Annotated in this window: 445 protein-coding genes, 13 tRNA genes, 3 rRNA genes, 2 other RNA genes, 3 pseudogenes, 2 riboswitches and 1 other annotated feature (1 of these 469 running past the window's edge); of the genes and pseudogenes, 59 read left to right on the top strand and 407 right to left on the bottom strand. The window is 51.8% G+C overall.

Translation table 11 applies throughout. From position 1 onward, the window contains the following. Nucleotides 1-392: 392 nt before the first annotated feature. The 4 genes from C6362_RS07990 to C6362_RS07975 all read right to left on the bottom strand — a co-directional run bounded on the left by C6362_RS07990 (nt 393) and on the right by C6362_RS07975 (nt 4,268). Nucleotides 393-1,730, bottom strand: a complete 1,338-nt coding sequence (locus C6362_RS07990; protein ID WP_014016213.1) for an MFS transporter — start codon at nt 1,728-1,730, stop codon at nt 393-395. Nucleotides 1,731-1,811: 81 nt separating this feature from the next. Continuing rightward, on the bottom strand, nt 1,812-2,327 hold the full coding sequence (locus C6362_RS07985; RefSeq protein WP_014016212.1) for a transcription repressor NadR: 516 nt from the start codon (nt 2,325-2,327) through the stop codon (nt 1,812-1,814). Nucleotides 2,328-2,342: 15 nt separating this feature from the next. Continuing rightward, nucleotides 2,343-2,855: a hypothetical protein gene (locus C6362_RS07980; protein ID WP_014016211.1), complete on the bottom strand. Its 513-nt coding sequence runs from the start codon at nt 2,853-2,855 to the stop codon at nt 2,343-2,345. Between the two features lie 159 nt (nt 2,856-3,014). Next, nucleotides 3,015-4,268: a diaminopimelate decarboxylase family protein gene (locus C6362_RS07975; protein WP_014016210.1), complete on the bottom strand. Its 1,254-nt coding sequence runs from the start codon at nt 4,266-4,268 to the stop codon at nt 3,015-3,017. Nucleotides 4,269-4,412: 144 nt separating this feature from the next. Here C6362_RS07975 and C6362_RS07970 point away from each other — a divergent pair, with 144 nt between their 5' ends. Beyond that, a complete protein-coding gene (locus C6362_RS07970) occupies nt 4,413-5,339 on the top strand; it encodes a LysR family transcriptional regulator (protein WP_014016209.1) in 927 nt (308 codons plus the stop codon). Here C6362_RS07970 and C6362_RS07965 read toward each other — a convergent pair. The 17 genes and pseudogenes from C6362_RS07965 to C6362_RS12190 all read right to left on the bottom strand — a co-directional run bounded on the left by C6362_RS07965 (nt 5,274) and on the right by C6362_RS12190 (nt 21,563). Then, nucleotides 5,274-6,185: an AEC family transporter gene (locus tag C6362_RS07965; protein WP_014016208.1), complete on the bottom strand. Its 912-nt coding sequence runs from the start codon at nt 6,183-6,185 to the stop codon at nt 5,274-5,276. The two genes, C6362_RS07970 and C6362_RS07965, sit on opposite strands and share 66 nt — an antisense overlap. 3 nt (nt 6,186-6,188) lie before the next feature. Further along, nucleotides 6,189-6,773, bottom strand: coding sequence for a sulfurtransferase-like selenium metabolism protein YedF (gene yedF, locus C6362_RS07960; RefSeq protein ID WP_014016207.1), 585 nt, complete (start codon nt 6,771-6,773; stop codon nt 6,189-6,191). Between the two features lie 179 nt (nt 6,774-6,952). Further along, on the bottom strand, nt 6,953-7,882 hold the full coding sequence (gene secF / locus C6362_RS07955) for a protein translocase subunit SecF (RefSeq protein WP_014016206.1): 930 nt from the start codon (nt 7,880-7,882) through the stop codon (nt 6,953-6,955). After that, a complete protein-coding gene (gene secD / locus C6362_RS07950; RefSeq protein WP_036205187.1) occupies nt 7,879-9,114 on the bottom strand; it encodes a protein translocase subunit SecD in 1,236 nt (411 codons plus the stop codon). The genes secF and secD overlap by 4 nt, the downstream gene beginning before the upstream one ends. Nucleotides 9,115-9,164: 50 nt before the next feature. Next, nucleotides 9,165-9,731 (bottom strand): 5-formyltetrahydrofolate cyclo-ligase, encoded by a 567-nt coding sequence (locus tag C6362_RS07945; RefSeq protein ID WP_014016204.1) that lies wholly within the window; start codon nt 9,729-9,731, stop codon nt 9,165-9,167. 139 nt (nt 9,732-9,870) lie between these two features. Next, nucleotides 9,871-10,137 (bottom strand): annotated as a pseudogene (gene yajC, locus C6362_RS12195) (preprotein translocase subunit YajC); the annotation flags it as partial. 45 nt (nt 10,138-10,182) lie between these two features. Continuing rightward, nucleotides 10,183-11,289 (bottom strand): tRNA guanosine(34) transglycosylase Tgt, encoded by a 1,107-nt coding sequence (tgt, locus tag C6362_RS07935; protein WP_014016202.1) that lies wholly within the window; start codon nt 11,287-11,289, stop codon nt 10,183-10,185. Nucleotides 11,290-11,302: 13 nt separating this feature from the next. After that, nucleotides 11,303-12,322 (bottom strand): tRNA preQ1(34) S-adenosylmethionine ribosyltransferase-isomerase QueA, encoded by a 1,020-nt coding sequence (gene queA, locus C6362_RS07930; RefSeq protein ID WP_014016201.1) that lies wholly within the window; start codon nt 12,320-12,322, stop codon nt 11,303-11,305. Between the two features lie 21 nt (nt 12,323-12,343). Then, nucleotides 12,344-13,735: a SpoIID/LytB domain-containing protein gene (locus C6362_RS07925; protein WP_014016200.1), complete on the bottom strand. Its 1,392-nt coding sequence runs from the start codon at nt 13,733-13,735 to the stop codon at nt 12,344-12,346. Between the two features lie 11 nt (nt 13,736-13,746). Continuing rightward, nucleotides 13,747-13,965 (bottom strand): DUF2905 domain-containing protein, encoded by a 219-nt coding sequence (locus tag C6362_RS07920; protein ID WP_232501449.1) that lies wholly within the window; start codon nt 13,963-13,965, stop codon nt 13,747-13,749. Nucleotides 13,966-13,973: 8 nt separating this feature from the next. Continuing rightward, the gene (gene ruvB, locus C6362_RS07915) at nt 13,974-14,978 is read right to left on the bottom strand and encodes a Holliday junction branch migration DNA helicase RuvB (RefSeq protein ID WP_014016198.1); all 1,005 of its coding nucleotides are present in this window, start codon (nt 14,976-14,978) and stop codon (nt 13,974-13,976) included. A 3-nt stretch (nt 14,979-14,981) separates the two neighbouring features. After that, complete coding sequence (gene ruvA / locus C6362_RS07910) at nt 14,982-15,587, bottom strand: Holliday junction branch migration protein RuvA (protein ID WP_014016197.1); 606 nt, start codon at nt 15,585-15,587, stop codon at nt 14,982-14,984. Further along, complete coding sequence (ruvC, locus tag C6362_RS07905; protein ID WP_014016196.1) at nt 15,584-16,084, bottom strand: crossover junction endodeoxyribonuclease RuvC; 501 nt, start codon at nt 16,082-16,084, stop codon at nt 15,584-15,586. The genes ruvA and ruvC overlap by 4 nt, the downstream gene beginning before the upstream one ends. 121 nt (nt 16,085-16,205) lie before the next feature. Further along, a complete protein-coding gene (locus tag C6362_RS07900) occupies nt 16,206-17,864 on the bottom strand; it encodes an AAA family ATPase (protein ID WP_014016195.1) in 1,659 nt (552 codons plus the stop codon). Nucleotides 17,865-18,327: 463 nt separating this feature from the next. After that, entirely contained in the window at nt 18,328-18,762 is a 435-nt protein-coding gene (locus C6362_RS07895; RefSeq protein WP_014016194.1) for a SoxR reducing system RseC family protein, read from the bottom strand. Between the two features lie 163 nt (nt 18,763-18,925). Next, complete coding sequence (locus C6362_RS07890) at nt 18,926-20,299, bottom strand: MATE family efflux transporter (RefSeq protein WP_014016193.1); 1,374 nt, start codon at nt 20,297-20,299, stop codon at nt 18,926-18,928. Nucleotides 20,300-20,531: 232 nt separating this feature from the next. Beyond that, complete coding sequence (locus C6362_RS12190) at nt 20,532-21,563, bottom strand: mechanosensitive ion channel family protein (RefSeq protein ID WP_014016192.1); 1,032 nt, start codon at nt 21,561-21,563, stop codon at nt 20,532-20,534. Nucleotides 21,564-21,741: 178 nt separating this feature from the next. Here C6362_RS12190 and C6362_RS12185 point away from each other — a divergent pair, with 178 nt between their 5' ends. Together C6362_RS12185 and C6362_RS07875 are read left to right on the top strand one after the other, a co-directional pair. Continuing rightward, nucleotides 21,742-21,927 (top strand): LysR family transcriptional regulator, encoded by a 186-nt coding sequence (locus C6362_RS12185; RefSeq protein WP_014016191.1) that lies wholly within the window; start codon nt 21,742-21,744, stop codon nt 21,925-21,927. Between the two features lie 2 nt (nt 21,928-21,929). Continuing rightward, nucleotides 21,930-22,844 carry a LysR family transcriptional regulator gene (locus C6362_RS07875; RefSeq protein WP_014016190.1) on the top strand — a complete coding sequence of 305 codons (915 nt, stop codon included), beginning with the start codon at nt 21,930-21,932 and terminating at the stop codon, nt 22,842-22,844. A 4-nt stretch (nt 22,845-22,848) separates the two neighbouring features. On the opposite strand, the gene C6362_RS07870 is transcribed toward C6362_RS07875, so the two are convergent. The 9 genes from C6362_RS07870 to C6362_RS07830 form a co-directional block, all read right to left on the bottom strand. Beyond that, the gene (locus C6362_RS07870) at nt 22,849-23,421 is read right to left on the bottom strand and encodes a DapH/DapD/GlmU-related protein (protein ID WP_014016189.1); all 573 of its coding nucleotides are present in this window, start codon (nt 23,419-23,421) and stop codon (nt 22,849-22,851) included. Nucleotides 23,422-23,450: 29 nt separating this feature from the next. Then, nucleotides 23,451-24,605: an alpha/beta hydrolase gene (locus C6362_RS07865; RefSeq protein ID WP_014016188.1), complete on the bottom strand. Its 1,155-nt coding sequence runs from the start codon at nt 24,603-24,605 to the stop codon at nt 23,451-23,453. A 173-nt stretch (nt 24,606-24,778) separates the two neighbouring features. Continuing rightward, complete coding sequence (locus tag C6362_RS07860) at nt 24,779-25,405, bottom strand: flavodoxin (protein WP_014016187.1); 627 nt, start codon at nt 25,403-25,405, stop codon at nt 24,779-24,781. 31 nt (nt 25,406-25,436) lie between these two features. Beyond that, nucleotides 25,437-25,889 carry a carboxymuconolactone decarboxylase family protein gene (locus C6362_RS07855; protein WP_014016186.1) on the bottom strand — a complete coding sequence of 151 codons (453 nt, stop codon included), beginning with the start codon at nt 25,887-25,889 and terminating at the stop codon, nt 25,437-25,439. Further along, the gene (locus tag C6362_RS07850; RefSeq protein WP_014016185.1) at nt 25,873-26,292 is read right to left on the bottom strand and encodes a cupin domain-containing protein; all 420 of its coding nucleotides are present in this window, start codon (nt 26,290-26,292) and stop codon (nt 25,873-25,875) included. The genes C6362_RS07855 and C6362_RS07850 overlap by 17 nt, the downstream gene beginning before the upstream one ends. Continuing rightward, the gene (locus C6362_RS07845) at nt 26,289-26,495 is read right to left on the bottom strand and encodes a hypothetical protein (RefSeq protein WP_014016184.1); all 207 of its coding nucleotides are present in this window, start codon (nt 26,493-26,495) and stop codon (nt 26,289-26,291) included. Before C6362_RS07845 ends, C6362_RS07850 begins: the two co-directional genes overlap by 4 nt. Before the next feature lie 142 nt (nt 26,496-26,637). Continuing rightward, nucleotides 26,638-27,135, bottom strand: a complete 498-nt coding sequence (locus C6362_RS07840) for a flavodoxin (protein WP_014016183.1) — start codon at nt 27,133-27,135, stop codon at nt 26,638-26,640. 536 nt (nt 27,136-27,671) lie between these two features. Continuing rightward, entirely contained in the window at nt 27,672-28,928 is a 1,257-nt protein-coding gene (locus C6362_RS07835; RefSeq protein ID WP_106699292.1) for an RNA-guided endonuclease InsQ/TnpB family protein, read from the bottom strand. A gap of 690 nt (nt 28,929-29,618) precedes the next feature. Further along, nucleotides 29,619-30,788, bottom strand: a complete 1,170-nt coding sequence (locus C6362_RS07830) for an iron-containing alcohol dehydrogenase (RefSeq protein ID WP_014016182.1) — start codon at nt 30,786-30,788, stop codon at nt 29,619-29,621. Nucleotides 30,789-30,957: 169 nt separating this feature from the next. Between C6362_RS07830 and C6362_RS07825 the strand changes: the two genes are divergently transcribed. Continuing rightward, the gene (locus C6362_RS07825) at nt 30,958-31,851 is read left to right on the top strand and encodes a LysR family transcriptional regulator (RefSeq protein ID WP_014016181.1); all 894 of its coding nucleotides are present in this window, start codon (nt 30,958-30,960) and stop codon (nt 31,849-31,851) included. 108 nt (nt 31,852-31,959) lie between these two features. On the opposite strand, the gene rpmF is transcribed toward C6362_RS07825, so the two are convergent. From rpmF to C6362_RS07810, 3 genes are read right to left on the bottom strand one after another with little or no spacing between them, the layout of a single operon-like run. Next, nucleotides 31,960-32,145, bottom strand: a complete 186-nt coding sequence (gene rpmF / locus C6362_RS07820; RefSeq protein WP_014016180.1) for a 50S ribosomal protein L32 — start codon at nt 32,143-32,145, stop codon at nt 31,960-31,962. Between the two features lie 36 nt (nt 32,146-32,181). Continuing rightward, nucleotides 32,182-32,688, bottom strand: a complete 507-nt coding sequence (locus tag C6362_RS07815) for a YceD family protein (protein ID WP_014016179.1) — start codon at nt 32,686-32,688, stop codon at nt 32,182-32,184. Nucleotides 32,689-32,737: 49 nt separating this feature from the next. Further along, nucleotides 32,738-34,390 (bottom strand): nucleoside kinase, encoded by a 1,653-nt coding sequence (locus tag C6362_RS07810; RefSeq protein ID WP_014016178.1) that lies wholly within the window; start codon nt 34,388-34,390, stop codon nt 32,738-32,740. 150 nt (nt 34,391-34,540) lie between these two features. On the opposite strand from C6362_RS07810, the gene C6362_RS07805 reads away from it, so the two are divergent. The 3 genes from C6362_RS07805 to C6362_RS07795 all read left to right on the top strand — a co-directional run bounded on the left by C6362_RS07805 (nt 34,541) and on the right by C6362_RS07795 (nt 37,097). Then, nucleotides 34,541-35,566, top strand: a complete 1,026-nt coding sequence (locus C6362_RS07805; protein ID WP_014016177.1) for a hypothetical protein — start codon at nt 34,541-34,543, stop codon at nt 35,564-35,566. Nucleotides 35,567-35,904: 338 nt separating this feature from the next. Next, complete coding sequence (locus tag C6362_RS07800; RefSeq protein WP_014015018.1) at nt 35,905-36,186, top strand: transposase; 282 nt, start codon at nt 35,905-35,907, stop codon at nt 36,184-36,186. Then, the gene (locus tag C6362_RS07795) at nt 36,183-37,097 is read left to right on the top strand and encodes an IS3 family transposase (protein WP_014015019.1); all 915 of its coding nucleotides are present in this window, start codon (nt 36,183-36,185) and stop codon (nt 37,095-37,097) included. Before C6362_RS07800 ends, C6362_RS07795 begins: the two co-directional genes overlap by 4 nt. Nucleotides 37,098-37,226: 129 nt before the next feature. Here the strand turns inward: C6362_RS07795 and C6362_RS07790 are convergent, their stop codons facing one another. The 3 genes from C6362_RS07790 to C6362_RS07780 form a co-directional block, all read right to left on the bottom strand. Beyond that, nucleotides 37,227-37,649, bottom strand: coding sequence for a SoxR reducing system RseC family protein (locus C6362_RS07790; RefSeq protein ID WP_014016176.1), 423 nt, complete (start codon nt 37,647-37,649; stop codon nt 37,227-37,229). Nucleotides 37,650-38,223: 574 nt separating this feature from the next. Then, entirely contained in the window at nt 38,224-39,099 is an 876-nt protein-coding gene (gene galU / locus C6362_RS07785; protein ID WP_014016174.1) for a UTP--glucose-1-phosphate uridylyltransferase GalU, read from the bottom strand. Between the two features lie 11 nt (nt 39,100-39,110). Further along, on the bottom strand, nt 39,111-41,198 hold the full coding sequence (locus C6362_RS07780; protein ID WP_230583065.1) for an LPO_1073/Vpar_1526 family protein: 2,088 nt from the start codon (nt 41,196-41,198) through the stop codon (nt 39,111-39,113). 310 nt (nt 41,199-41,508) lie between these two features. Between C6362_RS07780 and C6362_RS07775 the strand changes: the two genes are divergently transcribed. Beyond that, nucleotides 41,509-42,159, top strand: coding sequence for an HAD family hydrolase (locus tag C6362_RS07775; protein ID WP_014016172.1), 651 nt, complete (start codon nt 41,509-41,511; stop codon nt 42,157-42,159). 174 nt (nt 42,160-42,333) lie between these two features. Here the strand turns inward: C6362_RS07775 and C6362_RS07770 are convergent, their stop codons facing one another. The 13 genes from C6362_RS07770 to trpS form a co-directional block, all read right to left on the bottom strand. After that, nucleotides 42,334-43,542, bottom strand: a complete 1,209-nt coding sequence (locus C6362_RS07770; protein WP_014016171.1) for an S-layer homology domain-containing protein — start codon at nt 43,540-43,542, stop codon at nt 42,334-42,336. A 21-nt stretch (nt 43,543-43,563) separates the two neighbouring features. Then, nucleotides 43,564-44,592, bottom strand: a complete 1,029-nt coding sequence (locus C6362_RS07765; protein ID WP_014016170.1) for an S-layer homology domain-containing protein — start codon at nt 44,590-44,592, stop codon at nt 43,564-43,566. 126 nt (nt 44,593-44,718) lie between these two features. Beyond that, on the bottom strand, nt 44,719-45,693 hold the full coding sequence (locus C6362_RS07760; RefSeq protein WP_014016169.1) for an asparaginase: 975 nt from the start codon (nt 45,691-45,693) through the stop codon (nt 44,719-44,721). Between the two features lie 342 nt (nt 45,694-46,035). Beyond that, complete coding sequence (locus tag C6362_RS07755; RefSeq protein ID WP_014016168.1) at nt 46,036-47,523, bottom strand: amino acid permease; 1,488 nt, start codon at nt 47,521-47,523, stop codon at nt 46,036-46,038. Nucleotides 47,524-47,779: 256 nt separating this feature from the next. Beyond that, nucleotides 47,780-48,511 carry an alpha/beta fold hydrolase gene (locus C6362_RS07750; protein WP_014016167.1) on the bottom strand — a complete coding sequence of 244 codons (732 nt, stop codon included), beginning with the start codon at nt 48,509-48,511 and terminating at the stop codon, nt 47,780-47,782. A gap of 16 nt (nt 48,512-48,527) precedes the next feature. Beyond that, nucleotides 48,528-48,926: a hypothetical protein gene (locus C6362_RS07745; RefSeq protein ID WP_014016166.1), complete on the bottom strand. Its 399-nt coding sequence runs from the start codon at nt 48,924-48,926 to the stop codon at nt 48,528-48,530. A 9-nt stretch (nt 48,927-48,935) separates the two neighbouring features. Then, nucleotides 48,936-49,976 carry a flotillin-like protein FloA gene (gene floA, locus C6362_RS07740; RefSeq protein ID WP_014016165.1) on the bottom strand — a complete coding sequence of 347 codons (1,041 nt, stop codon included), beginning with the start codon at nt 49,974-49,976 and terminating at the stop codon, nt 48,936-48,938. A gap of 14 nt (nt 49,977-49,990) precedes the next feature. Continuing rightward, nucleotides 49,991-51,301 (bottom strand): NfeD family protein, encoded by a 1,311-nt coding sequence (locus tag C6362_RS07735; protein WP_014016164.1) that lies wholly within the window; start codon nt 51,299-51,301, stop codon nt 49,991-49,993. Between the two features lie 14 nt (nt 51,302-51,315). Then, nucleotides 51,316-51,717 carry a hypothetical protein gene (locus C6362_RS07730; protein ID WP_014016163.1) on the bottom strand — a complete coding sequence of 134 codons (402 nt, stop codon included), beginning with the start codon at nt 51,715-51,717 and terminating at the stop codon, nt 51,316-51,318. Nucleotides 51,718-51,873: 156 nt separating this feature from the next. Further along, nucleotides 51,874-54,456: an amino acid permease gene (locus C6362_RS07725; protein ID WP_014016162.1), complete on the bottom strand. Its 2,583-nt coding sequence runs from the start codon at nt 54,454-54,456 to the stop codon at nt 51,874-51,876. Nucleotides 54,457-54,469: 13 nt separating this feature from the next. Continuing rightward, entirely contained in the window at nt 54,470-55,063 is a 594-nt protein-coding gene (locus C6362_RS07720) for a cytidylate kinase-like family protein (RefSeq protein ID WP_014016161.1), read from the bottom strand. An 86-nt stretch (nt 55,064-55,149) separates the two neighbouring features. Next, complete coding sequence (locus C6362_RS07715; protein WP_014016160.1) at nt 55,150-56,370, bottom strand: aspartate aminotransferase family protein; 1,221 nt, start codon at nt 56,368-56,370, stop codon at nt 55,150-55,152. Nucleotides 56,371-56,616: 246 nt separating this feature from the next. Next, complete coding sequence (trpS, locus tag C6362_RS07710) at nt 56,617-57,603, bottom strand: tryptophan--tRNA ligase (protein WP_014016159.1); 987 nt, start codon at nt 57,601-57,603, stop codon at nt 56,617-56,619. A gap of 413 nt (nt 57,604-58,016) precedes the next feature. Here trpS and C6362_RS07705 point away from each other — a divergent pair, with 413 nt between their 5' ends. Both C6362_RS07705 and C6362_RS07700 read left to right on the top strand, forming a co-directional pair. Further along, nucleotides 58,017-59,336 carry a purple acid phosphatase family protein gene (locus C6362_RS07705; protein WP_014016158.1) on the top strand — a complete coding sequence of 440 codons (1,320 nt, stop codon included), beginning with the start codon at nt 58,017-58,019 and terminating at the stop codon, nt 59,334-59,336. Nucleotides 59,337-59,418: 82 nt separating this feature from the next. After that, nucleotides 59,419-59,628 (top strand): DUF1858 domain-containing protein, encoded by a 210-nt coding sequence (locus tag C6362_RS07700; protein ID WP_014016157.1) that lies wholly within the window; start codon nt 59,419-59,421, stop codon nt 59,626-59,628. A gap of 304 nt (nt 59,629-59,932) precedes the next feature. Here the strand turns inward: C6362_RS07700 and sstT are convergent, their stop codons facing one another. The 3 genes from sstT to C6362_RS07685 all read right to left on the bottom strand — a co-directional run bounded on the left by sstT (nt 59,933) and on the right by C6362_RS07685 (nt 63,517). After that, complete coding sequence (sstT, locus tag C6362_RS07695; RefSeq protein WP_014016156.1) at nt 59,933-61,177, bottom strand: serine/threonine transporter SstT; 1,245 nt, start codon at nt 61,175-61,177, stop codon at nt 59,933-59,935. A 394-nt stretch (nt 61,178-61,571) separates the two neighbouring features. After that, nucleotides 61,572-62,963 carry a group II intron reverse transcriptase/maturase gene (ltrA, locus tag C6362_RS07690; protein WP_198407942.1) on the bottom strand — a complete coding sequence of 464 codons (1,392 nt, stop codon included), beginning with the start codon at nt 62,961-62,963 and terminating at the stop codon, nt 61,572-61,574. A 477-nt stretch (nt 62,964-63,440) separates the two neighbouring features. Then, nucleotides 63,441-63,517: transfer RNA gene (locus tag C6362_RS07685), tRNA-Val, on the bottom strand. A gap of 136 nt (nt 63,518-63,653) precedes the next feature. Here C6362_RS07685 and C6362_RS07680 point away from each other — a divergent pair. Beyond that, on the top strand, nt 63,654-64,007 hold the full coding sequence (locus tag C6362_RS07680) for a MerR family transcriptional regulator (RefSeq protein ID WP_014016155.1): 354 nt from the start codon (nt 63,654-63,656) through the stop codon (nt 64,005-64,007). A gap of 187 nt (nt 64,008-64,194) precedes the next feature. Here the strand turns inward: C6362_RS07680 and C6362_RS07675 are convergent. From C6362_RS07675 to C6362_RS07465, 43 genes are all read right to left on the bottom strand, one after another. Then, nucleotides 64,195-64,271, bottom strand: a tRNA-Val gene (locus C6362_RS07675). Nucleotides 64,272-64,344: 73 nt separating this feature from the next. Then, the gene (locus tag C6362_RS07670) at nt 64,345-64,890 is read right to left on the bottom strand and encodes a TlpA family protein disulfide reductase (RefSeq protein ID WP_014016154.1); all 546 of its coding nucleotides are present in this window, start codon (nt 64,888-64,890) and stop codon (nt 64,345-64,347) included. Nucleotides 64,891-65,082: 192 nt separating this feature from the next. Then, the gene (locus C6362_RS07665; protein ID WP_014016153.1) at nt 65,083-66,288 is read right to left on the bottom strand and encodes an MFS transporter; all 1,206 of its coding nucleotides are present in this window, start codon (nt 66,286-66,288) and stop codon (nt 65,083-65,085) included. A gap of 119 nt (nt 66,289-66,407) precedes the next feature. Next, nucleotides 66,408-67,301 carry a LysR family transcriptional regulator gene (locus C6362_RS07660; protein ID WP_014016152.1) on the bottom strand — a complete coding sequence of 298 codons (894 nt, stop codon included), beginning with the start codon at nt 67,299-67,301 and terminating at the stop codon, nt 66,408-66,410. 195 nt (nt 67,302-67,496) lie between these two features. Continuing rightward, nucleotides 67,497-67,769 carry a DUF1292 domain-containing protein gene (locus tag C6362_RS07655; RefSeq protein ID WP_014016151.1) on the bottom strand — a complete coding sequence of 91 codons (273 nt, stop codon included), beginning with the start codon at nt 67,767-67,769 and terminating at the stop codon, nt 67,497-67,499. 11 nt (nt 67,770-67,780) lie between these two features. Continuing rightward, nucleotides 67,781-68,197, bottom strand: coding sequence for a Holliday junction resolvase RuvX (ruvX, locus tag C6362_RS07650; protein WP_014016150.1), 417 nt, complete (start codon nt 68,195-68,197; stop codon nt 67,781-67,783). A gap of 7 nt (nt 68,198-68,204) precedes the next feature. Continuing rightward, the gene (locus C6362_RS07645) at nt 68,205-68,465 is read right to left on the bottom strand and encodes an IreB family regulatory phosphoprotein (protein ID WP_027895127.1); all 261 of its coding nucleotides are present in this window, start codon (nt 68,463-68,465) and stop codon (nt 68,205-68,207) included. A 46-nt stretch (nt 68,466-68,511) separates the two neighbouring features. Next, on the bottom strand, nt 68,512-71,112 hold the full coding sequence (gene alaS / locus C6362_RS07640) for an alanine--tRNA ligase (RefSeq protein ID WP_173364627.1): 2,601 nt from the start codon (nt 71,110-71,112) through the stop codon (nt 68,512-68,514). Nucleotides 71,113-71,270: 158 nt separating this feature from the next. Continuing rightward, nucleotides 71,271-72,014, bottom strand: a complete 744-nt coding sequence (locus tag C6362_RS07635) for a C40 family peptidase (RefSeq protein ID WP_014016147.1) — start codon at nt 72,012-72,014, stop codon at nt 71,271-71,273. Nucleotides 72,015-72,055: 41 nt separating this feature from the next. After that, the gene (locus tag C6362_RS07630) at nt 72,056-72,982 is read right to left on the bottom strand and encodes a glycosyltransferase family 2 protein (RefSeq protein ID WP_014016146.1); all 927 of its coding nucleotides are present in this window, start codon (nt 72,980-72,982) and stop codon (nt 72,056-72,058) included. A gap of 36 nt (nt 72,983-73,018) precedes the next feature. Beyond that, complete coding sequence (gene trxA, locus C6362_RS07625) at nt 73,019-73,390, bottom strand: thioredoxin (protein WP_014016145.1); 372 nt, start codon at nt 73,388-73,390, stop codon at nt 73,019-73,021. Between the two features lie 196 nt (nt 73,391-73,586). Then, nucleotides 73,587-74,222, bottom strand: a complete 636-nt coding sequence (yihA, locus tag C6362_RS07620) for a ribosome biogenesis GTP-binding protein YihA/YsxC (protein ID WP_014016144.1) — start codon at nt 74,220-74,222, stop codon at nt 73,587-73,589. Continuing rightward, complete coding sequence (lon, locus tag C6362_RS07615; RefSeq protein ID WP_014016143.1) at nt 74,222-76,555, bottom strand: endopeptidase La; 2,334 nt, start codon at nt 76,553-76,555, stop codon at nt 74,222-74,224. Before lon ends, yihA begins: the two co-directional genes overlap by 1 nt. Nucleotides 76,556-76,627: 72 nt before the next feature. Beyond that, complete coding sequence (gene clpX / locus C6362_RS07610) at nt 76,628-77,866, bottom strand: ATP-dependent Clp protease ATP-binding subunit ClpX (protein WP_014016142.1); 1,239 nt, start codon at nt 77,864-77,866, stop codon at nt 76,628-76,630. 17 nt (nt 77,867-77,883) lie between these two features. Next, nucleotides 77,884-78,480, bottom strand: a complete 597-nt coding sequence (gene clpP, locus C6362_RS07605; RefSeq protein ID WP_027895124.1) for an ATP-dependent Clp endopeptidase proteolytic subunit ClpP — start codon at nt 78,478-78,480, stop codon at nt 77,884-77,886. A 41-nt stretch (nt 78,481-78,521) separates the two neighbouring features. Next, nucleotides 78,522-79,865, bottom strand: a complete 1,344-nt coding sequence (gene tig, locus C6362_RS07600) for a trigger factor (RefSeq protein ID WP_014016140.1) — start codon at nt 79,863-79,865, stop codon at nt 78,522-78,524. Between the two features lie 233 nt (nt 79,866-80,098). Next, on the bottom strand, nt 80,099-82,525 hold the full coding sequence (pheT, locus tag C6362_RS07595) for a phenylalanine--tRNA ligase subunit beta (protein ID WP_014016139.1): 2,427 nt from the start codon (nt 82,523-82,525) through the stop codon (nt 80,099-80,101). A gap of 13 nt (nt 82,526-82,538) precedes the next feature. Continuing rightward, the gene (gene pheS, locus C6362_RS07590; RefSeq protein WP_014016138.1) at nt 82,539-83,564 is read right to left on the bottom strand and encodes a phenylalanine--tRNA ligase subunit alpha; all 1,026 of its coding nucleotides are present in this window, start codon (nt 83,562-83,564) and stop codon (nt 82,539-82,541) included. Between the two features lie 279 nt (nt 83,565-83,843). After that, nucleotides 83,844-84,983 (bottom strand): acyl-CoA dehydrogenase family protein, encoded by a 1,140-nt coding sequence (locus C6362_RS07585; RefSeq protein ID WP_014016137.1) that lies wholly within the window; start codon nt 84,981-84,983, stop codon nt 83,844-83,846. 42 nt (nt 84,984-85,025) lie between these two features. Continuing rightward, nucleotides 85,026-85,469 (bottom strand): PaaI family thioesterase, encoded by a 444-nt coding sequence (locus C6362_RS07580; protein ID WP_014016136.1) that lies wholly within the window; start codon nt 85,467-85,469, stop codon nt 85,026-85,028. Further along, nucleotides 85,462-85,896 (bottom strand): PaaI family thioesterase, encoded by a 435-nt coding sequence (locus tag C6362_RS07575; RefSeq protein ID WP_014016135.1) that lies wholly within the window; start codon nt 85,894-85,896, stop codon nt 85,462-85,464. The genes C6362_RS07580 and C6362_RS07575 overlap by 8 nt, the downstream gene beginning before the upstream one ends. Before the next feature lie 465 nt (nt 85,897-86,361). Further along, entirely contained in the window at nt 86,362-86,940 is a 579-nt protein-coding gene (locus tag C6362_RS07570) for an outer membrane beta-barrel protein (RefSeq protein ID WP_014016134.1), read from the bottom strand. 27 nt (nt 86,941-86,967) lie between these two features. Continuing rightward, nucleotides 86,968-88,017, bottom strand: a complete 1,050-nt coding sequence (locus C6362_RS07565; protein WP_014016133.1) for a glycosyltransferase family 9 protein — start codon at nt 88,015-88,017, stop codon at nt 86,968-86,970. Then, nucleotides 88,014-89,045, bottom strand: coding sequence for a glycosyltransferase family 9 protein (locus C6362_RS07560; protein ID WP_014016132.1), 1,032 nt, complete (start codon nt 89,043-89,045; stop codon nt 88,014-88,016). The genes C6362_RS07565 and C6362_RS07560 overlap by 4 nt, the downstream gene beginning before the upstream one ends. Then, nucleotides 89,032-89,553, bottom strand: a complete 522-nt coding sequence (locus C6362_RS07555; protein ID WP_014016131.1) for a D-glycero-alpha-D-manno-heptose-1,7-bisphosphate 7-phosphatase — start codon at nt 89,551-89,553, stop codon at nt 89,032-89,034. The genes C6362_RS07560 and C6362_RS07555 overlap by 14 nt, the downstream gene beginning before the upstream one ends. Further along, nucleotides 89,550-90,515: an ADP-glyceromanno-heptose 6-epimerase gene (rfaD, locus tag C6362_RS07550; RefSeq protein WP_014016130.1), complete on the bottom strand. Its 966-nt coding sequence runs from the start codon at nt 90,513-90,515 to the stop codon at nt 89,550-89,552. Before rfaD ends, C6362_RS07555 begins: the two co-directional genes overlap by 4 nt. Continuing rightward, complete coding sequence (gene rfaE1, locus C6362_RS07545) at nt 90,512-91,993, bottom strand: D-glycero-beta-D-manno-heptose-7-phosphate kinase (RefSeq protein WP_014016129.1); 1,482 nt, start codon at nt 91,991-91,993, stop codon at nt 90,512-90,514. The genes rfaD and rfaE1 overlap by 4 nt, the downstream gene beginning before the upstream one ends. A 22-nt stretch (nt 91,994-92,015) precedes the next feature. Continuing rightward, the gene (nrdR, locus tag C6362_RS07540; protein WP_014016128.1) at nt 92,016-92,480 is read right to left on the bottom strand and encodes a transcriptional regulator NrdR; all 465 of its coding nucleotides are present in this window, start codon (nt 92,478-92,480) and stop codon (nt 92,016-92,018) included. A 78-nt stretch (nt 92,481-92,558) separates the two neighbouring features. Beyond that, complete coding sequence (gene ftsZ / locus C6362_RS07535; RefSeq protein ID WP_014016127.1) at nt 92,559-93,596, bottom strand: cell division protein FtsZ; 1,038 nt, start codon at nt 93,594-93,596, stop codon at nt 92,559-92,561. Between the two features lie 119 nt (nt 93,597-93,715). Further along, on the bottom strand, nt 93,716-94,627 hold the full coding sequence (locus C6362_RS07530; protein ID WP_014016126.1) for a cell division protein FtsQ/DivIB: 912 nt from the start codon (nt 94,625-94,627) through the stop codon (nt 93,716-93,718). Continuing rightward, a complete protein-coding gene (locus C6362_RS07525; RefSeq protein ID WP_014016125.1) occupies nt 94,627-95,565 on the bottom strand; it encodes a D-alanine--D-alanine ligase in 939 nt (312 codons plus the stop codon). The genes C6362_RS07530 and C6362_RS07525 overlap by 1 nt, the downstream gene beginning before the upstream one ends. A gap of 4 nt (nt 95,566-95,569) precedes the next feature. Next, nucleotides 95,570-96,958 carry a UDP-N-acetylmuramate--L-alanine ligase gene (murC, locus tag C6362_RS07520; protein ID WP_014016124.1) on the bottom strand — a complete coding sequence of 463 codons (1,389 nt, stop codon included), beginning with the start codon at nt 96,956-96,958 and terminating at the stop codon, nt 95,570-95,572. Nucleotides 96,959-96,986: 28 nt separating this feature from the next. After that, on the bottom strand, nt 96,987-98,108 hold the full coding sequence (gene murG / locus C6362_RS07515) for an undecaprenyldiphospho-muramoylpentapeptide beta-N-acetylglucosaminyltransferase (protein ID WP_014016123.1): 1,122 nt from the start codon (nt 98,106-98,108) through the stop codon (nt 96,987-96,989). 30 nt (nt 98,109-98,138) lie between these two features. Next, nucleotides 98,139-99,506 carry a UDP-N-acetylmuramoyl-L-alanine--D-glutamate ligase gene (gene murD, locus C6362_RS07510; RefSeq protein ID WP_014016122.1) on the bottom strand — a complete coding sequence of 456 codons (1,368 nt, stop codon included), beginning with the start codon at nt 99,504-99,506 and terminating at the stop codon, nt 98,139-98,141. A 56-nt stretch (nt 99,507-99,562) separates the two neighbouring features. After that, nucleotides 99,563-100,528 (bottom strand): phospho-N-acetylmuramoyl-pentapeptide-transferase, encoded by a 966-nt coding sequence (gene mraY / locus C6362_RS07505; protein WP_014016121.1) that lies wholly within the window; start codon nt 100,526-100,528, stop codon nt 99,563-99,565. Nucleotides 100,529-100,533: 5 nt separating this feature from the next. After that, entirely contained in the window at nt 100,534-101,904 is a 1,371-nt protein-coding gene (locus C6362_RS07500) for a UDP-N-acetylmuramoyl-tripeptide--D-alanyl-D-alanine ligase (protein ID WP_014016120.1), read from the bottom strand. Then, nucleotides 101,904-103,409 carry a UDP-N-acetylmuramoyl-L-alanyl-D-glutamate--2,6-diaminopimelate ligase gene (locus tag C6362_RS07495; RefSeq protein ID WP_014016119.1) on the bottom strand — a complete coding sequence of 502 codons (1,506 nt, stop codon included), beginning with the start codon at nt 103,407-103,409 and terminating at the stop codon, nt 101,904-101,906. The genes C6362_RS07500 and C6362_RS07495 overlap by 1 nt, the downstream gene beginning before the upstream one ends. A 101-nt stretch (nt 103,410-103,510) precedes the next feature. Then, nucleotides 103,511-103,765, bottom strand: coding sequence for a cell division protein FtsL (ftsL, locus tag C6362_RS07490; RefSeq protein ID WP_232501448.1), 255 nt, complete (start codon nt 103,763-103,765; stop codon nt 103,511-103,513). A 153-nt stretch (nt 103,766-103,918) separates the two neighbouring features. Beyond that, entirely contained in the window at nt 103,919-104,851 is a 933-nt protein-coding gene (gene rsmH, locus C6362_RS07485; RefSeq protein ID WP_014016117.1) for a 16S rRNA (cytosine(1402)-N(4))-methyltransferase RsmH, read from the bottom strand. Between the two features lie 8 nt (nt 104,852-104,859). Then, complete coding sequence (gene mraZ, locus C6362_RS07480) at nt 104,860-105,300, bottom strand: division/cell wall cluster transcriptional repressor MraZ (protein WP_014016116.1); 441 nt, start codon at nt 105,298-105,300, stop codon at nt 104,860-104,862. Between the two features lie 165 nt (nt 105,301-105,465). Next, nucleotides 105,466-106,389 (bottom strand): tRNA glutamyl-Q(34) synthetase GluQRS, encoded by a 924-nt coding sequence (gene gluQRS / locus C6362_RS07475; RefSeq protein ID WP_014016115.1) that lies wholly within the window; start codon nt 106,387-106,389, stop codon nt 105,466-105,468. Nucleotides 106,390-106,401: 12 nt separating this feature from the next. Next, nucleotides 106,402-109,323, bottom strand: a complete 2,922-nt coding sequence (locus tag C6362_RS07470) for an insulinase family protein (protein WP_014016114.1) — start codon at nt 109,321-109,323, stop codon at nt 106,402-106,404. Between the two features lie 45 nt (nt 109,324-109,368). Beyond that, nucleotides 109,369-110,016, bottom strand: coding sequence for an HAD hydrolase-like protein (locus C6362_RS07465; RefSeq protein ID WP_014016113.1), 648 nt, complete (start codon nt 110,014-110,016; stop codon nt 109,369-109,371). A gap of 212 nt (nt 110,017-110,228) precedes the next feature. On the opposite strand from C6362_RS07465, the gene C6362_RS07460 reads away from it, so the two are divergent. From C6362_RS07460 to C6362_RS07455, 3 genes are all read left to right on the top strand, one after another. After that, on the top strand, nt 110,229-111,707 hold the full coding sequence (locus tag C6362_RS07460; RefSeq protein ID WP_014016112.1) for an aldehyde dehydrogenase family protein: 1,479 nt from the start codon (nt 110,229-110,231) through the stop codon (nt 111,705-111,707). A gap of 25 nt (nt 111,708-111,732) precedes the next feature. Beyond that, nucleotides 111,733-111,867: a hypothetical protein gene (locus C6362_RS12180; RefSeq protein WP_014016111.1), complete on the top strand. Its 135-nt coding sequence runs from the start codon at nt 111,733-111,735 to the stop codon at nt 111,865-111,867. 65 nt (nt 111,868-111,932) lie between these two features. Continuing rightward, a complete protein-coding gene (locus tag C6362_RS07455) occupies nt 111,933-112,565 on the top strand; it encodes a 3'-5' exonuclease (RefSeq protein WP_014016110.1) in 633 nt (210 codons plus the stop codon). Between the two features lie 19 nt (nt 112,566-112,584). Here the strand turns inward: C6362_RS07455 and C6362_RS07450 are convergent, their stop codons facing one another. From C6362_RS07450 to deoD, 4 genes are read right to left on the bottom strand one after another with little or no spacing between them, the layout of a single operon-like run. Next, complete coding sequence (locus C6362_RS07450; RefSeq protein WP_014016109.1) at nt 112,585-113,217, bottom strand: radical SAM protein; 633 nt, start codon at nt 113,215-113,217, stop codon at nt 112,585-112,587. Continuing rightward, a complete protein-coding gene (gene queD, locus C6362_RS07445) occupies nt 113,207-113,536 on the bottom strand; it encodes a 6-carboxytetrahydropterin synthase QueD (protein ID WP_014016108.1) in 330 nt (109 codons plus the stop codon). Before queD ends, C6362_RS07450 begins: the two co-directional genes overlap by 11 nt. 29 nt (nt 113,537-113,565) lie before the next feature. Next, nucleotides 113,566-114,390, bottom strand: coding sequence for an amidohydrolase family protein (locus C6362_RS07440; RefSeq protein WP_014016107.1), 825 nt, complete (start codon nt 114,388-114,390; stop codon nt 113,566-113,568). A gap of 8 nt (nt 114,391-114,398) precedes the next feature. After that, nucleotides 114,399-115,106: a purine-nucleoside phosphorylase gene (deoD, locus tag C6362_RS07435; RefSeq protein ID WP_014016106.1), complete on the bottom strand. Its 708-nt coding sequence runs from the start codon at nt 115,104-115,106 to the stop codon at nt 114,399-114,401. Between the two features lie 104 nt (nt 115,107-115,210). Between deoD and C6362_RS07430 the strand changes: the two genes are divergently transcribed. From C6362_RS07430 to C6362_RS07420, 3 genes are read left to right on the top strand one after another with little or no spacing between them, the layout of a single operon-like run. After that, nucleotides 115,211-115,999, top strand: coding sequence for a DUF4931 domain-containing protein (locus tag C6362_RS07430; RefSeq protein ID WP_014016105.1), 789 nt, complete (start codon nt 115,211-115,213; stop codon nt 115,997-115,999). A gap of 23 nt (nt 116,000-116,022) precedes the next feature. Then, nucleotides 116,023-116,751, top strand: coding sequence for a metallophosphoesterase (locus C6362_RS07425; RefSeq protein ID WP_027895104.1), 729 nt, complete (start codon nt 116,023-116,025; stop codon nt 116,749-116,751). Next, entirely contained in the window at nt 116,748-116,978 is a 231-nt protein-coding gene (locus C6362_RS07420; RefSeq protein ID WP_014016103.1) for a hypothetical protein, read from the top strand. The genes C6362_RS07425 and C6362_RS07420 overlap by 4 nt, the downstream gene beginning before the upstream one ends. A 266-nt stretch (nt 116,979-117,244) precedes the next feature. Here C6362_RS07420 and C6362_RS07415 read toward each other — a convergent pair whose 3' ends face one another. From C6362_RS07415 to C6362_RS07385, 7 genes are read right to left on the bottom strand one after another with little or no spacing between them, the layout of a single operon-like run. Next, nucleotides 117,245-118,798 (bottom strand): sensor histidine kinase, encoded by a 1,554-nt coding sequence (locus C6362_RS07415; protein ID WP_014016102.1) that lies wholly within the window; start codon nt 118,796-118,798, stop codon nt 117,245-117,247. Beyond that, on the bottom strand, nt 118,795-119,460 hold the full coding sequence (locus C6362_RS07410) for a response regulator transcription factor (protein ID WP_014016101.1): 666 nt from the start codon (nt 119,458-119,460) through the stop codon (nt 118,795-118,797). Before C6362_RS07410 ends, C6362_RS07415 begins: the two co-directional genes overlap by 4 nt. Before the next feature lie 2 nt (nt 119,461-119,462). Then, a complete protein-coding gene (gene folK, locus C6362_RS07405) occupies nt 119,463-119,945 on the bottom strand; it encodes a 2-amino-4-hydroxy-6-hydroxymethyldihydropteridine diphosphokinase (protein WP_014016100.1) in 483 nt (160 codons plus the stop codon). Then, a complete protein-coding gene (gene folB / locus C6362_RS07400) occupies nt 119,938-120,303 on the bottom strand; it encodes a dihydroneopterin aldolase (protein ID WP_014016099.1) in 366 nt (121 codons plus the stop codon). The genes folK and folB overlap by 8 nt, the downstream gene beginning before the upstream one ends. Then, nucleotides 120,296-120,871, bottom strand: a complete 576-nt coding sequence (gene folE, locus C6362_RS07395) for a GTP cyclohydrolase I (protein WP_014016098.1) — start codon at nt 120,869-120,871, stop codon at nt 120,296-120,298. The genes folB and folE overlap by 8 nt, the downstream gene beginning before the upstream one ends. A gap of 21 nt (nt 120,872-120,892) precedes the next feature. After that, nucleotides 120,893-121,300, bottom strand: a complete 408-nt coding sequence (locus C6362_RS07390; protein ID WP_014016097.1) for a DUF3592 domain-containing protein — start codon at nt 121,298-121,300, stop codon at nt 120,893-120,895. 14 nt (nt 121,301-121,314) lie between these two features. After that, nucleotides 121,315-121,827 (bottom strand): ECF transporter S component, encoded by a 513-nt coding sequence (locus C6362_RS07385; RefSeq protein WP_014016096.1) that lies wholly within the window; start codon nt 121,825-121,827, stop codon nt 121,315-121,317. Between the two features lie 88 nt (nt 121,828-121,915). On the opposite strand from C6362_RS07385, the gene C6362_RS07380 reads away from it, so the two are divergent. Next, nucleotides 121,916-123,022: an acyltransferase gene (locus tag C6362_RS07380; RefSeq protein ID WP_014016095.1), complete on the top strand. Its 1,107-nt coding sequence runs from the start codon at nt 121,916-121,918 to the stop codon at nt 123,020-123,022. A 133-nt stretch (nt 123,023-123,155) separates the two neighbouring features. Here C6362_RS07380 and C6362_RS07375 read toward each other — a convergent pair whose 3' ends face one another. The 5 genes from C6362_RS07375 to C6362_RS07355 all read right to left on the bottom strand — a co-directional run bounded on the left by C6362_RS07375 (nt 123,156) and on the right by C6362_RS07355 (nt 125,792). After that, entirely contained in the window at nt 123,156-123,539 is a 384-nt protein-coding gene (locus C6362_RS07375) for a hypothetical protein (RefSeq protein ID WP_014016094.1), read from the bottom strand. A gap of 69 nt (nt 123,540-123,608) precedes the next feature. Further along, nucleotides 123,609-124,103 carry a preQ(1) synthase gene (gene queF, locus C6362_RS07370; protein WP_014016093.1) on the bottom strand — a complete coding sequence of 165 codons (495 nt, stop codon included), beginning with the start codon at nt 124,101-124,103 and terminating at the stop codon, nt 123,609-123,611. Nucleotides 124,104-124,106: 3 nt separating this feature from the next. Then, nucleotides 124,107-124,598: a QueT transporter family protein gene (locus C6362_RS07365; RefSeq protein ID WP_014016092.1), complete on the bottom strand. Its 492-nt coding sequence runs from the start codon at nt 124,596-124,598 to the stop codon at nt 124,107-124,109. 145 nt (nt 124,599-124,743) lie between these two features. After that, the gene (gene lepB, locus C6362_RS07360; RefSeq protein WP_014016091.1) at nt 124,744-125,304 is read right to left on the bottom strand and encodes a signal peptidase I; all 561 of its coding nucleotides are present in this window, start codon (nt 125,302-125,304) and stop codon (nt 124,744-124,746) included. Between the two features lie 62 nt (nt 125,305-125,366). Further along, on the bottom strand, nt 125,367-125,792 hold the full coding sequence (locus tag C6362_RS07355) for a 2-thiouracil desulfurase family protein (protein ID WP_014016090.1): 426 nt from the start codon (nt 125,790-125,792) through the stop codon (nt 125,367-125,369). A 113-nt stretch (nt 125,793-125,905) separates the two neighbouring features. Between C6362_RS07355 and C6362_RS12310 the strand changes: the two genes are divergently transcribed. Next, nucleotides 125,906-125,983 carry a putative holin-like toxin gene (locus C6362_RS12310; protein ID WP_222705724.1) on the top strand — a complete coding sequence of 26 codons (78 nt, stop codon included), beginning with the start codon at nt 125,906-125,908 and terminating at the stop codon, nt 125,981-125,983. A gap of 245 nt (nt 125,984-126,228) precedes the next feature. Next, complete coding sequence (locus C6362_RS07350) at nt 126,229-127,884, top strand: acetolactate synthase large subunit (protein ID WP_014016089.1); 1,656 nt, start codon at nt 126,229-126,231, stop codon at nt 127,882-127,884. Between the two features lie 126 nt (nt 127,885-128,010). Here C6362_RS07350 and C6362_RS07345 read toward each other — a convergent pair whose 3' ends face one another. After that, complete coding sequence (locus C6362_RS07345) at nt 128,011-128,688, bottom strand: hypothetical protein (RefSeq protein ID WP_014016088.1); 678 nt, start codon at nt 128,686-128,688, stop codon at nt 128,011-128,013. A gap of 160 nt (nt 128,689-128,848) precedes the next feature. Between C6362_RS07345 and C6362_RS07340 the strand changes: the two genes are divergently transcribed. Further along, nucleotides 128,849-129,253 carry a thioesterase family protein gene (locus C6362_RS07340; protein ID WP_014016087.1) on the top strand — a complete coding sequence of 135 codons (405 nt, stop codon included), beginning with the start codon at nt 128,849-128,851 and terminating at the stop codon, nt 129,251-129,253. 83 nt (nt 129,254-129,336) lie between these two features. Here the strand turns inward: C6362_RS07340 and C6362_RS07335 are convergent, their stop codons facing one another. Then, entirely contained in the window at nt 129,337-130,887 is a 1,551-nt protein-coding gene (locus tag C6362_RS07335; protein ID WP_014016086.1) for an acyl CoA:acetate/3-ketoacid CoA transferase, read from the bottom strand. Nucleotides 130,888-131,133: 246 nt separating this feature from the next. On the opposite strand from C6362_RS07335, the gene C6362_RS07330 reads away from it, so the two are divergent. Then, nucleotides 131,134-132,612: a hypothetical protein gene (locus tag C6362_RS07330; protein ID WP_014016085.1), complete on the top strand. Its 1,479-nt coding sequence runs from the start codon at nt 131,134-131,136 to the stop codon at nt 132,610-132,612. Here C6362_RS07330 and C6362_RS07325 read toward each other — a convergent pair. From C6362_RS07325 to C6362_RS07315, 3 genes are read right to left on the bottom strand one after another with little or no spacing between them, the layout of a single operon-like run. Beyond that, the gene (locus tag C6362_RS07325) at nt 132,609-133,442 is read right to left on the bottom strand and encodes an Asp23/Gls24 family envelope stress response protein (RefSeq protein WP_014016084.1); all 834 of its coding nucleotides are present in this window, start codon (nt 133,440-133,442) and stop codon (nt 132,609-132,611) included. The two genes, C6362_RS07330 and C6362_RS07325, sit on opposite strands and share 4 nt — an antisense overlap. Nucleotides 133,443-133,467: 25 nt before the next feature. Continuing rightward, the gene (locus tag C6362_RS07320; RefSeq protein ID WP_014016083.1) at nt 133,468-134,274 is read right to left on the bottom strand and encodes a PHP domain-containing protein; all 807 of its coding nucleotides are present in this window, start codon (nt 134,272-134,274) and stop codon (nt 133,468-133,470) included. Then, nucleotides 134,265-135,722: a leucyl aminopeptidase gene (locus C6362_RS07315; protein ID WP_014016082.1), complete on the bottom strand. Its 1,458-nt coding sequence runs from the start codon at nt 135,720-135,722 to the stop codon at nt 134,265-134,267. Before C6362_RS07315 ends, C6362_RS07320 begins: the two co-directional genes overlap by 10 nt. 215 nt (nt 135,723-135,937) lie before the next feature. Between C6362_RS07315 and C6362_RS07310 the strand changes: the two genes are divergently transcribed. Next, nucleotides 135,938-136,013, top strand: a tRNA-Lys gene (locus C6362_RS07310). 165 nt (nt 136,014-136,178) lie between these two features. Here the strand turns inward: C6362_RS07310 and C6362_RS07305 are convergent. The 4 genes from C6362_RS07305 to C6362_RS07290 all read right to left on the bottom strand — a co-directional run bounded on the left by C6362_RS07305 (nt 136,179) and on the right by C6362_RS07290 (nt 137,494). Then, complete coding sequence (locus tag C6362_RS07305; RefSeq protein WP_014016081.1) at nt 136,179-136,415, bottom strand: hypothetical protein; 237 nt, start codon at nt 136,413-136,415, stop codon at nt 136,179-136,181. Nucleotides 136,416-136,497: 82 nt separating this feature from the next. After that, complete coding sequence (locus C6362_RS07300) at nt 136,498-136,686, bottom strand: hypothetical protein (protein WP_014016080.1); 189 nt, start codon at nt 136,684-136,686, stop codon at nt 136,498-136,500. Nucleotides 136,687-136,767: 81 nt separating this feature from the next. Beyond that, on the bottom strand, nt 136,768-137,202 hold the full coding sequence (locus C6362_RS07295) for a hypothetical protein (protein WP_014016079.1): 435 nt from the start codon (nt 137,200-137,202) through the stop codon (nt 136,768-136,770). Nucleotides 137,203-137,296: 94 nt separating this feature from the next. Then, nucleotides 137,297-137,494: a hypothetical protein gene (locus C6362_RS07290; protein WP_014016078.1), complete on the bottom strand. Its 198-nt coding sequence runs from the start codon at nt 137,492-137,494 to the stop codon at nt 137,297-137,299. A 169-nt stretch (nt 137,495-137,663) separates the two neighbouring features. Between C6362_RS07290 and C6362_RS07285 the strand changes: the two genes are divergently transcribed. Beyond that, on the top strand, nt 137,664-138,383 hold the full coding sequence (locus C6362_RS07285) for a hypothetical protein (protein ID WP_014016077.1): 720 nt from the start codon (nt 137,664-137,666) through the stop codon (nt 138,381-138,383). Nucleotides 138,384-138,692: 309 nt separating this feature from the next. Here the strand turns inward: C6362_RS07285 and C6362_RS07280 are convergent, their stop codons facing one another. The 49 genes from C6362_RS07280 to C6362_RS07020 all read right to left on the bottom strand — a co-directional run bounded on the left by C6362_RS07280 (nt 138,693) and on the right by C6362_RS07020 (nt 173,872). Continuing rightward, complete coding sequence (locus tag C6362_RS07280; protein ID WP_014016076.1) at nt 138,693-138,971, bottom strand: hypothetical protein; 279 nt, start codon at nt 138,969-138,971, stop codon at nt 138,693-138,695. A gap of 18 nt (nt 138,972-138,989) precedes the next feature. Next, a complete protein-coding gene (locus tag C6362_RS07275; protein ID WP_014016075.1) occupies nt 138,990-139,559 on the bottom strand; it encodes an N-acetylmuramoyl-L-alanine amidase family protein in 570 nt (189 codons plus the stop codon). Further along, nucleotides 139,556-140,002 carry a phage holin family protein gene (locus C6362_RS07270; protein WP_014016074.1) on the bottom strand — a complete coding sequence of 149 codons (447 nt, stop codon included), beginning with the start codon at nt 140,000-140,002 and terminating at the stop codon, nt 139,556-139,558. Before C6362_RS07270 ends, C6362_RS07275 begins: the two co-directional genes overlap by 4 nt. Next, nucleotides 139,999-140,973: a reverse transcriptase domain-containing protein gene (locus C6362_RS07265; protein ID WP_014016073.1), complete on the bottom strand. Its 975-nt coding sequence runs from the start codon at nt 140,971-140,973 to the stop codon at nt 139,999-140,001. The genes C6362_RS07270 and C6362_RS07265 overlap by 4 nt, the downstream gene beginning before the upstream one ends. A 423-nt stretch (nt 140,974-141,396) precedes the next feature. Further along, on the bottom strand, nt 141,397-141,717 hold the full coding sequence (gene avd, locus C6362_RS07255) for a diversity-generating retroelement protein Avd (RefSeq protein WP_198407941.1): 321 nt from the start codon (nt 141,715-141,717) through the stop codon (nt 141,397-141,399). 87 nt (nt 141,718-141,804) lie between these two features. After that, entirely contained in the window at nt 141,805-142,875 is a 1,071-nt protein-coding gene (locus C6362_RS07250) for an SUMF1/EgtB/PvdO family nonheme iron enzyme (RefSeq protein WP_014016071.1), read from the bottom strand. Between the two features lie 5 nt (nt 142,876-142,880). Next, nucleotides 142,881-143,330 carry a hypothetical protein gene (locus C6362_RS07245; RefSeq protein ID WP_014016070.1) on the bottom strand — a complete coding sequence of 150 codons (450 nt, stop codon included), beginning with the start codon at nt 143,328-143,330 and terminating at the stop codon, nt 142,881-142,883. 21 nt (nt 143,331-143,351) lie between these two features. Continuing rightward, on the bottom strand, nt 143,352-145,001 hold the full coding sequence (locus tag C6362_RS07240; RefSeq protein WP_014016069.1) for a hypothetical protein: 1,650 nt from the start codon (nt 144,999-145,001) through the stop codon (nt 143,352-143,354). A 5-nt stretch (nt 145,002-145,006) separates the two neighbouring features. Further along, nucleotides 145,007-146,314, bottom strand: coding sequence for a phage tail protein I (locus C6362_RS07235; protein ID WP_014016068.1), 1,308 nt, complete (start codon nt 146,312-146,314; stop codon nt 145,007-145,009). After that, a complete protein-coding gene (locus tag C6362_RS07230; protein WP_014016067.1) occupies nt 146,311-147,426 on the bottom strand; it encodes a baseplate assembly protein in 1,116 nt (371 codons plus the stop codon). The genes C6362_RS07235 and C6362_RS07230 overlap by 4 nt, the downstream gene beginning before the upstream one ends. Then, nucleotides 147,413-147,727 (bottom strand): GPW/gp25 family protein, encoded by a 315-nt coding sequence (locus tag C6362_RS07225; protein ID WP_014016066.1) that lies wholly within the window; start codon nt 147,725-147,727, stop codon nt 147,413-147,415. Before C6362_RS07225 ends, C6362_RS07230 begins: the two co-directional genes overlap by 14 nt. Nucleotides 147,728-147,737: 10 nt before the next feature. Beyond that, nucleotides 147,738-148,208 (bottom strand): phage tail protein, encoded by a 471-nt coding sequence (locus C6362_RS07220; protein ID WP_014016065.1) that lies wholly within the window; start codon nt 148,206-148,208, stop codon nt 147,738-147,740. A gap of 8 nt (nt 148,209-148,216) precedes the next feature. Then, nucleotides 148,217-148,681 (bottom strand): phage baseplate assembly protein V, encoded by a 465-nt coding sequence (locus tag C6362_RS07215; protein ID WP_014016064.1) that lies wholly within the window; start codon nt 148,679-148,681, stop codon nt 148,217-148,219. Beyond that, a complete protein-coding gene (locus C6362_RS07210) occupies nt 148,671-149,837 on the bottom strand; it encodes a phage late control D family protein (protein ID WP_014016063.1) in 1,167 nt (388 codons plus the stop codon). Before C6362_RS07210 ends, C6362_RS07215 begins: the two co-directional genes overlap by 11 nt. A gap of 4 nt (nt 149,838-149,841) precedes the next feature. Continuing rightward, nucleotides 149,842-150,045 carry a tail protein X gene (locus C6362_RS07205; RefSeq protein WP_014016062.1) on the bottom strand — a complete coding sequence of 68 codons (204 nt, stop codon included), beginning with the start codon at nt 150,043-150,045 and terminating at the stop codon, nt 149,842-149,844. Next, the gene (locus C6362_RS12175; RefSeq protein WP_255411276.1) at nt 150,038-153,586 is read right to left on the bottom strand and encodes a phage tail tape measure protein; all 3,549 of its coding nucleotides are present in this window, start codon (nt 153,584-153,586) and stop codon (nt 150,038-150,040) included. The genes C6362_RS07205 and C6362_RS12175 overlap by 8 nt, the downstream gene beginning before the upstream one ends. Before the next feature lies 1 nt (nt 153,587). Next, a complete protein-coding gene (locus C6362_RS11810) occupies nt 153,588-153,734 on the bottom strand; it encodes a hypothetical protein (protein ID WP_157868799.1) in 147 nt (48 codons plus the stop codon). Nucleotides 153,735-153,754: 20 nt separating this feature from the next. Next, the gene (locus tag C6362_RS07190) at nt 153,755-154,081 is read right to left on the bottom strand and encodes a hypothetical protein (RefSeq protein ID WP_014016060.1); all 327 of its coding nucleotides are present in this window, start codon (nt 154,079-154,081) and stop codon (nt 153,755-153,757) included. 10 nt (nt 154,082-154,091) lie between these two features. Then, nucleotides 154,092-154,622, bottom strand: coding sequence for a phage major tail tube protein (locus tag C6362_RS07185; RefSeq protein WP_014016059.1), 531 nt, complete (start codon nt 154,620-154,622; stop codon nt 154,092-154,094). A 12-nt stretch (nt 154,623-154,634) separates the two neighbouring features. Continuing rightward, nucleotides 154,635-156,080: a phage tail sheath family protein gene (locus tag C6362_RS07180; protein ID WP_014016058.1), complete on the bottom strand. Its 1,446-nt coding sequence runs from the start codon at nt 156,078-156,080 to the stop codon at nt 154,635-154,637. A 1-nt stretch (nt 156,081) separates the two neighbouring features. After that, a complete protein-coding gene (locus C6362_RS07175; RefSeq protein WP_014016057.1) occupies nt 156,082-156,318 on the bottom strand; it encodes a hypothetical protein in 237 nt (78 codons plus the stop codon). Beyond that, on the bottom strand, nt 156,311-156,820 hold the full coding sequence (locus C6362_RS07170; protein ID WP_014016056.1) for a hypothetical protein: 510 nt from the start codon (nt 156,818-156,820) through the stop codon (nt 156,311-156,313). Before C6362_RS07170 ends, C6362_RS07175 begins: the two co-directional genes overlap by 8 nt. A gap of 4 nt (nt 156,821-156,824) precedes the next feature. Beyond that, nucleotides 156,825-157,340, bottom strand: a complete 516-nt coding sequence (locus C6362_RS07165; RefSeq protein WP_014016055.1) for a hypothetical protein — start codon at nt 157,338-157,340, stop codon at nt 156,825-156,827. Nucleotides 157,341-157,348: 8 nt separating this feature from the next. Next, complete coding sequence (locus C6362_RS07160; RefSeq protein WP_014016054.1) at nt 157,349-157,675, bottom strand: hypothetical protein; 327 nt, start codon at nt 157,673-157,675, stop codon at nt 157,349-157,351. Next, the gene (locus C6362_RS07155; protein WP_014016053.1) at nt 157,672-157,914 is read right to left on the bottom strand and encodes a hypothetical protein; all 243 of its coding nucleotides are present in this window, start codon (nt 157,912-157,914) and stop codon (nt 157,672-157,674) included. Before C6362_RS07155 ends, C6362_RS07160 begins: the two co-directional genes overlap by 4 nt. Nucleotides 157,915-157,925: 11 nt before the next feature. Next, entirely contained in the window at nt 157,926-158,978 is a 1,053-nt protein-coding gene (locus tag C6362_RS07150) for a major capsid protein (RefSeq protein ID WP_014016052.1), read from the bottom strand. Between the two features lie 12 nt (nt 158,979-158,990). Beyond that, nucleotides 158,991-159,326, bottom strand: a complete 336-nt coding sequence (locus tag C6362_RS07145) for a hypothetical protein (protein ID WP_014016051.1) — start codon at nt 159,324-159,326, stop codon at nt 158,991-158,993. Next, nucleotides 159,326-160,396, bottom strand: coding sequence for a head maturation protease, ClpP-related (locus tag C6362_RS07140; protein WP_014016050.1), 1,071 nt, complete (start codon nt 160,394-160,396; stop codon nt 159,326-159,328). Before C6362_RS07140 ends, C6362_RS07145 begins: the two co-directional genes overlap by 1 nt. Next, nucleotides 160,386-161,978 (bottom strand): phage portal protein, encoded by a 1,593-nt coding sequence (locus C6362_RS07135; RefSeq protein ID WP_014016049.1) that lies wholly within the window; start codon nt 161,976-161,978, stop codon nt 160,386-160,388. The genes C6362_RS07140 and C6362_RS07135 overlap by 11 nt, the downstream gene beginning before the upstream one ends. 12 nt (nt 161,979-161,990) lie before the next feature. Beyond that, nucleotides 161,991-162,209, bottom strand: a complete 219-nt coding sequence (locus tag C6362_RS07130) for a DUF6148 family protein (RefSeq protein WP_014016048.1) — start codon at nt 162,207-162,209, stop codon at nt 161,991-161,993. Nucleotides 162,210-162,217: 8 nt separating this feature from the next. After that, nucleotides 162,218-164,128: a phage terminase large subunit family protein gene (locus C6362_RS07125; RefSeq protein ID WP_014016047.1), complete on the bottom strand. Its 1,911-nt coding sequence runs from the start codon at nt 164,126-164,128 to the stop codon at nt 162,218-162,220. After that, a complete protein-coding gene (locus C6362_RS07120; protein ID WP_014016046.1) occupies nt 164,125-164,643 on the bottom strand; it encodes a hypothetical protein in 519 nt (172 codons plus the stop codon). Before C6362_RS07120 ends, C6362_RS07125 begins: the two co-directional genes overlap by 4 nt. Nucleotides 164,644-165,163: 520 nt before the next feature. After that, nucleotides 165,164-165,607 carry a hypothetical protein gene (locus tag C6362_RS07110; RefSeq protein ID WP_014016045.1) on the bottom strand — a complete coding sequence of 148 codons (444 nt, stop codon included), beginning with the start codon at nt 165,605-165,607 and terminating at the stop codon, nt 165,164-165,166. Then, nucleotides 165,604-166,038 (bottom strand): hypothetical protein, encoded by a 435-nt coding sequence (locus C6362_RS07105; RefSeq protein WP_232501499.1) that lies wholly within the window; start codon nt 166,036-166,038, stop codon nt 165,604-165,606. Before C6362_RS07105 ends, C6362_RS07110 begins: the two co-directional genes overlap by 4 nt. Nucleotides 166,039-166,055: 17 nt before the next feature. Further along, complete coding sequence (locus C6362_RS07100; protein ID WP_014016043.1) at nt 166,056-166,250, bottom strand: hypothetical protein; 195 nt, start codon at nt 166,248-166,250, stop codon at nt 166,056-166,058. A 9-nt stretch (nt 166,251-166,259) separates the two neighbouring features. Further along, on the bottom strand, nt 166,260-166,451 hold the full coding sequence (locus C6362_RS07095) for a hypothetical protein (protein ID WP_014016042.1): 192 nt from the start codon (nt 166,449-166,451) through the stop codon (nt 166,260-166,262). Nucleotides 166,452-166,676: 225 nt separating this feature from the next. Next, nucleotides 166,677-167,519 carry a rolling circle replication-associated protein gene (locus tag C6362_RS07090; protein WP_014016041.1) on the bottom strand — a complete coding sequence of 281 codons (843 nt, stop codon included), beginning with the start codon at nt 167,517-167,519 and terminating at the stop codon, nt 166,677-166,679. Nucleotides 167,520-167,758: 239 nt separating this feature from the next. After that, complete coding sequence (locus tag C6362_RS07085) at nt 167,759-168,196, bottom strand: hypothetical protein (protein ID WP_014016040.1); 438 nt, start codon at nt 168,194-168,196, stop codon at nt 167,759-167,761. A 12-nt stretch (nt 168,197-168,208) separates the two neighbouring features. Further along, a complete protein-coding gene (locus C6362_RS07080) occupies nt 168,209-168,760 on the bottom strand; it encodes a hypothetical protein (RefSeq protein WP_014016039.1) in 552 nt (183 codons plus the stop codon). Beyond that, nucleotides 168,747-169,841, bottom strand: coding sequence for a ParB/RepB/Spo0J family partition protein (locus tag C6362_RS07075; protein WP_014016038.1), 1,095 nt, complete (start codon nt 169,839-169,841; stop codon nt 168,747-168,749). Before C6362_RS07075 ends, C6362_RS07080 begins: the two co-directional genes overlap by 14 nt. Continuing rightward, entirely contained in the window at nt 169,838-170,581 is a 744-nt protein-coding gene (locus tag C6362_RS07070) for a ParA family protein (RefSeq protein WP_014016037.1), read from the bottom strand. Before C6362_RS07070 ends, C6362_RS07075 begins: the two co-directional genes overlap by 4 nt. A gap of 153 nt (nt 170,582-170,734) precedes the next feature. Then, on the bottom strand, nt 170,735-170,956 hold the full coding sequence (locus tag C6362_RS07065; RefSeq protein ID WP_014016036.1) for a hypothetical protein: 222 nt from the start codon (nt 170,954-170,956) through the stop codon (nt 170,735-170,737). A gap of 2 nt (nt 170,957-170,958) precedes the next feature. Further along, complete coding sequence (locus tag C6362_RS07060; protein ID WP_232501504.1) at nt 170,959-171,225, bottom strand: hypothetical protein; 267 nt, start codon at nt 171,223-171,225, stop codon at nt 170,959-170,961. Between the two features lie 233 nt (nt 171,226-171,458). Continuing rightward, complete coding sequence (locus C6362_RS07050) at nt 171,459-171,740, bottom strand: LysM peptidoglycan-binding domain-containing protein (RefSeq protein ID WP_014016034.1); 282 nt, start codon at nt 171,738-171,740, stop codon at nt 171,459-171,461. Between the two features lie 15 nt (nt 171,741-171,755). Then, complete coding sequence (locus C6362_RS07045; RefSeq protein WP_014016033.1) at nt 171,756-172,016, bottom strand: hypothetical protein; 261 nt, start codon at nt 172,014-172,016, stop codon at nt 171,756-171,758. 14 nt (nt 172,017-172,030) lie between these two features. Further along, the gene (locus C6362_RS12170; protein WP_255411275.1) at nt 172,031-172,165 is read right to left on the bottom strand and encodes a hypothetical protein; all 135 of its coding nucleotides are present in this window, start codon (nt 172,163-172,165) and stop codon (nt 172,031-172,033) included. 102 nt (nt 172,166-172,267) lie between these two features. Beyond that, on the bottom strand, nt 172,268-172,765 hold the full coding sequence (locus C6362_RS07040) for a helix-turn-helix domain-containing protein (RefSeq protein WP_014016031.1): 498 nt from the start codon (nt 172,763-172,765) through the stop codon (nt 172,268-172,270). 537 nt (nt 172,766-173,302) lie between these two features. Next, a complete protein-coding gene (locus tag C6362_RS07025) occupies nt 173,303-173,608 on the bottom strand; it encodes a hypothetical protein (RefSeq protein WP_232501498.1) in 306 nt (101 codons plus the stop codon). Between the two features lie 63 nt (nt 173,609-173,671). Next, nucleotides 173,672-173,872 (bottom strand): helix-turn-helix transcriptional regulator, encoded by a 201-nt coding sequence (locus C6362_RS07020; RefSeq protein WP_041647139.1) that lies wholly within the window; start codon nt 173,870-173,872, stop codon nt 173,672-173,674. Between the two features lie 175 nt (nt 173,873-174,047). On the opposite strand from C6362_RS07020, the gene C6362_RS07015 reads away from it, so the two are divergent. The 6 genes from C6362_RS07015 to C6362_RS06990 all read left to right on the top strand — a co-directional run bounded on the left by C6362_RS07015 (nt 174,048) and on the right by C6362_RS06990 (nt 179,189). Then, nucleotides 174,048-174,662, top strand: a complete 615-nt coding sequence (locus C6362_RS07015; protein WP_014016027.1) for a helix-turn-helix domain-containing protein — start codon at nt 174,048-174,050, stop codon at nt 174,660-174,662. Nucleotides 174,663-174,698: 36 nt separating this feature from the next. Next, nucleotides 174,699-176,129: a DUF4041 domain-containing protein gene (locus tag C6362_RS07010; protein WP_014016026.1), complete on the top strand. Its 1,431-nt coding sequence runs from the start codon at nt 174,699-174,701 to the stop codon at nt 176,127-176,129. 104 nt (nt 176,130-176,233) lie between these two features. Next, nucleotides 176,234-176,788, top strand: coding sequence for a PH domain-containing protein (locus C6362_RS07005; protein WP_014016025.1), 555 nt, complete (start codon nt 176,234-176,236; stop codon nt 176,786-176,788). 214 nt (nt 176,789-177,002) lie between these two features. Beyond that, nucleotides 177,003-177,836 carry a DNA damage-inducible protein D gene (dinD, locus tag C6362_RS07000; RefSeq protein WP_014016024.1) on the top strand — a complete coding sequence of 278 codons (834 nt, stop codon included), beginning with the start codon at nt 177,003-177,005 and terminating at the stop codon, nt 177,834-177,836. A gap of 17 nt (nt 177,837-177,853) precedes the next feature. Then, nucleotides 177,854-178,069, top strand: coding sequence for a hypothetical protein (locus C6362_RS06995; RefSeq protein ID WP_014016023.1), 216 nt, complete (start codon nt 177,854-177,856; stop codon nt 178,067-178,069). Between the two features lie 43 nt (nt 178,070-178,112). Then, nucleotides 178,113-179,189 carry a tyrosine-type recombinase/integrase gene (locus C6362_RS06990; protein WP_014016022.1) on the top strand — a complete coding sequence of 359 codons (1,077 nt, stop codon included), beginning with the start codon at nt 178,113-178,115 and terminating at the stop codon, nt 179,187-179,189. A gap of 375 nt (nt 179,190-179,564) precedes the next feature. On the opposite strand, the gene C6362_RS06985 is transcribed toward C6362_RS06990, so the two are convergent. The 34 genes from C6362_RS06985 to C6362_RS06825 all read right to left on the bottom strand — a co-directional run bounded on the left by C6362_RS06985 (nt 179,565) and on the right by C6362_RS06825 (nt 206,343). Beyond that, entirely contained in the window at nt 179,565-179,972 is a 408-nt protein-coding gene (locus tag C6362_RS06985; RefSeq protein ID WP_014016021.1) for a biotin/lipoyl-containing protein, read from the bottom strand. A 35-nt stretch (nt 179,973-180,007) separates the two neighbouring features. Beyond that, nucleotides 180,008-180,493, bottom strand: a complete 486-nt coding sequence (locus C6362_RS12165) for a hypothetical protein (RefSeq protein WP_014016020.1) — start codon at nt 180,491-180,493, stop codon at nt 180,008-180,010. Nucleotides 180,494-180,505: 12 nt separating this feature from the next. Beyond that, on the bottom strand, nt 180,506-182,035 hold the full coding sequence (gene mmdA, locus C6362_RS06975; protein WP_014016019.1) for a methylmalonyl-CoA decarboxylase subunit alpha: 1,530 nt from the start codon (nt 182,033-182,035) through the stop codon (nt 180,506-180,508). 95 nt (nt 182,036-182,130) lie between these two features. Then, the gene (locus C6362_RS11945) at nt 182,131-182,436 is read right to left on the bottom strand and encodes a PD-(D/E)XK nuclease domain-containing protein (protein WP_173364614.1); all 306 of its coding nucleotides are present in this window, start codon (nt 182,434-182,436) and stop codon (nt 182,131-182,133) included. Beyond that, complete coding sequence (locus C6362_RS06970; protein ID WP_014016017.1) at nt 182,354-183,634, bottom strand: AAA family ATPase; 1,281 nt, start codon at nt 183,632-183,634, stop codon at nt 182,354-182,356. The genes C6362_RS11945 and C6362_RS06970 overlap by 83 nt, the downstream gene beginning before the upstream one ends. Nucleotides 183,635-183,736: 102 nt before the next feature. Further along, nucleotides 183,737-184,696, bottom strand: coding sequence for a helix-turn-helix transcriptional regulator (locus tag C6362_RS06965; protein ID WP_014016016.1), 960 nt, complete (start codon nt 184,694-184,696; stop codon nt 183,737-183,739). Nucleotides 184,697-184,772: 76 nt separating this feature from the next. Further along, entirely contained in the window at nt 184,773-185,102 is a 330-nt protein-coding gene (locus C6362_RS06960; protein WP_157868798.1) for a hypothetical protein, read from the bottom strand. A 55-nt stretch (nt 185,103-185,157) separates the two neighbouring features. Continuing rightward, a complete protein-coding gene (locus tag C6362_RS06955; RefSeq protein WP_014016014.1) occupies nt 185,158-185,364 on the bottom strand; it encodes a hypothetical protein in 207 nt (68 codons plus the stop codon). A 14-nt stretch (nt 185,365-185,378) separates the two neighbouring features. Then, nucleotides 185,379-186,044, bottom strand: a complete 666-nt coding sequence (locus C6362_RS06950) for an EcsC family protein (RefSeq protein ID WP_218925672.1) — start codon at nt 186,042-186,044, stop codon at nt 185,379-185,381. Between the two features lie 268 nt (nt 186,045-186,312). Then, nucleotides 186,313-186,621, bottom strand: a complete 309-nt coding sequence (locus C6362_RS12305) for a phosphopantetheine-binding protein (RefSeq protein ID WP_014016012.1) — start codon at nt 186,619-186,621, stop codon at nt 186,313-186,315. 389 nt (nt 186,622-187,010) lie between these two features. Continuing rightward, complete coding sequence (locus C6362_RS06940; protein ID WP_014016010.1) at nt 187,011-188,321, bottom strand: radical SAM/SPASM domain-containing protein; 1,311 nt, start codon at nt 188,319-188,321, stop codon at nt 187,011-187,013. Between the two features lie 38 nt (nt 188,322-188,359). Next, on the bottom strand, nt 188,360-188,638 hold the full coding sequence (locus tag C6362_RS06935) for a hypothetical protein (protein WP_014016009.1): 279 nt from the start codon (nt 188,636-188,638) through the stop codon (nt 188,360-188,362). 152 nt (nt 188,639-188,790) lie between these two features. Next, complete coding sequence (locus tag C6362_RS06930; RefSeq protein WP_014016008.1) at nt 188,791-190,410, bottom strand: GTPase; 1,620 nt, start codon at nt 190,408-190,410, stop codon at nt 188,791-188,793. Nucleotides 190,411-190,586: 176 nt separating this feature from the next. Continuing rightward, nucleotides 190,587-191,078 carry a tetratricopeptide repeat protein gene (locus C6362_RS06925; protein WP_014016007.1) on the bottom strand — a complete coding sequence of 164 codons (492 nt, stop codon included), beginning with the start codon at nt 191,076-191,078 and terminating at the stop codon, nt 190,587-190,589. 474 nt (nt 191,079-191,552) lie between these two features. Continuing rightward, entirely contained in the window at nt 191,553-192,113 is a 561-nt protein-coding gene (locus C6362_RS06920) for a hemerythrin domain-containing protein (RefSeq protein WP_014016006.1), read from the bottom strand. A 22-nt stretch (nt 192,114-192,135) separates the two neighbouring features. Beyond that, nucleotides 192,136-192,729, bottom strand: coding sequence for a hypothetical protein (locus C6362_RS06915; RefSeq protein WP_014016005.1), 594 nt, complete (start codon nt 192,727-192,729; stop codon nt 192,136-192,138). A gap of 25 nt (nt 192,730-192,754) precedes the next feature. Further along, nucleotides 192,755-192,997: a DUF1858 domain-containing protein gene (locus C6362_RS06910; RefSeq protein ID WP_014016004.1), complete on the bottom strand. Its 243-nt coding sequence runs from the start codon at nt 192,995-192,997 to the stop codon at nt 192,755-192,757. Between the two features lie 292 nt (nt 192,998-193,289). Beyond that, nucleotides 193,290-194,024 (bottom strand): YebC/PmpR family DNA-binding transcriptional regulator, encoded by a 735-nt coding sequence (locus C6362_RS06905; RefSeq protein WP_014016003.1) that lies wholly within the window; start codon nt 194,022-194,024, stop codon nt 193,290-193,292. 14 nt (nt 194,025-194,038) lie between these two features. Further along, nucleotides 194,039-194,611 carry an RNA methyltransferase gene (locus tag C6362_RS06900; protein ID WP_014016002.1) on the bottom strand — a complete coding sequence of 191 codons (573 nt, stop codon included), beginning with the start codon at nt 194,609-194,611 and terminating at the stop codon, nt 194,039-194,041. Beyond that, nucleotides 194,608-195,345: a tRNA (guanosine(37)-N1)-methyltransferase TrmD gene (trmD, locus tag C6362_RS06895; protein WP_014016001.1), complete on the bottom strand. Its 738-nt coding sequence runs from the start codon at nt 195,343-195,345 to the stop codon at nt 194,608-194,610. Before trmD ends, C6362_RS06900 begins: the two co-directional genes overlap by 4 nt. Then, on the bottom strand, nt 195,342-195,845 hold the full coding sequence (gene rimM / locus C6362_RS06890) for a ribosome maturation factor RimM (protein ID WP_014016000.1): 504 nt from the start codon (nt 195,843-195,845) through the stop codon (nt 195,342-195,344). Before rimM ends, trmD begins: the two co-directional genes overlap by 4 nt. Before the next feature lie 6 nt (nt 195,846-195,851). Beyond that, complete coding sequence (locus tag C6362_RS06885) at nt 195,852-196,259, bottom strand: YlqD family protein (RefSeq protein WP_014015999.1); 408 nt, start codon at nt 196,257-196,259, stop codon at nt 195,852-195,854. A gap of 8 nt (nt 196,260-196,267) precedes the next feature. Further along, a complete protein-coding gene (locus tag C6362_RS06880; protein ID WP_014015998.1) occupies nt 196,268-196,495 on the bottom strand; it encodes a KH domain-containing protein in 228 nt (75 codons plus the stop codon). A 15-nt stretch (nt 196,496-196,510) separates the two neighbouring features. Beyond that, the gene (gene rpsP, locus C6362_RS06875; RefSeq protein WP_014015997.1) at nt 196,511-196,780 is read right to left on the bottom strand and encodes a 30S ribosomal protein S16; all 270 of its coding nucleotides are present in this window, start codon (nt 196,778-196,780) and stop codon (nt 196,511-196,513) included. A 54-nt stretch (nt 196,781-196,834) separates the two neighbouring features. Beyond that, entirely contained in the window at nt 196,835-198,187 is a 1,353-nt protein-coding gene (gene ffh, locus C6362_RS06870; RefSeq protein WP_014015996.1) for a signal recognition particle protein, read from the bottom strand. Between the two features lie 13 nt (nt 198,188-198,200). After that, nucleotides 198,201-198,530, bottom strand: coding sequence for a YlxM family DNA-binding protein (ylxM, locus tag C6362_RS06865; protein WP_014015995.1), 330 nt, complete (start codon nt 198,528-198,530; stop codon nt 198,201-198,203). A gap of 58 nt (nt 198,531-198,588) precedes the next feature. Then, complete coding sequence (locus C6362_RS06860; protein WP_014015994.1) at nt 198,589-200,589, bottom strand: molybdopterin-containing oxidoreductase family protein; 2,001 nt, start codon at nt 200,587-200,589, stop codon at nt 198,589-198,591. Nucleotides 200,590-200,867: 278 nt separating this feature from the next. Beyond that, a complete protein-coding gene (locus C6362_RS06855; protein ID WP_014015993.1) occupies nt 200,868-202,043 on the bottom strand; it encodes a phosphoribosylaminoimidazolecarboxamide formyltransferase in 1,176 nt (391 codons plus the stop codon). Nucleotides 202,044-202,097: 54 nt separating this feature from the next. After that, nucleotides 202,098-202,175: riboswitch (ZMP/ZTP riboswitch) on the bottom strand. An 83-nt stretch (nt 202,176-202,258) separates the two neighbouring features. Further along, nucleotides 202,259-202,738 carry a 23S rRNA (pseudouridine(1915)-N(3))-methyltransferase RlmH gene (gene rlmH, locus C6362_RS06850; RefSeq protein ID WP_014015992.1) on the bottom strand — a complete coding sequence of 160 codons (480 nt, stop codon included), beginning with the start codon at nt 202,736-202,738 and terminating at the stop codon, nt 202,259-202,261. After that, nucleotides 202,738-203,871, bottom strand: coding sequence for a S1C family serine protease (locus tag C6362_RS06845; protein WP_014015991.1), 1,134 nt, complete (start codon nt 203,869-203,871; stop codon nt 202,738-202,740). Before C6362_RS06845 ends, rlmH begins: the two co-directional genes overlap by 1 nt. After that, the gene (locus C6362_RS06840) at nt 203,868-204,806 is read right to left on the bottom strand and encodes an MBL fold metallo-hydrolase (protein WP_014015990.1); all 939 of its coding nucleotides are present in this window, start codon (nt 204,804-204,806) and stop codon (nt 203,868-203,870) included. The genes C6362_RS06845 and C6362_RS06840 overlap by 4 nt, the downstream gene beginning before the upstream one ends. A gap of 64 nt (nt 204,807-204,870) precedes the next feature. Next, nucleotides 204,871-204,947: transfer RNA gene (locus C6362_RS06835), tRNA-Ile, on the bottom strand. A 56-nt stretch (nt 204,948-205,003) separates the two neighbouring features. Continuing rightward, nucleotides 205,004-205,080: transfer RNA gene (locus C6362_RS06830), tRNA-Ile, on the bottom strand. Between the two features lie 75 nt (nt 205,081-205,155). Further along, on the bottom strand, nt 205,156-206,343 hold the full coding sequence (locus tag C6362_RS06825; protein ID WP_014015989.1) for a pyridoxal phosphate-dependent aminotransferase: 1,188 nt from the start codon (nt 206,341-206,343) through the stop codon (nt 205,156-205,158). Between the two features lie 119 nt (nt 206,344-206,462). Between C6362_RS06825 and C6362_RS06820 the strand changes: the two genes are divergently transcribed. After that, entirely contained in the window at nt 206,463-207,632 is a 1,170-nt protein-coding gene (locus tag C6362_RS06820; RefSeq protein WP_014015988.1) for an MFS transporter, read from the top strand. A 152-nt stretch (nt 207,633-207,784) separates the two neighbouring features. Here C6362_RS06820 and rplT read toward each other — a convergent pair whose 3' ends face one another. The 5 genes from rplT to C6362_RS06795 all read right to left on the bottom strand — a co-directional run bounded on the left by rplT (nt 207,785) and on the right by C6362_RS06795 (nt 209,995). After that, nucleotides 207,785-208,135 (bottom strand): 50S ribosomal protein L20, encoded by a 351-nt coding sequence (gene rplT, locus C6362_RS06815; protein WP_014015987.1) that lies wholly within the window; start codon nt 208,133-208,135, stop codon nt 207,785-207,787. A 44-nt stretch (nt 208,136-208,179) separates the two neighbouring features. Further along, on the bottom strand, nt 208,180-208,377 hold the full coding sequence (rpmI, locus tag C6362_RS06810; protein WP_014015986.1) for a 50S ribosomal protein L35: 198 nt from the start codon (nt 208,375-208,377) through the stop codon (nt 208,180-208,182). 16 nt (nt 208,378-208,393) lie between these two features. Next, on the bottom strand, nt 208,394-208,906 hold the full coding sequence (infC, locus tag C6362_RS06805; RefSeq protein WP_071601828.1) for a translation initiation factor IF-3: 513 nt from the start codon (nt 208,904-208,906) through the stop codon (nt 208,394-208,396). 166 nt (nt 208,907-209,072) lie between these two features. Then, complete coding sequence (locus C6362_RS06800; protein ID WP_014015984.1) at nt 209,073-209,303, bottom strand: DUF1653 domain-containing protein; 231 nt, start codon at nt 209,301-209,303, stop codon at nt 209,073-209,075. Nucleotides 209,304-209,362: 59 nt separating this feature from the next. Continuing rightward, nucleotides 209,363-209,995: a hypothetical protein gene (locus tag C6362_RS06795; RefSeq protein WP_014015983.1), complete on the bottom strand. Its 633-nt coding sequence runs from the start codon at nt 209,993-209,995 to the stop codon at nt 209,363-209,365. A gap of 976 nt (nt 209,996-210,971) precedes the next feature. Here C6362_RS06795 and C6362_RS06790 point away from each other — a divergent pair. From C6362_RS06790 to potE, 3 genes are all read left to right on the top strand, one after another. Continuing rightward, on the top strand, nt 210,972-212,156 hold the full coding sequence (locus C6362_RS06790) for an acetyl-CoA C-acetyltransferase (RefSeq protein WP_014015982.1): 1,185 nt from the start codon (nt 210,972-210,974) through the stop codon (nt 212,154-212,156). 211 nt (nt 212,157-212,367) lie between these two features. Continuing rightward, nucleotides 212,368-213,549: an acetyl-CoA C-acetyltransferase gene (locus C6362_RS06785; protein ID WP_014015981.1), complete on the top strand. Its 1,182-nt coding sequence runs from the start codon at nt 212,368-212,370 to the stop codon at nt 213,547-213,549. A 288-nt stretch (nt 213,550-213,837) separates the two neighbouring features. Then, a complete protein-coding gene (potE, locus tag C6362_RS06780; protein WP_014015980.1) occupies nt 213,838-215,163 on the top strand; it encodes a putrescine-ornithine antiporter in 1,326 nt (441 codons plus the stop codon). A gap of 216 nt (nt 215,164-215,379) precedes the next feature. Here potE and C6362_RS06775 read toward each other — a convergent pair whose 3' ends face one another. Continuing rightward, on the bottom strand, nt 215,380-216,246 hold the full coding sequence (locus tag C6362_RS06775; RefSeq protein WP_014015979.1) for a hypothetical protein: 867 nt from the start codon (nt 216,244-216,246) through the stop codon (nt 215,380-215,382). Then, nucleotides 216,246-216,668, bottom strand: a complete 423-nt coding sequence (locus C6362_RS06770; protein WP_014015978.1) for a hypothetical protein — start codon at nt 216,666-216,668, stop codon at nt 216,246-216,248. Before C6362_RS06770 ends, C6362_RS06775 begins: the two co-directional genes overlap by 1 nt. A gap of 147 nt (nt 216,669-216,815) precedes the next feature. Between C6362_RS06770 and C6362_RS06765 the strand changes: the two genes are divergently transcribed. Together C6362_RS06765 and C6362_RS06760 are read left to right on the top strand one after the other, a co-directional pair. Then, nucleotides 216,816-218,075 carry a DEAD/DEAH box helicase gene (locus C6362_RS06765; protein ID WP_014015977.1) on the top strand — a complete coding sequence of 420 codons (1,260 nt, stop codon included), beginning with the start codon at nt 216,816-216,818 and terminating at the stop codon, nt 218,073-218,075. A gap of 12 nt (nt 218,076-218,087) precedes the next feature. Continuing rightward, the gene (locus C6362_RS06760; protein WP_014015976.1) at nt 218,088-218,639 is read left to right on the top strand and encodes a hypothetical protein; all 552 of its coding nucleotides are present in this window, start codon (nt 218,088-218,090) and stop codon (nt 218,637-218,639) included. A gap of 313 nt (nt 218,640-218,952) precedes the next feature. Here the strand turns inward: C6362_RS06760 and C6362_RS06755 are convergent. From C6362_RS06755 to C6362_RS06640, 24 genes are all read right to left on the bottom strand, one after another. Further along, a tRNA-Arg gene (locus C6362_RS06755) sits at nt 218,953-219,029 on the bottom strand. 169 nt (nt 219,030-219,198) lie between these two features. Next, on the bottom strand, nt 219,199-220,080 hold the full coding sequence (dapA, locus tag C6362_RS06750) for a 4-hydroxy-tetrahydrodipicolinate synthase (RefSeq protein WP_014015975.1): 882 nt from the start codon (nt 220,078-220,080) through the stop codon (nt 219,199-219,201). A 27-nt stretch (nt 220,081-220,107) separates the two neighbouring features. After that, nucleotides 220,108-221,145 carry an aspartate-semialdehyde dehydrogenase gene (locus tag C6362_RS06745; RefSeq protein ID WP_014015974.1) on the bottom strand — a complete coding sequence of 346 codons (1,038 nt, stop codon included), beginning with the start codon at nt 221,143-221,145 and terminating at the stop codon, nt 220,108-220,110. A 28-nt stretch (nt 221,146-221,173) separates the two neighbouring features. After that, nucleotides 221,174-221,971 (bottom strand): 4-hydroxy-tetrahydrodipicolinate reductase, encoded by a 798-nt coding sequence (gene dapB / locus C6362_RS06740; protein WP_014015973.1) that lies wholly within the window; start codon nt 221,969-221,971, stop codon nt 221,174-221,176. Between the two features lie 122 nt (nt 221,972-222,093). Continuing rightward, nucleotides 222,094-223,776, bottom strand: coding sequence for a DNA repair protein RecN (recN, locus tag C6362_RS06735; protein WP_014015972.1), 1,683 nt, complete (start codon nt 223,774-223,776; stop codon nt 222,094-222,096). A 7-nt stretch (nt 223,777-223,783) separates the two neighbouring features. After that, nucleotides 223,784-224,239: an arginine repressor gene (argR, locus tag C6362_RS06730; protein ID WP_014015971.1), complete on the bottom strand. Its 456-nt coding sequence runs from the start codon at nt 224,237-224,239 to the stop codon at nt 223,784-223,786. Beyond that, entirely contained in the window at nt 224,217-224,825 is a 609-nt protein-coding gene (locus C6362_RS06725) for a class I SAM-dependent methyltransferase (protein ID WP_027894892.1), read from the bottom strand. Before C6362_RS06725 ends, argR begins: the two co-directional genes overlap by 23 nt. After that, on the bottom strand, nt 224,818-225,690 hold the full coding sequence (locus tag C6362_RS06720) for an NAD(+)/NADH kinase (RefSeq protein ID WP_014015969.1): 873 nt from the start codon (nt 225,688-225,690) through the stop codon (nt 224,818-224,820). The genes C6362_RS06725 and C6362_RS06720 overlap by 8 nt, the downstream gene beginning before the upstream one ends. Before the next feature lie 9 nt (nt 225,691-225,699). Next, nucleotides 225,700-226,503, bottom strand: a complete 804-nt coding sequence (locus C6362_RS06715; RefSeq protein WP_014015968.1) for a TlyA family RNA methyltransferase — start codon at nt 226,501-226,503, stop codon at nt 225,700-225,702. A 21-nt stretch (nt 226,504-226,524) separates the two neighbouring features. Beyond that, the gene (locus C6362_RS06710) at nt 226,525-227,409 is read right to left on the bottom strand and encodes a polyprenyl synthetase family protein (RefSeq protein WP_014015967.1); all 885 of its coding nucleotides are present in this window, start codon (nt 227,407-227,409) and stop codon (nt 226,525-226,527) included. Next, nucleotides 227,406-227,660, bottom strand: a complete 255-nt coding sequence (gene xseB / locus C6362_RS06705) for an exodeoxyribonuclease VII small subunit (RefSeq protein ID WP_014015966.1) — start codon at nt 227,658-227,660, stop codon at nt 227,406-227,408. Before xseB ends, C6362_RS06710 begins: the two co-directional genes overlap by 4 nt. Then, the gene (gene xseA / locus C6362_RS06700) at nt 227,644-228,852 is read right to left on the bottom strand and encodes an exodeoxyribonuclease VII large subunit (RefSeq protein ID WP_014015965.1); all 1,209 of its coding nucleotides are present in this window, start codon (nt 228,850-228,852) and stop codon (nt 227,644-227,646) included. Before xseA ends, xseB begins: the two co-directional genes overlap by 17 nt. After that, entirely contained in the window at nt 228,849-229,802 is a 954-nt protein-coding gene (locus C6362_RS06695; RefSeq protein WP_014015964.1) for a tRNA (adenosine(37)-N6)-threonylcarbamoyltransferase complex transferase subunit TsaD, read from the bottom strand. The genes xseA and C6362_RS06695 overlap by 4 nt, the downstream gene beginning before the upstream one ends. Next, the gene (nusB, locus tag C6362_RS06690; protein ID WP_014015963.1) at nt 229,802-230,248 is read right to left on the bottom strand and encodes a transcription antitermination factor NusB; all 447 of its coding nucleotides are present in this window, start codon (nt 230,246-230,248) and stop codon (nt 229,802-229,804) included. Before nusB ends, C6362_RS06695 begins: the two co-directional genes overlap by 1 nt. Before the next feature lie 23 nt (nt 230,249-230,271). Continuing rightward, a complete protein-coding gene (locus C6362_RS06685; RefSeq protein WP_014015962.1) occupies nt 230,272-230,568 on the bottom strand; it encodes an Asp23/Gls24 family envelope stress response protein in 297 nt (98 codons plus the stop codon). Beyond that, entirely contained in the window at nt 230,561-230,929 is a 369-nt protein-coding gene (locus C6362_RS06680) for an Asp23/Gls24 family envelope stress response protein (RefSeq protein ID WP_014015961.1), read from the bottom strand. The genes C6362_RS06685 and C6362_RS06680 overlap by 8 nt, the downstream gene beginning before the upstream one ends. 60 nt (nt 230,930-230,989) lie before the next feature. Further along, nucleotides 230,990-231,547: an elongation factor P gene (efp, locus tag C6362_RS06675; protein WP_014015960.1), complete on the bottom strand. Its 558-nt coding sequence runs from the start codon at nt 231,545-231,547 to the stop codon at nt 230,990-230,992. Between the two features lie 13 nt (nt 231,548-231,560). Then, a complete protein-coding gene (locus C6362_RS06670; RefSeq protein WP_014015959.1) occupies nt 231,561-232,628 on the bottom strand; it encodes a M24 family metallopeptidase in 1,068 nt (355 codons plus the stop codon). Between the two features lie 75 nt (nt 232,629-232,703). Further along, nucleotides 232,704-233,423, bottom strand: a complete 720-nt coding sequence (locus tag C6362_RS06665) for a pseudouridine synthase (RefSeq protein WP_014015958.1) — start codon at nt 233,421-233,423, stop codon at nt 232,704-232,706. 9 nt (nt 233,424-233,432) lie between these two features. Beyond that, on the bottom strand, nt 233,433-234,086 hold the full coding sequence (locus tag C6362_RS06660) for a histidine phosphatase family protein (RefSeq protein WP_014015957.1): 654 nt from the start codon (nt 234,084-234,086) through the stop codon (nt 233,433-233,435). 52 nt (nt 234,087-234,138) lie between these two features. Continuing rightward, a complete protein-coding gene (cobS, locus tag C6362_RS06655) occupies nt 234,139-234,891 on the bottom strand; it encodes an adenosylcobinamide-GDP ribazoletransferase (RefSeq protein ID WP_014015956.1) in 753 nt (250 codons plus the stop codon). Continuing rightward, nucleotides 234,888-235,463, bottom strand: coding sequence for a bifunctional adenosylcobinamide kinase/adenosylcobinamide-phosphate guanylyltransferase (gene cobU / locus C6362_RS06650; RefSeq protein WP_014015955.1), 576 nt, complete (start codon nt 235,461-235,463; stop codon nt 234,888-234,890). Before cobU ends, cobS begins: the two co-directional genes overlap by 4 nt. Beyond that, the gene (locus C6362_RS06645; protein ID WP_014015954.1) at nt 235,464-235,955 is read right to left on the bottom strand and encodes a MogA/MoaB family molybdenum cofactor biosynthesis protein; all 492 of its coding nucleotides are present in this window, start codon (nt 235,953-235,955) and stop codon (nt 235,464-235,466) included. It lies immediately after the preceding gene. An 18-nt stretch (nt 235,956-235,973) separates the two neighbouring features. Next, nucleotides 235,974-236,522 (bottom strand): hypothetical protein, encoded by a 549-nt coding sequence (locus tag C6362_RS06640; protein WP_232501497.1) that lies wholly within the window; start codon nt 236,520-236,522, stop codon nt 235,974-235,976. 233 nt (nt 236,523-236,755) lie between these two features. On the opposite strand from C6362_RS06640, the gene C6362_RS06635 reads away from it, so the two are divergent. Together C6362_RS06635 and C6362_RS06630 are read left to right on the top strand one after the other, a co-directional pair. Beyond that, nucleotides 236,756-237,196 carry a hypothetical protein gene (locus tag C6362_RS06635; RefSeq protein WP_014015952.1) on the top strand — a complete coding sequence of 147 codons (441 nt, stop codon included), beginning with the start codon at nt 236,756-236,758 and terminating at the stop codon, nt 237,194-237,196. A 34-nt stretch (nt 237,197-237,230) separates the two neighbouring features. After that, a complete protein-coding gene (locus C6362_RS06630; RefSeq protein ID WP_014015951.1) occupies nt 237,231-238,187 on the top strand; it encodes an exonuclease domain-containing protein in 957 nt (318 codons plus the stop codon). Between the two features lie 318 nt (nt 238,188-238,505). On the opposite strand, the gene rpsD is transcribed toward C6362_RS06630, so the two are convergent. Further along, nucleotides 238,506-239,093, bottom strand: a complete 588-nt coding sequence (rpsD, locus tag C6362_RS06625) for a 30S ribosomal protein S4 (protein WP_014015950.1) — start codon at nt 239,091-239,093, stop codon at nt 238,506-238,508. Nucleotides 239,094-239,289: 196 nt separating this feature from the next. On the opposite strand from rpsD, the gene C6362_RS06620 reads away from it, so the two are divergent. After that, nucleotides 239,290-239,886 carry a nitroreductase family protein gene (locus C6362_RS06620; protein ID WP_014015949.1) on the top strand — a complete coding sequence of 199 codons (597 nt, stop codon included), beginning with the start codon at nt 239,290-239,292 and terminating at the stop codon, nt 239,884-239,886. A gap of 218 nt (nt 239,887-240,104) precedes the next feature. On the opposite strand, the gene C6362_RS12155 is transcribed toward C6362_RS06620, so the two are convergent. From C6362_RS12155 to C6362_RS06575, 10 genes and pseudogenes are all read right to left on the bottom strand, one after another. Then, complete coding sequence (locus C6362_RS12155; RefSeq protein WP_232501496.1) at nt 240,105-240,638, bottom strand: RNA-guided endonuclease TnpB family protein; 534 nt, start codon at nt 240,636-240,638, stop codon at nt 240,105-240,107. Further along, nucleotides 240,526-241,212: a hypothetical protein gene (locus tag C6362_RS12150; protein ID WP_232501495.1), complete on the bottom strand. Its 687-nt coding sequence runs from the start codon at nt 241,210-241,212 to the stop codon at nt 240,526-240,528. Before C6362_RS12150 ends, C6362_RS12155 begins: the two co-directional genes overlap by 113 nt. Before the next feature lie 244 nt (nt 241,213-241,456). Further along, nucleotides 241,457-241,729, bottom strand: coding sequence for a GNAT family N-acetyltransferase (locus tag C6362_RS06610; RefSeq protein WP_014015946.1), 273 nt, complete (start codon nt 241,727-241,729; stop codon nt 241,457-241,459). 16 nt (nt 241,730-241,745) lie between these two features. Beyond that, nucleotides 241,746-242,321, bottom strand: coding sequence for a histidine phosphatase family protein (locus C6362_RS06605; protein WP_014015945.1), 576 nt, complete (start codon nt 242,319-242,321; stop codon nt 241,746-241,748). A gap of 422 nt (nt 242,322-242,743) precedes the next feature. After that, the gene (locus C6362_RS06600) at nt 242,744-243,115 is read right to left on the bottom strand and encodes an endonuclease domain-containing protein (protein WP_014015944.1); all 372 of its coding nucleotides are present in this window, start codon (nt 243,113-243,115) and stop codon (nt 242,744-242,746) included. A 336-nt stretch (nt 243,116-243,451) separates the two neighbouring features. Further along, nucleotides 243,452-246,982, bottom strand: a complete 3,531-nt coding sequence (nifJ, locus tag C6362_RS06595; RefSeq protein WP_014015943.1) for a pyruvate:ferredoxin (flavodoxin) oxidoreductase — start codon at nt 246,980-246,982, stop codon at nt 243,452-243,454. A gap of 530 nt (nt 246,983-247,512) precedes the next feature. After that, nucleotides 247,513-248,679, bottom strand: a complete 1,167-nt coding sequence (locus tag C6362_RS06590) for a class I SAM-dependent methyltransferase (protein WP_014015942.1) — start codon at nt 248,677-248,679, stop codon at nt 247,513-247,515. 19 nt (nt 248,680-248,698) lie between these two features. Then, nucleotides 248,699-249,550 (bottom strand): bifunctional 5,10-methylenetetrahydrofolate dehydrogenase/5,10-methenyltetrahydrofolate cyclohydrolase, encoded by an 852-nt coding sequence (locus tag C6362_RS06585; RefSeq protein WP_014015941.1) that lies wholly within the window; start codon nt 249,548-249,550, stop codon nt 248,699-248,701. A gap of 20 nt (nt 249,551-249,570) precedes the next feature. Further along, nucleotides 249,571-251,564: pseudogene (locus C6362_RS12355) on the bottom strand (penicillin-binding protein). Beyond that, nucleotides 251,539-252,969: a CCA tRNA nucleotidyltransferase gene (locus C6362_RS06575; RefSeq protein ID WP_014015939.1), complete on the bottom strand. Its 1,431-nt coding sequence runs from the start codon at nt 252,967-252,969 to the stop codon at nt 251,539-251,541. The pseudogene C6362_RS12355 and the gene C6362_RS06575 overlap by 26 nt, the downstream one beginning before the upstream one ends. A 129-nt stretch (nt 252,970-253,098) precedes the next feature. Between C6362_RS06575 and C6362_RS06570 the strand changes: the two genes are divergently transcribed. Together C6362_RS06570 and C6362_RS06565 are read left to right on the top strand one after the other, a co-directional pair. Beyond that, entirely contained in the window at nt 253,099-253,626 is a 528-nt protein-coding gene (locus C6362_RS06570) for a cob(I)yrinic acid a,c-diamide adenosyltransferase (RefSeq protein WP_014015938.1), read from the top strand. Between the two features lie 19 nt (nt 253,627-253,645). Then, nucleotides 253,646-254,905 (top strand): M20 metallopeptidase family protein, encoded by a 1,260-nt coding sequence (locus C6362_RS06565; RefSeq protein ID WP_014015937.1) that lies wholly within the window; start codon nt 253,646-253,648, stop codon nt 254,903-254,905. Between the two features lie 107 nt (nt 254,906-255,012). Here the strand turns inward: C6362_RS06565 and C6362_RS06560 are convergent, their stop codons facing one another. After that, nucleotides 255,013-256,218: a multidrug effflux MFS transporter gene (locus tag C6362_RS06560; protein WP_230579036.1), complete on the bottom strand. Its 1,206-nt coding sequence runs from the start codon at nt 256,216-256,218 to the stop codon at nt 255,013-255,015. Continuing rightward, nucleotides 256,202-256,879: an HAD family hydrolase gene (locus C6362_RS06555; protein ID WP_014015935.1), complete on the bottom strand. Its 678-nt coding sequence runs from the start codon at nt 256,877-256,879 to the stop codon at nt 256,202-256,204. The genes C6362_RS06560 and C6362_RS06555 overlap by 17 nt, the downstream gene beginning before the upstream one ends. A 236-nt stretch (nt 256,880-257,115) precedes the next feature. On the opposite strand from C6362_RS06555, the gene C6362_RS06545 reads away from it, so the two are divergent. Continuing rightward, nucleotides 257,116-258,294, top strand: coding sequence for a cation diffusion facilitator family transporter (locus tag C6362_RS06545; protein ID WP_014015934.1), 1,179 nt, complete (start codon nt 257,116-257,118; stop codon nt 258,292-258,294). A 132-nt stretch (nt 258,295-258,426) separates the two neighbouring features. Here C6362_RS06545 and C6362_RS06540 read toward each other — a convergent pair whose 3' ends face one another. From C6362_RS06540 to C6362_RS06520, 5 genes are all read right to left on the bottom strand, one after another. Continuing rightward, nucleotides 258,427-261,906: a DNA polymerase III subunit alpha gene (locus C6362_RS06540; RefSeq protein WP_014015933.1), complete on the bottom strand. Its 3,480-nt coding sequence runs from the start codon at nt 261,904-261,906 to the stop codon at nt 258,427-258,429. 188 nt (nt 261,907-262,094) lie between these two features. Then, nucleotides 262,095-262,949 (bottom strand): type II restriction endonuclease, encoded by an 855-nt coding sequence (locus C6362_RS06535; RefSeq protein WP_014015932.1) that lies wholly within the window; start codon nt 262,947-262,949, stop codon nt 262,095-262,097. Beyond that, nucleotides 262,919-263,725, bottom strand: coding sequence for a DNA-methyltransferase (locus C6362_RS06530; protein ID WP_014015931.1), 807 nt, complete (start codon nt 263,723-263,725; stop codon nt 262,919-262,921). Before C6362_RS06530 ends, C6362_RS06535 begins: the two co-directional genes overlap by 31 nt. A gap of 10 nt (nt 263,726-263,735) precedes the next feature. Next, entirely contained in the window at nt 263,736-264,578 is an 843-nt protein-coding gene (locus C6362_RS06525; RefSeq protein ID WP_014015930.1) for a DNA adenine methylase, read from the bottom strand. Nucleotides 264,579-264,638: 60 nt separating this feature from the next. Beyond that, entirely contained in the window at nt 264,639-265,373 is a 735-nt protein-coding gene (locus C6362_RS06520) for a TRM11 family SAM-dependent methyltransferase (RefSeq protein ID WP_014015929.1), read from the bottom strand. 192 nt (nt 265,374-265,565) lie between these two features. Between C6362_RS06520 and C6362_RS06515 the strand changes: the two genes are divergently transcribed. After that, nucleotides 265,566-266,117 (top strand): PD-(D/E)XK nuclease superfamily protein, encoded by a 552-nt coding sequence (locus C6362_RS06515; protein WP_014015928.1) that lies wholly within the window; start codon nt 265,566-265,568, stop codon nt 266,115-266,117. Nucleotides 266,118-266,230: 113 nt separating this feature from the next. On the opposite strand, the gene C6362_RS06510 is transcribed toward C6362_RS06515, so the two are convergent. Beyond that, on the bottom strand, nt 266,231-266,716 hold the full coding sequence (locus C6362_RS06510) for a DUF7004 family protein (protein WP_014015927.1): 486 nt from the start codon (nt 266,714-266,716) through the stop codon (nt 266,231-266,233). A gap of 57 nt (nt 266,717-266,773) precedes the next feature. After that, nucleotides 266,774-267,160 (bottom strand): hypothetical protein, encoded by a 387-nt coding sequence (locus C6362_RS06505; RefSeq protein WP_014015926.1) that lies wholly within the window; start codon nt 267,158-267,160, stop codon nt 266,774-266,776. 167 nt (nt 267,161-267,327) lie between these two features. Here C6362_RS06505 and C6362_RS06500 point away from each other — a divergent pair, with 167 nt between their 5' ends. Continuing rightward, nucleotides 267,328-267,738, top strand: a complete 411-nt coding sequence (locus C6362_RS06500; protein ID WP_014015925.1) for an amino acid-binding protein — start codon at nt 267,328-267,330, stop codon at nt 267,736-267,738. 291 nt (nt 267,739-268,029) lie between these two features. Here the strand turns inward: C6362_RS06500 and C6362_RS06495 are convergent, their stop codons facing one another. From C6362_RS06495 to tkt, 46 genes are all read right to left on the bottom strand, one after another. Next, nucleotides 268,030-269,064 carry a 3-deoxy-7-phosphoheptulonate synthase gene (locus C6362_RS06495; RefSeq protein WP_014015924.1) on the bottom strand — a complete coding sequence of 345 codons (1,035 nt, stop codon included), beginning with the start codon at nt 269,062-269,064 and terminating at the stop codon, nt 268,030-268,032. Between the two features lie 75 nt (nt 269,065-269,139). After that, entirely contained in the window at nt 269,140-270,414 is a 1,275-nt protein-coding gene (locus C6362_RS06490) for a sensor histidine kinase (protein ID WP_014015923.1), read from the bottom strand. A 3-nt stretch (nt 270,415-270,417) separates the two neighbouring features. Further along, nucleotides 270,418-271,104 carry a response regulator transcription factor gene (locus tag C6362_RS06485; protein ID WP_014015922.1) on the bottom strand — a complete coding sequence of 229 codons (687 nt, stop codon included), beginning with the start codon at nt 271,102-271,104 and terminating at the stop codon, nt 270,418-270,420. 12 nt (nt 271,105-271,116) lie between these two features. Further along, on the bottom strand, nt 271,117-271,731 hold the full coding sequence (locus tag C6362_RS06480; protein WP_014015921.1) for a GTP pyrophosphokinase: 615 nt from the start codon (nt 271,729-271,731) through the stop codon (nt 271,117-271,119). A gap of 126 nt (nt 271,732-271,857) precedes the next feature. Then, complete coding sequence (locus C6362_RS06475; protein WP_014015920.1) at nt 271,858-272,493, bottom strand: redox-sensing transcriptional repressor Rex; 636 nt, start codon at nt 272,491-272,493, stop codon at nt 271,858-271,860. A gap of 88 nt (nt 272,494-272,581) precedes the next feature. Next, the gene (locus C6362_RS06470) at nt 272,582-273,859 is read right to left on the bottom strand and encodes an O-antigen ligase family protein (RefSeq protein ID WP_014015919.1); all 1,278 of its coding nucleotides are present in this window, start codon (nt 273,857-273,859) and stop codon (nt 272,582-272,584) included. A gap of 132 nt (nt 273,860-273,991) precedes the next feature. Further along, nucleotides 273,992-275,299, bottom strand: coding sequence for a bifunctional folylpolyglutamate synthase/dihydrofolate synthase (locus C6362_RS06465; RefSeq protein ID WP_014015918.1), 1,308 nt, complete (start codon nt 275,297-275,299; stop codon nt 273,992-273,994). Between the two features lie 9 nt (nt 275,300-275,308). Next, nucleotides 275,309-277,972 carry a valine--tRNA ligase gene (locus tag C6362_RS06460; protein WP_014015917.1) on the bottom strand — a complete coding sequence of 888 codons (2,664 nt, stop codon included), beginning with the start codon at nt 277,970-277,972 and terminating at the stop codon, nt 275,309-275,311. 321 nt (nt 277,973-278,293) lie between these two features. Continuing rightward, nucleotides 278,294-279,121, bottom strand: coding sequence for an NAD(+) diphosphatase (gene nudC, locus C6362_RS06455; RefSeq protein ID WP_014015916.1), 828 nt, complete (start codon nt 279,119-279,121; stop codon nt 278,294-278,296). Continuing rightward, entirely contained in the window at nt 279,118-280,035 is a 918-nt protein-coding gene (gene thrB / locus C6362_RS06450) for a homoserine kinase (RefSeq protein WP_014015915.1), read from the bottom strand. Before thrB ends, nudC begins: the two co-directional genes overlap by 4 nt. A gap of 3 nt (nt 280,036-280,038) precedes the next feature. Then, entirely contained in the window at nt 280,039-281,328 is a 1,290-nt protein-coding gene (locus C6362_RS06445; RefSeq protein WP_014015914.1) for a homoserine dehydrogenase, read from the bottom strand. Nucleotides 281,329-281,351: 23 nt separating this feature from the next. Beyond that, entirely contained in the window at nt 281,352-281,801 is a 450-nt protein-coding gene (locus tag C6362_RS06440; protein WP_014015913.1) for an ACT domain-containing protein, read from the bottom strand. Beyond that, nucleotides 281,798-282,730, bottom strand: coding sequence for an NAD-dependent epimerase/dehydratase family protein (locus tag C6362_RS06435; protein ID WP_014015912.1), 933 nt, complete (start codon nt 282,728-282,730; stop codon nt 281,798-281,800). The genes C6362_RS06440 and C6362_RS06435 overlap by 4 nt, the downstream gene beginning before the upstream one ends. A gap of 18 nt (nt 282,731-282,748) precedes the next feature. Next, a complete protein-coding gene (locus tag C6362_RS06430) occupies nt 282,749-283,597 on the bottom strand; it encodes a ChbG/HpnK family deacetylase (RefSeq protein ID WP_014015911.1) in 849 nt (282 codons plus the stop codon). A 96-nt stretch (nt 283,598-283,693) separates the two neighbouring features. After that, on the bottom strand, nt 283,694-284,143 hold the full coding sequence (gene larC2 / locus C6362_RS06425) for a nickel pincer cofactor biosynthesis protein LarC2 (protein WP_041647129.1): 450 nt from the start codon (nt 284,141-284,143) through the stop codon (nt 283,694-283,696). Between the two features lies 1 nt (nt 284,144). Further along, complete coding sequence (gene larB / locus C6362_RS06420) at nt 284,145-284,822, bottom strand: nickel pincer cofactor biosynthesis protein LarB (protein ID WP_014015909.1); 678 nt, start codon at nt 284,820-284,822, stop codon at nt 284,145-284,147. 2 nt (nt 284,823-284,824) lie between these two features. Next, nucleotides 284,825-285,634 (bottom strand): TrmH family RNA methyltransferase, encoded by an 810-nt coding sequence (locus tag C6362_RS12135; protein ID WP_014015908.1) that lies wholly within the window; start codon nt 285,632-285,634, stop codon nt 284,825-284,827. A 94-nt stretch (nt 285,635-285,728) separates the two neighbouring features. Next, nucleotides 285,729-286,205 (bottom strand): ATP synthase subunit B family protein, encoded by a 477-nt coding sequence (locus tag C6362_RS06405; protein ID WP_014015907.1) that lies wholly within the window; start codon nt 286,203-286,205, stop codon nt 285,729-285,731. A gap of 13 nt (nt 286,206-286,218) precedes the next feature. Further along, on the bottom strand, nt 286,219-286,710 hold the full coding sequence (gene coaD, locus C6362_RS06400; RefSeq protein ID WP_014015906.1) for a pantetheine-phosphate adenylyltransferase: 492 nt from the start codon (nt 286,708-286,710) through the stop codon (nt 286,219-286,221). Nucleotides 286,711-286,713: 3 nt separating this feature from the next. Continuing rightward, the gene (rsmD, locus tag C6362_RS06395) at nt 286,714-287,271 is read right to left on the bottom strand and encodes a 16S rRNA (guanine(966)-N(2))-methyltransferase RsmD (RefSeq protein ID WP_014015905.1); all 558 of its coding nucleotides are present in this window, start codon (nt 287,269-287,271) and stop codon (nt 286,714-286,716) included. Nucleotides 287,272-287,325: 54 nt separating this feature from the next. Further along, nucleotides 287,326-287,949, bottom strand: a complete 624-nt coding sequence (gene plsY / locus C6362_RS06390; RefSeq protein WP_014015904.1) for a glycerol-3-phosphate 1-O-acyltransferase PlsY — start codon at nt 287,947-287,949, stop codon at nt 287,326-287,328. Continuing rightward, nucleotides 287,946-289,277, bottom strand: a complete 1,332-nt coding sequence (der, locus tag C6362_RS06385) for a ribosome biogenesis GTPase Der (RefSeq protein ID WP_014015903.1) — start codon at nt 289,275-289,277, stop codon at nt 287,946-287,948. Before der ends, plsY begins: the two co-directional genes overlap by 4 nt. 69 nt (nt 289,278-289,346) lie before the next feature. After that, nucleotides 289,347-291,305 (bottom strand): bifunctional 4-hydroxy-3-methylbut-2-enyl diphosphate reductase/30S ribosomal protein S1, encoded by a 1,959-nt coding sequence (locus C6362_RS06380; RefSeq protein WP_014015902.1) that lies wholly within the window; start codon nt 291,303-291,305, stop codon nt 289,347-289,349. Next, nucleotides 291,302-291,916 (bottom strand): lysophospholipid acyltransferase family protein, encoded by a 615-nt coding sequence (locus C6362_RS06375; protein ID WP_014015901.1) that lies wholly within the window; start codon nt 291,914-291,916, stop codon nt 291,302-291,304. Before C6362_RS06375 ends, C6362_RS06380 begins: the two co-directional genes overlap by 4 nt. After that, nucleotides 291,916-292,584: a (d)CMP kinase gene (gene cmk, locus C6362_RS06370; protein ID WP_014015900.1), complete on the bottom strand. Its 669-nt coding sequence runs from the start codon at nt 292,582-292,584 to the stop codon at nt 291,916-291,918. Before cmk ends, C6362_RS06375 begins: the two co-directional genes overlap by 1 nt. Then, the gene (locus tag C6362_RS06365) at nt 292,572-293,825 is read right to left on the bottom strand and encodes a BaiN/RdsA family NAD(P)/FAD-dependent oxidoreductase (protein ID WP_014015899.1); all 1,254 of its coding nucleotides are present in this window, start codon (nt 293,823-293,825) and stop codon (nt 292,572-292,574) included. The genes cmk and C6362_RS06365 overlap by 13 nt, the downstream gene beginning before the upstream one ends. Nucleotides 293,826-293,837: 12 nt before the next feature. Beyond that, a complete protein-coding gene (locus C6362_RS06360) occupies nt 293,838-294,557 on the bottom strand; it encodes a pseudouridine synthase (RefSeq protein ID WP_014015898.1) in 720 nt (239 codons plus the stop codon). After that, nucleotides 294,526-295,104, bottom strand: coding sequence for an SMC-Scp complex subunit ScpB (gene scpB, locus C6362_RS06355; protein ID WP_041647126.1), 579 nt, complete (start codon nt 295,102-295,104; stop codon nt 294,526-294,528). The genes C6362_RS06360 and scpB overlap by 32 nt, the downstream gene beginning before the upstream one ends. After that, complete coding sequence (locus C6362_RS06350) at nt 295,079-295,798, bottom strand: segregation and condensation protein A (RefSeq protein WP_014015896.1); 720 nt, start codon at nt 295,796-295,798, stop codon at nt 295,079-295,081. The genes scpB and C6362_RS06350 overlap by 26 nt, the downstream gene beginning before the upstream one ends. A gap of 135 nt (nt 295,799-295,933) precedes the next feature. Further along, nucleotides 295,934-296,022, bottom strand: a tRNA-Leu gene (locus tag C6362_RS06345). Between the two features lie 19 nt (nt 296,023-296,041). Continuing rightward, a tRNA-Cys gene (locus tag C6362_RS06340) sits at nt 296,042-296,115 on the bottom strand. A 5-nt stretch (nt 296,116-296,120) separates the two neighbouring features. Continuing rightward, nucleotides 296,121-296,195 (bottom strand) — tRNA-Gly (locus C6362_RS06335). A gap of 5 nt (nt 296,196-296,200) precedes the next feature. Further along, nucleotides 296,201-296,276 (bottom strand) — tRNA-Phe (locus C6362_RS06330). A gap of 3 nt (nt 296,277-296,279) precedes the next feature. Next, a tRNA-Asp gene (locus C6362_RS06325) sits at nt 296,280-296,356 on the bottom strand. Nucleotides 296,357-296,545: 189 nt separating this feature from the next. Further along, nucleotides 296,546-298,081 (bottom strand): ribonuclease Y, encoded by a 1,536-nt coding sequence (gene rny / locus C6362_RS06320; RefSeq protein ID WP_014015895.1) that lies wholly within the window; start codon nt 298,079-298,081, stop codon nt 296,546-296,548. A 201-nt stretch (nt 298,082-298,282) separates the two neighbouring features. Beyond that, on the bottom strand, nt 298,283-298,726 hold the full coding sequence (locus C6362_RS06315) for a regulatory protein RecX (protein ID WP_014015894.1): 444 nt from the start codon (nt 298,724-298,726) through the stop codon (nt 298,283-298,285). Beyond that, on the bottom strand, nt 298,727-299,809 hold the full coding sequence (gene recA / locus C6362_RS06310) for a recombinase RecA (protein ID WP_173364613.1): 1,083 nt from the start codon (nt 299,807-299,809) through the stop codon (nt 298,727-298,729). A 9-nt stretch (nt 299,810-299,818) separates the two neighbouring features. Continuing rightward, nucleotides 299,819-301,078 carry a competence/damage-inducible protein A gene (locus tag C6362_RS06305; RefSeq protein WP_014015892.1) on the bottom strand — a complete coding sequence of 420 codons (1,260 nt, stop codon included), beginning with the start codon at nt 301,076-301,078 and terminating at the stop codon, nt 299,819-299,821. Nucleotides 301,079-301,093: 15 nt separating this feature from the next. Next, nucleotides 301,094-302,428, bottom strand: a complete 1,335-nt coding sequence (gene rimO, locus C6362_RS06300) for a 30S ribosomal protein S12 methylthiotransferase RimO (protein ID WP_014015891.1) — start codon at nt 302,426-302,428, stop codon at nt 301,094-301,096. Nucleotides 302,429-302,434: 6 nt separating this feature from the next. Continuing rightward, the gene (locus tag C6362_RS06295) at nt 302,435-303,478 is read right to left on the bottom strand and encodes an ABC transporter substrate-binding protein (RefSeq protein WP_014015890.1); all 1,044 of its coding nucleotides are present in this window, start codon (nt 303,476-303,478) and stop codon (nt 302,435-302,437) included. A gap of 5 nt (nt 303,479-303,483) precedes the next feature. Then, nucleotides 303,484-305,373 carry a YgiQ family radical SAM protein gene (locus C6362_RS06290; protein WP_014015889.1) on the bottom strand — a complete coding sequence of 630 codons (1,890 nt, stop codon included), beginning with the start codon at nt 305,371-305,373 and terminating at the stop codon, nt 303,484-303,486. A 12-nt stretch (nt 305,374-305,385) separates the two neighbouring features. Beyond that, nucleotides 305,386-305,790: a helix-turn-helix domain-containing protein gene (locus C6362_RS06285; RefSeq protein WP_014015888.1), complete on the bottom strand. Its 405-nt coding sequence runs from the start codon at nt 305,788-305,790 to the stop codon at nt 305,386-305,388. 72 nt (nt 305,791-305,862) lie between these two features. Then, nucleotides 305,863-308,451, bottom strand: coding sequence for a DNA translocase FtsK (locus tag C6362_RS06280; protein ID WP_014015887.1), 2,589 nt, complete (start codon nt 308,449-308,451; stop codon nt 305,863-305,865). A 24-nt stretch (nt 308,452-308,475) separates the two neighbouring features. Continuing rightward, the gene (locus C6362_RS06275; RefSeq protein WP_014015886.1) at nt 308,476-309,795 is read right to left on the bottom strand and encodes a replication-associated recombination protein A; all 1,320 of its coding nucleotides are present in this window, start codon (nt 309,793-309,795) and stop codon (nt 308,476-308,478) included. A 78-nt stretch (nt 309,796-309,873) separates the two neighbouring features. Beyond that, nucleotides 309,874-310,051: non-coding RNA, 6S RNA (gene ssrS, locus C6362_RS06270), on the bottom strand. Nucleotides 310,052-310,263: 212 nt separating this feature from the next. Continuing rightward, nucleotides 310,264-312,255, bottom strand: coding sequence for a transketolase (tkt, locus tag C6362_RS06265; protein WP_014015885.1), 1,992 nt, complete (start codon nt 312,253-312,255; stop codon nt 310,264-310,266). A 160-nt stretch (nt 312,256-312,415) separates the two neighbouring features. Between tkt and C6362_RS06260 the strand changes: the two genes are divergently transcribed. Further along, nucleotides 312,416-313,177, top strand: a complete 762-nt coding sequence (locus C6362_RS06260; RefSeq protein WP_014015884.1) for an HAD family hydrolase — start codon at nt 312,416-312,418, stop codon at nt 313,175-313,177. A 24-nt stretch (nt 313,178-313,201) separates the two neighbouring features. Here C6362_RS06260 and C6362_RS06255 read toward each other — a convergent pair whose 3' ends face one another. The 35 genes and pseudogenes from C6362_RS06255 to C6362_RS06090 all read right to left on the bottom strand — a co-directional run bounded on the left by C6362_RS06255 (nt 313,202) and on the right by C6362_RS06090 (nt 352,516). Continuing rightward, nucleotides 313,202-314,353 (bottom strand): toxic anion resistance protein, encoded by a 1,152-nt coding sequence (locus C6362_RS06255; RefSeq protein WP_014015883.1) that lies wholly within the window; start codon nt 314,351-314,353, stop codon nt 313,202-313,204. Nucleotides 314,354-314,362: 9 nt separating this feature from the next. After that, the gene (locus tag C6362_RS06250) at nt 314,363-315,085 is read right to left on the bottom strand and encodes a 5-bromo-4-chloroindolyl phosphate hydrolysis family protein (protein WP_014015882.1); all 723 of its coding nucleotides are present in this window, start codon (nt 315,083-315,085) and stop codon (nt 314,363-314,365) included. A 111-nt stretch (nt 315,086-315,196) separates the two neighbouring features. Next, entirely contained in the window at nt 315,197-316,111 is a 915-nt protein-coding gene (locus tag C6362_RS06245) for a lysophospholipid acyltransferase family protein (RefSeq protein ID WP_014015881.1), read from the bottom strand. Between the two features lie 12 nt (nt 316,112-316,123). Beyond that, nucleotides 316,124-317,155, bottom strand: a complete 1,032-nt coding sequence (lpxD, locus tag C6362_RS06240) for a UDP-3-O-(3-hydroxymyristoyl)glucosamine N-acyltransferase (protein ID WP_014015880.1) — start codon at nt 317,153-317,155, stop codon at nt 316,124-316,126. An 18-nt stretch (nt 317,156-317,173) separates the two neighbouring features. Further along, nucleotides 317,174-317,593 (bottom strand): OmpH/Skp family outer membrane protein, encoded by a 420-nt coding sequence (locus tag C6362_RS06235; RefSeq protein ID WP_014015879.1) that lies wholly within the window; start codon nt 317,591-317,593, stop codon nt 317,174-317,176. Nucleotides 317,594-317,609: 16 nt separating this feature from the next. Continuing rightward, entirely contained in the window at nt 317,610-318,545 is a 936-nt protein-coding gene (locus C6362_RS06230; protein WP_014015878.1) for an OmpH family outer membrane protein, read from the bottom strand. Between the two features lie 9 nt (nt 318,546-318,554). Then, the gene (locus C6362_RS06225) at nt 318,555-319,100 is read right to left on the bottom strand and encodes an OmpH/Skp family outer membrane protein (RefSeq protein WP_014015877.1); all 546 of its coding nucleotides are present in this window, start codon (nt 319,098-319,100) and stop codon (nt 318,555-318,557) included. A 20-nt stretch (nt 319,101-319,120) separates the two neighbouring features. Further along, the gene (locus C6362_RS06220; protein ID WP_232501494.1) at nt 319,121-320,401 is read right to left on the bottom strand and encodes a hypothetical protein; all 1,281 of its coding nucleotides are present in this window, start codon (nt 320,399-320,401) and stop codon (nt 319,121-319,123) included. Between the two features lie 18 nt (nt 320,402-320,419). Then, entirely contained in the window at nt 320,420-320,830 is a 411-nt protein-coding gene (locus tag C6362_RS12130; RefSeq protein ID WP_255411317.1) for a BamA/TamA family outer membrane protein, read from the bottom strand. Between the two features lie 110 nt (nt 320,831-320,940). Then, nucleotides 320,941-321,819: pseudogene (locus C6362_RS12125) on the bottom strand (POTRA domain-containing protein); the annotation flags it as partial. 829 nt (nt 321,820-322,648) lie between these two features. Further along, nucleotides 322,649-323,257: a hypothetical protein gene (locus tag C6362_RS06210; RefSeq protein ID WP_014015874.1), complete on the bottom strand. Its 609-nt coding sequence runs from the start codon at nt 323,255-323,257 to the stop codon at nt 322,649-322,651. Between the two features lie 168 nt (nt 323,258-323,425). Further along, nucleotides 323,426-324,061 (bottom strand): sigma-70 family RNA polymerase sigma factor, encoded by a 636-nt coding sequence (locus tag C6362_RS06205; protein WP_014015873.1) that lies wholly within the window; start codon nt 324,059-324,061, stop codon nt 323,426-323,428. Between the two features lie 98 nt (nt 324,062-324,159). After that, nucleotides 324,160-328,446: a translocation/assembly module TamB domain-containing protein gene (locus tag C6362_RS06200; RefSeq protein WP_014015872.1), complete on the bottom strand. Its 4,287-nt coding sequence runs from the start codon at nt 328,444-328,446 to the stop codon at nt 324,160-324,162. A 154-nt stretch (nt 328,447-328,600) separates the two neighbouring features. Beyond that, a complete protein-coding gene (locus C6362_RS06195) occupies nt 328,601-330,244 on the bottom strand; it encodes a TolC family protein (RefSeq protein WP_232501493.1) in 1,644 nt (547 codons plus the stop codon). A gap of 28 nt (nt 330,245-330,272) precedes the next feature. Then, entirely contained in the window at nt 330,273-331,508 is a 1,236-nt protein-coding gene (locus C6362_RS06190; RefSeq protein ID WP_014015870.1) for an MlaD family protein, read from the bottom strand. Then, the gene (locus C6362_RS06185) at nt 331,505-332,257 is read right to left on the bottom strand and encodes an ABC transporter ATP-binding protein (protein ID WP_014015869.1); all 753 of its coding nucleotides are present in this window, start codon (nt 332,255-332,257) and stop codon (nt 331,505-331,507) included. Before C6362_RS06185 ends, C6362_RS06190 begins: the two co-directional genes overlap by 4 nt. A gap of 8 nt (nt 332,258-332,265) precedes the next feature. Continuing rightward, nucleotides 332,266-333,030, bottom strand: a complete 765-nt coding sequence (locus tag C6362_RS06180; RefSeq protein ID WP_014015868.1) for an MlaE family ABC transporter permease — start codon at nt 333,028-333,030, stop codon at nt 332,266-332,268. Between the two features lie 284 nt (nt 333,031-333,314). Continuing rightward, nucleotides 333,315-335,345: a SpoIVB peptidase S55 domain-containing protein gene (locus tag C6362_RS06175; protein ID WP_014015867.1), complete on the bottom strand. Its 2,031-nt coding sequence runs from the start codon at nt 335,343-335,345 to the stop codon at nt 333,315-333,317. Next, nucleotides 335,342-335,632: a hypothetical protein gene (locus tag C6362_RS06170; RefSeq protein WP_014015866.1), complete on the bottom strand. Its 291-nt coding sequence runs from the start codon at nt 335,630-335,632 to the stop codon at nt 335,342-335,344. Before C6362_RS06170 ends, C6362_RS06175 begins: the two co-directional genes overlap by 4 nt. Nucleotides 335,633-335,675: 43 nt before the next feature. Beyond that, complete coding sequence (gene mreB, locus C6362_RS06165; RefSeq protein WP_027894947.1) at nt 335,676-336,749, bottom strand: rod shape-determining protein; 1,074 nt, start codon at nt 336,747-336,749, stop codon at nt 335,676-335,678. Further along, the gene (gene murA / locus C6362_RS06160) at nt 336,730-338,004 is read right to left on the bottom strand and encodes a UDP-N-acetylglucosamine 1-carboxyvinyltransferase (RefSeq protein WP_014015864.1); all 1,275 of its coding nucleotides are present in this window, start codon (nt 338,002-338,004) and stop codon (nt 336,730-336,732) included. Before murA ends, mreB begins: the two co-directional genes overlap by 20 nt. A 202-nt stretch (nt 338,005-338,206) precedes the next feature. Further along, nucleotides 338,207-339,172 carry a class II fructose-bisphosphatase gene (gene glpX / locus C6362_RS06155; protein ID WP_014015863.1) on the bottom strand — a complete coding sequence of 322 codons (966 nt, stop codon included), beginning with the start codon at nt 339,170-339,172 and terminating at the stop codon, nt 338,207-338,209. 261 nt (nt 339,173-339,433) lie between these two features. Then, entirely contained in the window at nt 339,434-340,714 is a 1,281-nt protein-coding gene (gene serS / locus C6362_RS06150) for a serine--tRNA ligase (protein ID WP_014015862.1), read from the bottom strand. 54 nt (nt 340,715-340,768) lie between these two features. After that, on the bottom strand, nt 340,769-341,413 hold the full coding sequence (locus C6362_RS06145; protein ID WP_014015861.1) for a histidine phosphatase family protein: 645 nt from the start codon (nt 341,411-341,413) through the stop codon (nt 340,769-340,771). 13 nt (nt 341,414-341,426) lie between these two features. Continuing rightward, on the bottom strand, nt 341,427-343,019 hold the full coding sequence (serA, locus tag C6362_RS06140; protein ID WP_014015860.1) for a phosphoglycerate dehydrogenase: 1,593 nt from the start codon (nt 343,017-343,019) through the stop codon (nt 341,427-341,429). 27 nt (nt 343,020-343,046) lie between these two features. Continuing rightward, nucleotides 343,047-344,120: a 3-phosphoserine/phosphohydroxythreonine transaminase gene (serC, locus tag C6362_RS06135; RefSeq protein ID WP_014015859.1), complete on the bottom strand. Its 1,074-nt coding sequence runs from the start codon at nt 344,118-344,120 to the stop codon at nt 343,047-343,049. Nucleotides 344,121-344,671: 551 nt separating this feature from the next. Next, nucleotides 344,672-346,954, bottom strand: coding sequence for an adenosylcobalamin-dependent ribonucleoside-diphosphate reductase (locus C6362_RS06130; RefSeq protein ID WP_014015858.1), 2,283 nt, complete (start codon nt 346,952-346,954; stop codon nt 344,672-344,674). Nucleotides 346,955-347,092: 138 nt separating this feature from the next. Next, complete coding sequence (locus C6362_RS06125; protein ID WP_014015857.1) at nt 347,093-348,049, bottom strand: alpha/beta hydrolase; 957 nt, start codon at nt 348,047-348,049, stop codon at nt 347,093-347,095. 6 nt (nt 348,050-348,055) lie between these two features. Continuing rightward, complete coding sequence (dhaM, locus tag C6362_RS06120) at nt 348,056-348,433, bottom strand: dihydroxyacetone kinase phosphoryl donor subunit DhaM (protein ID WP_014015856.1); 378 nt, start codon at nt 348,431-348,433, stop codon at nt 348,056-348,058. A gap of 21 nt (nt 348,434-348,454) precedes the next feature. After that, entirely contained in the window at nt 348,455-349,084 is a 630-nt protein-coding gene (gene dhaL / locus C6362_RS06115) for a dihydroxyacetone kinase subunit DhaL (RefSeq protein WP_173364612.1), read from the bottom strand. Nucleotides 349,085-349,090: 6 nt separating this feature from the next. After that, the gene (gene dhaK / locus C6362_RS06110) at nt 349,091-350,080 is read right to left on the bottom strand and encodes a dihydroxyacetone kinase subunit DhaK (protein WP_014015854.1); all 990 of its coding nucleotides are present in this window, start codon (nt 350,078-350,080) and stop codon (nt 349,091-349,093) included. Nucleotides 350,081-350,310: 230 nt separating this feature from the next. Further along, the gene (gene pyrR / locus C6362_RS06105; RefSeq protein ID WP_014015853.1) at nt 350,311-350,844 is read right to left on the bottom strand and encodes a bifunctional pyr operon transcriptional regulator/uracil phosphoribosyltransferase PyrR; all 534 of its coding nucleotides are present in this window, start codon (nt 350,842-350,844) and stop codon (nt 350,311-350,313) included. Between the two features lie 15 nt (nt 350,845-350,859). Beyond that, entirely contained in the window at nt 350,860-351,777 is a 918-nt protein-coding gene (locus C6362_RS06100) for an RluA family pseudouridine synthase (RefSeq protein ID WP_014015852.1), read from the bottom strand. Nucleotides 351,778-351,787: 10 nt separating this feature from the next. Next, nucleotides 351,788-352,225, bottom strand: coding sequence for a signal peptidase II (lspA, locus tag C6362_RS06095; RefSeq protein WP_014015851.1), 438 nt, complete (start codon nt 352,223-352,225; stop codon nt 351,788-351,790). A gap of 126 nt (nt 352,226-352,351) precedes the next feature. Continuing rightward, complete coding sequence (locus C6362_RS06090; RefSeq protein WP_014015850.1) at nt 352,352-352,516, bottom strand: DUF362 domain-containing protein; 165 nt, start codon at nt 352,514-352,516, stop codon at nt 352,352-352,354. A gap of 513 nt (nt 352,517-353,029) precedes the next feature. Between C6362_RS06090 and C6362_RS06085 the strand changes: the two genes are divergently transcribed. After that, nucleotides 353,030-353,710, top strand: coding sequence for a response regulator transcription factor (locus tag C6362_RS06085; protein WP_014015849.1), 681 nt, complete (start codon nt 353,030-353,032; stop codon nt 353,708-353,710). Then, nucleotides 353,694-355,124, top strand: a complete 1,431-nt coding sequence (locus tag C6362_RS06080) for a HAMP domain-containing sensor histidine kinase (RefSeq protein WP_014015848.1) — start codon at nt 353,694-353,696, stop codon at nt 355,122-355,124. Before C6362_RS06085 ends, C6362_RS06080 begins: the two co-directional genes overlap by 17 nt. Before the next feature lie 1,004 nt (nt 355,125-356,128). On the opposite strand, the gene C6362_RS06075 is transcribed toward C6362_RS06080, so the two are convergent. The 17 genes from C6362_RS06075 to C6362_RS05985 form a co-directional block, all read right to left on the bottom strand. After that, the gene (locus C6362_RS06075) at nt 356,129-357,043 is read right to left on the bottom strand and encodes an IS3 family transposase (RefSeq protein WP_014015019.1); all 915 of its coding nucleotides are present in this window, start codon (nt 357,041-357,043) and stop codon (nt 356,129-356,131) included. Next, a complete protein-coding gene (locus tag C6362_RS06070) occupies nt 357,040-357,321 on the bottom strand; it encodes a transposase (protein ID WP_014015018.1) in 282 nt (93 codons plus the stop codon). Before C6362_RS06070 ends, C6362_RS06075 begins: the two co-directional genes overlap by 4 nt. A 296-nt stretch (nt 357,322-357,617) precedes the next feature. After that, nucleotides 357,618-357,733, bottom strand: a 5S ribosomal RNA gene (gene rrf, locus C6362_RS06065). Between the two features lie 124 nt (nt 357,734-357,857). Next, nucleotides 357,858-360,770: ribosomal RNA gene (locus C6362_RS06060) — 23S ribosomal RNA — on the bottom strand. Between the two features lie 102 nt (nt 360,771-360,872). Continuing rightward, nucleotides 360,873-360,947: transfer RNA gene (locus C6362_RS06055), tRNA-Ala, on the bottom strand. Between the two features lie 109 nt (nt 360,948-361,056). Beyond that, nucleotides 361,057-361,133, bottom strand: a tRNA-Ile gene (locus tag C6362_RS06050). 82 nt (nt 361,134-361,215) lie between these two features. After that, nucleotides 361,216-362,779 (bottom strand): 16S ribosomal RNA (locus C6362_RS06045). Together the 16S, 23S and 5S rRNA genes with 2 tRNA genes alongside form the textbook arrangement of a ribosomal RNA operon. A 946-nt stretch (nt 362,780-363,725) precedes the next feature. After that, a complete protein-coding gene (locus C6362_RS06040; protein WP_014015847.1) occupies nt 363,726-364,745 on the bottom strand; it encodes a phosphate acyltransferase in 1,020 nt (339 codons plus the stop codon). Between the two features lie 162 nt (nt 364,746-364,907). Next, a complete protein-coding gene (gene pta, locus C6362_RS12300) occupies nt 364,908-367,352 on the bottom strand; it encodes a phosphate acetyltransferase (protein WP_014015846.1) in 2,445 nt (814 codons plus the stop codon). A 264-nt stretch (nt 367,353-367,616) separates the two neighbouring features. Then, nucleotides 367,617-369,446 (bottom strand): glutamine--fructose-6-phosphate transaminase (isomerizing), encoded by a 1,830-nt coding sequence (glmS, locus tag C6362_RS06020; RefSeq protein WP_014015845.1) that lies wholly within the window; start codon nt 369,444-369,446, stop codon nt 367,617-367,619. Between the two features lie 272 nt (nt 369,447-369,718). Then, nucleotides 369,719-371,074 (bottom strand): phosphoglucosamine mutase, encoded by a 1,356-nt coding sequence (gene glmM / locus C6362_RS06015; protein WP_014015844.1) that lies wholly within the window; start codon nt 371,072-371,074, stop codon nt 369,719-369,721. Then, nucleotides 371,075-372,679: an NAD(P)/FAD-dependent oxidoreductase gene (locus C6362_RS06010; protein WP_014015843.1), complete on the bottom strand. Its 1,605-nt coding sequence runs from the start codon at nt 372,677-372,679 to the stop codon at nt 371,075-371,077. A gap of 14 nt (nt 372,680-372,693) precedes the next feature. Next, on the bottom strand, nt 372,694-373,599 hold the full coding sequence (locus C6362_RS06005; protein ID WP_014015842.1) for a CdaR family protein: 906 nt from the start codon (nt 373,597-373,599) through the stop codon (nt 372,694-372,696). Between the two features lie 3 nt (nt 373,600-373,602). After that, nucleotides 373,603-374,415 carry a diadenylate cyclase CdaA gene (gene cdaA, locus C6362_RS06000; protein ID WP_014015841.1) on the bottom strand — a complete coding sequence of 271 codons (813 nt, stop codon included), beginning with the start codon at nt 374,413-374,415 and terminating at the stop codon, nt 373,603-373,605. Between the two features lie 114 nt (nt 374,416-374,529). After that, complete coding sequence (locus C6362_RS05995) at nt 374,530-375,006, bottom strand: RrF2 family transcriptional regulator (protein WP_014015840.1); 477 nt, start codon at nt 375,004-375,006, stop codon at nt 374,530-374,532. 207 nt (nt 375,007-375,213) lie between these two features. Continuing rightward, nucleotides 375,214-376,203: an inorganic phosphate transporter gene (locus C6362_RS05990; protein ID WP_014015839.1), complete on the bottom strand. Its 990-nt coding sequence runs from the start codon at nt 376,201-376,203 to the stop codon at nt 375,214-375,216. Further along, the gene (locus C6362_RS05985; RefSeq protein WP_014015838.1) at nt 376,196-376,825 is read right to left on the bottom strand and encodes a DUF47 domain-containing protein; all 630 of its coding nucleotides are present in this window, start codon (nt 376,823-376,825) and stop codon (nt 376,196-376,198) included. Before C6362_RS05985 ends, C6362_RS05990 begins: the two co-directional genes overlap by 8 nt. Nucleotides 376,826-377,131: 306 nt before the next feature. Between C6362_RS05985 and C6362_RS05980 the strand changes: the two genes are divergently transcribed. Next, nucleotides 377,132-379,210, top strand: a complete 2,079-nt coding sequence (locus C6362_RS05980; RefSeq protein WP_255411270.1) for a BglG family transcription antiterminator — start codon at nt 377,132-377,134, stop codon at nt 379,208-379,210. Here C6362_RS05980 and C6362_RS05975 read toward each other — a convergent pair. Then, on the bottom strand, nt 379,205-379,963 hold the full coding sequence (locus tag C6362_RS05975; RefSeq protein ID WP_232501492.1) for a LytR/AlgR family response regulator transcription factor: 759 nt from the start codon (nt 379,961-379,963) through the stop codon (nt 379,205-379,207). The genes C6362_RS05980 and C6362_RS05975 overlap by 6 nt on opposite strands. Before the next feature lie 274 nt (nt 379,964-380,237). Between C6362_RS05975 and C6362_RS05970 the strand changes: the two genes are divergently transcribed. The 4 genes from C6362_RS05970 to C6362_RS05955 all read left to right on the top strand — a co-directional run bounded on the left by C6362_RS05970 (nt 380,238) and on the right by C6362_RS05955 (nt 385,132). Next, nucleotides 380,238-381,647, top strand: a complete 1,410-nt coding sequence (locus C6362_RS05970; RefSeq protein ID WP_014015835.1) for a PTS mannitol transporter subunit IICB — start codon at nt 380,238-380,240, stop codon at nt 381,645-381,647. 14 nt (nt 381,648-381,661) lie between these two features. Then, on the top strand, nt 381,662-382,096 hold the full coding sequence (locus C6362_RS05965; protein ID WP_014015834.1) for a PTS sugar transporter subunit IIA: 435 nt from the start codon (nt 381,662-381,664) through the stop codon (nt 382,094-382,096). A gap of 55 nt (nt 382,097-382,151) precedes the next feature. After that, nucleotides 382,152-383,417 carry a zinc-binding dehydrogenase gene (locus C6362_RS05960; protein ID WP_014015833.1) on the top strand — a complete coding sequence of 422 codons (1,266 nt, stop codon included), beginning with the start codon at nt 382,152-382,154 and terminating at the stop codon, nt 383,415-383,417. Nucleotides 383,418-383,743: 326 nt separating this feature from the next. Continuing rightward, nucleotides 383,744-385,132, top strand: a complete 1,389-nt coding sequence (locus tag C6362_RS05955) for an ATP-binding protein (RefSeq protein WP_014015832.1) — start codon at nt 383,744-383,746, stop codon at nt 385,130-385,132. Here C6362_RS05955 and C6362_RS05950 read toward each other — a convergent pair. The 7 genes from C6362_RS05950 to C6362_RS05920 form a co-directional block, all read right to left on the bottom strand. Further along, a complete protein-coding gene (locus C6362_RS05950; RefSeq protein WP_014015831.1) occupies nt 385,129-386,088 on the bottom strand; it encodes a 5-bromo-4-chloroindolyl phosphate hydrolysis family protein in 960 nt (319 codons plus the stop codon). The genes C6362_RS05955 and C6362_RS05950 overlap by 4 nt on opposite strands. Nucleotides 386,089-386,237: 149 nt before the next feature. Further along, nucleotides 386,238-386,999, bottom strand: coding sequence for a triose-phosphate isomerase (gene tpiA, locus C6362_RS05945; RefSeq protein WP_014015830.1), 762 nt, complete (start codon nt 386,997-386,999; stop codon nt 386,238-386,240). Nucleotides 387,000-387,028: 29 nt separating this feature from the next. After that, a complete protein-coding gene (locus C6362_RS05940) occupies nt 387,029-388,210 on the bottom strand; it encodes a phosphoglycerate kinase (protein WP_014015829.1) in 1,182 nt (393 codons plus the stop codon). An 18-nt stretch (nt 388,211-388,228) separates the two neighbouring features. Then, a complete protein-coding gene (locus tag C6362_RS05935) occupies nt 388,229-389,251 on the bottom strand; it encodes a sugar-binding transcriptional regulator (RefSeq protein ID WP_014015828.1) in 1,023 nt (340 codons plus the stop codon). Nucleotides 389,252-389,294: 43 nt separating this feature from the next. Beyond that, a complete protein-coding gene (gpmI, locus tag C6362_RS05930; protein ID WP_014015827.1) occupies nt 389,295-390,818 on the bottom strand; it encodes a 2,3-bisphosphoglycerate-independent phosphoglycerate mutase in 1,524 nt (507 codons plus the stop codon). Between the two features lie 127 nt (nt 390,819-390,945). Next, complete coding sequence (gap, locus tag C6362_RS05925; protein ID WP_014015826.1) at nt 390,946-391,974, bottom strand: type I glyceraldehyde-3-phosphate dehydrogenase; 1,029 nt, start codon at nt 391,972-391,974, stop codon at nt 390,946-390,948. A 134-nt stretch (nt 391,975-392,108) separates the two neighbouring features. Beyond that, complete coding sequence (locus C6362_RS05920) at nt 392,109-392,873, bottom strand: YdcF family protein (RefSeq protein ID WP_014015825.1); 765 nt, start codon at nt 392,871-392,873, stop codon at nt 392,109-392,111. A 239-nt stretch (nt 392,874-393,112) separates the two neighbouring features. On the opposite strand from C6362_RS05920, the gene ssrA reads away from it, so the two are divergent. Both ssrA and C6362_RS05910 read left to right on the top strand, forming a co-directional pair. Then, nucleotides 393,113-393,463: a transfer-messenger RNA gene (gene ssrA / locus C6362_RS05915) on the top strand. Nucleotides 393,464-393,896: 433 nt separating this feature from the next. Beyond that, nucleotides 393,897-394,135, top strand: a binding site (T-box leader). Nucleotides 394,136-394,201: 66 nt separating this feature from the next. Next, nucleotides 394,202-395,539, top strand: a complete 1,338-nt coding sequence (locus C6362_RS05910; protein WP_014015824.1) for an MFS transporter — start codon at nt 394,202-394,204, stop codon at nt 395,537-395,539. 244 nt (nt 395,540-395,783) lie between these two features. On the opposite strand, the gene C6362_RS05905 is transcribed toward C6362_RS05910, so the two are convergent. The 5 genes from C6362_RS05905 to C6362_RS05885 all read right to left on the bottom strand — a co-directional run bounded on the left by C6362_RS05905 (nt 395,784) and on the right by C6362_RS05885 (nt 400,530). Further along, nucleotides 395,784-396,353, bottom strand: a complete 570-nt coding sequence (locus tag C6362_RS05905; protein ID WP_014015823.1) for a GDSL-type esterase/lipase family protein — start codon at nt 396,351-396,353, stop codon at nt 395,784-395,786. Beyond that, complete coding sequence (locus C6362_RS05900; RefSeq protein ID WP_014015822.1) at nt 396,350-397,825, bottom strand: tryptophan transporter; 1,476 nt, start codon at nt 397,823-397,825, stop codon at nt 396,350-396,352. The genes C6362_RS05905 and C6362_RS05900 overlap by 4 nt, the downstream gene beginning before the upstream one ends. Before the next feature lie 12 nt (nt 397,826-397,837). Beyond that, nucleotides 397,838-398,521, bottom strand: coding sequence for an energy-coupling factor transporter transmembrane component T family protein (locus C6362_RS05895; protein ID WP_041647453.1), 684 nt, complete (start codon nt 398,519-398,521; stop codon nt 397,838-397,840). Next, nucleotides 398,521-399,336 carry an energy-coupling factor ABC transporter ATP-binding protein gene (locus C6362_RS05890; protein ID WP_014015820.1) on the bottom strand — a complete coding sequence of 272 codons (816 nt, stop codon included), beginning with the start codon at nt 399,334-399,336 and terminating at the stop codon, nt 398,521-398,523. The genes C6362_RS05895 and C6362_RS05890 overlap by 1 nt, the downstream gene beginning before the upstream one ends. Nucleotides 399,337-399,696: 360 nt before the next feature. Beyond that, the gene (locus C6362_RS05885) at nt 399,697-400,530 is read right to left on the bottom strand and encodes a MetQ/NlpA family ABC transporter substrate-binding protein (RefSeq protein WP_014015819.1); all 834 of its coding nucleotides are present in this window, start codon (nt 400,528-400,530) and stop codon (nt 399,697-399,699) included. A gap of 131 nt (nt 400,531-400,661) precedes the next feature. Next, nucleotides 400,662-400,755, top strand: a riboswitch (SAM riboswitch). A 206-nt stretch (nt 400,756-400,961) separates the two neighbouring features. Between C6362_RS05885 and C6362_RS05880 the strand changes: the two genes are divergently transcribed. The 3 genes from C6362_RS05880 to metF all read left to right on the top strand — a co-directional run bounded on the left by C6362_RS05880 (nt 400,962) and on the right by metF (nt 404,244). Then, nucleotides 400,962-402,218: an RNA-guided endonuclease InsQ/TnpB family protein gene (locus tag C6362_RS05880; RefSeq protein WP_106699288.1), complete on the top strand. Its 1,257-nt coding sequence runs from the start codon at nt 400,962-400,964 to the stop codon at nt 402,216-402,218. Between the two features lie 142 nt (nt 402,219-402,360). Then, nucleotides 402,361-403,191 (top strand): MetQ/NlpA family ABC transporter substrate-binding protein, encoded by an 831-nt coding sequence (locus C6362_RS05875; RefSeq protein ID WP_014015817.1) that lies wholly within the window; start codon nt 402,361-402,363, stop codon nt 403,189-403,191. 198 nt (nt 403,192-403,389) lie between these two features. Further along, nucleotides 403,390-404,244, top strand: coding sequence for a methylenetetrahydrofolate reductase [NAD(P)H] (metF, locus tag C6362_RS05870; RefSeq protein WP_014015816.1), 855 nt, complete (start codon nt 403,390-403,392; stop codon nt 404,242-404,244). A 311-nt stretch (nt 404,245-404,555) separates the two neighbouring features. Here the strand turns inward: metF and speC are convergent, their stop codons facing one another. Next, nucleotides 404,556-406,715 (bottom strand): ornithine decarboxylase, encoded by a 2,160-nt coding sequence (gene speC, locus C6362_RS05865; RefSeq protein ID WP_014015815.1) that lies wholly within the window; start codon nt 406,713-406,715, stop codon nt 404,556-404,558. Between the two features lie 804 nt (nt 406,716-407,519). On the opposite strand from speC, the gene C6362_RS05860 reads away from it, so the two are divergent. Then, a complete protein-coding gene (locus tag C6362_RS05860; protein WP_014015814.1) occupies nt 407,520-408,725 on the top strand; it encodes a Fic family protein in 1,206 nt (401 codons plus the stop codon). A gap of 619 nt (nt 408,726-409,344) precedes the next feature. On the opposite strand, the gene C6362_RS05855 is transcribed toward C6362_RS05860, so the two are convergent. The 33 genes from C6362_RS05855 to C6362_RS05700 all read right to left on the bottom strand — a co-directional run bounded on the left by C6362_RS05855 (nt 409,345) and on the right by C6362_RS05700 (nt 447,339). Then, complete coding sequence (locus tag C6362_RS05855; RefSeq protein ID WP_014015813.1) at nt 409,345-410,517, bottom strand: aspartate aminotransferase family protein; 1,173 nt, start codon at nt 410,515-410,517, stop codon at nt 409,345-409,347. Nucleotides 410,518-410,581: 64 nt separating this feature from the next. Continuing rightward, complete coding sequence (argB, locus tag C6362_RS05850) at nt 410,582-411,490, bottom strand: acetylglutamate kinase (RefSeq protein WP_014015812.1); 909 nt, start codon at nt 411,488-411,490, stop codon at nt 410,582-410,584. Nucleotides 411,491-411,508: 18 nt separating this feature from the next. After that, a complete protein-coding gene (locus tag C6362_RS05845) occupies nt 411,509-412,234 on the bottom strand; it encodes a bifunctional glutamate N-acetyltransferase/amino-acid N-acetyltransferase (protein ID WP_014015811.1) in 726 nt (241 codons plus the stop codon). A gap of 27 nt (nt 412,235-412,261) precedes the next feature. Then, complete coding sequence (argC, locus tag C6362_RS05840) at nt 412,262-413,206, bottom strand: N-acetyl-gamma-glutamyl-phosphate reductase (protein ID WP_014015810.1); 945 nt, start codon at nt 413,204-413,206, stop codon at nt 412,262-412,264. Between the two features lie 265 nt (nt 413,207-413,471). Continuing rightward, a complete protein-coding gene (locus C6362_RS05835; protein ID WP_080596486.1) occupies nt 413,472-414,344 on the bottom strand; it encodes a S66 peptidase family protein in 873 nt (290 codons plus the stop codon). A gap of 53 nt (nt 414,345-414,397) precedes the next feature. Next, nucleotides 414,398-414,871 (bottom strand): hypothetical protein, encoded by a 474-nt coding sequence (locus C6362_RS05830; protein WP_014015808.1) that lies wholly within the window; start codon nt 414,869-414,871, stop codon nt 414,398-414,400. Between the two features lie 169 nt (nt 414,872-415,040). Further along, the gene (gene carB / locus C6362_RS05825) at nt 415,041-418,244 is read right to left on the bottom strand and encodes a carbamoyl-phosphate synthase large subunit (protein WP_014015807.1); all 3,204 of its coding nucleotides are present in this window, start codon (nt 418,242-418,244) and stop codon (nt 415,041-415,043) included. Nucleotide 418,245: 1 nt separating this feature from the next. Further along, a complete protein-coding gene (gene carA, locus C6362_RS05820; RefSeq protein WP_014015806.1) occupies nt 418,246-419,304 on the bottom strand; it encodes a glutamine-hydrolyzing carbamoyl-phosphate synthase small subunit in 1,059 nt (352 codons plus the stop codon). Beyond that, complete coding sequence (locus tag C6362_RS05815; protein WP_014015805.1) at nt 419,304-420,590, bottom strand: dihydroorotase; 1,287 nt, start codon at nt 420,588-420,590, stop codon at nt 419,304-419,306. The genes carA and C6362_RS05815 overlap by 1 nt, the downstream gene beginning before the upstream one ends. Continuing rightward, a complete protein-coding gene (locus C6362_RS05810) occupies nt 420,574-421,518 on the bottom strand; it encodes an aspartate carbamoyltransferase catalytic subunit (protein ID WP_014015804.1) in 945 nt (314 codons plus the stop codon). The genes C6362_RS05815 and C6362_RS05810 overlap by 17 nt, the downstream gene beginning before the upstream one ends. 207 nt (nt 421,519-421,725) lie before the next feature. Beyond that, nucleotides 421,726-422,223, bottom strand: a complete 498-nt coding sequence (locus C6362_RS05805; protein ID WP_014015803.1) for a copper amine oxidase N-terminal domain-containing protein — start codon at nt 422,221-422,223, stop codon at nt 421,726-421,728. Between the two features lie 191 nt (nt 422,224-422,414). Then, complete coding sequence (locus C6362_RS05800; RefSeq protein WP_014015802.1) at nt 422,415-423,350, bottom strand: type II secretion system F family protein; 936 nt, start codon at nt 423,348-423,350, stop codon at nt 422,415-422,417. A gap of 24 nt (nt 423,351-423,374) precedes the next feature. Continuing rightward, nucleotides 423,375-423,962, bottom strand: coding sequence for an orotate phosphoribosyltransferase (gene pyrE / locus C6362_RS05795; protein ID WP_014015801.1), 588 nt, complete (start codon nt 423,960-423,962; stop codon nt 423,375-423,377). Between the two features lie 6 nt (nt 423,963-423,968). Then, entirely contained in the window at nt 423,969-424,682 is a 714-nt protein-coding gene (pyrF, locus tag C6362_RS05790) for an orotidine-5'-phosphate decarboxylase (protein ID WP_014015800.1), read from the bottom strand. A gap of 81 nt (nt 424,683-424,763) precedes the next feature. Then, a complete protein-coding gene (locus tag C6362_RS05785; RefSeq protein WP_014015799.1) occupies nt 424,764-425,693 on the bottom strand; it encodes an NAD-dependent epimerase/dehydratase family protein in 930 nt (309 codons plus the stop codon). A gap of 41 nt (nt 425,694-425,734) precedes the next feature. Further along, the gene (locus C6362_RS05780) at nt 425,735-426,538 is read right to left on the bottom strand and encodes an HD domain-containing protein (RefSeq protein ID WP_014015798.1); all 804 of its coding nucleotides are present in this window, start codon (nt 426,536-426,538) and stop codon (nt 425,735-425,737) included. 69 nt (nt 426,539-426,607) lie between these two features. Next, on the bottom strand, nt 426,608-426,760 hold the full coding sequence (locus tag C6362_RS11990; protein WP_157868796.1) for a hypothetical protein: 153 nt from the start codon (nt 426,758-426,760) through the stop codon (nt 426,608-426,610). Nucleotides 426,761-427,111: 351 nt separating this feature from the next. Continuing rightward, entirely contained in the window at nt 427,112-427,936 is an 825-nt protein-coding gene (locus C6362_RS05775) for an ATP-binding protein (RefSeq protein WP_014015797.1), read from the bottom strand. A 78-nt stretch (nt 427,937-428,014) separates the two neighbouring features. Then, entirely contained in the window at nt 428,015-428,467 is a 453-nt protein-coding gene (locus tag C6362_RS05770) for a VanZ family protein (protein WP_041647440.1), read from the bottom strand. A gap of 258 nt (nt 428,468-428,725) precedes the next feature. Beyond that, on the bottom strand, nt 428,726-429,889 hold the full coding sequence (locus C6362_RS05765; protein WP_232501489.1) for an SLC13 family permease: 1,164 nt from the start codon (nt 429,887-429,889) through the stop codon (nt 428,726-428,728). A gap of 101 nt (nt 429,890-429,990) precedes the next feature. Then, complete coding sequence (locus C6362_RS05760) at nt 429,991-432,246, bottom strand: S8 family peptidase (RefSeq protein WP_014015795.1); 2,256 nt, start codon at nt 432,244-432,246, stop codon at nt 429,991-429,993. Next, the gene (locus tag C6362_RS05755) at nt 432,247-433,302 is read right to left on the bottom strand and encodes an ATP-binding protein (RefSeq protein WP_014015794.1); all 1,056 of its coding nucleotides are present in this window, start codon (nt 433,300-433,302) and stop codon (nt 432,247-432,249) included. 91 nt (nt 433,303-433,393) lie between these two features. Next, a complete protein-coding gene (locus C6362_RS12120) occupies nt 433,394-433,699 on the bottom strand; it encodes a citrate transporter (protein ID WP_014015793.1) in 306 nt (101 codons plus the stop codon). A gap of 72 nt (nt 433,700-433,771) precedes the next feature. Then, nucleotides 433,772-435,286 carry an ATP-binding protein gene (locus C6362_RS05745; RefSeq protein ID WP_014015792.1) on the bottom strand — a complete coding sequence of 505 codons (1,515 nt, stop codon included), beginning with the start codon at nt 435,284-435,286 and terminating at the stop codon, nt 433,772-433,774. 260 nt (nt 435,287-435,546) lie between these two features. After that, entirely contained in the window at nt 435,547-439,221 is a 3,675-nt protein-coding gene (locus C6362_RS05740) for a YobI family P-loop NTPase (protein ID WP_218925677.1), read from the bottom strand. 491 nt (nt 439,222-439,712) lie between these two features. After that, nucleotides 439,713-440,741: a DUF4917 family protein gene (locus C6362_RS05735; protein WP_157868795.1), complete on the bottom strand. Its 1,029-nt coding sequence runs from the start codon at nt 440,739-440,741 to the stop codon at nt 439,713-439,715. A gap of 176 nt (nt 440,742-440,917) precedes the next feature. Beyond that, a complete protein-coding gene (wzx, locus tag C6362_RS05730; protein WP_014015789.1) occupies nt 440,918-442,342 on the bottom strand; it encodes an O-unit flippase-like protein in 1,425 nt (474 codons plus the stop codon). 507 nt (nt 442,343-442,849) lie between these two features. Beyond that, entirely contained in the window at nt 442,850-443,590 is a 741-nt protein-coding gene (locus C6362_RS05725) for a HEPN domain-containing protein (protein ID WP_014015788.1), read from the bottom strand. A gap of 17 nt (nt 443,591-443,607) precedes the next feature. Further along, nucleotides 443,608-444,828 (bottom strand): AAA family ATPase, encoded by a 1,221-nt coding sequence (locus C6362_RS05720; protein WP_014015787.1) that lies wholly within the window; start codon nt 444,826-444,828, stop codon nt 443,608-443,610. A gap of 102 nt (nt 444,829-444,930) precedes the next feature. Next, nucleotides 444,931-445,503, bottom strand: a complete 573-nt coding sequence (locus tag C6362_RS05715; RefSeq protein WP_014015786.1) for a hypothetical protein — start codon at nt 445,501-445,503, stop codon at nt 444,931-444,933. Next, entirely contained in the window at nt 445,500-445,973 is a 474-nt protein-coding gene (locus C6362_RS05710) for a Panacea domain-containing protein (RefSeq protein ID WP_014015785.1), read from the bottom strand. Before C6362_RS05710 ends, C6362_RS05715 begins: the two co-directional genes overlap by 4 nt. A 272-nt stretch (nt 445,974-446,245) precedes the next feature. Beyond that, a complete protein-coding gene (locus tag C6362_RS05705; RefSeq protein WP_071821837.1) occupies nt 446,246-446,569 on the bottom strand; it encodes an NAD/NADP octopine/nopaline dehydrogenase family protein in 324 nt (107 codons plus the stop codon). A 2-nt stretch (nt 446,570-446,571) separates the two neighbouring features. After that, nucleotides 446,572-447,339 (bottom strand): NAD/NADP octopine/nopaline dehydrogenase family protein, encoded by a 768-nt coding sequence (locus C6362_RS05700; RefSeq protein ID WP_014015783.1) that lies wholly within the window; start codon nt 447,337-447,339, stop codon nt 446,572-446,574. Nucleotides 447,340-447,875: 536 nt separating this feature from the next. Here C6362_RS05700 and C6362_RS05695 point away from each other — a divergent pair. Then, nucleotides 447,876-448,526, top strand: coding sequence for an IS256 family transposase (locus tag C6362_RS05695; protein WP_041647111.1), 651 nt, complete (start codon nt 447,876-447,878; stop codon nt 448,524-448,526). Nucleotides 448,527-448,663: 137 nt separating this feature from the next. Here C6362_RS05695 and C6362_RS11790 read toward each other — a convergent pair whose 3' ends face one another. The 8 genes from C6362_RS11790 to C6362_RS05675 form a co-directional block, all read right to left on the bottom strand. Further along, nucleotides 448,664-448,975 carry a nucleotidyltransferase domain-containing protein gene (locus C6362_RS11790; RefSeq protein WP_071821836.1) on the bottom strand — a complete coding sequence of 104 codons (312 nt, stop codon included), beginning with the start codon at nt 448,973-448,975 and terminating at the stop codon, nt 448,664-448,666. Then, on the bottom strand, nt 448,956-449,192 hold the full coding sequence (locus C6362_RS11985) for a hypothetical protein (protein ID WP_218925676.1): 237 nt from the start codon (nt 449,190-449,192) through the stop codon (nt 448,956-448,958). Before C6362_RS11985 ends, C6362_RS11790 begins: the two co-directional genes overlap by 20 nt. A 10-nt stretch (nt 449,193-449,202) precedes the next feature. Beyond that, on the bottom strand, nt 449,203-450,099 hold the full coding sequence (locus tag C6362_RS05690; RefSeq protein ID WP_198407954.1) for an HNH endonuclease signature motif containing protein: 897 nt from the start codon (nt 450,097-450,099) through the stop codon (nt 449,203-449,205). 481 nt (nt 450,100-450,580) lie between these two features. Beyond that, complete coding sequence (locus tag C6362_RS11785; protein WP_014015780.1) at nt 450,581-450,739, bottom strand: hypothetical protein; 159 nt, start codon at nt 450,737-450,739, stop codon at nt 450,581-450,583. 53 nt (nt 450,740-450,792) lie between these two features. Then, complete coding sequence (locus C6362_RS05685) at nt 450,793-451,143, bottom strand: hypothetical protein (RefSeq protein ID WP_041647109.1); 351 nt, start codon at nt 451,141-451,143, stop codon at nt 450,793-450,795. 59 nt (nt 451,144-451,202) lie between these two features. Then, complete coding sequence (locus C6362_RS05680; protein ID WP_014015779.1) at nt 451,203-452,609, bottom strand: reverse transcriptase/maturase family protein; 1,407 nt, start codon at nt 452,607-452,609, stop codon at nt 451,203-451,205. A 515-nt stretch (nt 452,610-453,124) separates the two neighbouring features. Then, nucleotides 453,125-453,553 carry a hypothetical protein gene (locus C6362_RS11780; protein WP_157868794.1) on the bottom strand — a complete coding sequence of 143 codons (429 nt, stop codon included), beginning with the start codon at nt 453,551-453,553 and terminating at the stop codon, nt 453,125-453,127. A 63-nt stretch (nt 453,554-453,616) separates the two neighbouring features. After that, nucleotides 453,617-453,628: the final stretch of a nucleotide sugar dehydrogenase gene (locus C6362_RS05675; RefSeq protein ID WP_014015777.1), read on the bottom strand. The gene runs 1,221 nt beyond the window's last position; only the last 12 of its 1,233 coding nucleotides appear in the window; its start codon lies beyond the right edge, outside the window; its stop codon occupies nt 453,617-453,619.

Here is a 453,628-nt window from a genome sequence, read left to right as displayed (position 1 = left end):
TTGGTATTACTCATTGTTTGACGTTCTATTGAAATAGAACCTCGCACTCTGGCGTTCATTCAGTTCATTGTTCAGTTTTCAAAGGTCATCGTTGTCATCACCGGGTGGCGACGACTTGCTTATTTTAACAAACTCGGAAGAGCTTGTCAAGGATTAATTTGAACTTTTTTCAAGTCTCAAACTATATCCTCAAGCGCCAGGGCTTTGGCCCTAACAGCTTGTTTAGTATATCACATTATGTCGTTTTGTCAAGAACTAAATTTTAAATCCTGTAAAACTTAAAACTTCATTTCCGAGCATTTCCGAACTCATGCGACATAAAGTATTTTATCATTGAAAAAAAAAGCTGTCAAGCAAATTTGACAGCTTTTTTACATTTTTTCGATGTGAACCTACTTGGCTTTGACCAGTTCGTCGCTGAGGCTTTCCAGGTCCTTCTGCTTGCTTTCGACACCCAGGCTCAGGACGATGACGGCAACGGCCGCAAAGACCAGGGCAAACATATAGAAGACGCTGGCGAAACCGAAGCTCCGGGCCAGCAGGGCCCCGACCATCATAGGCGCCGCCATGCCGCCAAAACGGCCAAAACCGGCAGCCCAGCCGCTTCCCAAGGCACGGATGGCCGTCGGATACTGTTCCGGCGTATATGTATAGAGGACGCCCCAGGCACCGAGGTTGAAGAAAGACATGACGGAACCCCACATCATGAGGGTCGCAGCCGTCGAGGCATGGCCGAAGAAATAGCTGGCGACGCCGCTGAACAAGAGGAACGCCGACAAGGTATACTTGCGGCCGATCTTATCGACGAGCCAGGCCGCGCAATAGTAGCCCGGCAGCTGGGCCAGGGTCATGATGAGGACGTATTCAAAGGTCTTGACGACGGTAAAGCCCTGCTGGAAGACCAGCGACGGCAGCCACATAAAGATGCCATAATAGCTGAAATTGATGCCGAACCAGACCAGCCAGAGCATGATGGTCCGGGACATGAAAGGCTTTTTCCACAATTCCCGGAACGAAGCCTTGGCGACGACCGGCACCGGTTCTGTTTCGCCCGTAAAGAGAGCCGACGGCACGTGCAGCTGTTTTTCCAGGGAAAGGACAATCTGCCGGGCTTCATCGACACGGCCGCGGGTCAGCAGGTAGCGGACCGATTCAGGCATGTGCAGGCGTATCAGGCAGACGTAGAGCGCCGGCAGCGCACCGATGAGGAAAGCCATGCGCCAGCCATAGACGGGAATGAAGAAATAGGCGATGCAGGCAGCGGCAATCCAGCCGAGTCCCCAGAAGCTTTCCAAGAGGACGATGAAACGGCCCCGTACGCGGGACGGTGCATATTCGGAAACGAGCGTCGCCGCTACAGGCAGTTCCCCACCCAGACCGAAGCCGACGAGAAAGCGGAAGACGAGCAAGGACTGATAGTTCCAGGACAGGGCGCAGAAAGCCGAAGCGATGCTATACAATAAGACCGTAATGGTGAAGACCTTCTTGCGGCCGATGCGGTCCGCCACCGTGCCGGAAATGACGGCGCCCAGGGCCATGCCGATGAGGCCGATACTGCCGATGAGGCCCATCTGCCCCGGTGCCAGCCCCCATTCTTTCGCCAGGACAGGCAAAATGAAGGCGATGAGCCCGGTGTCCATCGAATCAAAGAGCCATCCCAGTCCCGTGACCAGCAGCAGCTTGTAGTGGAAACGGCCTACGGGCAGCGCTTCCAATCGTTCCAATACCATAAAGACGATTCCTCCTATCTGTACATATGTCATGACAGTTATATTTACATGGCACTATTGTACAAAGATAAGAAGAAAATGTCAATTTTTATATAAGACGCCGAGGTCGCGCAGGGCCTGGCCGATGGCCTCGAGTTCTTCTTCCGTCGCCGCTTCGACGAGATGCGTGTGGATGCCGCCGCTGATGGCGCTGAGCATTTCCGCATGGGAATCGTGCATGCGCTTGACGTACTGCTGGACATCCCGACGGGAATGAAGGTTCAAGGTCCCTTCGAGGTTCCCGTAGACTTCGTGCTCAATGACGACGTTGCGGACAATGCCGCCATTGTCGACGATGGCATTGAGTTCCCCTTCCATCTGGTCCAGTCCATGGCAGCAGACGAAGACCCGCGTACAGCCCGGTACCACCGGTGTCACCAGCTGATAGCCGCGGGGCGTCGAGATGATGTCCGTTCCCTGGGCACGCATCAGGGCCACGTCGCCGACGATGATCTGCCGGCTGACGTCGCAGGCTTTCGCCAAAGCCGTCCCGGTGATAGGCGATGGCGATCCCTGAAGAAGCTGGAGAATCTTTTCTCTCCGTGCACTATTATCCATATAAACCAATCCTTCCTAAATATCTTTATAAACCTGCTGCCCCCGCGTCGGGATATCCAGGAGCATGGACAGTCCCCGCCCCCATAACAGGCCGCTGAAAAGGCCCGGTACGAACCCCAGGACTTCGTTGAACAGCCAGGAATACATCAAAAACGGAAAATGATAGACTCCGGCCTGGATGGCCGCAAAGGCCAGACAGATCAGGATATTGAACGGCAAGGCTCCCGGCATGGGCGGACACCGCAGCAGGTGCCGTGCCCGGCAATAGGTCAGTTCAGGCAGGCCTGCCTTGAACCACAGGCCCAGCCCCAGGCCCAGAAAAAAAGCCATGAGGAAACATAAAATCGTCAGGAACAGGTAGGCCGTATAGTAATAGATGACGGCGGCTGACCAAAAGGTGACCAGCACGGCCGGGCCGCCAAAGCACCAGATCCGGCAGGTGCGGCCCTTGAAAAAGAAAATGCCATATCCTATCATGACGATCATCATGCACAGCTGAATCCCTGTCAGTATATCATAGGCGCTCATCACGGCCCATTCCCCCTTTCCTTTGTGAATGACAATGTGATTATTTTCAGTATATATGATAAACATTAAAAGGAGATTAAAATTCGAAAAAATTTTATTGTAAAAAAGGGCGTCCCATGAAATTTTTTAATATCATGAGACGCCCTCAGGCAAGTTCAATTATAAGTTGGAGAAATCGAGAGTCGCAAAGAGGTCGTCCAGGGTCTCAGCCCGGCGGATCTGGGTTACGCTGCCGTCGGCGTGGAGCAGGAGTTCAGCCGAACGGAGTTTGCCGTTGTAGTTGAAGCCCATGGAATGGCCGTGGGCACCGGTGTCGTGGATGACCAGGATATCGCCGTCGTCGATCTGCGGCAAGCTGCGGTCGATGGCGAATTTATCGCAGTTTTCGCAGAGCGAACCGGCAACGTCGTAGACGTGGTCTTTCGGCGCATTTTCTTTGCCCATGACCGTCAGGTGATGGTACGAGCCATACATGCCCGGACGCATGAGGTTGGCCATGCAGGCGTCGACGCCGATGTATTCTTTCCAGATGTGTTTGTGATGGATGGCCGTCGTGACCAGGTAGCCGTAAGGGCCGGTGATGGCACGGCCACATTCGAAGGAGATACGGCATTTGCCGAGGCCAGCCGGTTCCATGATGGCTTCGAAGTTCTTTTTGATGCCGGCACTGAGTTCGTCGTAGTCGATGAAGGATTCTTCCGGACGATACGGGAGGCCGATGCCGCCGCCGAAGTCGAGAAATTCGATGTTGATGCCCAGCATGTTCTGCACTTCTACAGCCAATTCGAACATCATCTTGGCCGTGTTAATAAGGCCGTTGACGTGGAGTTCGTTGGAGACGACCATGGTATGCAGGCCGAAGTGTTTGACACCTTTGTCTTTAAGGATGCGAAAAGCATCGATAATCTGTTCACGAGTCATGCCGTATTTGGCTTCTTCCGGCGTGCCGATGATGTCGTTGCCGCCTTTGAGGAGGGGACCCGGATTATAACGGGCGCAGATCCATTCCGGCAAGGGGCCGCGTTTTTCCATGAAGTCAATCATGGAAATATCATCGAGGTTGACCAGGGCGCCCAGTTCCATAGCCCGTTTAAATTCAGCATAAGGCGTATCGTTGGACGAAAAGACGATGTCGTGGCCTTTGATGCCGACTTTGTCGCACAGTTCCAGTTCCGCCATGGAACTGCAGTCAGCGCCGACGCCTTCTTTCTGCAAGAGGCGCATGATGTACGGATTCGGCGTAGCTTTGACGGCAAAATATTCTTTGAAATCATAGGCCCAGTCGAAGGCTTTAATCAATTTACGGACATTATCGACGATGGCTTTTTCGTCATAAATATGGAAAGGTGTCGGGTATTTAGCAATAATGGAACGAATTTGTTCTTCGTTAAAAGGGACAGTCTTTTTGTTCATCCTAGTTCAGCTCCAGTTTCTTATACTTAACAGAATTATTGTTTCTCTACAAAGGTTATTATATAATACAAGAAGATAATTTGTGAAATAGATTATTTTAATTTATTTCATTCGATAATCAAATTAACTGAAGGAGGTCCGCCTATGGACACAACGACACTCCGGACGTTCATCGCCCTGGCACAAATCAAGAACTTCACCAAAACGGCCCAGCAGCTCTTCGTCGCCCAGTCGACCGTGACCAACCGCATCCGCGATCTGGAAATGGAGCTCGGCGTCCCCTTGTTCATACGCAGCCATAAACAGGTCGACCTGACCCCGTCAGGCCAGAAATTCCTGAGCTATGCCCAGCGCTTCGTCTCGCTGGAACTGGCAGCGTTGCAGGACATCCAATCGTCACCGACGTATACCCAGAAGGTCAGCATCGGCACGACCAACACCATCTATGAATGTCACCTGCAGCGCCGTATCCGCAGTTTCCTGAAAGAAAAGAAAGGCGTGTCCCTGCACGTCACCATCGGCCATACGGAAACGATGATGCGCCAGCTCCAGGACGGGACGCTGGACGCAATCTTTTCCTTCAGCGCCATGTTCCGCGACGGCTATATCTGCCAGCCGTACCGGACGGATTCCCTGGTCCTGGTCTGCCAGGCCGGCAATACAGAATACGCCGGCGGCATCTGCAAGGACGACCTGCAGAAAATCGACTACTTGTTCTGTAATTTCGCCCTCCAGGGCGTAGGCCTCTACATCCAGGACCTGTTCCCGCGCCATCACCGCTTCCCCCTGGAAATCGACAACAGCACCAAGCTGCCCCAGTACGTAGCCGACGGCATCGGCTACACCTTCCTGCCCAAGAGCCTCATCGAAGAGGACCTGGCCGAAAAGCGCCTGCGGGCCATTCCCCTCCTCGATTTTGAGCCGCCCAAGGTCGACAGCTACTACATCACGCGCAGCCCGTCGACCGTGCCGGCGGACCTGGAAGAAGAGTTACTGGCCGACCGGTCATATGGACTGCAAGGCGATGATCATGGCCGACATGACGACGATGGACAAGAGAATATAAAATGAGCTGATGCAGGCTGCGACTTCGATCTTGAGCTTCATCTTGGCTGTATAGTAGCAGGCCATGCCGGCGACGGGAGCAAAGACCAGGACCATGATGACCTTCTTGATGGCCATGGGATAATCGAGGGCGAAATAGACGAAAGCCGCAATGACGACCGACGTCAGCAACCGCAGGCCCACGTCGGTATAGATGAGGTGCAGGTATTCCTTTTTCAAGGACAGGCCCAGGGCGACGCCGATCATGAGCATGGACAAGAAGGTATTGGCCGACGCCGGGATCTTGGCCCAGTCGATGACGACCTGGGGCAGGGAAAAGCCGGCCAGGGACAAGGTGATCATGATGATATACGATAAGACCGGAATAGAGGAGAAAATCGTCTTGGCCAGGATCATGGCGATGCTCTCCCCTTTCTCGCCGCGGACGCAGCGGGCCAGGCCATAAGCCCCGCCGAGGCACATGAGGGAATTACCGGCATCGAAGATGCAGACGATGAGGACGGCCGCACTGTCAAAGAAATAAGACACGAAGGGCAAGGCGAAATTGCCGATATTGTAGCCATTCATATTGAGCATGTAAAAGGCCTTTTCGTCCTTCGTCCGGCCGGCGGCATAGCCCATGCCGACCATGATCAGGTTGAAGATGATGGCCAGGAGGCTGATGAGGAGATAGCGCGTGTCGAAGTGGATGCCGTTGAGGTTGACCAGGATGACCGACGGCAAGGTGATGTTGAAGACAATCGTCGATATGGTATTAAAAGTGCTGCGCCCGAAAAGGCGCAGCTGTTTTAAGGTATAGCCGCAAAAGATGAAGGATACGAGGATAGCGGCTTTGATGATAGTTTCTTCCATGGTTTACGGTTTGACGATGCGGTTGGCCGTGCGCATCATTTCGACGATACGGAACATGTTGGTAATGGATCCGACAGCGACCTTTTCGGTCAGGCCATAGTAATTAAGGCAGGCACCGCAGGCGTAGATTTCGACGCCTTTGGCTTCGAGGTTCTTCAAATCTTCCAACGATTCCGAACCTTCCGTTACCAAGGGGACGCCGCCGTTGTAGAAGATAACCTGTTTCGGCAGGACATCCTGTTCTGTCAGGGTATAGATGAAGGTCTTGAGCAGGTTCTTGCCCAGCTGGTCGTCGCCGACACCCATGACGGGCGCATTGATGACGACGGTATAATCGGAGCCCGTCGTAACTGGCGCTTCGTCTGCACCGACATCAGCCCCTTCTTTGACCAGGCGGACCGTGTAGTGCGTATCCGATTCCTGGCTCATCGTATAGGAGCAGTTCATTTCCTGAGATAAATTCTTGAGGTTTTCCGTAGCGATTTCGTTATCGACCGTGATTTCTACGGCATCATGGTCCTTCAAAGCCTTGTGGGCTTCGATGACCGGGAGCGGGCAGGCTTTGCCCAGTGCATTGATCTTAAACATCGTAATTCCTCCTTGTTTTAAGAGTTAGGGGTTCGTGGCTCGTGGCTCGTGGCTCGTGGCTCGTGGCTCGTGGTTCATGGCGGGCCGCCCTTGGGGACGGCCCCTACAATATTAAAACCATCCACTAACTGCTAACCACTTAAAAAGGGCTGTCGTACATGCGACAGCTCCTTTTTATGCTATTCTTCTGTTTCTGCCGGTTCGGTTTCTATGGCTTTCGGGCCGCGTTTATGAGAGGTATGGTTCTTCCATACGACCCACAGGGACGTATCGACGCAGATGGACGAATAGGCCCCGCTGATGAAGCCGATGAGCATGACCAGGGAAAAGTTCTTCGTCGAATCGCCGCCGAAGAAGTGTAAGGCTCCGCAGGCGAAGAGTACCGTCGTCAGCGTATAGATACTGCGATGGATACTCTGGGAGATGCTGTCGTGAGCCAGTTTTTCATAGGAGTCGGTCCGGCGGTGAGTCCGCGTGTTTTCACGGACGCGGTCGAAGATGACGACGGCTTCGTTCATGGAATAGCCGACGACGGTCAGGATGGCCGCCAGGAAAGACGCATCGATTTCCAGGTGGAAAAACGAGAAGAAACCCAGGACCATGATCAAATCGTGCAGGATCGACACTAAGGCCGAAATAGCGATTTTGTATTCAAAGCGGAAGGAAATATACGCAGCCAGGGCGATGAAGGCCACGGCCAGGCTGGTGATGGCGTTTTTCGTGACTTCCGAGCCGATGACGGCGCCGACCGATTCGGTCCGCTTGATTTCAGCGCCGCCCAGGGAATCGCTCAGCTTATCCGAAACGGCTTTGCTTTCGTCACTAGTCAGGTTGCGCATGCGCAGCATGACATCTGTCGACGAGTCCTGGTCAGTGACGCCCGTCAGCTGGATGACCGTATTGCCCAGATCCATATCGGAGTTATCGATGACCTGGCGGACTTCGGAAACGGTGACGGCTTTATGGAACTGCATATCCAAAATCGTACCGCCTGTGTAGTCGATGCCGAAGTTGAAGCCATTGATAAAGATGGAAATCAGGCTGGCAATGACGAGGACAGACGATAAGGTGAACCACCATACGCGATGTTTGACAATATCAAAACTCATTTCTGTCCCCCCTTTTTCAGCATATGTTCAGGCGGCTTGCGGTTCAGGCCATAGAACCAGGGATTGGTGATGAGGCCCGTATTGATGAACCACGTGAGCAGGGACCGGCTGACGACGATGGCCGTGAACATGCTGACGACGATCCCTAAAGCCAGGTTGACGGCAAAGCCCTTGACCGTACCGCTGCCCATGACGATGAGGACGATGGCGGCGATCATGACCGATACGTTGGCATCGAGGATGGTATTGAAGGCCCGGCGGAACCCGGCTTCCATGGACGTTCTCAGACTCTTGCCGATGAGGACTTCCTCCTTGAATCGTTCAAAGATGAGGATGTTGGCATCGACGGCGAAGCCCATGGACAAGATGATACCGGCAATACCCGGCAGGGTCAGTGTCGCATCGAGGTACTTCAGGATGCCCAGCAAAATGAGGACGTAGACCAACAGGGCGATGTTGGCTACGACACCGGACATGCGGTAAATGATGATCAGGAAGATCATGATCAAGATGATGCCGATGGCAAAGGCCTTTTCACTCTTGATCTTGGAGTCGAGGCCCAAGCTCGGGCCGATGGTGCGGACTTCCATGACTTTCAATTTGACAGGCAGGGCACCGGAACGCAGGAGGATGGCCAGGTTCTTGGCATCTTCCAACGTCTGGCTGCCCGTGATGACGGCTTTGCCGCCGGTAATCGGTTCATTGACGACCGGGTTGGTCAGCAATTCACCGTCAAGGTAGATACCGATCTTATGGCCTACGTTGGAAGCCGTCAAATCGGCGAATTTCTTGGCCCCTTCGTCGGTAAATTCAATGGCGACGACGTTCTTATGGCCCTGGTCGATCTGTTCTTTCGCCGTTTTCAGGTCGTTCCCGGTCATACGGGTCGTCCCGCTTTCATCTTTGAACTCCATGACGGCCGTTTTCCCGATTGTCTCGATGGCTTTTTCCGGATTCTTTTCACCGGGCAGCTCGACGATGATACGACGGGCGCCTTCCTTCTGGACAAGCGGTTCGGTCAGGCCCATTTCATTGATACGGCGTTCGACGATGGTGACGGCACGGCTCAAAGAGTCTTCCGTGACCGGTGCGTCCGGCGTATCTTCAGCTTCCAGGACGATATGCGTACCGCCCTGTAAGTCCAGGCCCTGTTTGATGGAGTTGGCAAGCGGATAAATCAAGGTAACAAAGGCGGCCAGGATGATGATGACTGCCCCGAAAAATTTTATCATGTTACGGGTCCGCAACAATACTCCCCCTCTGGGTAATCTTCAATAGTTTTTTATGGATGGATAACGAGATGCTGTTTATCCGTGACGATATCGGTCATGACGATATCATGGGCTTCGACGGGCACGTCCGGGACGAGCTGGACATCCCAGGCCGCGGCAATGGCGGCCGCCCTGCCCTTTCCAGCCAGGAAGCGGTCATAATAAGCCGCTCCATGGCCCAGGCGATGGCCCTTGGCATCGAAGGCCAGGCCGGGCACGAAGATGACATCGAGCTCATCGGCTTCGATGCGCGGGTTGTCCGGCGGTGCCGTCCGGATGCCATAGGCACCGCAGACCGCCTGTTCCAGCGTGTACAGGCGCCGGCCTTCAATGCGCTGCTTATCGACGCAGACCGGGACATAGACTTCCTTGCCGTCAGCCAGGGCCTGCTGGATCAGGCCGTCCAGGCTGACTTCGTCGGGCATATGGAGAAAAGCCATGATACTGCGGGCCTGCTGATACTGCGGCAGGGCCGCCAGGTGGGCGCAGACAGCGGCACTGGCCGCTGCCTTTTCCCCTTCTGTCAGCTGGTGGAGCCGGTCATTCATGGCTTTACGCAATTCTTTTTTACTGAGCATCTTTGCCTTCTGCTTCCTTGGCATCCGATGCCGCTTCGGCTTTGGTTTCAGCCGGAACGTCGGCCTTTGCTTCAGGCGCCTTTTCTTCTGCCTTTTCAGCAGCTTTTTCGGCTTTCTTGGCCGCTTTCTTGCCTTCGCCCTTGCCCAGGACCTGTGCTACGGCAGCGCGGGTGATCTTGATTTCGACTTTGTCAGCAATGCGGACGATGAGGTAATCATCGTGCAGGGAGACGATGTTCCCCATGACACCGCCGACGGTGACGATCTTGGCGCCGGGCTTCAAGCTTTCCAGCATTTCCTGGCGTTTCTTCTGTTGTTTCTTCTGCGGACGCCATAAGAGAAAGTAGAAAATGACGACCATGAGGATAATGGGCCAAAAGGCATTGAGCTGTTCCATAATATCCATGTCTTTACACCTCCGTGAAATAAAAAATAGTCTATATGCAAGCGCTTACGCGTCTTGATAACGTTTCCAGAAATCCTTGCGAAATTCGCGGAACGTGCCGTCAAAGATGGACTGGCGCATATCCCGCATGAACTGCAGCAGAAAGTACAGGTTGTGGATGCTGACCAGGCGGTATGCCAGGAGTTCTTCGGCCTTGAAGAGATGGCGGATATAGGCCCGCGAATAATTGCGGCACGTATAGCACTGGCAGCCTTCTTCGATGGGATGGAAATCGTGGGCATACTTGGCGTTGCGCACGGTCAGGCGGCCCGTATGGGTCATGGCCATGCCGTTGCGGGCAACGCGCGTCGGGAAGACGCAGTCGAACATATCGACGCCGCGGGCGACGCCTTCGAGCAGGCAATCCGGCGTGCCGACGCCCATGAGGTAGCGGGCCTTGTGCTTCGGCAGGTACGGTGTCGTATGCTCTAATATATCATACATTATATCCTTAGATTCGCCAACACTCAAGCCGCCGATGCCATAGCCGTCGAAATCCATGTCGACCAGGTCCTGGCAGCTCTGCTTGCGCAAATCTTTGTACATGCCGCCCTGGACGATGCCGAACAGGCCCTGCGTATCGCTGTGGTGATGGTCCAGGCAGCGGGCGGCCCAACGGCTCGTCCGTTCCGTCGACATCTGCGTATATTCATAGTCCGACGGGTAGGGGATACATTCGTCGAAAGCCATGGCGATGTCCGAATCGAGAGCCATCTGGATATCCATGGACACTTCTGGCGACAGGAATTTCTTCGACCCGTCCAAATGGGACCGGAAGGTAACACCTTCTTCGGTGATCTTACGCATCTGGCCCAGGCTGAAGACCTGGAAACCGCCGCTGTCGGTCAGGATAGCCTGTTTCCAGTTCATGAATTTATGAAGTCCCCCGGCTTCCTGGACCAAGTCGTGGCCAGGCCGCAGGAACAGGTGATACGTATTGCTGAGAATGACCTGAGCGCCCATATCGTAAAGTTCTTCCGGCGTCAGCGTCTTGACCGTCGCCTGCGTGCCGACAGGCATGAACATGGGCGTCTTGAAGGTGCCGTGCGGCGTGCGCAGAATCCCGGCGCGGGCGCCGTCACATTCGGCCTGCTGTTCGTAGGTAATGACCATAGATTTTCCTCCCTTAGTGAATGAACATGGCATCGCCGAAACTGAAGAAACGGTATTTTTCCTGGACGGCGATTTCATAAGCTTTCAAGATTTTTTCCCGCGTCGACAAGGCGCTGATGAGCATGAGCAGCGTCGATTCGGGAAGATGGAAATTCGTGACCAAGGCGTCGACGATGTGGAAGGTAAAGCCCGGATAGATGAAGATATTCGTCCAGCCCGATCCTGCCTGCAAGGTCCCCGTCGTGCCAGCGCTTTCCAAAGTGCGGATGCTGGTCGTGCCGACGGCGATGACCCGGCGGCCTTCGGCTTTGGCCTTGTTGATGGTGGCAGCGGCTTCCGGCGTGATGCTGTAGAATTCACTGTGCATCTGATGGTCTTCGATGTTTTCTTCTTCTACCGGCCGGAAGGTCCCCAGGCCGACGTGGAGGGTGACGAAGACTTCTTCTACGCCTTTATCGCGAATCTTTTGGAGCAGTTCTTCCGTAAAATGCAGGCCTGCCGTCGGCGCCGCAGCGGAGCCGCGTTCGTTGGCATAAACCGTCTGGTATTCATCAGGGTCTTCCATCTTTTCGTGGATATACGGCGGAAGCGGCATTTCACCGATCTTGTCGATGATGGCGTCGAAATCGCCTTCATAGGCGAACTTGATGATGCGGCCGCCAAAATCGGTCCGGTCTTCGACAGTGCCTGTCAGGCCTTCCGGAAATTCGATGACCGTCCCGGGCAGGGCCTTCTTGCCCGGTTTGACCAGGACTTCCCAGCGGTCGTCGCCGACGGGCGTCAACAGCAGGACTTCGACTTTCCCACCCGTCGGCGTCCGCTTGCCATGGAGGCGGGCCGGGATGACGCGGGAATCGTTGAAGACCAGGACGTCGCCTTCGTGCAGTTCGTCGACGAGGTCATAGAAATACTTGTGTTCGACGGCGCCGGTCTGGCGGTCATAGAGCATGAGGCGGGCGTGGTCCCTCGGTTCTGCCGGATGCTGGGCAATGAGTTCTTTCGGTAAATCGTAGTAAAAATCTGTTAGTTTCAAAATAATCTTCCTCTTTTTGGCTTAATATAATTTTTCAATCTTCGTCCCCGTATAATAGTGGGTCAGGATATGGCGGTAATAATTCTTTTCGTTGGCATGTTCCTTGGCCATCTGATAGGCCCCGTACTGGCTCATGCCCAGGCCGTGGCCCCAGCCGAAGCCGTAGATAGTCACGGGCTGGCCGGCTTTGATGATGAAATCGCTTTTGCGCACAGCGGCGCCGGCATCGGGATCCGGTGCCGTGCCGCGGCCGCTGTAGAAATCAAAGAGCGTGCTGCGCAGGCCAAAGATGGACTGGAAGGCCGAGCCCTTGACAGTGACATTACCATTCGTGCCCTTGACGATCATTTCCTGGACACGGCCGGACACGCCGCGGTCCGTCATGGACATGGGCCGCTTCATGAGCGGCGACAGTTCGATGGACTTGATGCGCCCGACGCCCTTGCCGGCGGCGCTCAGTTTAGCCGCCATCTGTTCCGGCGTCGTCGTCACCGACCAGCGATACCCCGGCATGGCATCGCTGGCATCGCGGACACCGCGCAGATAAGGCACGTAGGAACCCCAGACATTTTCACTGTCTTCGGTCCAGCCGCCGGCAGTGGAACAGAAGAAGGCGTCGATGGGCTTGCCCTGATAGGTCAGGATTTCCCCTTTCGTATCGTTGACAGCCTTGATGATCGACGGCGATTCGCCGTTGATGCCGGCATAGACCTGGCTCGATGTATCATCCGTCAAGTCGAAACCGCGCTGGCTGAAGCGGTTCTTATGGGCAATGGCATAAGTCCGGGCCGCGACGGCCTGGGCCTTGAGGGCCTCTTCGCTCCAAGACGGCGACATTTCCTTGCCGACGACGCCGTAGAGATACTGTTCTACCGGTACGACGTTGACGACGGTCAGGCCCCAGCGGCCAGGAGATTTCATCATTTCCAGGGCGCCGCGGTAGGCATAGCCGTCGGTAATCTCAACGGACCCGCCTTGGACCAGGGACCGGACCTGGACGGGCACGGTGCTGATATCGCCATTGACAGTCAGGTTCGTCCCGGACAGGGCAATAGTGACAGGTACGTTAGCAGCGGCTTTCTTCCAGAGCATGTCGCCGCGGTAGACGCCCAGCCCCTGCGGCCCGGTGACGGCCACCCGGCCCCGTCCTTCGCGGATGCCGATGCGCAGAGTCGCGCTGTCCTGGACGGCCTGCTTATGCGTATATGCGGCTTGTTTCGGCGTATACACGGGCTTTTTATGGGTAGACGCTGCCGGCTTAGCCGTATGAGCCGTTGCCTTCTGGGCATATCGTACGGGTGGATGTCGATGTACTGTTTTTTTCGCTTTCGGTGACGAAGCCAGCGCACTCGTCGTCAGCAAGGCGCACAGAGCCGTAATGGTCACGATGCGGAGCCAGCTTTTTTTATTCATAAAAATCCTCCTCACAGGCGAAAGAAGAGATTGAGGACAATTGTAAGGACTGCACTGATGAGGATGCAGGTCACGATGGGGAAATGAAAAGATGTATTCCCTCTGGTAAAGAAAATATCACCGGGCAGATGGCCTAGGAAGTTCCCCAGTCCCAGCGAATCGCCGACCATCCAGAGCAAACCGGCGACAATGAAGAAGACGCCCATGAGGATGAGTAATTTCGCCATCATATCCCCTCCTATCCTTCTGATGGCACGGGCAGGCCCAGATGACGGTAGGCGGCATCGGTGACGACGCGGCCCCGGGGCGTGCGGTTCAGGAAGCCCTGCTGCATCAAAAAGGGTTCATATACGTCTTCGACGGCATCGACGGATTCGCTGATAGCGGCGGCAATCGTATCGAGGCCGACGGGGCCGCCGCCGAATTTATCGATGATGACCTGCAGGACCCGGCGGTCCGTCCGGTCGAGGCCGCACGAATCGACTTCCAGCCGGTTCAGGGCATCGTTGGCCAAGGACGCCGTAATCGTCCCGGCTTCGGCAACCTGGGCGAAGTCGCGGACGCGCTTCAAGAGGCGGTTGGCAATACGCGGCGTCCCCCGCGAGCGGCGGGCGATTTCCAGGGCGCCGTCGTCGTCGATGGCCATGTCGAGGATATCGGCCGTCCGCTTGATGATGAGGACCAGGTCCTCAGGCTTATAGAATTCCAGACGACAGATGACGCCGAAGCGGTCGCGCAGAGGCGGTGCCAGGCGGCCGACCTGGGTCGTCGCTCCGACCAGGGTGAACGGCGGCAGATCGATGCGCACCGACCGGGCGCTGGGGCCCTTGCCGATGACGATATCCAAAGCATAGTCCTCCATGGCCGCATAGAGGACTTCTTCGACACTGTGCGACAGGCGGTGGATTTCGTCGATGAACAACAGGTCCCGTTCCTGGAGATTGGTCAGGAGGGCAGCCAGGTCGCCAGGCCGCTCGATGGCCGGGCCCGACGTGATGCGCAGGTTGACCCCCAGTTCGTTGGCGATGATGCCGGCCATAGTCGTCTTGCCCAGGCCCGGCGGCCCGTACAAGAGGACGTGGTCCAGTGCTTCTTTGCGCAGTTTCGCCGCCTTGATGAAGACTTCCAGATTATCTTTGACCTTATCCTGGCCAATATATTCCCGTAAATAATGAGGACGCAGGCTGTACTGCCAGGAATCGCCCGGCAGGTCTGTCGTCTCGATGATGCGATTTTCTTCCATGGCTTACCTCCCGCTCCCCAAGGCCTTCAGCGTCTCTTTCAGCAGCTGTTCCACTGTCGTGCAGCCGGCCAGGTGCGATTCGGCGACGGGCAGGACTTCCTGTTCGCTGTAGCCGAGACTGGTCAGGGCCGCCAGGGTTTCCGCCAGGATACCCGACAAGCCTGCCGAAGACGAACCGCCCTCAACAGCTGCCGCTTCTCCGCCGGCGACGGGGCCGATTTTATCCTGTAATTCCAGAACGATGCGTTCGGCCGTCTTCTTGCCGATACCGGGCATCTTGGTCAAACCTTTGATGTCCTTCTGATGGACGGCCAGGCGGAAACTGTCGGCCGTGCCGGCACTGAGGATGCCCAGGGCCACTTTCGGGCCGACGCCGTTGACGCCGATGAGGAGCATGAACAAATCGTATTCATCCTGCGTAGCAAAGCCGTATAAGACGATGGCGTCTTCGCGGACGCTCATGTACGTATAGAGCATGGCTTCCTGACCGACACAGAGCGTGTCCAGTGTCGAAGCCGGTGCATAAGCCCGGTAGCCGACACCGTGGACGTCGATGAAGCAGGAATTGACGAAGAGGTGGCTGATCACGCCTTTCAGATATCCGATCATAACTGCACCTTCCTTTTCAGACTCATAGAATGACTGGAATAAATCGCGTAAATGGCCATGGCCAGGCCGTCGGCCGCATCGTCGGGCTTGATTTTCTGGCGGATGCCGAGGAGACGCATGGTCATGTCGATGACCTGGTCCTTCGTCGCCCGGCCATAACCGGTGACGCCCTGCTTGACCTGGAGCGGCGAAAATTCCAGGATAGGGATGCCCGCCTGCTGGGCCGTCAAGAGGATGATGCCCCGCGCCTGGCCGACGGTGATGGCCGTCGTGACGTTGCGGTTGAAAAAGAGCTGCTCGACGCCGATGACGTCGGGCTTATATTTACGATAGAGTTCATTGAGGCCGTCGAAGAGCATGACCAGCCGTTCTGCATCGGTATGGTCCGGTGTCGTCTGGATAGTCCCATAGGTCACGGGCTTCAAGCGGCTGCCGTCGGCATCGATGACGCCAAAGCCGCAGATAGCCGTCCCCGGGTCGATTCCCATTGCCCGCATCTTCTCTGCCTCCCTTTATACCTTACATAATAGAAATAAATAGACTAATGTTCATTATACCATGAAAGAGGCTGTTGCACAAAGATTTTCCCCTTTGTCTCCAGCCTCTTTGACTCAAAATTTACACTAAGACGACTCGTTTCCCGTAAAAAGCGATACCGTATTTCAAGACTTTCGTAACGCCCCGGGCCTTGAAATCGGTTTCATAGCCTTTTTCATCAATCTGACGGCGGGCTTCCTGCGCTTTTTTCAGCAGTTCGTCCGAAGAACCTGCCGCTTTAAATTCCAAAATGACGCCGCATTGTCCTTCATGAGTTGGATAAATTGCCAAGTCATATCGCCCTAAGCCGCTTTCCCGGTTCGATTTGACTTCATATTCCGGAACCAGGAGCGTCGTCATCCCTAATAACAAGCCATGATAAAAACTTTCCCGGTTGGCCGTATCATACACACTGGCCACTTTCATCAGGATATCCTGTAAACCTTTGGTAAAGGCAGTACCATTCCCCGCCATGAGGCTTTCCATGGTTGTCATTAGATATGATGTCGTCCTACCCGGACTCAGGCGGCTCAGGATTTCATTGCGGTAAATGCTGCGGACTTCCCGATTGGGAATGGCCAGGACGTACACCCAGGTGTCGATGACCAACCGGCGGGACACGATTTTCAAATACCCTGCCAGCACGAGAATCGTATATAACGCATCGGGATTATCCGTAACTTCCGGATAAATCGTATTTTCCGTAAGGACGGCTGTTACGCACTCTCCCTGGATAAGGCGCAGTAAGTTGTCTTCCTGGACCGAATCAGTCTGTTTCAACAATTCCCCCAGCAGGACATTGCCTGACGTATGACCCCAATAAGGCTGCGGCTGGCCTTGTGCCTTGAAAAAGCACAAGACCGACCAGGGATTATAGATTTCCTGGCTGCCAAAACAATAGCCATCATACCAGTCACGCAGGACAGGCAGGGCCTTGTCCTGCTGCTGCGCACGGGCCAGGACCCGTACTTCTTCGGGCGTGAAACCGATCCAATCGGCATAGGTCCCGTTGATGACACTGCTGACTTCCAGATTATTCAAGCCGCTGAAAATACTTTCCTTGGCAATCCGCAGGACGCCTGTCACCACAGCAAAATCCAAAGACGGATTCGTCTTCAGGGCAGGGTTGAGGAAATTCCGCATGAAAGCCATGCATTCATCATAAAAACCGTGCTCCCAGGCCTGCTGGACCGGGATGTCGTACTCATCCAACAAGAGGACTACCGGCTGCTGATGATAACGCTTCATCATGTCCATCAAGCGGCGCAAGGCCTCTTCCATCTCGACAGGTGATGCCAGCCCGTCATGGATGCGCTGAAAATACCGCCGTTCAGCTCGTGAAAAGCCAGGGACTTCCATGAGATAAGCGTATTGGTCATATAAATCACTGAGGAGAAATCGGAATTTTTCCACCATATCCGACCAAGTCCGGTGCCTGACATCCTTCAGGGACAGGAAAAGGACAGGCCGCTTCCCCTGCTCCGCCATATACCGTTCGCCAGCCCTTTCAATAGCCAGGCCGCGAAAGAGCTTCCGGTAATCCTGTTCCAGGTCAGCGGCAAAAAAATAATAGAACATGGACAAGAACAGCGTCTTGCCAAAACGGCGCGGCCGCGTCAGCAGCAGCACTTCCCCATGATTATCGAGGAAATCCCGTATAGCCAGGGTCTTGTCGACAAAATAATAATTTCCCTCACGGACTTTGGCAAAATCGTCAATACCAATCGGCAGGCCTTGCATAGCCGCTCCCCCTTTCCAAATGTAAAAAAATTCCCTTATATTATATCTATAGTATAGGGGAATTGCCGGACAAAAGAAAGGCTCAGTCTGCGGCCTGCGTCTCCAATTCACTGTCTCAGATGGATACTAGCGGTTGTTTCTCCGATGGCGATGCTTCTCACGGTAGCGCTGTACCCGTTCGCGCGTCTGTTCCCGTCGCTTCTCGTCGCGTTGGTTAAGCCATTCATGCTATTGAGACAAAAGTTATAGCGGGTCATAAACAGCAAGTAATTACATTTAAAAGTTCGATAATTAGCTTATGATTTGCCGTTTATAAACAAAAAAACGCCGATAGTTATTACACTATCGACATCTTTCGTCTACATCTCTTCACTATGCAGTTATGACTTCACAATGCAAAAAGTCCAGAATGTTTTCCAATGTTTAACCAATAATATCGTGAATTAGGATTTCATTCCAAAGTTTAAGTTCTGTTCTCTTCCTTCTCTTCTTCCTCATCGACGATGACGCTGAGGATGTTGGCTTTGGTATCAATTATACGGCTCAGGGAGCGGTCATACTTCCGCACAGCCAGGGCCGAGACGATGAGTCCGGCAATGCCGCCGACGATAGCTCCGGCGCTGTGGCCGACGAGGAGATAGCCTAAGAGCGCTACGACGAGGAGCATGACTACGGGCAGGATGAAGCAGACAAAGGCACCGGAAATGAGGTGCGAGTCATCGACTTCATAGCGGACGTGGTCGCCTTCGGCAGCACCGATGGAATTATAAGCCAGGAGTTTGACGTGATCCGCTGCGGCGCAGACGCTGCAGGCTACATAGAGCGAATCGCGGCTGACCCGTACTTTCGCCAAGCCATTTTCCTTTATTTCTTCGACAAAACCTTCACCAAAACGCATATCCTATGCCCCCTTTCAAACCGGTAATCAATAATAATTATTCGTTACGTTAATTATAGCATAGTGGATGTTACTAATCAAGTGTAGGCTGATTGCATCTCATCACTTGAGGAGTTAGCAGTTAGTGGCTCGTAGCTAGGGGCTAGGGGGTAGAGGCTAGCGGCTACCGCTCACTCAGCAGGCCCCGTACGATGTGTTTGCGGCAGGACTGGTAGACGAAGGTCAGGACGATGGCCGTGACCAGCCAGCTGGCCGGGTAGGCCGCCATGAGGACCAGGAAGTCGCGGTGAGCCGCAAATACGGTGTACAGCCAGGTGATGCGGACGCCGCAGATGCCGGCCAGGACGACAACAGCCGGCGGCAGGGAATAGCCATAGCCGCGCAGGGAGCCGGAAATGATGTCGATGATGCCGTTGAGATATAAGGTCCCGGCGACGTAAAAGAGGCGTTTCGTCCCCAAGGCGACGACGTTCGGGTCGCCGTTGAACAGGCGGATGAGTTCTGGCGAAAAAAAGAGAACCGGCACGGTGACGGCTAGGAGAAAGGCCGCTTCAACGCCGAAGGCGACTTTCGTAATGCGGAAACAGCGGCGCAAGTTGCGGGCGCCATAGTTCTGGCCGACGAAAGTCGTCGTGGCCTGGCTGAAACCGTTGACGAAGCAGTAGATATTGCCTTCGATGATGAAAGCCGCAGCCGACGCCGCCATGGCTTCTGTCCCCAGGCTGTTGAGGGCCGACTGGATGAGGACGTTGGACAGGGCAAAGACCATGCCCTGGATACCGGCGGGCAGGCCAATATGGATGATATGGTGCAATTCTTCCTGGGAAAAGCGCATGTGGTGGCGTTCCAGGCGGATGCGGTCCGTCGTCCGGCACAGCAGGGCCAGGAGGATGAGCGAGTTGACGGCAAAGGCAAGGACCGTCGCCCAGACGACACCGGCCAGGCCAAAATCGAAGACCAGTACCGACAACAGGTCGAAGACGATATTGACCAGATTGGCGGCAATCAGGCTGTATAACGGCGTCTTGCCGTCGCCGCAGCTGCGGAAGATGGCCGCTTCAAAGTTATACAGCGACAAAAACGGCAGGCCCAGCAGGAAAATGCGCAGATACTGTTCGGCCATGTCATAGACGTCTGGCGGCACTTCCAGGACCCAGAAGGCCGGATAGACGATGAGTTCGCCAATGATGGCCAGCAAAACGCCCAAGCCGAAGGACATCAAAATCGCCGTCTGGACCGTCCGTTCCACTTTATCATCGCGGCGGGCGCCGAGATACTGGGCGATAGTGACATTGGCCCCCAGGGAAATCCCCATGAGCAGGGTCACCAGGATGCCGATGACAGGCATATTATTGCCGACAGCGGCCATGGCGCTCTTGCCGACGAAGCGGCCCAAGATAAAGACATCGGCACTATTAAAAAGCTGTTCAAACAAACCCATAAGCCCGATAGGCATGGCAAAGAAGAACAGCTTATCAGCAATAGAACCGTGCAGCATATCCATGCCGCGGCGGCCCTTGTTTTGTTTACGTTCCATAATCTGATTACCTCGTTCTTTTGTAGTATTCTCCTTCTCAGTATAACACATAAAAAGGCGCTGTCGCATGAAGACAGCGCCTTTTTGAGTTTGAAGTTTGAAGTTGAAAGTTTGATGTGGATGGAACAAAATTTAAAAGCCATCGCTTCAAACATCATACATCAAACCTCAAACATTAAAGAGAAAGAGACCTCGTATGATGGCAGAAACCGTCATACCAGAGTCCCCCTGCTCAGTCATGGCGGATGAGGAGCTGGATATTTTCTTTCTTATAGGTCGTATAAATCCGTTTGATGAACTGATGTTTGAGGACGGCTTCGTCGACGATGTTGCGGATACGCAGGACGACTTTGAAGGAAATGCCGTATTCCCCCATCTGGTCATAGCGGACGAGGGGCTCGAAGCCGGTGACGCCGTATTCGCTGTGATCCAGGATATGGCGGGCCACGCCGAGGGTGACGTCTTCGACGTGCTGCAAGTCGTTGTCATAAGTAATGGTCAAGGGAATGGAAATGGTACATTCTGCCAAAGGCTGTTCATAGTTGGTCAGCGTCGCCGTGGCGATGCTCTTGTTGGGGACGATGACCATGTTCCCCGTCGCCGTGCGGATGGTCGTATTGCGCCAGTTCATGTCGACGACACGGCCCGCTTCCCCACTGGCCAGCCGGATGTAATCGCCCATGTGTACCTGTTTCGATACGAGGGTCGTAATGCCAGAAAAGAGGTTGGCCAGCGTATCCTGCAAGGCCAGGGCCGATGCCAGGCCGCCGGCGCCGAGGGCCGTCAGGAGCGGCGAAATGGAGATACCGTAGGAACTGAGGATGAAGAGGACGCCCATCAGATAGACGCACAAATCGACGACCGTCGTCAAGATAGACGTCGTCGCCGCCTTATCGCCGCTCTTGGATAATTTATCTTTCAAGAAAGACGAGACCGTGTGGGCGCAGAAGAAAGTCACCGTAATGATGACGACACTGTGATAATGATAGGACAAGATATGCTGGACGAAATCGGGCAGATTGAGGATATCCTTGGTCAGACGGATTCCCAGGAGGATGCCCAGCAGGGTCGGCATGAAGCGGAAGACATTGCGCCAGCTGTCCCGCGGGACTTTCGTCACGCGGCTCAATACCTCGATGACGCCCCGGAAGACGCCGTGCAGGATGGCGATGCCGATGATGATAAATAAAATAAAGGCCAGGAAATGCACGTGCGGCCCGCCGTGTTCCAGCTCATAAGTAAACGTATTGACAATGTAATCCATAAAAAAATCCTCCCCCGAAGAAACAAATCAGAAAGTACGATTTATTATACTCCGGAGAAGGACAAACAACAACTCAAGAACGGTTACAGTTCCATGTCATTTATGATATGACACCTTTATTGTAAGGCCCTTCCAAAAGGCGTATACTAAAGAAAAATCAGCCTATAGGAGTGACATCATGGAAATACGGACCCTGCAATACTTCCTGGCCGTCGCCAGGGAACAGAATATGACCGGTGCGGCGAATATAGCCGTCACCGTCTCATGTCTCGCAGCCTGGAAAAAACACCAGCTCCTGTCGCCGACGTGCGAAGCCTTTTTGAAAGGCCTGAAAGAAGAGATTCATCTACCAGGAAAGGATTGATAATGATGTTAGATTTACGGGTACTCAATTATTTTCTCACCGTCGCCCGAGAAGAAAGCATTACCCACGCAGCCGAAGCCCTGCACTTGTCCCAGCCGACACTGTCACGGCAGTTGCGTGACATGGAAGAGATGCTGGGAAAAGAACTGATGATCCGCGGCCCCCGTCGCATTACGCTCACCGAGGAAGGCCTATTCCTGAAAAAGCGGGCTGAAGAAATCCTGTCTTTAGCCAGCCATACGGAACAGGAACTGCGCAGTGACGATACGGAACTAAACGGAAACATCCGCATCGGTTCGGCTGAATCCGACAGTGTCCGCTTCATCATGCAGACTGCCCATAAACTGCAAAGCCACTACAAGAACCTCCATTTCCACGTTACCAGTGGCGATGGACAGGCCATCATGGAAGCCCTCGACAAAGGACTCATCGACATCGCCGTCGTCTACGGTCATGTCGATACGGAAAAATATGAGGTCCTGCCCTGCCCATACACCGATCACTGGGGCCTTCTTTTGCAGCGCAGCCACCCGCTGGCAGCCAGGGAGGCAATCCGGCCACAAGATTTATGGTCGGAAAATCTCATCCTGTCCCAGCAGGTATTGCAAGCCAACAGCCATGGCAATAAATTGCAGACATGGATAAAAAAGCCCTTTGCCGAATTGAACATCCAGGCAACCTACAATCTGGCCTATAATGCATCCCTCATGGTCCGCGAAGGGCTGGGGTCCTGCATCATGTTGGAAAAAATCATCAACGTGCCACCCTATGACCCGGCGCTCTGCTTCCGCCTCTTGGACCCGGTGTTGGAGGATACCCTGTTCATCGTATGGAAACGATTCCAATTATTCTCCAAAGGGACCCAGCAATTCATCCATCTCTTGAAGGAAGAGGCAGAAAAAATACGCCAGCTATAAAACCTCACTGTTCAATGTTTTTGATAAAGCGAGCCGGTACGCCGCCGACGACAGTATACGGTGGGACGTCCCGGTTCACGACGGCACCGGCTGCGACGATGGCATAACGACCGACAGTGACCCCAGCTGTTATGGTCGCATTAGCCCCAATCCAGACGCCTTCATGCAGGACGATCCGGCCCGGCATGAGCTCACTCCGTTTATCCGGGGCTGGATGATGATTGAGCGTAGCTAGGACAACATTATGTCCAATGAGGACATTATCGCCGATGAAAATACCTCCCTGGTCCTGGAACTTGCAGCCGCTATTGAAGAAGACATTCTTGCCAAGATGGATATTCTTGCCAAAATCCGTATAAAACGGTGGAAAGAAGGCAAATGTATCATCGACAGGACGGCCGATGAGCCGTGAAAAAAGTTGGCGCAGTACTTCCGGTTCATGGTACTGTGTATTGATTTCCATGAGAATCTTCTGCGCCTGCCGGCTGTAAAAGCGCATGGTTTCAATTTCGTCTGCTGTCGTACCGATGACCGGCTCCCGGCTCCATCGTTTCAAGGCTTGCGACAAAGATAACATATGAAGGATCCTTTCTAAGGTGCTTACTTTTATTTCAAGGCATCGTCAAAAAATTGGACCAAATCGGCAAAAGGAATCTTATCCATCTGATCATATAAATCGGTATGCGTAGCCCCGGGAACAACGATTTCCCGTTTCGGAGCCTTTAATTTAGCATACGCCGCATCGGCAAAGTATTTCGAGTGAGCTTTCTCACCGGTAATGAGCAGGACCGGACGCGGGCTGATTTCATCAATGTGTTCCATGAGAGAGAAGTTGAAGAATCCATACGGCGTTGTCGAATCCCAGGCCAGTGTATTGGAGTTGATGGACCGCGGATGATATGCCCGCCCTACGTAATAATCATAAAATCCTTTCACTACACTATTTGCATCGGCTGGCAGTTTGTCTGGAAACATCGTATCATGAGAAATGATATGTCCCTGCGCATCCAGTTCATGCGAGCCCGGGATAGCCTGCCCTTCTTTGGCTTCTTTGTCCCGCATAACAGCCAAATGTTCCTTCACTTTTTCCCGCTGTTCCGGCGTATAGTAATCTCCTTGATAGTGATTGCGGATACTGTCGGACATATCATACATCGCTGAAGTTGCGACGGCTTTGATGCGCGTGTCATTGGCAGCAGCCGTCAGGGCCATACCGGACAGACCACAGATGCCAATAGCCCCTACTTTATCGGGATTGACGAATTTCAAATTACTGATGAAATCGACAGCAGCACTATAATCTTCTACAAAGATATCAGGCGAAGCCATATTACGGCGCGTGCCCCCGCTTTCTCCAGTCATGGACGGATCAAAGGCGACAGCAACATATCCGTGTTTTGCCATTTCCTGAGCATATAAGCCGGAAGATTGTTCTTTGACAGCGCCGAAAGGCCCCGAAACGACGACGGCCTTATATTGCTTCTGGGCATCGAAATTTTTCGGCAAATAAAGGTGGCCAGCGATGTCGAAACCATAACGGTTCTGAAAGCGGACATTCTTCGCTTCAATCTTGGGGTCAACCTTGAATACCCGTGTATCATTCGTTAATTCGCTGATGGAAGACTGTTTCATCTGCGATCTCGCCTGCAAAACCGCTGCCGGTGTCGCCGCATATGCGGCACCCGTGCCGAATCCAGAAAAGGGAAAGGTACTCACCCATAAAGCAGCCGCTATTAATAAGGCTTTCTGATGTTTTTTCATGTTACATTCTCCTTTTTCAACACTTTTGAAACTCTCTATTGCTTGATTACAGTATACTTTGCTATCTATTGAATAACAAATACCTATGAACTTTGTTAATCAATGCTTTTTTGCTATGATTATTTAAATAAAAAAGAAGGCTGCCTTATTCAGACAACCTCCTTCTTTTTCTATCAGCGATTCAGGCTCTGAACCCACTGCTGAACCGTACTTTCCGACACATTGGACGGGAAACGCTTGCCTTCCAGCCAGCTGCCCGTGCCAGCCATCTGTTGCAGCTGTCTGCCGCTGTCGCCGAGGCCCGAACTGGCCGACGTGGCAAAGGGGATGACCGTCTTGCCACTGAAGTCATTGTGCTTGACAAAAGTATCTACCGGCCAGGCAGCGATGCCCCACCAAATAGGATACCCGATAAAGACCGTATCATAGCCTTCCCAGTTGTCGGCCTTATCCTTGACCAAGGGAATGTCGCGCAGGCTGGCATCATCGTGTTCGCGATAGACGCGGCTGTCCCGATTATTATAGTCCAGGTCCGCTTCCGTATAGTCCTGGACCGGTTTCAGTTCCATGACGTCGCCGTTGGTCGCTTTAGCGATATAATTGGCGACGTTCTTCGTATGGCCGCCAGCCGAATAATAGACGACCAACGTCTTGCCATTGCCCTTGGCCGGAGCCTGGGCCGCCGTATCCGTCTTTTTCGATGTGTTTGAAGACGTATCTGCACTGTTTGTATTTCCACAGGCAGCTAGGCCCAGGACCATGAGGCTGCTCAAGGCAAGCGTTAAAATTTTCTTCATCATTTAACTCAGATCCTTTCTCAAAAATTACACTTTATTTAATATTTTCACTATATACTTCTTTGGCATAGCCAAAGGCAGCCCAGGCTTTGGGCCAGCCGCTGTAAAAGGCGAGCTGCGTAATGATTTCGGCCATTTCGTCCTTAGTGACGCCATTTTTCCTGGCTGTTTCCATATGATATTTCAAAGAACTGTCAGTAATGCCCTGGGCGATGAGGGCCGACACGGTGACGATGCTCCGTTCTTTGAGGGGCAGGACATCGTTCTTGCTCCACACTTCACCAAAGAGGATGTCGTCATTATAACGGGCAAAATCGGGGGCAAAGTTTCCCAGCTGCTGCCGCCCTGCGGTCTGGACAATTTTAACGGCTTTTTTCGGCTGATTATCAGTTGTATTCATGGCAAATGCATCTCCTGTTCCCAAAAATCCTATCCCGGCCAGGGCGATGAGCCCGGCTGCTAACAACGGCTTACGGAAGAGCTTCATAATCAGCCTCCTTGACGGCTTCACACCATTCCGTACTCGTATCGGTCCCGTCGACTTCGATGGCCAGATGCTGGAAGGCACTGTCCTTGGCGGCACCGTGCCAATGCTTGACGTTGGCCGGGATGTGGACGACGTCGCCGGCATGGAGCGCCTGGGCCGGTTCGCCCCATTCCTGATACCAGCCGCGGCCGGCCGTGACCAGGAGCATCTGGCCGCCGCCTTTTGTAGCATGATGGATGTGCCAGTGATTGCGGCAGCCCGCTTCAAAAGTCACATTGCCGACGACGACCTGCTTCAGTGAGATCATATTGAGATAGCTCGTACCGTCGAAATACTGGGCGTAATCGACATTTTCCCCGCCGATGGCAAAGGGACCGTTCTTTTTGATTTCTTCTAAATTCATGACTTTCCTCTTTTCACCTGATAAATCAAATAATCAAGACAATCGAGCTGGCGCTGGCCGTCATGTATGCGGCGGAGCAGTTCTTTCCGATGCTGCCGCAGGCGGCAAAGCTGTTCACTGCCGCTGCCCGCTGCTGCATAGTCGTCAATGAAGCCTTCCGAGCAGCCCGCATCGACCAGGTTCTGCCGTACTTTTTCATCCATGGCATCTACCTCCTGAGACCTTGTTTTCTTTACACTCTTATCTTACCAAGGTTTCTGTGAAATGTGAAATGCCTATAATTTAGTTTCAGGAATACGTACGGCAAATATTAAAAGCCTAGTTTTTCATAGTACCTGCTTTCTCCTATAAACACTGCTTCACTTCCTCAATCCAATCATCGATGTCCTGTGCAGCTGTCACCAACTTACTGCCGCCGGTCGAATCGAACTGTACCGCCAGCGACGGACCGAAAGACGCGCCCCGGCAGGCCTTTTCCATATCTTTCAGCGTATGGCCGGGCCAGCCGCCGTGGGTCTGGAAAAGGATGACCTGCTTGCCGCTGAAATCATGATCCGCAAAAAAAGACTTGACCGCCGGCGCCATCGTATACCACCAAGTAGGCGTACCTACGGCAATGACGTCATAATCCGCCGGATCATACGGCAGGGCCTTGATTTCCGGCATGAAGCCGCTGTTCACTTCCCGCTGGCCCTGAGCCACGACATCGTCATATCTGCCTTCATAGGGATGAAGCGTTTCAATTCGTTCCATGTCAGTGCCGGCAACCCGCTGCAGCTGAGCTGCAATCTTCGCGGTATTCCCATTGCTCCAACTATAATAAACAATCAGCATCTTCTTCATCGTCATGCTCCTTCATTCCGAAAACCAAAAGCCTTAATTCTTTACAGTTTCATTGTAACAATCGATAAATGAAATGTGAAATGCTTATAGAATAGAGCTGGATATTCTATTTATGTATTTCATGGGGAGTAGGCGCCTGCGGCGCCGCAGTCCGCAGTTGGCCGTTCGCAGTCCGTGGCTGGCGAACGTTCATCGTAGTTCGTTCATCGTAGTTCGTTCATCGTCCGTCGAAAATTCTCACAAATATAAGAAAAGCGATGTCTCCCGTACGGCAAATTATTAAAAGTTTTAAACATCACGACAAACGACGTACAAAAAGGTGCCTGTATGATGGTAAAAACCTTTAATTGATGAGTTTATTGTTGAAGGAAAAACGTTACGATGATGCGACGAAAGCTACGGAAGATGCAGAATTCCAAGAAAAATTGTTTAAGGAATACAGAATTTGAACCTCTCCCGCTTATAGAAGCGGGAGATTCTTGAGAAGTTTGATACATGGACTAACGCCTGACAACCTATCCCAAAGGAGTTAGCTGTCAGGATATCCTTATTCTCAAAGGGCTGTCCAAAAGCCCCTTACACAGTCCCTCGAAATCGAAGTTCTGCTTACTTTTACGGAGTATGTTGTATGCTCCATTCACATCCGCGTTGGCCATCCTGCCATCGGCGAACTGGTACAAGCCACGGTGGATACGCTTCCCACTAAACGTGCCAGTATACGGCTGTTCAGGATTATAGACAGGAATATCGTCCAAATCCAAGCCACTTGCTTGAGAAGTGTAAGATTCTTCCTGTTCGATATATCGCATACCGTAACGCTCGCAAAGTCCTTCCAGTGTTTCACGCAGATTACCGAAACTGATTTGCGTAAACTGCTGGTTGGTTATCCTACCCAGGTCGATACTACGTTTAAAGTCACCGTTATAACCGCAGACGATGGTTCCGATATGGTGTTCGATACAGTAGTTGATGATATAGCGGGCAATCTTGCGGAGGTAGTCCTGTGTCCGATTGTTACGTTTTCTTGCTAAGGCATAGAGCCTGTGCGTTTTCTTCTGTCCTTGTTTGTCGGCAATCCCCTGATAGTAGGCTTTCTGCTTGTTCCAATACTGGTTGATTGATTTAAGTTTACGCCCGTCCATAATGAACGCCGTCCCGGTGTTGGTCACGCAAGTTGCCAGATTTTCAAGACCGATGTCGATAGCAAGGACATTGTCCGGTGAAACGTCTTGAGGTTCTTTCTCCTGAAGATAGCAATACTGGATTTTGAAGTATCTGCCATTATATACGGGGCAGATACGGACTTCCTTGATAGTTTTTTCTTTCAGTCTTGCAGGGAAAGGGATTTTGATTGGCTTACGGCCATGCCGTTTAGAAAATCCCCGACTCATGGGAATCGTCAAGAATCCATCTTTTACGTTTATGGCGTTCGTGGAAAGAATCAGGTTGAACATGCCGCCTTTTTCCCGATAGTGAGGCATTTTGATGTCCTTGAAGCGATATTCTCCTGATTTTGCCTTTTTTATGAGATTGAAGAATGACTTGAAACTGCGGTCAGCCACCTTCAATATCTGCTGAGACACGCCAGCCTGCAACAGACCGTAGTTTTCGTTTTCCTTGCAGACATGGTAATTTTCTTCGTATTTCAAGAACTTCTTCGCTTGGAAATAGTATTGCCTGATGTTGTAGAGAGCCACGTTGTAGAGGTTATTGCTGTATTGGCACATCTCCCGCAGCATGGCATAGTCTTCTTTGGAAAGATTTCTGATGACATTTGATTGAGTAAGATACACATTTTTCACCTCCTTTTTTATTATATGATTATTATGTGGGAAATAGTGATGATTTTCAAGATGAGTTACAGCGTTTTTGTGCTTTTTACGGGCATTGAACCCACTCAAGCACCGCCATTCATCCCCCACCTAAGAGGTGGGAGTCTTCTGGCGGGAAAAGATAAATAGGAGCCACGACATGATGTGACCCCCAATCGTTAGATGTTAGGTCTAACAATTGGGGGTCAGCTCAAAAAGTTTAATCTATTTTTAATGACATTTCTCGGACTCAGATGGATGCTGCGCATCCTGAAATTCCGGATTGCATTACGACCGTGTGCCACATGTCATAAATTCCGGCTATGCCCAGGATTCACGCGGGCGCCCGGTTATGGGCGCCCCTACGGCCGTATAATTATTTAATATCGCCTGTATGCGATTTCGTAGGGGATTGCGCTTGGCAATCCCGCCCAGAATAATGGCATCGTCACGGAATTTATGACGGACTGCGCATGGTCGTAATATAATCCTGAGTCTAAAGGCGCGCAGCGCCATCTGAGTCCGAGGCGATGCGTCAGCGAACCCGTTTCGCCAACGATGAACGATGAACGATTCCGCAATTTCCGGACTACGGACGGCCACAGGCACGTCTTGGATATTTACTTTTTTCACTATGATGCAGCAGTTAGACGTAAAACACGTTCCCTTCCCTTACATGGCCTGCCGGAAGATATCCCTGATTTCGTCTTTGGTCAGGACTCGATAGCCGCCGTCGAGGATCAGCGTGCCGTTTACAAGGTCATCGAGCATGTCTTCTGTCGCACCGAGTTCTTTGATGTGGAGCACGAGGCCGAGTTCCTGCATCCAGGTCTTCATGCGTTCCAGGCCGGCTGCGGCGATTTCTTCATCGCTCATGCCGTCGGCATCGACATTCCATACGGCTTTGGCGAAGCGGACGAATTTCGGCAGACCGTCTTTCATGATGAAGCGGTAATACGGCAGGGACACGGCAGAGAGCGTCATGCCGTGCGTGGCATTCGTGCAGGCACCGACGGCCTGGCCCAGCATGTGGACCATCCAGTCCGTCGATTTCCCCTTGGCGATGAGCGTGTTCAGAGCCCAGGTGGCGTCCCACATCAGATTGGAGCGTGCTTCGTAATCCGTCGGATCGACGACGGCTTTGCGGCTGGCTTCGATGACATTGCGCATGAGGCCTTCGGCCAGATAGTCGCTGGTATTGTCGTCTTCACCGGAAAAATACTGTTCGCAGATGTGATTGAAGATGTCATAGATGCCAGCAATCATCTGATATTTCGGCAGGGTCATGGTGTAGACCGGATTCATGATGGAAAAACGGGGCATGACGCTTTCGTCAGCAAAGACATGGCCAATCTTCAGTTTCTTTTCCGGATAGGTAATGACGGAACCGGCGTTCATTTCAGAGCCCGTGCCGACCATGGTCAGGACATCGCCGACAGGGACGATGTCACAGCTCGGTTCTTCGAAGCGGATGAAATATTTATCCCACGGATCTTCGTCGCAATGTACGGAGACGGCCAGGGCCTTGGCATAGTCGATGACGGAACCGCCGCCGACGGCGAGGATGAGGTCCACACCGTGCTTTCTTGCGATGTCGATGCCTTCGCGCAGCTTATGGATTGTCGGATTGGGCATGACGCCGGCGATTTCCGCTACGTCCTTGCCTTCGTCCTGCAGGATTTTGACGACGTCATCATAAATCCCGTTCTTCTTGATCGAGCCGCCGCCGTAGACCAGGACGATTTTCTTACCGTATTTCTGCAGTTCGCCGTGGAGGTTTTCCAGTGCATCTTTGCCAAAATAGAGTTTCGTCGGATTGCAGTATGTGAAATTCCCTAACATGAGTCTTCTTCATCCTTTCTGTAAATACCAGAATCAATTCATTTCATGCTCTTATCTTACCAAAAAAAGTATGAAATGTAAAATGCTTATAAATTAGTATTGGATATGTATTTTTTTTATTGCAGATGCGACGAAAGAGATTTACAATAAGGAAAAAGGAGGAATCATTATGGAATTACGTACGCTGCATTACTTCTTGGCTGTCGCCAGAGAAGAAAATATGACCGAAGCTGCCAACGTCCTGCACGTCACGCAGCCGACGCTGTCGCGGCAGATGGCCGATCTCGAAGCAGAATTAGGCAAAAAGCTCTTCACTCGCACGAACCGCAGCACGGTCCTGACCGAAGAAGGGGTCCACCTGCGTCAGCGAGCCGAAGAAATCCTCTCCCTCGTCGACCAGACGGAAGAAGAAATCCGCGACGACAATACGGACCTTTCCGGCAACATCCGCATCGGCGCCGGCATTACGCACCTGATTCATTACCTGACGGAGACCTTCGCCGAGCTGCGCCGGGACAATCCGCGCCTGACCATCGAACTCTGGACGGGCAATGCCGATACGATTCAGGAAAAACTGGAACACGGGCTTCTTGATTTTGCGCTCTTCATAGAGCCTTTCCACGCCGAAAAGTATGAATACCTGCGCCTGCCGGGAAAAAATAAGTTAGGCGTCGTTACCAGTGCCCATGGTCCCTGGGCAGATGCAGGCAAGGTGACACCGGAAATGATTACACAGATGCCACTCATGGTTTCGTCACGGCACACGAATCGTTCTTTCGATTTGGTTGCTTGGTCACAAGGCAAGGTCACGCCTGAAAAGCTAACCATTGTCGGCACCATGGACCTCTCCTGCAACGTCAATGTCTTAGTCCGGCAAGGAATCACCAATCTTCTCTGCCTCGATAAATTGGAACACCAGCAAAGTCCGGACTTCGTCTTCCTGCCTCTGGACCCTCCCTTTGAAGTCTCGTCTCTCGTCGCCTGGAAGAAATACCGCCTCCTCTCCCGCTCGTGCGAAGCCTTTCTGGAGGCTCTGCGGGCGCGAGTGGGCGAAGAGCAGTAGGCACCTGTTGGCTCCGTCAAGTGCCCTTCCCTTCGACCAACGAATCACGCCAAACGAACCACAAAAAGGAGCTGTCCCGTAGGGACAGCTCCTTTTTATATCATGCTCTTATTCAGCTGTTGTGTTGTTGACAACCTGTTTGCCTTTATAGTAGCCGCAAGTCGGGCATACATGATGAGGCATCATTGCTTCGTGGCACTGCGGGCATTCTACATAACCCGGTGCGGTCAATTTCCAGTTTGCGCGACGCATCTTCTGACGAGTCTGGGATAATCTGTTCTTCGGTACTGCCATGTTCTGCACCTCCTTAAATCACATGGTACGTTATTTCTAGCGCTCTTCTTTGGATCGTAATAATTGAGCCAAGACTTCCAGTCTCGGATCAATCTTGTCGGTAGGACAACTACAGGGTCCGTCGTTCAGGTTTGCACCGCACTGCGGACAAAGCCCTTTGCAGTCTGGCCGGCACAAAACCCTCATGGGCTCGCTGAGGATCAACGTTTCTCTAATTGTCTCCGTCAAATCGATGTATTCCCCATTATAGGGCAATACGTCCTCGGGAAGCTCTGCTTCCGTACCATAGACTTCAGACAGTGTTTCATTCCGATCCACCGATACCGGTGACAGGCAGCGGCTGCAGGTGTACATGCCGGTGGTCTTTATGGTTCCCTGTACTACCATGTGGTTGCCATCGAACCAATAAGCCCCGTCCACAACTACTGTGGCATCCTTCCAAGGAAGGTCATCCACTTCACCTAGCTCGGCAGCCGGACATTCAAAAGAAAAGGGGAAAGACTTCCCAACTTCTTTTAGTGCTTCTTCGACTTGTAGTTTCATATTTCTACCTCGACTATACTATTATATCTATCTCATTAGGCTTTGTCAATCATTTTTTCCGGTCTGGCCCAATGAATTCGCGCAGCAGCGAATTGGGCGGTACGACGGACGAATCGATGCTCTTGAAGGGCTTGAGGAATCGCAGGAGGCGACGGGCTTCGGCGTAATGGACGCTGTCCTTGTCGATCGATTCCAGGAGCGGTTCGGCATAAGGCTTGAGGACGGCCAGTTCATAAGGCAGGGCCGTGTTGAAAATCGTATCGGCATCTTCCTGATAAGGATAGATGTTCTTTTCTTCGCCGCGGCGGACGTCGGCCCAGATATCCATGGTCGCCATGGGCCCGCGGTCGCGGAACTGCTGGTCCCGGACCATGCGGCGGATGATGCGCGTATCAGACGTGGAAATGCGGTTGTGGTCGTTGATGCGTATCTGCGTCAGGACGCCCAGAGAAATCTTGACCTTTTCATAGCGCGGCAGCATGTAGGTCAGGGAATCGTTCAAAGCGTGGAGGCCTTCGACGACGATGGGCTGGCCTTTCTCCAGGACGACCGGCTTTTCGTCGAAATGGCGATGGCCCGTGACGAAGTCGAAGCGGGCCAGATGGACTTCCTTGCCCTGGTTGAGGTCGTCGATCTGCTGGTTGAAGAGGGGCACGTCGATGGCCCGCAGTGATTCGAAGTCATAGCTGCCGTCGGGGTTCTTCGGCGTATCTTCGCGGTTATAGAAGTAGTCGTCCAGGGAAATGCCGATGGGCCGCAGGCCATTGACGCGGAGCTGCGTCGTCAGGCGCTTGCAGAACGTCGTCTTGCCCGCTGACGACGGCCCGGCGATGAGGACGACTTTGATTTTCGGGCGGCGGCTGACGATGTAGTCGGCAATCTGGCCCAGTTTCTTTTCCTGCAGGGCTTCGGCCATGTCGACCATATCCTGGATGTTGCCTTCCTCGATATAGTGGTTCAGGTCGTAGACGTATTCGCAGCGGACGATGCGCCCCCATTCTTCGGCATCCAGGAAGAGCCGGGCCATTTTTGGGATTTCCTTGTATTCCGGCAGTTCGTTCGGATTGTCTACCGTCGGCGTTTCCAAGATGACGCCCGGTGCATAGGACCGCAGGTTGAAGCAGGTCACATAGCCCATGCTGGGCAGGAGGGGCCCCATGTAGTAATCGAAGGTCTGGCCGCACTGATAGGCCATGATATGGGTGACGTCGACGTGGCGCAGGAGTTCCGCTTCCCGCGTCATATGGCGGTTGCGGCACATTTCCATAGCCGTTTCGGCGCTGGCGATGACCTGGGAAATCGGTTCATCCTGTTCGACGATTTCGTGCATGCGCTTCTTGATGATCTCTACGTCGTGAACGGTGACGGTATGACCGATTTCCAATTCGCAGTACAAGGCCTTGCGCAAGGCGTGTTTGACCAGGACTTTGCCGTCGGGATAGAGATCACTCACGGCGCGGACCAAGAGGAAAATGGCCGTGCGGATAATGCACTGGTTGCCTTCCATCGTATTGATGGGCAGCCAGTCGACATCGCCGCCCTGGTCGACCTTGGTCTGGAGGCCGACACATTCATTATTGTACAAGGCGGCTGCAATGGGCATATCGCCGTGCTGGCAATACTGTTCGCAGACCTGCTGCAGCGTCACCCCTTCCTTGACTTCATAGGAATCCCCTGATTTTACATCGTGTAACGTAACCACAGGAATCACGCTCCTTTTCTTTCGCTGATAACATATTCATTATACCATATTTTGGTAACCTGCGGCAGATGAGCGGAAAAGCTGAACGCCCAGCACAGACTGTGGTATAATGAGGAAAACGGAATTTCGCTCAGTAAGGAAGGATAATCTATGAGAAAACGAGTACTCACCTTATGGGATGGCAGCGTCTTCCTGGCCCTGGTCGTCCTCATGGGCTGCCTCATCGCCGCAGTCGCCGCCTACCACCACATATATATGAAAACGCCGGATTATGCCGTCGCCCAGGTCATCCGCGCCGCCCACAGCGGCGATATCGAAACTTTCAGCCAGCACGTCGACGAAGAAGCCCTGAGCGGCCAGTTCTTCGATGCCCTCGTATCCCATACGTCGGACAGCACGGACGAAGCTTTTTTATTGAACCTCGTCCGCTCGCCTTTGCGGTCTTCTTTCGTCACCACAGCCGACCTGTACCTGGATTGGACTTTGACGGGCAATACGGACAACGACGAATACAAAAAGACAGGTGATAACCTGCAGCGCACCTTGAAAAGCGCCGGCCTCTCCATCCCCCTGGCCGGCTGGCATCTCGACAGTGCCGACTGGAGCCAGGGCAAGACAGTCAAGCTCTACTTGTACAATGACCGCCTGGGCGCCACCGTCCCCTGCACGGTCACGCTGGAACAGACGCCGTCCCAGACCTGGATGATCACAGGCCTGGCCGACCCGGCAGCCTTCCTCAACGACTTGCGGGAGGTCATGAAGCAGGAATTGGACGAGTACAATGAACCGACCCAGAAAAAAATCGACGCCATCATGACCGTCCGCAACGTGTCGTCCAAGATTGTCAGCGGCCAGGGCCGTACCTTCCTGCGCCTGAGCTATACGCCGGTCTTCCGCAAGGACCGCAGCGACATCGCTGCGATCAAAGCCGTCTATACCCTGCGCCGGGACAGCGATAAAGCCGTCCTCTACACGTCGCCCCTGCGCCTGTCGACATCGGCTGAAAAGAGGACCCACGAAAGCCAGTTTCTCCTCAATCCCCTCATTCCTTCGCAATACAGCCTGATCCGTTCGCAAAACCTGGACGGCATGACTGGTGAACTCCACATCACGGCTATCACCCTCAACGACGGCACCAGCTTCAGCCTCGCCGATACGCTGCCGGACGGGCAGTGAAGGGCGCCCATAAGCGGGCGCCGTGGTTCGTTTGGCGTGGTTCGTTTACGAAACGGGCTCGCTGGCGCATCGCTACCATTAAAAGCAACCCCTCCGCCGCTTCGCGGCACCTCCCCTATTAGGGGAGGCTTTCAGTAAACAAGGCTCCTCTAATAGGGGAGCTGTCAGCACAGCTGACTGAGGGGTTGCTTTTAGTAAAGGCGATGCGCCAGCGAGCCCGTTTTCCATTACGGCAAACGAACCACGGCAAACCGTGTATGGTGTTAGCATATAAATAGGACAAGTCAAACTGAGGTTCCTAATGGTGGTACAATAGGATTAACTAAGGAGGCCTCAGTATGGCAAAATTCAACAAAGAATTCAAAATCAACGCAGTTAAATATTATCATGAACATCGGGAACTCGGCTTGGTTGGCTGTGCTACGAATCTAGGTATTGCTCCACAAACCTTGTCCCGTTGGCAAAAGCAGCTGAAGGACAATGGCGAAATGCCTTATCGTGGTTCCGGCAACTATGCTTCGGATGAAGCTAAGGAAATCGCCCGTCTGCAGCGTGAACTGCGGGATGCGAAGGATGCGTTGAATGTCCTAAAAAAAGCTATCAGCATTCTGGACAAATGACCATTGCCATCTATCGCAGTGTCCAGGAAGAAGCCGAAAATGCCCATCAGGCAGAACGTCGTTTTTCGGTGTCCGGAGTGCTTTCTGAACTCGACGTTTCTTCTTCAGGATATTATGACTGGGCGGCGCGCAAACCATCGAAACAGGCCCAGCACCGCAAGGAGATGAAGAAAAAGATTCAAACTATCTACGACGATTCCAAGCAGATTTACGGAGCCCCGAAGATTGCCCAAGTTATGCAGCAGAACGGGGACAGTATCTCTGAACGCACAGTTGGCGTATACATGCGGCAAATGGGCATTCAGGCCTGCTGGGTAAAGCATTACACCGTAACGACCCGTAACAGTGACTTTGACGTGGCGCTGGTGAATATCCTTCAGGAATGCTTCAATCCTGAAGAACCGGATCAAGTATGGTGCAGCGACATCACCTATATCTGGACAGCTGAAGGTTTCGTCTATTTGGAAAGCATTATGGATTTGTTCTCCAGGAAAATCATCGCCTGGAATCTGGCCCGTAATCTGGACGTCGCCGGCATCGTCAAGATGCTGCAGGAAGCCAAACAATGCCGGAAACCCGGACAGCTGTTGGTTATCCATTCGGACCGTGGCTGCCAGTATGTTTCGCAGGCATATATTCGGGAGACATCCCAAATGCGCCGCAGCTATTCGAAGAAAGGCTATCCATGGGACAATGCCTGCATCGAATCCTTCCACTCCCTGATTAAACGGGAATGGCTCAATCGCTTCAAGATTCAAAATTATCAGCAAGCGTACTTGTTGGTGTTTGAATACATCAATACCTTTTACAACACCGTACGCATTCATAGCCATTGCAACTACATGTCACCGGATGACTATGAAAAGCTGTATGCTGATTTCCAGAAACATAATATGCGTCTGGGAATCTAAGAAACGAAAAACCTCAATTTAATTTGTCCGAAATCTTGACATAGGACCAGTAAAAAAGAGCTGCCTATAAAGGAGGATTCCCTTATACAGCAGCCCCGCACGGACGGCGCCGTCAGGCGCCTGTCCTTCTTAATTCCCCGAACAGATTTCGATGATCTTCGGCTTGGAATTTATATCTTTCGACAGGGAGCGGTCGAAGAGTTTGACGCCGACGGCGCCGATGAGAAAGCCGATGATGCCGCCGATAACAGCAGTCTGGACCGTATCGAAGCCCTGGGCCAGGGCCAGGAAGTGGCCGGCAAAGGCACCGGCTGCGCAGACCAGGAGCGGCATGACGAAACAGATGAAAGCGCCGATGACGATGTTGACATCGCGAAATTCAAATTTGACGTGCTGGCCGACTTTGACGCCCAACGGGTCGACAGCGGTAACAACGATGTTTTCAGCCCCTTCGCAGGCACCGCAGGCGATGCAGTCAGAATGGCGGCCGACCTTGATTTCGGCCGTGCCTTGTTCTTTTATAGAAATAATTGTACCTTCTTCAATTTTCATAGGAATCCCTTCTTTCTGAGCCTATTATAGCATGGCCTTTTCATTCAATCAATACTATTTTCGTGCAGTTTATAGTCGTCGTAAAAAAAGGGCTTGTCGCATGACGACAAGCCCTTTTTGAGTTTGAAGTTTGAAGTTGAAAGTTTGATGTGGAGGGGACAAAATTTAAAAGCCATCGCCTCAAACGTCATACATCAAACCTCAAACATTTAAGAAAAAGGGCCCTCGCATGATGGCAAAAACCTTCGTGCGACAGCCCCTTTTTTAGTGGTTAGCAGTTAGTGGCTAGTGGCTAGCGGATGGCTTTAAATTTTTAGCCACCCACTACAAGCTATAACGTTTTACACAGGATTCACGCGGGCCGCCTTCCAGGACGGCCCCTACGAGCCGCGAGCCACACGAGCCACGAACCACGAACCACGAGCCACGAGCCACGAACACGAGCCACGAACCACGAGCCACGAACACGAGCCACGAGCACGAGCCACGAACACAAGCCACAAACCACGAGCCACCCACTACAAGCTATAACGTTTTACACAGGATTCACGCGGGCCGCCTTCCAGGACGGCCCCTACGAACCACGAACGACTTCCTTCAGGAACTGGCGGAACGGGGCGGCCAGGTCGGGCCGGCGCAGGGCGTATTCTACGTTGGCTTTCAAAAAGCCCAGTTTATCGCCGACGTCGTAGCGCTTGCCTTCAAAGCAGTAGGCATAGACCGCTTCCCGGCTGGCCATGGTCTGCAAGGCATCGGTGAGCTGGATTTCCCCGCCTTTGCCCGGCCGGGTATGGGACAGGACTTCAAAGATGTCCGGCGTGACGATATAACGGCCGAGGACGGCGGTCCGGCTCGGCGCTTCTTCGATGGCCGGCTTTTCGACGACGCGGTTGACCTTGAGGATGCCCTGCCCTTCGACAGGCGTCCCCTGGACGATGCCGTAAGACGATACTTTTTCCAAGGGGACTTCCTGGCAGCCCAGGATGGTCGCGTCGAGGTCGTTGTACAAATCGATCATCTGGCGCAGGGCCGGATTGGTTTCGTTGTAGACGACGTCGTCGCCGAGAAGGATAGCGAAGGGTTCGTCAGCAATGAAGGACTGGGCGCAAAGGATAGCATCGCCTAAGCCCCGCATGTGTTTCTGACGGATATAGTGGATATTGATTTCGGAAATACTGCGGACCATGTTCAAAAGCCCCATCTTATGGCTTTCTTCCAGGTGCAGTTCCAGGCCCGGATTGGTATCGAAGTGGTCTTCAATGGCCCGTTTGGCATGGCCGCTGATGATGAGGATTTCTTCGATGCCGCTCTGCAGGGCTTCTTCGACGATATACTGGATTGTCGGCTTATCGACGATAGGCAGCATTTCTTTCGGCGTCGCCTTCGTCGCCGGCAGGAAACGGGTGCCGAACCCGGCCGCCGGGATGACGGCTTTACGGATTTTCTTCACAACGATGCTCCTTATTCAAACCAGCGGGACAAATCAAATTCTTCGCCAATGATTTCCTTGACGAAGCCCTGGGCTAAGTACAGGCCCAGGAGCGACAGCGTCGATACGCGCAGCAGCGAGCTGTCCCAGATATCGGCCAGGTCGGCCAGGACGGGCGAAATGTCTTCCATGATGTCCAGGGCTTCTTCGCCGCTGAAATTGGCCGGGCGCTTCTTGGCCAGGCGCAGGATATGGTCCTGCATGTTGCGGTCGTTGATGCCGGTCATGCGGAAGAAGCGTTTGGCCATGCTTTCGTCGACCATGGCCAGTTTGACCAGGGGCGAATTGAAGGACGGGACGATAAATTCGTCCGGGATCCGCTGGCCCTTGAGGGCCTTGCGCAATTCTTCTTCAGTAAAGCCGCGGAAGCGGAACAAGAGCGGATACGAATCGGACAGGATTTCGGCAAAATGTGTTTCCTTGGCTTCAAAAGCCGTGCAGTGCAGGTAATCGAGCTGCTGGTAATAAGGCCGTTCTGTCGGGAAGCCATCCAGGAAGGGATAGACGTATTTATCGATATAGCGGCAGAACGAATCTTTATCGACATTGTGGGAGTTGCGCGAATACAGGAACAATAAGAGAATCGCCAGGATCTGGTAATGGCCCTGGGTCAAATAGGGCATGACCTTCAAGGCATCGATGGCGACCAGGTGGCGCGTCGAAATGGGCGAGCAATGAACGATATCATAAAAAGCCTGAAGGGCAATGGTACCGACATAGTCGTCGGGATGAGCGGCGTAGGCTTTCTGGACATTCTGCAAGGCTTCCTGGACGATGAGCGGAGCCAGGGCCTGCTGCCGTTCGGCATCGGTCTGGCAGCCGATCTGGTCGAAGGCAGCCGACGTGATGTATTCCGTCTGCTGCTGCAGGTCCGGCGAAACGACGCCGTACTGGCGCAGGAAGTGAGAGACGCACTGGCGGACGACGGGAGAATCGACGGTGCTTTCCGATTCCCAAATGGACGCATAGTGCGGCGCACTGCCCAGGGACGGATTGCGCGTATCCGTGCCGGACGTATTGGAATCCCACGACGTCTGGGACGGTTTGACGACCGGTGCCGGTTTAACGACAGGCGTCGCTTTTTCCTGGGACTTGTGGGCCCGGATAGGCGGCATGACCATCGTTTCTTCAGGGACAGCCTTCTTCTTGGCCGTCATGGCCGAATCGATGTGGATCGGTTCCATGCGCTGGGTCTGTTCCAGCTGCGAAGCGACGGCCTTCATGCCTTCGCTGACGACAGGGCCTTCCATGACCCGTGTCGCATCGGATACGGCCCGTTTCTTAGCCCCTTCCGAGGCGGCTGCAGCCACGGTTGTCCCGGCAGCAGCCCGGCCAGCGGCTTTCGCCGTTTCGGCCATGACGTCGCGGAGAATGTGTTTGCGGTGCGTATCTTTCGGCACTTCTTGTTCGGATGCTGCCGGTTCAGCAGCAGGGGCAGCCTTTTTCTTTACCACCGGGGCTGCACCGCCATCTTTGGCGGCCAGGTCAGCCGAGACGATGGCAGCCATATCAGCCAGAGGCGGCTTGTCTTCTTCTGTCTGGGCTACTTCTTTCGCCCAGCGCGCCCGTTCTTCCCGGCGGGCATCGGCTTCTTTAGCGGCAGCTGCTTCGCGGCGGGCTTGTTCGCGCCGTTCCCGGTTGCGGGCCAGCTGCTGTTCCTGGGCTTCTTTTTCCTGTTCAGCCTGGCGCTGGCGGGCCAGCTTGGCTTCTTCTTCCCGTGCCTTATAGGCGGCGGCTTCTTCTTTATCTACCTTTTCCATGGCTTCCAGAATTTCATCGCGTGACAAGACGCGGGTCGCATCGAGGTCATCTGCATTGGGACCCTTACGGACCGGTGTTTCCTGGGCTTTCGGCGCTTCTTTATAGACGATCTTGCCATTGCGGCGGACAGCTTCTCCTTTGGTCGTGACAAAAGCCGTTTCTTCCGGATGTTCCCGCCGTTCGCCTAAGGTCATTTTCGGGACTTTCGGCAAGGGGGCTGTTTCTTCGTCGTCCGCTTCCTTCGGTAATTGTCTGGCATGCTTAACTGTTGCCGGGCTGCGGTGCTGGACCCTGCGCATCGGCTGCGGCTCGCTGTCGTAGCGCGTCTTCGTCTTCGTGTTCCCCTTTTTCTCCGTTTGGGGACTACTCTCGGAGTGTCCTCCGCCGGAATACATAATATAACAAATTACAAAAAAGACGATTGCTATGCCCGCTATGATAGCGTACGGCAAAAAGTTTGTCATGTCATCCTCTCCTCTATTTTATCAAACTTCTTTCCCCATTGTAGCATAAGATGACGTCATGAGCTACTACCTATTGCCGATTAATTGACGCTTTCGTATAATAATGGAGTAAATTGTTTTTTTGTCCATCAAAGGAGTCTTTTTCATGGAAAAATATAAAGCCATCGTCTTCGATATGGACGGTACTGTCCTGGATACGCTGGACGAATTGACGAAAAGCCTGAACTACGTTTTCGCCCGCCATGGCCTGCCTTCTATGACGCAAAAGGCCATCCGGCCCTGCCTGGGCTTTGGCTATGACGGCTTCATCGACAAGGCCGCTCCGCAGGCGCCGGAAGCCCTGCGGCGGACGATGACAAAGGAATTTATCGCCTATTACAGCGCCCGTTGCCAGACGACGACCTTCCCCTACCCCGGCATCCCCCAGGTCCTGGGACGGCTGAAGGCAGCCGGCTACCACATGGCCATCGTCTCCAATAAGGGCCAGGGCGCCGTCTCCGAACTGCACGACGAATACTTCAAGGATTTCGTCGACTTCTCTCTGGGCGAAACGCCGATGTACCGCAAAAAGCCGGCGCCGGACATGGTCTGGGAAGCCCTGAAACGCCTGGGCTGTGCCAAAGAAGACGCCATCTACGTCGGCGACTCGGAAGTCGATAAACAGACCGCCGACAACGCCGGCCTCGACGCCGCCCTCGTCACCTGGGGCTTCCGCGACCGGGACTTCCTGAAATCCCTCCAGCCGACGTACCTCATCGACACGCGGGAAGAACTGGGGGCTCTCTTCGGAGTGTGAGGCCTCGTGGCTCGTGGCTCATGGCTCGTGGCTCATGGCTCGTGGTTCGTGGTTCGTAGGGGCCGTCCCAAAGGGCGGCCCGCCTGGGGCTAGGGGCTAGTAAAAAAGAGAACTGTCTTATGACAGTTCTCTTTTTTTATACGAACAACGAACCACGAATCACGAGCCACCAAACTACTTCATCACGTCGTTCTGGACGGAGGTGATGGCACTGGTCGTGGCATCGTCCAGTAAGGTCGAGTAGACTTGCTTTACTTCTTTTTTGGAATTTTCTGTCGTTGCCGTCGTATCCGTACCGGCTGTTTCTTCCATCTGTCCGGCTACCTGGACGATGGGAGCCTGACCGGCAATGGGAGCCGTTTCCAGGCGGACCCGTCCCGTACCGACGCGTTTGGCCAGTTCGGCCAGGGTGGCCTTGCTGACGGGATGGCGGACGGTGAGGACGATCTGTTCATGGACATAGTCCGGCAGGGCGCCGACGTAGTTCTGGACGCCTTCGTTGTCGACGACGCAGTGGATGGCCTTAGTCATGAGCTGGCTGTAATCGCTGTGGCTCAAGGCGGCGCGGCGGATCTGGACGGCCGACGTTTTAGCCACATCATCGCGGAGGCGCTGTTTCAAGTACTTGCTGGGAGCGCCCTTGATGCCCAGGACAAGGGTATCGCCATCCCAGTACATCGTACCGCTGCGGAAGTAAATCGGCACCGAGCCGTATTCGGCATTGATGGCCTTGATGACCTGCGATTCGACCTGGACATGGGACGTATAATCGCCATCGGAATGCATGAGCCGGTAAAATACCTGAGCCGCATCGGCCCGGGTCATGCCTTCTTTGGGCCGGAAATAATTGTCTGCCGGCACCATAATGTTCTTGCTGTGCAGGACGTCGATGGCTTTGGCATAGGCCGGAGCGATGGACGCGGCATCGGCGTAGGGCTTGACATCCTGATCCGGGTCGGCCAGGTGATTGTACTGCAAGTAGCGATACAGGACGCCGGCGAACTCTTCGCGGCTCACAGGCGCTTCGGGATGGAAATTCCCGTCTTCATAACCGGCCAGGATGCCTTGGGCAGCGACGCTGTTCATGGCGTCACCCGCCGTTCCGGACGGCACATCACCATAGCTGGCAGCGCCGAGGGGTGCCAGGGGGATGTTGGCTGCCGAATTATAGAGCAGCTGGGCCAGGTCGCCGCGGGTCAGGACCCGGTCCGGTTCGAAGGAAGTCCCTGTAATGAAGGTCAGGCACTGTGCGTCATAGAGATAATCGACGGCAGCGCGGTCGGTCAGGCTGTCCAGGTCCGTATAAGGGGCATCGGCCGAAACGGCACTGACTGACAAGAGGGCAGCGGCTGCCAGAAAGGCAATGATTTTGTTCCGTACCATGAAAATCCTCCTCTGCTGCGATTACTGAATGACGATGCGAAGGGCACTGCCCAGGGCTTTATTGAGATTATTCTGCGTTTCTTTAGAAATGGAGCTGACTGTGAGGACGACCTTTTCATTGAGGTAATCCGGTTCGGTCGAAACGGTGGCGTTCGTCGCTTCCGTGGCCTTGTAAATCTTTTCGGCCTGAGCCATGAGGTTCTTATAATCGTCGTAGCTGTACGTCGATTTCTGGACGTAGACCGATTCAGCCGGGATATCCTTGTCGGCGGCAATGGCGTCGGCCAGTTTCTGCTTGTTCTTCGGATCCTTGACGCCGATGTGGAGCTTATCGCCCTGCCAGTACATGATGCCGTCAGCGGCAAAGGCCTTGACCGAACCATAGACGTCTTTGATGTCCTTGAAGGCCTTGGCTTCCAGGCCGTCCTGGCTCTGCGTCGTTTCCTTGACGCCCGTCAGGATGCGGTAGAGGACGTTGACGGCTTCCCCGCGGGTGACGTACTGTTTCGGGTTGAACATGTTGTAGTTGCCGCCCTTCATATAGCCGGCAGCAGCCAGGGCATCGACGGCCTGGCGGGCCCAGCTGGAAATCTTGGCTTCGTCGGCATAAGGTGCAGCGCCTTCGAGGGTGCTCATGCCTTTATAGGTCATGTAGTTGTAGGCGATGACGGCAAATTCTTCACGGGTGATCTTCTGTTCCGGCTTGAACGTGCCGTTGCTGTAACCGCTCATGATCTGTTTGTCGACCAGCGAGGCAATGGCCCGTTCAGACCAGCGGCCTTTGACGTCGCTGAAATTCGTCGTCTTGACTTTGGAATCTTCACCGATCATGTTGTTGATGATGGCCGCAGCGCCTTCACGGGTAATGTCTTCATTCGGGCGGAACTGGCCGTTGGTGCCGCTGATGTAGTGCTGGTTATAGAAATACTGGATGGCCGCTTTGCCCCAATAATTGCTGATGTCCGTGATCCCGGTGGATGCGGCGAAAGCCGACGTGCCGAGAGCTGCCGTCATGGCCGTAATGGCCATCAATTTTTTGTACTTATTCATGATTCATTCGCTCCTATCTATGTCAGTGTCGTAAAGGATACAGGGATTGCATACCTATGTTTTATCTTATTTATTTTATCACACCCCGCCCCATTAGGGAAGGCATATCGCCGCGAAAGGAAAGGCTCAGTACGTGTCGAAGATGGCCTGTATCTTGTCCCGGTCCGTCGTATGGGCCAGGGCCAGCTGCAAGAGGATCTTGGCCTTCTGCGGCGTCAGGGAATCAGCCGTAATCGTCCCGTCATAAGCCGGGACCGGCGTGACCATCCCTCCCAGGGCGCGGGCAGCGCGGACGACGACGAGCCCTTGTGCCATGAGGGACTGCAAGGCCTGCCAGACCGGTTCCGGCACTTTACCGTGACCGAGGCCGGCCAGGACCAGACCGGCCTTCCCCTGGGCCAGACGGCACACGTCATCGGCCGTAAGGCCTACATAGGTATAGGCGATGGCCACGGGCGGCAAGTCTTTGGGAGACGCCAAGTCCGACGACCACGTATGCTTGCGCAGGGGCTGCTGGTACAAGTACGTCCGGCCGTCCTGCATGTAGCCCAGGCAGCCCATCTGGCGGCCTTTGAAAGTATCGGCATGGGTCGTATCGGTCTTTTCGACGAAGCGGGCGCTGTGAACGGTGCTGTTCATGACGATGACGACGCCGTATTTCCCCAATTCCGCCCAGGACGCCGCCTGGACGGCTTCCAACAGGTTCAAAGGCCCGTCGGCACTGATGGCCGTCGAAGGCCGCATGGAGCCCGTCAGGACGACAGGCTTGATGGTGTGGACCGTGAGGTCGAGGAAATAGGCCGTTTCCTCCATAGTATCCGTGCCGTGGGTGATGACGATGCCGTCCACGTCTTCCCGGTCAGCCACTTCCTGTACCCGGCTGGCCAGGGACTGCCATAAGGCTTCGGTCATGTCCGAACTGTCGATATTGCAGAACTGCTCGCCTTCTACATCGGCATACTCAGCCAGTTCCGGTACGGCGGCCAGCAATTCGCCGACCGATGTCTGCCCGGCAGCATACCCCGTCAAATCGTCGGCAGACGCAGCCTTGCCGGCAATGGTCCCGCCGCAGGCCAATACATAGATCTTCTTTTTTTCCATTCTCCTAGCTCCCCTCTGCAATGATATTTCGCATGGCTCTACTTTACCACAAATGGGGGGCTAGTGGCTAGTGGTTCGTGGCTCGTGGTTCGTGGTTCGTGGTTAGCGTCGGGTGGCTGATGCTGCCGGATATGGGGACGATGCCCCTGTAGTCCGGTCTGGGAAATCACACATATTCTGGAGCGGGCCGCCCGTTGAGACGGCCCCTACGAAATCGCATACAGACGATGAAAAAGAACGCAGGCTACAAAAAAAATCACGGCCGGCGGCTAGCTTCAAGGGCAAGAAAAAGGCCCGGCCAGGGGAGAGGGCGGGTCTTTTTCTGTCGATATATAGAATGCGTCAGTGTTCAATAGTGGAATGAGCTCCTTCGTGAAGGGCCGGAGCCTGAGCCGGTTCTTCAGCCGCCGCGGAAACGGGAGCCGTCAGGGTACCTTTCTGGGCTTTGGTGATGATGCTGTGCTTATAGCCATAGCCAAAGTAGATGACCAGGCCGATGGCCAGCCATACGACGAAGCGGATCTGCGTAATCGTCGGCAGCATGACGACCAGGACGCCGCAGAAGAGGATCGCCAAAATCGGAATGAGCGGAACCAAGGGGCAGCGGAACGGACGGACGCGGTCCGGTGCCTTCTTGCGAAGGATGATGACCGACGCCGAGACGATGATGAAAGCCCCTAACGTGCCGATATTGACCATTTCGGCGACGACGCCGATAGGAACGAGGCCGGCCAGGATGGACGATACGACGGCGACTAACAAGGAACTGCGGACCGGCGTCTTGGTCTTCTGGTTGATATGGCCGAAGAAGCGCGGCAGCAGGCCGTCACGGGACATGACGAAGAGGATACGGCTCTGGCCGAGGCACATGACCAGGAGAACCGACGTGAGGCCGCAGATAGCGCCGACCGATACGGCAGCGGCACCCCAATGATAACCGACGAGCTGCAGAGCATAGGCAACGGGAGCGGCCGTCGTCTTGAACTGCAAGTACGGGACCATGCCGGTCAGGATAGCCGATACGGCAATGTACAAGACCGTGCAGATGACCAGCGATAAGATGATGCCGCGAGGCAAATCTTTCTGCGGATTCTTGACTTCTTCAGCTGCCGTCGAAACGGCGTCGAAGCCGATGTAAGCAAAGAAGATGACCGAAGCGCCGGTAAAGACACCGGACCAGCCATAGGGCATAAAAGGCGTCCAGTTAGCCGGGTCGACATGGCTGACGCCGAGGGCGATGAACAGGCCGACGACAGCCAGCTTGATGACGACGATGATGTCATTGACCAGGGAGCTCTGAGTAATGCCCTTCATATTGATCAAAGTGATGATCCAGATAATGGCCATGGCCGGCAAATTGATGAGGCCCCCTTCTTCCGGTGCCGTAATGAACTCTTTCGGCAAGGCCAGGCCCAAATTCGTCAGGATATTACCGAAATAGCCGGACCAGCCGATGGAAACGGCGCTCAGCGCCAGGGTATATTCCAAAATCAAATCCCAGCCGATGACCCAGGCCCAAAATTCGCCTAAAGCCACGTAACCGTAGGTGTAAGCACTGCCGGCTACGGGAATCATGGCTGCAAATTCAGAATAACAAAGCGCGGCACAGCCACAGGCCAGGGCTGCGATGACGAAGGAAATGACCAGGGCCGGCCCGGAAAAATTAGCCGCTGCAATCCCGGTCAGGACGAAAATCCCCGTGCCGACGATACAGCCGATGCCCAACATAGTCAGACCGAACGTCCCCAGGACGCGGTTCATGCCGCCGTCTTGTTTCGTTTCCGATAGGAACTGATTGATGCTTTTTGTTCGGAAAATATTCTTTGACATACCTATCCCCCCTGTTATACATCCCCTGATACATGAATGATAACCATAAAAAATATAAAACCGCAAGGACGGGAGAAAATCATTTCTATCGTAACGATGAATGATTTCTTACACTCCGCGTCCTTGCGGTTTCTTGTTTATACGTATATTATACTCACTTTTTAAATTTTGTAAAGTATTTTGCCGTAATTCATTTAATTATTTTTATAGGAAAAGGTTTTACTTCTTGTCATTTTAAAGTATTTTCTTTTTTTCCTTAATGCAGCTCTGCCTGGAGCCAGTTGACGGCATCGCCCATCATATTGGTCGTGACGAAATGGCCGAGGTCATCGTAGACGATGGACTGGGTCTTGACGTCATCGCGCTGGGCCAGTTTTTCCAGATAGAGTTCCTGGGCAGCCCCATCGACGACATCGTCGGCGCCGCCGCGGAGGGACAAGAGGGATCGGCCGCTGAGACGGTCCATGTGGGTATAGGGATCCATGGCAGCGAACTGCATCTGGATGAAGCGGTAGGCCCGGGGCTTTTCAATGTGCAGGGACGCACGGAAGCGCCGTTCCGATTCATCCCACCAGCCGGAACCGTTCATGACGACAGCCGTCTTAAATTCCTTGAACAAGCTCATGGCGCCGAGAGCCGTGAAGCCGCCCATGGAATGTCCCATGACGGCAATGGGCGTATCGGGCCAGTTTTCCTGGATATATTCCAGCATGAGCGGGACTTCCGTCATGTTCTGGAAAATGGTCTGCCAGAAATCGGGGTATACGATCTTCGATTCATAGTCCAGCGTGCCGCGGCAGCCATGGTTGACGGCGTCGGGAATGACGACATCGTAGCCATACGAGGCCAGGATGCGGCCGCGGACGGCCTGAAATTCTTTCTGCGACGACCAGCCATGATAGAACAAGACGACGCCTTTCGCTTTTTCCCCAGACGTGATGACCAGTCCGGGGATACCCTTGATACCTACTTCTTTTTCTTGAATCATTTGTGATAAATCCTCTCTATTTTTTAATTGACCGCTGACGATGAGCCAACGGTTCCTGCCATATTTCGGACCAGACAAAGCCGGCGTAGAGCTCCCGCGCCTGTGGCGTCAGCTGGCTCCAGGCCGCCGGGCGGACGCGCTGGGGCACGGATACGGGCGATACCGCAGCCGGACGGGCCGGCATCGCGGCTGGCACGCTGGGCGCCTGCGCCGGAGCGGCCGTTTCTGTCATCGAAGCCTCCCGGTCCGCTTCTTCTGCGGATTCGGCCGGAGCCGGCGTCCTGGCCGGTGCCGGCTTACGCCGCGGCGGTATAGGAATAGGGCCTTTCCGTTTGGCATAGTGCCGGCGGCGGCGCAAGATGTCGGGCAAGGCCGCCATCAGGACAAAGGCCACGATGAGCCATAGCATATCCATGGACCTCACCTACTTTCCGGCCGGACCCCGGTCGTCGTGATGACTGTCCTGCCCGGTCGGGACCGACTGGGTCTTGGGGACGCCGGCCTGGGCGACGGCATTCCGCATCTCCGTATCGGCCATGATATTCTTCATATTATAATAGTCCATGACGCCCAACTTGCCTTCGCGCAGGGCCTGGGCCAGGGCCAGGGGGACTTCGGCCTGGGCTTCGACGACCTTGGCCTGCATTTCCTGGGTATAAGCCTGCATTTCCTGCTCTTTGGCGACAGCCATGGCCCGCCGTTCTTCGGCCTTGGCCTGGGCGATCTGCTTGTCCGCTTCGGCCTGGTCGGTCTGCAATCGGGCGCCGATGTTGCGGCCTACGTCGACATCGGCAATGTCGATGGACAAGATTTCAAAAGCCGTCCCGGCGTCGAGGCCCTTGCTGAGGACGGTCTTACTGATTTCGTCAGGATTCTCCAGGACCTGCGAATGGTCCCGTGCCGAGCCGACGCTGGTGACGATGCCTTCGCCGACGCGGGCGATGACCGTCGCTTCACCGGCACCGCCGACGAGGCGGTCGATGTTGGCGCGGACCGTGACCCGGGCCCGGACCTTCAGTTCGATGCCGTTCTGGGCGACAGCCGAGATGAACGGCGTTTCGATGACTTTCGGATTGACGCTCATCTGGACGGCTTCCAGGACGTCGCGGCCGGCCAGGTCGATGGCGCAGGCCCGTTCAAAGGTCAGGGACATCGTCGCCCGATGGGCCGCGATGAGGGCGTCGACGACGCGGTCGACGTCACCGCCGGCCAGGTAATGGGCTTCCAGCTGATTGACGTTGACGTCGAGGCCGGCTTTATTGGCCTTGACCAGGGGCAGGATGATCTTGGACGGTATGACCCGGCGCAGGCGCATGCCGATAAGGTTGACGATGCCTACGGAGACGCCGGCTGCCATGGCCGAGATCCACAAGCCGATGGGCACGAAGTGCAGGAACAAGGATACGACGATGACAGCGGCGGCGATGATGATGATCGGTACGGCTAAAAAGGATACGATAGACATAAGATACCTCCTTCTCAGGGTTTGGGATGGCGTTCCGGTTCCGGTTCGACGACGACGCGGCTGCCTTCGACTTTGACGACGCGGACGATGACATCGCGGCCTATGAAAGTCCCATTGGCCACGGCGTCGACCCGTTCTTTGCCGATGCGGATCGTGCCGGACGGACGCAGGATAGTAATGGTCTTGCCCCGTTCATAGAGATATTTGCTGTAGTCGGCCTGGGCCGTATATCCCTTTTCTTTCGTCGAACGGTTCTTGAGGGTCAATTTTTCAAAGAGCCGGCTCTTGGGCAGGTGCTTGCCGACAACATAAAACAATATAATGGCCAGGACCGTCCCGCCAGCCAGGATGTAGACGGCTTCATACGTCGCCCCGAGCATGAAGAACAGGCTGCCGAACAAGAGGACGACGCCGGCCAGGCCGAAGATACCGACGCCGGGCGACGCCAGTTCCAGGCCGATGCAGAGCAGGCTGACGAGAAAGGCGGCGACGATTTTCAGGCCGTCTGCCAGGGACTCGTTGCCCGACAGGAGCAGCAGGCCGCCGAAGACAAAGGCCGTAGCGATGCCGGCGCCGATGCCGGCCATCTTGATTTCTGCCAGCAAGGCAGCGATGATCAAGGCGACGAAGATGGTCCGGACATAGGGATTCTGCAAGATGCCGACGACGTCGTCGCGCCAATCCTTATCGACGTACGTCAATGACGCATCGCCCAGGCTGTACAGGGCCAGGGCTTCGGACAGCGTATCGGCTGAGCCATCGGACACGTTCAGTTCCTTGGCCTGGCCGTCAGATAAGGCCAATATCTTGCCCGGTTCGGCATAATCGGGATAGCCCTGGGATTTGTCGACCATGGCTTCGGCGACACCGGGATTATGGCCATTCTGGGCGGCTGTCGCGCTGAACTCGGCCTTTAAGGCGGCAATGTTCTTTTCCGTGTTGGGAATCGGTTCGGCCGCGCCGATACTGCTGCCCGGCGCCATGATGATATGGCGGCACGACAAGGCAATAAGGGCCCCGGCCGACCAGGCCCGCGACGTGACATAGGCGATGGTCGGGACGTCGGAAGCCATGAGCATATCGCGGATTTTGAGGGCGCTGTCCACGCGGCCTCCCAAGGTATTGATGGTAATGACGACAGCCGTATCCCCTTCTTCGGCGGCCTGGCGCAGACCGCGCTGGATGAAGGCGGCCTGGCTGCCGTCGATATCGCCGGAAATCGGCAGGACGCGGACGGAATCGGCCTGCACGACAGCAGCCGGTGCGGCGGCTGCCAGGGAAAAGAACAAGACAGCAGCTGTTATCATGCGTAATAGAAAGGTCATTCCCTCACCTGCTTTCATTCACTTTTTTTCGGCGCCTCAATACATTGAAAATAACCGGCACGCTGGAGTTTTTCCAATTCTTCCGGCGAAATGTTCCGGGCAGCCTGTTTTTCCAGTTCCTCAATAGGCTTGTCTTCAATCATATGAATCTTGTCGATGACGGCATCATAGACGGCAGGCGGTTTGTTTTCCTTGATCCAGTCCAGCATGTGGTCGAGCCACTTGCGGCACGTCCAGGAGTCCTCCCCGTGGTTGTGGCCCCGGAGTATCTGGATCTGAGCCTGTTCGGGGATCTTGGCCAGGAACCAGTTCCATCGTTCCCGGGCAATGAGATAATGATAAAGTTCATCGACGTCGCGCAAATGCTGTTCCCGAAGTTCCAGCGTATAACGCGACCAAAATAAACTGAGTGTCATAATGACTACCTCCAAGCAACTATGATATAACTAGTTTATCTTAAGATATTCTACACAGCCTTGTCAAACTCCTGCTGGTAAAAAGAAAATCTTTTGGTTATATGAAAAAAGGGGCTGTCGCATGTGCGACAGCTCCTTTTTTACTACAAACTATTTTCACGAATCAAATGCGGCTTCCATGGCAGCGGCTTTTTCCTGGACGGCTTCGGCTGCTTCCTCACCGATATAGGCTTCGGCCATGGTGGCGATATCGTCTTCATGGACGCCCATGTCGGCAATGCGCAGGTCCAGGTGCAGTGCCTTGGCCAGATAGCAAAGGCGGGCTGCACAGTCATCGGATGTAAAGCCGCCCATCGTGCGGGCCAGTTTACCATAGAGGAAGGGATCCTTCCCTGCTTTAGCATCGATGACGACAGGGACGATAGCTGCCAAGAGCACTTCGTCAGCCGGGAAGGAGGTCTTGGCGACGGCTTGCGCCAGTCCTTTGGCTACCTGACTGCCCGTTTCTGCAGCGACCATGCTGCCGATGACGCCGGCCAGGACGACTTTTTCCCAAGCTCCTTTATCGGCATGATCGGTGCAGACGCCGGCCAGCTTATCGTTCAAGATGTCGATGGCGTAGAGGGCCATGGCATCGGTCAGCGGCTGGGCATCGGCTGCCGTATAGGCACTGATACATTCACTGAGGGCGGCAAAGCCCGAGACGGCCCGTTCTTTCTGGCTCATGCCGGTCATACATTCCGGATCGACGATGACGACTTTTGCCAGCAGGGCCTGGTCGCGGCTGCCGTCGGGCAGGGATGCATCGAAGCAGGCACCGGTATGATAGTTCGTCGGCACGAAGGTCAGCGGCAGGATTGCCTGACCCAGGGTGCTGGCAGCGGCACGGGCAATCATCTTGGCCCCTTCCATGACGGTATTGCCGCCGATGGCGACGATGAAGTCACTGCCGTTCTTCTTGATTTCATCGACGGCTGAATCAGCCGTAATATCCAGGGATTTCCCCGTGACGTGGGCAAAACGGGCCACAGAGATACCGGCATCTTTCAAGCTCTTTTCGACTTCACGGACCAGGTCCCGTCCATTCGTCGCCGAATCGGTGACGACCAGGGCCTTGGTCCCATAGGACTTCAACAGTTCCCCGGCCAGGTGGCGCTTGCCGGCGCCAAAGACGACGGATACCGGCATGGAGAAGGAGAAACTGAGCGGCTGCGATACATAGGTGACAGGCGCATCCGATTCGACATTCTGAAGGGCTGCGGCCATAGCCTGACCGAAAGCCAGGTCGCCCGCTTCTTCGACGGCTTCATTATCCAGGGCCACGTCGATATGGGTAGCGAACTTGCTGCCGTATTTAGCCTTGCAATAGAGGCCGAAGAGGACGCCCAGGATTGACCAGCTGAGAACCATGCCCCATTCCTGCGGAACCAGGGTAGCACCGGAACCGGGGACGACGTACATGACGACCATGAAGCCCGACATGAGGATAGCCAGGGCACCGACGAGTTTATAATGGCTGACTTTATAAGGACGAGCCATGTCCGGTGCTTTTTTACGAAGGATGACGAAGGAAATAGCGACCATGCAGTAGGCGACGCAGCAGCCGAAGTTGCCGGCATCGACGACCCAGACCAGCATCTTTTTGCCGAAGAACGGCGCGATGATGGACAAGAGGCCGATGAGCAAGAGCGCATTGACAGGCGTCTTATATTTATCGTGCAATTTGGCAAAGACCCGCGGGATCATATACGATTCAGCCATGGAGTACATGGCGCGGCTGCCGCCGATGAGGAAGGAGTTCCAGCTGGTGATGATGCCGCAGAGGCCGCCGATGATGAGGACCTTGGCCATGATGGAGCTGCCAAAAGCGACGGCCATGGCATCAGCCGTGACCAGGCCGCCGACGCTTTTCATGGCGACGGAGATTTCTGCATTATTCATGACATAGCCGACGCCGAAGATGATGAGCGCATAGAAGAGGACGGCCAGGACGATGGACAAGATGAGGATGCGGCCGATTTTCTGCAAGGATACAGAAATTTCTTCGGCAGCCTGCGGGATGACGTCGAAGCCGATGAAATAGAACGGCGTCATGACGGCAACGGCCAGGGTCCCTTTGACCATATCCGTCGTCGTCGCCCCCATGAACAGCTGGCCTTCCAGGTTCGATACCGTACCGGTCAGGGCCGAAGCCGCGATGAGCAGGATACCGACGCCACCGATGATGACCGTCAGGATCGTCTGCAAAATAGCTGCCGTCTTGGTCCCGATGATATTGATGGCCGTAATGAAGACAGAAACCAGAATGGCTACGGCCAGCCAGGAAGCGTAAATATCGAAACCGGCAACGGTATACAGATAGCCTGCCAGGAAATCAGGATAAATATAAGCTACGATGGTCGGCAGGGCGCAGGCTTCGAAACAGACGACGCCGACATACCCTAAAACGATCATCCAGGTACAAACAAAAGAACCAAGCGGCCCCATGGCCTTATAACTGAAGACATGTTCACCGCCGCACTGCGGCATAGCCGACGTCAGTTCGGCATAGGTCAGGCCGACGAAGAAAATCATGACGCCGCCAATGGCAAACCCCAGCATGGCGCCTAAGACGCCGCCTTGCATGATCCAGTCGCCCGTCGATACGACCCAGCCCCAGCCAATCATGGCCCCGAAGGCGATGACCAGGACGTCCCAAGCACTCAGGACTTTATCAAAATCAGACTTTTTTGTCGCCATCTTTCATACCCCCTCAAGTCTCTTCAAAACGCATTTCGACGAAAGATTTGATGAACTTCGCCGTCTTTTCCCAGCCCAGGACGCTGCTGTCGACCAGCAGGTGCCGGTTGTGACGGTCACCGCGATAGGTCCCGGTAATGTATTTATACCGTCTATGGAGAGCATTGTCATAATCACGGATGACTTCTGCCGCGTGGCGTTCGGATAAGTTCATCTTTTCCATGATGGTCTTAATACGTACTTCTGTCGGTGCATAAATGAAGACGTTGACGACATTTTCCTGCCCCTTCAGGATATAGTCGCTGCACCGGCCGATGATGACGCACGATGTCTTTGCCATCTTGCGGATGACGTCGAACTGCGTGTAAATGACTTTGTTGGACAAATTCGCATAGCGCGTTCCCAACGATGTTTCGATGCCATACGGAACGAAATTCTTGTTATCTGCTTCTTCTACGAGATGTTTTTCTACGCCGATTTTTTCCACGACTTTATCTACGAGATCCCGGTCGTAGTATTCGATTCCCAGCGACTTAGCCAGCATCTTGCCGATTTCCGGGCCGCCGCTGCCGAATTCACATCCCACGGTAATGACGAAATGTTTCATTTCGTTCCCCCCTTTTTTTTAGAAAAGGTGCCTGCCAACCCCTCAATTCTGGCAGACACCTTTTCCTACCCCTCAGTAGTGATTACTTATTTTGCCAATTCTTCGACCGATTCCTTGATGATGGCAATGGCCTTGTCGACGTGTTCCTTCTGGAGGATCAGCGGCGGAACCAGGCGCAGGACGTGGTCGCCGATAGCCGTCGACAGCATGTGTTTGTCGAAGCATTTATGCTTCAAGTCGACGCTGTTGATCTTGTCGTCAAATTCAAGCCCCAAGAAGCAGCCCTGGCCGCGGGCTTCCTTCAGATGCGGCAGTTTTTCCCGGGCCTGTTCCAAGAAGTATGCCCCCATCTTCTTGGCATTGCCAGCCAGGTCTTTGTCCAACAGTTCGTTGACTTCGGCCAAGGCTGCGGCGCAGCAGACCGGATGGCCGCCGAAGGTACTGCCGTGGGAACCCATAGTGAAGGCTTTGGAAACATCTTCGCGGGCGCAGATAGCAGCGATTGGCATGCCGCCGCCCAGGGCTTTGGCCATAGAGACGATATCCGGTTTGATGCCGTAGTTCATGTAGGACATGACAGCCCCGGTGCGGCACCAGCCGCTCTGTACTTCATCGAGGAGGAGGAGCAGGCCTTTTTCATCGCACAGTTTGCGCAGGCCCGTGAGGAATTCTTTCGTTGCCGGATGGACACCGCCTTCGCCCTGTACCGGTTCGACCATGATACCGATGGTGTTTTCCGTGATGGCATCTTCAAAGGCTTTCAAATTGTTGAATTCAGCATATTTGAAGCCCGGCGTCATGGCACCGAAACCGATCTGGCAGGCATTGTCCGGCTGGCCCGTAGCGCTCATGGAACCAAAGGTACGGCCGTGGAAGGATTCTTTTGCCGTGATGATTTCGTATTTGTTGGGACCAAAGTGTTCAACGCCGTATTTACGGGCCATCTTGATCATGGCTTCGTTGGCTTCTGCCCCGGAGTTCTGGAAGAAGATCTTGTCCATGCCGATGGTCGTGCAAATCTTTTCAGCCAGCAGGGCCTGCGGTACTGTGTACGGATAGTTGAAGGTCTGCATGATGTCCATGCACTGGTCGATGACGGCCAGGACGACTTTGTCGTTGCAGCTGCCGGCGCTGTTGACGGCGATACCAGCGTAGAAATCAAGGTACGGTGTCCCGTTTTCATCGTAGACGTACATGCCTTTGCCGCGTTCGGCGATCATGTCGAAGCGTTCGTACGTTTCAATCATGTACTTGTCTACTTTGGCTTTGATTTCTTCTTTGGTCAATCCTACATCGCGTAATCTCATTCGTAACTCCCCCTAAACTGATGAATTTATAAAGAAATGATAACTAAAAGATCGAACAAAGAAATCCCCAAATAAAAACAGAGGCAAGGAAAGCTGATGTTCCATCAGGCTCCCTTGCCTCTTGTCTCTACTATTTTCTTTGTTGGATATAGTGTAATACTTTATACTTTCTTTGTCAATATGTTATTTGCTTTTATTTTTATAAATTTCAAATCTTATCGACTTTCAAATTTAAGAGTAATCGTTTTACTTGCGGAACAAGCCCATGGCCTTGGCGGCTTTTTCGTAAGTCACGCTGGCCTTGGCATGGGCTTTGGCAGCGCCTTTGTCAAGGATAGCGTCCAGTTCGGGATCGTCGACGAGCTGGCGGTAACGCTGCTGGATCGGTTCCAGCGTCGAGATGACAGCGTCGGCCACGTCTTTCTTGAAGGCGCCATAGCCTTTGCCGGCATAGGCCGCTTCGACCTGTTCGTGCGTCTGGTCTGTCAGGGCCGAGAAGATTTCGATGAGGTTGGAAATGCCCGGCTTGTTTTCTTTATCGTAATGAACGGAGTTTTCGCTGTCCGTCTGGGCCCGTTTGATTTTCTTTTCGATAGCCTTCGGTTCGTCGAGGAGATAAATCGTTGCCGTCGTGTTGTCGTCGGACTTGCTCATCTTCTTGGTCGGTTCCTGGAGGCTCATGACGCGCGTGCCGTCCTGGCCGAGGTAGATATCGGGGATGGTGAAGACTTCGCCATAGAGGCGGTTGAAGCGCTGAGCCAGGTTGCGGGTGATTTCCATGTGCTGCTTCTGGTCATCGCCGACGGGGACGAAGTTGGTCTGGTACAAGAGGATGTCCGCAGCCATGAGGGGCGGATAGGTCAACAGGCCGGCCGGGATGGAGTCGCCCCGTTTGGAAGCCTTATCCTTGTACTGGGTCATGCGTTCCAATTCACCGACATAGGACAAGGTAATCATCATCCAGCCCAGGAGTGCGTGTTCCGGGACTTCTGACTGGACGAAGAGCGTCGATTTTTCCGGATCCAGGCCGGAAGCCAGGTAGATGGCAGCCAGCTGCCGCGTGCGCTGATGTAAGAGGGCCGGGTCCTGCGGGACCGTGATGGCATGCTGGTTGACGACGCAGTAATAACATTCGTTGCCGTCCTGGATTTTCGAGAAATTGCGAAGTGCGCCTAAATAGTTACCTAAAGTCAGATTGCCGCTCGGCTGGATACCAGAAAAAATAACAGACATGATGGATTCCTCCCTGTTCAATAAAAAAATCCTTCCATCCCTCACATTAGGGACGAAAGGAAAGTCATTTCCGCGGTACCACCCTGGTTGGCAAAACTGCCCGGCTCATATGCACACGTAGATGCATTCTTTCCTGATAACGGTGAAAGTTCCGGCAGGACCTACTCAGCTTCAGCCTGCATCTCCCGGGCCCATTCCCATTCACGGCCTCTTCACCGGACTTCCACTGCCACCGGCTCGCTGTCAAGGGTATCGTGACGGTACTTGCTCCCGTTCATCGACGTTCTCTATCACTTTGGATGCATCTATCTTATATCGAAGAAAGGGCCTTGTCAAGTTTTTCTTTTTTTCTCTTGACTTAGAGTTGACTCCATCCCTTATAATAACGTATATTCAAAAATAGGAGGAACGCTATGAAAGCAAAATATAAAAAGATCATCGCCTGTTCTCTGGCCGCTGCCGTCATCGCCGCTGTCAGTGCCTATACCTGGCTGCCCGGTACGAAGACCGTCGCCAAGCAGGGCGTCAAGGCCACCAAGGCTGCGGCGGCCCACTACCTGTCGACGGAGGTCGTCGATGCCTCCAACATCCGCCAGGTCATCACGGCGGACAGCACGACGTCGCGGACCTTCATGTGGCAGTCGGACTACGCCGAAGATAAGCCCGTCGTCGAATACCGCAAAGCCGGCGACGATACTACCCTCATGCAGCTCCCCGCTTCCAGCGACGCCTTCAGCGACGATGGCGTGACGACGTACATCCACACGGCCACCGTCACCGGCCTCGAACCGGGTACGGCCTATGAATACCGCGTCGGCGCCGGCGACAAGCGCAGCAGCTGGCAGACCTTCCACACGGCCCAGGGCAATGACTTCAAGGCCCTCATCTTCCCGGACTCCCAATCCAGCGACTACAGCGTCTGGGCCGCCACGGCACAGCCGGCATGGCAGCGCAACCAGGACGCCCAGTTCTTCATCAACATGGGCGACCTCGTCGATAACGGCCAGGACCACTACCAGTGGAATGCCTGGTTCGACGTCGTCAACGACATGATTGCCCGCATCCCCGTCGTCCCTCTCCTGGGAAACCACGAAACGTATAATAAGGACTGGAAAGTCCGCATGCCCGAAGCCTATCTGCACCTCTTCGCCCTGCCTCAGATCGATATGGAAAAATACCAGAACCAGTTCTACTCCTTTGACTACGGCGACGTCCACTTCGTCGTCCTCAACACGCAGTCCCAGGAACTGGCCGACTTCGAGCCCAGCCTCGATGAAGACGAAGTGGCCTGGTTCAAAAAAGACATGGCCAAGACGAAGAAGAAATGGAAAATCGTCCTCATGCACAAGGACCCGCTTCAATATGGCTTTGCCAGCCGGCCAGAACCTCGTGCCGAAGGCTTTTCGCCGGAAGGACAGCTGTGGATGCCCCTCTTCGACCAATATGGCGTCGATGCCGTCCTCTCGGCGCACCTCCACACCTACCGCGACCGGGGCCATATCAAGAACTTCCAGCGCGATGAATCGGGGCCCTTGTACCTCATCACCGGCGTCGCCGGCAACGTCCAGTATCCGGGCCTGTGGAAGCAGCACAGCCTCGATGAATACGTCGCGCCCCAGCCGGAAACGGACAATTACATGAGCCTGGAAGCCAGCGAAGACAGCCTCACCTTCCGCAGCTTCCTGCCGAACGGACAACTCTTGGAGGAAAAGCGCATTTCCTCGCACAAATGAAAAAAAGTATGATATAATAGATGCAATCCGGACGTTCCTTCAAAACAGTACGGATACGATTTGACAAGGAGGAATACACACAATGGCACAGATTACAAAAGACACGGGTATCATTGAAGCCGTTCAGAAATATCCGCAGATCATTGAAATCTTCCAGCAGTACGGTCTCGGCTGCATTGGCTGCATGGCTGCTCACTTTGAAACCATCGGCCAGGGCGCTGGTGCTCACGGCATCGACGTCGACGCCCTCGTCGCCGACCTCAACGACTGCATCGCTGCTAGCGGAAAATAAGGGTGGAAAAAAGCGTTGTCCTGACGGACAACGCTTTTTTAGTGGCTCGTGGTTCGTGGCTCGTGGCTAGCGGCTCCCCTTATAGGGGAGCTGGCCGCCGAAGGCGGTCTGAGAGGTTGCTTTTGACACAAAAAGGCCCTCGCATGATGAATATCGTCATGCGAGGGTACTTTTGCGAACGGCGAATTGCGTTATTCATTATAATCTATGGCGGGCGCCCCACGTGGCGCCCCTACATGCGAACGGCGGACGGCGGGACGCCCTCTGGGCGTCCCCTACATGGGCCTCCCCTACATGGGCGTTCCTACCCTTGATGGCTTACTTCGTGGCCGCCCAGGTGTTCGGGATAACCGCGCTGGGCGAAGTCGGCAGCGGCTGTGAAGAGGATATCTGTCGACGAGTTGAGGGCCGTTTCCGTCGAGTCCTGTAAAACGCCGATGATGAAGCCGACGCCGACAACCTGCATGGCAATATCATTGGAGATGCCGAAGAGGCTGCAGGCCATGGGGATCAGCAGCAGAGAGCCGCCGGCAACGCCGGAAGCCCCGCAGGCACCGATGGCCGAGAGAACGCTGAGCAGGAGGGCTGTCGGGAAGTCGACGGCAATCCCTAAGGTATGGACAGCGGCCAAGGTCATGATAGAAATGGTGATAGCTGCGCCGGACATGTTAATCGTGGCCCCGAGGGGAATCGTAACGGTATACGTATCGGGATTGACACCGATTTCTTTGGCCAAGGACAGGTTGACCGGGATGTTAGCAGCCGAGCTGCGCGTAAAGAAGGCCGTGACCCCAGACGTCTTGATGCATTTCCAGACCAGCGGATAGGGATTGCGGTGGATCTTGGCATAGACGATGATCGGGTTGACGACGAAGGCAAAGAGCAGCATCGTCCCTAACAAGAGGCAGAGCAATTTAGCATAGCCGATGAGGGCACCGATACCATTGGACGAAACGGAGTCAGCGACGAGGCCCATGATGCCGAGCGGAGCCAGGCGGATGATCCACTGGACACAAGTCGTAACGGCGTCGGCACAGTCATCGAGGACGGCTTTCGACGATTCGGAAACGCGGCGGACGGCGACGCCGAACAGGCAGGCCCAGCCGAGGATCCCGATGTAGTTGCCCGTCATCAGAGCGTGGACCGGGTTATCGACGATGTTCTTGAGGAGCGTCGTCAAGACTTCGGCAATGCCTTCAGGCGCCTTATTGCTGGCAGCCGATACGTCGAGCTGCAGCGTCAGCGGGAAGACGAAACTGATCATGACGGCGAAGAAAGCCGCTAAAAAGGTACCGATAAGATACAGGATGATGACATCTTTGATGTTCGATTCGTGATCTTCCTGTTTGCGGCTCAAGGCAGCGGAGACCAGGACGAAGACCAAGACCGGGGCGATGCCCTTCAAGGCACCGACGAAAATGACGCCGAGCAAAGCCAATTCCTTCCCAGCTGCCGGGAAAGCCATGGCCACGACGATACCGATGATCAAGCCGACGAGGATCTGCTTAATCAGGCTGATGCGGTTCAATGCATTCCATAAACTATGCATAAAGAAAACCTCCTACCCTAAAATATCAATGATTCCATGTTACAAATGTATAATACATGAATACACTTGTTTATTATAAAGCAAAATCCATAAATTTTCAATAAAAAAAAGAAAACTCTTGTAAAGCTTTTTGTTATCTCTCATGTTTTCTTTGTCTTTGATGCTTGAGGCTTGAGACTTGATGTTTGACGAAAGGCTCTCCTCATAGGAGAGCTGGCCGCCAAAGGCGGTCTGAGAGGTTGCTTTCTCAGCATTTGTAGTTTTTAGTGGATGGCGTCAAATTTAAAACCATTCGCTAACTGCTAGCCGCTGACTGATCGAGTAGGAGGGATTTCTGAGTAGAAATCCCGACCTCTCACACCACCGTGCGTACCGTTCGGTACACGGCGGTTTCCTAGTTTTCGCATACTTGCTTGTAATAGCTCGTCATGGTTATGTAGCCAAGGCGGGCTATTTCTTTATTCGTAAGAACTGAGTTCAGCATTGCCGCTGCTCGCCACGGACCTTTTCGGCAGTTAGCCATTTCCAACACTACCCACTTGGGCGCGCCGTATTGGCTTATCATCCGGTGTTTCGTCCGTACCTTCTTCCATTGTTTCCAGTATATGGTTCGTATTTTGCGTCGAATCCATCTGTCAATTTGAATTAGCAGTTCCTTCATATTCGCTAGTTTAAAGTAATTCACCCATCCCTTTATGAATCGTTTCAATAGAAGGGCTCTCACTTCGTTTCCTTTTCCATTGCTTCGTTTCAATATAAACCGCAAACGGTCTTTCATCTTAGTAATGGATTTCGGATGCACCCGGAGTCGGCATTTTCCATTCTTTCGGTAGAAGCCATATCCCAGATATTTAACATAGCGGATGTGGGCTACGTGCGTCTTATTTCGATTCACCTTGAGAAATAATTTCTTCTCAATATATCGAGTGATGCTTTCCAAGGTCCTTTCGGCACTTCTTCTGCTTTTGCAGAGTATCATGCAGTCATCTGCATAGCGGACAAATTTATGTCCGCGCCGTTCCAGCTCCTTATCCAGCTCATTCAGCATGATGTTACTCAAGAGCGGACTCAATGGCCCTCCTTGGGGAACCCCCTGTTCACTTCGTTCGAACATCCCATGCCGGATAACACCAGCATGGAGATATTGGTGTATCAGCGAGATGACCCGGCCGTCTTTTACGCTCCTTGACAGAACTTCTATCAATTTGCTTTGGCAGACATTGTCGAAAAATTTCTCCAAGTCCATGTCTACGACGTAGACATAGCCCTCATCTGCATAGGCCTGGCATTGTTTCAACGCATCGTGGGCGCCCCGTTTGGGACGGAACCCGAAACTGCTATCTGAAAACTGTGGCTCGTAGATAGGCACAAGAACCTGCGTAATCGCCTGTTGTATCATGCGGTCTACGACCGTAGGGATTCCTAATTTCCGGAATTTCCCTTTTTCCTCTTTGGGTATTTCAACCCGACGGACTGGCTGGGGCTTATATTTCCCATTCCGTATTTGCTGAAGGAGGTCCAGGCGATGTTCCCGCAGGTAGGGTAGAAGTTCATCTACACTCATCCTGTCGACCCCGCCGGTTCCTCGATTAGACTTTACCTTCTTATAGGCACCATTTAAGTTGTCTCGTGATAAAATCTGCTTCAACAGACTGTCCGCTGGCAAGCTTGCAATGATGTCGTTGTGTTCAGCAATCCTCGCATGGGCAGACGCTTCCACATATCCCGGTTGTTCCGCAACCTCTTTTTGTGGACAGCCTTCTTGATGAAGTTTTCTGTCTTTCATTCCATGATTGGTTACTTTCATTAACTAACATCTCCTAGGATTCGGCCCTTTCCTCATGGTCTATAGCCCATAAGGTACTATGGCCTCGGCTGACTCCTCATGATAAATCTTATTTCAACCATGATGTCCAATCTATATGGCACCATCATGTCCATGAGGCCTCCCCGGGTAAGAACGCACTCTTTCTCTCCATGTGTCTGCCACATCTACTATTCATGGTTCCGTGTAGCTATGGGACTTCAACCTGTTAGGCGGCCTTATCCCCATGACTAGCCTTATGTGATTTCTGTTCGTCAGACCAGAGATTTGCCTCGACCTTCCTTCAGATTCCATCTCACGATGGACACCCTTGGTTCTGGCTATAGCCTTCCCGCTACCGGGCGGCTTAGGGACTTTCACCCATTAGAGTGCGCCCATGCCGGGCGCACCTAAAAAAGGACTTGCCGCATAGCGACAAGTCCTTTTTCGCACACAATATGGTGGGCGGTAATGGATTCGAACCATCGACCCCCTCGATGTCAACGAGATACTCTAACCAACTGAGCTAACCGCCCATATTTCGTACTTCTCTGTGCGACTTGTTTATTATAACCTACTTTTCACATTTTGGCAAGGGCTTTTTTCAACATTTTTCACAGCTTGACTTGAACTCCACTCTAACCAGTATAATAAAGGTAAGGAGGGATTGTTTTGAAGATAAAAGATGTCAGTGAAAAATTCCAGATTTCGCCGGATACGCTGCGCTATTACGAAAAAATCGGCCTCATCCACAACGTAAGCCGTGATAAGAACGGTATCCGCAATTACAGCCAGGAAAACTGCAATACCATTGCCTTCATCAAATGCATGCGCGCAGCCAGCGTCTCCATCGACGGCCTGTCGCGGTATATGGAACTCTTTCAGCAAGGCGAGGCGACGCGCAAAGAACGGCGTCAAATCCTCACAGAAGAACGGGACCATTTAGAAAGCCGCATGAAAGATATTCAAGAGGCCCTGCAGCACCTGAACTGGAAAATCAAGATGTACGATGAAGGGAAGTTCTAATAGCAGGCAGCAGTTCGCAAAGGCTCCCTTTTTAGGGGAGCTGGCCGCCTCAGGCGGTCTGAGAGGTTGCTTTATATTTTGTAGAAGCTGGCTTTAATTTTTTACCATTTGCTGCAAACTAAAAACTACAAACTTAAAACTCAAAAAGAGGCTGTCTTAATGCGACAGCCTCTTTTTTCACACAATATGGTGGGCGATAATGGATTCGAACCATCGACCCCCTCGATGTCAACGAGATACTCTAACCAACTGAGCTAACCGCCCATATTTTATACTTCTCTGTGCGACTCGTTTATTATAACCTACTTTTCTCTTTTTGGCAAGGGAAATAGAAAAATTATTTTAATAACTTTTCCATTTCATAGGACAACTGTCGCGGCGTCAAAACGCTGTCGAAGGGGCGCGTCATCTGGCCACCGCGGGCGATGAAGATGAGTTTCGGTATGTCATGGACGCCATATTCCTTCAGCATCGGTTCCCGGACACAATAGACAGGCAGGCCTGCCCCGCTCTGCTTCATATAAGACAAGCTGTCCTCCTGGTCCGGTCCGACAGGGACCGTCACAAACTGAATGGCTTGCCCATACGTTGGATACACTTCTTCCAGTGCTGCGAGCTGGCGCAAACTGTCCTGGCTCCAGGAAGACCAGAAGAAGAGGCAAACCGGTTTCTCATTATACAAGGCCTGAAGCCGCACCGTACCATTAGGTGATTCCAGAGATTCATCAGGGGCCATCATTTCCGTTTCAGCCGTCGTCACGTCTTCCGCTTCCTTGATGACATCCGAACTATAAGCCTCTTCTTCCTTGCCAGGCCAGAAAAAAATCGTCAATATCAAGCAAATACAGGCAAGCCCTGCCAGGATTCTCGTTTTGATGGTCATGTCTCTCTCCCCTTTTTCCTTATATCCATTATAACTGAAAAAAGTGGTTCGTGGCTAGTGGTTCGTGATTCGTCGCGATGGATTTTTTGTCCCTTCAATTTACGATGAACGACCTACGATGAACCTAAAAGAGGGCTTGTCGCCATACGACAAGCCCTCGAATCTGGGGATAGGATCTATTGTAATTGCGTGTTATGCGTGGATGTAGATGCGGACGGCACGGTTGATGAGATTGATCTTGCGGCCGTAGAAGGCATGGTACATGATGAAGCAGGCAACAGCGACGATGGCTGCTACAGCATAGAGCTGCGGGAAGGTGAGCAGGCCGTGGAGGCTGCCGAGGACATAGGGCCCTACGCCGATGCCGAGGTCCAAAGCGACGAAGTACGTCGATAAGGCAACGCTGATGCGGTACGACGGGGTCAATTTGATGCAGACAGCCTGACCGTTGGACATGAACGTACCATAGCCAAGGCCAACGAAGACGCCCGATAAGAGCAGCTGCCAAGAAGCACCGGTAATGCTGAGGAGGAACAAGCCGATAGCCAGGCAGATGTAGCAGGGATAGAGGACGTAGTTTTCGCCTTTGTGGTCGAAGATGACACCCGTCATCGGACGAGTGATAGTGATGACAACGGCATAGACGACGAAGAAGAACGTACCGGCCTGGACCAGGTTGATTTCACGAGCATAAGCGGCCAAGAATGTCAGGACGCTGGAATAAGCGAAGCCCATGAAGAAGCCGATGATGGAGATGATCAGTACGCGATATTCGACGTAATTGTCGAGGGTCATGGCTTTCATGCGGGCAACCTGTTCCGACGTAAGCGTGATTTCGTCGATATGGAGGGCGATGCAGCCAATCATGCACAAGCCGACGAGAACGGCACAGAGGGTGATGATAAAGGTGAAGTTCGTGACGACGATGAGGAACATACCCAGGAAGGGGCCGACAGCGGCAGCCAGGCTGGTGCTCAAGCCGTAGTAGTTGATGCCTTCGCCCCGTTTTTCTGCCGGAATGCAAGAAGCGACGATCGTATTGGTCGCCGTCGAGACGATACCATAGGCCATGCCGTTGAGGAAGCGGATGCCATAGAGAATAGCGAGATTCGGGATATAAAAGTATAATAAGGTCGTTACGAAATAAAAGAGGATCCCGCCATATAAGGACTTGCGGCGACCGTATAATTCAATAGCCTTGCCGAACTGCAAGCGTGCCAGCAGGGTGCCGACAATGAAGATGCCCGAAGCCAGTCCGGCTTCACCGAGGGAAGCGTGCAATTGGTCTTTGGCGACGACGGCGATGATGACCATTAATAAGTAATAAATAAGATAGACTACAAAATTGATACCTGTGTCGAGAAGGAAATCTTTGTTCCAAAGTGATTGATTCGACATTGTGTATTCACTGCTCCTTTCGTATTTGCAAGCTAGATTCTACACCTTCTTTCCCGTCTTGTATAACGCAAAAAAAAGATACCTGCCATCGTTTTATATGATGGCAGATACCTTTATCATTATTTTTTAATATGATAGACGCGGCGGATATAATCGACGAAAACCTGGATCGTCGCGTATTTCGGGTTGTCTTTCTTATACACGAGATAACACGGAAGGCGCAGGGGCGGTTCCAATTCACAGTAACCTTTGGCAATGCCCATGGCCTGGAGGAAGCGTTCCGGCAGGATAGCCCCGATGCGGTTCTGCTGACAGTAGTTCATCATGGCATAAGGCGTCGAGAACCAGGCCTGCGTCTCCTGAGGCGGACAGGCGTGGGACGTGAAATAATGGTTGATGTAGCGATTCATCTCATACTGGGGCGAATACTGGGCCAACGGCTGGGACGCCACATATTGCGGCGTCACGGCATGTTCCGGCAACTTGAGGTTCGGCCCGTAATAGACGAGGTTCTCGATGCCGAAGAAGACCTTCTCATACTCTTCCAGATGCAGCGCCGGCAAGTAAAAGAGCGATACAATATCCAGGCGATCTTCTTTCAGCCATTGGATCATCTCCCGGACTTCCAGGTTATAGACCCGGAACGAAGCGCCGCTGTGATGTTCCTGGAAATAAGCCAGGTGCCGGTTCATGTGGACATCCCCTAAGGACAGCATGATGCCTACAGACAGGGGCTGGGTCTTCCCCATCCGTCCTGGCAGTTCGCTCATAGCCTCCTCCAATTCGCCCAAAATACGGGCTATTTTCGTATAGAACAGCTTCCCGGCCGGTGTCAGATGACTCCCCCTGTTCGAGCGTTCAATGAGGCGGACGCCGACGAGGTCTTCCAATTTCTTCATCTGCGCACTAAAAGCCGACTGGGTGATGTTGGCAGCATTGGCAGCCGTCGTGAAGTTCCCATACTTCCCATAAATGACGAAATTCCGCAGCTGCTGTATCGACGGTAAATCCATGGGGCCTCCTTATGATAAAAGGCGCCGTCTACGAAGACAGCGCCTTTTAAGTAGTTAGTTGTTAGCAGTTAGTGGCTAGTAGATGGCTCTAAATTTAAGCCCTCTTCTACAAACTACAAACTCCGTACTACAAACAATAAAGAAAGGAGCATCACATGACGACAGAAGCCTTCCTGTGACGCTCTCTCCAGTCACTTATTCATCTAAGAGTTCATCGAATTTTGCATTGGCTGCTTCAAATTCTTCGTCCGTCGGTGCGACGTAGACGTCTTCACCATCTTCCTGGTCAACGCGGGCTATGATAGCATCACCGCCTTCTTCGTCTTCTGTGACTTCGACGAGCAGGGCGAATACGTTGCCATCGAGGGAGATGCGCTGCACTTCCTGATATTCCACTTCGTTGCCTTCGTCATCAGTTGCGGTTACGATGATGACTTCTTCTAATTCGTTGTTCATTTCTTCCGACATAATAGTCCTCCTTAATGAGATTGAGCGTCTAAATAATTCTGTAAAATGAGGATGGCTGCCATTTTATCGACAAACTTCTTGCGCTTTTCGCGGCGCACATTGCCTTCCTTCAATACATTCTGGGCCATGACGGTCGTCAGGCGTTCATCCCAATAGACAATGTCTATATCCGGGACGGTTTGCTGGAATCGTTCGACGAATTCTTCGATTTTCTTCATATTCTCGCTGTAGTCACCGTTCATATGACGCGGTTTGCCTACGACGATGCGATGTACTTCTTTTTCTTTGATCAGTTCGCGCAGACGAGCAAAGTCTGCTTCATCGGATTGACGGCGGATCGTTTCTACGCCCTGTGCCGTAATCAGCAAGGCATCGCTGCAGGCAACGCCGATGGTCTTGGAACCGACATCGAGTCCTAAAATTCTCATATGTCTCCTATAAATTGTGCTGTTTGACGTACGAACGGACCAATTCTTCGATGAGCTCATCCCGTTCGATGCGCCGGATATTGCTGCGAGCATTGTTGTGGCTCGTGATGTACGTCGGGTCACCGGACAGGAGATAGCCTACGATCTGATTAATCGGGTTGTATCCTTTTTCTTCCAATGCATGGTACACATCTTCCAGAATCATGGATGCAACGGTCTTTTCTTCACTTCGGTTTTGCATAATCATCGTTTCGTCGCTTACTGCCATGTTCACTCACATCCTTTTTTATTCGATTGGCATGACTGCCAAAAATCTATGCTAAAATATCGCTTACGGCCTGGACGCCGGCTTTCAGGGCTTCTGCCAATTTTTCCGGTTCTTTGCCGCCAGCCTGAGCCATGTCGGGACGGCCGCCGCCGTTGCCACCAGCAGCCTGAGCCGCTGCTTTGATGATCTTGCCGGCATGGAGTCCTTTTTTCGTATCGCCCTTGGCGACTTTGCAGACGAAGTTGACTTTGTCACCATGGGTCATGCCCAGGAGGACGACGCCGCTGCCGAGTTTATCCAGGACGGTATCGGCCAAATCGCGCAGGTTGTCCATGGAATCAGCCTGAGCCGAAGCTGCGACGACGGGGACGCCGCCGATGTCTTCCTTCGCTGCCAAGATGCTGTCCATATCGGACAAGGCTGCGTCTTTCTTGAGCTGTGCCAATTCTTTTTCCGTATCCTTCAACTGGGCCAGGAGAGCTTCCAGTTTAGCCGGTGCGTCGCCGACTTTGGCTTTCAAGAGGCCTGCCAGCTGTTGCAGTTCCTGCGATTCGTCCTTGGCCAGCTTGAGGGCTGCCGGACCGGTGACGGCTTCGATGCGGCGTACGCCGAAACCCGTACCGGTTTCGCTGGTAATGCGGAAGGAGCCGATGACCGACGTATTGGCGACATGAGAACCGCCGCAGAGTTCGCAGCTGAAGTCGTCGACGGAGACGACGCGGACGACATCACCATATTTTTCACCGAACAAGGCCATGGCGCCTTTTTCCTTAGCGGCATCCAGAGCCATTTCTTCGATGGTAACAGGGACGTTCTTGAGGATTTCTTCGTTGACCAGGGCTTCGATTTTATCCAATTCGGCCTGCGTGACCGGCGAGAAATGGGTGAAGTCGAAGCGCAGGTGATCCGGCGTGACCAGGGAGCCGGCCTGATTGACGTGGTTGCCCAGTACCTTGCGGAGGGCAGCCTGCAAGAGGTGCGTTGCCGTGTGGTTGCGGGCCAGGTTCAGATGGCGCTGTTTATCGACGGCAATATCGACGGCGTCGCCGGTACGGAGAACGCCTTCTGTAATTTCAGCGATGAGGTATACCAAGCCATTCGGCAGAGCCTGGGCATCGGTAACCTTGGCCTTGCCTTCAGCCGCACAGAGGACGCCTGTATCGCTGAGCTGTCCGCCGCCTTCGGCATGGAAGGGGTTGTCATCGAGGATGATCGTCACTTCCTGGCCATCGCGGGCTTCGCTGATTTCGACACCGTCCTTGCCAATCATGGCAATCGTCGCTTTGACAGCACTTTCGTCGTTGACCAGTTTGGACTGGTCCAGTTTCGTCGTATCCGGCGTAGCGACTTTGGCCGAAACCTTGGTATGCGCAGCGCGGGCCCGGTCCTGCTGTTCCTTCATGGCTGCCTGGAAGCCGTCTTTATCGACTTTGAAGCCCTGTTCGCCAGCGATTTCTTCAGTCAGTTCCATCGGGAAGCCATACGTATCATAGAGCTTGAAGACTTCTGCCCCCGTGAGGACTTTGTCGTCACCGACATGGGCCATCATATCATTGAGCAGTTCCATGCCCTGTGCCAGGGTAGCACTGAACTGTTTTTCTTCAGTATTGATGATCTGTTTGATGAGGGCTTCGTGTTCCCGCGTTTCCGGATATTCGTCGCCGAGGATGTCCAGGACCGTATCGACGAGGCCTGCCAGGAAGAGGTCCTGAATACCCAGGAGACGGCCGAAGCGGACAGCACGGCGCAGGATACGGCGCAGGACGTAGCCGCGGCCTTCATTGGACGGCAGGATACCATCGGAAATCATGAAGGTAATGGCACGGATATGGTCGGCAATGACCTTCATGGCCATCTTCTGCCGGGGATCACTGTAATCGCCGCCGGAAATAGCGATAACTTTTTCAATGATCGGGAAGATGAGATCCGTTTCAAAGTTCGATTCTTTCTGCTGGATGACCGAAGCCAGTCGTTCCAGGCCGCAGCCCGTATCGATGTTCTTCTTGGCCAGCGGTTCGTACTTGCCGTCTTTGGTGCGGTTGTACTGGGTAAAGACGAGATTCCAGATTTCCAGATAGCGGTCGCAGTCGCAGCCGACAGTGCATGTCGGTTTGCCACAGCCCCGTTCCGGGCCGAGGTCATAGAAGATTTCGCTGTCCGGACCGCACGGGCCTTCGCCGATTTCCCAGAAGTTATCGTCGAATTTGAAAATCCGTTCATCAGCCAGGCCGATCATATTATGCCAGTAATCATAGGCTTCTTTATCGTCAGGATAAATGGTGACATACAATTTGTCCGTATCCAGTTCCAAGACCTTGGTCAGAAATTCCCAGGCCCAGGAAATGGCTTCTTTCTTGAAATAATTGCCGAACGAGAAGTTGCCCAGCATTTCAAAGAACGTATGGTGACGGGCTGTACGGCCTACGTTGTCGATATCGTCGGTGCGGATGCACTTCTGGCTGGTCGTGACGCGGTACGACGGCGGTACGAGCTTCCCCGTGAAATACGGCTTGAGCGGTGCCATGCCGGCGCCGATGAGGAGCAGGCTCGGGTCGTTTTCCGGAATGAGCGGAAAGCTGTGCAGGATCAAATGCTCCTTGCTCTTAAAGAATTGTAAATAAGCTTTGCGGATTTCATTACCCGTCATGTACTTCATATCGTAAACACTCCCTCTAAATATCTTTCTACATGGGAAAATTATACGCTCATTTCCCCCTGTTCGGCAACCTTTTCTTGTTATTTTTTATCCCACAGGCCGGTTGTATAAGGAAAGGCTAGAGGACGACTGTTCCCTAGCCAGTTTGCCTATCTCCGGACCCGTGTAGCACCGACATAGCGCGGCGACCAATAACCGCTGTCGAGGCTGTCTACGCGGATACCGCCACTGCTGGTGGCACTGATGAAATTGTTGTTGCCGACATAGATGCCCGTATGGGATACGCCTGGTTCATACGTCGTAAAGAAAACCAGGTCGCCCGGCATGAGTTCGCTCCGGCGGACCCGCTGGCCCACTTCATATTGTTCATCGGCCAGGCGCGGCAGGTTGATGCCATTATGGGAAAAGACATATTTCGTAAAGCCTGAGCAGTCGAAGCCTTCAGCCGGCGTATTCCCGCCGAATACGTAAGGAATCCCTAAATACTGATAAGCGGAATGGACCAGCTGGTTGCCGAAGGCATCGCCGCCGCTGAAATGGCGGTATTTGCTGATAGCACCATTGTTGAAGCGCGTACTCTGCCCTTTCTTCATGACCGGCTTCGGCGGCAGTTTGGAACGATTGCCTGTCAGGAGATAATACGTCCAGCCGCCGACCTTGCCGCTGACCTGGATCTTCTTATCTTTCTGATACTGCGATACAGCCTGTGCCGTATCTTTCGTATAAACGCCGTTGACATTGACCCGATAGCCTTTGCTGCGAAGGATCTGCTGAATGGAACGGACTTCATCGCCCCGGCTGCCAATGGTCAGCGGTGAAGCTGCCAGCACCGGCAGGGCGGCGAAAACGAAAAGTGCGGCCAATATCCAAACTTTACTGATTTTTTTCCACATAAATACTCCTCTCTGTCTCGAAGGCCATACAACGCAAGGGCTTACCTGTCTTTATGCTGGCCGAGTTCAGCCCGCAGCCAATACAGAGGTCTATGCTTTACCTCTTCAAATATACGTCCTATATACTCTCCGATGACACCGATAAAAATGAGCTGAAAGCCGCTGAACAGGCAGTCGACGATCATCGTCGTCGTCCAGCCCTGTACGGCTTCGCCCACGATATTACAGTAAATGACATGCAGGATCAGTAGCAGGCTCAATAAGCCGCTCAGCATGCCGACGTAAAAGGAAACCCGCAGGGGAATCTTAGAATAAGCCATGATCCCGTCGAGGGCAAAATGCAGCATCTTGCGCACGGAAAACTTGGATTTCCCGGCATAGCGCCTCGGCGCTACGAAATGAATGAAGGTCTGGGTATAGCCGATATCGCCGATCATGCCGCGGATGAAGCGGTCGTGTTCGCGGAACTGCTTGAATGTTTCCAGTACCCTTTTGTCGATGAGGCGGAAATCGGATCCGCCCGGTGTGATGTGGACCGGAGATACAGTATTCAATATACGGTAATACCATTTCGACGTTATCCGTTTGAGGAAACCCGCATCGTCTGTCGATTCACGTATCGTCTGGACGACATCGTTGCCTTCACGCCATTTCCGGACCAGTTCAGGAATCATCGATGGCGGATGCTGCAAATCACCATCCATGGTGATCACGGCGTCGCCAATTGCATGATCCATGCCGCAGGTAATGGCCAGCTGATGACCAAAATTACGAGCCAGGATAAAAGCCCGTACGTGTCCATCCTGCTGGGTCAGGCGGCTGAGGATGAGGGGCGTCGCATCTTTGGAACCATCGTCGACAAAGATAATTTCATAGTCCATATCAAGTGTCGCTGCGGCTTTCGTCGCCTCTTCATAGAACTTCTCAATGTTCGGCTGTTCGTTATATACTGGAACGACAATAGACAATACCTGTCGTCCCGTCCCTCTCGTTTCTAAATTCAATTATATCATCCCAATATTTTTGTTGTCAAAACCGGCCGCCTTGTTTTCTGCCACGACAGATGCCAGGAACTTGCTGATTTCTGTCTGCGAGGCATAGCCGATAATGCGTTTCAGCGGTTTCCCGTCCTTAAAGAACAATAACGTCGGAACCGCCATGATTTCATATTTTTCGGCAACATTCCGCATGGTATCGACATTGATGCGTACCACTTTCACAGCATCGCCAAAATTCGCGGCTGCCTGGCTGATTTCTGAATGAACCATCTTGCACGGCTCGCACCAGGGAGCCCAGAAGTCTGCGATGACAATGCCCGGCTGGCGAAGGACCTTCACGGAAAAATCAGCATCACTGTCAATCGAAACTACCGCCATGATTATGCAACCTCCCATCTGGCCGACAATAAATCAAATTAATTATACCACTTTCGCTTAATGAAGCCAACTAGAAAGATTGTTCTTTGTAAAGGGAGCAAAAAAGGAGCTGTCCTTTGAAGACAGCTCCTTTTTGGGTTTGAAGTTGAAAGTTTGATGTTTGATGTGGATGGGGTAAAATTTAAAAGCCATCGCCTCAAACATTAAACCGAAGCACCCGTTCGAAGAGGTTCTTGGCCAAAGGGCCGAAGCCGTCGCGTTTGAGCGACGAATAGGCCAGGGCCGGCCGGTCCGACGGGAAGAGTTTATTTAACTGGGCCAGGTTGCGGTTCTTTTCGTTGGCCTTGAGCTTATCGGCCTTGGTCCCGACGATCTGCAGGGGTACGCCGGCACTGGACAGCCAGTCATAGGCCTGCTGGTCGATGGCCAGGCCCGGGTGGCGCAGGTCGACGAGCAGACAGAGGACGCAGAGGTTCGGCGACTGCGTGACGTATTCGCCGATGAAAGCACTCCACATGTCGCGGTTCTTGCCGCCGGTCTTGGCAAAGCCATAGCCCGGCAGGTCGACTAAATAGAAAGGCAGCCGCTGCTCCCCTTCTGCTTCATCGCGCCGCCGCAGGGCGGCACTGAAATAGTTGATGGTCTGGGTCTTTCCCGGAGCACCGCTGACGCGGGCCAGGCCGCGGTGGTTGCACAGGGAATTGATCAGGCTCGATTTACCTACGTTGGAACGGCCGAGGAAGGCCACTTCCGGTACAGACCCTTCAGGGTACTGGTCGCGGCGGACAGCCGTCGTGGCATAAGCGGCCTTGATGATATCGTACGAAGCCATCAGGACTTCACCAGTGCCTGAGCCAGCACTTCATCCATATGATGAACAAAGACGAATTTGACATCCTTTTTGACCGACTGCGGCACTTCGTCCATATCTCGCTTGTTTTCTTCCGGCAGGAGGATCTTCTTGATACCCGCCCGATGAGCAGCGATGACTTTTTCTTTGATGCCGCCTACGGGCAGGACCGTGCCGCGCAGGGTAATTTCGCCGGTCATGGCGACATCGTGGCGGACGGCTTTGCCCGTCAGGGCCGATGTGATGGCCGTCGCCATGGTGATACCTGCTGATGGGCCATCCTTGGGGATAGCTCCTTCAGGCAGATGGATGTGCAAGTCCATGTTGGCGTAGAAATCGGCATCGATGCCCAGGACATCGGCCCGGCTGCGGACGTAGGTCACGCCGGCTTCAGCCGATTCTTTCATGACATCGCCGAGCTGGCCTGTGAGCAGCAGGCGGCCCTTCCCTTTGACGGCAACAGCTTCTGTTTCCAGGACTTCCCCGCCGACCTGAGTCCAGGCCATGCCGGTGACGATACCGACTTCATCGTCCTTATGGACCGTTTCCGGCAGGAATTTGACCGGGCCGAGCAGTTTTTCCAGGTTCTTGACAGAAACGCTGAGCGGCACTTCATCATTCATGAGCAGGGACTTGCCAATACGGCGGCAGACCGTACCGATCGTCTTTTCCAGGTTACGGACGCCGGATTCCCTCGTATATCCTTCGATGATACGGCGCAGGACGGCGTCGGAGAACTTGGCCTGACTCGGCCGGAGACCGTTTTCTTTCACCTGCTTCGGTACCAGATAGCGCTTGGCGATCTGGACCTTTTCCTCTTCTGTATAACTCGTGAAGTCGATGATTTCCATGCGGTCCATGAGGGGCCGGGGAATATCACTGAGGACGTTGGCCGTCGTGATCCAGAATACTTTCGACAAGTCGAAAGGCAGTTCCAGGAAATGATCGCTGAAAGTATTGTTCTGTTCCGGATCGAGGACTTCCAGCATGGCCGACGACGGGTCGCCGCGCATATCAGAAGTCATCTTGTCGATTTCATCGAGGAGGAAGACCGGGTTCTTGACACCGGCCTGCTTCATGCCGGCCAGGATGCGGCCCGGCAGGGCTCCAATGTAGGTGCGGCGATGGCCGCGGATTTCGGCTTCGTCGCGGACGCCGCCCAGGGATACGCGGACGTACTTGCGGTTCATGGCGCGGGCAATGGATTTGGCAATGCTCGTCTTACCCGTTCCCGGAGGGCCGACGAAGCAGAGAATCGGCCCTTTCAGGCTGTTCGTCAGCTGTTTGACTGCTAAATATTCGATGATGCGGTCTTTGACCTTCTTCAGTCCGTAATGATCTTCGTCGAGGACTTTCTGCGCTTCATTGAGATCCAGGCGGTCCTTGGTTTCCTTCTTCCAAGGTAGGGCCATGGCCCAGTCGAGGTAAGTACGGATGATTGCCGATTCTGCCATCATGGGCGGCATGGAATCGAGGCGGTCTACTTCTTTGAGCAGGGCTTTTTCGATGTCTTCATCGAGTTTCATCTTCTTGATCTTATCGCGAAGTTCCTGGACTTCCGTATCCTTATCGACTTTATCGCCCAATTCTTCATGAATGGCCTTGATCTTTTCACGTAGGTAATATTCTTTCTGCTGCTGGTCCATCTTGCCGCGGACTTCCATGTTCAGCTTCGATTCCAGGTTGGCAATATCGACTTCCGTATCCAAGAGGGACGCAATACGGCGCAGGCGCGCTTCGACATCGGCCGTTTCCAGGAGCTGCTGGCGGATGACGATCCGCAGGGGCAGCTGGGAAGCGGCAAAGTCAGCCAGGACACCCGGTTCGTCGATGTTCTTGGCATTTTCACTGGCTTCTTCTCCATCGCGGAGATTGCCCAGCCAATCGAGGAGGCGCTTGAGGACAACCCGGCGCAGGGCTTCTTCTTCCACTTCATTGCGGCTGATTTCGGCCACTTTGACAGCCGCCCCTTCGAGGTAATCGGCCTTCTGGGAAAAGCCCTGCATGCGGACGCGGGAAATCCCGTTGACCAGGATGCGGACCAGGCCACCAGGCATGCGCAGGAGCTGTTCTATCTTGACCAGGCAGCCGATGGTATAGACATCGTCGAAACCTGGATTGTCTTCGTTTTCATCGACCTGGGTAGCTACCAGGAGCTGCCGGTCGTGTTCCATGGCATAATCGACGGCTGCCAGGGATTTATCGCGGCCGATGTCGATGTGGCTGACCAGCTTCGGATAGACCACGATGCCCCGGAGCGGGACAAAGGGCAAAGCCAGGATATCTTGTTCATTGAGCACAACGTTTTCGTTCATACGTTTCACCTTCTTCTATGGAAAAATAAAACTCATTTCCGGTTCAAGAAATGAGTTTTATTGTACATTATATCATTTTGCCTCTTTCAGTACGAGGTCGGGCTCAGCGCCTTCTTTGACGCATTTTTCCGTCACGACGCACTTGCTGACATCGTCGCGGCTCGGTACATCAAACATGACGTCGAGCATGATCCGTTCGATGATGGAGCGAAGCCCACGGGCACCGGTATTGCGCCGCAGCGCTTCCTTGGCAATGGCCTGAAGAGCTTCTGGCGTAAATTCGAGATCTACGTCATCCATGGACAGCATCTTCTGATACTGCTTGACCAGGGCGTTCTTCGGTTCTGTCAAGATATGTACCATCGCATCTTCATCGAGAGGATTGAGGGTAACCAATACGGGCAGGCGGCCAATCAATTCCGGGATGAGGCCGAACTTCTGGAGGTCCGTCGGGATGATTTCCTTGAGGAGCGATTCCATGGAGTGTTCGGACTTGGAGTGGATGTCCGCACCAAAGCCCATGTTCTTATCGGTCGTACGGTTGAGGATGGTCTTGTCGATACCATCGAAAGCGCCGCCGCAGATGAACAGGATGTTCGTCGTGTCGATCTGAAGCATTTCCTGATGAGGATGCTTGCGGCCGCCCTGAGGCGGAACACCGGCAACGGTCCCTTCGAGGATCTTCAAAAGGGCCTGCTGAACGCCTTCACCGGAAACGTCGCGAGTAATGGACGGGTTTTCCGATTTACGGGCAATCTTATCGATTTCGTCGATATAGATGATGCCCCGTTCAGCTTTGGCAATATCGTAATCAGCAGCCTGGATGAGCTTGAGCAGGCAGTTTTCGACGTCTTCGCCGACATAGCCGGCTTCGGTCAGGCTCGTCGCATCGGCGATGGCAAAGGGCACATCGAGGAGACGGGCCAGGGTCTGGGCCAGGAGGGTCTTGCCGCTCCCGGTCGGGCCGACCATGACGATATTAGATTTCTGGAGCTCTACATCGTCATCAGAGGCGCTGAAATTGGTCTGGAGCCGCTTGTAATGGTTGTACACAGCGACGGAAAGAGTCTTCTTGGCTGCTTCCTGACCGATGACGTATTCATCAAGGGTGGCCTTGATTTCATGCGGTGTCGGCAGGTCTTTCAGCTGAAAGTCCGGCGTTTCTTCCGCCTTTTCCTCTTCCATGATGTGCTGCGCTACGGCAACACATTCGTCGCAAATGTAGACGCCCGGACCGGCAATGAGCTTCTGTACTTCACTCTGGGGCCGGCCGCAGAAACTGCAACGCGGTTCATCATTCCTATCGTTCATCTTGTCTTCCTCCTGTCCTATTTCGTTTCATCCGGCAGCGGACGGGTCAGGATTTCATCGATAAGGCCGTAGGCCTTGGCTTCTTCAGCGGTCATGAAATTATCCCGTTCCGTATCCTTCTGGATGACGTCAATGGGCTGTCCTGTATGTTTAGACAAGATGCCGTTCAATTCCTTGCGCATGCGCAGGATTTCGCGGGCATGGATTTCGATTTCCGTAGCCTGGCCCTGTACACCGCCGAGAGGCTGGTGGATCATGACCTGGGAGTGCGGCAGGGCAAAGCGTTTGCCCTTGGCACCGGCTGTCAGGAGTACCGACGCCATGCTGGCAGCAGAGCCGACACAAATCGTCGAGACGTCCGGCTTGATGTACTGCATGGTATCGTAAATGGCCATGCCTGCCGTGACGACGCCGCCAGGGCTGTTGATGTATAAATGGATATCCTTGTCAGGATTTTCTGCTTCCAGGAAAAGGAGCTGAGCAATGATGCTGTTGGCAACGGCATCATCGATGGGACCGCCGAGGAAGACGATGCGGTCTTTCAAGAGGCGGGAATAAATATCATAGCTCCGTTCACCTTGCGCCGTCTGTTCGACGACAATCGGTACATACATATTTGTCAAAACTAACACCTCCGGAGAATGCGTTTCCCGGATTAGTCTTCAGCCTTAACTTCTTCAGCTTTAGCTTCTTCTTTCTTGTCTTCGTTCGGGTCGACGGCATTTTTGAGGATGAAGCTTGCTGCTTTTTTACGGCCGACAGACTGTACAAGCATGGGAACGCGATGTTCTTTCAAAATAATCTTGTAGACTTCTTTCGGGTCTGCGCCGAAGTTCTGGGCCATCGTAATGATTTCAGCCTGGAGATCGATGTCTTTGACTTCGATGTTTTCAGCTTTAGCGATAGCTTCGAGAACGAGGTCCATTTTTACGTTTTCTTTAGCCGGTTCAGCGTAATGTTCCTTGAGTTTGTCCATATCCTGGCCCATGTATTTGAGATAATCGTCGAGGCTCATGCGCTGTGTTTCCAGTTTCATAGCCAGTTCTTCGATCATCTGGTCGATTTTGTCGTCGATCATGACCTGCGGGATATCGACTTCTGCATTGTTGACGGCTGTCTTCAAGACTTCAGAGTTGAATTTTTCCAAAGCTTGGAAGGAAGCTTTCGATTCGAGGCGTTTGCGGATGTCGGCTTTGAGGTCGTCGACGCTGTCGAATTTGCCGGCTTCTTTAGCAAATTCATCGTCGATGGCCGGGAGTTCGCTGCGTTTTACGTCGTTGACTTTAACGGCGAAGACAGCTTCTTTGCCAGCCAGGGATTTTTCAAAGTAATCTTCCGGGAAGGTGACTTTGACGTCTTTTTCGTCGCCAGCTTTGCAGCCGATGAGCTGATCTTCAAAGCCAGGGATGAAGCTGCCGGAGCCAATCTGGAGCGGATAGGATTTGCCTTCGCCGCCTTCGAATGCGACGCCGTCGACAGTGCCTTTGAAATCGATGACAGCGAAGTCATCTTTTGCGATTTCCGTGCCTTCCGGAGCTACGACGAGTTTTGCATGCTGTTTCTGGAGGTTAACCAATTCTTTGGAAACGTCTTCGTCGGTTACGTCGACTTTATCTTTGGCAACGGTGATGCCTTTGTATTCGCCGAGTTTGACTTCCGGTTTTTTCGTGACCGTAGCTTCGAATACGACATCTTTGCCTTTTTCGTCAGTAATGACGTTCAATTCCGGTTCAGTTACAGGAACGATGCCTTCCTGGTCGAGGGCGTCGCTGTAGGCTTTATTGGCAATAGCTTCAAAAACTTCCTGTTTGACAGCATCTTTGCCCAAGAAGCTTTCCAGTACCATGCGCGGTGCTTTCCCTTTACGGAAGCCCGGGATATTGACACGGCTTGCCAAGTTCTTGCAAGCGGCTGCAGCCTGTTTGGAAGCATCTTTAGCAGGCACTTCAATGTGCAGGGTTACTTTGTGCTGGTCTACTTCATTTACTGTTACGTTCATTCTAAGTATGTCCTCCTTATGGGCCGGTAGAGCCCTGAATATCTCTAAAATACCATATTACGCTCTACATCATACCACAACTTTACTTTTTTTACAATACGCGATAAAGAGGCTGTCCATGGAGACAGCCTCTTTATCTGTTTGATGTTAAAGGTTTGATGTTTGATGTAGAAGAGGTTAAATTTAAAAACTATCACTTCAAACTTCAAACCCCAAACTTCAAACACAAAATTCTACCGCAATTCGCAGCCGAATTTTTCTTTCAGGTCTTTGACGATGGCGTCGACCGGGGCCTGGATGTCGGCATCGGTCAGGGTCCCTTCTTCGGAACGGAAGACTAAGGAATAAGCCAGGCTCTTGTAGCCCTGCGGTACCTGTTTGCCCGTATACATGTCGAAGAGATGGACTGCTTCCAGATTTTCGCCGCCGTCTTCTTTGATGACATCGACGATGTCGGCATTGGTCGTAGCCAGCGGTGCCAGGAAGGCCAGATCGCGGCTCGATGCCGGGAACTTGGCGACTTTGTGATAATCCGGCAGGAGGTTGACCAAAGGCAGGATGGCATCCATGTGCATTTCAAAGACGTAGACCGGGCCGGCAACGTCGTAATTGTCGACGGCTTTGGGATGGAGTTCGCCGAAGTCACAAAGGACTTTGCCGTCTTTGACATAGCGGGCAGCCTTCCCCGGATGGAGCGGTGCCCAGTCGGAGACTTCCAAGTCGGCCTGGATGCCCAGTCCCTGGAGGACGGCTTCGACGAGGCCCTTGACGTCATAGAAGTCGTAATTTTCCGCTTTTTCCGGCCATTCAGCAGCGGTGCGCTGTCCATAGAGAAGGCCAGTGACATAGAATTCCTGTTCCGGCAGTTCCGTCAAGGGCAGCTGTTTCGGGCGATAGACCGGGGCGATTTCATAGATGCCGACAGACGGATTCTTGACGGCCTGGTTGCGGACCAGGACATCCATCAGCGTCGGGATGAGCGTCGTCCGCATGAGCGGGAAGTCTTCCGTAATCGGGTTGAGGATCGGTACGGCATTGTATACGGCGTCACCATCTTTGAAGAGGAGCTTCTTCAGCTGGTCCGGATGCATGAAGCTGAAGGTGACCGTTTCGTTGAGGCCGCTGCTGCTGAGGATGGACGAAATCTTTTCGCCTACATCGTGATGGAAGCCGGCTTCCCCTTTGGAGATAGGCGCTGCCGGGCGCGTAGACGGGATATTTTCGTAGCCGTAGACGCGGGCTACTTCTTCGGCGATATCCGGCATTTCCGTGCAGTCGCCGCGATAGCTGGGGACGACAGCAGTTAACGTATTGCCGTCTTTTTCGATGCCGAACTGCAAGGTTTCCAGGATGTGGACCATGTCGGCTTCCGTGATTTCTGTGCCCAGGAACTTGTTGACCTGAGCTGCCGTAAAGGCAATGCGCGTCGTAGCTTGCGGTTTCGGATAGACATCGACGACGCCTTTGGCTACGTCGCAGGCCCCCATTTCCTGAAGGAGCTGGGCGCAGCGGTCGATGGAGTTGATGCAGCTGTCCGAATCGAGGCCTCGTTCAAAACGGCCCGAAGCTTCCGAGCGCAGGCCGAGCATACGGCCGGTATGACGGATATTGGAGCCCTTGAAGGATGCACATTCGAGGATGACCGTCGTCGTCTGGTCCGTGACTTCCGAATCCATGCCGCCCATGATGCCGGCGATGCAGCAGGCTTTTTCTTCATCGGCAATGACCAGCATGTTGTCCGTCAATTTGCGGTCTACATCATCCAAAGTCTTCATGGCTTCGTCAGCCTGGGCCCGGCGGGCAATGAGATGATGGCCGGCGACTTTATCGTAGTCATAAGCATGGAGAGGGATGCCCAATTCGATCATCGTGTAGTTCGTGGCATCGACGACGTTGTTGATGGGACGGACGCCGGACTTGCGCAGGCGCTGCTGCATCCACATAGGCGACTTGCCAATCTTGACATTCAGGAGCAGGCGGGCCGTATAGCGGCTGCACAGTTCGTCATCGTCGATGGAAACTTTGACTTTTCCGTCGATAGGCGTATCACATTCCTTGACGGAAATTTCCGGATAGCGGGCTTCTTTACCGCTGAGGACGGCAAATTCACGGGACAAGCCGACCATGGAGAAGCAGTCTGCCCGGTTCGCTGTCAATTCATATTCATAGACGACGTCGCGGACCTGGAGATAGTCGGCAGCGTCGACGCCGAGCGGCGTATCCGGCGGCAGGATCCAGATGCCTTCTCGTTCTTCCGGCAGGAGCAGGCTGTCATCGAAGCCAAATTCGTGAGCCGAGCAGAACATGCCGTTGGACAAGACACCGCGCAGCTTCGAGCGCTTGATTTTCGTGCCGCCCGGCAGATGAGCGCCGTGGACAGCGACGGGGACGACCTGGCCGACGCGGACGTTGGTCGCAGCCGTGACGATCTGGAGTTGTTCGTCGCCCATGTCTACCTGGCAGACGACGAGTTTATCGGCATCGGGATGTTTATCGATCTGAAGGATCTTCCCGGTCTTTACTTTCTTGACTTCTGTACCCCAGTATTCCACCTGTTCGACAGGGATACCGGCAATGGTCAGTTTATCGGCAAATGCCTGCATGTCCTGGTTCATGTCGACGTCGACATAATCCTGCATCCATGTTAAAGAACTTTTCATTATTCATACCCTCCTAGAACTGGTTCAAGAACCGCATATCGTTTTCATAGAACAAGCGCAAATCATCGATGCCGTATTTCAGCATGGCAATGCGTTCGACGCCCATGCCAAAAGCAAAGCCCGTGACGACATCCGGGTCATAGCCGTTCATGCGCAGGACGCTGGGGTTGACCATGCCGCAGCCGAGGATTTCCAGCCAGCCCGTGTGGGAGCAGACCCGGCAGCCTTTGCCGCCGCACATGACACAAGAAATATCGACTTCAGCACTCGGTTCCGTAAAGGGGAAGTAGCTGGCGCGGAAACGGACTTTCGTCTGGGCACCGAAAATATCGCGGAGGAAGTCTTCCAGCATCCCTTTGAGGTCAGAGAAGCGGATGTCCTTGTCGATGATCATGCCTTCCATCTGATGGAAGACCGGCGAATGGGTCGCATCATAGTCACAGCGATATACCTTGCCCGGCGCGATGATCTTGAACGGTTCATTGGGCTTATGGGCCTGCAGCGTCCGTGCCTGCATGCCCGACGTGTGGGTCCGCAAGAGGATATTATCCGTAATATACATGGAGTCCTGCATATCCCGGGCCGGATGGTCTTCCGGCAGGTTCAGGCACTGGAAGTTGTAATAGTCCGATTCGATATCGTTACCTTCGACGATGGAAAAGCCCATGCGCAGGAAGGAATCTTCCATGAGGCGCAGCGTCTGATGGAGCGGATGTTCATGGCCCATGACCGGTTTGCGGCCCGGCAGGGTAATGTCGATTTTTTCCGATTCGATCTTGGCAGCCAGTTCCTGGGCCTTGACTTCTTCCATCTTGGCCTTTAACTGTTCTTCAATGGCATTGCGGGCCGTATTGACGAGCTGCCCGATTTTCGGTCGTTCTTCTTTGGAAAAATTCTTCATTTCCTTCATGATCGCTGTCAGTTCCCCTTTTTTGCCCAGGAACTTGACGCGGATATCTTGTACGTCCTGAAGATGTTCGCTCTTGGCGAGCTGTTCATTGACGGCCGCTTTAATGGCCTCGATCTTATCACTGATCATATTTTTCTTCCTCCTACTGGCGAGTACAAAAAAAATAGACTCCCGCCCCTAAAGGGGCGAAAGTCTGATTCGCGGTACCACCCTACTTGATTCTCGATTGTCCTGTAACGGGAACCCCCGTCCTGCCTACTCCGTTCAACAGGAGGCTCTAAAGTGAACGCATGGAACTTCCGGCACCGGGCTCTCAATCCATGGCCCGGATTTCCTGTAGGCGGAGTCAGTTCCATCCCCTCTTTATCATTGCCATAATATACCTCTATGGGTTTGTTATCTATTGTATCAGTAAAGTGTCTTATTTGCAATAACCAAACGCTGAATTTGGTTGGTGCCTTCATAAATCTGCATGATTTTGGCGTCGCGCATATATTTTTCGACAGGATATTCCTTGATATAGCCATAGCCGCCCATGACCTGGACTGCATCGGTCGTGACCTGCATAGCCACGTCGGACGCATTGCATTTAGCAATAGCCGCTTCACGGCTGAAGTCCATGCCCTGGTCCTTCATCCAGCAGGCGCGATGGACGAGGAGGCGGGCGCCTTCGACTTTCATAGCCATATCGGCGATCATAGCCTGGACCATTTCAAAGGAAGCGATGGGTTTGCCGAACTGGACGCGGACTTTGGCGTATTCACAGCAGGCGCGGAAAGCCGCTTCGGCAATGCCGACGGAAACGGCGCCGACGAAAGGACGGGCAGCGTCCAGGGTATCCATGGCGATGCGGAAGCCATGGCCTTCCCGGCCGAGACGGTTTTCGACAGGGACGAAGCAATCCTGGAAAATGAGCTCCGTCGTATTCGATGCGCGGATACCCATTTTGTTTTCGGCTTTACCGACAGTGAAGCCCGGCGTCCCTTTGCGGACGATGAAGGCTGTCAATCCGCGGATACCGCCGCTCTTACGGGTATTGGCGAAGACGACGAAGACTTCGGCCAAGGCACCGTTGGTGATGAAGCATTTCGTGCCATTGAGAATATAGCCCTTGCCATCTTCGGTCTTCATGGCACGCGTCGAAACGGAACCGGCATCGGAACCAGTCCCCGGTTCGGTCAGGGCGAAAGCAGCCAGGTTGTCATCGTTGATGATATCGAAATAACGTTTCTTCTGGTCATCGTTACCAGCAATGATGACCGGATACGAAGCCAGGGCATTGGCAGCCACCGTCGTAGCGACACCGGCACAGCCTTTGCCTAATTCTTCATAAATAGCGGCAATGGTAATGGCGTCGAGACCAGCTCCGCCAAATTCTTCGGGAATAGCGACGCCCAGCAGGCCCTGAGCAGCCAATTTTTCGAGGAGCCCTTCATGGAGTTTCCCCGTTTCATCCATTTCTGCAGCGTAGGGGACGATTTCTTTTTCCACCAGGTCGCGGACGACTTTGATGATTTCTTTCTGTTCGTCGTTATAAGCAAAATCCATCTTGTACTAACCAACCTTCCCTATAATTACATGACTATTTTATTAATCGAGTTTCTTCAAAATATAAAAAGACGACCGCCCTTTTACAATAATATTCCCGCTGGCATCGTAGCACTCACATTCGACGACAATCGTCTTCCGGCCGTGGTGGATGACCTGGCCGATGCCGGTAATGTGCTCACCGCCTTTGACGCTGCGGATATAGTTCATATTGATTTCCAGCGTCGTCACCTGGAAGCCCAGGGTCCGGCTGGCCATGCCCATGAGGGTATCGCAGAACGCCGCCAGGACGCCGCCGGAGGCAATGCCCCGGTAATTGCAGGAGTGACGGCTGATATCAAAGCCGACGCGGACGCGGCCGACGTCGAGTTTTTCTACCGTACAGGGCATACTCTGGAAATAAGGGGTCTGGGAATAAATATTCTCAAACATCCGCTGCAGCCGTGCAGCTGCTTCAGGACTGACCGTTTTTTCTGGTTCATTCATCGCCCTGTCCTCCTTCATCGCCAAACACATAAGGGCCGGTTACAAAGAACGTCCCCTTGCCATGAGCCAAATAGCGGTCATCATTATCATAAAAATCACAGAGAGCTACCATGGTCGTGCGGCCGTTGTGGATGACCTGGGCTTCAGCCCGGATCGTCGTGTTGGCAAAAGCCGGGCGGAGGTAGTTCATGCCCAAGTCCAGCGTGAGGACGGCTTTGCCACAGACTGCGCAGGCAGCTTCCATCGCCGAATCGGCCATGGAATAGAGGACGCCGCCGTACATGGTGCCATTGGGATTGTCCCATTTCGAGCCTTTATTCTCAAATGTAAGGACCGTACTCTCTGTTTTAGCCTTTTCCACATGGAAATCCATGAACAAGTCAAATGGATTTTTATGGATTTCTTCTTCCCATTGTTTATTATCCATCGATAACTCCACTCCTTGGCCAATAACATAAATACCCTTACATTTTACTATACGAACAATCATCCGTCAAACAATTTCGTGGTTCGTTTGCCGTTCGTCGTTCATCGAAGATGGCTAAAAAATTGAACCCCCACTACAAACGATGAACGAACCATGACAAACGATATGCAAAAAGGGCTGCCGCATGAAGGCCGAAACCTCCATAGGACAACCCTTTATCCGACATGCCTGACCTGGTCTTTACCCCCACACTCGCCTGCTGGGACGTTCGCTCATAGACGTCTTGTCCCCCACTACTAGCCCTCTCGCGTTTTTTACGCGGCAGGTCTTACTTCTAGGCCGCACTATGATCAGCATCGCTTTGGATGCCTTACGTGGATCGCTTGGTCTGCGACTGACATCGACTTTCAACCACAGCACATGTCATTGGTACATTATACGGGACGGAACCGTCCATTGTCAATATCAGAACTTATAGCCCATGCCGACTTGCCAGCCTTTGACATCGTCGTCGTAGTTATCGACGTCGACGCTGCTGCTGCGGTATTTGATATGGGCATCCCAATTCGGCGTGATATCGTAGCCGACGCCGACTTCATAGGTGTTGACGTCATCGCCGACGCCGACAGAGGCAAAGCCCTGCCAGCGTTCTGCCAAAGGAAGCTGGCCTTTGAGGCCTACCTGGTAGCCATAGGACTTGGTCGTGTTATACGTTTCGGTCTTGACGTAGGACCCGCCGGCATAGGCCGACAGATACGGCGTAAAGCGGTAATTGCCGACGAGGTAGTTTTCGTTGATCTTGTTGTCATTGTCCCCTTTGGTATAGTTGTTGACGTACTGGATATCCCAATGATTGTTCAGTACATACGTGACGTCGCCACCGGTCAGACGGCTCTTGGCACTGCGGCCGCCTTCTTTCTGGTCAAAGCCATAGTTGGCGTTAGCCTTCAAGTCGCCCGGCTGGGGATTCCGGAGCGGGGCTGCCATAGCCGCCGAAGTCACGGTCAGGGCGGCCAGGGTCGCTGCAATAATAAGTTTTTTCATAACCTTCCACCTCCATAGAATTATAGGTTATCTTTTTCCATAATAACGGCTCAGGAGTTCTTCGCCGGCGGCGATGACCTGGCTCATGGGAATAACCGAAATACCTTTATAATTACCTTCACGGATGATCTGTTTCATGCTCTTACCCACTTCGTAATGGTTCGTCGATTCCAGGACGATGGCCCGGTCCGTATAGGGACCGTAGAGCTTGGGATTGCTGGGACCATACAGGGCGACCAGCGGGACGCCCTGGCTGACGGCGACGTGCATAGGGCCGCTGTCGTTGGTGATGAACAGGGAGCAGCAGCGGATAGCCGAAGCCAGTTCGCCAATAGTGAATTTCCCCGTGGCGATGATAGGATCCGATTCCATCTGGGATGTCGCTTCTTTGACCATATCTTCATCCATGGGACCGCCAAAGAAGACGCATTTGAAGCCGCGATGGGCAAAATAATCGGCAACAGCGGCAAATCGTTTGGCCGGCCAGCGTTTCTGCGGGACGGCACTGCCGATATTGAAGCCGATGAGGGCGTCGCTGTTATGGACCCCCTGGGACCGGTAAAATTCCGTTGCTGTATCATCCCAGGCCTTGCAGGTGAAGAACTGCAGGCCGTCGCTGCGATAGTCGTCGATGCCCAGCTGGGCCAGGACATTAATGTACATATCGGCTGCATGGAGATGGATACGGTCCAGGCGGGTGTAGCGGTCCATCAAGGGACGCACCAGGAAATGGCTCATGCCGACGAACTGTTTGGCATGGATGACCGCCGCCAGGAAAGACGTCCGTTCATTAGGATGCAGATTGATGAGGATGTCGTAGTGATGCTGATGTAAATGCCGCCCGATGCGCCATAAGGCCCGGACGGAGTTGTCCTTGCCCTTCTTATCGACTGTGACTAAGTGATCGATATTGGGATTATAGCGGACGACGTCGGCCACTTTCTCATCGACGACGAGGGTGATGTCCGAGCCCTGGGCATGACGGCGCAGGACCTGCAGGAACGGGGTGATGAGGATGAGGTCGCCTAAATGCATGAGAAAGGTGACGATTATTTTTTTGTTGCGCAGATTAATCATAGTTTCACCTTCTTCAGGACGCCTTCATAGACCTGCCACAGCATGTCCGGCGTAATCTGGGCCATGCAGTCCGGATCATCGACCAGGGGCCGTTCCGGCGTCGCCTGGGACGTCGGCGACAGGACCATATGGATATAGGCGTCGTCGTTTCCGCCGTAAGGGCCGGTCCGCTGGGGACACGTCGGCCCAAAGAGGGCGATGAGTTCTTTTTTCAGGGCATTGGCAATATGCAAAGGCCCCGTATCGGCACTGATATAGAGGGTGCTCTCGGCAATGGCCGCCATGAGCTGCCGTAAATCAGTGCGACCTGTATAATCGAAGACACGGCCCGACGAATCGTGGTCCTTCAGGGCCTTCCCTTTAGGGACGTCGTCGCCGCTGCCCAGAAGGACGGCAGCCATACCGGACGCCGTCAGGCGCTGCAGGAAGGCCTGCCAATGGGACAGAGGCCATTCCTTGACATTCCAGCGGGCCCCGGGCACGATGGCCACATAAGGACCTGTCAGGCCGTCAGCTGCCAGGCGCTGGCGCCAGGCCTGTTTTTCGCCGCAAATATCGGGCAATGGAAATTCGACGGCATCGACGCGGCCGCCGAGGACGCGGACCGTATCGAGATAGCGTTCGATGACGTGGTCGTACTTATGGGGACCTGTAAGGCCCTTGCTGACCAGGAAACTGCCTTCGCGCATTTCCCAATAGCCATAGCGTTCCCTGGCACCGCTCAAAAAGGCGACGATGGCGCTCTTGGCCAGTCCCTGGAGATCGAAGGACACGTCGAAATGAAAGGCGTGGAGTGTCCGGCGCAGTTCTTTCCAGTACGACAGGGATTTCAGGCGTTTCTTGTCGACATAGATGACCTCGTCAATATAGGGCCTGCCCGGCAGGACCGGCGCAAACTGTTCATGGACAGCCCAGACGATGCGGGCATCGGGACAATTCTGCCGCAATGCATAGAGCGTCGGCAGGGCATGGAGGACGTCGCCGAGAGAGCTCATCTTGATGACCAGTATATTCTTATATGCTTTCACGGCCCTTCCTTTCTGCGACAATGGCCCGGACGAAATCGTCCAGCCTGCCGCCGGTGAACAAATAGCCATCCATGCCGGCCCGCTGCCCACATTCCACGTCGCGGGGCATATCGCCGATCATAAAGGACTGCTTCAAATCGATATCGTAATCTTTTGCCGCCTGCAGGACCATGCCCGGTGCCGGCTTGCGCCAGTCGCTCTTCTTATCATACGCTTTGACCGGCGCCCCTTCGAGATACGGGCAGTAATAGACGGCCGTAATGATGCCGCCGGCCTTGGCCGCTTCCTGACACATCCAGTCGTGGAGGACCTTGACGTCGTCTTCCGTATAGTAGCCGCGGGCGACACCGCTCTGGTTGGTGACGACGATGATGGCATAACCCTGGCGGGTCAAATAAGCCAGGGCCTCCTTGGCCCCGTCCATCCATTCAAAGTCCTTGATGAAGCCCAAGTAGGATTTATCGACATTGAGGACGCCGTCGCGGTCGAAAAAGACGGCCTTCCTCATTCGTAATACCCGTCGCTCTTTTCCAGGATGCTGCAATATTCCTTGACGGCTTCCGGAAGCAGCGTAAAGCCGCGGTCATAGCCGGCTTCCATGAGCTTCGTCGTATCGGCCTGGGTATAGCTCTGGTACTTGCCCTTGAGGATGTCCGGGAAAGGCACGTATTCGATATGGCCTTTGCCGCAATAGTCGATGACGCCCTGGACGAATTCATTGAACGTATGACCGATGCCGGTACCGCAGTTATAGATGCCCGACAGCTCCGGATGTTCCCAGAAATAGAAGATGACATTGACGACGTCGTTGACATAGATGAAATCGCGGATCTGGCCGCCGTTTTCATATCCTGCCGTCCCTTCGAAGAGAGTGATCTTCCCTTTTTCCTGTAATTCATGATATTTCTGGAAAATGAGCGAAGCCATGCGGTCCTTATGATTTTCCTGGGGACCGAAGACATTGAAATAGCGGAAGCCGACGATCTGGCTCTTGGCCAGGGGCAGGACGCGGCGGACGAAGCGGTCGAACTGGAGCTTGGAATAGGCATAGGGATTCAAAGCCTGTTCACACGACGGGTCTTCGCGGAAGCCATTCTTGCCGCTGCCATAGGTCGAAGCCGACGACGCATAGAGGAAGGGAATCTTGCGCTGCATGCAGTAACGCAGGAGATTCTTGCTGCCTTCGTAGTTGTTCTTCATCATATAGCGTCCGTCGTAGTTCATCGTATCCGAGCAGGCCCCTTCATGGAAGACGACGTCGATGTAGCCGCAGTCGAAGGTATCGTCGGCCATCTGTTCATCGAAGTCGGCATAGTCCATATAATCAAAGAAATCGAGGCCCTGGAGGTTGCGGCATTTGCGGCCGTCCGTCAGGTCGTCGACGATGAGGATGTCGTTGATGCCCCGGTTGTTCAATTGTTTTACGATATTGCTGCCGATAAAACCGGCACCACCTGTTACAATTTTCATAGTTTCCCCTTCTTTACTAAATCAGCTATTTTTTCAATCAGTCCCGTCGTAGAATAACCATCTTCAAAAGAAATGATTTCTACGCGCTTGACCGATTCCCGGCCGATGACTTCATCGGCTTTATAATCTCCGCCCTTGACCAGGATATCCGGCCGCAGGACCTGTAATAATTCTTTCGGCGTATCTTCCTCGAAGATGACGACTTCATCGACACAGGCCAGGGCGCTGAGCAGGATCGCCCGGTCTTCCTGTTTGACCAGCGGCCGTGTCTCCCCTTTCAGCCGTTTCACAGAGGCATCGGAATTGAGGCCGACGACGAGGTGCTGGCCCAGCATGGCGGCCTGCTGCAAATAGAGGACATGGCCGCGGTGCAGGATATCGAAGCAGCCATTGGTAAAGACGACGGTATCGCCTTTCTTCTGCCACTGGCGTATCTTTGCAGCCGCTTCTTCCCGGCTCAGTGCCTGGTACGGATGCCAGTGGGTCGGCTGCCATTCCTGCCACAGCTTGAGCAATTCGTGGCGATGGATGGGATAAGTCCCGACCTTGGTGACGACGATACCGGCTGCGGCATTGGCGATCTGCAGGCTCGTGCGGATCGATAAATGACCGGCAATGGCCGACAAAAAGGCGGCGGCTACGGTATCGCCGGCACCGGATACGTCAAAGACTTCCCGGGCCGTCGCCGGATTGTTCCACACCTTGCCGTCTTTGCCGATGACGGTGATGCCCTTTTCCGACCGGGTCACCATGAGGTGGGCAAAGTCATACTGCTCATGCAGGAGTTCTGCCGCTGCCACGACGGCCTGGCCTTCATTGGCTACGGACCGGCCCAGGCAGTCGCTGAGTTCTTTCATGTTCGGCGTCACGAAGTCGGCCCCGTTGTATTTCGTCCAATCACTGCCCTTAGGGTCGACCAGGACAGGGATTCCGGCCCGGTTGGCTTCTCTGATGATGCTCTGGGCCAGGGAATCGGTGAGGACACCTTTCTTGTAGTCCGATAAGATGATGCCGTCCAGACCGGCAGCCACACAGTTGTACAGCCATTTCATGAGCTGTTCTTCTTCCGTAACGGCCAAGGGCGTCACTTCTTCAAAATCCAGGCGTACCATCTGCTGACGGGCGCCGAGGATACGCATCTTGGTCGTCGTCGCATGGTCCTGGCGCACGACCAGGCCCGAGCCGTCGATATAGGCATCTTCCAGCAACTGGTGCAGGAGGACTGCATTTTCATCGTCGCCGATGAGGCCGGCCAAGAAGACGTGGCAGTCGAGATTAGCCAGATTCGAGGCTACGTTGGCAGCCCCGCCCAGGACGGACGTCATGTGATCGACTTTATTGACAGGCACCGGCGCTTCCGGCGAAATGCGTTCGACCTTGCCGAACACATAGCGGTCGACCATGATGTCACCGATGACGGCAATGCGCAATTCCGGCAGGACATGGTTCAAAAAATGATCGATATAATTTTCTGTCATAGTGTTCCTCGATTCCAGTCTCTTATTTCTTTTCTTTCGTTCCCATGAGGTGCTGCAGTTCGGCCATGAAACTTTCCAAATCGGCAAATTCGCGGTAGACAGAGGCAAAGCGGATATAAGCCACTTCGTCGACAGAGCGCAGTTCACCGAGGACCATTTCCCCTATTTTCTCGCTGGACACTTCCTGGGCCAGGGTATTGCGGATATTGCGTTCGACCTTGGTGACGATGTCTTCCAGCTGCTGCCGCTTGACTTCCCGCTTGTTGCAGGCCCTGAGCAGGCCGTTCAGCAGTTTGTTGCGGTCGAACAATTCATGGCGGCCATCCTTCTTGACGACGATGAGCGGCACTTCTTCGACCATTTCATACGTCGTGAAACGGCGGCCGCACTTCTGACATTCGCGGCGGCGGCGGATGGCCTTGCCGTCATCGGTAGCCCGCGAATCCGTTACTTTTGTATCTGCACATTGGCAAAAGGGGCATCTCATGTTTCTTCCTCCAACCTTGTTCTCGACGATATTTTTAAAAAAAAGCGGGTCCGCCGGGATCCGCTTTTTTCATGCTGATTATCTCATCCACGTAGGAATTTCTACGCCGCCGGCATTGTCTTTCGTATCGCCGGTTTTCGCAGCCGTACCATTGCCCTGGCCAAATGCGGGAATCGAAGACGGTTCTTTGCCAAAACCAGTAGCTACGACAGTGATGCGGATGGAATCTTCCATATCCGGATCAATGACGGAACCAAAGATGATATTGGCTTCCGGATCGACAGCTTCAGCCACTTTTTCAGCTGCTTCGTTGATTTCGTACAAGCTGATGTCCGGGCCGCCGGTAACGTTGAGCAAGATGCTCTGGGCACCGTCGATGCTCGTTTCCAGGAGGGCGCTGTGGATAGCCCCATCGACAGCTTCGACAGCACGGTTTTCGCCGGAGCCGACGCCGATACCCATGATAGCTTCGCCCTGGTCGGACATGATCGTCTTGACATCGGCGAAGTCGAGGTTGATGAGACCCGTCGTCGTAATCAAGTCGGAAATGCCCTGTACGCCCTGGCGGAGGACATCGTCAGCGACGAGGAAGGCATCCTTGAGGGGCGTCTTCTTGTCGATGATCTGGAGCAATTTATCGTTCGGGATGGTGATGATCGTATCGACTTTTTCTTTCAAGTAGTCTGCGCCTTTATCAGCGACTTCCTTACGGCGTTTCCCTTCAAAGGAGAACGGTTTGGTAACGACAGCTACCGTGAGGGCGCCCATTTCCTTGGCACATTCGGCAACGATAGGAGCTGCACCGGTACCGGTACCGCCGCCCATGCCGGCCGTGACGAAGACCATGTCCGCACCCTGCAGGGCCTTGACGATTTCTTCTTTGCTTTCCAGGGCAGCCTGTTCACCGACCTGGGGATTGGCGCCGGCACCGAGACCGCGCGTCAATTTTTCACCGATCTGGATCTTGACATCGGCTTTCGATACTTCCAGGACCTGGTCTTCCGTATTGACCGAAATGAACTGGACGCCCTGCAAGCCGCTTTCTATCATACGGTTGACAGCGTTGTTACCGCCGCCACCGACACCTATTACTTTTATATTTGCAAACTCTGCCATATCGCATTTTCCTCCTTCAGACTCTATAACGCACACCCTGTGCAGTAGGATTCCTTATTATTTTACACTATCTTAGAAAATTTATCTACCTGTTTTTGAAAATCAAGGCCCTATGCGTCTTATTTCGTCTTGACAAGGGGCGAGCGCACATCCGTGTCGATGTATTGGACGGCCAGATGATTTTCCTGAACTTCAGCCAGCAGCGTTTCTGTCAGTTTCGCCCGTTCTGCCGGTTCATCGCCGCTGCCGAGGTGGATGGGGACGGAATCGGTCGTATAGGCGACGAGACTTTCGGGATTGCCCACGTTGATTTCTGCAATATCCTTGAGGATATCCGGCGGCAGGCTTTGGAGATAGACCATGGCCGAATGGAGCGTCGGGTCGGTCACCGTATCCCCTAAGAGCAGGTTATCGACTTTCTTGCCCGTCATGATCGGCAGGGATACGCCTTTGATCTGCGGCCCCAGTTCGATGACCCGCCCCGTCTTGTCGACATAGGCAAAGCCGTAGAGCGTCGTAATGACAGCTGCCGGCTTGCGTTCCGTCAAGGTGACGTGGATCGTCGCCGGGAACTCCCGCGTAACCGTCGCATCGGCAATGCGCAGGTCCTTCTTCAGCCGGTCTTCCACCTCGTCTGTCGACAGCTGGACGACATTGACATAGGAATAGGCCCCGCAGGCCCGGTAGACGTCTTCAAAGGACATGTTTTCATTGCCATCGACGATGATCGTCCCGAAAGAAACGGGAGCCAGCCGCAGGAACAGCCAAAGGACGAAGACGCCGAGAATCGTAAAGATGCAGCCGATCCGGCGGCGCCGGGCCCAGACTTTTTTCTGATGAGCCCGTTTCTTCTTCAGCCGCGCAGCCTGACGGGCCTTGCGACGGCGCTTGGCTTCTTTCTTGGCAGCCAGCGCTTCCCGGTCCGGTTCGTTCAGCGGGTCGTTCTCAAGATGAGGAGGAATAAACACATCATGAGGATCGTTAGGCAGCACGACCCGTCGCTGCCCCGTATGATATGATTTCTTTCTCATTAAAACTTACCTACCGATGCTTCCAGCAAAATCTTTTCACACAAATCTTCAAAGGACAGGCCCATGGCCCGGGCGGCATCGGGGACCAGGCTGGTCGCCGTCATCCCCGGTACGGTATTGATTTCCAGGACGAAGGGGTGCCCTTCCTTGTCGGTCATGATATCGACGCGGGATACGCCACTGCAGTGGCACAGGTGGAAGACATTCAAAGCCAGGTCCTGCATTTCCTTGGTCAGTTCCGGCGAAATCGGAGCCGGGCAGAGATGCTTTGCTACGCCCGGTGCATATTTGGAATAGAAGTCGTACTTGCCCGTGCTGGACACGATCTGGATGACCGGGAAAGCTACGTCGTCCATGACGGCTACGGTAAATTCATCACCGTCGATGAAAGCTTCAGCTACCAGGGACGCACTGTACTTGAAGGCTTCTTCCAAAGCCGGACGGAGTTCATCTTTCGTCTGGACGATGACCGTGCCGATGCTCGAACCCTGGCCAGACGACTTGATGACGACAGGCAGGTCGAAGCGCTGTTCAATATCGGAGACGATGGCATCGCGGTCCTGCGTCGCGAAGTAATAAGCGAAAGGAGCCGTGGCGATGCCGGCGCCCTGGAAAGCGGCCTTGCTCATGACCTTGTTCATACCGACGGCACTGGCCATGACGCCCGGGCCGGTATAGGGGATCCCCATCATTTCGCATAAGCCCTGGATGACGCCGTCTTCGCCGTAGCGGCCATGAAGGGCGTTGAAGACGATGTCGATGCCCTTTTCCGTCAAGGTCTTGGCAAATTCTTTCGGTACGAGTTCCATCATTTCGATGTGGTATCCCTTTTTCGTCAGAGCGTCAGCAATGGCAGCCCCAGTGCGGCGCGATACTTCTGCTTCTGTCGAAGGACCGCCGACGACGACGGCAATTTTTTTATCTTTCATGTCTTCCATTTCCTTATTTCTCCATTTCTTTAGCTTCAGCGAGATAGGCTTCGCCGACTTTATAAATATCTCCGGCTCCCATGGTGATGACCAGGTCGAGGGGACGGGAATTTTCCTTCAAATAAGCCACTAAATCTTCCTTATGCGGGATATAGGTGACATCCTGCCCTGTCGTTTCCTTGACCTTCCGGGCAATGAGTTCTCCCGACACGCCGGGAATGGGGTCTTCACCGGCACTGTAGACGTCGGTGATGATGAGCTTATCAGCCTTGGCAAAGGCGCTGCCATACTGGTCGAGGAGCAGTTTCGTCCGCGTATAGCGATGCGGCTGGAAGAGGCAGACCACGCGGTGCGTCCCCATATCGCGGGCTGCTGTCAGGGTCGCATTGATTTCCGTCGGATGATGGGCGTAATCATCGACGACCCAGACGTCGCCGACAAAGCCCTTGGTCTGGAAACGCCGTTTGGCACCGTGGAAATGACTCATAGCCGAAGCGATGCCTTCAAAGGGAAGGCCGCAGGCATCGGCGACGGCTGTTGTCGCCAGTGCGTTGAGGACGTTATGGCGCCCCGGTACGTTGAGGACCATGTCCCCCATTTTTTCGCCATGCTTATAGACGGAGAAATGGAGCTTGCCCTTGATGTAATGAAGGTCTTTGGCCTGATAGTCCGCCGGCTGTTCAAGGCCATACGATACATAACGCCGTTCCGTCTTCGGAGCCAGGGCCCGGATCTTATCGTTTTCAAAGCACAGGACAGCCAGGCCATCCTGGGGATCGAGCTTCTGGATGAACTGCTTGAAGGCGTCGATGACGTTGTCCAGCGAGCCATAATGGTCCATATGGTCGGCGTCGATATTGGTGACGACGGCAATATAAGGGTTCTGCTTGAGGAAAGTCCCATCGCTTTCATCGGCTTCGGCAATAACATAAGGGCCTTTCCCCAGGATGGAATTGCTATGCAGGTAATCGACTTCGCCGCCGATGACGATGGTCGGGTCCTGATGACATTCTTCGAAGACCTGGCCCAGCATGGACGACGTCGTCGTCTTGCCATGGGCACCGGCTACAGAAATCCCCTTCCCCCAGCTCATGATGTGGACCAGGGCATCGGACCGATGGATGACCGGAATCCCGCGGCGGCGCGCTTCGGCCAGTTCTACGTTAGTATCGCGGATGGCCGACGAAATGACGACGACCTGGGCATCCTTCAGATTTTCCGGACGCTGGCCGATGCAGATACGGGCCCCTTTTTTCGCGAACTGTTCCGTCACCGGCGACGCTTTGAGATCCGAACCGGATACATGATATCCTTTTTCAATGAAAACATTGGCAATTGCCCGCATTCCGGCGCCGGCAATGCCGATAAAATGAACGTTTGTAACCTCGTTCAGATTAACCATAGGTTTATTCCACACCCTTCTTTACCTGTTACCGACGACGTTTACGGGCAATGGACAGGGCCAGTTCAGCAATATCATGTGCCGCCTGGGGCTTGCCCATGGAGCGGCTGGCCTGTGCCATCGCTGCCAGCGCCTTCGGATCGTCTTTTAAATGAATGATTTCTTCCAACAATTCCCGGCCAGTCAGCATCTTGTCGAGGATCATCTTGGCCGCACCGCACATGACCAGGGCCTGGGCATTGTAGCGCTGGTGGTCTTCGGCTGCGTACGGATAGGGAATGAGGATCGACGGCACGCCGCGGACAGTCAGTTCAGCCAGCCCGACAGCCCCGGCCCGGTACACGGCCAGGTCACAAGCGGCCAAGGCTTCCGGCATGTGGTGCAGATAAGGGATGATGCGGCTTCCCTTGCCATAACGGCCGCGACATTCGATACCTGGCAGCTGTTTGACGACGCGGTCGTATTCATGGTCCCCCGTGACGTGGAGGATCTGGATATGTTCGTCGTTGCGGAAGTACTTGTGGACTTCGATCATCGCCGTATTGATGCTGCGGGCACCGCGGCTGCCGCCGGCGACGAGGAGCGTAAATTTATCCGGGTCCAGGCCCAGGGCCTTACGGCCTTCCTCCCGGGTCACCGTAAGGATATCCTTGCGGACAGGATTCCCCGTATAGACCAGGATATCTTTGCGCTTGAAACGGGCAGCTGCTTCTTCATAGCCCAGGGCTACGCGATTGACGAAGCGGCTCAAAATCGTATTGGTGACGCCAGGGATGACGTTCTGTTCCTGAATCAGTGTGGGCACACCGCTCAGGCTGGCTGCCAAAAGGACCGGGCCGCAGACGAAACCGCCCGTCCCGATGACGACGTCCGGTTTGAATTTGCGGATGATTCCTTCTGCCTTGATCAGGCTGCCTGCCGTCTTGCCCAGGGTGACGAGGTTGCGGACGGAAATCTTCCGTTCCAGGCCCCGCACATCGAGGGTAACGAAAGGCAAGCCTTCTTTAGGAATCAATGTATTTTCCAGGCCGATTTTGGAGCCGACGTAGAGAAATTCGGTAGGCTCGATGTCGGCAATCGCCCGGGCAATAGTAATCGCCGGGTAGATATGGCCGCCAGTGCCGCCTCCGGAAATAATGACTCGACGCATGTTCCTGCCTCCTGTTGATTTCAAATATCATTAAATGGCGTTGACAATGCCCTTGAAGACACGTCCGCGCTGTTCAAAATTGTCATACATATCAAAGCTGGAGCAAGCCGGCGACAACAGGACGGCCTGCGGTGCTTTGGCAATCTTGCGGGCCAGCATGATCGCCCCTTCCATACTGTAGCCAGTACGGCGGATATCCTGGATGCCCGCTTTCTTGGCAGCGGCTTCGAACCGTTCCGCTGCATCGCCGATGAGGATCAGCGTATCGACGCGTTTCGCCGCCAGAGCCATGAAGTCATCGAGCGGCGTCATCTTGTCATAGCCGCCGGCGATGAGGATGAGGTGTCCCTGGGGGAAGGCTTCCAAAGCTTTCATGGACGCATCGACGTTGGTCCCCTTCGAGTCGTTGTAATAGGTAACGCCGTGAAGGGTCCGTACTTTTTCCAGGCGGTGTTCGACGCCCTTGAAATCCTTGAGGACCTGACGGATGACATCGAGGGGCGCCCCGGCAGCATAGGTCAAGAGGATCGCAGCCAGGCAATTCTGGATATTATGCTTGCCAAAGAGGTGCAGGTCCGTTTCGGCACAGACGACGGTATCCCGGCCCTGGAGGCGCAGGATGAGCTGGCCGTCCTGATAGAATGCCCCTTCCGGGACTTCGCCGCACGTCGAGAAATAGACGACAGTCCCCGTCATGTCTCCCGCCATGGCCCGGACCCGTTCATCGTCGTAATTGAGGACGGCATAATCGCCCTTGTCCTGATTGAGGAAGATGCGTTCCTTGGCAGCGGCATAGCCTTCCATCGTATGATGGCGGTCCAGGTGGTCCGGTGTGATGTTGAGGATCGTCGCCGCTTTGGCCTTGATGCTGTGCGTAAATTCGAGCTGGAAACTGGAAAGTTCGGCGACGACGACGGCCTCCTCAGGCAGATTGTCGGCCTGAGCCGAAAGGCCATACCCGATATTGCCGCCGACGACAGTCTGCCGTCCCGTGGCCTTCATGATTTCGCCGACCAGGGTCGTCGTCGTCGTCTTGCCGTTCGTCCCGGTAATACCGATCACGTCGGCATCGGTAACCCGGCAGGCCACTTCGACTTCACTCCAAATCGGCAGGCCGCGGCGGATGGCTTCTTTCATGATTGGGATTTCCGGAGAAATGACCGGCGACGGGACGACGACATCCATGCCGTCGAGAAGATTCGTTTCCTGGCTGCCGAAGACCAGCTTGACGCCGGCCGCCTCGATATCCGGCCACGGCTGTTCGGCCGTGTCGATAGCCTTCATATCATTCAGCGTAACAGTCCCGCCATGGCCGGCCAGGACCACAGAGGCAGCGCGGCCGCTGATGCCTGCGCCGATGACTAAGAAATTTTTTCCAGAAAAATCCATGATGCTCATTACCAACACCTGCTTTATGTAAAATATCGTAGTTCAATCAGAAAAGCCGCAAGCCCTTATTTGCAGGCCAATACGACGATGATGGACAGAATTGCCATGAGAGCCGAAAAGCTCCAGAATACGGTGACGACCTTGACTTCACTCCAGCCAGACAATTCAAAATGGTGGTGAATGGGGCTCATCTTGAAGACGCGGACCCCGCGGGTCTTGAAGGAGATGACCTGGATGATGACCGACAGGGCTTCAATGACGTACAGGCCGCCAGCCAGGATGAGGAGCAGTTCCGTCTTGGTCAGGATGGCCATGGCAGCCAAGGCCCCACCCAGTGCCAGGGAACCCGTATCGCCCATGAACATCTTGGCCGGATGCTGGTTATAGAAGAGAAAGCCCAGGCAGGCCCCGGTCAGTGCCGTCCCAAAGATGGCAAAATGGGAATAGCCCAAAGCGACGGCGATGACGACGTAGGCCACGGACGTAATGGCGCAGGACCCGGCAGCCAGGCCGTCGAGGCCATCGGTCAGATTGACGGCATTGCTCGTGCCGACGATCATGACGAAGACGAAGAGATAGTAGAACATCCCCAGATCGACGGTGATGGAAGTAAAGGGAATCCACAAAGTCGTCGGGAAATGAAGAAAGGCATCGAGGATATAGCAGAAGACAGCTGCCATGACGAACTGGCCGGCCAGTTTCTGTTTTGCCGTAAGGCCCAGGTTGCGGTGCTTGATGGCCTTGATGCTGTCGTCGAGGAAGCCGATGACGCCATGGCCCAGGGCCAGGAACAAAGCCAGCCCTTTGCGCAGGTCCATGGGGTCGAAAATGAGGCACGATACGGTCAGCGCCGTCAGGATGAGGATGCCCCCCATAGTCGGCGTACCGGCTTTATACTTATGGCTCTGCGGCCCTTCTTCTCGTTCGGACTGGCGGGCGTGGAATTTCTTCAATTCCTTGATGACAAAAGGTCCTAAGGCCAGGCCGATGACCAAGCTGACAATAAAGCTGAAAACCAGCATTTTAAACATTCACATTACTTCCTTTCAAAATAGGGCAGTATTTTTTCCATGGCAAAGCTGCGCGATCCCTTGAGGAGGACCGTGTCGCCATCCTGGAGCAGGGCTTGCAGCTGACGGGCCGCCTGTTCATGCGTATCCGTCGTATAGACAGCCGTCATCCCTTCCGCTTGGGCCGCAGCGGCGATATCTTTCGCCAGATTGCCCATCGTAATGAGGGCGTCGAGGCCGGTCTGGGCGACGAGGCGGCCAATGGCTTCATGTTCCCGTTTCGCCCAGTCCCCCAATTCACCCATGCCGCCGAGGACGGCAATCTTGCGTCCCTTGGTCAGCAGGTCCAGCGTGCGGATAGCCTCTGCCATGGACGCAGGATTGGCGTTATATGTATCGTTGATGAAAGTATAAGGCCCGATATGCAGCAGTTCCTGACGCATAGCCATTCCGCGGTATGAGGCCAGGCCGCGCTGTATCTCTTCTATACTCAGTCCGGTCAAATGGCCGACGGCGATGGCAGCCAGGGCATTATAGACATTGTGACGGCCGATGACGGGCATGGCTGCCTCGAAGCCGCTGCCAAAGCAGTGGCAGTGGAAACGGACGCCCTGTTCATCGCAGACGATGGCATCTGCCCGGACGGCATCGTCCATCCCCGTTCCGTAGAGGACGCTGGTCCCCTGGCACAGGGCCGTCATCTGGCGGACAAAGGGATCGTCACCATTGAGGACAGCCGTTCCCTTTTCATCCAGGGCCTGGATGAGTTCGCCCTTGGCCTTGGCAATGTTTTCCTGCGATCCGAGCAGTTCGATATGGCTCTTGCCGACGTTGGTGACGACACCGATGGTCGGTTCGCCGATAGCCGCCAGTTCAGCAATCTGTCCAAGACCGCGCATGCCCATTTCTACGACGCACGCTTCATGGTCCGGCGTCAGCTGTAAGAGCGTCTTAGGCAGGCCGATTTCATTGTTGAAATTCTTTTCCGTCTGCAGGACCTTGTATTTTTCACCGAGGACCGTGGCAATCATATTGCGCGTCGACGTCTTGCCGACAGAGCCGGTGACAGCCACGACGGGGATGGAAAAGCGGCGGCGGTGGAACCGGGCCAGGTTCTGATAGGCCTTGAGCGTATCGGCAACGACGAAGAGCGGCGCCGTCAGGCCTTCATATTCCGGGCGTACTTCCGATACGACAGCACCGGCAGCGCCGGCTTCCAAGGCTTTGCCTACGAAGTCGTGGCCGTTAAAAGACGTCCCTTTGAAGGCGACGAACAGTGAACCTTTGGCAATGGCCCGCGTATCCGTGCAGACCTCGCTGAAAGAAACAGGAGCCGCCGGCTTCAGGAGCCGGGCGCCTGTCGCTTGAATGATTTCTTCACTCGTAAAGACAGCCATTATTTATCTCCTCTGTGCAATGCATGGACGGCGTTGCGCGCTTCTTCGCGGTCGTCGAAATGAATGGTCCCGTCATTGAGGATCTGATACGTTTCATGGCCTTTACCGGCAATGACGATGATGTCATTGGTCTGGGCCAGTTCGACAGCGCGGTAAATGGCGTCGCGGCGGTTGACGATGACTTCATGGTGCTGGCCCGGCTTCAGACCTTCTTTGACGCCGGCTTCGACTTCTTCTACGATGGTTTCCGGATTTTCCGAACGGGGATTATCGGACGTGACGATAGGGATATCGGCCAGTTCGGCCCCGATGCGGCCCATGATGGGACGCTTGGTCTTATCGCGGTCGCCGCCGCAGCCAAAGACGGCAAGGATGCGGTTCGGTTTCATAGCCCGCGCCGTTTCCAGGGCTTTCTGCAGGCTGTCCGGCGTATGGGAATAGTCGACGACGATGGCGAAATCCTGACCGGCTTCGACGAGTTCAAAACGGCCCGGTACGGAATGGAAGGTCTGGATGGCCTTGTCGATGGTCGCTTCATCGACACCTTCGGCATGAGCCGCGCCGATGGCAGCCAGCGTATTATAGACGTTGAACAAGCCCGTAATGTTCATGTTGAGATGGACATTGACGAAGGGGCCGACGACGTCGAAAGAGGATTTCTTCAATTCGACTTTCAAGTTGGACCCTTTGAGGTCGGCATCCTTTTCGACGCCATACGTCAAGACCTTGCAGTGGCAGGCATTGAGGATATCCTTGGACCAGGGGTCGTCGATGTTGACGACAGCCGTCTTGTTTTCCTTGACGTGGTCGGCAGCGGTCAGGCTCTGGAAGAGTTTAGCCTTGGCAGCGACGTAGTTTTCCATGGTCTTGTGGAAGTCGAGATGGTCCTGGGTCAGGTTGGTGAAGACAGCCGTATCGTATTCGATGCCGGCGACGCGGTTCAGAGCCAGGGCATGGCTCGATACTTCCATGACGACATGGGTCATGCCTTTTTCCTGCATGAGGGCCAGGAAATGCTGGAGTTCGACGACATCCGGCGTCGTGTTGTGGATCGGCAGCTCTTCATCGTCGATGAGGGCATGGATCGTGCCGATGACGCCGACATGGTAGCCGGCAGCCCGCAGGATATGGGCGATGATGTGGGTCGTCGTTGTCTTGCCGTTGGTGCCGGTGACACCGATCATGCGCATCTTCTTGCCGGGATAATCATAAAAGAAAGGAACCATGTCTTCCAGGGCATGATGAATATCCGGTACCTGGATCTGGACCGTGCTCTTGGGCAAATCCAGGTGTTTCGTCGTCAAGACGGCGACGGCCCCTTTTTCGACAGCCTGGGCTGCAAAAGCGGCGCCATCGACGTGGACACCGGAAATGCAGACGAAGAGATAGCCGGCTTCAATCTGGCGTGAATCCGACGAAATACCGGTAATCACTGTATCGGCACTGCCGTTGAGATTATAAATGCCTTTGATCTGTTTGCAAAGTTCTCCTACCGTTTTGGTCATAATCATAGGTCCTCCTTGATGATTCTTTTTCTGTATTCTCTATGAACTAAATAACAATGAGGTCGTCGCACGAAGTGCGTCGACCTCTCGGTTTTAAGCAATTATCGACGTTTTCCCCTTGCGGCTTGATCCGTCTGGTTCCCGTAAAGGATCCGTGACGGCGCTACCATGCCGAGTCGCTTCGTCGCGGTCGTGTAAATTCGTTCCGGTGTTTCCAATTTGGAAATCTCGACGCGCAATTCATCGTTTTCGCGCTGTAACTGCTGCGTCTCGCGCTTCACCTCCATGAGCTCTCCGCTCTGCTGGTATGCCCAGGAGGTCAGGAGATTGGATACAATTACGATGGCCGCAATCATTCCAATCGGTATAAGGACGAATGTCGCCCCTCGCCGGATTGCGTCTACAGCAGCCGTCCGCCATAAGGGTATGCTCTTGTCACCATGTATGTTCCCGGCTTTCCTCACCAACATACGCAACACATCCATTTCCATGATCATAGCCCGGCCCCGTTATTTGCGGACACCGACGCGAAGCTTCGCACTGCGGGCCCTCGGATTCGTATCCAGTTCTTCCTGTGACGGCAGGATAGGCTGGCGCTTCACTTTCAGGATGGCATGATGATGGCACGTACAAACCGGCATGTCCGGCGGACAGATACAGTCTGTCGCCAAGAGCCTCAATGTCTGTTTGGCAATGCGGTCTTCCAGGGAATGGAAGGTGATGACGCACAGCCGGCCGCCTGGCTTCAGGCGCTGGGCAGCGTGTTCCAGGGAATCGTGAAGGATTCCCAGCTCATCGTTGACTTCAATACGGATGGCCTGGAAAGTCCGCTTGGCCGGATGGGGGCCGTCCTTACGGGCGCCGGCCGGGATGGCCTTCTTGATGACCTGGACCAGTTCCTCCGTCCGTTCCAAAGGCTTTTCCCGCCGCGCTTCGACGATAAACGCCGCAATGCGCTTGGCCCATCGTTCTTCGCCGTAGGTCTTGATGATGCGGTATAAATCAGCCTGGCTGTAGCCATTGACGATATCGTAGGCACTGCGCTTCTGGTCCCGGTCCATCCTCATATCCAGGGGCCCGTCCTGCATATAGGAAAATCCCCGTTCCGGTGTATCGAGCTGATAACTGGATACGCCCAAATCGAACATGACGCCGTCTACTTTTTCAATCCCCAATTCATCGAGTACGTCTGGCAGATAACGGAAATTCCGCTGTACCAATATGCGCCGGCAGGCAGTATCCTTCAAGCGTTCCGTCGCGGCTGCAATGGCATCCTTATCCTGGTCAAGGCCGATAAGCGTCGCCTTGGCCGACAAGCGCCCGGCCAGTGCCCGGGAATGACCGCCGCCGCCAAGTGTGCAATCGACATAAATCCCGTCAGGGTCGGTGATCAAGTTATCTATGGTTTCTTGGCGAAGCACACTGACGTGATGAAAATTCATAATTCCTCCTAAAAGTCCAAGTCCAGGGAATCGTCGAGACTTTCTGCGATCTCTTCCATGACCGGTATGGTCTTGGCGGCATAGGCTTCGTAAACGTCTTTGCTCCAGATTTCGACCTTATCCCCTGTCCCCAGGACAGTCACATCCTTGACCAGCTTGGCATAGGCCCTCAATGTCGCCGGAATCAGGATGCGGCCTTGTTTATCAAATTCTACTTCAGCAGCACTGCCGAAGACAAACCGCTTGAAGGCGCGGACGTTTTCTTTAGACGCCCGGAGTTTCTTCAAACTGCCGGCCAAACGCATCCACGCCTCCATCGTATAGACAGAAAGACAGCCTTCCAAACCGCGGGTAACGACGAACTTTGGCCCTAGTTCATCCCGAAATTTGACAGGCAAAATAACGCGACCTTTTGCGTCAATGGAATGTTCATATTCACCCATAAACATAAGGCCGCAACTCCTTTCACTTTTCACCACATTTTACCACATTTACACACGTCGTGACAACACAATGGAGAAAAAAAGAAGCTTTGCCTGAAAGTTTCTTCTTTCAGACAAAACTTCTTAGTGATTCGTGGCTCGTGGTTCGTAGTTCGAGTTGAAAGAGCGCCCCTACAGCATTTTTACGACAATGGGCTCTTTCCGCAATTTACGGAAATCGCAGCAGCGGATAAGTTCGTCCCTGCTGTAGCTGCGCCGTTCCGGCACCAGGCCGCCGGCATAGGCCAGGTGCGACAAGATGGCCTCAGCCGTCATGCCCCGTTCCCGCAGTGAGCGGATGGTGATGCCGTGCTGGCGCTTGGATAAACGGTTGCCGTATTCATCGACGAGCATGGGGACGTGGGTATATACAGGCGGTGTATATCCCAAAGTTTCCATGAGCCAAATCTGCTGGGCCGTCGATGACAGGAGGTCTTCCCCGCGCAGGACATAGGTCACGGCCATGGCTCCGTCATCGACGGAAACGGCCAGCTGGTAGGCATACATGTCATCGGCCCGGCGGACAACGAAGTCGCCGCAGCAGCGCGCCAGGTCTTCATGGAAGGTCCCGTAGACGCCGTCCGTAAAGGAAATGATCCGCGCCGGTACATGGACCCGCCACGACGGCTTCTTGGTCATCTGCTGCCGCTGGGCTTCGCTCATACCGTAGCAATGGCCGTCATAAACGGTGTGCTCGCCGGCATGGGGAGCGCCGACAGCCTGCAGGCGGGCCCGGCTGCAATAGCAGGGATACAGGAGGCCGGCCTTATGGAGCTTCTCCAGGGCCGCATCATAGCGGTCATACCGTTCCTGCTGGATGTACGGGCCATAAGGACCGCCTACATCCGGGCCTTCATCCCAGTTAAGGCCCAGCCAGTGCAAATCTTCCATCAGGGCCTGGGTATAGATAGGCTTCGACCGCTGTTCGTCGATATCTTCAATCCGCAGGACCAGCGTCCCGCCGGCCTGGCGTACCTGCAGCCAGGCCAGGAGGGCCGACCAGACATTGCCTAAGTGGATATAACCCGTCGGGCTCGGCGCAAAACGTCCGCGCATAGCACTCACATCCTAATCAGGCAGCGAAACGAGGTTGGCAAACAAATCCTTCGCTTCGCGGATCTTGGCTTCACTGCCCATGACGCAGACGTTGTCGTCTTCCATGACGGCACGGATACGCGGTGCCAGGGCCCGGATATCGGCAGCCGTCGTCGCCAGGAGCTGATCCCGGCGCTGCTGGGCAATGGCTTCCGTCGTGCCCGTAAAGTACCGGCTCATGGCCTTGGCTCCGCGCAGGGACGGCGTCAGGGGTACGTCAATGCGGCTCAGCGTCCCGATGACGTATTTCGTCATTTCCCGATCCGATACATCAAAGGATTCCAGATAATCGGCCAAGGCGTCATAGGCTTCGACGCTGGAGCGGAGATTGGGGTCACGGTACGAGCAGAAGACCATGTCGCCATTGTCATAGAAGCGGGTAAAGGCGCCGTAAGCCCCGCCCTGGACGCGGATTTTCGTCCACAAATAACCGTATTGGAGAATCGTGTCGAGGACCATGAGGGAGCCGTCGTAGTCATAGCCATGGCTGCGGAAGTTGCCGCCTTTGGCTACGTACTGGACCGTCCCGCTGGTCATGATGCCTTCATTCTTCCGGGACAGGCCGAAATCGCACAAGCCCTGGGGCTTTTCGCCCTGCGGCAAGGCTTGGATCCACGCCGGTACGACGACTTTGGCCGTCTTCCAGTCTTCCTGGCTGGCCGTCACTTCCAAAGTCAGGGCCGAACGGGTAAAGATTTTTTTCATGACGGCAGACAGTTTGGCGCCGATTTCATCGGCATCGCTGCGGATGCGTCCGGCGATGTCCGTAATGAATTGGTAATAGGACAATTCCCCGGCGTCGCAGAAAGCTTCGACAGGCGAAACATAGGACAAGACGCGGTGCATGACGATCGTATGACCCCGGCGGAACGCATCCATATCCCAGCCGGCCTTCGTTTCTTCGACGAGCTCAGCCAGGCGGTCCTTATTGGTGAAAACCGTGTGCAGGGATATTTCCTTCAACAAATCGACGAGTTTGTCCAGGTTCTGTGTCAAGCCCTTGGCCTTGAAGCGGAAAACAGGCATGTAATCCTTATTGTCTGTCCGGTTTGAGAAAGCCGAGACACTGTAGTCGATGCCGCCGGTATACAGGTCGATGAGCGAGGCGATGTCCCCATACGTGTGGTCTGTCGTGTCCATGTCGCCGATGAGGTCGCTGAGCAGATAGACATAGGAAATTTCTTCCCGCGTCAGGCCGTGGAGGTCGAAGTAGGCGTTGACATAGGTAATGCCGTTCGTTTCATCCGGGACATAGCAGACCGTGACGCCATCCATCGTCTGCTGTTCCATGGCAATCGAATCGACCTTCTTTTCCAGGTCGTCCCGGGTCAGGGTCGGGATCGTTTCCAGGGCTTCCGGCGAATCGGGCGTAGCCTGCCGTTTCTGCAGGGCCTGGGAATCAGCTACGATGGCATCGATTTCTTCTTTCGAAAGCGAAGCCTTGTAGGCCGCCAGCTTATCGGCCAGAGCCTTGTCGTGCCGTTCCGTCAGGCCCGGTTCAGGGACTAAGGACACGAGAGCATAATAAGGATTATCCAGGATATATTTCTGGATCAGCCCTTCGAAATAACCGTTGTCGATGCCGCGGCGCAACGTTTCCAGTGCCCCTTCATAGGACAGGGCTGCCAGGGGATCCATATCGTAGAGCCACGTATCCATGCAGCGGATGCCATAGATGAGTCCCTTCGGGCGGCCGACGAAATCGGCTTCACGCAGGGCAAATTCCGTCCGGTTCAGGGCGCCTGTGAGCAAGGTCTTGTCCAGGCCGCTGCGGACCATATCGCTGAGGACCTTGCGGACGAGCGGCAGGATCTGAGCCTGTTTGTCCGGATCCGACCCATTGACAGAAATGCCCCACAAAGGCTGCAAGATGCCATCCTGGAAATCACCGGAAATATCCTTGCCCAGTCCGGCATCGACCAGGGCCTTTTTCAGCGGAGCTGCCGGCGACTGCAAGAGGACATAAGTCAGGACTTTGAAAGCCATGGCTACGGTCGGGTCCAGGGCATCGTCGATGACATAGGTCAGGCTATGCAGGGTCTTGTGATCCGTCTTTTCTCCCGTCGCAATGCCATAGGGATAGGTCTTGACCTGGCTGCCCGGGCAAGTCTGGCGGCCGATGGCCGAATCGACAGACTGGACATGGAACTGGCTCAGGTATTCCCCATCGATGAAGGCCAGGGTCTGGTCGATATCCATATCGCCGTAGAGGAAGAGGTAACTGTTCGACGGATGATAATATTTGGCGTGGAAGGCAGCAAAGGATTCCTGTGTCAAGTTGGGGATATCATCGGGATTGCCGCCCGATTCGACGCCATACGTCGTATCCGGGAAGAGGGCATCCATGACGTGCCGTTCCATCTGCGAATCCGGCGAAGAAAAGACGCCTTTCATTTCGTTATAAACGACACCGCGATAAGTCAGCTCACTATCGGCCGAATCGAGATGATAGTGCCAGCCTTCCTGCATGAGGACCTGTTTATCTTTGATCATGTTCGGGAAAAAGACGGCATCCAGATAGACATCCATGAGGTTCTTGAAATCGGCAGCGTTGCGGCTGGCTACGGGATACATGGTCTTGTCCGGGAACGTCATGGCATTGAGGAAGGTGTTGAGCGAACCCTTTACCAGTTCGACGAAGGGTTCCTTGAGGGGGAACTTCCGGGAGCCGCAAAGGGTAGAATGTTCGCAGATATGGGGTACGCCCGTGCTGTCAGACGGCGTCGTCCGGAAAGAAATGGAAAAGACTTTATTGTCGTCATCATTCTGGATATATAACAAGCGGGCACCGGACTGGATGTGGTGCAGCTCATAAGCCTGGCTGTGTAGTTCCGGTACGTAACGGGACCGGTCGACGGCAAAGCCATGGATAGTCTGTTTTTCTTGTAATTTCATAAAAAAATGCTCCTTATCGTATATATAATGTATATGATGGGCTTGCTAAGCCTGCAAAAGCAGCTGGCCCAGAGCCGCTACGGTATCGGCCGTATACTCTGGCTGGAAGGCCTTCCGTTCCGCTTCATTGCCATACCCATAGGTGACATATATGACGGGCAGGCCCAGTTCGTGGGCTCCGATGACATCGAAGCGGCGGTCGCCGACCATGACGGCATCGCCTGGCTGCAGCGGGCCCAGGCCATCCAGGATACGGCGCATGACATCGGCTTTCGTATCGGTACCGCCGACGGCAGGCCCGGCAATGGCTTCCACGTAAGGCGCGATGCCGAATTTCTGGCAAATCGCTTCGGCATGGACCTGGGGTTTGGATGTAGCGACAAACGAGCGGATGCCCGCTTCTTTCATGGTCTTCAGCATGGGAACGATGCCGTCGAAAGCCCGGTTCTCGAACTTGCCGATCGTGCTGTAGCGTTCCTGGAAATAGGCATAAGTCCGGCGCGCCTTTTCCGGCGAAAAGCCATAGACTTCTTCAAAAGTCGTCAAGAGCGGCGGCCCGACGACGGTGTGCTGGTCCAGCCGGCCTTCTGTCGATTCGCCCATTTTTTCCAGGGCATAGGCAACGGAATTGATGATGCCGTCTTTAGAATCGGTCAGCGTACCGTCCAGATCGAATAAAACGTATTTATACATAATCTTCTCCTGTTAAAACTATACTTAATGTGTACCCTATCTATTTTAGCTTGCTTTGCCAATATTTGCAATCATTTGTCCGGCACAGAGACCGTGAAAAATTTCCCATTGTTGACCATTTTGGTACACTTATGGTATAATGAATTTATAATTAACAAATAATTATTTTTAACTATATCTGCTCCGCAGACTCTCAGAAAGGAAGTGCTCTCATGAAACACGTCATCCGCCCTTCTTACGATTTATATATTAACGGCCGCTGGGTCCCGTCCAGCGACGGTTCTACTTTTAAAGCCATCAATCCGGCCAACGGCGACGTCCTCTCCGTCTGTGCCGAAGCGACGCAGGACGATGTCAATGCCGCCGTCCGCGCAGCCCAGGCCGCTTTCCCGGCCTGGAAAAAAGTATCCCCCGTCAAACGGCAGGCAATCCTCCTGAAAATCGCCGACATCATCGAAAAGAATGCTGATACGCTGGCCCTCATCGAAACCCTGGATAACGGCAAGCCCATCCGGGAAACGAAAGCCATCGACATCCCGGCAGCGGCCGACCATTTCCGCTATTTCGCCGGTGTCCTCCGCAGTGAAGACGGCCGGGCATCGACGCTGGACGACCACACGCTGAGCCTGGTCATCCACGAACCGATTGGCGTCGTCGGCCAGATCATCCCCTGGAACTTCCCCTTCCTCATGGCCGCCTGGAAACTGGCACCGGCCCTGGCTGCCGGCTGTACGATCATCCTCAAGCCGTCGAGCACGACGTCCCTCAGCGTCCTGGAACTGATGCACCTCCTGGAAGGCGTCCTGCCGGACGGCGTCGTCAACGTCATCACCGGTAAAGGCTCCCGGTCGGGCCAGTACATCCTCGACCATCCGGACATCCAGAAACTGGCCTTCACAGGCTCTACGGAAATCGGCCGCGACGTCTATAAGGCAGCTCAGGAAAAACTCATCCCGGCCACCTTGGAATTAGGCGGCAAATCGGCAAACATCTTCTTCGACGACTGCGATTGGGACATGGCCATGGACGGGGCCCAGCTGGGCATCCTCTTCAACCAGGGCCAGGTCTGCTGCGCCGGTTCCCGCATCTTCGTCCAGAAAGGGATCTACGACAAATTCGTCGCTGAACTGGCAGAACGCTTCAACCGCGTCAAAGTCGGCCTGCCCTGGCTGGAAGACACGCAGATGGGCGCCCAGATCGACGGCCGTCAGGTCGAAAAGATCCTCAGCTACATCGAAATCGGCAAACAAGAAGGAGCACGCCTGGTCTGCGGCGGCGAAAAAGTCACGACAGACGGACTGGAAAAGGGCAATTTCATCAAGCCGACGATCTTCGCCGACGTCACCAACGACATGCGCATTGCCCAGGAAGAAATCTTCGGCCCTGTCGTCTGCATCCTGCCCTTTGAAACGGAAGACGAAGTCATCGCCATGGCCAATGACAGCGAATACGGCTTAGGCGGCGCCGTCTGGACGCGCGACATCAACCGGGCCCTGCGCGTAGCCAAAGGCGTCGAAACGGGCCGCATGTGGGTCAATACCTACAACGCCCTGCCGGCCGGCGCACCTTTCGGCGGCTACAAGCTCTCCGGCATCGGCCGCGAAACGGATAAGACGACCATGCGCCATTACATGCAGACCAAGAACATCTTCATCAACCTCTCGGAAAAACCGAGCGGCTTATACGAATAAATCATCGTGAAAGGACACTTCCTTTATGACAGCTAAAAAAATCATTTCTCTCCTCCTCATGCTGCTCCTGGCCTGTACGGCCGTCTACGGCTTCACCTCCGTCGACCGGCCGGGCCAGAGCCAGCCACAGGCCACGACGAGTGCCAGTACTAAGAAATAGTAATTGACAAGAACCTCCTTTCTTCCTATAATAAAGCCATTGCAGAGAAGAAAGGAGGTTTTTCCATGAAAAAGGTACTGTCGAAAAAAGAAAAAGCCCGGCGCCAGACCATCCGCCGGTCGCCGAAGATCAAACAGGCCATCCGCCGCCTCGACCCGTCGCGCATCCTGACGCTGGATCTGGAAACGACGGGCCTCACAGCCGACGCAGAAATCATCCAGCTGTCCATCATGAACGGTTGCGGCGACGTCCTCATGAACCGCTATTTCAAACCCCTCTATACGGAACGCTGGGATGAAGCGATGGAAGTCAATCACATCACGCCGGAACAGGTCGCCCAGGAAGACCCGTTCATCCTCTGGGCCGATACGGTCAGCCGCCTTTTCATGGACGCAGACCTCATCGTCGGCTACAGCACCTTCAACGACATCGCCAAGCTCCACGCTTCTGGCGTCGTCCTGCCCGACAAGGACATCTATCTCGACCTGGCCGAAGCCTTTTCCCTCATCCATTATCAGGAAACGAAGACCATTACCTATGAAAAGCTCATGAACTGCGCCGCCCATTACGGCTACCACGGCCGCAACTGGCACGACAGCCTGACCGATACGGACGCGACCCTCTTCTGTTTCCAGCACATGCTCGATGACGACCAGGCCATCTTCAAAAAACGCCGTTACCCGCAGATCAGCGGATAACGGCGTTTCGTCGTCTCAGTCAGACGCCCCGGTCATCGGGGTTCCAGATGAATTTATGGAGCTGGAGCTGCATGTGCCAGTCCGTCAGGCGGTTTTCCTTCATGAACTCGACGATGCGCCGCGGCTCGATCTTGCCGAAGACGGCGCCGACATAGACGGCACACTTCGGGCGGTACAAGCGATAGACGCCCAAAGCCTGACGCAGGTCGGCTTCATCGCCGACGACGAACTTGAGGACGTCCTGGGGCCGGAGCTTCTCGAAGTTCTCCGGCAGCATGCGGTTGGCCATGTCCGAAGACAGGCTCTTGTAATCGACAGTGAACCAGACGTGATCATATTTGAAATACGGTTCGATATCCATACTGCCATTGGTCTCGATGTTGACGCTGTGCCCCTTCAGTCCTTCCAGGAGAGCGTGGATATCCTGGCACAGCGGTTCGCCGCCCGTCAAGGTGACGTTGGGATAGGAGACCTGGGCGATGATGTCGGCAATGTCCATATGCTGGCCTTCATTGAAGGCATAGGCCGTATCGCAGTACGAACAGCGCAGGTTGCAGCCGCAGAGGCGGATGAACGTCGCCAGCTGGCCGGCTTTCTTCCCTTCCCCGTCGATGCTGTCGAAAATCTCGTTGACACAGAGGCTATAATTCATAAGTGGCCACGTTCCCTTCACTTTCCTGGACCGTTACTTTGACACAATGGGGAACGGTGTCGCAAATCCATTTGGCGATATTTTCCGCCGTCGGATTGAAGTCGAAGACATCGTTCAGGTTCTGATGGTCCATCTTGGCATGGACCAGTTCCTTGATTTTCTTGAAATCGACGACCATGCCGTTGCGGTCCAGTGCTTCAGCCTGGCAGGTCACATAGATGATCCAGTTATGCCCATGGAGATGCTCGCACTTGCTTTCATAGTCGAGGACCAGGTGGTGGGCAGCGGACACTTCCATCCGCTTGGTTACAGTATACAAAAGGCGTTCCTCCCTTGCTGCAAAGCCAGCTATAAGCCAAGCTGGTAGATGCGGTTGGCATTGTTGAAGAAGACGTCATCCCAATACGTTTCGGGGATGAAATCTTTGACAAAGGTAATATAATCGGCGAAATTGGCCAGGGGCCAGTCGGTCCCGAACATGACCCGGTCGTAAGAACCTAGATAGTTCAGCCAGTCCCGGAGCATGGAGATATACCCCTGTTTGTCCCGCAGGAAGGTGACCATGTCGGGAATCTTGCCTTCCAAAAGGCCTGACAAATCGACGGCGACGTTGTGGTTCTTTTCCAGGACGGCAATGGCATCCTGCAGGAAAGGATTGCCGATGTGGCACATGACGAACTGGACGTCGGGATATTTGACGGCCGCTTCATCAAGGGTCATGGGATGGCTGTACTTCAAAAGGGCATTGGCCGTCGCCGTCAGGCCCGTGTGGATGGCGACGGGCTTATTGTACTTCCGGGCCAATTCATAGATCGGGTCGTAGAGTTCATCATAGACGTAGACGTGGTTATAGCCCGGATAGAGCTTGATGCCGCAGCACTGCTTGCGCTTGAGGTTCTCTTCGACCTGTTCCACCATGAGGTCCATATTGTCATAAAAAACGTTGCTGTCCAGGCCGATACAGTAACTCATGTAATCGGGATAGTGATGGCCGGCCGGGTCCAGGGTCTTGTTGCCCATGACGACGCCGTGGACGATATTGTTATCTTGAAAGGCCTTGTGCAGACATTCTTCAGTATTGGTATAACCGGCAGCAATAGCAATCTGATTGAAGCCGATATAGTCACAGAAATGGAAATGACTGTCAATGACCCGCAATTCCTTAGCTTTCATAAGCACCTCTATTCCTGGATAGCTGTTTCCAGGGCAATGTGAATCATATCATCGAAAGACGTCTGCCGTTCTTCCGGCGTGCAGGCTTCTCCCGTCAGCAAGTGGTCGCTGACCGTAAATAATCCCAGGGCCTGGGCACCGTATTTGGCAGCCAGCGTGTACAGACCGGCCGTTTCCATTTCGACGGCCATGATGCCGTACTGGGTCAGTTTATCGTTGTCGATTTCGTCATCGTAGAAGCGGTCCACCGAGACGATGTTGCCGACCCGGGCCGGGATACCCTGCTTGACCGACTGTTCATAAGCCTGGCGCAGGAGGGTGAAATCAGCCAGCGGCGCATAGTTGATGGAACCGCCGAAAATGTTGCGGATGATCGACGAATCCGTCGTCGCCCCCTGGGCGATGATGACGTCGCGGAGCCTGATATCTTTCCGCATGGCCCCGCAAGTACCGACGCGGATGAGTTTCTTCACGCCGTAATCGCGCATGAGTTCCGTCGCATAAATGGAAATCGACGGGATTCCCATGCCCGTCCCCTGGACCGACAGGCGGACACCCTTATAAGTCCCCGTATAGCCGAGGATGTTGCGGATATCCGTATAGCAGACGGCGTCGTCCAAAAAAGTTTCAGCAATATATTTAGCCCGCAAGGGATCGCCAGGAAGCAAGATGCGGTCGGCGATTTCACCGTCACGAGCAGCAATATGAAGACTCATGATAATTTCCTCCTTAAAATAGCATATATGTATTATACCACATGGTTTGAAAATGGCTATCTCTATGCTACAATGTATAGTAGGTATCAAAAGGAGCGGTCATCATGAATGAAAATCCCTTATCTCACATCTTGGAATATAATCTGGACCTGGGCAAAACCAAGCCCGACACAGTCCATCGCGATGAAAAGTATTGTCCGTTTTGCGACGTAGCCCATCTGAAGAATGTCATGGAAAAGCGGGGCCCTATGATCTGGCTGGAAAATGCCTATCCCGTCCTCAAGGATTCGTGGCAGACGCTGATCATCGAAAGTGATGACTGCGATGGCGAATTTTCATCGTATACGCCGGAATACGCCCTGAAGCTCATCCAGTTCGGCCTGGAAAAATGGCAGCAAGTCAAAGACATGGGGAAATTCCGGTCCGTCGTCTTCTACCGCAACCACGGCTACATGTCCGGCGGCACAATCCATCATCCCCATTCGCAGATCGTCGGCTTCAAGGACTACGACTATCACCAGGATATCAAGCCCTTCCATTTCGTCGGACCTGCCATCGTCGAGGAAGACGGCCTGACGGTCAACTTGTCCCAGCGCCCCATCATCGGTTTCTACGAAGTGAACCTCATCCTCAAGGACCGGGAAAAGCTGGGGAAATTCGTCCGCTATATGCAGCGGACGGCAGATTATTTCATGCACTCCTTTGTCAGCTTCAACGACAGTTATAATATCTTCTTCTATGACTTCCCGGCTGACGATGCCTTGTATGTCAAAATTATCCCGCGCTTCCTGACCAACCCCCTCTACGTAGGCTATATGATTCCCCAAATCGCGAACGGAGGCCATTCAGCGCGCTTCATTCATGCTTTGCAGCAGCGCTTGCATGAACTATAAGAAAGGACGGTTATTACAACTCTATGCGTTTATTTGCAATCGGTGATCTACATTTATCAGGCAATCCCCCTAAAAAGCCGATGGAAGTCTTCGGCAGCCGCTGGAAGAACCATTGGCAGCGCATCGCCGCCGACTGGAAGAGCCGTGTCAGTGACGATGACGTCGTCCTCATCGCCGGCGATACGTCTTGGGCCATGCACCTGAAGGATGCCCAGGAAGACCTGGATCAGATCCGGGCCCTGCCGGGCAGGAAAATCATGATCCGCGGCAACCATGACTACTGGTGGGAAAGTGCCGGTAAGCTGAACCGCATGGACGCCGAAAATAAGATACAGTACCTCTACGGCTCGACAGCTGTCCTGGGCGACAAGGAAATCGCCATCTGCGGCACTCATGGCTGGGTCTGCCCCGGCGATATCCATTACCAGGAAGACCGGGACGCCAAGCCGTACCGGCGGGAACTCCTGCGCGTCGAACGGACCCTGCAGGAAGCGGAAGCTTTACAGTGCCAGCATACGATTCTCCTGCTCCACTACCCGCCGGTCTGCGACCTGACCAAGCCCAGCGGCTTTACGGACCTTTTAGAAAAATACCACGTCCCGCTCTGCGTCTTCGGCCATCTCCACGGCATGCAGCCCGGGACCATGTTCCCGCGCCGTTATAACGGGACACTGCTCCAGCTCGTCTCGGCCGATTACCGGGACTGCAAGCTCTTAGAAATCAAATTCGACGGACAGGAGGCCCTGCGATGAGCCAGATAGCCAAAAAACACCTCTTAGCCGGCATCATCTTCGGCGATGCCGAAACGGGTGAATACATCTATCTCCCTGGCGGTGAAGTCGGTACAGACCATCCGCTCTGCGTCTTTGAACACGACGGACAGAAAGAAGACGTCGATCTCGACCAGGCCGGCTACCTCGTCGACCACCTGACCTTGAAAAAATGCAGCCACCCCACCCTGGGAAAACGGTCGTTTTAGCAGTAAAAAGGGATTGTCGCACGAAGGCTTTTGCCGTCATGCACAATCCCTTTTTTCACGTGGTTTGCCGTGGTTCGTGATTTGTTTGCCGTGAAGGTTTAAATTTTTTAACAATCTGCTGTATGAAAATATCATTTTTCTTGCAGCTGTGAGAATTTTCGGCAAACGAACCACGCCAAACGAACCACAAAAGGGGCTTGTCGCTTAATGCGACAGCCCCTTTTCGTTTGTCGATGAACGACGAACGGCCTACGATGAACGACGAACTAGCTCTTCTTAAGGGTAAACCAGAAGGTGACGCCATCCGTTTCGTTGCGGACGCCGTATTGTTCGCCGTGGAGTTTCACTAAGGCAGCAACCGTTCCCAATCCCAGGCCGTGGCCGCCGAATACGCGTTTCGGGCTGCGGGCCCGCGACGAGTCGATCTTATAGAAAGGCTCCCAGATGCGCTGCTGATATTCTTCAGCAATGTGGCTGCCTTCATTGTAGACGGAGATGCGATACCGCGTCCCCAAGTCATCGGCAAAGACGCGGATATGTCCGCCGGACCTCGTATAATCAATGGCGTTGCTCAAGAAATTGGTCACAATCGTATCGATCCGTTCCGGGTCGCCATAGACGTTCATCTCAGCTGGCAGCTCCCAATCGGCAGTGATGCCCTTATCGGCAATGGCTTTGGCAAAACGAGCCTTGCTTTCTTCGGCCAGGGCCGTGAAGTCGAAGACGGTCTGCTCCAGTTTGAAGGAGCCCGTTTCCAGGCGCGACAAGTTGAGCAGGTCCTTGACCAGTTTATCCATCTTCTGGGTTTCACTGCGGATGACAGCACAGTAGCGCTGTTGTGTCGCCTTGTCGATGTCCAGGGTGTCCAGCCCTTCGGCGTAGCCCTGGATGATAGCCAGAGGCGTCTTCAACTCATGGGAGACAGCGGACAAGAAGGATTTGCGCATATGTTCCACTTCCTTGGCCTTATCGAGCTGTTTCTGCAGTTCCGTATTGGACTGCTGCAGCGCCGTCAATGCGACATCGAGCTGATGGGCCAAGGTATTGATGCTGTCGCCGAGTTCACCAATTTCATCGTTGAAATGCCCCTGCCAGCGCTTGGAAAAATCGAGATGGGCCATGGCCACGGCCAGATTCTTCAGTTCCAGCAGGGGCCGGGTCATGCGCTTCGTCAGGAAAAGCGTACCGATAAGGGCCAGGACCAGCCAGAGGAGGCCGCAGACGATGATGAACCGCTGGACGATATAGATATTCTCCCGCATGGGCGCGACGGACTGGCTGATGATGACATAGGTGCCATCCTGGATGCGGTCGATGAGGTTGAAATGCTCAAAATCGGGCATATCCTTATACAGCTCAACCTTGCCTAGCATGTCCTCATCAGGTACCTTGCCATTGAGCAAATCCAGGAGCTCTTCTACATGCAGGGGCATCTTGAAATTGTTCTTCACCTGAGCCGCCTCATCTTCTTTCCCCGTGACGACGACATCATGGCTGGTGAGCGGCGGTTTATCCGGCGGAATAAAGACCCGCCGCCCCGGCCGGGATGAATAGACGAGCCGGCCATGGTCGACGATGAGCACATCCAAAGCATAATGCTGGCTCAAATCATCGAGCTGGCTCTCGTCTGGCTTGCCTTCTTCCCGGTAGATGGTGCTGATTTTCTGGCTGGCTTCACTCATGGCTTCTTTCTTCATGAAATAATAGTAACGGTCAAAGCCGAAGCCAACGGCTGCCATGAGAGTGATGATGAAGAAAATCGTAAAAAAACCGACATAGAGTCCAGCCTTAAACTTTAACGACCAGCGCGCTTTGCTCATTTGCCATCATAGCGGTAACCGTAGCCGCGGACCGTGCGGATATAGCGGCCTTTATCGCCCAATTTGATGCGCAGGCGGTTGATGTGCGTATCGACAGTCCGCAAATCACCATAATAATCGTAATTCCAGACCTGATTGAGGATCTGACGGCGGCTCAGGGCCTTGCCGGTATTGCTCATGAGATAATTGAGGAGCTTGTATTCCGTCGGACTGAGGTCGACGTTCTTGCCGTCGATGACGACCTGGCGGGCATCGCGGTCGATGGCGACGCCATCGTCGGCTTCATGCGTTTCCTGTTCATTCTGGGAACGGCGCAGGAGGGCTTTGATCTTGGCGACCAGGATTTTCGGGCTGAACGGCTTGGTGATGTATTCATCGGCACCGAGGTCATAGGCAAAGAGCTGGTCGATTTCTTCGCCCTTGGCCGTCAGCATCATGATGGGCACTGTCGATTCACGGCGGATTTCACGGCATACGGTCCAGCCGTCGTACCCCGGCATCATGACGTCCAGGAGGATGAGGTCCGGGTGTTCTTTATCATAAATATCCAAGGCTTCTTTGCCGTCCGACGCTTCCAGGATTTCGTAGCCTTCGGGCTTCAAGAAATCGATGACTAATTGACGCATGAGCTGTTCATCATCTGCAATGAGTATTTTTTCCATAGTTAGTTGTCCTTCTTTCTGATAGAGTCTGTATCCGGCAGCTGGTCCAGCCAGTCACCGATGGACCGGCCGCAAAGGATGAGGTCCGGTGCCAGGTCCCGCAAGGGTACCAGGACGAAAGCCCGCCGGGTCAGATAGGGATGGGGCAAAGTCAGGGTTTCCGTCCGGCACGTTTCGTCCGGGCTGTAGACGAGGTCGATATCAATAGTCCGGGCGCCCCACTTTTCGTGGCGCACGCGTCCTAACCGCCGTTCGATATCCAGACAGGCGTCAAGCAGTTCCTGTCCGGACAGTTCCGTTTCGACAGCCACGGCCCCGTTGATAAAGGCAGGCTGGTCGGTCTTTCCCCAGGGCGGTGTTTCATAGAACGGGGAAACGGCCGTCACCATTACCCCTGGCGTATCGGCCAGGAGACGGACGGCCTGGCGCAGCGTCGCCATCCGGTCGCCCAGATTGGCGCCGATACTGAGATAGAATCTAGCCATGGCGCCGCCTTTCCAGGACGATGGCCGCATCATCAAAGGGTCCGCCGATGGGGGCCTGCGGCTTATGGACGGTCACGGTCAGGGCCTGGACCGGTGGGAACTCGGCCAGGATGCGGTCGGCAATGACCTGTCCCACCCGTTCGATCAAGTCGAAGGACGGCCCTTCGACGACTTCCTTGACGACGCCATAGACGGCACTGTAATCGACAGTCTGCGTCAGGTCATCGGTCTGGCCGGCCCGTCCCAAGTCCGTTTCCAGCGTCAAATCGATGTGAAAAGGCTGGCCCTGGCGCTTTTCTTCGGGCAGACAGCCATGATACCCATAAAAATGAAGTCCTGTCAGGACAATTTTATCCATCTTTTTTCTCCTCCATGAGCAGTTTCCAAGCCTGATCATAGGCGGCTGTCCCCTCTTTCAGACAGCCCGATGACGCCGTCGTTACGATATTGGAATCGATAGCCATGCGGTCGCGCATGGTCAGGCATAAATGAGTCGCTTTGACGATGATCAGGACGCCTTCCGGATCGAGGCCGCGGCAAATGGACTGGCACAGGTCATCGGTCATCCGTTCCTGGAGCTGCGGCCGCCGGGCCAGGATGTCGACGGCGCGGACAAAATGGCCGAAGCCGGCGATAGTTCCGTTTTTCGGATAATAGGCCACATGGACGGAGCCGAAAAACGGCAGCAAATGGTGTTCGCACATCGAATGGAAGCGGATGTTGCGGACGACGACCAAGCCATCGCTCTGGGTCGCAATGGGAGCCTGCCACTCGTCATCGGGATTTTCCCTGAGCCCCGAAAAAAATTCCCCAAAAGCCTGAGCGACGCGGTGCGGCGTCTTTTCCATGCCCAAAGCCTGGAGATCCAATCCCAGGGCCTCTAAAAACTGCCGCATCGCAGCGACGGCTTTTTCATTTTCTTCCAACGTAACCAGGTCCTCCTTTATTTACAAAATGAAGTAATACGCAGCGATAAAGATAAGGCCGCCGATAATGATGAAAAAAGGACTGGCATACTGCTGCCAGACACTTTGCACGTGATCGAGATAGATTTCCTGTGGATCCGCCGGATTATAACGAAGGTCCAGTTCATCGCCGGCCGTATAATCCCATTCGGCATCGCCAAAGGCATACCGGGCCTGATAAGTCTTGCCGTCTTGCGTCTGAAAACGGACGACGGGGTAATAAAGAGTTCCGCTCTTCATCTTCTTTTCTTCAAATCCGAGGAGCGTCCCTACAGCCGCTACCTTACAGCGCCGCGTCATGCCGCGGAACTTCCAGCCGTGATAGGTCCCGACGGCAATGAACAACACGCCGAGGATAGCCGGGAGATAATAAAATATTTGCAAGAACATACATACCTTCCTTTCTATTCAGGCTGATGCCCGAGGAGACGGCTGACTTCCATTCCCAGGACCGCCCCGATGATGCCGGTCACGATCTGGGGCCAGCTCATAGCAAACAACAGCATATGGCGCACAGCCGACGGAAACGCAATACAGGCGAACAGCAGGTAGAACGAGCCATAGAGGATGGCCGCCTTCCCCAAGGCACCGCCGCAAAGAGCCGGCAGACCGTACCGCTGCCAGCGCCAGGCCGTCCAGACGTAGAAACAGTTGCCCAGCCCTACGGGAAAGACAAAGGGAAAGAAGGGCAGCATCCCTTCCAGCCAGGCAAAGACCGGCGTACACCCGGCCACGACCAGGCCGGCACGGCGGCCGATGAGGAGGACCGCCACGATGAGACAGGCATTGACCAGGGACCCGACGACGAACATGCTGACCTGCGGCGGTATGGGAATGACCAGGCGGAGTCCCTGCAGGATCAAGGTCACTGCCAGGATGAGTCCCGTGCGGGTCACGTTTTTTATATCTTCTGTCATAAAGCCTCCCTGTCCAAGCTGAAAAAATTTGTTATAATAGGATAGGTCATTATCCTAATTATCTTTATTGTATCTTTCGAGGTGTCAGATGTCAAAACGATTCATTCATTCTATCAACTATATGCGCGGCCTTTGTATGCTCGGCGTCATCGCCATCCATGTCGGCTCCGTCGCTATCGTCAATCCGTCGCCCAACCTGGGCCTGGTGGCCATCCTGGAAATCCTGTCCCGTTTTTCCGTGCCGGCCTTTTTCTTCCTGTCGGCTTTCGGCATGTTCTACAGCCAGCCCCTGGACCAGCCCTTCGTCTATAAGGACTACCTGCGGCGCCGCCTGCGGACGGTCTTCGTCCCCTATCTGGCTTGGTCCCTGTTCTACATGGTCTACGTATCGGTCATCAGCCACAACTTCAGTGTCTTCCAGCCTTACGCCTTTTTCCGCACCTTGTGGTACGGCCTGGCCATGTATCATATTTACTTCCTGGTCATCCTCTTGTGGTTCTACTTCCTCATGCCCCTGTGGCGGCCGCTCCTGCGCTTCATGGATAAAGCACCGTGGCTGTCGTTTACTCTTCTCTTCTTCGCCAACATGGCCTTCAACTTCTATTCCAGTTATATCTGGACGGTCCATTCCGACAATCCCCTCATCCAGGACGCTTTCAACTTCCGTTTGAACTACATCGTCCTGCACTACTTGTTCATCTTCATGTTCGGCGCCTTCACGGCAGAACACTTCGGCAGCGTCACGGACTGGCTGAAAAAGCACGGCGTCCTGGTCAACGTCTTCCAGGCGGCGACGACGCTGGGCATGCTGGCCGCGTACTACGGCGTCATGCACTACCTGGGCTATGACCCCTTATCGGCAGTCTTCACCATCCATCAGCTCAGCCCTATCGGCATGGCTTATACTTTATCGACCATGCTCTTCCTCCTCTACTGGTGGGAATGTCGGCCTGTACCGCAGTGGGTCCACAAAGTCTTCTCCCTCCTGGGCGACTACTCGTACCCCATCTACCTGGTCCATCCGGTCTTCCTCAGCGCCTGCACGGGCCTGGCGGCTCACCTGCATATTTACCTGCGGGCCGTCCACATCATCGCCATCTACGTCATCGTCACAGCCTGTGCCGCCGCCTACTCATGGGTCGTCGTCGAACACAAACTGCCGAAATGGCTCAGCATCTGCGTTAAAGGCAAGTGATGTCGTATAAAAAGAGGCTGTCTCTCGAAGGCAGCCTCTTTTTGAGTTTGAAGTAGTAAGTTTGATGTTTGATGTGGATAGCGTTAAATTTAAAATCATTACTTCAAACATCAAACCTCAAACATCACACCCTTTATTTTTCGTTCTTTTCCTTTACTTTGGCCAATACGTCATTCGCCATGCGGGCTCTGGCCTTGATGACGGCATTGCCGTCTTTGATGGATTCCGGATAGAAGCTGCTCTTATACTTATGCTTCTTCGTCTTGGTAATCATCTTTTTCAGCTGGATCGTCTGGTCATCGATGTTGTACACATAGGTGCAGTAGTCTGTCGTTTCGCCGGATTGTTCCACCGTATCAAAGGACAGGATCTGGCGGCCCATATCGTAATAGAGCTTGGCCGAGTTCATGTCGATGGACGTATACTGGTTATATTGCCACATATTATCCGCTGCGAAGACCGATGCCGACAAGACCAGGGAAAAGCCCAGGGCCAAAAGCATTTTTTTCAATTTCACAGGTAACACCCCTTACTTCTGTTGTTTTTAGATTATTATATCATGAAACAGCCGTAAAAGGTAATAGATTTAGCGATTATCTACTTTTTCAGGATATAAATCGTGCTGGGACAGGCGCTGCCAGGCCACGTCAGCCCAGGGCGTACCGGGCCGGCCGTAATTGCAGTACGGGTCGATGCTGATACCGCCGCGGGGCAGGAATTTCCCCCACACTTCGATGTATTTCGGGTCCATGACCCGGATGAGGTCGTCCATGATGATATTGACGCAGTCTTCATGGAAATCGCCGTGATTGCGGAAACTGAACAGGTAGAGCTTCAGCGACTTGCTTTCTACCATGCGTACCCCTGGGACGTAAGAAATATAAATCGTCGCATAGTCCGGCTGGCCCGTCATGGGGCAGAGACTAGTGAACTCGGGACAATTGAATTTGACGAAATAGTCCCGGTCGGGATGCTTGTTGACAAATGTTTCCAATAAAGACGGATCGTAGTCCTGGGCATACACCGTATGCTGATTGCCCAGCTTGGTCACGCCCTGCAGTTCTTCTTTACTTCGGCTCATAGATCAAAACTCCTTTTTCAAAATATAGCGATGGCTCAGGGCCTGGATGAGCAGGACCCCGCAGATAGCCGGCGGCAGCTGACCGACAGCCAGGCTGCTGACCAGGACGGCATAAGGCAGGTTGAGCAGATACGACAGCCAGGCGCTGACGCAGAGGGTCGGCACCCACCAGATGGGCAGGGCGGCCAGCCAGAGATTATAATGACGCTGACGTACCTGGACGATGAGCCATGTCGTGACGATGCCGACAAAGCAGCCACCGATCATGTCGATGAAGCCCAAGCCGCCAAAGAGAAAGTTAGCGATGAAGTTCGCAAGCCCCAAGGGTACGACCAGGAAAGGATATACAAAGGCCAATGCATAGAGCGACGTGGCGATGCGGATCTGATACGGGCCAAACGAAATGCCCTGGGTGACATACAAGATGACGATGTACAATGCCATGACCATAGCAGCGACGGTCATGCGTTTCGTGTTCGCTAAGAAATTATACATAGGCGTTCCTCCTTTCAACTGAGAGCAAAAAAAAGACGGGGTTGCCGAAACAATCCCGTCTGCATTGCAAGATACCTTTTGTAATGCTTCCTAGTTTTGTTTACCGACAGGATGGATTGCGAACTGTCGTATGCTGTTTTGAGGCCTACCAGATGACGTGGCCTAAGACGTGGTCGATGGGGACCGGGCCGATGAAGCGGCTGTCACTGCTGTGGTTGCGATTGTCACCCATGCAGAAGACATAGCCTTCGGGAATCTTGATTTCTCCTTTGCGGCTGTATTCCATCGGTTCATTGATGTACGGTTCATCTAACGGCTCGCCGTTGCGCCATACCTTGCCGTCATGGAAAGCCAAGGTATCGCCTGGACGGCCGATGACCCGTTTGACCCAGATATTCTTGGTCTGCAAATCATGATTGAAGAAGGCCATGTAATTGTTCATCGGTTCGGCAACGTCATCTTTCCACGTACGCGGATACTGGACGCGGCTGTCGATGATGACAATATCCCCATAATTCGGGACTTCCCCCAAGACGTGATTCCACTTGGATACGATGAGGTATTCCCCATTGTGCAGGGTCGGCATCATCGATTCACCAGAAACGCGGGTCGGCTGGAAGAAGAAGATATGGATGACCATGGCAATGGCCAACGCGATGATAATGGAATAAATCCATTCGTAAACTTCATGTAGAAACGTATTCACGCTGCAACCTCCTCACTTGCGTACTCGTATATTGTAGCAAACCAGGGGTATAAAAGCAAGAGTCAGGGAAGGTCGCTTTCGCCGATGATTTCAAGGCCTTCTGCACGTAATAATTCCGCTGTCACGCCGTCGCCAGCCGTCAGGGTCCGGGAAAAAGTACCGTCGTAAATCTGTCCATGTCCACAAGACGGACTTTTCTCCTTCAAGATGGCTTTCGTACAGTGGAACAGGCGTGCCCAATACAGGGCCGCTTCGGCACCGCGTTGGTACTGGGCCGTCACCTCACTGCCATTAGCAGTGACGACACGTTTGCCCTGCCGTTCAGCCGCTGGCCGCGGCGTCGCCAGACCGCCACACTGTTCCGGACAGACGGGAATCAAATGGATATCATCCCGTCCAAGCAAATCCTGTACCTGCGGATAAACCTTCGTCTTACCATCGTAACGGCAATACTGGCCGAGCAGGCAGGCGCTGATTAGAATGTTCATAATTTCACCTTAGTCAAAGAGAGTCATTGATATTTTTATAAACATTTGACAAACTACTAGTTATGAGATAGTTCGATGTATTCGGTTTTCCTCACGAAAGTGAGGTGATCAGCATGAGTGTCTTTGAAACACTTTATCTAATGATAGCTTTTGCTACCTTAGTCGTGCTGGTTATTTCGGTACGTAAATAAGTAAGTACGATATCTGAAAAAAACCGTATACCAATGCGGTACACGGCCTTCTTCAACATCTTAACCTAGAGGAGAGCCGATGTGCAGCCATCGGACTATCTCTGTTTTTAGTATAACGTGAAATCCTAAAAAAGGCAAGCACATCGCTTCCCTTAAATATGTTGAAAAACAAGCTATACCATATTATAATACAGGTTGCAACACGAATTTCAACTCATCCATCTATCGTCAAAGGAGTGCACACCATGGAACAAAAGAAGACGCGCAACACCGCCGACTTACTCGTCGAATGTCTGGAAGAAGAAGGCGTCCATTATATTTTCGGCATCCCCGGTGAAGAAAACCTCGCCGTCATGGATGCCCTGGAACATTCGAAGATTGAATTTATCACCGTCCGCCACGAACAGGGCGCCGCTTTCATGGCCGACGTCTACGGCCGTCTGACCGGCAAAGCCGGCGTCTGCATGGCTACCCTCGGGCCTGGTGCTACCAACCTGATTACTGGCGTCGCCGATGCCGACTGCGACGGGGCCCCGCTGGTCGCCATTTCCGGCCAGGTCGGTACCGATAAAATGCACATCACCGCCCATCAGTACCTCGACCTGCGGGCCATGTTCGAACCGATCACCCGCCGGGCCTATACCGTTGTCCGCCCGGACACAATGGCTGAAATCACCCGCCTGGCCTTCAAATATGCCGAACGGGAAAAACCCGGTGCGACCTTCATCGACTTGCCGGTCAACATCAGCAAGATGCCCGTCGCCGACGACGAAAAACCATTACAGCATAAGACGATCCTGCCGGAAACGGCTCTGGAATCGCAAATCGAAGCGGCCGCTTCCATGATTTCCTATGCCAAGAACCCGGTCATCCTGGCCGGCAGCGGCGTCATCCGCAGCAAAGCGGCCAAGCAGCTCACGGCTTTCGCAGAAAAATTGAAGCTCCCCGTCATCAATACCATGATGGCCAAAGGCGCCATCCCCTTTGACAATAAATATTCCATGTGGACCGTCGGCATCCCCATGGACGACTATCAGACCAAGATGCTGGAAAAAGCCAGCCTGGTCATCGCCGTCGGCTATGACATCATCGAATATGCCCCGGCCAAATGGCATTTGACCAATGCCGACATCATCCACATCGACACCATGCCGGCCGATATCAACAAGAACTACCAGCCGGAAGTCGAAGTCGTCGGCAACATCCCCAACTCGTTGGAACGCATCATGGCCAAAGCCGCCCGCCTGGCTGAACCGAAACAGTTCCTCGATCTCCGTCAGAAAATGGTCGACGAACACGAAAGCTACGCCCACGACATGTCCTTCCCGGTCAAACCGCAGAAAGCCCTCATCGACTGCCGCCGCATCATGGGCAAGGACGATATCGTCATTTCCGACGTCGGTGCCAATAAAGTCTGGATTGCCCGTCATTACAACTGCTACGAACCGAACACCTGCCTCATCTCCAACGGTTTCGCCACCATGGGCATTGCCGTCCCCGGTGCCATTTCGGCCAAACTCGTCCATCCCGATAAGAAAATCCTAGCTATCACCGGCGACGCAGGTTTCCTGATGAACGTTCAGGAATTTGAAACGGCTTACCGCCTGGGCACGAACTTCGTCACCCTCATCTTCAACGACTGCAGCTATGGCCTGATCAAATGGAAACAGGATATGCAGTATGGCCATCACCAGTACGTTGACTTCACCAACCCGGACTTCGTAAAAATGGCCGAAAGCTTCCACGCCATCGGCTACCGCATCGAAAAGACCGAAGACCTCCTGCCGACCCTGAAAAAAGCCTTCCAGCAGGATAAACCCGTCATCATCGACTGCCCCGTCGACTACTCAGAAAACATGAAACTCACAGAACATCTGGAAGAACTGATGAAAACGTTGTAAAAAAAAGTCCTGTCGCATAGCGACAGGACTTTTTTTAGTGGTTAGCGGCTAGTGGTTAGTGGCTAGCAGTTCGTAGGGGCCGTCCCAAAGGGCGGCCCGCCTGGATATTTGACGCCAAACTACAAACTATTTCTTCGGCATTTTTTCTGCGTTTTTCAACATATCCGTGACGGCGCTGATGATGTCGTCATCGCCTTCTTTGGCGATGTTGCCGAGGATGGCGGCAACTTCCATCGTATCGCCGTGCTGCCAGGCCAGGCAGTGAATCGTTTCCGTAAAGGGATTGCCATTGATGACCAGTGATTTGGCGATGGTCCATTCATAAAAGAGATGACCATTGGTCTTCTTCGCCGTCACTGGTGCTACGACGCGGAAGCCCTGCGGCAGGCGCCCCGGCATATTCTGATTCAGCCGGTTCATGAGGGTCCGCATATCCGGCCGGCTGCCGATATCGCGGAGGTAGGAATTTTCCCGGTTCTCCCCGTAGACAGCGGCTTTGACATCCCAAATCGTCGCCGTATAGTGCAGCAAATAGGCGTACTGGAAATCGGCATCATCTTTCTTGACGACCTGATACGTTTCCGGCTGGATTGGGAAGATTTTTTCAAACAATGCGATGACGTCATTCCCTTCATCCGCTGCCGTCAGCATGGGCTGCCGTCCGGACTGCATGTAGATATCATCGGGCACTGTGATGATGCCCCAGTTGGGGAACTTAGTCATCGTCCCTTTATCCTTGGCCAGCGATGCCGTCCCAATCGACAGGACAGCCGCTGCCATCAGCAAAATAGCTTTGATTCTCATAATTTCACTCCTCGTTTTTCTCAAACAGTAACATGTTCATTGTATCCTATGACGCTTTTTCTGTCAAAAAAGAGGAAAGTATGATATGATATAGTTATGTAAATCGCCTCAATCTATACGATTCAGGCATATTCCCATTTACTTAGGAGGTTATACCACTATGGAATTCAACATCAAAGCGAACTCGACAGCAGAAGTTTCCGAAAAATGCACAGAAAACAACACGGCCATTAAATTAGGCAGCGGCAAATCCCCGGTCTATGCCACACCGGCCCTGGTAGCCCTCATGGAAAACGCAGCCATCAACGCCTGCGATCCTCAGCTCCCGGAAGGCTATAACACCGTCGGCATTGCCATGAACGTCAAACACGTCGCAGCTACTCCGATTGGCCTGACCGTCACCGCCAAAGCTACCTTGGTCGAACAGGACCGTAAAAAACTCACCTTCAAAATCGAAGCTCACGACGAAGCCGGCCTCGTAGGCGAAGCTACCCACGACCGCTTCATCATCGAATCGGCACCGTTCCTGGCCAAAGCCGAAGCAAAAAAAGCTGCAGCTAAATAATATCTCGCAGCTCATATAAAAAGGGGTTGTCGCACATGCGACAGCCCCTTTTTTGGTTTACAGTGATGACTCTCCAATGGTCCCTAGCTGGCTTGCTGTTCAAAGATGTCCTGCGCCAGGCCCATGGGTTCATCGCGGAAGATTCGTTCGTCCATGGTCTTCAGGTCTTCGGCAATGTGCGGCACGAATTCCATCTGGTCGAGGATATCCTTTTGCAGATCCACGCCCGGTGCGATTTCCGTGAGGACCAGGCCTTTGTCGGTGAGGACGAAGACGCAGCGTTCGGTAATGAACATGACCTGCTGATTATGTTTGTGAGCATAGTCAGCACTGAAAGTAATCTGGCCGACCTTATCGATGAATTTCTGGACAGCCCCTTCATGGATGATGACCAGTTTGCCGTCGCGGATTTCTTCGCGCAGGCCTTTAGCCGTGAAGGTACCGCAGAAGACGACTTTATGCGTGTTCTGGGTGATGTTGATGAAACCGCCACAGCCGGCGATGCGGTCTTTGAACTTACTGACATTGACATCGCCTTTGGCGTTACATTCAGCCATGCCCAGGAAAGCCATGTCCAGCCCGCCGCCATCGTAAAAGTCGAACTGATACGGATGGTCGACGATTGCATCGGCGTTGGCCGATCCGCCAAAGTCAGCGCCGCTGGCCGGTACACCGCCAATCGGTCCGGCTTCGACAGTCAGTGTCAGCTGATCGCCGATACCTTCTTCATTGGCTACACTGGAGACGCCTTCCGGAATCCCGATGCCCAAGTTGACGACGGCGTTGGGTACGAGTTCCATCGCAGCCCGGCGGGCAATGACCTTACGGGCGTTGAGTGCCATCGGCGGAATCTGGGACAGAGGCATACGCATTTCACCGGTATAGGCCGGGTTCTGGACCTGACGGACCTTGGACAAGACGATGTAGTCGACGTCGATGCCCGGCAGGACGACGTGTTTCGGCGGAATCGTCCGGTTTTCGGCCAACGTTTCGACCTGGACGATGACCATGCCGCCGCTGGCTTTGGCTGCCAGGGCCATGGGCAGGAGCTCCATGCGGACTTCTTCGTTATCCGTCGATACGTTACCGTTCAAGTCGGCACAAGTCCCGTGGACGATAGCGACGTCAATGGGGAACGGTTTGTACCACAAGTATTCTTCACCATCCAATTCCTTCACTTCTACCAGGTCTTCCTTGGTGATGCTGTTCAATTTACCGCCTTCAATGCGGGGGTCGACGAACGTATTGAGGCCGACGCGGGTGAAGAGGCCCGGCTTGCGGCCGGCAATGCTGCGGAACCACTGAGCCATCGTACCCTGCGGCAGGTTATAGCCTTCGACCTTGTTGTCCATGACCAATTTACCCAGTTTGGGAGCCAGGTTATAATGACCGGCAATGACCCGTTTCAGCATGCCTTCATGGGCGAAATGGCTGGCACCTTTGCTCACACCGTCACCGATGCCGGCTGTATGGACCAGTGTCAGCTGCTGCGGATATCCGGTCTTGGTAAAGCGGTCTTCCAGGGCCTGCAATACTTCTTCCGGTAATGCACACTGTGCAAAACCACAAACGGCGATAGTCGAACGATTCTTAATAAGCGATGCTGCATTTTCTGCTGTAATCAGTTTTGCCATGATGACTCCCTCCTTATAGATTGCCTTGCTTATCTTCGATGAGCTCTTTTTCTTCTCATCTTCTGACTTTAGTATAGCCCTGTTTTCCCTTGAAAAATACGCACAAAGCCGTGACAAAAGATGAAAAAGTTGCCCGAAAGATGACAAACGTGACAAGGTCTTTCCTTGAAGGTGTCCCGCCGCAGCTATATAATGAATATAAAGAATATACACACATTCAATTTTACCATCAAAGGGGTCTTAGTTATGAATCCTTATGCAGAAGTCCTCAAGCAGCTGCTGCAATACACGGAGACGAAATATACGACCTTATCCCAGGCTATCGACTACGACATGTCCTATATCAGCAAATGGGTCAACGGCGCCCGCCTGCCGGCTTCGCGCCACGCCGATCGCATCCACGAAGACATGGCCCGCTTCTTTGCCGATACCGCCCAGAAACAGCACCAGGAAGACGACTTGAACCGTATCTTCTCCTTTGCCGACGACGGCCAGGATCTGGCGTTCCATCTCTACGGGCTGCTCAGCCAGGCCTATCGCCAGGCCCAGATCAAGACGGGAAAAAATGAAAACCGCGACCAAGCTATCCATTTCTATGCCGGCCGTGCGGACTGCCACACGGCCCTGCGCCAGCTCCTCCACCAATACATCGAAGGCCTCCCGTCTCAGGGGATGCTGGTCATGACCGGCCAGTTCCACGTCCTCGACCAGAATGGCATCTGGCAGATTCTGGAAGAATGTCACAATGACCACTGGTCCTGTGATGTCCACTTAGGCCTGAAAATGGATGTCTTCGCCGCCCACATGCCCCAATCCGTCAGCAGCCTCTACCAGTGCCTGGACCATCTGCTGACTTATAATTTCACCATGCATGAAATCAATCACGAGTCGTACCGCAACATCATCGTCCTCAAAGATGCCTTCGCCTACCTCTATTACGTCGACGGCGACGATTACATCGACATGTGCCTGACCATCACCGACCCGGTCCAAGTCCGGGAAATCTATAAGAAATGCTGCGCCTATATGATGGTCCAGCCGGTCCTCATGGAACCCCGCCAAACGCTGGGCATGGAACGCTTTGGCTACCGGGACATCTTCTTTACGTCCAATAAGTACCTCTTTTTCCTGACGAATGGCCTGGAATTTCTCCTCCCCGACGAAGTCTATACGTCCCTGTGCCAGCTCGTCGACAAAGGGAAATACCCTAACGCCACTAAAGAATGGGTCCGCCGCATCCAGTACATCTGGTACCGCATCATCGAGCAGGGCCGCATGAAAATCATTATGCCCAAAAATTCTATCATCCGCTACCTGGAAACGGGCTGTTTCTACCTGACCGACATGAACTACCAAATGACGCCAGACGAAAGAAAGGCCCAGCTCAACCTCATCGTTGAAAAGATGAAGAAGAACCCGGCCATTACCTGTGGGATTCTCCTCCCGGCACCGGGAGAAAGCAGTTATACGAATTTTTCTAATCTCGCCTTTTACGGCAACTACACGTCAGCTTTCTTAAAAAAGAACACGCACCACATCCTGCCGCAGACCAAACCGATTTACTTGCTCAACAACCCTCAGCTCATCACCTGTATGCATGAGTTCTTCGACGACCTGAGCCGTTCGCCCCAGTACAAAGGCTTCTCTGCCGAAAATGTCGACGCCCTGCGGGGTCTCATCATGCCGCTCATGACAGTCCTGACAGAAGAAAACGGCGACGCCTAGTGTTCCGGCTGGGAAATACCGCGGACCGTAATCTTGAGGATTTCGACGGCCATGCCCGTCGTGTATTCTACTTCCTGCTGGATAGCCTTGCGGATGCGGCTCATGAGCTTCTTGATGTTCTGGCCATAGGCGATGGTCAGGGACAGGATGATAGCCAGGCCGTTGCGCGTTGAATTGTAATTGATGGCCACCCGCAGACGGTTGATCTTGGTGACGCCGCCATTTTGTTTCAACGCATGGCGCACTAAGGCTTCCAGTACTTCGTTCGAAAAGGTCAGCTTGCCATAATAGCTGAAGACAGGCCGGACGACGGATCGTTCAAAGTTGGAAATCTGCTTGCCGTTACGGCCGTAGAAGAAGGAGCGTATCGGGTCCAGGAGATAGCCCTGGAAATGGGGCTTCAGTTCCATCGTCGGCACGGGGATGATATGCTTGCCTTCTTTCAGGCGGATAGCCCGGGCCTTGGCGATCTCGGACGGGCACGATACATCCTCGATGCGGATGAACTGCGACGCTTCCGGCAGATCCAAGGCCTGGCAGATGCGGTGGATCATGTGTTTCGACGTCCCCAGGATGAGCAGTTTCGGCGGATGGACTCTCGCCAACGCCGCCCGCATGGCTGCTGCATCTTCAGGCTTGTTGAAAATGGCCCGGCGCACGGCCTTCAGGCGGTTCGTCTCTTCCTTGGCCGACCGGCCGGCAACGATACGGTTGTGGTCGATGAGCAGGCCGTCGTCGATGATGGTCTGGATATCGTGGTCATAGGCGACGACCAGGGCATGATGGCTCTTGCCGGTACCACTGGCCCCAATAAAACCGAAAACTTCCATGAATCTCACCTGCTTTTCTTAAAGCTTATCCTTTTACATCATTCAGTAAGGCTTTTACAGCTTGGGCATCGACGGTGAAAACGCCGACCTTTTCCGGGAAGCGCCCTGTCGTGCCGTGGAAATCAGAGCCGCCGCTGACGTACCAATGACGGTCCTCGGCCAGTTTCAAAAATTCCTTATAACGGCCGCGGTTCTTGGGGTGATAGACTTCGACGCCGTCAAAGTCATGGGCCAGGACCTGGTCCAGCGTCCGCTTGAGCAGTCCCGGATGGGCCAGGACGGCAATGCCCCCGGCCTGGCGGATAAGGGCGACACAGTCGTCGATGCTGCGGCGGTGATACGGCACGTAGGCTGGACCCCCGCGATAGAGGAGCTTATCAAAGACCGTCTTGACGTCCGGGAAATAGCCTTTGGCCACGAGCTGGCGGGCAATATGGGGCCGGCCGACGGTGCCGCCCTGTCGCAGCGTCGCTTCGATGGCGCTGCGGTCGATATCATAACCAAGCGCCCGGCAGCGGTCGACGATTTCCAAGGCCCTGTTGAAGCGCCGTTCCTTGAACTGGGCGCAGTAAGCCTGCAGCCCTTCATCAGCCGTATCAATGCCGTACCCCAGGATATGGACATCTTCGCCGTCACATTCCGAACTGATTTCAATAGCCGGGATGACGCGGACGCCTGGCGCAAAAGAATGGCTGCCATCATAGGCGGCGACGGTATCGTGGTCAGAAATGGCCATGACACTGAGCTTGGCATCGACAGCCATCCGGGTCAGCTGCTCCGGTGTATAGACACCATCGGAGCAGGTCGTGTGCATGTGTAAGTCTACGAGCATGGGAAGCCTCCCTGTAATAAATGAAGAATCGATTTGATGCCGACGCCGGTCGCCCCGATGAGGCCCGTTTCATCGGCTTTTTCATTGAAAGCCGGACCGGCAATATCCAAGTGGATCCACGGCGTGCCGTCGTGGACGAACTGCTTGAGGAAGAGGCCTGCCGTAATCGCGCCGGCTTCGGGACCGCCGACGTTCTTCAAATCGGCTACGTCGCTTTCCAGGAGCTTTTCATATTCTTCATCAGCCGGCAGCTGCCATATCTTTTCGTGGACTTCCGTAGCGGCCTGGAAGAAATGGTTCATCCACTCCTGGTCGTTGCCGATCATGCCCGTCCGGACAGTCCCCAAAGCCGTCACGCAGGCGCCGGTCAAAGTCGCCAGGTCGATGAGGCGCGTCGCCCCTTTTTCCTGGGCATACGTCAGGGCGTCGGCCAGGATGAGCCTTCCTTCGGCATCGGTATTCTTGACTTCTACGGTCTTGCCATTATACATGGTCAGGATATCATCGACATGATAGGCCATACCGGAAGGAATATTTTCGACCAGCGGGATGACCGCCAGGACATTGACGGGATACTTGAGCAGCATCAACGCCCGCATGACACCGACAGCCGCTGCGGCCCCAGCCATATCGTCCTTCATAAATTCCAGATTGGCATGACTTTTAAGGGACAAGCCGCCGCTGTCATAGGTGACGCCCTTGCCGACGATGCCCAGGACTTCCCGGCTGTTAGGGTCCCCCTGATAGGCGATGGACAAGAGCTGCGGCGGATTCATGCTGCCCTTGCCGACGGCGACGATGCCGCCCATATGGCGTTTTTCCAAAGTCCACTTATTGAGGTTCTCAATGAGGATATTATCGCCCTTGAGCATCCCGCCGACGATGTCGGCGAACTTGCGCGGCGTCAAATCGTTCGACGGCATGTTGACCAGATCCCTGGCGGTATAGATGCCTTCATAGACCGAAGTATACATATAGCACATAGAATTGAATTCCTTCGGCCGCAGGCTATGGGTCAGGATATTGATATTGCCAATGGTCCGGCTCTTAGCCTGGCGTTTATAGCGGGTAAATTCATAATTGCGGTACAGCAGGCCATCGATGAGGGAGCCCAGATCCATATCCAGGGTATCAGCCATGACAGCCAACTCGCTGACGCCTTCCTTCATAGCCGCTGCCATGAGGCGCCGGGCCATACGGAAATCTTCATACGTCGAATAACGGATGGGCTTCCCTTCCAGGCCGATGAGGAAATATGTCTTAGCCTGACCATCCGACAGGAAATGGAAGACATGGAGGGATGTATATGGTAACACCTCCGGATGCTGTTCAACATAAGCCCGGATGACCATGACATCATCCTTGGGCAACTGACGCAGCGTCGACAAGCGCCGATTGATGCCGACGGCAAGCGTATCCATACCGCCATTGCCATTATAAGTAATCATGCGCATCGCTCACTTTCACTCTATTTACAAATTAAGTATTTTGGGTAAAATCTCACTGCTTTCATTATACATTCGCCGTATCGCCAAAATCAAGAATCGGGAGAAATTCAACTTTCTGTAAATTTTTTTTAAAAAAAGCTTGCAATTCTCTCCGATTTAGTGTATTATACTACATGTGCTCAGGAAACAGCGAGTACGAAGAAAAAACAAAACATGGACCATTAGCTCAGCTGGCAGAGCACCTGACTCTTAATCAGGGTGTCCAGGGTTCGATCCCCTGATGGTCCACCACAACAAAGTTGATAGCCATCGCATTTATGCGGTGGCTATTTTCGTATGACCCCTAAAAGTCTGGTGTCTTTGACCCCATTTTGACCCCGCCATATATTTCCCTCTTATTTAATCATTATATAAATAAAAGGACAGCTCATTTCGAGCTGTCCTTTTATCTGCTTTTCAGTCTTCGATTATCGTTCTGCAATCTTCAAAATTCAAGCCTTTTTCTAAGTATTCTTCCAATTGGTCACCGATAAGCGCATCGTGTTCATCGGTTTCCGGGATGCCATTTTCATCGACATACTTTTCAATCGATGTTGTCATGTCTTGCTCTGTGCCTTCAGGAAAAGCCTTCAAGACTTCACTCCAAATTCTTTCTAATTCTTTCTTTTCGTTATCCGTGATGTTTAATTTCATAATTACCGTCTCCTTCTTATCTTTTCTGTGGGGTTCATTTCCCCCTTCTTTAATTATATTGTACTGCATGTAGTACAGATTGTCAAGGGTTATGTGTAAACTTTTCGGCTTTTTCTTTGCAAGCAGCCTGTATATAAGCGGCCATGCTAATACCAGCTATTTCAGCCCAGGCCTTAATCTGTTCTTTGGTTCCCTTTGGGACTCTGATAGTGATTGACTCGTAGTTTTTTGCGAGCCACTTTTTATTGGCTTTTTTTCTGCTTTCTTCCATATATCATCCCTCCTGTTTCTTTTAGACAAGAAAAATAAAAAATTAGCCCCGCCGAATTCTCGACGGGGCCGACGGAATATTTTACATGCCGTCTTTTGCCTTGAAAGCCACTACAGCTGCCCCTAATAGATCTTTTTTAAATGTTCTCCATTCTCGATGGTCAATCCACCACGATGCCGAATCATTTTGATAGTAATCCTTTGTAAATTCATCGAGAAAGTCAGCGAAATCGTCTCCGGCTCCCTTGCGAATCGCAAGCTTTTCTTTTTCGAATGTTTCAATTTTTTCTTTCCGAATTTTATTTGCCCAGGAAATTTGCTTTTCCGAGCCTTTTAATTCCGGAAGCTCATGTCCTTCCGCGAATGCCTTTTCTTCAGTCTGTTTTTCTGCTTTATAACAATCATGACAAAGACCATATTCTTCAAAATATTTGATTTTTCTTTCTCGTTCTTCGGCTTTGCCGAAGACTTCAATAGTTCCTTCGTGACCACAGCTGTATGTAATATTTACCTTCATTTTTACCGCTCCTTTCGGTTCACTCTTGGGGCTTTCTGCCCTCTTTCTGATTATATTATAACATGCATTTTGATTATGTCAACACTATTTTTGATTATTTTTTACGGATTTCTATAGTATATCCATACTTCTCTACAATCCCACTAAGCTCTACATATTTTATAGAGCCGTTTTTAATTTTTGCATTAAGATTCTGCTGAAACATCCCGTTTTCGCGGGCGATTTCTGCTTCTGACTTGTCTACATCGATAAGCCATTTTTTCCACATCTTCTGAAACTGTTCTTTTGTCATTTTTACATCACTCCCATCTATTGATTATATACTATTACACATTTTATAAGGTGTCAATAACATTATTATATTTTTAAAAATAATTATTTTTAGTGTTGACAACGCCCAGTAACATGTGATACGATTTAGACAACAATAAAAACAGTGTTGTACAAAGGAGGAAAACATTATGACAATGATTAAATACGAGAATGCAAAAGCAAGACTGGAAAATGCAAAAGTAAAACTGGAAAAAGCGCAAAAGAGATTACAGAGAAAAATGGATCAGTTGGAAAAGTTGGAACTTTATAAAGTCAACGGAACTCTTCCTAAAGAATATCAGGTCCCAGAATTCAAGGGGCAAGCCGAACGGTGGTTACAAATTGATATTCAATTTGCAACCGATGAAGTCAAAGAAGTGAACAAGAAGGTTTCGGAAGCCACTGAAAAGGTTAAAGAATTAACCGAAAAAGTGGAACAGTTGAAAGCGAAAAACGAAGACCTCAAAGCCGTTCCAGAGGTTCTCGTAAAACTTCAAGCTGAATTGGAAAATAGTTGGAACAAAACAGCTTTTTACCGGCGTGACCTGTACAAAAGTGAATGCAAGGAAATGGGCTACAAAGCCTTTGTGAAAAAATACGGGTATCATGCTTACGAAGAGAAAGACTTGACGGATAAGCAAATAAAATCGAAAAATAAGGTCGCCGCACAAGGTTACATAATCGATCTTGTTGGCCGGGTGAAGAAAAAGGTCGGTATCATTACCGACTACAGTGGAATCCGGTTAGATAGCAACGGAAAGGCCCTAAACGGCACGATAACGGGAACGAATGGGACCGCCTATGTTGAAACAATAATTGCCGGTGGATGGAATATACAGCGATTACATTTAAGAACCATTGTAAAATGAAATGACAGGCGGGGCTTCTGGCTCCGCCTGGCTACACTGGCCGCACGGTAACAAATGAAATAGCAAAAAAGGCTTGTCTACCAAATGTGGTAAACAAGCCTTTTTTGCTTGACTAGCTGTTATTACTACTAATCAACGTTACAATTTCAATCCTCGTGGTCAGAATATTTCTGCCATGACTTGCCTATAGTATAGCACATCTCGCAAAATTTGCAATAAAAAAATAGCCCCTGGGCTCGGCAATCTGCGTACAATCGCAGTGCGTACTACCAAGGGCTGCTACATTATCAATAGTTTTATATGTCGTATCTACTTATTTATGTCAGACAATCCGGACTGGATACTACTGATAATAGTACCTACTGTGCTGCTGATAAGTTTGATATAGACGGAGTTACGGATTTTGACCCAGGGCGACGTCGTGCTATTGATTTCAGCCTGGAGCGGGTCGGTGATTAATTTAATCTGCGATTCTACGAGTGGGCGGAGTTCGTCGACGGTAATGCTTGATACAACTGCTGCTGCCTGAGCTTTCGCGATTTCTGCCGCTTTCTGTGCCATAAGGTCTAAAATTTCCTGTTTATCCATGTTTTTGTCCTCCTTAAATTACTGTAAGCTACATTCATAATCTGTTACGCCACGTGCAATAGCCCTGGCGAAGTTATCCCACTTGTCTGTAAGTAGGGCCGCGTCATCGTCATTGTCAATAAATGCTGTCTCTACGAGTACGGCCGGCATATCGGTATGGCGCAGTACGATGAGTCCCGGCATCTCTTTGACGCCGCGGTCTACGGTGCCCAGTGCGCTGACAATCTGGTCCTGGATGCACTGCGCGAGGTTCCCCCCGTTGCTCATGCGGCTGTAACACTCTACTTCCGTGCCGCGGGCCTGGCCGTTGGCGGCATTACAATGGATGCTGACAAATACATCTGCCGGCCAGTCATTCGCATCGTCGCAGACAGCTACCGGGCGGTCGTCGTAGTTGCTATCATAGTAAAGATTGTCCGACTGTAATAGTCGGCATTCACATCCAGCTGCTTCAAGATATTTTTGCACAGCAGTACCGATTTTGGCTGCTACATCGCATTCGCGCAAATCTACATTTCCATCCGCATCATAATGTACTGCGCCACTATCATACTTAATATCATGGCCCGGATTGATAAATACCTTCATTTTCGTTCCTCCTTTTTGTTGGTCAATTGTTCTAATGTATCTTTTAATCTGGCGGGCACCGGTAAACCGGCTTTTGCCGCATTTTCAATAATTGATAAACCCTCATTTCCCAAAAAAAACCACGCAACTAGCGATTGGACAGCCGGCTGTCCAGTTGCCCGATCTAATTCGTGTGCCAATGCGACAAGCAACAGTATCACGATTTTTTTACATATTCCCTTGAATCCGCGTTGACTATTGAGCTGCATATTGGGATTGATATATGCCGCCAAAATTCCAGTAATATAATCAATGGCCATGGCCACTAATAATGCTTCTATTACCGTATTCCATCCAACCAGATATGAAAAAATGGTTCCACCGCATGATACTGCTGCTCCCCACTCTATTTCGGGCCCTGCCGGGGCCATCTCGCGAAAAAAATTGATTACTGCTTCTATCATTTATTTCCCTCCTTTCGCTTTCTAACCAGTACAAGGTTGTTCAGTATACTCTTCCTGAGCTCGTAGCTATCGCAGTGTGACAATAGTCCGAAATAGCTTGTTAGTGAAGCGGCGACGGTCTGTATGTCGACTTCTCCGCGAGCGTAGGCTCTTTTTAGCCACCGAAGGCGGTGCTTCATCTTGAGCGCGCTCTTTTTCCTGAGTCGGATATGGTCGCGCCAGATCCGGTATCCGCAGAAGTCAACGCCCTGCACCTCGGATCGGATACAAGTCTTTGCGTTGAGCTTGAGTCGTAGCCTCTCGCGCATAAAATCGTCCATCGCGCGCCAGACTTCCCAAAGCCTCGCACGGTCGTTGCTCACGACGATAACATCGTCCATATACCGGATGTAGTACTTGCACTTCAAGATGCGTTTCGCATATTGGTCTGCTTCGTTGAGGTATAGGTTCGCGAACATCTGCGAAGAAAGGTTCCCGATAGGCATTCCGACGCTGGAAAGCCGCTCGCCCGTGAAGTCGTAATCATCGGTCGCGATGCCGAAATCGTGGTCGCTATAGATAATCTCATGTAGTAACCAAAGTAGCCCGCGGTCTTTCACGATGCGCTCCAAGATCCCCATGAGTACATCGTGGTCGATACGGTAAAAGTACTTGCTGACGTCCATTTTCAGAATGTAGGCTGTGCCGGTCTGTAGTCGTAAATATTCTTTGAGCTTCGCAACCGCGCGATGCGCGCCGCCGCCGATCCTGCATCCGTAGGAAGTTGATAAATACCTCCGGTCGAGAATCGGATTGAGCTGCCGGTAAATCGCCCATTGTACAACACGGTCGCGAGACGGCAACGCCATGATTAGTCTGCGTTTCGGATCTCGCACGTAAAATTCGTGATACTTCCCTACGCGGTATTCTCGCCAAATCAGCTCATTCTGAATCTCGATAAGATTTTCCTCAAGGCTCTGCGCGAATTGCATGACTTCCTGCCTGTATCGCTTGCATTTCCTCGCCTCCCTGTATGCGTAATATAGATTTTCAAAGTCGTAAATAGCTGGATAAATATTCCCAATTCGTTTCAAGCAAAATCCCTACTAACCTACCCGCGCCCTTCCAGCCTGCGCCTTCCTGCGTGCGCCGTACTAACCGCGGGTATCCGTTTTTGTTTTTTGCGCCATTGCTGGTGCATGGAGAATGGCCCCTTTATTTCTTCGTGTACTGTGCGTAGCCCCGTAGGGCTGCGCCTTCTGACGTTCGAAGTAAAGCGGAGCGGAACCCGATGTTGCCGTTCGCGTTCGACCGACGGTTATTGACGTTCAGCGCGAAAACTCCCGCGTTCGAACCGTTGTTCCAATTGCCGCCAGCGATCGGGAGCCGAATATACGGCCATCCCCCAAAGGTGATTAGCGCTTCTCCGCTGCTTTTATCCAGCCGCCAAGCATCTTGCCGATTTCCTCGATGTAAGCGCAAAGCCTCTCGTATCTCTTGATACTCATATAGCGGCGCTCGAATCCCATCCGGATAAAGTGCTTGAGGACGAATAACTCTACATCCGCGTCATGGAGCGTTGTCTTCTTGTAATACTTCTTTGCCGCTGCAATAATCAGCCGGTAGAACCGCATGAAGCTGTCCTTTGTATCCGCGCCGAGCGCGAACTTCTCCGACTTCGGATATTGCACGACCGCGTCATAAAGCTCGTCCATAAAGTCCGCGGATTTCGTCAAAATGGTCAGCTTGTCGATGGTTGTTCATCCTCTCTGAAGTAAGGGCACGGGCTATCGCCCGCGCCTGCAAAACACAAGTGACAAGGTTCAAATCGCAATGTAAGCGGAGCGGAACCCGATGTCGCCGTACGCGAACGACCGATGGCGAGAGACGTACAGCGCGAAAACTCCCGCGTCCGAACCGTTGAGCCAATCGCCGCCAGCGATCGGGAGCCGTTCGCCGTAATTGCGTACCCAAGAATAGTCATCGACATCGGTCCACGTAGAAGGGAGCGCAATGCCGAGCTGGTAAACGCTCTTCGGAATCGTGAAGCCGGAAGCCGCAGCGACCTCGGTGATTTTACTGCCGTTCTCCGCGTAATATTCTTCGGTCGAACCTCCGGTGTACTGCTTATTCGTAACGGTTGCCGCGATATTGTACTTACCAATATTGTGGTTTTCCTTGTTCGCGTCGCCCGCAACAGTAGAGTTGTAGCAAGCCCCGAGGTCGACAAATCCGGTCAAGTTTTTATAGGCATTTTGGTTGTCAAAATTATTCATAACTACGCCATCTTCACCGACCGCATACAGCTTGCCGTCAACCGTCTTGTAGCCGTCGTTCCACTCCCAAACATTGCCACAAAGGTCAGAAATGCCATATGGCGTGTTGTCGTGGTTCCAGCTCTGCGGGCCACTGCCCGTGAGTGTCCTGCTGTCGCGGCCAATGACGCCGTGTTCGTGCGCCGCGTCGTGAGCTTTGCCGTAATTCGTGTTGCCGCGTGGCATAAAGCCGTTCTTATGGCACCACTGCTCGATGGCTGCCCATTCAAGACGACTCATCAGATGCCATCCTCGGCCCTTCGCTTCGCAAGCGGCTTTCGATGCGTCAAAGTTAATCCAGTTCGCAGGATCTTCGTGCGCAAGAGAGTACGCGCGACCGCTGACTACGATGTTCTGATATTTAGAAATCATAATTTCTGGAACTTCTTTACCGTGGACAATAAAAGCCGGGTGCGTGCCCGTGCCGAGCGTGCCGGACGGGTCAACATCTTCCAGGTTGAATTTCGGAACAACAACCATGACGGACGGGTTGCCCGCGTTGTCGTATACAAGTGTGTTCTTGCCGCCGCTCGCGTGTTCAATGGCTTTGCGGTCTTTGTCAATGATGAAACTTTCCATTTTGATTATTCCCCTTTCGTATCTGCCGTGGTTTCTGCTGCCGTGGTCGTGGTTGCGCTTTCCGTTGTCGTGTTGGCTGCCGCGCTCTCTGACTCGATGGCGACCTGCATAGGCCAAAGCGTGAATTGAATATTGTCTATGTCAATCGGAACGCGCTCCGGCTTGTACTGCTCATCGCCGTCTTTGTTCTTCTCGCCCGTGTCGACCATCTGCATCTGATACGGAGGAATCTCCGCCATAAGCAAGATGTACGGGAGATAAGAATTGAAGCCGACGCTTAAGGTTCCCGAATAGTCCTGCATGATGTAGACGGTCTGCGCCATATCCGACTGAATTTCTTGCAAATCGGCGTGGACCGTATTCTCTCCCTGCCCTGCGTACAGCGTCGTGCCGTCGACCTTAAACGGCACGTACTCCGCTTTTCCCCACTTCTTGGGGATTCTCTTAATCAGCATATTCTCTGCCTCCTCTTATGCTTATGCGTTCGGCTGCGTCAGCGTCCAGCGCACGACGACGTTATCCGCGACGCCGTGGCTCTTAATCGTAAAGCCGTTCGGACTCTTGCCCGTAACTTCAAGCACCGTATCGCGGTTGTAAGCCGTACTTTCGATATTTAGTGCGACCGAGTAATCGCTCCCGATGGCCGCGTATGGCAGCGTGACCGCGGTCGCGGGAATCGTTCCGTAATAATTGCTGTAGTGCGACTCGACGCGCCGAATGTCGGTGAATTTCGCGTTGTTGAGATTTGCCGCGGTGTCCCCGGCCGGAATCGTGATGCGGTAAAGTCCAAGCTTGCCGTCTGGCACGCTGTCTGCAACCTTGACTTTATACTTGTCTCCGTCGTTGTCGACGTAGGCATAATAGTTGGCCGCCGCACTGCCACTGTTCGTTGGCACTGTCGCTACGCTGTCCTGCGTGTCGTAGATGGAGACGAGCATTCCGTCTACATACATGAGCGAATAGTTTGCCGCGCTGTACGTGCCAGTCCGCGTAATCTTGACGTTTCGCGTGCCGTCGATAGCGTTGATAATGCCGCCTGCGACAACGAATTTATTGTAAATCGTTGCCGTGCCCTGCTGAATGCGCTGCGTTTTCCAGTTCGTCAGCTCCGCGGCCTGCTGATGGACGGCCTGAAAAAGCTCTTTAAGTACGGCCTGGTCGCTCTCGCGGTTCGCGCTCTGCTCGTAGGCCGAGGCAATCGGATAAAGTGGCAAAACATCCTGCACGGCGATGACGTCATGATAAAGCCCCGTAGCAATCTGCGTGCCGCTGTTGTAGGCCGGCGCTCCCTCTTTATTGTCCGTCGCATTATACGCCGTCTGGTTGCGGCGATGGACGCGGAAAAGTGGCAGTGCGTAGACGTAGCCGTCAACGCACCTAAGTGCCGTACACGCGGCGCTAGAGCCGTCACCCGCACGATACAGGCCGTTGCCGACGCTGCCGAAAGTGTAGTTCGTGTCGCTCTGTGCTCCGGCCCGCGCTTTCACACGGTCACCATTGTCGACGCCTTTAGGGTGGGTCGTGAAATTCACGTCCGTGACGGTGCGGAAGTTCCAGCGTAGCTGGATGCGTCGCGTCGTCTCAGCGCCGGCCACGTTGTCCTGCAAATCGTTGGCAAGCGTCCCAGACGCGATGCCGCCATAGCGGTAAACGTTCTCGTCATCATCCTCGGGACTGCCGGACGGTGCGACTTCTTCAAACCAACACTCTACGAATGCAAGGTCCTCGCGGCTGCCACTGTTTGGCGCGGCTGGAAAAACAATGTCCGATGCAGCATCGTTCCGATTGCTTCCTGACAATGTTAGTAGCCAGCCATTGACGCACGCCATTGCGCCGGAAATCCTCAACGTATTTTTCTTGTCCGTAATACCCGCCTGGACGTCCATGCTAATAATGCCTGAAGACATGATTGTCCGCAGGATGTCAGCTCTTAACTTATTTTGAATCTGTTGCATCAGGTTTAATTCGGAATCCAGTATCGGCTTCGCTTGCTGAAAGGCCACTAAACCGAAGTTCCGATTATTGGGGCTCAAGACTCTGGAAAGGCCGGTCGACACGGTTGGTCCATTTTCCCAAAGCTCACGAGCTGTCGTATCGCCCTGAAATTTTACTATCTCTTCACTCATGTTCATTATCCTTTCTGAATTTTAATGTATCCCATCAATGCATGACTATTTAAAATCACCCCCTTTGTTGGCGAAAAGCGCTTGATAATTTTCCCCGGGATGGTCGTTTCAACTGCTCTTTTTTTTGTTGTATGATCCGTCATATTTAGCAGTGTGGCTCCAGGCTTCTGTATAATATTTTTATAGATTGGCGTATGGACTGTCCGACGTATGGTGGTGGTCGGGCTATTATTAGTCAACCGCTTCCCGTTGGTGAGCGCGCCGACGAAGGTTTTCATTGTCGTATGCGTTATTTTTACTTCGCTTTTTTCATGTTTTTGTACCTGTCCACCGTTTAAGCAGATATCTTTTTCCCCGTTCATCGTATCGGCTCTAAAGGTTTTCCATCTGTGTGTTATATGCAGTGTCTGGTCTTTGGGGATAATTTTAACAGCTCCGTTGTTTGTGGTTCCCCGTGTGAATTGCTTTTCGATGACCTCCTTGTCATATCCAATGTCGATTTTCTTTATTCGAGTAATTCCAACATTGTTTAGGGAGTATCCTCCAGTGTTAAATATTCTTCCCTTTTTCTGAGTAGTTTGGGTGGTAGTCCACTGCTTTTTATATGACTGGCTGTTGTTCAGATCTATGCGTCTAAATTTTCCATTTATCTTTTTCCCCGAAAATATAGTTTCGTGGTGTTCGATTCGGACTACGTTATTTTCTGTCCTTTCTACTGTGCCGCATGATTTGTTTAGCCCTGTTTTAAAAGCGATTTCCGTTATCCATGTTGTTTTGTGCGTCTCTGGAATGCATGAATCATCTCGTTTGCAACTATTGAGTTTAAACGGATTGCTGGCAAATACGACAAAATAGTCTAGCCATGACCTGACGTTTTTGTATGCGTTAATTGCTCGTGTCATTTTATCAATTATCGTTGCATCGCCTAAAGTGCCGGTCGATAGTTTGACTCTGAAATGATACGGATCTCCGCCGTATTCTGTCCATTCTTGTATGAGCGCTGATTTATGTACGGTAGTAATGGCTTGCTGTACAGCGTATTTCGTTCCTTTGTATCTATGTAGCAAGAATGACTCTTTGACTTGTTTCCTTTTTGCCGTCAAGTCAGAATCGTCATATTCATCTACATGCATTTGCGCTGCTAGATGATCAATCAGCGCTTCTGGCAAATTGTCGATAGCGGGATAAATCAATAATAAGTCTGAATTAATGCCAGATAGTGCCATATCAACTGCCTGGGCCAAATCCGGCACAGGAGCTTTGTCGATGGATTCAGGCAAATGTTTTGCGATTTTGTAATCTGCGTCTATCATTCGTCTTCACTTCCTCCTAGGACAATAGATGTCGTTTTATCCTGGGCTACTTGCGTGTCTGTCAGCACAGTATAAGTCGGTGCTGTGAGGGTGACGCGCTTTACGCCAGCGACGGCCATTACATCGGCAATTAACCGTGACGGGTTGATGTCGCGGCCAATTTTAGATTTCTGCCACAAGCGATAGTTATTTACGGCTTGAGCTACAGCGTCTTTGATTGTTGATTTCGCTGTTCCAGTGTCGGTATAGTACGTCATCGCAATGTCATAGGATACCTCATCCGGGGCGACGACAGATACATTGTCAGTTAAGGGTCGAACTTTATCTGCGGATACCACCGTTTTTACTGCATCAAGCAATTCCTGTTTCGGCAGTGTCCCGCCGGTCATGAGCGGCCGTATTTCAACGGTGCCGGCACTGGGACTGGTTACGGCGACATCGATGATACCGCTATTGGCCGATTTCGCCCAATACTCGTAAGCCCCTGTCGGCCCGGCCGTGGAAAAGTGTTCCGGCGCTTCGTGGATGCGTTCTCGATAGTCGTCATCTGACTCTTCATCGGCGCCGCCTGCGCTGGCCGTCGTATTGACGATGGAAGCCACATATGCCACCGGGTCAACGACGGATTTGATTTCGCCAGGGAGAAACCCATTTCCGACTGTGCCGACCGTCTGACAGGTTGCTTTTACCGTCGTTGTCAAGTTCCCGGCCAGGACGGCCACATCTTCGTTGGTTGCGAAATAAATGCCGTTATCTGTCGCTACGCGCGTTCCGGATTTTACGATAGTTTCCTGCTCGCGTTTAGCTGCTAGCGTAATCAGCAGCGTTGTCGTTGCGGCTGATGCCGGTATTCGCGACGTATCGGAAAAGGCGCCGAGGTTGTCCAGGTTTCCACCTGATGCATATTTCAGCAAATTCTGTTTGCCAATGTAATTTTGATTATTTACAAGCCGGACAATCGCTTCGGATACGACCAGCAAGAATAGTCGTACTGGGTCGCCTTGGGCTAAGGTCCGACCAGTTATGCTGGTATAGTCGTTAAAGACGGCAGCTTTGATTTTCTCCGCATCGCCGTCTACGAATTCGATGTCTGGTAAATCAGCTAGTTTCATTAATTTTCACCGTCACTTTCGGCATAAGTCGTCCGTTGATATCGCCAGTGAATGTTATTTCTGTAATGCTTACCCTCGGCTCGTAGCGCTTGATTTGAGCAAAGATTTCACTCGACAAAATCGCTTCTGCTTGTAGCATGGGCTTATCTACGGCATCCCCGGAAATTCCAAACTCCCTATCAAGTGGCACTGAGAATTTTACAGTCCCCAAGATGGTCCGGACGTTCTGCAATATTTCTTCGATTTTCGTTGCTGGCGCAAAATCAATGGTTTTGGCGTCTGGCATTACAACATATTCCACGGATGTCCTCCTATCTAAAGACGGTCAGTATCCCGTTGGCAATGCTGCCGTAAAGGTTCAGTTTTGATTTTTCTTCCTGGTAGTTGCTATCATCGTATTCGACAAGCTTGACGTTTACTTTGGCCCAAATTAATGCCCCAACAGAGCTAAAAAACGTATCCGAAACGGACATGGAGTCCAGGCGCCAGTAGTTTTGGCTGACTGGCCGCATCCCGATGATTAGCGGGAATACGGTGCCGTTTTCGCACATCTCCTTCATCGTGGCCAAGTCCTTTTTTATCGCAATGTTATGCGATGCTGTGAGAATAAGGTCAAAGGTGATTGTTCGTAATTTCGGCCCGATGAACTCACTGACCGGCTTATGATAGATAATGTCATGGTCCTGCCAGCGGCTTCCCGCCTCGGTCTGATAGTTGGCCGGTGTCCTTAGATAATGCGACGATACGATGAATGGCAGACTGCCCATATATCCGATATACATAACGCCTCCTATTCTGGCGTGCTCGTTTTACTGCCGCCTGGCGTGACACCGCCGTGTACATGCGACACGAGTGATATGCCGTTAACTACCACATCCCCACCGGAAGCATTAATCTGCAAGACCCCGCCGACATTGATTTTCATATTTCCCGGCGTGTCGATGACCCGTGTGTTGGCATCGGCTCCGCCAGGCGGCGCATCAGTGCTGCTGAAGAAAGTTCCCAGCACGAATCCATCACCTACGCCGGCACCCGAAAAGTTCGGCATCTGTATGCAGAGCACTTGGTCCCCGACAGCCGGCATCCAGAAATCTTTCGATTCCGATGAGCCGCGTTGAAGGACGAACATATCGTTCGTTACCTTGTTTCCTTTATCTTCACGACACACGCGCACGGTTCCGTCTTTCGGAGTCAGTGCGCATACAGTGCCATAAAATATCAGGTTTTCCAATAGCTTTTTGATGTTAGTATCCATCGAGGCACCTCCTCATTTCCAGACTGAGTACATAACCATTGCCCAAGCTGTGTGTTGCTTTTGTGACGATATATTTTCCATCAAAGGCACCGAAGTTCATGAAACCGATAACAATGCCGGCCATGAAGTGGAAGTCGCCGTACAGGCTAAAGGATGCCGTGATTTCATCCCGGTTCTGTTCTCGCAATTTTTTCCTGGCCAGCTTATTTGCAGCGTCCACTGTGTCGCATTGTTCATTCACTTCCAGCGTCAGCCCCGTTTGCTTATTCGGGGCTTCAAAGTAGCCCTCGATGACTTCTTTGTTCTTGCCCTGCTTGTATTTAACGTGGCAGGCCCGATAAATGTCACGGGTCTTGGCTTTCATTGAGTAGGACAGAAAATCCGTGAAGTTCAGCGGATTTTCAGGCGATACGTCATCATCACTCGTCTGCTCAGAAAACGAGGCTGTCCCTGGCCGCCAGAATACAATCAGCGGCTCTTGGGTTTCCAGCTGGTATTCATCGAGGATGATAATGGTCTTGGTCGATATTTTCAGATCCAGGCCGGCATCATCACATAGCTTCTTCAAAAATTCAAGGTCTGATGCGTCTGACTGCTCGACATGCTCATACGATGGGTTGTTCTGGTCCCCCGGCTCATAGTCCAGCAACATGCCATTTCTCCATGCAATATCATTGGCGATTTTATAGAGACTGATATTATCCCACGATTGATTCTGCTTAATGCCTCGCAATGACGTATCAGCAATGGCGTTGACGGCTTTGATTTGTACCGTCGTCGGCATCCCGTTGATTTCTATTTCATCGACTTCAAATTCTCCGACTGGCAATTCTTTGATACCCTCGTTGACGCCGTTTTTGTTCAGCGTATAAAGGGTAATGTCCAATTTGGACCCCGGTTCCGGATACCACGTGTCCTGCCACAGCTGTGCCCTGTCTTCCAAGGTGACTGTCATGTCATCGACTTGTCCGGACAGGTTGTCCGTCACTTCAATGGATAGTAGATACTTCATCATATCTTCGGATATGTCTTTGCTCTCTGTTTCGCCTGCCGGCGTATACAGTATTTGAGCATAGGCCCGGCGTCCGAGGAATGTCCCCGGCGTCAGTTCTTTTTTCCATTCATTTAATTTGGCTTTAATCGTTTCTAAAGACATAGCATCACCGCTTCCATGGTGGCAAAATCTTGGATGACTGGATTACATTGATGTCCGGGATGTTCAATATGATTCCTGCCGGAAAAATAGCCGTGTTCCGGTACGTTTCATTCGCTTCCAGCAGTTCATTCATATAGAGCTCATTGCCGAAAATTTTATATGCAATGGCATCCCACATGTCCCCCTGGACTGTCGTGTACTTATTCATAGCTCAACCGCCTCCGTCCTGCGGATACTCTATCCAGCATTTTAGGCAGTTCCCGCTGGAATTGACGCGCCTGTTCCTCCAAGGCTTGACGGACGACATCAGCGACGTCACCGCCGCCCTGGACGTTGATAGTCGGCCGGAAATTAAGTGTGATGCTGCTGTTGCTGTACGACGGGGCTTTGGCTGTTCCTGCACTCATCCGCTGTGGCGTTTTGGGCATGACCCCTAACGCGGTTCCGGCCTGCTGCCACAATGAGATAGCTCGTGCCGACCCGTCTAAAGGGATAGCTGCTTCTGCCGAGTCTTCGGCGAATGTTGTCAGGAAGGCCCCACGCTGATAAATGCCACCTCTGGCGTTTTCGCTGACGTCATCACCGCCGCTGGTTGCTTCGCTGATTGTACGGGTTATGTTTTGTGCAATGTTGATAGCCGTATCAATCGGATGCGACAAGGCATTAACTAAGCTGCTCCACTTGTCCATCGCCCAGTCTACGGCCTGGCCAATGGCATCTATGACACTGCTGGCAAAACTTTGTACTGCGGCTACAGCACTATCCCAAGCACCGGAAATATAATCTACCAATGCAGAGATGATGCCTTCTATGACGCTGGCTGCGGCCGATACAAAGCTGGAGATAGCATCCCACACGGCCGACGCGATGGCCAGACAGCCATTCCAGACCCCGGCGAAGAAGGCCCCAAAAGCGGATATGATGCCTATGATGACCGATACGGTCATCGTCGCTACGGTCATCATGCCGCTCCAGACGGCTGTGGCAATCGTGACCAGGCCATTCCAGACCCCGGCGAAGAAGGCACCAAAGGCAGATATGATGCCCATGATGACCGATACGGCCATCGTCGCTACGGTCATCATGCCGTTCCAGACGGCTGTAGCAATCGTGACCAGGCCATTCCATACGCCGGTGAAGAAAGCGCCAAAGGCGGATATGATGTCCATGATGACCGATACGGCCATCGTCGCTACGGTCATCATGCCGCTCCAGACGGCTGTGGCAATCGTGACCAGGCCATTCCATACGCCGGTGAAGAAAGCGCCAAAGGCGGATATGATGTCCATGATGACCGATACGGCCATCGTCGCTACGGTCATCATGCCGCTCCAGACGGCTGTGGCAATCGTGACCAGGCCATTCCATACGCCGGTGAAGAAAGCGCCAAAGGCGGATATGATGTCCATGATGACCGATACGGCCATCGTCGCTACGGTCATCATGCCGCTCCAGACGGCTGTGGCAATCGTGACCAGGCCATTCCATACGCCGGTGAAGAAAGCGCCAAAGGCGGATATGATGTCCATGATGACCGATACGGCCATCGTCGCTACGGTCATCATGCCGCTCCAGACGGCTGTGGCAATCGTGACCAGGCCATTCCATACGCCGGTGAAGAAAGCGCCAAAGGCGGATATGATGTCCATGATGACCGATACGGCCATCGTCGCTACGGTCATCATGCCGCTCCAGACGGCTGTGGCAATCGTGACCAGGCCATTCCATACGCCGGTGAAGAAAGCGCCAAAGGCGGATATGATGTCCATGATGACCGATACGGCCATCGTCGCTACGGTCATCATGCCGCTCCAGACGGCTGTGGCAATCGTGACCAGGCCATTCCATACGCCGGTGAAGAAAGCGCCAAAGGCGGATATGATGTCCATGATGACCGATACGGCCATCGTCGCTACGGTCATGATGCCGCTCCAGACGGCTGTGGCAATCGTGACCAGGCCATTCCATACGCCGGTGAAGAAAGCGGCCAGGGCTGAAAACAGACTCATGCCAAAGGATACGATATTGTTCCAAATCGCAATGACGGCGGCCCGGAATTGTTCGTTTGTATTCCAGAAATAAATAATGGCGGCGACCACGGCAATGATGACGGCCACGATGGCGATAATAGGATTGGCCATGAGAGCCATTGCTAACGCTCTGGCCCCTGTTGCCGCAGCACGAAAGGCTGCCCCTAATCCATTCAATCCGGCATGAAAAAGTTTGGATGCCGTCGCGGACCCGCGCAATACGGTTTCCCCATTCTTGTTTACTGTGAAGAACATATCAGCCGTTTCTTTAAGCATCCTAAAACCGGCTCTGATGGCTAAAATAGACCTGGCGGCCAATAAGACACCAGCAAAACTGGCGGCCAGGGCAACTATGGTTTGTATCAATACTTGATGTTCTTTGGCCCAATTGGCAAAGGCAACGACGACAGGAACGATACTCCGTAAGATGCTGTTAATGGCTGGCAATAATGCAGAGCCGATTTCAATGGCCACGGCTGTCATACTATTTTTGAACAGATACATTTGATTGGCCGTTGTTTCACATCTGGCTGCATATTCTGAATCTACAGCGCCTCCATATTTTGTGGCATCGTTGACTGCTTCAAATTTGGACTGTAGTTTATCTAAGTTCGTAAGCAAGGGAGCGATGGCTTCGATTGATTCCTTCCCAAACAAATCGGATAAAACTCCCGCTTGTTGATATTCAGGCAACGACTGTATGGCCCGAAAGACATCCATAATAGCGCCTTTAGCATCGGTTCGCATCCGCTTGGCCATATCCACCGCATCAAATCCCAGCTGTTGGAAGGCAGCGGCCTGGCTTTTCGTAGCGCCTTCTCCAGCTGCCATTCCTAGAATGAGATTCTTGATGCCGGTTGCGGCTACGTCTGATTGTGTCCCTGTTTCTATCATGGAAGCCCCCAGAGCGGCTATTTCTCCGGACGCAAGTCCACCTATTTCCCCGAGTGGCCCGATACGGGTTACGACGTCGGAAATCAATGGTGCCGAGGCGGCCGTTGTATTTCCCAAATAATTGATTTTATCCGCTAAAGCCATTACGTCTTGCTGATTCAGTTTGAAAGCGCTTCGCCATTTAGCCATCATATCCCCAGCCTGGTCAGCCGTAAGGTCAAAGGCTACGCCCATCTTTACGGCATCCTGAGCAAATTCCAGCAAATCTTCTTTGGCGATACCAGCCTGGCCGCCAGCGGCCACGATTTTGGCAATTCCCGAAGCAGCCATCGGCATTTTTGTAGACAAGTCTAAGATATCCTGTCCCATCTGCTTAAACTGCTCTGGTGTATCAAAATCAACAACTTTTCTGATTTCAGCCATTTCACTTTCAAATTCCATGGCCGCTTTCGTTGCCCCCACTAACGGTGCTGCCAGGACAGCTGTTTTCATAGCAGTCCCAGCCAAATTACTTTTCGCACTGTCAAAGGCCGCCTGTGCTTTTTGCTTTCTGGCCTGGGCATCTAAGATGTCAGACCGTCGCTGGGTCAAATCGTTGATACGAGCCTGGAGAGCGGCAATCTGCCGATACGATGCTACGCTGACCTGGCCTGTGGCCCTTTGTTCAGCTGACGCCGCCCGCTGTGCGCTCCGCATAGCGTCATTGGCCGCCTTGATTTGCGTCTTCAACTCTTTGGACTCGGCGATAGCCCGCTGCATCGACGAAGCTACAGACCCATCCAGACGGCCCTTGATGGCAATAGCTAATTCCATGACACGACTCATCTTATTGCCCTCCCTTCTTGGCCTTCTCTATTTCTTCTTTTTCCCGGTCTACTTCTTCATTCATGACTTGAATCCAGGCATGAAAATCGCCGATTGGTTGTTCCAGGAACCATCCAATCGGCGTTTTTGTGTACTTGGCAAGCCTCATAGCCGACAATCTTATGTTTTCTACGGCTCCTTGGGCAGTAAAAAATTCTGCGCCTTCAAGCAGGCTGCCATGAAGTCAGGACCACTCAAGTTGAGGATGTCGTCATACTTCATTTTAGCGGCCGCAGCGGCAACCATGGCCTGGTATTCCATGGATAATGCCGGTACTGTCATAAGTTTGTCTTTCTTTTTAGCCTGGCTCATGCAAGCCAGCAGAGCATAGCCGTTCAGTTTTGCAAAGTCAAAATAAATTTCCGTTTGCCCGTTCGGCAACGGAGTTGTCAGATGCAGGATATTTTCCTGATCTACGATTTCAGCGTTGACGAGTTCATTTTCTTTTTCTTTCATGCTAATCCTCCTAATTCATGCCGATATTGGCCCGGACCTGCTGTAACAGGTCGACACCATTGACGATGGCTTTGTATCCGTATTTGTCGATTTCGCAGAGCGTGGAGCCGCCCATTTCGATTTTAAAGTACGTGCATTCGATGACGGTTTCGCTGTCTGTCTTGGACCCGGCCTTGAATTTGCCCGGGTTGTGGCTCTTTACACGGCCACGGACGGCAACGCGGTACTGTTCGTGTTCGTAGTCGTTGGCACCGCTATCCCAGTTCTGGATATCCGAATAGAGTTCCAGCGCCAAGGTGCTGCCGCCGACCAGGCGGGAACTGGTTTTTGTCGGCACCTGCCAGGTCAGTTTTAATTCCAGGGAATCGAAATGCCCGGCAATGGGCGCCTCGATTTTCCCAGCGACGCCGATGCCTTCAATATCTTCTGTCAGCGATTTCAAATCCGGCAATTCGACTTCGTTGACGCCGATTAAATCGTCGGCGCCGTCGATATAAGCCCGCATATCATTGATGACTTCCGGGATTTTATTTACTGCCATGGGTTTCCCTCCTTACGAGAATAATACTTCAAAATTCGATACGTCATACTCAAAGGTATCTTCAATGTCCTGTGCCGGGACTGGCGGCGTCAGCTTCGTGTGGATCCGGAAGATGCCGGCCAGTAAATCGGTCGTCGGGTTTTCATCAGCCAGGAACTGGACACTGGCCCCTAAGAGATATCCTCGTGACGTCAGCCCATTCAACCGCACCTGTTCGCTGTCTACCAGCGTTTTTACCAGTCTCGGAGTGATTGGCTGGTCTGTCTTCTGCCAGTTCGTTAAAATGAAGGTGACATACTGCCAGTTGAACATGCGCCGGACACAGATGAACATATCTTTGACATCTGTCGTGCCCGGATAAGCGCCGGTAAAGTTCCCCCAGGACTTCCAGCCGCCGGAGAAATTCAAGCCCGTAACGATGCCCTGTTCATTAAGCAGATTGGCCTGCGTCAGATTGAGATTTACTTCACTGCCATCTTTCAGGCACAGCCCTGTCGCCTGTAATGTCTGATTGGACGGCGACTGATATGGGACGTCATCGTTATTGCCGTCGGTAACGCCGATGATGCCCATGATATGGGTCGATAAGTGGAATACCATATCGCCATTTTTAGCGCACGGCCAGCAGACAATCTGGTTGTTCCCCGTGTAGTTGTTGCCGTTTTTCCACATATTGACGTCGGCGTATTTTTTGACCTGTTCCGTATTGATGTCTACCAGTGCCATGCAAGGGAACAATCCGTCTATTTTAGCCGCTTTGGCTTTCATGACAGCGGCAATGGCCGGCTTTTCAGACCATCCCGGTGCTGCCAACAGGCCCGGAACTTTGCCAATCTGGAAATAAATATCGTCGACGAGTTCCAGCCCTTTGTTTTTGCCATCCGTGGACATGCCGCCGATGATATCGTCATCTTTGACAGCCGTAGGATCTAATTTGTCATAAGCAACATGGATGCTCGATACGGAGGCTAGGGCACCATCATCCAAGAGGGTAATGATGAGCTGACCATCATCGTCGTATGCCGCCGTATAGTCCTTATCCAAGGTGGCTGCGGACCCGTCTGCACTACCCTTGACGGTCAGCGTATGCAATAAAACCGGGTCTGTAAGGATGACCTGTTTCTTCGTAACAGTTTTGGCTGTGTCCGAAACGGACACTTTATGTTTGGCCGGGTCCAATACATTGACAAATACAATGGGTTTTACATTGTACAGTTTGAATTCGGTATACATCGCTTCGCAGAGCGTGTACTTATCCCAGTCGGGATGATACCCCAAATTCTGCGTCGCTTCCTTCCAGCTGTAGCAGATGACGGGTTTATTGACATAGGCTGTCGGGTCTTCTGTCAGATGGACAGGCGCCGTCCCGAAGACAACCGGCAAGCCGGAATCAGTGGCGACAGTCGCCACAATCGATGTCGGGACTTCGCTTGCTTTTACGCCGTGGAAAAATGCCATTTTATTTACCTCCGTGTAATGCCATGGCCCGTTTATACATGATGTTTCTCAACGAGCCTGTAGATTTAACTTCTTTTTGTGCCGCATCCAATTCGCCCGCTGTGACGAACAGATGCTTATATACCGGGTCGTCCTTATATTTTGCAGGAATCCCGTCTGCGAAAATCTGATTCGTGTGGATTTCCGTGTCTTTATAGGCTGGGCCGACGTAGATGACCGGCCCGCTGTTTTCACTCATCGTATCTGCCTCCTAAAACCTCCCAATGAGTTTGACGTGGCTGCGGAATGAATACGTCGAACTCAATGACACCTACCCATTGTGGGAACGGCTGGTCATCGGGAATCGTCGTCTTGATATTCCCGTCATCTATATCAATGAACCATTTCTTGGCAATGGGATTGTTGGCCAGCAGGTGATAGCGGATGAATTCGAGGAAATGGAACAACATATGAGCTCCATAGGTCATATCTTCATCGTAAATAGTCGCGTAGATGACGATAGACGTAACGGACTTATCCCGGTCGTCTGTCGTAGCTTCTGGCCGTACCACGACGGCCGGACAAAGTTTCTTTTGGTCTGCCCGGTTATTCGCCCGGGGCAGGAATCCGGCATATACATTTACATCCGTATCGACACTCGAAAAGATATTTTCTGGCCGGCCTTCACAATATTCCTGGTAAGCCGTGAATTTTTCTTTCAAGAATTCCGCGATACCTTCCGCGCATTCCAATGGGGTCATCGCATCACTTCCCTAATCTGTATTCGATTTCATGTTCCAATCGTTCTTCAAAGACGTCACTGCCACGATCCATCATGACGCTCAGGACATCGGGATTGCCGAATAACTGCGGCACGGCCGGCCCATAGATACCTTTCAGCGGGTATCTTTCCTTTCCCTTACGGGCGACGAATGCCCCGCCCAGGCTAAAGCCGCGGGGGACATGCGTCATTTTCCCGCGCTTTACGGATACGAAGACGCCGTCCCGCCGCTTCTTGGCCTGATATTTATGGATTGCCTCGGGCGCCCCTTTGACAAGGATGGTAGCGCCGTCTTCATCGGCCCGGATCTGCGCCTTCGCTTTCAAGTCCCCGGCCTTCATGGTATAAATGCTTCGGATTTCCTTTGTCCCTGCCGTCCTGGCGGCTGTGGCCGCCCGCTTTCCGGCAGCTACAGCCGCCCTGGCGATTTCTTTATCGCTCAGAGAGGACAAGGCGTCCATAAGCTTTTTGTCACCTTGAATGTCGATTTCTACGCTCATAGGCCCTCCTAGTGATTCTTATGCAGGGTCATCGTCAAGATACCCATGTCGTCGATGACGTTATCTACCAGGCAGTAATCGCCATCGACAGTAAAACTTTCTCCTTCCGCTGGGACTTCTCCGTAATCGTCTTTAGCGATATGAATGATGATGACCTGGCCATGGGTGCTCTCGAAGCCGGAATAGATTTCCTGTGTCTGGAACATAGCGTCTTCTTTGGGACTCTGCACGATGCATGTATACTTCTTGCCATTCAGCTCATGTGTTTCGGCAAATTCATCAGCATTGAGAAAAGCCGGAATGTCCGAAGCTACCATTTCTTTGAACGTGCTCATTTTTGGACGGCTGCGGCGGCATCGGCCTGGGGCAGTTCCATCCCTGGTTCGTCTGCCGGCGATTCTTCCGTCTCTGGCTCATTAGCCTGGTCCACTTTGTCCCCAACCAAGGCAACAACTTGTTCATCGGCCCGTTCCATGAGTTTTTCCGCTTCATCGTCCGGCAACTCGAACGAGTCGCCAGTCCGATATAAGTGCTTGCCCATGGAAACGCAGCCGTATGTAACGACTAACTTCATGGTCATCCCTCCTATTTCGCTTTGATGACGGCCCAATCGTCGACAAACTGCGGAGCCAGGACACAACGGCAGTACATGTAGAAACTCAATACCTGCGTATCCTTGTTGCCGTTATAGTACGGCACATACGGTGCAACGAAGGTTTCGTAGGCCGTGCCGGCATCATTGAGCAGGGTGCAGGCGCCGTGGAGCTGACTGCCGCGGCCCGGAATGGCGATGATGGCCGTATCGGGGTCGATGAAATACTGCGATTTCCCGGCATCGTCGGTGTACGTTTCTGCATAGGTATAGACGTCGAGGTTCAGCGATTTGATGCGCCCGACGTGAGTAATCTGCGGGCTGATAATCTGCGGCTGGAAGCCCATGAGGGACAGATTGTCCGCCGTCGGAACCATCATCCATTTCATGATCTGGTCATTGCTCAGCAAATAATCTGCGATATTTTTCCCACAAATCATCATGGTCGGGACGATACCGGCGTCTTCCTGGATGAGTTCCGAAGCGTTCTTGATGTCGCTGTAAATCGTCGCGCCGGCTTTATCCCAGGTGGTCGTCGGCGTGACTTTATGGTCAAAGTCAAACGCAATGGTGTCAATCAACACTGTCTTGCCGTCATCGGCATAACCTTCGATGTCGCATTTACCAGTCTGCAAGATATCCGCCGCCATCTTCGCTTTGCGGTTGATGATTGCGTTCTGCAAATCCACCATATCTTCAGCCTGCTTGATGGCTGCGCGCTGGGCCGGTGTCGTCGTGCTGTAGATGTTTTCGCCAAAGCCACGTTCCGATAATTCTTCTGGGTCTACTACCTTACTCGGCCCCATCATCGGCGGCTGGTAGATAGCGATTTTAGAGCCCGTGTCTTTCAGGCTCGCTCCTTTTGCGCCACGAACGACAAAGGGGGCCAGCTGACGGCCACGCTTGCGGTATTCTACGGCAATTTTGGTCGTAACGGCTGTCGCCGGTACAAGCGGGAAAAAGGTATCAAGCAAAAAAGATGCCGGCGGCGTAATCCGTTCCATTGCCTGCATCAAAGATACAGTATCTCTCAATTCAATAGCCATGTTCAGTTCCTCCTAGTGTACAGATGTCAAGAAAATACCGGCATTTCGCAATTCTTCTTCATGGGCGTCAACCGTATCTTCGCTGGCGGCAATGAGGTATTCGCGATGGAATCGGCCAGAAACATAGACCGTCGCAACGGTGGCTTTATCATCCACGTCGCAACTCAAAATAGCATTGGCAACAGCGGCTTTAGCCGTAGCCACAGCGGCTGTCCCGGTAACGGTCATCAGCGTGCCGCGTTTCATAGCTGTCCCCGCCGTTAATGTGACGTTCTTGAGCAAAATCGGAATTTCCGGCCCGCCGATAAGCTGGTCGTGTTTAATGTCGATGACTTCTCTGATTGCCATTATTTTGCACCTCTCAATCTATTCGCTGCATTGACTACATCTTCAATGTCCTGAGCTTTCTTTACGGCTGCCTGGTTCTGCGGCATTCCTGTTTTCGGTACTGGCGTTACCTGTTCAGATCCGGACTGCATCTGTTCCATAATCATGGTGCGTACGCTTGCTAGTGCCTGGTCACTCGGCGACTGTACGCCGGCGACGGCTTCGATATAGGGAGCTACATCATCCGCTGTCCGACCATCGCTGATAGCCCGGTCAATCATGGCATCGGTGTATACGTTCCCGTTTTTCAGTGCCTTCAATTCAGCAATTCGCTTCAATTCATCCGCATCCTTGTTCGCGTTCTGCGGGTTCAAACCCAATAAGGCTGCCAGTTTGCTGGCTAAGGTTTTATCATCCATATTTTTTTCTCCTTTGTTGATGATCTTTTCAAGCTGTGCCCGGTTCTTCATGTGACACGGGCAGGAAATATTATTGACAATCAGCATATTGTCATTCAGGCTGGCCGTGACCTGATAGTCTTCGTCGATGGCGTCGATGAAACCATTTTCCAGGGCCTGGTCGGCCGTCATCCACGTTTCATCGTCCATCATCTGTGCCAATTCATCCGTTGTCTTATGGCATCGTTCCGCATAGACGTTCAAAATCGTTTCTTTCGTCGATGCCAGCGCTTTCTGTAATTTGGCCAGGCCCTGTTCATCATAACCACCGATGAGAAAGGATGCCGGGTTGTGAATCATGTACAGTGCATTCCGCGGCATTTCGACGCTGTCGCCCGCACAAGCGATGATAGTGGCCGCACTGGCACACATCCCGTCGATGTGCATGGTCTTCTTGCCGCTGTAGCCTTTGAGCATCGTATAAATGGCCTGGGCCGCGAACACGTCGCCACCGGGACTGTTGATGCGTACAGTCAGATTCTTGCCGCCACATTCTTTTAAATCGTCGTTGAACTGGCGCGGCGTAACGTCATCGTCGTACCATGACTGCGACGCGATGGCGCCATACAGCAGCAGTTCTGCGTTGTCGTCGCCCGCTTCATTGACGAAACGCCAAAATCTTTTACTCTTCATTGGTTGTCTCTCCTTTGTCGGCCAGCACTTCCGGGCTTCCGATAGTCAGACCGTATTTTTCAATCATCTTCTGTTCGTACGCCAGCTGTTCCAGATTTTCTTCCAAGTCCGTGCCTGTCAGCTCAGCCGCTTCTCGTTCTCGTGTGCTCAGGCCGTATGTCGTCCGCAAGGCGCTGCCGTTGACATCTTTTACCGGGTCAAGTATCGTCATGGTCGGTCCGTACCAATCGGCGTTGCACCAACATTTCCGAATCAATGGATCCGTGAAGAATCCCGGGGCTTTGACGCGCCCGATGGCAATGGCTTCGGCCAGCCACATTTCATAGACAGGCTGGCAAAAATCGCGGGCGAACCAAATGCGCCGGCGCTTATATTCTTCCCAGGCTTGCAACATGGCGGCACGGGAGGCCGAATAGGATGACGTGAAATGCTTCATCAGGACTTCGTAAGGCTGGCCGATGGCGCTGCCGACCATTTCCAACAGCTTCGTCGTGAAGGCGTCGAATGTCGACATGCTGCGCGATGCATCAATGCTTTTGACATCGACACCGCGGGGCAGGGCATTGATGGTCCCAGGCCCTAATGCGTATTCGTCCGGGTCAATGACAGGACCGCCCTGGGGGTCAATGGTTTTGCCGATGAAATCATTCAGCGTGCCGCCAGATGTCTGGGACTCTGTGAAAAACAGCGAGAAAAAAGACTTTACAATGGCAGCTGTCAGCTCGGCTGTCGTGTAACGGCTGACTTGTTTCAGCGTTTCAATGACAGGGGATAAATACGGCGCTCCCCGATATTGTTCCGGCCGCTGGTCGTTGCTGGTCTGTATAATGTTTGGCATGCCGCAAATGTCGCCCCATGCTTTGACGCGGGTCCAGGTGGCAATCGTCCCTATGTCTACCGGGTCGCCGGGTACTTTGTTCGATACCCAATAGGCGGCGACGGCTCCATCCGGGTCGATTTCTACACCGGATATGATTTTGTTCCCCGGTGTGGGCGCCGTCATTTCTACGGCATACGGCCCGGTAATGCCATAGTAGTCCCGGCCATAGGGATTGCTTACCCGGTTGCCTTCCAAGAGTTGCAGGCGCAAGCTGTACGGCATATCCGCTGTCGGTGGCCGGCGCTTGAACAGGCAAAAGGCATCGCCATCCACGAGATAACCCGTGTAGTTGATGTCCTGCATGTCGTAAAAATTATTGCGCCTCGTCAAATCGCACTGTGTCGAGCTGGCCCACAGGTCGAATTCCTGGGCTACATGGCGTGACCATTCCCGGGACTCGTCGGCTGTCATACCTAACAGCTTGTACTTGGGGCGCGGAAACAGATGCAACCCCGCCCCAATCGTATGCAGTGAACTGGTCATGATAGCCGCTGCCCCAATGGGCGTATTGATAGACTGGTCGGCACTGCGGTTGCGCAACGTATACAGATTGGCGTTTACGTCTGATTTTGCGGAATATTTTCGCGGATTGTAGGCTTTTAGAATATTGCTTTCGTGCGAAGCCCCGCCGTTTGAATAACCGCTGTTCTGGATTGTCGGCGTCCGCGCCTTTTGTCGTGACCGTTTATTTCGTTTTGCCATGGTCGGCCCTCCTTAATCGAAAAATACAATGCGTTTCCCGCGCCCTTTCCCCGGCGTTTCGCTGTCGTCCAGCGTCGCCCCGCTGGCGATCAGGTTGTCGATGGCAACACGGATGCTGGATAAGTCTGCCCTTGTCAGAGTCCGGTTGCCGATAGTATATGACTGTCCCATCAAAACGGCCTTCTCGGCTTCTACATACCGGGCCAGTCGTTCATTTTGCAGTTTACTCATGGTTCCTCCTACCAAATGTTCGTCTGTTTGCTGACCCGTCGTTTCCTTGCGGGCTTAGGTGGTTCTTTTCTGACAACCGCTTCCTGCGCCGGCTGTTTCATGATAGTTTGCAGTTCATCCCATTGCGGATTGACCGACAACATGCATCCCAGGTTGTAGACTCGAAGATCCAGAGGTTCGTTTCGGACACCTTTTGTTGGCTGCCATATCTCTCGAATGCTGCCATATCGTCTTATCTTTACCTTTCGTTCAGACATAATTCCTTTGAAGTAGATTTCATCATATCCCCTATTTTGCAAGCCTTCTTGGTCTTCATCCAATGGAAAATGCATATATTGTGCTCCTGGTGATTTAATGGCCAGGCGGTTCATGACCTGCTGTTTGCCATCGTCGACACCGAGGATGACCAGTGGTATCGTCGTCCCCGATGCCTTCCCGATTTTGTAGTTCAGCGGAATTCCTGGGCGATTGCTATATCCTTTGATGGCAAATCGCTGTTTAATGAAATTTTTTTCGCAATAGCGATAAACATGACCGGTATAATGACCGCCAGAGTCGATGAAAGTCCGGACGATTTTCAACCCGGTCCCGTTTTTAAACCGGTATACATGTTCAAGTATTTTATCTAGTTCACTCCATGTTGATTCCCAATCTGGTTGCCCTAAGATAATTCCCTTGCGGATTCCCCACGACTCTTCACCGGCTCCCCAGCCGCATACTTCATATTCCAGTCGATTGTCCTGGGTGTCGACGGCTGCCGTCAATAACAGCACGCCATCGGGCAATTCTGCTCCATATGCTTCCCGGCGTCTAAGAAAGATTGTTTCATCCTCGAAAGCGCCTTGTTCATGATAACTTTCTCCAAAACGGGTATTAACAACAACCATTTCTCGCTCTGGATTTCCCTTGGCTTCCATCCACTCCCGCATAATATCATTCCAGCCAATCCAAGGAGAGGTAAAGGCATTAATAAAAAATGAGCGTATCCCATTAAACAATGCTTTGGGATTTCGGGCCACATACATCTGTTTCGCATTTCTCATTTGTTGTTCTGTAAACTCAAATCCACAATCAGGGCATCGCCATTTTACGCCATGAACAATTACCTGACGGCGCCCGCTTTTATCACGATGTTCCTCCGCATCTGTTATCATATCCAAATAACGAATCAAGTGCCATTCGCCACAATTAGGGCATTGATGCTGCCATTCTTCTTGCGTGCCTGCATTGTATTCAATTTCAATCCGGCTATCGCCCTCTATAGTTGGTGTACTAAACAAACCCATGACATAATTCCAGAATGTCGTCATACGCTTACTAGCAAGATCCACCGGATCGCCTTCATTTCCAGCTGATTCAGGAAAACGGTCTACTTCATCAGCCAACAGAATCCGTACCGGCCGGCTGGCCAGTCCGGCCGGGCTGTTAGCTCCACACATGACCAGTCGGCCGCCTGGGAAGAATTTCGACAGAATCGTGTTGTTTCCATCCCTGGTTTTAGCCGTCTTATCCCCGGCCCGCTTCACATCGTAGAACAACGAACTCAATACGGGCGTGTCGCGGATCATGGGAGCAATACGTGATTTGGAATAATCCTGGGCCATGTCTACTGTAGGCTGTATCATCATAATGGATGCCGGGTCCAAGTGGGCAAAGCGCCCGATGACGTTGTTCATGATGTCTGATTTGCCAATCTGCGCCGCCGACTTGACGACGACGCGATGTACGCCGGGTTCTGTGAAGGCATCCATGATGGCCCGTTGATACTCGGCCCGTTCCGTCCGCCATTTGCCCGGCTCTGACGAAACGCCGGCCGACAAATAGCGGTATGTATCCGCCCATTCGCTGACAGACGTCTTCGGCAGCGGTTTCAAGCCGTGGCGGGAAATATATTGCCACAATTCTTTCGCTGACTTCATGGTTCATCCTCCTCTTCTACTTCTTCATTGGTGAAGAGATCTGGATTGTATTCACTCAGCTCCGATAGCTTTTCTTCCAATTCTTTTGTCAATCTGGCGTAAATTTCTTCTTTATTTTTTCCTTCCAGCTGTGGTGCCAACTTTGTCGGCAGTCCCAACAGCTGCGTCCTCAAGTTAGACAACATTTCCGTTATGACTAATTCAACCGTTTTGGCACTGTATACACGGTGTTCCATCTTGGCCAGGCGTAATTCAGCGATTTCCCGCTTCGTCTTTTCATGCCGGGCTTTTTCGGTCATATAGTCGATGTCTTCATCACCACCGCTTCCTTTGGTGGCGTCTTTGTAATTGAGGATGGATTGTACCAAAAAGACGCCGCCACTCTTGTCTTTTTCATCGCGAATGACGACGCCTTCCTGGATTAACTGAGAGATTCTAGGAGGGGTTAAGCCGATTGCGTCGGCCAGCGAACGCTGAGTAACCGTGATTTCACGGGCTTTCCCACGTACTTTCATGATGTCCTCCCTCCTCTCTGACTTAACATTTTGGTTGGTTTCTGCGAACGCATGGGCTATATAAATAAATCATACCCCGCTTCACATAAAACCATTTGAAAATATAAATTAAGGGCTGAATTTTACTAAAATCTAGATTTTTTTTGGGCTCGCCTCGGTGAGCGCAAGGCTTTTGTTAACCCAGAAGAACCTAGTCAAAAAAAATCCAGAAATAAAAATTTCCGGACTCATCGAATCAAAAATCTTATTTTCCTCAAGTTGACCAGAAACCTTCGCAAAACCTTTCTGTTTTGTATCCAGCGTCTCCAATGCGCACAGCATACAGGCAAGGTACATCCTGTGCATTGACCCGTGGCGCATGACTGCTGTCCGGGTAGTACAACACCCCGTCTATGTGGACGGGGTGCTGCTCCTTGCGTGTCTATCTATTCTTGAGGGGTGAAAACAATCATGTGCTCTATGCCATTCCCATTGCTTCACATATACACTATACCACAGGTCCAACCTGAACTACCATGAACTAGCATGAACTAATTTTATTTTTTTTGAAGATTTTGTCGAATTCTTCCAGCGCCTGGGCACGCAGTCCGTTTTCCTTGCGCCGAAGCCAGCTGTCTGAGCAGATTCCTTCGCAGGCTTTTTCCCAGGTTTCGTGCCACAAATAATGCCGCTTCATTATCGCCTGCATCCGTTCGTCATCCATACATTCGACGAGCTTCTTGAATTCCCATGGGCGGTTTACGGTCTGAAGGTATTCACGTAACATTTGGTCGCGTTTGTCCAGAAATCCGATAATCCGGTCTTCCATTGCGTTCCGCCCGTTCCCGCCGCTGACTCGCGGCTTTTCATAATCAATGGCATTCAATGCCAGCAAGTCGTGTTGGATCTGACTGATTTCTTTCAGCAGCATGTTGGCTTTTTCTTCCGACTCATAGACCAGTTTGAGATACTCTGTGCTTGTCACGCTACCCCTCCCTTTAATTTCTGTGCCGGCGTTTCCGCTTCAATGTCCAGCGTCATCTGCGCCCGCTTTCCCTTGATGAATAATTCCGCTTCCTTCATAGCGCTTCGCACGGCATTGTCCAGCTCCATCCAAGCTCTAGCATAAATCTTTTCCGTCTTGAATGTAGCGACTAATCCGTCATCGCCGTGCATCGCTCCGGCTAATACGTAATTATCGACGCTGTTGTCCCGGTTGTATTTAATTACGATGTCTTCAATCTCCCCGTCGCATACCGCGGCAAAGCAGGTGTCCGCATTGGCCATAACTTGAAAAATATTTTCCATGGCTTTATACAGCTCTGGCCGGGCCAGTTCTTTGCTTTTCAGTACATATTCCCGCGGCGCTTCTTTTTCGTTTTCGATGTATCCGATTCGGACAACATTACTGCGCACGCAAATCTTGTGGATGATCATAATTTCACCTTGCTTTCGATGAACGTAATGTGCACCTTGAATCCGCAGATAGTCGCAATTTCTTCCAGCGCCCGCTTCAACAGCATCCGGCGTATACGATACCTACGGTTCTTCCGCTTCTCCTGCCGCTTCTTCTCAACCCGGCTGATTGCTTTTTCCGCTGTCGGGTCTTGGTAGTGTTCACTGTTCATTCGCCTCGCCTACTTTCCGAAAATCTTTTCCGACACTTCGTTCATGTCAATATCTTTCTCTATATGCTTCTTCGGTCGTCCTGCATGCTTCTTGGGCTTCACTGTCGTTTCCAGATTGTCCACGATGCGGCCGCCCGTCAAAATGTCCAGAACTTTTTTCACGGATTCGTCGTCCCCGGTAATGCTGATATGCACTTCCATCGTCTCACCTCCTATTCCTTGCGCGCGCCTGCATCCCCGTAAAGGGTTCGTAAGTAGGCAACGCACTTCGTTCGTATTTCTGCCGCCCTGGCCCCGTGATGGCGCTCGTAATGGCAGCGCTCACAAAGCGTGACGGTTTTATTGATTTCATCCGATTTATAAATCCCGCACGGCTCATGGTGCATCTTTTCCCCGTCGTCGATGTAGCTCCCGCAGACGATGCACTTATACCCGTCTCTTTCGTGTACGCTGTCGTTGAGCCGTTTTAGTTTGACTCCCCGGAGGCGTACTCTTTTTGTTTTTGCAATATACGTCGCTATCCCTCCTCGTCATTTTTACCGTGATATGCCAGCCCGTCAATTCATTGAACGTACTGCTGGCTTCGATGAATTCATAGCCAGGATATAATTTCTCCCATACGTCACGGCAGTCGGTCTGCCCGGCCAGTTCTTCCAGCTTGCGGTGCGTAAAAGCCCAGTCTGTTTTCGTGACTTTCGGATTTTCCAGATTCCGTGAACAAATATATGCGTTTTCGAACTTCTCCTTATCGCGGGCTTCCTTCATGATGTATTGACAGAGCCGCTGCATCAACTCTTCATCGTCTATCCGCAACCGGCTGGCATTGCTCAGGCCATTGCCCCAAACATCTTCCAGCTCATTGCGGTCCAGGCCCCCGCTGATGATCATGTGAAAATGAATATTCGTTCCCTTTCGTTCGATGGCCCCCATATACTTTGCCGAGGGAAGCCCCGCTTTTTTACGCCGACGATTCACGCGCTTGATGAAATTGTGGAAGTCTTTCTTGGCATCCTTCACGTTGTCCCGACGGTGAAGCGTGTCATAGGTCAATGTCAAATAAACATCGTCTCCCGTGAAATTCGTTTTTACTTTCTGGCAGAATGTCCGCAATGCCTTCTTTTTATTTCGGCGTACTTGATCCGGCGAAGACAGGTTGACTTTCTTTTCTCTCATCTTCTTTCCACGTTTCCCCATATCGGGAACTTCAAACAAATCCGTTTCAAAATATCTTTTTCCGCAGAAATATTTCACATTACGAACAAACCCCATGGTCTCACTTCCTTTCCAGGTGGCACTAAATATAACGCCTACTACAAGCCCCAATGGGCCTGTGGCCCATCACTTTCTTTATATACATATATATGGAAAAATGGAGACGCTCGAAATGAACGTTTCCATTGTCCCTCTTCAGTTTAAGATGTGGGCCAGAATATAAATAAATCCGCCCCAAAATAAAATACTGATGATAATCATGCCCCGCCATACCATGGCCCTGAGTTCATGATCTGTTACGTGCATTGTGCTTTCCATTCCTTTCGTTCTTTGCTGTTCATCCATGTCGGATAGTCCATGTGGTGAAGTTTCGCCTGTTCAATATCGAGGCCCAGCGGCGATAATGGCTTCTTGAGTTTGCGCCGGGGTGCGGGCTGTTCCTTCCCATTCCCATAGCACATCTTTTCTTTCCATTGCTTATTTGCCTGTCGTGACAGCCGCTGCTTTTCTGTATGCAAGATATTCCTTGCAATATTCCCACATTCATGGCTGCACACATATGGCGATGTGTAATGCTCCAGCGGCCGTCCACATACGATACACTTCTTTAGTTTCTTTCTCGTCTTCATGCGCCGCCACTTGGTATATTCATCTAAGATGCGATGCCGGCATGATTCGCAATACTTCCCATTTCCCTTGGCCTGGAATTCCCGGCCACAGCAAGGACAAATCATAGTTCCGCCCCCTTATCCATAAATCTTTACTTCTCCGTACTTTTCTTCGCAGGCAATCAGTCCCGGATATACCTGCCCACATTCAACGGCCATACATTTCATAAATTCTTCAATCCCCGGCTCTCCATCGCGTATACAGCCGGCATAGAATTTAATTTTATGCTGAATCGTTTTGAGCCGCTGCGCCCCGAAGCCAAATAATTCATGAATCGCCAGGAACAGGTGAATGTACGATGCTTCGACGCTGGCCATAGCCGACGTCCGCTGATAGCGCCCATTCAAGCCCACTCCGGATATGATCCAGTTGATGAAGTCCCGTTCCAGCCGTTCGCTGACCCCTAATTTTTCCATTTTCTGCCTCATCGCAATGAAGGCCGTCCCCTGGAATGTAGGATCATTTTTTATTTCCTGCCTGTTGTATTCATTGCACTTCATTTTGATTCGTTCCAGCCGTTTCTGGCCGAAGCCATAGTCATCATGAAGGGCCATGAATACGAGTGTTGCCGTTGTCGTTTCACCGGCATTGCTTCCGATTTCTAAGTTTCTCTTCTTACTTTTCTGCATGTCCTCTCACCACCTTCATCTTATCAACCAGCTCCAGCAGGTAGTCCAACTGCTTACACATACCGCTGGCGGCCCGCTGCATGTTGGTTATCATCTGCATCTGGGTGTACGTACCGTTCTTTGCCAGCTCTGCATAGTCTTTTATACACCGATGTTTAACCATAATATTGCTCATGGCCTTTTTGTATTCTTTTTGTAGCTTCTTGTATTCTTTTGGCAGTTCCATGTCTTCTACCCGTGTGGTGGGTTCATTTTTTGTTGGCGCTTCTTCTGGGACTTCTTCGATGTCTTCCGCTTCATCATCGGTGGAAATAGCTTCCGGATCTTCTTCGTCTGTTTCCGGTCTTTCTGCCTGCATGGCTTCTTCTTGTACAGCCGCTTCCTGAATCGGCGTTTCTTTTGATGCCGGATGGAGGAAGTCCTCGATAGATTTCAGGGTAATTTCATCGTCATCCAGGTGCTGTTCATAGAAATCTTTCTGCCGGTCCGGCGTTAATTTAGATAATTCATAGGCCGCCGAAATGCCAAGTTTTCCCGATTTCATCCAATCTGCGTAATATTTCCTCAGGTTGTTGGAAATGGCTGAATATCTTGCAATATTGGTCGTGCTCTCATGCAGTGTTTTGGCAATCGCGTCGCGCTTTCGGCCGTTGATTTGATTCGTCATGACGCCGTATTTGAACAGGCTGTTGAGCTGTTTATACTGCTCGACCCGTTCCCAGGCAGTCAAGTCCCGGGACGTACTGTTCGTATCGATAAGCAGCAGTTGATTTCCGTAATGGTCCGTAGAGATTTCGCAAGGTACGGTATCGGGAATCCCCACAGTCTGCTCTTTCAGCAGCTCTTTGACGGCCTTGCACCGGCGATGCCCGGATACAATCAGGTACCGTCCGTCTTTCATCGGTTCGACAATCAAATTCTGACGGACGCCGCCGGCGGCGATAATCGAGTTCTTTAATTCTTCTACATCGCCGACGATATAGAAGTTATCTGGATTCTCTACGAGCAGATTGACCGGAATCTGTTTAATAGTTCGGTCCTTGTCCTTGTTGACGAGGCCCATGTTTTCCATTAAGCTCATTCTTTCACCTTCTTTATGATTTCATTGGCTAATTTTCTATATTGCCATGCTGGTTTGAGTGTCATACCGAGTTCGGCCAGCGGCTTGCACATCAATGTACTGTCGATGATCCAGCGGCTCCGGCTGATTTTCGTATCGAAGACAGGGAAGCTGGCTCTTAGCAGTCCTTCCGCTTCATCGCTCAGCGTCGTCCGTTCGTCATGCGTGATGAGCACGCCCAACAGTTGGAGAGCCGGATTGATTTGCAGGACGTCCTGAAGCTGTGTGTCGAGTTCCACCAGCCCCTGGCTGGAAAAGGCGTCCAGCCGCACTGGGATGACGATAAAGTCCGCAATGCTCAGCGCGTTAATGGTCAGCATGTTCAGTGCTGGCGGGCAGTCGATAAGGACAATATCATATCCGCTGCCGATGTCGGCCAGAGCATCGACGGTCTTGCTTTCGTAATAACTGCGTTCCAATTCATACAAATCCATATTTCCCGGCATGAGCGACAGAAACGGCCAGTCCGTGCCGATGATTTCTTTTTCCCGCATCCCGCACGGAGCTGACTGGTCGTACCGTTTGTAGAACTGTGTCAGATTTCCTTGCGGGTCGCAGTCAATCATGAGTACTTGCGGTGCCTGGCCGCGATGACTGCCAGGCACGTGACGCGTTCGTTGTGTGGCATAAAGGTGGGCCAGGTTCGCCGTCGTTACCGTCTTACCGACGCCCCCCTTTAGGTTGTAAATAGCGATTTTCATGTGGTTTCTTCCTCTCTGAATAGCGGCAACTCCATAACATCTTCCCCATGAACCACGGGCAATCTTCGCAGTGGTCCTGGCAGATGTCCCTTTTATATTTGCGGCAATAGATCCAACTGTGCGTCGGCTGGCCGCATAGCGGACACGGGTCCATTAGTATACCGTCCCTTTGACGATGTTGTAATGAGCGCAATGACCGTCTTGCCAGCGGATGCAGGGAAAGCCATCTTTGTAATACATTTCCTCGGCGTACCCGTGCCAGTGTCCGGCATGGATTTCTTTAGTCGCCAGCTTGATGGCCGCCTGGGCAATGTCTTGATGGACGTTACGGTTCTGCATCCGCCGGAACCACTTGCTTTCATCCTGTTTTTTCATGGCTATTCCCTCATTTCACAGGCGTATTTCTTTTTGATTTCGTTGAGGATATCGACGTATAACATCATCCAACGTTTTTCATCCAGTTCATCGCCGAATCCGTGTTGGTTTTCGATATCCTGCTGCATGATCATCAACGTGTCCAGGCTCAGTGCCGGCAACACCTTCTTGATATAGTCGGCGACTTCATAGACGATGTGTGTCTGCCGCCCCAGGGCATAGCGCATAGCACAGCAGAGTATTTTTTCATAGGCTTCGTCAACCGGCATAATATTCACGTTATTTTCCCCTCCTTGGCGTCGAAGCTATCGGCGCCCAATACTGAACCTCTTGCATTGTGACAAGGCGGATTTCCCCGTCTACAATCCAATGATCCATACAGAACGTTCCTATTGCAACAAATTCCCAGTCTGTGCCTACGTTCATTGCGACAAGTACCCTGCGATGCGGGGCCGGTAATTCGTAGCGTGTGTCTACCCATTTCATGATTTTCGCCTGCCTTTCAAAAATTAATGACTAACCGCTGCCCTGGGCGGATGTCGTCATTACTATTGATATCGTTATTCACGCTGATTTCATAGATGACTTCACGGATATCCATACCGCGTTCATCCGCGATGGGCCTGGCGATTTCCCACAGTGTTTCCCCCTGGTCCACAATGTGAACTTGGGCATCTTCCTGGGCTTTCACGGTTTCTCCCAGTGAATGTCCTGCATACAGCCCGACACTGCAAGCCACCGCCAGGGCAAGTAAAAAACGTCCAATATGCCTTTCTCGTTTCATCGATTTCCCTCCTGTTCACGCTAATTCAATGCCCGGAAATACGTCGTCATAGACGTTCTTCCTGGTCATACCGATACGATTAATAGCCCGTTCGCGAAGCCAGGCAATCATGCTCGTACGCTCAAAGACGTACGTATGCCCTTCCCGGCAACATGGCGCCCCTTCATAGATCCATTGATCTATGATTTCTTTACTGCGCCCCGTGACTTCCGCCAATTCCTTGCGGTTCCACGTCAGTTGGTCGCTCAATTTCATCGGCTCCAGCTTCTTTTCCATACTATCGCCCCTTTTTACTTCCCCATCATGAATATTGCGATATTCAAAACGAGGATTAAGACGTTAATCGCGGTGATTCGCTCCGCTTTTTTATTGATTCGCTCCGCTTTTTTATTGATTTGCTCCGCTTTTTCATTGATTTGCTTCATTTCGGCCCATGGCCCGTCATTTATTTGATTTCCCATGTGGTTTCCTCTCTATTGCGGCTTTCTTCGCTTCGTGCTACAATATCTGTAGACTTATTTTTGTGTTCACTTCCCGCATAAGAGCCGTTCGGTTGCCGCCGAGCGGTTCTTTTTTTGTGTCCGTTTCGGACAGGTCAGATAGAGCGTCAATCCTTTTCCGGCTAAATCAAAGATTTTCTCTACAATGGGACTCAGATCCCTTTCTTCGGCCATGGTGATTTTGTCATCACAGCAGATACGTTCGAGCCGGATGCAGTCGCTGTTCGCATCAGCCAGGGCTACATGATACTGCATGGCCCCGGCCGCGACGCCCGGCAGTTTTCCGATTTTCGGCAGGATCAGCCTGCCTACTGCCGATTCTTTCGACAAATACGCATAGCCGAGGCACGGATTTTCAAAGACCTGCATCATGCCGGCAACCATGTCGTCGCCTGGCAGGATTTCCCCGCTTTCATACTTTGCGTACGTCCTTACGGACACGTTCAGCGCTTCCGCTGCCTGCTCCTGCGTCATTCCCGCATCTTTGCGGGCTTTTTTGATTTCAATCCCGAACCTTTTACTCATGTTCATCCATCCCCTTTCCGCTATAATGAAACTGAACATCAAAGGAAACGTTCCATGTCGCTGGCATCATACGCGTCTATGACGTCGATTTTATCTACAATCTCTCCGTCGTTTGCGTTTATGACGGCCAAATATACACCGCCACCAAATGTACGGACCAGGTAATTATGAATGTCCACGAAGGTCAGGTTTCCACCTTTCGGGCTCTTGAACTGCGTTACCATGGTTCCCGTGCAGTCCCGAGTATTTTCCATTATTAGTTTTCTCATAATATCACCAGCCCTTAATGCGGCCAATTCAAACAGTATACGTCTTGCTTGGCCTTTTGTTCGATATGGTCCAGCCAGTCATCAGCCATATCCGGATAGGTATGGCGGCTCCCCCCTCTAAGTATGCTTTTGGCTAGTCTTTCTACTCCGGCATATATGAAGTACGTATTTGGCGTTTTAGAGGGATTGAGTCGAAGGTCCATGTAATACCTGTACGCCGCGTCATATACTTCTTGTCGAAGTACCTTAATTGTTGTCATGCTGTCCATTATGGGTTTCCTCCCATATAATTCGTTAATCCCGTCCAGCCTTTCTTGGCCGCATATTCATCAAGATCTTGTTTGGCTTCGGCCAATGTCATGCGCAACATCATCTGTTTCATCCGATGCCAACCGCCACCGGGTGTACGCTGATAGCAAATTGCGTATGGTTGACCGCCGATAAGCGGCATAGCTCGATAATGCCAGCCACGGCTGTCTACGTATTCGTTGTAATGTTTCATTTTCTCATCTCCCTTAACTTCATCAATCCTTGTATGTTTTCCCTTATCTGGCCTCATATTTAGCTTCATCATTTCCCCCATTTTTTCTTTTTTACAATTTTTAGTTACATTTCATAACTTTTCAAAATAAAAAAATTAAGTATATAATTCTTCTATGCTACACTTAAGTATTTTTGCCATTATTGGCATAAAATCAGCAGTAAAGCGGCGATTGCCATTTTCGTAATGATTATACCCAGAAGATGAACTGAGTCCTAATGCTTTAGCCATTTGAGCTTGTGTAATATGAAGTTCTAATCTTCTCTTTTTGATAAACTTTAGATTAACCTTTGGCATTGTATCACCTCCTTATGATAGTTACGTTTTGTAACTTCCTATATCGTCATTATAATTTACAAAATGTAACTTGTCAATATGTTTAGTTATAAATTATAACTTTAATTGATTTTACAATTTGTAACTACTATAATTGAACTAAGTTACAAATTGTAAATATTGAGAGGTGATAAATATGACATCTGGGCAAAGAATTACAAAGCTAAGAAAAGAGCAAAACTTACAACAAAAAGAAGTCGCGGCCGCTATAGGTATGAATCGTATCGTCCTTAATAGAATTGAACTGGGTAAACGGCCTTTGAGGGATGACGAAGCTGTCGCACTAGCTGATTTTTTTCATGTCACAACGGACTATTTGCTAAAAGGAGTTACTACTCAACCTAGAAATAAAAAAGGTGTCCGAATCCCTGTTCTAGGGCGCGTCGTGGCTGGCATCCCCATAGATGCTGTCGAAGAAATATTAGACTACGAAGAAATTAGCCCGGAACTCGCCGCAACAGGCGATTTCTTCGCACTGCAAGTTAAGGGTGACTCAATGGAACCCACTTTGCGCAACGGCGACATCGTCATCGTCAAAAGACAGCCAACCGTAGATTCTGGAGATATTGCCATTGTTCTCATAAATGGAAATGATGCCACTGTCAAAGAGATAAAAGAAAGTCCTGCTGGCATCACACTCATCGGTCATAATGTCGCCGTATATACGCCCCACTTCTACTCCAACCACGACATTGAATCGCTCCCCATTCAGATTATTGGCAAGGTGGTAGAAATGCGGCGTAAGTTTTAAAATACAATAAATATAAACACAAGGGAGATGTAATCAATGAAATTACCTACCAATTTTAAAGAAGCGCCTCTTTATTTCAGTCCTTTATTTATGGTTATTCTAAGCGCTTTTTCACTCGCATATGGAATTCCTTTAATTATTGCATTGGTTCTTGTTTATTTGCGTCATAAAAAATATCGTAGTATTGAAATGACTGAATTAATTCAATTAGGTGATATACGGGAAAAAATATCATCTGAACAACAACATTTAATAGACCTTCAAGAAGAATATTCTCAACGTGTCGCTGATTATAACAACCAGTATAAGGAATTGGAAAATGATTATAAAAAGAAAGAATTTTCTTTGAAAAAAAGATATGAAGACTTATCTCATCGCCTTGCTGCTGAATCAAAAAAAGAACAACAAGCTCTTGATGCGGTCTGTAATGCAGTGGATAACGCATTGGTTACTTCTGAAATAGATTCTACTCTTTATGATCAAATATCTTCTGATGAAATAAAAAATAAATTATCTTTATTTTCAGCTGAGGAAAAAGATTTGCAAAAAAATGATGGGGCCATCATTTTTACTGGCAGCGCCAATGAACACACTAAATCATACCTGAGAAAACAAAAAAATCAATTATTGCGCAGTTTCAATACGGAAACAGATAATCTTATTGGTAATGTAACCGTTCGTAATATTGATTCAATTCGTCAGAAAATTATCCGATCTTTTGAAGCTCATAATAAACTTTTTTCCATTGATAACGTCCAATTAACCAAGGCTTTTCTTAAAATAAAACTTGAACGGATGAGCTGTTTGTACGAATATCAAAAAAAATTACAAGAAGAAAAAGAACTTTTCCAAGTCAGAAAAGAACAACTTCGTGAAGAAGAAAAAGTACGTCATGAAATGGAAATGGCTAAAAAGAAGATTGAAAAGGATGAAGCTCAATTTAAGCATGAAATCGAACGCACTATGAAATATTTACAAAAAAGTTCCATGGACGCAGAAAAGCAATTATACCTGGATAAAATTAAGGAATTGAATGAGAAATTAGAAAAACTTACTCAAGAAAAAGAAAGTCTTGCGCAACGCGAAGCCAATGCCAAAGCTGGCTATGTATACATCATTTCAAATATAGGTTCATTTGGTGAAGATGTTTATAAAATCGGCATGACACGTCGGCTGGAACCAATGGATCGTATCAAAGAGTTGAGCAGCGCTTCTGTTCCTTTTGAATTCGATGTTCATGCTCTCATCTTTTCTGATGATGCTCCTGCATTGGAATCTTTGCTTCATCAGCATTTCAGGGACATGGAAGTCAATAAAGTAAATCATCGAAAAGAGTTTTTCAAAGTAAAATTGTCAGAAATCGAAAACCTTGTTAAGGAAAAGTATGATAAGGCCGTAACCTTCGTAGAAGTCCCCAAGGCGGAAGAATATCGTGAAACACTAAACATAGCTCAATCGGCATCTTAAAAAGAGCCGCAACAACAAAACCCGCCTTCTACACATAATAGAGGCGGGATTCGTTTAATCTCGATATATTATGAATAAATCCGTTCAAAGGAGGTTATTGTAATATGTATTCCTATGAAGAATTAAAAGAAATCATCAATGACGTCAGTACTGATAGTCAGGCGGCTAAGCGAAAAGAAGTAAAAGAATTACCCCATATTTTGCGCGAAAATGAACAAATAAAAAATGCGGCTACCGGAATGCTCGAATCCAGTTATTGTTTATTGGTTGTTACTGATCAGCGAGTCATATTAGTTGATAAGGGGCTAATTTATGGCCTAAAGGTGCATGAAATCGGTTATGATAAGCTAAGTTCCATTGAGTATGAAACTGGATTAGTATTTGGTGAATTACTCTTTACGACATCCGGATCTGCAATGGTGGTCAAAAAGATGGTCAAGCAATATATCACGCCCCTCTATGAAAGCATCCATTCCGCCTGGGACGCCTTTAAACAAAAACAATCCATGTCAACGTCCCCGACTTCAGCCCCTGCATCAAGTCCAGCTTTAGATTCAGAAGATTTAATCTCTCAGCTGGAAAGATTGGCTAATTTGAAGAAAGCCAATATGCTTACAGACGAAGAGTTCCAGGCAGCCAAAGCTAAATTGCTTAAATAAAGGACAATCAATATTCACAAGATATCGACGAAAATGATTTATCTTGCGAAATCCATGGCGTTTTTAACAGATATGCAAAAGATATTCGGAATTTTAAAAATTTATTTTTTTCATGGAGGACATTTATGAACGAACTCAAACTATTTTAATTTCAGTATAAATCATTGGCACGGAGATGAAGATAAGGCGGAAGTTTTAGAAAGGAGTCTTTTCGATGAATAGTCTAGAAAATATTAATGAATCTCTTTTTGAAAATATTAAACATATCAATGAATACGGTCAGGAATACTGGATTGCTAGAGAGCTTATTCAAGTGTTAGGTTATAATGAATATCGCTTTTTTAAAAAAGTAATTTTAAAAGCAATAGACGCTTGCAAAGCTAGTAATAATGAGGTTTCTGACCATTTCGTGCAGGTGCACGGAATGGTTAATATCGGCAGCGGGGCGCAACGTGCTTTGGAGGATTATCATTTATCCCGATACGCATGTTATTTAATCGCAATGAATGGAGATTCACGAAAAAAAGCCATTGCGTTAGCTCAGACTTATTTTGCTGTGAAGACTCGCCAGCAGGAAATCATGGACGACTTTGACAATATGACGGAAGATCAAAAAAGGCTGACTATCCGCGGTGATCTGATTGAACATAATAAATCATTGGTTGAAGCCGCTCAGCAGTCAGGTGTAGAAACACCGCGCGATTTTGCTATTTTCCAAAATAAAGGTTACCAAGGCCTCTATGGTGGATTAGGTCAAAAAGAAATCCATGCCCGTAAAGGACTAAAAAAGTCACAAAAAATCCTGGATCATATGGGTAGTACAGAGTTAGCTGCCAATTTATTTCGCGCTACTCAAACAGATGAAAAGCTTCGCCGTGATAAAATCCATGGAAAGGAAAAGGCGAATAAAACACATTATATGGTTGGGAAAGCCGTTAGGAATACAATCAAAGAATTAGGCGGAACCATGCCAGAAGATCTCCCTACTCCTGATAAAAGCATCAAGCAGATTGAACACGAAAGAAAAAATCAGCTGAAGAAAAAATAAAAGAAAGGATGAATCCTATGATTAAGAAACTTCCCCTGGTCCTGGCTATGATCTGCGTATTGTCCTCAGTCGGTACAGCCTTTGCCGCCGACTACCTGGGCAATCCCCGTTCCATGAAATTCCACTATACCGACTGCCGTACCATCAAGCATCCTGAAAATTTTGTCCCCATCGACTCCCGTGATGAAGCTCTTGCCGAAGGATATGTACCTTGCGGCGTATGTAAGCCGTGAAAAGCCTTTGAATTATCTTCTGTACTTGAAAGGATTAATCCACATGAAAAAAAGACCTGATGGCCGCTACAAAGTCTCTCTGACCATCGACGGCAAGCGTCATTATTTTTACGGCCGAACCATCAAGGAAGCGGAACAGCGTCGCGACCAATTCAAAAATGCACTCCACGCCGCTCCCAACGTCGATTATAATATCACCTTAGGTCAATGGCTATCTATCTGGCTACGAGGCGCCAGGTCGACGCTGGCAGAGGATACATTTGATTCTTACGTCTTTCAGCTGCGCCGCTACGTACTGCCGATGCTGGCTAAGGTAAAATTGATTGAGCTACAGCCGTACATGTTCCGCGACCTGATTGCCTCCCTGCTCTCCCAGGGATACAGTAATCGCACGGTACAATATGCGATAGCCGTGGTCCGAATCGGACTGCGCCAGGCCGTCAATGACGGCATCATCCCGACGTATCCGCTCCGCGGCGTCAAGCTTCCGGCTGTAACCCATGACAAAGTGCTGGCATTGACCAAGGACGAAGCGGCCCGCTTTTTGGCGTCCGTCCCGAATCCAAAGCACCACAACCTGTACTGGGTCGCCCTCTATACAGGCCTGCGCCGGTCCGAACTGCTGGGCCTCCGCATCAGCGACATTGACGTAAAAAATAAGACGCTCACGGTCAATCAAACGGTCCTTAATGTCGGTGGAAGCGTCGTAATCAGCCAGACGACGAAAAATAAATCATCTCATCGGACGATCTCCATTGATGATCAGACGCTGGCCGTCATCCGGAAGCAGGAAAAAATAATCTTCAAAGAGCGCCTGGCGGCCCTAAACTACGAAAACAATAACTTGCTCTTTGCCCGGCCCGATGGGCGGCCGTATGATCCGAAATACATTTCCCGCCGCACGAAAGCTTACGGCCGCAAGGCAGGGATGCCGGAAGCTTTCTCTTTCCATACCCTCCGTCATACCCATGCGACGCTCCTGGTCAAAGCCGGCGTCCACTTCAAAGTCATCCAATACCGCCTGGGACATGCCACCTTTGCCCAGACTATGGACACATACAGCCACATCACGCCGGCTATGGAAAGCAGCGTCGTCGACAAACTCCGTGACCTCATCTGACCCCCGTCTTGACCCCGCGCCTACAGTTTTACTCCGTTTTACTGCGCTCTACCGCGTCTTTCTGTCTATGCCCCACGGTCGAAAATGGCGTAAATAAGCCATTCTTGCCAATCAAAATTGAAGACTCTTAATCAGGGTGTCCAGGGTTCGATCCCCTGATGGTCCACCATAGCAAAAAAGGGCTTGTCGCACGACGACAAGCCCTTTTGAGTTTTAAGTTTGCAGTTTGTAGTTTTTAGTGGTAGAGGACGTCCTGATAAGGCGTCCCGCTGCGAGATTCAGGTATAACCTGTTCAGAAAAAGCCCGGTAACTTATGCGTAACGTACAGCATAAGTTACCGGGCTTTTCTATCCACTATCGTTTAAAATATAATCTTATTTCACGATGACGGCCAGTACGTCGCCGGTCTTTACGTTATCGCCGGGATTGACGCGGATTTCGTGGAGCGTGCCGTCAGCAGTGGCTGTGATGTCGTTCTGCATCTTCATGGCTTCCAAGACGAGGATGATGTCGCCTCGTTTGACGGCTTTGCCAGCTTCGGCTTTAAGAGCCGAAATCTTGCCCGGCATGGGGGCTTTGACCGTAATGGCGCCATCAGGAATCGGGCCGCCTACAGCGGGAGCCGGTGTAGATGCCGGTGCAGCCGGAGCTGGTGCGGGAGCTGCCGGAGCGGGTGCCGGTGCAGCCGGAGCCGGTGCGGGAGCTGCCACCGGAGTGCCGCCCATTTCTTCGACTTCTACTTCATACGCTTTGCCATTGACAGTAATCTTGAATTTTTTCATATATCTTGTCCTCCTGGATCTAAATACGTTTTCAGTTAACGACTCATGCCACCCAGGCGGGCTGCCATAGCCCAATTTTCCCGATGGCGTTTATAACCGCGCTTCTGCGGACGGATAGAGCGGATAGCTGCCGGTGAATAGCCATAGGCGGCAACAGCAGCCATGATGACGGCGACGACTTCATCCGAAAGCTCCCCTTCCGGAACGGCCTGGTTCCCGTCTGATACGACGGTCATCGGCCGGGCCGCTACGACAGCCGGCTGACGCTGGCCGACAGGGACGACGGGGTGGGTCAGTTCCTGTTTTTCCGGTTGTGTCGGTTGCGGCTGGACCGTCTTTTCAGATTTTACAGCTTCCTTCAAGTCCTGGACGGCTTCTGCCAGGTCTTTGACGCTCTGCTGAAAATCGGCGACGTCCTTCATCTTGTCTTCCAAGGCACGAAAGCGGGTATTATAGTACCGGCTCAAAATCAAGGTCATAGCAATCAGCAGGACGATGACGGCAAATTGAATTTCTATCATACGGCAGCCTCCTTATAACGGCATGTTGCCGTGTTTCTTCGACGGCCGTTCTTCCCGTTTGCTGTAAAGCATAGCCAGGGCGCTGATGATGCGCGGACGCGTTTCCTTCGGTTCGATGACGCAATCGATCTGGCCGTGTTCGGCTGCTTTATAGGGCGTCGAAAATTCATTGATATATTCCTGTTTCTTCTTTTCCTTTTCCGGATCGTGTTTGAAGATGATATTGGCTGCGCCATCGGGACCCATGACGGCGATTTCTGCCGACGGCCAGGCCATGACCATGTCAGCACCGAGCTGACGGCAGCACATGGCGATATAGGCTCCGCCGTATGCTTTGCGGGTGACGACAGTAATCTTGGGAACGGTCGCTTCACAATAGGCATAGAGCATCTTGGCGCCGTGGCGGATGATACCACCGTATTCCTGGGTCGTCCCAGGCAGGAAGCCCGGTACATCGACGAAGGTGACGACAGGGATATTAAAGCTGTCGCAGAAGCGGATGAAACGGGCTGCTTTGTCGGACGCATTGATATCCAGGCAGCCGGCGAGGAACTTCGGTTGGTTGGCGATGATGCCGACAGTCTGGCCGTCAAAGCGGGCAAAGCAGGTGATGATGTTCAGGGCATAGTTTTCCAATACCTGGAATACGTTGCCGTCGTCGACGCAGGATTTGATGACGTCGAGCATATCGTAAGGCATGCTGCTGTTATCGGGAATGACCGAATTGAGGCTTTCATCTTCACGGTTCGGATCATCATCGGAATCGATGACCGGCGCTTCTTCCATGTTGTTGCTGGGCAGGAAATCGAGGAGGGCCTTGATTTTTTCGATGCAGTCATCTTCATTTTCACAGGCAAAGTGAGCGACGCCGGAAATGGAGCTGTGCGTCATGGCACCGCCCAGTTCTTCGGCCGTTACTTCTTCGGCCGTGACCGACTTGATGACGGCCGGGCCCGTAAGGAACATGTCCGATGTATTCTTGACCATGAAGACGAAATCCATCAGAGCCGGGCTGTATACAGCACCGCCGGCACAAGGCCCCATGATGACGGCGATCTGCGGGATGACGCCGGATGCAGCCGTATTATTCATGAAGATGCGGCCAAACCCGGACAGGGCATCGACGCCTTCCTGGATGCGGGCACCGCCGGAATCATTGATGCCGATGACGGGAGCCCCCATCTTCAGGGCCATTTCCTGCATCTGGGCAATTTTGTGGGCATGCATTTCGCCAAGAGAACCGCCTTCGACGGTAAAATCTTCGGCGTAGGCGAAGACCAGACGGCCGCGGACCGTACCGTAGCCGGTAACGACGCCATCGCCGGGGATTTCCTTTTCCTGCATGTTGAAATTCATGCAGCGATGATGAATGAACTGCCCCATTTCCGTAAAGCTGCCTTCATCAAATAATTTAGCCAGCCGTTCGCGGGCTGTCATCTTACCTTTTTTATGTTGCGAATCAATTCGCTTCTGACCGCCGCCCATCTCGATTTTCGCGAGCTTTTCATGGAGCTGGTCAATCTTTTCCTGAACTGTAGCCATTCATATACCTCCAGTATCAAAGTATTTCATCAGGTCACATAACAATTAATTATATCATAGAATATTCAAATTTTATAGTCTTGCGCCTATACCGTTCAGTACTGGCCGCGGACGACTTCCACCTTCTTCCCACAAAAGGCGATTCCGTATTTCCATACCGTCTGGATTCCCCGCCGGCGAAATTCCGTCACGTATTCCCGCTCTTCAATCTGCTGCAACGCCTCCTTGGCCTTATCGGCCATGTCCGCTTCACTGGCAGCTACCTTGAATTCCATGATGACGCCGGCCTTCTCTACATCCTTGGGAATAATGGCCAGGTCAAAGCGGCCGTACCCGCTTTCCCGGTTCGGTTTCCAGTCGGGACACAGAATAACGGCCTCGCATCTTATCCAAGATTTCAAAGCGGTAAATATCCTGAACTTCCCGATTGGGAATCACTAATTCACAGCGTATGCCGCCAATGCCTCGTCTGCGGCTGACAGCCGTCAAATAGCCTGTCGTCAGCAGCATCGTATACAACGCATCCGTATCGCGGCCAATGTCTTCATAAATGACGCCTTCCCGAATCAGGGCTGTCACCTGACGGCCCTGCAACAACGCCAGCAAATCGCCTTCTGTATCAGCGGTCACGTGGCGCAGCATTTCCCGGATGATACCATTGCCCGACGTATTGACCCAATAGTCACCAACCTCACCGTGACGGAAAAAATTGATAATCGACCAGGGATTATAAATCTCTGCCCCACCAAAGAGATAGCCGTCATACCATTTCTTCAAGTCGGGCAATGCCTCCGCCATGGTCAGGTCTTCCGCCATCTGTGCCACTTCCTGCGGCGTAAAGCCAAGGACCTCCCGATAGGCAGCATCCATGACGGAACAGACATCGAGATTATTCAGATCACTGAAAATACTTTCTTTGGCGACCCGCAGGACCCCTGTCAGTACGGCAAAATCTAAGTCGCGATTGCCCTTCAGGACGCTGCCCAAAAACTGTTTCATAAAAGCAATGCACTCTGTATAAAAGCCGTGTTCCCAAGCCTGCTGAATGGGCGCATCGTATTCATCAATCAATAAAATGACCGGCCTGCCAAAATGCTGATGCATCATCTTGACCAACAGTGCCAGGGCCAGCTGCATTTCATTCTGCCCAGAAGCCTGCTGTTTCAGTGCCAGAAAGCGCCTGCGCAAGTCCGGATTGACAGACGGACTATCAGCTAAATAATCATGGTCAATGAACCAGTAGCTGATCCAGGAACTCAGGGATTGCAACATCTGCGGCCACGTGAGGTCCTTCAAATCCTTCAAGGACAAGAACAATACCGGATACTGTCCGCGATGGGCCATGTAATCCGCCCCGGCCCGGTCAATAGCCAGGCCGTCGAAGAGATGGCGGCTCTGTGCCTCTTTTTCAATAGAAAAGAAATACTCCAGCATACTCAGCGTCAAGGTCTTGCCGAACCGCCGGGGCCGCGTAATCAGCGTCACCGCACTGTGCCCGTCGATGAGCTGGCGGATGAAATCCGTCTTATCGACGAAATAATAATGCTTGCTCCGTATATCAAAAAAATTATCGACACCGATCGGCATCTGCCACTTCATAGCCTCACCTGCTTTCTTTTATTTCATTATAACAAGAATCACGGGAAACAAAAAGAGGAGCCATCCCATGAGGGTTTCTGCCCCATGCATGACTCCTTGAGCTCATAACTCCACAATCTTAATGTCTTTGACGTATTTCCCCTGGCTTCGCAGCCACATTTCAATGCCCTTCCCGTAGACTTCTGCTTCCAGCTGGTACGTCCCGTTATCTTCACTCAGTATCTTCGCCGTCGGCAGGCGGTCCAGGATAGCGTCGATGTCGTAGCCCGTATAGGTGAACGTGATACGCTGCAGCCGACCGCCATACATGAACTGGACGCGCTTGCGGAACTCGCCTTCCTGGAAACGCCGGTTATAAGGGATATGGAACGTCTCCTGTTCCACTTCCAAGGTCTTGATGCGGTCCAAGCGGTAAATGGTCGGCGTAATATCCCGGGCGCTTTCATAGATTTTTTCGATATCCTTGTCGTCGATGAAGGCGATGAGATAAAAATAGTATTCCGAAAAGAGCAGGGCCAAGGGCTTCAGCCGCCGCTTAACGATTTTCCGGTCCTTCAGCCGACCATAAGCCACATCGACATAACGGTGCTGCTGAATGGCCTCACCGAGGTGCCACATAGTATCGAGGAAACTCGTCCGGTGCCGCGGTTCCACATAATGGAACGCCTCATTGTTGACCAGTTGAGTCACCATGGCCTGATTCGACGCCGGTACACAGCAGGCAATCACCTTGTGCAACATCGCTTCCATCCCGGTCTTGACAAAAGCCCGGCTGTCGAGCAAAATCTTGCACAACGCCAAGATTTCACTATTGGACAACTTCTGCGCCTGGCCGCCTTCCATGCGGTAGCCCTTATCGACATAATCATAGACAATATCACAAGGCGTTCCATCGCCAAGGGCCATGCCATTGCGGCAGAAAGCCCGGATATCCTCAATATCCCGCTGAATACTGCGCTCATTCACACCATACTGCTGGGCTGCCGCCGCCTTCTGAATCGTCCGCCCGCCCAAAAGCTGCGAATACAGCGCCAGTACCCGCGAAACCTTATCTTCCTTCAAATAAACACATCCTTTCAAGAAGGCTCCCATCATAGGGGAGCTGGCCGCCAACGGCGGTCTGAGAGGTTACCCCGCTTTAAATCGTAATCGTCATCGTAATTGGCTGGGCTAATCCATACCACCGGGCGATAATATAAAGGACCAGTACGTATAACAGCACATTGACCATCACACATCGGACACGATGCCGATTTTCCTGGGACCCCTTCTTGGGGACAAAAATACCGACGAGCAGCCCAAAAAAGCTAAGGGTAATAAAAATCAGCAGGCCTCTCGTAAGCCAATCGCCGCTGTTCCACCCCGTCTCATAGACAGCCAAAAAATTGACGCCAAGGCCATAAATAAACGGCCATAAAGCCTGCCCCAAAAGATAGAATAAAGGTCGTAGAATAACTTCTTTAATCAACGACGCAACACCATGAGCGGTAGCCGTCCCCATCGTTTAACTCATCACGCCTTCCTCAAATCTTACAGACAAACTGATTACACGACTGCACACCCCGGGTCTTCATGTTCCGCACCATGCACTGATTCTCAGCCAGCGGATCATACTCCCAAAAACCGACAATCGGCGCCTTCGGCCGGATGGCCTGGTTCATCGGGTCATACCAGTGTTTACAAAAAGCACACTTATGTGAAGCGGGATGATTCAAATTCATGAGTTCCATCGTACCTGACCTCCTTAATCCGCATCATCATGTGATACATCGATAACTTCGACAGCCACTTCCCCATTTTCCATATGCCGGGCTTCCAGAATGAACATCTCTTTGGCCTTATCGCCGATGATCTGCGTCGAATATGCATCGAAGCCGCCGCCAATCAGACCGCCAACGAGGGGAATGGCCTTCCCTAAATTAATGGCGCTCTTCGTCCCGAAACGCGACAACAAACGCATCGTAACCGTCCGATTAATGCGGTTGAAGAGTACTGCCGACAACCGTTGAATCGCCTTAGCCGTCAACGTCGTCCCCACCTTGATGCCAGCCTGTTTCAAGACTTCCTTGAGCTGGTTGCCGCAAAGACAGGCGATGACCAGCGTCCGCACGCGGTCGCTCTGCAAATCATAGCCGCCCATATGAGCAATGGCCGCAATCATCTGAAGCTGCATATACAGCACACTGAGGACATTGGCCGGCAAAGCCACGGGCAGCGTAATAGCGCCGCCTAAACTCGTCAAAAAGCCAGATGCACCGCACTTGATGACCTGATTGCGGATCAACATATCCACCTGTTTCTCCAAATCATCGCCAGTCGCCATATATTCCGCCGCCAACGCCTCGGCGCCCTTCATACCGGCAATGCCGCTGAGGGCCTTATCATAAGACATTGACAAAGCTTTTCCCATAGCCGTTACATCCATAATATCACCTTACCCTAACATCTAAATTCTTCCTTTACCTATATCATAGCAGATGATGACGACAAATTCTGTCATTCACAATAATTATTGTGAATCTCATGCAAAGCATCTTCGAAAACCTAAATCATAAATATAAAGGCCCGCTATTAAATTCGAATATCACAAATAGGTATTGGATAATATTTTTCAATATTATCCAATACCTTCACCATGCCATCTATTTATATTATATCATTTTTTTCATCAGCCCTAATTATTTTTCTTCTTTTTCAAGCCTTTCCCTTTCTTCTATTTTATACATAATAAGACCTAAAAAACTCTGTATTTCTATATCTGAACCCATGTAATCTTTATATACAAGTGATCGAACTTCTTCATCTGAAATGAAAATATCAAAAGTTTCCATAAATGCTCCCGTAAGTTCTACTATATCTAATGAATCGGCGCCTAAATCACCCACCAAACATGTATCTAACCGAATATTGTCTATTTCATCGGCACTTGGGGCCAATTGTTCGATAATAAGGTCTATTACTTGCTCAGTAACAATATACGGATCCATATTATTCTCCCTTCTCTTTTTCAAAAATATATGATAAAAAACCATGAGCTTATAACAAAAAATCGTAAGCTCATGGTCATTATTTCTATGATTAGTACATATATCAGTTGGTATTAGCGTGACTACAATGTGTCATATAATGAGCACACCGTGCTCCAACAACAATATCATATTTTTGCGCTGCAGAAGCTTTGGGTAAACAAAATTGTTTCTTCTGTTCCATAATAATCTCTCCTTACATCAATTAACATACAGATTATACGTACAATTGCTGAAATTATGAGCACAAGGTCTGCTTTGTGCAGTACGATATTTAGTTTTACTCATAATCTTAGGATTTACAAATTTCTTTTTATCTTTCATTGACGCTCCCTCCTTTCGATTATTCTTTAATGATTAAGAATTGTCTTTTGAAGAGCTGCAAGTTTGCAAGCCTCATCATAAGCCTTATGCCAATTCCCACCATTTTCTAAGTAAGCTTGTGAAGGACAGAAATTACAATATTGCAATAAATCGCAAGTAGAACATTTCTCTATATCCTTAAATCTATATTGTCTCCATTTTTTTAATATCGGAGAATGATGCCATATATTTTCTAACTTTTCTGTTCTCAAATCGCCGAGGCTTTTCCCAAAAGAAATACATAAAAAAACTTCTCCGTAAGGGTTAATCGTCAAGGAATTAAAACCTGCATTGCAAATCGTCTGAGGTTTCAAATTAATAGAAACATTTTTATCTTCAGGATGCTTAATTTCTTCTTGTTGCATAACATATTTAATATCTTCTAAATCAGCCCTAAGAAAAGTTGGCCTTTTATCACCTATCATAGTTGGCCTGATACTGGTCGATACCTGTGTCGTGATTCCCAAGGCTTGAGCCATGTTCATAATATTATCATATTCTTGAATATTGTCTTTTATTAAAACAACTTTCATATTGACAGGAGTGCCTAATGCTTTAAAATTTTTTAAGGAATGCATTGTCTTTTGAAATGATCCATGTACGCCTGTAATACCGTCATGAGTTTCAGCGTTACTTCCATATATACTAAAGTGGACGCATTTTAATCCCATTTTCGACATACGTTCTATCATATCATCTGTCAACGCTATGCCATTAGTAAATACTGTTACCATTAAATTACTATCAACAGCATACTGAAGGATATCCAAGGTATCAGGACGAGTAAAAACATCACCACCACTAAAAGCCACATCAGCTACATTCATTTCATTGAGTTGATCAATAATATTAAAAATTTCTGATGTAGTAAGTTTTTGTTTTTTATCAAAAGTTTCTACATAGCAGTGTTTACACCGTTCATTACAATCATAAGTCAGTTCAATCATGACCTGATATAGAAGATGATTTTCTGCCGTTAAACGAACAATTTCGTTACTCAAATCTCCGGGAGACCCCTGCCTGATATTGTCTTCCTTTATTGTAACAATATTCATGCGTTCTAATTCATATAAAAAATCAAGTATACATTGAATGTCTTCAGTTGTTAAATCATAAATCGAAGCTAATTTATCAATTAATTCATCGTCTTGCATATAAGATTTAGTCAAATTAGAAATAATGTCAAACGCCATTTCATTGACTGTTTGAACGCTTTGATTATAAGTTGACCAAACATAATAACTGTTATCATATTTACGATAAAAAATATCTTGGTTCAACCTTATGCTAATTCCCATCAAACTTCCTCCATGTAAACATTTAACAACTTGGTAGATTAGCTTTTTTGTGGATTAGCCTTATCAATTTTATCACGCAAATTTTTACTCAATCGTAGGACTATCTGTTTACTAGAATTTTCCGGTTTTATACGATGAGAAAATCCAGTAGACTGTGTAATTTCTCTAATATCATTAACTGTAAATTCAACATGATATTTATCAGTCATACGTCTCGCAACTTCTTCTTGTGTATTGCTGTGATCATCACTACAATACCAATGCATGACTTCTTCAACAAATTTTTCCGCAAATTCAGCATTACTATAAAATGGCATTTAGATTACCTTCTTCCACGTTTTCTATTTGCACCAATTATAGCATAAAAATCCCCCCCACAAGACATTTTATCTTCCAGGGAGGGAGAATACTATAAGACAAAAAACATATTCATTTACTTTTCTCGTATTCTAAAGGATGACATAATAATTTAGCAAATCTGCTTATTATCTGTTATTTGACAACGTAATTCTTCACAACCATTTAATAAGTGGTGCATTTGATCAATATCTGTCATTAGAGATTTTGTATCTGATTTTAATTGCTGAATCTCTGTTACAACTGGTTCTCTCAAAATTTTCATACGTAATTCAATATTAGAAAATACAGCTGCTAATAATTTATTTCTCATGTCATCCGCATAATATTGAAAATTTTGCTGTAACTGTTCTCTGGCTTGTTGTTTGGCTACTGCGATTTGTCGCATTCTTTCATTTTGCATTTCAGCTTCTTGCTGCTTTCGTTTAGCTTCGCCATGATCACCAAATAAGAGTTGAGCAATACCTACAATAGTCATGATAACCTCAGCCGGCGGAAACCAAGGAAGAATCAATTTCCCTAACGTTGATTTACCCAAAATAGATCCCAGCTGCGTACCTAACAAAGCTTTTCCTACACTATTACCGATTTCGCCCAATGCCTTCCCTTTAGCAACTGCCTTTAGTACATCTTCTCCAATGTTGGTATCTACTTCAGAGGAATCAAAATTCCCGGCAGTAATGGCATTTTCAGCATTGCAAATTTCCTGTACTTTATTTAATACTTCCTGCAAAGAAGATTCTTGCACGCCTCCCTTTTCTACTTCTACACAATGCAAATTTTGTGAATCCTTCAAAACATTAGCTTCTAATTGTTCTTGTAATAAGTCAGACACATCGTGGCATATATTTTCAAATTGAAAAGATAGCTCTTTGTCTATCTTTTCAATGAGCTGCGATTCATGTTTTTTAATTAATTGATTTACAACGTCCTCTTCGACATTCTTTTCTCCTTGCTGACTTTCATTCCAAATCAATTGCGGTAAGGTAGTCCCTAAATGCTGAGTGCCAAGAGTGATTGTTCGGTTCAAGTTTTCTTTCATTTGTTTCCCTTTTTCTTGAAGATTGACCAGAACCTCATGAAGTACTTCTATCTGTTTATCTCCTTCTACTTTACTCAGCATGCCAATGGCTTGTTCCATATAATGTTCCACATCCCGAATAGCTCTTTGTAGAACTTCAAAGCCACCCGCCCGTTTTAATTCTGTAAGCATTACCTGCTCTAACTCTTCCATGTGGGACTTTTGCCACAAGCGAATTTTATCCTCAATTCTTCCCTTATGAGCTCTGCGAGCATTGACAACAACAAAATGATAGTTAGCGTTAGCTTGCCCTATCCCGACTTGTTCCATGTGTTCGATAACTTTCATCTTAATCAGTTGAATCGCATTGTCATTAGTTTCTAAATCACTATTTTTATCATTTAAAACAATAATTAGTTTTTTACCAGCATCTACAATATCTTTCATTCGCTCATAATTTTGTTTTAATTCATTAGCTCCAGTCGTACTCATCACAAAAAGCACGATATCAGCTCGCTTTAAATGTGCCTGAGTTACTTCTTCATGTTTCATCGGAGCACCAACTCCCGGTGTGTCATCAATGGTGTATCCATTCCATTCATAAGAATCCACGCTATCAGTCGTCGGTATATCCTGTACTTTCGCTTTATCTTCACGAATAAGTTCATTGATGATACTGCTTTTACCTGCATTGTAAATACCATATATCATGATACGAGGGGCCGCCCAAATATCCTAACACGTCAAGTACAGAACGGTTACCTGGACGAATGGCAACGACGGGCGGCCCGCTACGCACTGAGGGTTTCCCGAAGCGCCGTTGTCAGTTTGAGTTTGTTGCGGCAAAGCCGCATCTGATTCCGAGGCGACCGGCGACCTGCGCTCACTTATTTTCCACGGGGTGCATAACCGTTTATGGCGGCCAGGTATATCAGTTTTTCGCCTTTTTCGCTGTCTTTCGGAACACCGATGCCTTCTTTATACATCTGGCCCAGCCAGTATTGGGCCACAGCGGCTTCGACATTTACTTCGTTGTCTTGTAAGGCTTGTTCAAAGTATTGGCGTGCTTTGATATAGTCCCGTGTTACGCCACGGCCGAGGAGATACAACATCCCCAGCATAGCCAGGGCTTCCGGCAGGCCTTGTTCGGCGGCTTTGGTGTACCAAAAGGCGGCTTTTTCATCTTTTTTGTAACTGTAAAAATAGGCATCGCCTAAATAGTTCTGAGCGTCTCGGTCGCCCTGGGTGGCTGCATTTTCTATCAGCATCCAGCCCACTTTATCGGCATCTCGGACGTGGCCGCCGTCAGAGAGGAGTTCTAAGCCCCACGTATACAAATTGATGGCCTGATTTTTCTTGGTCTGTTCGCTTCTGTCCATGACTATCCCTCCTGTGAAATACAAGTTCTATCTTCACTATAGCATCTGAGGAGGACAGGTTTTGTCATGGTGAGGCAAAAAGGGCTTGTCGCACGACGACAAGCCCTTTTAAGTTGTTAGTTGGCTAGCGGATGGTTTTAAATTTAAAAGCAACCTCTCAGTCAGCTTCGCTGACAGCTCTCCTATAAGGAGAGCCGGGCCGCCCTTCGGGACGGCCCCTACGATGCGGTCCCATGGACCGCGGCGACCTGCCGCCTGCGGACTGCGCCGGCATTCATTTTCATCGCCTGTATGCGATTTCGTAGGGGACGTCCTGTTAAGGCGTCCCGCTGTGAATCCTGGATACAGCCGAAATTTATGACCAGTGGTACACGATCGTAATACAATCATGAGTCTGTCGCGGCGAAGCCGCCTCTGCGTCCGAAGCGGCCGGCGACCTGCAAACTGCGACCGGCGGGCGCCCCACAGGACGCCCTACGCGATTTTGTATTTCTTTTCCAGGCGGTCCAGGAGGTCCATGTAGCCTTTGGCGAAGTCCGGTCCTTCTTCCGCTTCCATGTCTTTGACGGTCTGGTCGATCTTGGCTTTAATGTCGCCCGAGAGGCCGCGGTCGGCTAAGGGGTAGACGACGTTATTTTCTTTTTCTACGTGCTGCTGCAGGCGGTTGGCATAGGCCATGGCTTCCGTCAGGATTTGGAGTTTATATTCGGTCTTCGGTTCCTGGGCGTAGAGTTTCAATGCTTCGTCGAGGGCCCGGACGTGGGCACGGATGAGGTCGTGTTCGACGAGCATGCCGTGCTTGATGATGATCGATGCGACTTCTTCCAGGTGGTCAACCATTTCCGGGAAGAGAACGAGTTCTTCCCGGCGATGATGATGGCCATCGGCATAACGACGGATGAAATCGAGGATTTCCGCGAATTCTTTCTGATCGATTTCAGCTCCTTCGAGGATGCCGCAGCAAATTTCTTTGATGACTTTCAGCATGCGGGAAATATTGGCATGCTGTTTGACCATAACTTCTGTACAGTACATGATGTTCTCTCCCCTTTCGTATTTACGCAGCTTTTTTGACGATTTCGTACTGGCCGTCAGCCGGGCTGACCATAGTGTAGTCCGTGCCGGCGAGAATGCCTTCGACTAAGGACTGGCGCAGGGCATAGTAGAGGTCGCCGCGGCCCTGCCAGAATTCGCTGTGCAGGTCCATGGTGCGGTCCCAGGCGATACGGTTGTCATCGCTTTCGCGGACGCGGTTGACCTGGTCACAGGGCATGCCGTCCAGGAGCAGGTCGTCCAGGCGGTGGAAGGCTTCCGGTGCCGTAGCGGCGCTCAGGTGCTGGCTGGCACCGAAGTCGTAAGCGGCTTTTTTCAGTGCTTCCAGGCGGGCATCATCATTGCCGGCAACGGCGAGGACGAAAGCGGCATAGCGGCCTTCGGCGTCGTGGATGCGCGACTGGAGCCAGCCGTGGATGTTCGCTTCGTCGATGACTTCATCGAGTTTGCGGCGGTCTTTGCTGCAGTATTTATCAGCCAGGTCTTCATCGGACCAGCCCTGCGCTGTAGCAACGCGGACGAGTTCGTCGATCAAGCTTTCCTGGAACTGGATTTTATTGTATAACCAAAAATGGATAGGTCCTAAAAATGCGCTCATTGTCGTTTCCTCCTCTTATCGTCTCTTACTGTTTGTTTGCTTCAATGGCAACGTTGACGGCTTTGGTAACAATTTCCGGGTCGAGGCCATGTACGAAGCAGGCGTTTGCCAGGCTTTCCTGCTGGGAAGACGGGCAGCCCAGGCAGTGCATGCCCTGACCGATGAGGGTATCGACGACTTCTGGATGCATACGCAGGATATCGCCCATGATCATGTCAGACGTAACTTTTTCATTAGCAGCAAATTTATTCAGAACGGATTTCAACATAGTAACTACCTCCTAAAGTATGTGGACAACTTTTATCTTATCTCTGAGTGAGCTTTCTCTCAACTTCTGAACGTAGTATACCATGGATAGTGGAGGGAATCTGTTGTTATTACAACGGTTTGGGAATTAGTGGCTCGTGGTTCGTGGCTAGGAGCTAGGGGCTAGTAAAAAAGAGGCTGTCGCATTAAGACAGCCTCTTTTTGAGTATTAAGTTTGCAGTTTGTAGTTTTTAGTGAAGGTTTTTAAATTTAAAGCCATCGACTAACCACTAACAACTAGCCACTAACCACTCTTATTCTTCCTCTTCCGGAAGTTCTGCGTTGTGGTATACGTCCTGGACGTCGTCGAGTTCGTCGAGAGCGTCTACGAAGCGTTCCATTTTTTCAGCGTCTTCACCGGTGAGTTTAATCGTGTTTTCCGGAACCATGGTGATCGATGCGTGTTCCGTTTCGATGTTGTTGTCAGCCAAAGCTTTTTCGACAGCATCGAAAGCTTCCGGCGTCGTGATGATTTCGTAGTCTTCATCGGAGACTTTTACGTCATCGGCACCGGCGTCGAGAGCGACTTCCATGATTTGGTCTTCATCAGCCTGGTCGCGGTTGACGACGAAGATGCCCGTGTTGTGGAACATCCAGCTGACACAGCCCGTAGCACCGAGGTTGCCGCCGGATTTGGAAAATTCGTGACGGACAGCAGCGGCTGCGCGGTTGCGGTTATCCGTGAGGACGTTGACCGTAACGGCAACGCCTGCCGGGCCATAGCCTTCGTATACGATTTCTTCATAGTTCTGTCCTTCCGTAGCGCCAGCACCTTTCTGGATAGCCCGTTTGATGTTATCTTTCGGGATATTGTTTTCCTTAGCTTTCTGAAGGGCCAGTTTCAGACGCATGTTGCCGACCGGGTCCGGGCCGCCCATGCGGACAGCAATCGTGATTTCACGGCCGATCTTGGTCGTGATTTTGCCGCGGATTGCGTCGTTTTTCCCTTTTTTACGTTTAATATTCGCCCATTTAGAATGTCCAGACATTCAAATGCCTCCCTTTATTTCCACCAATCTTCGCCGGCCAGGCGATCTAAGATGATAGCTGCTGCCGAACGGACAGATAAGTGATTATATTCCCCGGCGCCGTAAATCGGTTCCAGGATGAAATCAAATTTTTCCATCGTTTCTTTGGTCATGCCATAGCCCGTGCCAAAGAGCAGGAGGATCGGCGTATCGTCTTCTTCCCGCTTGTGCCGCAAATCCTTGTAGGAAATGGTATTGGCATAGGTCCGCGCATCCGTCGTGACGACGTAAGGTTTCTTCCCTTCTGCGGTGGTAACTGCTTCGACAGCCGCTTCGATGGACGGGCGGATGTCTACGATATCGAAAGCCTGTGTGCGGTAGCCGTTATAATTACGACCAACCGGGCTTTCCCAAAAATCCATGATTTTATGCACCATATCGAGCTGCCCCGGAATATGGTGGATGATGAAATATTTCTTGACGCCATACGTCTTGGCTGACCGCGAAATGTCGTGCAAATCGTAGTTCGTAATAGCCGTGGCAATGACGTTAAAGTTCTTATCATATATGGGATAATGAACCAATCCTACATACAAAGGGGAAGTCATCCTTTTTTCGCCCCTTTCAGTTTTGCCAGTATCTTTTGGTCAGCTGGCGATAAATCGCAGTGCTGCAAAAGATCTGGCCGTAATTCCAAGGTCCGCGCTAGCGACGCCTCCCGGCGCCAGGCATCGATTTTGGCGTGATCGCCGTTTCGCAGGACTTCCGGTACGGCCATGCCGCGAAAGACGGCAGGCTTAGTGTACTGCGGATATTCCAGGAGCGACGAATAGAAAGAATCGTCAGCGGCCCCGGCAGCTGCGCCGAGGACTCCGGGAATCATGCGGGCCACGGCATCGGTAACGGTCATAGCCGGCAGTTCACCGCCAGTAAGGACGTAATCGCCGACGGAAATGGTTTCGTCGGCCAGATCCTGTTCGACGCGGTAATCGACGCCTTCATAATGGCCGCATAATAAAATAAGCTGGTCGTATGTCGCCAGCTCGCGTGCTTTGGCCTGGTCAAAGGTCTGCCCTGCGGGCCCCATGAAGATGATGCGCCGCCGCGGCACCTGGCGCCGCACAGCTTCGACAGCGGCATAGAGGGGCGCTGTTTTCATGAGCATCCCACAGCCGCCGCCATAGATGGTATCATCGACCATGTGATGGCGGTCATACGTGAAATTACGTGGATTGGTCACATCCAGATCCAACAGACCGGCTGCCCGGGCCCGCCCGATGATGCTGTGCTGAAAAAAAGCTTCGATGAACTCCGGAAAGAGTGAGATAATGTCGATTCTCATTCGTCCACCCACTCCGGCGGATCGACGACGATTTTCTTTTCGCCTTCATCAATGGACTTGATGACATCGGGAATGGCGGCCAGGAGTGTTTCCTTGCCGTCATCGGCAGTGACGACGTAGACGTCGTTGCTGCCCGTGCGCAGTACGTCTGTAAGTTTTCCCAGTTCATGGCCCTGAAGGTCATATACGGCCGAGCCGAGGATGTCGTAAATATAGTGCTGGCCTTTTTTCAGGGGTACTAAATCTTCGCGCGGGACCTGCAGGTCTTTCTTGACCAAGAGTTCCGCTGCGTTGCGATCATCGACGCCGACAAATTTCATGAGGACGACCCGCTTATGAAGACGTGCAGATTCTACTTCATATTTTTTGCCGTTGATGTAGCCGTATTTCATTTTCAGGAATCGTTTCGGAAAATCCGTATCGGGATAAATACGAACATCACCCCGCACGCCGTGCGGGGCAACGATTTGACCGATTGTGAAAAGATCTAATTCAGCCATCGTATTCTATTGGCGGATAGAAACAATCTTGCCGTCTTCAAGCAAGATTTCTGTTCCCATCAATTTTTCTAAATCATCGCCGACCTTGACAACGACAGTCTGTTCGAGCGTGCCTTGTCTGATTTCGGAACCGATTGTCAACTGTTCAGCTTCTTCTCTGTCGTGCTGTGCCTTTGCTTTTGCTGCAGCGAGACGCTGTTTCTGTTCTTCTACTTTAGCACGCAAGGAAATCAACCCCTGGGCATCGATTTTAGCCTGTTCGGTCATCATGCGTTTAGCCTGGAATTCCAGGTTCTGCATTTCCCGATCGATGTCACTCAGGGCCTGGTCAGCACCTTTGAGGATACGATCCTTGAGGGCCTGCGTCACCTTTGCTTTGACAGCGACAGGAACGCGCAATGTAATCTGATCCATGGTTCCTCCTATACGATATCCACTGATACTTTCTTGTTAGCCTTCACTGCCGCAGCCTTGACAACAAGGCGCAATGCTTTCGCAATTTTACCCTGTTTGCCAATGACTTTACCCATATCTTCGGGTGCGACATGAAGCTGATAGACTTCGAGGCCTTTTTTTTGAATCTTGGTAACTGTAACCGCATCCGGGTTCTTGACGAGGGACCGGGCGATACATGCAATCAATTCTTCCATAGTATCCAGCCTCACTTACTTTTTGGATGCTTCAAACTGAGCCATGATGCCAGCTTTTTTGAAGATAGAACGGATCGTATCTGTAGGCTGTGCGCCTTTGCCGAGCCATGCTACAGCTGCTTCAGCATCGACAGTCAGACGAGAGTCCATGTCTTTGGACGGATCGTACATGCCCAACGTAGCGACCGGACGACCGTTGTTACGAGCATCGCGGGAATCAGCGACGACGACACGGTAGATCGGTTTCTTTTTAGCACCTAAACGAGCCAAACGAATTTTAATCATTGAAAATCACCTCCTTGATATAGTATCTTATTTCCACAAAAAAGGGAAATCCATTTAAAAAGGCAGACGCGGCATGAAACCCCGTCGTTTATTCTTCTGTGCTTTCTTGGCCTGCTTCATCATCTTCTGCATTTCTGCGAACTGCTTGATGAGGCGGTTGACATCCTGTACGCGGGTGCCGCTGCCTTTGGCGATGCGGCGCTTGCGGCTGTCCTTGATGAGCATCTTCGGATTGGCACTCGACCGTTCCTGGGCCGTCATGGATGTGATGATGGCTTCGATCCGTTTAAATTCTTTGCCGTCCATGTCGACTTTGTCGAGTTCTTTCTTGTATTTCCCAATGCCCGGAATGAGGCTCAGGAGACTGCCCATATTGCCCATCTTCTTGATCATATGGAGCTGGGACAGGAAGTCATCGAAGGTGAAGGTACCACTTTTCATGGTCTTCTTCATGTTTTCCATCGACTCTTCATCGAAGGCTGCCTGGGCCTTTTCGATGATTGTTTCGACGTCGCCTAAATCGAGGATACGCGACGCGTAGCGGTTCGGATGAAATTCTTCCAGACCGTCGAGCTTTTCGCTGACGCCGATGAACTTGATCGGTTTGCCCGTAACGGCCTTGATGGACAAGGCAGCACCGCCGCGGGCATCGCCATCGAGCTTGGTCATGATGATACCGTCGATGCCGAGAGCTTTATCGAAGGCCGATGCAGCCGTAACGGCATCCTGACCGGTCATGGCGTCGACGACGAGCAGGATTTCATGGGGATGGACTTCATTCTTGATATTGATGAGTTCATCCATGAGTGTTTCATTGATATGTAAACGGCCGGCCGTATCGATGATGACGACATCGCGTAAATGGCTGGTCGCATAGGGTATCGCATGTTGGGCGATGGCTACAGGGTCCTTGCTGCCCTCTTCAGTGTAGACGGGCATGTCCAGTTCCTGGCCGAGGACCTGCAGCTGCGTGATAGCGGCCGGACGGTAGACGTCGGCTGCAACCATGAGCGGGCTCTTTCCCTGGGATTTCAGCTTCTTAGCCAGTTTGGCAGCTGTCGTCGTCTTGCCGGCGCCCTGGAGGCCGACGAGCATGATGATGGTCGGTGGCTTGGGGGCGATGGTGATCCGGCTCTGTGTCCCGCCGAGGAGTTCCGTCAGTTCATCGCGGACAATCTTGATGACCGTCTGCGACGCGTTGAGGCTGCCGAAGACTTCTTCGCCGACGGCCTTTTCTTTTACTTTCTTGATGAAATCTTTGGTGACGGCAAAGTTGACGTCCGCTTCCAGAAGGGCGCGGCGCATCTCTTTCAGCGCTTCGCTGACATCCTCTTCAGAAAGCTTCCCTTTGCCGCGGAGTTTTTTAAATGCCGCCTGGAATCGTTCGGACAGACTTTCAAATGGCATAAGGGGCCTCCTTCTATAACTCTATTTCATGCAAAAGCTGTTTCGCTCTTTCAAGGGTCTGCGGTTCTTCCCGGTCGAGAAGCCGCTCTACTTCATCGATTTTATCCCGGACCGCATCGTAGCGGGCCAGCAGATGAAGGCGCTGTTCGTAATTTTCCAGCGAGTGGGACGCACGCTTGAGCATGTCATAGGCACCTTGACGGGAAATGTGCAGTTCTTCACCGATTTCGCTAAGGGACAAGTCCATATCGAAATACATTTCCATGCAGCGCCGTTGTTTTTCCGTAAGCAAAGGCCCGTACAAATCGAGGAGCCGTCCCTTGCGGACTACATCTTCAAGCATGGCTTCACCGCCTTTCAAACAGCGTACTTTGGTATTATAACGGAAAGCGCCCCATCTGTCAAGTATTTTTACTTGTCAGATGAACGCGGACGTCATAGAAGGTGCTGCCGGCACCTTCATCGGTCAGACGCTGGGACGTGAGGACGTTGACCGAAGCCCCCTGCCCTTTGACCCGTTCGCGCCACCAGACGCCTTCGCTGACGACCTGGCCTGGTACGGTCCGGTCGGAAATGACGACGGTGAAATCGGCCTGGCCCCGTTCATTGGCCAAGGTCACGGTCTGCCCTTCTGTCAGTCCATAGCGGGCTGCATCATCGGGATGGACGAAGAGGTCCATGATGTGGCCGGCCGTCAGCTCGTCCCGTTCATTGAAGGACGAATCGAGGATGCGCATATCCGGGCCGTTGACGAAAGCCAGGGTGCCGTCATCTTCAGCCAAAGGCATATAGTCGGGCAAAGGCTGGGCCAGGGCTTCGTTGCGGATTTCGATTTTCCCTGATGGCGTTCCAAAGCGGGTCTGATAATCGTCCGGCAGGGGCAGCGGCGTCGGCAATCCCTGGAGCAGCCGCTGCCGGTCTACCGGAAGGGGCCATTTCGTCGTCGATGCAGCCAGGGCTTCGACGAGGTCCCTTTCCGAGCGATTATAGAACTCATCGTCGATTCCCAGGGCATGGGCCAGGTCACAGGCGATGCGCCAGTTGGAGCGGCTCTGGCCGACTGGTGGAATGGCCGCATAGCCGCACTGAATCGTATAGTTACCATAAGAATAATAAGCATCGTCGTGCTCCAGGGACGTCGTCGCCGGCAGGACGATGTCGGCATAGCGGGCCGTATCGGTCATGAAGCGTTCATGGACGACGGTGAATAAATCGTCCCGGCAAAGGCCTTTCAGGACCTGGTTCTGGTCCGGCGCCGTGCAGGCCGGGTTCGACGAATAGACGAAGAGACTGCGGATGCTATCATCTTCCGTCAAGGCCTGGCCGAGACAGCACATGTTGACGATGCGCTTGCCTGGCTGTTTCCAATCGGAATGGGTGACGATTTCTTTATTATAGGCTTTCGACGCCGATGCCGACGTCAACAGGCCGGCCCCTTTCTTGCCCCAGGCGCCGACGACGGCAGGCAGACAGGTGATGAGGCGTGTCGTCATGGCGCCGTTGCGATAGCGCGACTGGCCGCTGCCGAGGCGGATGAAAGGCGCCCGGGCCTGTCCGTAGGCCTGGGCCAAGGCGACGACAGTCGCAGCCGGTACGCCGGTGATAGCCTGCACGGCTTCCGGCGTATACTTGGGGAGGACCTGCACTTTCAGTTCGTCCCAGCCGAGGACGTTTGCCGCCAGAAAGGCTTCATCGGCCAGTCCATCGCGGTCGAGGACATACATCATGCCCAGGACCAGGGCTCCATCGGTCCCCGGGCGGACGGCGACGAAATGGTCGGCTAAATCAGCCGTCTTATGGCGGTACGTATCAATACACCAGACGACGGCCCCTTTGCGCCGGGCCGCTTCGACATCGTGGCGGAAATGGATATTCGTCGCCACCATGTGGAGACTCCAGAGGAAGATGCAGTCGCTGTCCTGAGCTTCCTGCGGTGCCGTCGGCATGGTGCTGCCCATGACATCCTTGAATCCCTGCCCTTTGGCCGGAGCGCAGATGGTCCGATCCAGTTCCGAAGCGCCCAGACGGTAAAACAGTCCGTGCAGGGCATCATGCTGGACAATGCCCATGGTGCCGGCATAGGAATAAGGCAGGATGGCTTCGGCACCACAATCGGCAATAATCGCCTTCCACCTTTCAGCAATCTCCGCCAGGGCCTGGTCCCAGGAAATGGGTGCAAACTGGCCGCTTCCCTTGGGCCCGGTCCGCTTCAACGGCGTCGTCAGGCGGCGCGGCGAATGAACGGTCCGTTCATAATGGGCCATCTTCGGGCACAACGTCCCGCGCGTAAAAGGATGGGCCCCATCGCCGGCGACGGACACGACGCGGCCGTCGTCGACAGAAACGACAAGCCCGCAGGCATCGGGGCAGTCATAAGGGCAGACAGATGTATAGGTTTTCATGATATCACCTCTTGTTTCGTGGTTCGTGGCTCGTGACTCGTGGTTCGTAGTTCGTGACTCGTGGTTCGTAGGGGCCGTCCCAAAGGGCGGCCCGCCTGGAATTGGTGAAAAAAGGAGCCGTCGCATCGCGACAGCTCCTTTTAAGCAGTTAGCAGTTAGGGGTTAGCAGTTAGCAAATGATTTTAAATTTAAAAGCCATTACATCAAACTTCAAACATCAAACCCCAAACATTGAATATAAAAGAAAACGACCTTTCCCGACAGAAAGGGGGATATGCTTAATGATGGAACAGGCGCAGGCCGGTCATGGCCATGGCGATGTTGTATTTATCGCACGTTTCGATGACATTGTCATCGCGGATGGAGCCGCCGGCCTGGGCGATGTAGTCGACACCGCTGCGATGAGCCCGTTCGATGTTGTCACCGAAGGGGAAGAAAGCATCGCTGCCCAAGGCGACGCCGTGGAGCTGGGCAATCCAGGCTTTCTTTTCTTCCCGTGTGAGCGGTTCCGGTTTTTCCGTGAACAGATCCTGCCAGATGCCGTCGGCCAGGACGTCTTCGTAATCATCAGAGATGTAGACGTCGATAGCGTTGTCACGGTTCGGGCGGCGGACATCGTCGCGGAAAGGCAGATTCAGGACTTTCGGATTCTGGCGGAGCCACCAGATATCGGCTTTGTTACCAGCCAGGCGCGTGCAGTGGACGCGGGACTGCTGACCGGCGCCGACGCCGATGGTCATGCCGTCTTTGACGTAGCAGACCGAGTTGGACTGAGTGTATTTCAGGGTGATGAGGGCGATCATCAAATCGCGCTGGGCATCGGTGGGGATATCCTTGTTTTTCGTCGGGATATTCTTAAAGAGGTCCGTCGTAATCTTAGCTTCGTTGCGTTCCTGTTCAAAAGTGACGCCGTAGACTTCCTTCGATTCGATTAAGCGCGGCTTGTAGTCCGGGTTAATCTGGAGGACGCAGTAGTTCCCCTTCTTCTTGGTCTTCAAAATGGCCAGGGCTTCGTCGCTGTAGCCCGGAGCGATGACACCGTCCGAAACTTCCCGTTTGAGGAGCGTTGCCGTTTCAACGTCGCAGACGTCGGACAAGGCGACGAAATCACCATAAGAGCTCATGCGGTCAGCACCGCGGGCACAGGCATAAGCCGAAGCCAGGGGAGACAATTTCAGATCGTCGACCCAGTATATTTTTTTCAGGGTATCACTCATTTCCGTGGCGACGGCGGCCCCAGCCGGGCTGACGTGCTTGAAGGAAGCCGCAGCCGGAAGGCCCGTTGCTTCTTTCAATTCTTTGACCAGCTGATAGCTGTTGAAGGCGTCGAGCAAATTAATATAACCGGGGCGGCCGTTGAGGACCGTAAAGGGCAGGTCGCTGCCATCTTTCATATAAACCCGGGCCGACGACTGGTTGGGATTGCAGCCGTATTTTAATTGCAGTTCTTTCATGGTGATTCCTCCTGAATAGTTAAGCAAAAATAAAAAAATACCGACACTTCTGGAACGTTTCGCCCAGACGGTCGGCTCGTATGAATCATGCTCCCCGTGGTAACTCCACTTCCGTCAGTCACATGTTTCAGGTTTATTATACCGTCCGCAGCCGGGAGATGTCAAGAAAAAGCCCCTCCCTGGATAGGCAGAACTTCCACGGGAGGGGCTTTGTTTTATAAGTGATACGGCTCGTGCCGGTCGATCTTGATGGCGCGGTAGATTTGTTCCAATAAGAGGAGGCGTATCATCTGATGGGTCAAGGTGATACGGCCAAAGGAAATGCAGTTGTCGGCTTTGCGGCGGACGAGGTCGCTCAGGCCGAAGGGGCCGCCGATGATGAAGGAGATTTCACTGCAGCCGTACAGAGCCAGTTTGGCAAAGGACGCTGCCAGATCTTCAGAGGATACGAGTTTCCCCTGTACATCCAGGGCGAAGAGGTGCGAGCCCTGGCGGACGTGGCGCAGCATCTTCTCCCCTTCTTTGTCGAGGACCTGGGCCTTCTGGGCCGGCGACGGATTCTCAGGCATCTTCTCTTCAGGAAGGACGGTCACTTCGACCTGGCCATACGGGCGCAGGCGCTTCAAAAACTCGTCGATGCCGGCGGTGAGGTATTTCTCTTTGATCTTGCCGATGGTAATGACGTGATACTTCATCAGTTGGTCCCATCCCCCTGGTCTGACGAATCATTCTGCGGACTTTCCTGGAGGACGACGGTGACTTCGTGGTCCGAACCGTTGCGCGTATAATCCAGGCTGACAGAATCGCCGACATTGTGCTTGTCCATGACGCTCTGGAGGGCGCTGAAGTCTTTGACATCGGTGCCATCGAGTTTCAAGATGACGTCGCCGTGTCTGAGTCCAGCCTGATCCAGAGGTCCGCCGGCAGCGACTTTATAGACGTAAATGCCAGGTACATTCAATCTCATGCCGAAGCGGGCAGCCATCTGCTGGTCCAGGCCGTATAAGCCGAGGTACGGGCGGACGACCTTGCCGTTCTGGATGAGGTCCTGCAGAATCGGGCGGGCTGCGTTGATAGGAATGGCGAAGCCCAGGCCTTCGACGCCTTCTTTAGAAATCTTGGCGCTGTTGATGCCGATGACCTTGCCGTCAGCATCGACGAGAGCGCCGCCGGAATTGCCCGGATTGATGGCAGCGTCAGTCTGGATGAGCTTCATGCTCTGCCCTTCGGCACCGATAGTCCGGTTCAAAGAGCTGATGACGCCGACCGTGACGGTCCCCTGAAATTCCAGGCCCAGCGGGTTGCCGATGGCAATGGCCGGTTCGCCGACCTGCAGGGAATCGCTGTCGCCAAATTCAGCGACGGGCAGGTTGTCCATCTTGATCTTGACGACGGCTAAGTCCGTCTTTTCATCGCGGCCGACGACGGTCCCTTCCGTACTCTGGCCATCGGCCAGGGAGACGATGACCGTCTTGGCCGTACCGACGACGTGGTTATTGGTTACGATATAGCCGGCCTTGTCGAAGATGACGCCGGAACCGACGCCTTCACCGACCAGGACTTTCCGGTTGAACATATCGCGGTTATAGACTTTAGTCGTAATGCCGACGACGGCCGGGCTGACCTTCTTGGCAGCCTGGACGACAGCCGTATTTCGGGCATCCGAGATGGAATCCGATTTCGACGGTTCCTGGAGCTGGTTCACGGTTCCGTTATAAGTGCCGCTCGGCGTAAAAAAGGCATCGTGGATCTTGAAGCCGCCGAAGACGCCGACAGCGATGAGGACGACGGCAGCAGCTGCCGTGATGATATGTTTGCGTTGCATCATAGTTCATGACTCCCTTCCTGGAAGCGGACACTGCCCTTCTGGCAGGCCAGCCGTAATAAGATATCCTGGCCGATGACCCGGCCGGCCTGGGATAAGACTGTACGCATCGTGTGCAGCGCCAGGGACGGCGTATTATTCTTTTCGCTGCGGTGGGCCAGGAGGACCCGCATGACGCCTTTCGTCGGCAACCCGGCCAGAAAAGCGGCTGCCGTCTTGTTGGACAGATGCCCCCAGCGGCCGAGGATGCGCTGCTGGAGCGGATACGGATACGGACCGTTGCGGACCATCTGCTCATCGTGATTGGCTTCTAAGATGAGGATATCCGCATAAGCCGCAGCGGCTGCGACATCGGGGCTGACACAGCCTAAGTCCGTCGCCAAGGTAATCTTCGAATCGCCGTGGCAGAGGGTATAGCCGACGGGCCGGGCCGCATCGTGGGAGATGGCAAAGGGGATGACCTGGATGTCCTTTAGGCCTACGCGCCGCGTCAGCCGGACGAAACGGTCCTGGAAGCCTTCTACTTTCCGGCCCATGGCCTGCCAGGTCTCGGCCGTCGTATAGACGGGCATGGCCGTCCGCTTGAGAAGCGTCGCCAAGCCGTTGACGTGGTCTGAATGTTCATGGGTGATGAAGACCGCATCGAGGTCGCTCAAGGTGCAGTCATAGCGCTTCAACCCCTGTTCGATACGGCGACAGCTGATGCCGGCGTCGATGAGGATATTCGTCTTCCCACAACGGATATAGGCCGCATTGCCCTTGCTGCCGCTGGCCAGCATACTGACCAGGCAGTCGCCTGACCGGGCTTCGCCGCCGAGATTGGGAATCGCATCAGCCGCTGCTGGCGGTGCCGCAACAGGTACCTTGCATCCGGCCTGCTGACGGGCTGCCTGAATCGACAGGGCCATCGCCTGGAGCTGCCTTTCACTTTCCGTCATGGTCTCCCCTCCTTCTGTTGAAAAAAAAACCATCGTTCCGGAATAATCCAAACGATGGTCTGTGTGGTGGGCCTAGGTGGACTCGAACCACCGACCTCACGCTTATCAGGCGTGCGCTCTAACCAGCTGAGCTATAGGCCCATGTCATGGGACTTGCTTAGTATAACATATCGCAGAAAATTGTCAAGTGAAAAAATTGGTGGGCCTAGGTGGACTTGAACCACCGACCTCACGCTTATCAGGCGTGCGCTCTAACCAGCTGAGCTATAGGCCCATTTCCTAACGACTTGTTTAGTATACCACAGATACAGGACGTGTCAAGGAAATTCTTCCAATTTCTTACACTTTTTTATTGATACTGTTCCATCAATTTCTTAAAGGCGGCAAAAGACCGTTTGATCATATCCGGATCGACGCAATACGATACGCGGACGTAGCCAGGGCAGCCAAAGCTGTCGGCCGGGACGATGAGCAGGTTCAGTTTCTTGGCCTTATCGGAGAAAGCCTTGGCATCGGCTTCGGGCGATTTGACGAAGAGGTAGAAAGCACCGCTCGGATAGACGCAGTCGTAGCCCATTTCTTTTAATCCATTATATAAGAGCTTGCGGTTTTCGTCGTAAATATTCATATCGCTGGTCTGGCCCAGGCATTTGAGGACGACGTCCTGGAAGAGATGAGGTGCGCAGACGAAGCCCATGGAACGGCCGGCCCCGCAGACAGCCGTATAGACTTCCTTGGCATCGGCAGCGCAGTCCGGGACCAGGACGTAGCCGATACGTTCGCCAGGCAGGCTCAGGGATTTACTGTAGGAATAGCAGATAATCGTATCTTTATAGAATTTCGGGACATAGAGGATGGGAAGGCCATCGTAAATGATTTCCCGGTACGGTTCATCTGAGATGATATAGATGGCATGACCGATTTCCTGGGATTTCCGCGTCAGCAAAGCGGCCAGTTTTTCATAAGTATCGGCGGAATAGACGACGCCAGACGGGTTGTTCGGCGAATTGATGATGACTGCCCGCGTATGAGGCGTAATGGCCTTTTCCAAGGCATCCAGGGAAATCTGGAAGTGTTCCGTATCCGGCGGCAGGACGACGGATTTGGCATTGGCATTCTGGACGAAGACCGTATATTCCGGGAAGAACGGTGCAATGAGGATGATTTCGTCATCCGGGCTTTCGACGAGGGCTTTGAGGCTGATCGTCAAAGAGGCCGCAGCCCCGCAGGTCATATAGAAATTATCGGCCCGTACCTGGGCGTCATAAGTCTGGTTCATGAAGTCAGCCAGGCCCTGGCGGACAGCCGTATCGCCAGCAGCGGCCGTATAACCGTGGATGGCTGCCGATTCCCGCGTTTCCATGATATCTTCAATGGCTTCTTTGACGCAGGCTGGAGCCGGGACGGTCGGATTGCCGATACTGAAATCAAAGACATTTTCCTTGCCGACGACAGCCGCCTGCTGCTGGCCATAAGCAAAAAGGTCGCGGATGACCGAAGCCTGTGACCCCAGGGCGTACATTTCTTTTGATGCCATAATAACCACTCCTTCTAATATATATTGATTAGTTTGTTATTATTATAACACCAACAGGAAAAGGAAAATAGTCTATGTTATAATAGAAACGATTCATATTTCTTGAAAGGAGGATTTGTATGAAGAAACTAAGTCCTTATGTATACCTATTCGCTACGGGCCATTTTTCCGTAGACTGGGCGCAAGGCGCCATCCCGGCCCTCCTGCCCTATTTCATCTCGTCGTGTAACCTGAGTTATCAAGACGCGGCGACGCTCATCTTTGCCAATATGCTCTTATCGTCCGTATCCCAGCCGATTTTCGGCTATTACTCCGATAAGGTGTCCAAGCCCTGGTTCGCACCGCTCGGCCCCGTCCTCTGCGGCCTCTGCCTGACCCTGCTGGCCTTTACTCAGAATTATTGGTTCATCTTCCTCTGTTCCATGTTCAGCGGCTTCGGTTCTTCCATCTATCACCCCGAAGCGGCCCGTATGGTCAATAACATCGCCGGCGACCGCAAGGGACAGGCCCTGGGGACTTTCTCCGTCGGCGGCAATGCCGGCTTCGCCATCGGCCCCATGGTAGCCGGCGCCTGTGCCTATGCCTTCGACATCCACGGTCTGGTCATCTTCGGCATCGTCAATGCAATCATCGCCTTCATCCTCTATCACCAGATGCCGCACATCTTAGCCCTGGTCAACGATGCCAACCTGGCCGAAAAACAGGCTCATCCCGGCGAAGTCCTGACCAACGACTGGAACGCGTTTGGACGCTTATCCGTCGTCATCTTCGTCCGTTCCGTCGGCTTTACGGTCTGTAACACCTTCATTCCCCTCTATTGGATCCACGTCCTGCACACCTCGCCGTCCACAGGCAGTCTGGCCTTGTCCATCCTCTTTTCCATGGGCGTCGTCATCACCTTCCTCGGCGGGGTCCTGGCCGACCGTTTCGGCTTTCTCCGCGTCCTTCGCGGCTCCATGCTGATCATGATTCCTTCCATGTTCTTCCTGGTAAACAGTACGAACCTCATCGCAGCGACGTTGCTGCTCATCCCCGTCGCCTTTTCGCTGTTCGCCGCTTACAGTCCCATCGTCGTCCTGGGACAGACATACCTCGGCAAAAACGTCGGCTTCGCTTCTGGCGTCACCCTGGGTCTGACGACGACGATTGGCGGCCTCATTTCGCCAATCGTCGGCTGGGGCGCTGACCAGTGGGGCATCCCTACGGCCCTGCAGTGCCTCTGGATCTGCGCCATCATAGGCGCCATCTTTGCCTTCCTCATCCCCGTGCCCAAGGCCTGGCGGCATTGAAAAAAAGGCGCTGTCGCATGAAGACAGCGCCTTTTTTCGTGGTTCGTGATTCGTGGTTCGTGATTCGTGGCTGATAGTTGCCAGCCCCTGCAGAAAAAAATCCCCTGCATGACGGTGGAAACCTTCATGCAGGGGATTTTTATTTACATAAATTACTGTGCTTTTGCGACTTCTACGAGTTTTGCGAAAGCAGCTGCGTCGTTGACGGCGAGGTCAGCGAGCATTTTGCGGTTTACGATGACACCAGCTTTGGTGAGGCCGCAGATGAAGCGGCTGTAGCTGAGGCCGTTAGCGCGGGTTGCAGCGTTGATACGGGCAATCCACAATTTACGGAATTCGCGTTTCTTGGCGCGGCGGTCACGACGAGCGTAGTAGAGCGCTTTCATGACGCTTTCGTTAGCTTTTTTGAAGAGACGGCTGCGGGTACCGCGGTAGCCTTTAGCCATTTTTAAGATTTTTTTATGACGAGCGTGTGCTGTAACGCCAACTTTGATTCTTGCCATTAGTCTATTCCTCCGAATCTATATCAAAAAAAGTATTTTCCCTATTAGATGAACGGGCACATCTTGCGGACGGCTTCGGTCATGGTCTTGGAAACGAGCGTAGCTTTTCTCAGGTTACGTTTACGTTTCGGGCTCTTGCTTTCCAGGATGTGGCTCTTATACGGTTTCATGCGTTTGATTTTACCTGTACCAGTTGTGTTAAAGCGTTTTGCCGCAGCACGGCGAGTTTTCAATTTCGGCATAATAATTGTCCTCCTGTTACTTCTTGTTGACAGCGATGACCATGGTCATGTTTCTGCCTTCGATTTTAGGTTCTTTTTCTACATGGGCGGTGTCTTTCAATTCATCAGCGAATCGAACCAGCAAATCACGGCCCAGTTCCGGATGGCTCATTTCGCGGCCGCGGAACATGATCGTAACTTTGACTTTGCTGCCTTCACCCAGGAAACGCTGCGCAGCTTTCATCTTAACGTAGAAGTCATGGTCTTCGATATTGGGACGAAGCTTTACTTCTTTCAATGTCAAGACTTTCTGTTTTTTCTTGGCTTCCTTTTCACGCTTCTGCTGTTCATAACGGTATTTCCCGTAGTTCATGATGCGGCAGACAGGCGGTTTGCCATTCGGTGCGACTTCTACCAGGTCCAAATGCCGTTCTTCCGCAATCTGGCGGGCCGAACGGAGAGACATGACACCGAGCTGTTCGTTAGAATCACTGACCACGCGTACTTCACGGGCTCTGATTTGATCGTTGATACGTAATTCCTTACTAATCGTCTTTCACCTCCGAAATAAAAAAAGAACGGATAGCATGACTATCCGCTCTACGTTTCCGTCATAGACCCTAGTGACACGACCGTCTTGTAAGGTGAGAAGCGGATAGCTTCTGCTTTATTTTCAACAGTACATATTATATCAGCCATGGCAGGCCTTGTCAAGGTTATTTAATCTTGACGAAACGATAATCCTGTTCAGCACGGGGATATTTTTCCTTATCGACTTCGCTCATGAAATCCTTCAACGGGCGGGCATAGGTCTTCATCGTATCGTGCAAGGCCTTGTAAATGACAAATTTTTCACCGGTTTCCGTATGTTCGGCAATGGTGATGATTTCATAAGTATTTTTTTTGAAATGGCGCCAAATTTCATGGGCTTTTGGTAATTCTCTCATCGATAACCCTCCTAATAATCTACATTACTAACCTGGTGTAATTATACCATAGTTTCCCTTTATTTCAATGGCTTCATGACAGGAGCCACCGGCCTTTCCTTCCGCAGATGGGCTAACGCCTCCTGGACAGCCGGTACATCGATGCAATCGCTTTCTTTATCAGCGACGTCGATGCCCAGGCGCTGCTTGGCTTCTTTTTTGATGGCCTTGTAGAGTCCTTTGGGGAAATCGGGCAGGTTCGTCGTCACGCCGCGGGGAAAGACAGCTTCCTTTTCCAGCGTATAGCCTTCCGGATAGCGGCGGGAACAGCGGGGATGGTACATGTCGACATACAGGCGGTCGACGAACTTGCCGCTGACGTTGGTCAGTTCAAAGACATCGATGCCGTCGACGCTGCCGGCTTTGTGGAAAAAGACCATCGATCCGGTCCGGCGCAGGCGCAGGCGCGATAAGTAGACAAATTCTCCACTCGGTCCATTGACGGGAATTGGATTGGTCCTATCGTGGCCAAAACGACCATATGAACCTGGAATGATGTCGCAATCTTCGCCATGCGTCACCTTGTCGGCCAGTTTGCCTGACAGGGCCTGATTCTGTAATTCCGGCGAATTGAAAATCTGCAAGGCCTTGTCATAGATTTCCTCGCTCTTCGTTCTCTGGTGTTCTTTAAAAAAGGCATCAAAAAATCCCATGATACTCCTCCCACTATATAAAACATTTATATAATAATTTCACTTACTGATGACAGCCGTAACGACGTCACGGCATCAAAGGATATTGTATCCATTATAAGGCATTTCCCGCCCTGTCGCTAGTGCCTGTCAGTCACCATTTTTCTATTTTTAAGTTTATACTTTATTTTAACGTAAAATTTAATATTTTTCTGTTTTGAATAAATATCTATTTTATTCACTTTTACACTTCTTGTCCTTTGCTTTTGTTTATTCTATTTAAAAGGATTTTTCGGCCATTTTCCTGTTTTTATACTGTTCAAACGCCTATATTTGCATTGTGGTAATACAGGTGTCAAGTCGTTGCATTTTCTGGCTATTGATTTTATTTACGCATATGATATTATATTTATAGATAAAGAGTTCCGCTTTCCGGATTCAATATCTGATACATAATTAAAATTATTAAGTTTTGCAATATATTAAAGAAGAAAAGAGGTAAGAACTATGAATTTAAGTGCAGACGCAAAAATCATCATCTCCATGGGCGCTTTACTTTCGTACAGTTTCATCGCTCATCTTCTTTAAAAGGAATAGGAAAAGGGCTTGCCGCGTCGCGGCAAGCCCTTTTTTAGTGGTTAGGGGCTAGTGGCTAGGGGTTCGTAGGGGCCGTCCCAAAGGGCGGCCCTACGAGCGGCTAGCTGCTGACTGCTAGCCGCCAACCATACGTATACCAAATTATTCGTTCTCTTTATTCTTTTCTCATCTGACCCTTTCTTTATCATGATTATCTAGCATAGGGAAAATTCATTTTCCTCTTGCATTTCCTTGTGAAAAAATGTACTATATAGGCATGGAGATTGTGAAATTTAGAACTCAAGTTCTTCATTTCAGCGTAACCCCCAAGGAGCTGCGTAAGCGGCGGCTCCGTCAACTAAGTCTTATATACTATATTATTCTATACTTTGTTTCACATCACGAAAGGATGGTTTTTCTAATGAGAGATGCTGTTATCGTAAGTGCTTGCCGTACGGCCATCGGCAGTTTCAATGGCCAGTTCGCAGACGTCACCGCGGTAGACCTCGGTGTAGCTGCTGTTACTGAAGCAATCAAACGCGCAGGTATTCCTGTCGACCAGATCGACGAAGTCATCATGGGCCACGTACTCCAGGCTGGCTGCGGTGAAAACACGGCCCGTCAGGTAGCCCTTCATTCGGGTATTCCTCAGGAAGTTCCTGCTTTCACATTAAATAAACTTTGCGGTTCCGGTATGCGTGCCATTTCCCTCGCTTCCCAGCAGATCAAACTCGGCGATGCTGACATCATCGTAGCCGGTGGTATGGAATCCATGTCCAACGCCCCCTACTCCATCGCTAAAGGCCGCCGCGGTTATCGTATGGGCAACGGCGTCCTCGAAGACTTGCTCATGCGCGATGGCCTGTTCTGCACGGAAAACAACTACCACATGGGCGTAACGGCTGAAAACGTTGCCGCTCGCTTCGGTGTAACCCGTGAAGACCAGGATAAGCTGGCTTGCCGTTCTGAAAACTTGGCTTACAAAGCTCAGCAGGAAGGCAAATTCGACAGCCAGATCGTTCCGGTAACGATCCATAAGAGAAAAGGCGATGTCGTCGTCGACAAAGACGAATTCATCCGTCCGAACTGCACCATGGAAACACTGGCTAAACTCCGTCCGGCCTTCATCAAAGACGGCACAGTTACCGCTGGTAACGCTTCCGGCATCAACGACGGCGCAGCTGCTGTTGTCGTAATGTCCGCTGAAAAAGCTAAAGAACTCGGCATCAAACCGCTGGCTCGCATCATCGACTGGGCTTCGGCTGGTGTTGAACCGGCAATCATGGGTACTGGCCCTGTTCCGGCAGTCCGCAAAGTCATGAAGAAGACCGGCATGAACGTCGACCAGATGGACCTCATCGAATTGAATGAAGCTTTCGCAGCTCAGTCCGTATACTGCGTCCGCGAACTCGGCCTCAACATGGACAAAGTCAACATCCACGGCGGCGCTATCGCCCTCGGCCATCCGATTGGCTGCTCCGGCGCTCGTATCGTCGTCACCTTGCTCTACGCATTGGCTGAACCGGAAATCAACGGTAAATATGGTCTGGCTTCCCTCTGCATCGGCGGCGGCCAGGGCACGGCTATCATCGTAGAACGTCTGTAATTCAAAAATTCCCTATTCCCTAGCCATAAGTAAGGGAGATGTATGGAGTACGTAATTTTTTGAACGTGCTCTGTACATTTCCTTAAAAAAGGTGTATGATAGCAATATCAAAGTATCATTTTTATTATGATACTTTCGCCCGGTGTATCCTCTCATACTGATTCGCCGGCACCTATTTCATACGTAAAAAATTATCCAAGGAGTGATTCCAATGAAAGAAGTAGTTATCGTAAGCGCTTGCCGTACAGCAATTGGTAAATTCGGTGGCGGTTTCAAAAACACACCGGCTGTAGAACTCGGCGCTGTTGTCATTAAAGAAGCTCTCAAACGTGCTGGCATCGAAGGTAAAGACGTCGATGAAGTCGTAATGGGCAACGTCCTTCAGGCTGCTCAGGGCCAGAACCCGGCTCGTCAGGCTATGATTAAAGCTGGCATGCCTATCGAAGTACCGGCTCTTACGGTCAACAAAGTCTGCGGTTCCGGTCTCCGCTGCGTATCCTTGGCAGCTCAGATGATCAAAGCCGGCGACGCTGACGTCATCGTAGCAGGCGGCATGGAAAACATGTCCATGGCTCCTTTCGCTGTTCCTAAAGCTCGTTATGGCTATCGTATGGGCAACGGTGTCCTCGTCGATACCATGATCAAAGATGGCCTCTGGGATGCATTCAATGACTATCATATGGGCATCACGGCTGAAAACGTTGCTGAACGCTTCGGCATCACTCGTGAAGACCAGGATGCACTTGGTGTCCGTTCTCAGGTCAAAGCTTGCGAAGCTATCAAGAGCGGCGCATTCAAATCTCAGATCGTTCCGGTAACGGTTCATCAGAAAAAACAGGACGTCGTCATCGATACAGACGAATTCCCGCGTGAAGGCACGACCATGGAAGGCCTTGCTAAATTGAAACCGGCCTTCAAAAAAGGCGGCACAGTTACTGCTGGTAACGCTTCCGGCATCAACGACGGCGCAGCTGCATTCGTAGTTATGTCCGCTGATAAAGCGAAAGAACTCGGCCTCAAACCGATGGCTAAAGTCGTAAGCTATGCTTCCGCTGGCGTCGATCCGTCCATCATGGGTACCGGCCCTGTTCCTTCTTCCCGTAAAGCATTGGCTAAAGCTGGCCTCGAAGTCAAAGACCTCGACCTCGTCGAAGCTAACGAAGCTTTCGCAGCTCAGGCTGTATATTGCTGCCGTGAACTCGGCTTCGATATGGATAAAGTCAACATCCATGGCGGTGCTATCGCCCTCGGCCATCCGATTGGTGCATCGGGCGCTCGTATCCTCGTAACCTTGCTCTATGGCTTGAAAGAAGTCGGCGGCAAATACGGCTTGGCTACACTGTGCATCGGTGGCGGCCAGGGTACGGCTTGCGTCGTAGAAAACATCGACTAATTTCATCTCTCATGTAAAAAAGGTCTTGTCGCAGTGCGACAAGACCTTTTTTTAGTTGTTAGTAGCTAGTTGTTAGTAGCTAGCGGATGGTTTTAAATTTAGCCACGAAACACGAGCTACGAACCACTAAACTCTATTCCCATTTGGAATATAGAGCGTGAAAAGTGGCCCAAATACATATAACGTTTTTTCAAAAAGTATTTAATTTTCCCGGCAAAAATGATAGAATTAATTTGCTAAAAAACTCAAGTCATGCTTATACGCATCAACACGAAAGAAGGACTGATAATGAAAACTACATGTCGTAAAATGTCTGTGGTACAGTTGACCTTTGTCACTGCTGCCAACATGCTTGGCGCCGGTATCATCATGCTGCCGACCAAGCTCGCCGAAGTCGGTACGATCTCGATTATTTCCTGGATTATTACCTCACTAGGCTCTTTAGCCCTGGCCATGGCTTTTGCCCGATGTGGCATGTTCACGACAAAGCCAGGCGGTATGGGCGGTTACTCCGAATACGCTTTCGGGCGTGTAGGACATTTTATGGCTAATTACGCCTACTCTGTTTCCATCGTAATTGCAAACGTCGCCATTGCCATTACGGCTGTGGGTTACGGCGCCGGTTTCCTTGAGACAACCTTTACGCCGTTGCAGACGTGTTTATATACGATCGCTTTATTGTGGATCGCGGCAGCCCTCAATTTCAGCGGCTCCCGTTATTCCGGCAAGCTCAGCGCCATTACCATCTGGGGTGCCATCATCCCGGTCCTGGGCATTTCCATCATCGGCTGGCATTGGTTCAGCCCGGCTACGTGGCTGGCTTCGTGGAACCCCAATGATTTGGGACTCAGCGATGCCGTCGGCAATTCCATCGCCCTGACGTTGTGGTCCTTCTTGGGACTCGAATCGGCAGCGGTCAACATGGATGCCGTTGAAAACCCGAAGAAATCCGTTCCGATTGCCACCTTCGTCAGCACCCTCGGCGTCGCCATCATCTACGTCGCCTCGACGAATGTCATCGCCGGCATCGTCCCCAATGCGGAAATCCTGGCATCGAGCGCTCCCTTCGGCCTGGCCTTCTCGTACATGCTCGGCGATACGGCTGGCAAAGCCGTCATGGGCCTCATGGTATTCTCCTGTGCCGGTTCCCTCTTGTCCTGGCAGTTCACCTTGGCCCGCGTCTTCAAGACCAGCGCCCAGCGCGGCCTGTTCCCCAAGATTTTTGCCAAAGTCACCAGCGCTGACGTACCGGTCAAAGGCATGCTGTGCATCCTCTGCATGCAGAGCCTCCTGGCCCTCATGACCATCAGCCCGACCCTGGCTGCCCAGTTCGAACTCCTGGCCAACCTGGCCGTCGTCACCAACGTCATCCCCTACATGCTCTGTGCCGGGGCCCTGACGACGATCCTCACCAAGGAACATATCCCCAATGAAGTCTGTAACAGAAATACGTCGATATTCCTGGCAGGCGTATCCATTATCTACTGCGTATATGCATTGACTACTACCGATGCCACGACCTTCCTCAGCGGCTGTCTTGCAGCCTTCCTGGGATGGCTGGTATACGTCATCCGCTTCACCATCATGAAGCAGACCATTGTGGAAATAAAATGAATAGAAAAAACCTGTCGCGAAAGCGGCAGGTTTTTTTGTGGTCCGTTGGGCGTGGTTTGTTTGACGAAAATTCACACAGCTGCAGCTTCAGGCTGTGCACAGGATTCACGCGGGCGCCCCACATGGGCCCCTACAGCCCACGAGCCACGGCAAACGGCTCACGGCGGCACAGCCACCAGATACCTCGATGAACGACGAACGGCCTACGATGAACGATCAAGCCTTAAACGCCGCGATGACGACGTTGCGCAGGGCTACGCAGCCTATGATGGTCAATGCCGCTACGACGAAGGGTGTGATGAAGACCAGGGGATTGTTCTGGAGAATCGGCATGGCCTTGAAGATGTACGTAAAGACGTGGATCTGGCTATCGAAGAGGATATGCTGGACCAGGGCCCACATGAGGACCATGACGACGATGGCCACGATATGGACCAGGCGCTCCTTGCGGCTATAACCATAGCGTTTGTACGGGAAGAAATAAAGCGCGAAGGTGGCGATGACGAAGATACTCATGCCGATGAAGCAGAAACCCATGATGGCCATGACGCCGACGACCAGGCTCTGCGTCACCGAAGAGTCACTGACAGCCGGAAAGAGGAACATACCCAGGATAGCACACGGCAGAGGCAGGCTGTAGATGATAGGGTCCAGGAATTGGGAATACCAGTATTTCCGGCGGCGCTGCAGCCAGAAATCGACGGCCCTGGCAGCCAGGTACTGGGCACCGATGGTCAAAAGCATCCACAAGGCGAATAAGCCGACGCGGACAGGATAATCATGCCAGCAGTCCCAGCCGGTCAAACCGTTGAGCAAGCCGACGGCAATGATCAGGACGACAGCCCCGCCATAGAGGGTCGCCCCAGCCGAAGCATAATCATCGTCTCTGCCCGCACGACGGCGGCGATGCCCCAGCCACAAGGGAACAGCAAAGGACAAGATAAAAAAGGCCAGAATCGACGCTGAGGCGATATATGGCTTATCCGAAGCAAAGGCCCCGAAAGGCAATGGCAGGATACCGCAGGCCGCCCAGACGATGGCCAGCAGCCGGTCATGCCACTTCTGTTTTTGTAAATGATCCATTATTTTACTTCCTTTCGGCCTGGCAAAAGCTGGGAGACGACAAAGGCAAGGAGCATGGTCAGACTGATTTCCCCATACATGCCGGCGATGAAGACGACGTCGCGGCCAATGGTCGGCCATTCCCAGAAAGGAGCTGCCTTCCAATAGACGCCCATGAAAGCCGTAAAAGCCCCGATAGCCGCAAAGACGATGAACCACATGAGGGCCATGACCCAGCGGCGGATCCGCCCGCCCTGAGGGCCAAAAGACGCATCCTGGCAGCCCACGTAGGCGACGGGGATGACCAGGGACAAAAAGACATAACTGACCATGGCCACGACGGCACTGGAACCGCTGTGAATGGTATAGGCTCCGATCGGGATGGGAATGATAAAGAAACACATGAAGACACTTTGCCGCAAAATATCGCGCCACCAACTCATTTTCTGCAAGACCTCCTAAAACAACGCAAACGAAATCACTTTAGTATACCATATCCCAAAAGGAAAGAAAAGTTTGCGCAAGCCCTGGCTTTTGTGTAAAATAGAAATAATAAGAAGTAATTTTAGTTCGCATAGAAAGGGACATACATGACAAAGAATTTTGAATCACTCGGCATTACGCCGAAGATTTGTGAACTCCTGCACAAGCAGGGCATCAATGAACCCACGGCCGTCCAGGCACAGGCCATCCCCCCCTTGTTCAAAGGCCGGGACATCCTGGCCCAGGCCCAGACCGGTACGGGCAAGACCTTTGCCTTTCTCCTGCCGTCACTGCAGCAGGTCAAGACAGATATCCACGCCGAACAAGTCCTGGTCATGGCGCCGACGCGGGAACTGGCCCGCCAGATTGCCGACGTCGCCGATACCCTGGCACCGGAACTGGGCGTCGACGTCCTCAGCCTCATCGGCGGCAAGACCATTGAGAACCAGCTCCAGAAACTGCACCGCCATCCTCACGTCATCATCGGTACGCCGGGCCGCCTGCTCGACCACTGCCGCCGCAATTCCCTCGACCTGAGCGGCGTCCGCCGGGTCATCGTCGACGAAGCGGACCAGATGCTGCAGGCCGGTTTCTTAGAAGATGTCGATACCCTCATCGGCCTGACGCCGAAACGGCGGCAGCTCCTCTTCTTCTCGGCTACGGTTCCGGACAAGATCAAAGGCCTGGCCAAAAAGCACATGCAGAGCCCGCTGGTCCTCAATATCCTCGAAGGCCAGACGATTGCCCTGGAAAATATCGAACAGCGCATCTACATGATGACAGAAGAACAGAAACTGCCGAAACTCTGCCAGATGCTGACAGAAATGAATCCCTATCTGGCCATCGTCTTCTGCAACACTAAGGAACGGACCTCCCTCCTGGCAGGCAAACTCATCGCCAAGGGCTTCAACATCGGTGAACTCCACGGCGATATGTCTCAGGGCCGCCGCAATCAGGTCCTGCGCGACTTTGCCAAAGCCAAGACGCAGATCCTGGTCGCCACGGATATCGCAGCCCGCGGCATCGACATCGAAGGGATCACGCATGTCTTCAACTTCGATGTCCCCCATGACGTCGACTACTACATCCACCGCATCGGCCGCACCGGCCGTGCCGGCAATGAAGGCCTGTCCATCATGTTTGCCACGGCAGCCGATGAAAATTGGGTCCGCCGCATCGAACACAACATCCATGCGACGATCACGAAATATACCCTGACGGGACAAGTCAAAGTCAAGGCCAGCAGCAAACCGCCGAAGCGGAAAAAGACGTATCGGGACAAACTGCCGGCCAGCACTTACCAGACAACGAAAGAAAAACGCCATAAACAGCGCCATAAGGGCGGAGACAACCGCCGGCGCCGCTAAGGAGGTCTACTTATGAAACGTTATCTTACCCTTGTCCTTCTGCTCTTCACCCTGGTAGCTGCCGGATGTACGCCGGCATCGCCGACCAATTCGCAGCCGCAGAAACAGCAGACCCAGACCCAGCAGCAACAGCCGGGAGAAACCAAGCAGGGCCAGGACACGAAGAGCCAGACCGATACCAAAGAAACACCGGTCGCCAACCTGCCCACCATCGGCGATACCCAGGCCGATTGGGAAAACGAATGGGGCCACCCCTATTCTCAGGGCGACACGATCCGCGTCTTCCACAATGGCCGCTACCAAGTCGTCTTCCAGAACGGCCGGGCCGTGACGGTAACCATCAAAGTCAAAGATGGTGAAAACGTCAACATCAGTGACCTTCTGCCGGAAGATGCTCAGAAACAGTCGGCTTCGTCGAAAGAGGTCGGCGGCTCCCAGATGGGCGTCGAAAAATGGCACAGCAAGACTTTGGAAAAAGCCCTGTCTTCGACAAAGGGAAATTTCACAGTCATGAAACAACCGGGCAGCATCATCATCGATTGCACGCCGAATCTGAAGAAATAGTATAAAAAGAGGCTGTCGCATGAAGACAGCCTCTTTTTGAGTTTGAAGTTGAAAGTTTGATGTTTGATGTGGATGGTTTTAAATTTAAAGCAATCGCCTCAAACATCATACATCAAACCTCAAACATTAAAGAGAAAGGGACTTCGCATGATGGCAAAAACCTTCGTGCGACAGCCCCTTTTAAGTGGCTAGGGGCTGGTAAAAATCAACCTCTCAGACCGCCTTCGGCGGCCAGCTCCCCTATAAAGGGAGCCTTTCATCACACATCAAACACAACAAAAAAGCTCACGCAAAATGCGTGAGCTTTTTTCTATGGTGACCCGGTAGGGATTCGAACCCTAGACCTACTGATTCGTAGTCAGTCACTCTATCCAGCTGAGCTACCGAGTCATGTCTTGTCGTTCCTGACGACTCATATATCATAACAAGAAATCGGAAATATGTCAAGGCTTTTTTTAATATAAAACCAAATTCATAGGAACCTCTCCGGCCCGTTGGGCCACCTCCCCTATAAAGGGAGGCTTGAGTACAGGTCGGAGCGGTTTCTATTTATCAGCGCTTATAGCCGACCGATATCTTTCAGGTATTGTTCACATTTGGCCTTGATTTCCGGCGTAGCGTCTACCAAGGGCAGGCGGAAGGGTCCAGCCGGGAAGCCGAGCATGTTGAGCATGGTCTTGACCGGGACCGGGCTGACCGTGCAGAAACAGCCTTTCATGAAGGGCAGGTATTTCTGATGGAGGGCAGCGGCTTTCTTGACGTCGCCGTCTTTATGGGCCTGGATCATTTCGTTCATTTCCTTGCCGATGACGTGGGCAGCTACGGAAATGACGCCTTCGCCGCCGACAGCGACGATGGGCAGGGTCAGGTTGTCGTCACCGCTGTAGAGGTGGAAACCTTCCGGTGCATTGGCTGCGACGTAGCCGGCATAATCGAGGTCGCCGCTGGCGTCTTTGAGGCCGATGATGTTCGGGAAGTCATGAGCCAGCTGGCAGACCGTCTGCGGTTCGATTTTGCCGCCTGTACGGCCCGGTACGTTATAAATGAAGATAGGCAGGTCCGTCGACTTGGCGATGGCAGCAAAGTGAGCATAACAGCCTTCCTGGTTCGGTTTATTGTAATACGGGACGATGCACAGCAGGACGTCGACGCCCGTATCTTTGGCCTTCTTGGCCATTTCGATAGTCTGGAGCGTATTGTTGGTGCCGACATTGCCCATGACCAGGGTCTTGTCTTTCAAGGCATCTGCCGTGACTTGGAAGAGCTTGAGCTTTTCTTCTTCCGTCATGACAGCCCCTTCGCCCGTCGTAGCCCCGACGAGGATGGCCGAGCCTTCATCAGCATATTTCTTAGCCAGTTCAACAGCCGCTTCATAATTGACGGAACCGTCTTCGTGGAACGGCGTGACCATGGCAACAATCACATTTGGAAAAGTTAACATAAAAGGTTCATCTCCCATCCTTCGTACTTAGTGGATCATGTCGTGAGCCAGCATGTATTCGGCAATCTGCAGGGCATTGAGGGCAGCGCCTTTGCGGATCTGGTCGCCCGATACCCAGAGATTGATGGCCTTCGGATTATACAGGTCCTTGCGGATACGGCCGACGTAGCAGTCGTATTTTTCCGACGTGAACAGCGGCATAGGATATTCCATTTCAGCCGGGTTGTCCTGGACCTGGGCACCGGGGAACGCATCGATGGCTTTGCGGACGGCATCGACAGTCAGTTCATCGGCCGTTTCGACATAGACCGATTCAGCATGGCTGCGGAAGACCGGTACGCGGACGGTCGTAGCCGTAATGGCGATGGAGTCGTCGTGGAGCATCTTGTGCGTTTCGTTGACCATCTTCATTTCTTCTTTGGTGTAGTCTTTTTCTACGAATTTATCGATCTGCGGGATGAGGTTGAAAGCGATGGGATAATGCTTGGGAAGGCTCTTGCTGGGCAGAATCTTCGGCTGCATTTCTTCCCCTTTGAGGTAGGCTTCCGTTTCATCGCGCAGTTCGTCGATACCTTCTTTGCCGGCACCGGAAACGGCCTGGTACGTGCTGACGATAATGCGTTTGATCGGCGACAAGTCATGAATCGGCTTGAGGGCCATGAGCATGATGATCGTCGAGCAGTTCGGGTTGGCAATGATGCCCTTGTGCCAGGCGATGTCTTCGGGATTGACTTCCGGTACGACGAGCGGTACGTTGGGGTCCATGCGGAACGTGCTGGAGTTGTCGATGACGATGCAGCCCCGTTTAGCAGCTTCAGGTCCCAATTCTTTACTGATCGAGCCGCCGGCGAACAAGCCGATGTCGACACCGTCGAAAGATTCCGGTTTGGCTTCTTCAACGGTATATTCTTCCCCGTTGACAGTCATTTTCTTGCCAGCCGAACGGTACGATGCTAATAACTTCAACTTGCTGTACGGGAATTTTCGTTCTTCGATCAAGCGGATAAATTCCTGGCCTACGGCACCTGTGGCACCTAAAATCGCTACTACCGGTTCTTTTGTCATAACAAACTTCCTCCCCTAATGGTTCTTTTTATAAATAGTTTTCCAGTCCAAAGGTCAAGCCCGGACGAGAGCTTACTTTCTTGACGGCTAAGACGACGCCAGGCATGAAGGACTTGCGGTCCATCGAATCGTGGCGGATCGTCAGCAGTTCGCCGTATCCCCCGAATAAAACTTGCTGATGAGCGATGTAGCCCGGAAGGCGGACACTGTGGATGGGGATGCCATCTACGGAAGCACCGCGGGCGCCATCGAGGCTTTCATGGGTCTTGTCCGGAGCCGGCTGTACACCAGCTTCTTTGCGGGCCGCATCGATCTTATCGGCCGTCATGATGGCCGTGCCGGACGGAGCGTCCAGTTTATTGTTGTGATGGAGTTCGATGATTTCGACATCCGGCAGATACGGAGCGACTTCTGTCGAGAGCTTCATCATCAGGACAGCGCCGATGGAAAAGTTCGGGGCAATGAAGATGCTCGTCTTCTTTTCCAGAGCCAGGGCATGGAGTTCATGACGCTGTTCAGCGGTCAGGCCCGTCGTGCCGACGACCATATTGACACCGTGTTCGATGCAGGTCTTAGCGTTGTTGAAGATGACTTTCGGCGTGGTGAAATCGACGACGACATCCGGTTTGATGTCATCGAGGGCAGCGCCCAGGTCATCGCGGATGGTCAGTCCTAAGTGGCCGACACCGGCGATGTCACCGACATCTTCGCCGACATGAGTAATGCTGATGCCACCGGCTACTTCCAGTTCCGGGTCTTCAAAGACGGCTTTGACGACCTGGCTGCCCATGCGGCCATCGGCACCGTTAACTAATACACGAAGCATATCTATCCCTCCTGTGAGTCCCTTTTGATGGGACTTCTGATTTTTGAAATTATATTTAACTATATACCTATCGCGGACATTCGTCAACCCGCAAAGCAATGTCGAATCGCAAGTCAAGGGCATTACCTGCCCTTGACTTGCTTTACAATCTGGCGGGCCGCTTCGATGCTGGCCTTGGTCGTATCGTTGCCGGCGAACATGCGGGCGATTTCCAGGACGTGTTCCCCCTCCGAGAGGCCCCGGACCTGGGTAACCGTGCGGCCGTCCATTTCTTTCTTATAAATGAAGTAATGGTGGTCGGCAATGGCCGCCGTCTGTGGCAGGTGGGTAATGCAGAAGACCTGGCCCTGCCCGGAGAGCTGGCGGATATGGTCGGCGACCTGCAGGCCTGTCTGGCCACTGATGCCGACGTCGATTTCATCGAAAATCATGGTCTTGCCCGTCGTCCGTTCGGGGCCGGCCGTCTTCAGGGCCAGGGCAATACGCGATACTTCGCCGCCCGAGGCGATTTTCGCCAAGGGCTGCATGGCTTCGCCCGTATTGGCCGAGAAATAAAGCTCGATGCCGGCGGAACCATCCGGTGTGATGTCCTTCATCGGTTCGATATGGAAGGCGATGCGGCTGTTCAGCATGCCCAACTTATTGAGCGTCGCCGTCATGGCCTTGCTGAACTGGCTGTCGGCCTCACGGCGGGCAGCGGCCAGGACTTGGGCCTGCTGGCGCACGGCTTCGGCTTCACGGGCCAGTTTCTCTTCCAGCTTGGCCAGATGGCTTTCGGACTGGTCGAGCCGTTCATAATCGGCCTTGGCCTTGGCCAGGAATTGCAGGATATCGGCGACAGTGAAACCGTACTTGCGCTTGAGCTTTTCAATCGACGCCAGGCGGGACTGCATGGCATCCAGGGCCCGTTCATCGAAGTCGAAAGAATCGGCATAGCGCAAAAGGCCGTCGTGAACGTCTTCGATTTCATACGACAAGGTCTCGACTTTCCCAGCCAGGGCACTGAAGGCTTCATCGTAAGCTGAGGCCTTTTCCAGGCTGCGGTGGATGGTCTCGATCTGCTCGATGACGCCGGGCTGGCGTTCACTCCCTTCCAGGGCGAACATGGCCTCCTTCAGATTATCCTTAATATGTTCGGCATGGGACGCCTTGTTGATTTTCTGCTCCAGTTCGTCGTCTTCCCCTTCTTTCAGGGCGGCTCCCTCGATTTCCTTGATCTGGAACGCCAGGATACTGAGCATCCGCGCCTTTTCACTTTCGTCATGGCGCAAAGCCTTGATTTCCCCTTCCGTCTCATGCCACTGGCGGTATAATCCGTCGTAGTCCTGACGGGCCTGACGGACGTCTGCCGTAAGGCCGTCGAGGATAGCCACGTGATAAGACGGGTTGAAAATCAGGCTGTTGTCGAACTGGCCGTGGATATCCAGCAGGTACTCGCCCAGCCGCCGCAGGGTCGCCGTCGGTACCAGCGTCCCGTTGACCAGGATGGTCCCGCGGCCGCTGCGCGGGAACTGGCGGGAAATGATGAGCTGGCCTTCATCGACTTCGATGTGGTTGGCCTCCAGGAGCTGTTCTAGCCCTTCAGGCAACGCAGAAAAAAAGAACGCGCCTTCGACGAGGAACGAGTCCGTCCCGTGGCGGACGAACGATGCCGATGCGCGTTTGCCTGCCAGCATACCGATGGCGTCGAGGAGAATCGATTTGCCAGCGCCTGTCTCGCCAGTAAAAATCGTCACCCCGTCGCCAAAAGTAAGGTGCAGGTCTTCAATCAGAGCAAAATTGTGGATGTGCAGGGACTGCAGCATAAGGGCCTCATTCCTTCATCAGCGATACGATAAGCTTGACCAGTTTCGGAACCGTTTCCGTGTCCTTGACGATGAGGAGGACCGTATCATCGCCGGCCAGGGTGCCGATGACATTTTCCCAGCGGGCGTGGTCGATCGCGGCGGCAATGGGATTGGCCGAACCGGGCAGGGTGTGGACGATGATCTGGTTATACGCCGAATCGACGCGGACGATGGAGTCCTGGAACAGGCGGGCCATGCGGTTCTTGGACATGAGCATATTCTGTTCCGGCGACAAGGCATAGCGGTAATGGCCGTCACTGGTCGGAACCTTGATGAGCATGAGTTCTTTAATGTCGCGGGAAACCGTAGCCTGTGTGACTTCGATGCCTTCTTCCTGCAAGGCCTTGGCTAATTCTTCCTGCGTTTCGATGGGACGGGACTGGACAATTTCTTTAATCTTAGTGTAACGGAATCTCTTCATGATGACGTTTCCCTCTTTTCTGTACAATATATAATACGGGTGGACAATGCACCTCATTGACGGGCTGCCAGGACGAAATATGGAAGTCCTGCTGGGGTATGGTCTGTAAATACGACCGCAGCGCTTGTTCTTCGCGAGCCCCGGCTTCGGTACCGGGATAAGCTGCTATCATAATTATCCCATTTATCGCAATTTTATTCAAGCCTATTTTCATAGCTTTTAGTGTTATTTCACAATTTGTATGGATTTTATGGTCGCCTGACGGCAAATAGCCCAGATTGAATACCATTAAATCCACGTTTTCCTGTATCCGGGCCAGGAGTTCGTCGTGAGAACCGCAGGTGCAGACGACGTGCTTCCCGTCCAGCCCTTCCTGCTGCAGGCGCTGCTGCGTATGGTCAATGGCACAGGGCTGGATATCAAAGGCGTAGAGGACGGCATCGTCCGGCATGAGACGGGCCAGGAAAGCCGTATCATGGCCATTGCCGCAGGTCATGTCGACGAGGACATGAGCCTGGCGGGCATAGGGTTCCATCATCATATGAGAGACGGTAACGGCATTGCGGAATGGATACATATTAATCATTTCCCATCATTTTCGTAAATAAATTGCTGTAGAAATAGTTCTTGTTGAAGCGGATGATCTTGAGGACGTGGTCGGACTTGCGGACCTGAAGGGTCATATTGCGCATCAGTTCCTGGTCCATCATGCCGTCGACGGAGACGCGGACGCTGTTGCGGCTGTTGGCCACCGTCACCGATACCTGGTCGTCATCGCGCAGGACCAGGGGTACTTTGAGCAGCAAGTGCGGGCAAATGGGCGTGACCATGATGCAGGGCACGCTGGGCGCGACGATAGGGCCGCCGCTGGAGAAGGTATAGCCCGTACTCCCCGTCGCCGTCGCTACGATGAGGCCATCGCCGGGATACTGCTGGATGAAATGGCCGTTGATGCTGAGATCGATGCGGATGAGCTTACCTACATTGCCGTGGCCGATGACGATGTCGTTGAGGGCATCGGGCAGGGACTGGACCAGTCCGTCTTCATAGCACAATTCCGAATGGAGCATCATCCGTTCTTCCAGGAAATAGCGGCCGGCCAGGATATCTTCCATGCGCTTTTCCAGGTTCTTGGTCTCGACTTCGTAAAGGAAGCCCAGAGAGCCGAGATTGATGCCGCAGACCGGGATGTCAGCTTCGGCAAACTGTTTGGCCATCTTGAGAATGGTCCCGTCGCCGCCGAGGACCATGGCTACGTCGATGGTGCTGTAAATCGTCATGCGTGGGCGCAGGTGTTCAGCGCCGATGCGCTGATAGGCCGGCTGGCGGCTCTCGCTGACATAAGCCGGCAGATAGTATTCAATGCCATATTTTTCGCAAATTTTGATCATCTGCTGGACGATGGCAGCACTTTCGCGTTTGACGAGGTTCGGGAAAATACCGATACGCATGGGGATCACCTACATTTCATGAGATTTACCGACGATGTCATCGACAACGGCGTCAGTGATATCGTTATGGCAGGGATTGTCTTTACGGCTGTACAAGAGATATTCTATATTGCCATCAGCCCCTTTGATGGGCGAGAAGGTCAGGCCCAGCGGCGACAAACCGCAGGCGGCGATGCCGTCCGTGACGTGGCGGATGACGTCGCGGTGAACCTGGATATCGCGGACGATGCCGCCTTTACCGACGTGTTCCCGGCCCGCTTCGAACTGAGGCTTGATGAGAGTGACCATGGTACCGCCTTCTTTGAGCAGCGGTTCCACAGCCGGCATGATTTTCAGCAGGGAAATGAAGGATACGTCAATGGAAATGAAATCGACAGGTTCGCCGATATCTGCGACGGTGACGTTGCGGATATTGGTCCGTTCCATATTGACGACGCGGTCATCGGTCCGCAGCTTCCAGGCCAGCTGGCCATAGCCGACATCGACGGCAAAGACCTTGGCCGCCCCGCGCTGGAGGGCGCAGTCCGTAAAACCGCCTGTCGAGGCGCCGATATCCATCATAGTCTTGCCCGTCAAATCGATGGGAAACGTTTCCATGGCTTTTTCTAATTTCAGGCCGCCCCGGCCGACATAAGGGATCGGATTCCCTTTGACCGTGATTTCTACATCGACGGGCAGCTTCGTACCCGCCTTATCGACGCGCTGATTGTCAACGAAGACCAAGCCGGCCATGATGGTCGCCTTGGCCTTTTCCCGGCTCTCAGACAAGCCGCGGCTGACGAGAAGCACGTCTAATCTTTCTTTATGCTGCATAAATGTAATACCCCTCTCACACTAATGAACGCGAACCAGCAGATGCTCGACCAATTCCTTGAGGAAACAGGCTTTCGGCCCTAACGGTTCCAGGGCCTGGACGGCTTTATCTGCCGCTTCACAGGCCATGCGCCGGGCTTCGTCCAGGGAAAAGATAGTCACATACGTGGCCTTGTCGTTGCGGGCATCGCTGCCGACGGGTTTGCCCAGCAGGGCTTCGTCGCCGACGACATCGAGGATATCGTCGGTAATCTGGAAGGTCAGGCCCATGTACGATGCATAGGCATCCAAAGCCTGCTTTTGCTGCGGCGAAGCCTCGGTAACGATAGCGGCCATATCGATAGCGGCCTTGAAGATGACGCCTGTCTTGGAACGGTGCAGGAGTTCCATACCCTCCCGACCGATGGCCATGTCTCCGTCAGATGCCAAATCGAAAGCCTGGCCGCCGACCATGCCGGCCGGGCCGGCCGCTTTTGCGATGACGGCGATACAGCGGTTCAATTTATCCGGTGCAATGCCTTTCTGGCTGGCCATGAGCTCGAAGGCAAAGGTCAGCAGGCCGTCACCGGCCAGGGTCGCCAGACCCGCCCCGTAGACAACATGATTCGTCGGCTTGCCCCGGCGCAGATCGTCATCATCCATGCAGGGCAGGTCGTCGTGGATCAGCGAATACGTATGGATACATTCCAGGGCACAGGCCAGCCCCGTATAAGGTGCGGCATCCTGCCCCAGGGCTTCTACTGTCGCTAGCAGGAGGATCGGACGGATGCGCTTACCGCCGGCCAGGAGGCTGTAGTTCATAGCTTCGTAAAGCTTGGAAAAACGCGGCTGTTCTGTCGTCAATACCTGGGCCAGGTAATCATCGACGCGTTTCCGCTGCGCTGCCAGATAATCTTGGAAAGTCATAAGTCCAGCACCCCTTCGATCGGTTCTTCGCCGCTATCATCCTTATCGTCCCGGACGTCGGCCAGGGCCTGCGCTTTCTGGCGGGCATATTCCAGGGCTCCTTCGCAGGACTGGGATAATTTGATGGCCTTTTCATATAAATCGAGGGACTGCTTCAGCGTCAGGTCTGGAGCATCCAGTTCCTGTACGAGCTGTTCCAATTTTTCATAATTGCTTTCAAAACTCTTCAATTTATCAGTCGTTCTTGCCATATATGTCCACCTCTTTAACAGCCGTCGTAATCGTCCCGTCGACGACTTGTATCGTCAGCGGCGAATCTTGCGACACGCTGTGGATATCTGTAAGGATCTTGCCCTGCTGCATGAGCTGGCCGTATCCGCGGCGCACGAGGGCTGCCGGATTCAGGGCCTGCAAAGACGCCGTCAGGGTATTCAGCTTTCCCTGTTTCTGTTCTAACTGGAGCTGCAGCTGCCGGTCCGCCTGTTGCATCAGGCCCGACAGATGGGTTTCTTTCATCGCCAGGAAAGCATCATAGTGCTTCAAGTTGAGCCGGCCTGCCGCCTGTTCGACCAGTCGCTGGCGGTCTTCGATGCAGGCCATGACCCGTTCATAAGCCCGGTCTGCCAGGGCAGCCAGGTCCAGTTCCGCTTCACGGACATCGAAGAAAGCCATTTCCGCCGCATGGGTCGGCGTCGCCGCCCGCACATCGGCTGCGTAGTCAGCCAGGGTCGTGTCCGTTTCATGACCGATAGCCGTAATGACCGGCACCTTAGCGCCATAAATGGCCTTGACCACGGCCGGGCTGTTGAAGCACCACAAATCCTCCATGGAACCGCCACCGCGGCCGACGATGAGGACGTCCAGGTCCTTGCGCCGGCCCATCGCTTCGATGGCAGCGGCAATGGCCGTATCGACGCCGTCGCCCTGGACGGGGATGGGATGGAGGACGATGTCGGCATAGGGATTGCGTTCGCCGGCAATCTTATAGATGTCGTGGAGTACGGCCCCCGTCTTCGACGTCAGGACGCCGACGCGCCAGGGGAACCGCGGCAGCTCCTTCTTGTGGCTGCTGTCGAAATAACCCTGGGCGGCCAGTTCATTCTTGATGCGTTCGTACTGGGCCTGCAAGGACCCGGTACCCTGAGAAAAGAGCTGTTCAATGATAAAGGAAAGGGCGCCGCCTTTTTCATAGACATTGACGGCGCCGATGACGACGACATGGTCCCCTTCGCGGACCGCCCGGACCGCTGCCGTCACGCGGCTGCGGAACACAATGGCCCGGATGGAACACTGATCATCGCGGATATTCATATAATAATGGCCGTTCGACGCCCGCTTGAGGCCGATGATATTCCCTTCCATGGCAAGGCTCTGCAGGCGGTAATCACCGTGGATATCCTCTTTGATGCGGCGGACGACGTCCGTAACCGATGCATATTTCATGATTTCTTCCCTTCCTGTACGGCAGCCCAGAAGGCTGCGCCCGAGGCATTATCGGCGCTGAAGCCATCGGCAGCCAGATCCAGGCGTATGCCATGGCAGCGGCAATAATCGCTCATCTGATGGCGCAAATAGGCGTTGGACATGACGCCGCCGGCAGCGACGAGATGTTTCATGCCATCGGCTGCCGCGTAATCGAGGAGGCTCTCCAGGCCGCGCCAGACCGTCGACAGTGTCCAGCTGCAAAGGCGGGCCGGGTCTTCCCCGCCGGAAGCCACGAGCCGCTGTCCCTGCGATTCCGGCCCGGAAAAGCTGACCTGGCCATCGCGGCAGAAGACATGGGCTCCTTTGACAGGCGGATTTACCGTCTGAGCCAGCTTATCGACATGGATGCCCGCCGGAAACGGCAGGTCCAGGGCCACGCCCATGCGGTCGATGAACTGGCCGGCACTGATATCGCTGGTACCGCCGATGCGGGTGATGTCGAGGCCCCGTTCATCCGGGACGGCCCGCAGCAGGTCCGTCGTCCCGCCGGACAAGTGGATGCCGTAAAAAGGATCCGTACCGATATGGCCCAGGCTGCGCAGGACGGCGAGAAGATGATTTTCCTGATGGCTCAGGCGGTATAAAGGGACGCCTAAGACGGCTGCCAGGGCCCGGGCATAACCGAGACCGGCCAAAAAAGCCGGCATATAGGAATCATCACGGCGCCGTGGCTGGTCGGTCACGGCAATGGCCCGGATATGAGCACGAGACAGGATGCCTGCCAGCCGTTCAAAGAGAACCGGCAGATTCCGCGTATGCTGATAGACCATGTTGGACTGGGACAGGCCACGGCCGCCCTTTGCGACGCTCAGGATGATGCGTTCGTCGGCGACGACTTCATAAGCGTCATCGACGAGGCATAGGGACGTCGTGTAACAACTCGTATCGATGCCGAGAAAGACGTCCATCAGGCCTTCGACCTTACATAGGCACCCAAGATGCCATTGACGAACCGTGCCGATTTATCGCCGCTAAATTCCTTGGCCAGGATGACGGCTTCGTTGAGGACGATGGACGGTGCCAGCGTTTCTTTCGGGTACACGAGTTCGCACAAGGCCAGGCGCAGGATGTTGCGGTCCGTGCGGTTCATCCGTTCGATGTCCCAGCCCTTGGCAAAGGAGCGGATGATGTCATCCAGTTCATCGCGGTGTTCCGTCGTCGTTTCGACGAGATACGTGCAATAGGCATCGCGTTCCTGGTCACTCAGTTCCGGACCGTCTTCGGTCAAGGTATCGGTCGTGACGTAATCGTTTTCCAGGATTTCCTGTTCGCTGTACTGGATATCGTTTTCTCCGTGAAATTCACGGGAATATAAAAGTTCGAGCGCCTGCTGGCGCGCTTTATGTCTGCTCACGAGTTTCCTCCTGTGTTCATAACTTATTCAGCTGGCGGAAAGGCCAGGTCTTCAATGGTGACGGAAATATCGAGTCCCTCCGGTTCAGCCATCTCTTCAATCACAGCGGCTGCCCGCTGCTGGACAGCTAAGGCCAGATGGTGCAAATCTCCGCCATAACGGGCACGGACAGCCAGATGGACACGGACGATACCGCCTGCGACCGATACGCTGCGGCTGCGGATGGCGACGACGCCCGGCACCTCGCGGCCGGCCGTCTCGGCGATATGGCGCAGGGCCTTTTCACTGACGGCATAGGCAAAATCCTGTTCTTCATCCATCGTGACGATCCTCCTCGAAAACCAACTGCTGTACAATGATGTGGACCGCCGTAACCGTGCAGGCCGTCGCCTTTTCGACGGCATCCTTGACGGACTTCTGCACTTCCAGGGCTACGTCGGGAATACGGCAGCCATAGCGGATGACCAGGCGGACCGTCAGCTCGATGCGCTGGCCCTCGATGGTGACATCGACGCCGCGCCCCGGCAGGGTACGTCCTAATTTCTCGGCCGCCGCTTCGGCAATATTCATTCCCAAGTCGGCGACATAAGCCGCTTTGGCCGCGGTCAGGGCCGCAATGGATGCAATGACGCGCTGGGAAATATGGATACTTCCCCATTCATTCACTTCAGTTGTTTCCATGGGAATCACCCCTTTAGTCCACAAAAGGGGCTGTCGCACGTGCGAAGCCCCTTGGATACCTTATGCTCTGCCGATATACTGGCCGGTTCTCGTGTCGATCTGGAGAACTTCGCCTTCATTGATAAAGAGCGGTACTTTGACGACATAGCCCGTTTCCAGTTTGGCCGGTTTGCTGCCGCCTGTCGCTGTATCACCGCGGACACCCGGATCGGTTTCAACGACTTTCAGTTCAACAGCAGCCGGGAGATCGATGCCGATGACTTTGCCTTTGAACATCATGACGGAAACGTTCATTTCTTCTTTGAGGAAATGGACAGCGTCACCGAGGTTGTCTTTGTTCAATTCAATCTGTTCGTATGTTTCGTTATCCATGAAACAGTACATGCCTTCATTTTCATAGAGGTACTGCATCTGGCGGCGGTCAACGTGGCCGTCCTGTACTTTTTCGCCAGCATTCCAGGTACGTTCGACAACAGCGCCCGTTTCGAGGTTCTTGATCTTAGCGCGGACGAAAGCAGCGCCCTTGCCCGGTTTTACGTGCTGGAATTCAACGACCTGCCATACCTGGCCGTCGATTTCGATAGTTACGCCTGGTCTGAAATCATTACTTGTAATCATGTGTAAACTCCTCCTATAACAGCTCCATCAATTCTTTGGGTGTTTTGGTTAAAATTTCACAGCCGTTGGCTGTAACGGCAACGGAATCCTCAATGCGGACGCCGAACTTGCCTTCTATGTACAGTCCCGGTTCTACCGTGACTATCATATTCTCTTCGAGTACGCCTGTCGATTTCGGCGACAGGACCGGTTGTTCATGGATTTCCAGGCCCGTACCGTGGCCCAGGGAATGAGTGAAATACTGGCTGACGTGATAGCGGGCGAAGTAATTGCGCACGGCAAAATCGACTTCGCGGCGGGAAACGCCGGCCTTGACGAGGGATACGCCCAGCTTCTGCCCTTCCAGGATGAGATTATAGAAATCCTTCTGGGTCTGCGACGCCTTGCCGACGACGACAGTCCGGGTGATGTCCGAATGGTAGCCTTCCCAGACAGCACCGAAATCGAAGGTAACAAAATCACCGGCTTCGATGACTTTCGGGCTGGCCGTACCGTGAGGCATGGCCGAACGCCTGCCTGAGGCGACGATAGTCGTAAAGGACTTTTCTTCCGACCCGAGAAGCAGCATATTGCTTTCCAGGCGGGCAGCCAGTTCCTTTTCCGTGACGCCAGGCTTGATGTACGGCAATAAATCGGCAAAGGCCCGGTCGGCAATATTGCTGGCCTTGCGCGTCGCCTTCAGCTCATACGGTTCCTTCACAGCCCGCAGACTGGTCAAATCACAGGGCAGGAAGCCGCATAAAGCTCCATCGGAAATATTTTCGTACATGAAATGAGTCAGGAAATTTTCTTCATAACCTGCCACGCCGATTTCCATGTCGTTCAAGGACGAGCGGATGGATGACGATAAGGCATTGTGGTGGTTTTTGATATCGTACCAGGTTCCGGACTGGTTGGCAGCCTGTTCCGTATAACGGGAATCAGTCCACAATACAGCCTGATCCAGTCCAATGACCAGTGCGCCTTCACCGCCTGTAAAGGCACTGAAATAACGCAGATTTTCCGGCTGGACGATAATGACGCCGTCTGCATCGTGTTCTTGCAGGAAAGCGCGCAGGCGGGCAATTCGTTGTTCTATCATAGTATCACCCTATATTAATTCAATCATATTTTATAATACCATATTTTCCGCCTGCTGAAAAGGTGGAATTGCAAATCACCGGCCCCGTCCTTTCAAGGCTTCCCGCTCCTCATCGGTCAGCGGGCGGAACTGGCCCGGCTCCAAACCTTCATCGAGGACGACGCTGCCAACGGAGCGGCGGTGCAGCTGGACGACCTTCAGGCCGACGGCAGCACACATGCGCTTGACCTGATGGAACTTTCCTTCCTGGACGACGACCGTAAGGGACTGGGGGCCGGTCTGGACGGCCTTGGCCGGCAGGCAGTGCAGGCCATCGTCAAGGACGATGCCATCGGCAAAGCGCTGGCCCATATCAGGTGGGATATCGCCTTCGACGACGGCATCGTATATCTTGTCCATGTGCTTCTTGGGCGACGTAATGCCATGGGCCCAGGTCCCGTCGTTGGTGATGAGCAGGAGGCCTGTCGTATCCTTATCGAGGCGGCCGACCGGGAACAGGCCGGCGCCCTGATATTGGCGCGGCAAGAGGCCGATGACCGTCGGCGACACGTTGTCTTCCGTCGCCGATACGACGCCGGCCGGCTTATAGAGCATGAGATAGATATGTTCTTCGTAGCCCACGATTTGACCGTCGACGGCAATCACATCAGCTGCCGGGTCGACTTTCTGGCTGCTGTCGAGGCAGACGGTACCATTCATGGTCACATGGCCGCCTTTGCACAATTCCTTCAGTTCCCGCCGCGTCCCCCAGCCCGTATGGCCCAGGAGCTTATCGAGGCGCATAGTCTTTGCCATAATACCTCCTTAGAGCGACGGCATCTTGTCCCACTGGGGCTGATACCCCGTCAGGCCTTCCAGATGCTGCGTGCAGTTCATGAGGGTCATGACATTGCGGTCGCCATAATATTCGATGATGTTAAAAGCCGTGTTGAACTGCTGGAAGCACCAGATACGCTTCATATCGAGGCCCAGCAGGCCAAAGATCAGGCAGCGGATTGCCGCCCCGTGGGATACCATGAAGACGCTGTCGCCATCTTTGTGATGCGACAAGATTTCCCGTGTCTTCTTCAGTGTCCGGTCGCGGACCTGGCAGAACGATTCACCGCCCCGGGCCGGCAAGGTCCCGTCCGAAGCATAGACCGCTTCCAGTTCACCCGGCCACTGGGTCGTGATTTCCTGGTATGTATGGCCTTCCCAGACGCCGAAATCAGCTTCCTTCAGTTCGTCATAAGCGATGACGTCCAAATGGTGCGGCGCGGCTACACATTCGGCCGTCGTCTTGGCGCGCTGGAGCGTGCTGCTGTAGACGGCGTCGAGATGGACATGGCGGAAAAATTCTCCCAGGCATTTCGCCTGTTCCAGTCCATGGTCATTGAGGGGTACATCAGTCGACCCCTGGTACCACTGCTGGACATTACCTGCTGTTTCGCCATGACGTGCTAAATATAATTTTATCATCGTGTTCCTCCGTGTATTTTCCTATAAGTGATTCAACCTTCGTACCCTTTCATTATAGCAAGAAATCGGCCAGCCTGCTACCGACAGCCGTCACCAGGAGCAGGGCCATTTCGCTGCCTTCGAGGACGGCACCATACGTATCGCCCGTCACGCCGCCCAGTTTGCGGCTAATATGGAAATTAGCCCACAAGGACAACAGCATGGCCGCCCCTAACAGGCCCAGGTAAAAAGGCCCGCAAAGGAAAGCCGGCACCAGGGCCAGTACGAAAGCTTTCGCTACGGTATGGGCTGGCGCATAGGTGACGAAAGCCTTCCCCAGCCCTTGCTGTCGGGCATAGGGAAACTGGAAGATGCTGATCAGCGTCCCGAAGCGGGCTGCTGCCGGGATTCCGATGAGGGCTGGCAGGGCTGCGTCTGGCGTCAGCTGGCTGAGGAAAGCCACTTTCAGGAGGACCAGGAAGACGAAGGCCGTTACGCCGCCGGCGCCGACGCGGCTGTCCTTGAGGATTTCCAGCATCCGTTCGCGGCTGCGGCCGGAAAAGAGGCCGTCCGCCGTATCCATATAGCCATCGGCGTGGAGTCCGCCGGTCAGGTAGAACCAGAAGGCGACGACCAGGGCCGACCGGCCAAAAGCGTCGAAAAGGAAAGACGACGCTCCGTAGAGCGCCGCCAGGAGTAAGCCGATGATCAAGCCGACGACGGGAAAGAACAAGACAGACCGGCCAAAGTCCTCATCGCGCCAGACGCTCTGCGAGGCCAGGTGGATACGCGATAAGAACTGCAAGGCAATGAGAAAAGCTTTCATCGTTTCACCTCCGGCAGACGGACAGCCCGCTGTTTCAGCTCCGTCGTAATCCCGCAGACAGACAAATAGACTTCATCGGCTTCGGCTGCCGCAGCCTGATTGATCTTGCCGATGAGGTCGCGGTACAAACGGCTCACATGCTCCATGGGAACGATGCCGCAGCCCAGCTCGTTGGTGACGAAGATAGCCGTCACGCCAGCCTGGCGAAAGGCGGCCATGACAGTTTTCAGTTCAGCCAGGGCCCCGTCGATGAGGACTTCATCGGCTTCACCGTCGTGAGCAAAGAGATAATTAGAAAAATAAAGAGTCAGGCAGTCGACGAGGACCACATCTGACGACCGGCACAACCGTTCCATCGTCCCCGGCAGGTCTTCCGGGATTTCCCAGGTCTGCCACGATGACGGCCGGCGCCGGCGGTGGGCGGCGATGCGCCGGGCCATTTCTTCATCGAAGATGCGGGCTGTCGCCACATAAGCATGCCGCCCGGGAAGGGCGGCAGCATAGCGTTCGGCAAAGGCGCTTTTACCACTCCGCGCCCCGCCGGTGACAAGGATGATGTTAGATGTTTCCATTTACTTCTTGATTTCCGAATACAAATGAAAGACTTCCGGCAAAATGACTTTTTCCATACCGATCTTGATGAGGCTCGGCAGTCCCGGCAGGCAGTAGACCTGGCACTGGTGGATGATGCCAGCCGTCGTCCGGTAGGCCATGGCCTGTACACCGCAGGCCCGGCGATAGGCAAAATACGTCATCATCGACTGGAAGGCCGGAATTTTCTTATCGAACAGGGGTTCCACCGTTTCGATGGTCACGTCGCGCTTGGCCAGGCCCGTACCGCCGCTGGTGATGACCAGGTCGACGCTGCAGACCCATTCATGGAGATGGCGTTCGATTTCGGCCTTGTCGTCTTTGACAATCTGATAGTCGACGACCTGATGGCCGTAGTTGGCCAAAGCCGACTGAATGAGCAGGCCGTTCGTATCGTCAGAAAAGCTGCGGCTGTTACTGATTGTGAGAATCGCCGCCCGCAAGGGATGTTCTTCCATTTTTTTACTATTCAAGATGAATAACCTCCTAACTTAAGACACATAAGATTCTATGATAGAAAAGGGATCGCGCCCTTCCAGCAATCCTTGTAAGAACGCAGGGATAAAACATTCACTGACGACCTGAACCTCATAGGACCGTTCCCCGTCCTGACTGGCAACGGTGATGCCGTCCCCCAGGGCCAGGCGCACGGCACAGGCCGGGCCGCCTGATGGCAGGACCTCGCTGCGGGACCAGAGGACCGTCGCCTTATCCCGCCAGGGGTATGGGTCATCTTCATCGAAATCGCAGTCCACGACTTCGGCTGCGACGACGAGGCCGCTCTCTTTAGCCTGTTCTGCCGTATGGCAGACGAACTGCGTGTACTCATCGTCGGAAGTAGCCGCCGCTGCCGAGATGTACAGCAGGCGGAAGTCGTCCCACAAGACGTGCTCTGAAATAAATTCTTCTGACGGGGCCATATCGGCCTCTTCATCGACAAAAGACGTATGCCAATTATAGGCGGAACAGATTTCCTCCGCATCGTCGCCGGCATTGAGGGGATACACGTGGAAATCCAGTTTCTGAAAACCTTCCGTCACGTGAACATCAAGGCCGTGCTCCGACTCGTCTTCCTGCCAAAAGAAAAATGGCAGACCAATATATATCACATCCAATATGATCACCTCTTATAATTATACTATTCGACCTGAAAGGGCAAAAGTCCTACTTGAAAAATATATGTTCTTGTAATGTCTGGCAATTCTTATATAATATAAATATAAACTACGGCTGCCCCTCTTGTAAACAAGGCAGCCAGAAAGGAAGTAATCTTATGTTAAAAAAAATCGCAACCCTGGCCGTTACCTTCGCCTGCCTGTTCAGCTTTATGGCATCGGCTACCTTTCTCGACGATAATCCCCGCTTCGTCCAAGTCGGTCACAACGACACGACCGAATCGTATATCGACATGAACACCATTCAGTCCGTCCGCTACGATCCGCCGTACTATATCATCCGGGCTACTGTCGTGACCTATGATTATGCCAACAATACGGTCCAAGGTTATGATAACAATTTCTTCTACAATTTTAAAGCCCAGACCGTAAAGACCCAGACCCTCGGCGACGTCAGTTATGACTTGCAGGGCAATGTCCTGTCCACTTCGGCCCTGCCCAATCCGGAAGTCAAGACGAAAGACCGCCTGTCAGTCAACGGCCATGCCGCTAACCGTGCCTTCCGTACCTGTTACGACATGAACTTTTTCCAAGAATAGGCTCTCAAAATTATTGAAAAGGATTTGATATTTCATGGATTCCCTGATCCACATCATCACGACGATCGTCACCCTCGTCTTCATCGCCGCCGTCCTCTACTCCCTCACGTCGGCCCTGCGCAAACGGCGGCGCAAAGCCAAAGTTCAAGAAGAACTGGCCAAGAAGGAACATGTCAAGGTCGAAAACCTGCACCAGTACGACATCAAGCCCGACGATGGCTATTATAAATACCCTATCGAAGAAAAGGGGAAACTGCGCCGCTTCCCGCAGCACTTCACAGCCGTCGCCCTGGAACTGGCCAATGAGCAGCCTTATTCCATCTGTCTCCTGGCCCTGGCTGAATTTGACCACGGCGAACTGAAGGATACCCGCTATTTCTACGTCCGTCCGCCAGAAAATAACTTGTCCGCCGTGAAAGACCGCTACCACTGGGATGAACTCTCGAAGGCCGATGAGTTCGGCGAATATTGGCAGGCCGGCCTGAAAAACCTCATCGAAGGACAGACCCTGGTCGCCCACAACGCGCCGTTCGTCATGGGCTGCCTGACCCACGCCCTGCACATCTACGGCATCGATGCCCCGGCGTTCCGCTATGCCGATACGCTGGAAGTCGCCAAGAAGCTCTATCACTTCCCGTCGAACCAGCTCGACGTCATCTGCGATGAAATGGACATCGAAACGGAAGAAGGCAACCTCTTGAGCCAGGCCATCGCCATCGGCCGCTTCTTCCTCACAGCCCATAAAGAATACCCCATGTTCCTGCCAGATTTGGCCTATATAAAAGAAGCGCCGACGACAGACGACAAAGAAGCCGCCCTCATCGCAGCTGTCGAACGCGAAGAAGGAACACCGGAAGAAATGTTTGCCCCAGAAAAGCCTGACCAAACCCTCATCGACGACTTAGTGCAAAAAGGCTACGTAGAAGCCGGCGAAAAGCCTGGCACCTATTACGCCACCGACAAAGGCCTGGACTTCTCCGAAAGCCGGTAGTTTTGTGGCTCGTGGCTCGTGGCTAGTAGCTCGTGACTCGTGGCATGAATGTTTGACGAAAGGCTCCCATTATAGGGGAGCTGGCCGCCGAAGGCGGTCCGAGAGGTTGCCTTTAACATCAAAAAAGACTATCGCATGAAGGTTTGTATCACCATGCGGTAGTCCCTTTTACTTTATAGTTTGTAGTACGGAGTTTGTAGTTTGTAGAAGCTGGTTTTAATTTTTTTACCATTTGCTGCAAACTAAAAACTACAAACTTGATACTCAAAAAGAGGCTGTCTTAATGCGACAGCCTCTTTTGTTATCATCAAACAGCTCTTATTTGGAGTACAATTCGACGATCAGTGTTTCGTTGATTTCTACCGGAATTTCGTCGCGTTCGGGCATACGGGTCAGTGTGCCTTCGAAGCCGTCGAAGTTCTTTTCAATGTACGGTACATCGAAAGTCTTCAATTCCTGGAAAGATTTTTTGTACATTTCGTTGGAGCGGGAAGCTTCTTTCAAAGCGATAACGGAGCCAACTTTAACGTGTGCCGACGGGATGTCGCAGCGTTTGCCATTGACCAGGATATGGCCGTGGTTGACCATCTGACGTGCCTGGCGGATGGAGTTTGCAAAACCGATACGATATACCAGGTTATCCAAACGGCATTCCAGCAATTTCAGCATGTTCTGGCCAGTAACGCCTTCCATCTTCTTGGCTTTATCATAATAACGGACAAACTGACGTTCGAGCAAATTGTAGTATGCGCGAAGTTTCTGTTTTTCCAATAACTGTGTGCCATATTCAGACATTTTTTTCTGACGCTGATCTTTACGTACGCGTTTTAATGCCTTAGGGTGTCCGTACACATTAACTCCGAACCGGCGACATTCCTTAAAACGCGGGTCTCTCCTCGTTGCCATTTTCTACATCACCTCATATTAGTAATTCAAGAAATTAAATTTTGCTTACGCAATGTATAAATGATATCATGAAAAAAGCCTCATTGTCAAGGGAAATATGATTCTTGACTTATTTTCTTCACTTTGCTATACTTTAAATAATAAATAATAATTAATATTAATTAATAATACGCAGATAAATTCAGGAGGTGCTCTCATGACCTATTTCACCACAGCCGTCACCAACCGGCGCACGAACTACACGCTCAATAAAAACGTCACGATTCCTCAGGAAACTATCATCCAGACCATACAGGATGTCATCCGGGAAGTGCCATCGGCCTTCAACATGCAGTCCGGCAAAGTCGTCATCGCCTTTGGCGAAACGCACGATGCCATCTGGAAAATCACCATGGATACACTCCGCAAGATTGTCCCGCCAGCCAATTTCGCTACGACCGAAGCCAAAATCACCTCCTTCGCCGCAGCTTACGGCACAGTCCTCTACTTCGACGACACGACCATCGTCGATAACATGGCTTCCCAGTTTCCGCTCTACGCCAAGAATTTTCCCATCTGGGCCCAGCAGGCTAACGGCATGATGCAGTTTGCCGTCTGGACAGCCCTGACTGATTTGGGACTTGGTGTCAACCTCCAGCACTATAACCCGCTCATCGACGACGAAGTCAAGAAACTCACAGGCGTCCCCAAAGAATGGCAGCTCATCGCCCAGATGCCCTTCGGCCATCCCACAGAACCTCCAAAACCTATCGTAAAAGTCCCCATCGAAGAACGGGTGAAAGTTCTTCAGTAAGAAAAAAAGCGCTGTCGCATGAAGACAGCGCCTTTTTGAGTATTAAGTTTGCAGTTTGTAGTTTTTAGTGAAAGTTTTTTAATTTAAAGCCCTCTTCTACAAACTACAACCCAGTATAACTATATCGTTAGTCATAAGCCGACATTTAAATCCGCTGTAAGATCATCCCCTTGAAGCCTGATAGTGAATCTGATACACTGAAATTTATGAGAAGGAGTTTACTCCAAGGTAGTTGTTACTCGTTCATATCGAGGATGGGTGTCCCCAGAAATCCACATAGTCCCGAGAAGCTGGATATTCATAGCTCCAATACGGTCGTCGTTGGATTTGTATCCGCACTGACAACTATACAGGTGCTTATGGTGGTCGCGGTTCGCCTTGCGGATAATACCGCATTTCGGGCAACGCTGGGAGGTGTACTTCGCAGACACTTTCAGGACTTCCGAACGGTTCTCGTGAGCCTTGTATGTCAAGAACTGCTCCAACTGGTAAAAACTCCAGCTCCGCAAATCGTAGTTCTGTTTCGCGGTTCTGGAAAGATTGCTTTCCTCGAAGCTGACGCCAGCAAGGTCCTCGAGCACGAAAAGCGTATCCTTGCCGTATTTCTGTACGAGTGTCTTAGAAATCTGATGATTCACATCAGACATCCAACGGTTCTCTCGCCCAGAAATGGCTTTGAGTTTGCGCTTCGCTGATTTGTTTGGTGGCAATCTTTTTACCAGAGACGAACTTCGTCTTGCCTTGTTCGTCATAGCTGACTGCAAGGAAACGAAGTCCACGGTCGATGCCGACGACATGGCGGACGCACTCCTTCTGGAAATCTTCGACCGCCTTGGTAACAGGGATATGCAGATACCATCTCCCTTTCAGTTCGACCAGTTTGGCAGTACCGAGTTGATAGGAAACATTAAGGTATCCAGCGAAATGTTCGCCTTCGAAGGTACATTTGGTTCTTTTTCCGAGTGTATTGATGGACAGGACTTGCCCGTCATCAACGAAGCTGTAGTCCCGGTTGCGGACTAAGTCAGCCTGCGGCCGGCGAAAGAATACGGGGTTCCAGAGCCATTCCAAAGTCTTAGGGATGCGTTGCCAGCGGCCATCCTCATCCTTATATCTATAAGGATTTTGGAAGAGCTGTTGTTTTACTGTCTTGTATCTGGCAATCGTCGTCTTGATAGAAGACTGGGCTAATTGAGACTTCAAACCGAACAAGCCACGAAGGTCACTATACAGTTTCTTGTTGAGGCTTTGGTAAGTCAAGTCGAACTGATTGTCGAAGATGTATTGAGACACGAAGTTGCAAGCCTGACGGTATTGTTCCGTCATTTGACGGAGCAATACTTCCTGTTCAGGAGTAACATGTATGCGAAGTTTTATCGTTTTGGTTAGGTCGGATATATTCTCACCTGCCTTTCTAAAGTGTATATTACTTCATCAAAAATATTGTAATATGGTTTTTGCTGAAATTCTAGTTAATAAGAAAGTGAGATGAGGCGGGCATTCCTCTTCGACCTAATAGGTCGGAGTATCCTGCCCGCATTTAGATAAATCAAGTGGATTTTCGTCCTGATTAGCCAAGTAAATCCTGTTCGTCTTTATGGCGGCGGAACCAGGCGTCAGCATAGGAACAGCTGGTAGCCGTTTTCTTATGACGCCGCCGGATTTCGTCGGCTGCGGCCTTGACGAGTTTAGCTGCGGCACCTTGTCCGCGCAGGCTGTCGTCGACAAAGGTATGGACGATGTCGTAATTGCCGTCGTTTCGTTCGACGAAATCCACTTCAGCCACGACCGTTCCCGCTTCATTTTCCATCCAGATTTTATTCGGTCCGTATTGTAATTCCATAATAAATCCCCTTCCTTTACATCGTAATTTCCACAATCTGCCCGTTATGGACCGGGCGGCTGCGGCGAAAAGCAGCCATGTATTCTTCTACCGGCCTGCCAGGATTTTCGTAGACCAAGAGCAGGTTGCGGATAAACTGGGCGTGCGTAAAGACCAGGATGAATTGTTCTGGCCGCCGCTGCAGCAACGACAAAGTCCGTTCGATGCGCCCGATGAGCTGGCGATAGCTTTCGGCACCTTCGCCGTCGATGTAATCCGGGTCGAGTTTGCGCCAATAATTGATGACCCGCGGCCGCCGCTGCTGCGACGTCGTCCCGACACACGTCGCCGGTGCTAAATACACAAATTCATGGACGCAATCCCAAATTCCCGTCACCGTATCGGGAAACCGCCCGATCGTACACATCGCCGTCTGCTGCGCCCGAAGATAAGGCGACGTGACAATCAGGTCCGGCCGCCGGGGAATCTGTAAGGCCAGCGACTGGGCCTGCTTGAGGCCTAGTTCCGACAAGGGAATATTGCGATGATCCTGCGTCGCTTCGCCGGCATTGGCAATACTTTCGCCATGACGGATGAGCCATATTCTCTTCACACTATCACCTGCTTTTTTCTTTTATTGTATCATAAAAAATGGAGGATTTGAAAGACAACCTCTCCGGCCTGACGGCCACCTCCCCTATGAGGGGAGACTTGTCCCATGGCTCTCCTCATAGGAGAGCTGTCAGTGCCAGCTGACTGCGAGGTTGCTTTTTATCATCGATAGATATTGGTAAACCGCAACCTCTCCGGCCTGACGGCCACCTCCCCTATGAGGGGAGGCTTGCCCCATGGCTCTCCTCATAGGAGAGCTGTCAGCGCAGGCTGACTGCGAGGTTGCTTTTTATCATCGATAGATATTAGTGAACTGCAACCTCTCCGGCCTGACGGCTACCTCCCCTATAAGGGGAGTCTTGCCCCATGGCTCTCCTCATAGGAGAGCTGTCAGCGCAGGCTGACTGCGAGGTTGCTTTTTTATCACCAGGAACATCCTTTATGCTCATTGACGTATTGATGAATAGTTTGGCAAACTCCTCTAAAATTTTTATGGATATCTAAATTGGTAAAACGGATGACCGTCAATCCATAGGATTCTAATACGGCTGTCCGTTCTTGATCTGACTCCATACCGGCTTCATCGTAGTGTTGCCCACCATCTAATTCAATGATGAACCCTGCTTCTTTGCAATAGAAATCGGCAATATAATTACCAATTCGTCGTTGTTTATAAAATTTCACTGGATACGTCCGTAAAAAATCATACCATAAGTGACGTTCTTCTTTGGTCATATTTTTCCTTAATGAACGGGCAAATGATACATTTTCTTTAGAATAGGGAAGCGTTTTCATAGAACCTCCTTGTAAAATATATTGAACTGCAACCTCTCCGGCCTAACGGCCACCTCCCCTATAAGGGGAGGCTTTCCCCACGGCTCTCCTCATAGGAGAGCTGTCAGCGCCAGCTGACTGAGAGGTTGCTTTTTGATTATCGATAGATATTAGTGAACTGCAACCTCTCCGGCCTGACGGCCACCTCCCCTATGAGGGGAGGCTTGGTTCACGAGACGATGTCCTTCTTTTGAGTCTGTCGCGGCTTTGCCGCATCTGAATCCGAGTATACGAAAACAAGGCCGCCTTTTCGGCAGCCCTGTTTCCGGGTGTGTATATGGCATTAGCGTGTTTTACTTATTGATCAGCCAATTCCTTATAGGTTTCATATTTCTTCTTAGCAAATTCTTCAGCTTTGGCAAAGAGTTCTTCGGCGATGTCCGGGAAGGTTCTCGTCAAGGCAGCGTATCTTGTTTCGCCCATGAGGTATTCGCGGAACGACTGCTGCGGTTCTTTGGAGTCGAGGATGAAGGGGTTCTTGCCTTCTTCTTTGAGCAGCGGGTTATAGCGATAGAGGTGCCAGTAACCGCAGTCTACGGCGCGTTTCATTTCGTGCTGAGCATTGCCCATGCCGCCTTTGATACCGTGGTTGATGCACGGTGCATAAGCGATGATGATAGACGGACCATTGTAGGCTTCTGCTTCTTTAATGGCTTTGATGAGCTGGTTCGGGTCGGCACCAAGGGCGACCTGAGCGATGTAGATGTGGCCATAGGTCATGAGCAGACGGCCCAAGTCTTTCTTATTGAACTTGCGGCCCGATGCAGCGAACTGAGCGACAGCCCCGATTGGCGTAGCTTTCGACGACTGACCGCCTGTGTTGGAGTAAACTTCCGTGTCGACGAGCATGATGTTGACGTTGGCATTCATAGCCAGGACGTGATCCAGGCCGCCGTAGCCGATATCGTAAGCCCAGCCGTCACCGCCATACATCCAGATGGTCTTCTTGATGATGTGTTCTTTATGAGCCAGGATTTCTTTCTGCAAATCCGCAGCTCGGCCTGTGAGGTGAGCGGCCATCAATTCTTTGATGTACGTCCGGCTGATGCCTTCTGTGACTTCGCCTTCGTTGGCGACGCCGATGGAATCGATCCAGGCTTTGATGGCGTCGTGGAGGGCACCGTCTGTCAAGTCCATGAGTTCTTCCGATTTGATGCGGATGGCATCGCGTTGCTGTTCCATGGACAGGGACATGCCGAGGGCGAATTCAGCGTTATCTTCGAAGACCGAGTTCGACCAAGCCGGCCCGAAGCCTTCGCAGTTCGTCGTATACGGGATACTGGGCATTGCCGAGCCCCAAGCCTGGGTACAGCCCGTAGCGTTGGCGACGATCATGCGCGGCCCGAAGAGCTGAGTCAGGATCTTCATGTATGCCGTTTCCGTACAACCTGCACATGCGCCGTTGAATTCGAGGAGCGGCTGATGGAACTGGCTGCCTTTGACGGAGAATTTATCGAGGGTCGTATGTTTTTCAGGGAGTGTCTGGGCATAATCCCAGTCGGCGCTTTCATGACGCTGCGTTTCCAGCGGTTTCATCGTCAGGGCCTTAGCCGGGCAGGCATTGACGCAGGCACTGCAGCTGTAGCAGTCGAGCGGCGAAACCTGGATGCGGAATTCATAATCTTCCAAGCCCTTGCCAATGGCTTTCTTGGTCTTGAAGTCAGCCGGAGCTTTTGCTTTTTCATCAGCCGTTACCAAGTACGGACGGATGGCAGCGTGCGGGCAGACCAAGGAGCAGCGGTTACACTGGACGCATTTTTCCAGGTCCCATTCAGGAACGGTCGATGCGATGCCGCGTTTTTCATATTTCGTCGTGCCCAAGGGGTAAGACCCGTCGGCATAGGGCACAAATTCACTGACTGGAATGGTATCACCGAGCTGCAGGTTAGCCGGTTCGACGACTTTCTTGATGAAGTCCGGAATATCGCGGGTATCTTCGACGACCGGGTCGGACGGTAAATCTTTCCATTCTTCCGGTACGGTGACTTCGACGATATCCGAAATGCCGCGGTCGACAGCAGCCTGGTTCATGGCGATGACTTGTTCACCTTTTGCCAGATAGGTCTTGGCAATGGCGTCTTTCATGTATTTCACAGCATCGTCGATGGGCAGGATGTTAGCCAATTTGAAGAAAGCTGCCTGCAATACTGTATTAGTGCGATTGCTTCCCAGGCCGATTTCTTCAGCGATCTTAGTCGCATTGATGATATAGAAGCGGACGTGCTTGGAGGCGAGCTGGCGTTTCACTTTATTGCTGAGGTGGTTGGCGACGTCGTCTTTATCCCAGCTGCAGTTGAGCAGGAAGATGCCGCCATCCTTGATTTCACTGACAATATCGTAAGTGCCCATGTAGGCCTGTTTATGGCAGGCCAGGAAGTCCGCCGATTTGATATAATAGGTGGCCCGGATCGGCTTCTTGCCAAAGCGCAGGTGCGACTTGGTGACGCCGCCGGATTTCTTGGTATCGTATTCAAAGTAAGCCTGGACATACATATCCGTGTTGTCGCCGATAATCTTGATGGAGTTCTTGTTGGCGCCAACCGTACCGTCCGAACCAAAGCCCCAGAACTTGCAGCTGATGGTCCCTTCCGTGTCGACCGTGATAGGTACGTCGGCCAGGGAATGGTGGGTAACGTCGTCGATGATACCCAGCGTGAAGTGGTTCTTCGGCTGGAGCGAATCCATGTTGGTGAAGACGGCGTTAATCGATGCCGGCGGTACGTCTTTCGACGACAAGCCATAACGGCAGGCCAGGACGGTGACATCCTGTTTGACGTGGGATATAGCCGCGCAGACATCTTCGTAAAGCGGTTCGCCTAAAGCACCCGGTTCCTTCGTGCGGTCCATGACGGTAATCGTGCGGACCGTGTCAGGCATAGCCTTCATGAAGTGTTCCAGCGAGAACGGACGATAGAGATGAACCTGGATGAAGCCGACTTTCTTACCTTCTTTGCAGAGCTTGTCAATCGTTTCCTGGATGGCACCGGTGACAGAGCCCATGGCGATGACGACGTGTTCTGCGTCAGGAACGCCGTAGTAATCGAAAAGGTGGTACGGACGGCCCGTCAGTTCGCTGATCTGGTCCATGTAGTCCTGGACAATGTAGGGCAGGCGCTGATACCAGGGGTTATTGGCTTCACGGGACTGGAAGAACATATCCGGGTTGGTAACGGTACTGCGCATGACCGGATGTTCCGGGTTCAGGCCGGTGTGTTTGAAATGATAAAGGGCATCGCGGTCGATGAGCTTGCCCAGTTCTTCAGCCGGCAGCATCTTGATTTTCTGGATTTCGTGAGACGTACGGAAACCATCAAAGAAGTGCATGAACGGCACGCGGCCTTTGATGGTCGACAGATGGGCAACGGCTGCCAGGTCGGCACATTCCTGGACGCTGGCACTACAGAGCATAGCCCAGCCCGTGTTACGACAGCCCATGACGTCGGAATGGTCACCGAAGATGGACATGGTGTGAGTCCCGACGGTACGGGCGGCGATGTGCAGGACGACCGGTTTCAATTCGCCCGACAGGCGGTGCATGACCGGAATCATCAGCATCAGGCCCTGTGAAGCCGTAAAGGATGAACAGAGGCTGCCTGTTTCCGATGCGCCATGGACGGCACCGATAGCACCGGCTTCGGACTGCATTTCAACTAATTTAACAGGCTGGCCGAAGAGGTTCTTGCGGCCGTTCGCCGACCAGACGTCGACGTGTTCTGCCATCGGAGACGACGGCGTAATCGGATAAATCGTAGCGACTTCTGTAAAGTTATAAGCAACATCAGCCGTAGCTTCGTTGCCGTCTAAGGTTTTCACGATTTGTTTAATCATAAGAGACACTCCCCTTTTCTGCGATTCAAGTAAATTCATCCGGACTCGTATAACGTTTAACGCTTTTTGTACTTTTAGTATAGCCGTTATAGCTATAAAAGTCAAGCATAGTGCTCATGCTATTTTATCATTGATATAGCTTTGGTTATACGTTTTACGCGTATATAGAAGAAAGAGTGGTTCGTGGCTCGTGGTTCGTAGGGGCCGTCCCAAGCCTTTTTGGCCCGTCAGGTGCCGACCAACGGGAGGCACAGGACGGCTGCCAAAACGGACAGCCGTGGCTGGGCGGCCCGCCTATGGGTACGTGGTCAGTTTACAAAAAAGAGGCTGTCGCATGTGCGACAGCCTCTTTTTGAGTATTAAGTTTGTAGTGGATGAGCAACCTCTCAGACCGCCTTCGGCGGCCAGCTCCCCTATCAGGGGAGCCGCGGGACGCCCCTGCGAACTGCGAACTGCGGCCTGCGGGACGCGAACTGCGGGACGCCCTCTGGGCGTCCCCTACATGGCGTCCCCTACATGACTTCCCTACATTAGTACCAACGAGTCATGGGCAGGTCGTTCTTGGTGCCTTTGGTCATGAGGATCTGATGGATGTCGATGTTGCCGATGTAGAAGGATACGGCGCAGCCGCAGAGATAGAGGTCCCACATGCGGGCAAATTCTTCCCCGCGGGCAGCGATGACTTCATCGCGGACGTTCTGGAAGTTATTGAACCAGCACATGAGGGTCTTATAGTAGTGGCGGCGCAGGCTTTCGACGTCGATGACCTGGAATTCATCATCATAAGCGAGGCTGACGATTTCACGGAGCGACGGCAAAGTTCCGCCCGGGAAGATGTATTTACGCATCCACGGGTTGCCAATGCTTTCATCGTGGCCGCTGATGTAATGGAGGAGGAACATGCCACCGTCTTTCAGGAGATGGCTGGCCGTTTCCATATACAGCGGATAATTGGAGCGGCCGACGTGTTCCAGCATGCCGACGCTGACGATGCGGTCGTACTGACGGCCTTCGGCGACGAGATCGCGATAGTCGACGAGGTCAATCTGGACCAGATCCTGGAGTCCCAGTTTTTCAATGCGTTCCTGGCCTTTTTTCCACTGTTCTTTACTGAGCGTGCAGCCATAACCTTTGACGCCATATTTCTTGGCGGCTTCGATGAGCAGATAGCCCCAGCCGCAGCCGATATCGAGGAGGGTCATGCCTTCTTTGAGATAGAGTTTTTCCAGGATATAGTGGACTTTATTATGCTGAGCCTGTTCGAGGCTGTCATCTTCGTTCTTGAAATAAGCGCAGGAATAGCTCATGGACGGATCGAGCCATTTAGCATAGAAATCATTGCCCAAGTCATAGTGGGACGAAACCTGTTTCTTCTGGGCCGATTTCGATTCCGACGGATAGAGGATCCGTTTGAACAAGGATTTATCCAGCGAGAACTGGCTCGTCTGGGATAAGAAGCAGCGAAGGGCTGTGAACAAATCACCTTGGATTTCCACATCTTTGCGCATGTAAGCTTCGCCCAGTGCCAGCGAAGTCGACGCCAGCAAATCTTTTTTCGGAATGTCTTTGTGGATGATAACGTTGAATAACGGCTGGCCTTCGCCAATGGTGTAGGTCTTGTCGTGAAGTTGTACGGTAAAGCAATGTTTGTCGAAGCGACGTAAATAATGGATCATGAAATTATCTAAGATATGCATAGATTATACTCCCTCACTTTTATAAAATGGTTTCTGTCCGGGCGATGCCGCAGACGACGTTTTCCAGTACCATCATCGTCGTCACGGCGCCAACACCGCCCGGCACGGGCGTCACGGCCCCGGCCTGAGCAGCGACTTCGTCAAAGACGACATCGCCGACGGTCTTGCCGTCGACGCGGTTGATGCCGACATCGATGACTACAGCGCCTGGTTTTATCATATCGCCTGTCACTAAACCGGCTTTCCCGGCAGCGGCGATGACCAGATCAGCCCGGCGGCAGACGGCCTTCAAATCTTTCGTGCGCGTATGGCAATGGGTAACCGTAGCGTTGCAGTTCAGGCAGAGCTGAGCCAACGGTTTGCCGACGACATTGCTGCGGCCGATGATGGCCACATCCTTCCCACTCAGGGAAATATGGTAATAGTCGAGGATGGCAATGACAGCCCGCGGCGTACAGGGCACGAACCCAGGCCGGCCCGTATACAGATGAGCAATGTTGACATCAGTCAGACCGTCGACATCTTTCTTCGGATCGATGCAGTCGATGATGCGCTGGCTATTCAAATGACGCGGCAGCGGCATCATCGGCAGGATACCGAAGACGGACGCCTGCTCATTGAGCCTGTCCATGAGCGATAAAAGTTCCACCTCGCTGATAGAAGCCGGTTCCTGATAGATTTCTGCCTTTAAACCGACAGAACGGGCCGTCTTCTGCATGGACTTGGCATACATCGCCGACGGTGCATCCTCACCGACGAGGATGATAGCCAATTCCGGCTGTATATGGAGTTCTTCCTGTATATCGGCCAGGCGGCGTTCCACCCGTTCGCGATGGAAGGCCGCCACTTCTTTGCCGTTGAGTAATTGCATAACTAGTTCCCCCTGTTGTTCTATGGATTCCGTTTGAAAATAACGGTGACGTCGCTGCCCTGCGGCGCATAACTGCCCGCTTTCGGCGACTGCTGGATAGCCTTCCCCATCCCCTTGGGGATAAAGCCTAATCCCGCTTCATTGAGCCAATCATTGACTTCCCTCGTACTCCAGCCGATAAAGGACGGCATGAGGACGCCGTCGCTGGAAATATGGACGGGCGGAATGGTGCGGGCCGGTGTCGTGACGACAGGGCCGACTGGCTTCTGGTTCATCTCTTCTGTCGGCCGTATCCCCTTCATGCGGACGATTTCCGTCATCATTTCCTTAAAGACCGGCGCTGCGACCTGAGCTCCATAATAGACGCCCTTAGGGTCGTCGACGACGATGAGGACCAGGAACCGAGGGTCTTCCAAAGGACCGAAACCGATAAAGGAGCCGACATACTGGCCGTCGGCGTACCCCGTACTGTCTTCGGTCTTCTTCTGAGCCGTCCCGGTCTTGCCGCCAAAGCGATAACCTTCGATTTTGGCGCTCTGGCCTCCGCCAATGGAAACTTCTTCGCCCATGAACTTACTGATGGCTTCAGCCGTCCCGGCGTTAATCGGCTGTCCGACTTCTTTCGGTTCTGTCTTTTTATAAATGGATCCGTCAGGATTGTCGATTTCTTTGACCAGGAACGGCTTCATCATGTGGCCTCCGTTGGCGATGGCACTGAAAGCCTGTACCATCTGGAGGGGCGTGACGGCGATGCTCTGGCCGATCCCCATAGTAGCCGTATCGACGATGGACATCTTATCCGGGTCGAACAAGATGCCTTCCTGTTCACCTGACAGTTCGATGCCCGTAATCGTACCAAAGCCAAAACGGCGGGCATAATTCGTCAGTGTCTTGCCGCCGGTCGTCACGGCGACATGGACCATGCCGGTATTGATGGAATACATGATGATTTCCCGCAAGGTCACGTCGCCCATCCCCTTGTGGTCCCAGTTGTAAATCGTCCGGTCGGCGACGTGGATAGACCCTTTATCATGATAAATATCCCTAAGTGCCATTTCCCGGAATCCAGGGCCGCTGCGGCCATGAGCGGTTTAAAAGTCGACCCCGGTTCGTAGACATTGACGACGGCCCGGTTCTTATAAGCTTCCTTATTGCCCTTGCTGTAATCATTCGGGTCATACGTAGGCCGGCTGGCCATGGCCAGGATTTCACCGGTCTTAGGATCCATAACGATGATCGAAGCGCCAAAAGGATGGCTCCGGGACATGATGCCATCCAGACCCTTTTCAGCGACATACTGAATGGTACTGTCCAAGGTCAGGCAGACGGACCGTTCCTTATCAGGCAGAATCCGTTTCAAGGCCGACGAAAAGACAGGGATGTTGTGGTTATCGGTCTGCAGGCGGAAGGTCTGCTTGCTGCCGCGGATCTCATCATCCAGCATCATTTCGATGCCTTCCAGGCCATGGTCATTTTCGCCGACAAAGCCGATGACCTGGGCGGCCATCGAGCCGTTCGGATAAAAGCGTCGGTTTTCATCGCGGAAAGCCAGGCCGTGCAATTTTTCTTCTTTAATGATCGATTCAACGGCTTCATATTTTTCATGGTCCATCTGGCGGTCGAGCCAGACAAAGGCCGTATCCTCTTTCAACCGGTGTTCGATAACATCTTTGGGAATCCGCAGATACGGTGCCAATAAATCAGCCACCACTGCCGGATCCTCGTTGAGCATGGTCGGGTCGGCATAAAGGGACTTGGACATCTCGCTGATGGCCAGGACCTTGCCGTTGCGGTCGAGGATCATACCCCGCGGCGATTGCAGGTTCCGTTCGACCTGCGTCTGCTCCTGGGCTTCTGCTACACGTAGTTCATGATTGATGACTTGTTCCCTGAATAGATTTCTGACAATGCCCGCTCCGATGAGTGCAAAAATACCCATACAAATAATCATGCGGATACAAATGCGATGCTTCAAGGTCTTTTCATTCTTATCCATGATGCCCTGCCCCTTCATGACGCTTCAGCCAGCGCCGGGCTGCTTCGGCCAATACATCGGCATCATTTACCAGTTCCTGGTTCTGGACCCGTTTCAAGAGGACCCGCAGGCAGTCGCCGGTCTGACGGCCGCAAGCCTCGGGAATCCGTCGGTCGTAATGCAGGTCTTTGGTACTGACTGGCATGGCTTGGGCCAGTACGGCCATATAGGCCCCGAAAGATTCCGTCCCTTCTGTGCTGGCATCGGCATGACCACAGCCTAAAATATCACCACAGGCAACGGCCGTAGCCTGCCCGACAGCTTCGACGAGCTCCTCAGTCCGGCGGAAAGGCCCGTCGAGGGCTTCATGGCGCAGCCACTTCTGTACATCGCCTTCGGCCGTATTGGCAAAGAAATGGAATTTCATATGCGTCTTGACCAGCCAGGCCACGCGCTGGGCAAAGGCTGGTTTCTTATGCCAGCGCAGTAAAATGGCTTCCGCCAGTTCCGCTCCTTTGGCATCGTGGCCATAATCGGTGTAACGGCCCTTATGGACCCCACGGATTCCCGGCAGGCCCTTGGCGATATCGTGAAATAACGCCGCATATCGGATAGTCAGGTCCGGCGGCGTATGAGCGACGGTCGCCAAGGTATGCACCCAGGCATCGAAGAGATGGAAAGGCTTCGACTGCGGCGTTTCCGGCAGATGGCTCAATTCCGGCAGGATCGGGACGGCTTCATAGCAGCCTTTCACCTTCTGTCGGCACGAACAGCTACCGAGACCGGTGCGGACCAGGATATCCAGCCCCCGGTAAGCCGCCGGCGTAACCATGAGGCGGTCCATTTCATTGACGACTCGTTCTAAAGACAAGCCAGAAACGCGGCCAAAGGCCTTTGGCATGGCCTGGATCAATTCTTTTGAAGCCATGAAGTCGAGCTGGCCGGCAAAGCGGCAGGCCCGGAACAACCGCAGGGCATCTTCCTGGAAGCGGCGGACCGGATCACCGACAGTGACCAGCCGCTTCTTGCGTAAATCTTTCTGGCCGCCGACGTAGTCGTAAATATCGCCGCGCCAATCCATGGCCATGGCATTGACCGTGAAGTCGCGGCGCAGGACGTCTTCACGCAGGGTATCGGCATACCAGACCGTATCGGGACGGTGGCTGTCTTCTCCATAGGCTTCGCCGCGGAAGGTGGCGACTTCAAAAGTCTGGCCACCGACAACAACGACGACGATGCCGAAGGCTTCGCCATGGATTTCAACCGTATGCCAGCCTTCTTTTTCGGCAACAGCCCGTATATCTTCTGGCCGGGCAGACGTGGTAATGTCGTAATCATGCGGCTCTTTCCCCATGAGCAGGTCGCGCACAGCACCGCCGACGACATAGGCTTCAAAGCCTGCATCTTCTAAAGCTGTCAATAGCTGACAGGCTCGTTCTTCCATTTTCCCGGCCTTCCTTTCACAAAAAATTAACTGATGTTATATTATATCACGAATGGATGCGCCTGGCCACTACCTGCCCCCTTTTGATTATGGTATAATAATGACATTATAATAGTGCGAGGTGATAGGATGGATACCGGTTTAATACATATATATTGTGGTGACGGCAAGGGCAAGACGACGGCTTCATTGGGGCTGGTCCTTCGTTGTGCCGGCCGGGGCGGCAAGGTCCTCTTCGCGCAATTTCTCAAGGGCCGGCCGACGGGCGAACTGGAAGCCCTCAAAGCCCTGACGCAGGTCACGGTCCTGAGGGGAAAAGCCATGACCAAGTTCACGTTCCAGATGACAGCAGACGAAAAAAAAGAGACCTGCCAAGCCCAGACAACACTGTTGCAAAAAATCCAGGACTTCTGCGAAAAGCATCACCCCGACCTGGCCGTCTGCGATGAGCTCGTCGGCGCCTGTGCCCTGGGACTCGTCCCGGAAGAACAGGTCATCCATTTCTTAAAAGGAAAACCGGCTCATACAGAAGTCGTCCTGACCGGCCGCAATCCCAGTCCGGCATTGCTGGACTTAGCCGATTACGTCTCTGAAATCAAGAAAATCAAACATCCCTTTGACCGGGGCATTGCCGCCCGCATCGGGATTGAAGAATAACCTGGAGGGGGAAGCAAAGATGATCGATATTCTCGAAACAGTACGCAAAGACCAGGGCGAACTCGTCGCCTTGCGCCGCCATTTTCATGAACATCCGGAACTGTCCAAACAGGAAGACCAGACCTTGGCCTACATTGCGGAAACATTGAAAGGCTATGGCATTTCCTATCGCATAATCGATAAAGGCGGACTCATCGCCTGGATCGATGGCAAAGGCCCAGGCAAGACCCTGCTCCTGCGGGCCGACGTCGATGCCCTGCCCATTGAGGAAGGCGAGAAGAACTTATCCCGTCCCCGCGTCTGCCGCTCCCAGAACCACGGCGTCATGCATGCCTGTGGGCACGACGGCCACATGGCCATGCAGCTCATGGCCGCGAAATGGCTCAACCGCTGGAAGGACCAGTGGGACGGCACAGTCGTCTTGATGTTTGAACGAGGCGAAGAGGAATCAGGGCCTTTGGAATATCTCCTGCGCTACTTGGAAACCGATAGTCCCTGGCATATCGACGCCTGCTACGCGACCCACGTCCGCTGGGATATTCCGGCAGGCAAAGTTGCTATCTGCCACGAAGCTCCCATGGCCGGCGGCTTCGGCTTTGAAATCCGCATCGACGGCCACGGCGGCCACGGCTCCCGGCCGGACCTGGCCGAAAGCCCCATCGACTGCTTCCACGACTTCTACGGCAATATGCAGGCCCTGCGGATGCGGGCTGTACCACCGAAAGAATGTCTGACCTTCTCCATCGGCAGCCTGCACAGCGGTGACGTCCTCAACGTCATCCCCAACAGCCTGACCTTTGCCGGCACCTGCCGCTTCTTCAGCTACGACCACGCTGGCAAGCGCTTCTATGAAGAATTTAAGCGCATCCTCGCCAACGCCTGCCAGACCTATGACTGCCGCTATGACATCCTGCACATGCCGGAACCGCTCTTTGAAGTCCAGAACAATCCGGTCTGCGTCGGAATCGCCGAAAAAGCCGTCGAAAAATATATCGGCACCGATGCCCTCACGGACTGCACGCCCTGGATGGCATCGGAAACCTTCGCCATCACCTCCCGCCTTTACCCGGGCGTCCTGACTTTTACAGGCATCGAAAACAAAGAAAAAGGCTGCGGTGCCAATCACCACACGCCCGAATTTGACCTCGACGAAGACGGCCTGACCTACGGCGCCGCCACCTGCCTGGGCTTCGCCTTAGAGTACCTGTCGCAAAAACCGGATATCCCCTTCCAGCGGCCAGATGAACCACTCGATAAACTCGTCGCACGGAATATATGAAAAAATGGCTTGCCGCATATGCGGCAAGCCATTTTAAGTGGTTAGTGGCTAGCAGTTAGTGGTTAGCGGATGGTTTTAAATTTAAACCCTCTTCTACAACCCCCATGCTACAAACTATCCTTATGTCTCGGATAGATCAAGGCATAGAAGGTCAGGAGGGCACCGATTTCGCCAATGACCATGACGATGCCCATGGGAATGGCCGTATGGTCGCCAGCGATGCCGACGACAGGGGCCATGACGGCGCCGCTGATCATGGAAAAGAATCCGATGAGAGCCGATGCACTGCCGGCACTGCGTCCCTGGTCCTGCATAGCCATGGAAAAACTGCTGGTGCTCATCATGGACAGCGTCGATACGGTCAGGAACAGGAGGACCATGATGACCGGCAGCGGCATGCCGGTACTGAAGGCTGCCAGCAGGGCCACGCTGCCGACAGCGGCCAGGAACAAGGAAAACCGCAGGAGTTTCCAGTCAGCAATGCGGCCTGTCAACCGGCCCGTAACGGCACCGTTGATCATGAGGCCGACACCATTGATGCCAAAGATGAGGCTGAAAGCCTGAGCCGATACGCTGTAGACGTTCTGGAAAACAAAGGACGATCCGGAAATATAGGCAAAAAAGGCGGCAAAAGCAAAGCACTGCATGATACAATGACCCATGAAATAAGGCTGACGGAACAGGGCCGTAAAGCCGTTCAGACTGGCCGCCATGCCACCGGAAACGCGTCGCCGCTGAGGCAGGGTTTCACGCATCAAACCGGCCGATACGGTCAGGAGCAGCCCGACAATGGCAATGAAAAGGAAGACGCCTTCCCACGGGGCAAAGCGCAGGATCTGGCCGCCGATGACGGGAGCCAGGATAGGAGCAATCCCATTGACCAGCATGAGCATGGCAAAGAGTCGCGTCAAGGCACTGCCCTTGCAGATATCGCGGGCAATGGCCCGGGACAGGACGATACCGGCACCGCCGGCGCATCCCTGAATGAGGCGGAAGATGAGGAAAATCTGAATGGACGGCGACCAAATACAGCCCACCGTCGACAAGGTGAAAATAGCCATGCCGACCATCAGGGGTAGGCGCCGACCCTTATCGTCGCTGATAGGACCGACGGCAATTTGCCCCAGGGCCATGCCGGCCATGGAAGCCGTCAAGGTCAGCTGGATAACCGACGGCGTAACGCCAAATGCCGTCATCATCGACGGCAGGGCCGGCAGGTACATATCCGTCGACAACGGGGCAATCGCCGCCAGCATCCCTAACAATACGGTCATGAGCAAAAGCCAGCGGCTCCGCTTATTCTGTGTCATCATGATAATCTCCTTTCGCCAACAGCTCCGGTACTTCATCCAGGCTGTGACAACATTTCCAGGCCAGGGCCTGTACGTCTTTGGGAATGGTAATTAAATCGGGAATCCAGATAGACGGGATTCCCGCCGCATGGGCGGCAAGGATACCATTTTCGGAGTCTTCCAACACCAAAGCCCGGGACGGTTCAACGAGGGCCTTGTCGCAAGCCATGAGGAACACATCGGGAGCCGGCTTGCCATGGGCTGCCTCTTCCCCGCTCTGGACAACGGAAAAGAAGGAGGCCACGCCTGTTTTATCTAATAAATATTCAATCAATGCCCGCGGTGACGACGAGGCGACGGCGCAGGCCATCCCTGCTTCCCTGGCATAGTGCAGGACCTGGAGCAGCCCCGGTTTGACAGGGATATCATGAGTACGGTAATAGTCCAGCTGCAAGGCCACTTTTTCCCGACAAATGGCATCATATGGATAGGACGGCCCAAAAGCATCGTCACAGATAGCCCGGATGCGCCGATTATCACGGCCAAGCATGTGGTCGAACACCTGTCGGTCCAGATCGAATCCATATCGGGCTGACACGTCCCGCCAACAACGATAAGAAATAGGCTCCGTGTCAAACATGGTCCCATCCATATCAAAAATAAGTAATTTTCGTATATTCATACATCCTCCTCAACATATAATTTACAAACTTATTATTTTCTAAGTTTCCTTTCTATTATATAGAAAAATCACGGAATTGCAATTCTTCAAGGCAAAATGCTCAATAACTATTCCCATTTTCGATAGTATTATGACTTTTTAGCAATCTAGTTATTCTCATTTTCTTTCTCGTTATATCTTGTATCTCTTGATATCTCTGCTATAATGGAGGGAATCAGAAAGCTGGGTGACTTTATATGATCGAATTTATTATCCGCCGCTTCATCAAGAACTATGAAGACACAGACGATAAACACGTCCGTGAACAATACAGCATCCTCGGCGGTATCTTAGGTATTCTCTGCAACTTATTCCTCTTTGTCAGCAAATTTCTCGTCGGCATGATGAGCAACAGCATCGGTATCTTATCCGATGCCTTCAACAACCTGACCGATATGGGCTCGTCATTCATCTCCATCATCAGCGCCAAGCTGAGCAACCGGCCGCCAGACAAAGAACATCCCTTCGGCCATGGCCGCTTCGAATATTTGGCATCGCTTACCATTTCCATCATCATCCTCGTCGTCGGCTACAAGCTCTGTGAAACGTCGATTGAAAAATTCTTTGAACCGGAAGATATGGAATTTTCCTATTGGAGCATCGGTGTCCTCGTCATCTCTATCGCCGTCAAGGTCTGGATGTGCCTTTATAACCGCTATATCGGCAAGAAAATCAATTCCGGCGTCAATGACGCAACAGCTGCTGACAGCATTACCGATGCCATCGCCACGACGGGCGTCCTGGTCGCTACCATTGCCCAACAATTCACGACCCTGCCCATCGATGCCGCTGCCGGCACGGCTATCGGCTTGATGATCATGTACGCCGGCTACGGCATTGCCAAAGACGTCATCAACATCCTCCTGGGAAAGGCGCCGGATCCGGAACTCGTCCGGGGCATCGTAGCCATGGCTTTGAAATGTCCCCACGTCGTCGGCGTCCACGACATCCGCATCCACGACTACGGCCCGGGCCGCATGTTCGGCTCGATTCACGCCGAAGTCCCGGATAAAGCCGACCTGGTCGAAGTCCACGCCGCCTTGGACGTCCTGGAAGACGAATTGCAGGACAAGTACCACATGGAAGTCAACATCCATATGGACCCGCTCTGCACGGACATCCACCAAATCAACGCCGTCCGACGCGTTTTGGACCAGATCGTCCACGAAAAATATCCCCGCTATCATACGGACCACCTGCGCATCACGTCAGGCCACGCCCGGCTCAATGTCATCTGTGATATCCACATCCCGCCGGCAGAATATAACGTCGAAAGCATCGCCCGCATCCGCCGGGACATCAACGATTCTATGAGAAAATACAACGATAGATACCGCGTCGTCCTGGCTAAGATCATGGCTGACCCGGGGAAATGACAAAAAGAGGCTGTCGCGTTAAGGCAGCCTCTTTTTGAGTATTAAGTTTGCAGTTTGTAGTTTGTAGTGAACTCCATACTACAAACTGTGAAGCAAAGGGACCTTGCATGATGACAGAAGCCTTCATACGTCTCACTGCACGACGAGGGACCGCGGTTCCAGCATGGCCTGCAGCGTGTGCCGCAAATCTTCTGTCGTTTCTACCCAATATTTTTCATTGGTCAAAATCGTCTTGCGGCTTCCCATGAGGTGGAAATAGACCTTGACCGGTCCCGGATGCTGTTCCAGGACCTGGCCGATGCGGCCGGCCAAGTCGGTCCGTTCCAGGTGAGCCGGAATCTTGATGAACAGTTTCGCACCCATGCCGGGATGCCAATAGTCACCGGCCTGACGGGCTGCCGAAGAGGAAACGGCTGCCGGCTGCACAGGTTCTCCCTTTTCCTGGTCCAGCGGCTTCACTTCTTCTGCCAGGATCTGGATACTGTCGTCGTTGATGTCGGCCCGGCCGCGGATGGCGACGGCCATATCGACGGCAACAGCCTGCTGATAACGGGCATAGGTCTTGGGAAAGACGACGACCGACACGGTATGGGTGAAGTCTTCCACGGTAATGATGGCCATTTGTTCATTGCGCTTGGTCATGACCTGTTTCTTAGCCGTAATCAAGCCGCCGACATTCATCAGCTTGCCATCATATTGGCGTCCGTCGTCCCCATAGAGGACGGACAAAGGCGTCAATTTCTTCATGATATCCTTATATTTATTGAGGGGATGGCCGCTAAAATAGAAGCCATCGTATTCTTTTTCCATAGCCAGGCGCATTTCAATGGGATATTCGTCGATATCAGGATATTCCAGTTCCGTCATGACCGTTTCTTCATCATCGAAAAGCCCCATTTGTCCCGACGCATAATCTTTCTGGCTCAAAGAACCCATGGCGATAGCCTGGTCGATGACGGCCATGAGCTGGGACCGCTTTTTGCCAAAAGAATCCATAGCGCCGCATTTGATCAAGCTTTCCAGCGCCCGCTTGTTGACGATATGGTAATCGACGCGGCTGCAAAAATCGCCGAGCGACGTAAATGGGCCGCCTGCTTCGCGGGCCTTGACGATGGCGTCGATGGCATTGCTGCCGACGCTCTTGACGCCAGACAAGCCGAAGCGGATGGCCCCGTCCTGAACGGAGAACATGGATACGCTGGCATTGACATCCGGCGACAGGACCTGGACGCCGTGACGACGACATTCGGCGACGTAGTAACTGATTTTACTGACATCGTTGATCATGCTGGTCATGGTCGCCGCCATGAATTCCGGCCGGTAATGGGCCTTGAGGTACGCCGTCTGCCAGGCTACGTAAGCATAGGCGGCAGAGTGGGATTTATTGAACCCATAGCCGGCAAAATAGACCATGAGGTCGAAGACCTTGTTGGCAATGTCGTCGGGAATCTCATTCTTCCGCGTCCCTGCCAGGAAATTCGCCCGCTGGGCGACCAGGATGGATTCTTTCTTCTTGCCCATGGCGCGGCGCAGCAAATCAGCCTGGCCCAGGGAAAAGCCCCCCATGACCGAGGCGATCTGCATGACCTGTTCCTGATAGAGGATGACACCATACGTATCTTTCAAAATCGGCTCCAGTAGCGGGTGCAGGTAGGTGACTTTCTTTTCGCCGTGACTGCCTTTAATGAAGTCATCGACCATGCCGCTGCCCAAAGGACCCGGACGGTATAAGGCGACGAGGGGAATCATATCTTCGAAATGCTTCGGTGCCAGTTCCTTGACCAGGTTGGTAATGCCCGATGATTCCATCTGGAAGACGCCGGCCGTGTCGCCTTCGGTCAGGAGCTGGCACGTTGCCGGGTCATCCAGGGGGATGGCATTGATATCCAGGTCGATGCCGTGGTCTTTTTTAATCATCTTGACGGCATCACCGATAACGGTCAGCGTCCGCAGCCCCAGGAAGTCCATCTTGAGCAGGCCCAGTTCTTCGACGAGGTCCTTTTCATACTGTGTCGTCAAGTCGCCTTCCTTGGAATATTGGACCGGCACGTAGTCATCGACAGGCACCGCCGAGATGACGACACCTGCGGCGTGAGTCGACGAATGGCGGACCAGGCCTTCCAGGGATTTGCCGAAATCGACGAGGCGGTGGACCGTAGCGTTATGTTCATATTCCTCGCGAAATTCCTTGCTCATCTTCAAGGCCTTGTCGAGGGTCATGCCCAATTCATTGGGGACCAGCTTGACGATGCGGTTCACTTCACTCAAGGGGATATCGAGGACGCGGCCGACATCGCGCAAGACAGCCTTTGCCGCCAGTGTCCCGAAGGTGATGATCTGCGATACGTGGTCGACGCCATACTTCCGGGTAACGTAGTCGATGACGCGGCCCCGGTTTTCATAGCAGAAATCCATGTCGATATCCGGCATGGTGACGCGTTCCGGATTGAGGAAGCGTTCGAAGAGGAGGTCGTACTTGAGCGGGTCCAGTCCGGTAATGCCCAGCAAATAGGCGACGACGGACCCGGCAGCCGAACCACGGCCAGGGCCGACGGGGATTTCATGGTCGCGGGCATATTTGACGTAATCCCAGACGATGAGGAAGTATGACGGGAACCCCATGGTGTCGATGACACCTAATTCATAGTCCAGGCGCTGGCGGACTTCCGCTGTAATGGGGTCGTATTTTTCCGGCAGGGCCTGCTCGCAGAGCTTGCGCAAATACGACGAATCCGTTTCCCCTTCCGGTACCGGGAACTGCGGCAGATGGCGTTCATCAAAGGAGATTTCGACGTTGCATTTATCGGCGATTTCCAGCGTCGTATCCAGGGCTTCGGGCATATCGGCAAAGAGATCGGCCATTTCGTCGCCGCTCTTCATATAAAACTCATTATTATAGAAACGGAAATGCGACGGGTCATCGAGGGTACTGCCCGTAGAAATACAGAGCTTGACTTCCTGTGCCGCTGCGTCACTGGGGTCGATGTAATGGTAATCATTGGTCGCCACCAGCTTCAGACCGTACTCCCGGGACCAGCGCTTGAATACCGTGCGGACGACTTTTTCCTCGGGAATCCCGTGATTCTGGACTTCCAAGTAAAAGTCATCCTTGCCGAAAATAGAGACCAGGCGATCCAGCGTCCGCTTGGCCCCTTCTTCATTATGATTGAGGATATCCTGCTGGATGTGGCCTTCGATGCAGGCACTCATAGCGATGAGCCCTTCATGATACTGTTCGAGCAGATCATAGTCGACGCGGGGCTTGTGATAATTATTTTCCCCATCGACGAAGCCTTTGGACACGATTTTGATGAGATTATGATAGCCCTTATTGTCCTTGGCCAACAAAATCAGATGGCAAAGCCGTTCCTTGGTCTTCTTTTCAAAACGGCTGCCCCGGGTCATATACACTTCACACCCCAGAATCGGCTTGATGCCTTGGGCTACGGCTTCTTTATACAGATAAATGACACCGTACATATTGCCATGATCCGTAATCGCCACAGCCGGCATATTCAACTCCTTGGCCCGCTTCACCATATCGGGAATCTTGCACAAGCCGTCGAATAAACTGTACTGAGTATGAACATGCAAATGAACAAAAGGCCGCATCCAAAAAATCCTCCTTCAAAAAAATCGCTAATGAGATACTATTATCCGTAATGGTTAATTATATCACATTAGCGATAAGATTGTTAGGGGGGCGTTTAGGCAGTTCGCAGGCTGCCTCGGATTCAAATTAACGACATCGCCTCGAGTGACCCGCGGCTCGTGGAAAATAATCCTACTGGTGCATCAGCTTAAATCGAAAATAGCTTTTCTAAAGTACCATTTTCCATATCCGCAATATTGTATAGCGTATCCATAACCTGAAAAGTTTCTTCTAAATTACGAGCTGCGCTTTTCCATCCTCCACCATCAGTAATCCAAACAAATTTTACATCCGTTATATCTTTAGATTCTTCTGCAATCATCTTATAACTCCGGCTCGTTTCATTTAATTTAGAGCCTCCTGATGTATAGAAATTAGTTTCAATAACATATATCATATTTTGCGTTTTCACAACAAAATCCCAACGTTTTGTCGTCGTTCCCTGCGCTGAAATTGCCGATAAATCAACACTCCATTTTTCTTCCACATCTGACAAATACATTTCTTTATAATACTCTACGCCTGTATGCTGAATATAGCGTTCAACAAGATCTTCCATTTGATCGCCACCGCGATTTTTTCTTCCATTCGTATCCAATCCCGTTTCAACACCAAGACAATAATCATACAAATTATTAATAATATGATTGGCAATCAAATCAAACAGCCCTGTCTTTTCCATAAAATAGACATATTGCTCAATAGACTGATTCATTTTATGAAAATTATAGGTAAAAGCACCGTTCTCATCTTGCGCATAAATTTCATTAGCTCGTACTGCTAAAATGATAGGAATACATTCCAGTACTTCAGGATAACGATGCAAGATATCAACAAATTCTTCTTTTATATTCTTGCTGCCTACTAGGGCATTGAGAATATGAAGCTCAACTTTCTTTTCCTCAACGTTTTTATATATTTTAGGAAAATCTATATAGTAATTATACTGATTTATTGATTTTCTCATGGTCTTCAGCCAATCTTTAAAGTTTCGTTTGCACATTTTTTTAATCTCCTTATAGATAAGTCAATATATCCGTCATTACTATCAATGCCAATATATTTTCTTCCTAATTTTTGTGCTGCCACGCCCGTCGTCGAAGATCCGCAAAATGGGTCCAACACAATATCGCCAGCATTAGAAGAAGCTTTAATAATTCTTTCCAAGATAAATAATGGTTTTTGCGTCGGATGCCTGCCTTCCGTTTTTTCGGATGGTGGAGTGAGCGAAGTAGTCCAAACATCCTTCATTTGCTTTCCACCATTTTCCGCTTTCATCAAGTCATAATGAAAAGTTTGTTTTGCTTTCTTATCATTCAATTTAGCCCAAATAATTGTTTCTGTCGAATGGGTAAAACAACGACAAGCTAAGTTAGGCGGCGGATTGGACTTTTGCCAGGTAATATTATTGATAATCTTAAACCCTTCTTGTTCCAACGCCATGCCAATAGAAAAAATATTATGCAGCGTACCACTAATCCAAATACTGCCATTCGGTTTTAAAATACGATGGCAGCGATGAAGCCATCGCCGATTAAATCGATGTTTTGCAGGCCAGCCATCAGCAGCATCCCAATCTCCTTTATTGACAGAAACTTGTTTTCCCCCAGAACAAGTAAACCCGCCATTTGATAAAAAATAGGGCGGATCGGCAAAAATTAAATCAACAGATTGCGATTTCAGTTTATCTAAAACTTGAAAAGTATCTCCCAAAACAAGCATAGAATTTTCCGTCTCATAAGTCGGTATAATCTGTTGTCCTTTAAATAGTTTATCCATTTTTCCTCCGTCAGTAATTTGTAATAATAACCTCTTTCCCCGTTCGCTTCTTGGCATTACGGTTAATCAATCTTTTTACATCAATAGACTGTATTTTATACCCTTTATTCCCATATAATTCATAAACTAAGGGGGTATCATTATTGGATAACATAATAAAAACGCCTCGGTCATTTAATACATCAAATAAATTCGCCAATCGCTGATGATCGGCTAAGGTAAATCCATCAGCAGTATAGTCTGTAAAATTAGCCGTCTCAGTAACCGGTATATAGGGACTGTCAAAGTAAACAAAATCGCCAGCCTGGACCTGATTGCAGAAAATTTCAAAGTCTTCATTGCGAATGAGTATATCATTATCCCGAAGATACTTCCCTATAGCCTGTAAATTACTTTCATCAAAAGAATTTCCTTTTTCCCTTCGATTCCAAGGCACATTAAACAGACCTTTTTTGTTAACACGATACAGACCATTAAAACAATGCTTGTTTAACCAAATCATAAGAGCCGCTACTTCTGTATCCAAAGTACAGCCTTGCATAATTTTTTCGTTATATTTTTTTCTTAATCGGTAATATCTTTCTTTATCACAAAGGACAGAATCTAAATTTCTCAGCCGTTCAATCACTTCGTTTTCGTTTTCTTTTAGCTGCCGATAAATATTGATTAAAACACTATTAGTATCATTAATAGCAGCTTTTTTAGGAGATAAGCCTAATAAAAAAGCGCCTCCCCCTATAAAGGGTTCATAATATCGACCGTACTGCACTGGAAGTTTTGCAATCAAAGTATCCAACAGCTGGCTTTTACCGCCTGCCCATTTTACAAAAGGACTCATTTTAAATTCTGTCATTATTTTACCTCAATCTAAAAATTATCACTCGTATTATTGTACCAATAGCCTCCCTATCTTTCAACTAATTTTGTGAAATACGAATAAATGTTCATGTGCCAGTAACAAAAAATTATACTTTACACTATTTGTTTTCCAAAAGCCTGTCGCTCTACAATTGTGCTGTTCTTTTATAATCATCTCTTTTAAAGAAAAACCTTGTTGCAAAAATAAATCCATAACCCAAAAGCTCAACGGAATAACATGTCCTTTTTTCCGGATATCTCCCATTAGAATCGCACAAAATTTTCCTTTTTTAAGAACACGATAACATTCACAAACCACTTTTTTTATTTCCGCTAAAAACGAGTCAACATCCAGTCGAGACAAATCTTGTTCTATATCTTGACTATACTGAATAATATTTGCATAAGGAGGATGGGTACAAATAAAATCGATTGATGCATCTTGTATAAAATGAAGATTCCGTGCATCTCCTTGTTTCAAATAAATTTTCCCCATATTCGGACATGAAAAATCACATTTCTTTCGGCATCGGTCTAGAGCCTGTTCATTTACGTCAACGCCTATACAATTCCGACTTAATAATTTAGCCTCAACTAAGGTCGTTCCTCCACCTACAAAACAGTCTAAAATCCTATCCCCTTCGCCAGAATATCGAAGTATTAAATTGCGTGGGATGTAGGGAGACCAATTCCCACGATAGTTACCATCATGCGTCGCCCATTTTCCTCGTTGTGGAAAAGACCATACCGATGTCATTTCCAAGGTAAAATCATCTGGTTGCCATTTCATTTTATCACCTCAAATAAACTTTTATCATCATAAATGTACGAGGTTAAAATGAGAATATCATAAAAATTCACTCAAGAATCATTAAAAATTCATTAAAAAGTCAAAAGTGCCTCAAAAATTGAGTATAATAAAGATCCATATAAAATGACTAAAAAGTCAATTTAAAATTTATTTACGAAAGGGGTTTTTATTATGACTCATATTCCAAACACCCATGGCGGAGGCGCAAAAACCAATAAAAATGGTTTAAGATTTGAACAAACGACTTCGTTAAAAGATGCCTTACAATATCATAACTTCATATTAAATCCAATTTCATCAAACCGGAAATCAATCGGTTATGAAGTCTACAATGAGCAGAAACTTATTGGCTATTCAGTTCCCAAACATGCTTTATATTCTTGCTTTTTAGCACCACGTGGAATCGATTATCGTCAGTATAATTCAAAACAATGGCTTCCTGATGAATGTTTCATTAATGAAATAACAAAAACGGCGTTTATCATTGAAAAAAAGTTTCAAAGCGAATCTGGATCCGTTGATGAAAAATTGCCTGGTTGTCATTTCAAGAAACAAGAATATGAAAAATTGTTTTCTCCATTAGGCTATTCCGTAGTATTTATTTACGTATTCAATGATTGGTTTCAACACTCCATGTATCGCGACACCTTGCAATATATTGCAAATATGGAATGTTACTACTTCTTCAATGAAATTCCTTTAGATATATTGCAATTAAAATAGGCCATTAATTCACTTATTGAATAAGCCAAACGACTCATACATGAGAATCCCCCTTCTCATATATGAGTCATTTGGCTATCATTCAATATAATTTTTTCTCACCAACAAAAAATCTAAAAACCTCTTTCTCTACACAAAGAATCAATTTCACGCCATCCCATATGACGCATAAAATTGGCTGCATAATCTACTTTTTTTTGCTCTATTAACAAAGTGTATATGCCAAGCCTTTTTATTCTTTTTCCTAAATGAGTTCCTTTTTTATTTTCCTCTGCAATCATTCCCATGTAAAGAATTGAAAAAATGATATCTAAAAGTTCCGAATCTTCTTGATAAGTATATGCTATCATCGAAATTTTTTGTAATACAGACAGTTCAGCTACTTTACCGGTTAAATTATATATCTGTATAAAGTCTCCATATATCCTTTTGTAACCATATTTATTAGCATATTCTTTCAATATTGTAAAATAATCTGAATCTTTAGGCGAATACCTTCGGCCATTTCTATTCGTTAAATATACACACCAATCATCAAAATATCCGGTATCAAATGATAGATATGTTCCATTAGAAAATTCTTTAATTTTTCTTTCCATAAAAAATCGCCTTCTTAATAATTGGTTTCCCCATTTCCCCTACTCCCAGTCATCATACTAGCTGTCGTCATCGGGGTTATCCCAATTTCCGTCGTAATCGCGGCTTGCCCGTTCCTGCTCTTTATTCCGTTCGTGGAGTTCGTGCAAAATCAGTCCGGTTCCTACGGCAGACAGGAAGGCGGCATCATCAGCGTCGAGTTGATGGTCGCGCTGGGTATTTTCTGAGGCTGGCTGGATGTTTTCTTTTTCAAGGGCTGCTGCCTTTTCTCTTTCTTTTTGTTCGGCCTGTTTCTGGCCGCTGCGCCGCAGGGCGCAGACGATGACGAAGGTTGTCAAGGTCGCGGCGATGATGGCTTTCAAGAGGTCCGTGACGCCGAGCCACATATAGAGTTTAGCAATCCCTGTAATCAGTAAAAATAAGAAGATGATGAACCAAGCTGGCATAGCGCTCACCTCATATCATAAAAAAACATAGTTCCTATACTTTTATTATATCACGACTCGATTATTCTGAAACGTTTAACAGATTCTGCTCCCCTTACAAGCCTGTCTTTTTATGGTAAAATGGGAACAACGTCACAATATTTTATCATCAAGGGGGATTCTGATTTATGCTCAATCAAGTTTCTGTATTCGCTGAAAACACAAAAGGCGCTTTGCGCAAGATGACGTCGGTCCTGGCCGATGCCAATATCAATATCTACACGATGCTGGCCAATGACAGCGCCGAATTCGGCATCATCCGCCTCATCGTCACCGACCCGGAACTGGCTGTTGCCAAATTACAGGAAGCCGGCTACCAATGTCATGCAGACAAAGTCGTCGCCGTCGAAATGGGCGATACGCCGGGCTGCCTGGACAAGATTCTCGACAATCTCCGCCAGGCCAACATCTCCATCGATTATCTGTACATTTCCTATAACCGCCAGGCCGGCACACCGGTTGCCGTCTTCAAGACCCGCGAAATGGAAACGGAAACGTTCCTCCGCGGGAAAGGGTACACCTTGTTGGATACATTTTAAAAAAAAGGGCTTGTCGCACATGCGACAAGCCCTTTTAAGTTGTTAGTGGCTAGCAGTTAGTGGTTAGCGGATGGCTTTAACTTTGAAGGTTTTCTCTGCAAACTACAAACTCTGTGCTACAAACTATAAAGTAAAAGGGGCCACGCATGTTGGAATAAACCTTCATGCGACAGCGCTTTTTTAGTGGCTAGTGGTTAGTGGGTGGTCTTAAATTCAAAGAAAAGCGGGCCGCCTTATCAGGACGGCCCCTACGTTGCGTCCATAAGGCCGCTACGAACCACGAACCACTAATTACAATAATTCTGCCATGTCGTAGATGAGGCGTTCCGATTTTTCCCAGCCCAGGCAGGGGTCGGTAATGGATTTGCCGTACGTGCCTTCGCTGATTTTCTGGTTCCCGTCTTCGATGTAGCTTTCAATCATCAAGCCTTTGACCAGCTGTTTGATGTCGGCCGAATGTTTACGGCTGTGGATGACGTCTTTGGCGATGCGGATCTGTTCCAGGTATTTCTTGCCCGAGTTGGCATGGTTGGCGTCGACGATGACGGCCGGATAGGCCAGGTCACGCTTGCCATAGGCTTCGTACAGGCGCTGGAGGTTTTCATAGTGATAGTTAGGCATGCTGTTGCCGAAGCTGTCGACATAGCCGCGCAGGATGGCGTGAGCCAGCGGGTTCCCCTTTGTGCGGACTTCCCAGCCGCGGAAGAGGAAGTCCTGCGTATGCTGGGCCGCTTCAATAGAATTGAGCATGACCGAAATATCGCCGGATGTCGGATTCTTCATGCCCACCGGGATGCCGACGCCACTGGCGATCATGCGATGGAACTGGTCTTCGACGGACCGGGCGCCGACGGCTGCATAGGACAAGAGGTCCGACAGGTAGCGGAAGATTTCCGGATAGAGGACTTCTTCGGCACAGGTAAAGCCCGTTTCGCGGACGACGCGGGCATTCATTTCACGGATGGCGATGATGCCGCCCAGCATGTCTTCCTTGCCTTCCGGGTCGGGCTGGTGGAGCATGCCTTTGTAGCCGACGCCGATAGTACGCGGTTTGCTGGTATAGACGCGCGGAATGATGAAAATTTTATCTTTGACCTGTTCCTGGACTTTGACCAGGCGGTGAATATAATCGAGGACGGCCGGTTCGTTATCGGCCGAGCAGGGCCCGATGATGAGCAGGAAACGGTTGTCTTTCCCTGTCAGGATGTCCTTGATTTCTTCATCCCGTTTCGCCTTGATGGCTTTGACCTTGTCGTCGATGGGAAATTGTTCCATCAATTCCTGCGGTTCCGGTAATTTACGGATGTATTCCATTTGCATTTCCATTAGTATCTTCCCCCTGAATAAAAGTGATGTTGGTCACATTATATCACAGGTCAGGCGCTTTCCCTATAGGGAAAATCAGCCCAGGCGAACAGTAAACGTTATACGTTGGGCTTTGTACGACACATTGATTTTACCGTCCATGAGTTTCGTCAATTCTTCGGCCATAGACAGGCCGATGCCATAGCCGGCTTTCTGGCTGTTATGGGACGTATCGCCGCGGTAGAAGCGTTCAAAGAAGCGGGAATAGTCGACATTGGCCCCATCGGCATAGGTATTGGTCACGGCGACGACAGCCCCCTTTCCCAGGCGGGGACGGCGCAGGGAAACTTGGATGTCCCCGTGGTCATCGCAGTACTTGACGGCATTGTCGACGAGGATATTGACCAGTTCATACAGGCATTTGCTGTCGCCTTTGACATGGATGCCATCGGCAATATCAGTATGCAAGGTCTTTTCCGCATCAACAGCCAGCTGCTGGAAGGATTCGGCGACAGACCGGACCGTGGCCGACAAGTCGACATCGGTAATGACTAAATCGACTTGCGAGCGTTCGCCCATCTTGGACAGCATGATCAGGTCCTGGATAAGATTGGACAGGCGGCGGACCTGCTTGAGGATGCTGTCTGTCCACTGACTCTGGCCGTTGAGCATCTCGATGGCTTCGGCATTGGCTGAAATGATGGCAATCGGCGTCTTGAGCTCATGGCCGGCGTTGGTGATGAATCGTTTCTGGTTCTCCATGTTGCGGACGAAAGGCCGGATAGCGATGTTGCACATGGCCGCCAGGATGAGGACGTAAAGGATGACACAGCCCAGGCCGAACCAGAGAGAATAGCGAAGGAACGAGGAGACGGCGGCAACATCGCGTGTGCAGTCGAGGATAACGATGAGGAAACTGCCGTCGTCGTCAGGCATGATCATATAGGCATAACTGGCCCGTCCTTTCTTGAAAAATCCCTGGTTCTCCCCGCTTCTCCTGGCTTCGGCAACGGTCGTCCGGGCGTATTCGATGGCTTCCTTTTCAGAAAATGAGGCGATATGCTGGATGTCGATATGCTGTGCGTAGCCATCAGCACTGACGAGGACGCTGAAAAAGCGTATCTGATAGGCAAATTCCGGCGTTTCTTCCGTCCACGATGGGTCGCTGAAGAAACTGCCGTCATCGCCGCCGATTTTTTGCGGCACAGCGCCATCATTATGGATGATATAGGTCAATACGGACATGACCTGCTGATGCATCCGCATGTAGGCAATGGTATTGATGAGGCCCAGGGCGCCACCGAGGACGACGAGGACGCCGATTGTCGCCATGATGATGAATTTACGGCGCAGGCGTTTGATCATATTCATGGTCTAGACCTCCGCAGACGCTTCTTTCAAAGTCAGGACATAGTCCTGCCCTCTTTCGCCGACGATTTCGACATCGGCCTGGACGGCTTCGAGTTTTTCCCGTAAATAGGAGACATAAATAAAGACGATGCTATCGTCGACATCATCTTCGTCGCCCCATACATTGTCAAAAATCTGAGCTGTCGACAAGGTTTTGCCAACATTAGCCATAAAGAATCTCATGAGCTTCGTTTCCTTATTGGCCAGGCGGATGGAGTTGCGGCAGGCCAGTTCCTGTTCTTCCACGTCGAGTTCGACATTGCCGACGGTGAGTTTCGACGGTGTAAAGGCCGTCGACCGCCGCGTCAGAGAGCGCAGGCGGGCCAAAAGTTCCCCCATGGCGAAGGGCTTGGTCAGATAATCATCGGCACCGGCATCGAGGCCGGTAATGCGGTCGTCGATTTCGGCTTTGGCCGTCAGCATGATGACCGGCGTCATATTCCCTTTTTCACGGATTTCCTTCAAGGCCTGGACGCCGTCCTTCTTGGGCATCATGATATCGAAGATCATGCAGTCATACGACTGGGACAGGGCCTTATCGACGGCAGCCTGGCCATCATAGACGGCGTCCACTTCGTACCCGGAATGGGTCAGGATTGCCACTAAGGCAGCGGACATTTCTTTTTCATCTTCAGCTAAGAGAAGGCGCATGACAATTCCCCCTTATTCTTGTGCATGGATCAAATTGCGGATAGTCTGCATGGACACGTCGCACGATGCCAGTTCATCGGCACAGCGCTTGAGTTCCCGGACGATGAGTTCCGGATTCTTGATGTCATGCTTGTATTTCATCTGGTGTTCCAGGCTGGCCCAGGAATCCATGGCAATCGTGCGCAGCTGGACTTCAGCGTAAAAATGGCCCGGATTGGCGCCAGTCACGTCTTCATAAGGTTCTTCCAGTTCCAAAATGACGTGGTAACTGCGGTAGCCATTGGGTTTGACGTGGCGGATATAATCTTTTTCTTCGACGATGCGGACGCCGTCCAGGCTTTTGAGAAAATCAATGGCCCTGTAAATATCATCGAGGAAGCAGCAGACGATGCGGATACCGATGGCATCGCGGATATCGTGGAGTGCCGAGTAAGCCGTCTGCGGCAGGCCCTTGCGGTCGCATTTCTCCCGCATGCTGTTTTCCGACTTGATGCGGTAAATCAGATGTTCATAAGCGGCTTCGCCCGTCTTGTTCTTCATATCATCACTATAAGCCTGGATACGGCCGATAATATCATTCAGCGTCGCGTCCAAAGCCGGTCCATAGGAACCGTAGATAGAATCCATAATAGTATCACCTCATTCTATAAGTGTTGGAATGTAGGAATATTATAGCATAGAAAAAGGCTTGTCGCACGGCGACAAGCCTTTTTAGTGGTTAGCAGCTAGTGGTTAGTGGTTAGCCACGAACCACTAATCTTTCTTATTCGTTAAATAGTACGAAATGCGGCTCAGGCCGATGGACAGGTCTTCGCGGAAGACGAAGATGCCGTCTGGTACGGTCAGGCGCAGCGGTGCAAAGGACAGGATGCCCCGGATGCCGGCAGCGACCATCTGGTCGGCGACCTGCTGGGCAACGGCTGCCGGCGTCGTAATGATGCCGATCTGGATGCCTTCGCGCTGAATGACTTCGCCCATTTCAGAAATCGGCGTGACTTCGACGCCGCCGACGTTCTGGCCGATGATACGGTGATCGACGTCGAACAAGCCTGTCGTGCGGAAGCCCAGGCGGCCGAAAGTCTTATAGTTCGCCAAGGCCCAGCCGAGATGGCCGATGCCGGCGATGCCGATTTTCCAATGCTGCTGCAGACCGATGATTTCTACGATCTGCTGGCATAATTCGCTGACGTAATAGCCTACGCCCTTTTTCCCAAAAGCGCCGAAGCAGGTCAGGTCTTTACGGATCTGTTCCGGTGTAATGCCGAGTCGTTCCCCTAATTTTTCGGATGAGATAATATCGATTCCCGCATCTTGCAATAACAGCAAGTCCCTGTAGTACAGCGGCAATCGTTCGATGACAGCATCCGATATTGCCTTTTTCTGTCTCATGGATAATACCCTCCAACTATGTCCCAAGCTATTCCCTATAGCTATAAGTCATCTTATCTAGTGATAATAGTCACAAGCTTATTATATATCATTGTGAATTATTTCGCAAACTATTTTTGCTGTTTTTTTCACATTCTTCGCCGTACATATTGGCGAAAAGGGCGCTCATGAGCCAAAAGGTAAGTGAAATCTGGGTACTAAATAAATCGTAGTCGCTCATACCGCTGATGGCCAGGGACAAGACGGCGGCAGCCAGGCTCATGGCCAGAGAACGGTCAAAGGTATGTTCCTTATGGCTGCGCAAATAGCCGATGGCATACCAGGCATTGCCGAAGAAGAACCATAAGCCGAAAAAAAAGCCAGCCAGGCCCGTTTCAGCCAGGATGTTGAGGTACATATTATGGGCGTGGAAGATGACGATGCCCGCTTCCTGAATCAATTCATTATATACCGGATAGACGTGCTTGAAAGCGCCCCAGCCGATACCCAGGACGGGATGGTCGACGAACATGGCAATAGCCGCTTCCCACATGTCCATGCGCATGGACACGGACGTATCCGCTTCGCTGTGGCTGAAAATGGACATCAGGCGGTCGGCGACGCCACCGTGATAAAAGGCCAGGATCAAAGGACCTGCCAAAAAGAGGAGCCATACCCGTTTATCCCAGAAGAGGCCGAAGAAAAAGACCAGGGCGCAGACGCTGAGCCAGGCACCACGGGAATAGGTCAGGACCAGGCACAAGGCCAGGATGGCAAAAAAGGCCAGGTACATGACATGATGCCAGCGGTGGCGGGTACAGATCATCATCGACGCCGCCGCACTCATGATGATCAGCAGGAAGGCAGACAATAAGTTGGGGTTGTACAATGTCGAATACATGCGGCGCCGCAGCATGGGAAAGGCTGAATTATCGACCCATTCGGCTTCGTGGAGGGTCAGCATATGGGCATACTGGTACAGGCCGTACAGGGCGACGATGAAAGCACTGAGGAGGAGCGTCGAAAAGAGCAGGCGCCGCTCCCAGGAATGACGGACAAACAAGAGGATACCATAGTAGAGCACGACGTATTGCAAGACCGTGAAGACGTAAAAAGCCGTTCCCAAGAGGAAGTGTGGCGAGCCCACAAGAGACAGGAAGGCGGCCAGGGCAAAACCGGCTGCCGGCAGGGACAGCGGCGACTGGCGCAAGGTCAGTTTAGGATATTTTTTACAATAATAAAGCCCCAGTCCCAGGGCAATGATGAAAAAGCCTTCCATGATGAACAAGTTCAAAGGCATAAAAAAAACAGTCCCTGCCATGGCATAGACGACGCGCAGCCGTGCCCGCTCGGCTGGCGTACTGCCAGTCCGTATTATCCGCTTCATATCCTTCGCTCCTTACATTCCGTGTAAAATATATGTATCATTTTACCATAACAAGGCGCAAAGGCGCAATGAAAAGGGCTTGTCGCACGGCGACAAGCCCTTTTTGAGTTTGAGGTTTGCAATTGTCAAATATCACAATTCCATACGATATCTATCCCGGAAGTATTTCCGGACTTCTCCCTGGATGTACAGGGAGCCGACGATGCACAGGACCTGGTCCGGTTGGACTGCGGCCAGGGCTTTATCCAGGCCTTCGGCGATGGTGCCGGCCCAGTCGGCTTTACACGGCAGCATGGCCGCCATGGCTTTCGGGTCGGCCGAGCGAGGCGTCGGTGCCGGCGCGCAGATGACGTAATCGTCGTCGTGGAAGAGTTCCCGTACCATCTGGCTGTAATCTTTATCGGCCAGGACGGAGAACAGGAAGACCCGCTTCCGCGAGGCAAAGACATCTTCATAGGTCTTGCAGAAGGTATCGATACCGGCCGGATTATGGGCCCCGTCGAGGACGACGTCGATATCTCCGGCCTTGAAGACCTGGAAGCGGCCTGGCCACTGGACGTGGCGGATGCCGTTTTCCAGGACCGTCCGGGTCAGTTTCTTTTCATGGCGGGCCAGGATGAGCAGGGTCATGAGCGCAGCGGCACAATTCGTCCGCTGGTGTTTTCCCAAAAGCGGCAGGACCGTCGTAATGGCAAAGCCGTACTTTTCGCGGACCGTCACCATCTGCCCCGTTGCCGGGTCTTCCGGCCCGGCATTGCCGATGACGTCGAAACTGTGGTCCAGGGCGTAGAGGCGGCTGTGCTTTTCATAAGCCTTGCGGGCGATGACCTTCAAAGCGGCCCCATCAGCCGTCGTGACGACGGGGACACCTTCTTTGATGATGCCCGCCTTCTGTTCGGCAATGGCTTCGATCGTATTGCCACAGTATTTCATGTGATCCATGGCGACGTTGGTAATGACCGATACGACGGGGACGATGACGTTCGTCGAATCGAGGAGGCCGCCCAGGCCGACTTCGATGACGGCGTAATCGACGCCGATGTAGTCGAAATACCAGAAAGCGGCAGCCGTAATCATTTCAAATTCCGTCGGCCCTTCCCCGCCGGCAGCGACCATGGCCGTCACGGCGTCTTTGACGACGGCTACGGCTTTGGCGAAGTCGTCGCGGGAAATATCGTGATGGTCGATATGGATCCGTTCCGTGTAATCTTCCAGATGAGGCGACGTATAGCGGCCCGTCCGGAAGCCGGCTTCCGTCAGGACCGATGCGATCATGGCCGTCACCGAGCCCTTGCCGTTGGTCCCGGTGATGTGAATGGTCTTATAGTTATTCTGGGGATTGCCCAGGCGTTCCAGTAAAGCCTGGATACGCCCGAGTCCCAGCTGGATGCCAAAGACATTGGCTGATTCCAGATAGTCGATTGCTTGTTCGTAGGTCATGATTGCCCCTTAGAGTTTAGCCAGGTCTTCCATACGCTTAGTCAAGGCAGCCATCTTTTCCTGGTAATCGGCAAGTTTGCCCTTTTCTTTTTCGACGACCGCTGCCGGTGCTTTCGACAGGAAGCCCTGGTTGGACAATTTCTTGTCGAGGCGGGCGATTTCCTTCTGGAGCTTTTCCTGTTCCTTCTGGACACGGGCCGTTTCTTTTTCTACGTCGATGAGGTCTTTGAGCTGTAAGTAGACTTCAATGCCCGGGACGACGGCGACGACGGCATTTTCCGGTTTAGCATCGCCGGCAGCCAGGAGAGTTACTTTATCGGCAAAGGCCAGAGTATGGAAGTAATCTTCGTAGGTCTTCAAAGTCTGAGCCATGTCTTCCGTAGCCGGGGCCAGGATGACCGGAGCCTTTTTGCCCATGGGGACGTTCGATTCGGCACGGAGGTTACGGATGCCCTTGATGGCTTCCATCATGGTATTCATGGTAGCGGCATCGGCCGGGAAGTTCCATTTATCCTGCGTCTTCGGCCAAGGAGCGACGATGATGCTTTCGCCTTCGTGAGGCAGGTGCTGCCAGAGATGTTCCGTAACGAAAGGCATGAAGGGATGGAGCATTTCCAGGGTATGCGTCAGGACATAGACCAGGACGTACTGAACCGTATGTTTGTCCCGTTCGCTTGCAGCCTGATAGAGGCGCTTCTTAGCCAGTTCGATGTACCAGTCGCAGTAGGAGTTCCAGATGAAGTTGTAAACGGCATCGGCAGCGTCGCCGAGTTCAAATTTATCGAGGTCTTCCGTGACTTTCGTGACGGTTTCATTGAAGGACGTGAGGATCCAGCGGTCGGCCAGGGTCAGGTCTTTATCTTCGGGAACGAAGTTTTCATCGAAATCGCCGAGGTTCATGATGACGAATTTCGAGGCGTTCCAAATCTTATTGGCAAAGTTGCGGTTGGCTTCGACGCGTTCCATGTAGAAGCGCATGTCGTTGCCCGGTGTGTTGCCTGTAACCAAGGTGAAGCGCAGGGCGTCGGCGCCGTACTGTTCGCAGACGCCCAGGGGATCGATGCCATTGCCCAGGGATTTACTCATCTTGCGGCCCTGGCTATCGCGGACCAGACCGTGGATGAAAACGTTCTTGAAGGGAATATCCTTCATGAATTCACAGGTCATGAACATCATGCGGGCAACCCAGAAGAAGATGATGTCATAGCCCGTGACCAGGACGCTGGTCGGGAAGAACTGCTGGAGATCCGGCGTCTTATCAGGCCAGCCCATTGTCGAGAAAGGCCAGAGGGCCGAGCTGAACCATGTATCGAGGACGTCCGGGTCGCGGTGGATGTTTTTGCTGTGGCAGTGCTGACATTCCGTAATATCTTCCCGGCTAACCGAGGACTTGCCGCAGTCGTCGCAGTACCAGACAGGGATCTGATGGCCCCACCAGAGTTGGCGGCTGATGCACCAGTCGTGGACATCTTCCAGCCAATGGTTGTAAATCTTGACGAAACGATCCGGGATGAATTTCGTGTGGCCATCTTCGACGGCTTTGAGGGCTGCTTCGGTCAGCGGTTTCATCTTTACGAACCACTGCTTGGTGACGAAGGGTTCGACCGTCGTCTTGCAGCGCGAGCAATGGCCGACGGCATGGGTCAATTCTTCGATATGATCGAGGAGGCCCAATTCTTTCAAGTCAGCGACGACGGCTTTACGGCAATCTTCACGGGTCATGCCGTTGTATTTCGCACCGGCTTTTTCGTTCATCGTACCGTCGAGGTTCATGATCATGATGGATTCCAGGTTATGGCGCTGGCCCATTTCAAAGTCGTTCGGGTCGTGAGCCGGCGTAATCTTGACGGCGCCAGTACCAAAGCCGATATCGACGTAATCGTCAGCAATGACTTCGACTTCGCGGTCGACGAGGGGGACGACGACTTTCTTGCCGATATACTTCTTCATGCGATCATCAGCCGGGTTGACGGCAACAGCCGTATCGCCCATGATTGTTTCCGGACGAGTCGTGGCAATCATGATATAGTCGTCTTCACCGACAACAGGGTATTTGATGTACCACAGATGGCCTTGCACGTCGGAATGGTCAACTTCGATGTCCGACAGGGCCGTATGGCAGTGCGGGCACCAGTTGGTGATGCGCTGGCCCTGATAAATGAGGCCCTTTTCGTAAAGCGTGACGAAGACTTCGCGGACGGCGCGGGCACAGGTGTCGTCCATGGTGAAGCGCTTGCGGCTCCAGTCGCAGGAAGAACCGAGGCGGCGGACCTGTTTTTCGATGCGGCTGCCGTACTGTTCCTTCCAGGCCCAGACGCGCTTCAAGAATTCTTCGCGGCCGATATCGTAGCGGGACTTGCCTTCTTCTTTGGCCAGCTGCTGTTCGACTTTGACCTGCGTCGCGATGCCGGCGTGGTCTGTGCCAGGGATCCAGGCGACGTTATAGCCTTCCATGCGCTTGAAGCGGACGAGGATATCCTGCAGGGTATTGTCCAGGGCATGGCCCATGTGAAGCTGGCCCGTGACGTTCGGCGGCGGCATGACGATGCTGAACGGTTCTTTGCTCGGATCCGGATCCTGATGGAAGTAGCCATTCTTTTCCCAAAAATCATACCAGGACATTTCAATGTCGTTCGGTGCGTAAGCGCCTAACTGTTCCTTATTCCATTTCATCTGTGTTTTCCCTCCAAAACAAAAAAAGAGCATTCCCTCGCCTAAGGGTATTCCTTAGGACGAAAGAATGCTGAATCTTCCGCGGTACCACCTAATTTGCCGCTTGCGCGACCGCTTCATGGCACAGGTAACGTCTGCTGGACGGGCAGGCCTTTCCTCCTGCCGGCTCCCGGGTGACGCGCCCTACCCTCTTTGGATGCCCTCGCACCATTTCTGGCATCTCGCTGACAAAAAGAAGTAAAGCTTCTTCCGCTCATCGCCTTTATGTGATAAACATTGTAGCAATTTTACCTGGGCCTGTCAAGGTATCTCCGCGTAAAATCAATAGACCCCTTGTTTGAATAAAGTCATCATTTCCATGGTCAGGCTGGCTTTTTCCGTGTCTTCCGGAATGTCCTGCCGGTCGATCCAGCCGGCCGTGGCCAGTTCACCGTGGTCGACTTTCAACGTATCATCGCCGTCGAGGTCGCAGAAGAAGCCAAAGAGGAGCGTATCCGTAAAGCACCAGGGCTGGCTCTTGTAGAACTGCAGATTCTTGACCTTGATGCCCACTTCTTCCATGACTTCCCGATGAACCGTCTCTTCGATGGTTTCGCCGACTTCGGCAAAGCCAGCCAGCAAGGCGATATTCTTATATTCCCGGCCGGCGTACTTCGAGACCAGGAGTTTATCGCCGTGACGGACGGCGACGATGACGGCCGGGCAGATGCGGGGATAGATCATGGTATGGCAATGGTCGCAGTGCACCATGCGTTCACTCTCGCTGTGTGCCATGGGACGGCCGCAGTGGCCGCAGAAAATGTGGTTGCTGTACCAGTTATGCAGGGATAACCCGGCGATGCCGGCAAAGGCCAGGTAACGCGGCCGGGCAGCGCGCATGAAGTTGATAGAGACGTAAGCAAAGCCATCCCGTTCCGGCAGGGCTTCCTTAGCCAGGTAAAACTGAGCCTTGTCTTCGGCAAAGAGCCAGCGGAACTGTCCCCTATCAACATCAGCATAATCGCTGTAGACAGGGTAGGTAAACTCTTTTTCCCCGGTAATCCGAACCAAGACCTTGCGGCCCTGATAAGACAGCAGAATACCATCCTGCGCCAGTGGCACTGGGTGGTATTCGACATGGTACGTATGATTTCCAATATCTTGTATCATTCGGCGAGCTTAGCTCCTTCATTGCTGCATTTCAGGATATGGCCGGTAGCGGCAATGCCGTGGTCATTGAAGCAGTTAATCATGGCATCCATGATCTGTACTTCCTGATCCGTGGCAAAGGCGATGAGCGTCGAGCCGGATCCGCTGATAGTAGCTCCCAAGGCACCGGCTTCGATAGCTTTCTGAAGGACCTGATCGCCGCTGGGGATGAGGCGGATGCGGTAAGGCACGTGCAATTTATCCTGCAAGCCGTAGGCAATGCGGTCATACTGTTTCGTAAACAGAGAAGATACGAGGAAGCTGACGCGGCTGACGTTGAAGACAGCGCTCTGATAGTCGATGGTCTTGGGCAGGGCCTTGCGGGCTTCTTCCGTCGAAACTTCGACTTCCGGACTGACTGCGATAAAAGACAGGTCATTGTCGATGGGAATGGAATTGGTCAAGGTCTTGCCGTCGACCATAATAGAAACGGACAAGCCGCCGTAAATGGCAGGAGCCACGTTATCGGGATGGCCTTCGAGGACGGTAGCCATGGTCAGCATATCTTCGCGGGTCATCTTATTACCTGTCAGAGCATTGCCGATGAGGATGCCGCCGACGAGAGCTGCCGAACTGCTGCCCAGACCGCGGGCTGGCGGAATGGCATTGACCAGCCGCAGCGTACCGCCCTTGGGAAGGGGCTGGCGGTTCTTGATGGCGACGGCCTTCATCGCCTGACCGACCATGTTTTCATTGAAATCACGGGGTAAGGAATTGGCTCCCAAGCCTTCTATTTCGACAGTAATCGTATCTTTATCCGGTTCTTCCGTAAAATAAATGTCATTATACAAAGTCAGCGCAATCCCGACGGCATCAAAGCCGGAGCCGACGTTAGCCGACGTGGCCGGGATCTGTGCGTGCAGCGTTTTTGTCATTTCTTACACCTCGATTACACGAATGGCATTCGCAATCTTGCGAACGCACGATAACTCTTCGATCTTCTGGAGCGAAGCCTGGACCAGACCGGCTGCCGATTTGTCGATGAGGATGACGATTTCAGCGATTTCTGCCGTTTCGTCTTTCTGGATGAGGGAACGGATGCTGATATTGTTCTCTGCCAGGACCTTGGAGACGGCTGCCAAAACGCCGGGAGCGTTGTTGACAATCATGCGGATGTAGTACGGCGAAGCGATGTCGGCCTGAGGCTTCAATTTTGCTTCGTGCCAGACATAGCCCCGTTTGCCGGTCATCTGCAGGTTACGGTGAAGGATGACGTTCATGACATCGCTGACAACGGCGCTGGCCGTCGGCAGGGAACCGGCCCCCTGGCCGTAGAACATGACGTCGCCGACACAGTTGCCGCGGACGCAGACGGCGTTGTAGGCACCGTCGACGTTGGCCAGCGGATGACCTTTGCGGATAAAGGACGGATGGACGTTGAGGGAAATGCCGTCTTCATCCTGGCGGGCAATGGCCAGGAGCTTGATGACATAGCCCATTTCCGTGGCATGTTCAATATCTTCTTTGGCAATGTTTTCAATGCCTTCTACGTGGACATCGTTGAAGGTCACAGCCGAATGGAAGCCCAGCGTGGCCAGGATGGCGATCTTGCGGGCTGCATCGTAACCGCTGACATCGTTCGTCGGGTCCGCTTCGGCATAGCCTTTTTCCTGGGCTTCTTTGAGGACGTCTTCATAGGACGAGCCGTGGGCCGTCATGTTGGACAAGATGAAGTTCGTCGTGCCGTTCATGATACCGATGATTTCTTCGATACGGTTGCTGTTGAGCGACGAATACATGGGACGGACGATAGGGATACCGCCGGCGACGCTGGCTTCGAACTGGAAGTCCACGTTGTGCTGCTGGGACAATTTCAGCAGCGGAATACCGTAATCGGCGATGAGGTCCTTATTGGCGCTGATGACGCTCTTGCCGCGCAGGAAGCACTGTTCGATGCAGTCCTTGGCAAAGTCGGCACTGCCCATGACTTCGACGACGATTTCGATTTCATCGTCGTCGATGATGTCGTTGAAATCCGTCGTGAACTGGATGGAATCGGGTAAGTCTTCCATCTGTTCATACTTATTCAAATCGCGGATGAGGACCCGCTTGATGTTGATTTTCGTATCGAGCTGTTCTTCAATGAGCGGACCATTCATGGCCAGTAAGTCGACGACCCCTTTCCCGACCGTACCGCATCCTAACAAGGCAATGGAAACATTTTTCATGAGCCTACTCCCCCTTTTTTATCTTACGCTTGTCCGATGATATCTACTTTGCTGACACCGGACAGCTTTTCCAACGTTTTGATCAATTCATCGACAGGAACGGTCATATCCTTAGTTTCGATGGATAAGCTGACATCAGCCATTCCCTGCAAGGGAATCCCCTGGTTGATGGTCAGGATACTGCCGTTATTGGCAGCGACCGTGTTGAGTACTTGCGACAATTCCCCGGGCCGGTCGAAGATCATGACCGACAGGGTAACGATTTTCCCCTGCGTAACATCGTAAAAAGGAAAGACATAGTCCTTATATTTATAGTACGCACTGCGGCTCAAATCCATCATGCGGACGGCTTCGTTGATCGTGCGCGTCTGATGATGCTTGAGGATTTCTTTGACCTTGATGGTCTTCTTGATGGCTTCGGGCAAAATGTCTTCGCGGACCAAGTAAAATTTATGGTTGCTGTCTTCTTTCACGCCTGCTCCTCCTTCTCGATAAAATACTGATACGTCGCCATGAGTCCCGGCATGAGTTTCATCTTCGGCCGCCAGCGGAGATGTTCTCTCGCCTTGCCGTTGGCCAGGGATGACCGGAAGATATCGCCTTTCCGGGCTTCTCCATAGGAAACGGCCACGCCGGCATGGGAGAAATACAACAGGATTTCTTTCAGCGCATTGATGGTCGTTTCGATCTGGGTGCTGATGTTATAGATTCCCGAAGGTACCTCGCCGTCTATGGCGGCCACATTGGCCCGGGCCACGTCCTTGACGTAGACGAAATCACGGGACTGTTCGCCATCGCCGAAAATCGTTAAATCTTCCCCGCGGGCCAGGGCCCTGGCAAAGAGGCCGACGACGCCGCCTTCCCCGCCGTTTCCCTGGCGTTCACCGTATACATTGGCGTAGCGCAGGATGGCATAGGGAAGACCGAACAGGTCGCCATAGAGCTGGATATATTTTTCCGCCGTCACTTTCGTCAGGCCGTAGAATGATGCCGGAGCCAGCGGTTCCGACTCGTCCAGCGGGACTTTGGGATTGTCGCCGTAGACGGCAGCCGACGACGAATAAATGAATTTCTGTACGCCCTGTCGGCGGCACTGTTCCAGGACGTTGATCAGGCCGAGGACATTCAGTTCCGCATCTTCCCGGGGATGGGCCAGGGAGTACGAGACCTGCGTCTGGGCGGCTTCATGGAAGACGACGTCGAAATGGCCTTCCCCAAAGAGTGCCTTCAATGCCGCTTCATCGCGGATATCGCCTTGAACGAACCGGGCCTGTTCCGGGACCTGGTCCCGGCAGCCCGTACTCAGGTTGTCGAAGACCGTCACGTCGTGGCCGGCTTCCAGCAAGGCGTCGACGAGGTGGGAACCGATGAAACCGGCCCCACCGGTAACTAAGATATGCAAAGATAAGACCTCCAATCCCTACGGCAGGTCACCGTAAGTAATGAGTTCAATCTGTTTGGCTTCCAGCTGACGGCGGATTTCCGGCGACAGCAGGGCCTGAAATTCATCCTGCCAATGATAGCCCCAGGCAAAGGACTGGCTGAGGACAGCCGTACTCCGTCCTGGATGCATCATGATTTCATGGGTCCCAAAAGGTAGCCTGTCGATGAGATAGTGCAGATTGCTTTCTGTCATATGGCCACCGTCGACCATACCCCAGAAAAAATCGGTCGTCGTGAAGTGCAGGCGCCGGACCGAAGTCATGGCCTTCCGGGACAGATAGGTCAGGCCGTCGCGGCCGGCAATGCGCACGGGATTGGCCGACAGTACCTTATAGGAATACGCTTCCCTGGGGATGCGCAGGCGGTGGATGCCGTATTTCATCATCAGTGACTGGACAATGGACCAGATCTGCGGCAGGACGTGCAGGTGCTGGTGACTGTCCAGGTGGTCGATGGGAAGGCCCGTCGCCATGATCTTTTCCATCTGGGCATCGAACTCCCGGTAGACCTGGCCGTAATCGAGTTTCCCCTGGCAGGCCCGCTTGATGACTTCCGTATAACTTTCCGGCAGCAGGCCGTCGGACTGGACCAGGGTCGGTACTTCCTTGGCCGACAAGACCGTCGGCAGGGACCCGACCAGGCTGAGATGGATGCCGATGCCCAGTTTCGGACACTTCCGGACCAGGTCGACGGCCTGGTCAAAAGCCGGGCCGTTGGCCAGCAGGGATGTACTGGTCAGGACACCCTGTCCGCAGGCTTCGATGACGGCCTGATTGACTTCTGTATGGATGCCGAAATCATCGGCATTAATGATGACTCTATTCATCTTGCAAACTCCCCGTCCTTCCAGGACGTACTACATAATGAGCTTAATGACTATTATACATGGACAATCGTATTTTGACAATATCCTTTGCCCATTCTATTCCCTAAATTGCCGGTACGCCGCTTCCTTCACTTTACGCTGCCACTCCTTCAAGGGCGTCCCGGTTTCAGCGGCAGCGGCCCGGCAATCATCGTATTCAGCGGAAATGTTGACGACCTTGCCGCCATAGCGGCAGACCTTGCAGTGCAGGTCGCGGCCGTCGACGCGGACCGTCGTGATGAGCCGGTCACAGGCCAGGCGGGTCACAGGGAAAAAGCGGACGCCGATGGACGTCGTCTCCCTGACGATGACGCCGATGAGGGGGTCGATGAGTTCCTGCCGGCACAAGACGCAGAGCATGGACGCCATGCGCCCTTTCTTCATCATCATGGGCATGGCCCAGACGTCGTTGGCTCCCTGTTCCAGGATGAGGGAAAAGACGTATTCCATATTCTGCGGATTCATGTCGTCGATATTGGCTTCCAGCTGCCATAACGTTTCCATCATCTCACCTCAATCGATTCATCGTATCGGCCAGGCGGCCGGCGCCAAACCCGTTATCGATATTGACGACGGACACGCCGGCAGCACAGCTGTTGAGCATAGCCAGCAGGGCCGACAGGCCGTGGAAATTGGCGCCATAGCCGATACTGGTCGGCACGGCGATGACCGGCTTATCGACCAGGCCGCCGACGACACTGGCCAGGGCCCCTTCCATACCGGCGACGACGATGTTGACGTTAGCCTGACGGATGTCGTCGACGCGGGCCAGGAGACGGTGTATGCCGGCGACGCCGACATCGTAAATGCGTTCGACGCGGTTGCCCATGATTTCTGCCGTCAGTGCCGCTTCTTCGGCGATGGGGATATCGCTGGTCCCGGCTGTGATGACCGAAATAAGGCGGTCGCCATTGACGACAGTCTTGTCCTTATGCTGGTAGACCATGCGGGCCAGCGGGTCGTACTGAGCAGCGGGATGGCGGGAAATCAAGGCGTCGTAGACGGCCTTATCAGCCCGCGTGCCGATGACATTGTCATATTTATCCATGAGGACGTCCAGAATCTGTACCGACTGGCCGACGGTCTTGCCGGCACAGTAGACGACTTCCGGGAAGCCGCAGCGCGCTTCACGCTGCAAGTCCAGTTTTGCAAAGCCCAAATCGAGGGTCTCTTTCTTGTCTTCCATGATTACTCCTTAAAACCATTCTTTTCCCATGCCTTATACAAGACGATGCCGACCGACATGGACAAGTTCAGCGATTCCGTATCCAGCCGCATGGGAATGGTCAGTACGTCATCACAGCAGGCCAGGAACGGTTCCGGCAGGCCGTTGCCTTCATTGCCGAAGGCCAGGATGACGGGCTGGCTGTAATCGGCATCGACATAAGAGATACTGCCTTCCGGCGCCGTGCCGTAGACCTGGCGGTCTTCATCGGCACAGAACTGGTCCAGCTGTTCGTCTGTCACATCCTGGACAACAGGGACCTTGAAGATGGCCCCCATGGCACTGCGGATCGTCTTATCGTTGTAGACGTCGACACTGCCTTCACTGAGCAGGACGGCACCGGCGTTGGCAGCGGCAGCCGTGCGCAGGATCGTCCCCAGATTGCCCGGATCCTGGATGGAACGCAGGTAAAGGACGGCTTTTTCCGGCGCAATGGCCGGCAGGCTGTCGAAAGTATAGGCAAAGAAAGGCAGCATGGCCGCCAGTCCCTGCGGCGTCTTCGTGTCTTTCAGTTTATCATAGACGCTGTCGGTGACGGCATAAAACGTCCAGCCCAGTTCGATGCCTTTGGCATAGAGGGCTTCAAATCCATCCAGGCCCCGCCCCTTTTCCGAGACGAAGCAGATGGCATCGGGAATGTTCATGGCCGCCGCGTCGGCGATGACCCGCAGGCCTTCGACAAAGACGCGCTGATGGGCCTGACGGCCTTTCTTTTGCTTCAGGGAACAGGCCATCTTGACCCACTGGTTGTCGCGGGACGTAATTTCGTTCATAGTTCCTCCTATCTACCCGCCGTGCGGATAAAAAAAGGGACCTCGCATGATAGTCAAAGCTTTCATGCGACAGTCCCTCTCGTATAAGCCATGGTTACTGCTGATCCGGCTTGTCATCCTGGTGTCCGTTGTTCTTGAGCAGGCTTTCGCGGTTCTGCTGAATGCTGGACAAGGTCTTTTCCAATGTCGATTCAACGTATTTAAGGACATCGCCGGCATAGGTAATGGAGCTGTTCTTCAGCTGTTCCGACGAATCGTTGGCGTTCTGGATGATCTGGTTGGCATGTTCCTGTGCCTGGCGGACCAGTTCACTTTCTTCTGTCAATTTGGCAATATAATCCTTGGCCTGGGCGACCATGCTTTCGGCATGATGCTGGGCATCGGAAATAATCTTATCTTTTTCAGCCAAAACCTTCTTGGCCTGTTCCAATTCGGCCGGCATGGATTCTTTCAAGTCATCGATGATCTGAAGGATTTCTTCTTCTTCGACCATCTTTTTATTGGAAAAGGGCATCTTCGATGCATTCATTACCAAGCTTTCCAAATCTTCTAACAGTTTATCCGAATTCATGTATTCTCCACTCCTAAGCATTGTACTTGTCTGCAAACTTCTCTTTCAGTTTCTTTTCGACATAATCGGGAACCATGTCATCGAGCTTGCCGCCGAAGCAGGCCAGTTCACGGATACCCGTCGAGCTGATATAGGAATACTGGGTACTCGTCATGATAAATACCGTTTCGATACGCGGTTCTACCTTCTTCATGAGCAGGGCCCGCTGGAATTCGTATTCAAAATCGCTCAGGGCCCGCAGGCCGCGGATGATGATAGTCGCACCGTGTTCGATGGCATATTGGTTGAGCAGGCCATGGAAGCTGACGACTTCGATGTTCGGGATGTGTTTCGTCGTTTCCCGCAACATTTCCTCCCGCTCTGCCATCGAGAACAAGGGTTTCTTCGACGGATTCTCAAAGACAGCGACGATGAGCTTGTCGACAAGCTGGCTCCCCCGTTCAAAAATGTCAATGTGTCCATTGGTGACAGGATCAAAACTGCCGGGACAAATACCGATTCGCACTTTTTAGACTCCTTCCTGACGACGGCGGATAAAAGCGATCCGCGTGTCTTTCCCATAGGATTTTTCTCTGATGACCTCATACAATGGGCTCTCCGTTATACCTTCGTTCCGGCTGTATTCCATCAGGATCAGTCCTCCCGGAGCCAGCAAATCGTATTCACCTATCAACGCGATTGTATCGTTCACCAAATTTTTATTATACGGCGGGTCCGCAAAGATGTAATCAAATTTGCGCCCCTGCAGCCGTGCCAGGGCTTTCGCCGAATTAAGGCGCAGCACTTCGACGCAGTCTGCAAAGCCGCAGAGGGCTGCATTCTGACGGATGAGCTGCTGTGTGTAGTGGTCGATAAAGACGGCCGACGCCGCACCGCGGCTCAGCGCTTCCAGCCCCAAGGCACCCGTACCGGCAAAGATATCGAGGACAGCGGCACCACGCAGGCCGCCGCTGCTTTCCAGGATGTTGAAAAGACTTTCCCGTGTACGGTCCAGTGTCGGCCGGGTCAGCATGCCCTTCGGGGACTTCAGGACCCGCCCTCTGGCACTGCCAGATATGATTCTCATAGGATCACCTGCTCGTACATAATTAATTATACACGTTTTTTAGTACATATCAATCTATTTTTTCTTAATTCGTTCGACCTTCAGTTCCTTGCCGTGCAGGAGGCGGATGATATTATCTTTATGGCGCACGACGACCAGCAGAGCTGCCAGCAGGCCGAAAATCGTCAGCGGCAGGGGTTCGTTGAAAAAGTACATGGTAATGGGGACCAAGATGGCCGCTACGATGGAACCGAGGGAGACGATGCGCGTCAAGGCGACGATGACAGCCCAGACGCAGAAGACGATGAGCGTTTCCCACGGAGCCAGGAACAAGATGATGCCCAGGCCGGTGGCGACGCCCTTACCGCCTTTGAACTTGAGGAAAATCGAACATGAATGGCCGATGATGGCCAGCAGGCCGCCGGCAATCATGAAGTAAATCTGCGTGTCTGCACTGCCAAGGCCCATCTGGCTGGCGACCTGGCCGAGGTAGACGCCGAGCATCCCCTTGGCGACATCGCAGATGAGGACCAGCAGGCCGCCGGCGGCACCGAAGACGCGGTAGGCATTGGTCGCCCCCGTATTATGGCTGCCGTATTCCCTGGGGTCCGTATGATACAAGGTCTTGCCGATGACCAGGCCGCTCGGGAAAGACCCGGCGATATAGGCCAGCACCAAGCAGAGGATGCCGAGCATCATAAGCTTTCACCGTCCTTTTTCCCGCGCAGGATGAGCCGGATCGGCGTCCCTTCGAAGCCGAAGGTTTCACGCAGGCGGTTTTCCAGGAAGCGCAGGTACGAAAAATGCATGAGCTGCGGTTCATTGACGAAGAGGATGAACGTCGGCGGCTGGACCGAAGCCTGGGTCATGTAGTAAATCTTGAGCAGCTTGCCGCCCTTGGCCGGCGGCGGATTAGTCAGCTGAGCATCTTCGATGAGTTCATTGAGGACACTCGTCGACACGCGCATGTGCTGCTGTTCCGATACGAACTTGACCATATCGGCCAGGCGGTTGATGCGCTGCTTGGTCAGGGCCGAGGCGAAGAGGATAGGCGCATACTGGAGGAAGGCCAGTTCGCGGCGGATATCTTCTTCGAATTTATGGCTCGTCTTGCTATCCTTTTCGATGAGGTCCCATTTGTTGACGACGATGATGCAGCCCTTGCCCGCTTCATGGACGTAGCCGGCGATCTTCGTATCCTGTTCGGTCACGCCTTCTGTAGCATCGATGACCAGGACGGCGATGTCCGACCGGTCGACGGCGCGCAGGGCCCGGACGACGCTGTAGCGTTCGACAGGCAAGTCGATCTTGGCTTTACGGCGCATGCCGGCCGTATCGATGAGGACGAAATCCGTCCCTTCATAGGACCAGTGGGTGTCGATGGAATCGCGCGTCGTCCCGGGGACGTTGCTGACGATGACCCGGTCCTGCCCTAAGAGAGCATTGGTCAGGGACGACTTGCCGACATTCGGCCGGCCGACGAGGGCGATGTGGATAGCTTCATCGTCATCGTCTATAGCCGGGACTTTCTTGATATACTTCAGGACTTCATCGAGGAGGTCGCCGAGGTTCATCAGGTTGACGGCGGAGACGCCGATCGGGTCGCCTAAGCCGAGGCTGTAAAATTCGTAGATATTCATTTCTTGTTCGACGCTGTCGATCTTGTTGACAACCAGGATGACCGGCTTGCCGCACGAGCGGAGGATGTGGGCAATTTCTTCATCCTGAGGCTGGACGCCGACTTTGCCGTCGACAACGTAGAGGATGACGTCGGCTTCGCGGATGGCCAGTTCAGCCTGATACCGCATGCTGGTGAAGATATGGTTATCCGAATCGACAAATTCGATGCCGCCCGTATCGATCATGGTAAATTCCTGGCCGAGCCATTCGGCGTCGAAATAAATGCGGTCGCGTGTTACGCCGGGGATGTCTTCGACGATAGAAATGCGCTTCTTGACGATGGCATTGAAAAGCGTCGATTTACCGACGTTCGGGCGCCCGACGACAGCGACTAGGGGTTTGTACATGGCAGAATCCTTTCTATAGACGAAAAAAGGATAACCGGTACAGCCCGGCTATCCCCTTTTTGTGAAACCTTAGTTGTTTTCTTCTTCTTTATCCTGGTTATCGAGGTAGTTGCGAACTTCCTGTTCTTCTTCATCTTTCTGAATGGCCAAGACGCTGAGAGAAATCTTTTTCTTATCCGTATCGATGCCGATGATCTTGACGTTCATGACATCACCGATGTTGACCAGGTCTTTGACAGCGACGCCGCGTTTTTCCGTCAATTCGGAAATGTGGAGCAGGCCCTGCAATTCCGGATCGATGGCCAGGATAGCGCCGAAGGGCAGGAGCTTCTTGACTTCGCCTTTGACGATATCGCCGACTTCAAATTTTTCGATAGCAGCGATCCAGGGGTTCTTCTGGAGAGCTTTCAAGGACAAGGAAATGCGGTTCCGTTCCTGGTCGAATTTCTGAACGAGGACCTGGAGTTTTTCACCCGTATGGAGAACGGCATCGACAGAGCTGATGCGTTTCCAGGAAATGTCGGAAATGTGGAGCAGGCCTTCTACGCCGCCGAGGTCGATGAATGCACCGTAGGGCATGATCTTAACGACAGTGCCTTCGAGGACAGCGCCTTCTTCGATGTGCTTGAGGGCTTCTTCGCGTTTTGCTTCGCGTTCTGCTTCAAGAACAGCTTTGCGGGAAAGGACGAGGCGGTTCTTGTGTTCGTCGATGTCGATGACTTTGACCTGGAAGGTCTGGCCTACGAGATAGTCCAAAGATTTAACGAATTTGATATCGCCCTGGGAAAGGGGAATGAAACCACGCAGGGATTTGATGGAAACGACAAGGCCAGCCTTGTTCGTTTCTTTACCTGTACATTCGACGAGCTGGTCGTTTTCAAAAGCTTCGCGGACTTCTTTCCAGTCTTCGACTTTTTTCATCTTGACGAGGGAAACGACGATAGCTCCTTCTTCTTTAATGTTGTTGGCGATTTCGACAGTCAGTTCGTCGCCGACTTTGACAAAGTCACTTGCTTTTTCCGGAGCGGGAACAGCCATTTCCTTTTTCGGCAGGATTGCTTCTGCTTTCGTACCGATGGAAACATAGGCAGCATCATCATTCACAGAAATAACCGTGCCTTTGACCACGTCACCTTTCTTTGGATTTTCTTCATAGTCATACTTGTCCAACAATTCTTCACTCATTACTTCTGTGCCTTCAGCTTGCAAATTTTCCATAATCTTAACAACCTCCTGTATTATCCAATCCGGCGTGGAAGCGCCGGCTGTAATGCCTATATGATTCATACCACGGAACCAGGCCGTATCCAATTCGGCTGCTGTTTCGATGTGGTATGTCGGGCAATCCTGTTCACGGCATACCTGCGCGAGGCGGCCTGTGTTGGCGCTGTTCTTTCCGCCAATGACGATCATGGCGTCCACATGGCCTGCCAGTTCTATCGCTGCCTGCTGACGCTGCTGCGTCGCCGTGCATATGGTCATATGCACATCGAGATGATTGGTCTTTCGTTGCAGGATAGCGGCGATACGCTTGAATTGCTCTTGAGAGAACGTCGTCTGGACGACGACTCCCATAGAATCGCAAAAGGGAATTTTTTCAGCTTCTTCTTCCCTATCTATTATAATAGCACGATTTGCCCCCCATTGTGAAATGCTAATTACTTCAGGATGGGATTTTTCTCCTACTATTATGAGATTTTCGCCCTTTTCGACGATATTTTTAGCGTCTTGTTGGGCTTTTTTGACGTGTGGACACGTCGCATCTATGACTTTTAGTTCTTTTTGAACGGCCTGGTCATAGACATCCGGGCCGACACCGTGGGAGCGGATCAGGACGACAGCCCCCTTGTCGACCTCGTCCAACGAGTCGACCGGCGACACGCCATGGGCGGCTAAACGCCCGACAACTTGCGGATTGTGGATGATGGGTCCCAGAGTATGAGTCCCCTTTTCCGCCTTGCCTGCCAGCTCGACAGCCCGGCGTACGCCATAACAAAAGCCACAGGCCGCAGCGAGAGTTACTTTCATTTAGTATCCCCTTTATACTGATTTTGCATAGCTATGATAATATCGCGGATTTTGTCGGAAAAACCTTTGACTAAATCGCGATCCGATGCCTTTCCTGCCGGTGCCGGCACGGGTTTTCCAAAGATGACCCGGACGGGACCGGTCTTTTTCGGCAAAAATTCCGAATTGACGATCGCCGCCGGCAGGACCGGGACGCCGGCCTTGATGGCGATACCGGCAAAGCCTTCATGGAAAGGACCGACTTTGCCGCCCCGCGTCCGCTTCCCTTCCGGGAAAATCCCCAGGACCTCGCCGCTCTTCAAGACCCGGAAGGACTCGATGACGGCTTTGCGGTCGATGTGACCGCGATGGACCGGGAAGGTATGGACATAGCGCAGGAACCAGCCCATGAGAGGATTGCGGAATAATTCCTCTTTTGCCATGAAATGGATCAAGTGACGGCGCATGGCCGTCCCCAGCAGGGGCGGATCAAAATTGCTGGCATGATTGCAGACGACGATGAATGGCCCTTTTTCCGGGATATTCTCTTCGCCGATGACTTCCATGCCCAAGGCGCCATACGTAGCGAGGTTGAAAATCTTGCGGATCATGCCGTATGTAAAGGTATGCATCAGCCTCGCTCCTTCATCAGGCCGAGGATGACGTCGGCGGTCTGCTCTAAATCGAGGTCGCTGTTATCGACGACGATGGCATCGTCGGCCTTCTTCAGCGGCGACACGGCCCGGTGCGAGTCCATATCGTCGCGGGCAGCGATGCTGGCAGCGATGTCTTCATACGTTTCGCTGCCGCCCTTGGCCTGGACTTCCAGGTAGCGGCGGCGGGCCCGGGAATCGACAGAAGCCGTCAGGAAAATCTTGAGGTCCGCCTGGGGCAGGACGACTGTCCCGATATCGCGGCCGTCGAGGATGACACCACCCCCTTGGGCCATGGCCTGTTGTAATTTTACCAGTTTTTCCCGTACTACGGCAAGGGCTGCGACGGCAGAAACATGAGAAGATACGCGCTGGGTCCGGATGGCTTCGGTCACTTCCGTCGAACCGACGTAGACGCGGCACAGATCAGCCTGCGGTTCCAGGCGGATATCAATAGTATCGACCAGGTCGCGGACCGCTTTTTCGTCCGAAAGGTCGATGCCTTTTTCCAGGACAGCCCAGGTAAAGGCGCGGTACATAGCCCCTGTATCGATATACAAATAGTGGACCCGATTGGCCAGGACCTTGGCGACACTGCTTTTCCCGGCTCCGGCCGGCCCATCGATGGCAACCGTTAATTTTCGCATGGTATGCACTCCTTTGTAGCAGCCGCCGTTCCGGCTACGAAGCCCGTCGAAAAGGCTGCTTGCAGATTATAGCCGCCTGTAAAGGCGTCGATGTCGATGACTTCTCCGGCAAAATAGAGATGGGGAACAAGTTTCGACTCCATCGTCTTGGGATTGATCTCCTTGACCGATATGCCGCCGGCCGTGACGATGGCTTCCTCAATAGGACGCGTGCCCGTCACCGTCAGAGACAAGGCCTTGAGAGTATCGGCCAGATCCTGCCGCTGTTCCCGGGAAATCTGATTGACCGGACAGTCCCGGGCGATGCCGGCCTGGTCGAGGACGATGGGGATGAGCCGCTGTGGCAGGAGATCCTTCAAGGCGTTCGCTGCTTCCTTGCGGATGTACTTCTCAAAGTCCCGCCGCAGCCGGGCATCGAGCTTTTCCTTTGACAAGGCCGGCTTGAGGTCGAGGCGCAGCTGCATGGGGAAGGTGCAGGCCTTCTTATGGGCCGCGGCCATACTGAGCATGAGGATGATCGGCCCGGATACGCCGAAATGGGTAAAGAGCATTTCTCCGAAATACGAAGCCATCTTCTTGCCCCGCTTCCACAGCGAGCCTTCCACATTGCGCAGGGACAGCCCCGACAAGGTATGCGGCCAGGTTTCAGCCGTCGTAAAGGGGATGAGGGCCGGCTTCAGTTCCGTCACGCTATGGCCCAGGCTGCGGGCAAAGTCATAGCCGTCGCCCGTCGAGCCGGTGACGGGATAGGACATGCCGCCTGTCGTGATGATACAGGCGTCGCCTTCATAATTTCCGGAGGCGGCGCTGACGACCATGCGGCTGCCCCAGGCCTTGACGGCGTGGACGGCATCGCTCAGATGGAGGTCGACGCCTTTATGGCATAGCTTGCGGTATAAGAGCTTGCGCACTTCGATGGCACTGTCGGACTGGGGGAAAATACGGCCGCCCCGTTCTTCCTTGGTGGCCAGTCCCCAGGCATTCAGCTTGTCGAGCAGGTCCTGGTTGGTGAACTGTTCATAAGCGCTGTAGAGGAACTTGCCGTGTCCCGGCGTATGGGCGATGAAATCGGCCATGGTGCAGGAATTGGTCAGATTGCAGCGGCCCTTGCCGGTAATGCCCAGCTTTTTGCCAACAATATCATTTTTTTCAAATAAATGTACCCTGGCCCCTGCTTCTGCCGCGGCCAGCGCAGCCATGATGCCGGCCGCGCCGGCACCAATGACGAGTATTTCCTTCATAGGCACTCCTGTTTATTTATATTTATAGAGTTCAGCCACTTCTTCGCGGGTCAGCTTGCGATAGGCCCCGCGCTTGACGCCGCTCAGGGTCAGGAACGCATACTGGACACGGCGCAGGTTGTGGACCTGGTAACCGAAAAATTCAAACATGCGGCGGACCTGGCGGTTGCGGCCTTCGTGGATGGTGATTTCCACACTGGTCAGATTGGTCTTCGGGTCATAGCCGATGTAATAGACATCGGCCGGTGCCGTCATGCCGTCCTTCAGTTCGACGCCGTCAGCCAGGTGCTGCAGGACCGAATCGGCAATACGCCCTTTGACCTTGACTTCATACGTCTTGTCGACGAGGCGGCTGGGATGCATGAGGATATTGGCCAGTTCGCCATCATTGGTCATGATCAGCAGGCCTTCCGTGTTCTGGTCCAGGCGGCCGACGGCATAGATGCGGTCCTTTTCTTTCCTGAAATAATCCATGACCGTCGCCCGCCCCTGGTCGTCGCTCGAAGTCGTGATGACGCCCTTGGGCTTATTGAACAGGTAATAATGCTTCGGCTGCGCTTCCAGGGTCTTGCCGTCGACGGCAATGCGGTCCTTATCGGGATCGACTTTCGTCCCCAGTTCGCGGACGATGACGCCGTTCACGCGGACGCGCCCTTCTAATATCATCTTTTCCGAAGCGCGCCGTGAAGCGACACCGCAGTTACTCATCACTTTCTGTAACCGTTCTTCCATCAGTTGCATCCTCCGTAATATCTGCCGGCATGTGGCCGGCTAAATCGGCCAGGGAATCCATGCCGATACATTCTAAAAAATAAGCGGACGTACCGTATAAAATCGGCCGGCCCGGACTGTCCTTGCGCCCCAGTTCCACGACCAGTCCCTGCTGGACCAGCGACGTCAGGACCCGTTCCGACGAAACGCCGCGCAGCTTTTCGATTTCAGCCCGCGTAATGGGCTGCTTGAAGGCTACGATGGACAGGACTTCCAAAGCCATGGAAGACAATTCCGTCGTCCCTGTCCGCACCCATTGCAGGGCCTCATGGAGGTCCGGCCGCGTGACCAGTTGATAGCCGCCGGCTACACGGATGAGGACCAGGCCCCGCCGCTGGCTGCTGAGCAGATGCTGCAGGCGACTGGCTGTTTCTTCCGTTTCGGCCTGGGTCCAGCCCGTATGGGTACAGATGGCTGTCACCGTCATGGGGTCGCCGCTCAGAAAGAGCAGGGCTTCCAGCAGAGCCGTCGGCTCTAGGGTATCAGTTTGGCGTGTATCGTAAGGCAACGGTATTCCCATCCTCTCCTTCAGCAATAGTAGCGCATTGACCGACCTTCAGCAATTCCAGGACGGCCAGGAAGGTGACGACCAGTTCGACCCGGGACCGGCAGGTCCGGAAAAGGCCTTCGACGGTCATCGTCCCCTGATTCCGCCGCAGGGCAAAGGTGACGCGGCGCATACATTCTTCGACGCTGTAGATTTCCTTCTGTATCCGGATCTCTACGGCCTCCGGCTCAGGCAGGGCCTGGCAGACTTTATGGAAAGCCTGGTAGAGGGCCTCTGTGTCGATGTGGCCGGCAAAACGGGCCTCATAGGGCATGGCCGTCGGCAAGCGTCCCAGCATCAGGCTGCGGACGTCCCACAAATGTCCCATAGCCTGGGACAAAGCTTTCATCTTCTTGTATTCGACGAGCTGCCGGACCAGCGCTTCCTGCGGGTCTTCTTCTTCCTCTTCCGTCAGTTTCGGCTGCTTGGGCAGGAGAAGGCGCGACTTGATCTGTAAGAGCGTCGCTGCCATGACGAAGAACTTGCTGGCGTAATCGACATCAAACGTGTCGATGTCTGCGACGTAGGCGTTGAACTGGTCCGTGATCTCGACGATCGGTATGTTATAAATATCGACTTTGTTCTTTTCGATGAGATAGAGCAACAGGTCCAGGGGACCTTCAAAATCCGATACTTTATACTTGTATTCTGTCATGATTCATTATAACTCATTTTCCCATGAATGTGAATTTAACTGGACTGCGAAAAGGAGCTGTCCTAAGACAGCTCCTTTGTTTTGCAAGGGACTCGTCGGCCACGGCCAACATCGCTTACACGCTCGTTGTTTTTTTGGTGCCGGGGACCGGAATCGAACCGGTACGGATATCTCTATCCGACGGATTTTAAGTCCGTTGCGTCTGCCAGTTCCGCCACCTCGGCATGACGAAAGATGAAAATATGGAGGCGGCACCCAGAATCGAACTGGGGATGAAGGTTTTGCAGACCTCTGCCTTACCGCTTGGCTATGCCGCCATATATGGAGCGGAAAACGAGGCTCGAACTCGCGACCCCCACCTTGGCAAGGTGGTGCTCTACCACTGAGCTACTTCCGCATTTGTGGTGCTCAGGGACGGAATTGAACCGCCGACACGGGGATTTTCAGTCCCCTGCTCTACCGACTGAGCTACCTGAGCAATTGGCGACCCCGATCAGATTTGAACTGACGATCTTCGCCGTGACAGGGCGACATGTTAAACCGCTACACCACGGGGCCACTTTCTTTCGTTCTTTCGAGGTCGCTTCGGTATTTCTTAGTGCCTCGAACAAAAACTATTCTACTACAAGAAAAGGGTTTTGGCAAGTACTTTTTTTATTTTTTTCAAACTTTTTTTGACGGCTAAAAAAGAGACGCCCCGCAATGGCCGAAACCACTACGCGACGCCTCTCTATAGTTCAAAAAAGGTTATTTTGCATAATCCACCATCCGCGTTTCACGGATGACGACGACTTTGATCTGGCCTGGGTATTCCAGTTCCGCTTCGATGCGTTTGACAATGTCATGGACCAGCAGGACGCAGTCCGATTCATCCAGCTTGTCCGGTTTGACCATGACCCGGATTTCTCGGCCAGCCTGGATGGCGAAGCAGTCTTCGACGCCATCGAAGGATTCGGCGATTTCTTCGAGCTTCGTCAGGCGCTTCAGATAGTTTTCCAGCGTTTCCCGGCGGGCACCCGGACGGGCAGCCGAAACGGCATCTGCCGCCGATACCAGGACGGCTTCGACGCTGTGCGGCTCTTCATCACCGTGATGGGCGGCGATGCAGTTGACGACCAGCTTGGATTCGCCATATTTCTTGGCGATTTCCGTCCCAATCGAAACATGGGTCCCTTCCAGTTCGTGGTCCAGGGCTTTGCCGATATCATGGATCAGCCCGGCCCGTTTGGCCAGGTTTTCATCGACGCCCAGTTCAGCTGCCATGATGCCGGCCAGCTGAGAGACTTCGATGGAATGGCGCAGGACATTCTGGCCATAACTGGTACGATAGCGCAGGCGGCCGAGGATCTTGATGAGTTCAGGATGCAAACCGTGGACGCCCGTTTCATACGTCGCCTGTTCGCCAGCTTCGCGGATTTTCTGATTGACTTCTTTGCGTGCCTTTTCGACCATTTCTTCGATGCGTGCCGGATGGATACGGCCATCAGCAATCAGTTTTTCCAAGGCAATGCGGGCGATTTCGCGGCGGATCGGGTCAAAGCACGACAAGATGACCGCTTCCGGCGTATCGTCGATGATGAGATCGACGCCGGTCAGCGTTTCAATAGCCCGGATATTGCGCCCTTCGCGGCCGATGATGCGGCCTTTCATTTCATCGTTCGGCAGAGACACGACAGATACCGTCGTTTCGGCGACGTGGTCGGCAGCACAGCGCTGGATAGCCATGGAAATGATTTCCCTGGCCTTGCCTTCGGCTTCTTCCTTGGCCTGTTCTTCCAGGCTCTTGATCATCTGTGCCGTTTCGTGCTTCACTTCGGTCTGGACGTTGTTCAGGAGCAATTCCTTGGCATCTTCATATGTCAAGCCGGAAATCCGTTCCAGTTCAGCCATCTTCTGTTCATGAAGGGCTTCGATTCTTTCCTGCATCTGCGTAACTTCATCTTCTTTACGCTGCAGGGCATCTTCTTTCTTCTCCATGGAATCGGATTTCTTGTCCAAATGTTCTTCTTTCTGCAACAGGCGCCGTTCAAAGCGCTGCAATTCATTGCGGCGTTCCTTGTGTTCCCGTTCTGCGTCGTTGCGCATCTTGTGGACTTCTTCTTTCCCTTCCAGGACGAGTTCCTTCTTGCGGGCTTCAGCGTTCTGCTGGGCCGTCGCAATGATGCGCTGCGCTTCGACTTCAGCCTGGCCGATCTTGCCTTCGGCGATTTTCTTGCGGTAAAGATACCCGGTGCCACCGCCGATGAGACCGCAGGCGACTGCTGCAGCAATAATCGTTAGCATAGTAATGGATTCACCTCCCCTTTCACAAAAAAAAGCCGAACTCCCAGTCCGGCTTTTTTTATGAGTATGTAAAATTTACTTCATGTTCAAAAAACCTACAATTATGCAAAATATAGACCAGTATATCAAACCGGCTCTCTTAATTGTAAATTTTTTTTATATCAATGTCAAGATAGACTTGACGTTTCCGGCACCTTGTAATCACCCATCGTCCTCTTCATCGCCACCGGTGAAGTCTTCCAGGATGTCCCCTATGACAGACGGCGAAAAGCCGCGGTACTGCAAAAAGCGGGCTGCCTTGCGGGCTTCATCGGCACGATAGGAAAATTTCCGCCCTGCCAGGGCCTGAGCCAGGGCGTACTCATCAGGCCGCTCGATGTCTTCCGGTACGGGCAGGCCGCGGCGGCGCAGGCGGTTGGCGATGTACAGGTGGCCGTACTGCCCTTTGCGGGCATAATAGCGGTACACGTCGCCGGCCAGGCGCTGGTCGTCGAGGAAATGTTCTTCCTTCAGGGCGGCGACGACTTCGTCCAGGACGGCCTCAGCAGCACCGCGGCGGCGCAGCTTGTCCCGCAGTTCCCTTTCGCTGAGAAAGCGGACATTCAGGAGCTGCAAGGCCTTTTCATAGGCTTCGCGGTACTCCATTTACGCTTCGTCGCTGCCGGCTGCCGGCGTATCCGGCGTTTCCAGTGCTGCCGTATCCTCTTCTTCCATGGCTTCGTCGAATTTTTCCGGTTCCGCTGCCAGCGTATCGCGGATGATCTTTTCGACTTCGTCTGTGATTTCAGGATGTTCCTTCATGAATATCTTGACGTTTTCCTTGCCCTGGCCCAGGCGTTCGCCTTTATAAGAATACCAGGTGCCGCTCTTTTCGATGATATCCATGGACGTGCCCAGGTCGAGGACGGTGCCTTCGCGGGAAATCCCCGTGCCGTACATGATGTCGAATTCGCAGTGTTTGAAAGGCGGTGCCACTTTATTCTTGACGACTTTGACCCGCGCCCGGTTGCCGATGACGTCGCCACCGGATTTGATGGCTTCGCCCTTGCGGATTTCCATGCGGATCGACGCGTAGAACTTCAGAGCCCGGCCGCCTGTCGTCGTTTCGGGATTGCCGAACATGACGCCGACTTTTTCACGCAGCTGGTTGATGAAGATGACAATGGCCTTGGACTTGGAAATGATGCCTGTCAGTTTGCGCAGGGCCTGACTCATGAGACGGGCCTGGAGGCCAACATGGGAATCGCCCATTTCCCCTTCGATTTCCGCTTTCGGGACCAGGGCGGCTACGGAGTCGACGACGATGATGTCGACAGCGCCGCTGCGGACGAGTTCTTCCGTGATTTCCAGGGCTTGTTCGCCATTATCCGGCTGGGAAATGAGCAGTTCATTCGTGTCGACGCCGAGGTGGCGGGCATAGACCGGATCCAGGGCGTGTTCGGCATCGATGAAAGCGGCAATGCCGCCGCTCTTCTGGGCCGAAGCGATGGCATGCAGGGCCAGGGTCGTCTTGCCTGATGATTCAGGGCCGTAGATTTCGATGACGCGGCCCCGGGGATAGCCGCCGACGCCGACGGCCAGGTCGACGGCCAGGGAACCGGAAGAGATGACTTCCAGATTCATCTTGTCGGCAATGTCTCCCAGGCGCATGATGGCACCTTTGCCAAAATCCTTTTCAATCTTGCGCATTGCATTTTCAAGTGCTGTCTGTTTTGCGTCCAACTTCATTCCTCCTAACTAGGCTTTCTTTGTATGATTCACTACATAGTGTACTAAATAATAGATGGCCCGCAGGGCAGCCCGCCGTTTGACTTCGGCCCGGCCGCCGTGATAGACGTCGCGGTGGGTCACGGTCCCCCAGGGGCCGCTGATGCCCGTATAGACCAGGCCGACGGGCTGATCCGGCGTACCTCCGCCGGGACCGGCGATACCCGTCGTACTGACGGCCAGATCCGTCCCATACAGGCGCCGGCTGCCATCGGCCATTTCGGCCGCCGTCTGGGCACTGACAGCCGTATACGTTTCCAGCGTATCATGCGAAACGCCGAGTATCTTTTCTTTCATCTCATTGCAGTACGTCCCGGCAGAACCGCGGAAATAATCGGAAGCGCCAGGGACATCGGTGATGAGCGAACCGACGAGTCCGCCCGTACACGATTCGGCAGCACTGACGGAATAGCCGCCCTGACGGACGATGTTCCCCAGGACATGGGCCATCGTGTCGTCATCAAAGGTGACGATCTGTCCGGCCAGCCGGCGGCGGACTTCCTGTTCCAAGGGAGCCAGCAATTCCCGGGCCTGGTCTTCGCGGTCAGCCCGGGCTGTCAGGCGGACTTCGACGAAGCCCGGCCGGGCATACATGGCCAAGGTCGGGTTCGATTGCCCCTGGACCAGATCCATGAGCTGTTCTTCAATAAAAGCTTCGCCCAAGTCGTAAATCTTGATGTACCGCGAAGCGATGCATCCCTGGCTGCCAAAGGTCTGGAGCAGCCACGGCTTCAGACGGTTTTCATACATCCAGCGCATCTCTGTCGGCGGCCCCGGCAGGTGGACCAGGGTCTTGCCGCCTTGCTGCATGGCCACGCCCGGTGCCGTCCCGGCGCCGTTATCGAAGAGTACCGCTCCTTGCGGGACCATGGCCTGGCGCTTCTGGTTCTCGGTCATGGCCGCGCCGCCATGATGGATGCAGACCCATTGGCGGACCGACTCGGCAATAGCGTCGTCATAGACGAGGGGCATCCCCATGAGGCGGGCGCCGATGATTTTGGTCATGTCGCCCTGGGTCGGTCCGAGACCGCCCGTCGTGATGACCAGGTCGACGCGGGACAGAGCCACTTTCAGCGCTTCTTCCATGCGCTGCGGGTTGTCGCCGACAGTCGTATGATAAATGACAGAATAGCCTATTTCATTGAGTTTCTTCGATAAGTAAGCGGAATTATAATTGGTAATTTCACCTAATAACAATTCGGAACCTGTCGTAACCAATTCCACTAACATACGCCATCACCTCGGTTAATCGATCCGTTCGGCTACGAGATCGTAAGCAAAGCCCTGGGCAATGCGGACGGGAATCATATCGCCTGGCTGCACGCCCTGGGCATCTTCCAGATAGGTCAGGCCATCGACATCGGGAGCCTGGATTTCAATGCGCCCGACGGCCTGACGGATACCCTTTTCTTCTTCTACTTTTTCGACGAGCATCGTATGGACAGAGCCTTCCAGTTCCTGGTTGCGGATTTCCGATACCTTTGCCTGGATGGCCATGAGCTGGTGATACCGTTCTTCCTTGACTTCTTCCGGTATCTGATCGTCCATAAGGGCGGCCGGCGTCCCGTCTTCCTGAGAATAAGTGAAGACGCCGACGTCGTCAAATTCCGTTTCCTTGACAAATTTACAGAGTTCCTGAAATTCTTCTTCCGTTTCGCCGGGGAAGCCGACGATGAACGTCGAACGCAGGGTCAGCTTGCGGCCGTGGCTGCAGAGCTTCTTCATGAGACGGCGCACATCCTCTTCCGAATCGCGCCGGTTCATGCGCTGCAGGACGGTCTGGGAAATATGCTGGAGCGGCAGATCGACATAGGGACAGATTTTTTCTTCCTTGACGATGAGATCCATCAATTCGTCCGTAAAGTAATGGGGATAGAGATAGAACAGGCGGATCCAGCGGATGCCATCGATTTTCACCAGCTGGCGCAGCAATTCCGGCAGCAGGGAGTGCCCGGCCAGGTCGACGCCATAACTCGTCGTATCCTGGGCGATAAGGTTGATTTCTTTGACGCCGTCAGCAGCCAGCTGCTGTACTTCGGCTACGACAGAGTCGACAGGACGGCTGTACAGCTTGCCCCGTACATGGGGGATGATGCAGAAAGAGCAGCCGTTGTTGCAGCCTTCGCCGATTTTGACATAGGCACTGTATTTCGGCGTCGTCCGCAGGCGGCTCGTATTCTGGTTATAGAGATGACTGACGTCATCCATGTAGCAGGCTTTGCGGCCTTTCTTGACCGTATCGATGGCTTCCCAGATGCGGTCCCACGAACCGGTCCCCAACAAGGCATCGATTTCCGGCATTTCTTTCATCAGGTCCTGTTTGTACTGCTGGCTCAGGCAGCCCGTGACGATGAGGATCTTACATTTCCCTTCTGTCTTGTAGCGGGCGGCCTGCAATATCGTATCAATGGATTCCTGCTTGGCTTTTTCAATGAACGTACACGTATTGACGATGATGATATCCGCCTGGGACAGGTCTTCCGTAATCTCCATATGGCGGTCACGAAGGATGCCCAGCATGACTTCCGTATCAATAAGGTTTTTGGAGCAGCCTAAGCTGACAAATCCGATTTTTTCCATGTATCTTTACTTTTCCTTTCCGAAGCGAACTGATTTGATCCACCAGGCCTGCAAATCGCGGCGGCCTTGATCAGAATATTGTTTTTTTACGGGGAATAAAGCGATTTCCTGGCCTTTGGCATCGACTTCCGCCTTAGCCGGCGGCAGGGCATCGCTCAAAAAAATGTGTTTTTGCCACAAGACGGCATTGGCATTGGACGAATAGAGCCAGTCGATGAAGGCATTCGTCAATTCACCGTCTTCGCACCAGTTGGTAACGGCCACCCCGGTCAGCCAATATGACGTGCCGTCCCGGGGATAGAGAATATAGATAGGCGCCCCGTCATGGCGGTACTGCCGGGCGACGGCGGCGTCGGCTACGCCCATATCAGCTTCGCCGCTGGCTACGCGGCGGACGTTGGCCGACATCGATTTCGAATAGGACGCTACATGGCCCTGGAGGGAGCGCAGGTAGCGTTCACTGTCTTCAATGCCTCTCATTTCTACGAAAGAACAGAGAAATTCGCCGGCCATGTCCATAGACGCCAGGTCCGGGAAGGCCAGGACCATTTCGGGATCCGTCAGGAGGTCGTCCCAGGTGCGGATCTGCATGCCCCGCCGTTCATAATAAGACTGGCTGACGATGAAGACCATCGGGTTATACCACAGGCCATTCCACAGCTGTTCCGGGTCCTTCATGGACGGCAGCACCTTATCGGTGACGGGCGACGCATAGGGCTGGAGGATGCCGTTTTTCTTCTGTTCCCGCAGATTGTCTTCCGACACGATGAGGATATCCGGCTTGACGCCGCTGTCCGTTTTCAGGGCCTGGCGGATATCGCCGTCGCTCTTGGAATAAATCTGGACGCGCAGATGTTTCTGTTCATAAAAAAGCTGAGCCAGTCCGTCGTTGACATCCTGAGGCAGGTCGGAAAAGACGACGAGATGGCGTTCCGCTTCATAAGCCCGCTGAGCCTCTTCCTGCTGGCGCTTCGTCAAAATCGGGCCGCACAAGCTGAGGAGCAGGATGACGAAAAGGCTGAGGACAATAAAAGGCACGAATTTCTTCATTAGATTCACCTGAATTTTCTAGTCTTAGCCGTTCCCCTTCCCTGCCTGCGGGATGGGGCAGCAGGACGGCCGGCTTTATCAGGCCGCCGTCCTGCCTGATGGCGCCGCGGCGCAATAAGGCATTTCGGGCCATAACCGATGAGGTCCCGCCGGCCGGCCAGGCACAGGGCCTTATAGACAATATCATAATTGGCCGGGTTCTTATACTGCATGAGGGCCCGCTGCATCTGTTTTTCTTCCGGCCGGCGGGCGACGTAGACCTTTTCCCCCGTCAAGGGATTGAGGCCGGTATAATACATGGCCGTCGACAGGCTCCCCGGCGTCGGGATGAAGTCCTGCACCTGTTCCGGCTGCATATGCATGTCCCGCAGAAATTCAGCCAGGGCCACGGCATCCTTCAGGGTACAGCCGGGATGGCTGGACATGAAATACGGGACGAGGTACTGTTTCTTTCCCAGTTCCCGGTTGGCCTCATCGAACCAGTCCTTGAACTTCAGGAAAGCCTGGACGTCGGCCTTTCCCATGAGGTCCGTCACGTGTTTGACGACGTGTTCCGGAGCCACTTTCAGCTGACCGCTGACGTGGTACTGGCAGAGTTCCTTGACGAAGGCCTTGTTGTGATCGGCCAGGACATAGTCATAGCGCAGGCCCGAACGGACGAAGACCTTCTTGACGCCCTTGACGCTGCGGATTTCCCGCAAGAGCTTGACATAATCATCATGGGACGTATCGAGGTTCGGGCAGGTCTCACTGCCGATGCAGTGGCGGTTGCGGCAGGCGCCGTCCTTGAGCTGCTTGGCACAGGCAACGTGACGGAAGTTCGCCGTCGGGCCGCCGACGTCATGGATATAGCCCTTGAAGCCCGGCAAATGGGTCATGCGCTCCGTTTCCCGGACGAGCGATTCATGGCTGCGATGCTGGATGATACGCCCTTGATGGCTGGCGATGGCACAGAAATGGCAGTGGCCGAAACAGCCGCGTTGGCTGGTCAGGCTGAACTGCACTTCATGGAGAGCCGGTACGCCGCCGGCGGCATCGTAATCGGGATGCCAGCGCCGCTGGAAGGGCAGTTCGTAAATGGCATCCATCTCTTCCGTCGTCAAGGGCAGGGTCGGCGGCGTCTGGACGACGAAGCGGTTCTCTGACGGCTGGATGAGAGTCTTGCCGTAAAAGGGGTCCTGCTCTTCATACTGCATCTTGAAGGCCCTGGCAAAAGCCAGTTTATCGGCCTTGACCTCTTCATAGGACGGGCAGACGACGGTCTTATCCGAAATGGGCGGCCTGCTGGTCACGTAGCAGATACCGCGGATATCGTACATTTCAGCGACCGTCTTGCCTTCGGCCAGGGCGTCGGCGATTTCGACTACGGAATGTTCCCCCATACCATAGCTGAGGATGTCAGCCTTACTGTCCAGGAGGATAGAATGACGCACTTTATTGGACCAATAATCGTAGTGGGCAAAACGGCGCAGGCTGGCTTCAATGCCGCCGATGATGATGGGCACGTCTTTATAAGCTTCCCGCATGCGGTTGGCATAGACAATCGTCGCCCGTTCCGGCCGACGGCCGGCTTCTCCGCCGGGTGAATAACTGTCGTGGCTGCGGAATTTCTTGGCCGCCGTCTTTTCATTGAGCATGGAATCCAGATTGCCTGCCGTAATCAAGGCAGCCAGCCGCGGCCGTCCCAATTGCTTGAACGGTTCGTCACTGTGCCAGTCGGGCTGGGAAATGATTCCGACACGATAGCCCCGGCTTTCCAATACGCGGCCGATGAGGGCTGCGGCAAAACCGGGGTGATCGACATAGGCATCGCCATTGATGTAGACAAAATCGAGTTGGTCCCAGCCGCGGCGTTCCATGTCTTCCCGGCTGGTTACTAAAAATTTCTCGCGCATATTGCTCCTTATTTAAATTAAAATCCAAATGATGAGCAGCAGGAAAATGATGATACCGGCAATGATAGTGATTTCCGGCCATTTCCCCTGGCGCTGCTTCTTCTTTTTAGTACTATCTTTACGGATTTTCTTCTTTTTCACGGGCATAATAGTCCGCACTTCCGGCTGCGGGGTCCGCTCTTCGACGTTTTCCTTATATTCCCGGGCCAGGGCAACGCCGTCCAGTTCCAGGAAATTGCCATAGTTGCGGAGGAAACCTTTGACGAAGACGGCACCGGGGATGGCATCGTATTCGTCTTTTTCCAGGGCTTCCAGGTATTCCCGCTTTATATTGAGGGCATAAGACACATCCTGCAGCGTCAGCCCCTGTTGTTCTCTTGCCAGTCGCAATACTTCGCCAATCGAAGATTCATTCACGGTTATTCCTCTCCCTACTCTCTATAATCGTATCTTTTATTATATAACAGATACGGCAAAGGGTACAGGGGGTCAGCTCAAATACTTCTGCTGGACCTCATCGGCCGTCATGAGGATTTCCCGCGGCTTGCTGCCGTTATTGGGGCCGACGATGTGCATGGCTTCCATCATGTCGATCATGCGGGCTGCCCGCGTATAGCCGACGCGGAAGCGGCGCTGGAGCATGGACGTCGATGCCTGCCCCGTTTCCAGGACCATGTCGATGGCCTGGCGCATGAGGTCGTCTTCAAAGAAATCGACGCTGTCTTCGGGATTTTCCGACTGGGCCTTCTGGACAGCTTCATCATACTGAGGACCGCCCTGGGCTTTGATAAATTCTACCATCTCATCGATTTCCGAATCAGAAATGAAGGCCCCTTGGACGCGGAGCGGCTTGGATGCGCCAAGGGGATAGAAGAGCATGTCACCCTTGCCGATCAGTTTTTCGGCACCGGCCATGTCGAGGATGGTCCGCGAATCGACCTGGCTGGAAACGGCAAAGGCGATACGGCTGGGGACATTGGCCTTGATGAGGCCGGTCAGGACATCGACAGACGGCCGCTGTGTAGCCAGGACGAGGTGCATCCCGCAGGCCCGCGCTTTCTGACCCAGGCGGATGATCGACTTTTCGACGTCGTCCGATGCCGTCATCATGAGGTCTGCCAATTCGTCGATGATGATGACGATGAAAGGCATGGCATCTTCCGGATGGAGTTCATTATACCGGGAAATATCCCGCGTATGAGTGATGGCGAAGCGCTTGTAGCGGTCGTCCATTTCCCGGACAGCCCAGCGCAGGACGCTGGCGGCTTTCTTCGGATCCGTGACGACTGGCGTCAGCAGGTGAGGAATACCGTTGTAATTCGATAATTCGACGACCTTCGGATCGATGAGGATGAGCTTGACGTCTTCCGGCCGCTGTTTAAAGAGGATGCTGGCGATGAAGGTGTTGATGCAGACACTCTTGCCGGAACCGGTCGAGCCGGCTACCAGGAGGTGAGGCATCTTGGTCAGGTCGGCGACGATGGGATTGCCGGCAATATCCTTGCCCAGGCAGACCGGGACGCCGCCAGCGGCCTTGCGGAACGTATCCGTGTCGATGACGTCGCGCAGATTGACGCCGGTCAGCTTCTTGTTCGGCACTTCGATGCCGACGGCAGCTTTGCCGGGAATCGGCGCTTCGATACGGATATCCGTCGCAGCCAGTTTCAAGGCCAGGTCGTCGGCGAGATGGACGATTTTGCTGACCTTGACGCCAGCCGCCGGTTCCAGTTCATAGCGCGTAATGGACGGCCCCTGGCTGGCATTGAGTATCTTGGCGTCGATATTGAAGCTCTGCAGCGTTTCCTGGAGGATGCGGGCATTTTCCCGGACTTCATCGCTCAGGCCGACGGCGTGCTGCGGACCCGGTTTCAACATGCTCACCGGCGGCAGATGGTACGTCTTTTCACCGGCGGCTTTGGGAACGGCACTGCTCCCTTCTTCGCTCGTATCGACGGCGACGCTGCTCTTTTCGACTTCGATGGGTTTGAGGTCGTCCATGTCATGACGAAGGACATCCGTTTCCTGCGCCAGCGGCGTTTTTACTGGGGCGGCAGGCTGGACATCGTGGGCCGTCGGTTCCGTATCGCCGACGATGGTTTCATGGATCTGGCTGAGCTTTTGCGGTTCCGGTGAAGATTCTGCTTCTTCAAAACCGTCGCTGGCCCAGTCATACGGGACGTCTTCTTCGATGGGGCTGGCGTCGAAACGGACTTCTTCCACGCCGTTGCCCAGGTCGCGGGCGTCGGATATGGTCGTCGCTGCGGGATGGTCCGAGTTCTCGGGATGATTGTCGATTACGGGATTCCCACAAGCGGGCCGCCCTTCCGGGACGGCCCCTACGCCATGCGAATCATCGTGATTCCCACAAGCGGGACGCCCTAACGGGTCGTCCCCTACAACCGCCTGCAAATCGAAGATGCCGCGGCGTTCGTGCCACTGTTTCAAGGACTGGGATGCGTCCTGCAGGCCTTCGACGGCCTTGCCCGATACTTTGGCCGCTTCCTGTCCGGCCTTATCGGCTACGACAGCCACAGGCTTAGAAATAGACCAATTCTTCCAGACCAGGAAGGTGACGATGCAGGCGCCGGTAATAGCCATGACAGCCCCAAAAAATCCGAGAAACCGGCGCAGGACCGAGGCCATGACAGCCCCGACGACACCGCCGCCGACGGACAGACTGTGCGGCAGAAATTCCGTCCCCTCCGGAATGACCAATAAATGGACCAATCCCAGGAGGAGGACATAGATCCAAGTCCCGACGGCCCAGGATTTCGTAACCGGGCAGGCCTTGCGGATGACGATATACTTCAGTCCCAGGACGATGAGGGACAAACTGACGACAATCCGGCCCAGGCCGAAAATATACGCTAAGATATCATCGACGCTGTGGCCGATGCGGCCTGTATCGAAGCCGATGAAACCGACCGTCGCAAAAAGGCCTACGAGAATACAACAGATACCAATGATTTCATATTTCAAAAGCGGCGATGTCCCTGCCTTCCTGGCAGTCTTCGCCTTCTGACGCGTACCAGCAGTCCGCTTGGAACGGCTGGTTTTACGAGTCTTTCCTTTCGCCAAAACATTTCACCTTCTACTAATAGATTACTTACCGCCGCGGCGTTTGTGCCAGGCAGCCGTCATAGATTGTTCCTGCCCGTAAGGCCGTTCCTTGTAATACGACGCCTCTTTCAAGGCATCCGGCAGATACTGCTGGGCCACCCATCCCCCATCGAAATCATGGGGATACCGATAGGTCAGGCCATGGCCCAGAGCGGCTGCGCCGCTGTAATGGCTGTCGCGCAGATAATCGGGCACATCACCGCAGTCTTTGTGGCGGACATCGGCCAGAGCCGCATCGATGGCCAGATAGGCACTATTGCTCTTCGGCGCACAGGCCACGTAAATGACGGCTTCTGACAAGATGATGCGTCCCTCCGGCCAGCCGACGAACTGGACGGCCTGGGCAGCGGCATTGGCAATGACCAGGGCCTGGGGATCGGCCAGTCCGACGTCTTCGGCTGCACAGATGACCAGGCGGCGGGCAATGAAGGACGGCTGTTCGCCGGCTTCGATCATACGGGCCAGGTAGTGCAGGGCCGCATCGGGGTCGGAGCCGCGCATGCTTTTGATGAAAGCCGACACCGTATCGTAATGGGCATCGCCTTTTTTATCATACGTATATACTTTATGACCGGCTACCTTTTCAATGGCGTCGTGCGTGATATGGCCGCCAGCCGGTACGACCAGGCAGACCTGTTCCAGCAGGTTCAGGCCGACGCGGGCATCGCGGTCAGCCAGACGGGCCAAGGTCCCCAGCATCTCATCGCTGGCGGAAATCCCCAGCGAACCCAGGCCTTTCTCCCTGTCCGTCAGGGCCCGCCGCAGGACGGCTGTGACGGCCTGTTCCGACAGGGGTTTCAATTGGATGACGCGCAGGCGCGACAATAAGGGGCGGTTGACTTCGAAATAAGGATTTTCCGTCGTCGCCCCGATGAGGATGACCGTCCCGTCTTCGACATACGGCAACAGGACGTCTTGCTGACTTTTATTGAAGCGGTGTATTTCATCGATGAAGAGGATCGTCCGCTTTTGATATAGATGGATGGCATCCTGCGCAGCGGCAATGACCTTGCGAAGTTCTGCCGTGCCTGCCGTGACTGCGTTGAGGGTTACGAAACGGCTGTCCGTTTCATTGGCAATGACATGGGCCAGTGTCGTCTTGCCGACACCGGAAGGACCGTAAAACAACAGGGACGGAATGGTGTCCTTTTCGATGAGGGTCCGCAAAAAACTACCGGGCCCGATGAGGTCGTCCTGGCCATAGATGTCATCCAGAGATTCCGGCCGCATGCGGACGGCCAGCGGTGCATAGCCCTGGCCGCTCCGTTCATCAGCCATAGAAAATAAATCGTCTCCGCTCATTTGTTTGCTCTCCAGACTAAATAGAACGCCGCTAAGTCTCCTCAGCGGCGGACAAGTAACTAAATTCTCAAATAAGAAAAGAGCCCCACCATGCCGTTTATAAACCGAGTTTTGAGCCTGCCTAAGCAGGTGGGTGTTCTCCTATAAAGGTCGACAGTCCAGTGAAGGCATTGCCTAACGATATAGAGCCCGAACTCCCAATGTAAAAAGTGTTGGTTCAAAACATCGAGACCATTTACGCACACAGTAGGGTTTCTTCTTGTTCTTAGTATAATAAAATACGCAAGAAAAATCAAGCCTTGACAAATGGAAAAGGTGCTCCTGCATAAGCAGAAGCACCTTTTCGTGGTTCGTGGTTCGTTTGGCGTTTGGCGAAGTGGCACACAAATACCGTTTTTGGATGTCCACAGGACTCAGTCGGGCCGCCCTTTGGGACGGCCCCTACGAGCCACGAGCCACGAGCCACGATTATTTCACGACTTTCTTTACAGCGGCTACGACGTTTTCAGTGGTGAAACCGAATTTCTTGAATAAAACGCCAGCCGGAGCGGATGCACCAAAGGATTTCATGGAAACCGTCGTGCCGTCGAGGCCGACGTATTTGCCCCAGCCGAAGTCCGAAGCGGCTTCGACAGCGACACGGGCGCGGACGGCTTTCGGGAGGACCTGTTCTTTATAGGCTTCGTCCTGCTGTTCAAAGAGTTCCAGGCAGGGCATGCTGACGACACGGACGTCGACACCTTCTTTAGCCAGTTCGTCTTTGGCGTTGACGGCCAGTTCGACTTCCGAACCACTGGCCATGATGATGGCATCGGGAACGGCTTTCTTGGCATCGGCGATGACGTAAGCCCCTTTCAAGGCTTCTTTGCTGCTGCCGGCGAGCTGCGGCAGGTTCTGACGAGTCAGGACGAGGGCCGTCGGCGTCTTCTGGCTGGTAGCAGCCAGGTACCAGCCGGCAGCCGTTTCCGTAGCGTCAGCCGGACGGAAGACGTTGACATTGGGAAGGGAGCGGAGCATGGCCAGCTGTTCGATCGGTTCATGTGTCGGACCGTCTTCGCCGACGCCGATGCTGTCGTGCGTGAGGACGTAGGTCGTCGGCAGGCTCATGAGGGCAGCCAGGCGGATCATGGGTTTCATATAATCGCTGAAGACGAAGAACGTACCGGCATACGGACGGACGCCACCGTGGAGGGCCAGGCCGTTGGTGATGGCACCCATGGCCAGTTCGCGGACGCCGAAGTGGACGTTGCGGCCGCTGTAATCGGCTTTGCTGAAGAAGCCTTCGTCTTTCATTTCCGTCTTGTTCGACGGAGCCAGGTCGGCACTGCCGCCGAAGAGCTGGGGCATGATGTCCTTCAGACGATTGATCATCGTGCCGGACAAGCTGCGCGTAGCCTGCGGCTTATCTTCATAAGCCCAGAAAGCTTCATTATTCAAGAGAGCCTTGGCATCGACATCGCTGTGGAAGGCATCCCATTTGGCCTTCATTTCCGGGAATTTAGCAGCGTAGTCGGCAAAGAGTTTCTGCCAGTCCGCTTCGGCTGCGCCGGCTTTCTGGCTCAATTCAGCATAATGCGCATAGACTTCGTCGGGAATGTAGAACGTTTCCTGCGGTTTCGGCCAGCCCAGGTTTTCTTTCATGGCGACGATATTTTCTTCACCCAACGGCGAGCCATGAGCGGCAGCCGAACCCTGTTTAGCCGGGCAGCCATAGCCGATCTGGGTCTTGATGGTGATGAACGACGGATGTTCTTTATCGGCTTTTGCTTCTTCGATAGCTCTGCCGATGGCGTCGAGATCCGTGCCGTCTTCGACGGTGATCGTCTGGAAGCCGAAAGCAGCCATGCGGGCCTGGACATTTTCGGTAAAGGCGATGTCCGTGTTGCCTTCGATGGAAATGTTGTTGCTATCGTAGAGGACGATGAGTTTGGACAGGCCTAACGTCCCGGCCAAAGAGAAAGCTTCCGAAGAAATACCTTCCATCAAGCAGCCGTCGCCGCAGAGGGCGAAGGTGTAGTGGTCGACGACGGGATAGCCCGGTTTATTGAAAACAGCTGCCAAGTGAGCTTCTGCCATAGCCATGCCGACAGCCATGCCCAAGCCGGCACCGAGGGGGCCTGTCGTCGCTTCGACGCCCGTCGTGTGGCCGTATTCCGGATGCCCCGGAGTCAAGGAGCCGTCTTGACGGAACTGTTTAATATCGTCCATGGTCAGGCCGTAGCCGTAGAAATGGAGCAGCGAATACAGCAGCATCGAGCCGTGGCCCGCCGACAGGATGAAGCGGTCGCGGTTCGCCCATTTCGGGTCCTTTGCGTTGTGGTTCATGTGGTTTGCCCAGAGTTCGTATGCAATGGGAGCTGCGCCGAGGGGCAGGCCGGGATGGCCGGAATTTGCCTTCTGGATGGCGTCAGCTGACAATACACGAATGGCATTTACACAAGTCGTATCAATGGTGCTCATTAGTCAAATCGCTCCTTTTTATGTAATCGAAGATAAATAGACATTCACCTTATTATGTAAAAAAAGGACCCCTTCTGTCAATGGCAAAAGGGGATTTTGAGAGAATTTTATATATGCTATAATAAAGCAGTTTATGAATTTTTCGAGAAAGGATAGACTCATGACGAAAAAATACTTTTTCTTCGATATCGACGGGACCCTGGGGCTGGGGATTTCCAGCATCATCCCGGCCGATACGCTGTACTGCCTGCGCCGCCTCGTCCAGGAAGGCCATTTCATCGCCATCGCGTCGGGCCGCCTGCAGCACGACACGCAGACCTTTGCCGACCGCTATGGCATACCGGCCGTCGTCGCCGACGGCGGCAACAGCCTGTCCCTGGACGGCAAAGTCCTGGAAATGACCGGCCTGCCCCTGGAGAACTGTAAAGCCCTCCTGCGCGACCTGACGGCCCGCCACTACCCTTGGGCCGTCGTCACCGATAATACCATCAACCGTTATACGCCTTATGTCGATTTCCCTCACGACGACCCGAGGAACTACATGGAAACCGTCGTCCGCCCAGTCGACATCGAGAGCCTGACGGCCGTCTATAAAATCATGTACGCCCGGCCGCAGCGGCCCGAAGATGAAGTGCCTGCCTACGGATTGCCCCACTTGGAATACATCGACCACACGTACCTCATCGAACCGACGGACAAGAGCCGCGGTATCCTGCGAATGCTGGATCTCGTCGGCGGCAGGCCGGAAGACGCCGTCGTCTTTGGCGACGGCCTGAACGACATTTCCATGTTCCGTAAGCCCTTCTTCTCCATCGCCATGGGCAATGGCCGGGATGAATTGAAAGCCCGCGCCGACTACGTCACCGGCGACAACGACAAGGGCGGCATCCTGGAAGCCTGCAAAAAATTCGGCTGGCTGTAAGGGATAGTCCATAGTTTGTAGTTTTTAGTTGTGACCGGCGCCTTTTAACAGGGCTTCCCGCAGGCGGTCTTCGATCTGGACCAGTTCTGCTTCCGCTGCCTGCCGCTTCTGGCGGCCTTCCTGCTGGATGCGCAGCGTATCTTCAATGGTGCTGATCAAATCTTCGTTGACCTGTTTGACCGTTTCGATGTCGACGATGGACCGTTCATTTTCAACAGCCGTATCGTGGGAGTTCTGCTTGAGCATGGCCGCATTGCGCTTGAGGAGCTCATTCGTCGTATTGGAAACGGCCTGCTGCATTTCCAGGGCTTCTTTCTGCCGTCCCAGGCCCAGGGCCAGGACCATCTGGTTCTTCCACAGCGGGATGGTGTTGTAAATGGCACTCTGGATGCGGTCGACGAGGATCTTGTCATTGTTCTGGATGATGCGGATCTGCGGTGCCGTCTGGATGGCGATGGTCTTGCTGATCTTCAGGTCGTGCACTTTCTTTTCAAAACGGCTGACAGCATCCTTGAAATCCTGGACGACCTGGACGGCCATGGGATTATCCGATACCTGGGCCTGGGCTTCCAGCTTTGGAATCGTCGTCTGGTTCAATTCCTGTATCTTTTCTTCGCCAGCCTGGATATAGAGCTGGAGCTGCTTGAAATATTCCAGATTCTTGTCGTAAAGGCCGTCGAACATGGCAATGTCCTTCATGAGGGTCATTTTCTGGTTGTCCAGGCCGGCTTGTATCTTGTCAATCTGGGCGGCCAGCGTCGTGTAGGATTTGGTCAGGGCTTCACCTTTCTTGAACAGCGAGCCGACGACGGGCAGGCTGGCAAAAAAGCCCTTGTCTTCATCGTTTTCGTCTTCAAAGGCTTTGACCCGCTTGACCAGGTCGTTGAGCAGGTCGCCGGCTACGGCCGGATCCGTACTCTTGACAGTCGACAAGACGCTGTTGGAAAAGTTGGCAATGTTCTTCTGGGCGCCGCTGCCATACTGGACGATGGCGTTGGAATTGACCAGGTCGATGGAATCCTTGATGGTGTCGATCTGCTGCCGTTCTTCCGGCGTCAGGCTTTCGACCTGAGCATTGAACTGAGCCACTTCATGGCCCTGATCGACGACGGGTACAGCCGGCTGGCTTTCAGCATGCCGTTTTTCTAAGAGGTCATTCAAATTGATATCAGCCATACTATTTACCTACTTTCTTTTTGTATTCAAAAACTGGTCGGCCAAATCGATGATTGTCCCGACCAGGTCATCACTGTGCTTAGCCTTGCTTCCGGAAGACGACGTATCCTGCCGGGGGGCTTCCGTCTGGATGCCGTCAGCGGCCATGTTCTGCTTCATGACCTTCATTTCGGCGTCGAGGTCCATGAGCTGGGCGTTGAGGACTTTGGAGAACTGGTCTTCATAGGCTTCATCGAAATTATCCAGGAGCTGTTTGATTTCCTCTTTCGCCTGCTGCACTTCCTGCGCTTCCAGGCCCGTCTTTTCCAGTTCCTGGTATTTGCGGACCAGGAGCAGGGCCCGGTCCTGATAATAGTCGACGAAGCGGCGGGCCAGGCTCATCCGTTCCGGATGCTGCTGGAGATAAGTCAGGAAATTATTGGCAATACCCTGCATCTTGCGCAGCTGTTTACGCAGCTCGTTATCCTGGACGCGCTTCAATTCCTTCTCCAGGGCATTGAAATCGTCGACAGCCTTGTTGAAAAGTTCATCATTGAGCTTGTCCAGTTCCTCATTACCGCTGGAAAAATTCAATTGCGGCTTGGCATGTTTCTTTTTCCGGCGATGAGCCCAATAAAGCATGAGGATGCCGAAGATGATGCTGAAGGTCCCGGACAGATGGCCCGTAGCGAACCAGTTATAACCAGGAATGGCAAAGCAGACAAAGGCGATGAGATATAAAAAAATGTTCACAGTCGTCCCTCCTAAGTGAAGAATGTCTTTTCTTAATCATAGCATTTTTCGACATCTACTACAAACTGCAAACTGCAAACTGCAAACTTAATACTCAAAAAGGCACTGTCTTCATGAGACAGTGCCTTTTTCAGCTTGTTTGTCTTTATATCTTTTTGTCCATTTCCAGCGGTTGTGCAGCCAGAACCAGTCTTCCGGATACTTGCGGATATGGGCTTCCAGGCGGTCGTTCAATTCCTGTGTCGTTTCGTACATGATGCGGTCCTTCTCTTCCTTGGAGAGCTTGTGGTCCGCCGTGTACGGCTTGATAGGCGGCAGGACTTCGACGACGTGGTGGTACGGCCGGTCTTCATGGATGAAAGTCGACACGATGGGGTAGTTGGCCAGGCCGGCCATCTTGGCCGGTCCGTCCGCCGTCAGCGTGTCCATGCCGAAGAGCTTGACCATGATGCCGGCATAGCCCGGGTCCTGGTCCATGAGCAGGCCGATGTAGTGGCCTTCCCGAAGGAAGCGGACCATGTCGCGGATGCCCGTCTTATAGGTGACGTGCTGTTTCATCATGGCCCGGTACTCGTTGATGAAGGCATCGGCGCTCTTGCTGTTCTGTTCCTGAGCGACGGAAATAAGGGGATAGCCGTTCATGGCCAGGACGGCCCCCAGGAGTTCCCAGTTGCCGGCATGGGAGGCCATGAAGACAGCCCCTTCGCCGCTGGCTTTGAGCTCGTCCAGGTATTCCTTGCCGTGCCAGGTAATCTTTTCGTCGAGGAGCTCCTTCGTATAGCGAGGATACGACAGGACTTCGACGATCATCGGACCAAAGCGGACCGTACTGGCCCTGGCAATGGCCATGGCCTTGTCCGGGTCCTCTGTCAGGCCACAGTCCAGGATCTGCTGCTGGGCCAGCACTTTTCGCTTCTTCGGGACGAAAGTCCAGAAAAAGGCACCTAAAAAGGTGCCCAGGGCCCGGCGACAGCCTTCGGGAATGTGGCAGATGATCCAGCTCAGACATTTCATAAAGGTGTACATAGGCAAATCCCCTTACTGTTGTTCTAATTTCTTTTCCAGTTCGGCGATTTTTTTCTGCAAGGCCTTGACGGTCCTGGCCATTTCCGGCAGGTGCTTCAAATAGACCTGGGTACGGCTCCATTCCATATGGGGACGGGCCGGGAAGCCCGCATAGACCTGATTGCCCTTAATATTGCCGGTAATCCCGGTTTTCCCGGCAAAGACGGCATTGTCGCCGATGGTGATGTGGCCGGTGCAGCCGGTCTGGCCGGCAAAGATGACGTGGTTACCCGCTTTGGTGCTGCCGGCAATGCCTGTCTGGGCGATGAGGAAGCAGTCTTCGCCGATTTCGACGTTATGGCCGAGATGGACGAGGTTGTCGATTTTCGTCCCCCGCCCGACTTTTGTCGAACCCAGCGTGGCATTATCCAAGCACGTGCAGGCCCCGATTTCGACGTCGTCGCCGATGGTGACATTGCCGATCTGGGGGATGCGGGTATGCTTGCCCTTTTCCGTGGCAAAGCCGAAGCCTTCACCGCCGATGACGGCATGAGCCCGGATGACGGCCCGCTTGCCGAGGACGCAGTTTTCGTGAATGACGGCGCCAGGATAGATGACCGAGCCTTCGCCGATCTTGACGTTATCCCCTAAGAAGACATAGGGATAAATCGTCGAACCCTTGCCGATTTCGACGTTCTTGCCGATGACGGCATAGGGCATGATGGCCACGTCTTCGCCAACGGCAGCACTGCTATCGACGATGGCCGTCGGATGGATGCCCGGCGTAATCGACTGGCGGGGATGAAACAGCACGAGGAGCTGGGAAAAAGCCAGGCGGGGATTTTCTACGATGACGAGCGTATTATCTCCGGCAGGAACTTCTTTTTCGACAATGACGGCGCCGGCGTGGACCTGCGGCAAATATTCCGTATACGGATCGACGGCGAAGGTAATGTCCTGCTGGCCGGCTTCGGCCAGGCCCTTCACGTCTTCAATGACGGCGTCACCATTGCCGATGACCGTACCGCCTAGCAATACTGCTAATTCCTGTACTGTTTTCTTCACGATATACAACCCCTTTTTTTACTGCAATTTGGCAATTAAATCGTCGGTAACGTCGATTCCGCCAGACGGAACGGCTTCTTTGACGACGATGATGCCGACATTTTTATCCTTGGCGATGTCGCCTAACTTGCTCTGGATGTCCGACATGAACTGACGCTGCATGCTGGCGCCGAAAATATTGAGTTCCTGCTGGGCCTGCTGCTGTTTCTTCTGGAAATCTTCAGCCGACATGTTCTGTTTGGCATCTTGTAATTCTTTTTCGATGGATTTCTGTTTGTCCTCGGTTTTCTGTTTATACTGCTGGACCAGGGGCGCTTCTTTCTGTACGCGCGACATATCGACGACGCCTACATTATCCTTGCCGCCACAGCCGGCGAGCATGCCCGTCAGGGCCAGCATTGCTGCGACGATTCCTAAGCGCTTCCAAACTTTTTTCATTGCTAAAAGCCTCCTGTTATGCCAACTTGGCAATAATATCATCTGTGACATCCGTAGCCGTGCCGATGCCTTCATAGTTGGAGAAGATCATATCGTAGCCCTGTTCCTGGGCGACATCGGCGGCTTTATCGCGGATATCTGCCATGATGGCGTCTTTCACATCTTTCATTTCTTTTTCTTTCGCATCGAGCTTGTCTTTCCATTCCTTGTTCCACACAGCCGGTTCCGGCCGGTCCTGCAAGACGCCCAGCTGCTGCTGGAAGACCTGCTGGCTGTCGGCCTTGCGCCCTTCCAGGTCTTTCTTGACCTGCTGGGCATAGTCGTCGAGTTCCTTCTTGGCCTGGGCCTTGGCCGGGGCCATGAGGGCGGCGATTTCATCGGCAGTCCGCGTCGTCACCTGGACGTCGGCCTGGCTGCCTTTGAGCAGGGCCTGGAGCTGTTCTTCTGTCGCTGCCCGCTCTTCTTTGGACAGGGACAGGGTCTTCAGTTTCAACTGGAGATTGACGATCTTCAAGGTATCGGCCTGGGAAATGACAGGCGTCGTCGTCTTCTTTTCCTGGACGAGCGAATCGTACCGCTGCTTCAGGCGATTGTTGAGCTCGTTCTGTTTGAGGGCGACTTTGGCCTGTAATTCCTGGTCGAGGGCGGCAGAACCGGCGGCATCGGCTGCGGCGAAGTTCTGGACTGACCTCCCTTCGGCGGCTGCCTTCTGGGAATAGTTCCACTGTTCAAACTGATATTGGGCAACCATAGCATTGTACTCCAATTCTAAATGGTGATACTCGCTATAGCGCGGATGGCTCATGACGACGTGTTCCAGGTCTGCATAGGCATAGACCGGCGTCGCTGCTGTCGAAGGGGCCGGATGGCTGCGATGGCTGAAGAACCACCCGCCTGCCACAAGACAGGCCATGAGGACCGCGGCACCGGCTGCCGCATATATCCGTTTCATAAAGACTCCTTACTGGTTGCTGCTGGAGCTGTCCGAACTGCTGGAATTGCTGGAGCTGCTGTCGGAGCTGCTGGAGCTGGAATTTTTGTTCAGTTCTTTGGCTACCTGATCGGTAATATCCGTACCGCCATAGAGGACGACGCTCTTATCGACGACGAGGCTCAGGCCTTTGGTCTTGGCGACATCACTGACGGCGTTGTCGACTTTATCTTTGATGCCTTTGAAAATTTCCTGGCGTTTCGTGGCCAGTTCCCCCTGCATTTTCTGGAAGAGCTGCTGTTTCTGCTGGTCATCCATGCCGGCCGACTGCTGTTCGAACTGTTTCTGCATGTCTTCGCCAGCCTGCTGGAGCTGTTTCTGTGCCGCAACGGCATCCTGATTATCCGGCGTAATGATCTTGCTCGTATCGACGACGCCGATATTGCTCGACGGAGCCGCATTGACAGGGTTGCCCGTCTGCATGATAGCCAGGCCGGCGACACTGAAGACGAAGATAGCTGCGATGACAGCCGAAAAAATCTTGATATTGCGTTTCTTACCCATTTCAGACATCATAATAAAACTTCTCCTTTGTATTACAAATAACCGATAATCCGGAGCCAAGCATCATGGTCGGACACGATATATTCCAAACCGACATAATCATCGACGCGATAGTGAAGGCCCACTTCGGAATCGTCATGGGTCAGGTCACGGTCATAGCGCAAGGTCCAGCGCCCTCCCAATGGCTGGCGCAGCCACAGGTGCTGGCTGTCGTCGAGGCTTTCGAACTGGTATCCCGCCTGGGTCCCGCTGCGGAAGCGGTAAAAGTAGCCGGGCATGAAGTTCCAGTCCAGGGAAGACGGCATGAACTTGACGGCACCGTACACTTCGTGATGGCTGCCAATCTTACGGCCCACATGGGCCATGAGGGCCGTATCGTCGTCGCTGCTGTGGTCACGGCCGGCGTCGATATAGGCGCCGCCGCGGATGTCGTAAAAAGCCGTCTGTGACGTAAGGTCGATGGCCGTATCCTCACCGAGCGACAAGGACGGCGTCACGTGCAGTCCGTAGTTCTTGACGACCCACTGTCGCTGGACATCGCCCTGCAAGGCTTCGGCAATATCCCGTTCATGGCGCCGGACAAAAGCCACGGGCAGGCCAGCCAGGCCGGCATAGGTCCGTTCCAGCTGGTTGCGGGCGCTGAGGAAGATGACCTTCGGTACATCGTCGCCCTTGATAGCCACGCGGACGTTGCGCACGACAGGCAGCTTGGGCAGCATGTAGACGGTGACGTCCGTTTCCGGACCGCCGTGGATGACGATGTGCGGATAAAATTCCGGCACCCGTTCTTCCAGTTCATTTTCCAGGACCGATTTGACGGCGCCATTAGCCCAGTCCAGGGCATCGACAGGCAGGCCGATGAGCAGGCTTTCGGCCATGTCCCCGGCATGTTCCAAGTCTTTATCGACCAGTTCCTGCCCCATTTTCGGCAAGGCTCCGTAGTCGACGGCGAAGCGGACGTTGCGGATTGTATCGCCCCAAGGGCGGATGCGTACATCCAGCTCCGTCCGGCTGCCGGGATGGATGGAAATGGATTCCACCGTATAGCCTATGAGGACGCGATTGATGATATCGTTGACGGTTCGCTCGTATGCCTCATGACGGCTGGCGATTTCATCGCTGTCGTGATTGAGGAATACGTGGTTCCCTACAGTTTGGATGCTGGCAGCAATGCGTTTCTCTACTAATGGCGGAATCGCCTCCTCTACGGAGGCGACATGGACCGTCACTTGTTCTACCGATGCTGCTATAGCACTACTAAGACTAGCACAGACGGCACAGACAGTCAATAAACAAGTGCGGATTTTCATCATCCACGACCTTTCATTGTCTTAGAACTTACCGCCAAAGCTGAAGTGGAACTTGCCGCCATCCTGGCCTACGGCATAATCCAGGCGGATCGGACCGATCGGCGTCGTAATGCGGAAGCCCAAGCCTCCGGAGTAGTGGAGTTTGTTGTTTTCATGGTACCAGGGGATGTTTTCTACGCCGCCCCAGGCATTGCCCAGGTCGGTAAAGACGACGCCCTGGATCTTCTTGGCAATGGGATAGCGGTATTCGACAGTCGCTTCGTACATCTTGTTGCCGCGAAATTCGTCATCTTCATAGCCGCGCAGGTTGTCGGCGCCACCGAGGGTGAACAGGTCGTTGTACGGCATATCGCCGGTAGCGATACCACCCATGAGGCGGACGGCGATGACGTGGGCCCGGCCGACTTTGTAGTACAGGCGGTTTTCGGCGATGAACTTGAAGTAGTCGAAATCGCCGCCAAAACCGTGGCCCGCCCAAGTCCCGTAAAGGACAGGCGCTTGCCTTTCGTCGGATCGTAGACGTTGTCGCGGTTATCGAAGACGTGAGACCAGGTCATGCTGTTCGTGCGGCCAAAGTTGTTGTCCAAATAATTTCGATATTTCGACGGTAAGGAAGGATCATTCTGCCATTCACGATAATTATAGCCGCTGTCATAGTCGGTATACTTCGTCCGCTTCGTTTCCAGCGTGACGTAATCGCTGACGTATTCGCTGCGGACGCGGCCATAAGTGATGTTGAAGCCATTGGTCCGGCGGTCGTATTCAGCGACGGAGTCGCCTTTTTCATTATAGTCGTCATATTCCGATTCGCGGTCGAAGATGCTGAAGCCGATGGAGTCGCCGGCATCGTTGAGGTAGGGATGGGTATACGAGAAGATATAGTTCTTATTGGTATCCGTATTGCCGCCAAATTCCCAGCTGATATTGGCCTTGTCGCCCGTACCGCGCAGGTTCGTTTCAGCCAGGCCGAGGATACCGACGAGGCCGTCCGAATCGGAGTAGCCGGCACCGATGGTGACCGACCCAGTCTTCTGTTCGGTGACGTCGATTTCGACGATGACGTCTTTCGGATTGCGCTGGCCCGGCAGGAGGCGGACGTTGACGTCTTCAAAATAGCCCGTGTTATAGACGCGCTGGATACTGCGGCTGGCGGCGTTCTTGTTGAAGATATCGCCTTTCTTCATGCGCAGTTCGCGCATGATGACTTTATTCTTGGTCTTGGTATTGCCGCGAAGGTTGATATTTTCAATACGCGGTTCAGAAATCGCCAGATGCAGCGTCCCTTCATCGTCGAGGCGGACATCGGAGACGCGGCTCATCATATAACCGGCATTGGCAAAGGCCGAGTTGATATTGGCCACGTCATGGCTGACGACAGCCGTGTTGAGCGTCGTTCCCGGCGTCGTGGCGACGAGTTTCATCAAGTCCGCCGTGCTGATTGATTCGTTGCCGACGATGTCGATTTTCTTGACGACCGGATTCATCTGGACTGTATAGTTCAGGGCAACGCCTTCCGGTACGGTCGTAAAGGCCGGCTTGACCGTCGAGAACAGGCCCGTCGCCCCGATGACGTTGAGGTCGTGGCGGATGTAGTCCATGTTGATGGCATCGCCGACGCGCATAGCCAGCTGAGGCAGGAGTTTCTGTTCAATCTGGGCTTCCGGGACGGGACCGACGGTAACGGCCGTAGCTACCTTGTCGACATAAGGTTTCAAATCGGCATCGCTGACGGCTTCACCATAAGGCAGGGATACATCCTGACCGGGCTGGATGACAGCCATGGGATAGCCAGGAACGGACGTATCGAACTGCATGTCGCTAGTACCGCTCATATAGCTGATTTTATCGCCAGTAATCTGTGGCGTCGTATCGACAGGAGCCGGGTTGAGGATTTCATTTTCCTTGTGGACGGCTTCGGCTGTTTCCTGCTGAACCTCTGCCGGGCTCTTGCCGGCGGCAATAGCAGCCAATTCTTCTGCCGTTTCATAACCGGTCAGGCCCGATTTAGCAGCCTTCATGGCGTCTTCTTTCGTCGCATCATCGGGAGAGGTCGTCACGGTATTGACAGCCGTTTTCTGGTCGTCTACCGGAGCGGCTGCCGAGCCAGACGTAACGGTCTGGCTACCGGACGACTCGTAACCGGTCGCCGCAGTCGTATCTTCAGCCCAAACAGGGCAGGTCATCATCGCACTGGTTACCATCAGGGCGAGGAGTTTCTTCTTCCGCATATTCATAAAAATCCTCCATTATCTATTTTGTCGTACTCGTACCGCGCAAAGTATGACGTGCTTCTTGTACCGTAGCTTGTACCTGGCGGTCCGATAAGACTGCCTTCGTTTCTGTCCGCACCGGAGCCGGCGCTGACTGCACTGGCGTCGCTGGTGCGGTGACAGCCGTCGCGGCGGGCTGTACCATAGGTTCGTCCCTATCCGGGGTGGCAGGGGCTGCTGGCTCCGCTGGCGGTGCCGGTATGGCCGGGGCAGGAGGCGGTACCTCCTCGGCCGGGACTGGCTCTGCTGCAGGCGCGGCCTCAGCTGCCGAGCCCTGGCCAGCTGCCTTCCCGGCTGTCGGCGCAGGGGTGACAGTTCCCATGACAGGTGGCGATGCCCCCTGTCCATACAGATGGAATCCATACCAGCCGCCCAGGGCCAGGAAAAGAGCTGTAATGACGGCCCCGGTCCGCAGCCAGCCTTTGCTGACGGGATGGTGTTTGCGCAGATTCTTCATTTCTGCTTCGGCCAGCATCAGATTGAGTTCGCCTTTGATATCGGACTCTTTATCAAACGAAGCTTCCGCCTTTTCCAGCCAGGACCGGACGGCCCGGACCCGATGAACCGTATCGCGCTGGGAATGTTTCATACAGCCCTCTCCTTTCTGCCTAAACGAATACGTCTATAGTATCGGGAAAGGACGCATGAGTTTATACCCGTAAAAGGGCGCAAAAACATGCCATAATCTATATTTTACAGCATTTTCCGATTCTTTTCACCTAAAAACGGGCCAATTTTAAGAAAATGTAAAATTTTTTTAGTGGCGGCTCTCATGGATGAACCGGCTGAGCATGCCGCGGACGCGGCGGATGCCCCGTTTCTGCAGGCGATAGACATAAGGCAGGCTGATGTCCAGGCTCTTGGCCAGGTGCTTCTGTTCGACATCGTTCAGGTATACGCCTTCGACGACGGCCTGCTCCTTTTCGGGCAGCCGTTTCAGGACATGGCCGACCTTTTCCAGCAGCAGCTGGCGGCTCGTCGCCTCTGCCGGGTCCTGTTCCTCGTCGCAGAGCGTATCCTGCAGGGTCACGCCTCGTTCATCGGGTTCGTCGAGGGATACGGCGCTGACGGCACCTTCGCGTTTCAAATAATCGAGGATGGCCCCGCGGATACGATGGACGGCAAATAAGGGAAAGGCCACGCCGCGGCGGTAGTCATAACGTTCTACGGCTTCCATGAGGCCCAGCGTCCCTTCCTGCAGGGCGTCGGACAAGATGTCGCGATGGATGTGCCAGCGCATGGTTTCCTTGAAGACCAGCGGCTGGTACTGTTCGATGAGGCGGCTCCGGGCCATCATATCCCCATTGTCCTTATATGCCTGCCACAAGGCCCGTTCTTCGTCGGGTTCGAGGAGGGTTATTTTTTGCAGTTCTTTCAGATAATCGTCTAACATGGCCTTTCACCACCTTTTCAGTTCATAAGATTCACACATATATTGGAGTGGGCGCCCCACGTGGGCGCCCCTACAGGGGCAACGTCGTATGACATATACTAAAATGAATATTTATATACGCCGCCGATGAATTGGTTATCGTCCGATGTCCAGGCATTGACGCTGAAGTTCCGCCCCAAGTCGTACATGACACCGAAGCGGTCGTCGCCGTGGTTGAGGCCGAAGGCCGCTGTGACCATGAAGTCGTTGAACAGGTATTTCCCCATTTCAATGTTATAGTAGTTGCGGCTCATATCCGTATTGCGGTCATTCAAATCGAGTGAGCCATTGGTCACGGTGAGCATATCTAACGACAAGGCCCTTTCCAGACTCTGGGTAATGCCCAAGCTGTTCAGGGTCATGCGGATACCCGAGCCGATAAGGCTGTCTACATCTTCGGCATTGAGGGAACTCTGAGGCCGTTCATCGCCGTTGCGCAGGGTAATAAGCGATACGATCTGCGGTTTCGTCAGCGGCGGGTCAGACCGGAGCATGAGGTCCATGTTATCGGCCCGGCCGCGCAAAGTCAGCATGACGTTGTACTGGCCGACGCGGCTGAATCCTTCGGCATCGATATAGGGCAGGAACGAGTCATACCGCGAGAAATCGGCTTTGGCCTTGGTCACGCGGAAATTGGTATCCAAATAGTGAACCGTGCCCCTTGTCGCTTCAAAACGGCCCGATGGCTGCGGATGATTGAGGTTCCCCTTAAAGGTAACCGACCCGTTGACCATCAAGTCATACAAGGCCGGACTGTAAAGCCGAACTTTGTTACCCAAAGTCAGGGTAAAGTCCAGATCCAAATCGGGGCCGTCACTGCTGCTGGCCAGGGACAGGGGGATGTCGACAGTCGTATTGTCAACCTGCATGAGGCCGCTGACTTTCGGCCGCCCGTCGCCCGGTTCGACACGGAGATACCCGGTCAGGGGCCCTTCGTAATAAGGGCAATCCAGGTAAAGGCCGGAAAGGTCGGCAGCCAGGGAATACGTATCCAGGCTGCGGCCGCTCCAGGAGGCCTGGCCGTCGAGGCTGACACGGCCGGGGTTCTTCTTCCCTTTTTTGTCCATAGTCCCGCTGCCGCTGAGGACGGCTGAATTTCCCTTAAAGGCCAAATCAGCGTTGATGTCCGCCAGGGGATACTGGGTATCTTTGAAGCGGATTGTCCCATTTTTAATGGCAATATCGCCGTTGACCCGCGGTGCATCGAGGGTACCGCTGACTTTGATGCCGCCCTGGATGGGGCCGGAGGCTTCCGTGACATAGGGCGTCAGGAAGGTCAGGATATCGAGACCGGCGTTGTCGAGGCGGACGTCGAGGTCCATGGATTCACTTGTCTGGCCGCCTTTCAAGGCACTGACAGGAATGGTCCCGCTGGCGCTGACCTTATAGGGATCGCGGCTGCCGCTGGCCTGCTGGACCGTAATCATGCCGTTGCGGATGTTGAACAGGGCATAGGCGCCGCTAAAGGCAATGCCATTGGCCGTGCCGCTGCCTAATTGCGCCGATACGTCGGCCTGGAGGTCATCGCCGGTACCGCTCAGGTCGGCTGCAAAATCGATGGGCGCATCGACGACGAACCCGTTCTGGCCGAGAACATCGGTCAAGGCTTTGGCCGGGAACTGTTTGGCTGCGACGGACAATTTCACTGGGCCGTGCAGGGCATAGGTCCCTTGGGCCGCCAGGACGCTGTTGCCGATGTGCAAGGCCGCCTTGTTCAGATGGACAACACCGTTTTCCATCTGGACATCGATATCGGCCGGTTCGACAGGCTGGCCGCCGAACGAGCCGTCGCGGATATTCCCTTTCATGGAGACCGTCGGATTGTCACTGGTTCCGCTGATGTCGATCTGACCATTCAGCTTGCCTGCCACATCCTGTACGGGCAGGGCTGCCACCTTGAGAAGGCCGGCAATATCACCATTGACGACGGTCGCCTTGCCCCGCAGGAGAGACGACTGCGTGTTATACAGCAGATTGCCGTCATACACCCCGCCGAGCTGGGCGAAATGAAGGTCCGTCAGGCGCAGCAGGTCGTCGTAATAGGCGAAATCGCCGTGGATATCGTTTAAGACCATGTGGTTGATGACCAGGTTCGCTGCCTTCAGGGAACCGGCCGCCGTCGGATTGTCCAGGCTGCCGCCGATATGGGCCTGGATGTCGAAGTAACCGCTGCGGGGCGTCTTATTCTGGGGAATCAGGCGGGCGATGTCGACATGTCTGCCGGTCAAATCGAGATCCAGCGTATCGCCGACAGAACCGGACAGGGCCAGGGACGCCGTATAGGAGGAAATATCCCCGTTGGATAAATAGACCGTACCATTATCCAGCCGGTAGTCGGCGCTGATATTCTTGTACAGATAGCCGGCATAGGAGCCGCTGGACAGGCGGAAAGATCCGGAAGCCGTCGGATTATCCAAACTGCCGCTGAGGGTAATCGTGTTGTCAGCCCAGCCCGTCAGGGGCAGGTCTTCTTTGCCCACTGCCGGCAGGAGCTGTTCGATGCGCATATGCGACGTCGTCAGCACCGCCTGTACCGTGCGGGCATCGAGGTCGGCCTGACCGGTCAGGACATGGGTCCCGTCGCCGCGGCGCCAATAGAGGGCGGGAATTTCGATGCGGCTGCCCTGGCCGCGAGCCGTACCATCCAGGCTGTCAAAGGGAACGCCTTTGATCTGGCCCTGGCTGGCACTGAAGGCCACATCCCATTGCGATCCGTCGACATGGCCGGAAAGGTCCGCTGTCCCCGATAAAGGAAGGGATACGAAAGGCGAAGCCATATCCAGGGGCAGGTCATGGCCGGTAAAGGTCAGATGCGGCGTCTGGCTGTCGACGTCATAGGAACCGCTGACGTCGATACTGCCCCCGCCTGCCTCAGCATGGCCACTGCGCAAGGTCACGATACGACCATCATAGGCCACGTCGCCGGCTGCCGTATCGACAGTCAGACCATTATAGGACAGATCCGACGCCTTCACCTGGCCCGTCGCCACGATAGAACCGTCCTGGCTGTTGCCGGCTGCATGGAGCGAGGCTGACAAGTTTCCCATGACAGCTGCGGGCACACCGGGCAGGGCCGATAAGTCCAGGCCCTGGACGTCAGCGTCAGCTTCGTAAGCCCCGCTCCGGACGTCATAGACGCCCTTCCCCGTCAGGGAGGCGCCATAAGCCTGGGCTGACAAGGAAGCGATGTCGACGCGGTCGTGGCTATACGCCAGGTCGGCCCGGACTTCATCGACAGTATAGCCGTCATAGGTCACGTCATGCAGGGACGCCGTACCGCGGGCGCTCACATCTTGTGGCGTTCCCCAGACCGTCCCTTGGAAACCAGCGGTTCCGCTGACGGCCGCCGGCAGGTAATCGGCAAAGGCCGTCACATCAGCACCGGGGACGTCGACATTCAAATTGAACACGGGCGTGTCACCGTTGGTCACGATGGTCCCGCCGACGCGGAAATCCTGGCCGTTGACGCGGCCTTCGACACCAGATAAGGTAATATCCTGGGTCGTCAAAGCGGCATGACCTTTCAGGCCATCCACATCGAGTCCCTGGACAGTGACATGGCCGTCGGTCACATCGGCCTGGCCGGACAGGAAAAAGCCGTTATGACTGTCGGCGACGCGCACCTTGATATTCTCTACAGTCCCGCTGCGAATGACGACATCGGCCGACGCCGGGATGAACGACGAGGCGTAGGTCCCATTGACAGCATCGGCGCTGAGGGTGAAGTCATACTGGCGGTTCGAGGCATACGTACCGTGGGCCGTGACCTTCTGTCCATCGACGGTCATGGACGCATCGATAGCCATGGACGGATATCCGGCAAAGGAGACGCTGCCGTTGACGTTCTGCCCCATGACGGCCGTACTGTCCGGCAGCACAGCATCAATGGTTCCGTTGTGGACGTTGATGGCCCCGCGGAAGCCGGCATCGGTCTGGCGCTGGTCTTTCTTGATGAGCGAGGCCACGTTCCACGTACCGTCGTCTTCATTCTGCCACAGGTGCAGGACCGGATTGTCGACGTCAGCCGTATCCAGGGCCTGCAGGATTTCGCCCTGCTTCAAGGCATTCACGATTTTTCCGGGATTGACGTAGACCCGGACGGCATCCCCTTCGATGACGACCCGCCCTTGTGTATCTCTAATGACCGGCTTGGCCAGGACCAGCTGGCCTTTCAAGGATATATCCAGTGAAGAAAACGACAAGGTTCCGTTCAATTTACTGTTTGCAGTTGTCGTAATTGCCTGGCCCGCCATCTGGGTCAATGCCGGCTTTTCCATCCACAAGGCAATCCCTGCCGACAGAAAGAAGGCCGTGACCCCGCAGGCAGCCATCCATTTTTTCTTCATAATTAATCTCCGCATATAAAAAAGAGAGAATCGCACGTTACAATTCTCTCTTTATTCTACCTATGGAGTTGAAGAAAATCAAGGAATAGATGCCAAATGGCAAGTAGTCCCAGTGAAATTGTTAAAAACCTGCCACGCCTTCTTTAAAAATCATTTAACCGCGATAGGTCGTCGCCGTCAAGGACGGATGGATGACACCCGATTCGACATCGACGCCCATGACCTGTTCCAGTTTGGCAATGCCGACGTTGTAGTCGTACAAGGCCTGGATATGGTTGACCTGGGCTTGGTTGAGGCTCAACTGGGCATCGAGGACGTCCAGGTTGATGCCGACACCGGCCTGGTAACGGATGTTCTGGATACGGTAATTTTCACGGGCCTGGTCGACGACGGTCTGCGTTTCTTCGACCTTCTGGGCCGCACTGCGGATATTGAGGTAGGCCTGCTTGACCTGGAGCTGGACCGATTCACGGGTCTTCTGTTCCGTTTCCCGGGCGACGAGGAGGTCCTGTTTGGCTTGAGCGACTTTGGCCTTGGTAGTACCACCATCGTAGAACTTATAAGTGAGATTAGCACCAACAGACCACTGACGTTTATTAGCATCAATGCCAGGAAAAGTGGTATCACCCCAATCATTACTACCTTTTACGGATACGGTCGGTTTATTGCCGGCATCAGCGATGTCGATATTATTTTCCGCTTTCTGAACAGCTAATGCAGCCTGAAGAACTTCCGGCCGATACTTCATGGCGTAGTCCATCGCTTCCTGAAGGGAAATATTATAGGTATCGAAAGGCAGCTGATGGTCGGCCAAGTTGAGCTTCGTTTCCAAGGGCAGGCCGAGGATATTGTTCAAGTTCGATTCAGAAATAGCCACAGCATTATCGGCGGTGAGAGCCGTCGTCTTGGCATTGGCCAGGGAGACGTCCGACGAGAGGACGTCGACTTTGGCCTTGGTGCCGACGTTGTACTGGGCCTGGACGTTATCCAAGTGGCCCTGGAGGTTGTCGACAGCTTCGTGGTAAACGCCCTGCAGTTCTTTATTGGCCAAAAGCTGATAATATCCTTCGATAGCACTGTATTTCGTAGCCTGTTCAGTTTTCAAAATAGTTTCTTGGGCATCTGTTTTTCCTATTTTAGCATTGTCAATTTGTCCCTCAACAAGACCTCCAGTATATACTGGTAATTCCACGGATAATCCATTACCAAATTTATTTTGAGTACTAGGAATAGCCGGTCCAGCAGTACGACTGGTACTAAATGTATAACCAACTTGTGGCATTTTTTTAGATTTAGCTTCATTAATAGCCGCTTCAGCCGATTTCAGCTGATATTGCGACATCTTGATGTCCCGGTTGTAATCGAGGGCCATCTGGACGGTTTTGGGCAGGTTCAAATCGACAGTGCCATTGGTCGGTACGCGGCCGATGACGATGACCGGATCGATTTCCTGATTCTTTGCCCGCTTGTCAGCTGCCTTTTCAGCGCTCTTAGCGGCATCGTCAGCGATTTTCTGAGCCAGTTCTTCGCGCAGTTCCGGCGTAATGTCGACAGGGCGGACAGCATCGGCGGCTTTCTTAGCCTTGGCTTCGGCTCTGGCAGCCTTCCGCTGCTGGGCCTTTTCGGCCTTGATTTCCTGCTGTTCTGCCTTGGCCCGGGCCTGGATGCTTTCGGCCTGAGCTAAGTCGACAGGACGGACAGAGGCCGTCGTATCCGCAGCCGAAGCCGCGGCGACGGCGCTTATGGTCGTAATCATCATGGCGATGACCAATTTCTTGTACAGTTTGTTGTTCATCATGGGTACCCCCGTTTATTTCTATAATCTGCTAAAAAGCGTAACTAATACCATAATAATTGCCACCGTCACTGCGACTCATAGGCCGCGTGAACTGGCTGAAGAGATAGAGGTCCGGCGTCAGGCGGTACTGGGCTTTCAGGCGGAAGCGCCAGTCATCGGGATCGTATCCTTCCAGGGACAGGCGGAAAGGCCCGTCCTGGAAGAAGTCGAAGCCGGCACCGAGGTCGCCGTTGATCAGGCCAGCCCGCGTGTCGAACAGGCGGCCCCGGCGGCCATACTGCAGGTTGAGGTTCGTACCGTTGCCGATGTTCTCTGCCCCGACGAGGCCAAACGTATCGCCACGGTACACCTTAAAATTTACAGTGCCGCTGGTCTCATTCTTCGTCGTATTATATAGGAGCCCGGCCTCCCCCTGGACTTTGATGTCCGAAGTGCCGCCGAGGATTTTATTCACTTTCGTCGTAATCTGGGCCGTGTTATTCAGCGTCGTCTGAATATTGGCCTGGGTCTGCGGATCCGTCGTCATCTTTTCCATCGACTGGGCAATGGTCTGGAAACGGTCCGTGATCTGCTTCATGTTGGCCGCCGTCGCCCGGACATTGGCCGAAGCCGCGCCATCGCCATCGAGGTTCTGCATGGACGCGTTCATCTGAGCTGTCATGGCCGCCATATTGGCCGTAATCTGCTGGATATTGCCGGCATTGGCATCCATCATCTGACTGGTCTTGCCCGTAATGGCATCGATGTTCTGGATGGAACCGCGCATGGCAGCCTGTGTCTTTTCGTCGCCGATGATGGCATTGATGTTCTTCACCATGTCGTCGGCACTGCCCATGAGCTTGCCGGCACTGTCCATCATATCGTCCATGGTCTTGCCCTGGCTGCCGTCGATGTAATCGCCATCGGCGAGGAGGTGGTTCTTGTCATTGCCCGGCGTAATGGCTACGATTTTTTCACCGAGGAGGCCATCCGTCGTAATCGTCACTTTGGAATCACGCGGGATTTCCGTCCCCTTTTCCAGCTTCATAGCCACATCGACGCCGTCGCGGGACGGTTTCACGCTTTCGACTTTGCCGACGTGGACACCGACATAGCGGACGGAATTGCCCTTTTGCAGGCCATTGGCATCTTTAAATTCCGTATGGATGACGAAGCCCGGCTTGCCGAAGATTTCAGCATGGGCCAGGGTCAGGACGACAAAGGTAAAGACGAGGACGCCGACGATGGTGACCAGGCCGACCTTCGCTTCTGCACTCCACTTCATAGGCTATCCCCTCTTTCTTCCGGAAGACGCCCGCCGTGGATAAAGCGCTGCACTTCCTCATCTTGTGTATGGGCAAAGGTCTTTTTATCGGCTATGAGCCGGAAGCGCCCATCTTGTAAATAAGCCAGGCGGTCAGCGACGTAAAAAGCCGAGTCCATATCATGGGTGACGATGACTGACGTCGCATGGATCTGCTTCTGCATACTGACGACCAGACGGTTGATATCCATACAGCGCAGCGGGTCCAGGCCGGCTGTCGGTTCGTCGTAAAGGATGACCTGCGGGTCCAGGGCGATGGCCCGGGCCAGGCTGACACGCTTCTTCATGCCGCCGGACAAGTCGTTGGGCATCATGTCTTCAATGCCTTCCAGGCCGACGAGGCGCAACTTTTCCTTGACGATGCGCTGAATCGTCGCTTCATCGTCTTTCGTATGCTGGCGCAGGCCAAAGGCGACGTTCTCGCCGACGGTCATGGAATCGAAGAGGGCCGAATACTGAAAGACCATGCCCATGTGGCGGCGCACGGCTGTCAGCTGTTCTTCATCTAAGGCGGTAATGTCTTCATCATGAAAGAAGACCTGCCCTTTCGTCGGCTTCTGCAACCCGATGATCAGGCGCAGGATCGTACTCTTGCCCGAGCCGCTGGCACCGAGGATGGCCAGCGTTTCGCCCTGATGGATGTCTAAATTGATGTTGTCTAGTATGACCCGGTCGCCATAGGCGACGGTCACATCGCGAAGACGGATCATAGCGCTCCTCAATACAATAGAACTGATAAGATATAATTGCAGATAAAAATAAAAATAATCGACGTGACGACGGACTTCGTCGTCGCCTGGCCGACCCCTTCAGCACCGCTCTTGGCATGCATGCCTTCATTACAGGCGACGAGAGCGATGATGCCGCCAAAGAACATGGCCTTGATGAGACCGTAGACGACATCGCTCACTTCGGTAAAGATTTCAATGGAATTAATATACGTAAAATGCGTGAGCCCGGCGCCTAGCGTCGCTACACCGTAACCGCCGGCCGTACCGATGACATAGCCGTAAAAGGCCAGGATAGGCACCATGACGACACAGGCCACGAAGCGCGGTACGACGAGGTAGGCAATGGGATTGACGGCCATGCAGCGCAGGGCATCGATCTGTTCCGTAACCTTCATCGTCCCGATTTCTGCCGTCATGGCCGCACCGACGCGGCCGGCCATGACGACGCCCGTCAAAATCGGGCCGAGTTCACGGCCCATGGCGACCGACATGACGCCGCCCAGCGTCGACTGGGCGCCATAGCGCAACAGGATATCGACGATCTGCAAGGTCATGACCATGCCGGCAAAGAGCAGGGTCAGACTGACGATAGGCAGGGAATTGACGCCGAGATGAGCCATCTGGGCGATGGTCAGGCGGCGCTGGATCTTGGGCAGCTGACGCAAGGTCTGGCCAAAGAGGATGGCAATGACGCCGACTTGTTCAAAGACATGGAGCGTAAACTGGCCGATGCCTTCCAGGATTTCCTGCATGAAAGACCGTCCTTTCTGTAAGTATGATACTACTTTACTATACCATATAAAAAATGGATGTAAAACATTTGGATTCAATTGTGCCTAAATTGTGAGAAACAAAAGAAGAAAACTCAAATTCAAATTTTAGTTTTCCATAGCTAAAATAATAGCATTTTATGCGAAAAATGGCAAGGGAAAAGGCGCTGTCATATGAAGACAGCGCCTTTTTTAGTGGATAGGGACGGGCCGCCGACTGCGGCCTGCGACCAGCGGGACGCCCTTTGTGTGTCCCCTACGAACAGCTAGTGGAACATATCCAGGTCGACCGTGCGGATGGGTTCGGCCGATTTTTTATCCTGGCCTTTGTCGGGTTTCTTGTCGTTTCCCTTGTCATCCTTCTTTCCCGTATCTTTATTGTCGTCGCCGTTCTTATCCGCTTTGACCAGTTCATCATCCTGGGACGTACCGTCTGTATCGTCACCGATGACGGCTTTCGCTTCGTTGATGTTGTGGTTCTTGGCTAAATAAGCATCGCGTTTTTCCGGCGTGACGACTTTGATGGTGATCTGGCCGTCGCCTTTGACGATGTACGGCGTCGGGATAGAAGATTTGGCATCATTTGGGTTGTCATCGCCCATGGCGTGTTTGCCCGGCTTGACGACATCCTTGGCCTGGGTTCCCGGTTCCTTGCCGCGGATCTTTTCTTTTCGCACTTTCGTGCCATTTTCATTGATCATGCTGACGCCCTGGCTGAGGATTTCGATGACCAGGTCATTATTGGCGTCTTCTTTTTCGATTTCCTTCTTCAGTTCCTTGAAATCCTTATAGTGGCGCAGGCGCTGGACGATTTCATCGGTCAGGTTGTACCGCTGTTTTTCGATGAGATACGGCAGGGGGATGACACCGCCGCCGCGGACTTCCAGGGTCATATCGCCTAAGGGCTGGTTCTTGGGGACAGTGAAGCTCATGGTCTTCACTTCATCGACACCGCGGTAGGGATGGAGCTTGACCTTGAAGTAAACCGTATCGCCCGGGCTGACGACGACAGGTGCTGCCGACGCATCGACGATGGTCGCCGACTTGCGGGCCTGGGTGATGTCGACGGTCATATTGATGTCCAAAATCGGATAGTCGATAAATTCGTTGTGCTTCAAGATATCGAGCACATTATAGAGTTCATCGATGCTCTTCTCGTTGATGTTATCTTCGGAATAATACATGTTGTGCCGGGTAATATCCTTATCGCGGCCATTGGAAGAGCGGATCGTATAGGACAAGGTCGCCGTGCCGCCGCCCGTGCGGTCGATGGTCTTGTTGACCGTATTATATACCGTCGTGGCTGCCAGGACCGGCGTCAGCTCATTGTCTTCGATGATCTTGACGCGCTTGGTCATGGCCGTGTCCGTATCCGTATCCCGGGCCTTGATGACGACCGGGATGCCCGGTGCCAGATAGCCGTACTGGCCGCCGATACCGGCGCCGCGGTCCTGGGTGATCTTGCCGACTTCGGCTCCAATAGAACCGAGCTTGAAGGAACTGGACAGGTTATTGACGATTGTGAAGATGTAGGCGTTGTGCATGAAATAGTTGATGCTGCCCTTTTTCAGGAAAGGATGGCCGAAGGCGACGATGTGGTCGTTATCGACGTAGGTCACGGTCCCGATAGCCCCCATCTTCATATCGCCGTTGACGAAAGCCGCGGCGACACTGCTGCCCGGTTCCAGAGGAAGGGCCGTACTGTCGCTGCTGGCCGAGGCCGTATCGACGGGCATGAAGTTGTAATTCGGCAGTTTGCTCTGCATCCACGCCGTCGACAAGCTGTCGAAGCCCGACGTCATGAGGGGCGTCGCAATGGGGATGAGCGACGATTCGCGGGCATTGAAAGGCCGGATTTCTTCTTTCGTCGGCACATTCCAGAGCTTGAGCATGTCATTGATGGGCGTAATCATGCCGACACGGGAATTGGTAAAGGACCAGCCGTAAGCGACGGCACCGAGGAGTTTGCCATTGATATAAACCGGACTGCCGCTCATGCCCTGGGCAATGCCGCCCGTTTCTTCGATGAGGGGTCCGGAAAACTTGGCCAGGATCAAATCCCCTGACGGGCCGCTGTTCTTCATGACCCCTAAGATTTCGACAGGGAACGTATCGATAGTCGTGCCGTGGACGACGGTCTTGGCGTAGCCCGTCATGCCCGGCTGGACTTCACTGACATTCATGAATCCCTGTGCCTGCGCCGAAATGGCCAGGATACAGGAAAGGGCCGCGGTCAGACAGACCCGGCCCAACGTACGCCGCAAGGCGGAGAATTTCTGCATCAGGGTGTATCTCATTTCGTTTCCACCACGACGACAACGGCGCCTTGCTGCACTTGTGATCCCGGCTGAACGAGGACGGTCTTGACGACACCTTCCTTGTCAGAACGGGCAGCCGGCATCGGGCCGGCCAGGGAATTTACCGTAAGCAGGGCATCTCCCTCTTTCACGGTTGCACCGACAGGGGCTACGCTGACGACGCTGCCGCTCAATACCGTCGTATACGATACATCAGCAGCTGCGGCTGGCATAGCCATCAGGCCTGCTAACCCGGCTAATACGGCGAGTTTGCGAAACTTTTTCATGACGGCTCCCTCCTTTTTCCGCTCCGTCCAGTGACGGAGCCCTTTATAAATCATCAAAACTATCTTTTAAGCGGTCCATTTCCCGTAAAGCCTTGCCGGCTCCGTTGGCAACGCATAACAGGGGATCATCACAGAGATAAGCTGCCATGCCTGTCGTCTGGGAAATGAGGCGGTCGAAGCTATCGAGGAGCAATCCGCCGCCGGTGAGGACGATGCCGTGGTCGGCAATATCCGCAGCCAGTTCAGGCGGCGTCTTTTCCAAGATGGAAACGATCGTCTTGAGGACGGTCTGGATGGGTTCATCCAAGGCCTGGCGGATTTCCTGGGAATCGATGTCTACCGACGTGGGCAGGCCCGTTTCCGTACTGCGGCCGCGGACGTCGGCCGTCATGCGCCGGCCGTCGCCCATAGCCGTACCGATGAGGATTTTCAGTTCTTCCGCCGTGTGCTGGCCGATGGCGACGTGCTTGATCTTTTCCAGGTAGCGGATAATTGCTTCATCGAAGGTATTGCTGCCGATACGCAGGGATTCACTGATGACGACGCCGCTCAGGCTGAGGACGGCGACGTCCGTCGTTCCGCCGCCCATATCGACGACCATGGAACCATTGGACGTGGCAATGTCCAGACCGGCACCGATAGCCGCTGCCAACGGCTCTTCCATGACTGTCGTCTTGCGGGCGCCGGCCTGCATAGCCGCTTCGATGACGGCCCGCCGTTCGACGTTGGTGACACTCGATGGGACGCAGATGACGACGCGGGGCTTAAAGATCAACGCCTTGCCAATGGCCTTGCGGATGAAATAACGCAGCATATATTCCGTCGCATCGTAGTCGGCAATGACACCATTGCGAAGCGGATGGTAGGCCTGGATGTTGCGCGGCGTCCGGCCCAGCATAGCCTGGGCTTCGCGGCCGACGGCGACGACTTTATTCTCCATCGTATCGACGGCAATGACGGCCGGTTCATTGACGACGATTCCCCGGTTCTTGACGAACACGATGATGTTGGCCGTCCCCAAGTCGATAGCGATGTCGCTGCCGAACCAGTTGGCCAAAAAGAACGAGTGGGACTGTTTCGGCGGCTGTACTTTTTTCTTAGTTTTCTTCTTCCTCAATATTGACGCGAACAATGTCTGCACCTAGCCTTTGTAATTTCAATACAAGATTATCATAACCGCGGTCGATATGGTATAAATAGCCGACTTCCGTTTCCCCGTCAGCTACGAGACCCGCCAGGACTAAGGCAGCACCGGCCCGCAAGTCCGTCGCGTTGACCGAAGCCCCTTTGAGCCGGGGAACGCCTTCGACGATGGCACTGCGGCCTTCGATGCGGATCTTGGCTCCCATGCGCTTAAATTCATCGACGTGCATGAAGCGGTTTTCAAAGACCGTTTCCGTGACGACGCTCGTGCCCTGGCAGATGGTCGTCAAGGCCATGAACTGAGCCTGCATGTCCGTTGGGAAACCCGGATAGGGCAGGGTCTTGATATCGGCCGGGCGAAGCGGTGCGTGGCCGATGACGCGGATGCCGTCGATTTCTTCCTGGACTTCCGCGCCGACTTCCTTCAATTTGGAGATGAGAGGCTTCAAGTGTTCCGAAATGGCATTTTCTACGAAGACATTGCCCTGGGTCATGGCCGCGCCGACCATGAAAGTACCGGCTTCGATGCGGTCGGGGATGACGGCATGGTTAGCACCGTGCAGTTCCTTGACGCCTTCGATGCGGATGACATTGGTGCCGGCACCGCGGATATTGGCGCCCATACTGTTGAGGTACGTTGCCAGATCGACGATTTCCGGTTCTTCCGCTGCGTTTTCCAGGACCGTCTTGCCTTCGGCCATGGATGCAGCCATGAGAATATTTTCAGTAGCGCCAACACTGGGGAAATCGAGGTAAATCTGTGCCCCTTTGAGGCCATTCGGTGCCGTCGCTTCGATGTCCCCGTTTTCCAGGTTGATGACAGCGCCCATGGCTTCAAAAGCTTTGAGGTGCAAGTCGATAGGACGGGCACCGATGGAACAGCCGCCGGGCAGAGAAATCTGGGCTCTCCCCTTGCGGGCCAGTAAAGGACCCATGACCAAAAAAGATGCACGCATGCGGCGCACTAAATCATAGGGAGCCGTCGTCGATGTCAGCTCATGGGCATCGATGACCAAAGTATCTCTTTCAGGATGTTCTATATGAACGCCCAGGGACGCGATGACGTCACAGACGGTATGTACGTCGGCTAACTTCGGGATTTCTGTCAATGTACTCTGCGTCGTCCCCAGCATAGATGCAACAATGATAGGCAGTACGGCATTTTTAGCCCCGCTGACGCGAACCGTACCCTCTAAGGGCTTTCCACCATGAATAACAAGTTTCTCCAATTCTGGTGCCTCCTAATACTATTCGAGTAGTTTATTCTAAATGGCCCAAAGGCAATGGCGCCTAAGGTGCCATTATGAGCATATAATTACTATCAAGTCATTGTACCATAAAAGGGGAGAAAAAAAAAGGGCTTGTCGCCATGCGACAAGCCCTTTTTAAGCTGTAGGGGTCGCCACGTGGGCGACCCGCGGCCTGCGAATCCTACAAATGGATGCTCCATTTAGCTTTCTTGTCGAAGCGGTGGAACGTGTCGATGAAGCGGATTGTGCCGCTCTTGTAACGCATGACGACAGACATGGTACGGGCGCCGCCGCCAAAGTACTGGACGCCGCGCATCATAGGCGTGTCGGTAATGGCCGTCGCCGAGAAGATGCAGTCGTCGCCTTTTACCAGGTCGTCGAGGGTCATGACGCGGTTGATGTCGTCAATGCCCATTTCCCAGCAGCGTTTCCGTTCTTCGTCGGTATACGGGATGAGGCGGGCCTGCATATCGCCGCCCAGGCATTTCAGGGCCGCCGCAGCCAGGACGCCTTCCGGGGCGCCGCCGATGCCCATGAGGACGTGGACGCCGGACCCCTCGATGCCGGCATCGACAGCCGGTGAGACGTCGCCATCGGTGATGAGCTTGATGCGGGCGCCGGCACTGCGACATTCGTCGATGATTTCCTGATGACGCGGCCTGTCGAGGATGACCACAGTCAGATCATCGATGCCCCGTTCCAGTCCTTCTGCGATGCGGCGCAGGTTTTCCTGTACGGGCTTGGTCAAATCGATGCGCCCTTTCGCCCGCGGGCCGACACAGAGTTTTTCCATGTACATGTCGGGCGCGTGGAGCAAGTTCCCCTTGCGGGCGATAGCCATGACGGCAATGGACCCATCCTGGCCTTTGGCCGTCAAGTTCGTCCCTTCCAGCGGGTCGACGGCAATATCGACTTCCGTACCGCCAGCACCGACTTTTTCCCCGATATAGAGCATCGGCGCTTCGTCCATTTCGCCTTCGCCGATGACGACGGTCCCATCGATAGGCACGGTGGATAAAATCGAATGCATGCCATCGACGGCCAGCTGGTCGGCGCCCATCTTATCGCCCTTCCCCATGAGACGACCGGCTTTAACGGCAGCGGCTTCGGTAACGCGGACAAATTCCAAGGTCAATACGCGATCCATGATGAACCTCCTTATCTGAAAATAATCGAAACACATATATAGTATTACTTCTAGATAAGTCAAAAAACTCCTGCCTCGCGGCAGGAGTTTTTTTCGTTCATCGCAGGTCGTTCATCGTTCATCGCAGGCGGACGCCTTTTTGAGTTTGAAGTTGAAAGTTTGATGTTTGATGAAAATGAGGTGAAATTTAAAAGCCATCGCCTCAAACATTAAAGAGAAAGGGACCTTGCATGATGATAGAAGCCTTTGCGCGACAGCCCCCTACTGCTTCGTAATTACGTCGCAATGCATGTACGGGCGGAGGACTTCCGGTACGATGACGGAGCCGTCGGCCTGCTGGTAGTTTTCCAGGATAGCGGCGACGGTACGGCCGACAGCCAGACCGGAGCCGTTCAGGGTGTGGACAAATTCCGGTTTCGATTTCGGCGTGCGGCGGAAGCGGATGTTAGCCCGACGTGCCTGGAAATCTTCCGTATTGGAGCACGACGAGATTTCGCGGTATTTACCCTGAGCCGGGAACCAGACTTCGACGTCGAAGGTCTTGGCTGCAGAGAAACCGATATCGCCGGTGCACAGGCAGACGACGTGGTACGGCAGGCCCAGGGCCTTGAGGATGTCTTCGGCGTTGTTGGTCAGTTTATCGAGTTCGTCATAACTCGTTTCCGGAGCGACGTACTTGACCATTTCGACTTTATGGAACTGATGCTGGCGGATGAGGCCCCGCGTATCGCGGCCGGCCGAACCGGCTTCAGCGCGGAAGCACGGCGTCATGGCCGTGAAGTAAACCGGCAGTTTGGCACCGTCAATGATTTCACCGCGGTAGTAGTTGGTCAGCGGGACTTCTGCCGTCGGGATCATGTACATTTCTTCGCCTTCGACGTTGAGTTTGTACATGTCTTCATAGAATTTCGGCAGCTGGCCCGTGCCGGTCATGGAGTCGCGGTTGACGATATACGGCGGGATGACTTCGGTATAGCCGTCTTTTTCCGTGTGCTGGTCGAGCATGAAGTTGTAGACGGCGCGTTCCAGGCGGGCACCGGCACCGATGTAATAATAGAAGCGGGCCCCCGTTACTTTAGCAGCCCGTTCGGAATCGAGGATGCCCAGTTTTTCACCGACATCCCAGTGATTGAGAGGCTGGAAATCGAATTTCGTCGGTTCGCCCCATTTGCGGACTTCCGGGTTATCGCTGTCGTCGTTGCCGACGGGGACCGAGGGGTGGCACATATTGGGGATCATGAGCTGGATAGCGCGCATGTCAGCTTCGACTTTCTTGACTTCCTTGTCGAGGACATCGATGTCATCGCCGAGTTTCTTCATAGCTGCAATCTGGGCGTCAGCGTTTTCTTTATTGCGTTTGAGCTGGCTGATTTCCTTGGTGACCGTATTGCGTTCGTTCTTCATGGCTTCGACTTTCTGAAGAATTTCACGGCGCTGATTGTCCAAGGCGACGAAAGCGTCGACATCGGCTTTGGCATGGCGGTTCTTAATATTTTCTTTGACTTCTTCCGCATGTTCGCGGATGAATTTCGTATCTAACATGATAATTTCTTCCTTCCTCAGTAAATATGCTTTTATACCCCTCGTATTATAGCCTTATAAGCCTTTTTGTTCAATACCGCTGAACAAATACCCCATATGATTCGTAGAATTGAGCAGGACCAGGCGCCATACGCCATCCTGACATTCCAGGACGTTGATGCACGTATTATCCTGCTTGATCTGCCAGAAATGGCTCATATCCAGACCCAGGATATCGCAGATGATGGCCTTGTTGACGGCATCATGAGCGGCGACGAGGACCGTCTTGCCGTCGTATTTCCGGACGTAATCATCAAAGGCGGCACGGGCGCGGACGCGGACGTCTTCCAGCGATTCGCCGCCCTGACCGGGCATGGTCACCGTATGAGGCTGTGTATGCCAGCGGTGGAAGGCTTCAGGATACTTGGCTTCGATTTCATCGGCCAGTTTCCCTTCCCAGTCGCCGTGGTTGATTTCCAGGAGCCTGTCGTCTTTGAGGACCGGCAGACCGTGGAGGTCCGCGCAGAAGGAGCAGGTCATGTACGACCGTTCGAGAGGACTGGAAATGGCCACGTCGATGGGCGTGTCTTTCAGTCCTTCAGCGACCATATGGCCTTGCTTGAGGCCCCGTTCACTGAGGTGCGTATCTTCCTGGCCCTGGTAGCGGCCTTCAATATTCCATTGTGTTTCGCCGTGGCGAATGAGTATGATGCGTACCATAGTGTTCCCCCTGTTAGTGAATATCGCAGTGAATGAGCTTCATGTCGAGGATGCCGTTGATCGAGCGGAGTTTGACCATGATATCATTGGGGATATCGTCCTGGACGGCGATAGCCATGATGTTGTTGCCCGATTTGGTCATCCGGCCGACCTGCATGCCCATGATGTTGATGTGAGCCTGGCCGAGGATGGTCGAAATCTGGCCGATCATATTCGGCTGGTCGACATGCGGTACCAGGAGCAGGTAGCCTTCCGGCGTGAAGTCGACGCGGTATTCGTCGATCTGGACAATCTTGGCTTCCGTGCCGTTGAACAAGACGCCGACGATGGCGTGTTCCCCTTTATTGGTGCGGACCCGGACGGTGACGGAATTGACAAAATAGCCATTGGACTGGCTGTTGATTTCTTTAATGGCAATGTGGCGCGTCTTGGCGACTTCAGCTGCGTTGACGTAGTTGACCGATTCCTGGAGGATCGGGTTGAGGGCCCCTTTGAGGACAGCCGTCGTCAGCAGACGCGTTTCCGTATCGGCCAGTTCGCCCGTATATTCGACTTCGATTTCCTTCATCGGCGCATCGGCCAGGTAAACGGCTAAGTTGCCCATGCGTTCCATGAGGTCGAAATAAGGATGGATGACGTTGTAGACATTGGGCGGTACCGGGGCCATGTTGACAGCCGTCGCAACCGGTTCGCCCTTGAGGGCTTCCATGACGCCTTCAGCGACATCGATGGAAACGCCGATCTGAGCTTCTACTGTCGATGCGCCGAGGTGCGGCGTAATGACCACGTTGTCCATGCCCAGGAAGGGGTTGATGTCCTTGGTCAGCGGTTCCGTCGGGAAGACGTCGATAGCAGCGCCGGCGACATGGCCGCTCTTGAGGGCTTCCGCCAAGGCATAAATATCGAGGACAGCTCCGCGAGAAACGTTGATGACCCGAACGCCGTCTTTCATCTTGGCGATTTCTTCCTTGCCGATGAGGCCCCGCGTTTCCTTGGTCAGCGGCGTATGCATGGTGATGTAGTCCGACCGTTTGAGGAGGGTATCCAAGTCGACTTGTTCGACACCGAGCTGTTTGAACCGTTCTTCCGGGATGTACGGGTCATAACCGATGGTCTTCATTTCCATAGCCTGCATGCGTTTGGCAATGCGCGAACCGATACGGCCGACGCCGATGATGCCGATAGTCTTGTTCTGGAGCTGGATGCCTGTAAAAGTCTTGCGGTCCCAGTTGCCGGCCATGAGCGAATTGTGGGCCTGCGGGATGTGGCGGGTGATGGCCATGATCATGGCACAGGTGTGTTCTGTGGCAGCCAGCGTATTGGAGGTCGGCGTATTGACGACGACGATGCCCCGGGACGTTGCGCTCTTCAAGTCGATGCTGTCGACGCCGACACCGGCACGGCCGACGACTTTCAATTTCGTAGCCGCTTCGATGACTTTTTCCGTAACGTGGGTCATGGAACGGGTGATGAGGCCGTCGTATTCGCCGATGCAGTCGATCAGGCCCTGTTCATCGAGGTTCTTCTTGACATCTACTTCATAACCGTTTTCGCGTAAGAGTTCTACGCCTTTCATCGATACGTCATCGCTGACTAAAATCTTCATGTTCTTTCTCCCCCTATTACTGACACATTAATGTTTCTTCTGGAATTGTTTCATAAAATCGGCCAAGGCCTGGCAGCCTTCTTCGGTGACGGCATTGTAAATGGACGCCCGGCAGCCGCCGATGGACCGATGGCCTTTGACACCGATGAGGTCGTGTTCGGCTGCTTCGGCGACGAACTGTGCTTCCAGTTCCTTCGTCGGCAAGTTGAAGGTGACATTCATCAGGCTGCGCGAATCCTGGCGGGCATGGCCGCGGTAGAAGCCGTGGCTGTCGTCGATGACGCCGTAGACGATGGCAGCTTTCTTCTGATTGCGTTCATACATGGCCTGCAATCCGCCGTGGTCGTCGAGCCAGTGAGCTACTTTATTGACGAAATAAATATTGAACACCGGCGGCGTATTGTATGTCGAATCGTGGTCGACATAGGTCTTATACTGCAGCATGAGCGGCAAATCGCGGCAGACCTTATTCAGCAGGTCGTCCTTGATGATGGCGACGACGACGCCGGCCGGACCGACGTTCTTCTGGACACCGGCATAGATGAAATCGAAATTCTTCACATCTACCGGGCGGCTGAGGAAATCGCTGGACATATCACAGAACAAAGGAACGTCGAAAGACGGAAAATCATGCCATTCCGTCCCATGAATGGTATTGTTCGATGTCATGTAAATATAGTCCGTATCGGGCTTGACGACGAAGCTGTCTGCCTTGGGGATGTACGTAAAGTGATCGGCTTTACTCGAAGCGACTTCATAGGTTTCCCCGAAGAAGGAAGCCGCTTCCATGGCCTTGTTGGACCATACCCCGGTATTCAAATAACCGCCGCGTTTCTTGAGGAAATTGGCCGCGTGCATGACGAACTGCATACTGCCGCCGCCCTGGATGAAGACGATATGGTAATCGTCAGGAACAGTTAGGAGCTTCTTCAGCGTCGCCACCGTGTCGTCCTGCATTTCCTGATAGGCAGCACTGCGATGACTGATTTCGACGATGCTCATCCCCGTATGATTGAAATCGAGAAATTCGTCCTGCACTTCCTTGAGGACTTCCAAAGGCATTGCCGATGGGCCTGCATTGAAATTGTACACTCTCTTCATATTTCCACCTCTTACTATGAGAAGACCGCAGGGGAAGTCTTCTGCCATACCAATAAAAAAACTCCCGTCCCATCAAAGGGACGAGAGTCGATATTCCCGCGTTGCCACCCAACTTGCCTTTCGGCCAACTTGTACCGCTATATCGGGCGTACCCGTCAAATTCATCATTTGCAGCTCCAGAGCGGAACGCCTTACAGCCCTGCTGCCTCGCACCACCCGGCAGCTCTCTGAAAGGACCCATAATTTGCTTCTCCTTCATCGCCTTCTGTAAAATTACGTCTATTATAAACACAAACGCCCAGCCTGTCAATACAATTTTAGTAAAAAGATGGTAAGGGAGTGACGCTGGCGCCAGTCACAACTCCCTCTCATCAAGTCTTAGCGTCATCAAGCGGGATGACTCAGCGGCTTTTCCCATAGTTCATTGCAGGATATGCCGTCATATGCAAGGCGGAGGAAGGAGGCATAGCGGGGCTATGTCGACTGACGACAACGTAGCAGAGGGCGGCATAGCCTGTAAGGAACGGGAAAGGGCCGCTGAGCCATGCCGCTTAGTTGCATTTGCTCCAGCCGCAGTTTTTGCAGGTGTTGCAGCCGCCTTCAAAGACTAAGGGTTCTCCGCACTGCGGGCAGAGCATGCTTTCAGCGGTGACTTTCTTTTCGGCTTTCGGCCGGACCGGTGTCTTTTTGACCGGTGTATGGCCGCTGGCGACAGACGCCGTCTGATGCAGTTCTTCCTGGACTTCGTCGAACATGTCCAGAAGGGCATTGCCGACTGCCATGGGGCAGCACGAACCGCGGCTTGTATCGCCGCGCGTCGCCCGACGTACTGAATAGGACGGGCAGTTACCTGTCGAATTGAGCTGATCGACGATGGTATAGAGGTCGATGCCGGCGCGGGCACTGATGGAAATCATGCGCGACAAGCCGATCATGAAGTTATTGCAGCCCCCTGTCGACCCTTTGCTGAGATACGTTTCCAGGAGGGCCCCCGTTTCCGGATCGAAAAAGGCCATGCAGTGCAGGCTGCCGCAGCCCGTAATGAGTTTCCGTTTCTTGCCGATGACATTGTCGTCGATGCTGACGATGTCACCGCGGTTCAAGCCTTCACCAGCCGTCGGCACGGGCTTTTCTTCTTCGTGCGTCGTCAAGATGCCGGCCCGCTTGCAGCCGTCGCGGAATAACGTCAGGCCCTTGCAGCCCTTTTCATAGGCCAGGAGGTACAGGGCTTCCGTGTCTTCGACAGTAAAGCTGTTGGGCACGTTGACCGTCGAGCTGATGGACGCATCGATGTGCTGCTGCCAGGCGGCCTGCATTTCGACGCGTTCATGGTAATCCAGGGTCAACGCCGTGACGAAGTATTCCGGCAGCTGGCTGTCGTCTTTGATATGGTGTTTCTTCATATACCGTTCGACAATAGGCGTATAGACTTTGTAATATACATCCGTCCCGTGAAGCGATTCCGTCTTGCGTTCATAGAAGTTCGCATAAATCGGTTCGATACCGCCAGAAATGCCGAGCATCGTCGACAAAGTCCCGGTCGGGGCGATGGTCAGGAGCTGGGAATTACGCATGCCATAGGCCTTGACCAAAGCGGCCGTAGCCTCGGTCGTATTGGCTTTGAAATAAGGTGTACTCATGATTTCATCAATATGGCATTTATCGAAGGCGCCGCGCTGGTGAGCCAGTTCCGCCGAAGCGGCAATAGCTGTATCGGCCATGGCAAAGCCAATATCGTGGCAGAAGGCGACGGCATCGGTGCTGCCGTAGGTCAGGCCCATCTGGATGAGCATGTCGCCGAGGCCCATGATGCCCAGGCCGATCTGGCGCCAGGCTTTGACGCTTTCCCGCTGTTCTTCCAAGGGATGCAGGGGAAGGCCTTCTTCGAGGACGTCATTCAAAGCCCGCACGGCGACGCGGACGCAGCGCTTGAACTCGTCGAAATCAAAGGTCGCATTGGGCGAAAAGGGGTTATTGACGAAATTGGCCAGGTTCATGCTGCCCAACAGGCAGGAGCCGCCGGCCGGCAAGGGTTCTTCTGCACAGGGATTGACACCGGCGAAGGAAAATTCCGGCGTATGAGCCAGGAGGTTCCAGGACTTGATGCGGTCCCAGAAAAGGGCACCCGGTTCGGCATAGTCCCAGTTCGTTTCCGCAACCAGGCGGAAGACGTCAGCCGCATTGACCAGGCTTTCGATGACCTGGCCCGTTTCCTGGCGCTTGAAGTGGAGGCGGAACTGTTTGTGTTCCTTGACAGCTTCCATAAATTCGTCGCTCAGGCGGATAGAAATATTGGCTTTCGTTACCTTATTGAGGTCCGTCTTGAGTTTGATGAAATCCAGCACATCCGGATGGGCGCAGTCAATGGAAATCATCAAGGCCCCGCGGCGGCCATTCTGGCCAATCAGTTCCGTAACCAGGGAATAGAGGGTCATGAAGGAAATGGAGCCGCTCGTTTCCCTGGCCGCATTGTTGATACGCGCCCCCTTCGGGCTGAGGCGGGAAATATCGATGCCGCAGCCGCCACCATAGCTGTAAGTCCGAGCTAATTTCCCGGCCCGGTCGAAGATGCTTTCGATGCTGTCTTCTGGCGGCGTCATGACGTAGCAGTTGGACAAGGTAATCTTCTTGCCTTCATATTCCAGCCCTCTGTTGGCCAGGATACGGCCGCCAAAGAGAAATTTCTTGGCTTTGATCAAAGCGGCGACTTCTTCATCGCCGCCGCTGATGCGGCTGATCCAGTGTTCAAAAGTTTCACTGTTATCGCAATATTTATTCTTCCAAATATCGAGGCCGAGCTGATTATCTGCACCGAGCCATTCTTGTTCGTTCATAATCTTCCTCCTCCACTGCACATAGCAAACGCATGACCGCCATCTACTATATATAGTAGATGGCGGTCATTTACTGTACTAATAATAGCAGGATGACGAGAAATAGTCAAGTATCGGAAATGCATAGTCCGACGCCTCCTAGTCATTGTGGACATCCTTTTCTAAGAAATGGCTGACGACGCGCAGGTATTCTCTGCGGTCTGTCTCGATACCGACGGCATGAGGCGAGTCGGCAAAAATATAAAGTTCCTTTTTTGGGCTCGTACAATTATCGTAGAGGCTCTTGGCCGTCTTGACCGGTACCAGGGCATCCTCACTGCCGTGAAGGAAGAGGACAGGCATCTTCATCCGCTTCACAGCCTGAGCCGGTTCCAGGGAAGATACGGTCTTATGCGTATGGTAGAACATAGCCGCCTGGAAGAAGGGATCCAGGAGGTCATAGCTCCAGATAGCCCGTTTGTCCCCGGAAGCCTGCCATAACTTCTCCCGTCCCAGGGAAATGATGTTGCCATAAGAGCTGTCGGCTACGACGAAGGACAGGTCCTTGCCGTATTCACTGCCAGCATACAACAGGGCCATGGCTGCACCGAGGGAAACACCGTGCAGGCCGATGGTCATCTGTTCATCGCGGTTGCGCAGCCACTGGCACCACATGGCCAGGTCATCGATTTCGCGGATGCCCCATTCCGTGTGGGCACCTTCACTTTCCCCGTGGCCCCGCAGGTCGATGAGCAGGATATTATAGCCCAGGCGGCGATACACTTCCATATACGGCAGGCACATGGAGCGGTTCTGGTACAAGCCATGGATGAGGATGACCGTCTTATGGGAATCATGGCGGTTCTCAATATATGTCCCGCGAAGTATCGTCCCGTCCTGGCCGTTGACCCGGACCGGTTCCCAGCCCCGTTCCTTTTCCCACTGCCGGACCGTAGACACGTCGCGGCTGTGGTTCTCGATACCCAGGAGCTGGTCCCAGGGCGCATCATAAAATTCTTCATAAGCCATGTTGCCAATGTAAGCCCCGATGCCGCCTAAAACAATGGCCAGGCAGACCAGGAACAAAAGCAGGCGCTTCAAGAATCGTTTTATCATCGTGATTTACAGCTTCCTGTCCCGGCTGGCTTCTACTTTGTCCTGCATGGCAGCCAAAGGCGTCCCGCCGGCAGCTTCAATGGCTGCGATGACAGCGCCTTCGACAAAGGGGCAGTCCAGCAGCTGGATTTTCCGGTCCTCCAGGCTTTCGACGACCATTTCCGCCGTCATGACGGCGCTGCCCATATCCATGATGCAGGCGACGCCATCACCCTGGTCGACGGCTTCCACAGCCGCCATAATCTTTTCAAAGCTCGTTCCCAAACTGCCGTCTTCCAATCCGCCGGCAGCCGCAAGAGGCGCATCAGGCGCCATCATGCGGGCCAGTTCAACGGCCCCTTCAGCCGCTTTCTGGCTGTGGGAAATCAATACGATTCCTACCATCTTTTCTTTCACTCCTAAAAATCAAGCCATCTCCGCCAGGACCTGCAGCAAGTAGAGCGACGACGTAGCGCCCGGATCCTGATGGCCCAAGCTGCGTTCACCCAAATAGCTGGCACGCCCTTTGGTCGCGATAATGGTCTTCGTGTATTCTACACCTTTTTCTGCAGCCGCTGCTGCGTCCTGCAAGGCTTCTTTCAATGATTTGCCGGCAGCCACTTCATCCTGCATGACCTTCAGCGCCGGGCACAGTGCATCGAGCATGGTCTTTTCGCCTTCCGTCGCTTTGCCGCGCATCTTGATGCCGTCAACAGCCGCTTCCATAGCTTTGACGAAAGCCGGGCCATCCAGCTCGGTCAGGCCCTTGCAGGCCATGCCGGCTTTCATGAAGGCCGTCCCGTAGAGCGGTCCCGATGCGCCGCCGACAGTCGACACGAGCTGCATGCCGACGCCTTTGAGCAGGGCGCCTATATCACCGCCCGCCAGAGACGGTAATTTCTTTTCGACAGCTTCAAAGCCGCGGGCCAGATTGATGCCGTGGTCGCCGTCACCGATTTCGTTGTCGAGCTGGGTCAAATAATCTTTTTCTGCTTCGATTTTCTTAGCCATCCCTTCGATAATGGCTGCCATCTGCTTCGTATCCAATGAACTCATCCCCTCTTATTTTTTCCAGGCCAGCGTATCAGCCGGTTCGTCATAGAGCCCTTTCAGTTCGTCATCCAGGCGCAGGAGAGTGATCGAGAAGCCGGCCATTTCGATGGACGTCATGTAGTTGCCGACCATCGTATCGTATACGGCAATGCCTTGTTCCTTGAGATAATCCTGTACGAAATTGTTGACGATGTACAGTTCCATGAGCGGTGTGCCGCCCATGCCGTTGATGAGGACGACGACTTCATGGCCCTTGTAATCGAGGTCAGCTAAGATCTGGTCTACGAGCATCTTGGCGATTTCATTGGCCGGACGGAGTTTTTCACGATGTGTCCCCGGTTCACCGTGGATGCCGATGCCGATTTCCATTTCATCATCAGCCAGTTCAAAGCCCGGTTTTCCAGCAGCCGGGACTGTGCAAGGTTCAATGGCCATCCCCATGGAGCGGACATTGGCGATGACCTTTTCAGCGACGGCTTTGACTTCCGGCAGTTCGGCCCCTTGTTCCGCTTTGGCCCCGGCGATCTTATGGACGAAGATCGTACCGGCTACACCGCGGCGGCCTGTCGTATACAAGCTGTCCCGGACGGCTACGTCATCATTGACGACGACATAATCAGCCTTGATATCTTCATCAGCTGCCATTTCGATAGCCATTTCAAAATTCATGACGTCGCCGGTATAATTCTTGACGACGCAGAGGACACCTTTATCCGTAGCCACAGCTTTGATGCCTTCCAGGACCTGGTCCGGTGTCGGTGACGTGAATACCGTACCGGCTACGGCGCAGTCGAGCATCCCCGTGCCGACATAGCCGGCATGAGCCGGTTCATGACCGCTGCCGCCGCCGCTGACCAGGGCGACTTTGCCTTCCTTCTTATCGGCCCGGACGACGATGGTCCCATAGTCGAGCTTGCGCAATTTCTTCGGTGCCGATTTGACCAGGCCCTGGATCATTTCCTCTTCGACATTGTTGACGTCATTGACAATTTTTTTCATGATAACCCCTTCTTTCCAGATATAGTCAAAAGGGGCTGTCGCACGTGCGACAGCCCCTTTTTAAGTTTGAAGTTGAAAGTTTGATGTTTGATGTAGATGGGTTTAAATTTTCCCCCATCACCTCAAACGTCAAACATCGAACCCCAAACATTCAACCAAGGATAACCAGATAAGATGGTCGAAAACTTCGTGCGATGTTCACTTAAGTATAGCAAGAAACAAGGGGAAAATCAATTCTCTTCCCGCAGGACGACGCGGTCGCAGGAATCCGTTTCCTTTAATTGTACCGACACGTCTTCTTTGCGCGATGTTGGCACATTCTTGCCGACATAATCGGCGCGGATCGGCAGTTCCCGATGGCCCCGGTCGACGAGGACTGCCAGTTCGATGAACTGGGGCCGCCCCAATTCCATGATAGCGTTGAGGGCCGACCGGACAGTCCGCCCCGTGAATAAGACGTCATCGACTAAAACGACGGTCTTGCCATCGGCATCGAATTTCCCGGCGTCGCTGACGGCAATGGGACTCTTGCGGTCGTCATCGCGATAGGCCGAAATATCGAGATCATAGACGGGGACATGCCGGCCTTCGATGGCTGCCAGTTCCCGTCCCAGCCGCTGGGCCAGGGGGACGCCGCGCGTATGGATGCCGACGAGGACCGTCTTGTCCAATCCTTTATTGCGTTCGATGATTTCATGGGCAATGCGGCGGATAGCCCGGCCGATTGCTTTTTCGTCCATGAGCAGTGTCTTTTCTTTCCACATATGACTCACCACCTGTCAGTCTTTCTCTTCCGCCCGTTTGAGGCAGGCCAGGAAATCAGCCGGTGCCGGCGCTTCAAAATGCATGGCCTTCCCCGTAATGGGATGGACCAGGTCGAGGCAGTGCGAATGAAGGGCCTGGCCTTCGATGGGGAAATCATCCTTCTTGTAGCCATATAAGGGATCATTGACGACGGGATGATGGATATAAGCCATGTGGACGCGGATCTGATGAGTCCGGCCCGTTTCCAGTTTACATTCGACCCAGGTATAATCGCCGTAGCGTTTCAATACTTTGAAGTGGGTCACGGCTTCGCGGCCGCCTTTAAAGGTGACAGCCATCTTGATCCGGTCCTTAGGGTGGCGGCCAATCGGAGCATCGACGATCCCCCGTTCTTCCGAAATATTGCCGTGGACCAAAGCCCAGTACGTGCGGTGTGCCGAATGGGCCTTGATCTGTTCTGCCAGCCCTTTATGAGCTTCATCGGTCTTGGCAGCGACCATGACGCCTGACGTATCTTTGTCCAGGCGATGGACGATGCCCGGACGGATGACGCCGTTGATGCCTGACAATTCCCCCTGGCAGTGATAGAGCAGGGCATTGACCAAAGTCCCGTCGGGATTGCCGGCTGCCGGATGGACGACCATGCCGCGGGCCTTATTGATGACGATGATGTCTTTATCTTCATAGACGATATCCAAGGGGATATCCTGAGGGACGACCTTGTATTCCTCCTGCACTTCGATGACAGCCTTTACCCGGTCGCCTTCGTTGAGACGGCGGTTGGCTTTGGCGTCCTTTCCATTGACTGTGACTCCCTGGCGCTGAATGAGCTGCTGGGCATAACTGCGTGAAATATCCAGGGCCGATGTCAGATAGACATCCAGGCGCTTGCCCTGTTCCTGTTCTGTGACAATTAAATTCTTTTCTTCCATGTCTTCATCCTCATTTATCTGAAATATGGGTCCAACTATACCATAACAAAAGAACGACGCCGACAACAATGCCGATATCAGCGACATTGAAGACGGGCCAGATACGAAAATCGAAGAAATCTGTGACGGCCCCGCGGAACGTCCGATCCAGCGCATTTCCCAGGGCACCGCCTAAAAGCAGGCCGGATCCGCCATAGACCCAGGGGTTCGCCGGCAGCTGCTTGCGGAACAGGCCATACAGCAGGAATAAGACCAGGGCTATGACTAAAAAGAACCACTGCTGATTTTCCAGGATTCCAAAAGCAGCACCGCGATTCAAAATATAAGTAATATGAAAAAATCCCGGAATGACCGGAATGGATTCATGAAGGACCATGTCCTGTTGTACCGCCAGCTTGGTGAGCTGATCGACAACGGTCACGGCCAGGGCAATGCCTAACACATACAAAGCAAATTCCTCCTATTATGTATCTTACAGTGCTTTTATCCTATCACAGAAGCGGGGAAAGTTCAACAAAAAAAAGGCTGCCGCATAATAGCCGAAGCCTTATGCGACAACCTTTTGCCGAAGCAATTATTCAGCGGAAATAGCGCCTGTAGGACAAGCGGATTCGCAAGCACCGCAGTCGATGCAGGAATCAGTTACAACGTATTTCGTTTCGCCTTCTTCGATGGCACCGGTCGGGCAAGTGCTAGCGCAAGCGCCGCATTTTACGCATTCGTCGGAAATAACATGCATGGTTTTCACCTCCAAACATCAAGCCTTCGGGGGAATCCCCCTTCGTTCTTCCTCATTATTACACGAATAGACAGACTTGTCAATGAATACCGAATGAGTAAAGATATAGGTATTTCCTAGGTTTTTCAGATTATTAAAAAAATTTTTTCAAGTTTCACCAGAATCATTTGATACAGAAACAGAAAAAAGCCGGCGAGGGGAGCCGGCTTTCTCTTTTTGCAAGATATCATCGGGGGAAGACAATATCTCAGCAGTTGAAGAAAATAAGATAGGGGTGTTCGAGGGGTATATGAACAACTTACCTCTTCAACGTCTCGTAGATGATCTGTTCTACATATACTATAATAGCAGGTTCTGGCAAAAAGTAAATCCCTAAAGATTAAAAATAGATTAAATTTTCGTGATATTTTTGTAACAATAACGGACTGACCAGTACAAAAAAGAGGAGTTATACGTTATAATGGTATGTATATGGCTTAGCGTGTGCAAATTCTTCTCATGGGAGGTTGTTACATGAACGAAAATACACACATCTTAATCGTCGAAGACGAAAAACAAATCGCCCGTTTCCTGCAAATGGAATTGGAACATGAAGGCTACATCTGCAGCATCGAATACAACGGAGCCGCTGCCCTGGACCGCATCGGTCAGGAGCACTTCGACCTCATCCTGCTGGACATCATGCTACCCGACGTCGATGGCCTGACCATCTGCAAGCGAACTCGGGAATTATCGAATATCCCGATCATGATGCTGTCGGCCAAAGACGACATCGAAACGAAGGTCGTCAGCCTGGACATCGGCGCCAATGACTATCTGACCAAACCCTTCAACAGCAAGGAACTCTTTGCCCGGATCCGCGTACTCCTGCGGGAACGCCATCAGTTAGCGGACCGGGGAAATTTTCTCCAGCTGAATGACCTCACCTTATTTCTCGACCGTCATGAAGTCATGAAGGGCACGAAGAAAATAAAACTGACGAAAAAAGAATTTGAGCTCCTCGCTTATTTAGTCCGGAACAAGAATATCGTCCTCTCACGGTCGCGCATTGTCGAAGAAGTTTGGGGCTATGATTACATCGGCGATACGAATATCGTCGACGTCTATATCCGTTACCTGCGCAGCAAGCTGGGACCGAATGGGCGCACCTATATCCGTACGGTCCGTGGAGTCGGTTATGTGGCAGAAGATTAATCATTGGCTGACACAGCATCTGCTCATCGCTCCCCTGCCCATTTTTGCCAAAATGGTCCTGCTCTATTCATCCATCGTCTTTTTCATTCTCCTCACCGTATCCGTCGTAACCATTACCAGCGTCCACTATATCATGAACGACTCCCTGCGCGACGAACTGAAATCCCGCGCCGCAGCAGCGGTCCACTATCTGGATGACTATGGAAAAGTCGATACGACCATTTTCGTCCGCGCCAATGTACCGCCGTCGATGAATTTACAGATTTACGACGGAGCAGGCCATCTCATCGTCGACAACGGACCGACCCATGCCGTCCGCAAGATGAGCGACCGCTATATCGACGACGCCATCAGCAACCCGCAGAAAAATCCGCTGCCGGCGGCAGTCCAAGGCAACGAATCGTCTGAATTCTCATATTACCGAATCTGGACCAGCAAAGATGGAAAAAATTATTATCTGCGCTTTTCCCAGCGGCCTGACAAAGAAACGGGCTTTGTATCGCTCTTATCGAAACAGCTCCTGGCCTCGGTCCTCATCAGCCTGATTCTGACCATCTTCACGGGCATGTACCTCATGAAGAAATCCCTGGCGCCCTTGCAGGTCATCAACGATACGGTCAAGACCATCGAGGTCAATCGCCTGGACAACCGTATCGCCTTGTCCGATGACAAAAACGAGCTCCACGAACTAGCCGTCAGCATCAACCAGGCCCTGGACCGCATCGAATACGGCTATAAGCAGCAGCAGCAGTTCATCAGCGACGCCTCTCATGAATTGCGGACGCCGATTACGGTCATTGCCGGGTATGCTGATCTCCTGTGCCGCTGGGGCAAAGAGGACCCGGCAGTCCTCAACGAAAGCCTGGCAGCCATCAAATCGGAAACAGACTATATGAAACAGCTCATCGAACGCCTGCTTTTTTTCGCCCGTTCCAATAACGGCACGCTGATCAAGCATTTTACCGATATCAATACGGCTGACCTTTTGCAGGAAGTATACAGCGAAATCAGCCTCATCGATAAGGAACACCATATCCGGCTCAGCCAGAATGACCAGGCCCTCATCACAGCCGAACCAGGCAGTGTCAAACAGATGCTGCGCATCTTCATCGACAATGCCCTGAAATATACGCCAGCCGGCGGTACAGTCACCTTATCGTGCCAGGCAGATGACCAGACCGTCCGCTACATCATCAGTGATACGGGCATCGGCATCCCGAAAAAAGACCTGGAACGGGTTTTTGAACGCTTCTATCGCGTCGATTCATCCCGCACCAAAGACACCGGCGGATCCGGCCTGGGCCTGTCCATCGCTAAATATATCGCCAAAGCCAATAACGCTAAACTGGGATTGGACAGCACTCTCCATAAAGGAACCACCGTCACCGCCATCTTCCAGCGGACTGTATCGTAGGGGACGCCCAAAGGGCGTCCCGCTGTGAATCGTGGGTATGACCCTTCTGGGATATGCGGCTTTTTTCACGCATCACCTGTCATGAATAGCGTGTACACCATCGTTTCAGGCGGGCCGCCTTACCAGGTCGGCCCCTACGCACCAGGCCGATGGCCGTATTTTTTTGTGGGCTGCATTCATTTCCATCGCCTGTATGCGATACCGTAGGGGACGTCCTGATCAAGGCGTCCCGCTGTGAATCGTGGGTATGACCATTCTGGGATATGGGGCTTTTTTCACACATCACTCGTCATGAATAGCGTGTACACCATCGTTTCAGGCGGGCCGCCTTACCAGGTCGGCCCCTACGCACCAGGCCGATGGCCGTATTTTTTTTGTGGGCTACATTCATTTCCATCGCCTGCATGCGATATCGTAGGGGACGTCCTGATCAAGGCGTCCCGCTGTGAATCGTGGGTATGACCCTTCTGGTATATGGGGCTTTTTTTCACACATCACCCGTCATGAATAGCGTGTACACCATCGTTTCAGGTGGGCCGCCTTACCAGGTCGGCCCCTACGCACCAGGCCGATGGCCGTATTTTTTTTGTGGGCTGCATTCATTTCCATCGCCTGTATGCGATACCGTAGGGGACGCCCAAAGGGCGTCCCGCTGTGAATCGTGGGTATAGCCGGAATTTATGACGAATGACACTCGGTCGTAATACAATCATGCGTCTGTCGCGGCGGAACGCCGCATCTGAATCCGCGAAAAAAGCCGTGGCTCGTGGTTCGTGGTTCGTAAAAGCGCACCATCATTCCGAATGGGCTGTGGTCAAATATCACAGCGGGCCGCCCTTTGGGACGGCCCCTACGAACCACAAACTCATTCCCCACGAGCCACGAGCCACGAACTACGAACAACAAAAAAGCACTAGCCGTCGTCCCACCTATCCAGCCGAATCCAGGGTATCTCTGGTCCTATGTCAAGATTTCGGACAAATTAAATTGAGGTTTTTCGTTTCTTAGATTCCCAGACGCATATTATGTTTCTGGAAATCAGCATACAGCTTTTCATAGTCATCCGGTGACATGTAGTTGCAATGGCTATGAATGCGTACGGTGTTGTAAAAGGTATTGATGTATTCAAACACCAACAAGTACGCTTGCTGATAATTTTGAATCTTGAAGCGATTGAGCCATTCCCGTTTAATCAGGGAGTGGAAGGATTCGATGCAGGCATTGTCCCATGGATAGCCTTTCTTCGAATAGCTGCGGCGCATTTGGGATGTCTCCCGAATATATGCCTGCGAAACATACTGGCAGCCACGGTCCGAATGGATAACCAACAGCTGTCCGGGTTTCCGGCATTGTTTGGCTTCCTGCAGCATCTTGACGATGCCGGCGACGTCCAGATTACGGGCCAGATTCCAGGCGATGATTTTCCTGGAGAACAAATCCATAATGCTTTCCAAATAGACGAAACCTTCAGCTGTCCAGATATAGGTGATGTCGCTGCACCATACTTGATCCGGTTCTTCAGGATTGAAGCATTCCTGAAGGATATTCACCAGCGCCACGTCAAAGTCACTGTTACGGGTCGTTACGGTGTAATGCTTTACCCAGCAGGCCTGAATGCCCATTTGCCGCATGTATACGCCAACTGTGCGTTCAGAGATACTGTCCCCGTTCTGCTGCATAACTTGGGCAATCTTCGGGGCTCCGTAAATCTGCTTGGAATCGTCGTAGATAGTTTGAATCTTTTTCTTCATCTCCTTGCGGTGCTGGGCCTGTTTCGATGGTTTGCGCGCCGCCCAGTCATAATATCCTGAAGAAGAAACGTCGAGTTCAGAAAGCACTCCGGACACCGAAAAACGACGTTCTGCCTGATGGGCATTTTCGGCTTCTTCCTGGACACTGCGATAGATGGCAATGGTCATTTGTCCAGAATGCTGATAGCTTTTTTTAGGACATTCAACGCATCCTTCGCATCCCGCAGTTCACGCTGCAGACGGGCGATTTCCTTAGCTTCATCCGAAGCATAGTTGCCGGAACCACGATAAGGCATTTCGCCATTGTCCTTCAGCTGCTTTTGCCAACGGGACAAGGTTTGTGGAGCAATACCTAGATTCGTAGCACAGCCAACCAAGCCGAGTTCCCGATGTTCATGATAATATTTAACTGCGTTGATTTTGAATTCTTTGTTGAATTTTGCCATACTGAGGCCTCCTTAGTTAATCCTATTGTACCACCATTAGGAACCTCAGTTTGACTTGTCCTATTTATATGCTAACACCACTCTGTCTGGCTGTATACTTTCACACCATCAGGTCACGAGATTCGGCATAAGCGACTCACACGGTTTTGCGCGTCGCAAGGCTCCTTTACTTACCATGCATTACGTGTACATCACATTTCAGGCGGGCCGCCTTACCAGGTCGGCCCCTACGAGCTACGAACCACTAACAACGAACAACAAAAAAAGCACTAGCATAAGCTAGTGCTTTTTTCTTTAATCAGCGGCTTCCTATCCTCCCAGGGGGCCTCCCCCAAGTACTTTCGGCGTTTGCGGGCTTAACTGCTGTGTTCGGCATGGGAACAGGTGGATCCCCGCAGCTATCGCCACTGAATTGTTATGTTGTTCAGGATTCGTATCCTGACAACTGCATAAAAATGTTTTTTACTTAACGGACCAGGAATCTGCTTAGAGACTCCCTCGCTTGTGGCGGGCCGCCGATTATGGCGGCCCCTACTTTAGTCAAGTCCTCGGTCTATTAGTACCGGTCCGCTCCGTACATCGCTGTACTTCCACTCCCGGCCTATCAACCACATCGTCTTTGTGGGACCTTACTTGTTAAAACAATGAGAAACCTCATCTCTAGGCTGGTTTCACGCTTAGATGCTTTCAGCGTTTATCCGTCCCCGACGTAGCTACCCAGCTGCACGGCTGGCGCCATGACTGGTACACCATTGGTCGGTCCACTCCGGTCCTCTCGTACTAGGAGCAGCCCCTTTCAAGTTTCTTACGCCCGCGATGGATAGGGACCGAACTGTCTCACGACGTTCTGAACCCAGCTCGCGTACCACTTTAATGGGCGAACAGCCCAACCCTTGGGACCTACTTCAGCCCCAGGATGTGATGAGCCGACATCGAGGTGCCAAACCTCCCCGTCGATATGGACTCTTGGGAGAGATAAGCCTGTTATCCCCAGGGTAGCTTTTATCCGTTGAGCGATGGCAATTCCACTCTCTACCACCGGATCACTAAGCCCGACTTTCGTCCCTGCTCGACCTGTCCGTCTCGCAGTCAAGCTCCCTTCTGCCTTTGCACTCTTCGCGCGGTTTCCGTCCGCGCTGAGGGAACCTTTGGGCGCCTCCGTTACTCTTTCGGAGGCGACCGCCCCAGTCAAACTGCCCGCCTGAGACTGTCCGCAAGCTCGTTACGCTTCTCGTTAGAATTCCAATAAAACAAGGTTGGTATCCCACCAATGGCTCCACAAATACTGGCGTACTTGTATCTAAGCCTCCCAACTATCCTGTACATCTCTTACCGGAATCCAATCTCAGGTTACAGTAAAGCTCCATGGGGTCTTTCTGTCCAGTCGCGGGTAACCTGCATCTTCACAGGTACTTCAATTTCACCGGGTCCCTCGTTGAGACAGTGCCCAAATCGTTACACCTTTCGTGCGGGTCGGAACTTACCCGACAAGGAATTTCGCTACCTTAGGACCGTTATAGTTACGGCCGCCGTTTACTGGGGCTTCAATTCACTGCTTCGCTTGCGCTAACACTTCCTCTTAACCTTCCAGCACCGGGCAGGTGTCAGCATCTATACATCAGCTTTCGCTTTAGCAGACGCCTGTGTTTGTGGTAAACAGTCGCTTGGGCCTCTCTTCTGCCACCCATCTCCGCTCCGTGCGCTTCTGCACTTCACGTACGCTGGGTTATCCTTTTCCCGAAGTTACGGATATATTTTGCCGAGTTCCTTAACGAGGGTTTTCCCGCGCACCTTAGAATTCTCATCCTGCCTACCTGTGTCGGTTTCGGTACGGGTGCCTGAGTCCTCACTAGAAGCTTTTCTCGACAGTTTAGTGCCAGCCCCTTCGCTTCTGTCTCCAGAAGCTCCCCATCGCATCTCGGCCTCTCGGGAAACGGATTTGCCTGTCTCCCAACCTACCTGCTTGGACGTGCTCTTCCAATCGCACGCGCGCCTTCCTTCCTGTGTCATTCCTTCGCTCAAACGGCCTCAGCCAGTACAGGAATTTCAACCTGTTGTCCATCTCCTACGCGTCTCCGCCTCGGATTAGGTCCCGACTTACCCTGGGACGACGATCGTTGCCCAGGAACCCTTAGGCTTTCGGTGGAAGGGATTCTCACCCTTCTTTTCGCTACTCATACCGGCATTCTCTCTTCCTGCCTGTCCACCTGTCCTTCCGGTCAGGCTTCTCCCATGCAGGAACGCTCCCCTACCCAATTGACTAACGTCAATTGCCAAAGCTTCGGTTCCGTACTTTAGCCCCGGACATCTTCGGCGCAGAGTCTCTCGACCAGTGAGCTATTACGCACTCTTTTAATGGTGGCTGCTTCTGAGCCAACATCCTGGTTGTTTTCGAAATTCCACATCCTTCGCCACTTAGTACGGCATTGGGGACCTTAGCTGTTGGTCTGGGCTGTTTCCCTCTTGACTATGGGCCTTATTACTCACAGTCTGACTCCCATGGATAAGTACAGCCATTCGCAGTTTGATTAGGTTCAGTAGCCGGATAGGCCCCTACCCCGTTCAGTGCTCTACCGCCTGTACTCTCGCCATGAGGCTAGCCCTAAAGCTATTTCGGGGAGAACCAGCTATCTCCACGTTCGATTGGCATTTCACCCCTACCCACATCTCATCCAAAAGCTTTTCAACGCTCACTGGTTCGGTCCTCCACACATTTTTACCTGTGCTTCAACCTGGACATGGGTAGATCACTGTGGTTTCGGGTCTACTCCAACTAACTATACGCCCTGTTCAGACTCGCTTTCGCTTCGGCTCCACGTTTTCCGCTTAACCTCGCTAGCTGAAGTAACTCGCCGGTTCATTCTTCAATAGGCACGCCGTCGCACCTATAAAGTGCTTCGACTGCTTGTAGACATACGGTTTCAGGTTCTCTTTCATTCCCCTCCCGGGGTTCTTTTCACCTTTCCCTCACGGTACTATGCGCTATCGGTCCATATCAGTGTTTCGCCTTGGAGGGTGGTCCCCCCAGCTTCCCACAGGGTTTCTCGTGTCCCGTGGTACTCTGGATCCTGCTCCATGCATTTGCTTACGCCTACGAGGCTCTCACTCTCTCTGGCTGAGCTTCCCAGCTCATTCTGCTTCACTCATGCATTTGATAGCAGTCCACAACCCCGGATTGGTTTCCCATTCCGGTTTGGGCTCTGCCCCGTTCGCTCGCCGCTACTAGGGGTATCTCTGTTGATTCCTTTTCCTCCGGCTACTTAGATGTTTCAGTTCACCGGGTGCCCTTCCTCATAGAGGATGACAGCACTACTGCTGCCGGGTTTCCCCATTCGGAGACCTGCGGGTCAAAGGTTACTTGCACCTCACCGCAGCTTATCGCAGCTTATCGCGTCCTTCTTCGGCTGATATGGCCAAGGCATCCGCCGTACGCCCTTACTTACTTGACTAATTTCTATAAACAAGAATTCAAGGTTCGTTAAGATCTCTTTTTAAAAAGAGGTATTTCTAACATTTTTATGCAGTTGTCAAGGTACGATGATAAAAAAAGTTGGTGGAGATGAGGAGAATCGAACTCCTGACCCCTGCTTGCAAGGCAGGTGCTCTCCCAGCTGAGCTACACCCCCACTGATGCATTGGCTTCCTCTTAAATAGGAAAGAGTCGTGTCAATACAAGGTGAATGGCTTGCCGATTGTCCGTACTCTACGTTGTATTTCGGGTGTATCGGTTTGCCGTGGTGGGCCTAGGTGGACTTGAACCACCGACCTCACGCTTATCAGGCGTGCGCTCTAACCAGCTGAGCTATAGGCCCATGTATGGGATTGAGAGGATGGCCTCTCAAAACTGAACAATGAATGAATTGCCAAAGTGCCGACTTCTTAGGTTTTCCCTAGAAAGGAGGTGATCCAGCCGCACCTTCCGATACGGCTACCTTGTTACGACTTCACCCCAATCATCGCCCCCACCTTCGACGGCTGGCTCCAAAAGGTTACCTCACCGGCTTCGGGTGTGAATGACTTTCGTGGTGTGACGGGGTGTGTACAAGGCCCCGGGAACGTATTCACCGCAGTATGCTGACCTGCGATTACTAGCGATTCCTGCTTCATGCAGGCGAGTTGCAGCCTGCAATCCGAACTGGGACTCTGTTTTTGGGGTTTGCTCCGGATCGCTCCTTCGCTTCCCTCTATTAAGAGCCATTGTAGTACGTGTGTAGCCCAAGCCATAAGGGGCATGATGACTTGACGTCATCCCCGCCTTCCTCCGCATTGTCTGCGGCAGTCTCTCCTGAGTCCCCGACTTAACTCGCTGGTAACAGAAGATAGGGGTTGCGCTCGTTGCGGGACTTAACCCAACATCTCACGACACGAGCTGACGACAGCCGTGCACCACCTGTTTTCTTGTCCTCCGAAGAGGAACTGGATATCTCTATCCATAGCAATCAATGTCAAGGCTTGGTAAGGTTCTTCGCGTTGCGTCGAATTAAACCACATACTCCACCGCTTGTGCGGGCCCCCGTCAATTCCTTTGAGTTTCAGCCTTGCGGCCGTACTCCCCAGGCGGGATACTTATTGCGTTAACTCCGGCACAGAAGGGGTCGATACCTCCTACACCTAGTATCCATCGTTTACGGCCAGGACTACCGGGGTATCTAATCCCGTTTGCTCCCCTGGCTTTCGCGCCTCAGCGTCAGTTGTCGTCCAGAAAGCCGCTTTCGCCACTGGTGTTCCTCCTAATATCTACGCATTTCACCGCTACACTAGGAATTCCGCTTTCCTCTCCGATACTCTAGCATCGCAGTTTCGGTCCCCTCACGGGGTTAAGCCCCGCACTTTTAAGACCGACTTACGACGCCGCCTGCGCGCCCTTTACGCCCAATAATTCCGGACAACGCTTGCCACCTACGTATTACCGCGGCTGCTGGCACGTAGTTAGCCGTGGCTTTCTCTTACGGTACCGTCACTCGTAACGGGTATTGACCGCTACGCCATTCGTCCCGTATAACAGAACTTTACAACCCGAAGGCCGTCATCGTTCACGCGGCGTTGCTCCGTCAGACTTTCGTCCATTGCGGAAGATTCCCCACTGCTGCCTCCCGTAGGAGTCTGGGCCGTGTCTCAGTCCCAATGTGGCCGTTCATCCTCTCAGACCGGCTACTGATCGTCGCCTTGGTGGGCCGTTACCCCTCCAACTAGCTAATCAGACGCAAGCCCCTCCTTCAGCGAAAGCTCCGAAGAGCCTCCCTTTCTTCCCTCTGCCATGCGACAAAAAGAACGTATTCGGTATTAGCAGCCGTTTCCAGCTGTTGTCCCCATCTGAAGGGCAGGTTGCTTACGCGTTACTCACCCGTTTGCCACTCGAATCGATAAGAAGCAAGCTTCTCATCTCTTCTCGTTCGACTTGCATGTGTTAAGCACGCCGCCAGCGTTCGTCCTGAGCCAGGATCAAACTCTCCATGATATATGGAAGAGCTGTTTGGCTCTTGTTTATTGATTGGTATTACTCATTGTTTGACGTTCTATTGAAATAGAACCTCGCACTCTGGCGTTCATTCAGTTCATTGTTCAGTTTTCAAAGGTCATCGTGTCATCACCAGGTGGCGACGACTTGCTTATTTTAACAAACTCGGAAGAGCTTGTCAAGGATTAATTTGAACTTTTTTCAAAACTCAAATCACCCCGGTCTGCATAAAACAGACCTTTGCAGGATAAAGTTCCTGCGGCGTCAGGGCCTTGCCCCGACAGCTCATTTAGTATACTACTGTGTAAAGAATATGTCAAGGATTTTTTTCAAATCCTTGACGCCGGCCGCGAATCATCGCCTGCGGCGATGTGTTCGTCGTTCGTCGTTCATCGTTCGTCGTCAATCCGTAACATCGCCTGGCCGCGATTCCGTAGGGGCCGTCCTGTAAAGGCGGCCCGCTACGCGCTGAGGGCTCCCCGAAGCGTCGTTGTCAGTTTGAGGTGCCGTTGTGCAACGGCATCCGTAGGGGCCGTCCTGTAAAGGCGGCCCGCCACGCGCTGAGGGTTTCCCGAAGCGTCATTGTCAGTTTGAGTCTGCCGCGGCGGAACGCCGCATCTGAGTCCGAGGAAAAAGCCGTGGTTCGTAGTTCGTGGCTCGTGGCTCGTAAAAGCTCACCATCATTCCGAATAGGCCATGATCAAATATCACAGCGGGCCGCCCTAGCCGGGTCGGCCCCTACGATGGCCCCGGTCAGGGCATTTTTTACGAGCCGAGGGTTACTCGAGGCGATGTTGTCAGTTTGAGGTGCCGTTGTGCAACGTCATCCGTAGGGGCCGTCCTGTGAAGGCGGCCCGCTACGCGCTGAGGGTTTCCCGAAGCGTTGTTGTCAGTTTGAGTCTATCGCGGCGGAACGCCGCATCTGATTCCGAGGCGGCCTGCGTCTTTATGCATCACAGCAACAGATGACGATGGTGTCGACGATGGTATCTACTGTCGACGCCCGCGATAAGTCCATGACGGGTTTAGCCAGGCCCTGCAAGAGCGGACCCAGGACTTTGGCTCCTGCGACGTGTTCCAACATTTTACAGCAAATATTACCCGTATTGAGGTCGGGAAAGACGAGGACATCGGCTTGGCCTGCCACCGGTGAGCGGGGCGCCCAATCGGCAGCATAGGCCGGCACCAGGGCCACGTCGGCTTCCATTTCCCCATCGTATAGAAAATCGACATTGCGGTCACTCAAAATCTGTACGGCCCGGCGCACTTTATCGGCTCCGGCACCGCGCTCGCTGCCCATGGTCGAGTAAGACAGCAGGGCTACTTTGGGAGATGCAATATGCAGCGTCCGGCGCGCCCGGTCTACACAGTTGCAGGCAATATCTGCCAACTGGTATTCATCTGGATCAGGGATTACATCGCCATCGCCGACGACAAAGACGCCGTCATTGCCAAACTGCATCATATCCGTCACAACGATGAAGGAACTGCTGACCGTATCGATGCCATCCCGCGTCCCAATGAGCTGCAAGGCTGCCCGCAGCACTTCCGATGCCGGCGTTTCCATGCCGGCTACCATGCCAGCCGCTTCTCCGGCAGCTACCAAGGCGGCGCCGAAGTACAGGGGATGGTTCAAGAGGAAACGGCGGCTCTCTTCCAAAGTCATTCCAGCGGCTTTCCGTTTATCCGCATAGGTTTGCGCCAAATCTTCCAGCATCCGATATTTTTTAGGATAAATCACTTCAGCCCCATCCAAATCGAGCTGATACCGTGAAGCCAGTTCCTGGATATCACGTTCCTTCCCCAAGAGGACAGGGACGGCCAGGTGCTCGGCCAATACCCGGTCAGCAGCCTGTAAAATACGGACATCATCACTTTCAGGCAAAACAATTTTTTGCGGCTTCCTAGCCGCCTGCTGTTTCAAAGACGTAATATACCGGCTCATATCGATTCCCTTCCGCATCATGTATGTTACTTCCTATTATAGGGACATACGGAAAAGGAAGCAAGTAAAAAGGGCTTGTCGCACGACGACAAGCCCTGTTAAGTGTTTAGTGGCTAGTTGTTAGTCACGAGCCACGAGTCACGAGCCACGAACCACGAGCCACTAGCCACTAGCCACGTGGCATTAATGGCTCACCCCTGGTTGTACTTTGTCTTCTTTCCCCAGCATATAATGCTTATTGATATACTGCGTATGCAGGAGGGATTCGGAGAGGTCGCTGAGGGGTTCACCCAGGAATTTGGTATACAGTGTCTGGATTTCCGGGTTTTCCCAGCTGGCACGTATCTGTTTCAGCGCATCCAGTCCATAGAGCGATTCGATGCGGGCGCGTTTGGCCGGGATTTCCTGAGGCAGTTTCGTCCGCGGCTGGCCACCGCCGCCGATGCAGCCGCCCGGGCAGGCCATGACTTCGATGAAAGCGTATTTCTTCCACGAATGTTTTTCTTCCATGAGGTTGATGAAGCGCCGGGCATTGGCCAGACCGCTGATGGCGACGACGCGGATGATATCGTTATCCAGGGTCAGTGCCGCCTCTTTGACGCCTTCCAGGCCACGGACTTCTTCAAAGTGCAGAAATTCTTCGTCAGCCGGTTTGCCCGTCTGCAAATAGACCAGGGTCCGCAAAGCCGCTTCCATGACGCCGCCGCTGTTGCCAAAAATCGTACCGCCGCCGGAAGACTGGCCAAAGATGGGGTCATAATCCGAATCCTTCAGGCTGTTGAAGTCGATTTGGGCGTCTTTGATCCATTTCGCCAATTCACGAGTCGTAATGCAGTAGTCCGTATCGCGGATTTCCGGCTTCTTCCAATAGCGGCCGGCAGCATTCCGTTCCGGCCGGGCAATTTCGGCTTTCTTCGACGTACACGGCGTGACGCAGACCGTCACGATGTCGGCCGGATCGATCTTCATGCGTTTGGCAAAATAGGTCTTGATCATAGGACTGAGCATGCTGATCGGGCTCTTGGCCGTCGACAAGTGAGGAATCAGTTCAGGGAAAAAGATTTCCGTAAATTCAACCCACGACGGGCAGCAGCTGGTGAACTGCGGCAGGAGTTCTTTCTTATTGTGCATGCGGTACAGGAGTTCCGATGCTTCTTCCATGATGGTCAGGTCAGCGCCGAAGTTCGTATCGAAGACGTAATCCCCGCCGAGAGCCCGCAGAGCGGCAATCATCTTGCCCTGGACGACGGAGCCGAAGGGCAGGCCAAATTCATCGCCAAGAGCGACGCGGACAGCCGGTGCCGTCTGGAAGATGACGATTTTCTTCGGGTCATCGATGGCCTTTTGGATGGCATCGCGCTGGGATACAGTCGTCGTCGCACCGAACATGCACGTCAGGGAACATTGGCCGCAGTGGACGCAAATCGGCACGTCACCCGTACTTTCCAGAGAATAATAGCCCGTCATGGACATGACATCGGCACAGCGCCGACGGCAAAGGGTACAGTTCTTGCACTTTTCCGGATCGAACTGGATGGAAATATTGCGGTTTTCGACGGCGACTCGGCGGTCGAGCTTTTCAAAGCGGCTGGTAAAGGCGATATCGCGTTTCTTTTCGGCCTGCATATAGATGGCATCGCTGCAGCAAATGGCGATGACGTCGGTAATATCTTCAGGCGTACAGCCCCGGGATAAATCCATGACCGGCTTGGCCAGGCCCTGGAGGAGCGGGCCCAGCGCCGTCGCTCCGGCCAGATGTTCCAAGACTTTATAGCAGATATTGCCGGAAACGAGATTCGGGAAAACGAGGACATTGGCCTGCCCGGCTACCGTCGATCCCGGTGCTTTCTGCCGGGCAATACGAGGCACCAGGGCAGCGTCGGCCTGCATTTCCCCATCAAATTCGAAATCAACGTTGCGGTCCCGCAGCAGGCGGACGGCCTCGCGGACGCGGTCGACTTCTTCGCCGGCACCGCTTCCCATGGTCGAATACGACAAGAGGGCTACTTTCGGATCGAGCATCTGCGCCGTCCGGCGGGCCCGTTCGACACAGCTGACGGCGATATCGGCCAACTGCTGCGGCGTCGGTTCGATGACGACACTGCAGTCCCCGACGACGAAGATGCCATCATCGCCGAATTGCGGTTTATCCGTAATCATGATAAAGGAACTGCTGACCGTCGACAAGCCGGGGTGGGGCCCGATGACCTGCAGGGCCGCCCGGATGACTTCCGACGATGTAGCGACAGCCCCGGCGACCATGCCGTCGGCAATATCGAAGGCGACGAGACAGGCAGCAAAGAAAATATAATTTTCCGACAAGACTTTCCGTGCTTCTTCAAGAGTCATGCCCTTCTTGGCCCGCCGCTTAGCATAATATTCACAGAATTTATCCATCATGGGATATGTTTCGGGATCGATGATTTCGATACCATCCATATCGATTTGATATTCTGACGCTACTTCGACGATACTCTGGGGCCGGCCGATGAGGATAGGCCGGGCGAAACCTTCGGCCTGGACCCGTTCGGCAGCCTGCAGGACGCGGCGGCTTTCCGATTCCGGCAGGACAATCTTCTTCTGCTCTTTGGCAACGCGGCGTTTCAGGTTATTGATAAAGCGTGACATAAGACAACACCTCACATCTATCTGCAATCATCACTGTCATTTCGTTGAGTATAGTATACGGCAAAAAGAAGAAGGCCGCGCCTTTTCCCGGACGAAAGGGACGATTCCCCTGCCGAACGGAGAATAAAGGGGACAAAAAAAAGCGCTGTCGCATGAAGACAGCGCTTTTTTAGTTTGAAGTTGAAAGTTTGATGTTTGATGTGGATGGGACAAAATTTAAAGGCCATCACCTCAAACATCATACATCAAACCTCAAACTAACGATTATTCTACGGTAACGCTTTTGGCCAGGTTACGCGGTTTATCTACGTCGTTGCCGCGGCTGACGGCGATGTAGTAGGCCAGCAGCTGCAAGGGGATGATGGCCAGGATGGGAATGACGAAATCGTCCGATGCCGGGACCTTGATCAAGGCATCGACAGTCTTGCCGACTTCCGTATCGCCTTCCTGGACGACGCCGACGACATAGGCATCACGGGCTTTGACTTCCTTGATGTTGCTGATCATCTTTTCTTCGACTTCTACCTGCGTAGCCAAAGCGATGACCGGGACACCGGCTTCGATCAGCGACAAGGTGCCGTGTTTCAATTCACCGCCGGCATAGGATTCTGCATGAATATAGGAGATTTCCTTCAGTTTCAAGGCCCCTTCCATAGCCAGGCCGTAGTCCATGGAACGGCCGATGAAGAAGACGTCTTCTTTATTCTTGAAGGCATCGCAGAGGCCTTTGATCGTATCGACCTGGTCGAAAACACCCTGGCACTGATCCGGCAGTTTCGTCAAATCGGCTAAAATCTTTTCTTCCCGTTCAACCGACAAATTCCCGTTCAAGCGGCCCATGTACAGAGACAGGAGCAGGAGCGTGACCAGCTGTGTCGTATAGGCTTTGGTCGAAGCGACGGCGATTTCCGGGCCAGCCCAGGTATAAGCGACCTGGTCGGCTTCACGGGAAATGGACGAGCCGACGACGTTGGTAATGGCCAGGGAACGGGCGCCACGGCGTTTGGCTTCCTTCAGGGCTGCCAAGGTGTCGATGGTTTCACCAGACTGGCTGACGACGATGCAAAGGGTCTTGCTGTCCGTCAAAGGATCGCGATAACGGTATTCCGAAGCGATATCGACTTCGACAGGGATGCGGGCCAGTTTTTCAATGAAGTACTTGGCCAGGAGCCCGGCATGGTAGGCCGTACCGCAAGCCGTGATCAGGATCTTGCCGATAGAGTTGACATCTTCCGGCGTCCAGTTCAGTTCTTCGAAGTGGACATGTTTGCCGTCTTTCGTGATGCGGCAGCTCATGGTATCTTTGATGGCCTTCGGCTGTTCATAGATTTCCTTGAGCATGAAGTGTTCGAAGCCGCCTTTTTCAGCCGCTTCGGCATCCCAGTTGACTTCAAAGACTTTCTTGGAAATGGGTTTGCCTTCGAGGTCCGTGACCCAGACATTATCTTTCATGACGATGGCGATTTCTCCATCATTCATGATATACGTCTTGCGGGTATAGCTAAGGATGGCCGGGATATCCGAGGCGATGTAGTTTTCGCCCTGGCCGAGACCGACGATGAGAGGATTATCCTTCTTGCTGCAAATGATCTTATCCGGTTCAAATTTGCACATGAAGACCAACGAATAAGAACCGCGCAGACGGCTCAGGACTTTGCGGACCGTGCTGGTGAAATCCCCGTCGTACATGTCGGCGCACAAGTGGGCGACGACTTCCGTATCCGTTTCCGACTTGAAGTGATACCCTTTCTTGAGGAGTTCTTCCTTCAATTCCATGTAGTTTTCGATGATGCCGTTGTGGACGATGGCGAAATCGCCTTTTTCATCCGTATGGGGATGGGCGTTGACATCCGACGGACCGCCATGAGTTGCCCAACGGGTATGGCCGATGCCGACCGTGCCGACGACAGGATGAGCCTTTACGGCTTCAGCCAGGTTGACCAGACGGCCTGCCTTTTTGCGGACAGCAATGGCGCCGTCATGATAGACGGCGATACCGGCCGAATCATAACCGCGGTATTCCAGCTTTGCCAGACCATCCATCAAAAAATCTGCTGCTTCTCTGTCTCCGATGTAACCTACAATACCACACATAGTTATATCCTCCTGATATGAAAATGTTCCTTCCCATGACGAACTTGTCGACGACGTTACCGCCGTGTTTTTCCGTCATATAACGGCTGAAGCTGCCGAGAGACATCCGCTGACTGTTCGATACTTCTCTACCTCGTCTGCCTGGCGGACCAGGCACTAGCGCTATCCATTATATCGTCAAGGATTTCCAGACGCCTGCAAAAAAAAGCAGGAATGAAGTTCGCTGAACTCCATTCCCACACTTTAATATATTTGCAAGGTTTTGTCAATACCTATTTGGAAGGCCCCATTTCGTGTTCGACGACGACGGCGATGTCATCGACGATGCGTTCGAGCTGGTCCAGGTCCGGTCCTTCCGCCATGACACGGATGAGGGGTTCTGTCCCGGACGGACGGACGAGGATGCGGCCTTCATCGCCCAATTCTTCTTCGCCAGCCGAAATGGCCGCCATGATGAGGTTATTGTCTTCCCAGCCGGATTTCGTCTGAACGCGAACATTTTTCAAAATCTGCGGGTAGCGTGTCATGAGCCCGGCCAATTCCGACAGCGGCTTATTCTGCTGTTTCATGATGCTCAGCAGCTGGACCGCCGTGAGCAGGCCGTCACCGGTCGTATTGTAGTCGAGGAAGATGATATGGCCCGACTGTTCGCCACCCAGGGAATAGCCGTCTTTACGCATCTTTTCCAGGACATAGCGGTCGCCGACAGCCGTGATTTCCGTCTTGCAGCCCATTTCTTTCAACGCTTTATGGAAACCGATATTGCTCATGACCGTACCGACGACGGTATCCTGTTTGAGCCGGCCTTCGGCTTTCAGTTTCATGGCGCAGAGGAGCATGATCTGGTCGCCATCCATTTCCTGGCCCTTTTCGTCGACAGCCAGGCAGCGGTCAGCGTCACCGTCATTGGCAATGCCGACATCAGCCCCGTATTTGAGAACCGTTTCCTTCAAGCTTTCCAAATGGGTGGACCCGCATTTTTCATTGATGTTGACGCCATTCGGTTCATGATGGATAGCAATGACTTCTGCACCGAGGCGCTTGAGGATTTCCGGTCCCAATACTGACGCCGAGCCATTGGCCCCGTCATGGACGACTTTCAAGCCCGACAAGTCGATATCTGTCGATTTGCAGATGAAATCAGCATATTCCTGCTGTAAATCAGTCCACGTCGAAATCGTGCCGATAGCAGCCCCGGTCGGACGGCTCTGGAGAGCTGCCCGTTCATCTTTGAGCATACATTCTTCGATTTTATCTTCCGTTTCGTCCGGCAATTTATAGCCAAAGCCATCGAAGAACTTGATGCCGTTGTATTCAAAAGGATTATGCGAGGCCGAAATCATGACGCCTGCGTCCATATGATGGGTCCGCGTCAGGTAGGCAATGGCCGGAGTCGGAATGACGCCTACCATGTAGCAGTCCCCACCGGCTGAAGCGATACCGGCGGCCAGGATATCTGCCAGCATGGTGCCGGAACGGCGGGTATCCCGGCCGATGAGAAAGGTCGGGTGTTCTTTGTTCTGCCCAAAAATGTAGGCAGCTGCTCTGCCCAAATGATATGCCAATTCCGGTGTCAACGAATCATTGGCAATACCTCGTACTCCATCAGTTCCAAACAATCTAGCCATTTACTTTACCTCCAAAGGTTGATATTTACGGATGATTTCAATCGCCGTTTCCAGGCCATCCAAAAAAGCACTCATAATGCCACCGGCATACCCGGCCCCTTCGCCAATGGGATAGAGGCCAGCCGCCCCCAGGGCCATGCGGTCTTCGCCGCGGACGATGCGTACAGGCGCACTGGTCCGGGTTTCGACGCCGGTCATGACTACGGCATCATCGTCAAAACCATGGATCCGCCGTCCGAAATAAGGCAGGGCCTGTTCCAAGGTCGTCGTGACGAAGCCGGGCAGGACGTCATGCAGGTCCGTCCAGGTCACGCCGGGACGATAGGAATGAACTGGTCCTTCCTGAGGTGCCCCAGGCCGTTTCAAGAAAGAGCCGACGGTCTGAGCCGGAGCATAATAACAGCTGCCGCCCGCTTTATACGCCAGTTCTTCATATCGGCGCTGGAACTCGATACCTGCCAGGGGACTATCCCCGCCCATGTCATCAGCCGTGACATTGACGACGACAGCACTGTTGGCGATACCGCTGTCGCGCCGGTACAGGCTCATGCCGTTGGTGACGACCCGCCCTTCTTCCGAAGCCGCCCCGACGACGACGCCACCGGGACACATGCAGAAAGAATAGCACGACCGCCCTTCCGGACTGTGGTAGACCAAGGCGTAGTCCGCCGGTTCCAGGCCGAGATCTGCTGCCGGGCAGCCATACTGGGCCCGGTCGATGACATCCTGGGAATGTTCGATACGCACGCCGACGGCAAAGGGCTTCTTTTCCAGGGTAACGCCCTGGTCGTGGAGCATGTAATACGTATCGCGGGCACTATGGCCGATACCCATGACGACCAGCTCGGCCGGATATTCATCGCTGTCATTGACGGTCACAGAAGTAATGCGGCCTTCATCGTCGCGATGGATGGCCGTGACGCAGCTGGAAAAATGGACTTCCCCGCCCCGGGCTTCGATGGTATGACGCATATTCTTGACTACGCGGCGCAGGACATCGGTCCCGACATGGGGATTATAGGCATACAGGATATCCTCCGGTGCGCCGGCATCGACAAAAGTCTGCAAGATGCGCCGCAGCAGCGGATGATTGACGCGGGTCGTCAATTTGCCATCCGAAAAGGTCCCGGCCCCACCTTCGCCGAACTGGACATTCGACGAGGCCTTGAAAGGACCGCCACGCCAAAAAGTTTCTACATCTTTCGTCCGGGTATCGACATCGCAGCCCCGTTCAAAGACGATAGGCGCGTAGCCGTGTTCCGCCAGGGCCAAGGCAGCTGCCAGGCCGGATGGGCCGGTCCCGATGACGATAGGCCGGTGCGCCATCGGCTGTGTACCGGGATGGATTTCCGGCGCTGGCGTCTCGGTCAGACGACGGACATCCTTATTATCCCGGCAGCGTTTCCACACCCGGTCTTCGTCGGCAAAAGAAACGTCGACAGTGAAGACGAAATAAATCCGCGGCTTCCGCCGGGCATCAATGGACCGGCGGACAATGGTAAGGCCGGAAATATCGCTGCGGCTGCATCGAAGCTTTTTAGCCACTAAAGCTGCCAAAGGCTTCTGCATAGGGACAGCCGTGCGGATATTCAATACTCTAAGCACAATAATCTCCCTTCCTACTTTTCTTTCTTGATACTCAGTGTAGCGTCGACTTCATCAGGGTCCATGACGACGCCATCTATCGGCGGAATGAGGACTTTCCACGTCTTTTCTTCCGTCATATTCTCGATATCGATATCGGGCAAGTCGATGGTATCGATATTCTTCAGCGTATCCGCTTCCCCTTTGACGACGACAGCCGTCGGCTGGACGGAAACGGTCTTCCACGCCGTTTCCCCCTGGACGTTCAAGTTCAAGGGAACGGTCTTGGTAATCGCATTGTGGGCTATGGTCACTTTGACATTGCTCTGCCAGGGAGTCATTTCCAGCCCTTCTACCGGCGTCCCATCGGCCTGGTACAAGTGAATCGGCGCCATAATCGCAAAGTCGCCATTGCGCTGATTGACAGGGATATCGACGACAGCCTGGTTGACTTGCTGAATGAGGCGGCGTGCCCCGCTGACGACGACTTTTTCCGGTACGATTTTCAGATCGCTGATGAAATCCTTATCGTCCAGCTTGCCGACGACATGCGGCGTCAATTTAAATTCTTTGACCGTATAGACATCGACAGTGATTTTCGTCGACGTCATGCTCTGTTTCTTCAGCTCCGTCCCACCGGGTATTTCGACGTGGACCGGTACTTCCACTTCCCCTTCCTGGACATTGGACAAATCGATATAGGCCTTGATATCCGACGGGCCGACGTTGATGATCGTATTGCGCGGGCCCGACAAGCGGACATAGACCGTCTTGGGCACATTAGACGTAATGTATTGGGAATCGAGGTTCTCTACGGTAATCGGCACGGTATAACTGCCTTCACTGAGCGGGTTCTGTTCGTTGATGATGACGAACCATAAGACGATAGCCAAGAGAAGGCAGACGATCTTGAGCTGCCATTTTTTATCAAGCTTGTTCATAAGCTAAGGCCTCCATTTAAAAATATTGGCCAAGCCCTGAGGCGTCCGGTTCAGGAACGTCTTCAGGACATTGCGCAAAGCATTGCCATCGAGGTGGCGATAAATATGACCGCCATAGGTATAGGAAATGGAACCCGTTTCTTCGCTGACGACGACGACGACGGCATCGGCTAGTTCGCTGATGCCGATGGCCGCCCGGTGGCGCGTCCCCAGTTCCGTCGACAAGGACCGGTCCGACGTCAGCGGCAGCAGACAGCCGGCAGCCATGATGCGGTTCTCGCGGATGATGACGGCCCCGTCATGGAGCGGGGTATTGGGGATGAATATATTTCCCAGCAGTTCCCGCGACACCAGGCCGTCGATGGCAATGCCCGTGTCGATATAATCGTTGAGGCCGACTTCGCGTTCAAAGACGATGAGCGCCCCTGTATGGGTCTTCGATAAGGATTCACTGATAGCGACGATTTCGTCGATGAGCCGTTCCAGTTCTTCCATACTGATGACCTGGCCGGATCGGAAGAAACGGCCCCGGCCAATCTGTTCCAGGGCCCGCCTCAACTCTGGCTGGAAGACGACAGGCAAGGCGACGAGGATGACCGTCATCCCCTGCTGCAGCATCCAGTTGATGACGTGCAGGTCCAAAATCTTACTGACGACAGTGACTACGCCCAAGACCAGCAGTCCCTTGATCAAGGCGACAGCCCGCGTATTGCGGATGAGGATGAATAATTTATAGAGTACAAAAGCAACGAGCAGAATATCCAATATATCCAACAGCCGGAAGCTGCTGATGAAACCTTGAAAGGGTAGGTACATAGGGCTTCACTCCACACAAAGAGAATAAAAATTAAATAGGTATCCTTATTTTACAATATTTTGGGCATAAAAAAAAGGGCTTGTCGTCGGTGACAAGCCCTTCAAACTACAGACTTATTTTTCTGCCGCTTCTTTTTTGGCCGTCAGCTGCGCTTCTGCTTCGTGGACCATGCGGAGATTGGCTTCCTGTTTGGCCAGGGTTTCAAAGTCGATGGACTTCAAACGGGCTGCCAGGTCGCGCTGGATGTCGGCAAAGGCGGCATAAATAGAACACATGCCGCTGCAGCCGCGGCTGCACGAGCCGATGTCGTGGAGACAGCGCTGTAATTCTGTCTGCCCTTCGACGGCGTCGATGATATCAAAAAGAGTGATGTCCTTGGGCGCCCGCTGTAAGGCAAAACCGCCTTCGACACCGCGATAGGACTTCATGATGCCAGCCTTGGTGAGGCTGCGCATGATTTTCAATAAAAAACGTTCTGGTATATTCTGTTTTTCTGCCAGCGCCGCGCCGGTAATCTTCGTACCTTCCGGGAGAGACGCCAAATAGAGGACCATGCGGAAGGCATAGTCCGTAGCCTGATTCAATCTCATATTTCTACCCCCTTGTTGTCTATATCTTGTATTATACAATAAAAGACAAAAAAAGTATAGTTTTAATTCTGTATCTTCAATGTCCTAAAGTATATTAATAATATACTTTCTTTAGTATGCCGCCCTCTTTCATTCTACTGACGGATGCAAAAAAGGTCCTGCCGCACGATGACAGGACCTTTTAAGGGGTTAGTTACCAAAATAGTCTTAAAGAAAATCGATAATTTTGAAAATGATAGCCGACATGACGGCACTGATGGGAATCGTAACGACCCAGGCGACGAGCATACTGCGGGCGACGCCCCAATGGACGGCGCGGACGCGTTCAGCTGAACCGATACCCATGATGGAGCCCGATACGACGTGGGTCGTACTGACCGGCAGATGAAGGAAGGTGGCCGTAAAGATGACGATGGACGAGTTCAAATCCGCCGCAAAGCCATTGATCGATTCCATCTTGAAGATCTTCGTCCCCATCGTAGAGATGATACGCCAGCCGCCGGCCGAAGTCCCTAAAGCCATGGACGTAGCGCAGGCCATCTTGACCCAAATCGGGATTTCCATAGTTTCAATATAACCGCCGGACAAGAGAGCCAGGGCGATGATCCCCATGGCCTTCTGGGCATCATTGGAACCGTGAGAAAAAGCCATCAGGCTGGCCGACAAGAGCTGCATCTTGCGGAACTGCCGGTTCAGGGCCAGCGGCGAATACTTGCGGACAATCCAGAGGATACCGATCATGACGAAATACCCGGTAGCCAAGGCGACGACAGGCGACAGGATCAGAGACAAGATGATTTTGCCGATACCGCCCATATCGAGGGCTGCCGGTCCGACGCTGATGCAGACGGCGCCGATGACACCACCGATCAGGGAATGGGACGAACTGCTCGGTATGCGGTAATACCAGGTAAGGACATTCCAGATAATCGAGCCGATGAGGGCGGCTACGATGACTTCCAAGCTGATTTCAGCCGGATTGAGGACCAGGTCGCCGCCAATGGTCTTAGCGACGCCGGTGCTGATCATGGCCCCGGCGAAATTGAGGCACGCTGCCATCATGATGGCGTGGCGCGGTGTAATGGCCCGCGTCGATACGCTCGTCGCGATGGCATTGGCCGTATCGTGGAAGCCATTAATATAATCAAAGAGAACGGCCAACAAAACGATGGCCCAAATTAACCAATGCTCAGGCATACTTCAATACAACCCTTCTGAACGTAACGACTAAATCTTCACAATCATCGGTGACGTCTTCGACAGACTGGAGGATTTCCTTCCACTTGATGATTTCAATGGGGTCCTTGCAGTTCTTGAACAAGTTCGCCATTTCTTCATGGTACAAATCATCGCAGTCCTGTTCCAATTTCAAGACTTTCTTGCTCCGCGCTTCGACTTTGAGGTAATTCTTCTTGAGGTCCTTCATGTAGCCGATGGATTTGCGGATTTCTTTCATGGCTTTCGCCGTAATGGTCGCCATCTGCTTAGCGCCATCCGTAGCTTCGCCGACTTGGTACATACACATTTTATCCATGATTTCACTGATGTTGTCGACAGCTGCATCGAGCTGATCGATCAGCTGCTGGATATCTTCACGGTCCATAGGCGTAATGAAGGTCTTCTGGAGGCGCTTCATCGTTTCCATGACCAGCGCATCGGCCTGGTCGGCCAGAGCGTCGATTTTTTCTAATGCCGTTTCTTTCGCGACTTCACCGTTAATAGCCTGGCTCAGTAACTCAGCCGCTTCATAGCTCAATGTCGCATGTTGGTCCAATAGGGAAAAAAACTTTTCTTCCTTGGGCTTTAAGTGAAATGCCATAGTCATCGATCTCCTTAAATAAAAGATAGGAATAAGCCTTTATCAAAATTTACACGATTGTTTCTGATTCTTTACAAGGCCTTACTTAAAATTATATCATATGGCCTGTCATTATTCTATAACAATGAGGCATTTTTTCTCCCTCATCCTGCAATCGATGCATTCTAAAAATGCTGTCACTTTTTATGACGACAAAATTAAAATACTTTAAATTGCAGCCTTCCACAGCCTGAGCTATACTGTAAAGCAAAGACATACAGGAATACCATGGATGACGGAGGTGATAGCATGGATTTTACACCTCGTATGCAACAGATTTTACAGCGCCTGCTATCGGAAACGGACTTTGTATCGGAGCAAACCCTGGCCGATGACCTGGGTATCAGCAAGCGGACGGTCCAGCGTGAACTCGACGGGACAACAGGCGCACTGGCTTCTTATGGCCTGCAATTACAGCGCAAGAAAAAGGCCGGCCTCATGCTCATCGGGCCTGAGAAAGAAAAAGAACGACTGGCCGCTTCCCTGCAAACGGCATCGGCTATGGACTTTACCGATAAGCAGAATCGCCGCCGTTACTTGCTCTTTGAAATCCTGCGCGACCGGACACCGAAGAAACTCTTCTATTACAGCCAGCTCCTCGGTGTCAGTGAAGCCACAGCTGCTTCAGACCTGGAAGCACTGGCCCCATGGCTGCAAAAAAATAATTTATCCGTTTTGAAGAAGCAAGGCTACGGCGTCGTCCTTACGGGCAGTGAAAAAGACTACCGCGAAGCCATGCGCCGCTTCATCAGCGAAACGACGTCTGCCGAAGATTTCAAAGACCTCCATGATGGCCAGGAAGCCTTGACCAAGGCCGTCATGAATGTGACGGATAAAGGCATCTATAAATTGCTCAACAGCCATACGATTCAGCGAGTCTATACGGTTCTCCAGAAACTTCACGAAGAAAAAATCGCCCACTTCACAGATGCCGCCAAAATCGGTCTGGTCATCCATATTGCCATCGCCATCGAACGCGTGGCCAGCGGACAATTGCAGGAAGAACCTGCTGTCCCGCCAGCCATCCCGGATGATGAAGACAGTACCTTGGCACGACGCATCTTGAAAGGCATGGAAGAGGAATTTCAGCTGCCCATGCCATCCATCGAAATATCTTATCTGCTCCTGCACATCAAGGGCGCCAAAATCCGCTATAACGGCAGTCCATGGCAGGGTCCGGGCGGACTGGACGAACCAGCCCTTCTCGTCATCATCGATAAGATGATTGAAGCCTTCGACCCGCAGTATGCCTATGATTTGCGCTGTGATGATGAATTCATCCGCGGCCTGTTCGTCCATTTACAGCCGACTATCGTGCGCTTGAAACACCATCTGAATATCATCAATCCCCTGCTGGACGATATCAGACAGGAATATGCCTCGGTTTTCCAAAAATCCCGCCGCGCTGCCACCATCTTGGCAGAGGCCTTGGATACAACGGTTTCCGAAGAAGAAATAGGCTATTTGACTATCCATTTCGGCGCAGCCCTGGAGCGCCTCAAAGGCAAGAAAGTCTTTACCCGCAAAGTCATCATCGGCATCGTCTGCGCCAGCGGTTTCGGCCTGGCCCGCCTGATGATGACCCGTCTTCAAAACAAACTGCCCAGCTATGTCGAGCTCCATACATATGGCAAGGACGGCTTGACAGAATCGGTGTTGCAAGAGACAGATTTCTTCATCAGCACCCTGCCCCTGCAGATTCCTGGAGCCGACGTCCTGCGTACATCCCCCCTTATCACGGGTTCGGAACTTCAACATATCCTGGGTAAAATTGATACATATTCCCACATCCGCAAAGCGCCGGACCTGGTCACGCCTTCAGGAGAAACTTTTTTATCCGCCCTGGACCGGACACATCTCCTGGCCCGGGAAATGGCCGGTCTTCTGCGTCACTATCAGCAATTCACCGTCCCCGCCTCGTCTACCTTTGCCCAAGTCGTCCATACGCTGGCCGCAGCCGCAACGAAAGGCGAAGAGGATACGGCCCTCTTATTCGACGCCATCATCCGCCGCGAATGCTTGAACAGCCAGATTTTCCCAGACCAGGGCTTTGCTTTGCTTCATTGCCGTACCCAAACCATCCGTCAATCCTTATTCTATACGTGCGTCCCCGACGGCCCAGCCTTTGAGGACGACTATTTCAAAGGCATTGCCACTGTCCTGCTGCTCATCATGCCCGAAGACGAATATCGCCAGGTCCATACGGACGTGCTGGGTTTCATCAGCAGTTCCCTAGTCAGCGATGACGCTTTTTACCAGGCCATCCTCGGGCACGACCCAGAAAAAATCCGCTGCCACCTGCAGCGGATCCTCAAGACCTATTTCGAGTCTGCCCTGAGTCTATAAGTCGACGTACTGCCGGAGTTTCTTGACATACGACCGGCCGATGGGCACGGGCTGGTCTTCCATCCCTTTGACGATGAGGACGTATTGATGATTGAACCACGGTTCGATTTGCTGAACCTCATCGATGTTGACGATATAATTGCGGTGACAGCGAAAGAACACCTCTTCAGGCAGACGCTTTTCAAACTGGACCAGACTGAGATGGCTGGGATACGTCTTGCCCGACAAGGTAACGAGAAAAACTTTTCGTTTCTCTGCATAGACCAGGCGGATATCTTCCGTCGAAATGAGTTTGATCTTGTCGCCTTCATCGACGGAAAAACGCCGGGCATAACTGGGTCGGCTGCTGTCAACAGCTGTTTCGGAAGCTCCTTCCTGCAAAGGAGCTTCTTTTTTTATATAGACAGCGCGGAATTTCTCGACGACCCGCCGCACTTCCTCCTCTGTAACCGGTTTGACCAGATAATCGAGGACATTGAGCCGCAGCGCTTGGGAAATAAAATCGCGCTTGCCCGTGACGAAGACGACGGCTGGATGAGGGCCCTTGGCCGCTTCAATCTGTCTGGCAATGGTCATGCCGCTGACCCGCGGCATTTCCAGCGTCAGAAAGACGATATCCGGCTGATGAGCCGCCAGACAAGCCATGGCTTGTTCCCCTTCATAACATATTGATTTTACCTCGATAGACGGATCCCCACGCTGTAACAGCTTCTTCAACTGCGCCGCCATTAGCGGTTCGTGATCGATGATCACGGCTTTTGCCCCCATGTCAACACCTTCTTTTCATGATTTTTCATCTTCATTATACCACAAACCGTGTTATTGCCAGTAGGGATAAAGCCTGTAAAAACCTCATTTCCCAAGTCCTGTCATCTTCCAAAAGGACAAAGTTAAATTACTTTTAATTGCTTTTGATATGTACACAAGTTATACTGTAGCCATCAAGAGAGCAGCGCAGTGCAATCCGGAGTGTCAGGTACTGCTCGTGTCCCACGTATTCATTCCAAAGATTTTAGGAGGAATCATCATGAAAGCAAAAGTCCAATCCTTCGGCCGTTTCCTCAGCGGTATGGTCATGCCAAACATCGGCGCCTTCATCGCCTGGGGCCTGATTACGGCCTTATTCATCCCCAGCGGCTGGCTGCCTAACGAACAGCTGGCAAAAATGGTCGGACCTTTCCTGACCTACGTCCTGCCCCTGCTCATCGCCTTCCAGGGCGGCAAAATCGTCGGCGGCCTGCGCGGCGCCATCATGGGTGCCATTGCCACGGTCGGCGTCATCTGCGGCACGACCTACACCATGTTCATGGGTGCCATGGTCATGGGGCCCCTGGCCGGCCTGGTCATCAAGAAATTTGACGCCGCTGTCGACGGCCGCATCAAGCCGGGCTTCGAAATGCTCATCAACAACTTCTCCGTCGGCATCCTGGGCATGGTCATGGCCATCCTCGGCTTCTACCTCATCGGCCCGGTCATGGGCATCATCTTGTCCTTCCTGACGGCCGGCGTCCAGATCCTGCTCCAGGCCGGTATCTTCCCGCTCATCGGTGTCTTCGTAGAACCGGCTAAAGTCCTCTTCTTGAACAACGCCATCAACCACGGCATCTTCACTCCCCTCGGCGCCGAACAAGTCGCCGAAACGGGCAAGTCCATCTTCTACATGATTGAAACCAATCCCGGCCCCGGCACAGGCGTTCTCCTGGCTTACTGGCTCTTCTCGAAAGACACCATGACCCGTCAGTCCGCTCCCGGCGCCCTGATCATCCACCTTCTCGGCGGTATCCACGAAATTTCCTTCCCCTACATCCTCATGAACCCGGCTCTCCTGCTGGCAACCATCAGCGGCAGTGTCGCAGCCCTGTTCTACAACATGATTTTCGACCTCGGTCTTTCGGGTCCGCCGGCCCCGGGCAGCCTCATTTCCTATCTGGCCATGGCGCCGAAGGGTTCGACCCTCTCAGTCATCCTGAGCATCGTCATTGCTGCTGCCGTCTCCTTCATCATCGCCTCGCCGATCATCAAGATGTCCGCTGCCAAATCCAGCGAATCCCTGGAAGAAGCCCAGCAGAAGATGCAGGACATGAAGGCTGAATCGAAAGGCACGTCTCCGGCAGCCGCCGCTCCGGCCCAGGCCGATTTGAAGTGCATCACCAACGTCGTCTTCGCCTGCGATGCCGGTATGGGTTCCAGTGCCATGGGAGCCGCCGTCTTGCAGAAGAAATTCAAGAAAGCCGGCCTGACCGACATCACCGTCAGTCACGCTTCCGTTTCAGAAATCCCAGCAGACGCCCAGCTCGTCGTCTGTCACCAGGATTTGGCTGAACGAGCGAAAGCCAGTGCTCCCCAAGCCCGCTTGATTACAATTACAAACTTTATGGCAGCCCCTGAATACGGCATGCTCGTCGATGAATTAGTCGCTGCCCGTCAAAGTAAATAAAGGAGATATATACCATGAACACGATTTTGCAGAAGAAAAATATCATCCTCAATTGCCAGTCTAAAGCCAAAGAAGACGTCATCAAAGAAATCGGCAAGATTTTCTACGATGATGGCTATACGACAGAAAAATACACCCAGGCCATGCTGGACAAAGAAAAAGTCTTCAATACGGCCATCGGCAACGCCGTCGCCATCCCTCACGGTATCGAAGAAGGCAAATGCGAAGTCAAGAAATCGGGCTTAGTCATCATGACCTTCCCCCAGGGAACCGATTGGGGCGGTGAAACAGTCAAACTGGTCATCGGTATCGCCGGTGTCGGTGACGAACACATCGATATACTCAGCAATATCGCCGTCACCTGTTCCGATGAAGATGAAGTCGACGAAATCCTGAAAAGCTCTGTCGATCAGATTTACGATACCTTCGCCAACATCGAAGCAGAATAGTCACCTAATCTATTAATACATATATTATGGAACAATCACTTAGGAGGATTCTATCATGAAAACAAAAGCAGTCAGAATGTATGGTACCCGCGATTTACGTCTGGAAGAATTTGAACTCCCGGAAATCAAAGACGACGAAATCTTAGCCAAAATCATTACCGACAGCATCTGCATGTCGACGTACAAACTCGTCGAACAGGGCAAGAAACATAAACGGGCTCCCCAGAACATGGATACGCACCCCATCATCACAGGTCACGAATTCGCCGGCGTCATCGTCAAGGTCGGCAAGAAATGGCAGGACCAGTTCAAGCCGGGCATGCGCTTCGCCCAGCAGCCGGCCCTGAACTATAAAGGCAGCCTGGCTTCTCCGGGTTATTCTTACGAATTCTTCGGCGGCGACTGCACGTACTGCATCTTCCCGCATGAAGTCATGGAACTGGGCGCCCTCATGCCCTATGACGGCGAAAGTTTCTTCGAAGCCTCCCTGGGTGAACCTATGAGCTGCATCATCGGCGGCTACCACGCCAACTACCACACGAACAAACATAATTACAACCACGCCATGGGCACCAAAGAAGGCGGCAACATCATCATCCTCGGCGGCTGCGGCCCCATGGGCCTGGGCGCCATCAGCTACGGCATCAACTTTGAAAACAAACCGAAGCGCATCGTCGTCACCGACATCAACGACGCCCGCATCGCCCGGGCTAAAGAAGTCGTCTCGCCGGAATACGCAGCCCAGCACGGTGTCGAACTCATCTACGTTAACACGTCCAACATGGATACGGCTTATGACGACTTAATGAAAATCACCGATGGCCATGGCTATGACGACGTCTTCGTCTACACACCAATCCGTGCCGTCGCCGAATTGGGCAATAAACTCCTGGCCTTCGACGGCTGCATGAACTTCTTCTCCGGCCCGACGGACAAAAACTTCAGCGCTGACATCAACCTCTATGACTGCCATTACACCAGCACCCACATCATGGGCACGACAGGCGGCAACAACGATGACCTCATCGAAGCCAACACCCTGGCTGCCAAAGGCATCATCGACCCGGCTGTCATGATCACCCACGTCGGCGGCATCGACAGCATCGCTGAAACGACACTCAACCTGCCGAAAATCCCGGGCGGCAAAAAATTAGCCTACACCCAGTTCGATATGCCTATGACCGCCATCGAAGACTTCGCCAAACTCGGTGAAAAAGATCCGTTCTTCCTGGAACTGGACAAATGCTGCAAAGCCCACAAAGGATTGTGGAACGCCGAAGCCGAAAAAATGATTCTCAAACACTTCAACGTAGAAATCTAAATACGCTTTCTCTCTCAAATTCTCTATATAAGAAGGGCTTGTCACTTGTTCTTTTCTGATGTGACAAGCCCTTCTTATATAGGTCAATTATTTGTTTTTATGATTCTTACAGCAGTTCACAACTTTTTGAACAAATAAATATCGCGTAACCATACTTTAAAGTATAATGAATCTGCTACAACACACCATCTCAAAGGAGTTACGCGATGAATTCATTATACCTCGAAAATTCGATTAACCTATATAATTGCAAATAAAGTGAAACACGAGTATAATACTTATGAGTATTATACTCGTGTTTCACTTTATTTATGGAGGTTTTTCTCATGATTGGCAGAAAACAGGAATTAGCGCTTTTAGAAAAATTATATAGTTCTCCTTCTTTTCAATTTTTAATCATGTATGGCCGCCGCCGTGTGGGAAAGACGACGATTTTGCAAAAATTTGCTCAATCTCACGATTGTATCTTTTTCCCGGCCCAGGAAAAGAACGACGTCCTAAATTTGGAAGATTTTTCTCAAACTGTTCAGGAACATTATACCGGTGATTATTTAGCACCTTTCCCGAATTGGGAAAAAGCCTTGGCTTTTATCGAAAAACAAAGCCGCAACGATAAACGAACAGTCCTCATCATTGACGAATTTCCCTTTTTAGCCTCCCAAAATCCTTCGATAAAAAGTATTTTCCAGCATGCTATCGACCACAGCTGGCAAAATAAAAACATCTTTCTCATCCTCTGCGGCTCCAGTGTCAGCTTTATGATTAACGAAGTCATGGGATACAAAAGCCCTTTATATGGGCGGATTACTGCACATCTAGAAGTAAAGCCTTTTGATTATCTGGAAAGTGCTGAGTTTTTCCCGAATTATTCACAAGAAGAAAAATTATTGGCCTATGGCATCCTCGGCGGAATCCCTCGCTATTTAAAGGCATTTAATCCATATCAAGACATTACCGGAAATATCGCCGAACACATTTTATCTGAAAATGCCTATCTTCACGACGAACCGCAGCTCCTTTTGCGCATGGAACTGCGTGAACCAGGTATTTATAATAGTATACTCGAGGCTATCGCCAATGGAGCCAATAGGATTTCCACCATCTCCGACCGCATTCACGAAGACCGGAGCAAATGCACGAAATATCTGCAAGTATTACAGAACATCCGCCTGGTAAAAAAAATCATCCCCTGTGGCCAGCCTAAAACGAGTAAAAAAGGCATTTACGTGATTGCAGATCATTACTACCGTTTTTGGTACCGCTATACGTTCTCACAAAAAAATTATTACTTCCTCTTAGGCGAAGAAAAAGCTGCCCAAGAAATCATGGACGGCATTTCCGACTATATGGGACCTGTCTTTGAAGAAATCTGCACCGAATACCTCTGGCGCCGGGCCAAGGCCCATACTCTTCCCTTCATCCCCGCTGTCATCGGCAAGTGGTGGGGCACCAATCCCCTATTGAAACAGCAGGATGATATCGACATTCTCGCACTCGATAAGACAGAGACAGAAGGAATCTTCTGCGAATGTAAATACCGGAACCGTCCTATGCCCATGGAAGAGTATGATGATTTAGTCCAGGCTACAGCCGCCTTCCCAAAAGTAACAAAAAAACACCTGATTTTCTTCAGTAAAGGCGGATACACCCAGCCCGTCATAGAACGCGCCCAAAGGGAAGGCGCACAATTAATGAGCATAAGTAATCTGTTCTAAGCTCCATATTTATGCAAATAATCGGCGTAGTAAAATTCGTCGGTCGTCATGCTGAAGTAGCGGATACCTTCGCGCAGGCCCAGGAATCCTGGGATGAGGGTCCAGCAGAACAGGGCGTAGATGACACCGCGGACGGGGCGTTTCAAATAGAAGTAATGGATGCCGAAGGAACCCAGGAAGAAGGCCAGGACCGCTGTAATCAGCCGTTCTTCGTTGATTTTATGGCGCAGTTCCGGCGTAATCGACGAAAAGGTTCCGTCTGTATAGGCATCGAAGCGGTCGGCAGCTTTCTGTTTCCACTGGGCCAGGGAACCTTTCAGGGACGATGGCTTCTTTCTCCGTACAGCGGCTTCCGGGTTGTACAGGCCCTGGGCAGACAGGTTCTGAGCCATGACTGTCGTTTCTCCATCGATAGTCACCAGCTCGGCTTCCAAGACCTGGGTGAACTGTTCTTCATAGGCCTGGTCGAGTTGGCTGAGCAAGGTCTTGAGTTTCTGCTGTGTCTGGACGACCTTATCCGTCCTGAGTCCCGTCGCCGAGAGCTTCTTATATTTGCGGACCATGAAGACGGCCCGGTCCTGGTAATAATCGATGAAGTGTTCTGCCAGGCCGATCCGTTCGGGATACTGTTGCAGATAATAGAGGAAATTACGGGCAATATGCTGCATATTGGCGACAGTCCGGCACAAATCCGAGTCGGTCAATCCCCTGCGTTCCGCTTCCATGCGGTTGAAATCGCTGAGAGCCTTTTCAAAAGCGGCCTGGTCGCGGCTGGCCCCCTTGCCTTTGCTGCCGGGCCACTTCAAAGAAAGCTTATGCGGCTGCCGTTCCAGGCGATACAAGATATATAGCGACAGGATAACGCCGATGACACCGACAGGATGGTTATAAAAGAACCAAGCACCGCCACCGATGAGCAGGCAGAAAAAAGAAAGGACATATAAAATATATTTCATCGAATTCCTCCTCCCTCTCATTGACTTTATTGTAACAAATGTAGGGAGATATAGCAAAAGGCGCTGTCGCATGAAGACAGCGCCTTTTCTGTAGGGGCGACCACTAGCCACTAGCCACTAGCCACTAGCCACTAGCCACTAGCCACTAGCTATTTTACAACAGCGTTATTGATGATGGCGAGGAAGTCGTCGGCTTTGAGGCTGGCACCGCCTACGAGACCGCCGTCGATGTCGGCAGAGCCTGTGAGTTCAGCGACGTTGCCGCCTTTGACGCTGCCGCCGTAGAGGATGGAAACGTCTTCAGCCGTAGCAGCATCATAGAGGGCAGCCAGTTTCTTGCGGATGATGGCGCAGACTTCTTCAGCCTGAGCAGCACTGGCCGTCTTGCCCGTGCCGATAGCCCAAATCGGTTCATAGGCGATGACGACTTTCTTGACGTCTTCTGCCTTCAGGCCTTCCAGGGCTTTTTCGATCTGGCCTTCGATCCAGGACTGCATGATGCCCTGTTCGCGCTGTTCCAGCGTTTCGCCGCAGCAAACGATGGGCGTCAGGTTATGAGCCAGAGCTGCTTTGGTCTTCTTGTTGACCGTTTCATCGGTTTCATTGAAATACGTACGGCGTTCGGAATGACCGAGGATGACATGGGTGACGCCGATGTCGACGAGCATGGCCGGCGAAACTTCACCGGTGAAAGCGCCTTTTTCTTCCCAATGCATGTTCTGGGCAGCGACATGGATCGGCGTGCCTTTGGTCATTTCAACGGCCATGGAAAGGTACGGGAAGACCGGAGCGATGATGACTTCCGGTTTTACGTCCTGCGGAACTTTGGCGACGAGGCCCTGGATGGTTTCTTTAGCGTCGGCACCGAGGTGGTTCATTTTCCAGTTGCCGGCAATGATGGTTTTACGCATAATGAGTTTCCTCCTTTAAAGGTGAATGATTATTTATCGCTCAGGGATACGACACCCGGGAGCTGTTTGCCTTCGAGATATTCCAGGGAAGCACCGCCGCCCGTGGAGATGTGGCTGATCTTGTCGGCCAGGCCGGTCTTGTTGACAGCCGAAACGGAGTCACCGCCGCCGACGATGGAAACAGCTTCGGAATCAGCGACAGCTTTAGCGACAGCTTCTGTGCCTTTAGCATAGTTTTCCATTTCAAATACGCCCATCGGCCCGTTCCAGACGATGAGTTTCATCGGGGCCAGTTCTTTAGCGAAGAGTTCCTGCGTCTTCGTGCCGACGTCGAGGATCATCCAGTCAGCCGGGACAGCATCGACGGAAACGACTTTGTGGTCGGCGTCGTTCTTAAATTCAGCAGCGACCGTGACATCAACCGGCAGGAGCAGTTTCGTTCCCTGTTCTTTAGCCTGGTTGATGAGCTGTTTGGCCAAATCGATTTTGTCGGCTTCGACCAGGGATTTGCCGATGCCATAGCCCTGGGCAGCCAGGAAGGTATTGGCCATGCCGCCGCCGATGATCATGAGGTCGACTTTAGGCAGGAGGTTGGAAATGACTTCGATCTTGTCGGAAACTTTAGCCCCGCCGATGATGGCTGCGAAAGGATGAGCCGGGTTGTCGACAGCCCCGCCGATGAAGCGGATTTCTTTTTCCAGCAGGAAGCCGGCTGCCATGGGCAGGAATTTCGTAATGCCTGCGACCGAAGCATGAGCGCGGTGGCAGCAGCCGAAAGCGTCGTTGATGCCGACTTCAGCCAGAGAAGCGAGCTGGCGGGCGAAATCTTCGCCGTTTTTTTCTTCTTCTTTATGGAAACGGAGATTTTCCAGGAGCAGGACTTCACCCGGTTTGAGGGCGTCAGCCATGGCTTTCGTTTCTGCACCGACGCAATCCGGAGCGAATTTGACATCAAGGCCGAGGAGTTCCGACAAGCGTTTGGCAACGGGTTTCAACGAATACTTTTCGACGACCTGTCCCTTCGGGCGGCCGAGATGGCTGGCCAGGATGACGGCTGCTTTATGGTCGAGCAAGTATTTAATGGTCGGCAGCGTCTTCTGGATACGCGTATCGTCTGTAATGTTGCAGTTTTCATCAAGGGGGACGTTGAAGTCAGCGCGGACAAAAACGCGTTTGTTTTCGACATTTACATCAGTAATCGTTTTTTTCATGAAAGGTTCCTCCTCCAATTAAAGCATTTGTATGATTTTTTCAGCCGCGCCTTCGTCCGTGACCAGCGTACCCGTATGGCAGGCCCGCATGACGCCTACAATGGCTTCGGCCTTGCTGGCGCCACCGGCTACGGCGATGACGTGCGGATGAAATTTGATTTCTCGCAATGAAATCCCTACATTATTCGTACCATATAAAATCTTGCCATCGAGGCCGCAATAGCAGCCCAGCGATTCGCCACAGGCGCCGAGGCTGTGCAGGGCATCGCGCTGGAGCGTCGTCATGCCCCGCTTGCGGGCCATGCGGTCCGCCCGGCCGATGCCGAAGATGACGACCTGGGCCCGGGCCGTCATGGCCACATTTTCCTGGGTCTGGCGGTCGGCTTGGAGCATCATCTGCAGCGCCGAATCACTGAGGCCTTCCGGGATATGGATCATGCGGTACGAACTGTGGGTCTTGGCCGCAATGTTGGCGGCGATGTAGTTGGCCTGGACTTCGACATGGTTGCCCATGCTTCCGCGGGCCGGCAAGATAGTCACGTTGGCCAGACATTCCGGAAGCATGCGGGCCACTTCAGCCATCGTCGACCCGCCGCTGATAGCGACCGTATCTACGCTGCCGAAAAGGTCGTTCAGGAGCAGCGCACCCCGGCGGCCCAGTTCTTCCTTGGCGGTCTTATCGTTATCGCTGTCACCGGGGACGATATAGACATTTTTCAGGCCCAGCTTCTGGCGGATCTGGCGCTGCATGTCGTCCAAATTATTCAGGCGCAGGAAACACTCCAGGAGATCCGGCATGAGCCGTTTGCCTTCCGGTTCCATGGCAATGCCCAGCGTCGTAAAGCGCACGATGCCACTGCGCCGCAAGACGTCGACGTGAGACCGGACGACGCGTTCCGACAGGCCCGAAAGACCTGCCAGGGTCCGCCGGCCGACGGGCTCGGCGTCGGCGATATGCCGCAGCAGCAGATAGCGTTCTTTGATTGTCCCCATGACATCGGGAGCTATTTTTTGAAAGATACTCAATGTATCTTGTTCCATCTTACTCTCTCCCTTCACGATGCGATAGAACAACAGAGTATAATCACTGGTCCAGCAGGCATTTGCCGGTCATATCGGCAGGAATGTCCATACCGGCCAAAGTCAGCATGGTCGGGGCGACGTCGGCCAGGATGCCGTCGTGCAGGTGATCCCCTTTATGTTCTTCACTGACCAGGATGCACGGTACATGGTTCGTCGTATGAGCCGTGTAAGGGCAGCCCGTATCGGGATCGGCCATCTGTTCCGCATTGCCATGGTCGGCGATGATCAGGAGCTGGCCCTGGACGGGTTTCAAGGCTTCAACGATTTTGCCGACGCAGGTGTCGACCGTTTCGACAGCTTTGACAGCCGCTTCAAAGACGCCTGTATGGCCGACCATATCGGCGTTGGCGAAATTGAGCATGATCATATCATATTTATCGGCCTTGATCTGTTCGATGACTTTTTCCGTGACAATGGGCGCGTTCATTTCCGGCTGCAAGTCATACGTCGCAACTTTCGGCGACGGTACGAGGATGCGGTCTTCACCGGGATTCGGTTCTTCTTCGCCGCCATTGAAGAAATACGTGACGTGAGCGTATTTTTCCGTTTCGGCAATGCGCAGCTGCGTCTTGCCGGCCTTAGCCAGGACTTCGCCTAAGGTATCCGGAATCCGTTCCTTATCGTAGACGACGTGTACCGGAAGGTCATCTTCATAACGGGTCATGGTCGCAAAGTACGTATCCAGCTTCTTCGGACGCGGGAAGCCGTCGAAATCGGGAACGACGAAAGCCGTCGTCAACTGGCGGGCCCGGTCAGGGCGGAAGTTGAAGAAGATGACACTGTCGCCATCCTGGACGGGATGTTTATGGATGACAGTGGGAATGACGAATTCGTCGGAAATGTCAGCCGCATAGGAATGTTCCAGGCAGGTCTGAGCATCCGGTTCCTGCGGTCCTTCACCGAGGGCGACGGCATCATAAGCCTTTTCAACGCGTTCCCAGCGTTTATCGCGGTCCATGGCATAATAACGGCCGCTGATGGTAGCGATTTCGCCGACGCCGAGTTCAACGCACTTATCTTCCAGTTCCTTGAGGTATTCGCCAGCGCTGCGGGGCAGTACGTCGCGGCCGTCGAGGAAGGCGTGGATGTAGACTTTTTTCAAGCCATTGCGCTTGGCCATTTCCAAAAGACCATAGAGATGCTGTTCGCTGCTGTGGACGCCGCCAGGAGAGACGAGGCCCAGCAGATGGAGGGCCGAATCCTTTTCCTTGACGTTTTCCATAGCACCGACGAGAGCCGGTTTCTGGAAGAAAGCGCCGTCTTTGATGTCCTTGGTGATTTTTGTCAGCGCCTGGTACACAATACGTCCCGCACCGATATTAAGATGGCCCACTTCAGAGTTGCCAATCTGGCCGTCAGGCAGACCGACGTCTTCGCCCGATGCGCCGAGATACGAATGAGGATATTCTTTCCAAAGTTTCGGCAAGACCTTGAGGTCTGCCTGGGCTACGGCGTTATCTTTTTCGATATGGCTGCAGCCAAAACCATCCATGATGACCAGCATTACAGGTTTCTTTTTCGTCATTACAGTTTTTGACTCCTTTTGTAATCGATGAGTAATAAAAAGGGGCCGCCATGCGACGGCCCCTTTAGGGTTCAATCTGATTTGTAACGGGAGGCTGTTTACCCGTTGGGAAATGCGTCGCTACAAATTAGTGTTTGCTGTTGTAATCGTTCATGACAGCAATGAGGTTGAGGACTTTGTTGGAGTAGCCGATTTCGTTGTCGTACCAGGAAACGACTTTTACGAAGGTGTCCGTCAAAGCGATACCAGCTTTAGCGTCGAAGATGGACGTGAGCGGGCAGCCGAGGAAGTCGGAGGAAACGACAGCTTCGTCAGTGTAGCCGAGGATGCCTTTGAGTTCGCCTTCAGAAGCTTTCTTCATAGCTGCGCAGATTTCATCGTATGTAGCCGGTTTAGCGAGGTTGACCGTGAGGTCGACGACGGAAACGTCGAGGGTCGGTACACGCATGGACATGCCGGTCAATTTGCCGTTCAATTCCGGAATGACTTTGCCGACAGCTTTTGCAGCACCCGTCGAGGACGGAATGATGTTGCCAGCAGCTGCACGGCCGCCGCGCCAATCTTTCATGGACGGGCCGTCAACGGTTTTCTGCGTAGCCGTTGTGGAGTGAACCGTCGTCATGAGGCCTTCTTTGATGCCGAAAGCATCGTTGAGGACTTTAGCGATCGGAGCGAGGCAGTTCGTCGTGCAAGATGCGTTGGAAACGATCTGCTGGCCTTTGTATGTATCGGTGTTAACGCCGCAAACGAACATGTCTGCCTGACGGCCGTCAGCACCCTGTTTGGAAGGAGCGGAGAGTACAACGTATTTTGCACCAGCTGCGAGGTGTTTTTCAGCGAGGTCCATGGTGAGGAAACGGCCTGTCGATTCAACGACATATTCAGCACCGACTTCGTCCCATTTGAGGTTGGCCGGATCCATTTCAGCCGTTACGCGGATTTTTTTGCCGTTAACGATGAGCTGGCTGTTTTCGACGTCAGCTTCGATCGTGCCGTCGAACTGGCCGTGCATGGTGTCGTATTTGAGCATGTATGCCATGTAGTCAACCGGGCAAAGGTCGTTGATGCCTACGATTTCGATGTCATCACGAGTCTGTGCAGCGCGGAAAACAAAACGACCAATACGACCGAAACCATTAATACCAACTTTAATCATTGTCGATACACTCCTTTTGAAAACAAAATAACCTTTTTACATAATTCTAAGAACCTGAGGGCCTTACTACTTACACTGTAAGTATGCCACATCGGGTACGATTTTGCAATACCATGGACGTTTTATGTCCCAATTTATTGTATCCGCAAAGAAGCGGCGGCGATGCCGACGTATTCTTTGATGGCCAGACAGGAGTTAAATAAGTAAAAAGACTGGGGTACGACGGAGTACCCGGACCAGTTCGTCACAGCGCTCGTATGGTAATCACAGGGATACGGCGTCACATCGAGGCCTTCACGCGTAAAGAAGCGGACAGACCGGGGCATGTGGAAGGCACTGGTGACCAGGATGGGCTTCGTCCAGCCCTGGTGCTCGCAGATTTGCTTGGAAAAAGCGGCATTTTCTGCCGTGTTGCGGCTCTTGTCGTCCATGAAGATCTTATTTTCCGGCACGCCCAGGGAGAGGAGCATCCGCTTTTCGATTTCCGATTCATTGGCGTCGCCTTCGAGGATGGTCCCGCCCGATAAGAGGATGGGCAGATCCTTAGCCTTTTGCAGGCGCAGGGCCATGAGGAAACGGTTGGCTGCGGCGCTGCCGACCTGGCCGGTACCGTCGAAATCGGGGACGCCGGCCCGGGATCCGCCGCCGAGGAGGACGATGACATCGCCAGCGACAGCCGTCCCCTGCGGCTGGTCATAAGCCGTTTCCAAGGGATGGATGAGGCCGTTCGATACGGGCTCGATGGACAAAAGATAAAAGACAGCCGTAACGACAGCCAGCGCCCAGCGGCCGGGACTGTGTCTGCGAAACATATAATACAATAAGAGAATCAAAGCCAGGACAATGCCACCCATCGGCAGGATCCAGGCATAAAGCCATTTAATGATATATAATAACAAAATGAAGACATCCTTTCGTATAGTTAAGCCTCTCCTGCTAGGAGAGGTGGCCTGAAGGGCCGGAGAGGTTGCTTGTAAACCATAAATCACCACGACCGGCGAACTGCGGTCTGCGGCCTGCGAACTGCGGGCCGCCCTTTGGGCGGCCCCTACGCATATTATACCATAAACTTCATTGGCAAACGGTAAAATATGTGCTATACTTATTTTGAATCCCTGTAAAGGGAGATTCTATCCATGGGGATGTAAAGGTTTCGACGTGGATGGTTGTATCATGAATAGCGAGCCGGGGTTTCATCTGCCCGTAAATCGGTGAACCTTTTAAATTAAACGCAAAAGAAAACAATTTTGCTTTAGCTGCCTAAGTGCGGCTAACGTCTCCTGCTGCTAATCCTGCGGGCAGCTCGCAGACGTCACTTAGCGGGATACCACATGGCTCTGCCTGGTAGTCGTGTCGGGAAACTCACAGGCTGGAATCGTCTAGTTTGTCCTTGTACGAAAACGGTTTAAGATCCTAACAAGGTCTGCGCTCGGAGAAGTTCATGGGGCGGCATTTACGGACAGGAGTTCGACTCTCCTCATCTCCACCATGATAAAAAGGGCTTGTCGCACGACGACAAGCCCTTTTTGAGTTTGAAGTTTGAAGTTGAAAGTTTGATGTAGATGGGACAAAATTTAAAAGCCATCGCCTCAAACATTTAAGCAAAGGGGGGGCCTCGCATGATGGCAGAAACTTTCGTGCGACAGCGCTTTTTAAGTTGTTAGTGGTTAGTGGCTCCCTTGATAGGCCCTTTTTGGCCCGTCAGGGACTGACCGGAGAGAAAGACAGGACGGTTGCCAAAACGGAGAGCCTTGCTGGAGCTGTCAGCGCAGCTGACTGAGAGGTCAAACCTCTCCGGCCCTTTCGGGCCACCTCTCCTATGAGGAGAGGCTTTCAGATAGGAAATTTTAGAATAGACTATTGACAAATTGATGCACAGGGTCTATGATAAGGACCGTAAGTTAAACATCGATTTTATATTTTGACATTCGATGACGAGAAAGAGTACATTTTTGCGGAAGCGCACAGCGAGCCGGGTATGGTGAAAGCCGGTGGTGGAAGGAAAATGGAAAATCATCTCTGAGAATTGCAGTTGAAATGAGTAAACTGCACCGTCTGATCCACGTTACAGGAAACGCGTATGATAGTACGTTGAAAAGTGCCTTGCTTTTTTGGTGAGGAATATTGGGTGGTACCGCGGATATAAACTTCCGTCCCTTGTGGACGGGAGTTTTTTTATTTCATGTTTATCTTATGACTATATGACTCATAATAGGAGGAATTCATCATGGAAAACATCAATTTCGACAGTCTGAAACGACGGAGAGATCTTCGCATCATTTTACCGGTCTTTCTCGTCTCGATTATAGCCTGCATCGACCGCGTCAATATTTCCTACGCCAAACTGACCATGACCCAGACCCTGTCCTGGTTGTCGCCGGAAGTCTACGGTTTCGGCGCTGGCATCTTTTTCGCCGGCTACTTGCTCCTGGAAATCCCGGGTTCCCTGTTCGCCGCTAAGTTCTCGGCCTCGAAATGGATTTCCCGCATCATGTTCACTTGGGGCGCCGTCAGTCTGTGCATGGCCTTCGTCACGACGGAATGGCAGTTCTACCTGTGCCGCTTCCTATTAGGCGCATCGGAAGCCAGCCTCTACCCGGTCATCTACTCCCTCCTGTTCCCCCGCTGGTTCACAGCCTCTGAACGGGCCCGGGCTACGTCACTCATGTTGACGTCCCTGCTCCTTTCGACCATCATCGGCGCACCGATTGCCGGCGTTCTCCTGGAACATTCCTTCTTCGGCCTCTTAGGTTGGCAGGAATTGTTCATCCTGGAATCCATCCCGGCCCTCTGTTTCGCTTTCTATTTCTTCTTTGCCGTTAAAGACCGTCCCGACCAGGCCAGCTGGCTGACGGATGCTGAAAAAGAATACTTGACCACTATGTACCAGGAAGAACAGGCCAAGATGCAAAGCGTCAAGAAATACACGGTCTTCCAGGCTTTTACAGATGCTAAAGTCTTAAAGCTCTGCCTCATCTACTTCCTCTGGGTCGTCGGTTTCTGGGGCTTCTACTTCTGGATGCCGACCGTCCTCAAGAACCTCTCCGGCTGGTCCACGTCGCTCATCGGCGGAGCTATCGCTATCCCCATGATGGCAGCCCTCGTCGTCCAGCTGGTCATCGGCCATACGGCTACAGTTACAGGCGATAAAGTATGGCACGTCTTCGGCGCCCTCACCGTCGGTGCTATCGGCCTCGGCTTGTCGCCGTTCGCTCACAACATGGGCGTCGCCCTGTTCCTCATCTGCTTGTCGGCTATCGGCATCCATGCTTCCATGGGCGTATGGTGGACCATCCCGACGACCTTCCTTTCCGGCCCGGCCGCTGCCGGCTCCATCGCCCTCATCAACTCCTGCGGCAACCTGGGCGGCATGTTCGGACCGAACATGATGGCCTGGGTCCAGGCTGAAACGGGCAGCTTCGACATGGGCTACTATCTCATGGCCGCCTTCATGTTCTGCGCCGGCGTCCTGGTCCTGACCTTGAAATATAAAGTCAATGGCGCCACCAAAAAAGACGTTCTCCTCGATGCAAAGGCCACTGTCCAGCCTACAGCCGGGCATTAACGACATCTGTGATGTCACTGTAGGGGCCGTCCCAAAGGGCGGCCCGTTGTGGGAATCCCGTAAATCAGTGGCTAGTGGCTAGTGGCTAGTGGCTGGTGGTTCGTAGCCCACATTGTAGGAGCGCCACATGCGCGCCCCTATAGTTCATAAAAAGCACTGTCATAAAGACAGTGCTTTTTTAGTGAATCAGGCGGGCCGCCCTTTGGGCGGCCCCTACGAGCTACGAACCACGAATCACGAGCCACTAACCCCCCATCACTTTCAGTACTTCCCGGGCCAAGACGGCGTAGCCTTCGGCATTGGGATGGACGCCGTCGGCGTAGAGGTTACGGCCAGTCCGCCGTTTGGCATTGAACAGGGCTTCATAGAAGTCGATGATATGACAGCCCGTTTCTTTGCCATACGAAAGGAGCCATTGCCGATACTGACGCAGTTGGTCATTGTGTTTTTCTACGTCTCTGGCGTTCTGCCAACCGTACATGGCACTCTCCATCGTAGTCAGCGGCGGGATGCCCAGATATACTGGTTTTCCCTGGGCCTTGAACGTCGTGACGATATTCCGTATATTCCGGCAGATATTCTCCAAGTCCCCGTCGAGGAGAATGTCGTTGGATCCGCCCATGACGAAGAAGGCGTCATACCGGCTGAGGTCGAACTGATGGAGGCGATAGACCATGCCCGTCGTCGTATCGCCGCATTGACCTTCGTTGTCGATATGAATCAGACTTTTAGCCGAGACCAGGGCCGTCCAGCTTTGGTCAGGCTGGACGGCAAAACCATACGTCAGACTATCGCCCAAGCATAGGAGTTTCACGGCTGGACGGCTTTCTGGACAGCCGCTACGGCAACGTCCGTCGACAGCCACGGGGCATCGAAATGGCAGCCGGCTTTTTCCAGGTCCATCTGGCAGGCGAAGATTTTCGGGATGGCACTGGTACAAATATTATGGTCATACATATAGCGCAGCGTCGTTTCCACATCGGCATCGCTGAGGATGTGGCCGTGGTCGATGAGGACCAGCCGGTTGGCATAGGGCAGGGCCGCTTCCAGCGTATGTTCGATGACGACGATGGTATGGCCGTATTTGACGTTCAAATCGTGAATCAATTCATAGAATTCATGGGTTCCTTCCGGGTCCAGGGCCGACGTCGGTTCGTCGAAGACGAGGATATCCGGATTAGTCGCCAGGACGTCGGCGATGACCAGACGCTGGCGCTGACCGCCGGACAGTTTGGTGACCTGGCGGTGGCGGTACGGCGTCATGTTGACCTTTTCCAGGGCTTCCGTAATGGCCTGGCCTATTTTATCCGGTGCAACGCCTTGGTTTTCCAGGCTGAAGGCGATTTCTTCTTCGACGGTCATGGCAACAAGCTGGCTGTCGTAGTCATCGAGCATGGCGCCGACGCGGGTCGCCAACTGGGAAATGGTCGTCTGTGTCGTCGCCTGGCCGTCGACATAGACCATCCCTTTCATGACGCCGCCGAAATAATGCGGGATGGCACCGGTCATGGCCATGCACAGGGAGCTCTTGCCGCTGCCGCTTTCACCGGTAATGACCAGGAAGTCACCTTTATTTACGGTCATGGTGACATCATCCAGGACGGGTGTCTTCTGCTTATTATAGATGTACGACAAATGTTCCATGGAAATGAGGCCATCCTGGGTCGGCTTCAAATCATACATGCTGTGGTCCGACGTGACTTCCTGTTCTTCCAGGGAATCGAGGATGCCCCGGGAAACGAAGAGGCGCAGGGCCGGGAAATACATGAGCGGTGTGACAACGGCATTCAAGGCACCGATGACGACGACCAGGGGCAGCATGGCCGTAACATAGACGACCGTCGGCAAATTCATGACGAACTTCAGTATCGTGACGAAAGCGCCGCCGCTCATGCAGGTCGCTGCAAAACCGGTCAGGACGGGCAGGCACGAATGGCCTTTGAACTTGATGAAGGCCAGGTTCTTGACGATGAACGTACAAGTCAGGGCGCCGAGGGGTTCACTGATGAGGTTGCCGTAAGGGAAGCCCGACTTCGAGGTCAGGACGTTGACTAAAGCGGCGACTAAGCCGATGCCCAGCGCCTGCTTGTAGCTCGGCTTGGTCAGACAAATGGCAACGCAATAAGTGGCGATGGTCCAGTTCGGTGTAACGCCACCGACGCTCGGCGAGACGAGGTGTAAAATCGTACCGATGGCCAACATGAGCGTCGTAATGGTAATCCAGCGGAACTGGCCGCCTTGGCGATGATGGAATTCTAATTTGGAAATATCTGCCACAGTTTTCATCGTGTTCCCCTCCTAAACCAAACCTTGCAAGCGCAAGTAGACGACAAAGCAGCTCAAAGCCAGCATGATGACGATGCCCACATAATCCCGGCCTTTCGGACGGACATTGCTCATGAAGCTGTGTTCATTGCTGCCGAAGCCGCGCAGTTCCAGGCTGAGGGCCATCGTTTCCGACCGGCCTAACGATTTGAGCATCAGCGGCTGGACGACGCTCATATAATTGATGACTTTCTTAAAGACATTGCCCTTCGTCGACAACCCCCGGCAGGCCTGAGCTTCCTGGACGGCCTTGCTTTCAGCGATGAAATCCGGCACGAAGCGCAAAGCCGCCGTGAACATGAAGGCATATTCATAAGGAATCTTGATCTGCTTTACCAGGGCCGCCGTCAAATCCTGCAGGCGCGTCGTCGTCAACAAGATGATGAAGACAATCGTCATGGCCAGCATGCGCAGGCCCGTCACATAAGCCGATTCTAACGATCCGCCGCCCAGGAGCTGGACGACAGCCAGGAAAACGGCAAAGACGGCCAGGCTGAAGACGGCCTTGATATTGCGCGCCAAGCTGCCGCATAAGCCTAAGAGAATGAGTTCGATAACGACTAAAATCACTAAGGGCAAGGTCGTATGCATGACCAGGGCCCAGAAAGAAAAGGCAAAGGTGCCAATCAATTTTGTAACAGGAACCAGGTTCTTCATCATTTGCGGGTACCTCCCATCCGTTCCAGCATGGCTGCTGTGAATTCTTTCATCGACTTACAGTAAGGAAAATCCGGGATTGCCAGGGACAAGGTAACGGCGTCGGGCCGACTCAATCCCAGGTCATATAAATCGTCGCGCTGCGTGAACAATTCCTGCGGCGTCCCATCAAAGGCTTTCGTATGATTGCCGATGACCAGGACGCGCTGGCAGTATTCGGCGAAGATATCCATATCATGGCTGATGATGAGGATAGTCATCCCCTTTTTATTGAGGTCCGTCAGCAAGGCCATGAGCTGGTCCTTGTCTTCACTATCCTGGCCGCTCGTCGGTTCGTCGAGGACGATGTATTTCGTATGCATGGCGATGGCCGAAGCGATGGCGACGCGCTGCTTTTCCCCGCGGTTCAAGTTAGGCGGATAAGCTTCCGAAAGTTCCGTCAGTTCCGTCGCAGCTAAGGCTTCGTCGACGGCCTGGCGGATTTCATCGCGGCTCATGCCCAGCTGCTGCGGCCCGTAGGCCACTTCTTCGCGGACCGTCGGCCGGAACATCTGCCGTTCTGGCCGCTGGAAGACGTAGCCTATGAAATGGCTGCGTACCGACGCATCGTCGTTGTTGATGACCTTTCCGTCATAGAGAATCTCCCCGGATACGGGCTTTTCCAATCCCATGAGCAGGCGCGTCACCGTCGTCTTGCCGCAGCCGTTGCGGCCGCCGAGGCCGATAAATTCGCCCTCACCGATTTTTACATTTATGTGTTCCAATACGGGTACGCCGTTGCCGTAGTTGAAACTGACATCTTTCATTTCCAGCATCTTTCTCTCCCCTTCTGTCTGAAGACAACAAAAAACCTTCCGTCCCTATACAGGGACGAAAGGTTCGATTTCTTCCGCGGTGCCACCCAGATTGACTCAGTGAGTCCAGCTCTACATGTACGGCCCATAGCGATACACGTTTCTTTGATAGCGGTGGAAATACACCGTCGCACCCTACTGGTCACCGTTCAGGCCGCATCTCCCGAATCCATTCTATCCGCCGGTCCGTGCCGAACTCCCACTGCCATCGGCTCGCTGGAACTGCCACATCAGATATACTCGTTTCGTTCATCGACAAATCCATTTAGATTTTGCTTTATTATATACTTGTCAGGCGCTCATTGTCAAGCCTTACACCGCTTATTCAGCCGGTTCAATCGTACCGTTGTACTTGTCGGCAATGAATTTCTTGACGCCATCGGAATGGAAGATTTCAGCAATCTTCTTGTATGTCGGATTATCCTTATCTTGAGCTCGGACAGCCAGGACCATGACGGCCAGCGGTTCGTCTTTCGGTTCCAAGAAGATGCCCTGTTCCTTGACGTTAAGGCCGGCGCTCATGACGTAGTTCATAGTAATGACAGCCGCATCGACGTCACCGAGGCTGCGCGGCAGCTGGGCCGCTTCGATTTCTTTGAACTGGAAATGCTTGGGATTATCGACGACATCAGCCGGCGTAGCCTTGAATCCTACGCCCTCTTTAAGTTTCAGCAGCCCTGCGCGCTGAAGGAGCGCCAAGCCGCGGCCGCCGTTAGTCGGGTCATTGGGGATAGCAATGACAGCTCCGTCGGGCAAAGCGTCGACACTCTTATATTTATCGCTGTAAATCCCCATGCGCATGAGGATCGTGTTGCCAATAGGTACTAAATCCGTACCATTCTGCTTATTGAAATTATCCAGGAATGGCTTATGCTGGTAGCTGACCAAGTCAATATCTCCATCAGCCAGGGCCTTGTCCGGCGTAATGTAGTCGGAAAATTCGACGACTTTGATGTGAATCCCCTGTTTTTCTGCTTCCTTAGCCACGGCTTCGACGACTTCAGCATGAGGACCCGCTGTGGCTCCGATCTTGATTTCCTTGTCGCTGCTGCCGGCACTCTGGCCATTATCCCCCTGACCGCCGCAACCGGCAAGGCCGACAGCCAATACGGCTAATAAGGCAAGCGGTAAAAATTTCTTTTTCCATTGAATCATAACTGATTCCCCCTCTTTAGATTGTTGTCTAAATACTACGCTTTTAGTATAGTTTTGTCAATGCCCTTAAGATAGACCTTGACAAATAGCCTATCCATGATAAACTAAGAATCAAGACAACTTTAGAACGACATTTATCCAGAGTGGTGGAGGGACTGGCCCTATGAAGCCCGGCAACCGATAACGACGGTGCCAATTCCTGCGGATTATTCCGAGAGATAAAGAATCAGCCATCAAACCTCTTTCTCTTTCGGAAAGAGGTCTTTTTTATCTTTTCCCGCCAGAAGACTCCCACCTCTTAGGTGGGGGATGAATGGCGGTGCTTGAGTGGGTCCAAGGCCCGTAAAAAGCACAAAAACGCTGTAACTCATCTTAAAAATCATCACTATTTCCCACATAATAATCATATAATAAAAAAGGAGGTGAAAAATGTGTATCTTACTCAATCAAATGTCATCAGAAATCTTTCCAAAGAAGAATATGCCATGCTGCGGGAGATGTGCCAATACAGCAACAACCTCTACAACGTGGCTCTCTACAACATCAGGCAATACTATTTCCAAGAGAAGAAGTTCTTGAAATACGAAGAAAATTACCATGTCTGCAAGGAAAACGAAAACTACGGTCTGTTGCAGGCTGGCGTGTCTCAGCAGATATTGAAGGTGGCTGACCGCAGTTTCAAGTCATTCTTCAATCTCATAAAAAAGGCAAAATCAGGAGAATATCGCTTCAAGGACATCAAAATGCCTCACTATCGGGAAAAAGGCGGCATGTTCAACCTGATTCTCTCCACGAACGCCATAAACGTAAAAGATGGATTCTTGACGATCCCCATGAGTCGGGGATTTTCTAAACGGCATGGCCGTAAGCCAATCAAAATCCCTTTCCCTGCAAGACTGAAAGAGAAAACCATCAAGGAAGTCCGTATCTGTCCCATATATAATGGCAGATACTTCAAAATCCAGTATTACTATCTTCAGGAGAAAGAACCTCAAGACGTTTCACCGGACAATGTCCTTGCTATCGACATCGGTCTTGAAAATCTGGCAACTTGCGTGACCAACACCGGGACGGCGTTCATCATGGACGGGCGTAAACTTAAATCAATCAACCAGTATTGGAACAAGCAGAAAGCCTACTATCAGGGGATTGCCGACAAACAAGGACAGAAGAAAACGCACAGGCTCTATGCCTTAGCAAGAAAACGTAATAATCGGACACAGGACTACCTCCGCAAGGTTGCCCGCTATATCATCAACTACTGTATCGAACACCGTATCGGAACCATCGTCTGTGGTTATAACGGTGACTTTAAACGTAGTATCGACCTGGGTAGGATAACCAACCAGCAGTTTACGCAAATCAGTTTCGGTAATCTGCGTGAAACACTGGAAGGACTTTGCGAGCGTTACGGTATGCGATATATCGAACAGGAAGAATCTTACACTTCTCAAGCAAGTTGCTTGGATTTAGACGATATTCCTGTCTATAATCCTGAACAGCCGTATACTGGCACGTTCAGTGGGAAGCGTATCCACCGTGGCTTGTACCAGTTCGCCGATGGCAGGATGGCCAACGCGGATGTGAATGGAGCATACAACATACTCCGTAAAAGTAAGCAGAACTTCGATTTCGAGGGACTGTGTAAGGGGCTTTTGGACAGCCCTTTGAGAATAAGGATATCCTGACAGCTAACTCCTTTGGAATAGGCTGTCAGGCGTTAGTCCATGTATCAAATTTCTCAAGAATCTCCCGCTTCTATAAGCGGGAGAGGTTCAAGGATAATGACGGAACAGAAAAGTCTATACTACATCATTAGGAGGAATCTTTATGAAAAATCTCAAGAAACTTTCCATTCTCGCCGCTTCAGCCCTGCTGGCCATCGCCGTCCTGGCTGCCGGCTGCGGCAGTGATTCCGCTTCCAGCGGCTCGTCTTCCAAGAACACGACAGTCACCGTCGGCGCCACGCCCGTACCGCACGGTGAAATCCTGAATGAAGTCAAACCGCTCCTGGCCAAAGAAGGGGTCGACCTGAAAGTCGTCGAATTCACGGACTATGTCAAACCGAACCTGGCCCTGAACGATAAGGAAATCGACGCCAACTTCTTCCAGCATTCACCGTACCTCGACAAATTCAATAGCGAACACGGCACAAAATTGAAAGCCATCGCTAAGATCCACGTCGAACCAATGGGCATTTATTCCCATAAAGTCAAGGACTTGAAAGACGTCGCTGACGGCGCCAAAGTCGCCATCCCCAATGACCCGACCAACGGCGGCCGCGCCCTCCTCATCTTGCAGAGTGCCGGCCTCATCGGCTTGAAAGATGGCGGTAACATCACGTCGACCGTACAGGACGTCGAAAAGAACGATAAACACCTCCAGTTCGTCGAACTCGAAGCCGCTCAGATTCCCCGTTCCATCGATGACGTAGACATCGCCTTGATCAATACCAACTTTGCTATGGAAGCCGGTCTCAATCCGCTGAAAGACGCGCTCTTCCTGGAACCGAAGGATTCGCCGTATGCCAACGTCCTCGTCATCCGCGAAGGTGATGAAAACCGTCCGGAAATCCAGAAACTCGTCAAAGCCCTCCAGTCTCCGGAAATCAAGAAATTCATCGAAGACAAATACCAGGGTGCTATCCTGCCGAGCTTCTAACAGCTGGACATTGACTTCGTTATCCCATATAATGAAAGTATCCGAAAAGGGCTGTCGCGCTCGCGGCGGTCCTTTTGTTTACAATGATTATTGTCTGGAAGGCTCCCCTAATAGGGGAGCTGTCAGCGCAGCTGACTGAGGGGTTGCTTTTCATCATGCAGTCCACGGAATTCTGTAAAATCAAGGGGGAAACAATATATGCATACGAACGAGCTTTTTGCCAAAAAAACGGTCTTTTCTTTTGAAGTCTTTCCGCCGAAGAAGGATATTCCCATCGAAACGGTCTATCCGACGCTGGAAGAACTGAGCAAACTCCATCCGGACTTCATCAGCGTCACCTGCGGCGCCGGCGGTACCGGCGGCAACCGCACGGTCGAAGTCGCCAGCCGCATCAAAGCCCTGGGCTGCGAAACAGCCGCTCACATGCCCTGCATCTACCTGACGAAAGAAGCAGCCTTGCAGGACCTGAAAGAACTGAAAGAAGCCGGCATCGAAAACATCCTGGCCCTGCGTGGCGATGAAGTCCCGGGCCGCGAACGGGCGCACGACTTCGAACACGCCAGCGACCTTGTGGCCTTCATCAAAGAACAAGCGCCGGAATTCAACGTCATCGGCGCCTGCTACCCTGAAGGGCATACCGAAGCTAAGACCCTGGCCGCCGACATCCGCAACTTGAAGACCAAAGTCGACGCCGGCGCTAGCGAACTCATTTCCCAGCTCTTCTTCGACAACGCCCTTTTCTACCGCTTCCTCGAACGTTGTGAAATTGCCGGTATCAATGTTCCCATCGAAGCCGGCATCATGCCCGTCACTAACAAAGCTCAAATCGAACGCATGGTCACCATGTGCGGCGCCACGCTCCCCATCAAATTCCAGCGGGCCATTGCCAAATACGGTGACACTCCCGAATCCATGCGCGATATCGGCATCGCCTACGCCGTCGACCAGATTGCCGATCTCCTGGCTAACGGCGTAGACGGCATCCACGTCTACACCATGAATAACCCGTATATCGCAAAAAAAATCGCCGAAGCTGTCAAGACATTGTTGTAGAGGGCATCGTTCATCGTAGGCCGTTCGTCGTTCATCGTAGGGGCCGCCATAACGGCGGCCCACAGTTCGTTCATCGTAAAAAACACACGAAAAGGGATTGTACATGATGGCAAACGTCATCATGTACAATCCCTTTTGTCATAAATTCAGGCTATACACAAAATTCACGCGGGTCGCCCACATGGCGACCCCTACGCTGTTTGGGGACAATTCCCATTTGACATAAAAAAGTATTTGCAGGAATCCCGTATTCGATGTAGGGGCTCGCACGTGGCGAGCCCGTTACGCATTTGACGAGATTTCGTACCGCACTATTCCTTCAGCACATACCCATAAGCGTGGATGCGGCCGTCGTCTTCTTTTTCCAGGTAGACGCCCTGGATTTCCGAGGCGAAACCTGGCAATTCATTGAGGCCTTCTTCCAATGCCTTGAAGTACTGGACGGCCGTATGGGACCAGCGTTCACCCGGGACGACGCAGAGGACGCCCGGCGGATAGGGCAGGGCCCCTTCGAGGGCGATACGGCCTTCGATTTCATCGAGGGGCACGAGTTCGCCCTGGCCACGGATAAAGGCGTATTGCGCTTCCTGGGCATTCATGGCGTATTCCGGGAAGTATTGGCGGCGGAAAAGTTTCTTCTGCAGGTCCTTGACGTTCCGTACCTTATAGAAATCGTGCATTTCCTGGCAAAGCTGGCGGATTGTATAGCCTGCATAGCGGTCCGGATGCGAGTTGTAGACGCCGAGAAGGACTTCCTGCATGGGGACGTCATGGTCGACGAAGCGTTCGAAGCGGACCAGCTGGGATACGAGGAGGCGCATCTTATTCTTATTTTCAGCCGGTGTCAGCAAGAAAAGGATTGAGTTCAAATCGCATTTTTCCGGAATGACGCCGTTGCCGCGCAGATACGTCGCCAAGATATTGGCATGGATGCCGAAATCCTCGTACTGTCCCGATTCGGCGTTGATGCCTGGCGTCGTCAAGAGGAGCTTGCACGGGTCGACGAGATATTGTCCCGGCCCGTAGCCTTCGAAGGCATGCCATTTGGCGTCCGGTTCAAAGGTGAAATAAGCCAGGTCATTGGCCATGTCATCGGTATTGCCATCCTGCCAGGGTTTGCCGTGGACCGTCGGCGCTACGAAAGGCCGGATATAATGGCAGCGGCGCAGGATATCCTTGCGGGCTTCGATACCCATTTTCACACAGTCCATCCACATCTTGCGGCCAGCCGCACCGGCATGGATTTTGGCATTGACGGCAATCGTTGCGAACATAGGATAAAAAGGACTCGTCGAGGCGTTGGCCATGAAGGCGTTGTTGAAAGTCTTGTGGTTACAGTAGCGTGACTGGTTATGGATATGATTATCCTTTTTGTGAATCTGCGAAGCCTGAGAAAAACCGGCCTGCTGCTTATGGACCGACTGGACGACCATGATTCCCGGGTCATCTTCATGCAAATCGAGGAGCAGCGGCGAGCAGTCCTTGAGCATAGGAATGAATTGTTCATAGCCGACCCAGGCCGAATCAAAGAGGATATAATCGCAGAGATGACCGATACGGTCGACGACATAGCGGGCATTATACAGCGTCCCGTCATAAGTACCGAGCTGGATAACAGCCAGGCGGAAAGGTCGTTGGGCCTTAGCTTTTTCCGGATCCCGTTCGGCTGCCAATTGGCGCAGATACGTTTCATCGAAGCAATGGGCGTCAATGCCGCCGATAAAACCATAGGGATTGCGGGCCGTTTCCAAATAAACCGGCGTCGCCCCGGCCTGGATGAGGGCCCCGAGGGCCACGGACTTGTGATTGTTGCGGTCATAAAGGACCAGGTCCCCTGGCGTCAAAAGGGCGTTGGTGACGACCTTATTAGACGACGAAGACCCATTGAGGACGAAATAAGTCTTGTCTGCATGGAAGACTTGGGCTGCAAAATCCTGGGCTTCCAAGGCCGGCCCTTCGTGAATGAGCAAATCACCAAGGGTTACATCGGCATTGCAGATATCGGATTGAAAAATATGAGGTCCATAAAAATCATAAAGATAGCGTCCTGCCGGATGCTTCTTGAAAAACAGGCCATCTTGGTGGCCCGGGCAGTCAAAAGGCGTATTCTTTTCACTGACATAATCGACGAGGTCGGCAAAAAACGGCGGCAGCACAGCATGTTCATAACGGCTGGCCAACCGTTCGGCTGTCGAAATGCAGCGGCTCTTATTGACCATTTCTTCCGTAAAGACGACATCGACTTTATCAATATATTGGTCCGGCATCTTCTCGCCGCCCGGCATGATGACCATGATGGGAATTCCGAATCCCGTTTCATCGATCTTGTCGATGTAGGCAAAATCCTGGTCCGAAATAACCGCTACGGCCACATCGGTGAAATCCGTCTGCTCAATAGGAACGATTTCCCGGTCGCTGTCAACGAAATAATACTGTACATCAAAGCTGTAAGCTATCTTCAAATGTTTCATATTCTTCTCTCCCTATCCTCTTCCTTTGCATTGATATTGTAAAATAGTACAGCCCTATTGTACGCAATTCCCCCATGAATAGCAAGAAAAATATTTCGCAAATAGTATGTTGGGCCCTGACGGCCCCGCCGGTCGCAGGCTGCAGTTCGCAGGCCGCCTCGGACTCAGATGCCGCTATGCGGCAACAGGCTCAGAATGACGACATCGCCTCGAGTGACCCTCGGCTCGTGGAAAAAATCGTGGCTCGTGGTTCGTTGTTCGTGGCTCGTGGCTCGTAAAAGCCTGCCATTATACTCGAATGGGCTGTGGTCGAATATCACAACGGGACGCCCTTTGGGCGTCCCCTACGCATACGGCCACAGGCCGTGTTTTTTTTGTGCCCTGTAACTGCGTTCATTCCCATCGCCTGTATGCGATTTCGTAGGGGACGTCCCGGAGGATATTTCGGAGGGCGTCCCGCTACGCGCTGAGAGTTTCCCGAAGCGTCGTTGTTAATTTGAGCCTGTCGCGGCGGAACGCCGCATCTGAGTCCGAGGAAAGGCCGCGGCGCGTTATTCGTAATCAAAAAGCATACCATTAAACCCGAATAGGCTGCAATCGAATATCACAGCGGGACGCCCTCCGGGCGTCCCCTACCTATACGGTCGCTGGCCGTTTTTTTGCGACCGGCCACCTGCAATCTGAGCACTATACTGTTCATATTATCAATTGCCGAGTATAATAAAAGTGAAACCTCAAAATTTCCATTTTTTGAGGTCTCAGAATCATCAGATAGCAAAATTCGCTTTTTTTGAGGTGACTGCCATGAAATATGAATCTCTGTATTCACTCTATTACAAAGACAACCAAATATGGGAAAAAGTATATCAGGAACGGTTTCACAGCCCTTTTAGCCGTCATTTGCCTTTGGCCATAAAGCAGTATCATCGTCGGCAAAGCCATCCAGCATTTTTCTGCTATACTGAAGAAATCGCCTTATCCTTGGAAAAAATTGCCAGCGAAGTCATGGACTGTCTCGATATTATACATCAAGTCCCACCGGCCGCTATATCACAATTTTTGCATATGTCCCTAGTTGATGAAATCAAATCGACCAATGACATTGAAGGCGTCCGCAGTACGAGGAAAGAGATCTTGATGGCTTTTTCCGTCCCCGAATCGGAACAGTCATCTTACCGGTTGGGCAGCATCGTCAACAAATACATCAAAATCATTCAAAAAGAATACATCCCTTTAACTACCAGCCAGGATATCCGCCAGCTTTTCGACGATTTTCTGGCCGATGAAATTAAACGAGATGACTCCAAAAATCTCCCTGATGGGAAAATCTTTCATAAGGATCGTGTCGACATCGTCTCACCGGCACAAAAAACTATCCATCAAGGAGTCTACCCGGAATCAGCTATCATCGAGATGATGGACGCAGCTCTCGATGTGCTGAATGACAAGACCATCCCTTATTTAATTCGTGTTGCTATCTTTCACTATTTCTTTGGCTACATCCATCCTTTCTATGATGGAAATGGCCGAATGGCGCGATTTATCACGTCTTATTTGTTGGCATTGCATTTACATCCCGCAATAGCCCTGCAAGTTTCTATCTTAATCAAAAAATACCGCAAAAGATACTACGACCTGTTTTCACATACCGATGCCGATATCAATCGCGGAGATTTGACCCCCTTCATCATAGGGACTTTGCAGTTCATCGAACAGGCCACGCTTTTTACACACCATACACTCAAACACAAATATCAAACTTATCAAAAAGCCAAAGAAAAACTTGCCCAAACGCCGTCCCTATCAACAAAAAATAAAACCACTGCTGCCATTTGCGATATCCTGCTGCAAGCGGCTATCTTTTCCGACATCGGCGTTTCCGTAAAAGAAATCATAGAAACTCTAAACATTTCTGAAAACACAGTCTACAATCATCTGAAAAAAATTCCTGAAGAATATCTGTGGATAAATAAAGAAATACGGCCATACCGCTACCAATTGCGATTATAAGGGCCTAACGGCCCCGCCGGTCGCAGTTCGCCGTTCGCAGGCCGCCTCGGACTCAGATGCCGCTACGCGGCGACAGGCTCAGAATGACGACATCGCCTCGAGTAACCCTCGGCTCGTGGAAAAAATCGTGGCTCGTGGTTCATTGTTCGTGGCTCGTAAAAGCCTGCCATTATACTCGAATGGGCTGTGGTCGAATATCACAACGGGACGCCCTTTGGACGTCCCCTACGCATACGGCCACAGGCCGTGTTTTTTTTTGTGCCCTGTAACTGCGTTCATTCCCATCGCCTGTATGCGATTTCGTAGGGGACGTCCCGGAGGATATTCCGGAGGGCGTCCCGCTACGCGCTGAGGATTTCCCGAAGCGTCGTTGTTAATTTGAGCCTGTCGCGGCGGAACGCCGCATCTGAGTCCGAGGAAAGGCCGTAGTTCGTGGTTCGTAAAAACCTACCATTATACTCGAATAGGTGTGGTCGAATTTCGCAGCGGGCTGCCCTCAGCGGGACAGCCCCTACGCACAAGGCCGTTGGCCGTGTATTTTTTGCTAACAGCTAACCGCTGGCTGCAAAAAAGGCGCTGTCTTCATGCGACAGCGCCTTTTTTCACTACAAACTATATTCTATTTATCGATGACCTTCTTAACGATGCCGATGGCTTCTTTCAATTCGTCCCAAGGGATGTTGAGCGGCGGCAGGAGGCGCAGGAGGCCATTGGCTGTGAGGACGAGGACACCGTTGTCTACGCAGCCTTCTACGACGTCCATGAGGGCTTTATTTTTGAGGGCGACGCCGATCATGAGGCCCATGCCCGATACGTGGTCGACGTGTTCGCATTGTTCCAGTTCTTCTTTGATGTATTTCCCTTTTTCCCGAACTTCTGCCATAAGGTCGTCGTCGAGGCGGTCGATGATGGAAATGCCGCCAGCCGTACAAATCGGGTTGCCGCCAAAGGTCGAGCCATGGGTGTGATTAGTCAGGGTATGCTGCGTCGAATCGGCGAACATCGTAGCGCCCAATGGCAGGCCACCGCCGATGGCTTTGGCTGTCGAGACAATATCGGGCTGGATACCATAGCCCATGTAGGAATAGAGATAGCCCGTCCGGCCATTACCGGTCTGGACTTCGTCGACGATAATCAGGATATCATGAGCGTGAGCATATTCTACGACTTGTTGGACGTATTCCTTGTCGAGAGGATGGACGCCGCCTTCGCCCTGGACCATTTCCATCATGATAGCGCAGACATTGTTTTCTTCGCAAAGCCGCTTCATGTCGGCAAAATCATCGGGTTCGGCATAGACGAAGCCGTCGACGAAGGGGCCGAAATCTTCATGAAGCGAGTCCTGGCCGCACGCCGTCAAGGTGGCAATGGTCCGGCCGTGGAAGCTGTTCTTCAAGGTGACGATGGTATAACGGCCGTCGCCATATTTGTCGTACGAATATTTGCGGGCCGTCTTGATGGCACATTCGTTGGCTTCGGCACCGGAGTTGGAGAAGAAGACTTTCTTCATGCCTGTCTTCTGGCAGAGTTTTTCAGCCAAGACGGTCTGAGGTTCCGTAAAGAAGACGTTGGAAATATGGCTCAATTTATGGAGCTGCGTTTCGACGGCTTTGATCCACACATCATCGCAGACACCGAAGATGTTGACGGCAATGCCGGCACTGAGGTCGATATATTTCTTGCCATCGACATCATATAATACAGCGCCTTTGCCGTGGTCCAACACAGCACCGACCCGGTTGTATACATTAACGATATATTCTTTATCAAGGGTTTTATAATCTTCTGCCATTGGGGGATTCCTTCTTTCTTGTAATTATGCTGGGAGCGAACGGCGTAAATAGTCTTTGCTAAGACTATTTACCGATTGAATAATGCCCTACGAACATCGTGCCCAGGCCTTCTTCGGTGAGCATTTCGATGAGGATGGCATGGGGAACCGTGCCGTTGATGATGAACACGCGCTTGACGCCAGCCTTGATGGCATCAGTGCAGCACTGGACCTTAGGAATCATGCCACCAGCGATGATGCCGTCTTTTTCCAGCTGCCGTGCCTGTTCGAGGGTGATTTCCGTGAGCAGCGAATCGGGATCGTCCTTATCTTTGAGGACGCCATCGATATTGGTCATGGAAAGCATACATTCCGCATTGAGGGCGCCGGCAATCTTGGCCGCTGCCGTATCGGCGTTGATGTTGTAGGCCTGACCGTTGGTGTCGGTGCCGATAGTCGAAATGACCGGGATATAGCCTTTGTCCAGGTTATCCTTGATAATGGAAACGTCGACGTCCGTAATGCGGCCGACATAGCCCAGTTCATCGCTCTGCTTCTGGACTTTGATCATCTGGTCGTCCAAGCCGCAGAGACCGATAGCCTTGCCGCCAATCGTCCCGATAAGGTTGACCAAATCCTTGTTGACCTGGCCGGCCAAGACCATCTGGACGACTTTCATCGTTTCCGCATCAGTCACGCGCAGTCCGTTGAGGAACTTCGATTCCATGCCCAAGCGGTTCAGCGTTTCCTTGATATGCGGGCCGCCGCCGTGGACCAGGACGACTTTGACGCCGATGAGGTTCAAGAGGACGATATCGCCCATGACTGATTTCTTCAGGTCTTCATTGATCATGGCGTTGCCGCCGTACTTGACGACGACGATTTTGCCGCTGTATTTCTTGATGTACGGCAGAGCGTTCATCAAAATCTGTGCCTTTTGGGCATTGGTTACGGATTTGACATCTTCCGAGACAAGTTCGATTCTTTTAAACATCGCAATAGATTCCCCCATTTAACTGCAAGCTTTCAACGAATTTTGAAAGCCTAATTTTTTCAACAAATCTTCCATGCCTGCGGCCAGATCTTCCTGGCTGCAAGGGCCGCTGCCGGCCATGCCATTGGCCATGACGATGAACGTAAAGTTTTCCGTATCGATAGCTGCCTTGGCCTGAGCCAGGGCTCCTTCGATGACAGCACTGCCGGCCTGGGCATCGGTCATGATGACGCAAAGGCCATCGCTGTCGGCCGTGCCGTCAGCGGCAATACCGCTCAAGGAACAGCCCGGCGTACCACTGGATAAGGCGACCTGATAAGCTGTGACATCACCGGAGTTATCCAGAACCGCTTCCAGCGGCTGACTGTCATTCCCTAACCCAGCTGTCAGCGTCTTGAGACTGTGGATGAGCAGGGACGGCCGGAAATACTGGCCCTTGGCCCCGCTGGCAACCAAGGCGATATCTTCGGGCGCTTCATCCATGCATTTCCCCGCAGCCTGGCAGACTTCCTGAGAAATCTCATGGCCCCGGGGCCCATCGGGCAGGGCCGTACCGTTGTGCAGGAGCAGTACCTTACCTTCCTGAGTCATCAGGCCCTGACTCGTAGCGGTAACGATGGAGCAGTCCCGTCGGCTTACGATCATAGCGACATCCAATTTCACACGGCTGCTACATAATCCACTATACGTACCGGCAGCCTGAAATCCTTGCGGTACGCTGAGGCTATCATAAACCTGACTCATACTGACTCCACCTTTCATCTTATTCATCTAATACTTTAAATTAAGCCCTGTCGTGGGATCAATGCCCATCATAAGGTTCATATTCTGTATAGCTGCACCGGAAGCGCCTTTGCCGAGGTTGTCGAACAAGGACGTAACCATGATGCGCTGGTCATTACCAGTGACTAGGATTTCCATATCGTCGTAGCCGCTCATATCATTGGCTGCGATAAAGCCGCCCTTGTCTTCACCGAAGGGCAGGACATGGATAAAGGGGCAGCCGTCGTAATGGCTGGCCAAAACCTGCCATACGTCCTGAGCCGTCACTTTCTTGGCCAGCAACTGGCTGAAGAAAGGAATCATGACTTCCATGCCACTGTAATAATCATCGACAATAGGCGTGAAGACCGGTTCCTGCGTCAAATGGCAGATCGTGACGATTTCCGGCAAGTGTTTGTGCTGCTGGACCAGGCCGTACTGACGCGGTGCATATAAATCCTGGCTCTTGTCGCCTTCGTACTGGGCAATCATCTTCTTGCCGCCGCCGCTGTACCCGGTCAGAGAGAACGCCGTTACGGGATAATCGGCCGGAACGATGCCGGCTGCCGTCAAAGGCTGCAGGATAGAAATGGCGCCGCTGGCGTGGCAGCCCGGATTGCCGACGCGGTCGCTCTTGGCAATAGCTTCGGCCTGCTGCGGCGATAATTCGGGGAACCCATAAGTCCAGCCCGGTGCCACCCGCCGGCCCGTCGACGTATCGATGAGGCGGACGTCACAACCTTCAGCCAGCGTTACGGCTTCGGCTGCAGCACCGTCAGGGAGACAAAGGAAGGCGATGTCGGCCTGTTTCATGCAGGCCCGGATGGCGTCGGGATCCTTGCGGACATCGTCGGCAATGGGGACCAATTCGATATCCTGGCGGGTACTGAGCCGTTCATGAATCCGAAGGCCCGTCGTCCCTTCATGACCATCAATGAATACTTTCGTTTTCACACTTCATCACTCCTATATCACATGGGCTGTGCCCTGACTATTCTTTGAATTTTTATTCATTATAGATGCATTTTAATATTTTGTCAAGAATTATGCACGATTTTTTACATAAATAATCGTAAATAACCGTAGGGGCCGTCCCAGAGGGCCTTTCTGGCCCGTCAGGTGCCGACCAACGGAAGGCGCAGGACGGTTGCCAGAACGGACAGCAGAGGCTGCGGCCCGCCTGAATCCCGTTGATAACGCGGTCCCTGGACCGCAAACATCAAACATCAATAAAGGTAAGCGATGCGCCCTCCCTGTCGGCATCGAGGCGGACTTTGACGCCGTAAGGCACGAAGGCCTTATCCTTGGTATGGCCGACGGGCAGTCCTTTGATGGCGGTTTTTCCAGCCAGATGGGCATAATAATCCAGGACCTGGTCCGTCGTGAAGTCGCCCGGGTCGTTGGGGCAGTCGGTGAAATCGCCATAAGCGATGGCGGCGACGCGGGACAAAAGGCCGCTCTGCCAGAGCTGGTTCAGCATGCGGTCAATGCGGTAAGCATCTTCGCCAGTATCCTCCAGGACCAGGATGCAGCCCGTCCCATCGAGGGCATAAGGCGTACCGACAAGGGATGTGAGGACCGTCAGATTGCCGCCGACGATCGGCCCTTCCGCCTGTCCCGGAACGACGGTCGTCAGCTTCCGCCCGGCCGGCAGGGCCAGGGGGCCTTGCCATGCATCTGTCGTAAGGCCCTGGAAGAACTGGCCTGCCGTATAGGCATCGGAGCCGCCGAGGGTGACCATGAGCGGTCCATTGGCTGTGACTAAGCGGCATTTTTCCCAAAGGGCAGTCTGCAAGGCCGTCACATCGCTGAAGCCGACGACCAGTTTGGGATGAGACGCGATGTAATCATAATCCAGCTTATCGAGGATACGCGCCGAGCCGTAGCCGCCATTGAGGCAGATAATGGCCTTGACATCATCGTCGTGGAACAAGGCATTGATATCGCGGGCCCGTTCCGCATCGGTCCCGGAAAAGAAACCATAATTCCCAGTGACCGTCGGCATCATCTTGACGCGATAACCGGCCCGTTCCAGCCTAGCTACGGCCTCAGAAATATCCTGGCCTTCATCGTGCGTGGCCGGCGCTGCGATGCCGATGCAGTCGCCGCGGTGCAGTGCCGGTCCCCGAAGAGCCGTTCCCGCCGTTACTCCCCCTTGTAATAACGCTCCATGCCCTTGGCATAGCCATAGTCGTCATTCAGATATTGGCCCGTCTTCTGCTTGTAACAGAGATTGACGGCGACGAAATCGGCAATCTGATTGTGCTTGATTTCCTTCTTGCGCATAGGGATTTCCTGCCAGCTATGGGTCGAATCATTATACAGCCAGGCCTGGCCATGAGCCACCTTATAAGTCAGGGTATACGTCCCTTCAATATTCCCCGAATCCTCTGGCGACCGGAAGAGATTGACCTTAAAAGTCCATCCCTGACCGTCATCCTTCACGGTTTCCAGCGAACTTAAATCGACGTACATTTCATAACCCATGCCAAAATTAATCGGCCTGTAATGACTATTCGCAGCCAAAGGACTGTTGAAAAAAGCCTGACCGCTGCCAAAACCTCCGAGAGCCACCGCGGCCCCTAATGATAAAATCATTAACCCACGTTTCATATTCATACCAAAAACCTCCCTTCAAAGTATGCCTTTATTATACGACAAAAAAGGCACTGTCGCATTAAGACAGTGCCTTTTGAGTTTTTAGTTTGCAGTTTTTAGTTTGCAGAAAATGGTAAAAAATTTAAAATCAGCTTCTACAAACTACAAACTCCATACTACAAACTATAAGTTATTCCATATCGTAATCCTGCAAGGCAGCGACGTGGTGGTAGCCTTCGTTTTTGCCTTTGTTGGCAAAGACGCGGAGGACTTCACGGGCTGTATCGAGGGAGGTCAGGCAGGGAACGGCGAGTTCTACGGCCATGCGGCGGAGGTTGAAGCCGTCGCGTTCCGGGTGCTTGCCATAGGTCAGGGTGTTGAGGACCAAGTCGATCTTGCCGTTGCGGATCAGGGTGGCGATATTCTGGCCGCCTTCGTGGATCTTGCGGACGATGTCGACGGGCATGCCGTGGTCGTTGAAGTATTTGCCCGTCCCTTCGGTAGCGATGATGTGATAGCCCAATTCCTTGAAGCCTTCAGCCAGCTGGAGGGCTTCAGCTTTATCGCGGTCGGCGACGGTGACGAGGATCGTACCGCCAGCGGGGATCTTCATCTTAGCGCCATTGACGGCTTTGTACAGGGCTTCGGAGTAAGAATGACCGATACCCATGACTTCGCCAGTCGATTTCATTTCCGGCCCAAGGGCGATTTCAGCCAGGCCGATCTTGCTGAATGAGAAGACCGGAGCCTTGGCGGCGACGTGTTTCTTGGCCGGCATGAGGCCGCTGTGATAGCCCATGTCCTTCAAAGTTTCGCCGAGAGCGATACGGGTTGCGATTTCGACAATCGGGAAATGGGTAACCTTGCTCAAGAAGGGAACGGTACGGCTCGAGCGCGGGTTGACTTCGATGATGTACAACTTGCCGCGGGAAACGACAAACTGGATGTTGACCGAACCTTTGACCTGGAGTTCCAGGGAAATGCGCGTCGTGTAGTCGACAATCTGGTTGATCATATCCTGGTCCAGATGCTGCGGCGGATAGACGGCAATGGAGTCACCGGAATGGACGCCGGCCCGTTCGACCTGTTCCATGATGCCCGGGATGTAGACGTCAGTACCATCGGCAACGGCGTCGACTTCGACTTCACGGCCGACCATGTATTCGTCGATGAGGATCGGGTGGTCCGGCGAAGCGATGACGGCTTCACGGAGATAGCGTTCCAATTCTTTTTCGTTATAGACGATTTCCATAGCCCGGCCGCCGAGGACGTAAGACGGGCGGACGATGAGCGGGAATTCCAATTCCTTGGAAACCTTCATGGCTTCTTTATCGCTGGTAGCGATGCGGCCGTCCGGACGGGGAATGTTCAATTTGGCCAGGACTTCGTCGAAACGTTCGCGGTCTTCGGCGCGGTCCATGCCGTCAACAGACGTACCGAGGACGGTAACGCCCCGTTTGGCCAGTGGAGCTGCCAGGTTGATAGCCGTCTGGCCGCCGAACTGGCAGATGACGCCGACCGGTTTTTCCTTGTCGACGACAGCCATGACGTCTTCGACCGTGAGCGGTTCAAAGTACAGGCTGTCCGACGTATCGAAGTCGGTGCTGACCGTTTCCGGGTTGTTGTTGACGATGATGCTGTTCATGCCGGCTTTGCGCAGGGCCCAGGCCGAATGGACCGAGCAGTAGTCGAATTCGATACCCTGGCCGATGCGGATCGGGCCGGAACCGAGGACGATGACGCTCTTCTTGCCCAGGGGCTTGACTTCGTCTTCGTCGGCATAGCACGAATAGTAATAAGGCGTAGCGGCTTCAAATTCGGCAGCGCACGTATCGACCATCTTGAAGGTCGGCGTAATGCCGTGGTCGAGGCGGAACTGGCGGACTTCGTCTTCCGTCTTGTTGGTGAAGCCGGCGATGACGGCATCCGGCATGCTGTAGCGTTTAGCCAGGCGGATGTTATCGACCGTCAGGTTGTTGCGCTTCAAGTCGAATTCCAAGTCGATGATGTTCTTGATCTTATGGAGGAACCACAGGTCATAGCCCGTGATGTAATGAATCTTTTCTTCGCTGATGCCGAGGCGCAGGGCCTGAGCGACGACGAAGAGCCGTTCATCATCTTGTTTCTGCAGGAGTTCGACGATGTCGATGAGGGACTTGCTTTCGAGCTTCTTCATGGAAATATAGTTGACGCCGATTTCCAGAGAGCGGACGGCTTTGAGCAGGGCCCCTTCAAAGCAGCGGTCGAGGGCCATGACTTCGCCCGTAGCCTTCATCTGCGTGCCCAGGGTCTTGTCGGCGAGGGCGAATTTTTCAAAAGGCCAGCGCGGGAATTTGACGACGCAATAGTCGAGGGTCGGTTCGAAGCAGGCCGTCGTCTTGCCCGTAACGGCATTGGTAATCTGGTCCAGGGTCAGGCCTGTAGCGACTTTGGCAGCAACTTTGGCGATAGGATAGCCCGTCGCTTTGGAAGCCAGGGCCGACGAACGGCTGACACGGGGATTGACTTCGATGACGTAATACTGGTTGCTGTTCGGGTCCAGGGCGTACTGGACGTTGCAGCCGCCTTCGATCTTCAAGCGGCGGATGATGGCCAGCGATGCCGTACGCAGCATCTGGTACTGCAAGTCGTTCAGGGTCTGGCTCGGTGCGACGACGATGGAGTCGCCCGTATGGATGCCGACGGGGTCGATGTTTTCCATGTTGCAGACGATGATGCAGTTGTCGGCCTTATCGCGCATGACTTCGTATTCGATTTCCTTCCAGCCGGCAACGGAGCGTTCGACGAGGATCTGGTTGATCGGGCTGAGTTTGATGCCGCGCGTGGCGATCATGAACAATTCGTCTTCGTCGTGGGCGATGCCGCCGCCGGTACCGCCGAGGGTAAAGGCCGGACGGACGATGATCGGATAGCCGATCTTGTCAGCGAATTCGATGGCCGACGGGACGTCTTCAAAGATATCGCTTTCCGGAACAGGCTGGTTGATATCTTTCATAGCTTTCTTGAAGAGTTCCCGGTCTTCGGCTTCTTCGATAGCCGACAGATGCGTCCCGAGGAGCTGGACGTTATATTTTTCCAGGACACCGGCGTTAGCCAGTTCGACAGCCATGTTCAGGCCGACCTGGCCGCCAAGGGTAGCCAGCAGGCCGTCAGGCCGTTCTTTTTCAATGACTTCCGTCACGTAGTCGAGGGAAATCGGTTCGACATAGACTCGGTCGGCAATGTCTTCGTCGGTCATGATCGTCGCCGGGTTGCTGTTGATGAGGACGACTTCCAGTCCTTCTTCCTTCAAGGCACGGCAGGCCTGTGTGCCGGCATAGTCGAATTCAGCGGCCTGACCGATGATAATAGGGCCCGAACCGATAACGAGTACTTTCTTCAATCCTTCTATCATGTTAGTTTTCCTCCATCATCTTGACGAATTGTGTAAACAGATACAAATTATCAGTCGGTCCCGGCGAAGCTTCCGGATGGTACTGGACGCACATGATCTTCTTGGACGGAACTTCAAAACCTTCGAGGGTGTTGTCGTGGAGGTTGCGATGGGTGATGACGACGTCATCGGGCAGAGAGGCTTCGTCGATGACATAGCCGTGGTTCTGGGACGTGATGTAGACGCGGCCCGTGCGGATATCCTTGACCGGATGGTTGGCACCGCGGTGGCCGAAGGTCAGCTTGCGGCTCTTGCCGCCCAGGGCCAGGCCGAGCATCTGAAGACCCAGGCAGATGCCGAAAATCGGTTTCTTGCCGATCATCTTCTTGACTTCTTCGACGATGTACGGGACGTCTTTCGGGTCGCCAGGGCCGTTGCTCAGGAAGATACCGTCCGGATTGACGGCCAGGACTTCTTCAGCCTTGGTTTCAGCCGGGAAAATGGTCAGGCGGCAGTCGCTGTTGACCAGTTCGCGCAGGATGTTGGCTTTGGCGCCGTAATCCATGACGGCGACGTGGAAGCGGCCATCGCCCATGTGCTTGATTTCACGCGTCGTGACGCGGCGGACGAGCTGCGTTTCCAGCGGCGTATCGAAGAGTTCCTTGATAGCGCTTTCTTCCATCGTTTCCGGCACGATGACGCCTTTCATGACGCCCTGGCTGCGGATGGCCCGCGTAATGGCACGCGTATCGACGCCGTAGAGGCAGGGGATGTGGTGTGTCATAATAAAGGTAGACAGCTTGCCTTCGTTCTGCCAGTTGCTCGGTTCTTCACAGAGCTCGCTGACGATGAAGCCGGCAGCATAGGGACGGTCGGCCTGTTCGATTTCGTGGAACAAACCGTAGTTACCGATGAGCGGGTAGGTCATGGTAATGATCTGACCGGCATAGGACGGATCGGTGAACGTTTCCTGATAGCCTGTCATGCCCGTATTGAAGACAACTTCGCCGACAGCCGGTTCATCCATCAGCATGTTGCCATAAAACTTCTGTCCATTCTCTAATATGAGGACACCTTTCATTATAAAACCTCCCCGTTTTTCATTACAATTTTACCATTGACGATGGTAGCTGCGGCCTTGCCTTTGAAAATCATTTCATCGAAAGGCGACGCTTTTCCCTTGGAATAGAATTTCGAGGAATCTACCGTCCATTCTTTATCGAGATCGAGTACGGTCAAATCGGCATCCTTGCCCGGTGCGATGACGCCGGCGTCGAGGCCGAGGATCTTGGCCTGTGCCGTCGACATGGCATTGACCAGGGTCATGAGGTCGATATGACCCGTATGATACATATAAGTCAGCATGGCGCCGACGCTCGTTTCCAAGCCGACGAAGCCGCTGGGAGCCAGGTTGAATTCCTGGTCCTTTTCTTCCCATTCATGCGGTGCGTGGTCGGTGACGACGGCATCGATGGTGCCATCCTGCAGGCCGGCGACGCAGGCTGCGCGGTGTTCTTCCGAGCGGATCGGCGGGTTGACTTTATACCGTGTTTCAAAAGTGCGCAGGGCTTCATCGGTCAGGATGAGGTGCTGCGGCGTGACTTCTGCCGTGACCTGGACGCCGCGCTTCTTGGCCTGACGGACCAGTTCGACAGCGTTCTTGGTGCTGATGTGGGCGATGTGGACCGGCGTGTGTGTCGCTTCGGCCAGGAAAATATCGCGGGCGACGGCAATGTCTTCGGCGACAGCCGGACGGCCTTTGATGCCCAGTTCGTTGGAAACGACGCCTTCATGCATGTTGCCGCCTTCGACGAGGCTCTGTTCTTCGCAGTGGTCGATGATGACCTTGTGGAACATGCTGGCATATTCCATGGCTTTGCGCATGAAATCGCAGTTTTCGACGTAACGGCCGTCATCGGAGAAAGCGGCGACGCCTTCTTTGGCCATGGCGCCCATAGCGGCCAGTTCCTGACCCTGGAGGCCCTTGGAGATGGCGCCGATGATTTCGACTTTGACTTTGGCTTCCCGTTCGATCTTATACTTCATGCCGTCGACGATGATTGCCGAATCGATGACCGGCTTGGTATTCGGCATGGTCGCAACGCGGGTAATGCCGCCGGCAGCAGCGGCTTTCGTTCCCGTTTCAATCGTTTCCTTGCCGGACTGGCCGGGCTGGCGGAGATGGACGTGCATATCGATGAAGCCCGGTGCTACGACGAGGCCCGATGCGTCGAAGATTTCGGCGCCGTCAGCGCTCAGATTGGCTCCGATTTCCTTAATTTTACCATTTTCAATGAGAATGTCACAAATTTCATCCTGCTGCATGGCCGGATTTACGACTCTGCCGCCTTTAACGAGTAGTGTCAACGTCATCGCCTCCCATAATTGTCAGATATAATACGGCCATACGGACGGATACGCCGTTCTTGACCTGTTCCTGAATCGAAGAAAATTCACTGTAACATGTATCCGGTTCGATTTCGATGCCCCGGTTCATGGGACCCGGATGAAGGACGAGGACGTCGTCTTTAGCCCACTTGAGGCGGTCGCGGTTGATACCGAAGAGCGAATTGTATTCACCGGCACTGGGGAAGAAGCCGATACCCTGACGTTCTTTCTGGATACGCAAGACGTTGATGACGTCTGCATCCTGGATGGCTTCCTTCAAGTCGTAATGGACTTTGACACCCATAGCTTCCAATTCCGGCTGGAGCAGAGTCCGCGGACCGACGAGGTGGACGTCGGCACCCATGGTCTTGAGACCATAGATATTGGAGCGGGCGACGCGGCCGTGGTCGATATCGCCGACGATGACAACTTTCAAGCCGTCGATGTGACCTTTGACTTCCTTAATGGTGAACATGTCGAGGAGGCCCTGCGTCGGATGTTCGTGCGCGCCGTCACCGGCGTTAATGATAATCGGGTCGACACAGCGGTCAGCAAACCACGGCGAACCTTCCTGTTTCTGACGCATGACGATGGCATCGACACCCATAGCGGTTACCGTCAGCAGGGTATCGCGGAAACTTTCACCTTTCTGGATGGAGCTTCCCCGCGGCGTAAAGTTGATGACATCAGCGCCGAGATACTTGGCAGCCATTTCAAAGGAACCGCGCGTACGCGTACTCGGTTCCCAGAACATGTTGACCACCGATTTCCCTTTGAGCAGGGATAACTTCTTATTCCCGCTGTTGACGACGGCCTTCATCTTCTTAGCGACCCGCAGTATCAATTCAATTTCTTCCTTCGGTACTCCCTGGAGCCCCAACAGGCTTTTGCCCTGTATACTAACCATCGAATCCTCCTTGTAAAAAAGACCTCTGCCGCAGGGCAAAGGTCATATTATAAGCATGGCAAAATATGTCCCTTTTTAGCCTCTCCGGACTACATTAAAGGTACAATCTGAAAGTATTAGAATCGCACAGCCTCACGGGACTGCCACATATTCTTCTATATATTGTATCGACCAAGGCCCATAAAGTCAAGCAGTTTTTTCACGACTTCAGTCTGTCGATGCCGGCGTAATGGTCACGGCCTGGGGCGTAATGGTGACGCTGTTGTAAAAGGCTTCAAAGAGCTGGGCCGGGACGTACATCGTACCGTTGACATTGACCGGGCCGGCACCGTACTGGAAGATGTGGTTCAAGTTGACCTTCTTGATCGTCCCGATCCGTTCATACCAGTCTTCACCGGGCTTGACGATGATATAGGCAATGTTCATTTCTACGCGAACGCTCTGATCGTCAGGATCCCAGGTCACGGTATAACCGAGCTGTTCCGCCACTTTCCGCAAGGGAATCATGACCACATTATTTTCCTGTAAAACAGCCCCCTCTGCCGGGTCCATGACCTTGCCGGCCACCGTCAATTGGCATTGCTGCACCGCCGTCAATCCGGGAATCGCCGAATACGGCCCCATGACCGGTCCTTCATCATAAGCCCAGGCCGGCCCGCAAGCCAAAGCCGCTACGACCATCGCTAAGATAATACTTTTCTTCATAGGGATCCCCCCTTTATATAAAATAAAATTGAGTCATAAATAAGGCATATATAATATATTCGACAAAGCCCGCCGTTTTCCTGCAAATATTTAAAAACAACCTCTCAGACCGCCTCCGGCGGCCAGCTCCCCTATAAAGGGAGCCTTGCAAAAAAAAGCGCTGCCATAAAAGACAGCGCTTTTTTGCAAAACTAAAAATCGAAAAATCCGGCATTATCTGCCATGGGCACGACAGGGAATCCTGTCGGTACGGGCTGGATGATCATGAACACCAGGGCTGCTAGGACGGCAATGCCCAAGGTGAGGTAAGAAAAGCTTCCCTTTTCTTTATGTTCATATAAGCCAAACAGGCGGATGCCGACGGCCGAACCGATGGTAGCAAACAAGGCACCCAGCGAGAAATACTGATACATAGCATACGATGCCAGCAGGGCGATGATCATGGCCCCGTTGATGACGATGGGATAGCATTTAGACAAGACCGATTCGGGATTACGGCGCATCGCCGTGAGCCAGTCCGTCCCGTCGATGCCGCTCAGACCGGTGAGGAACGTCGATGCATAGAGCAGCTTATCCCACCAGGCCGTTCCCTTGCGGCGGTCTCCCGTCCGCCACATGAAGAAGGCGTAAATCAAAATAGTCACGCCGCCGACGATGTAATAATAATTTTCCGGGATGAACTGGACGAGAGCCGTGCCAATCGTCACCAGGACAGCGGCGAGGACGACCATCTGACCGATTTTCCCCTTCGTCGGACGCGACTTGGCATCCATTTCCTTATAAATCTTGGCGAAGATTTCCATGAGGAACGTGAAGACGAAAAAGACGATGCCGATGAAAGGATTGAGCGCAGCCAGGGCAATGGTGATCAAAATCGGGATGGCCAGGCGCACGCCAGGGAAAAAGGTGAAACTCTTGATCTTCATGACGTGAAGCTGAGAATACACCGTAAAATAGGTGAATACATTAAACATCAACATAGCGGCAATACATTCGACGGGCTTGGCCCCCATGTACAAAAACATGAGGAGGACGCACATGCTCATATTGATGCCCGTAAAACGGGCGAACACCGTCCCCAGCAGGCCAGCCATGAAGAAAGGCGCTATGGCCGATAACATTTCCATGAACAAAACATCTCCTGATCCAGATTATTTCAGATGGTGGCTGCCCCGTTCGGTCATGGGGATGCCCTGTTTGCAGAGCGGGCATTCTTCCGGTTTGTACGTCGGAACCGTCAAGTGAAGCAGGGCCTGGACCTTATCTTTCGGTACGCCGAATTCAGCCTTGCCGCCGCTACGGTCGACGAGGAGGCCAACACCGACGATGACGCCGCCAGCTTTCTTGACAACGTTGACAACTTCCTGAACAGAACCACCCGTCGTGACGATATCTTCGACGATGAGGACGCGTTCACCCGGTTCGATGTGGAAGCCACGGCGAAGAGTCATGACGCCCTTTTCACGTTCCGTGAAGATAGCCCGCGTGCCGAGAGCCTTGCCGACTTCATGAGCCAGCAGGATGCCGCCGGTCATAGGACCCATGACAGTCTGGACGTTCTGGTCCTTGAAACGTTCTGCCAATTCCTTGCAGAGCTTTTCCGTATATTCCGGATGCTGGAGAACGTTGAATTTTTCAACGTACAGCGGGCTGTGCAGGCCCGACGTCAACAGGAAATGGCCTTCGAGAACGGCTTTCGTTTCTACTAATAACTGTCTTACTTCTTCTTCTGTCATCATGATTGGTTATACCCCCTGAATTTCTGCTAAAATCTTTTCCGCTGCTTCTTTCGGATCGGCAGCCTTGGTAATCGGACGACCGATGACCAAATGGGATGCCCCGTCGCGCAAAGCCTGGGACGGCGTCGTGAACCGCTTCTGGTCGTTGGCTACGGCAAAGGTCGGACGGATGCCCGGCGTGACGATGAGGAAATCGGGACCATTCATTTCCCGGATTTCCTTCGCTTCATACGGCGAAGAAACGGTCCCGTCGATACCGGCTTCCTTGGCCAGTTTAGCCAGGTTCTTGACCGATTCGGCAATGCTGTACTTGCCGCCGATTTCTTTCCACGCATCTTCATCGATGCTGGTCAATACCGTCACAGCCAAAAGGCGAGGCCGTTCGATATTCAGCTTGGCCGCTTCATCGCGGACGGCTTCTGCAGCCGCTTCCATCATGGCCCGGCCACCTGTGCCGTGCAGCGTCATGAGGTCGGCGCCGAGACGGGTCAGGGCGCGGATGCTCTGGCCTACCGTATTGGGAATATCATGGACCTTCAAATCGAGGAAAACATGTTTCCCCTGGTCCTTCAAATACCGTACTGCGTCGGGACCGGCACTGTAAAACAGTTCCATGCCGACTTTATAAAAAGAAACACTGTCGCCAAGGGTTTCTACGAGCTTCTTCATATCCTCCAGTGAATGGACATCCAAAGCCGTAATGATGCGATCATCTGCCATGGGCTACCCCTCCTGTATATAAATATAGGCATATCTAATTAATTGTGTCATGTTTTGGGAAGCCTGTCAAGGAAAAATGCCTCACTGCGCCCATTGCCCCTGATACCATTCATAGGTCCGGCGGATTCCTTCTTCCAAATCCATTGCCGGTACAAAATCCAGGTTCTCTTTCAAGGCACCATTACTGAGGACCGACCGCAGAATATCCCCCGTCCTAGGCGCCGTATAAGTCACATCTACGGAATGGCCAACGGCTTTTTCAAAACTATGGATCAAATCGTTGACACTCGTTTCCTGGCCCGTCGAGACATTCATCGTATGATAGCCTTTGAGCGGCAGCGCCCGGATAATGGCCTGGGAAATATCGCCAGCATAGACGAAATCGCGAGTCTGGCTGCCATCGCCGAAAACCGTAAGCCCCTGATGATGGGACAAGAGCTTACAGAAAATGCTGACGACACCGCCTTCTCCTTTTTCGCCCTGCCGTTCGCCGTAAACGTTGGCAAAACGGAAAACCGTCGCATCCATACCGTATAATTCATGATAGACTCGCAGGTAATGTTCCGTCGTCATCTTAGTAACACCATACGGGGAAGTCGGCGCGAGCCGTTCCGTTTCCACTAAGGGAATGTTCAGATTATCCCCGTACACGGCAGCACTGGACGAAAACAGGATGTGCGGCACGCCATGAACCCGGCAGGCTTCCAGCACATGAAGGACGCCTTCCAAATTAATCTGGCAATCGAGGACAGGCTGTTCCACCGAAACCGGGACCATCGTCTGCGCTGCCAGATGGACGACAGCCTCAAAATGGTGATCGGAAAAGACAGCGTCAATAGCTTCTTCATCGCAGATATCGCCTTCAATGAGTTCCATTCCATCGGGCACGTGGTTCCGGGACCCACTAGACAAATTATCAAAGACGACAACATCCATATCCGGCATTTCTTTCAACTGTGCTAAAACATGCGACCCAATGAAGCCGGCACCACCCGTAATCAATATTTCCATGAGCTATGATTCCCCCTATATATCCTATAATACCAATTATGCTATATGTCATTATACATTGTATCAACAAATGTTGGCTGAGGCAACGTTTCCGCTTTCTGTACTAAGCAGCGGATTTCATCCAATTTTTTCTCACTATCGACATTCCGGGAGTGGAAATCGAGGAGCTTATCAAAATAGCCTTGCTCCCGTGCCAGCTGACGGCTCCGGGGATAGACCAAATCGAAGTACAGACACAAAGCACCGACATAAAAATCCATGAAAGTCTTCTTATCCTGCGTCCGCACCAGCTTCCCCTGGCGGGCCTGGGCCATGACGCTGTCAGAAATAGGCTGGTTCTCAAAATCAGCCCAATCGACGTTCCAAATATTTTTCTTCTGGCTCATATACAGGACATAGACCCGGAAAATATCGATTTTGTCAGCATCGCGGATGAGCTGGCAGAAAAGCCGCTGCCGCGGCGTCAAATTCTCCCGCAGCTGATAGACATTGTGCTGGTCGATAGCCATGCGGATAACATCATCCAACCTCCCATCGTCGAGAAAATCGCGGATATGACCGTCATCAAACAAATAATGAGCGCCATACTTGGCATGGTCCATGGACCGGTAATCGACAAACGTATGGTACTCCCGCAGCTGTTCAAAGCGGCCGATATCGTGAAGCACGCCGATAAGCCAGGCCAAATCTACCTCATCCTGGGACAAACCCAGGCTTCCCGCAATCTGCTCACAGAGAGAACTCACCCGTAAAGAATGAGCATACTTCAGCCGGACCCCTTCTTCCCCCTGGTCAAACCCATGGACATACCGCGTAAATTGTGATACCACAAAATCCCGATCCATCAGACTGCCCAACCACCTTTCCTATATATCCTTAATATAAATCATCTATAACGCTAATTATAGCATATACTAGCGGACTTGATAATAACGCAATAATAACGCAGGCCGTAGTTCGCAGACCGCAGGCCGGAACTCATCGCCATCGGCGATGTCGTTCGTCGTAGGCCGTTCATCGTTCATCGACGCCGAATCAGATGCGGCGGCCCGCCGCAACAGACTCATGATTGTATTACGACCATGCGCCGTCCGTCATAAATTCCGGATATGCACAGGATTCACGCGGGCCGCCCGTTGGGACGGCCCCTACGGAATCGCAGTCAGGCGATGAAAAAAAGCGTGGTCCGCAGGCCATAAAAAATACACGGCCAACGGCCTTGTGCGTAGGGGACGCCCAGAGCCTTTCTACCCCGACAGGTACCGACCATCGGGAGGTGCAGGACGGTTAACAGAACGGACAGCAGCGACGGGCGGCCCGCCGCGAATCCTGTGTACAGCCGAAATTTATGACAGACGATGCCGGGTCATAACATAATCTTGAGTTTATCGCAGCGATGCCGCATCTGAATCTGATTTTTACAAAACCCGAAAATAATAAACTCCTCTTTTTTCTTTCCTGACAATACCACAATCAATTGCTTTTTTAAGCAGTCGGGATGCAGCATTTTCGCTTATTTCAAATTGAGTTGCTACAATTTGTCTATTAAATGGATATTTATCTTCATAAATTATCAACAATTTTATAAATTTATCTACTGTACCTGCTCGAAATTTATTTCTACATTTTTGCCGTATACTAGTCATTAACACTTCGAGATGAACGTTTTCTCCAGTAAGTTGCGTTTCTTCCCCAGTAAGTTGCGTTTCTTCCGTAGCATCCTTGATTTTTGATGCAATCCCTCTATTCGGTAAAGAAACAAGAAAAAAATACTCATTGGAATAAAAAATTGGCTTATTCTTATAATAAGTATATGAATTTATAATCCGACGTATCCCGCTGCCTCGACGATCCATATAATGCAGTCTTCCAAAAATATCGGAAATAATCTCGTTCCTTCTCATGGACGGTACCATTCTTAAATCCAAATCTTGAATACGACTTCCATTCATCATACCGCCAGGCGAAGATATTTCCATACGGTCATCATACATGTCAACATGTACTTCAGCACCCATATTTTGATAATCTCTATGAATCAAGGCATTCACTAAAACTTCGCGAACTGCTTTAAAAGGATAATCGCTTTTCTCCTCTCGACGCATGCCCTGAACCGTCCATGGATTTTTTGAATTATTTCGTATAAACGCTTCTGCATTATTCAGAAGCATAATCAAACTAGTCCCAAAAAACTCTTGATCATCTAATGCATCTCCATCAATTTCTCCTTTTTCAAAACTCATAAAAGCCCCTACGCATACGGCTATTAGCCGTACTTTTTTTTGCGAACTGCAAACAGCGACCTGCGGGGCTACTGGCCCCTATTTTCGTATAGCACCAATGCCCCGCTTCACTCCCCGGATAACCATGACTAAAAAAATTCCAATCATACACCCAACACCGTCGAGTACCACATCATGCCAGGTCGATGTCCGGCCACCGGAAAACGACTGGATATACTCATCAATTGCTGCCACGCCAATTCCAATCAAGAGCACCCAGACTTTATGAGGACGTCGCGAAACTAAAACAGAAAAGCCGCTCAATACCATTCCCAGCGTTGTATATTCCGTCAAATGCGCCAAGCGCCGAATGACACCGTCACTCAAATAAGGCGCCACCGCCGATCCTTGTATCCGGGCCAGGACCCACGCCAGGACCCGCCGGCTCTCGGCATGAGAAGCCACTCCATTCTGCATAGAATGCCACCAAATTACACCGATGACGCCCATAACCAGCAACCCGACTACAACCTGAATCCATCTACGTCCCATACATGCCACCCCATCCCAAAAAACAATCGCCCTCATTGTACCGCAAAAAATCGTCCCTATCGGGGCCCTGTAGGGGCCGTCCTGAAAGCCTTTTTGGCCCGTCAAGTGCCGACCACCGGAAGGCGCAGGACGGCTGCCAAAACGGACAGCTGTGGCTGGCGGCCCGCCCAATGATGCAGTTTACGTCGGACTTAAAAAGGCTCCACTGCGAAGGGGAGCTGTCAGCAAAGCTGACTGAGGGGTTCTTCCAACATTATATCAGAAAGCTACGGCTGCAAACACGATAAAAAACAACAGATAAGCCACATTAAGCGCCGTAAATATTTTCAGGAAATAACCCTGCCGCCGTGGATAAGCGCGGACGAAGATGCCATAAGAAATGAGGCTGGCCATAGAGGCAATGAGCGTCCCTAATCCGCCAATATCCGTTCCCAACAGCAACGCCGCAGCATTATCGGTAAAACCGGACAAGAGAACTGCCGCCGGCACATTGCTGATGACCTGGGATGCGAATATCGCCACTAAAAACTCGTGCCCAGTCAGGAATGCAGCCAAGATTTGCCGGAAAGCTTCCCATTGACTGATATTGCCAATAAGGATAAAAAAAGCCACAAACGTACCTAACAGCCGGTAATCAACATAACGAAAATAACGCGGGACCATCAGCGCCGTGACCAGGACGACGACCGCCAGCGTGATACGGTAATCCAGAAGATGGGCCACCGTCAGTAACGAAAGAAAAAACAAGGCTCCCAGCATCCAGAGCTGCCGTGGCGAAGCCATGAGCGGAACTTTCTCCGCCCGCCTGGCCGCTAGCCGTGCGGAAATAGAAATCCGCCGGTTCGGCAGCAAAAAAACAGAGGCAGCCAGCATGATCATCGCTGCTATCGTATAAGGCAACAGCAAGGCCATAAATTCGCCAAGATTCAAGGCATAATGAAAATACAAGTATAAGTTCTGCGGATTGCCTACTGGCGTACACATACTGCCCAGGTTAGCCGCTATCGTCTGCAAAGAAATAACGACAGCCATTTCCTTTTCACTGGCGACACGACGCAGCGACAAGAGTGCAAATGGGACAAAAGTCAGCAGCGATACGTCATTCGTCACCCACATGCTCACAAAAAAGCAAGAAAAGACCAGAACCATCGCCAACTGACGAAACGTTCCCAGACGCAATAGGAGCCGGGACAATAACACCGAAAAGACGCCGCTTTCACGAAAACCGCCAATGACAACCATAAGGCAAAACAAAATCCCCAGCACGGGCCCATTGAGATACTCCACATACCTCATCGACGGCGGCACAATGACCATTGAGACCAACACCCCCACAGCCGCCAGCAATATGACAAGATTATTTTTCACAATACGCCCCACAAAACTGACCTCCGCCTCAAATTCTTCGTTAAGTTCATTCAATTGCTCTTTTCAGTATCCGGGATGCAGCATTTTCGCTTATTTCAAATCGAGTTGCTACACTTTGTCGCTTGAAGGGAAAGTGCCAGCCTGTTTTGAATTTTTTATTCTAACTGAATCGTTTCTTCTCCCTTCAAATATACTTGAACTCGATTTTCTACGTTGACATCATTTACAATCCATCCTCTGGCCTGGCATAATTGCTTGAATAATTCAATTCGATTAACGCCCTTCATCTCTTTCAAGGTAATAACCAGACCAAATGGAATTTCCCGTCTGGCATGATTGTTTAATCGTTCTTTGCAATATAATTTGATACCCCAAAGTCCTTTTTCATACGCTTTACGAGGTTTCATGTTACTATAAATCTGATCAGCAACTATTTTTACGTTATCCCATTTCCGATAATCATTTCTGGCATCTTCTTCATAAATAGAGTGCTGGCCCGGTTCAGCCTGTAAATTTCCATTAATAGATTTTATCTGTAAACGTTGTGCTTTATCAATCATTAATCGCCCAAAATGCAAATCTAACTCCGTATCGGTATAATCCACACCTTGATTACGATCACACAACGGAAAATAAACCAAAGTAGCTTTGGCAAGATAAGGATGCTTATTCTCTACAACCGGGACAGGCAATTGATATGTATACGTACAATAATTCTTAGTCTTTCCAAAAATAATAAATTTAATTTCATCATCGGGAGATTGCAAAATATCTTGAATAGAAATGGGCACTATGCCATACCCCTTTTTTTCATCTGGCCGACAATACCATCCCGTTGCAGCATCAATCAGCAAGGCTTTAGCCACTTCTCGAGTAAATCCCATAATGTAAACCAAATATGCCATTTTTCGGGTAATCCAAGGCGCTGCAAAAGAAGTTCCAGCTGTCTGCTTTGCCCCCAATACATTGTCACATACCGTTATAAATTCATGTTTTTGCCTATCTCCACCATAATAGCTAACATCTGGTTTTACAAAGAAAGACAATACAGGGCCACTTCGAGAATAAGATGCACTTTGATTCTGAAAATTTACAGAATTCACAACAATAGAATTTAAAGAATCTGCCGGGGCACCGATTTTATAATTGTTTTCATGTTCATGTGCAGCAGGTAAATTCGTTCCTGCTACTACAAACACTATATCATATTCATTCTGCAACCGATCCAGTTCAGCAGCTTCTGGCGAAATAAAATTATCATTAATCTCTAATATAGAACCTAAAGAAAGATTCCACACCTTAATATCACGATTTAACCGTACAATATCCCCAATCTGCTTTATAACCGAAAAAGAACTAAATTTACCAGCAACAGCTACTCCGAAATGCCGAACTCTAAAACGACCGCATCCATCATCTAAATCAGGATTCCCCTTAGGACCATCAACAATGATCGAACTGACAGCTGTTCCATGTGCAAAATCCATTGGCCCAACGGGAATATCTTCAGACAAACAATTAGTATAATCTACCCATTCATGAAAATAGACGTCTTCATTAAAGGGAGTATCAATAACGCCAATAACAGGTTCATTCTTAGGAGATGGAATAAGTTCAGGTACTTCCGATACTTCTGTCAATGGCTCAGGAATATACTGAGTCAAATCATTTACCCCCATAGCTACCAGATATGGAGCTTTTTCCAACAACATATGTATTTCTTCTGGATTCATTTGAATCGTGAGCTGATTGAGAATTCTGCTTTCTGGAATCGAAATACCAAATTTCCCTAACAACTCCCGTGTTTTTACTTTAGTTTTGTAAATTGTTATAATACATGCTTCATGAATATCCTTTTCCAATGTATCAATACGAAAACATTGAATATTCGAACTATCTACAATAGTTTGAAGAAACCTGGTTTTAGATAAACCATCACACACGAATGTTCCTTTTTTTAATTCTTCCACATCTTCATATGAAAGCTTACCCTGATAGTTTTCTTTCAAAACGTCATACACTTTTTTTAAAACAGCTATGGTCTGAACAAGTGCTGTTAACGGGATAAAATACGTAAAAACATGGTGAGCATGGGATTCCGGATCGATTATATCAACAGTAGTCTCAAATTTTGCCCCTACTATAAAATCATTGGGGGAATTATTAGTACATGAAAGCAAAAATTGCAATCGACTTGATTTAGGAACGATGCGAACATAATGCGCGCTAACTAAAGCACCTTCAATCTCTGGATGTACAGACCAATAATCAGCTATTTTTTGTAAATCATTAGCTAGCTCCAGTAAATGGTCGGCCTTAACTACTTGTCCTTTTTTTAGTGAGATGCTCCCCCCTCTAGCTTGATTTGACTTATGTTGGAATTCCCCCTTTAACTCCAATAAGTTATTCATTTATAACGCCTCCTTAAGCTCTCTATCAATAGTACTTTTAGATTTATTTGTGAGTATAGCCATCTCTCTTACTGTAAATTTTTGTTTTTTTAATTCACTTAAATTATCCGGATTTTTACCACAAATTGCGCTATATAATCGTCTAAAATAATCACATTCGTCATTAGGGTTGCTAAAAGCTACAGCCGTACGGACTATATTCTTCAAATCCCCAGGATAAGGTAATTGATCCATTAATTTCATAATTTTACGAAACAGCCGAACATCCCGATTTTTTAAATGCAATTGATCTAAATATCGGTTTAAAATTTTCTCAGCAATATCCAACAAATCGTCCTGTGTATATCGATTAAAACTAATAACCGAATCAAATCTCCTGATTAAAGCTCTGTCAAAATAGGAATATAGATTGGTTGTCGCAACTAAAATAATATCCTTATCCAGTAAATCAAGACATTTCAATAAAGTAGAAGTAGCTCTTCCCATTTCCCGTAAATCATTATTATTTGTTCTATCTAAAGCCAATGCATCAATTTCATCAAATAAGAAAATCATATTATATTTTTGATAAATCCCATTCATTTCTTTAAATAAAGCTACTATATTTTTTGCAGTCTGCCCTAATCTACTGTCAATAAGTTCAGAGAAGTTCACCATATAAACATCTCGATTTAAAATTCTGCCAAGTTGTTTTACTGCTTCTGTTTTTCCTGTACCAGGAGCCCCTTCAAATAAGAAACGATGAATCCCCATATGATGATTAATAGCGTTTACAATCCCTAATATATCATTCATAATTACGTCTGGTAAAAGCAGCATTTCTTCACAAGCAGAAGCCTTATCAAGATATTGCAATCCGGTATATGTTTCTTTACTTTCCTGCACTTGTGGTACAAACGTATTGGCATCTGATAATAGTGACATAAGATAAAGTCCTAATTGGGTATCTCCACTTTGATCGAATTCTTTGGCAATTTGATAAGCTGTAGTCCTAAATCCAGCATCATTACCTTCTGCATAACATTTAATTAAATTTACAATATCTTTTTTTTTCATCACACTCCAGCTCCTTACACTTTACAGCATCTCTTATTTCTCCTGTCATTATAACTTATTGGGACATTTTTTTCAATATTGGGACAATATATTATTTTTTATTAACAAAACAATCCGGCTGCGGTGAAATCACCGCAACCGGATTGTTTATGAAGACCAGCACCATCGCCAACTGACGAAACGTTCCCAGCCGCAATAGGAGCTGGGACAATAACACCGAAAAGACGCCGCTTTCACGAAACCCGCCAATGACAACCATAAGGCAAAACAAAATTCCCAGCACAGGCCCATTGAGATACTCCACATACCCCATCGACGACGGTACAATGACCATCGAGACCAACGCCCCCATAGCCGCCAGCAATATGACAAGATTATTTTTCACAATACGCCCCACAAAACTGACCTCCGCCTCAAACTTTTTGTTAATTTCATTAATATATTATCACCGATATGCGGATTTAACTTTTTAAGGAAATTGAAAATAGTAAACGCCTTTTTTCTCTTTCCTAACAATACCACACTCAATTGCTCTTTTTAGTATCCGAGATGCAGCATTTTCGCTTATTTCAAATCGATTCGCTACAATTTGTCGATTGAAGGGATACTTATCTTCATAAATCGCCATTAATTTAGCAAGTTTATCCACAGTTCTTGGTTGAAACTTATTTCCAGTTTTTTGCCGTATATTAGTCTTCCACATTTCAAGCGTCATTTTTTCTCCTGTAAGTTGCATTTCTCCACTCGTAAGTTGCGTTTCTCCACTTGTAAGTTGCGTTTCTCCACTCGTAAGTTGCGTTTCTTCCGTAGTATGTTTAATTTTTGATGGTACTCCTCTATTGGGCAGAGAAACAAGAAAAAAATACTCATTAGAATAAAAATTCGGTTTAATTTTGAAATGAGCATATGAATTTATAATCCGCCGTATCCCACTGCCTCGACGATCCATATAATGCAATCTTCCAAAAATATCTGAAATAATTTCATTTCTTCTCATAGATGGCACCATACTCAAATCCAAATCTTGAATACGGCTACCATTCATCATACCTCCCGGAGAAGATATTTCCATACGATCATCGTACATGTCAACATGTACTTCAGCACCAATATTTTGATAATCTCTATGAATCAAGGCATTTACCAAAACTTCGCGAACTGCCTTAAAAGGATAATCACTATTCTCTTCTCGTCGCATTCCCCGAATTGTCCACGGATTTTTTGAATTATTTCGTATAAACGCTTCTGTATTACTCAAAAGCATAATAAGGCTAGTTCCAAAAAACTCCTGATCATCTAATGCATCTCCATCAATCGCTCCCTTTTCTTTACCTTTCCAATGCGTACAGACGACACGGGAATGTCGTAAAACACCTTGATCACAAAGCAACAATCCCGCATTGGTAACTTCTCCGCTGGGAGTTGTCAGCCCCAAGGAAACTGCATCCTGTGGCAAATTAAAACTTTCTCCAGTTTCCTGTTTGAAAGTTGCACCTAACAAAGTAAAGCTAATGTCATCTAGTTTATAAGAAGTCGGCAATGCATCATACGTTTGATTCATACCTTTCAAAATAAGCGTATTAATTTCTAAGGTAGTCGCTGGTTCAGAGCGATCGCCTCTTCGAACATAACATTCCCGAGTCTGTTCATGCACGTAATAATAAGGATAATGAGGCCCTGGAAAAATAGATAAGTCAAGACAGAACTTCCCTTCACGAGTACCTGGAAAAGTATCTATCGTATAATTTACCTTCGGACTAATTCGAACTGAAATTATTTCTGCGATTTTGCTAGCTGCCTTCTGCACATCATCTAAACCGATGGCTTCGTGCGTTTTATCTGTAACTCCAAATAAAATATGTCCGCCCTTCGTATTTGCAAATGCCGAAACTGATTTTAACCAACTTTTAGGTTTTTCTGCCTCTAAAAAAATTTTGTAATCTAAAAAACTTGCTTCAATCCCTTGAAAATCCTTGATGTCCATTTACATCCCTCCACATTTATTTATCCAGTATCACGAACTAATTTTTACCATTTTAACGTTATTCTCATTTGTTCATCAAGACAATTTACAAAAAGAGTGATGCCAGCCATTGTTGAATTTGTTTACTTTATCATCGCCTATAGAGTAAATGCAAAATAAACCTGTGTATAGAAAAAGCCGGATATTATGGTTCGGTTTTTTGCTAGTATTTATTCAGATGAATTGATTTCTTTGGGCATCAGGTTCCATTGTAAGTAAAATTACTGTGATTTCTTGATTCGCATTTCAATTTTCGTATCAATTTCGTTAAAACTAGTAATATATCCCTTGTTTCTTAAACACTTTGCCAGTTTGATATTATCAGGTGTATTGGAAAGTTTTACTTGCTTTCTTGCCTCCCTTTGAGCTAACTTTTCAAAAGCAGAACTCTGATTTTTCAGCTGTTGAAAAATATCTTGAAAATCATCAACTGTTAACAATTCCATATACTGATAGAATAACTTCACTTTCAAATTTTGATCAACTTGATTCCAAATTGCATAAAATTGCTCTCTATTAATTTTTAACTTCATCTCAATTATCTTTTTTGCAATTTCTATATCAATAGTGTCTGCATCTATTGATGCAATTAATTTATTTTTATTTTCAGTACTGATCTCATCTTGATAAATCAAGTGTAAAATTAAATTCTGATCTTTTACAATATAATCCACTGCTTCACTGTCTTCAGAAATTTTCGCAAAGAACAAATCTTGATTTGAAACAATAAATTTAGCCATAATTCTTTCATCATCCAAATAATCATGCAGTAATTGTAAATTATCTAACGTAAACGAGATAACATTTTTTTCTACCAAAACTTCAACTTTATCTTCTGGAATCTTATTAATAATATCTCCCATATCAGTAATGACTAAGGCAAATTTTATTTTTTTCAGCAAAGAAACATCAACCAAATCTGATTTAATGAATTGAACAACGAAGTTTGAGTTATCATCTTCATTATCCAATTTGTCTAACTTTGCATAGTTTACATCGACAAAAGAAACTAGATTTTTAGTGACTCCAAAGTGCTTCCAGTAGACCCGAACATTACTCCAGGAAGCCACAACTTTGTTTTCTTCCAAGATAACATCCCAAATTGCCTTTACAGAGTCTTTTGATTTTTCCGTCTGTTCACCATTACAATCTGCCAAGTCGTTGAACTCTATTTTCCCCTGGTGCCTAATTACATCACAGCAAAGTTCTTTATCGTCGATAATTTTGGTTAATAATCCCACTACCGCTCTATTACTTTCCTGAGTATTTTCTTTTGATAAAGTAACATTTTTTACGTATTCTTCAATATTGTCATCTATGTATTCCAGTACGGGCTTTATATCTGCTTCCAAAATCACCGTATAATTTTCCCTCAATGCTGCATTTTCCTTTTGCGGAAAATTCCAGGAAATAATCTGATTTAGCATATACGGATTCAAAATATACATTCGTTGTTGTATGATATATTGTACCAACTTTTCACTGACTCCAGTTAATTCAGCTTGGCTAAATTTAATTTGCAACCGTCCCATAAGAGCAATCATTTTTTCTTCATCAACATCATGAAGCTTCTGTAAAATATCATGAGTTTCTCTAAAATACGTACTTAATGAATTAGATTTATTCATGAGACAAAGGTCATCAAGTTTTGCATCATCAATTAACAACTTCAAATAAAATACCTTACGCTGTTCTAATAAGGAAGAGTCAAGAATAAAATTCCACATATTTGACCAATAGTGTGCCAAATATTTTACAAAAAGTGCCGGTGATTGGGCATATCCAACAAATTCATCTATAAAATTCCAACTGTTTTTATCCTCTTTCCCCAATTGTTTCATGAATTCTTCTAATTTCTCTTCGTAGGATTCCGCATGCATCAACATTTCATTAAGTAAATCAAAATTATACACTGCCGGATAGTCAAAATCCCCAAGCTTTAATTTTTTAATGACTTGAGAAATTTTTACCAATCTATAGTCAAAAGGCAAAGGTTCCCTGTTTTTCACCGACAAGATGAAATTTCTATCGCTATAAGTTGTACTGTTTGCCTGGAAATAGTTGATATAAGAAGCATAGGTTTCATCTAGATAACCATTACGCAACAGAAATACCAATAGTTTATTTTGCTTGATTTGCTCGGAGAGAACATCATTTTCATCGCAATCTAAAATTTCTTTCATCGTCATATTGCGGTACTTTTTTATTTTGTCACGTGTAGTATTGATTTCAAGTTTAAGTTCTTCAATTTTCCCATCATATTCATAATGACGTTTCCATACTGGATAATATTTTTCGACTTTTTCATAAAGAGACATTTTTGTAACATTGCCTATCCCAGGAGAGTGTATATAGCATTCATTAATATTTTTTAATTCATTTAAATCGAAATTTGGATTCATTATTGTTTTGAAGTCAAATAAAATTGAACTAGATGATTTTTCATTATCTTTCCATGAATAGACATTAAAACTCTCTGCAAATCCTTTCCAATCAACAAAATCAGCAAGCATTGCGCTTTTAATCGCATTTACACTTTGCAACTCATCATCTTTCAAATTTTTAAACGTTGATTCTTCTTTTTCAATCAGGTCATTTAAATCTTTAATTTTTTGCTTAAGGATTTTCTCTTTTTCGTAAAAGGCTTGCTTTACTATCCCCTTTTCATTTTGTAAATCAGAAAAATCCGATGGATAGATATTTTTAAATGCAATAACTGCAAACAATTTCTTTGGATCTAAATTTAATCCAGTCCTATTGATAATTTGCTCTCTATAAATCTCATATTCATTAAAAATATTTTGAAGCACACGCATATCATCAATATATGGAGCAATATCATCGATAAAATCCTCATCAAAAATTTTTCCATAGTTGTGATCTGTTACCCATCGGCGAATCTCTTCCCCTGAATTCGTAGCATTAATAATAGGAATCACTGGCAAAATAAATTCAAAAAATTTAGTACGGTCTTCTTTTTCAAAAATATCATCTTTAACAGCATATACAAACCGAATCGGCCGTTCTAAGACATCACATTGGTTCAACATATTATTAAGAGCCCTTAAGTGCACAAACAATCTGTTATTCTGCAGACGGTCAAGGTCTTCAAAAAATATAGTAGTATAGCGAGTACTCTCAAAAAAATAAATAATTTCATCCATATTTTTATCAAATATGGACTCTTCATCATTTCCTGTTTCTGCTTGAATTGAACCTTGAATGGTTACTTTTTTCAAATGAAAGGATATTAAAATCCATTTCACTATCTTTTCTATAAAAAAAATTCCCCCTAATATAAGACCAATAAAAGTAATATAGGAAACTATGGTAAGTAAATCTTCTTCTAAAGCAGAAAAATGTCGTTGATACCCATAACTAATTGAGCTGATTAAATAATCCAAGTATTGAGGACGAAAAAAATAAGTACAGAAAAAAATAAAAATCGTTACAGCTATAATCTCAAGAAATATCTTTTTTCCTTTTATAATGCGAATCCTTTGAAAACGGCTTTGTGGTATTTTTGAAGGAGCTACTTTATAAAAAAGTTGCTTTAAAATACTTTTTTCAATTTCATTAATATCAAGCTTGATAATCTTATCTTCAGTAGAATTATTATCTTGATTCTCCTGTAATTTATCAATAAAGCTGGCCAAAGATATGGATAAAGTCTTTTTTCTTATGTTTTCATATTGTTCCAAAAATGAAAGTAAAATACTACTTTTACCGGATCCATATGCTCCAGTTAATGCAATATTTTTAATAGACGGATTCATAAACGCCCAATTTAAAGCCTGAATATAGGTATCATCCTGTGATAAAGTATTTATAGGAGCAAGATCATTATATTTATTTTTATGGTCTTCCTTCATTTCATTTTTATTAGATTTTGTCATGTTCTTTATTTTTTGCAATATCTGCTTCAAGCACATATTATCTCTCCTAGCTGTGAAATATTATCATAGTAATCTCTAAATTACTAATATTTAAAGTCTTGTAAAATTAGTAGAGGATGGCCGCGGTATCGTATCCGTACAGATGCTTCATGGTCATATATTTATTTATGACTCACTGAGTAATTACGACATGACACCGCCTAGTACAAGCAAGTATCAACCCACTTTCTACATTATGGTAGATGCTATGCAGATTTCTGCGGTAATGGTTGGAACGGTACCCCTTTCGCTGTTCCGTACACTCATCTTTTAGAAGCATTGGTCAGCTCAGCAGCTTCCTAGTCCCACAGATTGTTCAATATCTCACTCTGTTTAGCTAGGTTTACATCTTTATTTTGCAAAAATATCATACCTTATAAAGTTGTAAAGTGCTGATATTATCCGATAGTTTTTAAAAATCACTTACATATAATTCAATTCTCTATCTAATGTCAGCATTCCCAGAATTCAACCGCTATTTCTTTATTATAGTGTTTTATCTTGTTTTCTATTGCTATTTTTTCTTCTTGTATTGCTTGTAACTCCCTATTTTCATTATAAATGGAAACTGCAACTGTCTTAATTTTTTTATTGGAAAATATTTTCTTTATTAAATGAGTATCGCAGTCTCCCATTGACCAGCCGTAAATAACTATAAAATCAGTAAGGTTGCTAAGTATTTCATTATAAACATAATTCAAGTAAGAAATACTCCGTATGCTATTCATTTTTTTATTAGCTGTTCCTTCACTAATAAAGAGTGGAGTATATCCCTTTTCCCAATCTTTATCAACAACGTCAAATAAATCGCCATCACTTTTTATTTTTAATGTTTCTCCAGCGAATTTATCTCGAACGAATAACAAATTTCCATGCGGATAAAATATTCCTGTTTTCTCTTCTTTCCTTATCTCTTCTTCCACAAAATCATAGTCAAAAGAAAGATGAGTTCCACAATTTTTCCGAAAACCATCATAAAAATATTGAAAAGGACTCCCTTGGAATACGTTTCTTCTCGCCCCATTCTCTTCAATTGGAAAAGAAGATAAAAAACCATTGTTACTTAAAATCCAATACAATAAGAAGTCATAATTCAAATCAATGATATATCTATAATCCATCATGATTCGAAATACCTTATCATGAACAGTAGCTGGATCAATATCGCTCATAACTGGATGAATACATCTTATTGTCTCAATCAATTTCAATCGAATATTTTCATACACAGAATTAACCTTTTTTCCTTGATCAAGTTCTAGAACTTTATTTACTTCACTAGCTTGAAATAACTTTCGCAAAATATATTCGAAATTATTCGTATCAAATTTATCAAAAAGTTGTTTTTCTTCATCAGTAAAAGCAGCTTCATCATATAAACTGGAATAGGCAAACTTTGAACTGTAAGAAATGCTGGAGCCATTACCTAAAATCAAAGTAGCAGCCTTCAATTCAGTTCCATATTTTTCATCTAATGCCAATAAACATTCATATCCCAATAAAACTCATGCCTTTCCCTATATAATAGCAACAAAATAAGAAAATACGTTCGTTAATGTATCTTTAGTTTATGGCAAAATAAATATCGTGTCAAGGCATCTCTATACTGCTGCAAAAAACAATCCGGCCCAGTGATTTCACCGCAGCCGGATTATTTTTATGATTTCGTTTTAAATATTTTATTCCCTACGATCCGCATAAGATCAGCCGTCCCCTGTCTCATCAATCTGATTTCTGTGGTATGCAGATAGCGATTGACGACTTGGTTCCATTTCCAGTTATTGTAGATGGACTGGACCGCTAAGGGAATAAGGATGAGGCCCCATAATCCTAAATGGAAGTAGGCTAGTCCGATATAGGTGGCACTGATACTGATGACGCCGAAGAAGATGAAGCTGAAGGTATATGGCAGCTTATTCATGGTACTGATGAAGCAGGCAGAACTTCGATGGCGATTCAAGAGATAAATTGACAGTGCCAACAGCAGGAAGGCCGGTCGTTCAATGACGAAGTCATGGCGCAGGAGTTGTACGATGGGAATGCCAATCGCTGCAAAAACGATGATGCCCCAGAAACTGAGGTGAAAGGCACAGGCCATGGACTTCGCGTATAAATCTTTCATGACTTTCCGGTTGCGGGATACATAGGCCGATTGGATTGCCGGAACATAGGCACTGAACATACCTGAAGCAATGCTAATCAAGGCATTGACGACTTGCATGGAAAAAGAGTAAATCCCCGTTTCATACAGAGTCAGAAAGCCGCTGCTCATCAGTACCGTAGCCTGCCCTGTCAGATAAGCCGTAACCGTAACTAATCCATCCCGCCAGGCATTGGGCCACATCATAGCCAAGACATGGCGCTTGGAATAATCTGTCTGATGGCGATATTTTCGAAATAATTCATCAAACTTATGCTCCTTGATGAGATAATGCTTGCACAAAAAGCGTAAAACAAAACCGCTGGCAAAATAAGCTACGCCAAGGCTGAGAATCCCAAAGCCACAAACAAGGCCGAGTGTTCCTAATATCAAAAAAGCACCTTTCGATAAAATCTGTGCCCGGTTTTTATGAAAAATATCGCCGATACCGACGAGGACGACGGCATAATAGCCTATATAAAGATTAATAAAGGTTGATGCTATATAAAGCATCCAAGTAGCATAAACTTGCCAAGATAAATAGGCCGAGGCGATGCGCTGCACGTACAACGTACCAGCACCGACCATAACTAAGGTAGCTACACAGGCAATGCCAAAATATAAGACTCGGCAAGTACTCAAAATCCCATAAACCAAAGCATAATTCGGCCCACTCCGTTCACCGGAAAAGACGACACCCTGTTTCTTCAAATCCATGGCTCCACTCCACGCATAAGTCATGCAATGGCTCAAAGTTGGCGTAAAGCCACTATCAAGAAGTTCAACCATACCACCAATACTGACGAATACGTACCATAAACCTAAAATATCAGGTGGTAAGTAATGAATCAGGACAGGCAGCCATATAACTTGAGAACCCAAAGAGAAGAAGATTCCCAAGTAGTTCCATATAATATCTTTCTTTTGTGTATTAATCTGCATATACTCACCTAATCAGCAGTTTACAACTTTTTGAACAACTAAGTATCGCGTAACCACACTTTGAAGTATAATGAAACTGCTCACTATTTTTCTACAGCGACACGGCCAACGCAATTCCTGTTGACCTGGCCAATCATGGCCCAGCTGTTTTTGCAAGCATTCCCCTCTCTTCGTTTTCTTCACCGGAATTACAATAACCTGAAAATGCTTCCGTATCTAAATGAGTCTTTTGTGAAATACAAAAAACGCCAATATGCAAGAACTGCGAAGTCATATAAATTGGCAAATACAGCATGAAATATTTTTTGCACTTTGGTCGCTAAGGCCTAACCCGTAAAAAATTCAACGGACTTAGTTCATGCTTTATGTAAACTGGACTCGTCAACTTCCAAAATGGCGTAAAAGTTGTAAAGTGCTGTTGTATATATTCATTTTCTAAAAAATATGCTTTATGTGTTAGCGGACGTTTGACACTCGCTCCCAAAGATATAGACACCAGTTTCTTTTTTATTTATCATTGCAAGTAAAATCATTAAAAATTCCATCTTTTCTAAGTACTGCTCGATAAATAGAATCCACAATTTCAGAGATTCTTTGCAAAAAATCTTCTACTGTTTTTTCATCAATATTTTGAGGTTCAGCATCAGCATATTCACGATCATATTGATGCGCAATTCGATTTCTTCGTTTAAAAAGCTCAGTTATGACATTTTCTAATTTTTCTTCTGTTGATTTGCGAGAATTCCTATCATAGAACACTTCATCTGCAATTTCTCTATAATCAATCCCCAACAAATTACATTGATCACGAAAAGACTGATAAGATGTTAATGTTTTGATACTATAATGGTCATTTGTGAATTTTAAAAACCAGTCCAAACTTCCATTACTAATTAAAGCTTCCGACAATGTTTCCATGTTAATATTTATGTTTTTATATTTTGGAGTTTCATCCCATTGTTTTTCGTATATCCGGCATAACCCATACTTAGTAATTTCATGTAGATAAAAATCATAAGCACTTTCTAATAATACAATTTGTGTGCGCCATATATATTTTGCTTCCTCTACATTTCGATTTTCATAAAAACCATGCGCAATAGATGTTTGATTGCGAAGCATTGCTAAACTCTCATCAAAATGTTGTTTTATTTCTTTTAGAGAAAATTTCATCACAGTTTTAGATGGACATTTTTCTCTAACATTTTTATTCCTAGGAGTAAGCTTATAATTTGGTTCTAACAACATTTATCGCTCCCTCCCCTTTACTTTTCCAATTTACTAATAGATGAGATATTCAAGAACGGAATCGCTCCGTATTTACCACTAATATACCCTTTTTCAAGGTTCTCTAAATTATCTATATTTTTAATTTCTATCAGAGAATACAAATCTGTTGCTCTGTCTTGAGTAAGTTGAGTAAACCAAATCTGATCTCTGCGAAAAATATTATTACTTAACAGACTTGTATCATGCGTTGAAAATATAAGTTGCGCTTTAGATTCATTATCATGAAATAGTTTTATAATATGGGCCACTAAAATTTCATGTAAACTATTCTCTAATTCATCACAAATTAAGACTTTGTCTTTAGCTAAAATATCTAAAATAGGACACAATAACTCAAATAATTTTTGAACACCATCTGATTCTTCCGACATCAAGTCAGTTTGAAATTTACCATAATCAACTTTAATCGTAATACGATTTGCTACTTTAGGCAAAAACTTTTTTATTTCATCTGGTAAAGGTTCCGTAGCAATTTTTACTTTTTCAGTCTTACTGCTAATATTTTGTATGCCTGTACCAAATTCCTGTAATAATGATATAAACTTATGTTTAATTACTTTATTTTCTCTCATCAAATGAATAGAAGAGCCAGTCCAATCATTTTCATTATTATCATAAATAACTACATCTTCCACAAAAAACAAAAACGCCTCTTCTATTTCTTTAATATTTGTGTAATTAGCAGCACAAGATAAAAACAACCTATTTTCTTTTAATATGCTCTGGCTCACATCAAACGAATTTTTATATCTATTTCCAGGAATAATATTCATTCCATCACGTTCAAAAATTTTTACAAGTCGCTTTTTGGGAAAGTAGTACAAATACTCCCCATCAATCATATTATGCAAAACAGAAAAACCATACGAATATCGAATTCCATGACGAATGAACTGTACAGTAAACACCGTCGGAACATTAGATGCAGAAAGTTTATGCGAAAGTTGAGGAATGCCTTCGCCAGGCTGTTTGCGAATGCTAGTAGCCACTAATAATTTCATGAATTTCATTGAATTTAAAAAATTAGTTTTTCCAGAGCCATTAGCGCCATAAATTACGGCAGATTTTAAAATTTTTTTATTGTCATAAAGCACAGTATTTGGGGTATGAGAAGAAATATCTTTATCTGCCAGCAACGAAAAAAGTACCCTATCTTTTATGGATTTATAGTTAGAACATGTATACTCTAATAACATATCACCACTCCTAATTTATAATATGAATTCTTTGCTACCGTCAGCTTTCGGATTAATATAAATCCATATTACTTTACTACAATATTTGTTTAATTCTAAGTATCATTTATTTCTACCAAATAAACTATATTTCATCAGTTTAAGATTAATAGTATTTCTCCGTTCATCAGGAAAGAGAGAATGATGCCAATCGAACAATAAAATGTAAAATAAATTCCTATTTTCCTTGTATATCCCAATGAATCTCCATTCTTTTTCAAATCCAATCTGATATAATTTTTCCCCTTCGGTAATCTGCGCCCAGTAATCTTCTCGCTGATCTGGTTGACTCACGCATTCTTTCAGTGATTCCACAAAACATTTGTGAACTAATTCTCTCTTTTCTTCTTGCTTTATGAGATGACAGTGCCTCATTCCTGGCTCCTGAATTAATTCTTGCCCAAACTCTTTCTTTTCCAGTTTGTGAATAAGTGTGATGAATTGAGAGAATTTCTCGCTAAATTCTTTTTCATTTCTAAGTCTATTAGTAAAGCCCTTACAATCAACAAAATAGAAAAGACCTTTAAAAGAAATATCAAAAACAATTCTTTTCTCTTTATCTTCATAAGGCTTGATTGGATTTTTTACTTCGTTAATAGGCGTAGTCTGATTCAATACATTTTTTCTTTTTGTCATGATTCATCAACAATTCTTTTTATATAATAGCTAAAAATTTCCCCATCCGTAATGATATTTTTACATATTTCATAACTGCTACAACCTTTACGTGCATGAATCCACGGATCTTCTTGATGGACAATGCTTTCTAACTGATTTCCATTATATGCACCATACACTTTTTTTATTTGTTCAAATAAATTCAATGTATCTGTCGAAAAACGTTCTCTATACTTTTCAAAATAATTTTTGGGAATATCATCACTATGAAATTCTTTTACATCTTGGTATAAGGCAGGTAAAACAGGCCCATGAACCCATGCTTCAAAGTGTTCATCAAACAAACGATTTTCTATTTCATTTGCGGATTCATTGAAAAATACTAAATACCACGCATATGCAAAATACATCAACTTCTGTAATTTTTTATCAGTTACATTATCAATATTTTGTAAAATCCAGTCCGCCACACCTTTCCACGTATACATACGCTGTTTCTCCCCTTTCAAAAAATAGCTATTTTGTCTACATTTTACAATTAATATATCATTTTCTACACTCTTGTCAACGTTTCTAGAATAAGTGAAACGTTACCAACTATTGGAGTACATCTGTATAGCCTCATGTGATGAATAGGTTATTGGGTGACAAGATAATATTCATATTCATTAACACCAGTATAAATCATTTAAATTGACTAGAGTTATTTTCACATATTTCCAGATGTTAAAAAGTCCATCGATTATTTATCGCTTACAAGCTATTTACTCAGATACTTAATATAAATATCATCTATAGAATGAATTCCATATTCTTCAATATCTACTATCGTCTTATTACTATGAGTTACCTTACGATACCACTGCATTACAGTGTCCATCGCAGGTACTTTTAGATGACAGATTTGGGCAAACTGATAAAGAATTTCTAAGCCATAATTAAAATCACAGCTGAAATAACGATTATTAAAATCCGGAATCCATCCTTTATCGGTTTCTTTCATGGGAGACATAATTCCATGGAATGAATCTATATGGGTTAATTTATAGGTCATCGCTGATATTGTCGGACTTTCATAATGCAACCTTAAAGATTGACACCATCAAGGTCTAAATGATTAAGCGTAGAGCAGAGAAGCTGAACTTCATCATCCAATCGAAAGAGAACTTTAGAAGAAAAATCAGTCCAGCCATCATAGAAAGGAAGATGACTCGGATAATACACGCCCTCCTGATAGTCTTTAAACATTGAATACAAACGGGAGGTATGCAATACCGGATTGGACGGCGTAAATGTTATATTCAGGTAATTAGGCATGATTTTTACTGGCAGATGAAAAAGAACTTCCATATCATTTGCAATAGTTTTTATTTCATCTTCAGGGCACTGGGGATAGGATGCTAGTTGAATTTCGTTTTTACGGCCCCTCATACAAACACTCTGTCCATAACGAATCAACCGGGCAATAGCCTGTACCCGTTCAAAGCCAATAAGGACTGCTCCTTGCTTCAGCACCGATTGCATAAGGAATTCTGTGCCGCCATAACCAGGAATCATCACAAATCGAGTGCCGGGCTTTACATAAGCCGCAGCCTTATCTGCAAAAGACTTCTGAGCAATAGATGGAAGTGTCACACAGATATAGTCCTGATTTTTTAAAGCCAAAGACATATCATCTGTAATTGTGTAGATATCCCCCTCTGCGATGATGAGTCCCTGAATATCTTTTACTACAATATGATTATGCCAGCTGTCCGGTCTGGATGTATACATAGTTACGTCATGACCATCCGCGGCTGCTTCACCCACTAATAAAGTACCGATATTACCACCGCCGACTATGCAGATACGCATATGCATTCCTCCCTGTGTACTTCAGCAGTATCCATGATCAGATAAAATACTTTTCTTTACAAAAATTATATTCAATGTCTGTACCTTGTATTGCATGATAAAACTGTTCCGCAAAATACAGATCATGAATGCCTACGCCATAATTATAAACCAGGATACGCTGCTTATCATTTAAACGTCCTGGTACTCTTCCCAATAAAACATCTGTCACATTATGAACAGACTTAAACTTATCAAAATATTTGAATCCTCTGATCTGTTCAATTTCATCTGTAAATACCTAATCAAAGAACAAATCACAGTTCTGAAATCCTAATGTGCAAACAGGGATAACCGTCACTCCAGGTTTATAGCAGTCATCTGATGCAAAATTTTCAGTTGCCCTCGTAACTGCAGAAACAACCAGATCAGAACCACGGATAACATCCGATAAGGTAAAATATATTTCGCAAATTCAATTTCATAAAAATAGACATAGTCTATTGCCGCTAGTACAATTAAGTTACCACACAAAATTCGTAAGGAGGCAATAGACCATATCTGGTAATATTATACAACTTAATGAGGATCTTATAAAGAATAATTTAAAGGATCTTGTACGCAACAGTGTAGAGGAAACACTGAACGCCCTGCTCGACCACGAGGCGGATGAACTCGTCCGCGCTGGCAAGTATGAGCGAACGGGAGACCGTAAGGGCTACCGTTCCGGTCATTACGAGCGGATTTTTGGCACGACTTCCGGCGAAGTCAGATTACGCGTGCCGAAGCTCAAGGGCATCCAGTTTGAGACGGCCATCATCGAGCGCTATAAACGCCGTGAATGCTCTGTCGAGGAAGCCCTTATTGAGATGTACCTGGCCGGCGTATCCGTGCGCCGTGTCGAAGATATCACCGAATTGCTTTGGGGCACAAAGGTCTCCAATAAAGACGGGTTCCGTGAGATTCTCGAAGCCGCAGAAGGCATGAAAGGCACAAATAACCTAACAGAACGGGTGAATCGCGAGATACGCCGCCGTACACGGGCCATTGGTGCCTTTCCTGACGGCAACAGTGCTTTGATGCTCGTCTGTGCCAGACTTCGTCATGTTGCCGCCTCGGAATGGGGCTCAAAACGCTATATGGACATGGAGCATCTATTCAAGATGAAAATTGAGCAGCCAAATGACGAGGAAAATCCATATATCTGATTACGATATTTACTGGCGGATGAAATGAATTTGCGAAAGAATCTTGACACTACCATCAAAGTTAATTCTCCATAATCATTGTGACTCAAAAATTCGTAATCACCTGGCTCACTTTCTCATTGACATTTACACATAAACTATCGGCATCGCTTTATACATATATATTTTTTATCTAATCTACCTATAAAATCAACCTCTTTTTCTTCTTCAAAACTTAAAGCAGTTATATCCACTGGGTAAGATGTTAAGTGTTCTATACATTTAATAATGCTACTTATGCTTGCTAGAATCCCATATGAAAAATTGGAATATAATAACAAAATATCAATATCATTTGAATACTTCTCTGAGTCTAAAATAGAGCCAAAAACATAAACTTCATCAAATGCCCCAAATAGGTTCATATTTTGCTTAATCAGATTAATTATATTATTTTTTTCTAATTTCATTGATATATTTAAAAAAGTCTTCGATTGTAAACAATCTAGTGTCAAGAGACGCTGCGAAATTTAATGCTTCTTGAGATATACAGGCTTTTCCATTCCAGTTATGCAAATTTACAACTATACAGCCAGGTTCCGGATTCATTCTAAATAAAAAAGCTTTGCTCAAACAATATTTATAAACAAAAATTATCTTAGTACCATTCACTTCAATTTCTCTCAATGAGTTAGGATTAGTATATGAAAAAAGGCACGTTTCTAGATTTTAAACAGCTCAAAGCAAAATTCAGGTTCTGTAATCTAACCCCTGTTTTTCTAAAGCAGTAATTATTAAAATACAATTGCCGTAATCTTGGTGTATCATCTACAAATATTTTTCCCCCACTTTTCAATAATATATATGGCTTATCTATTCCTAACATGATAGATTCAAACCGCCCTTTTCTCCTTAATACCTTTATTAATTCTTCCAATGATTCCGCGCCAAGTATAATAGAGCCACTTACTGGCGTAATACCAAAAATAGAATTTATTTCTTGAGGAAAAAGCACCTGTCTTTGTTTTTCTTCGTCGCCTCTAGTATTTTTAAACTCATTGACATGGGTTATGAAGGTTTGAATCACTTCTAAGTTTGAGTAATCTTTATTTGGATAATCTGGAAATAAATTACAATTGTTTTTGAACAATGATTTTAGAATTTCATTATTCACCAATATTTTAGGTTCGAATTTCTTCCACAAAGTTTTATTCTCATTTAAATAGTAATTCTTGTATATATCATAATTTTCCCTCAATATCGGTTCTACTTTTTCTTTTAGTCTATCAAAAGATTTAAATTTAATAGAAAAAAACCTTTCTAACTCCTCTCGTCTAATTTTTTTCCACTCTTTAACAGTTTGTATACTGATCTGATTGGTTTTATCAAATTTCTTATGACAATTAGGGCATAATATTATTAAATTTTCATATGAATTATCTTCAGTTTCAAAATACGCATTAATATGCGCTTTTTCCATGATATCATTATCATCTATAAATAAATTTTCTCTACAAGCTGGATTCATACAACGTCCCATTGATTCAGCCCATAATCTACGCTTAACATTTTCAGGTATCGGTTTTCGATTCATTTGAATTTTTATGACAATTACAGAAGCAAAATCATCATTTCCTTTCTTTAAATTTGCAGTACACTGATGCTAATCTTATCTCAAATTTTCGATTCTATGGATGACTTCTGTAAATCTCCTACGACAATTTAATTTGTCACATACAAGAGACCTCATCACTAGAAATTACAATCAAACGCTTCTTTATTGTTTTTATTCTAACACTAAATCCATATTTATGCCATATTTTATGTATTTTCGGCTATTTTCTTAACAAACAATCCGGCTCAGTGATTCACCGCAACCGAATTATTTTTACACTTGTTTTCTTCACCAAAATCTCTTGCCCTAAGTAACAACTCTGCTTAAAATAAATTTAGTTCAGACATCATATAAACCATCTTTGGAACCCATTGAGGTGCGTAAAAGTTCTGATATTATATCTTCGTGAATGGACGATAGCAATTTGAATTATAGGTAAATCAATCTGCTATGATAATTTCTACTTCTTTATCACATTCTGTAAATACTCATGATGTTCTTCGAATGTATCCAACAACATCTCTGTTATTTCATCTGGAGTACCTTTATAATCTTTCATAAAAATTCTTTTGCTTATTTCATCTGCTTCTACTTCTAACTCATAGTTATTTTTTTCCATCTTTTTGCCTTCAATTTGATTTTGATAAGCATGTGCATATTCATGTAAAAGAATTAAATCAATAAATTTATATAAAGATTTTTTATTACTTTTATATAAATTTTTTTGTCACTTTGGGAAGTTTTTTCATATTGATGGTACAATGAATTTCTCATATCTTCTAGCTTTTGGGCTATAGCTTCGGTATTAATTTTTATGATCTTATCTTCACTGCAATATCTGCCATACGTTGTCATAGAACTATCAATAACTCCATCTTGATCTGGAAAGTCTTTGTTTTTTCCCCCAATAATTTCTTTGATTTCAACCGTTCCAGGCTGTGTAGAACTGAAACTATCCCCAATTCTCTTTTTATTATCCTCTAAATATTCGTTTACTTTATTTTCATCTATTGACGCTATCATTTATTACACCTTCCTTATAAAATATCTATAAATAAAATGTTCCTCTCATAATATCAATCTTAGGTCTTGCCCCATTTAGCAATGGCACGTTTAATTTTTACCATGTGACGAGAAGTCCCTCGGTCTATCAATTCATCTTTTCCAAACTCTTTTTCTGCACGCTGTACATAGGTTAAAAAATTTCCGTTCTTTTTCTTGGGATTTTGACTTTGTGAATCGCTCCAGTTCGCATGAGCAGAGTATAGTTGATACAACCCTTTAGTCTGCACACGTTTTTTCCGAAGTGACCAATACTTCGCAGACTTTACTTTCCGATACATTCGATAATAGTATTTCGATAAAGTCTTATCACGGACAGTAACTTTTTGACCATCAAAAGAAAATCCCAAATAATCAATCCGCTGCTTCGGTCGTTCCTCTGGACTATCCGAGATATACGAAAATCGGTTAATGATAGATTGATTTCGATACTCATAAATTTGGGTTTTCTGCTTTTCCAATTTCAGCCTTGGAATATTATCAATGAATTCTCGAATCTTCTTATATTTTGACAAAAATTCTTCCTTATTGGATGAGGGGAATACAATAATAAAATCATCACAATATCTCATATAAAATCCATCATATGATTGAATATAATTATAAATGTTTTTGTCAAAGTCAAGCATATAAACATTAGCTAAAACCGCACTAATCGAAGAACCTTGTGGTATTCCATATGACTTTTTATTCTTCTCAATAGCTGAATGAAAAGCAGTCTTATCGTCATCACTTTCACGTAAATTACGAAATATCTGCTTTTTAAATTTATGAAATTGCTTTGTGCCCATTAATTTAAAGCACTTATTTATATCCTTATATTCTTGAGGAGAATACTTTTTCCCCAAGAAATAAGCAATATCTTCAATTCGACATTCTGCATACTTTGTAATACTCTTATAGACAGCATACCAATCCTCTGAAAGCCTATCTACCCCAAGTAAATCACACAATCGCTGTTTTAAATATCTATGATCCAAAGAGTCAAAAAAAGATTTAAAATCACCAACAATTACATAGCACGAACCTTGATTTTTTATAAAATCAAATACTTCTTTAGCAAAATGAATATTACTCTTGTGTAAATCAGTCCGATATGCCACAGCAACCTTATCTATGCCATTATTTTCAACTCGTTTATTGTAATAATTATTTAATAAAAACGAATAATACTGATAGATGCAGCGATCCAAATGTGTCGCATAACACAATAATCGATTTTTAACTTTAAGCTTCTTGTCACGACTATTATATTTCGTATAATCTTTTTCAAATGAAATGAACGGAAAAAATTTATGCGTCTCAATATTTTGTGGAACAGTCACATATTTCCACACCCAGTCATCTTTCAATGTGCATCGTGTTCCGAAATGAGCATATGCTTTACCCGTACTTTCTTTTCGAAATGCGTCGAATTCCATATCCATACACCATAATCTCCTATATATATAATAAAACCCATCGGTCAAGGTGGCAATATCCTTATAACCGATGGGTATACTGTCCTCTGGTGCATCAACTGCAATTGCCAAAGAAATATCCCGAATTATGCTATGATAATCCTAGAGGTGATTCAAATGTTCCCGATTAACATTACTGTATCATGTTCAATCACATTCGATACATTCATGTTCTTCTTCGTATTGGTTATAATACTAGAAGCATTATTTATTAACAATATGAAGCTTCATATTATTAATAAATTCGTCAAGAAACACTTGACAAACATCTCTTGCTCTTAGACCTAACTGTCTAAGACACTATTATTATATCATACCAACAGCAGTTTACAACTTTTTGAACAAATAAATATTGCGTAACCACAGTTTGAAAAATCAAGAATGGATAACCAGTTTCGTTTCTTTTCTCGATATGCTTCTATGGCAATACGGCTACATAATTTCTATTCATAGTCTTGCTGCTATTAGTCTGATTATCCAAATTAATGAAAAATCTGCCGATTTAACAAATCAATATTCTCACATTCAACATTCCATATTCCTCGCACAGTATCAAAAACCGTAATCCTTTTAATACATTTTCTTGGCATAGAATCCGTATCCAGATTTAACTCGTCTAAAGTAATATATACTACTTCAGGCTTACCTTCAATTAATTCTCTATCAGTATCTTTTTTCGTATAAGACTCTTCGTTCTCAAAATCAATTTCTATTCTATCTAAAAAGCATTTGTGTGATGTTTCATTTACGCAACGAATTTTAATTGCTGGCTTATCAGTATTTAAAACAGAACTCTGCCCCACTTGATTACGATGAACAAAAACAGCATGCACCCCTGTTTTAATTCCTAATTCAGCAGTTACTCTTATATAAGGACGGTTTCTAAAATCAGAAATAATTTTTTTATGCATGCTGGAGCAAATTTACCAATAATCGCAACTAAGTCCATTATCTATTATTCGCCTCTCCATTATTTAATCTCTTTC

Source organism: Megasphaera elsdenii DSM 20460, from assembly GCF_003010495.1.
GTDB lineage: Bacteria > Bacillota > Negativicutes > Veillonellales > Megasphaeraceae > Megasphaera > Megasphaera elsdenii.
This window is presented reverse-complemented; position numbering and strand designations above follow the sequence as displayed.

Bases quoted from the DNA above. Each gene is read 5' to 3' on its own strand.
- C6362_RS07990 (WP_014016213.1), bottom strand. From the start codon at position 1,730: ATGGTATTGGAACGATTGGAAGCGCTGCCCGTAGGCCGTTTCCACTAC.
- C6362_RS07985 (WP_014016212.1), bottom strand. From the start codon at position 2,327: ATGGATAATAGTGCACGGAGAGAAAAGATTCTCCAGCTTCTTCAGGGA.
- C6362_RS07980 (WP_014016211.1), bottom strand. From the start codon at position 2,855: ATGAGCGCCTATGATATACTGACAGGGATTCAGCTGTGCATGATGATC.
- C6362_RS07975 (WP_014016210.1), bottom strand. From the start codon at position 4,268: ATGAACAAAAAGACTGTCCCTTTTAACGAAGAACAAATTCGTTCCATT.
- C6362_RS07970 (WP_014016209.1), top strand. From the start codon at position 4,413: ATGGACACAACGACACTCCGGACGTTCATCGCCCTGGCACAAATCAAG.
- C6362_RS07965 (WP_014016208.1), bottom strand. From the start codon at position 6,185: ATGGAAGAAACTATCATCAAAGCCGCTATCCTCGTATCCTTCATCTTT.
- yedF (WP_014016207.1), bottom strand. From the start codon at position 6,773: ATGTTTAAGATCAATGCACTGGGCAAAGCCTGCCCGCTCCCGGTCATC.
- secF (WP_014016206.1), bottom strand. From the start codon at position 7,882: ATGAGTTTTGATATTGTCAAACATCGCGTATGGTGGTTCACCTTATCG.
- secD (WP_036205187.1), bottom strand. From the start codon at position 9,114: ATGATAAAATTTTTCGGGGCAGTCATCATCATCCTGGCCGCCTTTGTT.
- C6362_RS07945 (WP_014016204.1), bottom strand. From the start codon at position 9,731: ATGCTCAGTAAAAAAGAATTGCGTAAAGCCATGAATGACCGGCTCCAC.
- tgt (WP_014016202.1), bottom strand. From the start codon at position 11,289: ATGGTCATTACCTACGAACAGCAGGCCGAATGTGACGGCGCCCGCGCC.
- C6362_RS07925 (WP_014016200.1), bottom strand. From the start codon at position 13,735: ATGAATAAAAAAAGCTGGCTCCGCATCGTGACCATTACGGCTCTGTGC.
- C6362_RS07920 (WP_232501449.1), bottom strand. From the start codon at position 13,965: ATGATGGCGAAATTACTCATCCTCATGGGCGTCTTCTTCATTGTCGCC.
- ruvB (WP_014016198.1), bottom strand. From the start codon at position 14,978: ATGGAAGAAAATCGCATCATCGAGACGACAGACCTGCCGGGCGATTCC.
- ruvA (WP_014016197.1), bottom strand. From the start codon at position 15,587: ATGATCGGATATCTGAAAGGCGTGATCAGCCACCTCTTCGTCAATTCC.
- ruvC (WP_014016196.1), bottom strand. From the start codon at position 16,084: ATGCGGGCAATGGGAATCGACCCGGGGACGGCTATCTGCGGCTTTGGC.
- C6362_RS07900 (WP_014016195.1), bottom strand. From the start codon at position 17,864: ATGCAAGGCCTGCCGATTGGTATTGACGATTTTGCCAAAGTCCGTGAG.
- C6362_RS07895 (WP_014016194.1), bottom strand. From the start codon at position 18,762: ATGCGTTTTGGTGAAGGTTTTGTCGAAGAAATAAAGGAAAATGGCTTG.
- C6362_RS07890 (WP_014016193.1), bottom strand. From the start codon at position 20,299: ATGGAACGTAAACAAAACAAGGGCCGCCGCGGCATGGATATGCTGCAC.
- C6362_RS12190 (WP_014016192.1), bottom strand. From the start codon at position 21,563: ATGGATTACATTGTCAATACGTTTACTTATGAGCTGGAACACGGCGGG.
- C6362_RS12185 (WP_014016191.1), top strand. From the start codon at position 21,742: ATGGAAATACGGACCCTGCAATACTTCCTGGCCGTCGCCAGGGAACAG.
- C6362_RS07875 (WP_014016190.1), top strand. From the start codon at position 21,930: ATGATGTTAGATTTACGGGTACTCAATTATTTTCTCACCGTCGCCCGA.
- C6362_RS07870 (WP_014016189.1), bottom strand. From the start codon at position 23,421: ATGTTATCTTTGTCGCAAGCCTTGAAACGATGGAGCCGGGAGCCGGTC.
- C6362_RS07865 (WP_014016188.1), bottom strand. From the start codon at position 24,605: ATGAAAAAACATCAGAAAGCCTTATTAATAGCGGCTGCTTTATGGGTG.
- C6362_RS07860 (WP_014016187.1), bottom strand. From the start codon at position 25,405: ATGATGAAGAAAATTTTAACGCTTGCCTTGAGCAGCCTCATGGTCCTG.
- C6362_RS07855 (WP_014016186.1), bottom strand. From the start codon at position 25,889: ATGAAGCTCTTCCGTAAGCCGTTGTTAGCAGCCGGGCTCATCGCCCTG.
- C6362_RS07850 (WP_014016185.1), bottom strand. From the start codon at position 26,292: ATGAATTTAGAAGAAATCAAAAAGAACGGTCCCTTTGCCATCGGCGGG.
- C6362_RS07845 (WP_014016184.1), bottom strand. From the start codon at position 26,495: ATGGATGAAAAAGTACGGCAGAACCTGGTCGATGCGGGCTGCTCGGAA.
- C6362_RS07840 (WP_014016183.1), bottom strand. From the start codon at position 27,135: ATGAAGAAGATGCTGATTGTTTATTATAGTTGGAGCAATGGGAATACC.
- C6362_RS07830 (WP_014016182.1), bottom strand. From the start codon at position 30,788: ATGTTAGGGAATTTCACATACTGCAATCCGACGAAACTCTATTTTGGC.
- C6362_RS07825 (WP_014016181.1), top strand. From the start codon at position 30,958: ATGGAATTACGTACGCTGCATTACTTCTTGGCTGTCGCCAGAGAAGAA.
- rpmF (WP_014016180.1), bottom strand. From the start codon at position 32,145: ATGGCAGTACCGAAGAACAGATTATCCCAGACTCGTCAGAAGATGCGT.
- C6362_RS07815 (WP_014016179.1), bottom strand. From the start codon at position 32,688: ATGAAACTACAAGTCGAAGAAGCACTAAAAGAAGTTGGGAAGTCTTTC.
- C6362_RS07805 (WP_014016177.1), top strand. From the start codon at position 34,541: ATGAGAAAACGAGTACTCACCTTATGGGATGGCAGCGTCTTCCTGGCC.
- C6362_RS07800 (WP_014015018.1), top strand. From the start codon at position 35,905: ATGGCAAAATTCAACAAAGAATTCAAAATCAACGCAGTTAAATATTAT.
- C6362_RS07795 (WP_014015019.1), top strand. From the start codon at position 36,183: ATGACCATTGCCATCTATCGCAGTGTCCAGGAAGAAGCCGAAAATGCC.
- C6362_RS07790 (WP_014016176.1), bottom strand. From the start codon at position 37,649: ATGAAAATTGAAGAAGGTACAATTATTTCTATAAAAGAACAAGGCACG.
- C6362_RS07780 (WP_230583065.1), bottom strand. From the start codon at position 41,198: ATGCGCAGGGTCCAGCACCGCAGCCCGGCAACAGTTAAGCATGCCAGA.
- C6362_RS07775 (WP_014016172.1), top strand. From the start codon at position 41,509: ATGGAAAAATATAAAGCCATCGTCTTCGATATGGACGGTACTGTCCTG.
- C6362_RS07770 (WP_014016171.1), bottom strand. From the start codon at position 43,542: ATGGTACGGAACAAAATCATTGCCTTTCTGGCAGCCGCTGCCCTCTTG.
- C6362_RS07765 (WP_014016170.1), bottom strand. From the start codon at position 44,592: ATGAATAAGTACAAAAAATTGATGGCCATTACGGCCATGACGGCAGCT.
- C6362_RS07760 (WP_014016169.1), bottom strand. From the start codon at position 45,693: ATGGAAAAAAAGAAGATCTATGTATTGGCCTGCGGCGGGACCATTGCC.
- C6362_RS07755 (WP_014016168.1), bottom strand. From the start codon at position 47,523: ATGTCAAAGAATATTTTCCGAACAAAAAGCATCAATCAGTTCCTATCG.
- C6362_RS07750 (WP_014016167.1), bottom strand. From the start codon at position 48,511: ATGATTCAAGAAAAAGAAGTAGGTATCAAGGGTATCCCCGGACTGGTC.
- C6362_RS07745 (WP_014016166.1), bottom strand. From the start codon at position 48,926: ATGGATATGCTATGGCTCATCGTGGCCTTTGTCCTGATGGCGGCCTTG.
- floA (WP_014016165.1), bottom strand. From the start codon at position 49,976: ATGTCTATCGTATCCTTTTTAGCCGTACCGATCATCATCATCGCCGCC.
- C6362_RS07735 (WP_014016164.1), bottom strand. From the start codon at position 51,301: ATGACCTTTCTATTACGCATGATAACAGCTGCTGTCTTGTTCTTTTCC.
- C6362_RS07730 (WP_014016163.1), bottom strand. From the start codon at position 51,717: ATGACACTCAGTTTATTTTGGTCGCGTTATACGCTGGAACTTCGGGAA.
- C6362_RS07725 (WP_014016162.1), bottom strand. From the start codon at position 54,456: ATGGCGACAAAAAAGTCTGATTTTGATAAAGTCCTGAGTGCTTGGGAC.
- C6362_RS07720 (WP_014016161.1), bottom strand. From the start codon at position 55,063: ATGAAACATTTCGTCATTACCGTGGGATGTGAATTCGGCAGCGGCGGC.
- C6362_RS07715 (WP_014016160.1), bottom strand. From the start codon at position 56,370: ATGAGATTACGCGATGTAGGATTGACCAAAGAAGAAATCAAAGCCAAA.
- trpS (WP_014016159.1), bottom strand. From the start codon at position 57,603: ATGTCTGTTATTTTTTCTGGTATCCAGCCGAGCGGCAATCTGACTTTA.
- C6362_RS07705 (WP_014016158.1), top strand. From the start codon at position 58,017: ATGAAAGCAAAATATAAAAAGATCATCGCCTGTTCTCTGGCCGCTGCC.
- C6362_RS07700 (WP_014016157.1), top strand. From the start codon at position 59,419: ATGGCACAGATTACAAAAGACACGGGTATCATTGAAGCCGTTCAGAAA.
- sstT (WP_014016156.1), bottom strand. From the start codon at position 61,177: ATGCATAGTTTATGGAATGCATTGAACCGCATCAGCCTGATTAAGCAG.
- ltrA (WP_198407942.1), bottom strand. From the start codon at position 62,963: ATGAAAGACAGAAAACTTCATCAAGAAGGCTGTCCACAAAAAGAGGTT.
- C6362_RS07670 (WP_014016154.1), bottom strand. From the start codon at position 64,890: ATGACCATCAAAACGAGAATCCTGGCAGGGCTTGCCTGTATTTGCTTG.
- C6362_RS07665 (WP_014016153.1), bottom strand. From the start codon at position 66,288: ATGTCGAATCAATCACTTTGGAACAAAGATTTCCTTCTCGACACAGGT.
- C6362_RS07660 (WP_014016152.1), bottom strand. From the start codon at position 67,301: ATGGATTTACCGTCGATACAGCAGCTGCGGAATTTCGTCATTTATGGG.
- C6362_RS07655 (WP_014016151.1), bottom strand. From the start codon at position 67,769: ATGTCGGAAGAAATGAACAACGAATTAGAAGAAGTCATCATCGTAACC.
- ruvX (WP_014016150.1), bottom strand. From the start codon at position 68,197: ATGAGAATTTTAGGACTCGATGTCGGTTCCAAGACCATCGGCGTTGCC.
- C6362_RS07645 (WP_027895127.1), bottom strand. From the start codon at position 68,465: ATGGCAGTAAGCGACGAAACGATGATTATGCAAAACCGAAGTGAAGAA.
- alaS (WP_173364627.1), bottom strand. From the start codon at position 71,112: ATGACGGGTAATGAAATCCGCAAAGCTTATTTACAATTCTTTAAGAGC.
- C6362_RS07635 (WP_014016147.1), bottom strand. From the start codon at position 72,014: ATGTGGAAAAAAATCAGTAAAGTTTGGATATTGGCCGCACTTTTCGTT.
- trxA (WP_014016145.1), bottom strand. From the start codon at position 73,390: ATGGCGGTAGTTTCGATTGACAGTGATGCTGATTTTTCCGTGAAGGTC.
- yihA (WP_014016144.1), bottom strand. From the start codon at position 74,222: ATGGCTTCGTACGATATCATCAAGGCCGCTTATGCCACGACGGCTGTC.
- lon (WP_014016143.1), bottom strand. From the start codon at position 76,555: ATGAACGAAAACGTTGTGCTCAATGAACAAGATATCCTGGCTTTGCCC.
- clpX (WP_014016142.1), bottom strand. From the start codon at position 77,866: ATGAACGATAGGAATGATGAACCGCGTTGCAGTTTCTGCGGCCGGCCC.
- clpP (WP_027895124.1), bottom strand. From the start codon at position 78,480: ATGTATGTACCGATTGTCGTCGAACAGACGGCGCAAGGTGAACGGAGC.
- tig (WP_014016140.1), bottom strand. From the start codon at position 79,865: ATGAACGTAACAGTAAATGAAGTAGACCAGCACAAAGTAACCCTGCAC.
- pheT (WP_014016139.1), bottom strand. From the start codon at position 82,525: ATGAAAAGTTCTTTAACATGGATGCAGGATTATGTCGACGTCGACATG.
- pheS (WP_014016138.1), bottom strand. From the start codon at position 83,564: ATGATCAGTGATAAGATCGAGGCCATTAAAGCGGCCGTCAATGAACAG.
- C6362_RS07585 (WP_014016137.1), bottom strand. From the start codon at position 84,983: ATGGATTTTGCTTATAACGACGAACAGAAAGAAATCATCAAAGTCGTC.
- C6362_RS07580 (WP_014016136.1), bottom strand. From the start codon at position 85,469: ATGAATGAACCAGAAAAAACGGTCAGTCCTGAAGCAGCTGCACGGCTG.
- C6362_RS07575 (WP_014016135.1), bottom strand. From the start codon at position 85,896: ATGGATAATAAACAATGGGAAGAAGAAATCCATAAAAATCCATTTGAC.
- C6362_RS07570 (WP_014016134.1), bottom strand. From the start codon at position 86,940: ATGAAAAAACTTATTATTGCAGCGACCCTGGCCGCCCTGACCGTGACT.
- C6362_RS07565 (WP_014016133.1), bottom strand. From the start codon at position 88,017: ATGATTAATCTGCGCAACAAAAAAATAATCGTCACCTTTCTCATGCAT.
- C6362_RS07555 (WP_014016131.1), bottom strand. From the start codon at position 89,553: ATGAGGAAGGCCGTCTTTTTCGACCGCGACGGCGTCCTCAATGTCGAT.
- rfaD (WP_014016130.1), bottom strand. From the start codon at position 90,515: ATGAAAATTGTAACAGGTGGTGCCGGTTTTATCGGCAGCAATATCGTA.
- rfaE1 (WP_014016129.1), bottom strand. From the start codon at position 91,993: ATGACAGAAAATTATATCGATCATTTTTTGAACCATGTCCTGCCGGAA.
- nrdR (WP_014016128.1), bottom strand. From the start codon at position 92,480: ATGAGATGCCCCTTTTGCCAATGTGCAGATACAAAAGTAACGGATTCG.
- ftsZ (WP_014016127.1), bottom strand. From the start codon at position 93,596: ATGGCAGAGTTTGCAAATATAAAAGTAATAGGTGTCGGTGGCGGCGGT.
- C6362_RS07530 (WP_014016126.1), bottom strand. From the start codon at position 94,627: ATGAGAAAGAAATCATATCATACGGGGCAGCGACGGGTCGTGCTGCCT.
- C6362_RS07525 (WP_014016125.1), bottom strand. From the start codon at position 95,565: ATGGAAGACATGAAAGATAAAAAAATTGCCGTCGTCGTCGGCGGTCCT.
- murC (WP_014016124.1), bottom strand. From the start codon at position 96,958: ATGGTTAATCTGAACGAGGTTACAAACGTTCATTTTATCGGCATTGCC.
- murG (WP_014016123.1), bottom strand. From the start codon at position 98,108: ATGCGTCGAGTCATTATTTCCGGAGGCGGCACTGGCGGCCATATCTAC.
- murD (WP_014016122.1), bottom strand. From the start codon at position 99,506: ATGAGCATCATGGATTTTTCTGGAAAAAATTTCTTAGTCATCGGCGCA.
- mraY (WP_014016121.1), bottom strand. From the start codon at position 100,528: ATGTTTAAAATGCTGGTTTTCAGCTTTATTGTCAGCTTGGTCATCGGC.
- C6362_RS07500 (WP_014016120.1), bottom strand. From the start codon at position 101,904: ATGGCTGTCTTTACGAGTGAAGAAATCATTCAAGCGACAGGCGCCCGG.
- C6362_RS07495 (WP_014016119.1), bottom strand. From the start codon at position 103,409: ATGACCAAAACGGTAGGAGAACTTTGCAAACAGATCAAAGGCATTTAT.
- ftsL (WP_232501448.1), bottom strand. From the start codon at position 103,765: ATGATTGCGGCCATCGTAATTGTATCCAATCTCCTGACCTCCTGGGCA.
- rsmH (WP_014016117.1), bottom strand. From the start codon at position 104,851: ATGAATTTTCATCACGTCAGTGTGCTTCGCCAAGAAACCATAGATAAC.
- mraZ (WP_014016116.1), bottom strand. From the start codon at position 105,300: ATGTTTATGGGTGAATATGAACATTCCATTGACGCAAAAGGTCGCGTT.
- gluQRS (WP_014016115.1), bottom strand. From the start codon at position 106,389: ATGCGCGGACGTTTTGCGCCGAGCCCGACGGGTTATATCCACTTAGGC.
- C6362_RS07470 (WP_014016114.1), bottom strand. From the start codon at position 109,323: ATGAAATTACAAGAAAAACAGACTATCCATGGCTTTGCCGTCGACCGG.
- C6362_RS07465 (WP_014016113.1), bottom strand. From the start codon at position 110,016: ATGTATAAATACGTTTTATTCGATCTGGACGGTACGCTGACCGATTCT.
- C6362_RS07460 (WP_014016112.1), top strand. From the start codon at position 110,229: ATGAAACACGTCATCCGCCCTTCTTACGATTTATATATTAACGGCCGC.
- C6362_RS12180 (WP_014016111.1), top strand. From the start codon at position 111,733: ATGACAGCTAAAAAAATCATTTCTCTCCTCCTCATGCTGCTCCTGGCC.
- C6362_RS07455 (WP_014016110.1), top strand. From the start codon at position 111,933: ATGAAAAAGGTACTGTCGAAAAAAGAAAAAGCCCGGCGCCAGACCATC.
- C6362_RS07450 (WP_014016109.1), bottom strand. From the start codon at position 113,217: ATGAATTATAGCCTCTGTGTCAACGAGATTTTCGACAGCATCGACGGG.
- C6362_RS07440 (WP_014016107.1), bottom strand. From the start codon at position 114,390: ATGAAAGCTAAGGAATTGCGGGTCATTGACAGTCATTTCCATTTCTGT.
- deoD (WP_014016106.1), bottom strand. From the start codon at position 115,106: ATGAGTCTTCATATTGCTGCTCGTGACGGTGAAATCGCCGACCGCATC.
- C6362_RS07430 (WP_014016105.1), top strand. From the start codon at position 115,211: ATGAATGAAAATCCCTTATCTCACATCTTGGAATATAATCTGGACCTG.
- C6362_RS07425 (WP_027895104.1), top strand. From the start codon at position 116,023: ATGCGTTTATTTGCAATCGGTGATCTACATTTATCAGGCAATCCCCCT.
- C6362_RS07420 (WP_014016103.1), top strand. From the start codon at position 116,748: ATGAGCCAGATAGCCAAAAAACACCTCTTAGCCGGCATCATCTTCGGC.
- C6362_RS07415 (WP_014016102.1), bottom strand. From the start codon at position 118,798: ATGAGCAAAGCGCGCTGGTCGTTAAAGTTTAAGGCTGGACTCTATGTC.
- C6362_RS07410 (WP_014016101.1), bottom strand. From the start codon at position 119,460: ATGGAAAAAATACTCATTGCAGATGATGAACAGCTCATGCGTCAATTA.
- folK (WP_014016100.1), bottom strand. From the start codon at position 119,945: ATGGCTAGATTCTATCTCAGTATCGGCGCCAATCTGGGCGACCGGATG.
- folB (WP_014016099.1), bottom strand. From the start codon at position 120,303: ATGGATAAAATTGTCCTGACAGGACTTCATTTTTATGGGTATCATGGC.
- C6362_RS07390 (WP_014016097.1), bottom strand. From the start codon at position 121,300: ATGTTCTTGCAAATATTTTATTATCTCCCGGCTATCCTCGGCGTGTTG.
- C6362_RS07385 (WP_014016096.1), bottom strand. From the start codon at position 121,827: ATGACAGAAGATATAAAAAACGTGACCCGCACGGGACTCATCCTGGCA.
- C6362_RS07380 (WP_014016095.1), top strand. From the start codon at position 121,916: ATGTCAAAACGATTCATTCATTCTATCAACTATATGCGCGGCCTTTGT.
- queF (WP_014016093.1), bottom strand. From the start codon at position 124,103: ATGAGCCGAAGTAAAGAAGAACTGCAGGGCGTGACCAAGCTGGGCAAT.
- C6362_RS07365 (WP_014016092.1), bottom strand. From the start codon at position 124,598: ATGTATAATTTCTTAGCGAACACGAAACGCATGACCGTCGCTGCTATG.
- C6362_RS07355 (WP_014016090.1), bottom strand. From the start codon at position 125,792: ATGAACATTCTAATCAGCGCCTGCCTGCTCGGCCAGTATTGCCGTTAC.
- C6362_RS12310 (WP_222705724.1), top strand. From the start codon at position 125,906: ATGAGTGTCTTTGAAACACTTTATCTAATGATAGCTTTTGCTACCTTA.
- C6362_RS07350 (WP_014016089.1), top strand. From the start codon at position 126,229: ATGGAACAAAAGAAGACGCGCAACACCGCCGACTTACTCGTCGAATGT.
- C6362_RS07345 (WP_014016088.1), bottom strand. From the start codon at position 128,688: ATGAGAATCAAAGCTATTTTGCTGATGGCAGCGGCTGTCCTGTCGATT.
- C6362_RS07340 (WP_014016087.1), top strand. From the start codon at position 128,849: ATGGAATTCAACATCAAAGCGAACTCGACAGCAGAAGTTTCCGAAAAA.
- C6362_RS07335 (WP_014016086.1), bottom strand. From the start codon at position 130,887: ATGGCAAAACTGATTACAGCAGAAAATGCAGCATCGCTTATTAAGAAT.
- C6362_RS07330 (WP_014016085.1), top strand. From the start codon at position 131,134: ATGAATCCTTATGCAGAAGTCCTCAAGCAGCTGCTGCAATACACGGAG.
- C6362_RS07325 (WP_014016084.1), bottom strand. From the start codon at position 133,442: ATGGAAGTTTTCGGTTTTATTGGGGCCAGTGGTACCGGCAAGAGCCAT.
- C6362_RS07320 (WP_014016083.1), bottom strand. From the start codon at position 134,274: ATGCTCGTAGACTTACACATGCACACGACCTGCTCCGATGGTGTCTAT.
- C6362_RS07315 (WP_014016082.1), bottom strand. From the start codon at position 135,722: ATGATTACTTATAATGGCAATGGCGGTATGGATACGCTTGCCGTCGGC.
- C6362_RS07305 (WP_014016081.1), bottom strand. From the start codon at position 136,415: ATGAAATTAAACATCACGGATAACGAAAAGAAAGAATTAGAAAGAATT.
- C6362_RS07300 (WP_014016080.1), bottom strand. From the start codon at position 136,686: ATGGAAGAAAGCAGAAAAAAAGCCAATAAAAAGTGGCTCGCAAAAAAC.
- C6362_RS07295 (WP_014016079.1), bottom strand. From the start codon at position 137,202: ATGAAGGTAAATATTACATACAGCTGTGGTCACGAAGGAACTATTGAA.
- C6362_RS07290 (WP_014016078.1), bottom strand. From the start codon at position 137,494: ATGACAAAAGAACAGTTTCAGAAGATGTGGAAAAAATGGCTTATCGAT.
- C6362_RS07285 (WP_014016077.1), top strand. From the start codon at position 137,664: ATGACAATGATTAAATACGAGAATGCAAAAGCAAGACTGGAAAATGCA.
- C6362_RS07280 (WP_014016076.1), bottom strand. From the start codon at position 138,971: ATGGATAAACAGGAAATTTTAGACCTTATGGCACAGAAAGCGGCAGAA.
- C6362_RS07275 (WP_014016075.1), bottom strand. From the start codon at position 139,559: ATGAAGGTATTTATCAATCCGGGCCATGATATTAAGTATGATAGTGGC.
- C6362_RS07270 (WP_014016074.1), bottom strand. From the start codon at position 140,002: ATGATAGAAGCAGTAATCAATTTTTTTCGCGAGATGGCCCCGGCAGGG.
- C6362_RS07265 (WP_014016073.1), bottom strand. From the start codon at position 140,973: ATGCAATTCGCGCAGAGCCTTGAGGAAAATCTTATCGAGATTCAGAAT.
- C6362_RS07250 (WP_014016071.1), bottom strand. From the start codon at position 142,875: ATGGAAAGTTTCATCATTGACAAAGACCGCAAAGCCATTGAACACGCG.
- C6362_RS07245 (WP_014016070.1), bottom strand. From the start codon at position 143,330: ATGCTGATTAAGAGAATCCCCAAGAAGTGGGGAAAAGCGGAGTACGTG.
- C6362_RS07240 (WP_014016069.1), bottom strand. From the start codon at position 145,001: ATGAGTGAAGAGATAGTAAAATTTCAGGGCGATACGACAGCTCGTGAG.
- C6362_RS07235 (WP_014016068.1), bottom strand. From the start codon at position 146,314: ATGATAGACGCAGATTACAAAATCGCAAAACATTTGCCTGAATCCATC.
- C6362_RS07230 (WP_014016067.1), bottom strand. From the start codon at position 147,426: ATGAAACTAGCTGATTTACCAGACATCGAATTCGTAGACGGCGATGCG.
- C6362_RS07220 (WP_014016065.1), bottom strand. From the start codon at position 148,208: ATGTATATCGGATATATGGGCAGTCTGCCATTCATCGTATCGTCGCAT.
- C6362_RS07215 (WP_014016064.1), bottom strand. From the start codon at position 148,681: ATGGATACTAACATCAAAAAGCTATTGGAAAACCTGATATTTTATGGC.
- C6362_RS07210 (WP_014016063.1), bottom strand. From the start codon at position 149,837: ATGTCTTTAGAAACGATTAAAGCCAAATTAAATGAATGGAAAAAAGAA.
- C6362_RS07205 (WP_014016062.1), bottom strand. From the start codon at position 150,045: ATGAATAAGTACACGACAGTCCAGGGGGACATGTGGGATGCCATTGCA.
- C6362_RS12175 (WP_255411276.1), bottom strand. From the start codon at position 153,586: ATGAGTCGTGTCATGGAATTAGCTATTGCCATCAAGGGCCGTCTGGAT.
- C6362_RS11810 (WP_157868799.1), bottom strand. From the start codon at position 153,734: ATGAGGCTTGCCAAGTACACAAAAACGCCGATTGGATGGTTCCTGGAA.
- C6362_RS07190 (WP_014016060.1), bottom strand. From the start codon at position 154,081: ATGAAAGAAAAAGAAAATGAACTCGTCAACGCTGAAATCGTAGATCAG.
- C6362_RS07185 (WP_014016059.1), bottom strand. From the start codon at position 154,622: ATGGCAGTAAATAAAATCCCGGAAGTCATCAATGATATGCGGGCTTAT.
- C6362_RS07180 (WP_014016058.1), bottom strand. From the start codon at position 156,080: ATGGCATTTTTCCACGGCGTAAAAGCAAGCGAAGTCCCGACATCGATT.
- C6362_RS07175 (WP_014016057.1), bottom strand. From the start codon at position 156,318: ATGAGTGAAAACAGCGGGCCGGTCATCTACGTCGGCCCAGCCTATAAA.
- C6362_RS07170 (WP_014016056.1), bottom strand. From the start codon at position 156,820: ATGACCCCATTGGAATGCGCGGAAGGTATCGCGGAATTCTTGAAAGAA.
- C6362_RS07165 (WP_014016055.1), bottom strand. From the start codon at position 157,340: ATGAGCGTAGAAATCGACATTCAAGGTGACAAAAAGCTTATGGACGCC.
- C6362_RS07160 (WP_014016054.1), bottom strand. From the start codon at position 157,675: ATGAGCACGTTCAAAGAAATGGTAGCTTCGGACATTCCGGCTTTTCTC.
- C6362_RS07155 (WP_014016053.1), bottom strand. From the start codon at position 157,914: ATGAAGTTAGTCGTTACATACGGCTGCGTTTCCATGGGCAAGCACTTA.
- C6362_RS07150 (WP_014016052.1), bottom strand. From the start codon at position 158,978: ATGGCTATTGAATTGAGAGATACTGTATCTTTGATGCAGGCAATGGAA.
- C6362_RS07145 (WP_014016051.1), bottom strand. From the start codon at position 159,326: ATGGCAATCAGAGAAGTCATCGACATTAAACACGACCAGCTTATCGGC.
- C6362_RS07140 (WP_014016050.1), bottom strand. From the start codon at position 160,396: ATGAAGAGTAAAAGATTTTGGCGTTTCGTCAATGAAGCGGGCGACGAC.
- C6362_RS07135 (WP_014016049.1), bottom strand. From the start codon at position 161,978: ATGGCAAAACGAAATAAACGGTCACGACAAAAGGCGCGGACGCCGACA.
- C6362_RS07130 (WP_014016048.1), bottom strand. From the start codon at position 162,209: ATGAGTAAACTGCAAAATGAACGACTGGCCCGGTATGTAGAAGCCGAG.
- C6362_RS07125 (WP_014016047.1), bottom strand. From the start codon at position 164,128: ATGAAGTCAGCGAAAGAATTGTGGCAATATATTTCCCGCCACGGCTTG.
- C6362_RS07120 (WP_014016046.1), bottom strand. From the start codon at position 164,643: ATGAAAGTACGTGGGAAAGCCCGTGAAATCACGGTTACTCAGCGTTCG.
- C6362_RS07100 (WP_014016043.1), bottom strand. From the start codon at position 166,250: ATGAACAGTGAACACTACCAAGACCCGACAGCGGAAAAAGCAATCAGC.
- C6362_RS07095 (WP_014016042.1), bottom strand. From the start codon at position 166,451: ATGGAAGTGCATATCAGCATTACCGGGGACGACGAATCCGTGAAAAAA.
- C6362_RS07090 (WP_014016041.1), bottom strand. From the start codon at position 167,519: ATGGGGTTTGTTCGTAATGTGAAATATTTCTGCGGAAAAAGATATTTT.
- C6362_RS07085 (WP_014016040.1), bottom strand. From the start codon at position 168,196: ATGATTTGTCCTTGCTGTGGCCGGGAATTCCAGGCCAAGGGAAATGGG.
- C6362_RS07080 (WP_014016039.1), bottom strand. From the start codon at position 168,760: ATGCAGAAAAGTAAGAAGAGAAACTTAGAAATCGGAAGCAATGCCGGT.
- C6362_RS07075 (WP_014016038.1), bottom strand. From the start codon at position 169,841: ATGAGCTTAATGGAAAACATGGGCCTCGTCAACAAGGACAAGGACCGA.
- C6362_RS07070 (WP_014016037.1), bottom strand. From the start codon at position 170,581: ATGAAAATCGCTATTTACAACCTAAAGGGGGGCGTCGGTAAGACGGTA.
- C6362_RS07065 (WP_014016036.1), bottom strand. From the start codon at position 170,956: ATGAAAAAACAGGATGAAAGCAAGTGGTTCCGGCGGATGCAGAACCGT.
- C6362_RS07060 (WP_232501504.1), bottom strand. From the start codon at position 171,225: ATGCCGGTTGACGAAGCCTATGAAAAAATACTCTGCTGTGCTATGCGC.
- C6362_RS07050 (WP_014016034.1), bottom strand. From the start codon at position 171,740: ATGAAACGAGAAAGGCATATTGGACGTTTTTTACTTGCCCTGGCGGTG.
- C6362_RS07045 (WP_014016033.1), bottom strand. From the start codon at position 172,016: ATGGAAAAGAAGCTGGAGCCGATGAAATTGAGCGACCAACTGACGTGG.
- C6362_RS12170 (WP_255411275.1), bottom strand. From the start codon at position 172,165: ATGAAGCAAATCAATGAAAAAGCGGAGCAAATCAATAAAAAAGCGGAG.
- C6362_RS07040 (WP_014016031.1), bottom strand. From the start codon at position 172,765: ATGAGTAAAAGGTTCGGGATTGAAATCAAAAAAGCCCGCAAAGATGCG.
- C6362_RS07025 (WP_232501498.1), bottom strand. From the start codon at position 173,608: ATGATGAAGCTAAATATGAGGCCAGATAAGGGAAAACATACAAGGATT.
- C6362_RS07020 (WP_041647139.1), bottom strand. From the start codon at position 173,872: ATGCCAAAGGTTAATCTAAAGTTTATCAAAAAGAGAAGATTAGAACTT.
- C6362_RS07015 (WP_014016027.1), top strand. From the start codon at position 174,048: ATGACATCTGGGCAAAGAATTACAAAGCTAAGAAAAGAGCAAAACTTA.
- C6362_RS07010 (WP_014016026.1), top strand. From the start codon at position 174,699: ATGAAATTACCTACCAATTTTAAAGAAGCGCCTCTTTATTTCAGTCCT.
- C6362_RS07005 (WP_014016025.1), top strand. From the start codon at position 176,234: ATGTATTCCTATGAAGAATTAAAAGAAATCATCAATGACGTCAGTACT.
- dinD (WP_014016024.1), top strand. From the start codon at position 177,003: ATGAATAGTCTAGAAAATATTAATGAATCTCTTTTTGAAAATATTAAA.
- C6362_RS06995 (WP_014016023.1), top strand. From the start codon at position 177,854: ATGATTAAGAAACTTCCCCTGGTCCTGGCTATGATCTGCGTATTGTCC.
- C6362_RS06990 (WP_014016022.1), top strand. From the start codon at position 178,113: ATGAAAAAAAGACCTGATGGCCGCTACAAAGTCTCTCTGACCATCGAC.
- C6362_RS06985 (WP_014016021.1), bottom strand. From the start codon at position 179,972: ATGAAAAAATTCAAGATTACTGTCAATGGCAAAGCGTATGAAGTAGAA.
- C6362_RS12165 (WP_014016020.1), bottom strand. From the start codon at position 180,493: ATGATAGAAATTCAATTTGCCGTCATCGTCCTGCTGATTGCTATGACC.
- mmdA (WP_014016019.1), bottom strand. From the start codon at position 182,035: ATGGCTACAGTTCAGGAAAAGATTGACCAGCTCCATGAAAAGCTCGCG.
- C6362_RS06970 (WP_014016017.1), bottom strand. From the start codon at position 183,634: ATGAAGTGGCAGATGCCGATCGGTGTCGATAATTTTTTTGATATACGG.
- C6362_RS06955 (WP_014016014.1), bottom strand. From the start codon at position 185,364: ATGGAACTCATGAATTTGAATCATCCCGCTTCACATAAGTGTGCTTTT.
- C6362_RS06950 (WP_218925672.1), bottom strand. From the start codon at position 186,044: ATGGGAAAAGCTTTGTCAATGTCTTATGATAAGGCCCTCAGCGGCATT.
- C6362_RS12305 (WP_014016012.1), bottom strand. From the start codon at position 186,621: ATGGATCCGTATATTGTTACTGAGCAAGTAATAGACCTTATTATCGAA.
- C6362_RS06940 (WP_014016010.1), bottom strand. From the start codon at position 188,321: ATGGGAATTAGCATAAGGTTGAACCAAGATATTTTTTATCGTAAATAT.
- C6362_RS06935 (WP_014016009.1), bottom strand. From the start codon at position 188,638: ATGCCATTTTATAGTAATGCTGAATTTGCGGAAAAATTTGTTGAAGAA.
- C6362_RS06930 (WP_014016008.1), bottom strand. From the start codon at position 190,410: ATGATATATGGTATTTACAATGCAGGTAAAAGCAGTATCATCAATGAA.
- C6362_RS06925 (WP_014016007.1), bottom strand. From the start codon at position 191,078: ATGGACAGAAGCGAACAGACCAAGAAAAATCAGGCCATCAATTTGTAT.
- C6362_RS06920 (WP_014016006.1), bottom strand. From the start codon at position 192,113: ATGTACTGTACAGAAGTTATGGTCAAACAGCATGCCAATATTTCCCGC.
- C6362_RS06915 (WP_014016005.1), bottom strand. From the start codon at position 192,729: ATGAGCGCATTTTTAGGACCTATCCATTTTTGGTTATACAATAAAATC.
- C6362_RS06910 (WP_014016004.1), bottom strand. From the start codon at position 192,997: ATGTTGAAATCCGTTCTGAATAAATTTGCTGCTAATGAAAAAGTTACG.
- C6362_RS06905 (WP_014016003.1), bottom strand. From the start codon at position 194,024: ATGTCTGGACATTCTAAATGGGCGAATATTAAACGTAAAAAAGGGAAA.
- C6362_RS06900 (WP_014016002.1), bottom strand. From the start codon at position 194,611: ATGACTTCCCCTTTGTATGTAGGATTGGTTCATTATCCCATATATGAT.
- trmD (WP_014016001.1), bottom strand. From the start codon at position 195,345: ATGAGAATCGACATTATCTCACTCTTTCCGGAGTTCATCGAAGCTTTT.
- rimM (WP_014016000.1), bottom strand. From the start codon at position 195,845: ATGGCTGAATTAGATCTTTTCACAATCGGTCAAATCGTTGCCCCGCAC.
- C6362_RS06885 (WP_014015999.1), bottom strand. From the start codon at position 196,259: ATGGATCAGATTACATTGCGCGTTCCTGTCGCTGTCAAAGCAAAGGTG.
- C6362_RS06880 (WP_014015998.1), bottom strand. From the start codon at position 196,495: ATGGAAGAATTGATTGCATGTATCGCCCGGTCCCTCGTCAAGAACCCG.
- rpsP (WP_014015997.1), bottom strand. From the start codon at position 196,780: ATGATTAAAATTCGTTTGGCTCGTTTAGGTGCTAAAAAGAAACCGATC.
- ffh (WP_014015996.1), bottom strand. From the start codon at position 198,187: ATGCCATTTGAAAGTCTGTCCGAACGATTCCAGGCGGCATTTAAAAAA.
- ylxM (WP_014015995.1), bottom strand. From the start codon at position 198,530: ATGCTTGAAGATGTAGTCCGCAAGGGACGGCTCCTCGATTTGTACGGG.
- C6362_RS06860 (WP_014015994.1), bottom strand. From the start codon at position 200,589: ATGAAAACCTATACATCTGTCTGCCCTTATGACTGCCCCGATGCCTGC.
- C6362_RS06855 (WP_014015993.1), bottom strand. From the start codon at position 202,043: ATGAAAGAACTGCAATTAAAATACGGCTGCAATCCCAACCAGTCGTCG.
- rlmH (WP_014015992.1), bottom strand. From the start codon at position 202,738: ATGAAGTATCACGTCATTACCATCGGCAAGATCAAAGAGAAATACCTC.
- C6362_RS06845 (WP_014015991.1), bottom strand. From the start codon at position 203,871: ATGATGCAACGCAAACATATCATCACGGCAGCTGCTGCCGTCGTCCTC.
- C6362_RS06840 (WP_014015990.1), bottom strand. From the start codon at position 204,806: ATGACGGAAAGTGAAAGGCAGCTCCAGGCGATGGCCCTGTCGATTCAG.
- C6362_RS06825 (WP_014015989.1), bottom strand. From the start codon at position 206,343: ATGGCATCAAAAGAAATGTACGCCCTGGGGTCACAGGCTTCGGTCATC.
- C6362_RS06820 (WP_014015988.1), top strand. From the start codon at position 206,463: ATGAAGAAACTAAGTCCTTATGTATACCTATTCGCTACGGGCCATTTT.
- rplT (WP_014015987.1), bottom strand. From the start codon at position 208,135: ATGGCAAGAATCAAAGTTGGCGTTACAGCACACGCTCGTCATAAAAAA.
- rpmI (WP_014015986.1), bottom strand. From the start codon at position 208,377: ATGCCGAAATTGAAAACTCGCCGTGCTGCGGCAAAACGCTTTAACACA.
- C6362_RS06800 (WP_014015984.1), bottom strand. From the start codon at position 209,303: ATGAGAGAATTACCAAAAGCCCATGAAATTTGGCGCCATTTCAAAAAA.
- C6362_RS06795 (WP_014015983.1), bottom strand. From the start codon at position 209,995: ATGGGATTTTTTGATGCCTTTTTTAAAGAACACCAGAGAACGAAGAGC.
- C6362_RS06790 (WP_014015982.1), top strand. From the start codon at position 210,972: ATGAGAGATGCTGTTATCGTAAGTGCTTGCCGTACGGCCATCGGCAGT.
- C6362_RS06785 (WP_014015981.1), top strand. From the start codon at position 212,368: ATGAAAGAAGTAGTTATCGTAAGCGCTTGCCGTACAGCAATTGGTAAA.
- potE (WP_014015980.1), top strand. From the start codon at position 213,838: ATGAAAACTACATGTCGTAAAATGTCTGTGGTACAGTTGACCTTTGTC.
- C6362_RS06775 (WP_014015979.1), bottom strand. From the start codon at position 216,246: ATGGATCATTTACAAAAACAGAAGTGGCATGACCGGCTGCTGGCCATC.
- C6362_RS06770 (WP_014015978.1), bottom strand. From the start codon at position 216,668: ATGAGTTGGTGGCGCGATATTTTGCGGCAAAGTGTCTTCATGTGTTTC.
- C6362_RS06765 (WP_014015977.1), top strand. From the start codon at position 216,816: ATGACAAAGAATTTTGAATCACTCGGCATTACGCCGAAGATTTGTGAA.
- C6362_RS06760 (WP_014015976.1), top strand. From the start codon at position 218,088: ATGAAACGTTATCTTACCCTTGTCCTTCTGCTCTTCACCCTGGTAGCT.
- dapA (WP_014015975.1), bottom strand. From the start codon at position 220,080: ATGTTAACTTTTCCAAATGTGATTGTTGCCATGGTCACGCCGTTCCAC.
- C6362_RS06745 (WP_014015974.1), bottom strand. From the start codon at position 221,145: ATGACAAAAGAACCGGTAGTAGCGATTTTAGGTGCCACAGGTGCCGTA.
- dapB (WP_014015973.1), bottom strand. From the start codon at position 221,971: ATGCTTCGTGTATTAGTTAACGGTGCCGATGGCCGCATGGGCAGCCAG.
- recN (WP_014015972.1), bottom strand. From the start codon at position 223,776: ATGCTGCAGTCCCTGCACATCCACAATTTTGCTCTGATTGAAGACCTG.
- argR (WP_014015971.1), bottom strand. From the start codon at position 224,239: ATGAAGAGATTCCGTTACACTAAGATTAAAGAAATTGTCCAGTCCCGT.
- C6362_RS06725 (WP_027894892.1), bottom strand. From the start codon at position 224,825: ATGATTAATATGTATCCATTCCGCAATGCCGTTACCGTCTCTCATATG.
- C6362_RS06720 (WP_014015969.1), bottom strand. From the start codon at position 225,690: ATGCGTATCGGTATTTTCCCGAACCTCGTCAAACGCGAAAGTGCTGCC.
- C6362_RS06715 (WP_014015968.1), bottom strand. From the start codon at position 226,503: ATGCAGCATAAAGAAAGATTAGACGTGCTTCTCGTCAGCCGCGGCTTG.
- C6362_RS06710 (WP_014015967.1), bottom strand. From the start codon at position 227,409: ATGACTTTCCAAGATTATCTGGCAGCGCAGCGGAAACGCGTCGATGAT.
- xseB (WP_014015966.1), bottom strand. From the start codon at position 227,660: ATGGCAAGAACGACTGATAAATTGAAGAGTTTTGAAAGCAATTATGAA.
- xseA (WP_014015965.1), bottom strand. From the start codon at position 228,852: ATGAAATATGCATCGGTTACGGACGTCGTCCGCCGCATCAAAGAGGAT.
- C6362_RS06695 (WP_014015964.1), bottom strand. From the start codon at position 229,802: ATGGACGTCTTTCTCGGCATCGATACGAGTTGTTACACGACGTCCCTA.
- C6362_RS06685 (WP_014015962.1), bottom strand. From the start codon at position 230,568: ATGGATGAAGAACAGGATTTTGCCTATGCCGTCAGTGAAAAGGCCCTG.
- C6362_RS06680 (WP_014015961.1), bottom strand. From the start codon at position 230,929: ATGGAAACAACTGAAGTGAATGAATGGGGAAGTATCCATATTTCCCAG.
- efp (WP_014015960.1), bottom strand. From the start codon at position 231,547: ATGATTACAAGTAATGATTTCAGACCAGGCGTAACTATCGAAATCGAC.
- C6362_RS06670 (WP_014015959.1), bottom strand. From the start codon at position 232,628: ATGATAGAACAACGAATTGCCCGCCTGCGCGCTTTCCTGCAAGAACAC.
- C6362_RS06665 (WP_014015958.1), bottom strand. From the start codon at position 233,423: ATGGCAAAGACTATGCGCCTCGATAAGCTCCTGGGCCATACGGGCTGG.
- C6362_RS06660 (WP_014015957.1), bottom strand. From the start codon at position 234,086: ATGATAAAATTATATTTAGCACGTCATGGCGAAACAGCAGGTAATGTC.
- cobS (WP_014015956.1), bottom strand. From the start codon at position 234,891: ATGAAAGCTTTTCTCATTGCCTTGCAGTTCTTATCGCGTATCCACCTG.
- cobU (WP_014015955.1), bottom strand. From the start codon at position 235,463: ATGGAAACATCTAACATCATCCTTGTCACCGGCGGGGCGCGGAGTGGT.
- C6362_RS06635 (WP_014015952.1), top strand. From the start codon at position 236,756: ATGTTAAAAAAAATCGCAACCCTGGCCGTTACCTTCGCCTGCCTGTTC.
- C6362_RS06630 (WP_014015951.1), top strand. From the start codon at position 237,231: ATGGATTCCCTGATCCACATCATCACGACGATCGTCACCCTCGTCTTC.
- rpsD (WP_014015950.1), bottom strand. From the start codon at position 239,093: ATGGCAACGAGGAGAGACCCGCGTTTTAAGGAATGTCGCCGGTTCGGA.
- C6362_RS06620 (WP_014015949.1), top strand. From the start codon at position 239,290: ATGACCTATTTCACCACAGCCGTCACCAACCGGCGCACGAACTACACG.
- C6362_RS12155 (WP_232501496.1), bottom strand. From the start codon at position 240,638: ATGACGAACAAGGCAAGACGAAGTTCGTCTCTGGTAAAAAGATTGCCA.
- C6362_RS12150 (WP_232501495.1), bottom strand. From the start codon at position 241,212: ATGACGGAACAATACCGTCAGGCTTGCAACTTCGTGTCTCAATACATC.
- C6362_RS06610 (WP_014015946.1), bottom strand. From the start codon at position 241,729: ATGGAATTACAATACGGACCGAATAAAATCTGGATGGAAAATGAAGCG.
- C6362_RS06600 (WP_014015944.1), bottom strand. From the start codon at position 243,115: ATGAAAACGCTTCCCTATTCTAAAGAAAATGTATCATTTGCCCGTTCA.
- nifJ (WP_014015943.1), bottom strand. From the start codon at position 246,982: ATGATTAAACAAATCGTGAAAACCTTAGACGGCAACGAAGCTACGGCT.
- C6362_RS06590 (WP_014015942.1), bottom strand. From the start codon at position 248,679: ATGCATATCTTAGATAATTTCATGATCCATTATTTACGTCGCTTCGAC.
- C6362_RS06585 (WP_014015941.1), bottom strand. From the start codon at position 249,550: ATGCAATTACTCAACGGCAAAGAAGTGGCGGCCTTCCATCGCGAACGG.
- C6362_RS06575 (WP_014015939.1), bottom strand. From the start codon at position 252,969: ATGGAAGAACGAGCCTGTCAGCTATTGACAGCTTTAGAAGATGCAGGC.
- C6362_RS06570 (WP_014015938.1), top strand. From the start codon at position 253,099: ATGGATACCGGTTTAATACATATATATTGTGGTGACGGCAAGGGCAAG.
- C6362_RS06565 (WP_014015937.1), top strand. From the start codon at position 253,646: ATGATCGATATTCTCGAAACAGTACGCAAAGACCAGGGCGAACTCGTC.
- C6362_RS06560 (WP_230579036.1), bottom strand. From the start codon at position 256,218: ATGATGACACAGAATAAGCGGAGCCGCTGGCTTTTGCTCATGACCGTA.
- C6362_RS06555 (WP_014015935.1), bottom strand. From the start codon at position 256,879: ATGAATATACGAAAATTACTTATTTTTGATATGGATGGGACCATGTTT.
- C6362_RS06545 (WP_014015934.1), top strand. From the start codon at position 257,116: ATGATCGAATTTATTATCCGCCGCTTCATCAAGAACTATGAAGACACA.
- C6362_RS06540 (WP_014015933.1), bottom strand. From the start codon at position 261,906: ATGCGGCCTTTTGTTCATTTGCATGTTCATACTCAGTACAGTTTATTC.
- C6362_RS06535 (WP_014015932.1), bottom strand. From the start codon at position 262,949: ATGTGCAAACGAAACTTTAAAGATTGGCTGAAGACCATGAGAAAATCA.
- C6362_RS06530 (WP_014015931.1), bottom strand. From the start codon at position 263,725: ATGGATAAACTATTTAAAGGACAACAGATTATACCGACTTATGAGACG.
- C6362_RS06525 (WP_014015930.1), bottom strand. From the start codon at position 264,578: ATGACAGAATTTAAAATGAGTCCTTTTGTAAAATGGGCAGGCGGTAAA.
- C6362_RS06520 (WP_014015929.1), bottom strand. From the start codon at position 265,373: ATGAAATGGCAACCAGATGATTTTACCTTGGAAATGACATCGGTATGG.
- C6362_RS06515 (WP_014015928.1), top strand. From the start codon at position 265,566: ATGACTCATATTCCAAACACCCATGGCGGAGGCGCAAAAACCAATAAA.
- C6362_RS06510 (WP_014015927.1), bottom strand. From the start codon at position 266,716: ATGGAAAGAAAAATTAAAGAATTTTCTAATGGAACATATCTATCATTT.
- C6362_RS06505 (WP_014015926.1), bottom strand. From the start codon at position 267,160: ATGCCAGCTTGGTTCATCATCTTCTTATTTTTACTGATTACAGGGATT.
- C6362_RS06500 (WP_014015925.1), top strand. From the start codon at position 267,328: ATGCTCAATCAAGTTTCTGTATTCGCTGAAAACACAAAAGGCGCTTTG.
- C6362_RS06495 (WP_014015924.1), bottom strand. From the start codon at position 269,064: ATGGAAATGCAAATGGAATACATCCGTAAATTACCGGAACCGCAGGAA.
- C6362_RS06490 (WP_014015923.1), bottom strand. From the start codon at position 270,414: ATGAATATGATCAAACGCCTGCGCCGTAAATTCATCATCATGGCGACA.
- C6362_RS06485 (WP_014015922.1), bottom strand. From the start codon at position 271,104: ATGCGCCTTCTCTTAGCTGAAGATGAAAAAGAAATGTCCGCTGCCTTA.
- C6362_RS06480 (WP_014015921.1), bottom strand. From the start codon at position 271,731: ATGGATTCTATCTACGGTTCCTATGGACCGGCTTTGGACGCGACGCTG.
- C6362_RS06475 (WP_014015920.1), bottom strand. From the start codon at position 272,493: ATGAGACAGAAAAAGGCAATATCGGATGCTGTCATCGAACGATTGCCG.
- C6362_RS06470 (WP_014015919.1), bottom strand. From the start codon at position 273,859: ATGAAGCGGATAATACGGACTGGCAGTACGCCAGCCGAGCGGGCACGG.
- C6362_RS06465 (WP_014015918.1), bottom strand. From the start codon at position 275,299: ATGACCTACGAACAAGCAATCGACTATCTGGAATCAGCCAATGTCTTT.
- C6362_RS06460 (WP_014015917.1), bottom strand. From the start codon at position 277,972: ATGAAATGGAATAAGGAACAGTTAGGCGCTTACGCACCGAACGACATT.
- nudC (WP_014015916.1), bottom strand. From the start codon at position 279,121: ATGATACAAGATATTGGAAATCATACGTACCATGTCGAATACCACCCA.
- thrB (WP_014015915.1), bottom strand. From the start codon at position 280,035: ATGACAAAAACGCTGCACGCACAGATCCCGGCCACGTCGGCTAACGTC.
- C6362_RS06445 (WP_014015914.1), bottom strand. From the start codon at position 281,328: ATGAAAAATGTTTCCATTGCCTTGTTAGGATGCGGTACGGTCGGGAAA.
- C6362_RS06430 (WP_014015911.1), bottom strand. From the start codon at position 283,597: ATGAATAGAGTCATCATTAATGCCGATGATTTCGGCATCCATACAGAA.
- larC2 (WP_041647129.1), bottom strand. From the start codon at position 284,143: ATGATGGAAACGTTATGGCAGCTGGAAGCCAATATCGACGACATGAAT.
- larB (WP_014015909.1), bottom strand. From the start codon at position 284,822: ATGGAAGACAAGAAAGAGACCCTCGATTTGGGCTTTGCAAAACTGGAC.
- C6362_RS12135 (WP_014015908.1), bottom strand. From the start codon at position 285,634: ATGAACGAAATTACGTCCCGCGACAACCAGTGGGTCAAGATGGCCTGT.
- C6362_RS06405 (WP_014015907.1), bottom strand. From the start codon at position 286,205: ATGAATTCGGATAAACTGTTAGAAGATTTGGAAAGCTTGGTAATGAAT.
- rsmD (WP_014015905.1), bottom strand. From the start codon at position 287,271: ATGAGAATCATATCTGGCAGTGCCAGAGGGCGGGTCCTGAAGTCCCCG.
- plsY (WP_014015904.1), bottom strand. From the start codon at position 287,949: ATGATGCTCGGCATCCTCTGCTTGGTGCTGGCCTATATCGCCGGGTCT.
- der (WP_014015903.1), bottom strand. From the start codon at position 289,277: ATGTACAAACCCCTAGTCGCTGTCGTCGGGCGCCCGAACGTCGGTAAA.
- C6362_RS06380 (WP_014015902.1), bottom strand. From the start codon at position 291,305: ATGAAAGTAACTCTCGCTGCGGCCTGTGGCTTTTGTTATGGCGTACGC.
- C6362_RS06375 (WP_014015901.1), bottom strand. From the start codon at position 291,916: ATGCATACCTTTACATACGGCATGATCCGCAAGATTTTCAACCTCGCT.
- cmk (WP_014015900.1), bottom strand. From the start codon at position 292,584: ATGCGAAAATTAACGGTTGCCATCGATGGGCCGGCCGGAGCCGGGAAA.
- C6362_RS06365 (WP_014015899.1), bottom strand. From the start codon at position 293,825: ATGAAGGAAATACTCGTCATTGGTGCCGGCGCGGCCGGCATCATGGCT.
- C6362_RS06360 (WP_014015898.1), bottom strand. From the start codon at position 294,557: ATGGAAGAACGGTTACAGAAAGTGATGAGTAACTGCGGTGTCGCTTCA.
- C6362_RS06350 (WP_014015896.1), bottom strand. From the start codon at position 295,798: ATGACAGAATACAAGTATAAAGTATCGGATTTTGAAGGTCCCCTGGAC.
- rny (WP_014015895.1), bottom strand. From the start codon at position 298,081: ATGCTAACGATTATTGCTGCAGCAGTCGCCTGCGGTCTCATCGGCGGT.
- C6362_RS06315 (WP_014015894.1), bottom strand. From the start codon at position 298,726: ATGGAGTACCGCGAAGCCTATGAAAAGGCCTTGCAGCTCCTGAATGTC.
- recA (WP_173364613.1), bottom strand. From the start codon at position 299,809: ATGAAGTTGGACGCAAAACAGACAGCACTTGAAAATGCAATGCGCAAG.
- C6362_RS06305 (WP_014015892.1), bottom strand. From the start codon at position 301,078: ATGTTAGTGGAATTGGTTACGACAGGTTCCGAATTGTTATTAGGTGAA.
- rimO (WP_014015891.1), bottom strand. From the start codon at position 302,428: ATGGAAAAAATCGGATTTGTCAGCTTAGGCTGCTCCAAAAACCTTATT.
- C6362_RS06295 (WP_014015890.1), bottom strand. From the start codon at position 303,478: ATGAAGAAATTCGTGCCTTTTATTGTCCTCAGCCTTTTCGTCATCCTG.
- C6362_RS06290 (WP_014015889.1), bottom strand. From the start codon at position 305,373: ATGCGCGAGAAATTTTTAGTAACCAGCCGGGAAGACATGGAACGCCGC.
- C6362_RS06275 (WP_014015886.1), bottom strand. From the start codon at position 309,795: ATGAGCGGAGACGATTTATTTTCTATGGCTGATGAACGGAGCGGCCAG.
- tkt (WP_014015885.1), bottom strand. From the start codon at position 312,255: ATGAGCACCATTGATACGACTTGTGTAAATGCCATTCGTGTATTGTCA.
- C6362_RS06260 (WP_014015884.1), top strand. From the start codon at position 312,416: ATGACGAAAAAATACTTTTTCTTCGATATCGACGGGACCCTGGGGCTG.
- C6362_RS06255 (WP_014015883.1), bottom strand. From the start codon at position 314,353: ATGGCTGATATCAATTTGAATGACCTCTTAGAAAAACGGCATGCTGAA.
- C6362_RS06245 (WP_014015881.1), bottom strand. From the start codon at position 316,111: ATGTACACCTTTATGAAATGTCTGAGCTGGATCATCTGCCACATTCCC.
- C6362_RS06235 (WP_014015879.1), bottom strand. From the start codon at position 317,593: ATGAAAAAAGTTTGGAAGCGCTTAGGAATCGTCGCAGCAATGCTGGCC.
- C6362_RS06230 (WP_014015878.1), bottom strand. From the start codon at position 318,545: ATGAAACGGATATATGCGGCAGCCGGTGCCGCGGTCCTCATGGCCTGT.
- C6362_RS06225 (WP_014015877.1), bottom strand. From the start codon at position 319,100: ATGATGTCTGAAATGGGTAAGAAACGCAATATCAAGATTTTTTCGGCT.
- C6362_RS06220 (WP_232501494.1), bottom strand. From the start codon at position 320,401: ATGATGAAAATCCGCACTTGTTTATTGACTGTCTGTGCCGTCTGTGCT.
- C6362_RS06210 (WP_014015874.1), bottom strand. From the start codon at position 323,257: ATGAAACATTCCCAGCGCGATACGGTTCATCGGGTCCGGGCCGTCCGG.
- C6362_RS06205 (WP_014015873.1), bottom strand. From the start codon at position 324,061: ATGTTAGACGATTATCTGAAAGAACTGCAAAAAATAACCCTCCTCGAA.
- C6362_RS06200 (WP_014015872.1), bottom strand. From the start codon at position 328,446: ATGAAGAAAAAATGGATGGCTGCCTGCGGGGTCACGGCCTTCTTTCTG.
- C6362_RS06195 (WP_232501493.1), bottom strand. From the start codon at position 330,244: ATGATGAACAACAAACTGTACAAGAAATTGGTCATCGCCATGATGATT.
- C6362_RS06190 (WP_014015870.1), bottom strand. From the start codon at position 331,508: ATGAAGTGGAGTGCAGAAGCGAAGGTCGGCCTGGTCACCATCGTCGGC.
- C6362_RS06185 (WP_014015869.1), bottom strand. From the start codon at position 332,257: ATGATCCGTCTTCGCGATGTGACCGTCGCCTATGGCGACCGGGTCATA.
- C6362_RS06180 (WP_014015868.1), bottom strand. From the start codon at position 333,030: ATGCAGGAAATCCTGGAAGGCATCGGCCAGTTTACGCTCCATGTCTTT.
- C6362_RS06175 (WP_014015867.1), bottom strand. From the start codon at position 335,345: ATGAGATACACCCTGATGCAGAAATTCTCCGCCTTGCGGCGTACGTTG.
- C6362_RS06170 (WP_014015866.1), bottom strand. From the start codon at position 335,632: ATGAAAAAGTTTCGCAAACTCGCCGTATTAGCCGGGTTAGCAGGCCTG.
- glpX (WP_014015863.1), bottom strand. From the start codon at position 339,172: ATGGATCGCGTATTGACCTTGGAATTTGTCCGCGTTACCGAAGCCGCT.
- serS (WP_014015862.1), bottom strand. From the start codon at position 340,714: ATGTTAGATACGAAATTCATCCGCGAACATGCGGAAGAAGTCAAAGAA.
- C6362_RS06145 (WP_014015861.1), bottom strand. From the start codon at position 341,413: ATGGTACGCATCATACTCATTCGCCACGGCGAAACACAATGGAATATT.
- serA (WP_014015860.1), bottom strand. From the start codon at position 343,019: ATGAAGATTTTAGTCAGCGATGACGTATCGATGAAAGGCGTAGAACTC.
- serC (WP_014015859.1), bottom strand. From the start codon at position 344,120: ATGAAGAGAGTGTACAATTTCAATGCAGGCCCATCGGCAATGCCTTTG.
- C6362_RS06130 (WP_014015858.1), bottom strand. From the start codon at position 346,954: ATGAACGAACAAGAATGGCTCGGTGCAGATAATCAGCTCGGCCTCGAT.
- C6362_RS06125 (WP_014015857.1), bottom strand. From the start codon at position 348,049: ATGATAAAACGATTCTTGAAGCGCCTGCTTTTGTTCCTGGTCTGCCTG.
- dhaM (WP_014015856.1), bottom strand. From the start codon at position 348,433: ATGGTAGGAATCGTATTGATTTCCCACAGCCAGAAAGCGGCTGAAGGG.
- dhaL (WP_173364612.1), bottom strand. From the start codon at position 349,084: ATGAGTTCATTGGATACGAAGCAGATGGCAGCCATTATCGAAGGGATG.
- dhaK (WP_014015854.1), bottom strand. From the start codon at position 350,080: ATGAAAAAAATTGTCAATGACGTCAACAATGTCGAAGAGGAAATGATC.
- pyrR (WP_014015853.1), bottom strand. From the start codon at position 350,844: ATGTGGAAAGAAAAGACACTGCTCATGGACGAAAAAGCAATCGGCCGG.
- C6362_RS06100 (WP_014015852.1), bottom strand. From the start codon at position 351,777: ATGGAAGAAAAGAATTTAATTGTCACAGAACAGGAACAGGGCAAGCGC.
- C6362_RS06090 (WP_014015850.1), bottom strand. From the start codon at position 352,516: ATGCATGTTATTTCCGACGAATGCGTAAAATGCGGCGCTTGCGCTAGC.
- C6362_RS06085 (WP_014015849.1), top strand. From the start codon at position 353,030: ATGAACGAAAATACACACATCTTAATCGTCGAAGACGAAAAACAAATC.
- C6362_RS06080 (WP_014015848.1), top strand. From the start codon at position 353,694: ATGTGGCAGAAGATTAATCATTGGCTGACACAGCATCTGCTCATCGCT.
- C6362_RS06075 (WP_014015019.1), bottom strand. From the start codon at position 357,043: ATGACCATTGCCATCTATCGCAGTGTCCAGGAAGAAGCCGAAAATGCC.
- C6362_RS06070 (WP_014015018.1), bottom strand. From the start codon at position 357,321: ATGGCAAAATTCAACAAAGAATTCAAAATCAACGCAGTTAAATATTAT.
- C6362_RS06040 (WP_014015847.1), bottom strand. From the start codon at position 364,745: ATGATGCGGAAGGGAATCGATATGAGCCGGTATATTACGTCTTTGAAA.
- pta (WP_014015846.1), bottom strand. From the start codon at position 367,352: ATGTCACGCTTTATCAATAACCTGAAACGCCGCGTTGCCAAAGAGCAG.
- glmS (WP_014015845.1), bottom strand. From the start codon at position 369,446: ATGTGTGGTATTGTAGGTTACATCGGAGACAGAGAAGCAGCAGATTTT.
- glmM (WP_014015844.1), bottom strand. From the start codon at position 371,074: ATGGCTAGATTGTTTGGAACTGATGGAGTACGAGGTATTGCCAATGAT.
- C6362_RS06005 (WP_014015842.1), bottom strand. From the start codon at position 373,599: ATGAACAAGCTTGATAAAAAATGGCAGCTCAAGATCGTCTGCCTTCTC.
- cdaA (WP_014015841.1), bottom strand. From the start codon at position 374,415: ATGTACCTACCCTTTCAAGGTTTCATCAGCAGCTTCCGGCTGTTGGAT.
- C6362_RS05995 (WP_014015840.1), bottom strand. From the start codon at position 375,006: ATGAGATTGAATCAGGCTACGGACTATGCCTTCCGCATGGTCCTCTAT.
- C6362_RS05990 (WP_014015839.1), bottom strand. From the start codon at position 376,203: ATGCCTGAGCATTGGTTAATTTGGGCCATCGTTTTGTTGGCCGTTCTC.
- C6362_RS05985 (WP_014015838.1), bottom strand. From the start codon at position 376,825: ATGGCATTTCACTTAAAGCCCAAGGAAGAAAAGTTTTTTTCCCTATTG.
- C6362_RS05980 (WP_255411270.1), top strand. From the start codon at position 377,132: ATGCAACAGATTTTACAGCGCCTGCTATCGGAAACGGACTTTGTATCG.
- C6362_RS05970 (WP_014015835.1), top strand. From the start codon at position 380,238: ATGAAAGCAAAAGTCCAATCCTTCGGCCGTTTCCTCAGCGGTATGGTC.
- C6362_RS05965 (WP_014015834.1), top strand. From the start codon at position 381,662: ATGAACACGATTTTGCAGAAGAAAAATATCATCCTCAATTGCCAGTCT.
- C6362_RS05960 (WP_014015833.1), top strand. From the start codon at position 382,152: ATGAAAACAAAAGCAGTCAGAATGTATGGTACCCGCGATTTACGTCTG.
- C6362_RS05955 (WP_014015832.1), top strand. From the start codon at position 383,744: ATGATTGGCAGAAAACAGGAATTAGCGCTTTTAGAAAAATTATATAGT.
- C6362_RS05950 (WP_014015831.1), bottom strand. From the start codon at position 386,088: ATGAAATATATTTTATATGTCCTTTCTTTTTTCTGCCTGCTCATCGGT.
- tpiA (WP_014015830.1), bottom strand. From the start codon at position 386,999: ATGCGTAAAACCATCATTGCCGGCAACTGGAAAATGAACCACCTCGGT.
- C6362_RS05940 (WP_014015829.1), bottom strand. From the start codon at position 388,210: ATGAAAAAAACGATTACTGATGTAAATGTCGAAAACAAACGCGTTTTT.
- C6362_RS05935 (WP_014015828.1), bottom strand. From the start codon at position 389,251: ATGGAACAAGATACATTGAGTATCTTTCAAAAAATAGCTCCCGATGTC.
- gpmI (WP_014015827.1), bottom strand. From the start codon at position 390,818: ATGACGAAAAAGAAACCTGTAATGCTGGTCATCATGGATGGTTTTGGC.
- gap (WP_014015826.1), bottom strand. From the start codon at position 391,974: ATGATTAAAGTTGGTATTAATGGTTTCGGTCGTATTGGTCGTTTTGTT.
- C6362_RS05910 (WP_014015824.1), top strand. From the start codon at position 394,202: ATGGAAAACATCAATTTCGACAGTCTGAAACGACGGAGAGATCTTCGC.
- C6362_RS05900 (WP_014015822.1), bottom strand. From the start codon at position 397,825: ATGAAAACTGTGGCAGATATTTCCAAATTAGAATTCCATCATCGCCAA.
- C6362_RS05895 (WP_041647453.1), bottom strand. From the start codon at position 398,521: ATGAAGAACCTGGTTCCTGTTACAAAATTGATTGGCACCTTTGCCTTT.
- C6362_RS05890 (WP_014015820.1), bottom strand. From the start codon at position 399,336: ATGCTGGAAATGAAAGATGTCAGTTTCAACTACGGCAACGGCGTACCC.
- C6362_RS05885 (WP_014015819.1), bottom strand. From the start codon at position 400,530: ATGATTCAATGGAAAAAGAAATTTTTACCGCTTGCCTTATTAGCCGTA.
- C6362_RS05875 (WP_014015817.1), top strand. From the start codon at position 402,361: ATGAAAAATCTCAAGAAACTTTCCATTCTCGCCGCTTCAGCCCTGCTG.
- metF (WP_014015816.1), top strand. From the start codon at position 403,390: ATGCATACGAACGAGCTTTTTGCCAAAAAAACGGTCTTTTCTTTTGAA.
- speC (WP_014015815.1), bottom strand. From the start codon at position 406,715: ATGAAACATTTGAAGATAGCTTACAGCTTTGATGTACAGTATTATTTC.
- C6362_RS05860 (WP_014015814.1), top strand. From the start codon at position 407,520: ATGAAATATGAATCTCTGTATTCACTCTATTACAAAGACAACCAAATA.
- C6362_RS05855 (WP_014015813.1), bottom strand. From the start codon at position 410,517: ATGGCAGAAGATTATAAAACCCTTGATAAAGAATATATCGTTAATGTA.
- argB (WP_014015812.1), bottom strand. From the start codon at position 411,490: ATGTTTAAAAGAATCGAACTTGTCTCGGAAGATGTCAAATCCGTAACC.
- C6362_RS05845 (WP_014015811.1), bottom strand. From the start codon at position 412,234: ATGAGTCAGGTTTATGATAGCCTCAGCGTACCGCAAGGATTTCAGGCT.
- C6362_RS05830 (WP_014015808.1), bottom strand. From the start codon at position 414,871: ATGAATATGAAACGTGGGTTAATGATTTTATCATTAGGGGCCGCGGTG.
- carB (WP_014015807.1), bottom strand. From the start codon at position 418,244: ATGATAGAAGGATTGAAGAAAGTACTCGTTATCGGTTCGGGCCCTATT.
- carA (WP_014015806.1), bottom strand. From the start codon at position 419,304: ATGAAAGGTGTCCTCATATTAGAGAATGGACAGAAGTTTTATGGCAAC.
- C6362_RS05810 (WP_014015804.1), bottom strand. From the start codon at position 421,518: ATGGTTAGTATACAGGGCAAAAGCCTGTTGGGGCTCCAGGGAGTACCG.
- C6362_RS05805 (WP_014015803.1), bottom strand. From the start codon at position 422,223: ATGAAGAAAAGTATTATCTTAGCGATGGTCGTAGCGGCTTTGGCTTGC.
- C6362_RS05800 (WP_014015802.1), bottom strand. From the start codon at position 423,350: ATGGAAATGTTATCGGCCATAGCGCCTTTCTTCATGGCTGGCCTGCTG.
- pyrE (WP_014015801.1), bottom strand. From the start codon at position 423,962: ATGATGACAGAAGAAGAAGTAAGACAGTTATTAGTAGAAACGAAAGCC.
- pyrF (WP_014015800.1), bottom strand. From the start codon at position 424,682: ATGGCAGATGATCGCATCATTACGGCTTTGGATGTCCATTCACTGGAG.
- C6362_RS05785 (WP_014015799.1), bottom strand. From the start codon at position 425,693: ATGGAAATATTGATTACGGGTGGTGCCGGCTTCATTGGGTCGCATGTT.
- C6362_RS05780 (WP_014015798.1), bottom strand. From the start codon at position 426,538: ATGGATCGGGATTTTGTGGTATCACAATTTACGCGGTATGTCCATGGG.
- C6362_RS11990 (WP_157868796.1), bottom strand. From the start codon at position 426,760: ATGAGTCTGTTGCGGCGGGCCGCCGCATCTGATTCGGCGTCGATGAAC.
- C6362_RS05775 (WP_014015797.1), bottom strand. From the start codon at position 427,936: ATGAGTTTTGAAAAAGGAGAAATTGATGGAGATGCATTAGATGATCAA.
- C6362_RS05770 (WP_041647440.1), bottom strand. From the start codon at position 428,467: ATGGGACGTAGATGGATTCAGGTTGTAGTCGGGTTGCTGGTTATGGGC.
- C6362_RS05760 (WP_014015795.1), bottom strand. From the start codon at position 432,246: ATGAATAACTTATTGGAGTTAAAGGGGGAATTCCAACATAAGTCAAAT.
- C6362_RS05755 (WP_014015794.1), bottom strand. From the start codon at position 433,302: ATGAAAAAAAAAGATATTGTAAATTTAATTAAATGTTATGCAGAAGGT.
- C6362_RS05745 (WP_014015792.1), bottom strand. From the start codon at position 435,286: ATGGACATCAAGGATTTTCAAGGGATTGAAGCAAGTTTTTTAGATTAC.
- C6362_RS05740 (WP_218925677.1), bottom strand. From the start codon at position 439,221: ATGACAAAATCTAATAAAAATGAAATGAAGGAAGACCATAAAAATAAA.
- wzx (WP_014015789.1), bottom strand. From the start codon at position 442,342: ATGCAGATTAATACACAAAAGAAAGATATTATATGGAACTACTTGGGA.
- C6362_RS05725 (WP_014015788.1), bottom strand. From the start codon at position 443,590: ATGTTGTTAGAACCAAATTATAAGCTTACTCCTAGGAATAAAAATGTT.
- C6362_RS05720 (WP_014015787.1), bottom strand. From the start codon at position 444,828: ATGTTATTAGAGTATACATGTTCTAACTATAAATCCATAAAAGATAGG.
- C6362_RS05715 (WP_014015786.1), bottom strand. From the start codon at position 445,503: ATGACAAAAAGAAAAAATGTATTGAATCAGACTACGCCTATTAACGAA.
- C6362_RS05710 (WP_014015785.1), bottom strand. From the start codon at position 445,973: ATGTATACGTGGAAAGGTGTGGCGGACTGGATTTTACAAAATATTGAT.
- C6362_RS05700 (WP_014015783.1), bottom strand. From the start codon at position 447,339: ATGCGTATCTGCATAGTCGGCGGTGGTAATATCGGTACTTTATTAGTG.
- C6362_RS11790 (WP_071821836.1), bottom strand. From the start codon at position 448,975: ATGAAATTAGAAAAAAATAATATAATTAATCTGATTAAGCAAAATATG.
- C6362_RS05690 (WP_198407954.1), bottom strand. From the start codon at position 450,099: ATGAATCGAAAACCGATACCTGAAAATGTTAAGCGTAGATTATGGGCT.
- C6362_RS11785 (WP_014015780.1), bottom strand. From the start codon at position 450,739: ATGGAAAAAAATAACTATGAGTTAGAAGTAGAAGCAGATGAAATAAGC.
- C6362_RS05685 (WP_041647109.1), bottom strand. From the start codon at position 451,143: ATGATAGCGTCAATAGATGAAAATAAAGTAAACGAATATTTAGAGGAT.
- C6362_RS05680 (WP_014015779.1), bottom strand. From the start codon at position 452,609: ATGGATATGGAATTCGACGCATTTCGAAAAGAAAGTACGGGTAAAGCA.
- C6362_RS11780 (WP_157868794.1), bottom strand. From the start codon at position 453,553: ATGCATAAAAAAATTATTTCTGATTTTAGAAACCGTCCTTATATAAGA.